We start from the raw sequence: 454,490 nt of genomic DNA, 5'->3' as shown, positions 1-454,490 counted from the left end.
AGCACGGCCACCGTCACCAGACTACGGCCGCGTTTACTCACCCTCGGGTCGTTACGAGATGTCGCCGAAGACGACGTCATCGGTCAGCGCCGGGCCGTATCCATGAATTCTGTACGAATCACGGTGATTCGGAGAGCTTCCCGCCAACCGCCCGCAGGCTGCGAGGAAATGTTCGATAATCGGTTGCGGGGTTTCCGGCGTGGAAACGAACCGGTAACAACCGACGGTGCATAGTTAGCCGTAGTACGAACGGCATCGGAGGGTACGACGTGATCAGGGGGCCTCGGCGAGCGTGATCGCCTACTTACTGCGCAAGACGCTCGGGTGGCTGGCCCTCATCGTCGTGGCCACCAACCTCGTCTTCTTTCTCGCGAGCGCGCTGCTGGAACCGCGCGCCAACTATCTGTCGCGTCGACCGCCTCTGCCCGAGAACGTCGTCGACTCCACACTCGACCGGTACAACCTCAACGACAAGGTCTCGATCTTCGATCGCTGGTACCACTGGATCTCCGGGGTGGTGCTGCATTGGGATTGGGGCCAGTCGCCGGTGGGCGATTCGGTCAACGGGCAGATCGGGTTTCGCGCCTGGACCAGCTTCCAGTTGGTCATCGGGGCCACGTTGCTGATGACCATCATCGGGGTCGGTCTCGGCGTCTACGCCGCGGTCCGGCAGTACCGCGTGTCCGACCGGCTCCTCCAGATCACTTCCTCGTTCGCACTGGTGGTGCCGGTACCCGTCGTCGCGCTGGCCCTGGTCATCCTGGCGATCTCGATCAACGAGGCGGCCGGTTCGACGATCTTCTTCGTCACCGGGTCCTCGAGCGTCGGGATCTCCGGATTCTGGCCGGTGGTGGTGGACAAACTGCAGCACCTGATCCTGCCGTCCCTGGTCCTGATCATCACCGGATACGCGGGAACACAGATCCTGCAGCGAAGCCTTCTCCTCGACACTCTCAACAGCGACTACGTGCGGCTGGCCCGGGCCAAGGGGCTCCGCAGAGGCGTCGCGGTGCGACGGCACGCACTGCGCACCTCACTGATCCCGGTTGCGACCAGCGTGGCGTTCGCAGTTCCCGCCGCGTTCACGGGCGCAGTGCTCACCGAATCGATCTTCGCGTGGAACGGCATGGGCAAGTACTTCGTCGACACGATCTCCAAGAACGACGTCTACGGCGTCGTCGCCACGGCTGCTTTCGGTGCGGCCCTGACCGCGGTCGGCGCGATCCTGTCCGACTTCCTCCTCGTGTACCTCGATCCCAGGATTCGGTTGAGCTGATGACCCGGTTGACCTCATGACACTGCCCGACAACACCTCGCCCAGCACCAGCGGCAAACTGACCAACGCAGTACCGGTCGCCAACCCTGCGGGTCCGGAGACGACCACCCTCGCGGGCGACCACCCGGGAGGCGGAACCTCTCGTAGCTCAGGCCGCGGCGCCGTGATGACCCGACGGTTCATCCGGAACCGCACTGCCCTCGTCGGACTCGCGATACTGGTTCTCCTCGTCGCCTTCGCGGCGCTCGGGTCCGTGTTCACGTCCTACGACTATCGGTCGACCGACTTCGCCGCGTTGGGCGTCCCACCCGGGGGGCCGCACCTTCTCGGCACGAACGATGCCGGCGTCGATCTCTACGCGTCACTGGTGCACGGACTACAGCGGTCCCTGGTGATCGCGTTCTCGGTGGCCCTGGGCACCACGGTCATCGCCACCATCATCGGAACGGTCGCCGCATACGTCGGCGGGTGGGTCGAACGCATCACGCTGCAGTCCATCCATTTCCTGCTGGTCGTCCCGTCGCTGTTGATCGTCGCGCTCGTCGCGAACCGCTACGGCGGCGACTGGAAGGCGTTGATCGTGGTGCTCATCGTCTTCGGCTGGCCGTTTCAGGCCCGCGTCACCTGGTCACTCGCACAGTCGGTGAGCGAGATGGACTACGTTCGTGCCGGGAAATTCCTGGGGCTGGGCGCTTTTCGTATCTCGCTGCGTCACATCATCCCGAACATGTCGTCGCTCATCATCGTCTCCACCGTTCTCGGTGTCGTCACGGTGGTACTGACCGAGACGAGTTTGTCCTTCCTGGGGTTCGGCGTGAAGATCCCGGACGTGACCCTGGGTTCGTTGATCTCCGACGGGCAGTCGACCATCACGTCGTCACCGTGGCTGTTCTGGTATCCGGCCGCCGTACTCACCCTGTTGACCATGTCGCTGTCCCTGATCGGCGACGGTCTCCGCGACGCGTTCGACCCGGGATCGGCATCCGGTGGACGTGTTCGCCGGGCCCGCAGCGCCAAAAGAGCAGGCAAGACAAAGGATTCCGCGTCATGACCTCGCCCGATCCCATCCTGCAGGTCACCGACCTGCAGGTGTCGTTCCCGACCGAATCCGGGATTCTCGACGCCGTCCGTGGAGTCGACCTCACGATCGGGCCCGGACGGTGCACCGCGATCGTCGGTGAATCCGGTTCCGGCAAATCGGTTACGTCGCTGTCGATCATGGGGCTGCTGCCCGACTCTGCCGACGTGTCCGGCTCGATCCGTTTCCGGGGGTCGGAGCTCACCGGCCTCGACGACCGCCACATGTCGGAGATCCGCGGCAGCGAGATGTCGATGATCTTCCAGGATCCGCTCACCGCGCTGACGCCGGTCTACACCGTGGGTGACCAGATAGTCGAGGCGCTGCGGGCGCACACGACCATGCCGCGTACCAACGCGCAGAAACGGGCCACCGAACTGCTCGAGTTGGTCGGCATCCCGGATCCCGCACGGCGGATGCGCGCTTTCCCGCACGAGCTCTCGGGCGGGATGCGTCAGCGGGTCGTGATCGCCATCGCCATCGCGAACGATCCGGCACTCATCATCGCCGACGAGCCGACCACAGCGCTCGATGTCACCATCCAGGCCCAGGTGATGGATCTGCTGGCGACCATCCGACGCGAGACGGGCGCTGCGCTGCTGCTCATCACCCACGATCTGGGACTCGTCGCCGGCACCGCCGACGACGTCGCGGTGATGTACGCCGGCCGTGTCGTGGAGCGAGCCGGCGCCGACGATCTCTATGTCACCCCCCGGATGCCCTACACCGTCGGGCTGCTGGCCTCCATCCCGCGCATTGATCGGGAGCACGGCGGCCCCCTGGTTCCGATCCCTGGTCAACCACCGGTGCTCATCGATGTCGACGACGCATGCCCGTTCGCCCCACGGTGCCCCGCCGCGGTGGCGGAATGCACCGCATCGGAGCCAGGACTCGCGGCGATCGATGCCGACCATCTGTCGGCATGTCACCGCTCAGGGGCGATCACCGGGGTCGGCGACATCGACGGCGAACCCATCTTCACCCCGTCCGAGATCGACACCGAGATCACCGACACACCAGCAGAATCTGATCGTGACGTCGTCCTGCGTGTGCGTGGGTTGACTAAGGAGTTCCCGATCCTCACCGGTCTCCTGCGTCGTCGAATCGGATCGGTGTACGCCGTCGACGGCCTCGATTTCGACGTCCACAAGGGCGAGACCATGGCCATCGTCGGCGAGTCGGGATCGGGCAAGACGACCACGTTGCTGGAGATCCTGCGCGCCGAGCCCGGTACCACCGGAAAGGTCGAGATCGCCGGGGCGGACTTCTCCACCCTGAAGGGGCGCGCGCTGCGATCTGCGCGAAAGGCCGTCCAGATCGTGTTCCAGGACCCGATGGGGTCATTGAACCCGCGGATGACCGTGCACGACATCATCGCCGAACCCCTTCGGGCCTATCGCGATTCGACCCGGGACATCGACGGTCGCGTCGCCGAGCTCATGGGCCTGGTGGGACTCGATCCCGCACACGCGGCGCGGTTTCCGGCCGCGTTCTCCGGGGGGCAACGTCAGCGCATCGGGATCGCGCGAGCGCTCGCGGTCAACCCGACGCTCATCGTGCTCGACGAGCCGGTCTCGGCTCTCGACGTCTCGATCCAGGCGTCGGTCATCAACCTGCTCGACCGACTCAAGCGCGAGGTCGGTGTCGCATACCTGTTCGTCGCCCACGACCTGTCGGTGGTCCGACACCTGTCCGACCGTGTCGCGGTCATGTACCTCGGACGGTTCGTCGAGATCGGTACCACCGCAGACGTGTTCGACCGCCCCGCGCACCCGTACACGAAGGCGTTGCTGTCGGCCATCCCCGTTCCCGACCCCGTACTGGAGAGAACGCGCGAACGCATCGTGCTCACCGGCGAGCTGCCCAGTCCCAGTGCACGTCCGGGTGGGTGCGCGTTCCACAACCGCTGCCCCCTGCGTCCGACCCTTCCCGAGAGCGATCAGAAGGCGTGCATCAGCGAGGTTCCCGCCCTGCACCCCGTCGTGTCCGGTTCCGACCATCGGCACGCCTGCCATTTCGCCGATCGATCCGTACCCGTCACCCCGGCACCATCCCTGTGAAAGGACCATCCATGAAACGTCATCTGTGGGCCGTCGGCGCCGCGTCGCTGGCCGTGTCGCTCGTGCTCGCCGGTTGTGGCGGGTCGACCGACTCGACGTCGTCGGACACGAACGACTCGCTGTCGAAGTCGGCGGCTCAGATCAACGCCCAGCCCAGAGAGAACATCGCCGACACCGGCACGCTGACCACGGCGCTGCCCGAGGTGTCGCCGCAGTGGAACACCTTCCAGGCCGACGGCACCCTGTACACACTGAACCTGTGGCGTTGGTACAACCCGTCACTGTTCACCTTCGCCGCCGACGGCACCGCGTCCGCCGACCCGGATTACCTCACCGAGTACAAGAAAGACGTTGTCGGCGGCAACACGGTGATCACGTACACGATCAACCCGAAGGCCACCTTCAACGACAGGACGCCGATCGATTGGACCGCGTTCGAGGCGACCTGGAAAGCCAACAACGGAACGAACTCCGCGTACTCGGCGTCGAGCACCGACGGGTACTCGCAGATCGGCTCGGTCGCGCAGGGCACGAATTCGAAGCAGGTCGTCGTCACGTTCCGAGGCCCGTATGCATGGCCGGACGGGCTGTTCAATGTCCTCCTGCACCCCAAGGCTCTCGACCCCACGTTCTACAACACCGCCTACATCAACAATCCGCACTCTGAACTCGGCGCCGGTCCGTACCAGGTGAAATCGTTCGATCGGACCGCAGGCACGGTGATCTTCGAGAAGAACCCGAAGTGGTGGGGCGACCCCGGCAAGCTCGATCAGCGGGTGTTCCTCCAGATGGACAGCCAGGCGTCGATCAACGCGTTCAAGAACAACCAGATCGATGCGGTGTCGGTGGGAACCAAGGATCGACTCGCCCAGGTTCAGGGCATGGGCGGGATCACGATCCGCAAGTCGGCGACACCGTCGCAGGACCTCGTGACGTTGAACCTGGCGTCCCCGCCGCTGCGGGACGTGAAGGTGCGCAGCGCGATCCTCAAGTCGATCGACCGGAAAGTCGTGGCCGATGTCCTGTTCCAGGGACTCGGCTACAGCGAGACCGAACCGGGATCCTTCACGCTCTACCCCTTCCAGAAGGGGTACGCCGACAACATGAAGGGCGTCATCGACTTCGACGCGGCCGCCGCGAAGGACGAACTCGACGCCGCCGGATGGGCGCCGGGGTCCGACGGTATCCGGACCAAAAACGGCCAGAAGCTGTCGTTGACGTTCCCGGTGACCGGCGACGACCCGACGGTCCTCAACCTGGCCCGCGCCATCCAGGCGATGGAGAAGTCGGTCGGCGTGGATCTGCAGATCCAGCAGAAGTCGTCGAGCGAGTTCTCCGACATCGTGACGAACAAGAAGTTCGACTTCTTCGTCTCGGGGACGTACTCGAGTGATCCGTTCGGCTACGCCTACTTCTGCCAGTTCTGGTGCTCGGGCTCGCAGCTGAACCAGGCCGGGGCAGGAACCCCCGAGCTGGACAAGCAGATCCGAGCAGTGGGACAGATCGCCGACCCGGCCGCGCAGATCGCCGCGGGCAACGAACTCGAGAAAACCCTGCTGGGCCAGTACTCGAACCTCCCTCTCGACAACGGGCCCACGATCATCGCCACCAAGGCGAAGGTGGCCAACTACGGCGCGGGCCTGTTCTACATCGGTCGAGTCCAGGACATCGGCTTCCAGAAGTAGCCCGCAACGGTCCCACCAACGAACCCGAACGCACCCCGATGAAAGTCGGGGTGCGTTCGCGTTGCAGCTCACGGACCCCGGGTCTATATTAAACGAACCTGATTCGTTTTATTCTCCGGGAGATCCTCACATGCGCACGATCACCGCACCCCCGCCACCGACGCCGCTCAGTCGATACGACGCGCCCACCCGACCACCGCTGCGCGTGGCGCTGGTGCAGCACCGATGGCACGCCGACCCCGACGCACTGCGCGCCGAACTGGCCGACGGGATCGCCGCGGCAGCACGGGCCGGTGCGGCGGCGGTCTTCCTCCCCGAGCTCACGCTGCGGCAGTACCCGGCGTTCGTGAGGGCCGGCGAGAACCCCGGCGCGGACGCCGAGGATCTGCACACCGGCCCGACGGCGACCTTCGCCGCCGAGATGGCCCGCGAGCACGACATCTTCGTGCACGCCTCGCTGTACCAGCGCGCACCGGCACCCGAGGGCGCCGAACCGGACGGACTCGGCCTGAACACCGCCATCCTGGTCTCACCGCGGGGCGAGATCGTCGCCCACACCCACAAACTCCACATCCCGATCAGCCCCGGCTACTACGAGGACACCTACTTCCGCGCCGGGCCGGCCGAGGATCCCTACCCCGTGCACCGTCCGGAGGGACTGTCCGCGGCGTTCGGGTTCCCGACGTGCTGGGACGAGTGGTTCGCCGAGGTCACCCGCAGCTATTCGATCGCCGGTGCGGAGATCCTGGTCTACCCCACAGCCATCGGCTCCGAACCCGACTTCCCCGACTTCGACACCCGGCCGCTCTGGCAGCAGGTCATCGTCGGCAACGCCATCGCCAACGCCACCTTCATGATCGTCCCCAACCGCCACGGCGACGAGGGTGCGATCACGTTCTACGGATCGTCGTTCATCTGTGATCCCTACGGCCGCATCCTGGTTGCGGCGCCCCGCGACGAGTCGGTCACCCTGGTCGCCGATCTCGACCTCGACCAGCGACGGGACTGGCTGGCCCTGTTCCCCTTCCTGAAGACCCGCCGTCCCGACACCTACTCGTCGCTGACCGCGCCGGTGACCCCGTGAGTTGGCGGCAACCCGCCGAGGGCGTACCCCAGGAGCGGGTGTGGATGGCCTACCCGGTGACGGGATACTCGTTGGGCGACACCGAGTCCGAGCGCGACGAGGCCCGTCGCACCTGGGCGGAGGTCGCACACGCCATCGCCGACCACGAACCCGTCACGGTGCTGGTCGATCCCGGCGAGATCGACCACGCCCGGCGCTACCTGTCGTCGGAGATCACCATCGTGGAGGCACCGCTCGACGACGCGTGGGCTCGCGACATCGGACCGACCTTCGTCGTCGACGACGAATCGGGCCGCCTCGGCGCAATCGACTGGGTGTTCAACGGCTGGGGCGCCGCCGAGTGGGCCACCTGGGGCAAGGACCAGCACATCGGGAAGCTGATCGCCGAATTGTCCGGCGCCGAGCTGATCACGTCGCCGATGATCAACGAGGGCGGCGGCATCCAGGTCGACGGCAGCGGCACCGTGCTGCTCACCGAGTCGGTTCAGCTGGGCCAGGGGCGCAACAGCGACTGGACGGCCGCGCAGGTGGAGGCGGAGCTGGCGCGCACGATCGGGACCACCACCGCCATCTGGCTGCCCTACGGCCTGACCCGCGACAACGAGACGTTCGGGACGCGCGGCCACGTCGACATCGTCGCGGCCATCCCCACACCGGGCACGGTGCTGGTGCACGAGCAGACCGACCCCGCCCATCCCGATCACGCGGTGTCCGCCGAGATCATGCGGGTGCTGGCCGACGCGAGGGACGCGCAGGGACGCGCCTTCGACATCATCGGCGTGCCGGCACCGGAGGGACTCACCGACAGTGAGGGGTTCGTCGACCACAGCTACATCAACCACCTCGTGATCAACGACGCCGTCATCGCCTGCCGCTTCGACGACCCCCGCGACGATGCGGCCGCAGCGATCCTCGCCGATGCCTACCCGGGACGGGCGATCGTCGGCATCGACGCCCGACCGCTCTTCGCCCGCGGCGGCGGGGTGCACTGCATCACCCAGCAACAGCCTGCCGTGCAATCGGCGAAACGCGTCGTGCCTATTCCGTGACCATCGGGCGACCCTTGTCACGAATACGGCGGTATTTGTGATCATCAACGCCGTGCCGTCGGGGTTACCCGCCAGTAATATCGGAGGCATGACCGTCACCCAGGCAACGCAGCCCGAAGATCGTTCATCCGATGTCACGTCGCCTGACCACGGCGAAGTGGCCGACCAGGGGTTGGTCGTCGACAACCTGAAGTACACGCTCGACGGCAAGTGGCGCGACGTCCGCAACTACGCCCGCACCCACATGGACCGCACCGACCTGCTGCCGGATCCGACGCTGTCGATGCAGGAGGCGCGCGACGCCACATTCGCCAAGCTCGGTGAACTGGCGCAGTTGGACTTCGCCGCGGCGGGCTTCCGCCCGGAGCACGGGGGAACCGGCGACGTGGGTGCCGCGATCACGAGCATCGAGATGCTCGGGTACGCCGACCTGTCGCTGATGGTCAAGGCAGGCGTCCAGTGGGGCCTGTTCGGCGGTGCCATCGAGAACCTCGGCACCCAGCGGCACCACGACCGCTACGTCACCGACCTCATCAATCTCGACCTGCTCGGTTGCTTCGCGATGACCGAGAGCGGGCACGGCTCGAACGTGCAGGCACTCGAGACCGTCGCCACCTACGACGCCGACTCCGACGAGTTCATCGTCCACTCGACCACCGAGTCTGCGACCAAGGACTACATCGGCGGAGCGGCTCAGCACGCCACCGTCGCCTCGGTGTTCGCTCAGCTCGTGACCGGCGGCCCGGGCGAGGAGCCCACCGGCCGCGGAGTCCACTGTTTCGTGGTGCCGCTCCGCGACGACAAGGGCAACGCCCTCCCCGGCGTGAGCATCGCCGACGACGGCCCCAAGGGCGGCCTGGCCGGTGTCGACAACGGTCGGCTGCGGTTCGATCACGTGCGGATCCCGCGTGAGAACCTGCTCAACAAGTACGCCGACGTCGACGCCGACGGCACGTACCACTCGCCGATCGAGAACGAGAACCGTCGTTTCTTCACGATGCTCGGCACCCTGATCCGCGGGCGCATCAGCGTCGCGGCCACCGCAGGCGCGGCCGGTCGCAAGGCACTCGCGATCGCCACTCGTTACGGATTGACCCGCCGGCAGTTCGAGGCGCCCGACTCCGACGACGAGATCGTGATCATGGACTACCTCGCGCACCAGCGGAAGCTGTTGCCGCTCATCGCGAAGTCGTACGCGTTGAACTTCGCGCAGAACGAGGTGACCGAGGAACTGCACGAGGTGCAGACCGCGAACCCCGAGTCGACCGAAGGCGACGACTCGTTCGCCGGCCGTCAGCGTCAGCTCGAGAGCCTCGCCGCCGGCCTCAAGGCCATGACCACCTGGCACGCGTCGCACTCCATCAACGTCGCACGCGAGGCATGCGGTGGCGCCGGGTACCTCGCCGAGAACCAGCTGTCGATCATGCGCGGCGACATCGACGTCTTCACCACGTTCGAGGGCGACAACACCGTCCTGACCCAGCTGCTGGCCAAGGAACTGCTCTCGGCCTACGCCGAGGACGTTCGCGGCCTCAACACGGTCGGCTGGGCGCGCTTCATCGCGAACATGGCGCGCGACGTCGTCCTGGAGAAGTCGGCGGCCCGCCAGGTCGTGCAGACGCTGATGGACTCGTCCGACGAGGACACCGAGGAATCGGAACTGGCCAACCGCGGCACGCAGATCCGACTGTTCCGCAACCGTGAGGACCACCTGCTGCGCACCTGCGCCAACCGTCTGCGTCGCGCCACCGAGGAGGGCAACGACCCGTTCGAGGTGTTCAACGCGGCCCAGGACCACCTGTTGAAGGTGGGCCACGCACACATGGAACGCGTTGTGCTGGAGGCGTTCATCGAGGGCATCGAGGGGTGTGACAGCAAGGCGGCGACCGACCTGCTCGGCACCGTCTGCGACCTGTTCGTGTACTCCGCGCTGGAGAACGACCTGGACTGGTTCCTGATGCACCGCCACATCTCCGTCGAGCGCGCCAAGGCCATCCGTCGTGGCGTCAACGACCTGTGCAAGCAGCTGCGTCCGCACGCCAAGACCCTCGTCGACGCGTTCGGTGTCCCCGAGGCGCTGCTGACGGTGACGATGCACTGACCCTCCGCAGCGGAGTCAGCGGCGCAGTGCTGCTCGTACCGAGAACGCCAGGACGAGCAGCGCTGCGAGCGCGACCACGGTGGCTCCTCCGAGCCGGCTTCCCGAATACCGGGTGAGTTCGTACGGACCGGAGACGACCGTTCCGCCGAGTTCCACCGGCGGATAGCTGCTCGTCTCGATGCCGCTGCGCCACAACAGCACCGCCGCCACCACGAGGGCGATCCCGACCAGGATGCCCACGAGGGCGGCGAGTCTGCGGCGGCCCGGGGTCACGTGTCGTCCCGCGGCGGAAGGCCCAGCTGCATGGCCAGGTGGGCCTCGGCGAGTTCGGTACGCAGACGATGGTGATCGCGGGCCCATGCCTGCGCGAGCTTGCCCGACGTCATTCGCACGCCGATCCCGGTACGACGACGCGGTACGGCGCGGAGTTCGCCGATGGCCGGTGCGCTCTCCCACTTCTCGGGCTCGGGGTTGGTGTTCTCCGGGTAGATGCGTTTGATGTCGGCCAGGGCGATGGTGCGGGTGCCCTGCCGCAGGGTCGTGTCGGTGAGGACGACGCCGACGTGTTGACGCGCCGCGTAGACCTGGATCGCCGAGAAGCCGGTGATGATGACCAGGAAGATCGACAGCACGGGCCAGTGCACCTGTCCCCCACCGAACAGTTCCATGAGCAGTACCGCGGCCACGAGGATCGGGCCGATGGAGACGACCCACCAACTGCCGCCGTTCTCCCGGAACAGCACTCGGCCCGGCGCCACCGAGGTGTTCCACTCGCCGGACCCGGGCACGTCGGGGGAATCGGGGGCGTCAGCCACCGACACCCCCACGGGTGAACCACGGCTCGGCGGCCGGTCGGTACGCCATCATCGACCCGACCAACCCGACGATCCCGCTGATCAACAGGAACGGGTCGAGGAACAGCGCCGCCATCAGCATGCCGAGCACGGTGACCGTCAACGACAGCACGGCGAGCACCGACCGCCAGCGCGGATCGCCGGAGCCGGTCCGCCGGGTCAGCAGCAACATCCCCACGCCCACACCCGCGCTGACCACGCCGAGGCCGATACCGAACGCGTTGGTGCTACCGATCCCGATGATCAGGAACCACGCCGCCGAGGCGAGGAACAGCACGCCCGAGGCCATCCACAGACGCACCGCCCAGACCGCGAGCGAGGGCGCCGCGGGGCCGGGTTCCGTCATCGGTTGCCCCCGGAGTCGTCACGCCGATCATCGTGCGGCGGATACGGGTACGACCCCTGCTGCGGTCCCTGCTGGGGATACTGACCGCGCGGGAAGTACTGGTTCGGCGGCGGACCACCGTTCGGCGGCCACCCGGGACCGGGAGGCGGCGTTCCACCGGACTTGCGATATGTCGCCATCGCCTTGCAGTAGGTCTCGGTCTCGCGTTGCAGCAGCAGGTAGGCGGCCCCGAGCGCGGCCACCCCACCGATCACCGTGGGGATCGTGGCCCAGGTGGCGCCGTTGTCACCGAACAGCGCCAACACGGCCTGGACCACCAGGAACGCACTGAAGAACGACAGCACCAGGCGCGCCCAGTTGTGGCCGGTACGGGCCAGCCAGACGATGAGCAGCGACACGGCCGCGATGATCGCGGTCGCGACGACGAACACACCGACCAGGAACCCGCTGGACGTGACGAGGTCGACCTCACTCGCCGACGCGCCGGACGTCTCGCGCACGGAGTCGCGGAACGAGTCGGTGACCGTGGAGTACTCGGCGATCGACGCGATGATCTGGCACAACACCACCACCAACCACAGCTCGGTCGCGATGGCCATCGAGTTGACCAGGGTCGGCTTGCCCGAGTCACCCTTGTTGTTCGACGGATCCGGGGGCCACGAGCCCTGGGGCCACGGATTCGGGGGTTGAGACATGGCCCCAGACTAGTGGAGCCGGGCAGCGACCTCGGTTGCCCAGTAGGTCAGCACGATGTCTGCGCCGGCCCGACGGATCGAGGTCAACGACTCGAGGATGGCGGCATCGCGGTCGATCCAGCCTCGCTCGGCGGCGGCGGTGATCATCGAGTACTCGCCGGAGATCTGGTAAGCCGCGACCGGCACGACCACCGCTTCGGCGACGTCACGCACGATGTCGAGATAGCTCATCGCTGGCTTGACCATCACGATGTCGGCGCCCTCGGCGAGGTCGAGTTCGAGCTCGCGGATGGCCTCGTCGCGATTGGCCGGATCCTGCTGGTAGGTGCGTCGATCGCCCTGCAACGAGCTCCCGACCGCCTCGCGGAACGGTCCGTAGAAGGCCGACGAGTACTTGGCCGTGTAGGCGAGGATCCCGGCATCGGTGTGACCGGCGTCATCCAACGCAGCGCGGATCGCCCCGACCTGGCCGTCCATCATCCCGCTCGGCCCCAGCAGGTGCGCGCCCGCCTCGACCTGCGCCAGCGCCATGGAGACGTAGCGCTCGAGGGTGGCGTCGTTGTCGACGCGACCTGCGTCGTCCAGGACGCCGCAGTGCCCGTGATCGGTGAACTCGTCGAGACACGTGTCGGCCATCAGCACCGTCGAATCGCCGAGGTCGGATCGCAGCGCGGCCAACGCGCGGTTGAGGATGCCGTCAGGATCGTCGGCCCCCGAACCGGTCACGTCCTTGTCACCGGCGGCCGGCACCCCGAAGAGCATCAGCCCACCGACACCGGCCTCGACGGCCTCGGCCGCGGCCCTGCGCACCGAGTCGATGGTGTGCTGGACGACACCCGGCATCGACGCGATCGGGTTGGGCTCGGACAGGCCGTCGGCGACGAAGACCGGCAGCACCAGGTGCCGCGGCTCCAGCGAGGTCTGCGCCACCAGACGACGCATCGCCGGGGTGGTGCGCAGACGACGGGGCCGGATGTACGGGCGGTCGGTCATCAGTCCACCCTACGATTCGCCGCCCGCGAGGAACATTCGCGGCGTCGCGGCCATCTTAATCGTCGAAGGACCACCGACGACGGGACGCACACATGCCACAGCAGACATCGACTGTCACCGGCAGGACCCGCGAACGCCGTATCGGCCGGTTTGGCCGTCGCGCGCATCTCGTCACGTTCCTGCACTCCACGGAACACATGGCCGAGATCCGCGGAACCGACCCGGTGGGGAACGAATACCCACTGCTCACGCTCGGAGCCCACGAGTCAACGCTGCGCAGGACACGCGCCGACGTGAACTGGACCGACGGCCGGCGATGCATCGAGATCGGAGAGGGCAGGCCCTTCCGACCGTGGGATCCCCATCGGGTGATCGACGCACAGGGACGCGACGTGGCGACCCTGAAGACGAGCTTCTGGTCAGGGTGCGTCCGCACGCGCTGGAACGTCCACGCGCCGGATGGATCTCCGCTGTTCACGATCACCGAGCCACTCCGCGACGGACTGATCCACCGTGTTCTGCTCGGTCCGGTGAGATCGTTGGTCGGCGACGCCGCCGACCTCGACGACAACCCGACGGTGATCGTCGTCGGCGCCGTGGCCGCCGTGCTGTGTTCGCCGGTCCTGCTGTTCAAGCGCCGCGGGCGCCTGATCATCCGTGACGCGAACGGGGTACGGGTCGGCGTGATGGAGTACCGGATCCGACACCTCGACCCGCGTCGGGACATCACCATCGACCTCGACGCCGACACGGTCGCCCGCACGGACCCCCGTGTCCTGATCGCGAGCACGCTCGGACTGCTGCTGGCCTACTGGCGCTGACCTCCGGCGCGCGAGTCGACCCGGTCGGGTCATGACCGCGAGCGACGGGCCTTCTTGCGCGGAGGAGGCAGTGCCCCTTCGGCGCGCAGTCGGGTGGCGTGCTCGGCCAGCGCCTCGACCAGGTCGGGGACCGACGCGGTCTCCGGCTGGACGTCGACGCGCAGCCCGAACTCGATCGCCGTCTCGGCCGTCTTGGGTCCGATGCACGCGACGATGGTGCGCGCGTGCGGCTTGCCGGCGATGCCGACCAGGTTGCGGACCGTGGAGCTCGAGGTGAAGCAGACCGCGTCGAACCCACCGGTCTTGATCATCTCGCGGGTCGTGGCCGGCGGCGGCGCCGCGCGGACCGTGCGGTACGCGGTGACGTCGTCGATCTCCCAGCCCCGCTCGCGCAGACCCTCCGACAGCGTCTCGGTCGCGATGTCCGCACGCGGCAACAGGATCCGGTTGACCGGGTCGAAGACGTCGTCGTAAGGCGGGAAGTCGTCGAGCAGGCCCAGCGACGACTGCTCGCCACTCGGGATCAGCTCGGGGTTGATGCCGAAGGTGCGCACCTTCGCCGCGGTCGCCTCACCGACGCAGGCGATCTTGACGCCGCTGAAAGCGCGTGCGTCCAAACCGAACTCGGCGAACTTCTCCCACACCGCACGCACCGCGTTGGTGGAGGTGAACACGACCCACTGGTAGCGACCGTCGACGAGCCCCTTGACGGCGCGCTCCATCTGCGCCGGACTTCGTGGCGGCTCCACTGCGATCGTGGGGACCTCCATCGGCATCGCGCCGTGCACGACGAGCCGATCGCTCATGTCGCCGGCCTGGTCCTTGGTACGCGGCACCAGCACGGTCCAGCCGTACAGTGCGCGCGACTCCCACCAGCTGAGTCGGCTGCGCTGGGTGACGACCTTGCCGATGGTGACGATGAGCGGGCCCTGCAGGCCCGCGCCCTTGTCGTTGAGGGTGGCCAGCGTCGCCTCGATGGTGCGCTGCTGGCAGGTGGTGCCGTTGACGGTCACCGCGACCGGGGTCTGCGCCGCGACACCGTGTTCGGTCAGCGCGCTCGCGGTCTCCGCGAGATGGCCGGCCGTGGCGTGCAGCACCAGCGGTCCGGGGGCCGCGGCCAGAGCGGCCCAGTCCACCTCGCCGCGGACGTCGGCCTCGGTGTGACCCGAGCCGAGCGGCATGCCCGCGTAGCTGGGGACGGCCGCGGCGGCGGGCAGTCCGGGGATGACCTCGAAGCCGATCGAAGTGCGCGCGACGGCGTTGACCTCGGCCAGGACCGAGTCGGTGGTCAGGGGATCACCGGCGACCACGCGGACGACGTCGTCGCCGCCCTTGGCCACGGCGATGAGGGTCTTGGCCACCTCGGTCGGATCACCGAGCGCCGGACGAACCACCGCGCCGGTCTGCTCGGGGTCCACGATCGAGTCGTTCTCGACCGCGACGGGCCCGGTGGGCGAGGAGTCGTCCGCGGTCTCGTCGACGGCAACCGGGGCAGCGGGTGCGGTCGGTTCCGGGGCCACGTTGGCGCCGATCAGGGCGATCACACCGGCCGGGACATCGGGATCGACGAACACCGTGCCGGCGTTCTCGATGGCATCTCGGGCGCGTACCGTCAGCAGCGCCGGATCTCCTGGGCCCGATCCCACGAACAGGATCCGACCCGGATGTGCCTTCTTCATGCGGCTCATACGTTTGCGCTTTCTGCGACCCGTTCCAGGGCCTGCTGGTGTGGCTACCGGCTGCGCATGACCTCGGCGGCCCCGCGATCCAGTAGTTCTGCGGCGAGTTCCCGACCGAGCGCCGCGGCGTTGTCCACGGGGCCCACCACCGACGATCGGATCACCTCGGATCCGTCCTCGGCCGCGACCGCCGCACGCAGCGACAGCTCGGTGAAAATGCGCCCGTCGTCGTCGATCGACTCCACCACCTCGGCGATCGCTCCGACCGGAGCAGTGCACCCGGCCTCGAGGGCCGCCAACACTGCGCGCTCGGCGTCGACCGCTGCCCGCGTGGGGGCGTCGTCCAACTCGGCGAGAATGCTCACCAGTTCGGCATCGTCGGAGCGGCACTCCACAGCCAGAGCGCCCTGTGCGGGTGCCGGTAGCAGCACCACCGGATCGAACGCCTCGGTGACCTCATCGGCACGACCGATTCGAACCAACCCTGCACGGGCCACAACCACTGCATCGAGCTCACCGCTGGCGACTTTGCCCAACCGAGAATCTAGGTTGCCTCGTAGGGGGCGGATTTCCAAACCGAGACCCAGTGCGTTAAGCTGCGCGGCCCTCCGCGGCGCCGATGTGCCTACGGTCGAACCGGGAGGCAGCTCGCCCAACACGCGTCCCCCGGACGCGACGAGCGCGTCGCGTGAGTCCTCGCGCGGCGGCACCGCTGCGATGGTCAACACCGGGTCGGGCGCGGTGGGCAGATCCTTGTAGGAATGCACCGCCACGTCGATCTCACCGGCGTGCAGGGCGTTGCGGATGGCGGTGGTGAACACACCGACGCCGATCTCGGCCACCGGTGCCGCCGACAGGTCGCCCGCGGTCGTCACGATGACCAGTTCGGCCGGGTGTCCGGCAGCGATCAGCTGATCGCGGATGACCCCCGACTGCGTCCTCGCGAGAAGCGATCCCCGCGTGCCGATCCTTATCGTCAACGGTCGCCTCGTGCGCGCATCTCACCGGGCAGTCCGGTCTCGGGCGCCGAGACCGATTCGGCGGCACCGGGAGTGAGTTCGAAGAGTTCGCGCAGGGCCTCGGCGTAGTGATCGCCCTGTGGGGTCGACGCGAGCTGCTTCACCCGCACCGTCGGTGCGTGCAACAGCTTGTCGACGACGCGACGGACCGCCTTGGCGACCTCGTCGCGCTGCGGGTCGTCGAGGCCGGGGAGCTTGGTCTCCAGCCGCATGATCTCGGCCTCGACCATCTCCGCGGCGCGCTGTCGGAGGGCGGTCACGGTCGGGGTGACCTCGGCCTGGCGCTGATGGGTCAGGTAGTCGGCCAGCTCGCCGGCGACGATGTCGCGGGCGGCGGCGGTGTCGGCCGCGGCGGCCTGGGTGGCGCCGTCGCCGCGCAGTCCCTCGATGTCGACGATGTGCACGCCGGGCAGCCGGGCGGCGGCCGGATCGACGTTGCGGGGCAGTCCGAGGTCGCAGATGACCAGCGGGGTCGACTGGGTGCGGGCGGCGAGGGCGGAATGCACCTCACCGACGGTCACCAGCGAGCCCACCGTGCCGGTACAGCTCACCAGGACGTCGGCGTCGGCCAGCGCACCTGCGAGTCCGGACATCGGGACCGCGGACGCACGCACGCCGTGGTTCTTGGCGACGTTGGCCGCGAGGTGTTCGGCCTTCTCGGTGGTGCGGTTGACCACACGCAGTTCGGTGACGCCGTCGCGGGCCAGATGCGCGGCCGCGAGGCCACCCATCGCGCCGGCACCCAGGACCACGGCCGAGTCGATCGTCCCCGGCTCACCGCGGCTGCCCAGCAGCGTCTTGGCGCGCTCGAGGGCCACCGAGACGACCGATGCCCCGGCGCGGTCGATGCCGGTCTCGCTGTGGACGCGCTTGCCCACCCGTAGCGCCTGCTGTGCGAGCTCGTGCAGGACGCGTCCGGCCGAGGAGTTCTCGTCGGCGCTGGCGTAGGCCGCGCGGATCTGGCCGAGGATCTGCTGCTCGCCGACGACCATCGAGTCCAGACCGGCGGCGACGGTGAACAGGTGCTCGACCGCGGCCTCGGAGTACCGGACGTAGGCGTGGCTGGTCATCTGGTTGACGGTCATCCCGGAGTGCTCACCGATGACCGCGCCCACCGCCTCGAGGGCGGGGTGGAAGGCGTCGACGACGGCGTAGATCTCGACGCGGTTGCAGGTGGAGACGATCATCACCTCGGAGATCTGCGGCGTCTCCAGCAGTGCGTCGACCAGCTTCGGGCGGGCGTCGTCGGAGATGGCCAGCCGCTCGAGCACCGACACGGGCGCGCTGCGGTGGGACACACCGAACAGGAAGATACTCACACTGCTACCGATCTCTGGGCCGTCGACATCTGGGGAGCCGAGTCGGCGGCGGGTTTCGTGGTCAGTTCCTCACCGGCGTTGCGTGACGCGTTGAACGCGAGGACCTGGAGCTCGAGGGCGAGATCCACCGGACGGATGTGGACGTCGGAGGTGGTGTGCAACGACACCGTCGTGAAGTTGAGGATCTGCCGGACACCTGCGCGCACGAAGGCGTCGCAAGTCTGCTGCGCGATCGCGTCCGACGTCGCCACGACGGCGATGTCGACACCTTTCGCGGCGCAGTGTTCGGCGAGATCGGTCATCGGTTCCACGGTCAGTTCAACACCGGCCGCGGGAAATGTCGTACCGATGAGGTCGGGGTCAGTGTCGAACATCGCAACGACGGTGAATCCGCGGCCCAGACCCGTGTGGGCGAGCAGGGCCCGGCCGAGGAAGCCTGCACCGGCCAACGCCACGTTGTGGGTGTCCTCGGTGTGCAGGGCCAGCGCGATGCGGGCGGTGAGTCGCCGGACGTCGTAGCCGACGCCGCGCACTCCGTTCGCACCGACGTGGGAGAGGTCCTTGCGCAGGATCGCGGAGTTGACGCCCGCGGCGGTGGCGAGCTGTCCGCTGGAGGTGATGAGCACGCCGTGCTCGCTGAACAGGCGCAACACGTGCAGGTAGGTGGCCAACCGGGCGACCGACGCGTCCGGGATGGACGATCCGTTCTCTTCGGGTGATCTGGGCATCTACTGGCTCCGACTCATCGTGTCCACGCCCGTCGTCGTTGGCGGCGCGGATAACCGAATCGAGCGTATACCGCTTGTGAATGCGTTCACAAAAGGGTCACGTCCCCTCCGCGCTCAGATCCCGGTGCAGCCGCGGCAGGTCCACCTCGCCGTAGCTGTGTTCGCGATCGTCGAGCAGCACCACCGGCAACCGGTCGCCGAACTCGGCGCGCAGTTCCGGGTCCTGCGCGGCGGCCTCGTCGACGTCGACGACGGTCAGGGGCGCGTCGTACCCGGCGCACACGTCGCGCAACTCGGCGAGCGCGCGGGCACACGCGGGACATCCGGCACGGGTGAGCAGGGTGACGACCACGGATCCGATTGTGCACCCGCGACGCACGCCACCTTTTCTCCGGTGCGCCCTGGCCGTGCGACTACGCTGGGGCCGTGAGCGAGCAGGAGGCGATGGGGTGACCGATACGCCCGGCGAGACCGGCCCGGACCCGGAGCACGGCGGTGTCGCCGATTCCGAGGAGGTCCTGGCCGGACCGGACCCCGACGCGAGCTCCGACTCCTCGGACGAGCGCGACGCCGGCGGGACCGTCAGCCACTGGATCACCTCGCGCGCCGGTCGTTCCTCCGGCTCGGGTCGGGTCGGCCGGTTCCGGCAGTCCGCCGCCGAACTCCGTCACTCGCTGGCCGGTGAGGCCAGCGCCCAGGCCGCCTACGCGACGCTGCAGAAGCGCACCCGACTCGACGACGGCGAGAGCGACGAACCCGGCGCCCCGACCGACGTCCCGCCGGACCTGACCGCGGCCGCGTTCTTCGACGTCGACAACACCCTGGTCCAGGGCGCGTCGATCGTGCACTTCGCCCGCGGCCTCGCCGCCCGCGACTACTTCTCCTACCGCGACATGGCCGAGTTCATCTGGGCGCAGGCGAAATTCCGGGTGACCGGACGGGAGAACGCCGACGACGTCGCCTCTGGTCGGGAGAAGGCGTTGTCGTTCATCGCCGGCCGCTCGACCGAGGAACTGCGCAGGCTCGGCGAGGAGATCTTCGACGAGACCATCGCCGACAAGATCTGGCCGGGCACGCGGACCCTCGCGCAGATGCATCTCGACGCCGGCCAGCAGGTCTGGCTCGTGACGGCGACGCCGGTCGAGCTCGCCCAGACCATCGCCGACCGCCTCGGCCTGACCGGCGCCCTCGGGACGGTCGCCGAGAGCGTCGACGGCAAGTTCACCGGACGCCTCGTCGGCGACATCCTGCACGGCCTCGGCAAGGCACATGCGGTGCGCACCTTGGCCATTCGCGAGGGCCTGAACCTGAAGCGATGCACGGCGTACTCCGATTCGCACAACGATGTCCCGATGCTGTCGCTGTGCGGGACCGCCGTCGCGATCAACCCCGACGCCGACCTGCGCGATGTCGCCCGGGTGCGCGGCTGGGAGATCCGTGACTACCGCACCGCCCGCAAGGCCGCGAAGATCGGTCTGCCCACCGCGGTCCTGCTCGGCGCCGCCGGTGGTGGCGCGGTCGCCGCGGTCCGCAAGTTCCGCGACTGACCCCCGCCATAACCGTCACGTCTGTCTCACGATCCGCACTGTGTGCACAGATACACCCGCCACGGTGACGCCTGTGGACAGGTGCGTCCGGAGAGGCCATCACGTCGGCGCGCGGGCCAAGACTGTCCACCATGAAGGACATCGGGGTTTACACGTGGCGGGACCTGCTGCAGCGAGGGCTCACGCAGTCTCAAGCCCGGAGACGAATCCAGGACGGGGACCTGGTGCAACTGCGGCGCGGTTGGTACGCGACTCGTTTCGCCGATCCCTCGGTTGTCGCAGCGGTCCGGCGCGGAGGGGTGTTGAGCTGCGTGTCGGCTTTACGGATGCACGGCGTCTGGGTCCCCGAACATCCCATGAGCGTGCACGCTCGCGCGAACTCGAAGAACTCACGGAGTGCTGGGCCCTTCTGCAGCCGATCCGGTCGGCCGCAGGCTGAGGCGGGCGCCGTGGACGACATCTCCACCTCGCTCCTGCATGCGGCGCGCTGTCTCGATGCCGAAGGTTTCGTCGTCGTGTGCGACTCCCTTCTGAACTCGGGCCGTTTGAGCACGGCCGAGTTGAGGCGCACTCTGGCCGAGGCACCCGCGACGACCCGCCGGCTTCTGGACGTCTGCGATGGTCGGGCGCAGTCCGGGACCGAGACGATGGTGCGTCTGCGACTTCGGGGGTTACGTATCCCGGTTCGGCCTCAGGTCCGGATACCCAGGGTCGGACAGGTGGACCTCCTCGTCGGCGATCGACTCATCCTCGAGATCGACGGCGAGGAGTTCCACAGCAACACAAACGGATTCGCGACCGACCGCCGGCGGGACCGGGAAGCGATCCGCCTGGGCTACATCCCGATCAGGTTCACCTACCGCGACGTTGTCCACGACTGGGCCGCCGGAGAAAAACTGGTGATCGAGTTGGTTCGAGATCGACGTCACCGCGCTCCGCGCCAGAAAGGTCACCCCTGAGAGCCCATCTGTGCACTGCGTGCGGATGGCGGACCCAAGGTGACCGTTGTGGACGGAATCAGCCGAAGTAGACCGAGCCTCTGCGACTGAGCATCCGGAACAGCGTCTGCTGGATCTCTTCGCGGACGTGGTCGGTGAGGTCGAAGACGACCATGGGGTCGTCGGCGGCCTGCTCGTCGTACTGGCTCGTCTCGATCGGCTTGCCGAAGTGGATGTGCCACTTGGACGGCAGCGGGACCAGGCCGAGCGGACCGAGCGCCGGGAACGTCGGCGTCACCGGGATGTAGGGAAGCCCGACCAGGCGCGCCAGCGGCTTGAGGTCGCTGAGCATCGGATAGATCTCCTCCGAGCCCACGATCGACACCGGGACGATCGGCACGGCCGCACGCAGCGCGGTGGTGACGAAGCCACCGCGACCGAAACGCTGCAGCTTGTAGCGGTCCTTGTAGAGCTTGCCGACGCCCTTGAAACCCTCCGGCCACACGCCGGTCAGTTCACCGCCGCGCAGCAGTCGCTCGGCGTCGGCGGTGCAGGCCAACGTAGACCCGGTTCGGCGGGCGAGCTGTCCGACGAACGGCGATTCGAACGCGAGGTCGGCGGCGAGGATCCGCAGGAACCGGTGCTGGGGATGGTGGTCGTGCACGGCCACCGACGTCATCAGGGCATCGATCGGCAACGTGCCCGCGTGGTTGGCGACCAACAGCGCGCCACCCTCGGCCGGGATGTTCTCGATGCCGGTGACCTCGACGCGGAACCACTTGTCGAACAGCACCCGCATCGCGGGCAGGAAGACGTTCTCGGTGAAGTGCTGATCGAAGCCGAAATCGTCGACCTCGTAGTCGCCCGTCAGACGCTCACGCAGGTACCCGGCACCGGCGATGACCGAATCGGCGACGGTCGAACGCAGGCCGCTCAGGCTGAACAGCGGCGACCCGGTGGGTCGGACCGGCAGACCGGCGGCGTCGAGACGGGTCGCCATGTCCTTGCTGATCGGCGTGACGTCCGCCGGATCCGCGAGGAAATCGTCGGTGTTGGGATGGCCGGCTCCGCCGGGGTTGGGGCGCCCGGCCAGGGGCGGAGCGGGTCGGGGGGCGCGCGGCCTGCGCGGCGTCGCCGGAGTCCGCTCGATACCGGAATCGGTTCGTTCCGTTGACTTCTGCTGCGAGGGGTGACGCCGCCGGACCTGTTCGCGGCTGGGGGCCTCGGGGGGCGAGGCGTACAGCTGGATCACCTTGGCGGTACGAGCATCGGACGCGCCGTTGCCTTTGACCAATGTCCCAACAACCTCTCCGCGTCGATTCCCCGTGTGCCCAGGCGATGCACCGACCCCTGATTCGCGTTCAGTGTAGAAGGTACGCGGGATGCGTGCTGCCCCTAGACGAGCGCGCGTGCGGTTTCGGTGATCCGTCGCTCGAGACGGTGCCACGCGCCTGCCGACACCACCGGCTCCAACGGCCTGCGGCTGATGAAGTCGTCGAGGGTCTCGAGGCTCGTGTACCGCGGCGCGAAGCCCAACTCCGCGCGCATCCGGGTGGTGTCGAGAACCCGCCCGTAGGTGAGGTAGCTGGCCTGATCGCCGTGCATCGTCGCCACCCGCATGTTCCGGAACACCCCCGCCACCGACCCCAGCAGGTTGGCGGGCACCGGAAGTTCGATGCGACCGGCGCGACGGATCGCCTGCGTCAGCGACACCACCCCGTCGGCCGCGAGGTTGAACGTGCCCGCCTTGCCCAGCAGGGTCGCGTGCTCGAGTGCGGCCAGTGCGTCCTCCTCGTGCAGGAACTGCAGACGCGGCTGGTACCCGATGACCACCGGGATGATCGGCGACGAGAAGTAGATGCTCATGCGGGTCGAGATCTTGGGGCCGAGGATGGCCGTCGGCCGCAGGATGGTGACCGCAATGTCCTGCCTACGCCGCGACAGCCCACGGGCGTAGGACTCGACGTCGAGCAGATCGCGGCCGTAACCGCTCGTCGGATCGACGCGGGCTCGGGTGTCCTCGGAGAAGTGCGCCGGGTCGGCCGCGCTGGACCCGTAGACCATCCCGGTCGATCGCAGGACCAGACGGCGCACCGACGGCGACCGCTGGGCCGCCGCGCACACCTGCATCGCGCCGACGACGTTGAGCTCTTTGATGGCCGGCGAGTGCCCGACCGTGTCCATCACCGACGTGGCGGCGTGCACCACGGTGTCGACCTGGGCGGACTCGATGACCTTGGCGATGGTCGGTCGACGGATGTCGGCACGGACGAACTCCGCCCGACCCATCCGGCGGATCATGTCCTTGGTCGGCACCCGCGAGTCGACGGCGAGCACGCGCTCGATGTCGGGGTTCTGCGCCAGGCGGGTGGTGAGGTAGCCACCCAGGAACGTCGACGCCCCGGTCACCAGGACCACCTTGGGCAACTGCGCGGCGTCGGTCATGACGCCACCATAAACCGAAAAACCCGCCGACATGCGGCGGGTTCCTTGGTCGAGCGGGCGCTACGAACTCATTTACCGAGTTTCCTGCGCTGGACTCGTGTGCGACGAAGCAGCTTGCGGTGCTTCTTCTTCGACATGCGCTTGCGGCGCTTCTTGATTACCGAACCCATCTGGGCATCCTCACGATCTGACCGAACGGTCCTACTGGTCTGGGAACAACGAGCGCGCGTCGCGCCGCGGGGTGCGCACGGGAGTGGATTGCTCCACTCGTGCGCTTCCGCCATGCCGACGATTTCCGCAGAGCCCGGCGAACACAACAGAGGACCACGTTACCGCTCGTCACGCCTGAGGTGAAATCACACCCCGGCGGTCGTCACCTGCAGATCGCTCAGCCGGCGTCGAAGTACGACGTCTCGAGGTAGTCGTGGACCGCCTTTGCGTGCACCCGAAACGACCGGCCGACGCGGACAGCGGGCAGATCGCCGTTGTGCACGAGTCGATAGACGGTCATCTTGGACACTCGCATCAGCGCGGCCACCTCGGCCACGGTGAGGAACTGCGTACCTGAGCCCGTGTTGCCGATCGGTCCACCGCTTGCAGCGCTGTTCCGATCGCCGGGCGTGCTTGCAGACGCCATGAAATTCACATACCTCCGGTGCACGCGTCGCGGCCGCAGGCTTCCCCTCCTGCGGACACCAGACACGCACGTGCTGAGGGGAGCTTAGCGTGGCGGATGTGGTTGATGCGACGTGAGTGGGTAACCATTTCGAGATTTATCGGTTAGCAGACCGATATCTTCGGCGTGTCGTCCCGTTTGTCGGCGTGGCGCACGGTAACGAAGGCCCCTGAACTGGATATTCGTCGTGTTCGTGTCCGAGATGGGCCGAATCAGGGCCACGACGGCACCGGATCGGATTGCCCCGGACGCTCCGGTGTGTCGCGACGACCGCGTCAGTCGCGGTCGGACGGCTCGGTTCCTCCGGTGGCCGCCTGGGCCGCGGCGGTCGCCACACTGGCCGCGACGTTGGCGCGCATCGCCTCGTAGAACCCGTGCCGGAACCCGTTCGCCTCGAGCTGACGGATGGCCTCGGCGGTCGTCCCGGCCGGCGAGGTGACCGCGGCACGCAGATCGACCGGAGAGAGCCCGGAATCGGTCAGCAGGACGCCGGCGCCCCGGATGGTCTGGCCGGCGAGTTCGGTCGCCACCGGCCGCGACAGCCCCAGCCCGACACCCGCGTCGATCATCGCCTCGGCCATGAGGAACGCATACGCCGGACCCGACCCGGACAACGCGGTGACCGCATCCATCTGCTTCTCGGGCACCACGACGACCTTGCCGACCGACTCGAGCAGTCCGACCACGGTCGCGACGTGCTTCTCCGTGGCGTAGCGGCCGCCCGCGACCGCCGACATCGCCTCGTTGACGAGCATCGGGGTGTTGGGCATGACGCGGACCACGGGCGCACCCGCGGGCAGGGCGCTCTCGTACTTCCGGGTGGGCAGCCCTGCGACCAGGGTCACCGTCAGCCGCTCGGTCTCGCCGGCGTCCTCGACACCGGAGACGAGTTCGAGCACCGCGTCGACGTCGGCGGGCTTGATCGCGAGCACGACGATGGCCGCGCCCTCCACCGCGTCGGCGACGTCGGTGACCCGGATGCCGTACTCGTCCTTCAGCTCCTGCGCGCGAGACGACGCGCGCTCGGCCACGACGAGATCCTTGGTCGCGCGTCCGGACGCGATGAGGCCTGCGAGCAGGGCCTCACCGATCTTGCCGCCGCCGATGATCGCCACACGCTGTGTCATTGCTTTCCTCCAGTTGCCGCCGCGGTGTCGTCCGGGATGAGTGCGAGTTGTCGGGACTGCGCCACCAGCGCGCCGGTGGAGTCGATGATCTGATGGTCCTCCTCGAACCAGCCGGCCCCGACCTCCGACGACGACGCCTGCACACGCAGCCAACCGGGCGCGGGCATCCGGCGGACGTAGGTGGTCAGCTGCAGCGTGGGCGCCCACCCGAACAGTCCGAGGTTCATCACCACCGGCGCCGAGATGTCGCCGGCCAGCAACGCGAAGAAGGCGTCTGGCTCGACGTCGTGGGGCTTTGCCCACAGGCGCAAGACCGGCTCCCCGACCTCGCCCCGGACGAACGGGGCCGAGTCGGCGTCGTAGGCCAGGGCGATGGCGCCGGAGAGGTTGATGACCGACGCGAGCGGGGAACCGTCGACGGTGACCGCGTCGGCGGGCGGTTCGGGCGGCATCGCCGAGAGGGCGCCGGACGTGGCGTGTCGGGGCTCGCCGTGGTCGAGACGCGCCATCGACACCGACGAGTGGACCAGCGTGCGACTCCCCTGCGCGATCTCGACGTCCATCACCGATATACGTCGGCCGCGTTTGCGCACCTGCGCGCGCACGATGACCTCGGCCGGGTCGGGCGCACCGAGGTACTCGGTCGAGATGGCCACCGGCACCAGGTCGGCGACGGCGTCCGCACCGTCGGCGTCGGGGGCGGTCTCGCGCAGCGCCCGGGTGGCCGCGTGCGCGGAGATCACCTGCAGGACACCGCCGTGCACCTTGGGTCCGATGGTGAACACCGGGCTGATGTCGATGCGGTAGGTGCGGCGGTCGGGGCCGTCACCTGCGGGGTCGGGCCGCAGGTCGGCCAGGTCGGTCACCGACGTCACGGGGATTCCTCTTCTCGACTTCTCGTACTGGGTCGTGGTCTGGGACACGGGCCGTTCAGGCCCGCTTGAGGTGCTCACGGGCGAACGCCAGTGAGCGCGCCAGGATCTCGCTGCGTTCGGGTTTGGTGCGGGCCGACCCGGTGGTGACCTCGAGGACGACGGCGCCGGCGAAGTCGCTGTCGGCGAGACGGCGGCAGATCTCCACGCACGGCTGCGAACCCTCCCCGGGGACGAGGTGTTCGTCGACCGCGGCTCCGAGTCCGTCGGTGAGGTGCAGGTGGTTGAGGTGGCTGCCCATCCGCTCGTAGAGGGCGATCGCGTCGACGCCGGCGGTGGCCGTGTGTGAGAGATCGAGTGTGTAGTTCGCGAAACCGTCGTCGGTGGGGTCGATGGACGTGCCGAACGCGGACAGGTTGGCCCCCGGCCCACCGCGGCGACGCATGCGGTCGGCGGCCTGCTCGTACTTGCCGAACACGCGATCCGCGCGCATCGGGAACATGTTCTCCACGGCCACCGCGACGCCGCTGTCGCTCTCGAGTTCGGCGACGGTCTCGGAGAACCCCTTGACGTAACGACGTTGCCAGCGGAACGGCGGGTGGACGACGACGGTCGAGGCACCGAGTTCCTGCGCGGCGCTCACCGACCGCGCCAGCTTGGCGACCGGGTCGCGACCCCACACCCGCTGCGAGATGAGCAGACACGGTGCGTGCACCGACAGCACCGGCATCGCGTAGCGGTCGGACAGGTAGTGGACGTGGTCGATGTCCTGGCTGACCTGTTCCCCCCACACCATGAGTTCGACGCCGTCGAAGCCCAGTTCGTTGGCGTACTGGAACGCCGCCTCGGTGTTCTGCGGGTAGACCGATGCCGTGGACAGGCCGATGGGGATGTCGAGCTTCACGTGGTGCCCCCCGGCGTCGTCCCCGGGGTGGTCAACTGCCCGACGCGAGCAGCACCAGCGGCCCGATCGTGACGATCAGTCCGACTCCCAGGGCGAGCAGGGTGCTGATGAGGTCCTGACTGCGACGCACGACGTGCACGGTGGTGACCATGCCGAACATGACGACGACGGCCAGGACCAGGGCAAAGTAGACGTTCCATTTCCACAACTCGTGGAAGCCGAGGAACAGACCGACGCCCACGACGAGACCGACGACGACCTGGACGCCGAGCATCGCCCACTGCCGTGCCGGTGACGCCTCGGTGTCGGAGGTCTCCGTGGTGGTCGTGTCGGCGTCGTCGGTGCGGGCCCGGCGACGGCGGGGCTGCTCGTCGACGGCGGCGTCGGCCGGGCGATCCCGCGCGTCCCGCTCATCGGCGTACGCGGCGACCTGGGCCTTGTCCAGGTCGACGACCTGGGTCTCGGCGTCGGCATCCCTGCGACGGCGTCCGTCGGCGGGCGGCGCCGGGCGCGGGGCCGCGTCGTCGCGGGGGAACGGCTCGGCCGAGTCGTCGGCGACGTCGAGGTCGCCGGAGTCGCGCAGGTGGTCGCGAACCTCCTCGGTCGCGGCCGCGTCGTCGGCGGGCCACCGGGACCAGGGCCGCTCGTCGGCGTCGCGCGGCTCCTCGTCGGTGGACTCGGACCGGCCGCGGAGCAGACCGCCGAGGCGGCCACGCTTCTTCTTCGGTTCGGGTGCGGTCTCGGCGGAGTCGTCGATGTCCTCGAAGTTGCGGTACCGCTCGAATTCGCGTTCACGCTCCTGCGGCGTGAGGTGGCCCAGGTCCGCGCCGTCGAGCGAGCCGGTCGGCGGTGTCGACGCATCGACCTCCGGCGCCTCCTCGACGCGCGGGATGATGCCGGTCTCCACGGCGTCCTCGGCGACGGCGCGCCGCTGGTCGCGGAAACGGTCCCGGATGGCTCCACTGCTGATGTCGCGGGTCGCGGGGTGAACCGGACGTTCGGGGGCACCGCGGTCGGGCGAGGCCCATGCGGCCTGACGGGTGGGGGGTTCGAACGGTCGGGCCGCCGGGACCTCCGACCTCGGGAAGACGTCCGGCTCGCGGGTGGGTCGAGGCGGCTCGGACCGCGGGAACGGCGCGCGTGGCCGCTCGGACCCGTCGGTGGGCGAATCGGTGGGGACGAACCGCGACTCCGGGTCGGCCGAGGGGGTGTCGGACACCCGGGGCAGCTCGCCGGTCAGCTCCGCGAACGACACCGATCCGGCGCCACCGCGACGTCGACGTCCCGACCCGTCCGAGCCCGCGTCGGCGGCCGGCGCCTCGTCCAGCTCCCGAGCCCGTGCCATGAGTTCGGCCACCGAGATCGGCCGTGAATCCGCATCCGGTTCTCTGGCCATTCCTGTTCTGCCTTTCCTAGGATCGTGCGCCCGCGCGCCCGCTCGCCGCGATGTCGATGCCCGCGCCGTCCGGGGTCACCGGGTCGGTCGAGATCGCCTCACCCGCGTCGAGCCGTCGCAAGATGACACCCTCCCGTAGTGCCCACGGGCAAATCTCGAGGGTATCGACCGACAGCGCCCGCATCGAGGCCTCGGCGACGAGCGCGCCCGCCACGAGCTGTCCGGCGCGGTCCTCGCTGACGCCCTCGAGCTCGGCGCGGTCGCTGACCGTCATGCGGGAGATGAACGAGATGAGCTGTCGGAGTCCGTTGCTGGTCAGTGTGCGCGTCACCCGCGGCCCCGCGCTCGACGGCGCCGCACCGGTGAGTCGGGCCAGGGATCGGAAGGTCTTCGACGTCCCGACGGCCAGATCCGGGGATCCGGCGGCCTTCAACTCCTTCGCCGCGCCCGCCAACTCGGCGTCGAGCCAGTCACGCAGCACCGCCACGCGGCGTTTGCCCGGCGGGTCCTCGGTCAGCCATTCCCGGGTGAGCCGGCCCGCGCCGAGCGGCAAAGACAGGGCGACGTCGGGTTCCTCGTCGACCCCGTTCGACAGTTCCAACGAGCCGCCGCCGATGTCGAGGGCGAGGATGCGGCCCGCACTCCACCCGAACCAGCGGCGTACCGCCAGCGACGTGAGCCGGGCCTCGTCCTCGCCGGTCAGCACCTCCACCCGCACGCCGGTGCTCTTCTCGACGTCGTCGAGAACGCGGTCGCAGTTGGTCGCGTCGCGCACCGCCGACGTCGCGAAGGCCATGACCTGTGCGCAGCCCGAGCTCGAGGCGATGGTCGTGAACTCCTCGACCGCCTCGATCAACTTCGTCGCGCCCAGCGGGGAGAGTTTTCCGCCCGCGTCGATCTGTTCGGCCAGCCGCAGCGTCGACTTGGTCGAACTCATCGGGGTGGGGTGCCCACCACGGTGAGCATCGACCACCAACAGATGGACGGTGTTGCTACCGACGTCGAGGACTCCTAAGCGCACGCCCCACACGGTAGTGCGTCTACCGTTGTCAGTTGTGCAGGCAGCCACGGACAAGATCACCCCCGCCCCGGAAGTGGAGCTCGACTTCCCGCGCGAGTGGTTCGATTTCATCGATCCCGCCGACCCCGAACACCTCATCAGCGCCGATCTGACGTGGCTGCTGTCCCATTGGACGTGCGTGTTCGGCACGCCCGCATGCCAGGGGATCATCGAGGGCCGCGAGGACGACGGGTGCTGCAGCCACGGCGCCTATCTGTCCGACAAAGACGATCGCAAACGGCTCGAACGCGGCATGAAGATGCTGACGCCCGACGACTGGCAGTTCTACGACAAGGGCACCGGCCGTGATCCGCTGGGCAAGCGCGGCTACCTCGAGGAGGACGAACTCGACGACGAGCCGGCCGTCAAGACGCGCAAGCACAAGGGCGCCTGCATCTTCCTCAACCGTCCCGGTTTCGCCGGCGGTGCGGGCTGCGCGCTGCACTCGATGGCCCTGCGCAAGGGACTCGAACCGCTGACGGTCAAGCCCGACGTGTGCTGGCAGTTGCCCGTCCGGCGCGAGCAGACGTGGGTCGAACGTCCCGACGGCACCGAGATCCTCAAGACCACGATCACCGAGTTCGACCGTCGTGGTTGGGGTTCGGGCGGCGAGGACCTGAAGTGGTACTGCTCGGGGTCCCCCGACGCGCACGTGGGCGAGAAGCAGGTGTGGCAGTCCTACGGCCCCGAGCTGACCGAGCTGATCGGACAGGCCGCCTACGACGAGCTCGCCGCGGCGTGCCGCCGACGCAACGGCCTGGGCCTCATCGCGATCCACCCGGCCACCGCCCGCGCGACGCAGCGACGCACCGGCGACATCAAGTACGCGCTGACTCCCGAGGAGTAGAGAACATGGCCAATCGCGATCACGGTGACCCCGGCGACGCCCCCACGATCCCCGGGCCGCTGACCGACGTCCTGCGTCCCACGCGCTCGTCGCCGGCGGAGGAGGCCAGGACCCTCGCGGCGTCGAACACCACCGCGACCCTGGCGACGCTCACCGCAGACGGTGACCCCTGGGCCTCGTTCGTCACCTACGGACTACACGAGGGCTCACCGGTGCTGTGCGTGTCGCACATGGCCGAGCACGGTCGCAACCTCGCCCGCGACCCGCGGGCGAGCATCGCCATCGTCACCCCCGACACCGACGACGACCCGCTGGCCAGCGGACGGGTGACGCTCGCGGGTGCGGTGGAACGCCCGGTCGGCGACGAGTACGACGCGGCCCGCGCCGCGCACCTCGCGGCCGTCCCGGCGGCGAAGTACTACGTCGACTACAGCGACTTCTCGCTGTGGGTGCTGCGCGTGCACCGCGTCCGATGGGTCGGGGGCTACGGACGCATGGACTCCGCGAGCGGCACCGACTACATCTCGGCCGAACCCGACCCCGTTGTCCCACACGCCGGTCCGGCGATCGAGCACCTCAACGCCGACCACGCCGAGTCACTGCTGGCGATGGCCCGCGCCCTCGGCGGATACCCCGATGCGACGAGCGCGCGCTGCACCGGCGCCGACCGGTACGGCCTCGACCTGCTGGTCGCGACACCGCGCGGACCGCAGCCGGCACACACCCGGGTCGGGTACGCGCAGCGCCTCGACTCGGCCGACGAGTTGCGTGCTGCCACCGTCGAACTCGCGAAGGCCGCCCGTCAGGGCTCGAGCTTGTAACCCAGGCCGCGAACGGTGACCAGGTGCTTGGGGTTGCCCGGATCGGACTCGATCTTCGAGCGCAGCCGCTTGACGTGGACGTCGAGCGTCTTGGTGTCGCCGACGTAGTCGGCACCCCACACGCGGTCGATCAACTGTCCGCGGGTCAGCACCCGTCCCGCGTTGCGCAGCAGGTACTCCAGGAGGTCGAACTCCTTGAGCGGCAACGTGATCGTCGACCCCTCCACCGACACGATGTGACGCTCGACGTCCATCGTGACCGGTCCGGCCTCGAGCAGACCGCCGTCGAGTCCCAGGTCGTCACCGGTGTCGACGCCGCGGCGCAGCACCGCACGGATCCGCGCGATGAGTTCACGCGCCGAGTACGGCTTGGTGACGTAGTCGTCGGCGCCGAGTTCGAGGCCCACGACCTTGTCGATCTCACTGTCGCGTGCGGTCACCATGATCACCGGGACACTGGACTTGAGCCGCAGCGCCTTGCAGACCTCGGTCCCCGACACCCCGGGGAGCATCAGGTCGAGGAGCACGATGTCGGGCGAGACCCGCTCGAACTCGCCGATGGCGCGCGAGCCGTCGTTGACGATCGTCGTCTCGAACCCTTCCTTGCGTAGCAGGAAGGCCAACGGATCAGCCAGAGACTCTTCGTCTTCCACAATCAGGACGTGCGTCACCTGTTCAGTTCCTTCGTCTCGAGAACCCGGCGATCCGAGTCCTTGTCCGTGGTGAATCGTGGTGCAGGAATGGTCTTCTCGCCGACACCGGCGCGAGACATGGGGATCGCGAGCGTGAACGTCGAGCCGGTCCCGGGTTTGCTCCACAGGGTGATCGACCCGTCGTGGTTCGCCGCGACGTGTTTGACGATGGCGAGTCCGAGTCCGGTCCCGCCCGTGGCCCGCGACCGCGCCTTGTCGACGCGGAAGAAGCGCTCGAACACGCGGGCCTGATCGCGCGGGGCGATGCCGATCCCGCGGTCGGTCACCGCGATGGCCACCATCGCCGGATCTGAGCCCGCGGGGATCACGCGGCGGCTCACCGACACCGGCGAGTTGGCCGGCGAGTACGCGATCGCGTTGGCGATCAGGTTGTTCAGCGCCGTGAGCAGCAGGGTGCGATCGCCGCGCACCACCAGGCCGCTGGGCCGGTCGGTGTTCAACGAGATGCCCGCGGCCTCGGCGCCGACCTGCGCGCGGTGGATCGCCTCGTCGACGAGTTCGTCGACGTCGACGTCGTCGGAGTCAGGCAGGCGCTCGGCACCCTGCAGCCGCGACAGCGCGATGAGCTCGTTGACCATGTTGCCCATGCGGGTCGACTCGGTGATGACGCGCTCACCGAAGTGCCGGACCGACTCGGGGTCGTCCTGTGACTCCAGCAGCGCCTCGGTGAGCAGGCCGATCGCACCGACGGGCGTCTTGAGCTCGTGGGAGACGTTCGCGACGAAGTCGCGTCGGGTGGCCTCGAGGCGCATGTTGTCGGAGTCGTCGCTGCCGTAGACCACGGCGTACCGCTCGGTGCCGTCGGTGACCAGCCGGATCACGCAGCGCACCGCGACCGGCGGCGCGACGGCCCGCCCGGTGGAGATGAACCCGTTGGTGGCGTGGTGCGGGGTGAGTTCGACGTCGACGTCCTCGCCGGTCTCGAGGACGGTCCGCGACGCGGCCCAGACCTGGTCCTCCAGGAGGTGGTCGTGAACCAGCCCGAGCTCGTGCGCGCGTCGGTTGAACATCACCACGTCGCGGTGTTCGTCGACGACGGCGATCCCGACCTCGGTGGTCTGCACCACCAGGGCGAGCAGCGCGGCCTTGGACATGCGGCCGTCGACGGTCTCCGTGCCCGGCTCGAGCAGTTCGTTGGGGCGGTTGCCCAGGGTGCTGTCCGCGGTGACGCCGATCGGGGCGTCCGGGGTCGCGACCGTGCGCGGCGCGGGCGTGGTGGTGGCCCGCAGGATCTCGGGGGACCGGACCGATCGACGCGTCGTCCGCTTCCCGATCAGCCAGCCGAGCACTCCGGCGATCCCGATCAGCACCACGACTCCGGCGACGATCACTGCGGTCACGCGGTCAGCCTACGGTCGGCTCGCCCAGAGTCGGTGAAATCCAGACCCTGGAGCTTACGGTTGGCTGAACACGACACTGGGCAAGAATGCTTGTTGGCGACCGCCGTAACAAGCCAGGTCTGCCTTGTTGGGGTGGAGTTCACCGCGATTTCTCCCGTTCGCCCTCGCGCCCGGACAGGCGGTGACCCGCGCCACGACGCTCAGCGGCTGATCTGGGCCACCATCGATGCGTACGCGGGGTTCTTCTCGACGAAATGCGCCACGAACGGACAGACGGGCACCACCGGTTTGTGGGTGGGTGCGATGTCGTCGAGCACGTGGCGTACGAGCTGGCCACCATGACCGCGACCGCTGAACCGGTCCGCGATCACCGTGTGGGTGATGACCACCTGTTCGATCTCGTCGACGTAGTCGAGATAACCGATGTACTCGTCGCCGAGATACGCCTCGTAGCGTTCCTGGGGCCGTGAGTGCTTGACACGGACCCGTGAGTCACCGGCTGCGTTCTCCGAATGTGTGTCCTGGGCCATATCCCAGGATAGCGCCGCGAATCCGGACATGCACCCGGTTCGACGGCGGTCGGGACTACTTCTTCTCGCCCTGCGCGGCGACCGCGGCGGCCCCCGCCTCAGCGGCCTCGGGATCAAGGTAGGCGCCCGGTCCGACGGGCATCAGATCGTCGCCCAGGTCGTAGCGTCGCGGGTTGCCGGTGGGGATGTTCAGCCCGGCGATGTCGGCGTCGGAGATCTGCTCGAGGTGCTTGACCAGCGCGCGCAGCGAGTTGCCGTGCGCGGCGATCAGGACGGTCTTGCCCGCGCGCAGATCCTGCGCGATGACCTCGGTGAAGTAGGGGATCATCCGCTCGACGACGTCCTTGAGGCACTCCGTCAGCGGCACCGCATCGAGGTCGGCGTAGCGCGGATCACTGCTCTGGCTGTACTCGGCGTCGGGCTCGATGGCCGGCGGCGGGGTGTCATAGCTGCGACGCCACAGCATGAACTGCTCGTCGCCGTACTTCTCCTTGGTGGCCGCCTTGTCCAGGCCCTGCAGCGCGCCGTAGTGCCGCTCGTTGATCCGCCAGTCGCGGACCACCGGGATCCAGTGCCGGTCGGCGACGTCGAGCGCGATCTGCGCGGTCGCGATGGCCCGGCGCAAGAGCGATGTGTAGAGCACGTCGGGCAGCAGGTCGTGTTCGACGAGAAGCTCCCCCGCGCGCTTGGCCTCGGCGCGTCCCTTGTCGGTCAGATCGACGTCGACCCAGCCGGTGAACTGGTTCGACTCGTTCCAGGTGCTCTCGCCGTGCCGCATCAGGATCAGGGTTCCGGTAGCCATGCGGGAGAGTTTTCCACATCCACCCGCGCCCGCCGGGTGACAAGGCTGTTAATTGCGGCCGTACCCGTTGCCGTGATCTGCGTGGCGGTGGACAGTTCTGTGGATGAGCATCTCCCTCTACGGCGACAAGGTGATCGCCGTCGAACCGGGCGGCAACGAGCCGATCCCCGACGACGCGCGCCACGGGAGCCCGGTGAGCCTGTTCTGGACCTGGACGTCGCCGAACATGGAGTTCGCGACGATCTACGTCGGCGTCATCGCGGTTCTGTTCTTCGGCCAGACGATGTGGCAGGCCGTCGCCGCGGTGGTGATCGGCAATGCGCTCGGCGCACTCACGCACGGGATCCTCACCGCGCGCGGGCCGTCGATGGGTGTCCCGCAGATGGTGATCTCGCGCTTGTCCTTCGGCTACCTCGGCAACGTGGTCCCGGCCACCCTGATGTCGGTGATGGCCGGCGTCGGCTGGTTTGCCACCAACAGCGTCAGCGGCGCGTTCGCCATCACCACCCTCACCGGGTTCCCCAAGGTGGTGTCGCTGATCATCGTCGTCGTGGTGCAGCTGGCCATCGGGTTTTTGGGCCACAACATGATCCACGCGTTCGAGAAGTACGCCTTCGGAGTGCTGACCGTCATCTTCGTCATCGCCGGCATCGTCATGTTCACCAAGACCGAGCCGTCCGCGGCGAGCGGCGGCGGGGGCATCGGCGGGTTCCTCATCACCCTGGGTGCCGCATTCGGCTACACCGCGGGCTGGAACCCGTACGCCACCGACTACAGCCGCTACCTGCCGAGGTCGGTGACGGGTCGGGCCGCAGGTGGATACGCCGCCGCCGGCCTGTTCTGGTCGACGTCGTTCGGCATGATCGTCGGCATCGCGTCGGCCACCATCGCCGACCCGAACGACGCCAACCCGACGCACCAGTTCACCGTCCACTTCCCTGGGTGGCTGTCGGATCTGGTGCTCATCGCCATCGTCCTGGGTTCCATCTCGGCCAACGCGGTCAACGTCTACTCCGCGGGCATGGCGTTCACCACGATCGGCGTGAAGACGAAACCGAACATCGAACGCGCACTGGCGGCAGGACTGTTCGGTGTCCTCGGGTTCTTCGTGGCGCTGTGGGCCCTGCGGGACGCGGCTGCCTCGTACGAGGCCTTCCTGCTGATCATCGCCTACTGGATCGGGCCATGGCTGGGCGTCGTGTTCGTCGACCAGTACCTCCGACGGGGCACCGACGTCACCGGACTGCTCTACAGCCGGGGGTTGCGCAACTGGCCGGGGTTGGTGGCGTTCGTGGTCGGCACGCTCGCCTCGATCCTGCTGTTCTGCAACCAGACGAAGTTCCAGGGCTACCTGGTGCGCGAGTTCCCTGACCTCGGTGACATCACGTTCTTCGCCGGATTCGTCTTCTCGGCGGGCATCTACGCCGCGGCCACCGTGGCGATCGGCCGAAAAGCGACGGTGTCGGCGTGACGTCGTCGATCACCACCGCGATGCTCGACATAGCGGTGGAACAGGCCCGGATCGGCCGGGACGAGGGCGGGGTGCCCATCGGTGCCGCCCTGTTCGGACCCGACGGCGCCGTCCTCGGCCGCGGACGCAACCGACGGGTCCAGCACGACGATCCGTCGGTCCACGGTGAGACCGACGCCTTCCGTGCCGCAGGCAGGCAACGCAGTTACCGCGACACCACGATGGTGACCACGCTGTCGCCCTGTTGGTACTGCAGCGGCCTGGTCCGCCAGTTCGGGATCGGAACGCTGATCATCGGCGAGGCCAGGACGTTCCAGGGCGGCCACGACTGGCTGATCGAGCACGGCGTCGACGTCGTCATCCTCGACGACCCGCGCTGCATCGACCTGATGACCGCGTTCATCGCCGAGCGACCCGAGGTGTGGAACGAGGACATCGGCGAGGAGTGAGATCCGCCGTTTATTCCCGTTGTCCGAGATGTCGGGATGTAGAAGTCGTCACAGCCAATTGGATTGATTGCGCCTCGCCACTACGTGCATGATGCAAGTAATGAGTACTTCACGACTGGAACCCAGGCGCAAGCCGTCGCCGACACTGCTGATCGCGGTGCTCTGCTTCGGTGGACTCCTCGCGTCCTACATGCAGACCCTCGTGGTCCCGATCGTCGGCAAGCTGCCGGAGTACCTGAACACGAGCGCCGACAACGCCTCGTGGGTCATCACCTCCACCCTGCTCGCCGCAGCCGTCGTGATGCCGATCGCCGGCCGCGTCGCCGACATGTTCGGCAAGCGCTCGGTCATCCTCGCGAGCATCGGACTGATGGTCATCGGCTCCGCCATCAGCGCACTGTTCGACTCGCTCATCCCGGTGATCATCGGACGCGGCCTGCAGGGCATGGCGATGGGCGTCATCCCGGTCGGCATCAGCCTGCTGCGTGACGAGCTGCCTCCGTCGAAGATCGCGGGCGCGATCGCGACGATGAGCGCCACGCTCGGCGTCGGCGGTGCGATCGGTCTGCCGGTCGCCGCGTGGATCTCGCAGAACTTCAACTGGCACGTCCTGTTCCTGACCTCGGCGGCGCTCGGCGCGGTCGCCTTCCTGCTCGTGCTCACGCTGGTGCAGGAGTCCCCGGCCCGGTCGGGGGGAACCTTCGACGCCGTCGGCGCCGTCGGGTTGACCATCGCACTGGTCTGTCTGTTGCTCGCACTGAGCAAGGGCCGCTCGTGGGGCTGGACCAGCGGACTCACGCTGGGCCTGGTCGCCGCGGGCCTGGTGGTCTTCGCCGCGTGGGTCGTCTACGAACTCCGCACGTCGTCGCCGATGGTCAACATCCGGGTGTCGATCGGGCGACGCGTCCTCTTCACGAACATCGTCTCCATCGTCATCGGCTTCGCCCTGATGGGCATCAGCCTTGCGTCGCCGCAGCTGCTCCAACTGCCGAACATCCCCGGCGTCCTCGACTACGGCATGGGCCGCAGCATCATCGAGGCCGGTCTGTGGATGGCGCCCGGCGGACTGATGATGATGTTCCTGTCGCCTGTCTCGGCCCGACTCAACGTCAACATCGGCCCCAAGTTCACGCTCATGATCGGCACCATCGTCATCGGCCTGGGCTACCTGCTGGCCGTGTTCGAGGCCGCGCAGCCGTGGCAGATCGCCCTGGCCGTCATGGTCACAAGCTCCGGCGTGGGTATCGCGTACTCGGCGATGCCGTCGCTGATCATGTCGGCGGTCCCGCTGAGCGAGACCGCGTCGGCCAACGGCCTGAACTCGCTGATGCGCTCGATAGGTACCGCCATCGCCTCAGCGCTGCTCGCGACGATCCTGGCGAGCTCGACCGTCGACATCGGCACCACCAGCGTCCCCGACAAATCGGCGTTCCAGCTCGTGTTCATCGTCGGCGCCATCGCGTCCGCCGCCGCCGCATTGCTGATCCTCTTCATCCCCAGCGACAACAAGAACGCGATCCCCGGCGCCCAGCCGGTCGACCTGCCCGAGAACAAGGACGACCCGAACGAGTCCGTGGCAGACGAGATCGACGACGGCGAACTCAGCGTGAACGGTGCGATCAACTACGGGAAGCACGCCGCCCCCGTCCGCTGACGCGCCCCACGTCGCGGGCCGTCTCGAATTGCCACCGATCGCTCGATCGGTAACGATGACGCTCGTGAACAGACCGGCGACCATGGTCGCGACGTTGTGCTTCGCGGGTGCGGTCTCCTCGTACACCCAGAGCGTCATCCTGTTGCCGATCGTCTCCCGGTTGCCGGACTACCTCGACACCAGCCGCGACAACGCCTCGTGGGTGATCACCGCGACGCTGCTGGTGGCGGTCATCGCACTGCCCACCGGCGGGCGCCTGGCCGACCTGTTCGGCAAACGACGTGTCGTGCTCACCGCGCTGGCGACGTTGCTCGTCGGGTCGGTCATCTGCGCGCTGTCGGACTCGCTCGCCCCGCTCCTCGTCGGCCGGGCACTGCAGGGCGTGACCCTGGTCGTCATCCCGGTCGGGGTCAGCCTGCTGCGCGACATCCTTCCCGCCGAACGGGTGCCCGGCGCGATCGCCGCGATGGGCGCATCCCTGGGACTCGGTGGCGCCGTCGGCCTCCCGATCGCCGCGTGGATCCCGCAGCATCTCGACTGGCACGTGCTGTTCTGGGTCTCGACCGGTCTGGCCGCGCTCGCCCTCGCGCTGGTGTCGACCCGCATCCCGGAGTCACCGCTGCGGACGACCGGCACCGTCGACGTCATCGGGACCGTCGGTCTCGCCGTGGGGTTGACCGCACTGCTGCTGGTCATCAGCAAGGGACGGGTGTGGGGCTGGACCGGCGGTGTCACGATCGGGCTCGCCATCACCTGCGTGGTGGCCCTGATCGCCTGGGCGACATATGAATTGCGGTGCGCATCACCACTGGTGAACCTGCGCCTGGCGGCCCGGCCGGTCATCCTCGCGACGAACCTGGTCTCGGTCCTCATCGGTTTCACGCTGCTGGGGATGCTGCTGGTGTCGCCGTACCTGATGCAGGTCCCGCACGTGCCCGGGGTCACCGACCACGGCATGGGCCAGTCGGTGGTGGCCGCCGGGTTGTGGGTCGCCCCCGCGGGTTTCGCGATGCTGGCGATGTCGCCGGTGTCGGCGCGGATGACGACGTCGGTGGGCCCCAAGGCCACGCTGCTGATCGGCACCGCGGTGATGGGGTCGGGCTATCTGTTCGTGGTGATCTGGATGGACGAGCCGTGGCAGATCATGACCGGCGTGACGATCACGTTCGCCGGCCTGGGCATCGCCTACGCCGCGATGCTGGGGCTGATCATGGCCTCGGTGCCGGTCGGTGAGACGGCGGCGGCGAACGGCCTGAACTCGTTGATGCGGTCGATCGGCACGTCGACGGCCTCGGCGGTCACCGTCACGGTGCTCGCGGCCTCCACGGTGATGGTCGGTGGGCGTGAGTTCCCCAGCCGCGAGGCGTTCGAGCGGGTGTACCTCATCGGGGTCATCGCGGCGGTCGCCGGCGTCGTGCTCATCACCCTGATCCCGGGCCGACGCGCGGCCCCGACCGTGGCTGGTCGGGCGCCGGCGCCGGTCACACGGTAGGTCAGACCTTCGCGCGCAGATCCTTGCGCAGGATCTTGCCTGCCGCCGACTTCGGGATCTCGTCGATGAACTCCACCTGACGAACCTTCTTGTACGGGGCGACCTTTCCGGCCACGAACTCCATCACTGCGTCCGCGCTGATGTCGGTGCCGGACTGCTTCACGACGAACGCCTTCGGGATCTCCTCGCCGGACTCCTCGTCGATGACGCCCACCACCGCGGCGTCGGCGATCTCGGGGTGGCTGAGCAGCAGGGCCTCGAGCTCCGCGGGCGGCACCTGGTAGCCCTTGTACTTGATGAGCTCCTTGAGCCGGTCGACGATGAACACGCAGCCCGTCGGGTCGACCTGCGCGAGGTCGCCGGTGTGCAGGAAGCCGTCGGAGTCGATGGTCTCGGCGGTGGCCGCGTCGTTGTTCAGGTACCCGGCCATCACGTTGGGCCCGCGGAACCAGAGCTCACCGGTCTCGCTCAATCCCTCTGTGGGCAGCTCGATCTCGTCACCGGTGGCAGGATCGACGAGCTTGCTCTCCGAGTTCGGCAGCGTCCACCCCGACGAGCTGAGCTTCGCGTTCTCGCCGTCGAGGAGCGACTGCCCGCCGTCGAACGGGATGACGTGGCTGACCGGGCTGAGCTCGCTCATGCCGTACCCCTGCACCATGCGGCAACCGATGCGCTTCTCCACCGCGTGCCCGAGCTCGGCGTCGAGCGGCGCCGCGCCGGACATGATGGTGTGGATCGACGACAGATCGTAGGAGTCGACCAGCGGGTGCTTGGCCAACGCGACGGCCACCGGCGGCGCGATGAATCCATAGGTGCACTTGTAGTTCTGGATGTTCTCCAGGAACTCGGTGAGGTCGAAGCGCGGCATCACCACCAGGTGGGCTCGCGCGTGCAGCGCGGCGTTCAGCAGCACCGTCATCCCGTAGATGTGGAAGAACGGCAGGATCGCGAGGATCGCGTCGTCGGCCGCCATCCCCTGCAGCGGACGGATCTGGCACACGTTGGACACCAGGTTGCGATGGGTGAGCATCACGCCCTTGGGGTTCGCGGTGGTGCCCGAGCTGTACGGCAGGACCGCGAGATGCGTCGACGGATCGAAGCTCACCTCGGGCGCCGCGTTGCCCTCGCCGAGCAGCTCGGCGGCGTTCGGGTGACCGGTCGCCTCGAGACCCTCTCCGTCGAGGACGATCAGGTGATCGGCCGCGAGACCAAGCTTGTCGATGGCCTCCTTCGCGCCGGGCGCCAGCGCTCCGACGGTCACCAGCATCGTGGCCTTCGCGTCGGTGAGCTGCTTGGCGATGTCGTTGGGGGTGAACAACGCGTTGATCGTGGTCGCGGTGGCGCCCGAACGCAGGATGCCGTGGAACGCGATCGCGAAGGCCGACGAGTTCGGCGAGAGCAGTCCGACGACATCGCCGACACCGACGCCGCGCGCCGCGAGCGCCCCCGCGAACAGATCGATGCGCGCGATCAGGTCACGGTAGGTGGTGGTGGTTCCCGGTTTGGCGTCGATGAGTGCGGGCCGATCGAGGTCGGAGTCCTCGATCCCGCCGAAGAGGTAGTCGTACACACTCGAATCGGGGATCGTTACCTCGGGATATGGACTCGCGAAACTCATGGAACCTCCGTTGGTCGCCGCACTGCCGTTTCAGTGACGTGGGTCCCAGATTAACAACGTCACTCGTCGAGCGCCGCACCCTTCGGCGCCGACGACTCGGCCAATTCGGCCACCGTCTGTGCCGGCTTCTCCGGCTTGATCACCGGGAGCGTCTCCTCGTCGATCAGGTGCTCGAACGCCAACAGGTTCTTCAACGATTCGCCGCGCGAGACGCGCCAGGCCCACTCGCGTCGGATCGACGTGTAGAAGCCGATCTCGAGCAGGGTGTTGAAGTCGCCGTCGGCGGCCTCGAGCACCTGTCCGAGCACGCGGTCGAGTTCGTCGGCGGTCACCGACTCCGCCGACATCCGTCCGATGAGATAGATGTCCCCGACGTTGTCGATCGTGTACGCGACCCCGTAGAGCCGTCGGTTGCGCTTGAGCAGGTAGCGGTAGACGCCCTCGTGGTTCTCGTCTGGTCGGCGGCAGACGAACGCCTCGATCCGCAGTCCCGGCTTGCCCACGGTCAGCAGGACGTTCGTCTTCAGCTTCCGCTCACCGGGCAGCTCGACGAGCAGGTGTTCGGTGTCCGCTCCGCCGGAGTTCTTGAGCGTGTAGAGCACGCCGCGGTCGAGCAGCGCCTTCTGGATCGCGTCGGACTGCTCGACGATGCCGGGCGGACGCCTCTCGGCGGTGCGGTTGCCTTCTCGGTTCATGCGCGAACTCCTGACCGGCGACGTCCCCATCGCCGTGTTGTCCTGGCTGTCTGCGCAGCCGTCGGCACCGGTGTCGGCCGATCGGCGCGTGCACCGCCCGCGATGTCGAACGACATCAGGGCGCGGTGGTAACTCTCCAACAGTTGGTCTGCGGTGTGGTCCCACGAGAACTTCTGCGCGTGGGTGGCCGCGGCCACGCCCATCCGCGCGAGACGTTCAGGGTCGGACAGGGCGGTGCGCAGCGCCGCGGTCCAGTCGTCGATCCGGTGTCCGGCCACCAACATGCCGGTCACCCCGTCGGACACCGCGACGCCCAGACCCCCGACGTCGGCGGCGAGAACGGGCACGCCACTGGCCTGGGCCTCGATGGCCACCAAACCGAAGCTCTCCGAATAACTCGGCACGACAACGAGATCCGACGCGCGGTAGACCTGCGCCAGACGCTCGGGGCGTTGCGGCGGCAGGAAGGTCACGGCGTCGGCGATGCCGAGTTCACCGGCGAGGTCGATCAGCGATGTCGGCCGCGCCAGGCCGGTTCCCGAGGGTCCACCGACGATCAGGACCCGCACCGGGCGACCGGTTCCCCGCGCCGCGTCGATGACCGGGGCCGCGGCGCGGATCAGCACGTCGGGGGCCTTGAGCGGTTGGATGCGGCCGACGAAGGTCAGCACCGTCTCGTCGGGGGCCAGGCCGAGTTCGGCACGCGCACTTGCCCGCGACCCCGGGTGGTAGGTGTCGAGATCGGCGCCGGGCGTGGCGACGTCGACCCGACCCGGGTCGGCGTGGTGGATCGAGATCAGTTGTGCCGCCTCGGCCTCGGTGTTGGCGACCAGACGATCCGCCTCGTCGACCACCTGCTGCTCACCGACCTGTCGGAGCGCGGGCTCGGCCTCGTCCCCGTCGGCCAGCGACGCGTTCTTCACCGCGGCCAGCGTGTGCGCGGTGTGCACCAGGGGCACACCCCAGCGGTCGCGGGCGAGCCAGCCCACCTGGCCGGAGAGCCAGTAGTGCGAGTGCACGAGGTCGTAGTGACCCGGCGGGTACATCGCCTCCACACGCAGGACGCCGGCGGCGAAAGCGCAGAGCTGCGTGGGCAGATCGCGTTTGTCGAGGCCCTCGAACGGCCCGGCGACCACGTTGCGCACCAGTACCCCGTCGGCCGCGGAGACCGACGGCTCATCGGTCGACGACGTCGCGCGGGTGAAGATCTCCACCTCGATACCGCGTTCGGCCAGCTTCAGCGCCGTCTGCCAGACGTAGACGTTCATGCCGCCGGCGTCACCGGTACCCGGTTGCGCCAACGGCGAGGTGTGCACCGAGATCAGTGCGACCCTCTTCATGCACGAACTCCCAGCGCGGCAACGAATTCCGTGACCTGCCGGGCGAAGAGGTCGGGGTCCTCGACGAACGGGGCGTGACCCGCACCGTCCCAGTAGTGTGCGCGGACGTCGGAGATCAGCGACTCCGCATGCCGAGCGGCGGAGACGTCGACGACCTGATCGTCGGTGCCGTGCACGATCAGCACCGGCATCGGCAGTTCGCGCAGCAGCTGGTCGTAGGACGCCTCCCGGGCGAACAGGCCCGACCGCGCCTCGGGGGCGGTGGCGAGCGACGTGCCGAAGAACTGTTGTCCGAGTGCGCCGAGATCCGGCCGGTCGGCGGGGACCAGGGCGGACCCGAACGACCCGAGCGCGCGGATCGCGGTGCGCGGATCGGCCGAGTACGCATCGGGTAGCGCCGCCCGCATGGCCGACCCGACCCGACCGCCCGCCTGTCCGCGGCCCAGGGAGGTGATGGCCCCCACGAGGACGATCCCGCGGATCGAGCCCACCGAATCCGCCCGGGTGATCAGGTCTGCGACGTGGTCACACGCCACCAGCCCGCCGTAGGACCATCCCGCCAGGACGACACCGTCCGAGCCGACGGCGGGATCGCCGAAGGCCGACGTCGACGCCGAGGACTCGGCCGCGATGACCGCGGCGATGTCGCCGGCGAAGTCGACCGCGGAGTAGTTGGCACCCGCGGCGGCGTTGGGTCCCGAGTTCCGCGGGGGCACGCCGGAGGCGCCGTGGCCGCGCAGATCGACCGCGACCACCCGGTGATCGCGGGCCAGCGACTCGAGCAGCGGTGTACCCCAGCTCGCGCCGGACTGCGCCCACCCGTGGATCAGGAGGAGGGTGGGACGTCCCGTGCCGGCCGGGGGGTGCGGAGCACTGACCCGGTATGCGATCTCGACATCGCCCGGGCCTGCCGTCGAACGCAAACGATAGGGCATGCACTCCACCATATCCGTGCCGTGAACACGGGCGTCGCCCCAGTTGACGCGGGTGGCCGGAGATGTCCGGAATTAATCGGACCACGGTCCGGTTGGAGTGGACATCAGATCGAGGAGACCGACTCCCAGGAGGACGAAATGCCTGCAGTGACCGCCGATACGTTGACATTGGACCGGATCGCCGAGGCCGGTCCGGCCGAGACCGAGCGCCCCGTGCGGTCGGTGACCACCGGCCCCCGCGGGTACGAGGGTGAGGGCTTCCCCGTCGTCCGGGCCTTCGCGGGCGTCAGCAAGACCGACCTCGACCCCTTCATCCACATGGACCAGATGGGCGAGGTCGACTACGAGCCCGGTGAGCCCAAGGGGACGAGCTGGCACCCGCACCGCGGGTTCGAGACCGTCACCTACATCATCGACGGCCGATTCCAGCACCAGGATTCCCACGGTGGCGGCGGCCTGATCGCCGACGGCGCGACACAGTGGATGACGGCCGGCTCCGGGATCCTGCACATCGAGACCCCGCCGGCCGAGCTCGTCGCCAGCGGTGGGGTGTTCCACGGCATCCAGCTGTGGGTGAACCTGCCGAAGTCGGAGAAGTTCTCGACGCCGGCGTACCAGTCCATCGAGGGCGGCGAGGCGCGGTTGCTGTCGTCCTCCGACGGCGGATCGCTCGTCCGGATCATCGCCGGCGACATCGGCGGGTTCTCCGGACCGGGTTCGACCCGTACCCCGATCACCATGGCGCACGCCACGATCGAGCCGGGCGCACAGCTGAACCTGCCGTGGAACCGCAAGTTCAATGCTCTGGTCTACGTGCTCTCCGGTGCCGGGACCGTCGGGCCGCTGCACAACCCGGTGTCCGGCGGACAGCTCGTCGTGCTCGGCCCCGGCGACCGGATCACCGTGTCGGCCGACGCGGCGCAGGACTCCAATCGCCCGGCGATGGAGGTGCTGCTGCTCGGCGGTCAGCCCATCCGCGAGCCGGTGTTCGCCTACGGCCCGTTCGTGATGAACACCAAGGCCGAGGTCATCGAGGCGATCGAGGACTTCAACGCGGGCAAGTTCGGCGTGATCCCGCCGGACGCGCTGATGCCGCACACCGGGTAGCCCCGGGCGGTCCCGCGTGTCGCGGGGTCGATCCGCTCCGCTTTTCACGATCCGCTCCTGTTACAACAGGAGCGGATCAACGAAAGCGGAGCGTTTTCGCGCCCGTGATCATCTCGCCCGAACCGACCTGAAGTGGTTCGCGTCACCGTCCGGCGCTGTGAATTCCCACATGGGAGCATCGGCCGGTTAGGGGCGCAGGCCAGACTTCAGGTCTTTTTCAACTCTTGGTAAACAATTTAAGGTCCCTTTAACAATCGCTGGCTAGGTTTGCGCGCATGCACATGCCAGCTGCACTGACATCGTTCAATGCCCGAGACGTCGTCCGCTACGACGTCCCCGCCTCTCTCGTGGTCTTCCTCGTCGCACTGCCACTCTCACTCGGTATCGCCATCGCCTCCGGCGCACCGGTGATGGCGGGCCTGATCGCCGCGGTCGTGGGCGGTATCGTCGCCGGCTCTCTCGGCGGGGCACCTCTGCAGGTCAGCGGTCCGGCCGCCGGCCTGACGGTGGTGGTCGCCGAACTCATCGCGAACTTCGGGTTCAAGGTCACCTGCTTCATCACCGTCGGTGCCGGGGTGCTGCAGATCGTCTTCGGACTGAGCCGGATCGCGCAGGCCGCGTTGGCCATCGCGCCGGTGGTCGTGCACGCCATGCTCGCGGGCATCGGAATCACCATCGCGCTCCAGCAGATCCACGTACTGCTCGGTGGTCGATCGCAGAGTTCGGCGCTGGAGAACCTCACCGCGCTACCCGGCTCGATCATCGACCTGCACTGGGCCGACCTGCTCATCGGCGGTCTGGTCGTCGCGGTGATGCTCACCTGGCCGACGCTGCCCGCCAAGGTGCGCAAGGTGCCCGGCCCGCTGGTCGCGATCGTCGGCGCCACGCTGATCACGATGCTCGCCGGCCTGAACATCGACAAGATCTCGATCGACGGCAACTTCTTCGACGCCCTCGCGCTGCCCGAACTGCCCAGCGGCAACTGGGGTGCGGTGGCACTCGGTGTCCTCACCGTCGCGCTGATCGCCAGCGTCGAGTCGCTGCTGTCGGCGGTCGCCGTCGACAAGATGCACACCGGCCCGCGCAGTGACTTCAACCGCGAGATGCTCGGACAGGGCAGCGCGAACATGATCTCCGGCCTGGCCGGCGGACTGCCGGTCACCGGCGTCATCGTGCGCAGCTCCACCAACGTCGCGTCCGGCGCCCGCACCCGCGCGTCGGCGATCCTGCACGGCGTCTGGATCCTCATCTTCTCGGTGCTGCTCACCGCACTCGTCGAGCAGATCCCGATGGCGGCCCTGGCCGGCCTGCTCGTGGTCATCGGTATCCAGCTCGTCAAGACCGCGCACATGAAGCTCGCACTCAAAACCGGTGACCTCTGGGTCTACGTGATCACCGTCCTGTCCGTGGTGTTCCTCAACCTGCTCGAGGGCGTCGGCATCGGCCTGGCGATCGCGGTTCTGATCGTCGTGTGGCGGGTGGTCCGGGCACAGATCACCTCCGAGCCGATCGGCACCGAGGCATCGCGACAGTGGCAGATCACGATCCACGGCTCGTTGAGCTTCCTGGCCCTGCCGCGTCTGTCCAAGGCGCTCGGCAAGGTCCCGGCGCAGTCGCGCGTCACGATCAACCTCGACACCGACTTCCTCGACAACGCGGCCTCGGAGATGATCGAGGACTGGAAGTGGGCGCACGAGGCCAACGGCGGGACCGTCGCGATCGAGGAGATCGGTCAGGCCCACCTGGCCGATGCACCCAAGGCTCCGCCGAAGCGCCACCCGGTGGCCACCAAGGCGCTCGGTCTCGCCCCATGGAAGACCTGGCAGCACCGGCCCGACGCGAACGCCGACCCCGCCGCGTCCCCGATCCTCCGCTCCATCAAGAGCGGTGTGCAGGAGTATCACCGGTCCAACGCCGACGCTCTGCTCGAGCACATGACCGACCTGTCCGACAGTCAGGATCCCGACTCGTTGTTCCTGACCTGTGCCGACTCGCGCGTGGTGCCCAACGTCATCACCGCCAGCGGACCCGGTGACCTGTTCACCATCCGCAACATCGGCAACCTGGTGCCCACCGAGACCAACCAGGACACCTCGGTGGAGGCGGCGCTGGAGTTCGCGATCAACAATCTCGGCGTCAGTTCGATCGTCGTGTGCGGGCACTCTTCCTGCGGCGCGATGAAGGGACTGCTGGCCGGAAGCGATGACGACAGCGCGTTGAGCAGCTGGCTGAGCAACGCCGCCCCGTCGCTCGCGGCCTTCCGCAGCGGGCACCCCGCCGGCCGCAGCGCCGCCGAGGCCGGCTTCTGTGAAGCCGACCAGCTCGCGATCGTCAACGTCGCGATCCAGGTACAGACCCTGCAGCGACATCCCCTCGTGGGCCGGGCCATCGCCGACGGCAGGCTCCGTGTGGCCGGACTGTTCTTCGACATCACCACCGCACGGGTGATCGACGTCAGCAGCACCGGAGTGGCCGTCCCGACCTGATCGCGTCCGAGTTGGTCGCGTTACCGACAACGGTTACCATTACCGATCATGTCGCCGTCACGTCGTCCTCGCACCCTGATCGCCCTCGCCGCAGTCACGCTCGCCGCCGCACCGCTCGCCGCCTGCGGCTCGTCGTCGACGTCGGACTCCGGCCGCATCTCGGTCGTCGCATCGACCGACGTCTGGGGGTCGGTGGCCTCGGCCGTCGCCGGCGACAAGGCCGAGGTCACCTCGCTCTACACCTCACCCGACGGTGACCCGCACGAGTTCGAGGCCACCGCCCGCGACACCGCGAAGATCGCCGACGCGGGGGTCGTGGTGCTCAACGGCGCCGATTACGACCACTACATGGAGGAGGCCGAGAAGGGACCCGACGCCGCGGTGGTCAACGCCGACGACGTCTACAAGGGGCTCAACCCGGACGCCTCCTCCAGGGCCGGCGCGGTCAACGAGCATTTCTTCTACAACCTGACCGTCGTCGCGGGGGTGGCCGACAAGATCGCCGATGCCCTGGCCGACAAGGCGCCCGACGACGCCTCGACCTTCCGGTCCAACGCGAGCGCCTTCACCGCGAAGATCGACGGACTCAAGACCCGACTCGCCCAGATCAAGGCCGCCCACAACGGTGAGAAGGTCGCGCAGACCGAACCGCTCGCCGCCTACCTGCTCGCCGACGCCGGCCTGATCGATGCGACCCCCGAGGGCTTCACCGAGGCCGTCGAGTCCGGCCAGGACCCGGCTGCGGCCGACATCGCGACGACGCAGGACCTGATCCGCGACAAGACGGTCGCGGCGCTGCTCTACAACACCCAGGCCGTCGACGACATCACCAAGAACCTGCTCACCACCGCCGAGGGCAACGGCCTGCCGGTGGTCAAGTTGACCGAGACCCTGCCCTCCGGAGTCACCGACTACATCGCCTGGCAGACGGCTACTGTGGACGCGATCGCCACCGCCGTCAGCTAGGACGCCCACCATGCACGAGCCTTCCACCGCGGTGGCCCCCGCGATCGAGATCAGCGGTGGCCGACTGTCTTTCGGTCCACGTGTGCTGTGGAGCGACTTCGACCTGTCTGTCGCACCCGGCGAGTTCGTCGCGATCCTGGGCCCCAACGGCTCGGGCAAGACCTCGTTGCTGCGCACCCTGCTGGGTCAGTACCAGCTCGACGCGGGCGAGATCAGCATCGGTGGACGTGCGGGCACGAGCCGGGGGTCGATCGGATACATCCCACAGCAGCACCCGCACGACGAGGGCGTCCCACTGCGCGGGCGCGACCTGGTCGGGCTCGGCGTGGACGGTCGCAGCTGGGGCATCGGGTTCCGAAATCGTAAGCAGCGCAAGCTCAAGGTCGACCTGGCCATCGACCAGGTCGACGCGCGCGGATTCGCCGACGCCCCCCTCGGGCTGCTCTCCGGTGGTGAGCAGCAACGTCTGCGCGTCGCCCAGGCCCTGGCCGGCGATCCCGTCGTCCTGCTCTGCGACGAACCGCTGCTGAGTCTCGATCCCGCCAATCAGGCCCGTGTGGCCGCGCTCATCGACCGCCGTCGGCGATCGGCGGGTACGGCGGTGGTGTTCGTGACCCACGAGATCAACCCGGTCCTCCCCTACGTCGACCGCGTCGTCTATCTCGTCGACGGACGGTTCCGGATCGGCACGACCGACGAGGTGATGAACTCACAGACCCTCAGCGAGCTCTACCGGACCAAGGTCGACGTGCTGCGCGTGCGCGATCGCCTGGTGGTCGTCGGCGCCGACGAGGCCGCGTGTCACGGCGATCACGGTCATCCCGCCATGGACACGGAGACGGCCTGATGAACGACCGCTCGTGGTCGGACTTCTTCGACTTCGCCACCACCAACGACCTCCTGCAGCGCGACTTCGTGCAGCAGGCCCTGATCGCGCTGATCCTGCTCGGCCTCCTCGGCGGTCTGCTCGGACCGCTGGTGGTGTCGCGGCAGATGGCGTTCGCCGTGCACGGTACGGCCGAGCTCTCCTTCACCGGTGCCGCGGCCGCGCTGCTCGTCGGTGTCGGGGTCAACGTCGGCGGGGTGGTCGGGTCGATCATCGCCGCGGTCATCTTCGGACTGCTCGGGAACCGTGCACGCGACCGGGATTCGGTGATCGGTGTCGTGATGGCGTTCGGGCTCGGACTCGGCGTGCTGTTCATCGCGCTCTACGGCCGTCCGGGCACCGGCTTCAATCTTCTGGCCGGACAGGTCGTCAGCGTCGGCACCCGCGGCCTCACCGCCGTCATCGTGACCACGGTGATCGTGATCGTGGTCCTTGCCGTGATCTATCGCCCGTTGATGTTCGCCAGCACCGACCCGCGCGTCGCCGAGGCGCTCGGGCTGCCCACCCGCACGCTGTCGGTCGTCTTCGCGGTCCTGCTCGGCGCCAGTGTGGCGCAGTGCGTCCAGATCATCGGCGCCCTGCTGGTGATGTCGCTGATCATCACCCCCGCGGCCGCGGCCGCACGGATCACCTCGAACCCGGCGAAGGTCGTAGTGGCCTCGATCGTGTTCGCCGAGATCGCCGGGGTCGGGGGCGTGATCCTCTCGCTCGCACCGGGACTACCGGTGTCGGTGTTCGTGACCACCATCTCGTTCCTGATCTACGTGGTGTGCCGCGTCCTCGGCGGACGTCGTCAACGAACCGCCGGACGCGTCGCGGCCACCGAGGAGCTCACCGTCGTCTGACCCGCGACCGGTGGCCGGATAGGCGTGCACCAGTGCGCTGGTCACCCGCGGGACCCCGGCGATGAGGTCGGTCTCCGCCCGATGGGCCAGTCGGTGGGCGTCGGCCAGCGAAGTCGACGTCGCCACGTCCAGTTCGGCCTCTGCGTGCAGGGAGTGCCCGATCCACCGCATGCGTACGCCGGCGACCGACTCGACTCCCGGGACCTGCGCAAGTATCTGCTCGGCCGAGACGACGATCGCCGGGTCGACACCGTCCATGAGGCGACGGAAGACATCTCGCGCCGCCGAGTACAGCACCATGAGGATGGCCGCGGTGATGATCAGGCCCACGATCGGATCGGCGAGCGGGAACCCCATCGCCGCGCCGATGACGCCGGCGATGACCGCGAGCGAGGTGAACCCGTCGGTGCGAGCGTGCTTTCCGTCGGCGATCAGCGCGACCGACCCGATCTGCCTGCCGACCCGGATCCGGTACTGCGCCACCAGTTCGTTGCCGACGAAACCGATCACGCCCGCGGCGGCCACCCACCCGAGGTGCGACAGCGGCGTCGGGTCGACGAGTCTGCGGACGGCCTCGTAGCCGGCGATGACCGCCGACAGCAGGATCATCGCGATGACGAACAGGCCGGCGAGATCCTCGGCACGACCGAACCCGTAGGTGTAGCGGCGTGTCGGGGCGCGGCGGCCGATGACGAACGCGATCCAGATCGGGATCGCGGTCAGCGCGTCGGAGAAGTTGTGGATCGTGTCCGCCAGCAACGCAACCGAACCCGACACCAACGCCACCACCAGCTGGGCGACGGCGGTGACGAGGAGCACGCCCATGCTGATCGCGACCGTCCGGATCCCGGTCGAGCTCGACTCCATCGCCTCGTCCACCTTGTCCGCCGAGTCGTGGCTGTGCGGGGTCAGGGCGTGCGGCACGAATGATCTCAGGCGTGACCGGGGATGGTCGTGATCGTGGGTGTGATCGTGGGTGTGGGTGTGCCCGGTCATCCGCCCGACCGTTCATCGCCACCGGCCACCAGACGGATGGCTCCGTCGCCGTCCGCCGTGTCGGGGGCGTGGGCGTCGGCCCGGTGATGGCCGGGGACCCCGGGCCCGGAGTGCTCCGCGTTGAACACCGCGTCGAGCACCATCTGCTGCACGTGGTCGTTCTCGAGGCGATAGTGCACCGAGGTGCCCTCCTTACGGGTGCGCACCAACCGCGCCATCCGCAGCTTCGCGAGATGCTGACTCACCGACGGGGCCGGCTTGCCGACGATCTCGGCCAGTTCGTTGACCGAACACTCGCGATCCACCAGCGCCCAGAGCAACTGGACCCGTGTCGCGTCGGAGAGCATGCGGAACACCTCGACGACCAGGGCGACCTGATCCTCGGCGAGCGTCCGTCGACAAACCCGCTTATCTGCATTCATACGCAGATAGTAGCGCTACTCCTCGGCGCCGCCGGGATTGCATCGTGCGTCGACCATCTCCCGATCGGTGACGACGGGCCGCCAGGGCTCGAGATTCCAACTCGGCTTGTTCGGCTCGAGGATGCGCGCGAAGACCCAGTGACAGCCGAATTGCATTCGCATGCCGGGTGATTCGGCGGTCGCATCCTTGGCGACCACTTCCTTCCACGCCGCGTCCTCATCGCCGGCGCCCTGCGCGCGCCGACCCGACGCGGTCGGGACCACCTGCAGACTGCGCCCGAGCGGCGTCTGGACCCACGTCGTGCGCTCGATGAACGGCGGCAGCGCCGCGGGCACCGACGACGTGATGACCTCCGGCACCGCGGACGACGAACTCGAGGCGACCGTCGGCGCGGGCGCGGACTCGCCACAGCCCGCGAGCAATGCGGCCGTGACGACCAGGATCGCTGCGGGCACCGTGTGGCGGCGATTCGCTATCAATTGAGCCTCGTTCTTCCCTCGTGGCGCGACCGGCTGCGACCATTGGGCCATGCCGAGCCCACTGTCGTCCGACGATACGCACGACGCGTTCGGACCGATCGACGGTGGCACGTACGTCCGTGTCGACGGTCATCCCATCTGGCATTTCGTGGACGGCGACGGCGCCCCGGTGGTGCTGTTGCACGGCGCGTTCGCGGGGGCGTCGTCCTGGGGTGCCCAGATCCCGGCCCTGCTCGCGGCGGGTTGGCAGGTCTACGCGCCGGAGCGCCGGGGCCATGGCCACAGTCCGGACACCTCCGCGGCGTTCTCGTACTCGGAGATGGCCGAGGAGACCGTCGGCTACCTGGTGGCGACGTTCGGATCCGCGGTCCGGTTGGTCGGGTGGAGTGACGGCGCGGTGGTCGCGCTGCTCGTGGCCCAGCGCCGACCCGACCTCGTCGAGCGGATGGTGCTGCTCGGCCAGTACTACAACAGCTCGGGACGGGTGGCCGGCCCCGACACCATCGTCAACTCGTTTGTCCACGGCGATTCGAGCGAGACCATGTCTTTCCTGCGCGCCGAATACGACTCGGTGTCACCGGACGGTCCGCAGCACTTCGCCGAGGTCTACCGCAAGACCGTGGCGATGATCGCCGTCGAACCGGAGATCGACCTCGCGACGCTGACCGACATCGACGTGCCGACGCTGGTGGTCCAGGGCGACCGCGACGAGGTTACGGTCGAACACAGTCTCGCCGTCGTCGCGGCACTGGCCAACGCACGCCTCGCGGTCCTGCCCGGAACCCACATCCTGCCGCTGGAGTCGCCGGACGTGTTCAACCCGGTGCTGCTGTCATTCCTGGCCGGGGACGCCCCCGCCCAATGGGACCTCTGAGTACCCGTGGAAGCCCTCCCAGGCGATGCGCCGATCACGTGACGGATCGCGTTCGGTGCGGATGGGATCGTCGATGATCCGGACCGTGCGGTTATCGGCGGTGTAGCGATCCCACCCGGGCCTGGGCGCGCTCGTGTGCGCGAACGCCAGCCAGTCGCCCTGCACCTGACGGGTGACCCGACGCGCCCCGCGGCGATCGCCGGCGAGCGTGAGCGCCGACCCGATGCGGGTGTCGAACGCACCGAACACCGCGAGCAGTTCGGTCGCGTGGGTGGCCCCGAAGCCGGTCCAGTCCAGGATTCGTGTCGCGTAGTCGTAGCGGTACATGTACGTCGGCGCGTGTGCGCCGTGACCCTGCGCGATCTGCACCGACGGCGCCCAGAAGATCATGTCCCCGGCGATCTCCCGACACGCCTCCGCCGAGGGATACCCGTCGTAGGCGCCGGTGACCCGTGTCTTCACCTCGGGATCGGTGGCGACGAAGAGCCGCTCGATCTCCTTCGGACTGGTGGGCAGCACATCGAAGACCTTCGCGAACAGATTGGCCTCGACCCGATTGCTGCCGATGATCAACGGCACCGGATGGGTTCGACCGCTCCGCGCGGCCTCGATCGGGTCGAGCGGGAGGTAGCTGCCGTCGACGCTGGGACCGTACGGGAGTGCGCCGGGCGCGATGTCGGAGATACGGCGGGTCAGCGACTGCCCGGCGCGACCGAGTTCACCCGGGGTGGCGGAATGCAGGGCGGCAATCGGATCGTCGTGGGTCTCGCGGAGGATCTCGACGTAGGTCTTGGCGAACTGCTGCGCCCAGTCGTTCGGCACGGTCAGCGCGGGTGCGGAACTCTGTGCGATCGCCTTGGAGAACAGTCCCTCCGCGGCCGGCGTCGCCAGCAGCGTGGTGACGGCGTTGCCGCCCGCGCTCTCACCGAAGATGGTGACGTTGTCCGGGTCGCCGCCGAACGCGGCGATGTTGCGGTGCACCCATTCGAGCGCGGCGACCTGATCGCGGAGCCCGAGGTTGTTGTCGAAGGTCCGCGTATCGCTCGAGAAACCACTGAGGTCCAGATAGCCGAGGGGTCCGAGCCGATAGTTGATGGAGACGTAGACGACGCCGCCCGCGCGGACCAGCGAGTCACCGCGATAGACCAGCGACGATCCCAGGATGTACGCGCCGCCGTGGATGAACACCATCACCGGGAGCGGTCCGGACCGCTCCTCGGGAGCGACGACGTTGAGCGTCAGGCAGTCCTCGCTGACCGGCTGGTGCTTGCCGATGCCGATGGTCGTGTAGCGCGGGTTCTGCGGCGCGGCGTTGCGGAAGCTGTGGCAGTGCCGGACTCCCGACCACCCGACCGCGGGTTCGGGGGCGCGGAACCGCCGCTCCCCCATCGGCGGCGCGGCGTAGGGGATCCCGCGCCAGCTGTGCAGGCCGGCGTGCGACACCCCTTCGACTACGCCGTCGGCAATGGTCACGCGCGTGCTCGATCCACTCATGTACCCGAGGGTAATGGCCCTACGCTGATGGCCATGCCGCCGCTCCGGATCGACCTCAACGCCGACCTCGGTGAGGGCTTCGGCGTGTGGCGCCTCGGCGACGACGCCGCGGTCCTCGACGTGGTCACGAGCGCCAACGTCGCCTGCGGATTCCACGCAGGTGACCCAGCAGGCCTGCGGCGCACGTGCGCCGACGCCGTGGCGGCGGGTGTCCGTATCGGGGCGCAGGTGTCCTACCCCGACCGCGTCGGCTTCGGCCGCCGGTTCGTCGATGTCGCAGCCGACGACCTCGCCGCCGATGTCATCTATCAGATCGGCGCCCTCGACGGCATCGCCCGATCCGTCGGCGGACGCGTCGAGTACGTGAAACCGCATGGTGCGCTCTACAACTCGATCGTCACGCACGAGGGACAGGCCGGGGCGGTGGTGGCCGCCCTGGTCGCCCTCGGCGGCGACCTGCCGCTGCTGGGGCTGCCCGGGTCGGCATCGCTGCGCCGCGCCGCGGAGGCCGGGATCCGCACCGTCACCGAGGCGTTCGCCGATCGCGCCTATCTCGCCGACGGATCGCTCATGCCCCGCGGGCGCACCGGCGCGGTCATCACCGACACCGACGACATCTGCGCGCGGGCGGTCCGGATGGTGCGGGAGAACGAGGTCGTGGCCGACGACGGGTCCGTCATCGGGGTGACGCCCGCGTCGATCTGTCTGCACGGCGACACCCCGGGGGCGGTCGAACACGCACGCGCGGTGGCCGCGGCGCTGAGAGAAGCGGGCGCCGAGATCGCCGCCTTCGTCGACTGAACAGCCCGTAGGGTCGAGGCCATGTCAGGCCTCGACACCCAACTCACCCCGTTGCGCTTCCTCGACCGTGCCGCCGAGGTGCACCCCGAGGCCATCGGGATCGTCGACGGCGACCGGCGCCTCACCAACGCAGAGTTCGCCGCCGCCGCGCAGCAACTGGCCGGGGCACTGCGCGACTGGGGCGTCTCGCCCGGTGACCGCGTCGCCTACCTGGCCACCAATCGCGCCGAGTTGCTGATCGCCCACTACGGCGTGCCGCTGGCCGGCGGCGTCCTGGTCGCGATCAACACGAGGTTGTCGCCGGAGGAGGTCGCGTACATCTGCCGACACTCCGGTTCGTCGTTGCTGCTCGGCGACGCCGATCTGCTCGGCGCTCTCGGCGACGTCGAGCTGCCGGTGCGCGAGGTCGTCTCACTCGACGACATCGACGCGTTCACCGCCCGCGGTGGCGACGGGTTCATCCCGTGGGAGGTCGCCGACGAGACCGCGACCATCACGATCAACTACACCTCCGGCACCACCGGCCGCCCCAAGGGCGTGATGTACACCCACCGCGGCGCCTACCTGAATGCTCTGAGCGAGGTCATCCACCAGGGGTTCGACCACGCGACCCGTTATCTGTGGACGCTGCCGATGTTCCACTGCAACGGGTGGTGCACCACCTGGGCGGTGACCGCGGTGTCCGGCCGACACGTCTGTCTGCCCGCCGTGCGGGGCGCCGAGATCTGGCGCCTCGTCGACACCGAGGGCATCGATCACATGTGCGGCGCGCCCACCGTGTTGTCGACGCTCGCGTCGGCACCCGAGGCCCATCAACTCGACGGGCCGCTCACCGTGGTCACCGCCGGCGCCCCACCCAGCCCGACCGTCGTGGGCCAGATCCGTTCCCTCGGGGCGACTCTCGTACACGTCTACGGCCTCACCGAGACCTACGGCCCGTACTCGATCTGCGAACCCCAGGACGGCTGGGGCGAGTTGAGCTCGGACGAACTCGACGTCGTGATGGCACGCCAGGGTGTCGGCATGGTGACCGCCGACCCGCTGCGGGTGGTCCGCCCCGATGCGGCCGACGACGGGTCCCTGATCGACGTGACACCCGACGGCGTGGAGATGGGTGAGATCGTCATGCGCGGGAACTGCGTCATGAAGGGCTATTTCGACGATCAGGTAGCGACGACCGAGGCGTTCGCCGGCGGATGGTTCCACAGTGGCGACCTCGGGGTGATGCTGCCGGACGGCTACGTGAAGCTGCTCGACCGCGCGAAGGATGTCGTGATCTCCGGCGGCGAGAACATCTCCACCATCGAGGTGGAGCAGGCGCTGGCGAGCCACCCCGCCGTCGCCGACGTGGTGGTAATCGGAGTGGCCGACGACAAGTGGGGTGAACGTCCCAAGGCGTTCGTGGTCCTCGCCGACGGCGCCCAGGTCGAGCCCGCGGAACTGACCCGACACGTGAAGAGTCTGATCGCGTCGTTCAAGGCGCCCCGCGACATCGAGTTCACCGACGCCATCCCACGCACCTCGACGGGCAAGGTTCGCAAGAACGAGCTGCGCGACGCGGAGCGCGACTCGACCCCGCACTGAAAAGTGCCGACGAGCAACAGTATTCACTGCAGCAAATCGTCAGAAATGCTTGACGCCGGATCCGCCCGACTTTAGTATCGAACACACATTCGATACATCTTCGGGGGAACGATGGACGTCGCGCAGGACACGGCAGTGCTCACACTGCAATCCATCCTGCGTTCGCTCGCCGAACAATCCCCCGCGGAGAACGAAGAAAAAGCGATCGAACGTGTCGCGCTGCTGGAGTCGATCAAGGCGGGATGTGCTGCGGCGCAGGCGCGTGACACCATGCGGTTCGAGGAACTGCGTATCGAGGCCGAGACGACCAGCGGTGTACCCGCCGCTCGGCGAGGCCGCGGAATGTCCTCGGAGATCGCGCTGGCACGCAAGGTGTCAGGCGCCCAGGGATCCCGCCACCTCGGCTTCGCCCGCGCGCTGATGAACGAGATGCCGCATACGCGTGCGGCGTTGGAGTCGGGAGCACTGAGCGAGTGGCGCGCCACCATCCTGGTGCGCGAGACCGCGTACCTCACCCGTGTCGATCGCGAAGAGATCGACCGCAGGTTGTGCAGCGACCCCGTCACGCTCGACGGTCTCGGCGACCGTGCCGTCGACGCCGCGGCGAAGAAGCTGGCCTACGAGCTCGACGCGCAGGCCGTCGTCGACCGCCACGCGAACGCGGAGAAGGATCGACGCGTCAGCACCCGCCCCGCGCCGGACGGGATGGTCCGCCTGACGGCTCTGCTCCCGCTGAGACAGGGCATCTCGGTGTTCGCGTCGCTGAAAAAGCACGCGGACGCGATCCGCGGGATCGACGAGCGTAGCCACGCGCAGATCATGGCCGACACCCTGGTCGAGCGGGCCACCGGCGCCGCGACCGCCGAGGCCATGCCGGTCGCGGTGAACCTGCTGTTGCCCGACTCGATACTGAGCGGCTCCGAGGATGCGGCGGTACACGTCGACGGATACGGTCCCATCCCCGCCGCGACCGCACGACACATGATCCGCTCCTCGATCGACGCCGAGGCACTGGTGACGCTGCGCCGTGTCTACGCGACGCCGGCCACGGGCACGCTGGTGGCGATGGACTCGAAGGCGAGGACCTTCCCGACCGGGCTGAAGACGTTGCTGGACTCGCGCGACCACGACTGCCGGATCCCGTACTGCGACGCACCGATCGCCGAGTACGACCACGCCGAGCCGCACGCCGATGGCGGTGCGACCAGTGAGGTCAACGGACTGGGCATGTGCGTCGCCCACAATCGCGCCAAACAGAACCCGGGGTGGACCGTGGTCATCGGCGATGTCGACATCGGACGACACTCGGCGACGGTCACCACACCTACCGGGCACACCCACGCGTCGACGGCCCCGCCACCACCGGGTCACAGCGATCCCGGGTTCAGTCAGATCGAATACCGACTGACCGCTCTCCTAGCCGCCTGATCACCCGGGCGTGTACACGACCGCGCCGTTGTTCCCCGGGTTCAGATCTGGCGTGGTCGATACAGCGTATTGGTACAACTGCCGACCGAAAATTCCGCAATCGATCTGCAGCTTCTTCTTCGATTGGCCGGGCGCGATGTCACCGAGGGACACCGGCCTCGGCCCGAACAGTCCGGGGTTGGTGAACACGGTGACGTTCCGCGCCGTGGCCGGACCGTTGTTCGTCACGTTCAGAGCGCAACTGAGCCCCTCGCTTCCGTTCGATCCGACCAGATCGGCGGTGAAGCCGGACGTGGAGCCGGTACCGGGAGCCGCGACTGCCGCCCCCGCGCCGATGGTTCCGAGGGCCACGATCGTCGCTGCAAAGACAACAGAGAATCGTGTCGAGATACGCATGATGTCCTCCTTGTACGAATGAACTGGTACTGGTGAGTACCGGACATAATTGTTGCTCAGTCATTCAAACAAGACAAGCGTATTGTTCTACGGCCCAGCGCCTCAGACAGTCAGGCCTGACGACGCTGCCGGGCGAACTCGGCGAGCACGACACCCGCGGCGACCGATGCGTTGAGGCTCTCGACCGGGCCGGCCATCGGGATCGACAGGATGCTGTCGCAGGTCTCGCGGACCAGGCGGGACAATCCCTTTCCTTCCGAACCGACCACGATGATGATCGGCCCGGTGCCGTCGTAACCGTCGAGCTCGGTGTCCCCTTCGGCGTCGAGGCCGACGAGCTGGGCGCCGTCGGCGGCCCAATCCTTGAGCGTGCGGGTCAGGTTCGCCGCCTGGGCGACCGGGAGGCGCGCGGCCGCACCGGCGCTGGTGCGCCACGCGACAGCGGTGACGCTCGCGCTGCGACGCTGCGGGATGACCACCCCGTGGCCGCCGAACGCCGACACCGACCGGATGACCGCACCGAGGTTGCGGGGATCGGTGATGTTGTCGAGCGCGACGAGCAGTGGCGGCGTGCCACTGTCGACCGCCGACCGCATCAGATCGGTGGGGTGCGCGTACTGGTACGGCGGCACCTGCAGGGCGATGCCCTGGTGTAATCCGTTGGAACTCATGCGATCCAACTCGGAACGCTGCGCCTCGAGGATCGCGATGCCCTTGTCGCCGGCGTACTTGACCGCCTCGCTGACGCGCTCGTCGGGCACCGATCCGACCATCACGTACAGCGCGGTCGCGGGGACACCCGCTCGCAGGCACTCGACGACCGGGTTGCGGCCCAACACGTATTCCGGAGCGTTCTCGTCACGCCGTTGTGCAGCCGTGGTCCGACCGCGCGGAGTGCCCGACGCCGCTTTCGCGGCAGCATTCGAGCGCTTGTGTGCGGCGTGGTACGGGCGGTCCACGGCCTTGGGCGTGGCACCGCGACCCTCGAGCCCTCGGCGCCGCTTACCGCCGGATCCGGCGACCTGGCCCTTCTTCGTACCCTCTTTGCGAATCGCGCCCTTGCGTTTGGAGTTGCCGGCCATCAGTTGTGTCCCTTGAGATTCCATTGTGCGCCGTCGGCGGTGTCGGTCACTTCGACACCGGCCTGGGCGAGTCGGTCGCGCACCGCATCCGCGGTCGCGAAGTCCTTGTCGGCGCGCGCGCTCGCTCTCCGATCGAGTTCGGCGCCGACGAGCACGTCGAGCGCCGCGATGGCGTCGGAATCGTCGCTGTCGGAACGCCAGTGATCGTCGAGCGGGTCGACGCCGAGGATGCCCATCATCGCGCGCACCGACGACGCGGCGGCCACGGTCGGCTCGATGTCGCCGGCCTCGAGCGCAGAATTCCCGCTGCGCACCGTGTTGTGGATCTGCGCGAGCGCCGCGGGTACGCCGAGATCGTCGTCGAGCGCGGCCGCGAACTCCGCGGTCACCTCACCGACAGGCACGTCTCCGAACCGTGTGACCGCCCGGTGCACGAACGATTCCACGCGCCGGAAGCCTGCTGCGGCCTCCATCAACGCACCCTCGGAGTACTCGATCATGGACCGGTAGTTGACGCTGCCCAGGTAGTAGCGCAGCTCCACCGGCCGGACCCGCTCGAGCATCGCCGGGATCGACACGACGTTGCCCAGCGACTTCGACATCTTCTCGCCACCCATGGTGACCCAGCCGTTGTGCAACCAGTAGCGGGCGAACGGGTCACCCGCGCCGTGCGCCTGGGCGATCTCGTTCTCGTGGTGCGGGAAGATGAGATCGATACCGCCGCAGTGGATGTCGAACTCTGCGCCGAGCAGCGAGGTGGCCATCGCCGAGCACTCCAGATGCCAGCCCGGACGGCCGGGGCCCCACGGCGTCGGCCACGAGGGCTCGCCGGGCTTGGCCGCCTTCCACATCGTGAAGTCGCGCTCGTCGCGCTTACCGGTCGCGAGGCCCTCGCCCTGGTGCACGTCGTCGAGTCGGTGTCCCGAGAGCGCGCCGTACTCGGGCAGGCTGCGCACGTCGAAGTAGACGTCGCCGTTCGAGGCGTAGGCATGACCCCGCTCGATGAGGCGCTCCATGTACTCGACCATCTCGGTGACGAACCCCGTCGCCCGCGGCTCGGCCGACGGCGGCAGGACGCCGAGTTGCTGGTAGGCCAGGGTGAAGGCGCGCTCGTGGGTGGTCGCCCACTCCCACCACGGTCGGCCCGCGTCGGCGGCCTTGGTCAAGATCTTGTCGTCGATGTCGGTGACGTTGCGGACGAACAGCACGTCGAGTCCGCTGTGCTCGAGCCATCGGCGGAGGATGTCGAAGGCGATACCGCTGCGGACGTGACCGATGTGCGGGACACCCTGGACCGTCGCGCCGCACAGGTACACCGATGCACGCCCCGGCTGCGCGGGGGTGAAGTCGCGCAGGGCGCGCGCGGCGGTGTCGTACAGACGGAGGGTCACGACGTTGAACCTTACTGGCTCGCGGCAGCTGCGGGCCCACCCGCGGCAACCAGCAGGGCGGTGGCAACCGCGGCGATGCCCTCGCCGCGGCCGGTCAGTCCCAGACCGTCGGTGGTGGTCGCCGAGACCGACACGGGTCCGCCGGCGAGGTCGGACAACAACTGCTGCGCCTGCTCGCGCCGGGGACCGATCTTCGGTCGGTTACCGATCACCTGGACCACGGCGTTGCCGACCTGATATCCCGCGTCGGAGATCAGTCCGCGGACGTGGGTCAGCATGGTGGCGCCGTCGACGCCGTCCCACTCGGGGCGACCGGTGCCGAACACCGACCCGAGGTCGCCGAGACCGGCGGCCGAGAGCAACGCATCGCACAGCGCGTGAACCCCGACGTCACCGTCGGAGTGCCCCTCGCAGCCGTGGTCGTCGGGGAAGTGCAGGCCGACCATCCAGCAGGGTTTGCCCGCCTGGATCGGATGGACGTCGGTACCGATACCCACCCGCATCAGCGGACTCCCGTCGATTCGAGCAGCATGCGCGCGAGCCGCAGGTCCCACTCGGTGGTGATCTTGAAGGCCATCAGGTCGCCCGGGACCACGGTCACCGGGATCCCCGCGGCCTCGGCCAGTCCGGCATCGTCGGTCGCGTGACCGCCGGACGCGTGCGCGCGGGCCAGTGCGTCGGGCGCGAAGCCCTGCGGGGTCTGGACCGCGCGCAGGACGCTGCGGTCCACGGTGGCCACGACGCGTTCACCACCGCCACCGGGTTCGACGGCCTTGAGGGTGTCGGTGACCGGCACACCGGGGATGACCGCCGGAGCACCTGCACGCACCGCGTCGACGACCCTGCGGAACAGGTCCGGCGGGGTCAGCGCACGTGCTGCGTCATGGATGAGGATCACGTCGACGTCGAACGACGCAGTCGCCGCGGTGATGCAGGCCCGCACCGACGCACTGCGTTCGGCGCCACCGACCACGACATGGCAGTCCGGGAGCAGGGCCTGCGCCTCGGACACCAGGTCGGCGGGGACGGCGACGACGACAGCATCGACGTCGGCATCGAGCACTCCACGAACGGCACGTTCGAGGATTGTCTGACCGACGAGATCGACGAACGCCTTGGGTCGACCGGCGGCCAGACGGGTACCCGCTCCCGCAGCCGGGATCAGGCAGACGGTGGACACAAAGGGACTCTCTTACGAGGCGGGTGCGAGAACCTCGTCGAGGATCAGGTCGGCCCGAGCGTTGTCGGTGCCCTGGGCCAGCGACAACTCGTCGACCAGCACGCGACGGGCACGCGTCAGCATCCGCTTCTCACCTGCGGACAGACCGCGATCCTGCTCACGACGCCACAGGTCACGCACGATCTCCGACACCTTGATGATGTCGCCCGAGATCAGCTTCTCCTGGTTGGCCTTGAAACGACGCGCCCAGTTGGTGGGCTCTTCGGTGTGGGGCGCGCGGAGGACATCGAACACCTTGTCCAGGCCCTCGACGCCGACGACGTCGCGAACACCGACGTACTCGAGCTTCGTGGACGGGATCTGTACGGTCATGTCACCGTCCGCGATCTTCAGGACGACGTACTCGACCTGCTCGCCCTTGATGGTGCGGACCACGATGTCTTCGACTAGAGCAGCACCGTGATGGGGGTATACAACGGTGTCGCCGACTTTGAAATTCAAGTTCCAAGCCCCTTTCGATTGGGTCAGCTTACCACGGGGCCCGTGGGGGTATCACACAACGGTGCAGGTCAGCGGCCTACCAGCAGCGATCCACCCCCAACGATCACAGGTCGGCGGTGCCGTATCACGCGGTGAGCACGGTCATTTGGGCACCCGAACGCGCTTCGGGCCGCCGCGGCCACTACGCTGCGTAGTGCGCCATCCGGCCGTCGTCCCCAGCGAGAAGGAAACCCGGTGTCAGAGCTCAACCCCTTTCGTCACCTGACTCGCGTCGCTGCGATCGCCGCCATGGGCGGCGCATTGGCCCTCGGTACCACCGCGTGCGGCGCCGGCCAGATCGCCCAGACCACCAATCAGGCCGCCGCGGTGAACGGCTCGTTCGCCACCCTCGGCGACATCGCCCTGCGTGACGTCCACGTCGTGTTCCCTTCGTCGGGCAACGCCGCGTTCGTCAACGGCGGGCCGCTGGAACTGGCGTTCCTGATCTCGAACAACAGCCCGTACAAGAACGACCGGCTGCAGTCGATCACGTTCGCGTCCGGCACCGGGACCGTGACCATCGACGGCAGCCAGGACATCCCGGCGACCAAGACGTTGCGCGCGGGCCAGCCGTCCCAGCTCCTCACGTCGCCCACCGCGTCGACGAGCCCGTCCTCCTCGAGCAGTGAGTCGTCCAGCCCGTCCTCGTCGAGCAGTGTCCCGTCCAGCTCGGCACCGTCGAGCACGTCGTCGTCGAACAACTCCGCCGATCCGAGCGAGACCCGCATCACCGTGACGCTGACCGGCGCGGGCAAGCAGATCACCCCCGGCCTCACCGTGCCGTTGGTGTTCACCTTCGCCGAGGCGGGCAAGACCACACTGAACGTCCCGGTCGACGCCGGTTCGGTCCTGCCGCGTGACGAGCGCGCGGTGCAGAACCCCGGCGGCGGCGAAGAAGAGGGAAGCGCGAGCGAAGGCGAGGGCTGAGTCCTCCCCGGGGAGTGTCGGTCCGCGTCGATAGTGTTGCCGCGTGGCCAAACCCCGTTCGTCCTATCGATGCACCGCTTGCGGCCATCAGTCCACCAAGTGGGTCGGACGTTGTCCCGAGTGCGGTGAGTGGGGCTCGATAGACGAGGTCGCCACCGTGGCCACGTCGACGCGTGGTTCCGTCGCGATCGCCCCGTCCACCCCGGCCCGCCCGATCACCGAGATCGATCCCACCGCCGCCGCGGCGTTCCCGACGGGTATCGGTGAACTCGACCGGGTCCTCGGATCCGGTGTGGTGCCGGGATCGGTGGTGCTGCTCGCCGGCGAGCCCGGCGTCGGCAAGTCCACGCTGCTGCTCGAGACGGTGAAACGCTGGGCCGTGCAGGGCAAGCGGGCGCTCTACATCACCGGCGAGGAGTCGGCCGCCCAGGTCCGGTTGCGCGCCGAGCGCACCGGCGCGGTGCACCCCGAGGTCTACCTCGCCGCCGAATCCGATCTCGACACCGTCCTCGGTCACGCCGCACAGGTGCAGCCGAGCCTGATGATCGTCGACTCGGTGCAGACCATGGTCGCCGGCGGATCCGATGGCGTCAACGGCGGTGTCACCCAGATCCGTTCGGTGACAACGGCACTGACATCGCTGGCGAAGAACTCCGGGATCGCCATCATCCTCGTCGGCCACGTCACGAAGGACGGCGCCGTCGCCGGCCCCCGATCGTTGGAGCACCTCGTCGACGTCGTGCTGGCCTTCGAGGGCGACAAGCACTCGTCGCTCCGGATGGTGCGGGGCATCAAGAACCGGTTCGGCGCGTCCGACGAGGTGGGCTGCTTCGAGCAACGCGGCGACGGCATCCACGAGGTCCCCGATCCGTCCGGCCTGTTCCTGCACCATCGCGACTCCGAGGTGCCCGGCACCGCCATCACCGTCGCGATGGACGGCAAACGGCCGATGGTCGGTGAGGTGCAGGCGCTGGTCTCCCCCACCCAGAACGGTTCGCCCCGACGGGCCGTCAGCGGCCTGGACTCCCAGCGGGTGGCGATGATCCTGGCCGTTCTCGAGGGCCGTATCGATGTGAAGGTGTCCACCGTCGAGGTCTACGTGGCCACCGTCGGCGGGATGAAGCTCACCGAGCCCGCTGCCGATCTCGCCATCGCGCTGTCGGTCGGCTCGATCGTGAAGATGAAGCCGCTGCCGCGCTCGACCGTCGCCATCGGCGAGGTCGGGCTCGCCGGGGAGGTGCGCCGGGTGTCCGGGGTGGGCCGTCGGGTGGCCGAGGCCAAGCGTCTCGGGTTCCGACACGCGATCGTGCCCGCCGGGTCCACCGACCTCCCCGCAGGCATCAAGGTGACCCAGGTGGCCGACCTGCACGAGGCGGTCCGGGCGGCGCTGGTCACCAGCGCCGACACCTATCGCTTCTGACCTGCGTTCAGCCGCCGAACTCCGGTGACGCGAACTGGCTCTTGGCCCGGCTCTCACGGAAGTGCACGCGGGGGTCGACGACGATGAACAGGCCGTGCGCGCCACCCACCTCGTCGCCGGCGCGGCCGTCGTCGGCGATGAGGTGTGCGACGGCACGAACGTAGACCTTGCGGCGCTGAGTCCCCAGGATCTCGGTGTCGAACCGCAGCCTGCTGCCGAGCTGGATCGGCTTGGCGAAGTCGATGTTGAGCACCGCGGTCACCGCGGTGACCCCCATCAGCATCACGTTCATGCCCATGATCTCGTCGAACGCCGACGACAGGATGCCGCCGTGGATCATGCCCGGACCACCCTCGAAGTGCGGTTCGACGACCATCTGACCGGTGATCGCCATGCCCTCGCCGGCGCGGGCGTCGAGGTGCAGGCCGTTGGGGGCATCCGGTCCACAACCGAAGCACATCCGGTTGTGGGAGGGCATCCGATCTCCCGGCGCCAGGGCGTCGGTGCGGCGCTGGGCCGGCTCGAGACCGTCGGGTACGACAAAGGTGCTCTTCACACGCAGTTAATCTAGTCGGCGTGACCCACGACGGAGAGACTCACCCATGGCGGACGTGACGCACGGCGATCTGCTCCGCGCCACCATCGCGCGGGTGGCCCCGGGCACCGGCCTGCGCGATGGCCTCGAGCGCATCCTGCGGGGTCGCACCGGAGCGCTCATCGTCCTCGGCTACGACGACGACGTGGAACGCATCTGTGACGGCGGGTTCGCGCTCGACGTGGAGTTCGCCCCGACCCGGCTCCGTGAGCTGTCGAAAATGGATGGCGCCGTGGTTCTCTCGACCGACGGGACCCGCATCCTGCGCGCGAACGTGCAGTTGGTTCCCGACCCGTCGATCCCCACCGAGGAGTCGGGCACCCGACACCGGGCGGCCGAACGCACCGCCATCCAGACCGGTCATCCGGTGATCTCGGTCAGTGCGTCGATGTCGATCGTCAGCGCGTACGTCGCGGGTATCCGGCACGTCGTAGAGGGCTCCGACCCGATCCTGTCGCGCGCGAACCTCGCCGTCGCGACCCTGCAGCGCTACAAGACGCGGCTCGACGACGTCAGTGCCGCACTGTCACGAGCGGAGATCGAGGACTACGTCTCCCTGCGCGAGGCCATGACCGCGGTGCAGCGGATGGAGATGGTGCGCCGGGTGTCGATGGAGATCGAGCAGTACGTGCTCGAGCTGGGCGCCAACGGCCGCCAGCTGAGTCTGCAGCTCGAGGAGCTGGTCGGCGACAACGACTCGATGCGCGAACTCGTGGTCCGCGACTACTACTCCAGTCCGGAACCGGCGACCATCGAGGAGGTCCGGCAGGCGATCGAGGCCATCGAGGCGCTCAACGACACCGACCTGCTCGACCAGACGCTGCTGGCGGGCGCGTTCGGCTACCCGACCACCCTCGACGCGCAGGACACGACGATGAGCCCGCGCGGCTATCGCCTGCTCGCACGGATATCGGGGTTGCAGTTCGCCCATCTGGACCGCCTGGTCCGCAGCTACGGAACCCTGCAGGCCCTCCTCGCCACGAGCGCGTCGGACCTGCAGGCCATCGACGGCATCGGCGGCATCTGGGCCCGACACATCCGGGAGGGCCTGTCCCGCCTGGCCGAGACGACCATCGAACGGTTCGACTAGCTCTGAGCTCCCGGTGCGATCAGGCGCCGGGCGGGTTGGTGAAGTTGAACGTGATCGGCGCGCTCTGACGCTGGCCGAGTTCGCCGACGGCCTGGTACGGACCGGCGCCTGCCTGCACGCGCGGCAGCTTGCAGCCGGGCGCGCTGGTCGTGCCCGACCAGACGATCGTGTCCTTGAACTGCTGTGCGGGCTTGAGCAGCTGGTTGTTGACGGTGTTGATCGGCGAGCAGTCCGTCGCCGACCAGATGTAGCGCGTCCCGTCGAGGCTGCGCACGGTGACGTTCTGCATGTCCTTGCCGACGTCACGGGTGCACTCGGTGAGACCCGCGTTGGTGACGACCAGTGTGAAGGTCGGCTTCTCGCCGGTCGTGTACGAGGGCTTGTCGGTGTAGAGCACCACCGAGATGTTCTGGTCAGGGCACAGTCCGCTGGCCGGGACCGCCCCCGGGGCCTGAGAACTCTGCGGCGCCCCGGACGAGGACGGGCTGGACGAAGCCGGTGCGCCGGAGCTCGAGGGCGCGGCCGAACCGCCACCGGATCCACCGCCGCCGGTGACCCCGGACTGCGACGGGTCGATGCTCTCCGGGAGCTGGGTCGACGACGGAGAAGTGCTCAGGCTCGCGCTGGTGTTGGTCGGTTTGTCGCCCGACCCACCGGTGGCCAACACGATGATGCCGACGATCACCACGACGACCAACACCACCACGCCGACGGCGAGCGCGCGGCGACGCCAATAGATCTCGGGTGGGAGAGGTCCCTGCGGTTCCAACACGTTTCAACGCTATCGGCCGGGGTCGGTGACCCGTCTGACCTGCCGCGGCGTGTCGGTCACAAAGTGTTCAGCTCACACCGACGGGAGGGCGTGGTCGGTGTCCGGCTGGTCGCTGACCTCACCCACCACCTCACGCAACCACGCGCGTCCCTCGGCGAGGCTGTAGGTGAGACCCACGATGCCCAGTTCGCCGGCCTCGATCGCATCGGCGATGATCCGGCTGCGCTCGGTGAGGAGCTTGGTGGTCTCCTGGACGTGGCGGGCCTCGAACTCGTCGACGCGGGTCAGGCCCTCGGCCTTACCCGCCAGCACGCTCGGCGTCACCTTCTCGACCACGTCGCGGATGTAGCCGCCGGGGATCTGGGCCTCGTCGACCGCCTTGATCGTCGCGCCCACCGCGCCGCAGCTGTCGTGACCGAGGACCGCGATGAGCGACACCTTCAGCACGGCCACGGCGAACTCGATCGAGCCCAGCACCGCCGAGTCGATGGCCTGGCCGGCGGTCCGCACGACGAAGAGATCGCCGAGTCCCTGGTCGAACACGATCTCGGCCGCCACCCGGGAGTCCGAGCAGCCGAACAGAACCGCCTTCGGGGTCTGCCCGCCGGTCAGACGGTTCCGGTCGTCGATACCCTGGCTCGGATGCTTGGGTTCACCGTTGACGAATCGGTCATTTCCGTCGCGCATCTCGCGCCACGCCTGTGCTGGGGTCATGTTTGCCATGTCTGACATTCTGCCGAATGCGTTTCAGCAGCGCCTCCTGACATGGTTCGACGTGCATGAACGCGACCTCCCGTGGCGCGGGGAGTCGGTGACACCCTGGCAGATCCTCATCAGCGAGATCATGTTGCAGCAGACGCCGGTGGCCCGGGTGATCCCGAAGTGGCTGGAGTGGGTCGAGCGGTGGCCGGTGCCCTCGGCGATGGCCTCCTCCGGCGTCGGCGAGGTGGTGCGCGCGTGGGGCAAGCTCGGTTACCCGCGCCGCGCGATGCGACTGCACGAGTGTGCGACCGCGTTGGCCACCCGCTTCGACGATGTCGTCCCCAGCGATGTCGAGACGCTGCTGACGCTGCCCGGCATCGGTGACTACACCGCGCGGGCGGTGGCCTGTTTCGCGTTCGACCAGTCGGTGCCGGTGGTCGACATCAACGTGCGACGCGTCATCGCACGCGCGGTCCACGGTCGCGGCGACGCCGGGAACCCCGCGCGCACCGACCTGGCCGACGCGCAGGCACTGCTGCCCGACGACCCCGCCCGCGCCCCGCGGTTCTCGGCCGCGCTGATGGAACTGGGCGCACTGGTCTGCACGGCCAAGAACCCCCGCTGCGGTGATTGTCCGGTCCCCGAATGCCTCTGGGTCGGCCTGGGCCGGCCCGCGGTCACCACCGTCAAGAAGGTGCAGAAGTTCGCGGGCACCGACCGCCAGGTGCGCGGACTGCTGCTCGACGAGTTCCGCGGCAGCGACGGTCCGGTCGGCCGCGACCGCATCGACGCCATCTGGACCACCGACATCGGGCAGCGGGAACGGGCACTCGACTCCCTGCTGGCCGACGGTCTCCTCGAGACCATGCCCGACGGACGCTTCTGCCTCGCGGGCGAATCCACTCAGAGAACGCCGGAGAGGAAGGCCTCCACCGCTCCGCGGTAGACCGCAGGCTTGTCGTCGTGGACCAGATGTCCCGCGCCGGGGATCGCCAGATGGGTTGCGTGCGGGTTCGTCTCGGCCATCCGGGCCATCTGACCGTCCGGGGTCACGGAGAACTCGGCCTCCAGCAGCAGCGTCGGCGCCTCGACCTGCTCCCACTGCGCCCAGAAATCCCGCTGCCCCCACTCCTCGGCGATCGCCGCCCAGATCTCGAGGTCCCCGTGCAGTCGGCCGTCGTCGAACGCCTCGTAGAAGTAGCGCCCCGCCACGGGCCCGAACATCTCGTCGGCCTGCGCCCGGGTCGCGAACCGGTCCGGCCACGACGAGAACCACGGCGTCCAGGACCTCGTGGTCTGTCCTCGGAAGTCCGGCGCCATGTCCTCGACCACAAGCGCGGCAACGAGTTCCGGGTACTGCGCCGCGGTGCACCAGGCGTGGAGGCCGCCCATCGAGTGGCCGATCAACACCGCAGGCCCGCGGTCGATCCACACGAGACACTCGGCGACGTCGGCGACGAACCTCTCGGTGGCGATCTCGTCGGCCGCGACATCGTCGAGGTCGATCGAACCCGCCCCGGTGTGCCACGCCGCGTCGACGGTGAAGACGCGTCCGTGGCGTCGCAACCAGGGGATCTGCCGACGCCAGGTCCGTCCCCGCCCCATCAGGCCGTGGAGGAGCACAATGGTCGGCGCACTGTCCCCGGCGTCGCTGCCGTGATCGCGCAGTCCGGTCTCCCACGATCCCGAGTCGGCCGTCACGGTGGATACGATAGCGACCATGGCAGTCGTGAAGATCAACGCAATCTCGGTTCCCGACGGCGCAGGCCCTGAGCTGGAGAAGCGCTTCGGCAACCGCGCCCACAGCGTCGACGGGACACCCGGGTTCCTGGGCTTCCAACTGCTGCGACCCACCAAGGGCGAGGACCGCTACTTCGTGGTGACGCAGTGGGAGACCGAGGAGGCGTTCGCCGCCTGGGCCGACGGCCCCGCCCGCGCCGCCCACGCGGGTGAGCGCGCGAACCCCGTGTCGAGCGGTGCGTCGCTCCTGGAGTTCGAGGTCGTGCTGGACGTCAAACCGAGCTGACGCCCGCCACGCTGTCGTCGGATCGCCGCCCGACGACGAAGCCCTGCGGGTGGGCATCCACCGGGCGTGCGGCCCGCTCGAGACGTGCGACGGTCTCGAGACCCACGGCCCGCATCGCCTCCACGACGTCCTCCGCGGAGTGCCGGAATGCCGTCATGTCGACGTCGTGACCGTAGGCCCGCGTGATGTTGCGACGACCGGTTCCCGCCTGGAACGCGACGAGAACGACGCCGCCCGGCCGGAGAACCCGACGGAACTCGGCGAGCGGCCCGATCAGGTCGTCCGGCGAGAAATGGATGATCGAGTACCACGCCAGGACCCCGTCGAAGCGGCCGTCTGTGTGGGGGAGCCGGGACAGATCCCCCTGGACGACGTCGTCGGCCGCACCCCGCGCCAGGGTCCTGCGAACCATCTCCTCCGACAGGTCGACCCCCGACACCCTCAGTTCAGGGTTCAGCGACTTCAGATGTGACACTATCCGCCCGGCTCCGCATCCGGCGTCGAGGATGCGGCGACCCGGGGCCAGTTCGATAAAGTGGTCGATCATCGCGATGTCCACGTCCGCCTCGAACGAACAGTCCGGCAACAGGTTTGCGTACGATTCGGCGACGACGTCATACGTCGTACGAAGCGCGGCCCGTTCGATGTCGTCCATGTCCGCAGGGTAGGCGCAGAAACGGGTCGGGCCGCCACCGACGGTGCCTGGCCGAATCAGCGCGGCGCCGCTACCGTTGACCACATGGCAGAACCTTCCGGAGAGGCGGCTGCGCCCTCCGGGACGCCGCTCCCCATGTTCCCGCTCGGCATGGCGTTGCTACCCGGCGAGATCCTGCCGCTGCAGATCTTCGAACCGAGGTATCGCGAGATGCTCGCGGCCTGTCTCGAAGCGCCCGAACCCTCCTTCGGCGTCGTGCTGATCGCGCGGGGACGCGAACTCGGCGGCGGCGACGAACGGCACATGGTGGCCACCGAGGCGACGATCGTCGAGCATCACATCAAGGACGACGGCCGGGCACTGCTGCGGTGCGTCGGCGCCGATCGCCTGCGCGTGGTGGAGTGGCTGCCCGACGACCCCTACCCGATGGCCACCGTCGAGCCGTTTCCCGACGAATCGGTGACCGCCCTCGAACAGGCGTCGCTCGAGACCCTGTACGCGGAGGTCGCCGAGGACATCCGCGCCCTGTTCGAGTTGGTCCGCACGGCCGGGCGCACCGAGGCGCAGTTCGACGACACCGTCTACGGCGACGTCGACCGGGCGTTCCGATGGGCCGGCCAGGTACCGCTGGGCCAGGCCGATCGGTATGCGATCCTCGCCGCGCCCTCGGCCCAGGAACGGATCGGCGTCTTGGCCGAGGCGGTCGAGTCGGTCACCGCGGCCATCCAGTTCCAGCTGCTGGACTGATCCACAGGCAACAGGGGTTGGCAAAATTGGAACCTGTTCTAGTATTGGTGTGACAGGGACCACGCCACAACTGCACTGGAGCACTCCAATGACCGACACCGTCGACACCGCCGCCCCCGACACCGCGGGCACCGGCTCGTACGACTACGACAAGCTCTACATCGGCGGACAGTGGGAGGCACCGCACTCCACCGACGTGCTCGAGGTCTTCTCCCCCGCCACCGGCGAGCGCGTCGGCAGCGCTCCGCACGGCGACGCCACCGACGTCGACACCGCCGTCGCCGCCGCCCGCGCCGCCTTCGACTCCGGCGTCTGGGCCGACAAGACCCCGGCCGAACGCGCCGACGTGATCGCCAAGGTCGCCGATCTCATCGACGCGCGGATGGGTGTCATCGGCTCCCTGGTGTCGGCCGAGATGGGCGCGAGTCAGATGGACATCGCCACGCTGCAACAGCTTCCGGGCACCGGCGTGCTCCGCGCCTACGCCGAGGCCGCGCGCGAGTACCCCTGGGTGGAGTACCGGACCGGACTGTTCGGACAGACGAAGATCCAGCGTGAGGCGGTCGGCGTCGTCGGTGCGATCACCGCGTGGAACGTCCCCCTGTTCCTGCTGTGCAACAAGCTCGGACCGGCACTGGCCGCGGGATGTTCCGTCGTCCTCAAGCCCGCGCCCGAGACACCTCTGAGCGCCTTCGTCCTGTGCGAGATCTTCTCCGAGGCCGGCGTGCCCGACGGCGTGCTGTCGGTCGTCACCGGTGGGGTCGAGACCGGCAAGGCTCTCGTGAACCACCCGCAGGTCGACAAGATCACCTTCACCGGGTCCACCGCCGCCGGCCGTGCGATCGGCGCGGCGTGCGGCGAGCAGCTCAAGCGGTGCTCACTCGAACTCGGCGGCAAGTCCGCCGCCATCGTCCTCGACGACGCCAACATCGACGAGATCGCGGGCATGCTCGCGTTCTACGGCCTGTTCAACAACGGTCAGGCCTGCGTCGCGCAGACCCGCATCCTGGTGCCCCGCGCACGTCGCGACGAGATCGTCGAGGCGGTGATCGCCGCCGCGAAGACCATGACGCCCGGCGTGCCGAGCGATCCCGAGGCCAAGCTCGGCCCCCTGATCACCTCCAAGCAGCGCGACAAGGTGGAGAACTACATCAGGCTCGGCAAGGAGGCTGGTGCCACCCCGGCACTCGACGGCAGCCGCCCCGAGGGCCTCGACTCCGGATACTTCCTGAGCCCGACTGTCTTCACCGGCGTCACCAACGACATGGCCATCGCCCAGGAGGAGATCTTCGGCCCGGTGCTCTCGGTCATCGACTACGACACCGTCGAGGAGGCGATCGACATCGCCAACGACTCCGAATACGGTCTGGCCGGGGCGATCTGGACCGCCGACGTCGAACGCGGCCTCGAGATCGCATCGAAGATCCGCACCGGCACCCTGGGCATCAACTGGTACGCCATCGACCCGTCGTCGCCGTTCGGCGGCTACAAGAACTCCGGGATCGGCCGCGAGAACGGCAAGGAGGGCCTCGAGTCCTACCTGGAGCACAAGTCGATCATCCTGCCGATGGGCTACACCCCACAGGTCTGATCCCCCCACTGCACGCACGGGGTGAACACGTAGCTTGGAGGCGACCATCGTCCCCGTCGAAAGTGATCCCCGTGCGCCGCAGTCTCAAGATCTCGAGTTCCGTCATGGCCCTGTGTGTGGCGGTGAGTGTCGCTGCCGCGTGCGGTGATTCCGATTCGTCGGACGCGTCGTCGTCGTCTGCCGCGACCACCACCGCAGCTGCCGACACCACCGACACCACGGCCGTCGAACCCACCACGCCTGCGGCCGCACCGCCGAGCAGCGGCGTCTCGGGCTCGGCCGGCATTCCGGCCATCACACAGAACTCCACCGACCTGAAGAAGGAGCCGATCATCGGGGTCGGCGGTGCCAACCCGCCCGCCGGGCTCGTCATCTCCGACCTGGTCACCGGTGAGGGCAGGACCGCGGTGGCCTCGGACACGGTGAACGTCCAGTACACGGGCGCGCTGTACAGCAACGGCAAGGTGTTCGACGGCACCTGGCAGCGCGGCGGGGAACCGACCAGCTTCTCGCTGGCCGAGGTGGTCCCCGGATTCACACAGGGCATTACCGGCATGAAGATCGGCAGTCGCCGCGAGATCGTCATCCCGCCCGCACTCGGATACGGCGATCAGCCCCAGGGGGAGATCCCCGGCGGCTCGACCCTCGTGTTCGTCGTCGATCTCGTCGGCATCAGCTGACGCCGCTCGTGGGTGCCGGCGCCGGCGGCGTCACGCTCGGGGTCGCGGCCGCGGCGGGCGCCGGCCCCAGGTGCAGCTTGTCGCGCAGGGAGTTGTCGGTGATGACCTGGATGTCGTCGATCAGCCACCGATCACCCGACTTGCGCATCGAGTACTGAACTCGGCTGGGTTCAACGCGGACCAGCTCGGTCTGACCGCGGGTCACCGACTGGTTCATGAAGATCAACACGACGGCACGATCGGCGTTGCTCGAGACGACCCCGGCCTCCTGGATCGACACCGCCGAGCGCACGTTCTGCTTCTTGACCTCGGCCGACAGGTCGCTGCTGGACATGATGCCGTCGTAGGTCTTGCGGGCGTCACCGACCAGCGCGGCCTTCGCCTGCGCGACGTTCTCGTCGACATCAGCCGGGGTGAACCCGAACATCACCGTGGCGTAGCGCTTCCCGGCGTCGAGCGCGGCGGAGCGGGCGTCCTCGTCGGAACGCGATCCGGCGTACCGCAGACCGAGCACGGTCGCCGCGACCGCGCCGGCCAGGAGCAGCGCGACCATGACGGCGCCGACGATGCGCACACGCGTCGACTTCCAGACGCTCGTCGAGTCGGCCATCACGTCACCCACTCGACGTTGTCCATCTTCATCTCACCATTGATCATGGTGATGCTGACCTTCCACCGGAACGTCTGGACCACCGGACCCTGATCGGCCGGCGGCGGCGCGGCACCCGCAGCGGGCGGCGGGGTGTCCATCGTCCACCCCGACACCAACATCACCGTCGCCGAGTCGGCGTCACTGTCGACGACCGCGTCGGACAGGATCGTCCCCTTCGTGGTGACGCCCTGCGACTTCACGAGATCGGTCGTCTGCTGCAGCGACTGTTGCAGTTGCTCGAGTGCCTTGCCGCTGGTCTTGGTCTCGAAGGTGTTGGTCACCTGGTCGATGGTGGTAGGGCTCAACGACGTCAGGTTCACGATCATCTGACGGGCGAACGCCGAGTACTGCGCGCGCTGCGCGGCCCGGTCGTCGATCCGATCGGTGCCCGTCGCGAACAGCACCGACGCCACCACGAGCCCGACGATGAGCACGCCCGCGACGACACCGGCGAGTGCGAGACCGAGACGCGAACGGTCCGCCCGCTTCTTGACCACCCGTGCGCCGGTGTCGGTCGGCGACCCTGCGCGACGACGCTCGCGGTAGGACATCGCGGCACCGGATCGCTGCGGCGCGGCCTCCGGCGACGTCGTGTCGGTGACGGTACCGGTGTCGGCGGCCTCGACCGCCGGTTGCGCGGCCGGCGTCGACTTCTTCCGACGGATCTGGTTGATCGGGGCCGTCTTTCGCGGCGCCGACTGGTTCGTGCGGGGTCCGGTGGACGCCGACACCGACCGTGCCGCGGTCCCCTCGGCCGCCGGCGGACCGGCCGGTCGGCGGACTCGACGGCGTGCGGTGCCGCGGGGCACCGGCTTCACCTCGTTCGAGGTCACTTCACTGTTCCCGTGATCAGGCCCTGCCATGTGGCGGTTCCTCCTTGCGCGGCGCCGTCTGCGGACCCGACGTTGTAGGTCTTGCCGTCCGGACCGATCGCATCCCCTGACACCGGATCGTACGCCGCGCCGTAGACCGCGGGCGCTCCGTCGAACGACGACGGGGTGGCCGGCGTGAGCTGACCGTCGGGCAGGTTGCGCACTCCGGGCAGGCCCTGCGGGAAGGGCACGTTCTCGGCCAGCGGCTTGTAGCCGGTCGCGCATTCGGCGGGGGTGGCCGCGCGCCGTCCCGGGAACTCCGCGCACGGGAAGTTACGTGCGCCGCGTACGCCGACGTTGGAGTCCTGCGGGACGCGACAGAGCAGTCCCGGCGGGAGGTCTCGCGCTGTCGTCACCGACGCCGGGCGTCGCTCCGACGCGGGTAGGAAGCCCACCGTGCAGGTGCCGGGATCCTGGAACCCCAGGGCGAAGTCGACGTTGGCGCCCTTGCGCGGGTCCTCGGTGTTGACGGCCGTGATGAGCGCCTGGATCAGCCGCGGATAGAGCACCATGACCTGCTGCAGGTTGGGCAGATACACCGCCAGCGTCCGCCCCGCGGTGGCGAGGTTGTCGAACAGCAGTGGCAGCGTCTGGTCCATCGACGCGAACAGCTCCTGCGCCTGGTTCGTCGTGCCGGGGCCCTTGCTCAGGATGTCGCGCAACTCGGGGTCGTTGGCCCGGATCTGATCGGTCACCTGCGCCACGTTCGACGTCCACTGCCGGATCGCACCGACGGTCGCGGTCTGCGTCTCGAGCAGCGGCGCGGCCTGTTCGATCAACGCGACGGTCTGATCGGAGTTCTTGTTGGCCTCGTCGGCGAACAGGGTGAGCGAGTCGAGCAGACGCTGCAGGTCCTCACCGGATCCGTTGAACGCGTTGAACGCCTCGTTCATCACCCGCCGCAGCTTGGTCGACTGCACCTTGGCGAGGAGGGCGTTGGTCTGATCGAGCAGGGTCGAGACCTCCACCGGCACAGTCCCGTTGCGAACCACCGACCCGTCGGTGAGATTGCCGCGTTCGCTGCTGCCCGGGTCGGGGGTGAACTGGACGAACTGCTCGCCGACGGCGGAGACGCTCTGCACCGACGCGCTCGACGACTGGGGGATGTGGCGGTCGCTGTCGATGGACAACGTGGCCCGGACGCCCGCCGAGTTCAGGGTGACCGACTCGACCTTGCCGACCGTGACGCCGCGGTAGGTGACGTTGGCGTTCTGATAGATCCCGCCGGTGCTCGGCAGGTCCACCTTGACCGTGTATCGGCCGATGCCGAACAGCGCGGGCACCTGGATGTAGAAGACACTCACCGCGATCAGCGAGACCACGGTGATGATCGAGAAGATGATCAGCTGGATGCGTACGAAGCGGGAGATGGTCATCGGCCCGCCTTCGGTGTGGTCGTCTTCGGTGCAGGGGTCTTCGGTGCGGATGTTTTCGGTGCGGGGGCTCCGGCATCATCACCGTCGGTCAGGGGTGCGGTGAACGGGTTGGCCCCGCGCTTGGCCGCACCCGCCGACGTGCCCAGGACCGCCTCCGGTCCGTAGACGGCCGCGGGAGCGCCCGCACCCAGGCTCGCGAAGGCACCGCGGCCGAGTCGGCCGTTGGTCAGGTCGAGGTTGATGACAGCGTTGACGTAGTCGCCCTTGACGATCTTCGGGATGACCGACTCCGCGAACGGGAACGTCACGAGGATGTTCAGCGACTGCGTCAGCGACGTCCCGCTGTCCTGGAGTTGGTCGAGCACCGGCGACAGGTTGCGCACGATCGTCTCGATGTTCTCGCCGTTGGCCTTGAGGATGTCGTCGGTGGTCCGACTGAGACGGCCCACCGAAGCCAGCGCGTCGGTCAGGTTGACCCGCTGATCGACGAGGAGCTTCAAGATCTTCGGACCGTCGTCCAGTGCGCGTTCGATGGTCGGCGACTGCTCGTTGAAGTTGCGGCTCAATCGATCCAGACCCTCGACGGCGGAGATGATGTTCGCGCGCTGCTTGTCCAGATCCGACACCAGCGTGTTCAGTCGCGGGACGAGGTTGCGGATGACGTCCTGTCGGCCTGCGAGGGTGTCGTTGAGTTCGTGGACGACGTCACCGATCTGCGACAGCCCACCGCCGTTGAGGACCACCGACAGCGAGCTGAGCACCTGCTCGACGGTGGGGTAGGTGCACTGCGCCACCTGCTGTGCGGAGTTGATGTCGGCCACCGGGGTGACGTTCGACGGGGTCTCGATGTTCTCCTGCTCGGGGCAGGCCGTCAGCGGGATCTCCTGGCCGGCCTTCATCATCCCGCCGGTCGGCTTGTCCGGCTGGACCACCTGCAGGTTGAGCGAACCCAGCACGCTGGTGAGCCCGACCATCACATGCGACCCGTTGGGCACCTGGGTGCCCTTGTCGAGGCGGATGGTGACGAGCGCCTTCCAGTTGCGCACCGAGATCTTGCCGACGCTGCCCACGGTCGCGTCGTTCATCAGCACGGGTGCGTTCTGCACCAGGTTCGCGGCGTTCGGGATGAGCGCGGTGATCTCGTACGACCCGTCCCCGGTGCCCTGCGCACCCGGAACCGGCAACGAGTTCAGTCCCTGGAACGCGCACCCCGACGTCGCGAGCACCGCCACCGACATCATCGCCACGGCGACCGACCGTGGACGCCGCATCGCGCCCGGGAGCCCGCGCATCAGTTCTGACCCCCGAACGGCACGAGCAGGTTCGCCAGCGGAACGTTGCCGCCGTAGGACTTCCGGGTCTGCGCATCCTGATCGACGATGCCCTGCTGTGCGCGCGCCCGCACGCTGGAATCCTGGTACTGGATCTGCCCCGGGCGGGCGTTGATGCCGGTCACCGGATTGATCAGTGCCGGTGGGTAGTTGACCGAGATGGTGGAGATGATCGGACCGAGGATGTCGACGCACTTGGAGACGTCGGCCTGGCTGGTGCCGGGACGGTCGTTGGCGGCCAGCGTGCCGCAGAGGAGGTCGATGAGGTTGCCGAACTGCCCGAGGCCGAAGATGCCGCTCAACGACCCCGTCAGCGGGTTGTAGATGTTGTAGAAGTTGCTCAGCTGCGTGGGCGCCGAGTGCAACAGGTCGCGGATCTGCGAATCCTTCTGCGCCAGGGTCGAGGTGACGTCGGACAGACGTTGCACCGACTCGGTCAGCGACTTGCCGTTGGTGTCGATGAAGTTCTTCACGTCGGTCAGCGCCGAGTCCAGGTTGGTGAGCGCGCCGTTGAGGTTCGCGGTGTTGTCGGCCAGCACCTGGCTCACCGACGCGATCCGTCCGTTGAACTGGACCAGTTCCTCGTGACTCTTCTCCAACGCGCCGGTCAACGACTGCAGGTTCCGGATGGTGCCGAACAGGTCGCCGCGGTTGTCGGACAACGTCGCCGACAGATCCGACAACTGCTTCACCGACTCGCGGATCGCGGATCCGTTGCCGTTGAGGTTCGCGTCGGCGGTGTCGACGAGGCGCGCGACCGATCCCTCGTCGGCACCCTTCGGACCCACCGCCGCGGTCAGACGGGTCAGCTCCTTCTTGATGTCGTCCCACTCGACCGGCACCGCGGTGCGGTTCATGGGGATGTCCGAGCCCGACGCCAGCTGCGGACCGTTGGCGTAGACCGGTGAGAGTTGCACGAAGCGGCCCGACACCAGGCTCTGCGCGACGATGACCGCGGAGACGTCGCGGGGGATGTCGGTGTCGCGGTCCACCTCGAACGCGACCTTCACATCGGCCGAACGCGGGGTCACCGAGCTGACCGTGCCGACGTCGACGCCCAGGACCCGCACCGGGTCACCGGGATACAACCCGTTCACCGCGGTGAAGTAGGCGGTGTAGCTCTTGTAGACGGCCTTCTGGTAACCGAGGTACGCGACCACGACCACCACGATCACCAACAGCACGGCCACGATCACCTGCCACGTCCGCTTGCCGATCCGCGCCATCACCGGCCCCCGCTTCCGTCTCTGGGTGAGCCGACCTCGGGGATCGAGCGGTCGGGGTCGCTCTCCTGATCGGGGCGCAGGAAGACCTTCGGGGGCAGCAGTCCGGTGTAGCTCAGGGCCTTGGCCGCCTCGGGATACTTCTGCTGCAACAGGTTCAGGAACACCGACGTGTAGTCACCGAAGGTGGGGACACCGACGAGCGAGGAGAAGTAGGGGCCGCTGGCCACCGCCTCGCCGAGCACGTTGGCGTAGGGCCCCAGACGATCCAGCGTCTGCTTCAGGTTGTCGGAGTTGTCCTGCAGGATCTTCAGCACCCGGTTGAGCTTGCCCAGTACCGGGGTGAGCTGGGCGTTGTTGTCGGCGATGAAGCCGCTCAACTCGGCGGTGACGTCCTTGATACCGACGATGAGTTGTCCGACCGCGAACCGGCGCGCCTGCAGCTCACCGAGCAGCGAGTTGGCGTCCACGAGCAGCGAGTTGATCTGACCGCTGCGCTTGGCGATCACGTCGGTGACCCCCTTGGCGCGCGACAGCAGCAACGTCAGCGCGTCGTCGCGGTCGGCGATCGACTTCGACAGCCGCGCAACCCCGTCGACCGCCCCGCGCACCTCACGAGGTGTCCCGGCGAACGTCGCCGAGAGCGTGTTCAACGCGTCGTTGAGCTGACCGGTGTCGGTCTCGGCGATCGAGGTCGTCGTGTCGTCGAGGGCATCGGTCAGCGAGTACGGCGAGATGGTGTTGCGGTTCGGGATGGAGTCGCCGGGCGTCAACCGCCCACTCCCCCGCGGGATCAGGGTCAGATTCCGTCGTCCGAGGACCGTCTCGGTCTTGATCGAGGCCTGGCTCTCGGTACCGACCACGACGGTGTCGTTCATCGAGAACGTGACCTTGGCCTTGGTCCCGACATCGGTCTTCGCCAGGCCGATGCCCTTGACGGTTCCGATGGTGACACCCGAGACGACCACGACATCACCGTCTTTGAGTCCGCCGGCGTCATCGAAGTAGGTGGTGTAGATGCTGCCACTGGACAGGTACGGCAGCTTGTCGACCTGCAGGGCGACGATGACGACGAGGGTCGTCACCACGACGCCGATGATGCCGATCTGGGCGCGTGAGCGGTCACCCCGGCCCTCGCTGCGCGCGGCGTCGGCGGTCGCCGAGGCGGGGTTGGGGGCGCGTCTCCCCCGTAAGAAGTCACTGATCGAGGCCATCATCTCGGGGTCGCACACCTCCCGCCGGGGTTGACGTTGTTGCCGGTGTCGTCGAGGGATCGGTACACGATCTCCTTGTTGTCCGGTCCGGTGAAGTAGATGTCGACGCGGCACAGCCAGATCTGCAGCCACGCACCGTAACTGCCGAGGTTGCTCAGCGCTTTGAAGTCACCCGGGAAGCGTTGCAGCAGACCACGCAGGAACGGCTCGTCGCCGAGCACCTGGTCGGAGACCTGGCCCGTCCTGGTGACGATGTTGTTCAGGTCCGGCCGGGTGGTGTCGAGCAGGCCGGCGAGGTCGTTGGTCAGCTGCGAGGTGTTGGTCACCGCGGCGCCGATCGAGTCCTTCTGGGAGGCGAGCCCGGTGATCAGCTGCTGGAGTCGGTCGAGGGAGGTGTCGAAACCCGCCTTGTCGGCGTCGATGGTCTTGAGGGTGCCGTTGAGGTTGTCGATGACCTCGCCGATCAGCTGATCGCGGTCGGCGAGGGTGTCGGTGAACGACGCCGTGCTGCGCAGCAACTGGGTCAGCGCGGGCCCCTGGCCCTGGAAGACCTGGATCAGCGACGACGACAGCTCGTTGACCTCGGCGGGATCCAGGGTCTTGAACAGTGGCTTGAACCCACCGAGCAGCTTGTCGAGGTCGAGCGCGGGCTCGGTCTGCGACTCGGGGATGGTGGCGCCGGCGGACAGGAACGCCCCCGGATCCCCGGTGCCCTCGGCGATCTCGACGAAACGGTCGCCGGTGAGGTTCTCGTAGCGGATCATCGCGCGCACCGACTTGGGGAGTCGGTACTGCCGGTCCACGCTGAAGTCGACGGTCGCGGTGTTCGACGGCTTCAACGACACCCCGCCGACCTTGCCGACCTCGACACCGGCGATGCGCACCTTGCTGCCCGACTTGAGCTGCGACGCGTTGGCGAAGGTGGCCTTGTAGTCGTTCGTGGAGCCCGATCGGTACTGGCTGAACACCACGACGAGGGCCACGAAGATCAGCACCATCGTCACGGCGAAGCTGCCGAGTTTGATCGACGTGCTGCGGAATGCCCGTGATCGGGCCGTCGACCTAGCCACGGGGCGCCGGTCCGAACATGATCTGGAACAGCTTGCGCGGGTCGGCCTTCGGGGTGGTGCGCGGCTGATAGGGCTGCGGTGCGGTGTCGCCGACGTAGAACGGCGCGTGCGTGGTGGCGTTGATGTCGGACAGTCCTAGCGCGCAGGTCGGTGGTCCCTGCACGTTCACCTTGGGCAGGTCCTCGGGGTAGCGGTAGGGCTCCTTGCCCGGCAGGACACCGGCGTTGAGCGAGATGTAACCGGTCTTGTCACCGAAGATCGGCAGCGCTTTCTTGCCCGCGCCCGCGGTCGCCTTGAGGAAGCAGCTCAGTCCCGGCGCGTAGTAGCCCAGCAGCTGCGACACCGGATCGAGGTTGGACAGCGCCGTCATCACCGTCTGCTTCTTGGGCGCGATGATCCCGTTGACCGTGTTGGCCAGTCCGGTCGTGTTCACCAGCAGCGCATCGAGATTCGAGGAGTTGTCGACGAGGGTGTTGCCCGTGCGGGTGAAGTTGTCGACGACGCGGGACAGGTCCGGGAACACGTCGGCGTAGACGTTCGTGACCGTGGCGGTGGCATCGATGGTCCGGTTGAGGTCGTCGAGCACCGGATTGGTGCGCCCCAACAGGTTCGACAGGTCCTCGAGGCCCTTGCCGATCTGATCGCCGCGGCCCGACAGCGCGGTGTCGAGCGCGCCGAGCGTCGCGTTGAGCTTGTCCGGCTGGACCTTCGCCAGCACGTCGACCAGACGCTGGAACACGGTGTTCAGCTCGACCTGTACCCGGTCGGCGGAGATCGAGCCGCCCGAACGCAGGTGGGTGGTGGAGGGGTCCGCGGGGATGTCGAGGTCGACCGACTTCGCGCCGAACACGGTGTTGGACCGGATCTGTGCGGTGACGTTGGCCGGGACGCGGCTCAGCTGATCGGTGTCCATGTTGAGTTTGAGTTCCACGCGGTCGCCGTAGGGCTCGATGCTCGCGACGCGGCCGATGACCACGCCCCGCAACCGGACCTTGGCGTCGGCGTTCATCACCAGACCGGCCCGATCGGCCGTGAGCGTCACCGGCGAGGTGTCGCGGAAGCTGCCGGAGAACTGCATCACGGCGAGGGTGAACACGACGACGATCGCGGCGACCATGCCGACCGCGGCGAGCTTCTTGCTCAGGCTGGAGCGTTCTGTTCTCATCTTGTGGCCTACCCCGAGAGGTTGAACTTCCCGTCGGCGCCATAGATGGCGAGGGACAGCAGCAGGGTGATGACGACGACCACGACCAGCGAGGTCCGCACGGCGTTGCCGACCGCGATGCCGACGCCGACCGGGCCGCCGGAGGCGTTGTAGCCGTAGTAGGTGTGGATCATCATGACCGCCACGGCCATACAGATGGCCTGCACGAACGACCACAGGATGTCCGAGGGTATGAGGAAGGTGTTGAAGTAGTGGTCGTAGACGCCGGACGACTGCCCGTATATCAGCACCGTGGCGAAACGACTGGCGAGGAACGAGGCGACCGAGGCCAGCGCGTAGAGCGGGATGATCGCGATGAGGCCGGCGACGATGCGCGTGCTCACCAGGTACGGGATCGACGAGATCGCCATGGACTCGAGGGCGTCGATCTCCTCGCTGACGCGCATGGCGCCGAGCTGGGCGGTCGCGCCGGCACCGATGGTGGCGGCCAGGGCGATGCCGGAGATGACGGGCACCGCGATGCGGACGTTGATGAAGGCCGAGAAGAAGCCGGTCAGGACCTCGACACCGATGTTCGACAGTGAGCTGTAGCCCTGCACCGCGATGGTGCCGCCGGTGAACAGGGTCAGGAACCCGACCACGACGACGGTGCCACCGATCATCGCGAGCGCGCCGGTGCCCATGCTGATCTCGGCGATCAGACGCAGCGTCTCGCGCTTGTAGGCGCGGACCGCTCGGGGGATGTTGATGAGGCTGTCCCAGTAGAAGAACGCCTGATCACCGATGCGGTTCCACTCCGAGCTCACGCGGCCCGCCGAACGAGCGGTGCGGATTCGGACGCTGGAGGGAACGGGTACGACCATGTCTCAGCCGCCCGTCGCTTTGAGACCGACGGCCGTGACGACCACGTTGACGACGAACAGCGCCATGAAGGAGTAGACGACCGTCTCGTTGACCGCGTCACCGACACCCTTCGCACCACCCTTGACGTTCAGACCGCGATAGCAGCCGACCAACCCCGCGAACAGGCCGAAGAGCGCGGCCTTGATCATCGAGATCATCAACTCACCGAACCCCGTGAGCAGCGTGAGGTTGGCGATGAACGCGCCGGGGTTGACGTCCTGGAGGTAGACCGAGAAGACGAAGCCACCGCCGAGACCGATCGTGCACACGAGGCTGTTGAGAAGGATAGCCACGCCGGTCGACGCGATGACCCGCGGCACCACGAGTCGGTGGATGGGGTCGATGCCCAACACCTTCAGCGCGTCGATCTCCTCGCGGATGGTCCGGGCGCCGAGGTCGGCGCAGATGGCCGTGGCTCCTGCGCCGGCCACGATCAGCACGGTGACGATCGGACCGATCTGGGTGATCGTGCCGAGGGCGGCACCTGCGCCGGACAGATCCTGCGCACCGATCTCGCGCAGCAGGATGTTCAGGGTGAAACTGACCAGGACGGTGAACGGGATGGCGACCAGAACCGTAGGGACCATCGACACCCGCGCGATGGCCCAGGACTGCTCGACGGTCTCGCGGGCCTGGAAGGGACGGCGCGGCAGCTCACGTGCCGTCGCCACGGCCAGTGCGACGAAATCGCCGACCCCCTCGAAAGGAGCCGTTAGGCGAACGTTCACCGACTCTCCTCACGCAACGGTGCACAACGGACCACACGTCCGGCCGGTCCCGCACCGCCTGGAATGAAGCGACTATAACGTGTTCTAGTTTGTCTCACGGCCGTTTCGCCGATTGCGTCTGCGATACCTCTGGCCTGCGACGATCCAACGAACGAGGGAAACCTACCATGCGTCCAGTTGGTGGAGAAGGCCATCAGGCGAGAGCGTCCGATGCGGAGAAGGTCACTGCTGCGTCGCGGGACTCGAAGTACCCGCCGAGCCGGTCGGCCAGGGCGTCGCGATCCCAGGCCTCACCGGGCGCGACGAAGGTCTCGGCGACCGCGGGCGCGGCCATCAAAGTGACCTTGGGGCCGTAGACCACGAACACCTGGCCCGACACAGACGCCGAGGCCGGACCGGCCAGGAACTGCACCAGGCGCACGACGTGGTCGGTGGACAACGGGTCCACCTCACCCTCGGGCGCCTCACCGAACACCGATGCGGTCATGGCGGTGCGCGCACGCGGGCAGATCGCGTTGGCGGTCGGGCCGTAGCGACTGAGCACCCGCGAGGCCGACAGCGTGAGCGACGTGATGCCGGCCTTGGCCGCGCCGTAGTTCGCCTGCCCCTCCGGTCCGAGCAGGCCCGCCTCCGACGAGGTGTTGATCAGCCGACCGAACACCGGGGCACCGGCTTGCTTCGAGCGCGTTCGCCAGTGCGACGCCGCGTTGCGGTTGAGGAGGAAGTGCCCGCGGAGATGGACACGGATGACGAGGTCCCACTCGTCGTCGCTCATGTTGAACAGCATCCGGTCGCGGACGACGCCGGCGTTGCTCATCACGACGTCGAGGCTGCCGTGGTCGTCGACCGCGGTCCGCATCAGTTCGGTCGCGACCGCCGAGTCGGAGATGTCACCGGCGACGGTGACCGCCTTCGCCCCGAGGGCGGTGATCTCGTCGACCACGTCGCTCGCATCGAGGGCGTTCGCGAGATCGTTCACCACGACCGTCGCGCCGGACTCGGCGAGTCCGATCGCCTCGGCACGACCGAGGCCGGCCGCCGCACCGGTCACGATCGCGACCCGACCCCCGAGATCTCCGTTGCCCGAGCTCACCGACACGTCCGTCACCTCTCGTCATGCCCTGGAACAGGTTCCACCCTGGCTGGTTCTGGATAGAACCTGTTCTAATTCCGGCGAGATGTCAAGTCGCGCCGTCGGCCCCGAGGAGAGGTGTCCGGACGTCGGACGTCACTCGATGGAGAGGGCCGCCTTCGGGCAGTTGGCGACCACCTGACGCATCTCCTCGAGGCGGTCCTCGGGAACCTCTTCCTGCAGAATCACCAGGTAATCGTTGTCGTCGAGGTCGAAAACGTCCGGCGCCATGCCGACGCAGATCGCATTGGACTCACAGAGGTCGAAATCAGCTTTGATGCGCATGCCTGATGCACACTCCCTTCGATCGTGGCGCCGGTTGACGCGCTCCCTGATTCAGGTTAGAACGTGTTACAGATCCACGCGACGCCCGTGCCACCGCACGTCGTTGGAACGTTCGGGTCGAATTGTCTCATGGAGCATCGATGCGCATCGCCTATACGGAGTCCCAAGAAGAGCTCCGTCGTGAACTGAGGACCTACTTCGCCGACCTGATGACGCCCGAGCGTCGAGCGGCGCTCGCCTCGGACACCGGTGAGGTCGGTGAGGGGGACGTCTACCGCGAGGTCGTCGCCCAGATGGGTCGCGACGGGTGGCTCGCACTCGGGTGGCCCACCGAGTTCGGCGGCCAGAACCGTCCGATGATGGACCAGCTGATCTTCACCGACGAGGCCGCGATCGCGGGCGTGCCCGTCCCGTTCCTCACCATCAACTCGGTGGCGCCGACCATCATGAACTTCGGCACCGACGAGCAGAAGAAGTTCTTCCTGCCGAAGATCGCCGCCGGCGAGCTGCACTTCGCCATCGGGTACTCCGAGCCCGGCGCGGGCACCGACCTCGCATCGCTGCGCACCACCGCGGTCGCCGACGGCGACGACTTCGTCATCAACGGCCAGAAGATGTGGACCAGCCTCATCCAGTACGCCGACTACATCTGGTTGGCGTGCCGCACGGATCCCGACGCCAAGAAGCACAAGGGCATCTCGATGCTCATCGTGCCCACCGATGCCGAGGGGTTCAGCTACACCCCGGTGCACACGATGGCCGGCGTCGACACGAGCGCCACCTACTACTCCGACGTCCGCGTACCCAAGACCGCCGTCGTCGGCGAACTCGGCGGCGGGTGGCCACTGGTGACCAACCAGCTCAACCACGAGCGGGTGGCACTGTGCAGTGCCGCTCCGATCCAGCAGGCACTGCGCGAGACGGTGCAGTGGGCGCAGGACACCAAGATCGGGACGGGCCAGCGGGTCATCGACGCCGAGTGGGTCCAGCTCAACCTCGCGCGGGTGCACGCCAAGGTGGAGTTCCTCAAGCTCATCAACTGGAACATCGCATCCGAGGCGACCCAGGGCGGCTCCCCGTCCCCGGCCGACGCGTCGGCCACCAAGGTCTTCGGCACCGAGTTCGCCACCGAGGCCTATCGGCTGCTCATGGAGGTGGTCGGACCGGCGGCGACGCTGCGACGGGGCAGTGCAGGCGCCCAGCTCGTCGGCCGTCTCGAACGCTTCCACCGCTCGTCGCTGATCCTCACCTTCGGCGGCGGCACCAACGAGATCCAACGCGACATCATCTCGATGCTCGCGCTCGGGCAACCGCCCCAGAAGCGCTAGAACACCACGGCGCCGAAAGGTACGACACACCATGGACTTCCGATCCACCGAAGAGACCACCGACGTCGCGGGTCTGGCCCGCGACATCGTCGGCAAGGTCTCCGACCACGAGAAGCTCGCCGCACTCGAGACCGACGGCGCCCCCATCGACACCGACCTCTGGCGCGCCCTGGCCGACGCCGGCCTGCTGGGACTCGAGGCCGACGACGCATCCGGGGGTGCCGGTCTCGGCGTCGTCGAGAACGTCGCCGTCGCCGAACAACTCGGCCGGGAACTCGCGCTGGTGCCGTTCGGTCCGCACAGCATCGCCGCGCTGCCCACCATCGCTCGCTTCGGGTCCGCGGCGTCGCGCGAACGCCGGCTCCCCGACCTCGTCAGCGGCGCCACGATCGTCTCGGTCGCCGTCGACGAGGAACTGGCCGACGACCCCTGCGCCCCGACCACCCGGGCCCGGGCCGACGGGGACGGGTGGGTGCTCGACGGCAGCAAGGTCGCGGCCCCGTTCGCCCACGCCGCGCATGCGCTGATCGTCAACGCGGCGACCGATGACGGCGTGATCGCCGTCGTGATCGCGACGGACGCCCCCGGCGTGACCATCACCCCGACCCGGACCACCGGGCTGGTCCCGACCGCGCAGGTCGACCTCGCCGGCGTCACCGTGTCGGCCGACGACGTCCTCGGCGGCCGCGAGGCGGTGGCGTTCGTCGCCGATCGAATGGTGTTGGCGCAGTGCGCCGAACAGGCCGGCCTCGTGGCACAGGCGCTGGACCTGACCGCCGACTACGGCCGCGAACGCGAGCAGTTCGGACGGCCGATCGGGTCGTTCCAGGCCGTGGCCCAGCGACTCGCCGACGGCTACATCGACGTGCGGGCCGCGAAGCTCACCCTGCTGCAGGCGGCGTATCTCATGGGCGAGGGACTGCCCGCCGACACCGAACTGGCGACCGCGAAGTTCTGGGCCGCCGACGCCGGGCACCGCGTCGCCCACACCGCCGTGCACGTCCACGGCGGAGTCGGCATCGACACCTCGCACCGTCTGCACCGATACTTCCTGCGGGCCAAACAGAACGAGTTCGCCCTCGGCACCGCGACCACCCACCTGCGGAGGATCGGCACGGCCCTGGCGGCGGAGCCGGCCTGAGCGCCCTCGTGCCGTGACACCACAGACCATCGCCGGACTCCTCGAACCACTCGCGAACGTCGAAACGAGCGGGATCTGGTTCTCCGGTGAGTTCGTCTCGTGGCGAGATCATCTCGCGCAGGCGCGGCACTGGGCGAGCGCGCTGCGCTGCGAACTCGATCCCGACCGACCGCCGCATGTCGCTGTTCTGCTCGACAACGTCGTCGAGTTCAGCGTGCTGCTGTGCGCGGCGGCCGTCGACGGCCTGGTCCTGGTCGGGCTGAACACCACCCGACGCGGTGCGGCGCTGGCCCGCGACATCGCCACCGCCGACTGCGGGGTGGTGCTCACCTCGCCCGAGACGGCACATCTGCTCGACGGCACCGGGATCGGCTCGCAGACAACGGTCATCGACATCGCATCGGAGGACTGGGCGGACCGTCTGGATGATGCGGTCACGCGCCCGGCCCGGCCGCGCCCGGAGATCACCCCCGAGCAACTGATGATGCTCATCTTCACCTCGGGGACCAGCGGTGAACCCAAGGCCGTCTGCTGCGACCACCGTAAGTTCGCCGCCGCGGGGGCGATGCTGGCTCAGCGGTTCGGCCTCGACGACACCGACGTGGTCTACCTGTCGATGCCGATGTTCCATTCCAACGCGATCATCGCCGGCTGGAGCGTCGCGGTCGCGGCGGGTGCCTCGATCGCGCTACGTCGGACGTTCTCCGCCCGCGGCTTTCTCGACGATGTCCGTCGCTACGGGGTCACCTACGCCAACTACGTCGGCAAACCACTGAGCTACGTACTGGCCACCCCTGAGAAGCCTGATGACGCCGAGTCCACGCTGCGCATCGTCTACGGCAACGAGGCGTCGGCACACGACATCGTCGCGTTCACCGAGCGATTCGGGGTGACGGTGGTCGACGGATTCGGTTCCACCGAGGGCGGGGTCGCGATCACACGCACGCCGGACACCCCACCCGAGGCACTCGGCCCGCTGGTCGAGCCGAACGCCGTGGTGGACCTCGATACCGGACGGCCCTGTCCCACCGCGGTCTTCGACGCCGACGGCACCCTGCTCAACGCGTCCGAGGCGATCGGCGAGATCGTCAACGCCGACGGCGCGGGCCTGTTCACCGGCTACTACCGCAACCCCGACGCCGAGGCCGAACGCATGCGCGGCGGGCAGTACCACACCGGTGATCTCGGGTATGTCGACGCCGAGGGGTACGTCTACTTCGCCGGTCGTCTCGGGGACTGGGTCCGCGTCGACGGCGAGAACCTCGCGACCGGACCGATCGAACGAATCCTGCTGCGCCACGCCCGGATCCGACTGGCCGCGGTCTACGGTGTCGGGACAGAGATCGGGGACGAGATCGTCGCGTCGGTCGTCGGCGATGTCGGTGCCGAGGAGCTGACCGAGTTCCTGTCCGCACAGACCGACCTCGGCCCGAAGCAGTGGCCCACACACGTCTGCCTCGTCGAGGAACTGCCGCGCACGGCGACGTTCAAGGTCCTCAAGCGGGAACTGGCCGGTGCGACCCTCGATCCCACCTGGTCTCTCGACCGCGCCACCCGCAGCTATCGCCCCACCCGTTAGTAGGGTCTCAGGCGGGTGAGCGCTCCACGACCGTCTGGCCGAGGCGCGCGACGGTCTCCTCGTACTCGCGGACCAGGTCCTCGATGAGTTCCGCGGTCGGCGTGATCGCGTTCATCCGGCCCACGATCTGACCGGCGGGCATGGCGACGACGCTCGCGTCGTCGGCCGCCGAGATCCGCGCGTGCGCCTCGCTCACGAGGATGTTCTGCAGCGGCATAGGCAACGGCTCCGGGGCGTCCGCGGCATCCCAGGCGTCGGTCCACTTCGTCTTCAACAGGCGGGCCGGCTTACCGGAGTAGATGCGACGACGGACGGTGTCGTGTGAGGTGGCGTCGAGCAGCGCCTGCTGGATCGTGGTCGGGCCGTCGCCGGTCGACCCGAGCTTGTACTCGGCCGCGGTGAGCCAGTACGAGCCCATCCAGACACCCTCGGCGCCGGACGCGAGTGCGGCCGCCATCTGACGCCCGCTGCCCACACCGCCGGCCGCGAGCACCGACGCGTGTCCGCGCACCGCGTCGACGATCTCCGGCCACAGGATGATCGAGGTGATCTCGCCGGTGTGCCCACCGGCCTCGTAGCCCTGCGCGATGACGATGTCGACACCGGCGTCGACGTGGTGCATGGCGTGGGCTCTCGCACCCGCGAGCGCCGCGACCTGCACGCCGTGCTCGTGCGACTTGTCGATCACGTCCTTGGGCGGCGAGCCCAGCGCGTTCGCGATGAGCTTGATCTGGCCGTAGCGGTCCGCGTGTTCCATGGCGATGTCGACGTGCGATCGCGCGACCGAGTGCAGCCACCCCAGGACGCCCGCGTTGACCCGCTCCTCCCCCGGGAGCTTCGGCACGTGCAGTTCGTCGAGGGTCCGCTCGACGAACGCCCGGTGCTCGGCCGGGATGAGCGAGTCGAGGTCGACCTGCGTTCCCTCGGTGGGGATCTTCGCCGGCATGACGATGTCCACACCGAACGGCTTGCCGTCGGTGTTCTCGTGCATCCACTCGAGGACGGTGTTCAGCTCGTCGGCCTCGTTGAAGCGGACGCAGCCGAGCACCCCGAGTCCGCCGGCGCGGCTGATGGCTGCGGCGACGTGCTCGGACGGGGTGAACCCGAAGATCGGGTACTCGATCCCGAAACGTTCGGTCAGTTCTGTTCTCATCGTGTGTCTCTCGTTCGGTGGTGCGTGGTCTAGACGCGGGTGGAGGTGACGGTGAGGGTCTCGTCGGCCGCCCGCGACTCGGTGATCTCAGTACCCCATCGGTAGTTCGGCTTCCCGGCGGGAGAGCGCTTGATCTCGTCGACGAACCAGACGCTGCGCGGGCATTTGTATCCGGCGATCTGTTCGCGCGCAGCCTCGTTCACGCTCGCCAGCGACGGCCGCGCGCCGTCCCGGGTGGCGATGACGGCCGACACCCGTTGGCCGTATCGCTCGTCGGGCACCCCCACGACGACGGCATCGAACACGTCGGGGTGGGCCTTGAGGGCCTGCTCCACCTCTTCGGGGTAGATCTTCTCGCCGCCGGAGTTGATCGACACCGAGCCGCGTCCGAGCATGGTGATGGATCCGTCGGTCTCGTAGCGGGCGTAGTCGCCGGGGATGGAGTAGCGGACCCCGTCGTAGACCTTGAAGGTCTTGTCGGACTTCACCGGGTCGTTGTAGTAGCGCAGCGGGATGTTGCCGGTTCGCGCCATCACCCCGACCTCGTCGGAGCCGACCGGGATGATGGTGCCGTCCTCGCGCAGCAGCACGGTGTTGGGGTCGGCCTTCACGCGCGGGCCGCCGGCGTGCTCGGCACCCTTGGTGATGGTCGCGAGGCCACCGAAGCCGGTCTCCGACGACCCGATGGCGTCGATGATGACCGCGTTGGGGAACTTGTCGACGTACTGGTCCTTGACGCTCTGGGAGAACAGCGCGGCCGACGATGCGACGGAGAAGACCGAGCTGATGTCGTAGTCCTTCTCCAGCAGCGCGTCGATCATCGGGCGCGCCATGGCGTCACCGGTGATGAAGATGACGTTGACCTTGTGGCGCTCGACGATCTCCCAGGTCTGATGACCGCCGAACTCCGGGTAGATGATGGCCTTGCCGCCGCCGTAAAGGGCCTGGAACACCGCCCACTGCGACCCACCGTGGATGAACGGCGGGATCGGGAACCGCACGAGCTGACCGCCCGCGGCGCCGTCGTTGGCGAACTTCCACTCGTCGTCGATCGGCACCCCGTTGAACCAGTCGGTGCCGCCGCCGAGCACGCGGTAGACGTCCTCCTGACGCCACACGACGCCCTTGGGATGTCCGGTCGTCCCACCGGTGTAGAGCATGTACAGGTCGTCGTTGGACCGCTTCTCGAAGTCACGCTCACTCGAGTTGTTCGCGATCGCCTCCTCGAACTCGGTCGCGTCGGCGGTGAGATGCCCGTGGTTGAGCGCGTCGGCGATGTCGGGACTGACACCGTCCTCCATGACGATCAGGTGCTTGAGCTTCGGCGCCTTCGGCAACACCTTGGCGACCTTCTGGGTGAACTGCCGCTCGTAGATGAGGACCGACATCTCGGAGTCGGTGAAGATGTGCTCGAGCTCGCTCTCCACGTAGCGGAAGTTCACGTTCACCATCACCGCGCGGGCCTTGAAGATCGCGACCATGGCCTCGACGCACTCGAGGGTGTTGCGGCTGTAGACGCCGACGGTGTCCCCCGGCTCCACACCGAACGCCCGTAGCTGGTGCGCGAGGGCGTTCGCGCGCGCCTCCAACTCCGCGTAGGTCCGCGATGCGCCGTCGGTCTCCAGCGCGGTGCGATCGGGCATGAGGTCGACGGCGTGCTCGATGAAGTCGGCGATGTTGTAGGCCATGACCCTAAAACTAGAACGTGTTACCGTTTCCGGCAAGCAGCAACTCCGACCGCCCTGCGGGATCGGACCCGAGCACGGAGAAGAGCGTCATGTCGAGCGAGCCGCATTGCCTTGTCGAGCAACGTGATCACACCCTCATCGTCACCATGAACCGGCCGGAGGCACGCAACGCGCTGTCCGGCGAGATGATGGCGATCATGGCCGAAGCCTGGGACCGTGTCGACTCCGATCCCTCGATCCGCGTCGCGATCCTGACCGGTGCGGGCGGCGCCTTCTGCGCGGGCGCCGACCTCAAGGCGATGAACTCGCAGGCCCCCGGCGACAACTTCAAGCAGGGCGGCTGGGATCTCACCCGCCTTCCCGCACTTCTCAAGGGCCGACGGTTGAGCAAGCCGCTCATCGCCGCGGTCGAGGGTGCCGCGATCGCCGGCGGCACCGAGATCCTGCAGGGCACCGACATCCGAGTGGCCGGCGAGAGCGCCAAGTTCGGCGTGTCCGAGGCGAGGTGGGGACTGTTCCCGCTCGGCGGCAGTGCCGTTCGCCTGGTCCGTCAGATCCCGTACACGATCGCTGCGGACATCCTGCTGACCGGACGTCACATCACCGCCGCCGAGGCGCTCGACTACGGACTGATCGGCTACGTCGTGCCGGACGGCACCGCTCTGGACAAGGCGTTGTCGGTGGCCGACCTCATCGCCGCCAACGGCCCGCTCGCGGTCCAGGCGATCCTCAAGACGATCCGCGACACCGAGGGCATGCACGAGGAGGAAGCGTTCAAGGTCGACGCGGACCTCGGCGTGAAGGTGTTCATGAGCAGGGACGCGAAGATCGGACCACGCGCGTTCGCCGAGAAACAGAAACCGGTCTTCACCGGGGAGTGACGTCGGCGATCACCCGTACGAGCCCCGGGGGCACTGCGGCGGCCGGGAGTCCCGACATCGCACCGACGAAGGCCCCGATACACATTGTCGCGACGTCCTGCTTGTCGATGGTCCGGTCGTTCAGGAATTCGTAGCAGGACGCCCGCACCATGCCGATCCAACTCCGCAGGGCCAGCACCAGCACCGGCGCGGTGTCCGTGTGGCCGTCGACTGCGGTGAGGATCCGCTCCACCTCGAGGTCGATCGACCGCGCGACGATGTCGACGATGGCCGGGTCGGAACTCACCGCTCCGCGGAACACCGCCCGAACGCCGTGCTCGTGGCTGATGCAGTGGTCCAGGAAGGCGATCACGCCGCCACGGAGTTGTTCCATCGGCGGCAGGGTCGGATCGGGCGCGGTCTCGGCCAGCAGCGACTCGTTCTCCCGACTGAGGAACGCGACGAAGAAGTCTCGCTTGCCGGGGAAGTAGTGGTACAGCAAACCCCGTGACACACCGGCCAATTCGGCCACCCGCTCGATGTGCACCTCGTCGTAGGGATGCGAGGCGAACAGTTCGGCACCCAGATCGAGCAACTGTTCACGACGTTGCTCGGGGGTCATGCGCGTCCGGGTGGCCACGGCACCACCCTAGACCCGCACTACTTGACACCGATTCAGTAGCGAGGCATGGTCTGGTCATGGCGAAGGCGATGCAGAACAGTTGGTCCGGTCGACGTTTCCCCTCGGCCGGACGACGGTTGCCCTACATCGGCGACCTGCTCACCATCGATCCGCGCCAGCCCATCCTGAGCATGCAGCGCGGGGCGGCCGGCCTCGGTCCGATCTTCGAGCTGCAGGTGTTCCGACAGAAGATCGTCCTGGTCGGCACCGTCGAGCTCGCCGCCGAACTGTGCGATGAGACCCGGTTCTGCAAGGCCCTGCCGCCGGCGATCGAGGCGTTGCGGGACTACGCGGGCGACGGGCTGTTCACCGCGCACAACGACGAGACGAACTGGCAACTCGCGCACGAACTGCTGATGCCCGCGTTCACGAAGTCGGCCATGCAGTCCTATCACCCGATCATGGTCCAGACCGCGACCGAACTGTTCGACTACTGGCGGGACCGGCTGACCGCCGGTCCGGTCGACGTCTCCCGCGACATGACGAAGCTGACGATGGAGACGCTGAGCCGCAGCGCCTTCAGCCACGACTTCGGGTCGTTCGGGACCGAGGAACCGCACCCGTTCGTGCACGCGATGGTCGGGGCCCTCGAGGGCGGACGCCGCAAGGGCGGTCTACGCAGCGCGCCCGGCGGCAAGCTCCTGGCCAAGGTCATCGACCGACGCTTCGCCCACCATCAGGCCTATGTCGACGAGATGCTCGACGAGCTGATCTCCGCGCGCGGCGACTCCGAGAGCCAGCACGACCTCCTCGGGATCATGCTGAACGTCGCCCATCCCGAGACCGGCGAGAAGCTCAGCCTGCTCAACATCCGCTACCAAATCCTGACGTTCCTGGTCGCCGGACACGAGACGACCTCCGGCGCACTGTCGTTCGCGCTCTACTACCTGGCCCGCAATCCCGAGTGCCTGGCCAGGGCGGCGGCCGAGGCCGACGAGATCCTGGGTGACGACCCGGACGCGATGCCGGCGTTCGACCAGGTGAGCAAGTTCCGCTACATCCGTCGCGTTCTCGACGAATCGCTGCGGATCTGGCCCACCGTGCCCGGCTTCGGACGCAGCCCCCGCGAGACCACGACCTTCGCCGGCGAGTACACGATGCGCCCGCAGGACTTCGCGGTCGTGGCACTGGGGCTCGTCCACAAGGACCCGGCGGTCTGGGAGAACCCCGACGAGTTCGACCCGGACCGCTTCCTGGCCGCCAACGTCAAGAAGCGACCGGCCCACAGTTACAAGCCCTTCGGCGCCGGGGCACGGGCATGTATCGGACGCCAGTTCGCCATCCATGAGGCCGTGTTGGTGCTCGCGTCCCTGGTGCACCGCTTCGACATCACGGGCGACCCGGACTACGAACTCGCCGTCGACGAGCGACTCACCATGCTGCCCAGGGGCTTCGAGCTCACCCTGCGTACCCGCACCGCCCGGATGGCGAGCGCCGACTCCGAGTAGAGGAGCCGCTAGATCGCGCGCTCGGCGTCGGCCCAGTACGGGTCGCGCAGCTTGCGCTTGTAGAGCTTGCCGTTGTCGTCGCGGGGCATCTCGTCGACGTAGTCGATCGAGCGCGGGAGCTTGAACTTCGCCAGGCGGGCGCGCGCGAAGGCCATGATGTCCTCGCTCAGCGCGTCGTCACCGTCCACCCCGTCGGCGGGCAGCACCACGGCCTTGATCTCCTCGCCCCAGTCCGAGTGCGGCACACCGAAGACCGCGACGTCGGCGACCTTCGGATGGATGACCAGTTCGCCCTCGATCTCGGCGGGGTAGATGTTGACGCCGCCGGAGATGATCATGTCGTTCTTGCGATCGAGCAGGTAGAGGTAGCCCTCGTCGTCCATGTAGCCGATGTCGCCGGTGGTGAACATCTTTCCGACGCGGGCCTTCTGGGTCTTCTCCTTGTCCTTGTAGTACTCGAAGTCCGAGCCCTTCATCTCCATGTAGACCTGGCCCGATTCACCCCGGGGGACCTCGTTGCCGTCGTCGTCGAGGATCTTCACCACGGAGTACGACCACGCCTTGCCGACCGACCCGGGATGGGTGAGCCACTGGTCGCCGAAGATCGTCGTGCCGCCGCCCTCGGTGGCGGCGTAGTACTCGGTGACCACCGGCCCCCACCACTCGAGCATCTGCTGCTTGACCTCGCGCGGACACGGGGCCGCGCCGTGGATCATGTTGCGCAGCGACGACACGTCGTATTTCGCGCGCACCTCCTCGGGCAGACCGAGCAGGCGTCGGAACTGGGTGGGGACCATGTGGCTGTGCGTCACCCGATGCTGCTGGATCAGTCGCAGCATCTCCTCGGGATCCCACTTGTCCATCAGCACCACGGTGTGGCCCAACTGAATCGAGATCATCACGAAGTTGACGACGGCGGTGTGGTAGAGCGGCGAGCCGCAGATGTGGACGTGGTCGTCGTGCGGCACCAGACCCATGACGCCGAAGAACCCGATGCCACCCATGGCGGCCTGCTCGGGCGGAACCCCGGGCAGCGGACGCCGAACACCCTTGGGCTTGCCGGTCGTCCCCGATGTGTAGAGCATCGGCGCGCCGGTCGTGCGGTCCTCCGGCTCGGAATCATCGACGCCGGTGGTGAGTTCGGACAGGTCGAGGAATCCCTCGATCACGCCCGAGGCGAACAGGTCGGTGCCCGCCATCCCCGCCTCGCGCGCCGCGATCTGCGCGGCCTCGGCGAAACGTGCGTCGCTGATGAAGATCTTCGCCTCGCTGTCGCCGAGGATGTAGGCGATCTCAGGGCCGGTCAGATGCCAGTTCACCGGCGCCAGGTACAGACCGATCTGAAGCGCCGCGAACTGCAGGCACACCGTCTCGATGCTGTTGGGCATCGCGATGACGAGAGTGTCACCGGTGCCGAGTCCGTGGGCGCGCAGACCGTTGGACAGCCGGTTGGCCCGCGATGCGAGCTCGCCGTAGCTGATCTCGGCACCCGTCGGATCGACCACCGCGGTCCGATCCGGGGTCGCCCTGGCGATGTTCCACAGTCCGATCGGCTGGTCCAATTCCGGCACCGGTGCCTCCAATTTCTAGAACGTGTTCTACCGACGGTCTCACATTAGACCAGGGTGCCCAGCTCCCGAACAAGGTCGACCGATCGGGCGGTCACCATGAGCATGCTGACGCCGGCCGCCTCCCATCGCTGTATCTCCGCGCGGACCTCGTCGGCGGTGCCGACGATCATCGTCTCGCGGACCATCTCGTCGGGGACCGCGGCGACGGCCTCGTCCTTGCGCCCCTCCCGGAACAGCGCGCCGATCTCGTCGACGGCCTCGCCGTACCCCATGCGCCGATAGACCTCGGCGTGGAAGTTGACCTCTTTCGCCCCCATCCCGCCGACATAGAGGGCGGTGGACGGCTTGTATTCGTCGAGCGTCGCCCGGACGTCGTCGGTGACCACGACCTGCACCGTTGCCGCGACCTCGAACTCCTCTCGGGTCCGGCGCGCACCGGGCCGCGACATCCCCTCGGCCAACCACTCCTCATATTGCGGCGCGAGACGTGGCGTGTAGTAGATCGCCAGCCATCCGTCGGCGATCTCGCCGGTCAGAGCAATGTTCTTGGGTCCCTCCGCACCCAGCCAGATCGGGAGATCGGGCCGCACCGGGTGGGTGATGGGCTTGAGTGACTTACCCAGACCGGTCGCTCCGGGGGCGTCGGACGGGTACGGCAGCGGGTAGTGCGGGCCGGAGTTGGTCACCGGCGCCTCGCGGGCGAGCACATCCCGGATGACCTGCACGTATTCGCGTGTACGGGCCAACGGTTTGGCGAACGGCTGGCCGTACCAGCCCTCGACCACCTGCGGCCCGGAGACGCCCAGACCGAGGATGTGCCTGCCCCCGCTGAGGTGGTCGACGGTCAGCGCGGACATCGCGACCGACGTCGGCGGCCGGGCGGCGATCTGCGCGACCGCCGTACCCAGACGTACCCGCGATGTCTCGCTCCCCCACCACGCGAGCGGGGTGAACGCGTCCGACCCCCACGACTCGGCCGTGAACACCGCGTCGAAACCGGCCTCCTCGGCGGCCGCGATGAGCGCAGGCGCCTCGTCGATCGGCCCCCGCCCCCAGTACCCGAGTTGCAGACCCAACTTCACGCGGAACTCCCTCATCGGTGTGACTTCTTGCGCCCAATTCTAGAACCTGTTCTACTCCACTGGTGAGCAACAGCCAGACTTCCACGGGATTCGCGGCGGTACTCGACGCCGCGGTCGCCGACGTGCCCGAACCGGCCTCGCCGGTACTGACCGCACCGCTGAGCAACACCTTCGACTACACCCGGTCACTCGGGCCGGTGCTGAGCCGGTTCGCCGACGGCCTCCTCGCGGGCACCGTGGTGGGCGGACGCACCTCCGACGGTCGCGTGTTCGTGCCGCCGCCGGAGTTCGACCCCGCCGGGGGCGCACCGATCACCGACTTCGTCGAGGTCGGTCCCGTGGGGACCGTCAGCACCTGGTCGTGGCAGCCCGAACCCCTACCCGGACAACCGCTCTCCGAGCCGTTCGCGTGGGCGCTGATCACCTTCGACGGCGCCGACACCGCGCTGCTGCACGTGGTGAAGGCCGCGTCGGCCGGCGAACTGAGCACCGGCCTCCGCGTGCACCCGGTGTGGAAAGCCGAACGCACGGGCCGCATCGACGACATCGCCCACTTCGCCGCCGGGGAGAACCCCGAACCGGCACAGGAGAACTCGGGTGCCGGCCAGCAGACCCCCGGCATGATCGTCACCCCCATCGGCCTGACGATCGACCACTCCGCGACCGTCGAGGAGACCTGGTACCTCGAGGGCATCAAGGAGGGCAAGCTCATCGGCGGACGCACCAGCGACGGGGTGTACTTCCCTCCACGGGTGTCCTCTCCGGCCAACGGTGACCCGACCACCGAGAAGGTCGAGCTGCCCGACACCGGGATCATCACCACCTTCTGCATCGTCAACGTGCCGTTCCTGGGCCAGCAGATCAAGCCGCCGTACGTCGCGGCGTACGTGCTGCTCGACGGTTCCGACATCGGCTTCCTACACCTGATCCTCGATGTCGAGGCCGACGAGGTCCGTATGGGCATGCGCGTTCAGGCGGTCTGGCGGGATGAGTCGGAATGGGACCACACGCTCCGCAACATCAGCCACTTCCGGCCGACCGGCGAACCGGACGCCGAGTACGAGTCCTACAAGAAGCACCTGTGAGGAACGAGCAGTGACCAACGCGCCCAAGATAGCTGTGGTGGGGTTCGCCCACAGCCCGCACGTCGATCAGACCTTCGGCACCACCAACGGTGTCGAGATGCTGATGCCGTGCTTCGCCAAGCTCTACGCCGAACTCGGTATCAGCCGCACCGACATCGACTTCTGGTGCAGCGGCTCGTCGGATTACCTGGCCGGTCGTGCCTTCTCGTTCATCTCGGCCATCGACTCGATCGGGGCCGTCCCTCCCATCCACGAGTCGCACGTGGAGATGGACGCCGCCTGGGCGCTGTACGAGGCGTGGGTCAAGATCGCCACCGGCGAGGTCGATCTGGCGTTGGCCTACGGTTTCGGCAAACCGTCGGCAGGCAACATGGACCTGACCCTGGCGCTGCAGACCGACCCGTACACCGTTGCCCCGCTGTGGCCCGATGCGAGATCCCTCGCCGCCCTGCAGGCGCGCGCCGGGATCGTTTCCGGCGCGTGGACCGAGGCCGACATGGCCGCGGTCGCCGCGCGCACCACCGGGACCTCGGTCGACGAGCTGCTCGCCGCACCCCTGACCGCCGACCCGCTTCGCGCGCACGACTCCTCGCGGTACACCGATGGTGCCGCCGCGGTCATCCTCGCGAGCGAGGACCGTGCGCGAGAGCTCGTCGCCAACCCGGCGTGGATCACCGGGTGGGACCACCGCATCGACTCACCCAACTTCGGCGCCCGCGATCTCACCGGGTCCCCGTCGACGCGGTTGGCGGGCGACACCGCACTCGGTGACGACCGCGCGGTCGACATCGCCGAGTTGTACGCGCCGTTCACCCACCAGGAGATCATCATCCGCAACGAACTGAGGTTGCCGGACTCGGTGCGGATCAATCCCTCCGGCGGCGCACTGGCCGCGAACCCGATGTTCTCCGCCGGCCTCGAACGGATCGGTTTCGCGGCCGCGGCGATCATCGCGGGTGAGGCGAACACCGCCATCGCCCACGCGACCAGTGGTCCACTGCTGCAACAGAACATGGTCGTCGCGCTCTCCGGGGACGACACCGCGAAAGGTGAGCACTGATGGGCAGGTTGCGGGCGGCCGTCATCGGCACCGGGCAGACCAAGTACGTCGCCAAACGGCATGACGTCACCATGGCGGGCATGTGTCGCGAGGCCATCGACGCCGCGCTGCGTGACTCGCGGATGACGATGGACGACATCGACGCCGTCGTGATCGGTAAGGCGCCGGACCTGTTCGAGGGCGCGATGATGCCCGAACTCGCGATGGCCGAGTCGATCGGCGCGGTCGGCAAGCGGCTGATCCGTGTCCACACCGCCGGATCGGTGGGTGCGTCCACCGCGGTGGTCGCGTCGTCGTTGGTCAGCAGTGGGGTGCACCGGCGCGTGTTGGCCGTGTCGTGGGAGAAGCAGTCGGAGTCGAACGCCATGTGGGCGTTGTCGATCCCGGTGCCGTTCACGATGCCGGTCGGTGCGGGTGCAGGTGGCTTCTTCGCCCCGCACGTGCGTTCCTACATCCGACAGTCCGGCGCGCCCGAGCACATCGGCGCGATGGTCGCGGCCAAGGACCGCCGCAACGGCGCCAAGAACCCGCTGGCGCATCTGCACCAGCCCGACATCACCGTCGAGAGCGTGATGGCCTCGCAGATGCTGTGGGACCCCATCCGTTTCGACGAGACGTGCCCGTCGTCGGACGGTGCGTGTGCGGTGGTGATCGGCGACGAGAAGGTGGCCGAGGACTCGATCGCCGACGGCAACACCGTCGCGTGGATCCTGGCGACGGCCATGCGCACCGAACCGTTGGCCTACGCCCACCGCAACGTGGTCAGTCCGCAGGCCGGCCGGGACGCGTCGGCCGCCCTGTGGCGCGACGCCGGGATCACCGATCCACTCGACGAGGTCGATGTCGCCGAGATCTACGTCCCGTTCTCGTGGTTCGAGCCGATGTGGTTGGAGAACCTCGGTTTCATGCCCGAGAACGAGGGCTGGAAGCTCACCGAGAAGGGCGAGACCGAGATGGGTGGTCGGCTGCCGGTCAACCCGTCCGGCGGCGTGTTGTCGTCGAATCCGATCGGCGCCTCCGGCATGATCCGGGTCGCCGAGGCGGCCATCCAGGTGATGGGCAAGGCCGGCGACCACCAGGTCGACAACGTCAAGAAGGCCTTCGGCCACGCCTACGGCGGTGGGTCGCAGTACTTCTCCATGTGGCTCGTGGGTGCGGAGAAGCCGGAATGAGTGCCGCCGAACCCGCCTACCTGAACATCGACCGGGAGAACAACCCCGCCGTCGTCGCCGGCCGCATCTCGCGCGAGATGGTCGCGGCCCGCGACAAGCAGGGCTGGGTGGACAACTTCGCCGCCGACGCCGTCGTCGAGGACCCCGTCGGGCCGTCGATGTTCGACGAGCAGGGCCGGGGGCATCGCGGTCACGAGGAGATCGCCGCGTTCTGGGACATGACGATCGCGACCACCGAGAGCCTCGACTTCCAGTTCGACGAGGAGATCATCTGCGGGAACGAGGTGGCCTACATCGGTCGCATCGTCACCCACATCGGCGGCCACGTCACCACCTCGCGCGGGGTGTTCACCTACCGCGCCGATGCTGACGGCAAACTCGTTGCCCTCCGGGCGTTCTGGGAGGTCCAGAAGACGATGGAGTCCCTGCAGAAGGCCGACTGACCTCGACCACAATCGTCACCGATACCTCTCGGCGTGTGGATAATGCACGCGCCGACCCTCATCGGTGTCGGTTGTGGACGAACTCGCTACTTGACGCCGTAATCCACCATCAGGTGCTTGATGCCGTTGATCCACCCGTGGCGCAGGTACTGCGGCTCGGCGACCTTGGTGATGTCGGGCATGTGGTCGGCGATGGCGTTGAAGATCAGGTTGATCTCCATGCGCGCGAGGTTGGCACCGACGCAGTAGTGCGCGCCGTGTCCACCGAAACCGACGTGTGGGTTGGGGTCGCGGGTGATGTCGAAGGTGAACGGATCGGTGAAGGCATCGGTGTCGTAGTTGGCCGAGCCGTAGAACATCCCGACGCGCTGCCCCTTCTTGATCTGCACCCCGCCGAGTTCGAGATCCTTGCGGGCGGTGCGCTGGAAGCAGTTGACCGGTGTGGCCCAGCGGACGATCTCGTCGGCGGTGGTGGTCGGTCGTTCCCGCTTGAACAGCTCCCACTGATCGGGGTGGTCGAGGAACGCGTTCATGCCGTGGCTGATCGCGTTGCGGGTGGTCTCGTTACCTGCCACCGACAGCATGATGAAGAAGTAGCCGAACTCGATCTCCGACAGCGACAGTCCGTCCATGTCGGCGTTGACCAACTCGGTGACGATGTCGGAGGCCGGACACTTCTTGCGGTCCTCGGCCATGAGGTAGGCGTAGCCGAGGACCTCGGCCGAGGCGACCTGCGGATCATCGGTGAACTCCGGGTCCTCGGAGTTCATCATCGAGTTCGACCAGCGGAACAGCTTCTGCCGGTCCTCCTGCGGTACTCCCAGCAGGTCGGCGATCGCCTGCAGCGGCAACTCCACCGCGACGTCGTTCACGAAATCGCTGGGCCCGGAGTTCTTCGCGGCGTCGGCGACGATGGTCGCGGCGCGATCGCCGAGCCCCTCCTCGAGAGCGTGCACGGCCTTCGGGGTGAACGTCTTCGACACCAACTTGCGCAGACGGGTGTGCTCGGGCGGATCGTGGTTGATGACGAGCGCCTTGGTGACGTCGAGCGCCTCGGGGGGCATGTCGTCCTCGAAACGGATGATGACGCCGTTGTCGTTGGCCGACCAGAGCTCGTTGTTCTTCGAGATCTCGCGGATGTGGGCGAGTTTGGTGACGGCCCAGTACCCGCCGTCGTGGAAGCCACCGCCCTTGCCGGGCCTCTGCTCGTTCCACCAGATCGGGGCCGTCTGCCGGAGCTCGGCGAACTCCTCGTGCGGCAGGCCCTTCTCCAACAGCTCGGGATGGGTGAGGTCGAATCCGTCCGGGGCGGCGTCACTGCGGAACACCGGGCATCCGGTCATCGCACCCGGGTCGGTCGCAGGGCGGCTGTCGGCTCTGGTCATTGACGATCACCTCATCTGAAAAATGAACCTGTTCCAGCGCCATTAGAACACGTTCGCACCCGCCTTCACCATGGGTTCAGCACCGCGACATGGACTCAGATAGAAACTTGTTCTAGTTTGTAAATGACCTACTCAGGTCGAGGAATCAGCAGTGGAGAGGACCCGAGCAATGGGTGTACCGGTGATCGTCGAGGCAGTGCGAACCCCGATCGGCAAGCGGGCGGGCTGGCTCTCGGGTCTGCACGCCGCCGAGATCCTCGGTGCCGCGCAGTCCGGGCTGATCGAGCGGGCCGAGATCGACGCCGCGCTCGTCGAACAGGTCATCGGCGGGTGCGTCATGCAGGTGGGTGCGCAGAGCAACAACATCACCCGCACCGCGTGGCTGCACGCCGGACTGCCGTGGCAGACCGGAGCGACCACCATCGACTGCCAGTGCGGGTCGGCCCAGCAGGCCAACCACCTCATCGCCGGCCTCATCGCCACCGACACCATCGACGTCGGCATCGCCTGCGGGGTCGAGTCGATGACGCAGGTACCCCTCGGCGCCAACGTCATGGTGGAGAACGCCGGCCTGCGTCGGCCGGAGACCTGGGACATCGACATGCCCAACCAGTTCGAGGCCGCCGAACGCATCGCGCAACGCCGCGGCATCACACGTGCCGACACCGACGCCCTCGGCGAGCGGAGCCAACGCCTGGCCAAGCAGGCGTGGGAGGAGGGGCGTTTCGACCGCGAGGTGCTGGCACTCAAGATCCGCGAGATGACCAAGGAGGGGGAGCCGACCGGCAACATCCTCGACGTCGACCGCGACCAGGGGCTGCGCGACACCACCATCGAGTCCCTCGGCAACCTCAAGCCGGTGATCGAGGGCGGCATCCACACCGCGGGAACCTCGTCGCAGGTCTCCGACGGGGCCGCGGCGGTGTTGTTGATGGACGAGGACAAGGCGAAGGCCCTCGGCCTGAAGCCCCGCGCCCGACTCCGAGCGCAGGCGCTCGTCGGCGCCGAGCCCTACTACCACCTCGACGGTCCGGTACAGGCGACCGAGCGGGTGCTCGCCAAGTCCGGCATGTCCATCGGCGACATCGACCTGTTCGAGGTCAACGAGGCGTTCGCCTCGGTGCTGCTCAGCTGGGCATCGGTGCACGGACCCGACATGGACAAGGTCAACGTCAACGGCGGGGCCATCGCCCTCGGACATCCGGTCGGCAGCACCGGCTCCCGCCTGATCACCACCGCCCTGTACGAGCTCGAGCGCACCGACAAGACGACCGCGCTGATCACGATGTGTGCAGGCGGCGCGCTCTCCACGGGCACCATCCTGGAACGAATCTGAAATAGTGTTCCAATGAGCCCTGACGAACAGCAGACCTCGCGCGACAAACCGGCCGCCCTGGACTCCAAGGCGGTCGGCGCGATCCTCAAGTGGGGATCGAAGGCCAACACGAAGCTCTACAAGGCGACCGGCGGACGCATCGGCGGCAACTGGCGCATCGGTGCCGGGTTCAAGAAGCCCGTCCCGGTCTGTCTGCTCACCACGACCGGTCGCAAGACCGGCGAGCCGCGGACCGTGCCTCTGCTCTGTCTACGGGACGGCGACGCGGTGGTGCTGATCGCCTCGCAGGGCGGTCGAAAGAACCATCCGCTGTGGTATCTCAACCTCGTTGCTGATCCCACAGTGACGATCCAAATCGGCAAAGAAACCGGCGCCTACGTCGCACGCGCGGCCGACGATGCGGAGCGAGAACGACTGTGGCCCCGCTACGCCGAGATCTACGCCGACGTCGACCAGTACCAGGAATGGGCAGACCGGACAATCCCGCTCGTCATCTGCGAGCCGCTGTGACAGCCATTTCGTGACCGACGGGTAACCGTTTGGTTCGTCTTGCGCAAAGTGCATCGCGAGAAGGTCGCAGGGCCGACAATGGGACGGGTGAACTACATGCCCGTCACCGACTCGATGTTCCTGCTGGCCGAATCGCGTGAGCACCCGATGCACGTGGGCGGGCTGCAGTTGTTCAGCCCTCCCGAGGGCGCAGGCCCCGACTTCGTCTCGAAGATCATCGACGAGGCCCGCTCGCACACCGACCTCGCGCCGCGCTTCGGCATGCGCCCGGCCGACCCGGTCAGCTCGGTGGGCAACCTGTGGTGGGCGAAGAACCAGAAGATCGATTTCGAATACCACGTCCGCCATTCCGCGGTGCCGCGTCCCGGGCGGATCCGTGAGCTGTTCCAGCTCACCTCGCGCTGGCACGGCACGCTGCTCGACCGACACCGCCCGATGTGGGAGATGCACGTCGTCGAGGGCATCGAGGACGGCCGGTTCGCGGTGTACACGAAGGTGCACCACTCGTTGTTCGACGGCGTGTCCGCGTTGCGCGTGATGCAGAACGCGCTGAGCGAGGATCCCGACGACCTCGAGTTCCGCGCGCCCTGGGACAAGCACGAGAAGCGTTCCAAGCCGTCGACCGGTTCGTCCCGGAACCCGCTCTCGCTCGTCGGCGACGCGGTGTCGCTGGGCACGACCGCGGCCGGACTGGTCCCCGCGTCGATGAAGATCATCGGCACGGCCATGCGCGATCACAACTTCACCACCCCGTTCGAGGCGCCGCGCACGATGCTCAACGCCCCGATCGGCGGTGCGCGTCGGTTCGTGGCGCAGACGTGGGAGATCGACCGGGTGAAGTCCGTCGGCGAGGCGGTCGGCGCCACCCTCAACGACGTCGTGCTGGCGATGTGCAGCGGCGCCCTGCGCAAGTACCTCATGGAGCAGAACGCACTGCCGGACAAGTCGCTCACGTCCATGGTGCCGGTGTCGTTGCGACCCGATGATCCCGACCACTCCGGCGGCAACGCCGTCGGTGCCGTGATCGCCTCGCTCGCAACCGATGTCGAGGATCCGCTGGAGCGGATGATGGCCATCCGCGAATCGGTGCAGTCGGCCAAGAGGATGATGGGCGAGCTGAGCCCACTGCAGATCATGCTGCTCAGCGCGGTCAACATGTCGCCGCTGGCCATGTCGCCGATCCCCGGTTTCGTCAGCCTCACCAGGCCGCCGTTCAACGTCATCATCTCGAACGTCCCCGGTCCGCGAAACCGCATGTACTGGAAGGGCGCTCGTCTCGACGGTGTCTACCCCGCGTCGATCGTGCTGGACGGTCAGGCCATCAACATCACACTGACCAGCAATGCCGATCAACTCGACTTCGGGATCATCGGTTGTCGTCAGACGGTGCCCAGCCTGCAGCGGCTCATCCACCACCTGGAGGACTCGCTGACGGAGCTCGAAAAGGCGGTCGCGGCAACAACCGTGTGACCGCCCGGCGACAGGGTGGGCTGATCTACGATGTCGCCATGACCGATCACGATCGTGCCGCGGACCGCCGCGAGATCACCAACGCCCTGCACTCCGCCCTCGAGCGACGCCACGAAGTTCTCGACGCCATCGTCGAGGCCTCTGACCGCGATGCCGCCGTGACTGCGATCGCCGAGTTGCTCGGCACCGCCACCCTCGGCGCGCAGGCCGTCATGGGCATGTCGTTCGCGCAGCTGACCAAGGACGCGCGCCGCGCCAACCAGAACGAGCTCGAGGATCTCAACAACCAGCTGACGTTCACCCTGTCCGACCGGCCCGCCAGCTCCGGCGAGACCCTCGGACTGCGACCGTTCGACGGTTCCACCGACAGCGACATCTTCGCCGCCCGCACCGACGAGATCGGTTCCGCGGGCGACGGTTCGGGCAGCCCGGCGGGTGGGCTCGACGACGAGATCGCCTCCGCGGTGGACCGGGTGCACGCCGAGGAGGCGGCGTGGTTCGTCGCCCTCGAGGGCTCGGACAAGATCGGCATGGTCTTCGGCGAGCTGATCGGCGGCGAGGTGAACGTCCGTATCTGGATCCGCCCCGAGCACCGGAAGAAGGGCTACGGAACCGCTGCGCTGCGCGCGTCACGCACCGAGATGGCGTCGCACTTCCCGGGCGTCCCGATGGTGATCCGCGCCCCCGGCGTCTCGACTTAGGACACAGCGGCCGTGCCCGTTCTCGCCGGCGTCTTCGCGGTTCTGGCCGCGCTGCTCCATGTCGCCATCTTCGCGATGGAGTCGGTGCTGTGGACCCGGCCGGCGGTCTACCGCCGGTTCGGGGTCGCCTCCGATGCCGACGCGGTCACCACGAAACCGCTGGCGTTCAACCAGGGTTTCTACAACCTGTTCCTCGCCGTCGGCATCATCGTCGGGGTCGTCATCGGCGGTACCGCAGGGCTCACGCTCGTCGCCTTCGGATGCTCGTGCATCGTCGCGGCCGCGGCCGTGCTCGCGAGCACCGGGAGCGCGTACTTCCGCGCGGCGGCGACTCAGGCACTCTTCGCGGTCGTCGCCCTGGTGCTGCTCGTCGTCCTGTAGACCTGAGCCGGGTCAGCCCTTCTTCACGTCGTAGCGATCGGCCATCATGATCGCGTCCCACACCTCGACGAAGTCGTGGACGAAACGTTCCTGGCCGTCGCTGCCTGCGTAGACCTCGGCCACCGCACGCAGTTGCTGGTTGGAGCCGAACAGCAGGTCGTTGCGCGAGGCGTCGTAGACCTTGCTTCCCGTCGCGCGGTCGTTGATCGCGAAGGACAGGCCCTCGTCGTCGACCTTCGCCCACTCGTAGTCCATGCTCGTCACCGTCTCGAAGAAGTCGGTGGAGAGCACCCCGACCCTGTCGGTGAAGATGCCCGTCGACGAGCCGTCATGGTTGCACCCCAGCACGCGCAGGCCGCCGGTGAGCGCGACCCACTGCGGGGCGGACAGACCGAGCAGTGCCGCCTTGTCCATGAACATCTCCTCCGGCGCGACGCGGGAGATCGACGAGAACTCCGGCAGGACGAAGTTGCGGAACCCGTCGACGACAGGCGCCAGCCACTCGAACTGCGCGACGTCGGTCTGCTCATCGGTGGCATCGACCCGGCCCGAGGTGAACGGCACCGCGACGGTGACACCGGCCGCCTGTGCGGCCTGCTCCACGGCGACGCAGCCACCGAGGACGATCAGGTCGGCCAGGCTGACCTGCGCTGCGCTCGTGGCCTGCACCTGCTTGAGGGCTGAGATGACCTCGCCCGTACGGGCGTTGACCTTCCAGTCCTTCTGCGGGGCCAGGGCCAACCGTCCCCCGTTGGCGCCGCCGCGCTTGTCGGAGTCGCGGTAGGTGACCGCCGCGGAGAACGCGGTGTAGGCGAGGTCGGAGACCGACACCCCCGCGGCGAGGATCGCCTGCTTGAGGGTGCTGACCTCGGCGTCGGCGAGGCGCGGACCGTCGTAGCTGGGCAGCGGGTCCTGCCAGATGAAGTCCTCGGCCGCCACCTCCGGACCGAGGTAACGAGACTTGGGACCCATGTCGCGGTGGGTCAGCTTGTACCAGGCCTTCGAGAACTCCCGGGTGAACAGATCGAAGTCGGCGAGGAACTGCTCGCAGATGTCCCGGTAGACCGGATCGACCTTGAGCGCGATGTCGCTGGTCATCATCATCAGGTCGTTCATCTGACCCTCGATGTGCGCGTCGGGGGTCTTCGGGGCGGTCGGATCGATCGGCTTCCACTGTGTCGCACCGGTGATCGGGTTGTGGAACTTCTCCCATTCGAAGCCGAACAGGTTCTCCAGGTACGAGTTGTCCCACTGGGTCGGGTTGGGGGTCCACGCCCCCTCGATGCCGTTCGTCATCGTGTACTCGGCGAATCCGGGGCCTTCCGGGTTCTTCCAGCCCAGGCCCATCGCCTCCATGGGGGCGATCTCCGGGGGCGCACCGATCTTGTCGGCGGCGACCTTGCCGTGGCTCTTGCCGAACGCGTGGCCGCCTGCGATCAGCGCGACGGTCTCCATGTCGTTCATGGCCATGCGGCCGAAAGTGATACGGATGTCGACCGCGGAGTCCCCGGGGTTGCCGTTCTCGTTGGGACCCTCGGGGTTGACATAGATCAACGCCTGGTGCGATGCGGCGAGCGGTTGCTGCAGCTCGTAGTCGGCGTCACCGGGTTCGCCGGTCCAGCGGTCGCTGCGCATGACCATCGCGTCGAACGACTCGGGGTTGCTGTTCTCGATCCACTCCGCGCCCCAGTAGGTGGCGTCGTCGGCCTCCCACGAGTCGCGGCGACCGCCGCCGAAGCCGGTGGTCGGGAAGCCCATGATCTCCAGCGCGCAGTTGCCGGTGAGGATCATCAGGTCCGCCCAGGACAGCGAGCTGCCGTACTTCTTCTTGATCGGCCAGATGAGACGGCGCGACTTGTCGGTGTTGCCGTTGTCCCACCAGGAGTTGATGGGGGCGAAGCGCTGTAGCGCCTGCCCGGCGCCGCCCCGGCCGTCGGCGATGCGATAGGTGCCCGCGGCGTGCCACGCCATCCGGATCATCTGCGGGCCGTAGTTGCCGTAGTCCGAGGGCCACCAGTCGACCGAGGTGGTCAGGAACTGCTTGATCTCGGCTTTGAGCTCGTCGAGATCGATCGCGGTGAACGCCGCCTCGTAGTCGAAGTCCCGCAACGGGTTGGCCGCCGGACCGTCGCGATGCAGCTGCTCGACGCGCAGCCGGTCGGGGTACCAGTCGGACAGGGTGGGCTTGGATGTGTAGGCGCCCCCGATCGTGTTGCCACCGAAGGGACACGTGCCCTCGAGAACCTCGGAGTATTCGGAATATGCGGGCATGACGGGAACCTCTCGTCGACGTCGGTGGCGTGGTCCGTACCGCCGAACAGCCGGGGCGAGACCTCCCGTCCATCTATACCCGCTCGCAGATCCGGTCGGGTCGGTAAGGCAACCCCACCCCCGACCCGCGTACCGACCTCAGCGACGTCGCGGCAGCCCGATCCGCGCCGTGATGCGGTCGATCGCACCCGTCTCGTCGACGTCGAAACGCTCACGAACACGTGCCGACAGGCCGAACGCGACGTGGACGAGGAAATCCGCGCGCACCGATACCCCGTCGACGTCGATGCTCGCGATCTCCACCCGTCGGATGACCCGGTACTTCCGTCCCCGGTCGAGGTCGCGGATGATCGCCGGCCCGCTCGACCCCGTCGGGATGCCGTTCTCCACCCGGCGGCACCCGTCGGCGAGACGAACCGCTGCGACATCGTGGCTCGCGAGTGCCTCGATGTAGGCGCGCGCGGCAGCGACCGCGTCGGGTCCGGCGGCCGCCCCCGGGTCGGTCATCGCGCTCCGTAGACCGGGAACGGTGCGGGCGCCTCCGCGAGGATCTCGGCGATCACCGGACCGAGTTCGATCGGGTCCCATCGAGACCCTTTGTCGCGCAGCACACTGCGCTGCCACCCGTCGGTCACCGACACCTTGCCGCCCTCCACCTCGAACACCCGACCGGTCACGTCCCCCGACTCCGGCGACCCCAGCCACACCACGAGTGGCGACACGTTCGCCGGGTCCATGGTGTCGAACGACCCGTCGGCCGGCGGCGCCATCTGCGCGGCCATGGCCTCGCCGGCGCTGGTGGTCATGCGGGTCCGCGCGGACGGCGCGATCGCGTTCACGGTGACGCCGTAGCCGGCGAGTTCGGATGCCGCCTGAATCGTCAACTGCGCGATGGCCGCCTTCGCGGCGGCGTAGTTGCCCTGCCCCACCGACCCGTACAACCCGGCACCCGACGAGGTGTTGATGATGCGGGCAGATCGGGTCGACCCCGCCTTGGACTGCGTCCGCCAGTACGCACCCGCATGCCGCAACATCGCGAAATGGCCCTTGAGGTGGACGCGGATCACGTCGTCCCAGTCGTTCTCGCTCATCGACACGAGCATCTTGTCGCGCAGGAAGCCTGCGTTGCTGACGAGTACGTCGAGAGCCCCGAAGCGCTCGATCGCGGTGTTGACGAGGTTCTCCGACCCGGCCCAGTCGGCGACGTCGTCGCCGTTGACGACGGCTTCGCCTCCCGCAGCGACGATCTCGGCGACCACCTGCTCGGCGGGTGACTCGCCTGTGCTGGATCCGTCCAGCCCGGCGCCGATGTCGTTCACGACGACCTTGGCGCCCGACGCGGCGAACGCCAGCGCGTGTTCGCGTCCGATGCCCCGTCCCGCGCCGGTGACGATGACGACGCGCCCCTCGTTGATGCCACTCATGATGTCTTCCGCTCCGATGCCGTGTTGGTGTTCGCTGCGTCCAGGAAGGCCGGCCTCTCGCCGCCGCCGTGGACCGTGATGGTCGATCCGGTGATGTATCCGGCCAAGGGCGACAACAGGAATGCAACCGCGTTGCCGATGTCGTCGGGCACGGCCATCCGACCCATGGGGATGGTGCGGCCGACCGCGGCGATGCCCTCGGCGTCGCCGTAGTGCAGTTCGGACAGTTCGGTCTGCACCGGGCCCGCGACCACGGAGTTGATGCGCACCGCAGGCGCCCATTCGATGGCCAGCGAGCCCGTGAGGTTGTCGAGACCGGCCTTGGCCGCGCCGTATCCGGCGGTCCCCGGCGACGGACGGTGACCGCTGACGCTGGAGACGTTGACGATGGCGCCGCCGTCGGGCTGCTCCCGCATCACGGACTGCGCGGCCTGCGCGACGATCAACGGCGCGAGCAGGTTGAGTTCGACGATCTTGCTGTGGAAACGCGCGCCGGCGTCGGCCGCGAGCGCGAACGGCGACCCGCCCGCGTTGTTCACCAGACCGTCGAGCCGTCCGTGACGGGCCACGATCCCTGCGACCATCTCGGCCACCGCGTCGGGATCGCGCACGTCGCAGGAGACGAAGTCCGGGGCACCCGCGCGGTCCGGATCGTCGGGGGCTCGACGCGCGCAGGCGACGACGGTGGCACCCAGGGCGTCGAGGACCGAACAGATGCCCGCCCCGACCCCTCGTGCGCCGCCGGTCACCAGGACCACGCGGCCACCAAGACCGATATCCACGCATCCACTCCGATCGCCCGAGACCTCCGGCCGCCTGACCGGTGCTGCTAGGCTACCAAGCAAGTGTTTGGTTGGTAACACGTCCACCGGGTATGCGAGGGAGTAGCACCAGTGTCGATCACGACATCCACCATCGAACCGGGCATCGTGACGGTGACCGTCGACTTCCCGCCGGTCAACGCGCTGCCGTCGGCGGCCTGGTTCGACCTCGGTGCACAGATCCTCGCCGCCGGGGCCGACCCCGCCACCCACGTGGTGATCCTGCGGGCCGAGGGGCGCGGCTTCAACGCCGGCGTCGACATCAAGGAGATGCAGGCGACCGAGGGCTACGGCGCACTGATCGACGCGAACCGCGGGTGCGCGGCCGCGTTCGCCGCCGTGTACGACTGCGCGGTCCCGGTGATCGTCGCGGTCAACGGGTTCTGCGTCGGCGGCGGCATCGGACTGGTGGGCAACGCCGACGTCATCGTGGCCACCGACGACGCGATCTTCGGACTCCCCGAGGTGGACCGCGGAGCACTCGGCGCCGCAACCCATCTCGCACGGCTGGTCCCCCAGCACCTGATGCGCACGTTGTACTTCACCGCCCAGAACGTGACCGCGCAGCAGCTCGAGCACTTCGGGTCGGTGTACCGCGTGGTGCCGCGCGCCGAACTGCTCGAGGCCGCACTGGAGGTCGCCCGCATGATCGCGGTCAAGGACACCCGCGTGATCCGTGCCGCGAAGGAGGCCCTCAACGGCATCGACCCGGTCGACGTGAAGACCAGCTACCGACTCGAACAGGGCTACACCTTCGAACTCAATCTCGCCGGTGTCGCCGACGAACACCGCGAGGCATTCGTCACCACCGGAAAGGCCAAGGCATGACCGCGCCCACCACGACCCGGACGCAGACCGACAAGTCGTCGACGCTGGACGAGGCCATCGCCGAGATCTCCAGTGGGATGACCATCGGCATCGGCGGCTGGGGGTCGCGCCGTAAGCCGATGGCGCTGGTCCGCGCGTTGGCGCGGTCGGAGGTCACCGATCTGACCGTGGTCACCTACGGCGGACCGGATCTCGGTCTGCTGTGCGCCGCGGGCAAGGTCGCCAAGGCGTACTACGGGTTCGTCTCCCTCGACTCACCACCGTTCTACGACCCCTGGTTCGCCCACGCGCGGACCACCGGCGCCATCGAGGTCCGCGAGATGGACGAGGGCATGGTCAAGTGCGGACTCGAGGCCGCCGCGTCGCGTCTGCCGTTCCTACCCATCCGGGCGGGCCTGGGCTCGGCGGTGCAGGACTTCTGGGGCTCCGAACTCAAGACGGTCGACTCGCCCTATCCGGACGCCGACGGTCGCACGCAGACGCTGATCGCCATGCCCGCACTCGAGCTCGACGTGGCGCTGGTGCATCTCGACATCGCCGACGTCCACGGCAACGCCGCGTACACCGGTGTCGACCCGTACTTCGACGACCTCTACTGCGGGGCCGCTCGACGCCGATTCCTCGAGGTGGACAGCGTGGTGAGCACCGCTGAGCTGGTGGAAACGGTTCCACTGCAACGCATGCTGCTGAATCGGATGAACGTCGACCGCGTCATCCACGCACCGAACGGTGCGCACTTCACCTTCGCGGGCGACTACGGACGCGACGAGGCGTTCCAGCGGTTCTACGCCACCTCGGCCGCCGATCCGGACACCTGGCGGGCGTTCTCCGAACGGTTCCTGGCCGTCGACGAGGAGACCTATCAGGTGCGTGTGCGCGAATGGGCGAGCGAGCAGGAGGCACAGAAAGCATGAGCGACAACGTCACCCGCGCGGAGATCTGTGTGATCGCCTGCGCCGAGATCTTCGACGGAGCCGGCGAGATCATGGCGTCACCGATGGCCACGACACCGTTGATCGGTGCCCGGCTGGCGCGCCTGACCACCGAACCCGACCTGCTGATCACCGACGGCGAGGCACTGATCTTCGCCGACACCCCCGCCGTCGGGGGCAGCGCACCCATCGAGGGATGGATGCCGTTCCGGAAGGTGTTCGACGTGGTGGCGTCGGGTCGTCGGCATGTCGTCATGGGGGCCAACCAGATCGACCGCCACGGCAACCAGAACCTCTCCGCGTTCGGGTCGCTCCAGCATCCCACCCGCCAGATGTTCGGTGTGCGTGGAGCTCCCGGCAACACCCTGAACCACCCGACGAGCTACTGGGTCGCCAAGCACAACTCCCGCGTCTTCGGCGAGCAGGTCGACATCGTCTCGGGCGTCGGGTACGACCAGGTGAACCCGGACAACCCGGCGTATGGGTACCTCGACATCCACCGGGTGGTGACCAACCTCGGCGTGTTCGACTTCGGCGGACCCGACCACACCATGCGCGCTCGCTCGCTGCACCCCGGCGTGACCGCCGAGGAGGTCGCCGACAACACCGGATTCGAGGTGGCCGAACTGGATTCGGCCGGTGTCACGCGACTGCCGAGCGACGAGGAACTGCGCCTGATCCGTGAGGTCATCGACCCCAAGGGGCTGCGCGAGCGCGAGGTCAAGCCGGTGGAGACGAGCCGATGACGCAGCCGCGGATGTCGACTCCGTTCACCGAACTGGTCGGCATCGACTACCCCATCGTGCAGACCGGCATGGGTTGGGTCTCCGGGGCATCGTTGACCTCGGCCACGTCGAACGCGGGCGGCCTCGGGATCCTGGCCTCGGCGACGATGACCTACGACGAGCTCGAGACCGCGGTCGCGAAGACGAAGTCGCTGACCGACAAGCCGTTCGGCGTCAACATCCGTGCCGACGCCACCGACGCCGGCGAGCGGATCGACCTGCTGATCCGCGAGAAGGTGCGGGTCGCGTCGTTTGCGTTGGCGCCCAAGAAGGACCTGATCAGCAAACTCAAGGACAACGGCATCGTCGTGATCCCGTCGATCGGTGCCGCGAAGCACGCGGTCAAGGTCGCGTCCTGGGGCGCCGACGCCGTGATCGTGCAGGGCGGTGAGGGCGGCGGTCACACCGGGCCGGTGGCGACGACGCTGCTCTTGCCGTCGGTGCTCGACGCACTCGGTCCCGGCGGGATCCCGGTCGTCGCGGCCGGCGGGTTCTTCGACGGGCGTGGCCTCGCCGCGGCTCTCTCCTACGGAGCGGCCGGGGTCGCGATGGGAACCCGCTTCCTGCTCACCTCCGACAGCACGGTGCCGGATTCGGTGAAGCAGGAGTACATCGGTCGCACCCTCAACGACACCGTGGTGTCCACCAAGGTCGACGGGATGCCGCACCGGGTGTTGCGGACCTCCCTGGTCGAGAAGCTCGAGGGCGGCAACCCGGTCAGCGCACTGGTCGCGGCGGCGCGGAACGCCAACGAGTTCAAGCAGATGACCGGCATGAAGTGGACCACCATGCTCACCGACGGCCGCACGATGCGCCGATCCGGGGAGCGCACCTGGCAGCAGATCATCATGGCCGGCAACACCCCGATGCTGCTCAAGGCCGGTCTCGTCGACGGCAGCACCGACGCCGGCGTGCTCGCGTCCGGACAGGTGGTCGGGATGATCGAAGACCTGCCCAGCTGCGACGAGCTGATCCAGTCGATCATGACGCAGGCCCGCGAACGACTCTCGGAGCTGCGCGAACTCGCCTGATCGTCCGCGATCGCTACGCTCGGACGCGTGCCCGAGCCCACTCCCCTTCATGTCGACCGCCACCTCGCGCTCAGCTTCGGAGCGCAGGCACAGGCCTACGAGGATCACCGGCCCGATTTCCCAGACGACCTGATGGACGCGGTGGCCGCACTCGGTCATCGCGTGCTCGATGTCGGGTCGGGCACCGGTAAGGCCGCCGCGGCGCTGCTCGCCCGCGGCTGCGATGTGGTTGCCGTCGAACCGGATTCGGACATGGCGGACATCGCGCGCGCCAAGGGCGTGACCGTGGAGCCCGGGACCTTCGAGGACTGGGACCCGCGGGGGCGGTCGTTCGACCTGGTCGTGTTCGCCCGCTCATGGCATTGGGTGGACCCGGTCCCGGCGCTGGCCAAGCTCGCCGAGATCCTCCCCGTCGGCGGCCACGTCGCACTGCTGTCCCACGAGTCGAGTTGGCGTGGTTTCGACAATCCGGCCATCCGCGACATCGTCGACGGGGTCCTGGGGAACAACGACACCGCCCGGCGACGGCTGACCGACGAGACGGCCGCGGACTTCACCGCGGCCGGATTCGACATCCGGGTCGAGGACTTCCCACTGACCGAGACCGTCACCGCCGCAGCCTGGTTGGACACCGTCTTCACGTACTCCCGGTTCCTGGTCCTCGACGAGGCGACCAAGAACCGGCTGCGCGCAGAGCTCTCAGCGGCGCTCGGCGGTGATCCGATCACGATCACCGGGTCGCCACGGGCGATGATCGCCCGGAGGCGCTGACGTCCACAACGGTCACCTGTGGTGGGCGGTGCGTGCGGTGCGTCCGGATGAGCGCTGAGCGGTGACGGTTGTGGTGGTGCGGGGTTGTCAGTCCGGCGGCTCGTTCGCCATCCGGTCGACCAGGGCCGAGGTCAGTTCGTCCAGTACCGGCAACGCGTCGGCGAGGACCGCGCGGGCGTTGTCGTCGAGGCCACCGAGGATCTCGTCGAGGACGGCTCCGGCCGCCTCGTCGTATCGACGCAGCAGATCCCGTGCGCGCGGGGTCGGGGCGATCAACACCTGTCGCAGATCGTCCGCACCCGGCACCCGGGTGACGAGATCGTCGGCCGTCATCGCGCGGATCACGTTGCTCACGGTGGGTCGGGCCAGCTGCAGGCCGGCGGCCAGATCCCCCGACGTCTGCGGCGACTCCACCGCCAGCGCCCGCAGCACCTGGATCTGCGCCTCGGGGAGGTCCGGGAGACCCGCGGCCAGCCGCGCGGCACACAGCATGGCGCGGCGCAGCGGACCTATCGTGCGGCTCAACTCTGCGGCGAGTTCGGTCATCAACACCTCCGACTTCGTGCGCACCGTTGTCCGCAAATTAGTTTTGTGACAAAATCATGTCATGACTCAGCACACCGACGTCCAGAACCCCATCCCGACCCAGGATCTGTCCGGCCTCGTCGGTCATCGCTTCATCTACACCTACGCCAACTCCTGGCAGTACGAAATGTATGTGAAGAACGCGACGACCATCGACTACCGGATCCACACCGGCATGGTCGGAGGGCGATGGGTCAAGGACCAGGAGGTCGATCTCGTCCAGCTCGACGACGACGTCTTCAAGATCTCGTGGAACGAACCCACCGGCACATCTGTCGTGGTCAACGTGCTGCCCGGCAAGCGTCGTCTGCACGGCACCATCTTCTTTCCCAAGTGGGTCGAGGACGCGGGGACCAAGACCGTGGTCTTCCAGAACGATCACCTCGACGAGATGCGCACGTACCGCGACGCCGGTCCGACCTACCCGATCTACGTGGTCCCCGAGTTCGCCTACATCACGCTGTTCGAGAACGTCGGCGTCGACGACGAATCCGTCATCTCGGTGGGACCGTCGGAACTGCCCGCCGGATTCGCCGACCGCACCAACTGATGTCCACGCCGGTGCCGCCGCCACTGGAGTTCGTCGCACACCTCTCGATCGACGTCGGTGCACCGATCGACCTCGGCGATCTCCCGGACGGCCACCGGCGCGTGGTGCCGATCCTCGGAGGAACCGTCAGCGGACCGCGGCTGCGGGGACGGGTCCTCCCTGCGGGCGCCGACCACCAGTACCTGCGCTCCGCGCGGGTGACCGAGCTCGACGCACGGTATGTCGTCGAGACCGATGACGGTGCGCGGATCGCAGTTCACAACGTGGGCCTGCGTGTGGGCAGCGCGGACGATGTCGCCGCGCTGCTGCGTGACGAGCCGGTCGATCCGGACCGGATCCACTTCCGCACCCAGCCACGCCTGTCGACCGCGCACCCGGACCACGCGTGGATCAACGACGTCCTGTTCGTCGCGACCGGGGAACGGACTCCGACAACCGTCGAACTGGACGTGTTCGCCGTCCGGTGACACCCGTTCAGTGCAGGACCTTCAGTCCCACAACACCTCCCACGATGACCGCGAGCAACACGATCTTCGTCCACGACGCCGACTCGTCGCCGGTCAGCATCGCGTAGGTGACCGTCAGCACCGCACCGATGCCCACCCACACCGCGTAGGCGGTACCGATCGGGAGGCTGCGCATCGCGTACGCGAGACCGGCCATGCTGGCCACGAGTCCGATCGCGAAGACGACGGACGGTGTCAGTCGACTGAATCGCTCGGACTTACCGAGCGCGGTCGCCCAGACCGCTTCGAGGACACCGGAGATGATGAGAACGATCCACGCCATGACGAGCTCGGCGAGCACCGTCTTGTCGCTGGTCGGGTACGGCGCGCTCGTCCGAGGGTCATCTGTGACTGCCGTCCACGCTAGCAAATGCGACGCGCACGCCGGTCTCAGCGAGCAAGCCAGTGGTCGACGGTGAGTTCGGTCCCGTCGGCAAGGGCCTGGGCCTGGGCGCCGAATCCGACCATCGCGGTCCCGTCGGCGAGCTCGATCGACCCCAGCAGCATCGGCGACGGGAGTTCGGCGAGAAAGCCGCCCAGCGCGGCCGCCGACAGCACCCACTTCTCGCCGCGGATCGCGCGACCGGACACGTCATCACGGACGAGCCCGGGTTTCGGCGGCGTCGTGTCGAGTTCGACCAGCCGGTACGCGGGCGCGGTCACGATGTCCCCCGCCCAGCGGGCACCGCGCCCGGTGAGTTGGTGGTCGAGCGGCTGCCCACGCAGATGCGCACCGAACACCGCGAGTTCGACCGTGCCCGAGACGTTCTCGACCCACGTGGGCCCGCCGTCCGAACCGGAGAGTCGATGCGCGACGTCGATGAGCACGGCATCGCGATGGGCCGCCGACAGCAGCGTCACACCGAACTGCGCGGTCCCCGGGTCACCGTCGTCGACCACCCCGGCCGGGACGGCGAGTGCACACATGTCGAACAGGTTGCAGAAGTTCGTGTAGGTCCCCATCCGCGCGTTGACGCCCACCGGATCGGCCGCGACCTCGGCCAGGGTGGGATGTGCGGGCGCGGTCGGCACCATCAGCGCGTCGACACCGTCCAGCAACGCCATCGCGGCCGAGCGCAATTCGTCGACGCGCCTGCGGTCCCGCAGCAGGTCGGTCGCCGACCATCGCGACGCCGCGGAGATGATCGACGCGACGGTGGGGTCGAGGTCGTCCCCACCGGAGTCGACGAAATCCCCCACCGCATCGTGGCGTTCGGCCACCAGCGCACCCTCGTACAACAGGACCGCGGCCGCGAGGAAATCACCGAGGTCGATCTCGCGTACCGCACACCCGGCGGCGACCGCGTCGTCGACGGCCCGCGCGAACGCCGCCCGCCAGTTCTCGCCCAGGGCGGGAAGCTCGGACGGGATCGCGATGACCGGGGCCGCGGACGCGGCGAGGGTCGTGTCGGCGGGGAACGGTCGTGGCCCGGCGGCGGTCGCCATGACGGCCATCGCGGCGTCCGCCTGCGCGAGGTCACGGGCGAACACGGTCACGCAGTCATAGCTCGCACAGGCCGGGATCACGCCGTCGGTGGAGACGACCCCGAGGGTGGGCTTGATGCCGACGATGCCCTGCAGGCCTGCGGGCACGCGCCCGGACCCGGCGGTGTCGGTGCCGATGGCGATGTCGGCGAACCCGAGTGCGACGGCCACGGCGGAGCCCGAACTCGACCCACCGGAGATGTGGTCGGGACGACGCGAGTCCCGTACCGCGCCAAAAGGACTGCGGGTACCGACCAGCCCGGTGGCGAACTGGTCGAGGTTGGTCTTGCCGATGACGACCGCGCCGGCGGCCCGCAGCGCGGCGACCACCGGTGCGTCGACGTCGGGCACCGTCGCGAAGGACGGGCAGGCTGCGGTGGTCGGCAGGCCGGCCACGTCGACGTTGTCCTTCACGGCGAGGATGACCCCGGCGAGTGGTCCGTCGGCCGCGCGCGACGCGGCGAGTTCGGCCTCCACGTCGGCGACCGGGCGCAGGTGGATGAAGATCTCGGTGCGTCCACTCGACTCGATCTCACGGTGGATGGCGGCGACACGTCCGGTGCCGACGGCGGTGGCGGTCATGCGACGCGACCTCGAGAGACCTCGCCGCCGTCGGACCACCGCTGCCGTTCGGCGTCGCGCGCGGTCTCCATCTCCCCACGCGTGCGCGCGATCTCGGCGGCGTTGGCGTCGAGGAATGCCTGATGTTCGGCGATCGAGAACTCGCCGTCGGTGATGTCCATGTGTCCGCCTCCCGCGGCCACGTCGGCCCGCATGTCGAGCAGTTCGTCGGCACCGACCGGATACCAGCTGATCCGGTCGAAGAACCGCAGCAGCCAGGGATGTTCGGGGTCGAAGCCGACGGTGGCCTGCGGGTGCCGGTGGTTCCACACCTGGGTGGTCCGCCCGACGAACTGGTAGCCGCCGGGCCCCTCCATCCCGTACACGCACAGGTAGGCGCCACCGATGCCGACGGCGTTCTCCGGCGTCCACGTCCGGGCCGGGTTGTACTTGGTGGTCACCAGGCGGTGTCGTGGGTCGAGGGGAACGGCCACGGGGGCACCGAGGTAGACGTCGCCCAGACCGAGTACGAGATACTCCGCGTCGAACACGATGCGGTGGACGTCGTCGGGTGAGGCCAGCCCGTTCATCCGACGGATGAACTCGATGTTCCACGGACACCAGGGCGCATCGTCGCGGACCCCGAGCATGTAGCGCTCGGTCGCCTCCCGCGTCGCGGGGTCGTCCCAGGACAGCGGCAGATGGACGGTCCGGCTGGGCACGACGAGGTCGTGGACCGACGGCAACTCGGCCTCGCACTCGCGCAGCCACTCGACGACCGTCGACTGTCTGATCGCCGCCGGATCGAATTTCACCTGGAGCGAACGGATCCCGGGGGTGAGGTCGACGAGCCCGGAGGGGCGGTCGGCGGCGATCCGCTCCGCCAGCGCGTGCACCCGGGCACGCGAGGCGAGGTCGAGCGCCATGTCGCCGTACTCGATGAGGACGTTGTCGTCGCCGCTGCGACGGTAGGTGACACGGGACCCGCCGTCGGCGGTGTCGGCAACGCCCAGGATGCCCCCGTCCGGGTCGCCGCCGGTGGAGATCACCGGGATGTACTGGGAGCGGCGGGCGTTGCCGATGGCCGAGGAGTCCGCCACCGCCGACGACCGGACCGGGACGAACCGCACCGCGTCGCCGGGCGCGATCTGTCCGAGCTTCCAGCGGTCGGCCGTGGTCACAGTGACCGGGCAGACGAAACCGCCGAGACTCGGCCCGTCCGGGCCCAACAGGATCGGGGTGTCGCCGGTGAAGTCGAGCGCGCCCACCGAGTAGGCGTTGTCATGGATGTTCGACGGGTGCAGACCGGCCTCCCCACCGTCGGTCCGCGCCCAGTCGGGTTTGGGGCCGATCAGCCGGATGCCGGTCCGGTCGGAGTTGAAGTGCGCCTGATACGACGTGGCGTAGAGGGTGGCGATGTCGTCGTCGGTGAAGAACTCGGGCGCGCTGTGCGGTCCGACGGTGACCGCGAGGTCCCACGCCGTTCCCATCGCGGGCTCCTCCTCGTGCTGGATTCGCCGTGGCGGGCCGTCCGGCGCGACACCGGCGATGTCGAGCTCGTCGCCGTCGGCGAGGACCCGACCGCCATGGCCGCCGAAGCGACCGAGGGTGAACGTCGACGCGCTGCCTAGCACCTCCTCGGCGGCCAGTCCCCCGGCCACCGCGACGTAGATCCGCATCCCGATCGACTCGACCGCACCGATGGTCACCCTGGATCCGGCCGCGACCGAGATCGGTTCGCACTGGCCGTGTTCGACCCCGTCCACGGCGACCCGGACCGGGGCGCCGGTGACGGCGATGGTCGTGGGCACGGTGAATCGGAGGGTGGGGCCGAGCATCGTGGCCTCGAGCGCCGCCGTGCCCTGCGGGTTGCCGACGGCGATATTGGCGAGACGGAAGGACAGGTCGTCCATCGGCCCCGACGGCGGGACGCCGACGTGCCAGTACCCGGTGCGGCCGGGCCAGTCCTGGATGGTGGCCATGGGGCCTGCCCGCTCGACGACGACGGCGCTCATGCGACGGGCTCGACGATCGGGCGGGTGACGATCACGCGGACGGCGGTGGGGTCGAACCCGTTGCACGGGTTGTTGATCTGCGGGCAGTTGGAGATCAACACCAGGGTGTCGACGTCGGCGCGCAACGCCAACCGCCTACCGGGGGCGGACAGTCCGTCGACGATGCCGAGGCTCCCGTCCGGATCGACCGGGACGTTCATGAAGAAGTTGACGTTGCCCACCATGTCGCGTTTGCCGAGTCCGTGTCGGGCGCCCTCGATGAGGAAGTTCTCGACGCAGGCGTGCTGGTGCTTGGTGTGGTGGCCGTAGCGCAGGGTGTTCGACTCCTGCGAGCACGCACCGCCGACGGTGTCGTGATTGCCGACCTCGTCGCCCACGATCGTCATCAACGGGTTCGACTCCTGATCGCGGATGACCGATCCGGTGGTGAGGAACAGGTTGCCCTGGGCAGCGACGGTCGCCTGCGCGGAGTAGCGCGCGGCCGGGTCGGGTGTGCCCGCGGCCGTCACCCCGTAGAACAGGGTGTCGACAGCCTGGTTGCCGTACAGGTCGACGATCGTCAGGACGTCGCCTGCGGTGACAACGGCCGACCAGGGGCCGCGGGCGTCGATCTCGGCGTCGAGGACCACGGCGCCGGGCACCAGTGCCGCCTCGGCGGCGGGGGCGGCTACGGGGGTGGACATCTCAGGCTCCTCTACGGGTGGGCTGCGGTGGCGACGTCTTCGGAGTTCGCCACGGCGCGTTGGTATTCGGGATCGGTGTCGTCGACCTTCGCCAGCAGGTCGGCCAAATCGGCGGGCGCCCGCCAGGCGAGCACCTCCAGCGGGCCGGTGTCGAACCCGGGTGACGGGTCGAGCGGATGCGCGGTGTTGGCCACGGCGACGATGCAGGGCAGGTGCAGGAGCAGGTCGACGTGCTTGTCGAGGCCGGCCGACCCCTTCGACGTCAGCGTTCCGTCGGACTCGACGACCACGCCGTGGAAGAACGACACCGACGGTGCCACGTCCGCGGGTGTCAGACCGTGTTTGGCCGCGGCCAGGGTCAGCAGTTCCCGACCGGCCGGGCTCTGCGAATGCGCCTGTCCCGCGCCGTATTTCTCGGTGTTGCCGGCCAGCGTCGTGGTGCCGCAGAGCGCGTCGTGGTGTCCGGAGTCGTCGGCCACCACGGTGGCCAACACCCGCCCCTGGTCGCTGAGCAGCGGATGCCCCTCGCCGAGGTACGCCTGCCACGGCACCTTGACGGTGTCGGCGACGTTGAGTCGTTCCCACGGGGCGTCGGCCCGCCAGAGCAGCACGTGCGCACACGCGCTCCCGGCGACGTCACGCAGACGCAGACGCGTCCCGCGGGCCAGCACCTTCACGGTGTAACGCCCGCCGGGCACGGTCTCGGCCCACGTCATCGCCTCGGGCTCGACGCCTGCCGGTGGATTCGGCCACCGCGACGCCGGGACGACCGGCATCGAGTCCGTGAGGGCACCCGCCTGTGCACGCGCATGGGCCTTGGCGCCGGTGGTGGATCCGGTGGCCGCGCTCATCGCGACCGCTTCGAGCGCACGAGCGCGTCGGTCGGGACCGGGGCGCCGGGAAGGTCCTTGACCCGCAGGTAGGCGGCGGCACCGACCACGAGCGTCAGGGCGACGAAGATGATCGCGAAGTAGTGCAGGAACCACGAGGTGCCGTCCGGGTCGTACACCTCGGCCCGCGGCCAGGCGATGTTGATCATCAGCAGCGTGCCCATCACGACCGCGATGACGTTGACCAGGATTCCCCAGCGGCCCAGATCGAACACGGGACGACCGAAGCTGAGGCTGGTGCCACGAATCCGGTGGATCAGCGCGGGGATGGTGACCATCAGGTAGGCGATGTAGACGATGACCACCGAGACGCTGGTGATGGCGGCGAAGACGCCGGCCTGACCGAGGTTGACCAACAGGACCGCGATGGCGAGCGCGCTGACGACGATGCCGGTGTTGATCGGGGTCCCGGTGCGCGGGTTGACCTTCGCCAGGAACGCGCCGAACGGCAGACGGTTGTCCCGGGCCATCGAGAACATCACCCGCGAGGCCGACGCCTGGATCGCCAGGGTGGCCGAGAAGATCGCGATGGCGACGATGGTCAGGAGTGTCCGGCCCATCCAGGTGTCGAGCTGGCTGGTGATGACCCAGGCGATCCCGTCGGCGGAGAGCTCCGAGGCGCCGAGCGATGGGGCGGCCATCAGCGCGGCCAGGATCATCAGTCCGCCACCGACGAACGACACCAGCAGAGCATTGACGATGGCCTTCGGCGCGGTCTTGCGTGGGTTCGCGGTCTCCTCGGACAGCTCTGCGGCACTGTCGAATCCGTACATGACGTACGCGGCCATCAGCATCGAGGCGAGGAATCCGGGGAGGTAGCCCAGCCCGGTCCCGTGCCCGCCGGTGTCGAGAACCGCCTGTGCCGGTGAGCGTTCGGCGTTGATGAACAGCAGCACGACCAGAAGCACGACACCGATGATCTCGATGGTGACGCCGATGACGGTGATCTTGCCCATGAAGGACACGCCCACGGCGCTGATGACCGTGCAGAGCGCGATGGTGATGCTGCCCAGGATGATCGCGTTGGTCGCACCCGAGACAGAGGTGAGCGCGGTGTCGGAGCCGATGAGCTGGAAGCCCGACCAGATCGACGGCAACACACTCTGCATCGCGATGGCGAGCGCGGCGACGCTGACGATGTAGCCGATCAGCATGAACCAGCCGGCGAACCACCCCACGCCGTTGCCCGCCAGGCGTCGCGACCACTGGTAGATGGCGCCGGCGACCGGGAACTTCCCGGACAGTTCGGCGAAGACCAGACAGACGCAGAACTGGCAGACGAACACGATCGGCCAGGTGAAGAAGAAGCCGGGCCCGCCGAGTCCGAACCCGAGCGCGAACAGTGCGAACACCGTCGTCAGGATGGACACGAACGAGAAGCCGGAGGCGAACGACGCGTAGCCGCCGATCCCCCGGTGCAACTCCTGGGTGTATCCGAGTTCGGACAGTGCGTCCGAGTCGTCGGCCGACGAGATCGACCGGGCTGGTGCGGTCATGTGAACTCCTGTTGGGTGGGGCCGCTGCATCGCCGGAGCGGTGTATATCTATCAAGTGATCGAAAAGTATCGGTCGCATTTGTTGCCGCGGTTTCCCGAGTGTGAAGAGCGTGTGACGGAGTGCTCACCGAGCCGGTGGGACGTTCGTCTCGGTAATGTTGTCGCCGACGGCCCGCCGACCACCACGACCGACGAGGAGAACACCGCGATGCGTCCCGAGTCAGGGCCGGCGGCACGGGGGCGTCCCCGCCTGGTGGAACAGCGACGCACCGGCGGCAACCCGCGCGAGGAGATCCTCGATGCCGCAGGCGAACTGTTCACCACGCAGGGATTCGCCGGCACCTCGACGCGGGCGATCGCCGAGTCGGTCGGGATGCGCCAGGCCTCGCTGTACCACCACTTCGCGACCAAGGACGACATCCTCGCCGCGCTCCTGCAGGACACCGTCGCCCCGGCGCTCGACGTCGCGCGGTCGCTGGATCCGTCCACGCCCGCCATCACCCGGCTCCTCGACCTCATCCGGTACGACGCGGGGCAACTTGCGGCGTCGCGGTGGAATCTCGGCGCGCTGTACCTGCTCCCGGAGCTCCGCGGTGAGCGGTTCACCGCCTTCCGCGACGTCCGTGTCGAACTGCGCGAGGTCTATCGCGCGCTGTCCGTCGAGGTGGTCGGCGACCCCGCCGACGGCCGCGTCCATCTCCCCTTCCGGCTCGTGGAATCGGTCATCAGCATGCGATCCGACGGCCTGCTGACCGAGCCGGACACGGCGCGGGGAGCCGCCGCGCGCGCATCGGTGGTCGCCGCGATCGCCGACGCGGCCGAACGCCTCCTGCGCTGAGCCGCTGCAGGTACTTTGAGGGTGACGCGTCGACACCGATGGTCGATGCGCACGTGATGAGAGTGAGTGTGTGATGGCCGATCTGCATGTGGTCGCGACGATTCCCGCCAAGCCCGGTTTCGAGAAAGAGGTGGGCGACGCGCTGAAGGGGCTGGCCGCCGCCACCCAGGACGAGGCCGGGTGCATCTCCTACGAGCTGTTCGAGTCCGCCTCCACGCCCGGGGTTTTCGTCACCGTCGAGCTGTGGGAGTCGCAGGAGCACCTCGACGCGCACATGAAGGCACCGGCGTTGACCGAGGCCATGAGCGCGGTCGGGGAGCACCTCGGTGATCTCGCGATCCATCCCCTGAAGCCGTTCTGACCCCGCCCGGACACCGCATCACCGGCTGAGCGCGGCGCGACATGTTCGTCGGTCTGACCCTGCCCGTCATGGAGCCCGACATCTGGGCGGACGGCCCGGGCACGCTCGAGGCGTGGGCCCGGGCGATCGACGCCGGCCCGTTCTCGTCGTTGTGTTTCGGCGAGCGGATGGCCTTCGACAACCCCGAGACACTCACCCTGCTCGGTGCGGTCGCGGCGTGGACGTCGCGCGTCCGGTTGGTGACGACCGTGATCGTGCCGCAACTCCACGATCCGGTCCTGCTCGCGAAGTCGCTCGCCACGGGCGACCAGCTGTCCCGGGGCCGACTCACCGTCGGCCTCGGTGTCGGCGGCCGCCGCGAGGACTACCGCGCCGCGGGCGCGGACCCGGCCACCCAGACCATGCGTGGCATGGCCGAGCGGGTGGCCGTGATGCAGCGGGTGTGGCGGGGCGAGAACCTCACCGGCGCAACGCTTCCGGTCGGTCCGCCTCCGGTTCGGTCCGGCGGTCCCGAGTTGCTCGTCGGGACGACCGGCCCGAGGACCATCCGCAGCGCGGCGGCGTGGGCCGACGGACTCGCCGGGGTCACCCTGGATCTCGCGACGACCGGGGTGGCCCACCTGTTCGACGTCGCCCGCACCGCCTGGGCCGAGGCCGGGAGGTCGGCGCCACGTCTGACCACGTCGTTCTGGGTCGCCCTCGACGACGGTGACGGCTCGGGCCGCACGCAGATCCACCGCCACCTGCGGCACTACATGAACTGGCTGCCCGTCGATCTCGTCGATGCGATGGCGCCGACCACCGGTTTCGCCGGGACACCGGCGCAGCTGCGCGAGGTGCTCGCGTCGTTCGCCGATCTCGGCGCCGACGAGGTGCATCTCATCCCCACCGACTCCGACGTCGACCAGGTGCACCGTCTCGCCGACATCGTCGGCCAGATGGCCTGACTCAGCGTGGGACGAGGCCTTCGAGGACGACGCTCAGATACTGGTCGGCCACCTCACGCGCCGACAGCGATCCACCCGGCCGGTACCAGCGGACGGCGACCCACACGGTGTCGCGCAGGAATCGGTACACCAGTTCGGTGTCGAGGTCGGCGCGGAACGTCCCGTCGTCGACTCCCCTACGCAGCACCGTCTTCCACAGCTTTCGGAACTCGGTGTTCCGCTCCGCGATGTAGTCGAACCGGTCCTGACCGGACAGCCGCTTGGCCTCGTCCTGATAGATCGCGACGGCGTGATGGTCGGCGTCGATGCTCTCGAACGAGGCGACGATCAGCTGGACCAGCGTCTCGTCGGCCGGTAGGTCGGCGTCGACGATCGCGTTGTAGCGGGTGAAGAGCGCGTCGAGAAACCCCCGAAGGATCTCGTCGACCATCGATTCCTTCGAATCGAAGTGGTGGTAGAGACTGCCGGAGAGGATGCCCGCCGAATCGGCGATGTCGCGAACGGTGGTGGTACGCAACCCTTGTTCGGCGAACATGCGTCCGGCGAGCACGAGCAGTTCGTCGCGTCGCGTCGAACGCGAGGCAGTATTCGGCGACACGTGTGCGATCTCCTCCTCGGCCAAGGTCACCAAGCCTAGCAAGCGCTTGGCCGAGGAGTTCGATCAGCGAATCTTCTTGCTCGCACGCCTCGTGATCAGCCGCCACATGGCCAGCTGGATGTTCGTCGAGCGGGTGTCGCGCTTGCGGAACGGCGCCGACATCAGCTCGGCGAAGCTCAGCGGCATCCGCGAGTGGGTGACCGCACGGGCGTGAGAGAACGTCGCGAACCCGAACTTGCCGTGGTAGCTGCCCATCCCACTGGCACCGACACCGCCGAAGGGCAGTTCCGCACTGAGCAGGTTGAGCGCGAAGTCGTTGCCGTTCACCGATCCCGAACGGGTCGCGTCCTGCAGCGCCTCGTAGCGGTCGTTGTCGGGGCCGTACCAGTACATCGTCAGCGGATGGCTGTGCGAGGTGATGTGGCTGATCGCCTCGCCGAGGTCGCGGTACGGGTAGACGGTCAGGACCGGACCGAAGACCTCGTCCTCCTCGATCTTCATGCCGGCCGAGACCCCGGTGAGCAGTGTCGGCGGAATCTTGCGCGACGCCGCGTCGGGCAGTTTCTCCCCGGCCGGGATCAGCTGCTGCTTGGTGGCGCCGAGGCTCACGGCGTCGTCGATCAGTCCGACGATGCGCGTGTAGTTCTTCTCGTTGATCGTCGAGGTGAACTGATCGTTGTGCAGTACCGAGGAGTAGTTCTCGCGCCAGCGGGCCATCACGCGATCGGTGAACTGGCCCAGCTTGTCCTCGGGCACGAAGGCGTAGTCGGGACACAGGCAGACCTGCCCGCTGTTGACCATCCGCGCGTCGGCGAGGCGCTTGGCCGCGACGTCGATGTCGGCGTCGACGTCGACGACGGCGGGGTTCTTGCCACCGAGTTCGAGGGTCACCGGGACGAGGTTCTTACCGGCCTCGGCGGCCACCGAGGCGCCCACCTCGGGCGAACCGGTGAAGAACATGTGGTCGACCTTCAGTTTGGCGAAGTCCGACCCCGATCCGTGCGCACTGGTGAGGACGGCGAACTCCTCGAGGGAGAAGTAGTTCGGCGCGTACTTGGCGAGCACGGCGGTGGTTCGCGCCGTCGCCGACGACGGGCGCATCATCACGCGGTTGCCCGCGGCGAACGCCGAACCGGCAGGCACGACGGTCAGCTGCAACGGGAAGTTCCAGGGCCCGATGATGCCGACGACGCCCAGCGGGTCGTGTCGGATGCGCTGGGAGAACCCGGCCAGGCCCATGGCCTTGGCCTTGGCGACCTTCTCCGTCTTCATCCAGCTGCGCACATGCTTGCGCTGGTGCGCCAGATCGATCATGCATCCGGCGACGTCGGTGGCGATCGAGAGATCACGCGGGCGGGTGCCGAAGTCTGCGTCGAGGGCCTCGGCGATCTCCTCGGCGTGGTCGAGCAGGAGCGACGAGAGCCGGTTGATCCGACTGATGCGCGTCGCCGCGTCCGGGATGCCGTCCCGCAGGAACGCCGCACGCTGCAGATCGAGGAGTTCGGTCAGGCTGCGTTCGTCGGCGGAGCGGTGCAGCGGCGTCACGGTGGCGGCGTGCGCCGAGCCGGTCGTGGTCGGAGCGGGCTTGGTCATCGTTCGATCTCCTTCGATCGCCCAAAGAAACAAATTGTTCAATGTGTTGCTTTGCAGTATGCGCCACATCACAGGGTTCGCGCCACCACCCTCTGGGCCGGACCGTACTGTCGAGCCCATGACCGACGTACTCATCCTGGTCGGACTGTGGTCGATCGCGGTCGGGGCGGTGTCGGGATTCGCGGTCACGCTCGTCGTCGAGAAGCCGGACGTACTGCGCGCGATCGGCCTGGTCCATCAGCGTCGCGTCTTCCAGACCCATCTCGACTGGATCATCATGGGTATCCTCATGGTCGCGGTCGGGGCGGTCGCGTCGGACACCCCCGACTGGGCGCTGATCCTCGTCGTCATCGGCGGCATCATGAACCCGCTGCTGTTCATCCCATTGGGCTTCAACGCCGACATCCAGAAGATGATCGTCTACAAGGCGATCTCGGGACTGTCGTTCGTGGCGTTGTCGACGGGCCTCGTCGTCACCGCCATCGCGCAGACCATCGCCCACTGAGGCACGCTCGGCAGGTGATTTCGGCACGTTCGATGGGTGGTTAGGGCACGCTCGGCGGGGCTAGAGCCTCTCGATGATCGTGACGTTGGCGGTCCCGCCGCCTTCGCACATCGTCTGCAGGCCGTAGCGTCCGCCGGTGCGCTCGAGTTCGTTGAGCAGCGTCGCGAACAGCTTCGCCCCGGTGGCCCCCAGCGGATGACCCAGCGCGATGCCACCTCCGTTGGGGTTGACCCGGGCCGGGTCGGCGCCGGTCTCCTTGAGCCACGCCAGGACCACGGGCGCGAAGGCCTCGTTGATCTCGACGACGTCGATGTCGTCGATGGACAACCCGGACTTCTCAAGCGCGTAGGCGGTGGCCGGTATCGGCGCCGACAGCATCATGATCGGGTCGTCGCCACGCACCGAGAGGTGGTGGATCCGTGCACGCGGGGTGAGCCCGTACCGCTCCAACGCCGCCTCCGACACCACCAGCGTGGCCGCGGCACCGTCACAGATCTGCGACGCGACGGCGGCGGTCAGCCTCGACCCCTCCTCGAGGACCGGCAGCGAAGCCATCTTCTCCAGCGACGTCTCGCGGGGGCACTCGTCGACGATGCAGTCACCCAGCGCCACGAGCTCGTTGTCGAAGCGCCCCTCGGCGATGGCCGTGCGCGCCCGTTGGTGCGACTGCAGGGCCCACGCCTCCATGTCCTCGCGGCTGATGCCCCACTTCTCGGCCATCATCCCGGCGCCGCGGAACTGCGAGATCTCGGCGTCGCCGAACCGCTCCTGCCATCCGGTGGAGTCGTGGAACGGGTTGCCGAACCCGTACTGCGCCCCGGCGATCATGGCCGCCGAGATGGGGATGGCACTCATGTTCTGCAACCCGCCGGCCACGACCACGTCCTGGGTCCCGCTCATCACGCCCTGTGCGGCGAAATGGATGGCCTGCTGGGACGATCCGCACTGTCGGTCGACGGTGGTCGCGGGGACGGCCAGCGGCAGACCCGCGGCCAGCCACGAGGAGCGGGCGACGTTGCCCGCCTGCGGCCCGATGGTGTCGACGCACCCGAACACCACGTCGTCGACGATGTCCGGGTCGATCCCGGTGCGCTCGACGACCGCCTTCATGACGTGGGCACCGAGATCGATCGGGTTCACCTTCGCCAGGGATCCGTTGCGCTTGCCCACCGGGGTGCGCAGGGCGTCGACGATGTAGGCCTGCGGTGTGGTCATGGTGTGTGGCTCCTCGTGCGGGTCAGGCTCGTTGGCTGGAGATCGACACGATCTCCCCGGTCAGGTACGTGGTGTAGTCGCTGGCGAGCATCGCGATCGTGGCGGCGATCTCCCAGACCTCGGCCGCGCGGCCGTAGGCCTCGCGTGAGGCGAGGTCGTCGAGGAGTTCCTCGCTGGTCACCTTGGCCAGGAACGGGTGCCGGGCGATCGACGGGGCGACGGCGTTGATGCGGACGCCGTACTCCGCGGCCTCGACCGCCGAACACCTCGTCAGGGCCATGACACCGGCCTTGCCCGCGGCGTAGTGGGATTGCCCGGCCTGCGCGCGCCACCCCAGGACCGACGCGTTGTTGACGATGACCCCGTTGTGGGGTGCGGCGGCGAAGTAGCGCAGCGCGGCCCGCGTCGCCCGGAAGGTGCTGGTGAGGGTGATGTCGAGGACGCGGTCCCACTGGTCGTCGGTCATCTCGACGATCGGGGTCTCACCGCCGAGCCCTGCGTTGTTGATCAGCACGTCGATCTGACCCAGCTCGCGTACCGCGACGTCGATCAGCTCGTTCACCTGATCGGTCTTCGACACGTCGCAGACCGTCTGTGCCACCGTCTGATCCGGGAACTCCAGCACGAGCTTCTCGACGGTCTCGCCGAGTCGGCGCTCGTGGAAATCACTGACGAGGACGTCGGCGCCCTCCAGCAGCGCGCGCCGCGCCGAGGCGAACCCGATGCCCGTGCCGGCCGCCGCGGTCACGACGACCTTCTTCCCGAGCAGCAGCCCGTGTCCGGGGATCTCCTCCGGCGGTGTCGACAGTGGAGATGCATTCACTCGCGTGCCTCTCGCGGTAGTCCGAGCACCCGCTCGGCGATGATGTTGCGCTGGACCTCGTTCGAGCCGCCGTAGATGGTGTCGGCGCGTGTGAAGAGGAAAAGACGTTGCCACTCATCGAGTTCCACCCGGTCGGGGGTGGTGATGTCGTTCGGGACACCCTCGGTCGTGGCGTCCGGGGCGATCAGCGACGGCGCGCCCTGCACGGCCACCGCCAGCTCACCGAGGTCGCGATGCCAGTTGGCCCACTGCAGCTTCGACACCGACGCCTGCCCGCCCGCACCGCCGGTGTCGACCGCGGCCAGGGTGCGCTCGGCGTGGGCGCGCATCACGCGCAACCCCACCCAGGCGGTGATGATGCGCTCGCGGATCGTCGGGTCGTCGGCGGCGCCGTTCGACTTCGCCAGCGCCACCACCCGGTCGAGCTCCCGGGCGAAGCCGACCTGCTGGCCGAGCGTGGACACACCGCGTTCGAACTCGAGCAGTCCCATCGCGACCTTCCACCCGTCGCCGGGCTCGCCGACAATCAGGTCGGCGTCGGTGACCGCGTCGTCGAAGAAGACCTCGTTGAACTCCGATGTGCCGGTGAGCTGTTGGATGGGGCGCACGGTGATGCCGGGCTGGTCCAACGGCACCAGGAGGAATCCCAACCCCCTGTGCCGGCTCGAGCCCCGTTCGACGCGGCAGAGCACGAAGACCCATTGCGCGACGTGCGCGAGCGACGTCCACACCTTCTGCCCGTTGATGACCCATCGGCCGTCGACGAGCTGCGCGGTCGTCGACACGTTTGCCAGGTCCGATCCCGCCCCGGGCTCGGAATAGCCCTGCGCCCACAGCTCGGTGACATCGGCGATGCCCGGCAGGAACCGTTCCTTCTGCGCCTCGGTGCCGAAGGCGATCAGCGTCGGCCCGAGCAGTTCCTCGCCGAGGTGGTTGACCCGGGCGGGCGCGTCGGACCGGGCGTACTCGGTGTGGAACAGGATGCGCTGACCGATCGTGGCGTTGCGGCCGCCGTATTCGGTCGGCCAGCCGAGGCAGGTCCACCCGGATTCGGCGAGATGTCGGTCCCACGCCAGCCGCTCAGCGAAGAACTCGTGCTCGCTGCCCGGTCCACCACGACCGGCCAGGTGCGCGAAGTCACCGGTCAGATTCTCGTCGAGCCAGGTCCGCACCGATAGCGCGAAATCCTCCGCGCCGCCCGGATACCGCCCCAGGTCGACGCCCCGATCGGCAAGATTGGTCGAGATCATGCGAGCTAGCCTAACCTACCAAGCGTTTGCTAGGTTTTCCGATGTGACCGACGTGGACCTGGTGCAGACCACGCCGCAGGCGCTGCGTCGTGCGGCACTGATGTGGCCCGATCAGATCGCGGTGGTCGACTCGCAGTGGGGCGAGGACATCGAGCTGACCTGGTCGGAGTTGCTGGGGGCGGTCCGCACCTTCGCGGGCGCTCTGATCCGACAGGGCATCGGCGCCGGTGATCGCGTGGCCATCTGGGCGCCCAACAGCGTGCACTGGCCGATCGCCGCTCTGGGCGCGCACTTCGTCGGCGCCACCCTCGTGCCGGTCAACACGCGGTACACCGCGACCGAGGTCCTCGACGTCCTGGTCCGGACCCACTCCCGCGCGCTGGTGGTGCCCGGGGTGTTCCTGGGCGTCGACCGCCTCGCCGAACTCGCCGCACTGGCCGACCTGCCCGCCGACACCGACCTGATCGCATCGATCCGGATCCGACTCGACGCCGACGACTGCACCCGCGCCGACCACGGCATCGACTGGAACGACTTCCTCTCGTCGGCCACCGACTCCGACCGCGCCGAGGCCGACACCCGCGCCGACGCGGTCCGACCCGATGACGTCTCCGACATCCTGTTCACCTCGGGCACCACCGGGCGCAGCAAGGGGGTGGTCGCCGAACACCGGCAGTCGGCGGCCGGGGCCCGCGCGTGGGGCGCCAACGGGGCGCTGAGCACAGACGACCGCTACCTGATGGTCAACCCGTACTTCCACACCTTCGGCTACAAGGCCGGCATCCTCGCCTGCACCCTGTTCGGCGTGACGATGCTCCCGCTGGCGGTGTACTCCGCCGAGGCCGCGATGACCCTGGTCGCGTCACAGCGGGCCACGGTCTTCCCCGGCGCGCCGACCATCTTCCAGACCATCCTCGACGCCGACTCCCGCGTCGACCATGATCTGTCGAGCCTGCGGCTGGTCGTCACCGGTGCGGCGATCGTGCCGGTGGTCCTGGTGGAGCGCATCCAGCGCGACCTCGGAGTCGCGACGGTCATCACCGCCTACGGGCTGAGCGAGACGAGCGGGTTCGTCTCGACCTGCACGCCCGACGACGATGACGAGACGGTGGCGAACACGTGCGGCCGCGCCTTTGCGGGGATGGAGATCGCGCTCTCCGACGCCGGCGAGGTGCTGGCGCGGGGCGACATGGTGATGCGCGGCTATCTCGACGACGAGACGGCGACGGCCGAGACCATCGACGCCGACGGGTGGTTGCACACCGGGGACATCGGGACGATCGACGAGCGCGGCAACCTGCGCATCACCGACCGACTGAAGGACATGTACATCTGCGGGGGTTTCAACGTCTATCCCGCGGAGGTCGAGCAGACCCTCGTGCGATTCGACGCGGTCACCGAGGCGGCCGTCATCGGGGTCCCGGACGAACGCCTGGGTGAGGTGGGACGGGCGTACCTCACGGTGCGGAGTGGGGCGCACATCTCCGAGGACGAGGTGATCGCCCACTGCCGGTCCACACTCGCCAATTTCAAGGTCCCGCGCAGTGTCGTCGTCATCGACGAATTCCCCCGAAATGCGGCAGGGAAAATTCTTAAACGTGAACTCTCTTCACTGACGTGATGTAAATCATCTTCTTAATTCGCGGCAAAGCACATCAAATCAAACTCGGAACGCGAGTTTTGTACGCACAAACAGTTTTATCGACACACAATCCACACACGACGACGCCCGGCTGCCGTTGTGATCAGGCAACCGGGCGTCGACGTGGACCGGGTGTTCACCCGGCCCATCGTGTATCAGTGTGCGGCGTTGTAGAGCTCCACGATCTCTCCCGAAACACGTCCACGCGCGGAGACGCCGTGGCCGTTACGCCGTGCCCAATCCCGGATGGCCGCGGACTGACCACGGTCGACCGCAGCGGAGGGCGTTGCGCCCTTGCTGCGCCGACGGCCGCCGACACGACGTGCGTGCTCCACCCAGGTGTCGATCTCCGACCGCAGACGAGCTGCATTCTTGGTCGAGAGATCGATCTCGTAGGTCACGCCATCGATGCCGAACTCCACGGTTTCATCGGCGGATTTACTGTCGTCGACGTCATCCACAAGGGTGACCGTCACTTTCTTCGCCATGTTTGCCCCATATCGTTGAACATTGCCGAAAGTGATCGGAGCCACAGCCCAGGCATCCCCGTTAAATCGAAAACCCCCAGCGCCAGCCCCCAATCAATCCCCACTGTAACCGTAAATCGACGAATAGACCATGAAAGTCCGTGACGATCCGGGAGTTCATTCGTTCGGCTTCACCAGCGGGAACAGAATGGTCTCCCGAATGCCCAATCCGGTCAGCGCCATCAACAGGCGGTCGATACCCATGCCGGTGCCCGTCGTCGGCGGCATCCCGTGCTCCATCGCGGTCAGGAATTCCTCGTCGAGAACCATCGCCTCGTCGTCACCGGCCGACGCGAGGCGCGCCTGATCGGCGAATCGCTCACGCTGGATGACCGGGTCGATCAATTCCGAATAACCGGTCGCCAACTCGAATCCACGGATGTAGAGGTCCCACTTCTCGACGACGCCCGGGATCGACCGGTGGTCACGGGTCAGCGGCGACGTCTCGACCGGGAAGTCGCGGACGAACAACGGGGAGTCGATGTGCTCGCCCACCTGGTGCTCCCACAACTCCTCGACCAGCTTGCCGTGCCCGTATCCCTTGCCCGAGGGCACATCCAGGCCCACCCGGCCGGCGATCGACAGCAGGTCGTCGACCGACGTCTGCGGGGTGATCTCCTCCCCCAGCGCCTCCGAGAGCGACGGGTACATCGACACCGTCGTCCACTCACCGGACAGGTCGTAGGTGCTGCCGTCGGCCATCGTCGGTTGCAGCGTCCCCAGGGCGCGCTGCGACACCTCCTGGACCAGTTCCCGGGTCATCACCGCGGAATCGTCGTAGGTGCCGTAGGCCTGATAGGTCTCGAGCATCCCGAATTCCGGCGAATGGGTGGAATCGACACCCTCGTTACGGAAATTGCGGTTGATCTCGAAGACACGCTCCATTCCGCCGACCACACAGCGCTTGAGGAACAATTCCGGCGCGATCCGCAGATAGAGGTCGATGTCGAGCGCATTCGAATGGGTCACGAACGGACGTGCGGCGGCACCACCGGGCTGGGTCTGCAGCATCGGCGTCTCCACCTCCAGGAAGGAACGATCGCGCAGCGCGGAGCGCAGTTCGTGGATTACGGCGATACGGGTCCGCGCGGTCGTCCGCGCCGCGGGACGCACGATGAGATCCACGTAACGCTGCCGGACACGGGACTCCTCGCTCAGCTCCTTGTGCGCAACCGGCAACGGCCGCAATGCCTTCGACGCCATCTGCCAGTCGTCGGCCATCACACTGAGCTCGCCGGTCCGCGAACTGATGACCTCGCCGTGCACGAAGACGAAGTCACCGAGGTCGACATCGGACTTCCAGGCGGCGAGGGCCTGCTCACCCACCCCGTTGAAGCTGATCATCACCTGCAGCTGCGTTCCGTCGCCCTCCTGCAGCGTCCCGAAGCACAGCTTGCCCTTGTTGCGCACGAACATGACCCGGCCCACGACACCGACGTGGTCACCGGTGGCCGTGTCGGTCTCCAGATCCGGGTACAGACGGCGGATCTCGGCCAGCGAGTGGGTGCGCGGGATGGACACCGGGTAGGCCTGCACACCGGAGGCCAGCAACCGCGCACGCTTCTCCGAACGGATGCGCTGCTGTTCGGGGATCTGGTCGTCCGAGGGGCTGTCGGGTCCGGGCGTTGCCGTTGCGTCACTCACCCGGACGACCCTATCGGCACCTCAGTGCGCAGCGATGATGGCCAGGTCGCGGTGCCCCTGCTCCGACAGCGGCAGGCGCACACGACCGGCCGCCGCGTCGCGACGGGCACGCTCACGCAGGGCGTCGAGACCACCCAGCAGGAAGCGGGTACCCGCGACACCGCGGGCCTGCAGGTGCCACGCCGACCACTCGGCGTCGTGACCGTCCGAGCTCACCAGGATCCAGCGGGCATCCGACGCCGCCGCCCGCAGAGCGTTCGACGAGCCGGGGACGAGCCGGTCGAGCAGCACCGACGGGTCGATGGCCAGGGCGCCGGAGATGATGCCGTCGGCGTCGCGCTGGCGTTGCGAGCGGATGTCGACCACGCGGTGACCTGCGGCAACAGCAGCCACGTAGTCGTCGACGGTGACCGAGACCGTGCGCACGGCGCTCGCTGTGACCGGGGTCGCGGGCCGATACGAGGGTGCGGTGGGGGCAGCCGATCGGGCGGCCGAATGCGGACGGGAATCGATCAGGAGAGCAGCAGACATGAGAGTCCTCGAATGTGAGAGGCGAGCAGCACAGGATGGCGAGGCGTATCAGCCCCGACAACACTCCAGTGCGCTCTGCGTCATCACGCGGACAAGTGTGCCACATCTGTGCGCCGCGGTGTCAACGCTTCTTGGTGCGCGGGCCCTCGAGTTGCCGCTCGAACACCAGCCGCAGTCCGTCGAGCGTCAGGTACGGGTGATGCACCGTCAGCGTCTGGCACTCGTCGAAGACCAGTGGGGCGAGATAGCCGGTGGCCACGACGGTGACGTCGGGCCCGGAGAAACCGGGGATGTCGCGCTGCACCCGCGACACCAGTCCGTCGACCTGCCCCGCGAACCCGTAGAGGATGCCCGACTGGAGCGCCTCGACGGTGTTCTTGCCGATCACGCTGCGGGGCGGCAGGAGTTCGACCCGGCGCAGCGTCACCGTGCGCACGGCGAGGGCGTCGACGGCCAGGTCGATACCTGGGGCGATGGCGCCACCGAGGAACTCACCGGCGGCCGAGACCGCGTCGACGAGTGTCGTGGTCCCGAAATCGACGATGATGCAGGCACCCCCGTACGTCGCATGGGCTGCCAGGGCGTTGGCGACGCGGTCGGTGCCGACCTCCTTGGGGTTGTCGACGAGCAACGGCACACCGGTCCGCAGACCGGGCTCGAGCAGGACGTGTGGGCCGGCCCCGAAGTACTTCGACACCATCACCCGCATCTCGCGCAGAAGCGATGGGACCGTGGACAACCCGACGACCGAGACCACCCGTTCCACGTCGGGACCGAGCAGCCCCCGCAGCGACAGCGCCAACTCGTCGGCCGTCATCTTCGGTTCGGTCCGCATCCGCCAGTCGTGCACCAGCCTCGCGTTCTCGCCCTTGCCCGCGAACACCCCGAGATGGATGTTCGTGTTGCCGACGTCGAGTGCGAGGAGCACGTCAGCCCAGGGCCGATGCGGGCTCGCGCGGGTCGAGCAGACCCGACCCGACCGGCGCGTGCGCGGGATCGGAACCGAGCTCGTCGATGCGGTTGCGCTCGTCGACGAACACCACGCGCGGTGCGTACCCGTCGATCTCGGCGGGGCTGAGGATGCCGTAGGCGATGATGATGACCAGATCCCCCGGGTGCACGAGATGGGCAGCGGCGCCGTTGATCCCGATGACACCCGAGCCGCGTTCGCCGGCGATGGCGTAGGTCTCGAGACGGTTGCCGTTGTCGATGTCGACGATCGTCACCTGCTCGCCCTCGAGCAGATCCGCGGCGTCGAGCAGATCCGCGTCGATGGTCACCGAACCGACGTAGTGCAGATCGGCCTGGGTGACGGTCGCGCGGTGGATCTTCGACGTCATCATGGTGCGAAACATGTCTACCTCACTCTGATAAGAAGCCGGTGCCGACGGCGACGCCGACGTTGTCGATGAGGCGGGTGGACCCGAGGCGGGCGGCGACGAGCAGCCGTCCGTCACCGTGTTCCGGGGCGGGACCCAGATCGGTGCCGCGCACCTCGAGGTAGTCGACGTCGATCTCGGGGGCGTGCGCCAGGACCGCCGACGCGGTGTCGATGATGGCCTGCGCCCCACCGGCCGCGGCGTGGGCGCCCGCCACGAGCGCCGCCGACAGCGCGGTCGCCGCCGCCCGGTGTTCGGGACCGAGGTAGGCGTTGCGACTCGACATCGCGAGACCGTCGGATTCACGCACCGTCGGGACGCCGACGATGTCGATGCCCATGTTGAGGTCGGTGACCATCTGGCGCACCAGCACGAGCTGCTGGTAGTCCTTCTCGCCGAAGAAGGCGGCGTGGGGTGCTGCGATGGACAGCAGCTTGGCGACGACGGTCAGCATCCCGGCGAAATGCGTGGGCCGCGACTGGCCCTCGAGCTCGGCACCGAGCGGACCCGGCAGCACCGTGGTGCGCGGGCCGTTCGGGTACATGTCGGTGACCGTCGGCGCGAACACGAGTTCCACACCGAGGTCGTCGAGCAGGGCGCGGTCGGCGTCGAAGGTGCGCGGATAGGCGTCGAGGTCCTCTCCGGCGCCGAACTGCAGTGGGTTGACGAAGATCGAGACGATGACGACGGTGTTCCCCTGGGACTTGGCCGATGCGACCAACTCCCGGTGGCCGTCGTGCAGCGCACCCATGGTGGGCACCAGGACGACTCGCTTGCCGGTGGCGCGCAGCGCCTTGCTGATCCGGCTGATCTGGGCCGGGTCGCGGTGCACGGTCAGCGACCCCGGCACGTACGGGCGGGTGGGTGTGGTCATGTTCTCGCTCACCTCTCGAGCACTTCGATCAGAGCGGCGGGCGCTCGGGTGTAGGACGCAGCACGCAGGGACATGGTGCGGTAGGCCTCGGCCAGATCGGGGTCGGCCTCGCGCAGGGCGGCGAGATGGCCCGCCACCGCGACGGCGTCGCCGCGCGCGACCGGTCCGGTCAGCGCACGGGGGCCCAGCTCGAGAGTGTTCTGCAGGGCCGCCGACACCAGCGGTCCGAGCAGGCGCTCGGGCAGGCCCGCCGCGTTCTCGTCGATGAAGTCCTGGCCCGGTATCTCCGGGCCGGCCAGCGCGATCCGTAGTGCGGCAAGGGAATCCGAGATGAGTGCGACGAGGTGGTTCGCACCGTGGGCCAGGGCGGCGTGGTAGAGGGTGCGGGCCTCCTCGCGAACACGGACCGACTCGCCCCCCATCTCGAGGACCAGCGTCGATCCGACGGCGTGGCCGATCTCGTCGGCGGCGGTGACCCCGAAGCAGGTCGACCGCAGGCGGGTGGTGTCGTCGTCGGTGTCGACGAAGGTCATCGCAGGGTGCAGAGCGAGGGGGGTGACGCCCAGTTCCGTCAGGGGCGCCAGGATCCCGATCCCGTGGGCGCCCGCGGTGTGCGCGACGATGGTGCCCGGGCGGACCGCGCCGGACGAGGCCAACTCGGCGATGACGGCGGTGAGCTGATCGTCGGGGACGCTGATGATGAGCAGTTCCGAGCGGGCCGCGACCTCGTGTACCGGCAGGATCTGCGATTCGGGGAGTCGGCGGGCGACGCGGTCGCGCGCGGCGTCCGAGCGGGCGACGACGGCACCGACGACGTGGTCGGCGGACTCGAGGGCCGCTCCCAACGCCGTCCCGACGCGACCCGCGGAGACGATGCCGACGGTCAGCCGCGCGGGCGCGGGCCAGTTGGCGATGCCCGATGAGGTCACCGATGTCCTCCATCTGCTCGTTCCAGGCCCGAACTCGGGTACCGGACGTTCAGCGCCGAGGATAGGGCGCGGTCGGCGTCATCAGCCAATTGCTGTGACGCGGCTCACTGGCTCAGTCCTCGCGGCGGCGGCGACCGCCGCCGGTTCCCGATCGCAGCTGGTCGATCAGTTCCGACGCCGACCGGCCCGACTGGTGTGCACCGGGCTCGGGTTCTGGGGCCCGATGACGATCGTTGCGGCTCGGCGGCGGGGTGGGCGTCGGATCGGCCGGGGGCTCGGGGACCGGGGTGGGCTCGGGCTGCGGCTGCGCCGGCGCCGCGCCGCGACCGTGCCGACCGCCCCCCTGACTCGCGTGCGACGTCACGGGTGATGCCGAGGGCTCGGCGACGACGTCGGCCACGATCGGCTCGGGCGCGACCGGATCGGCTGCGACCGGCTCCGGGACGACCTCGGCGGGTGCCACCGCCCATTCGTCGGTCGGGGTCTCGTCGACGAACGCCGGGACGTCGGCGGGACCGGGGTCGGACGCGGCGGCCCCGTGACGGGACGACGGTGCCGGACGTGGCGCGCCACGAAGGCCGTCGTCGTCGGAGGCCTGACCCTGCTCGTCGGTGACCACCGGGATGACCTCGGTCAGCGTGTTGGGCTCGGCGATCGGCACCCGATCAGCGCCGACGTCGGGCGCGGTGCTGGCGAAGTCGCGTTCGGCCACGGCACCGTCGTCGAAGGCGGGGTCGGACGTGGAGTACGAGCCCGCCGCGGAGTACGTCGACTCGTCGGGCTCCGACCGTGCGCGATCGAGTTCCCGGCGACGCTCGGACCGCAGGGCGGCGCGCTGCTCGGGCAGGTCCCCACCGACCAGGAGTTCCAGGCTCGCACGCAGCGCCTCGATCTGGGCCTTGAGTTCGCCGAGCTCCTCGTTCGTCTCCGCGTGCACCTCGCGGCGGACCTGCGTCTCCACACCGAGCTCGTACTGGCGGCGGGCGGTGATCTCACGTTCGAGCTGCAGCTCGTAGACCAGTCGCAGGTCGCGCGCCTTGGACTCGGCCGAGTCGGCCTGCCTGCGGAACTTGGTCACCAGGATCGCGCCGATGACCGCGGCCCACAGCGCGGAGATGACCGCGAGACTCGCTGCGATACTGCGGGAGTTGCTGAACATCATGGCGATGCTGGCGCCGATCGCGAGCGCGAGGAGCAGACCGAGCAACCATTGGGCGGGCCCCCGACGAACGCGGCGGGAATCAGCCGAGCGGCCGGTGGTCGTCATGTCGGTCAACATACCTGCGTTTGTCGGTGCGGCGTGCGAGCCGGTACGGAGAGTCACGCATTCTCCCCACCTGCGGCGTTGCTGCGACGACGCAGCTAGGCGGCCGATTCGTCGGCGGGATCGTCGGGTGTGCGACAGCAGAACTCGAGCACCAGTGCTGCGACTCCGAGGAGCACACCGCCCACCAACCCGACGATCGCCGCGGGCGTGTCGTGATCGGCCGCCGATGAATCGGTCTGCGCCAGAAGGTAGATGAGCAGGCCGATCCACACGCCGGTCGCGATGGCGGCGAGGATCGCCGACGCCTTCGCCAACGCGAGAACCCGGGCGGCGGTGAGGGGATGCAGTTGATCGCGGCTGGTGCCGACTTCCGAGCGTGACACCCGCAGCCGCACGACGATCGCGATGACCACCTCGAGCGCCGCCAGCACGTAGAGCACGATCCCGGCCAGCAGCGGCAGAGGCGGCAACTCCCCATAACTGACGCGCACGAGCAGCCAGACGACGACGGCGGTGAACGCCGCGATCCCCAGCAGGTCGCGGACGCGGGTCGGGCCCAGGCCGCCCTCGTCCGGATCGTGGTCACGTGGTGTGCGCGGGGTACGGCGCCGGGCCATCATCGAGAGCTCGCTTTCGTGTTCTGCGGTGATCCGTCCCCATGCGGGCCATCCCACTGCGGGACATCCCGTCGGCGCACCCCGGCGCGGTCGGACTCGTCGAGACCGGCGACGAGGTCGTGCACCGACCGGGGTCCGGCCGGGGTCCACAGCTGCGCGTCGGGGTCGGCGTCGAGCCACGGGATGAGCACGAAGGCCCGCTCGTGCGCGCGGGGATGCGGCAGGGTCAGCACGGGGTCGTCGCTGACCTCGACGCGGCCGTCGACACTCACCGACACGACGTCCACGTCGAGAGTGCGCGGTCCCCAACGTTGTTCGCGGGTTCGGGCAGCGGCGGCCTCGAGTTCGAATCCCTCGTTCAGCCAGTCCATCGGCCCGCACGCGTCGTCGTCGACGATCAGGACGGCGTTGTCGAAATCGTCCTGGGGCACCGGCCCCCACGGCGGGGTCGCATAGACGGCGGACGCCGCGACGAGTCGATCCGCGAAATGCTCACGTACCGACCACAACAGGTCGAGACGGTCACCCATGTTGGACCCGATGGACAGGACCGCTCTACTCATCGGTCCGACTCATCGCCGCGAGCGTCGCGTCACCACGGCGACGTCGGAGAACGTCAACGGGATGGGGGCGGACGGCTTGTGCAGCGTCACCTCGCAGGCCGCGACCCGCTCGTCGACCATGATGCCGTCGGCGATCTCGGCGCAGACGGTCTCGATGAGGTCGCGCGCCGGTCCCGCGACGATGTCCGCGGCGCGTTGTGCGAGACCACCGTAGTCGACGGTGTCGGAGAGGTCGTCGGAGGCCGCGGCGGGCCGGAGATCCAGCCACAGGATCAGGTCGACGATGAAGTCCTGACCGTCGCGGCGCTCGTGGTCGAAGACACCGTGGTTACCCCGAACGGTCAACCCACGCAACTCTATTCGGTCAGCCATCCGCTCGCTTCCGTGGGCGACCACAGGTCCGCTCGGTCTCTTCTGTCCGGTCAGCCATCCACCGATCCCCTTCGTCCTCCGTCGGTCCATGCCGCCGCCACGGCGATCGCGTCGCGACTCGACGGCACGTCGTGTACGCGCACCCCCCACGCCCCGTTGACCGCGGCCAGCGCGCTGATCGCCGCGGTGGCGATCTCACGCCCGGCCGGTGGTCGCGGTTGCGCACCACCGGAGAGCAGGGTGCCGAGGAACCGCTTGCGCGACGCCCCGACGAGGACCGGGAACCCGAGGCCCACCAGCGTCGGCAACGCGTTGAGCAGGGCCCAGTTGTGTTCTGCCGCCTTGGCGAAACCCAGGCCGGGGTCGAGTATCACCGCCGCCGGGTCGACACCGGCACGGACGGCCGCATCGACCTGGGTGAGCAGCTCACCGCTCACCTCCGCGACGACGTCGCGATAGCCGCCGACATCGTCGACCCGGTGGGCGAAGTGGGTCGCGCCGTCGGCCGGGTCGGTTGCGGGCCGCCAGTGCATCAGGATCCAGGGCACACCGGCATCGGCGACCACCGAGGCCATCGCGGGATCCGCACGGCCACCGGAGACGTCGTTGACGACAACGGCGCCGGCCTCGATCGCCGCCTGCGCCACCGAGGCGTGCATGGTGTCCACCGACACCGACACCCCCTCGGCCGAGAGCGCGGCGATGACCGGGACGACCCGTCGGGCCTCGAGATCGGGATCCACACGGGTCGAACCGGGACGGGTGGACTCGCCGCCGACATCGATGAGGTCGGCCCCGTCGGCCGCGAGCCGACGACCGTGGGCGATGGCTGCGTCGGCGTCGAGATAGCGGCCACCGTCGGAGAACGAGTCGGCCGTCACGTTGAGCACGCCGAGGACGCGGGTCCGACCGGAGCTCACCAGGTGTGCGGCTGCGTTCACGCCGTCAACCGTATGCGCGATGGACACCGGAACCCGCAGCAGGGCGCTCAGGGCTACCGAGAGATGAGGTCGAGCGCCTCACCACGGCTGACGGCACTGGTCTTGAAGATGCCACGGACCGCCGATGTCGTGGTCGACGCACCGGGCTTGCGGATGCCGCGCATCGCCATGCACAGGTGCTCGGCCTCGATGACGACGATGACACCGCGCGGATCGAGCTTGCGCACCAGGGCGTCGGCGATCTGCGTGGTGAGTCGCTCCTGGACCTGCGGGCGCTTGGCGTAGAGGTCGACGACGCGCGCCAGTTTCGACAACCCCGTGACCTGCCCGGATGCGCCGGGGATGTACCCGACGTGGGCGACCCCGTGGAACGACACCAGGTGGTGCTCGCACGTCGAGTACATGGGGATGTCCTTGACCAGCACCAACTCGTCGTGGCCGACGTCGAACGTCGTGGCCAGCACGTCGTCCGGTTCGGTGTGCAGGCCGCCGAACATCTCCTGATAGGCGCGCGCCACCCGGGCCGGCGTCTCCTTCAGACCGTCGCGGTCGGGATCCTCACCGATCGCGACGAGCAGCTCGCGAACCGCCGCCTCCGCCCGCTCCTGGTCGAAGGGCGCGATAGCACCACGGTTTTCGGTTCTGGTCATCAGGAGCTCGCTCTTCTGTGAGTGCCCGGAGGTGGAGGGTGAACGTCGCGGCGCGTACCGGGACGTGTGCGTGCTGGGTCTTCTCAGCGCGGCGGCTGACCCGTCCCGTTGCCGTCACGCGGGGGCCAGCCCGGCGCCGACCAACCATCGGGGGCGCCGTAGTCGGGACGGGTCCCGCCATTGGGTCCGGTGGGGTTCTGATCACGCGGCACCGGCGGCGGCGTCGGCTGATGACCCGGGTTGCCGTAACCGGGCGCCTGGTATCCGGGAGCGGATCCGCCCTGCGGGTAACCGGGATATCCCTGGCCGTGGCCGGGCTGGTTGTGGCCGTTCGGGCCGTACCCGTTCTGATTGTCCGGGCCGTAACCGTTCTGGCCGTAGCCGTTCTGGCCCTGACCGTTCTGGCCGTAACCGTTGTGCCCCTGCCCGTTCGGGCCGTAACCGTTCTGGCCGTAGCCGTTGGGGCCGTATCCGTTGGGCTGACCGTTCTGGCCGTACCCGTTGTGCCCGCCGTCGGGCGCACCGCCGTTGTAGCCGCCGGGTCCGTACGGGTTCGGCTGGGCCGATCCCGCACCGACGGTCTCCTTCACCAGACGCGGTGCCGGTTCCGGGGGCCACGGCTCGCCGCGCTCGATGGCCAACTCGCCCGGGGTCTTCACCGGGGGCTTGTCGCTGGGCGTCCGGTCACCGAACTCGTCGAAGGTGGTGATGCGCGGACGCTTCTCCACGCCCGAGAAGATGACCTCGAGGTCCTTGCGGGTCAGCGTCTCGCGCTCGAGCAGCTGGGTGGCGAGGTCGTCGAGGGTGTCGCGGTACTCGTTGAGGATCGCCCACGCCTCGGTGTGCGCCGCCTCGATGAGACGTCGGACCTCGTCGTCGATCTCGGCCGCGACCTCGGTGGAGTACGACGCCTGCGCGCCCATCGAACGGCCCAGGAACGGGTCACCCTGCTCCTGGCCGTAGTGCACGGCGCCGAGCTTGGCGCTCATGCCGTACTCGGTGACCATCGCGCGGGCGATCTTGGTCGCCTGGTCGATGTCGGAGGACGCACCCGTGGTCGGCTCGTGGAACACGAGCTCCTCGGCGGCACGGCCACCCATGGCCATCACCAGACGCGCGATCATCTCCGAACGCGTCATCAGGTCCTTGTCCTGCTCCGGCACGGCCAGGGCATGGCCGCCCGTGCGGCCACGGGCGAGGATCGTGACCTTGTAGATCGGGTCGAGATCGGGCATCGCCCACGCGGCGAGGGTGTGTCCACCCTCGTGGTAGGCCACGATCTTCTTCTCCTGCTCGCTGATGATGCGGCTCTTGCGGCGCGGTCCGCCCACGACGCGGTCGACCGACTCCTCGAGCAGTTCGGCGGTGATCGTCGTGCGGTTCTCGCGAGCGGCCAGGAGAGCCGACTCGTTGATGACGTTGGCCAGGTCGGCACCGGACATGCCGGGGGTGCGCTTGGCGAGACCGTCGAGGTCGGCGTCGGCGTCGATCGGCTTGCCTGCGGCGTGCACCTTGAGGATCGCCTTGCGGCCGGCGATGTCGGGGTTGCCCACCGGGATCTGCCGATCGAAACGACCGGGACGCAGCAGCGCCGGGTCGAGGATGTCGGGACGGTTGGTCGCGGCGATCAGGATGACACCGGAACGCTCGCCGAAGCCGTCCATCTCGACCAGCAGCTGGTTGAGGGTCTGCTCACGCTCGTCGTGCCCGCCGCCGAGGCCGGCACCGCGCTGGCGACCGACCGCGTCGATCTCGTCGACGAAGATGATGCAGGGACTGTTGGCCTTGGCCTGCTCGAACAGGTCGCGCACACGTGACGCACCGACACCGACGAACATCTCGACGAAGTCCGAACCGGAGATCGTGAAGAACGGGACGCCCGCCTCGCCGGCGACGGCCCGCGCGAGCAGTGTCTTACCGGTTCCGGGAGGGCCGTAGAGCAGCACGCCGCGCGGGATCTTGGCGCCGAGAGCCTGGTAGCGCGCAGGGTTCTGCAGAAAGTCCTTGATCTCGTACAGCTCCTCGACCGCCTCGTCCGAACCGGCGACGTCGGCGAACGTGGTCTTCGGGTGGTCCTTCGAGAGCTGCTTGGCCTTCGACTTGCCGAAGCCCATGATGCCGCCCTTGCCACCACCCTGCATGCGGCTCATCACGAAGAAGAAGAGCCCGAACAGCAGGATCATCGGCAGGATGAAGATCAGCATCTGCCACAGGACCGACTCCTGGGTGACGTTGGTCTGATACTTCGCGCCCGACTTCGTGACGCTGTCGAACACGAACTCACTCGACCGCGCCGGGTACTTGGCGGTGATCTTCTTGGCGCCGTCGACCTCGTCCCGCAGCGTGATGCGGATCGCCTGTTCGCGATCGTCGATCTGCACCTCGGTGGCGTTCTTGGTGTTCAGCTGGGTCAGCGCGACCGAGGTGTCGACACTCTTGTACTCGCGATCACCGCCACGCAGAACGGTGAAACCCCAGATCGCGAGCACGATCACGGCAACAATGGCCAGATTACGGAAAACAGTCTTTCGATTCATTGCACGTCCCAGCCGGCGCCGGCGCGTCCCTTCGAAGTCGGTACACCTGACATAACAGGCTACCTGTCAACGTCGGCGCGTGGCGTCGCGTTCCCCAGCTGCACAAGTGCAGGTCGAGACGGGTGCCGACGGCTCAGATCAACGATCGCTTACCGTGATCCCCATGGCACGCACAATCGCGAAGAACAACACCGTCGACCGCGACGGGCTGCTCGAGTTCATCAGGCCCCGGCACCAGCTCATCCTGGTGACGACGCGGTCCGACGGCAGCCCACAGATGTCGCCGGTCACCGGTGGTGTCGACGCCGACGGCCGGATCGTGATCTCGACGTACCCGGGTCGCGCGAAGACCCGCAACGCGCAGGCCCGACCGGTGGTGTCGGTGCTGGTGCTCTCCGACGCGTTCAACGACGCGTGGGTGCAGGTCGACGGCACCGCCGAGGTGCTGCATCAGCCCGAGGCCCTCGACGCACTCGTGGACTACTTCCGGTCGATCTCCGGCGAACACCCCGACTGGGACGAGTACCGCGAGGCGATGGCCACGCAGGACAAGTCGCTGATCCGGGTCACGCCCACACGGTGGGGGCCCGTGGCCACCGGTGGGTTCCCGGCCGACGTCGCGGCGAAACTCGACGGCTGACCTCCCTGGCGGACGCGACTAGGAGGGCCGTCCGGTGAGCGATCACAGGTTCTCTCGCCAGCCCATCCCCGGTAGCGCCTCGGCCGAACGGGTCCTGCGTCTCGGGATCGCGCTGCAGACCATCGCGTTCGGTGTGATCGGGATCCTGTCGACGTTCAGCGCGGCGGGACCACAGGGAGCCGTGGGCACGGCGATCGTCTACGCGGTGTGCGCGACCACGGTCCCCGCGGCCGTCGTGATCAGCCGGTCCCGGTTCATCGGCGAGTGGTGGACGCGCACCTCACGGGTGAACAACGGCTTCATCGTCTACGCCGAGGTCGGCGTCACCACTGTGCTGCTCACCTTCGCCGACTCGTCGGTGGCGATCGTCGGGGCCGGACTCCTGGCCCTCGTCGGTGCATGCGCCGCCCACTTCTCGAACCCGGTCATCCTGCGGTTCCACGTCGTGTGGAGCACCGCGACCGTCCTCGGTCTGGCGGTGCGCGCCCTCGTCGAGGGGGTCGACGACCCGGTGGCGCTCGTCGTGCAGGCAGTGGTGGTCATCCTGGTCATGAACGGTGCGGTGTTCCTGCTCTCGGCGTTCTCCGCGGCCATCCTCGCCTCGAGCCGCCTCCATTTCTCCGACGCGGTCACCGACCCGCTCACCGGTCTGCTGAACCGCCGCGGCATCGAGTCGCACGCCGCCACCGGGGCAGGCGTCGAGCACGCGGCGCCGTTCCTCGTGCTCATCGACATCGACGACTTCAAGCAGGTCAACGACACGCACGGACACGCGGCGGGGGACGATGTCCTCCGACTGGTCGCCATCCGGCTGACCGTCGCCGCCGGAGCGGGTGCGGTGGTCTCGCGGTTCGGCGGCGAGGAGTTCGTCGTACTCGCCGAGCAGGCGTCGCCGGATCTGTTCGGTTACGCCGAGCGGCTGCGGACGAGCCTGACCCACGAACGCGACACCGTCGTGATCACCGCGAGTGCCGGTGCGTGCGCACCGTGTGCCGACCAATCGGACCCGGCGGCGGCGTTCGCCGCGGCTCTGGCCGCCGCCGACGAGGCGATGTATCGCGCGAAGTCGTTGGGCCGCAACCGCACCGAACTGGCCTGAGCGATCACAGGATGGACGCACGCATGCACCGGCGACGACCCACCCGAGGATTCTGAGATGACCTTCTTCATCTGCACCACCTGCGCGGTCCAGTTCGACGATCGTGACCGCCCGCCGGAGTCGTGCCCGGTGTGCTCGGACCCCCGTCAGTACGTCCCCGACACCGGTCAGCGGTGGACTACCCTCGACGAACTGCGACGCGAGCACTCCAACGACATCGCACCGCAGGGCGAACTGATCGGAATCGGACCGCGGGGCCGCGTCGGCATCGGACAGCGCGCGCTGCTGGTCCCGTGGGGCGAGACCAACCTGCTGTGGGACTGCGTGGCGCTGCTCGACGAACAGACCGCGGTCGAGATCGAACGGCGTGGCGGTGTGGGCGGGATCGCGATCTCGCACCCGCACTACTACTCGACGATGGTGGAGTGGGCACATCGTTTCGACTGCCCGATCCACCTGTCGAGCGCCGACGCCGAGTGGATCATGCGCCCGGACCCGGCCATCCGGCTGTGGGAGGGTGATCGACTAGACCTCGGCCACGGCGTGAGTCTGCTTCGCCTGGGCGGTCACTTCCCGGGCTCGTCGGTCCTGGTGCAGGAGAACGGCAGCGACGGACGGGGCACCCTGCTCAGCGGCGATCTGCCGCTTGCCACACCCGACCGACGGTGGGTGTCGTTCATGTGGAGCTACCCGAACATGATCCCGCTCCCGGCCCACGAGGTGCGGCGGATCGCCGACGCACTAACCGAGATCAGCTTCGAGACATTGCATTCCGCATTCTGGGGCGAACCCGTGACCGACGCGTCCGCGGTCGTGGCACGTTCGGCGCGCCGTTATGTCGCGGCGCTCGAGACCGTCGGCGCCACCGGATAGTCCGCGGCGCCGGGTGGTCACCCGTGGCAGACGGCCTCGACGTTGTGTCCGTTCGGATCTCGGAGGAACACCGCGTAGTAGCCGGGGTGGTACTCGGGCCATTCCCGTGGAGCGTGCAGCACCTCGGCACCGGCCGCCTCGGCGGCGGCATGTACCTCGTCGACCACCGACCGGTCCGCCGCGACGAACGCGAAGTGGTTCTCTCGCGCGCCGACCGCCGGGTCGGCGGGTGGGGCCAACGGGGCCAACCAGAACGCGGGCGGTCCGTCGGTGGCGAATCCGATGACCGGTCCGTCGGGGGTCGGGATCCGCACGGCCTCGCTGAACCCGAGCGGGGCGAACACCCGCAGGTACCAGGACGCAGAGGCCTCGACGTCGGCCGACTGGACACCGAAATGATCGATCATGTCGCGATGATGCCAGGCGAATCGGACATCGTCAGCGCAAATCGTCCCACCGGTCGGTGCAGATGAGTTCCGACAGCGGACGCTCCTGCGCCCAACCGGTCTCGACCAGCATCGGCTGGGTGTAGAACTCGGGCACCGGACCCAGGCACAGCACGGCCACCGGTTCGGCGCCGTCGGGGATGCCGAGGAGGTCGGCGAGCGCGACGGGATCGAACAGCGACACCCACCCCATCCCGTAGCCCTCGGCGCGCGCGGCCAGCCACAGGTTCTGGATCGCACACGACACCGAGGCAAGATCCATCCGCGGCATTGTGCGGCGTCCGAAGACGTGTCGCTCGCGATGGTCGCCGAGGGCGACGACGAGCAGCTCGGCGCATTCGAGGATGCCCTCGACCTTGAGGGTCATGAACTCGTCAGCGCGTTCGCCGAGGGCCCCGGCGGTGGCCCGGCGCTCGGTGTCGACGAGGTCGTGGATGCTGCTGCGCACGGCCGGGTCGACGATGCGCAGGAACCGCCACGGCTGCATGAGGCCAACGCTCGGCGCGTGGTGCGCGGCGCCGAGGAGACGGGCCAGGACGTCGTCGGGGACGCGACCGCCCGCGAAGTGGCGCATGTCGCGACGCTCGGCGATCGCCCGGTAGACCGCATCGCGGTCGGCGGGCGGGAAGGCCGCGGTGCTCACGCCTGCGTGTCGAAACCCGGGGCCACACGCGGCCACGGGTGGGCACTCTCGAGTTGGGCCGCGACACCGAGGAGCACGGCCTCGCTGCCCGGACGGCCCACGAGGTGCACGGCCATCGGGGTGCCCGAGATCGGGTGCACCCCGAACGGCACCGACATCGCCGGCCACCCGAGGACGTTGAACAACCCCGCGAACGGGGCGTAGGAGACGTTGGCCAGCATGTTCGCGGCCCAGCTGCGCTCGCTCCACCGTGCGGCGCGGATCGGCGGGCGGGCGAGCGTCGGCGTCATGATCAGCTCGGCACCGACCGACTCGAGGTAGCGCTCGACCGAGGCGATCAGCGCCGTCTTCTGGGAGTCCCGCACGAGTCCGCGCCGGTTGACCTGGCGTCCGATCGCGACGTGTCGGCGACTGCGCTTCTGCAGCCGCGAGATGTCGCCACCGTGGGCGGCGATGTCGTCGACGTCGGCGGCGGCTCCGCCGACCCATCGCAACAGCAACGGCGCCGGGTTCGTCGGGTACGGCAGCGGACTGGTGGTCACCTGGTGACCGATCCCGGTCAGCACCTGGCCGGCTTGCGACAACGCCGCGGCCCAGTGCCGGTCGGTGGAACCGATCGCGAGCGGGAAATTGTCGGCGAGTGCGATGCGTACCGGCGTCTGGTCGGTGCCCGCGCCCGCCTCGGCGAGGGACATGTCGTCGGCCATGACGGCGAGCATCAGCGCGGCGTCGGCGACGGTGGTGGCCAGCGGGCCGTTCTCGGCCATCCCGTACCAACCGTTGCCGCCGGGCTGCGGGGGCACGAGGCCGGGTCCGGGCTTGATGCCGAACAGACCGCAGTCTGCGGCGGGGATCCGGATGGAACCGAGTCCGTCGTTGCCGTGGGCGATCGGGACCTGTCCGCTGGCGACAGCGGCGGCCGAGCCACCCGACGATCCGCCGGGGGTGAGGTCGCGGTTCCACGGATTGCGGGTGACGGTGTCCGGGGAGTCGGTCGCACCGAACAGGCAGAGCTCGGGAACCGCGGTGATGCCGACGACGATCGCGCCGGCCGCGCGCAGTCGGGCGACAAGAACGTGGTCGGTGGGTTGCGGCGCGTCAGGGGTGGCGAGCGATCCGATCCGCATGGGCTCGCCACTGACCGCGACGTTGTCCTTGATGGCGATCGGGACGCCGGCCAGCGGCAGGGTCGCGAGGTCGGTGCGGGTCGCGAGTTCGGCGGCCTCGGCGCGGGCGTGCCGCGCACGGACGGTCACGAACGCGCCGATACCGCGATCGCGTTCGATAATCCGATCGATGGCGTCGTCGACCGTCTGTTGCGGGGTGATGCGTCCCGCCGCGACATCGGCGGCGAGCTCGATCGCGGTGCTCATCCGGTGTACACCTGCGGGTCCAGACGGCCGATGTACGGCAGGTCGCGATACCGCTCGGCATAGTCGAGTCCGTATCCGACGACGAATTCGTTGGGGATGTCGAATCCGATGTCGGCGACCTCGACCTGCGTGCGCACGGCATCGGGCTTGCGCAGCAAGGTGCAGACCGCGATGGATTTCGGCTGACGCGAGCTGAGGTTCTTCATCAACCACGACAGGGTCAACCCGGAATCGATGATGTCCTCGACGATCAACACGTCGCGGCCGGCGATGTCGCGGTCGAGATCCTTCAGGATCCGGACGACACCGGACGACGAGGTCGCCGACCCGTAGGAGCTGACCGCCATGAACTCGAGCTGGGTGGGAATCGGCAGCGCACGGGCGAAATCGGTCATGAACATGACCGCACCCTTGAGCACGCCGATGAGGATCAGGTCCTCGTCGATGCCCGCGTACCGCGCGCCGACCGTCTGGGCCAGTTCGTGTGTGCGCTGCTTGATCTGCGCCTCGGTGACGACAACCGCCTCGATGTCGTCGCCGTAGGGATGCGCTGGGAGTAGATCACCGTTCTCGGTCACCCGTGAAGCCCTTTCGCGAATGGACAAGCCTCGCGCCCGCCGGTGTGTTAGCAGCTTGCCATGCGACGCCGCGTGCGCGAAGAGCGGGCGTTCGGCCGAGGCCACCGCCGCCGTAGGACGGGGCGTCGATGACGTGTGCAGCTGGGCGCTTTGCCGGCCGCATCCGCCGCAACCTGCAGATGACGAATACATCACAAAACAATCACGAGAATTTGTAGAGATCGCCACCAAACCCCGATTTCATAACGCTAATATCACTTTGCCCCTACTACCCGGACGAATGCACGAGACGGTTAATCACGGCAACGACGGGGAGTCGTTGCCGATCGACAGAAACAATTGTCGATCGATCAGATGACCGTCACGGGGGGTGCGCTGATTCCGGATAGCTCTACGAAGTGAATGGAATATCCGAATGAACCTACGCAAAGCATTCGTCTCTGCGGTGGCCACGATCGCCTGCACCGCAGGAATCGTCGCGGCCGCCGGCGAGGCCTCGGCCGCCCCGGCCACCCCCACCAAGCCCTCTGCCGCCGCTCAGGCGCCCGGACGGGTCCTGGTCGACCAGCCGCTGACCCGCGCAGAGCGCGACCAGCAGGCGCTCAACACGTTGGGCGCGAACGTGGGTACGGCCGTGTCCATCGGTGCGCTCGCCGGCACCGGGATCGGAGCTGTGGCCGGTTGCATCATCGGCGGCATCATCATCCCTGCGGTCGGGTGCGTCCCGGGCGTCGTCACCGGCGCCGGCTTCGGCGGCGTCGTGGGCACCATCGCCGCGGGCGGCCCGACGCTGGCCGGCGCGGTCGATCAGTACTTCAGGACGATCAACTCGCCGTTCACACCTCCGAGGTCGATCACCATCCCGGTGGCTCCGGCCCGGTAGCCACCACCCGACCACACGAACGGCGTCGACCCTCCCGGGGTCGGCGCCGTTTGTCGTTGTCGGGTCGCCGTTGTCGGTGCAGTTATCGGGTCGTCGGCGTCGCCTCAACCGCGCGGGTCGGACACCACTGCGAGGTGGCCGCCGTCACGAACCACGACCGATCGATGGCCATCATCACCCCCGATCGCGACGCGGGCGCGCGAGCCCGGCGTGACCGCCAGCGCGTCGAGGGCGCGGATCAGGGGTTCGGTCGGCTCGGTGGCCCCGTTCTTGATCACCCACTGCCGCAGCACTCGCCGTCGGATCGCCGGCGGGGTGTCGGCGAGCGCGCCCACCGACAGCCCTGCGCCACGGCCTGCCGCGGCGCAGGCCTGGTCCGCGAGACCGTCCAGGGCATCGGAGTCCGCGCGCAGCTGCGTCGCGGTGCGCGCCAGGGCCGCCGCGACCCCGCCCTGCAGGATGTCCTCGAGCAGCGGCAGCACCTCCGTGCGCAACCGGGAGCGGGTGAACCGAGGGTCGCTGTTGTGCGGGTCGACGTAGGGCGATACACCGAGTTCGGCACAGGCGGCGACCGTCGTCGACCGCCGCAGGTCGAGCAGCGGTCGTCCCCAGGGCTCCGCCCACGCGACCATGCCGGCGATCGAGCGCGGGCCCGAGCCGCGGGCCAGGCCGAGCAACACGGTCTCGGCCTGGTCGTCGAGGGTGTGGGCGAGCAGAACCGGTCGGCCGCGGCGTGCGGAGTCCAGGGCGTCGTAGCGCGCCCGCCGCGCGGCTCCCTCGGGTCCGCCACCGGCGCCGACGTCGACGCGCACCACCGCCGCGGACGCGCCGACCGCGATGGCGTGGGCCGCCGCAATCCGGGCCACCTCATCGGAACCGTGCTGCAGCCCGTGATCGACGACGATCGCGGTCACCGACAACCCGGCGTGGACCGCACCCGCGGTGAGGGCGAGTGAGTCGGCGCCGCCGGACAGACCGACACAGACCTCCGGGCCGTCGAGATGGAGATCGGCGAATGTGCCCACGGCGCGGGCGATCTCGGCGGTTCGGTCGCCGGCGCGTCCCGGGTCGGCCATGCCTACAGGACGCGGTCGATCCATCGACGCGGCTCGTCGATCTCCTCGGGCCGCGGCATCGTGTCGGGCCCGGACCAGATCGCGTTGAAACGCGTCATGCCCACGGTGGCGACGACCTCGTCGGTGAACGCCTTGCCCCGGATGTACTGGGCGAGTTTGGCATCCATCCCGATCAGCGACCGGATGATGCGCTGAACCGGGTTCTGTGGGCGGGTGCGGCGGGCGTCGAAGGCGGCCCGGATGGTCTGGACGGTCGGGACCTGCTCGGGCCCGACCGCGTCCATCACGTGGTCGGCGTGGCCCTCGAGCAGGGTGCCCAGCATCATCAGGCGCGAGAACGCGTCGTACTGCTCGGGCGTCTGCAGCAGTTGCATCGCACCCATCACGCCCTTCTCGCGGGGCTTTCCCGATCGCAGCGCCGACGAGATGCGGTTGACCAGTTCTGCACTCGACTCCCCGGTGTCCTCGCTGAGCTGCGCGATGTTGTCGAGCATGTAGCCACGCAGCCACGGGTTGGCGGAGAACTGGACGCGGTGGGTGACCTCGTGCAGGCAGACCCAGAGCCGGAAATCCGACGGCACCACCTTCAGCGACCGCTCGACCGCGATGATGTTGGGCGTCACCAACATCAGCACCCCGTCGGAGCCGGTGTCCGGATCGGTGGTGAACGGGTCGTACTGACCGAGGATCGCGCCGGACATGAACGCGAGCAGCCCGCCGGCCTGTACCCCGCTGATCCGGCCGGCGATCCCGGGCTTGACTGTGGGGTCACCGCCGCCGAGCATGGCCGACATCGACTGCGCCGCAGCGCCGATCCACTCGCCGCGCTCGAGGACTTTGGCCGCGGGGACGGGCAGCCCGTCGGCGAGACCGGTGACGGCGCGGACGGGGGCCTCGGCCGCCGCGGCCGAGGCCGCGAGCTCGGCCCGCGCGGCGTCGAGGGTGTAGGTCGTGGTGAGCGGGCCCGGTCGGGCGACCCGTCGGCCCACCGAGGCCGCGAGCGACCAGTCGATGCGGGCGCCCGGAGGTGTCGGATCGTCGGCGCTCATCGGCACCCGCAGCCGCGCAACGCCGTCACCAGCGCGTCGAGCGCGGGGCGGGCGGCGTTCGGGTCGGTGCCGTTCGACATCATCGCGAACGTGAGCACACGGTTCTCCTTCGTCTGCACGATCCCGGCGAGAGTGTTGACGCCGGTGAGGGTTCCGGTCTTGGCGCGGATCCATCCGGCGCCCGACACCCCGCCCGAACCCGCGGTGGCGAACCGGTCGGCCAGGGTGCCCGTCGCCCCGGAGATGGGCAGCATCTCCAGCAGCGGTCGCAGCTTGGCGTCACCCGCGCCCGCCGCGGCGCGCAGGACGCCGTCGAGGGTCGACGCCGGGATGCGGTCGTCGACCGAGAGTCCGTTGGTGTCCTTGAGCGCGACGCCGTTCATACTCGCGCCGGCCGACGCCAGCACCGAGGTGACCGCGGCGACGCCACCGTCGAGGCTGGACTGTCCACCGGTCGCCTGCGCGACCTCGATGGCCATCGTCTCGGCCAGGACGTCGTCGCTGTCGCCGAGCATGTCGCGCAGGCGCGTCTCCAACGGCGCCGACCGGACGGAGGCGAGCACGCGGGCGTTGGGGGTGGCCGTGGCGGTGGTGACCGTGTCGGCGGGCACCCCGAGATCGACGGCGAGTGCGGTCGCCGCGGCCATCGCCGGGGTCGGGGTGCGCGGCGAGTACAGCTCGGAGGGGTTGATGCGACCCGAGTCGGTCATCACCGACTGGATGGGGGCGATGCTGCCGCCGGCGATGTCGGCCACCTCCCAGCTCGGCGCGAGCGACGGTCCGGTGTAGAGCGACGTGTCCACGGCCACCGACGTGACGGCGGTGCCGGTGCGTTTGATCTGCTCGGCGAGGTCGGAGATGCGCGCGGCGTCGGTGAAGAAGGTGTCGGTGCCCGACGGTTGCGACGAGAGGGTCGGGTCGCCCGCGCCGACGAGTACGACCTGACCACTCTGTCCTGCGACGACGGTGGTCGTGATCCGCTTGTCCAGCGGCAGCGTGAGCAGGGCGGCGGCGCCGGTGAGGACCTTGGTGGTCGAGGCCGGGACCATCGCGCGATCGGGTGATCGCGACCAGAGGGTCTGCCCGGTGATCGCGTCGGAGATCTCGCCGGTCAGCTCACCGAGCGCCGGGTTGCGCACCGCGGCGGCGATCTGCGCGCTGATCCCGGCCGCCGTGGGCTCGGGGGCGTCCGCGGCGACCGCTCGAACCGCCGGATCGGCCGAGACCAGCGGGGGCCGGACCGGGGCGTTCGACGCGGTCGAGGAACCGCCGGTGTCGACGGCCAGGGCCACGACGACGAGGACGGCGGCGACCACCACGATCGCCAGCACGGGGACAACGGTCCACCACACGCTCACGCGCCTGACCCGTCGTGCGTTCACGCGGCTCCCCTTCGAACTTCACTCGTCGTCTCGTATCGCACCGCCCGCGGTCGGCGCACCGTCAACCAACAGTATCGTTGACTCGTTTCGAGAACCTGGTGGCCGAGCGATCGGCCGCTTCCCCACCAGCAAGGAGGACGCAGTCGTGGAGTTCGACGTCACCATCGAGATCCCCAAGGGCCAGCGCAACAAGTACGAGGTCGATCACGAGACCGGCAAGGTCTACCTGGACCGCTACCTCTACACGGCGTTCGGCTACCCGGCCGATTACGGCTTCATCGACAACACGCTCGGTGAGGACGGCGACCCGCTGGACGCGATGGTGCTGCTGCCCGAGTCCGTGTTCCCCGGCGTCATCGTGCGTGGCCGCATCGTCGGCATGTTCCGGATGACCGACGAGGCCGGTGGCGACGACAAGCTGCTCTGCGTGCCCGCGAAGGACGTCCGCTGGGACCACATCCAGGACATCGGCGACGTCTCGAAGTTCGAGCTCGACGCGATCGCCCACTTCTTCGAGCACTACAAGGACCTCGAGCCGGGCAAGGACGTCACCGCCGGTGGCTGGACCGGCAAGGCCGAGGCCGAGAAGGTCGCCGAGGAGGCCATCGAGCGCCTCAAGGAGCACCCCGACGAGGTCGCCGAGCCCTCACGCGGCTGACGCCTCACCCACATATGGATCGACCCCGGCAGCGTCTCGCTGTCGGGGTCGATTCGTTGTGTAGAGATCCGAGCTCAGGCCTCGTGTCGGCCCGGGTGCTCCTCGGAGCCACCCAGTGGCGGCACGTTCTCGGCGCCGGGCGCACGACCCACCTCGTGACGGCCGGGCCCTCCGCCGCTGTCCACCACCTCGTGTCGGCCGTGATCGGGAGCCGGAGCGGCGTCGGCGACCGACTCGGCGACGGACACGTTCCCCACCGGCACGCTGCCGGCATTCGCGTCGTTCAACGCCTTCTCGTCGGCCAGGTCCTGTGCCGCGGCCTGCGAACCCGAGCTGCCGCGCAACGGCACCTCTTTCCAGGTGAACACCGCGATCAGCGCGATGATCGACATGATCGAGACCGACAGGAACACCAGGTCCATCGAGTCGGCGAACCCGACCTTCAGGGGCTCGGCCACCGCGGACGGCAACTTGGGGATGAAGGAGGTGTCGTTGAGCACCGAGCTCGACGCCCCGGGGTTGCCGGACGCGAGTCCCTGGCCGAACGCGGCGACGGTGGGGTCGCTACTCGCGGCCGCCTCCCGCACACCCTGTTGGAATTGCCCCGTGGGAGCAGCCTTCTCGATCTGATCGGCGATGTTCGGGCCCATGGCCGAGAACAGGACCGAGAAGAACACGGCCACACCCAACGTGCCACCGATCTGCCGGAAGAAGGTCGCCGACGAGGTCGAGATGCCCATGTCCTTGGCGGGCAACACGTTCTGCATGGCCAACGTCAACGGCTGCATGAGATTGCCCAGACCGAAGCCGAGGAAGAACGCCATCACCATCACGAGGTAGAGCGGGGTGTCGACGCTGACGTAGTGCATCAGGAACGTCACCACCGTGATCAGGACGACGCCGATCATCGGGAAGATCTTGTAGCGCCCGGTCCGCGAGATCATCTGACCCGACAGAATCGATGCGCTCATCAGTCCGACCACCATCGGCAGCAGCTGCAGTCCGGCGACGGTGGGGCTCGATCCGCGGATCACCTGGAAGTACTGCGGCAGAATCGAGATCGCGCCGAACATGACCGCGCCGATGACCACCGAGATCACGATGCCCTGCGAGAACACCCGGTTGCGGAAGATGCGGAGTGGGATGATGGCCGCCTCGCCCATCATGTGCTCGATGTAGACGAACGCCGCCACACCCGCGACGCCGACGACGTAACAGATGATGGTCTTGACGTCGCCCCAGCCCCATTCGCGCCCCTGCTCGGCGGCGATCAGCAACGGGACCACACCGACTGCGAGTGCACCGGCTCCGAGCCAGTCGATGCGGCGCTTGACGCCCTTGACCTGGTTGTAGTCGAGGACCTTGTAGACGACGACGAGCGCGATCAGGCCGATCGGCACGTTGACCAGGAACACCCAGCGCCAGCCGGTGATCCACAGGATCGACGGCTGACCGGCGAACAGACCACCGAGCACCGGGCCGAGCACGCTCGAAGTCCCGAACACCGCGAGGAAGTAACCCTGATACTTCGCGCGCTCCCGCGGCGGCACGATGTCGCCGATGATGGTGAGCGCCAACGAGAACAGGCCACCGGCACCGAGCCCCTGCAGAGCGCGGTAACCGGCCAACTCGTACATCGAGGTCGCCGTGGAACACAGCAGCGAGCCGACGATGAACAGCGTGATCGCAGTCATGAAGAACGGCTTGCGGCCGTACATGTCGGAGAGCTTGCCGTAGAGCGGGGTGACGATCGTGGAGGTGATGAGGTAAGCGGTCGTGACCCACGCCTGCAGCGAATACCCCTGCAGGTCATCGGCGATCGTGCGGATCGCGGTGGAGACGATCGTCTGGTCGAGAGCGGCCAGGAACATGCCGATCATCAACCCGCCCATGATGGTCAGGATCTGACGGTGGCTCAGACCGCCCGGATCTGTGTCCGACGCGACCGCGGCCGCGGTCTTTCCCGACACTGCTGCGTCGCTGCTCATCGTGTTGCCTCTTCGTGTCGTGGTTGATCTGGTGTGACGGTGTCGTCGACCCGGTGCGCGAGCACCTCGGCTGCATCGACGAATCGGGACATCAAGTGGGTGAGGTTGTCGATCTCGTCGTCGGAGAACTCGTCGAGCATGGCCTCGAGCGCGTGCAACCGGTGCTTGCGTACGGCCTCGACCTGACGGTTGCCCGTGTCGGTGAGGACCAGGATCGTCGCGCGGCCGTCGCGGGGATCGGCCTCGCGTCGGACGTAGCCGAGGTCGACGAGGTGGGCGATGTGCCTGCTGACGGTGGAGGGGTCGGCGAAGATCTGCTCGGCCAACTCACCCGAACGCAAGGGCGCGATCGCGAGCCGGAACATACACTGATACGCCGCGGTCTCGACGATCCCTTCCGGGGTCTTGAGCTTGGTGACGGCGAGCCGTTCCTTGATCCGCCCGTACCGCGAGAGCACCGCGATGAGTTCGTCGACATGCGCGAGACGCGACATTGATTCTCACCTCGAATGAGTTTCCGGTTACAACTACTTGAACCTTGCAAGTATGCGCCCGGCGTCGCGGCGAGTGCAAACAGGACATTTCCGCCGCGCGGACACATGCCGTCCCGAGGGCGTCGCGCGGCGTCAGTAACCTCACGTGTCGTGACCACCCCCGCCGCCTCCTCGCCCACTCCGTCCTCGCGCCCGGACTTCGTCGCGATGCCCGACCTCGCGCTGCGAAGCCTCGGTGGGGCCGCGGTGTGGACCAATGACGACCTGTTCGCCGAGGTGGAGAACCTCATCACCCCGGCGCCGGCCGAGTACCGCCCCTCGACGTTCGGACACCGGGGTCAGATCTACGACGGGTGGGAGACACGTCGTCGGCGCTCCCCCGACGGTGGCGCGCCCGAGGCGACCGCAGTGGATCAGGCGATCGTGCGCCTGGGCGTCCCCGGGATCATCCACGGCGTCGTCGTGGACACCTCGTGGTTCGTCGGCAACTACCCGCCCACCGTCTCGGTCGAGGCCGCGACCGTCGAAGGCCACCCGAGCGCCGACGAGGTCGCGAACTCCGCGCAGTGGCAGACCATCGTCGAGCGCAGCGAGGTCGGCGGCGACCGGCACAATCCGTTCGCGGTCGAGTCGACGGACTTGTTCACCCACGTCCGGTTGTCCATCTATCCCGACGGCGGTGTCGCCCGGCTCCGCGTGCACGGCCGTGGCGTCCCCGACCCGGCCATGCTGGGGCACGGCAGTTTCGACCTGGCCGCACTCGAGAACGGCGGGATGATCACCGACTGTTCCAACATGTTCTACGGCTCACCGAACAACCTGTTGATGCCCGGTCGCGCGCGGTCGATGGGCGAGGGATGGGAGACCTCCCGGCGCCGCGACGACGCCAACGACTGGGTGCAGGTACGTCTGGCCGACGAGGGCGTCCCCGGTCTCGTCGAACTCGACACCAGTTACTTCCTCGGCAATGCGCCCGGGGCGGCCCGCGTGCAGGGGCGTAACGCCGGCGGCGAGTGGTTCGACGTGCTCGAACACACTGTGCTGCAACCCGACACACGTCACCGCTTCGTCGTCGAGGGCGTCGGCCCGATGACCGAGGCCCGGGTGGACATCTATCCCGACGGGGGCATGGCGCGGTTCCGACTGTTCGGCGCGCTCACCGACGCAGGACGGGACGAGGTCGACCGACGCTGGTCGTCGGGCGACAACTGACGTGTCACGTGGTGGCGCGTAGCGGTAGGACGACACGACTATCCACAGGTTCGCTCGCCACCCGTTCACTTTGTCGGTACTCGAATGTATGTTCGATTAATGGCCATCGCGACCACCACCCCCGCACCCGAGACCGGTGTGCCGTTGGTGTCGCAACTCGCTGCCGACGAGGGCCACACCGCGGCTGAGCTGATCGAGATCCTGGCGCACTGTCGCGCAGTCCACGCCTCCGCGGACTACCGGATGTTGCAGGCCGCCAGCCTGATCCACGACGAACGCGAGGAAGACCACCTCAGCGAGATCGCCGGGGTCGATTCCGGTGAGGCGTCCTCGATGGCCGATCTCGCCGACCGGACGGATGCGGCTCGACTCGGGTGCGGTCCACGCGCCGACTTCGGGCCCGACGGCCTACAACGCGCGGTCGCCGAGGTCGGAGCCGTGCTGAACCTGCCGCCGGCACGCGCCCGCGAGATCATCACCGCCGGCGCCGATCTCCGCCATCGCCTTCCACTGACCGGCCACGCCCTCGCCGTCGGCCGGATCGACCTGGCCACGTTCCTCGTCGCCGTCTCCCGCACCCGGTTGTGCTCGTCGGAGACCATCGCCGACGTCGACGCCCATCTCGCGCAGGCAATCTTCGCCCGCCCACCGATGTCACGAGCGCGGTTCACCGTGATGGTCGACGCCATCATCGCCCAGATCGACTCCGACGCACTGCTACGTCGCCGCGCCCGCGCCGCCGCCGACCGCAAGGTCTCCGTCCGCCCCGACCACCACGCACCCGGCCAATCACGGCTCAGCGCATCCCTACCGATGGAGTCCGCCGCCGAGTTCGACGCACGGCTGACCGTCATGTCCGACGAACCCCACAGCAGCGATCCCCGGACCCTCGACCAGCGTCGCGCCGACGCGTTGGTCGCCCTGTCCCGCGGCCGACTCCACCTCCCGTGCGAATGCGACGACTGCACCACCACAGCCGAACCCGAGCAGGTTCAGCCCGCCACCACGACAGACGCCCCCACGGCCGACGAGGAGTCCGGCCCCGAGCACGCGGCGACCCACACATGCGAGTGCCACTGCGACACGGCCGCCCGACCCACCTTCCACATCGTGGTCAACCTGTCGACGCTGCTCGGCCTCGACGACGACCCCGGCTTCCTCGACGGCAACGGCATCATCGACGCCGACACCATGCGCTCACTCCTCGCCCAGGCAGAACGCGAGTTCATCCGCCCCGAACCACCCACACCGGACGCCACCGGCTACCGACCCAGCAAGAAACTCCAGGCGCTGATCCGCGCCGGCGAATTGTGCTGCACCTTCCCCGGATGCAGCGCCCCCGCATGGCACACCGATCTCGACCACACCGACCCGTTCAGCACAGGCGGCCGCACCACGCGCACAAACCTCAAACCCCTGTGCCGATTTCACCACCGCATCAAGACCTTCACCGCCTGGCGCGACCACCAGGACGAGATGGGGACCGTGTTCTTCCAATCCCCCACCGGCCACATGTTCCTCGGCAACGCCTACACCGGCACCGACCTGTTCACCGCACTGCGGTCGCCACCATCACCCACCGACCACCCCGCCCGCCGACACCTCGACGCCCTACGAACACGGCAGCGAGATGCTCACGCACGACTCATCGAACACAACCGGGAGGCAGAACCACCCCCACCGTTCTGATCAGGCGGCGCGGCGTGCCGAGGACTCGCGCAGCCGCGGCAGCACCTCGTCGACCACCAGCACCGCGGTGGCCAGGCCGTCGATCGGCGTGATGATCACGGCGTCGGCGACCTCGGCGACGTAGAGGTCCTCGATCAGCGTGCGCAGACCGTTGGGGGTGCCGACGTAACGCAGGGTGTCCGACGTCAGGGTCTCGCCGCGACGCAGCAGTTCGGCGCGGGCCGTGGAGGCCTCGGGCGCGATGAGCGCCTCCACCTCGAGGGCGACCACTAGATCGGCCGGGTCGTCGGCGGCGTCGGCACGCAGGCGGGCCCGTTCCCGGATCGACTCGCTCAGCGTCGAACGACGGATGCGCACGACGCGGGCGGGATGGGCATCGACCGGACGCGGGCCGCTCCACGCGATGGGGTGATGTTCACCGTCGATCGCGACGGTCAGTTCGGGGCGGAGCCGGGCGGTGGTGGTCATCTGGAGCCTTCCGATGCTGTCGCGGTGAGGTGCCGCAGTGCGTAGAGGAGTCGGTCGATGTCGTCGGCGCCGGTTCCGAGGCCGAAGCTGACGCGGACCGCCCCCTCGGGGTGACCCAGACGGTTCAACAACGGATGGGCGCAGAACCGTCCATCGCGGACGCCGATTCCGTGGGAGTCGTTGAGGAACTCGGCGACCGCACGCGGCGTCCGCCCCGCGATGCAGAACGCGGCGATGCCCACCCGGTCGGAGGCGTCGGACCAGATCGACAGTGGTTCGACCCCGGAGATCGAGTCGAGGCCGGCGTCGAGGCGGCAGCGCAGAGCGTGCTCGTGCAGACCGATCCGCTCGTGGCCGAGGTCGGTGATCGCGTCGCATGCCGCGGCGATCGCGACCGCGCCGAGCACATTCGGGGTACCGGCCTCGTGACGCGCCGGGCCGGTGGCCCACTGCACGTCGGTGTCGGAACCGTCGTCGACTGCGGTGTCGAATCCGCGGACGTCGACGGTGGCTCCCCCGCCCGCGAGGTACGGCTCGGCCGAGTCGAGCCAGTCGCCGCGTCCGGCCAGCACGCCGCACCCGAACGGTGCGTAGAGCTTGTGACCGGAGAACACGAGGTAGTCGATGCCGTGGCTGACCATGTTCAGCGCGCGGTGCGGGGCGAGTTGCGCGGCGTCGACCAGGATGCGGGCGCCGGCGCTGTGCGCGATGTCGGCGAGGGTGGTCAGTGGGAGTACCTCACCGGTGACGTTGGACGCGCCGGTCACGGCCAGCAGCGCCGCGGGAGAGCGCTGGAGTTCCTCCGACAGGGCGGTGATCGTCTCGGCGAGCGTCGGCCGACAGGTGACCACGCGGGCCCCGGATCGCTTCCAGGGCAACAGATTCGCATGGTGCTCGATGTCGAGGACAACGGTGTCGCCGGGGGTTGCGCCCGCGAGCAGGTTGATCGCGTCGGTGGTGTTGCGGGTGAAGATCACGTGGTCGTCGGCGCGGGCCCGGACGAACCGACGCACCGACACCCGCGCCTTCTCGTACCGATCGGTGGTCAGCTGCGACAGGTACCCGGCCCCGCGGTGGACGCTGGCGTACTGAGGCAGGGCCTGGCCGATCTCGGCGGCCACGACCGACAGCGCCGGTGCGCTGGCCGCGTAGTCGAGGTTGACGTAGCGGACCGAACGTTCGTCGCCGTCGAGCGCGGTGGTGATGTCCGCACCCACCAGGTCGGCGATCGGTCCGGGCCCGGCCGGAGCGGTCCGTTGCACGCGGACGGGTTCGAAGAAAGTGTCGGCCCGCGGGAACGTGATCGGGGTGGGGGCTACAGCAGTCATGGAAGTGGCAGTCCTCTCGAGTCGTGTGGGACTCGCGAGGAGTCCGCGCTTGCACACGCCGGTCTCGTACGTGTGCCTGGTCGTCACCCGGAGCACCCCACCGCGGTTGGAGGGTTGCCGATCAGCAAGCCGGGGCTGTGCGCTGATACTCATGACCTGGGCATAAGGATGCTCGCCGACCATCGGGGGTGTCAATCGAGGTGTGGCGTGTGACACATTCCACGTGCCCATTCCGAGCGGCGTCGTGGGCGGAATTGCGGTCACGGTGATCGCAAACCCCCCGGGTAGCGTTGACCGTGTGTCCTTCCACCTGTCCCGACCACATGGATCGGTCCGCGCGGGCGCGCCCACGGCGCAGTTCTCCTCTGCGGCCGACGCCGTCGCTGCGATCGCCGCGGGGCGCGCGTCTGGTCGCCCGATGGCGGTGGTCGGTGCGTTGTCGTTCGACACCGCCGCGCCCGACGCACTCGTCGCGGTCGATGGTCTCGAGCACGGCGATCCGTCGCTGCCCGACGCCGAGCCGTTGTCGGTGCCGATGACGCTGACCGCCTCGGTTCCCACGCCGGAGGTACACCGCGAGCGGGTCGCGGCCGTCATCGACCGCATCGTCGCCGGCGCGGCCGACAAGGTGGTGCTCGCGCGGTCGATCGAGATGCGGGCGGACGTCGATGTCGACATCGACGAGTTGGTCGCCGCGCTGGCCGCCGGCAACCACGAGCACAACGGTTTTCGCGTCGACCTCACCCCGGCAGGCGCAGGTTTCGCCGGACACACCCTGGTGGGCGCGAGCCCGGAGTCGTTGGTGCGCAAGATCGGTGACCGTGTGACGTGCCGGCCCTACGCCGGGTCGGCTCCCCGCTCTGACGATCCCGACGTCGACGCGGCTCGGGCGGCGGCACTGTTGGCGTCGGCCAAGGACCATTACGAACACCAGATCGTGGTCGCCTATCTGACGTCGGTGCTGGCTCCGCTGTGCACGACGTTGTCGGTGCCCGACGAGCCGATCCTGTTGAGCACCGGCGAGATGTGGCATCTCGCGACGCCGATCGAGGGGGTGTTGCGCGACCCGGACGTGACGTCGCTCGATCTGGCGATGCAGCTCCACCCGACCCCCGCGATCTGCGGCACCCCGACCGAGGCCGCGCGCACGATGATCCTCGAAACCGAGGAACCGCGTGGTTTCTATGCGGGCGCGGTCGGGTGGTGCGACACCGACGGCGACGGCGAGTGGATGGTCAGCATCCGATGTGCGGAGGTGTTCGCCGACCGACGGACGATCCGAGCGTGGTCGGGCGGCGGCATCGTCGCGCAGTCGGATCCGGCGGAGGAGTTGGCCGAGACGTCCGCGAAGTTCGCCACGGTACTGCGAGCACTGGGCTGCCCCGACCTGCTCACCTGACCTGGTCCGTGCCCAACTGGCGCATTCAGGTGCCCAACTGACGGAGTTACGTGCCCAACTGGCGGGGTTACGTGCCCAACTGGCGGTCAGACGGTCTCGTCGACCGGGACGGCCGCGTTGCGGCGCCGCTCGCGCCACCAGGCGACCGCGAAGTAGAGCAGGACCAGCACACCGACGATCAGGCCGCCGTAGAGCAGCAACCGCGCACCGACCGCGGCGCCGACGAGGTAGCCGAGCATCCCGACCGCGATGACCCAGACCAACCCACCGATCACGTTGGCGGTGAGGTAGAGCTTCACCGGCATCCGCGACATCCCCGCGACGAACGGCGTCAGGGTGCGGACGTACCCGATCCAGCGCGCGGCGATGACCGCCGGGATCCCCCGGTGTTTGACCGCGCGCGACACCTTGTCCCACCGTTGCGCACCGATCCTCCGGCCGAACCGGGAGTTGACCACCCGCGGCCCGAAGTGCCGTCCGAGCGTGAAACCCGTTGCGTCGCCGGCGATCGCGGCGACGCACGCGCCCGCGATCAGCCAGCCGACGTTGGTCGATCCGATCGCGGCCGCGACACCGCCGGTCAGCAGGGCGGTCTCGCCGGGCAGGATCAGCCCGAGCAGCGCGGCCGACTCGGTGTAGACCAACGTCCACACCAGCAGGTAGACCACCCATGGCGGAGTCGTCTCGATGACGCCGATCAACCAATCGATCACCGACTGCACCGCCGCGGCCTCCCGGCTACAGGGCCTGGTTCAGGTCGCCGACGAGATCCTCGACGCCCTCCAGGCCCACCGAGAGTCGGACGACGCTGTCCGAGAGTCCGATCGCGGCGCGCCCGTCGGGCCCCATCGCCCGATGGGTCGTGGTCGCGGGGTGGGTGATCAGCGACTTCGCGTCACCCAGATTGTTGGAGATGTCGACGATCGCGAGCTTGTCGAGCACCTCGAACGCGCGCAGTTTGCCGGTGACGTCGTCGCGGTCGTTGAGTTCGAACGTGACCACCGTGCCGCCACCGGTCATCTGCCCACGAGCGAGCTCGTACTGCGGATGTGACTGCAGGAACGGGTATTTCACCCATTTGACCCGCGGGTCGTCCTCGAGGAACTGCGCGATCCGCAACGCGGAGGCGGTCGAGGCGTCGACCCGAAGGCGCAGCGTCTCGAGCCCCTTGAGGAGCGTCCACGCGTTGAACGGACTCATGGCAGGACCGGTGTGCCGCATCAGGGTCTGCACCGGGCCGTCGATGTACTCCTTGGAACCGAGTACCGCGCCGCCCATCACCCGACCCTGGCCGTCGATGTGCTTGGTGCCGGAATAGACCACGACGTCGGCTCCGAGTTCGAACCCGCGCTGCAGCAGCGGCGTCGCGAAGACGTTGTCCAACACCACCTGTGCACCGGCCGCGTGGGCGAGCTCCGACACCTTCGCGACGTCGACGAGCGACTGCATCGGGTTCGACGGCGTCTCGAAGAACACCGCCGTGGTCGGCACCGACAGCGCCTCCTCCCACTGCGAGAGGTCCTCCCCGTCGACGAAGACGGTCTCGACACCCCAGCGCGGCAGGATCTCGTTACACACCACGAAGCACGACCCGAACAGGCTGCGGGCGGCGACCAACCGGTCACCGGCCTTCAGCAGCGCGCCCAACGACACGAACACGGCGGCCATCCCGCTGGCGGTGGCGAAACACGCCTCGGCGCCGTCGAGCAGACGCAGACGCTCCTGGAACATGGCGACCGTCGGATTGCCGTACCGGGAGTAGACGAAACGCTGGTCCTCGCCGGTGAACGCCCGTTCGGCCGCGGCGGCCGAGGAGTAGACGTACCCCGAGTTGAGGAACATCGCCTCCGACGTCTCGTCGAATCCGGAACGCATGAGACCGCCACGGACGCCGATCGTCTCCGGGGAGACGCCGGGTGGGAGGTCGCGGCCCTGCGGAATCACGATGACCGCGCAGTCACGACTGACGCCAGGGCAGCCCCTGCGCCTTCCAACCGACGACGCCGCGGTGTCCGTTCGCGTCGGTGGCACCCTCGAAGCCCTCGCTGATGTTGTAGGCCTTGGCGACACCGTCGGCGGTGGCGGTCTGCGCCGCACCGACCGAGCGCTGACCGGACCGACACAGGAACAGCACCTGGTTGTCGTCGGTGACGCCCGCGTCGCGCAGTTGCTCGACGAAGTGCTGGTTGCGTTGGCCGTCGGGGAAGCTGACCCACTCGATGAGGACCACCTCCTTGCCGAGCTCGGACAGCTCGGGGACTCCGACGTACGACCATTCCGCACGGGTGCGGACGTCGACGAGAACCGCGTTCGGGTCCTCGGCGAGGATGTCCCATGCCTGCTGGGGTGACAGATCGCCTGCGTAACTCATCCCAAAAGAGTGGCACAGACCCCGTGTGCCTCGCACATGGCGATTCTCACGGGCCCTTCGGTCCGCAGACCTTCCAGTCGTCACCCTGCTTCACCAGCGACAACGGCAGGACCTGGTTCGACGGGTTCTTGTTGTAGTTCCAGTGCATGTTCGCCGTCGCGGACGCGCCGTTGACCGCGGTCTCGGTGATGTCGGTGACGACGATGTTGCCGTGCTCGTCCCGCGAGCGCTGCGCGGCGTCGCGGAAGGTCGCGGCCGACGGGAAGGTCGACGCCTTCTGGTCGGTCTCGCAGCTCGCGTCACGGAACTTGTCGTAGGTGATCGAGTTCTTGGCCGTGTAGTAGTCGTTGATCGCGTGCGTGATCTTGGCGGTGTCGGTGAGCCGCTCGGACGCGGGCCGGACGAAATGGAACAGACCGATCGCGCCGAGCGCGAGGACCACGATGACGACGGCGATGAGAAACGGCCAGGCGGCCTTCCACCCCGGGTCGTCCGGTGTATCCGGTCCGGACGGGTTCACAGAGGAGTCGGTCGTTGCCATGGCCGCGATTCTATCGAGCGCGACGGCCCGACCGATTTGCCCCGATCCGCGACTCGGTGTCACTGTAGAAAGTGAGTGCAGCCTTGCCTTAGCTGCACCGGGATCGAAGGAGTACTGATGCACCGTCGCCTGAGCGTCGCCGTCACCGCCGTCGCCGCGACCCTCGTCCTGGGGGCGACCGCCGCGTGCTCGCCCCCCTCCGAGGACAGCGCAACCGAGAGCTCGGCATCCGTCGAACCGGGCGCCCTGCCGGTGACGATCGACCACCGCTACGGGTCGACCGAGATCGAGACCGCGGCCTCTCGCGTCGCGACGCTGGGCCCCGGCGACGCCGACACCCTGCTGGCGCTGGGCATCACGCCCACCACGATGGTGCCGTTCTCGGACCCGACCGAGAAGACCGTCGTCACGCCGTGGAACAAGGACCTCCTCGGCGAGAACCGCCCGGTGATACTCGCCGGCGCCTCACAGGACCTCGCGAGCGCGGTGACCAAGGCCATCGCGACCAACCCGCAGCTCATCGTCGCGGTCAACAACGCGGTGACGCAGAACGTCTACGACAACCTCGCGAAGGTCACCGACACCATCGTCCGTCCCGCGCAGTACGAGGACTGGCAGGTCCCGTGGACCGCGTCGACCACCGAGATCGGCACGGCCGTCGGCAAGCCCGAGGAGACGAAGAAGCTCGTCGCCGACACCGAGCAGAAGTTCGCCGACGCGAAGGCGGCCAACCCGCAGCTGGCGGGCCGCACGAGCGCGGTCATCCTGGGCTCCACCGGTGGCGGCGTCAGCATCTACAGCCCCGGCGACGGTCGCGGCCAGATCCTCACCAACCTCGGGATGACGTTCCCGGAGTCGCTGAAGAGCACGATCACCAACGGGTTCTACGGGTCGATCTCCGACGAGAACCTCAACCTGCTGGGCGGTCTCGACAAGCTCGTGGTGACCGACTACGCGGGGTCGACCGAGAAGCTGAAGGCCAACCCCGCGTTCACCAATCTCGACGTCGTCAAGCGTGGCGACGTGGTCTACGTCGACGCCGAGACCGGCAGCGCGATGTCGGTGCCGACGGTGCTCACGATCCCGTGGGTGCTCGACAAGCTGGTGCCGCAGCTGGCGAGCTGAGCGTCCGCGCCCCCACGTGGGCAAATACACTCCGCCGCGGTTGGCATAGGGTGCATCCCGACGCCTACCGTGGTAGGAGGCCTGCGCGAGCAGTCACCCGTCCCGACCAGAAAGTAAGTCTGAGCACATGAGCGCTGAGAACCGTCCGCTGCGAGTCGCCATCGTCGGTGCCGGCCCTGCCGGTATCTATGCCGCGGACGCGCTGATGAAGTCGGACACCGCCAAGGAGCGCGGGGTGAGCATCGATCTGTTCGAGCGGATGCCCGCACCGTTCGGGTTGATCCGCTACGGCGTGGCCCCGGACCACCCGCGGATCAAGGGCATCATCACCGCCCTGCACAAGGTCCTCGACAAGCCGCAGGTCCGCCTGTTGGGCAACGTCGACTACGGCACTGACATCACCCTCGACGACTTCAAGTCCCTCTACGACGCGGTGATCTTCTCCACCGGCGCGACCGACGACCGGGCGATGGACATCCCCGGCATCGATCTCGACGGTTCCTACGGCGCCGCGCAGTTCGTCGCCTGGTACGACGGGCACCCCGACTTCCCCCGCACCTGGCCGCTCGACGCCGAGAAGGTCGCGGTCATCGGTGTCGGCAACGTCGCACTCGACGTCGCGCGGGTGTTGGCCAAGACCGGTGAGGAACTCCTGCCCACGGAGATCCCGCCGAACGTCTACTCCGGTCTGACGAACAACAAGGCGATAGAGGTGCACGTCTTCGGACGCCGCGGACCCGCCCAGGCCAAGTTCACCCCGCTCGAGCTCAAAGAGCTCGACCACTCCCCGACCATCGAGGTCATCGTCGACCCGGAGGACATCGACTACGACGAGGGTTCCGCCGTCGCCCGACGTGGGTCGAAGATCACCGACCAGGTCGCCACGATCATCGAGAACTACGCCATCCGCGAGCCCGGCGACCGCCCGCACAAGCTGTTCCTGCACTTCTTCGAATCCCCCGTGGAGATCCTCGGCGCCGACGGCAAGGTCGTCGGGCTGCGCACCGAACGCACCCAGCTCGACGGCACCGGCAACGTCAAGCCGACCGGCAAGATGACCGACTGGGATCTCGGAGCGGTCTACCGCGCCGTCGGGTACCTCTCGGACAACCTCCCGCAGATCCCGTTCGACGAGCAGGCCGGTGTCATCCCCAACGAGGCCGGCCGCATCTTCGATGACGGCGAGCACCTGGTCGGGCTCTACACGACCGGCTGGGTCAAGCGCGGACCCATCGGCCTGATCGGGCACACCAAGGGCGACGCGAACGAGACCGTCGAATGCATCCTCGACGACATGAAGGCCGACAACCTCAACGCCCCCGGATCACCGGAGGAGTCCGCGGTCATCGAGCTGCTCGAGTCGCGCAGCATCCCGTTCACCACCTGGGACGGCTGGTACCGACTCGACGAGCACGAGCGCGCACTCGGTGAGGCCGAGGGCCGCGAGCGCGTCAAGGTCGTCGAACGCGACGCCATGCTCGCCGCCGCCGAGCCCGACAAGGTCACCAAGGCCTGATCCCACACGCGCGGCGCTGTTCTCGTCCGACGAGTTCAGCGCGTGGCGACCCCACGCCGAGCGGCCTCACGTGCGGCGAACTCGCGATAGCTCGTGGCGGGGCGACCGAGAAGTTTCGGCAGCACTTCCATGTCGCCGGCCGGCAGCCCGACGGTGTCGTAGTAGGTCATCATCGCGACGTAGCAGTCCTGGGACTCCTCCGGCCAGTTCCGCACTCCCCGCGTGTTGGACGAGGCCGCGAGTCCACGGACGACGTTGCTCAACGCATGAGTCCTGGTGGACGCCAGCGACTTCGCGACGATCGCCGCCGCCGCACCGACGCCCTGCAGTGGGCGCTTCACCGCGCTCGGAGGAAGTCGTACCGCCGAGACGGTATGGCCGAGAACGCCGCTCCAGATGGTCGCCATCTCGTGGCGGGCCAGTTCCTGGGTGGAGAGATCGTAGGTCTGGTCCGCGTGACCTTCCGGTGACGCGGTGATCATCGCTCCCACCTCGCCGATGTCCTCCGCGTCGACGACGCCCATCACGGATGTCGGCGACGACGGGTAGGGCAGGGTTCCCGCGAGCATCAGGTCCCAGAAGTCCAGGTAGTTCTGCATGAAGTGCGATGGCCGTAGGACCGTGGTCGGGACATCCGACGAATGGAGCACGCCCTCGACCCGCAGCTTCTCCTGGTGATGCGGCAACTCCTTGATCTCCGGGTGGATCACGGAGTTGAACACGATGTGTTCGACGTCGTTCGCGCGCGCCGCGGCGACCAACCCCTCGGCGATCGACACCTCGCGCACGACGGCCGTCGGACAGACGTGGAACACCCGGGTGACGCCGGGAACCGCACCGGCCACATCGGCATCCGAACGGATGTCGCCGATCACCACCTCGGCCGCACCGTCGGCACGCGCGACGCGGGCCTGTTCCTCGCTCTTGACGAACGCGCGCACGGTCTCGCCCCGCTCGGCCAGCCTGCGCGCCACGCTGCGGCCCACTCCCCCGCCGGCTCCGGTCACCAGGATCTTCTCTGTCACGTCCACTCCCTCGTCGGATGGGGCGACGCTACAAGATGGTTGACTGGCAGTCAACGAAATGTCACGCTCCTCGTCATGACCGAGAAGCCGCGAGATGACCATGCCGCCGAGTGAGCGCCGACGGTTCGCGGCCCGACGAACCCTCATCACCGGCGCGAGCTCGGGGATCGGCGAGGAGTTCGCCCGCGCCCTCGCGGCCCGGGGATCGGACCTCGTCCTCGTGGCGCGACGGGCCGACCGGCTGCAGAAGCTCGCCGACGAGTTGACCGAGAAGTTCGGGGTCGACTGCACCGTCGTGCCCTTCGATCTGGCCACCGACAACCCGGGCGAGACCCTGCGTGCGCAGGTCGACGGCGAGATTGATCTGCTCATCAACAACGCCGGGTTCGCGACCCAGGGCTTGTTCGTGGACACCGATCCGGCCGATTACCGCACAGAGATCGCAGTCGACGTGCTCGCGGTCGTCGACCTCACGCGCGCGTTCATGCCCGCGATGATCGAACGCGGCCGCGGCGGCATCATCAACGTCTCCAGCACCACGGCCTTCCAACCGGTGCCCTCGCTGGCGGTGTACTCGGCGTCGAAAGCGTTCGTGCTCAGCTTCAGTCAGTCGTTGTGGCACGAGGCGAGAAAGCACGGGATCACCGCGTTCACACTCGCGCCGGGACCCACCAGGACCGAGTTCTTCGACGTCATCGGCGACGATGCATCGGTCGTGGGGTCGTTCCAGACACCGCAACAGGTCGTCGCCACCGGGCTACGCGCACTCGATCGGCGTCGACCGCCACCGCACGTGGTCTCCGGTCGGCGGAACTCCATTGCAGCCCACCTCGCCGGCCTCGTGCCGCGACGGATACTCGTCCCGGCGCTGGACCGGGCAATGCATCCGACCACCTCGAGCGACCGCGGAGGCAACCGTGTCCACCCCTGACGACTCCGACCTCGCGTCGACATCCGCCTGGCGCGACTTCCCCTGGAAGGAGGTCGACCGCGACGTCGACATCGACGGCCGACGGGTGCATCTCGTCGACCTCGATCAGGCCGGCAACACCACCGACGTGGTCATCTTCCTCCACGGCATCTCCGCGAGTTGGCGTTGGTTCATCGAGATCCTCCCCCGAGCCGCCGAGACCCACCGCGCCATCGCCATCGACCTCCCAGGGTTCGGCGACTCTGAGTTCTCCTGGAGGCGGACCAGTTTCACCGCGCTCGCAGAGGCCGTCGCCGGCGTGTGTGCGGCGCTGTCCGTCGAGCGGGCGACGATCGTCGGGCACTCCATGGGATCGATCGTCGCGACCCGCCTCGCAATTGACCGGCCCGATCTCGTCGAACGACTCGTGATCACCGGAGGGCCCATCCTCTCGCTCACCGGTCTGGCACGAAACCCCGTTCAGACCTTCCTGGCCCAGCCTCGATCGGTCGCCACCCTGCTCACCGAACTGATTACCATCGGGGTTCCCCTGCCCGCACCGGTGACCGCACTGGTGGCCTCCTCACCGAGGCTGCTGAAACTTACGCTCGGCCCGTTTCTCGCGCACCCCGAGCGCCTGGATCCCGACCTCATGCGCCACGTCATGTCCGCGCTCGGCGCTCCGGGATCCTTCCCGGCCCTGCTCTCGACGATCGGCGACGACCCCGGCACCGACCTGTATCGGATCGCCTGTCCCACGAAGATCATCCGCGGCCCGCAGGATCCGCTGTCGCCACCGGCCGACGTCGACAGATTCCTCGCCGCGGTCGCGACCGCATCGGCAGTCGAGATCCCGGAGACCGGACACTGGCCGCACATCGAGAAGCCGTCGGAGTTCCTGTCCGAGCTCGAGGCGTTTCTCCGCGAGTAAGGTGGCCGCGTGGTCATCTGGGGTCTCGAGTCATGACGGGTGAGACCGGACAGGCCCGTCCCGCCACGACGCGAGCGCAGCAGAAGGCCGCCACCCGCGACCGCATGTTGACGGCCGCCTCCGAGCTGTTCACCGAGCGTGACTACGGCGACGTGACGATCGCAGACATCGCCACACGCGCAGGCGTAGCCCACGGACTGCTGTTCCATCACTTCTCGAACAAAGAGGGAATCTACCGCGCGGTCCTCGACAGCGTTGTCGCGCAGATGGATTCCGCGTTCACCACCCCGGTCGGCGCAGACACCCCGACGGTCATCCGAGCCGCACTGCGCACCCATCTGACCTACCTCGCAACCCATCGAGGCGTCGCGCTGCGGCTGATCGTCGGTCGGCGGCACCCCGACCCGACGGTTGCCGCCGTGTCCGACCGTGGTCGCACCCGGGCCCTGGAGGCATTGGCGGGATCGCTGGAACTGGACCCGACCAACCGGCTCATGCAGTTCGTCGGCACCACCCTGGTGGCCGCGTTCGACGAGGCGTCGTCATGGTGGCTGAACGATCCTGACCCCATCCCCGTCGACGCCCTCGTCACGTCGTTCATTGAACTCGGTATCGGCGCTCTGAAGGGCGTGCAGAACCTGGATGGCTGCCCTGACCTGCGGGAGCCCATCGCCACCCTCTCCGCTGCCGCCATGATGGATCACGACCGACCAGCGAAGTGACCGCTGTTCATTGACTGCCGTTCAGTGAACGGGTTAGCCTGAGACTCCGAGATCCACCACGGACGGAGTTCAGACGATGGCGACCTATCTCAGCCGTTACTCGACGGGAGACGCCGTGCGATGGGGTGTCGTGTCCCCCGCCGGGATCACCGAGCTGCAGGGGCAGTACGCGACGACCGCGGAGCTGCTGGAGAACGGCCGGGACGACTGGACCTCTGCGGCATCGCGCCCGCCGACCCATCAGGCCGATGCCGTCGAGGTGCGCTCGCCCATCACCACCCCGTGCCGAGTGCTGTGCCAGGGCGCCAACTTCCGGCAGCACGCGATCGACTCCGGCATGGATCCCGACAACCGCGCGTTCAATCTCTTCTTCGACAAGGCCGACGCCTCGGTCACCGGACCGCACGCCCCGGTCACCCGTCCGGCCCACGTCGCGCTGCTCGACCACGAGATCGAGCTCGCACTGGTGATCGGCAAGGCCATCACCGCGCCGGTGACGATCACCCAGGAAAGCCTGCGGGAGTACGTTGTCGCCGTCACCATTGCCAACGATCTGTCGGCCCGCGACGTCCAACTGCCGCAGGGTCAGTACCTGAAGGGCAAGAGCTATCGGGGTTTCTGCCCGCTGGGCCCGGTGCTGGCGATCCTCGATGACGCCGACCACGACCGCCTCGACGACATGGTGTTGCGGCTCCACGTCAACGGCGACCTCCGGCAGACCGACACCACCGCCAATTTCGTGTACCGTCCCGCCGAATCACTCACCGAGCTCAGCACGTTCAGCAACATGGCCGTCGGCGACGTTCTCCTCACCGGGACCCCACACGGCACCGCGGCGAAGTCGCCGCCGGCGATAGTGCGACGACTGGCCACCGCGCTGCTGCCCGAGCACGTGATGTGGAAGCTGTTCATCCGCCGCAACCTCGACGGCCCGTTCCTGAAGCCGGGCGACACCGTCACCGCCACCATCCGATCCTCCGACGGCGCCCTCGATCTCGGTGAGCAGCGCACACCGATCGTCGCGCCGCACTGATCACCGAAGGAGTCGACATGCCCTCGCACACACCGAGCCCCGCCCCCACCACGACAGCACTCGCGCCGGACCTGCTCGCGCACTTCGTGGTCAAGACGCCTCGCCCGACCGAGATGATCGACTGGTACTCGACGGTGCTCGGCGCGCAGGTCGTCCATGAGGATGACCAGATCGCGTTCCTCACCTGGGACGACGAGAGCCACCGCCTGGCGCTGGTCAAGGTACCGCCGGTGGTGCGATACCTGTTCCCGCTGGCCAGATTTCGTCGCAAGGTACTCGGCGTCGACCACCTCGCGTTCACCTACACCTCGCTCGAGCCACTGCTGCTGAACTACGAGCGCCTCGCCGCCGCGGGCATCACGCCGGTGTGGTCGATCAACCACGGTCCGACCACCTCGCTGTACTACGAGGATCCCGACGGCATCCGGCTGGAGTTCCAGACCGAGAACTTCCCCACGCCCGAGGCGACCGCGGAGTTCTTCTCCAGTCGCGAATTCGAGGCCAACCCGATCGGAGTCACCATCGACCCGTCCTACCTGCTCGAACGGATGCGGGACGGGGCCCCGACCGAGTCGCTGTTGCGACGCGACGCCGGTGTCCGGCCGGGGACGAAACCACGGGTCAACAAGCGCGCGATCACGTTCCGAACGCTGTGAGCACGACCGATCCGGTCCCGGTGGTGATCGCCGGCGCCGGCTCGACCGGGGCCACCGCGGCACTGTTGCTCGCACGTCGCGGGATCCCCACGATCATCGTCGACCGGCGCGCAGACGAGCTCACCCATCCCGCGGCTCACGTCATCCACGGGCGATCCCTGGAGATCTGGCGTGAGGCCGACCCCGCGCTGGCGGAGGAGATCTCCGGACTCGCGCCGCCGATCGAGTCGGTGAACCTCATCCGCTGGTGCTCGGACCTGAACGGTCCACCGCTCGGCGAGATCGACCTCGCGTCCCGGCCGGAGCAACTCGCGCGGGTCAGGTCGCACAGCGATTTCCTGGTCTCCCACGTCGGACAGCATCAGCTGATGCCGGTGCTGTGGTCGGCGCTCGATGACGAGCCGCTGGTCGACTTCCGGCGGTCCACCCGAGTCGAACACGTCGAGCAGCACGGCGACGCGGTGACCGCGACGATGAGCACCGGCGAGGAGGTGACCGCGCGCTACATCGTCGGCGCCGACGGCTCCAACAGCGACCTGCGCGAGTCAGCGGGGATCGAGATACACGGCCCGGTGCTGGCTCGGATGGGCAGCGCATTCTTCCGTGCGCCGGGCCTGTATCCCGCCGACGCACGTCCCCTGCTCAGTTGGATCTATCAGCCGAACTTCGCCGGCGTGATGATCGCTCACGCCGACGACCACTATGTGCTGATGAACACCTACCTGCATCCGGACCAGGATGTGGCCACATCCCGCGAGGCCTTCTGGGCCAGAACGCTTCCCGCGGTGCTGGGCGAGGGCCCTCAAGTCGACATCGTCTCCACCGGGACGTGGACGATGACGTCACAGACGGCGGAGGTGTTCCGACGCGGACGCCTCATCCTGGCCGGCGACGCCGCGCACCGGTTCCCCCACACCGGCGGGTACGGGCTCAACAGCGGCGTGCAGGACGCGCACAACATCGCGTGGAAGCTCGACGCCATCCTCGGCGGCGCGGCCACCGACCGTCTCCTCGACACCTACGAGGTCGAACGGCGCCCGGTGATCGATCTGTTCGCCCGACACAGCGTCGCGAACCACTTCCACCTCGACTCCGCGACCAAGTACTTCGGGGTGCGGAACACGATGCTGCAGCGAGCGACCACGGCGATGTCGCGGCGCCCGTTGTCGTTGCTACCGGGACGCATCGCGGCCCCGCTCGCGGAACGGGTCACGCGCGCGGGTCTGGCCCGCACCCGGATCCTGGAGTCAACGGGGTGGCGGGCACGGCGCGTCCGAGACCTCGTCGCCGGCAACATCCCCGGACAACTCGCGCACTTCGTATCGACCGGGCTCGAGTACGGCTATCGGTACGACGGCCCCCTCATCGCGTCCGAGCCGGGTGAGCGTGAGCCGGCCATCGGGTCCGACGACGTCGTCGAGTACCGCCCCACCACGAAACCCGGAGCCCGTCTGCCGCACACGGTCATCGACACCCCGGACGGGCCGAGATCGAGCCTCGAACTCGTCGACCCCCGACCGACGACACTGACCGTGTTCACTGCCGACGCGGCACAGTGGACGGAGGTACTCGACCTCGCGACCACCGCGGTGGCGCCGCTGACGACTCACGTCGTCGACCTGCGAGATGCCACGTCACCGGAGACCGCTGCCGATCTCTACGGTGTCGGAACCCTCGGCGCCGTGGTGGTCCGCGCCGACGGCCACGTCATCTGGCGGACAGACCGTCACGCCAGGGCAGGTGGCCCGGAATTGCTCGACACCATCCGCCGGCGGTGGCTGCCCTTCTTCCCAGACGAGCCCGCGGGCTAGTTCCCCGAACGCTCAGCAGCGACGGCGCGGCCCCAGCCCACCGTCGCGAACGCGATGTACGTGCCCACGAACGCGGCCGTCAACTTCACTCCCGGCCTGCGCGACAACGACTTCAGCACCGACATGCTCTCCCCTAACGACGATGTACAACTCTCGACACCGATCATCCACCCCGAGACCTACCGACACAACGCCGGCCCGCTGTTCGCGCGATCAGTCGGTGCCGGGCGCGAACAGCGACGGAGTCGGGCGATAGGGCTCTGCGTGATTGGACGAAACAGAATCCGGGGCCAACGGATACGAGCGGCGATATCGTGACCGCTTGACGCGCGCGATGTGCTCCTGGAGCGTGCGGTCTCCACGGGCCATGGCTCGTGCGCGGGTCGAGTAGATGGCCAGACCGTAGGCGACGACCCACACCGCCAGGCCGACGATGCCCGCCACCGTGAGGCCGGTCGCAAGGCCCGCCAATCCCAGAGCCAGAGCCGCAGAACCCGCCATGAACGCCGCCCAACCGACCTGCGCCCACATGGCTGCGCGCCGCAGTCGAGCGCGGCGAATGCGGGCCGCACTCATCGCCGGCCTGTGGTGCAGATGTGGTGCCTGAAAACTGAAGGTGACGGCCATGGCGTGCTCCTTGTGCAATTTGTGATCTACACCACATATACACCTCCGACGCGGGAGGGATCGTTTCCACTGAGGCGGTGACTTCTCAGACCACGGACGTGAACCTCGACGACGATCGCCGCGCGGAGCAACCGTGACCGACGAGCCGTCGCTGTTCGAGGTCGACGACGCCTCACGGCCCCTGGCGGACCGGCTCCGGCCGCGCAGCCTCGCCGATGTCAGCGGCCAGGACCACCTCCTCGCGCCGGACGCACCGATCGGTCGGCTGGTCACGGCGAAAAGGCTTGTGTCGATGGTGTTGTGGGGCCCTCCCGGATGCGGGAAGACCACGATCGCGCGGCTACTGGCGGAACAGACCGATCTGGTGTTCGAACCGTTGTCCGCCACGTTCTCCGGAGTCGCGGACCTCCGGAAGATCTTCCGATCAGCACAGACCCGACGTGAGGTCGGGCAGGGCACCCTGCTGTTCGTCGATGAGATCCACCGCTTCAACCGCGCCCAGCAGGACTCGTTCCTGCCCTATGTCGAAGACGGCACCATCGTCCTCGTCGGAGCGACCACGGAGAACCCGAGTTTCGAACTCAACGGCGCCCTGCTGTCCCGGTGCCAGGTGTTCGTGCTGCAGCGCCTCGACCACCATGCTCTCGGCGTCCTCGTCACCCGCGCCGAGGCGCTCTACGATCAACCGCTCCCCCTCACCGACGAAGCCAGGCGGGCGCTGATCGCGATGGCCGATGGCGACGGCCGGTACCTGCTGAACATGATCGAGCAGGTGCACGCGCTGCCGGCACCGGTCGACCCGGCCGCCCTCGCCGCGGCCGTACAGAAACGGGCACCGCTGTACGACAAGTCGCAGGAAGGTCACTACAACCTCATCTCGGCGCTCCACAAGTCGATGCGAGGTTCGGACCCGGATGCGGCCCTGTACTGGTTGGCGCGGATGCTCGACGGCGGCGAGGACCCACTGTTCATCGCCCGTCGCATCACCCGGTTCGCCGTGGAGGACATCGGCATGGCCGATCCGAACGCCGTACAGCAAGCCCTCGCGGCGTGGGACGTCTACGAACGCCTCGGGTCCCCGGAAGGCGAACTCGCTCTTGCGCAGGCGGTCGTCTATCTGTCGACGGCGCCCAAGTCCATCGGGGTCCACCGCGGGTTCGACCGGGCGCTCGCGGAGGCCAGACGCACCGGATCCCTCATGCCGCCTGCGCACATCCTGAACGCGCCGACCGGCCTCATGAAGGACCTCGGTTACGGAGCCGGGTACCAGTACGACCCCGACACCGATACCGGTTTCTCCGGCGCGAACTACTTCCCCGACGGCATGCCACGGCGCACGTTCTACGAACCGACCGCCGACGGGTACGAGCGGACCGTCGCCGAAAGGTTGCGCCGCTGGTCCGAACTCCGGGACGGCGGCATCCGCGACACCGACTGACTCGTGAGAAGCCGGGAACCATCGACTCCGCTCGTACGACCACTGTTGTGAGCGCAGTGCCCCGGGTGCTGCGACCGGATCAGAGCTACGACGACAGGAGCACCACATCATGGCCGCCGACAAGGGCAAACCGAAGGTGATCAACCCGCGCGACGCAGAGCGCAGGCGCAGCATCATCATCCGCGTCGCGGCCACCGCCGTGGTCGTGGTCGTCGCGGCGGCCATCGGGATCGGACTCATCGTGTCCAAGGACGACTCGACGTCCGGCGGCACCGCGGCCCCGACGGTCGCCACCGACACCGGCGCCTTCCGGGTCAGCGGACCCGCCGCGCCCAAGGCCACACTGACGCTGATCGAGGACTTCCAGTGTCCCGCGTGCAAGGCGTTCGAGTCGCAGTTCGGAGACGCGGTGAAGCAGATCCGCGCAAATCCCGAGGTGGCCGTGGAGTACAGGCCGATCGCGATCCTCGATCAGCAGTCGTCCACGCAGTACTCCACCCGTTCGGCGAATGCGTCGGCCTGTGTCGCCGAATCCACCGCCGCGAACGGCGATTTCACCAAGTGGCTCGCGTTCCACGACGCGCTGTACGCCCGGCAACCCGCCGAGGGCGGCGCCGGGCTCACCGACGCGACCCTGACCGATCTGGCGACCGCGGCCGGCGCACCGTCATCGGTCGGGTCGTGCATCGAGGACGGGCAGTACGCAGGCTGGGTCGGGGCACAGACGAGCGAGAAGTCCAAGGACAACCTCCAGGGAACCCCCCAGGTGGAGATCGACGGCAAGGTGGTGCAGGTCTCCACCCCTGCGGCGCTGATCGCGGCGGTCGACGCCGCAGTGGCGCGGTGACATTCGGCGAAAACGCCGGATCAGCCGGTGCGCCCCTGGTCGGCTCGGTAGGCCTGCATCAGATCGTCACGGGCTCTGGCGACGCGCGATCGGATCGTCCCGACCGGGCATCTGCAGACCTCCGCGGCGTCGGCGTAGGACAGACCCAGGAACTGCGTGAGCAGGAATGCCTCGCGCCGTGACTCCTCGAGGTCGTTGATGAGCATGTCCCATTCGACGCGGTCCTCGTATCGCTCGCCGACCGGGATCTCGACGACGCTGTCGGCGGCGGACCGGAACGCCGACGGCGGTCGGGCGCGTTCGTGCCGGATCTGATCGACGACGACGCGTCGGGCGATCGACAGGAGCCACGTGCGTGCGGTCGATCGGCCGGAGAAGCGGGGCAGGGCCCCGATGGCCCGGATGAACGTCTCCTGGGTGAGATCGTCGGCGCGACCGGCGTCACTGAGGTAGCTCACGAACCGCCAGACGTCTTTCTGAGTAGCCTTGACGAAGGATTCCAGAGCCTGACGGTCACCACGGGCAGCCGCGAAAGCGAGGGCCGTGATGTGGTCGTCGTCGGAATCGTCGGCCCTCACGTCGCCAACCGTATAGTGCCGACGCCGGGAACTCGAAGTCGCTGCGAGACGACCACTCGTGTGGACCGGCCGGCAACCGCGAGGGTGCCGAGTTCGACATCTCAGCCAGGAAAGCGCAGATCATGACCACCGCACCAGAGATCGACCTCAGTTCCACCCACACCCGCCGCCTCGAGCTCGAGGTCGCGGGGATGACGTGCGGCGCATGCGCGACGCGGGTGGAACGCAAGCTCGGCAAGGTCGACGGGGTGCGGGCGTCGGTCAACTACGCCACCCGTATCGCCACCGTCGACGCCGACGAATCGGTCAGCGTCGACGAACTGTGCGCGGTGGTCGACCGCGCCGGGTACGCCGCCGCCCCTCGGGCCGAGACGGTCACCTCCGACTCCGACCCGGATCGCGACCATGCCCGGTCGATCTTCCGTCGACTCGTCGTCGCCGTGGTGCTGTTCGTGCCCCTGGCCGACCTGTCGATCATGTTCTCGGTTGTCCCCGACACCCGCATCACGGGCTGGCAGTGGATTCTCGTGGCGCTGGCCCTGCCGATCCTGACGTGGTCGGCCTGGCCGTTCTATCGCGTCGCCGCACGCAACCTGCGCCATGGCACGTCGAGTATGGAGACACTCATCTCACTCGGCATCCTCGCCGCGGCCGGGTGGTCGCTGTACACGATGTTCGGCACCGACGGCGACGACGCGTCGCGAGGTGTGTGGCAGTCGATCGTCCACAGCGACTCCATCTATCTGGAGGTCGCCGCCGGCGTGACGGTCTTCGTCCTCGCCGGCCGCTATTTCGAGGCACGGGCGAAGTCCAATGCCGGCGGTGCTCTACGCGCTCTCGCCGCGTTGAGCGCCAAGGATGTGTCGATCCTGCTCACCGACGGAAGCGAGATGCGCATCCCGGTGGGCGAACTGAACGAGCAGCAGAAGTTCGTCGTCCGCCCGGGCGAGACCATCGCCACCGACGGGCTGGTGGTGTCGGGAACCGCCGGTGTCGACATGAGTGCGATGACCGGGGAGTCGCGACCGGTCGACGTGGAAGCCGGATCGACCGTCGTCGGCGGGACGGTGGCGCTCAACGGACGTCTCGTCGTCGAGGCCGCGGCAGTCGGCCCGGACACGAAGTTCGCCGCCATGATCCGCCTCGTCGAAGAAGCCCAGAGCGGCAAGGCCACCGCGCAGCGCCTCGCCGACCGGTTGTCCGCGGTCTTCGTGCCGTGCGTCGTCGTCCTCGCGGCCCTGACCCTCGCCGGGTGGGTGCTCTCCGGCGCGGGCCTGGAATCCGGGATCTCCGCCGCGCTCGCGGTACTGATCATCGCCTGCCCGTGTGCGCTGGGGCTGGCGACGCCGACAGCCCTGATGGTCGCGTCCGGACGCGGCGCGCAGCTGGGCATCTTCCTGAAGGGCCATCAGGCCTTGGACGCCTCGCGCCAGATAGACACCGTGGTGTTCGACAAGACCGGGACCGTCACCAACGGCGAACTGTCGGTGGTCGAGGTGACCCTGCTCGACGGGTGGGATCGCGATGAGGTCATGGGAGCGGTCGCAGCACTCGAGCGGGCCTCCGAACATGCTGTGGGCCAGGCGATCGCTGCGTCGGTGTCGGCCGACACCGAGTCGGACGAGGCCGTGGAGGACTTCACGGCCGAGACCGGTCACGGTGTGCACGGCCTTGTCGGGGCACGGTCGGTTGCCGTCGGCGCGCCGCGCTGGATCTCGGCCGGGCACACCGTGCACGCAAACCTCGCGCGGGCGAGGCGGCGCGGCGAGGAAGCCGGTCACACCGTCGTCTACGCACGTGTCGGTTCCGATGTGTGCGCGGCGATCAGCGTCGCCGACACGGTGAAAGACGATGCCGCGGAGGCAATCACGGAGCTGCATCGCCGCGGTATGCGCACCATGCTGGTCACCGGTGACAACGCCTCGGCCGCCGGAGCGGTCGCCGAGCGGGTCGGGATCACCGAGGTGGTGGCCGAGGTCCTGCCCGAGGGCAAGGTCGATCTCATCGACGAGCTCCGCGCGCAGGGCGCGACGGTCGCGATGGTGGGTGACGGGATCAACGACGGCCCGGCGCTGGCCACCGCCGATCTGGGTCTGGCCATCGGCCGCGGCACCGACGTCGCGATCGGCGCCGCCGACATCATCCTGGTGCGGCATGCGTTGATGACCGTGCCCGAGGCCCTGGGGTTGGCACGAGCGACCCGCCGGACCATCCGCACCAACATGGTGTGGGCGTTCGGTTACAACGTCGCCGCGATCCCGATCGCCGCGGCCGGACTGCTCAACCCGCTGATCGCCGGTGCGGCCATGGCGTTCTCGTCGTTCTTCGTGGTGTCCAACAGCCTTCGCATCCGTCAGTTCGCCAAGCGCCCGGACACCCTTCGCCGAGACCTGTATGCGGACACCGGTACGGACGGATCGGTGTACGACCCCTCGGACGAGATGTCCTCAGCGTCGCGTGCGTGACAACTCGTCCAACATCGCGTTGTAGGAGGCGAGTTCGTCGTCGGGGTAGGCGTCGGCCTGACGGTCGGCTCGGGCGCCGGCCCGACGATCCGATGCCGCCCACTGACTCACCAGCGCGATGACGACGATGACGACCGGCACTTCGCTTGCGCCCCAGGCGATCGCACCGCCGAGGAACTGGTCGTGCTGCAGGTCGGTCATCCACGGGAGCTTGAGGAAGCCGTAGAAGTCATAGCCGATCACCGAGTTCATGGTCATCGTGGCGATGCCGAAGAACGCGTGGAAGGGCATCACCGCGAACAGCAGGCCGAGTCGTGCGAGAAACGGCAGGCGGCGCGGTCCGGGGTCGATGCCGATGATGGCCCAGTAGAAGAGATACCCGGTGACCAGGAAGTGGATGCTCATCAGCTCGTGGCCCCAGTGGTAGCGCGCCAGGGTGCCGAACAGCGGTGTGAAGTAGACGATGTAGAGCGAGGCGACGAAGACGATCAGCGCGGTGACGGGATGGCTGAAAAATGCCGTCACCCGTGAGTGCACCATCCACACGATCCACTCCCGCGGCCCCGGCAGCGCCCCGCGCTCGGCTGCGGGCACCGCACGCAACGCGAGCGTCACCGGCGCCCCGAGGACCAGCAACACCGGGATGAACATGTTGAGCACCATGTGCTCGATCATGTGGATGCTGAACAGGGCCATGCCGTAGGTACGCAGACCCGAGCTGGTGACCACCAGCAGCGACAGGCACCCGAGCATCCAGGAGATCGTCCGCCACCTCGACCAGACGATCTCGTGACGCGCGAGCTTCCGTACACCGAGGGCGTATGCCGCCGCGGCGACCACCGCACCGAGTCCGATTACGAGGTCCAGACGCCACATCGTCGCGATCGTCTGCAGCGTCGGCGGATCGGGGAGGTCGTATCCCAGGAAGACGTCGAGCGCGGTGAAGTCGTGCACGAGCAGACCGGGTGCGGTTCGCGTCTCCATACCGGCACACATGGCCAGGAAGACCATCATGGCGACGGCGATCGTCGTGGTCGCGGACACGAACCCCGAGCGGGTCAACGTGGTCGCACGTGATGCGCGCAGCGCCCGGGCGGCGACCGCCAGCGCGAAGACCGCGGCGATCACGGCCACGATCGCCATACGTCCGAACGCGGTGGTGGCGAGGAACCGGACGGGGACTCCGATCGCGATCTGGATCGCCGCGTAGACGATCGTCGCGCCTACCAGCGCGACCGTCGGGTAGAGGACACGGCGGCCGGTCTGCCCCAGGTCGGTGTCGGGGGTGTCGCCGACAGCGGTGATCGCCGATGCGACGGCCATGCCGATCGCGAGTGCGGCGGCCGCGAACACCACGATCGCGGTTCCGGTCGTGTAGTCGTGGTCCGGTCCCTGCCCTGCGCTTCCGGCCACTCCGAGCGCGATCACGCCGAGGAGACCGGGGACGAGAAGCAGGACGTGCGCCGTCCAGCGCAACGACCACCGGGCGACGGCCGCGATCACCACGGCACACAGCGCGCTGACGACCCAGGCCTTGGCCTGCTCGGTCGCATCGACGAGGCTGAACAGTGCTGCGCCGTCGAACACCCGGAAGACGGCGATACCCGACCGGTTCGCCGCGGTCAGGACGACCATGATGATCGCCACGACCGCCCACGCGATCGAGACCCGTTCCACCATGCGGTGGGCGCGGTACACCTCGAAGCCGATGGCACCGTCCCGGTCGGGGCGGGCGGCCATCGCCACGAAAGCCAACCCGCCGACACACACGGCGGCGGCGAGCAGGCCCAGGAAGAACAGCACCGGCGTCATCGTGGCCGTGAATCGGCCCGGAAAGGCATCACCCGTCTCGAGGAACGGGGTGCGGCCGCTGACCAGCGCGTACACCGCCATGACGATGGCGAGGACGGTGGCAGCGGCGAAGAAGACGGACGTCGGTGTCCGTCGCGCCGACGGTATGGCCGCCACCGGTGCTGCTGAGGACATCGACACGCCACTCTCTCGGGAATCAGGTCAACCCCGAGACTACGACGTGGCGTCGTAGTCGCCAATCCCGCCGACATCGGCGACCACGGTCCGCCGCAGGACCTCAGGCGGCGGAGTCGTCGACCGCGCGTATCCGACCGTGACCGTCAACCGACCGGTCATCGTCGGCAGGCATCGACGAACCGCCGGCGGGCGGGTGCGTCGACCGGGCACCGATCCGGTGTGCGGCCGCAGCGCACAGGAACGCGGCCACGACCGGAAGGTGCGAGACGCCCCGACTCATCGTGACGTCCGATGCGACGGCGTCGTGCACGACGTAGGCGAACAGGACGACGACGAACACGCCGAGCACCACCGCCAGGCCCGCGATCAGGCCATGCCACCGCGCGGCGGCGACCAGGCACACCCCCAGTGCCAGTGACCATGCCGTGGATTCGTTCATCAGGTGATCGCCCGACATCGTCGACATCGGACCCGATTGCGTCATCCCGAAATGCAGACCGGCCATCTGCGCGACACCCACACCGACCATGACCAGTCCGACCACGAAGAGCGCCGCGTAGATACCGGTGAACCTGAGCCACCGCACCGACCGCACCCATGCGCCGGTGGGAGTGGAATCGACCCGGGCCAGGATCTGCGGGGTCTGATCGACATCAGGTGACGTGACCGCGGGGAGGTGATGCACCTGCTGGTCGACGAAGCGAACCCAGGCCTGACAGTCGCGACATCCGGCCACGTGCTCGTCGACGCGGGCTGCGGGCACCGACTCGCGCTCACCGTCGACACGCGCCGACAGCGCCTCACGCGCCACCTCACACTCCACGGCCCCATCATCGCGCACTTGAATGCTGTGATCCAGCGCGCACATCTCGCGGGAACCGGATGCCCGACCGGGCCGACTACTCGTGCGATCACCTCCAGCACCGATGAAGCGAGACGCGCAGTGAGCCAGACCGTCGATCCCCTACCGCTCGGGGACCCCGATCCCGCGACCCCGACGACGCAACCGACGGGCGCGCGCATCCCGACGACGCCGACAACGTGGGTGCGGCTGCGACCGTTGGTCATGCGCCTGCACTTCTACGGCGGAATGCTCGCCGGGCCGTTCCTACTCATCGCAGCGGTCACCGGACTTCTCTACACCTTCACACCGCAGCTGGATCCGATCGTCTTCCGAGACGAGCTCAAGGTCGACCAGGTCGGCGACGCCCCGCTGCCGATGAGCGAGCAGATCGCGCGTGCGATGGCCGCACACCCCGAGGGCGAGGTCACCAGCATCCGACCTCCGTCGGCGCCGGATGAGACGACCCAGGTCGTGATGGCCGCGCCGGATGTCCCGACCGACTACAGCCGCACCGTGTTCGTCGACCCCTACAAGGGTGAGGTCCGGGGCGCTCTGACCACGTACGGCCAGTGGCTACCCATCCGAGCGTGGTTCGACGAGTTCCATCGCAACCTCCATCTGGGTGAATTCGGCCGCAACTACAGCGAACTCGCGGCGAGCTGGATGTGGGTCGTGGCCCTCGGCGGGCTGGCGTTGTGGATCGGGTACCGATCGCGCACGAAGAAGCTGCGCCGTCTCGCGGTCCCCGATCGCGAGAAGAGCGGGCGGACGCGCACCCTGTCCTGGCACGGGTCGGTCGGATTGCTCGTCGTCGCAGGGCTTCTGGGACTGTCGATCACCGGCTTGACCTGGTCGCGGTACGCAGGCGAGTCGATCTCCGACCTCCGGACGTCGCTGAGCTGGACCACCCCGTCGGTCACCACCGTCCTCTCGGGCGAGACGCCCTCCGACACCGGCGCCTCGCACCACGATTCCGGCGCGGGACCCGCGGCAACCGACGCGTTGACCCCCGAGCAGGCGTTACGCGGCGTCGACCGGGTGCTCACGACCGCGGACACCGCGGGCCTGCAGCGGCCGATGTGGCTGTACCCGCCGACCGCGGCCGGCGAGGGGTGGCGCGTCGAGGAGAACAAACGTCGCGCACCGACCCGCTCCGACGCGATCACCGTCGACCCCGGATCGGGTCAGATCACCGACCGCGTCGACTTCGCAAGCTGGCCGCTGATCGCGAAGATGACCAACTGGACGATCGACATGCACATGGGCATCCTGTTCGGGATCGTCAACCAGATCGTGTTGGCGCTGTTGATGGTCGGTCTCATCACCGTGATCATCCGTGGCTACATCATGTGGTGGCAGCGCAGGCCCACCCGTCACCGCGGCTTGCCACGGGCACCGCGCCGCGGGGCGTTGTCGGAGCTGAAACCGATCGAGGCGTTGGTGCTGATCGTCGTGATCGCGGCGATCGGCTGGTACGTACCGCTGTTCGGGTTGTCGCTGGGCGCCTTCGTCGTCATCGATGCGGCGGTGGGGCTGTTGCGGCCACGACAGAGCCGCTCGGCACCGACGCAGGCCGCATGATCACCGATCTCGCTCTGCGCTGGCTGGTGACCCTCCTGTTCGCGGCCGCCGTCGCCGAATGCGGTTATTCCCTGACGCGGCATCGGCACTCGGCCCGGTCGGTGGTCGGACACCTGCTCCACCTGATCATGTCGGTCGCGATGATCGTGATGGCATGGCCGTTCGGGATGGAGGTACCGAACATCCCCCCGATGGTCTTCTTCGTGGTCGCGGCACTCTGGTACCTGGGTGTCGTGGTGGCGACCCGTATCGGCTGGAGGACTCCCCTCCTCGGCCTGTACCACTCCGCGATGATGGGCGCGATGGCGTGGATGTACGCGGTGATGGACGGAACGCTGCTCCCGGGCACCACGCCGATGATGCCGATGGCGATGTCCGACTCCGACGACATGTCGACGGCGGGCATGGACATGTCGTCGTCTCACGACGGCCATGCCATGTCGAGCACGGGCTGGGTGTCCGTCGCGAACACCGCGATCGTCATCGGGTTCGGTGTCGCAGCCCTGTGGTGGCTGTACCGCTACCTGGTTGCACGGCAGTCGGATCCAGGTGGCCGCTCGTTGCTGCGCCACGCCGGCACACTGTGCCAGGCGTTCATGGCCGCCGGTATGGCGATCATGTTCTCGGTCATGTGAGGAGACGAGCGTCGAGTGGGTCGGCGCGTGACGCGCCACCTCATCTTCATACCGGCCCCTGTTGTGGTGGACACCACGTAACGCGCAGGTGTCTGGCAGCGATGGTCCAGTACAGACGTACCGCACCGTCGCGGCACGTGGTCAGCGAGGTCAACGTCGTGCCGTACCCGAACCGCTCATCCGCCCGCGACACCGCCGGCGCTTTCCTCGACGTGATCGCTGACCACACCCGCGAGCTCTACGCGCGGGCAGCTGACGACCTCGACGGCCATGGCGCCTGCTACGAGCTGGTCGCCGACATCCTCGTTCAGAGCATCCCCACCCACACACCGCTGCGCGATCTACGCCATCGGCCACTGAACTCCGTTGCCGATCAGATCGCGCTCGCCCTGTTCACCGCGCACCGCAGCCTGAGCCCGCACACCGTGGAAGCAGACACACTCGCCGAACTCCGCCGACGTCTGACCGCTGCACGCGACACCCCGCAGTCGACCGCAGCCCAGCTACCGGCGGCTCGTGCGACCACCAACGGCCGTCGGCCGGGAGTCTGCGACTACCACCTCACGTAGGAAGTTCTGTCGGTCACAGATCGATTCGGCCGCTGCGGCTGTGGAATTCGCCGGTGGGCCCGCTCTGATCGAGGGTGGCGAGGTTCACGGTGGCGTCGGTGCCTTCACTCACCGTCTGATGGCCCGTGTTCCCGTTCAGGTCCGTAGCGGTGTAGCCGGGATCGGAGGCGTTGACCCGCATCCCCGGGAGGTTCTTGGCGTACTGGACCGTCAGGGTGATGACCGCCGCTTTCGAGGCTGCGTACGGGATGGCGGCGACCGGGAACTCGTCGCGCTGCGGATCCTGCAGGAAGCGGCCCATGCCGACACCGGAGGCCACGTTCACGATGACCGGGTTGGACGATTCCCGCAGCAGCGGCAGGGCCGCCTGCGTCACCCTGACGATGCCGACGACGTTGGTGTCGAGAGTGGCCGTCATGGCGTCGGCGTCGAGATCGTCGACGCCGTGGGCGGTGCCGACGACACCGGCGTTGTTGACCAGGACATCCAACCGGGGGATGGCCGACAGCGCCTCGCTGACCGACGCGGTGTCGGTGACGTCGAGACGGATCACCTGCGCCCCCAGCGCGCGCACATCATCGGCGTTGTCCGGGTCGCGGACACCGGCCACCACCTCGTGGCCCGCCTCGATGAGTCGACGGGTGGTCTCGAGTCCGAGGCCCTTGTTCGCTCCTGTGATCAATGTTGTGGTCATGGGGTTCAATCCTGGGGTCCAGACGTTCGACGTTCCAGGTACTGCTGATACCACCCCGAGGTCGCCCGGGCGATGCAGGATGGTGTGCATGAGCGAACTGTCGACCGTGCTGCGCGCCTGGCGGGACCGGACCCGGCCCGAGGAGGTCGGGTTGCCCACGATCCCCGGTCGGCGGACCCCCGGTCTACGGCGGGAGGAGCTCGCCGCGCTGGCGACCGTGAGCGTCGATTACATCGTCCGACTCGAGCAGGGTCGGGCGCGCCACCCGTCGGCACAGACCGTCGCCGCGCTGGCCCGGGCGCTGCGACTCACCGACGAGGAGGTGGACCACCTGTACCAGGTGGCCGGGTTGGCGGCGCCACGCGGACACGTTGTCCCGCAACACATCAGTCCGGGGGTGCGCCGGATGGTCGACCGTCTCGGGGACGTCCCGTTGGCGGTGTTCACCGCGACGTGGGACATCATCCACTGGAACGGCCTCTGGGCGGCCATCAGTGGCGATCCCGCCCGGCGACAGGCAATCGACCGAAATGTGGTGTGGCGGCACTTCACCGACCACTTCCCCGACGTCAGCTACGACGACATCCATCGCGAGGAGTTCAGCGAGGATCTCGTCGCCGATCTTCGTGCTGCGCGTGCCCGCTACCCGGACGATCGCGATCTGAGGGAACTCGTGGCACGGCTTCGGGCGACGAGTGTCGACTTCGACGCCCGGTGGGGACGCGCGAGCATGTCGGTGCACAAGTCGAGTCGGAAGGTGATGACGACGTCGGTGGGTCCGATCGCCATCGACTGCGACGTGCTCACCGCACCGGGGAGCGATCTGCGAATCGTCGTCTACACGACCGCTCCGGGATCGGAAGACGAACAACGCCTCGAATTGCTGCGGGTCGTGGGAACCCAGACTCTGGTCTGAGACGGCCTGCCTGTCGACGACGGGTCGCCACCTTGCCATCATCGTCGAAAGTAGAAACCTGCTTCGAGGTCACTCAGAAGATCTGGGTGTCGGGGCACCCAGTCGAGAAGCTCGCGGGTGACAGCGCTCGACGCGGGGATGTCGGTACCGGTCAGCAGCGCGAGCGGTCCATCGAGAAGCGGGAACTGCTCACCGGCTCTGTCCGCGTTGATGGTCACCGTCGGAACCCCCGCGCCGCGCCCGACCGCCTCCGCGATGACACGGAAGTCGATGCCTTCCTCGGCGATCGCGTGCAGTCGGGTCCCCGCGGGCGCACGCTCGACGGCAATGCGGAAGAGCCGGGCGGCGTCGCGCTGGTGGACGGCGGGCCACCGATTACGCCCGTCTCCGATATAGGCGGACACGCCACTCGTGCGCGCCATCTGCACGAGCATGGGGATGAACCCGCGGGAGTCCTCGTCGCCGTGGACCAGAGTCGCCAACCGAACGACGACAACACGCACTCCGCGCTCTGCGAGCGCCAGCACCGCGAGCTCGGTCTCCCGACGCGGGAGGGCGGCGCTGTCGTCACCGACATCTCCCTCGGTGATCACCCGGCCCGGCGCGATCATCGACGTTGCCGAGGCGAACACGAGCGGACGGTCGGATCCCTCCAGCGCACCACCGAGAGTCAACATCGCCTGCCGGTCGACGGTCACGGCATCAGCGAAGCTCATCTGGCCGTAGGCACCCGCCAGGTGGATCACTCCGTCGGCCATGTCCGCACCCGTTCTCAGCGACTCGGCATCGGTGAGGCTGCCGCGGTGCGCTGCGGCTCCCGCGGCCGACAATGCCTCGGCGGCGCGGTCCGAACGCGCAAGACCGATGACGTCATGGCCCTCCTCGATCAGTTCACGGACGACGGCAGAACCGATGAAACCGGACCCACCGGTGACGAACACGCGCATCTGGACCTCCACATGACTACGCTGGCCGTAGCGCCAGGATCTGACACTAACACGTAGTGTCACAATATGGCGCTACGAAGGGACGTCCCATGCCGCGGAGCGGTCAGGAGGCTCGACACCGCCTGCAGCAGGCTGCCCTGGAGCTGTTCGCCGAGAACGGCTTCGACCGAACGACCACCGCCGAGATCGCGGCTCGCGCAGGTGTCAACGACCGCACCTTCTTTCGACACTTCCCCGACAAACGCGAAGTCCTGTTCGGCGGTGAGGCCGAGCTGCGCGATCTGTTGGTCGCGTCGGTGAACAGCTCCGCGGCCACCGATCCGGTACTGGACACGCTGCTGACCGCCTGCCTGACCACCGTCGAGTTCCACGATTCAGGTCGTGATTTCGCCCGACCCCGGCATGCATTGGTCGTGGCGACTCCCGAGCTGCGGGAACGGGAACTGTCCAAGATGGCAGCCCTGGCCACCGCGGTGGCAGAGTCACTGCAGCAGCGCGGAATCCCCGAAGCGCGATCACGACTCGCCGCTCAGATCGGAATGGCGGCGTTCGTCTGCGCCGTCGACTCGTGGTACGACGACCCCTCGCCCGGTCTCGCGGCACTGCTCCGGCTGGCGTTCGACGACGTCGCGTCGATCAGCTCATCTCGGTGACGGAACTGTCTTGTTCCAGCACCTACCAATCGGTAGGTGCTGCGGCGCTAACGTGAGCCTCACATGTTGGCCGAGGCCGCACGGACGCCGGAATATCGTGCGTCGGGTGCTGGTCGAGGCCCCGACGACCCAGGAATCCGCATGGCAGTCTCGTTGATCAACCCGGATGGACACGTCCGGATCCCGCTGTATCACCATGTGGCCGTGGCCACCGGGTCCAAGCAGATCCATCTCGCCGGACAGGTCGCGTGGGACAGCGACGGAAACCTCGTCGCGCCTGACGATCTCGCCGGACAGGTCGCGCAGGTGTACCGCAACGTCGCCAAGTCGCTCGCCGCGGCCGGCGCCACATTTGCGGACGTGGTGCGGTTCACCTGGTACGCGGTGGACTGGGAGAAGTCGAAGATGGACGCGTTCACCGCAGGTGTCGAACAGGCCGGCCGCGAGTTCGATCTGTCGACGCCACCGCTGGCGCTGATCGGTGTCAGCATCCTCTACGAGCCCGGCATCCTCATCGAGGCCGAGGTCACCGCGGTCGTCGACTGACCGCGCGCCGGTGTGGGCTTCGGGCCGAGGTACCGAACTGATCGACGAGGCAGCGACGGTGTGCTCACCGCTTCAGATGACGGGGCAGGGCCTGATGGGTCGGCGACTTACGCGCAGCATCGATCATCAGAGCGGAGAAGCGACGCGCAGCGAACAGCCGATTCTCGGGCGGGGTGCTCGCCAGTCCGCGGTTGGCCGTCAAGAACAGAATGAGATCCGCGACGACGAAGTCGGTCCGCAAGTCGCCCTGCGCTTTTGCTCTACGGACCAGGTCGGCGAATTCACCGACCATCTCTGTCCGGTGCGATCTCACGTCGACGACGTCCGGATACTCCGCGAGGAAGGCCTCGGTGAAACCCTGGTTCTCCGACTGTAGTTCGCTGAGTTCCGTCAGTACGTAGCAGAATCCTCGCCACGGGTCGGCGTCGTCGAAGCCGGTCCGCACGATCTCACGACACCTGCCGAACTCGTCCATGAACGCCTCCACGACCAAGTCCTTCTTGGTCGGGAACCGCCGGTACAGCGTCGCCGGGCCGACGCCCGCCCTGCGTGCCACCTCGCGCATGGAGACCCCGAGACCGTCGGTCGCGAACACCTCGCGCGCCACCTCAAGGATGCGGTCGCGGTTGTCCTTCGCGTCGGACCGGAGGAACTGATGCAGGTGATCGCCCATGGCTATCACTTTACGTAAACGGACGGGGGCGTCCGTTACGTTCGAGATCATCACTCACCCCCGGAGGTTTCCAGTGAAGGCAATAGCGGTCCACACATTCGGCAGCCCCGACGGCATGGGGGTCATCGAACCCGCCACGCCCACTCCAGCGGTCGGAGAAGTTCTCATCCAGACCGATGCCATCGGGGTCGGAGGGGTCGATGCCGTCATCCGCCGAGGCACGGTGACCGGTGCCGGCTTCGGTTCTGGGTACACACCGGGCAGCGAGGTGGCCGGGATGGTCACCGGGGTCGGCGACGGCGTGGACCAGAGCTGGGTGGGCCGGCGCGTCTGGGCCTTCACCGGCGTCGGTGGCGGTTACGCGGAGCAGGCAATCGCATCTGTCGACAATGTGGTCGAGCTCCCCGACGGGCTTCCCAGCGTCGATGCGGTTGCGCTCGGAAGTGCCGCGCCAGTGGCGCATTTCGCGCTCGTCCACGCCCACTTCATCGCGGGTGAGTCGGTCCTCGTGCGAGGCGCATCCGGCAGCATCGGAATCGCGGCGGTTGAGCTTGCCTCTCGCGGCGGCGCAGGCTCGATAGCCGTGACCACGTCATCGGCCTCACGCGGGGAACTGCTACGCCGATTCGGTGCGACGCACGTGCTCGACCGCGACGGTAACGGAGACGGACCCGAGCTGTTCGACGTCATCATCGACGTCGTCGCGGGCGCGGCGTTGCCACGCTTCATCGAGCGTCTCGCATTCAACGGCCGGATGGTTCTCGTCGGCGTCGTGGCCGGCTATCCCCCGTCAGATTTCGGCATGACCCTTCTGGGCGCCTTCCAGAAATCGTTGACGCTGAGCACATTCAGTCTCGATACCGTGCCGAGGGTTGATCGCGACCGGACTCGGATCGAACTGTTCGACGCTGCCGTGCGCGGCGACATCCACGCAGTCGTCCAGGATGTCCTCCCGCTGGACCGGGCCGCCGACGCCCACCGACGCATGGACGACGGCACAGTCTTCGGCAGGCTGGTCTTGCGACCGTGAAACTCCTGGTGCGACCGCCGAGGAATCAGTCGTTCAACTCCCCATGATTCGTCTCGGCCCACTGCGCCAGTGCCAGAACGGGTCCGGTCGCGAGCGACTCACCCAGGTCGGTCAGCCGGTAGACGTTTCCGACGTCATCCTTCTCGACCAGCCCGGCGTCGCGCAGCCTCCGCAACGACTCGTGCAAAGACTTGTCGCTGATGCCCCCGATGGCCGACACGAGGGCGGCACGCCGAGAGGGCCCACTCCTCAGGACCGTCAGGACCACCGCGTCCCACTGGTGGGAAATCAGGTCGACGCCGAGTCGCACGAAGCAGTCGGCTGCGGCGGGCAACGGTTCTCGCATCGAGCTCTCCCGGGGGCTGGTGAGACCTACCGATTGGTAGGTCTGTCCACACTAGCGTTTCCACCGGAGCAGCAGCAGACGACTTTGTTGCGCCGGAGACATCACCAGGAGACGCCATGACCGACCATCATTCGAATCGACCGATCCTCCCCGGCGAGAACGTGATCGTCGTGCTCGGGGCGACGGGGCAACAGGGCGGATCGGTCGCCTCGGCTCTGAACGCCGACGGGTGGAGAGTTCGCGCGGTGGTGCGCGACCCATCGAGCGCGCCGGCCCGACAGCTCAAAGCCACCGGGATCGAGACGATCGCCGGAGACCTCGCCGATCCGACATCGCTGCGATCCGCTTTCGTCGGCGCGTACGGGGTGTTCAGTGTCCAACCCAGCTCGGGACAGGCCAACACCGAGATGAGCGACGACGACGAGGTGGCCTGGGGTGTCTTGGTCGCCGACCTCGCCGGAGAAGCCGGTGTCGAACACCTCGTCTACAGCTCGGCGATCGCAGCGGGGTCGACGCCGACCGGAATCGGCCACTTCGACACCAAGAGTCGCATCGAGGCACACGTCCGGGGCCTTGACATCGCGAGCACGATCATCCGGCCCGCCAGCTTCATGGAGATCCTCCTGCTTCCCGGGATGGGACTGGCCGACGGGGTGTTCACGTTTCTGATGCGGAAGGACCAGGCGGTGCAGGTACTCGCTGTGCGCGACATCGGTCTCGTCGTCGCGGAGATCTTCGGCTCGCCTTCTTCTTTCGTCGACCGCACCATAGATCTCGCCGGCGACTCGCTCACCGGCGATGAGCTGGCACATCACCTCGGCACCGCGCTCGATCGTCCGGTCTCCTACCGCCGGATCCCCGATGACGTCCTGCGGGGGAACGATCTGCTGGGGAGACTGGCGGCCGCGGTGGACGACGGCAGGTTGGCCGGACACGCCGACCTCACGGCGCTTCGCCAGACCTTTCCATTCCTGCTCCGCTTCGATGAGTGGCTGGCCGGCCTCGACGCCCAGACCCTCGCTGCAGCAACGCAGTCATCGACCGGTGGAGTTGCGTTGCGCTGACGATGATCTCAAGCCGATCGATTCGCGACAGCGTAAACGTGCGGGGCAAGTCACTGTCCGGTCCGACCACCGTCACCTACGCGTCAGGCCTCTTCAGCACGGCGTCCACCGCGTAGTACAACGTCGCCGTCTCCGAGTGCAGGACGGAGTCGTCGAACGGCACCGCGCGATCGAGCCACAGACCGTTCAGCACAGTGTTGAGGAACGTGGCCTGTTGTCCGAGATCGCCGTCGACGCGGACACCCTCTTTGTCGAGAACGGTCAACCAGTGTTCCACCCTGCGTCTGCCTTCGTCGACGATCGCCGCGTAGGACGCCTTTCGCGCATTCGTGGGTTCGGGCTCCACGAAGGCCTCGAAAAATTTGATCCAGGCCTGCCGAGCCTGGTCGCCGAGGAGAGGCGCGAGGACCAGACGCAAACACTGCACCAGACGGTCGCGCGCAGGAAGTGACGAGTCGTGGATGACCCCGTCGTCCGTTGTGACCGCGTCATAGATGGTCTCGAGTACTGCATCCCTCAGTGCACGCTGCGTCGGGAAGTGATGGCGCAGCGATCCCATGCTCACACCCGCCCTGGCCGCCACCGAACGCACGCTCAGCGACGCCGCCTGATCCTCACCGAACATCTCGCACGCAGCAATCAAGATTCTTTCCCTCGAGCCGAGCTCATTCGCCACGTCGCGCTCCCCTCATCGAACCGCACACTGTGCTAGCACAGTGTGCTACCGTCAGCACACTCATTCGAACAGTACAGCGTGCTAGCGGCTCGACCAGGAAGGAAGACCGTGTTCGACACATGGAAACGCACCAGGGCAGCGCGCCGGATCACGAGAGGCGACGGGCACGCTCTTCAGCGGTTTCGCTGGTGGCAGCTCCCCGGGCGAGCACTGTTCTATCTGCGCCGTCCCGATGCTGACTACGCGGTCGACGTCCGCCACTGGCAGAAGCAGGGTTCGGGCGGGGTGAGGGCGGGTCTTTACCGCGACGGCCGGCACTGTGCGGAGTCGAAGCTACCTGCGGCGTTCGGCGTCGACGGCGGCACCATCGAGGTCGCGATGAGCGGATTCGGCATCAAGCGCTGCCACTTCGTCGCCGACGACGGATCCGAGCATCAACTCAGCCCCGACCCTGCCTCCGCCGAAGGGCGCCGGGCACGCCTCGACAACAACCATCGGGCGGCGAGCCGGGTGATCGGGGTTGCGTCGACGATCATCCTCGTCACCGGCCTCGCCCTGCTGCTCCTGCAACTCGCCGAGCAGATTTCGGCGGTACCACCGATCGCGAATTCCGTCGGGATCTTCACCTCGCCCATCAGCCTGCACGTGTGGTCGAACATCGCGCTGGGGTTCGCCACGGCGATTGCCAGCACCGAACGCAGCTTTCGGCTGCGTTATCACTGGCTGCTCGACGGCGCGGCCAACTGACATCCGAAAGGCATCATCGATGAGAACTGTTCGCCCCACACTGTTCGTCGCTCTGACCGCACTGGCGCTCGCCGGATGCTCGTCGCCGGCAACGCCGAAGAGCGAGACCATCCCGGCGCCACCCCTGGCCTCCTGGACGGCATGTCCAGACGACGTCAAAGCAACCGAACTGCAGTGCGCCACAATCCCGGTACCTCTCGACTACAACGAACCCGACGGTCCCACGATCGACCTCACCATCTCCAGACTGGCGTCCGAGAACCCTGCCAAACGTCGCGGCGTCCTGTTGCTCAATCCCGGCGGTCCGGGCGGAACCGGACTGGACCAGCCGGCGTTTCTCGTCGAACGCGGTATCCCGCAACAGACCCTGGACAGCTACGACCTGATCGGTATGGACACTCGCGGCGTCGGCCACTCCGCACCGATCGGGTGTCAGATCACCGACGACATCGGCTACCGCGGGGCCGTACCGCCGTACGCCTACGATGACGCCGCATTCGACGAACAGAAGAAGGTTGCCGAGACAGTGGCGAAGAGATGCGCCGCGAACGACGACGGCCGAATGCGATCATCACGACAGCCAACATGGCCCGCGACCTCGACAGCGTCCGGCAGGCACTCGGAGAGAAGAAGGGCAATTTTCTGGGATACTCCTACGGATCCGCACTCGGTGCCGCCTACGCGTCCATGTTCCCCGACTCAACAGATCGAATCGTATTGGACAGCAACATCGGTGACACCCATCTCGATCGAGGCGGGCTTCGTCGCTACGCCGAAGGCATGGAGCAGACCTTCCCCGACTTCGCGAGGTGGGCCGCCGCGCGCGATGACGAGTACCACCTGGGCCGCACCCCCGATGAGGTGCGCCAGACGTATTTCACCCTTGCCGACAAGCTCGATCGCACGCCGGTGAACGGACTCGACGGGCGCGCGTTCCGAGCCGGAACGTTCGTCACGTTGTACAACCCCGCGTCCTACGAGGCCGCGGCGCGATCGTGGAGGTCGCTGAACGACTCGCCCTTCGCGAATCTACCTGCCGAGAAATCGGTCTCGGCGTTCGACAACACCTGGTCGGTGTTCCTCGCGGTCACGTGCAATGACGTCGAGTGGTCCCGTGACCCGCAAGTCTACAAAGAGGCCATCGCCGAGGATCGTGAGAAGTTCCCCCTGTTCGGCGCGGCTGCCGCGAACATCATGCCGTGCGCCTACTGGCAGATCGCGCACAGCGAACCGCCGGTTGCCATTCAGACCGACGGTCCGACCAACGTCCTCGTGGCCCAACACCGTCGCGACCCCGTCACGCCGCTGAGCAACGGCGAACGGATCAACGAGAAGTTCGGGGACCGCTCACGCCTGCTCACCGTCGAGGGCAGCGGACATGGCGTCTACGCACTCGGGAGCAACACGTGTGCTCAGGATGTCATCACCGACTACCTGGTCCGGGGTACGATGCCGAAGACCGACATCGAATGCTGAGTCGACCGGCGCCGCGCCCTGCCGCTATTGCACTCCCCCGCGCATCGGGCTCTAGCGGAGAAACGCCTCGATCTGCTCGACCACGAGGTCCGGTCGGGAGATGAACGGATGATGCCCGGTGGGCAGCTCGACCGAGCGGGTCGCCCGCTGAGCGTGCAAGCGCTGTAGCGCCGGCGAAGTACTGCGGTCATCCGCACAGACGATGTAGGTGGAGTCGACGCCCCGCCATCCGGCGGCGGTGGTGGGGGTGGTGAATGCGCCGATCGCCTGCGGGATCACCCGCTCCCAGGCCCGGCGCCGGATCGTCTCGTCGGCATCGTGGAGGAAGCGGTCACCGAATGACGCTGCATCGTAACCGGATACGCTGATCGTTCCGTCGCCGTTGTCCGCGACCGCCACCGGATCGGTCTCGGTGCTCATGATCGAGCCCTGAGACGAACCCACGTCGGGCAGGTACGACGACACGTACAGCAGGTGGGTCACGGCAGTGTGAGAGCCCGCCTCGGCGATGACGGTGCCGCCGTAGGAATGACCGACGACGATCGCGGAGTCGACGTCGTCGAGAACGTTGCGCAGCGCGGTGGCGTCGGCAGCGAGCCCGCTGTGCGTCTCGTCCCGGGTGGCCTCGCCACACGAGGGCAGCGCCACCGACCGGCTCTCGACACCGGTGCGCTGACGGAGCAGCCACGCGGTCGGCTCCCACCACCACTGACCATCGCGGACCAACGCACCGTGCACGAAGACGACCTGCATGGATCTCACGGTAGCGGCGTCGGCGGTGGACCGGGGTAGACCTTCGCCGGCAGCGAATCCAATCAGTGATTGAAACGTCGATTGACACGTGTTCTACTGGTGTCCATGGAACGCACCAGGTCCGATCCACGAGCTCGACTGCTGGCGGCCGCCGAGTCGCTGCTACTCGAATCCGGATACGACAGCGTGTCGATCCGGGCCGTGTGCGCGGCCGCCGAGATGAACCCGGCCGCGGTGCACTATCACTTCGGTTCCAAGGAACATCTGATCGCGGCGCTGCTGGAGTCTCGCATCGGTCCCGCGTGGTTCGAGCCCGTCGCGCGCCTCGACGCCGAGTCCCTCGGGGTCCGCGACATCGTCGACGCGGTGGTCGGACCCCTGGTCACCATGTCCGCCGACCCCACCGGACGCCTCTACCTGCACCTGCTCGCACGGCTGGTGCTGGGCCGGTACGAGGTCGCCTGGAGCGATCGATGGTTCAGCCTCGACCCGTTCGTGGACCTGCTGCAGCGCAACGTGTCCGGATTGTCGACGACCGCGGCGCGACAACGATGGGCCATCAGCTTCGAGTTGATCCTCGGGCAGTTCGGCGACCCGCTCGCCGGGGACCGGACGTTGTCACCGGCCCACGTCGAGACGTTGTGCCGCTACGTCACGGCGGGACTCTCCGACGAGGAGACCGAGGCATGAGCAGCGTCTTCGAACCGACCACTCTCGGCCCGGTCCGGTTGCGCAACAAGATCATCAAGGCAGCGACCTTCGAAGGGCGCACCCCCGATGCGCTCGTCACCGACGACCTGATCGACTATCACCGGGCTCCGGCCGCGGGCGGGGTCGCGATGACCACCGTCGCGTACTGCGCCGTCACACCCGGTGGACGCACCGACCGCCACCAGATCTGGATGCGCCCCGACGCCGTCCCGGGACTTCAACGCCTGACCGATGCCGTCCACGCCGAGGGCGCTGCGGTCAGCGCGCAGATCGGGCACGCGGGCCCCGTCGCCAACGCGGCCTCGAACCGGGCTCCGGCGTTGTCGCCGACACGCCTGTTGAGTCCGCTCAGCATGCGCATGACCCACAGGCCCGATGCCGCCGACCTGAGGGACATCGTCCGCGCCCATGCTGATGCCGCCGGCTTCGCCGAGAGCGCGGGCTTCGACGCAGTCGAGATCCACTGCGGGCACAACTACCTGGCCAGTTCCTTCCTCAGTCCACTGCTCAACCACCGTCGCGACGAGTACGGCGGGTCGCTGGTCAACCGGGCCCGGCTCGCTCGCGAGATCACCAGAGCGGTGCGCGACCGGGTTGGCGACCGACTGGCCGTCACCGTCAAACTCGGCATGGAGGACGGGATCTCCCTCGGACTGCAGATCGACGAGAGCCTGCAGGTCGCACGGTGGATCCAGGACGACGGCGCCGCCGACGCGCTCGAACTCACCGCCGGGAGTTCGCTGCTCAACCCCATGTACCTCTTCCGCGGTGACGCCCCGAGGAAGTCGTTCGCGAAAGCCTTTCCGCCGCCGATGGGCTGGGCCATGCGACTGGCCGGGCCGTTCCTTCGCGAATACCCCTACCGCGAGGCGTTTCTCCTCGACATGGCTCGCCAGTTCCGGCACGAGTTGACGATGCCGTTGATCCTGCTCGGCGGGATCACGACGACGGAGACAATGGATCTCGCGATGGACGAGGGGTTCGAGTACGTGGCCATGGCCCGGGCCCTGCTCCGACAACCAGATCTGATCAATCGATTGCAGGCCGAGCGCACCACCCGTTCCCTGTGCACGCACTGCAACGAGTGCATGCCCACCATCTACTCGCGAACGCACTGCATTCTCGCCGCCGACACCGCGCAGGCCCGATGACCGGGACCGTCCTGATCACCGGCGCCGGCGGAGGACTCGGCGGCGCGACCGCCACCGTGTTCGCCGATCGCGGATGGACGGTTCTCGCAGCAGACCTCACGAAACCGGCAGCCACGCCCGGGGTGATCCCTTTCGAGATGGACGTGACCGACACCGAATCGGTCGACGTTGCGATGGCCGACGCAGAACGCCACGCGCCGAACGGACTCGATGCCGTCGTCACCTTTGCAGGCATCATGCGCGTGGGATCTGTCGTAGAGATCGATGAGAGCGAACTGCGCCAGCTGATCGACGTCAACCTGCTCGGCACGTATCGGGTGGTGAAAGCCGCATTCCCGCTGATCCGGCGTGGACGTGGACGGGTGATCACCATCAGTTCCGAAACCGGTTGGCAGAAGGCACTCATGCTCAACGGGCCCTATGCCATCACCAAGCACGCCGTCGAGGCGTACTCCGACGCGCTCCGGCGAGAGCTGATGTTCCTCGACATCCCGGTCAGCACCATCCGACCCGGCCCCTTCCGGACCGACATGGTCAACGGAATCGATGCCGCTTTCGACCACGCCAGGAGCCGTTCCACGCTGTTCCCCGACCTCATCGGGCGGGTGGGCGCCCTCGCGGTCAAGGAGCAGTCGCGCGCACACGACCTGGCGGTGCTGGCCGAGGTCGTGTGGACGGCGGCGACCAGCACGCGCCCACGCGCGCACTACTCCGTGCGCGCGGACCTGCGACGGTCACTCCTGCATTACCTCCCGGGCCCCGTTGTCGACCGCCTCCTGAAGGCGATGTTCACGACCCGGTGACCGGCGTTGCGTCGCGTCGACCTGTCATCGCGACGTGGGTCTGCTCCGAGCTCATGGCCTCGACGGGCAGCCGGGTGAATCCCGCACGGTCGACCTTGATGCCGTCGAGAAAGATGGTGAGGTGGCGTCGGTAGAGTTCCGGGGCGACGGCACGTGAGCTGTGCATGATCGACGAGAGCGCGAGCTGGAGGACGATGATGTCGCTCTGATCGAAGTCCGGTCGCACCACCCCCTCCGCCACGGCTCTCTCGACCAGCTTCGTCAGGAGTGGGGCGATCTCATCGCGTGCGGCGTCGATGCGGTCGAGCCCCAACGCCGGGGCGTTCATCAACTCGTTGAGCCCCCGGTCACCGAACTGCTTGTCGAGCGACTGCTCGATGAACCGGACCAACGCGACCCACGCGTCGGGCTCCGCCAGCGCCTCCTCGGCCAGCGCCGCGATGTCGCGGAGCTGCTCCTCGAAGAGGGCGTCGATGACCGCCTCTTTGTTCGCGAACCGCCGGTAGGCGGTCCCGACACCGACACCCGCGCGATGTGCGATGTCGTTCAGGGTGACCGTCAGGCCACGTTCGGCGAAGAGTTCACCCGCCGCGGCCAACAGCCGATCACGGTTCTGCGCGGCATCTCGCCGCAGGGTGCCATCGCCTCGGGCGGTCATGGACGAAGAGTACCCCCCAAGCGGATACCGGGCATCCGTTTGCGTGCTACCGTCGTCATAAGCGGATACGAAGTATCCGCAACGAAGGAGAATCGGAATGAAGTTCACTCAGAGCAGCGGACAGACGGGGGCCGGCCCCGAGGACTGGTTCACCGGCACCGTGCAGATCGACGGCATCCGGAACAACGACGAGCAATCCGCGGTGGCGTGCGCGCACGTGCGTTTCGCACCCGGTGCACGCACCGCCTGGCACCACCACCCGAAGGGCCAGACCCTGTACGTCACCGACGGCATCGGACTGGTCGCGACCACGGACGGTGTCCAGGAAATCCGGCCCGGTGACGTCGTCTACATCGAACCGGGCGAGATCCACTGGCACGGAGCGACGTCAGAGCGGTTCATGGCCCATGTCGCCATCCAGGAGGCAGACGACCGAGGCGAGGTCGTCACCTGGCTGGAGCACGTCACCGACGATGAATACCTCCGTCATGGACGTGACGTCTGATCGGTCACGGCCGGAAGCGGATTGACCGTCGGTGGGGTGGGTTCGCGTTCCACGCCGCCCGCGATCGCGCGATCGGGCAACCAGATGACGAAGGTGCTCCCCACGCCCACTGCGCTGAACAGCGTCATTCGGCCCTCATGGCTCTCGACGATCTGTCGGGCGATGGTCAGGCCCAAACCGCTCCCCCGCCGACGGCTCTCGGATTGTTCACCGGTGCTCGCGCGCCGGAAGCGCTCGAACACCAACTGCTGCTCCGACTCCGCGATCCCCGGACCGGCATCGCGGACCGCGGTCCACGACCAACCGGCCTGGCTGCCGACCGCGACCGTGATCGTCGATCCGCTGGGGGCCAACCGGATCGCGTTCGACATCAGGTTGCCAATGGCGCGGCCCAGGGACTCCGGCTCGGCGTAGACGATTGGTCCGGTCGGGGCCCGCACCACCAGATCGAGTGAACGTTCCTCCGCGGGGAAGCGGTACTCCTCGGCGGTGTCGGTGACGAGGCTCGCGAGATCGAGTTCGTGGTCGGTGAACGCTCCTGACCGTCGTCGCGCCGTGGCCAGGAGATCCTCGAGCAGGCGCGTCATCCGAGCCGTGGCCCGAGTGATGATCGCCATCGCATCGGCGCGTTCGGCGGCACTCGACTGGTCGTCGGCCAGCACCGCCTCGACATTCGCCTGGATGACCGCCACGGGATTTCGCAACTCGTGACTCACGTCCTCGACCAGATTCCGCTCGGTCCGAAAAGCCGTCTCCAGCCGATCGAGCATGTGGTCGATGGTGTCGGCGAGGGTCTTGAGTTCGTCGGTCGGTCCCGACGCAGCTATGCGACGGCTCAGGTCGGTCGCGGTGATCTCCCGGGCGGTGTCGGTGATACGTCCGAGCGGACGCAGGAGACGCCCGGCGACGAACCAACCGATCAGCAGGCTGAGCCCGAAGATGACCACCAACGCCACCACCGATGCGTTGCGGAGGGTGTCGAGGGTGTTCTGGTTGACCGCCTTCTGCACGCTCTGCAGATCGGCGGCCTGGAACTGCTCGCCTGCCTTGTATTGGATTGTCCCACCGGCGGTCTTGGTGAACTTCTTCACCGTGACCTCGTCGAGAGGGCCGGCCTCGATGGTGTGCGACAGCGTCAGGTAGACCGCGGCGAGGATCGCGGCGGTGACGATGAACAGCAGGGCCGAGGTGAACAGCGCGAGTCGTACCCGGATGGTTCGAACCCACCCGGGGCGGGCGGTCACGCGGTCTTCCGCAACCGGTAACCGCGCCCGATCATGGTCTCGATCGCCGGCGTCTCGGAACCGACGCTGAGCTTGCGCCGCAGCGTGCCCACCGTGACCCGGACCGTCTGTGTGAACGGGTCGGCGTTCTCGTCCCAGACGTGTCGGAGCAGCTCCTCGGCGGAGATCAGGTGGTCGGGCTTGCTCATCAGGTAGCGCAGCACCGCGAACTCCTTGAGCGTCAGACCCACCTCCCGGCCACCCCGGTGCACGAGCTGACGCGCGGGGTCGAGGGTGATGTCTCCGACCTTGGCCACCGTCGAGGACCGGACCACCTCGCGGCGCAGCAGCGCGCGGATCCGGGCCGAGAGTTCGGCGAGGGCAAAGGGTTTGACGACGTAGTCGTCGGCGCCCACGTCCAGCCCGCGGACCCGGTCCGGCAGTCCGCCGCGGGCGGTGAGCATGAGGACGCGGACATCAGGACCGGATTCGCTGGGCACCAACCCTTCTCGGACACGCTGTGCGAGTGTGAAGCCGTCGCCGTCGGGCAGGTTGACGTCGAGCAGGACGAGATCGTAGGCGTGCACGGCGAGCTTGGCGTAGGCGTCGGCACACGTCAGTGAGATGTCGACGGCGTACCCCTCACGCCGCAGCCCGATGCTCAGCGCACTGACCAACCCCTCTTCGTCCTCCACGATCAACAACCTCATGGCACCCCACGATAGCGGGGCTCACCAGGAGCGACGACTGCTCTTTCGCTCGCCTTTCGGTGGCTTTTCCACTGGTTTTCGCATGTCACGGGTCCACTGGGCTCACTGCGTCACCCGCCGATCGGCAATCCTCGAGGAGCCTCCAGATGAACGACCACCTCACCAGCACGACCCGACCGACCCCGGTCGACCCACCGGTGGCCGCGGGAGCCCGGGTCGAGCGCGCCCTCTTCGAGGTCAAGCGCGTCGTGGTCGGCCAGGACGCCATGGTCGAACGCATGCTCGTGGGTCTGTTGGCCCGCGGACACGTCCTGCTCGAAGGAGTTCCCGGGGTCGCGAAGACCCTGGCCGTCCGCACCCTCGCCGAGGTCGTCGGCGGGGAGTTCCGACGACTGCAGTTCACCCCCGACCTGATGCCCGGCGACATCGTCGGCACCCGGGTGTGGCGGCCGTCGACGGAGAGTTTCGACATCGAGCTCGGTCCCATCTTCGGCAACCTCGTCCTCGCCGACGAGATCAACCGGGCGCCGGCCAAGGTGCAGTCGGCGCTGCTGGAGGCGATGGCGGAGAAACAGGTCAGCATCGGTGGACGGACTTTCGCCCTCCCCGACCCGTTCCTGGTCCTCGCCACGCAGAACCCCATCGAGACCGACGGGGTGTACCGCCTGCCCGAGGCGCAGCGCGACCGTTTCCTGCTCAAGGTCGACGTCGGCCATCCGAGCGAGTTGGAGGAGATGGCGATCATCTCGCGCATGGGCATCACGGCGCCGCAGGCCTCGACGATCCTGCAGCTCGAGGACGTGGTCGAGCTACAGGCGGCGGCCGCGGCGGTGTTCGTCCACCACGCGATCGAGAACTACATCGTCCGACTGGTGATGGCCACCCGAACGCCCGCCGACTACGGACTCCCCGGTCTCGTCGGTGCCCTCGAGTACGGCGTCAGCCCTCGAGGGTCGCTCGGGCTGCTGGCGGCATCGCGCGCCCTGGCGTTGATCCGCGGCCGTGACTACGTGTTGCCGGGCGACGTGGCGGACCTCGCGGGCGACGTCCTGGCGCACCGGTTGGTGCTGACGTTCGACGCGTCGGCCGACGACATCGACGCACGGGACCTGATCGACGTGGTGGTCCGCGCCGTGCCCGCACCGCGGATCGCGCCACACGAGGACGACGCCGAGGAGCGACTGGCGTGACGCTGACCGCGTTCGGAGATCTCGAGCTGCGGGTGCGCCGGCGGGTGTCCGGGTTGATCTACGGCGACAACGAGGGTGTGCGGCTGGGCCCGGGCAGCGTCGCCGAGGAGATCGTCCGGTACCAGCCGGGCGACGACGTCCGGCGGATCGACTGGAACGTCACCGCCCGGTCGATGGAACCGCATGTCTGGCGACCGCGCGCCGACCACGAACTCGAGACCTGGGTGCTCCTCGACGAGACGCCGAGCATGGCGTTCGGCACCGACATCACCGAGAAGGGCGATCTCGCCGCGCAGGTCGCCGGCGCGATCGGACTCCTCACCGACGGGCCCGGGAACCGGATGGGGGTCGCGCGCCTGACGGTCGACGGGATGGCCTACCTCCGTCCGCTGGCGTCCCGGAAAGCCGCTCGACGCGCCGTCGTGACATCCGACCAACCGGCCCGGGACGGTGTCGCCGAGGTGGACCTCACCACCGCGATCGATGAACTGTCCCGCCGCGCACGGCGTCCCGGGCTCCGCGTCATCGTCTCGGATCTGCTCGGTGCCGACGGGGCGATCGACCGCCCCTTCGCGTGGGAGCGGGCGCTGCGGCGCATGGCCGTACGGAACCAGGTGGTGGTCGTGGAGATCATCGACCCCCGCGACCTGTCGCTCCCCGATGTCGGTCATCTCGTGCTCGTCGACCCCGAGTCCGGTCGTCAACGGGAGATATCGACGTCGGATCGTCGCACGCGGCACGCCTTCGACTCTGCCGCACGACGATTCCGCTCCGACACCACGGCCGCGGTGCGGTCGACCGGGTGCCAACACGTCGTGTTGCGAACCGACCAGGACTGGTTGCTCGAACTCGCCCGATTCGTCCAGAGGTGGAACCGCTCGTGACCTTCATCAGCCCCCTGGGGCTTCTCCTTCTCATCCCGGTCGTCGCCATTGCGGTCGCCTACGTGGTGATGCTCCGGCGGCGCCGCCGATACGCGGTGCGTTTCGCCGCGTTGCCGATGCTGGACAAAGTGGTTCCGCGGCGACCCGCGTGGCGCCGCCACCTCCCCACCGCGGCAATCGTTCTGGCCTTCGCCGCGTTGTCGATGGCGATCGCCCGACCCGAGATCGCCTTCACGATCCCCCGTGAACGCGCCACCGTGATGGTGGCGATCGACACGTCGGCGTCCATGCAGGCCACCGACGTCGCCCCCTCACGGATGGCCGCGGCGATCGACGCCGCATCGGACTTCATCGACGACCTGCCGACCACCTTCAACGTGGGGGTCGTGGCGTTCGCCGGTACCGCGGATCTCGTCTCACCGCCGAGCACCGACCGCACGGCGGCCAAGGCGAGCCTGCGGTCACTGGGCGTGTCGAGCGCCACGGCCGTCGGCGAAGCGGTCTTCTCCTCGCTCGACGCCATCGCCTCCATCGACCAGCGCCTCGACACCGACGACGACGACGACGACGAGTCGACGCCCGACGAGGTCGTACCGGGACGGATAGTCCTGCTCTCGGACGGGTCGAACACGGTCGGCCGTAGTCCCGCAGAGTCGGCGCTGGCGAGCGTGGCCGCCGAGGTGGAGGTGTCGACGATCGCCTACGGCACCCCCGACGGGGTTCTCGACACCGGCGGGTTCGACGTGCCGGTACCCGTCGACACCACGACCCTCGAGCGACTGGCCGACGACACCGGCGGGCAGGCGTACACGGCGCAGAGCAGCGGCGAACTCGAGGACGTCTACCGCGACATCGGGTCGTCGATCGGCTATCGCACCGAGATCCGTGAGGTCACGACCTGGTTCGCGGTCTCGGGACTCCTCCTGGGGCTCGCCGCGGCGGCGATGTCGCTGCGCTGGTTCTCCCGGTTGATCTGACCGCCCACCCCACCCACAGATCGAGGACCGCAGTGATCCAGAAACGTCCCCCCGGGTACCGACCCGACTTCCTCCCACCCGATCCCACCGCACCGACCCCGGTGCCCACGGGGCACCGACCCGCCGTGCCCATGACGGCATTCCGACCACCGGCCCCGCTGTCGCCACCACCGGCGATCGAGGCGCCCACCGAGGACGCGAGACCACACCGGGCCGGCCGTCGTCGCGGCACCGCGCTGGTCGCAACGTGCGTGGTGCTCAGCGTGCTCGCGGGGACCGGCACGGCCTACGTTCTCGATCAGACGGACATCGGCCCCACAGGCGACTCGACGCGAGCCGCTGTCGCCGGCGCCGGCGCCGGTCCGCGGGCCACCGAGTACGCCGCCGGCCGGATCGTGCCGAGCGTGGTGCAGGTGACCGCAGGCCGTTCGGCCGGATCCGGGTTCGCGATCGACTCCGCGGGTCACGTGATCACCAACCATCACGTGATCGAAGGGCAGGAGTCGGTGACGCTGCGTCTGTCGACGGGGCGTCAGGTGCCGGCACGGGTGGTCGGGAGTGATCCCGCCGCCGACATCGCTGTCCTCGAGATCCGCGGTTCGGCTCCCGCGGCAGCGCAACTCGGCACGGGGGTTCCGCTGCGGACCGGTGAATCGGTACTGGCCGTCGGGTCCCCGCTGGGGCTGAGCGGCACGGTCACCGCGGGCATCGTGAGCGCGGTCGATCGTCGCCAGACCACGGTCGGGGCGGGCGGCATGATCCAGACCGACGCCTCGATCAACCCCGGCAATTCCGGTGGGCCGTTGGTCAATCTGGACGGTCAGGTCGTCGGCGTCAACACCGCCATCGCCACCTACGGTGGTCAGCGTTCGGGCAACATCGGGATCGGCTTCTCGGTTCCCATCGACCGGGCCATGCAGGTGGCAACCCGGATCATCGCCGAGAACTGAGCCGACCTCATCCCTCGAGATCGAACCGTTCACGCTCACGACGGCCGTGGGTCAGACGGCGTAGGTCGGTCTCGGAGTCGAAGCTGGAGCCGACTCCACCGGCGACCACCCCCATGGTCGAGCTGAGCCACGCCAGGTTGACGTAGTCGGAGAAGCCGACCGGCCGACCGAGTATCAGCTCCATGAACTGCGGGTCGATCAGCGCTGTGCCGCCGAGGAGGATGGCCACGAACAGGGTCACGTACAGCGTGAGCACACAGACGAACAGGGTGGCCAGGGTCGACATGTTGTACAGGAAAGTGACCTGGGCGTACCGGGTTTGGGCGGTCCGGTCCCACAGACCGTTGCTCAACACCAACCACCCCATCAGGATGACGATGGCCAGGAACGTGAACAGCAACAGCCGCCACGACGGCAGGTACGACGCCATCTGCCAGATCGAGTTGTAGAAGATGCCGAACGCTCCTGCTGCCGCTGCCGCGGCCAGTGCACTCGACAACCGGGGGGCCGTCTTCAACGGCTCGTTCGTCGAGATCATGCCCAGAACCGTTCGCAGCCAGGAGAACACCGTCAGAGCGTAGAGCTGCGTCGGACCGGAACCCGGAGTCTTCCACCGGCTGCCCCGGAACGGGACCGGCCTGCGTTCGTCGCCGGAGGTGGCCTCACACAGCATGCGAGCGGACTGGGTCAGCGCGATACGCAGACGTCGCCTGGTTGCCCACGCACCCAGGGTCGGGTTCGAGATGACCGCGAGCCGCGCGTCGACGAACACCTCGGAGATGAGGGGTTGTCTGGGTGTGTAGCGCGGGATCTCGGTGACCACCACGATCGCGTGCGGGTCGGGACCGGGCGCCGCGGTGCGGGCCCGCACGTAGTCGATGGTGTCGTCGGGCCGCAGACGAACCAGGTGCACGCTCTGGATCACCGACACCGGCCGACCCAACAGCCGGGTCAGCTCCGGCTCGAGTGTGGGAAGGATCGCGGCGACGCGGCGGGACACGATCCCCGGGTCGCTGACGATCAACACCGTCGACGCGACGTGGTCGACCGAGTCGGTCGCATCGTTCAGTGCAGCCATCGGCGATAGATCTCCGTGTCGTGGTGGTCGGCCCCTCAGGCACGAAACATATCGGACACGACGCCCGAAGTCAGACCTGAGGGAAGCCGACCCGCGTCAGCTCCTCGGACCTCCGCCAGGTCCGGGCGGCCTGGTCGGCATCGGTGAGACGCGGGTACAGCTTCTGCCGTCCGGGCCGACCACCCAGATGACCCAGGCCGCCGGGACCGTAGAACACGCCGCCCTGGGCATCTGGTGAGGTGGCGGCCAACAGCGCGGGTAGTGCCGCGGACTCGACGGTGCCGACGAGGATTCGGCGCGCCGAGAGCTGCCGGATCACTCTGCGGCTCAGGGTGTCCCGGTCACGGTCGAGCTCGGGGCGGGCGGCGAGGAGATTGGTGGGTGCGACCCCGGGGTGCGACAGGATGCTGGTGAGGCCCCACCCGCCGGCGGTGCTGCGGCGGTCGAGCTCGAGTCCGAACATCCCCATCGCGATCTTCGACTGACTGTAGGCGCGCATCCCGTCGTAGGAGCGTTCCCAGTTGAGGTCGTCGTCGTTTATGGCACCGCTGTTCGCCGCGACACTGATCTGCGAGACCACGCGTGCCCGCCCGGCGCGCAACAGCGGCAGCAGATGCGCCACCAGCGCGAAGTGCCCCAGGTGGTTCGTGCCGAACTGCAACTCGAATCCGTCGGAGGTGACCTGCCGGTCGGGTGGGGTCATGACACCGGCGTTGTTGATCAGGATGTCGATGGGCGTGCCCTCCTCGACGAGCGTCGCGGCCAGCGCAGCGACCGAGTCCAGCGACGACAGATCGAGATCGCGGAGCGACACACGGGCATCGGGCACTGCTTCTGCGATGGCGGCCACCGCCGCGTCTCCTTTCGCCCTGTTGCGGACGGGCACGATGACCTCGGCGCCCGCTGCGGCCAGTCGGGTCGCGACCACCAGCCCGATCCCGTCGCTCGCGCCGGTGACGACGGCGCGTTGTCCGGACAGGTCGGGGACGTCGATGTCGATCTGTGTGCGTGCCATGGTCACTCCTGGGGTTCGTCGGGTGCTCTCCACAGTGACCCGTGCACACGGCGACAGGCAGGGCCTGACGATCCACTGTTGGCGGAGACCAGGCAGGGGTACATGCCGCCATGAGGGGGATCAGCAGGCCGTGGCTCTGGCTGGGCGCGGACGGTAGGAAGTGAGGTGACCCTCGAGGAGGCACCGATGACGATCGACCGAGATGGGCTCGCCGAGTTCCTCCGACTCCGCCGCGAGGCCCTGCAACCCGAGGACGTGGGCATCCCGCGCGGGCAACGCCGCCGGACGAGTGGGCTGCGCCGGGAGGAGGTCGCGGCGTTGTGTCACATGTCGACCGACTACTACTCCCGCCTCGAGCGCGCGCGCGGCCCGCAACCGTCCGGCCAGATGATCGCCTCGATCGCGCAGGGGCTGCACCTGTCTCGCGTGGAGCGCGACCACCTGTTCCGTCTCGCCGGACACCAGCCGCCCACGCAGGGAACGGTCGGCGACCACGTCAGCCCCGGGCTCATGCGCATCCTCGACCGCCTGCAGGACACTCCCGCCGAGATCGTCTCCGAGCTGGGCGAGACCCTGCGCCAGACCGACCTCGGTGTGGCGCTCGTCGGCGACCTCACGCGGTACAGCGGAAACGCCCGCAGCATCGGCTACCGGTGGTTCACCGACCCCGACAGCCGCTTGATCTACCACCCCGACGATCACGCCTTCCTCACCCGGATGTGGGTGTCCGGTCTCCGCGAGATGGTGACGATGCGCGGGTCCGGTTCACGAGCCGCCCACCTCGCGGAGCTGCTGCTCGAGGAGAGCGACGAGTTCCGTCGGACGTGGAACACCCACGAGGTGGGCGTCCGCCCCACCGAGACGAAACGGTTCGTGCATCCGGAACTCGGCACGCTGGAGCTCACCTGTCAGACCCTGCTCGACCCGGCGCAGTCGCACCACCTGCTGGTGTACACGGCCACCCCCGGCACCGAGTCCCACGAGAAACTGCAACTGCTCTCGGTCATCGGCTCGCAGACGATACGCGTCTCGCCGACTCCGACGGACGGTCCATAGACAACGAGACCGATCGCTCACCACCGCCGCGGCGCAAACAGGGCAGACTCGAAAGGTCGGGCCGCCACGGCGCGATCGAACGCGAGGAGTCCCATGAAGGTGTTGGTCACCGGTGCATCCGGTTACGTCGGCGGTCGTCTGGTCCCGCGCCTGCTCGCCGACGGACACGACATCCGCGTCACCACGAGCAGCCCCGAATCCACCATCACCGCGTGGTGGGCAGATCGGGTGAACTCCGTGACGATGGATGTTCTCGACGCCGACCAGGTGCGAGAGGCCACCGAGGGCATCGACGCCGTGTTCTATCTGATCCACGGCATGGGGGACGGTGACGACTTCGCCGAGACGGATCGCACGGCCGCAGAGAACATGACCGCCGCGATCGATCAGCACGGCATCCCCAAGGTCGTCTATCTGACCGGCATCGTCCCCGACGTCGAGTCCGACGACCTCTCCGAGCACATCTCGTCGCGCCTGGAGGTCGAGAAGATCCTCGAAGGGTCCTCCGCGACGGCCGTCGCACTCCGTGCCGCGATCATCCTCGGCAGCGGGTCGACGTCGTTCGAACTCATCCGCCAGGTCAGTGAGCGCCTACCCGTCCAGACCGTTCCCAGCTGGATGGACTCCCAGGTCCAGCCCATCGCCGTCACCGACGTGCTGGACGCTCTCGCGGGAGCCCTCGACACGAAGGTCCCCGGTGGGCATTACGACATCGGCGGCGCGCAGACCATGGCGTACTCGGACCTTCTCGACACGTACACCACGATCGCCGGGATCACCCGTCCGCAGGTGAGCGTTCCGTTGCTGCCCACGGCGCTCGTCGGCGAGATGGTCGCCGCCCTCACCGACGTCCCGTCGTCGACGGTCACCGCTCTCGTCGAGAGCCTGCACCACGACATGGTCTGCCACTCAACGTCTTTCCTAGGGACGCTCCTCCCTGCCGATTACACCCTGACCACGACCGAGGACGCGATCACCCGAGCCCTGGCCGAACCGGCAGCCGATCCCGCTGAGGCCGATCCGATCGGCCCCATGCCGCACGATCCCGACTGGGCCGGCGGCGGGAGCGACACCCCCATCCGCACAAAGATCTCGAACGTGGTCAACAAAGTGCTGCCGGGCAACTGATCTACGGGTGCAGCCCCCGGACCGGACTGAGGCTCTCGAGTAGCGCGGCCACGGTCAGCACGGTGCTCTCGGCGTGCCGAGCGGCAGCGATCTGCACGCCGATGGGCAGGCCGTCCGAGCTGGTCCCGAACCGCATCGACAGCGCAGGCATCCCCGTGATGTTGAACTGCACCGTGTAGCTCTGGACATGGGTGGCGTCGACGGTCTGGCCGTCGACGACGAGATACGAGGCACCGTGTCGATGCGCGGGAACGGGCAGGACCGGCAGCAGCACGGCGTCGAATCGCGTGAAGTACTCGCTGTACCCGTCGCGAATACGCTCGAAGGCCTGCTCCGCGGCGACGTAGTCCTCGATCGCCGTGTCGGGTGTCGCCAGCATCCCGCGCGACATGGTGAACATCTCGTGCTCGTGCCCCGAGACGACCTCGGCCATGGCCGGTTTGAGCTCCATGACGTGCTGCTTGTCGAACCAGTACAGCGGGTTGTCCCGTTGGAGGGCTTCGATGGTGACCGGCTCGACATGAGCGCCGCTCTCGCGCAGCGCCAACGCCGCGCTGCGCACGGTCGCCGCGACCTCAGGGTCGACCGGTCCCAGCCCCGAGTCGGTGAACCATCCGACTCTCAGCTGACGTCCGTCGCCGGTACCGATGCCGGTGTCGAACCGTGCCGGGGTGTCAGCGAACGCGTCGTGGCCATCGGGTCCACTCATCACCGAGTACGCCAGGGCCAGGTCGCGAACGGTGTGCGCCATGGGGCCGACGTGCCAGTCCCGTCGGGGCACCCGCGGCCAGACCCCGGTCATCGGGATCCGACCGTGCGTCGGTTTGAGTGCGGTGATCCCCGTTTGCGCGGCGGGGCCCCGCACCGAGATCGCGAGGTCGGTGCCCAGGCCGAGCGGACTCATGCCCGCCGCGATCGCCGCGGACTCCCCGCCACTCGATCCGCCGGGTGTGCGGTCGAGGTTCCACGGGTTGTTCGTCCGCCCCGTCAGCAGGTTGTCGCTCTCGGTGGAATACGAGAACTCCGGGAGGTTGGTCTTTGCCAACAGGATTCCCCCGGCCGCCCTCATCCTCGCGACGCTCGTCGCGTCGGTGTCCGGTGTCCGGCCGGCGAAGATCGGAGATCCGCGTTGCGTCATCACACCGGCGGTGTCGATGGAGTCCTTGACGGTGAACGGCACACCGTGCAGCGGCCCGACGTCGTGTCCGGCCGCGAGATCAGCATCGGCAGCGCGCGCTGCCGAAAGGGCGTTCTCGTTCACGGTCACCACGGCGTTGATCGCCGGGTCGACCGCGTCGATTCGATCGAGATGCGCCTGCACGACCTCCACCACGGAGACACGCCGCGTTCGGATGAGCTCGGCGAGATCGGTGGCGTCGCGGAAGATCAGGGCGTCATTCATGGATGTGGTCCTCACTGGTTGTCGATGAGTTGTGGGTCGTCGAGCGGGATGTGGGCGCCGGAGGCGACGACCGGGACTGCACCAGACATGCGCCGGCGCCGACGGCCAGCCCGGCCACCGAGAGCGGCGATAGCGCCTCTCCGAGCGCGAACCACGCCATCACCGACGCGGCTGCAGGAATGACGGCGAACAGGATCGATGCGGCGCGTGCCCCGGCAGTCTTGATGCACGCGGAGTACAGGGTCGTGGCACCGACCGAACTGAACACGACCATCAGGACGAGGAGCACCAGCGCCCGGGGAAGGTCGGTGACGTGGTCCGGTGATGCCATCGCGAACACCGCGGCGACCGGGGTCGAGGCCGTGAGACCGACTGCGGTCACCAACCACACGTCCATGTCCGCACAGAAGCGGCCCTGGTACACGCCGCCGACGGACAGGCCGACCATCGCCAGCAGCACCGCTGCGATGCCCACGCCCACATCGTGATCGGCGGCGATCTTCGGGGCGCACGCCAGCACCACTGCGACCGCGGCCAGGACGAGCGCGAGCATCCCCTGCCGGGATTCACGGTGACCGAGCGACACTGCCATCACCCCGGCCGTGACTACCGGGTTGAGCGCGATGACGAGTGCGCCGAGACCGGAGGGCACCCCGTGCGCGAGCGCCCAGTACAACCCCAGGAACTGCACGCCCTGTGTCATGAGACCCGCGACGGCGGCATGACCGACCGTGCGACGTGAGGGCCACGTCGGTCGACGGATCGAGACGATCGCCCACAGCAACGCGGCCGACGCCGCGAACCGGAGCGCGATGACGAGAAAGGGTGACATCACCGCGACCGCGGCTGCGCCGATCGGATAGCCGGCCGCGTAGAGCAGCACCGTCGGCGCGGCCAGGCGCGGGGACAGGGATCGTTGGGGCATGACTCGACCGTGCGCCCACCGATGCCATCACTCCAACACTGTTCACCGATCGTGAACGGTCGGGCACAATCGGGGCGTGCCCACCCTCGACATCACCCCGCTGCGCAGTTTTGCCGCTGTCGTCGCCTTCTCGGGCGTTCGGCGCGCCGCCGACACCCTGCACCTGTCACCGTCCGCGGTGACCGGACACATCCGCAGGCTCGAGCGGGAACTGGGCTGTCGCCTCGTGATTCCTCAGGGGCGCGGGATCTCGCTGACCAGCGACGGTGAGGAGCTCTCGATCCGAGCTCGCGACATAGTCCAACAGCACGATGACGCCGTGCACACCCTCACACCACTCGCCGACAACGAGATCCTGGTGGCGGCAACCGAACACGCCGCCGAGTTCCTCGTCCCGACCGTGGTGTCCCTCCTGCACGAACGACTCCCCGACCGTGCCGTGCGATTGCGTCTGACCCGCAGCGCTCACGTTCGCGACCTCGTCCACGACGACCGGGCCGACGTCGCAATGATGTTGACCCGGCCCGCCCGGGGAAGTGTTCGAGTGGCCCCGATCCCGTTGCGGTGGTTCGCCGTCGACGACGTTCCCCGTGAGGACCTCGTGTTGTTCGCGGCGCCGTGTGCGATCCGCCACCAGGCCGTTGCCTCACTGGGCGGACGGCCACACCGCGTCGCGACGGAGTGCGTCAACCACACGTCGGTCATCGGCGCGGCGAGGGACGGGGTGGGAATGACACCACTCCCCCGAATCGGTCCGACGCCCGACGGTCTGCGCACCGTCCGCGGACTGCCCCGCATACCCGACATCGATCTCTATGCAGCGACAAGCGAGCGGATCACCGACCCGGTCCGACATGAGGTCCTGGCCCTGCTCCGGTCGACGCTGCGCTCTTCGGACGGCTGAACACGTCAGGAGCGGCTCACGACGACGCACCCGGCGACCGCGTTGCCGAACCGGTGAACCACGAGCGGACGACTCGCACGAGACGGCTCCATCTCGATGGAATCGGCCCGCAGGGCGGCGTCATAGCCCGGCCCCGCACGTCCGGCAAGGGACTGGCGCGAACACATCACCGATGCTCACAACGCACCTGACCCCGTGGCGCCGGTACGGACCCGCGTCACGGCCTCTACCCGGCTCACCCAGATCTTGCCGTCACCGATGGTTCCCATCCGGGCCGCAAGCGTGATCGCGTCGACCACCCGGTCGGTGAGAGCGTCATCGACGACGGTCTCCAACCGGGTCTTGGGAACGAAATCGATGGCGTAGTCCGCGCCCCGATAGACCTCGGTGTGACCGCGTTGGCGCCCGTACCCCTGGACGACGGTGGTCGTGACCCCACCGACCCCGAGGTCGTCGAGCGCGGCCTTGACATCATCGACCACGAACGGCTTGACCACTGCCACTATCAATCTCACGGACACTCCCACCGAGATGGTTGTCGCGTGCCGCGGGCCAGAGCACCTGAACGTTCTCAGCTTGCCGTCCGTCGACCGGGGAAATCAAGTTTCCGATCGGTCATTCCCGTCGCTGCATCGCAGATGCCGTGACGACCACAGGCCGAGTCCCAAAACGGGGCATTCCTGGCGCAAAACGGGGGGCGTCGCAACGACGACCTCTGCCACTCTGTGGCCACGAGCAACGACACATCCGTCGAACTCGATCGCCAACCCATCCGGTCGCGACCGGTTCCCCATCGGGGCAACGCGACCAGTAGCCCAGGAGGCCCCATGCCCAGTGTCGTCACCACCGACGGAGTCGAGATCTTCTACAAGGACTGGGGCACAGGGCAGCCCATCGTCTTCAGCCACGGTTGGCCCCTGTCGTCGGACGACTGGGACGGGCAGCTGATGTTCTTCCTCGACAAGGGGTACCGGGTGGTGGCGCACGACCGACGGGGCCACGGCCGGTCCGAGCAGGTCGACTCCGGACACGACATGGACCACTACGCCGACGATCTCGCGGCCGTCGTCAACCATCTCGACCTCACCGACGCGATCCACGTCGGCCACTCCACCGGCGGCGGTGAGGTCGCCCGCTACCTCGCCCGTCACGGCATGGATCGCGCTGCCAAAGCTGTGCTGATCAGTTCGGTGCCGCCGCTCATGGTCAAGACCGAGGCCAACCCGGGCGGCGTGCCCAAGGAGGTCTTCGACGACATCCAGGTCCAGGTCGCGACCCGCCGCGCCGACTTCTTCCGCACGTTCGCCGAGGGCCCCTTCTACGGCTACAACCGCCCCGGCGCGACCCCGTCGGAGGGTGTCATCGCCAACTGGTGGCGCCAGGGGATGATCGGCGGGGCCAAGGCGCACTACGACGGCGTGGTCGCGTTCTCGCAGACCGACTTCAGCGACGACCTCGCCGGGATCACCATCCCCACCCTGGTCATGCACGGAGACGACGACCAGGTGGTTCCGTATGAGAACGCCGGCGTGCGCTCGGCGGAGCTGCTGCCCAACTCGACTCTGAAGATCTACCCCGGTTTCCCGCACGGGATGCCGACCACCGAGGCCGAGACGATCAACAACGACCTGCTCGAGTTCTTCCGGTCGTAGCTCATCGCCCGGGCACCCTCATGTGCTTGACGCGGTGGAGAACCGGGGCGACTGTGAACCCATGACGTCGCTGACCGCGTTCTCCACCGCCGACCTCCCGGTCGGTGATCGCGTGGCGGAGTGGGAGCGGCACAACGCGGCACAGCTGATCGGGCTGCGGTGCACGACGCTCGACGGCGCCCGGCTCGACGCCACCGAGATCACCCGGACGATGCCATCGGTACAGCTCGGCCGCGTGGAGGGGTCGGCGCACGTCGTCGAGCGCACATCGTCGGCAGTGTCGGCGAACCCGGCCGACGCCGTGGTCATCTACCTCGTGCTCGCGGGCAGCGGGTTCTTCCACCACACGGGCGGCGCGTTCCTGGTCGACCCCGGACACCTGGTCGTCGCCGACGCCGACAAGCCCTTCATGCGTGGCTTCTCGAGTGGTCTGACCGAACTGGTCGTGAAGGTCCCGCGCACGGTCGCCCGTGACCTCACCGGGCGTGACGACGTCGGCGGACCGACGGTGCTCGAGTTCGGCACCGGGCCGTCGGCGGATCTCCGCGGTGGGGCACTGGCGCGAGCGGTGACCCGATCGTTGGTCGACGACGGTGCGCCCTCGGAATCCGAGATCCTCGACCTCGTCCGGTCGGTGCTCGACGGGAACCGCCGCGCCGACACCGCCGTGTGGGCGGAGATCGAGGTCGTCGTGGCCCGCTCCGCACACGACCCGCTGCTCTCCGCCTCCGACATCGCCGCGGCCGTCGGCGTCAGCACCCGCCAGGTGTCGAGACTGTTCGCCGCGCACGACACATCGGTCTCGGCATACGTCCTGCGTCGTCGACTCGACCGGGCCCACCGCCTGCTGTCACAGGTCGACGGCCGGCGTCCTGCCATCACCGATGTTGCTGCCGAGTGCGGATTCTCCTCGCCCGCATACTTCTCGCGCACGTTCCGCACGGCCTTCGGAGTCACCCCCACCGAGGTACGCGACGCCGGTCGCTGACCGTCGGCCCGCTTGTCGTTTCCCGCCGGATCCTGGTCCGATTCCGCCTACGGCGCGAGAGGCCGGAACCAGCCCGCTGTGACGTGTGACACTGCCGATGACGATCCGACGCAACGGTGCGCGGATCCTCTTCGAGAGGCACACCATGGTTGCGTTCGACGACGGAATGGCCGACACCGCACTGCCCGGCGACCATCAGATCGACACGGACGTGTTGATCGTGGGGTCCGGTCCGGCGGGGGCATCGGCCGCGCTGTTCCTGTCCACTCTGGGCGTCGCGAACATCATGATCACCAAATACCGGTGGACGGCGAACACACCCCGCGCGCACATCACCAACCAGCGGACCATGGAGATATTGCGCGACGTCGGCGTCGAGGACCAGGTGCTCGCCGAGGCGACCCCGCACGAACTGATGGGGGACACGGTGTTCTGCACGTCCATCGCGGGTGAGGAACTCGGACGCGTCCTCACCTGGGGGACACACCCGGCTCGGCACGGCGACTACGTGCTCGCGTCACCGTCGCTGAACTGCGACATCCCGCAGACCTACCTCGAACCCATCCTCGTGAAGAACGCGACGATGCGCGGGACGCAGACCCGGTTCTCCACCGAGTACCTCTCGCACACCCAGGACGACGACGGGGTCACCGTCCGCGTGCTCGACCGGTTCAGCGGGATGGAGTCGACGATCCGCGCGAAGTACCTGGTCGGTGCCGACGGTGCGCGGTCGCGCGTCGCCGACGACATCGACCTGCCGATGGAGGGGCGGATGGACATCGCCGGGTCGATGAACATCACCTTCACCGCGGACATGGCCGCGTTCGTCGGTCACCGGCCCTCGGTTCTGTACTGGGTCATCCAGCCAGGGTCGAACGTCGGCGGCATCGGGGCGGGCCTCGTGCGCATGGTGCGCCCGTGGAACGAGTGGTTGATCGTCTGGGGATACGACATCGCGGGCGAACCGCCGTCGGTCGACGAGGCCGAGGCCATCCGGATCGTGCGCAACCTCGTCGGCGATCCGGACCTCGAGGTGCAGATCACCGGTACCTCGTTGTGGGGCAACAACGAACAGTACGCGACACGCCTGCAGTCCGGTCGCGTCTTCTGTGTCGGCGACGCCGTCCACCGACATCCACCCAGCAACGGGCTGGGTTCGAACACGTCCATCCAGGACTCCTACAACCTCGCCTGGAAGATCGCCGCGGTGCTGCGTGGCGACGCCGGAGCGGCGTTGCTCGACACCTACACTGCCGAACGCGCCCCGGTCGCCGAGCAGATCGTCAAGCGGGCCAACAAGTCCGGTCGGGAGTTCGTCCAACTCTTCGACGCCCTCGGCGTCAGCGGCGCGACCACCGAGGCGGAGATGATCGAACAGATGGAGGAACGCAAGGCGAACACCCCCGCCGGTGCACGCAAGCGCGCGGCGATCGCCGCGGCGATGGACATCAAGAACTACGAGTTCAACGCCCACGGGGTGGAACTCGGACAGTTCTATGTGTCCGACGCCGTGGTCTCCGACGGCCCGGCTTCGGAGCCGCTGCGGGACGCCGAGTTGTACTACCAGGCCTCCACGGTCCCCGGCTCACGACTGCCACACGTGTGGGTCGGCGACACCACACACCGGTACTCCACCCACGACCTCGCTCCGTCCACCCAGTTCACGCTGTTCACCGGCATCGCGGGCGAGGACTGGGGCGCGGCCGCCGAGTCGGTGTCGCAGCAGCTCGGGGTGACGGTCCGGACCGTCGTCATCGGCCCCGGGCGCGAGATCACCGACCTCTACTTCGACTGGGCCGCGATCCGCGAGATCGACGAATCGGGTGCGATCCTGGTGCGTCCTGACAAGCACATCGCCTGGCGGGCAATGGTTCTGCCGTCGGACCCGGAGGTCGCACTGCGGCAGGCCCTGGCCACCGTCCTGTGTCAGCCGGTGTCGGTGACCGCGTGATCTTCGTCCACGACACCCCGGCCCAACGGGTGCTGTTCGGTCACGGCCGCGCCGGCACGCATCTCGCCGACGAGGTAGTCCGGCTCGGCGCGGCGCGGGTCATGGTGATCGCCACCCGTGCTCATCCCGAGGTCATCGGGTCGATCCCGGTTGTCGTGCACCACACCGATGTGGCCCCGCACGTCCCTGTCGATGTCGCCGACCACGCCCGGACGATCGCGAGCGAGAACTCCGTCGACCTCCTCGTCTGCATCGGTGGCGGGTCGGCGACCGGGCTGGCGAAAGCGGTTGCGCTGACGAGCGGCATCCCGATCGTCGCCGTCCCGACGACCTACGCGGGGTCGGAGGCAACCGATGTGTGGGGGCTCACCGAGGCGGGACGCAAGACCACCGGTGTCGACCGCCGGGTGCTGCCGACGAGTGTCATCTACGATTCGGCGCTGAGTGTCGAACTGCCCCTGGAGCTCACCGTCGCATCCGGGTTGAACGCCCTGGCGCACTGCGTGGACTCGTTGTGGGGTCCGCGCGCGGATCCGATCAACGCGTCGACGGCCGTCACCGGGATCCGCGCTCTCGACGCCGGGCTGCCCGCCGTCGTCGCCGACGCCGACGACCGGATCGGGCGTGACGAGATGCTGCTCGGGGCGTATCTGTCGGCCGTCGCCTTCGCCTCCGCCGGTTCGGGCCTGCACCACAAGATCTGCCATGTGCTCGGCGGCGCCTACGACCTCCCGCACGCCCAGACCCACGCCGTGATCCTGCCGCACGTGCTCGCGTTCAACGCACCTACCGCACCCGACGCGGCCCGGATGATCGCCGCCGCGTTCGGGACCGAGTCCGCTGACCACGGACTGGCACGACTCCGAGAACGGGTGGGCGCCCCGACATCGCTGCTGCCGTACGGTTTCGACGCGACCATGATCCCGGACGCGGTCGCGCGGATCCTGCCCGTGGTTCCCGAGTCCAACCCACGTCCGGTCACCGCGAGCGACCTGACCACCATCCTCACCGCCGCCAGCACGGGCGACGTACCGACCGCACACCCCTTGGAGGGCCGGACATGACACCCGAGAACACGCCGACCGTCTCACCGACGCAGGCGGCCCGCGAGGACGAGCTCGTCGACAGGGTGGTGGCGTCGTTCGACGGCGCCGACGATCCCCGACTCCGAGATGTGCTGCAGTCACTCACCCGGCACCTGCACGCCTTCGTGCGGGACGTCCGCCTCACCGAGGACGAATGGAACACGGGTATCGAATTCCTGACCGCCACCGGACACATCACCGATGACCGACGTCAGGAGTTCATCCTGCTGTCCGATGTCCTCGGCGCGTCCATGCAGACCGTCACGGTGAACAACGAGGCCCGCGGGGAAGCCACCGAGGCCACGGTGTTCGGACCGTTCTTCATCGAGGACTCCCCCGAGGTGGCCATCGGCGGGGACATCGCCGGTGGCGCGAGCGGTCAACCCTGTTGGGTCGAGGGCACGGTGCGCACCGCCGACGGAAAGCCGCTGGCGGGGGCGCGAATCGAGGTGTGGGAGGCCGACGACAACGGGTTGTACGACGTTCAGTACGACGAGGAACGGGTCAGCGCCCGCGCACACCTGTTCAGCGACGACGACGGTCGGTACGCGTTCTGGGCGCTCACCCCCACGCCGTACCCGATCCCGCACGACGGGCCGGTGGGGTCGCTGCTCGCCGCGGTGGGTCGGTCACCCATGCGGGCGTCGCATCTGCACTTCATGGTGACCGCACCGGGGATGCGTCGGCTGGTCACCCACATCTTCGTCCGCGGAGATGACCTGCTGGACTCCGATTCGGTGTTCGGCGTGAAGGATTCGCTGGTCATGGACTTCGTCGAGCAGGCGGCCGGTACCGCCACACCGGACGGCCGCGATCTGGCCGGAGCCGTCTGGGCGCGGGTCGAGTTCGACATCGTCTTGGCAGACGCGGAATAGCGGAGAGCCCTCGCTCGGAAACCGCCGCTCAACTGTTGCCGTCGACGTCATGCAGCGCCTGCACCATGCTGCGCAGACTCGTCAGCGCCTGCGACCGATCGTCCTGGGTGAGGCCGCTCAGCATCTGTACCTCGACGGAACGTACTGCTGCACTGGCCCTGTCGAGACTTCGCCGGCCTCGGGGGGTCAGCGCCGTCGGCAGGACCTTGCCGACGGGCGCCTGCGTCGGCCGGGTGACGTAGCCATCGCGCTCCAACGCCTGCACCAGTACGTTCATCGACTGCCGGGTGATGAAGGTCCCCCGTGCGAGTTCGGAGTTGGACAGGCCCGGGCGTTGGCTGAGCAACTCGAGGCATGAGTACTGCGTGACGGTCAACCCGAGTGGGCGCAGTACCGATTCCATGGCCACCCGCAGGGCGCTCGCTGCCTCTTTGAGCAGGTAACCCACCGACGTCTCGAGATCGATGCCGCCGCCGTCTTGACTCATGTCAGTATTCTGACATACATTGCGTGTGTCAGAAAACTGACACACAACCAAGGAGCATCACATGCCGGTCACCGGTCCCGACTTCATCTCCCTGCAGGCTCGCGATCTCGCAGCATCGCAGGCGTTCTACGAGCAGTACCTCGGCCTCGTCCGCTCCCAGGCGGGCCCGCCCCACGCCGTGGTCTTCGAGACGGCGCCCATCGCATTCGCGTTGCGCGACATCGTCCCCGGCACCGACCTCGATTCGGTCGCACAACCCGGGATCGGCGCGGCCATCTGGCTGCACGCCACCGACGTCCAGGCCATTCACGACGCATTGACCGCCGATGGTCACCGGATCGTGTCGGATCCGATCGACGGACCGTTCGGCCGCACGTTCACCTTCGCCGATCCCGACGGCTACCAGGTCACCCTCCACGATCGGGCGTGATCCGACGGTCAGGCCTCGGCGTCGTCCGACGTCGAGGCCTCGTCGTCGTCCGACGAACCACGACGGCGGGGCGCGGGAACGTCGTCGCCGTCCGCGACGCCCTCGGTGTCGGGGTCCTTCCCGCTCGAGGGATCGAACACCCGGTGCGGTGAATTGTCGTCGTCGTCAGCCATCGCTTCAGCAGACCCCAAACACTGCGCAAGCACAAGGAGGCTGGGCACGGGTGTCGTGACGCCGATCCCCTCGGTCGTCCTCGATACTGGGTTCCACGCCGATGTGAGGAGATGACCATGGAGACCGCGGACATCGATGCGCTCGCCCACCGCATCGCCCGCGTCGCCATCCGCCACCCGAACCGGGCGCAGTTGGCCTTCGACGCCGACGGTCAACTCGTGGACTGGCAGAACCTGGACGACGATTCGTGGAACAACGCCTCCCGCGACGACGATCGTGTGTACGTCGTCGCGGGAGGCGCCACCGCGTCGGATGTGCGGGATCACATCAACGGTGGGTCGACCGGCACCTGACTCCGTCGGAATTGGACCCGCGTCGACTGGGCGGATACGGACGTCGAGTGGGCAGCTACGGACGTTGAGTGGGCATTTGCGGACGTTCACTGGGCAGTCGGCGGTCAGATCGAGATCTTCGCCGCCGCGTTCTCGCTGCCGGGGCCCTCGGAGTTCCACCATGCGACTGCGTCGAGCCCAGACCTCTCGGCGCGCGACCGCTCATCACCCAATCCGACGAAGTGATTGACGCACATCGGCGCCAGCACCTGACCGACCGGGTTGTCGAAGCGCGCGAAATGCCCGGCCATCTCGAGCGTGACGAATCCGTGTACGGCACTCCACAGTTCGGCGGCGACCTGATGTCCGTCGGTGATCGTGATGCGTCCCGACTCGACCAGTCGGTGGCAGGCGGCGGCGAAGACGGCGTACGACTCGAGGAACTGCTGGGTCGGGCCTCCGTCCGGTGCCTCGGCGACGTATCGGTACGTCCCGCGTGTCGAGAGTCCGAACATCATGTCGTAGAGGTGGGCGTTGTCCTGTGCCACCTGCCGACACGACAGGGCTATCGCGAACAACTGGGCGCCCGGGTCGGGGCCCGCCGCGGCCGCCCTCTCGAAGGCGGTCCGCAGGGTGCGGTAGCCACGGCCGACCACCACCTGGAGCAGCTCACGGACACCGCCGAAATGGTGGTACACGGCGATGGTGGAGACGCCGGCCTCCTCCGCGATCCGTCGGACCTTGATCTCCGAGGGGCCCACGTCGGCCAGCAGGGCGATCGTGACGGTCACCAATCGGTCGCGGACCGGCTCCGGCTGCGTCTCCGCGTCGGTGTCGTCATGCCGTTCTGCCATGGGTTTCATGCTCTCACGACGACCCCGCGGCGCCTGACCACCTGAGCCGCGTCCCCGTCTGATCTTGTGAGATCGATTGGCGCCGTGGTAGAACTTCGTTATGCAAAGCCTCGGGTGGTCGACGGAACGCGGGACGAACAAGGTCGCAGTGCTCGTATCGCTGTGCGCAGCCGTGTTCGTCGTCAACATCTCCACCACCATCGTCAACATCGCGCTGCCGTCGTTGGTCACCGAGTTGGGCGCCTCCACGCGAGACCTGCTGTGGATCGTGGATGCGTTCAATCTGGCTTTCGCGGCGCTGGTGCTCGCGGCCGGATCGCTGAGCGACCGGTTCGGTCGACGTCGGTTCCTGCTGATGGGGCTGGCGGTGTCGCTGATCGCGTCGATCGCCGGGGCCTGGAGCTCGAATCCCGACGTGCTGATCGCATGGCGAGCGCTGGCCGGCGTCGCGGCGGCGGTGGTCTATCCGGTGACGTTGTCCATCCTCACCAACGTCTTCACCGAGCGTTCCGAGCGCGTCAAGGCAATCGGCATCTGGGGTGCGGCGACGGGTATCTCGGTCGCCGTCGGGCCGGTTGTCGGCGGCGCACTGCTCGAATCCTTCTGGTGGGGTTCGATTCTCCTGTTCGTCGGCGCAGCCGCGGCAGTCACGCTGGTCGTGGCCTTCCGGTTCATCCCCGACTCTCGCGACCCGTCGACCCCGCCGCTGGACCTGATCGGGCTCGGACTGTCCACGCTCGCCCTCGGGTTGCTGGTCTACACGATCATCGAGGCACCGGATCGAGGGTGGTCGTCGACGGCGACCATCATCGGGTTCATCGCCGCCGCAGCTCTTCTCACCCTGTTCGTCCTGCAGGAGATCCGCGCGACGCATCCCATGCTCGACGTGCGGCTGTTCGCCAACCTGCGCTTCACGGCGGCCAGCGGCGCGGTCACCGCGGCCTTCTTCGCCCTGTTCGGTTTCATCTTCCTGGTCACCCAGTACTTCCAGTCGGTCCGCGACTACGGCGCGCTCGAGACTGGCATCCGGATGCTGCCGGTGGCGGGTTCCATCGCGGTCGCCTCGTTGGTCGGGCCGCGCCTCGCCGTGCGCGTCGGATCGAAACTGATCGTGGCGCTCGGCCTCGTGTCGTTGAGCCTGGCGTTCGGCTGGGCCGCGACGGTGGGTTCGGAGACCAGCTACCTCGTCATCGCCGGGCAGATGATCTTCCTCGGCGTCGGCATCGGCCTGACCAGTGCACCCGCCACCGAGGCCATCATGGGCGTCGTCCCGCCGGACAAGGCCGGGATGGGATCGGCGGTCAACGACGCGACCCGAGAACTCGGCGGCACCCTCGGCGTCGCGGTCATCGGATCGGTGGCGTTGTCGGTCTACCGCGACCACCTCGACGCCACGGCGGGTCTGCCCGAGCGACTGGTCGATCCCGCTCGCGATTCCGTCGGCGCCGCACTCGAGGCGTCCCGCGTCGCCGCGTCCCAGTTCGGGGAGGTCGGCGCCCGGGCGGGGGCGCAGCTCGCCGAGATCGCGCGGTCCGGCTTCGTCGACGGCTTCGCCACCGGATGCATCGTGGCGGGCGCGGTCACCGCTGTGGCAGCCGTGCTGACGCTGATCTACCTGCCGGCGCACCCGGGAACGGACTCCGAGAAGTCCGAGCACTCCGAAGGCGCCCCGACGACAGACCCGGTAGGTACCCCGACGTAGGACCCGTGACCCCTCCACGAACCCGAACAAGGTTTCCTGGCGCACGTCCCACAAAGCGGCGGAGCTGCAGGGTGGGCCCGGTTTCCCTGTAATGTCGCAACTCGTCCGACAGGCGCCGGGCGACACCGAGGTCCCCGGCAGTCGGCGTTCTCACGACCACGCCGGAGGCCCGAGTTGCAGACCACACCGTTGCTCACTGGGCAGCGCCCCGGCGACATCCGACGACTCACCCGCCCGGTCAATCTCGTCGCCGCGGTGAGCATCGTCGTCTCGCTGGTGGTCGGACTGCGGGTCGAGCCGTCGACCCTGTGGGGGTTCCTGCCCATCGCCCTCTACGGAATCCTCGCCGCTCTCGGCATGCGAATCCTGGTGGCCACGTCGGTGTCGGTCCTCTCGGCCGCGTTGCTCCTGCTCCCTGGACCGCAGACGGTGGTCGAGATCGCGCGGGAGTCGGCTGTCGACCAGGTCACGATCATCGGCGTGGTGATCCTGCTCGGAGGCGCCCTCGCCGAGATCCTCCGTGCCAGTGGGGCGGCGACCCGGATCGTGTCGGCGGCCATCCGGGTGGTCGGCACCTCGAACACGACGTCGGTCGCCGCCGGGATCATGCTGACGTGCTTCCTGCTTGTCGCCGCGTTGGGAACACTGGCCGGCGCTCTGGCGGTCGCCGTGCCGGTGCTGCTCCCGGTGGCGGCGCGCGCCGGACTAACCAGGTCGGCCACCGCGTCGGCGATCTTCATCGGCGGCTGTGCCGGATTCGCGATCGCCCCGTTCGCCGGCGGGAACATCGCGATCATGCAGGCCGCCGACACCGGCTACCTCGGGTACCTGCTCCACGGTGGCGGCCCCCTCGCCGTGCTGTCGATCGTGGTCGGCATGATCGTCGTCCCGTGGATGCAGAGGCGTACCGCCGGCGGCGACGACCACTACTCACCGGAGGAGCTGGGCGCGATCGAGACCGACTCCCCCGCTGTCGATGACCGACGGTCCGGCCGCGCCGCGGTGGCGTTCGCCATGACCCTGGTGGCCGTTCTCGTCGTCGCGACCATCACCACCGCGGGCATCGCGCTACCGCTGCTCGCGCTACCGCTGCTTTCCATCGTGACCGCCGCGGGCGCAGGGATGTCGCCGAAAGCGTTCGCCGTCAACGCCTACCGAGGAGCGGCCAAGCTGGCGTGGCTGTTCGTCCTGTTCTATCTGCTGGCGCTGCTCTTCAACGCGATCGCACGCCTGAACCCGTTCACCGTCGTCCTCGGGTCGTACGGCACCGAGATCCGGGGCCTGACCCCCTTCCTGTTCGCGATGACCGTCGCGCTCATCGGCTGGGTCGGCGTGCCGGGGGCGTCGGCCGCGCAGGTGGTCCTGCTGGACAAGATCTTCGGTGAGCTCGCATCCATTGCGGGGATCGGCGCCGGCGTCTGGGTGGTGGTGTTGCTGTTCGCATCCAAGGCCGACACGTACGGTCCGCTGCCCAACGTGAACATGCTGGGCGTCATGGGGCTGTGCCGCTCGGCCAACGTCCGCAACATCCTCATCACCGGGTGGTGCGTGTTGCTCCCGGCGGTCGCCATGTACACGCTGTTCATCTACGTCGGGACCCGCTGACAACGCGCCGATCCGGCCAATTCTCGTAAGTTCACCGCCAACTGTGCGCGGTGTTCAATTCTGATCCGTCGACATGATTCTGGGCTGGCTACTGTGACGTCCATGCCCATCGAACCGGAGACGAAGAGTTGGACCTGGGTGCTGGAGAGGCCCTGTGAGGCATGCGGGTTGGATGCATCCCGCGTCGACTTCCGCGACATACCCGACCTCGTTCTCGCCAACGCCGACCAATGGGCCGATGCACTCGACTTCGGCGATCCGCACCTGCGGCCGGACGATTCGACCTGGTCGCCCCTGGAGTACGCCGCGCACGTCCGCGACGTCTTCCGCCGGTTCGCCGCACGCGTCGATCTGATGGTGACCGAGGACAATCCGGTGTTCGAGAACTGGGATCAGGACGCCACCGCGGTCACCGATCGCTACAACGAGCAGGACGCGGCCACCGTCCTGCACGAGATGCATTCCGACGCAACGGTGCTGGCCGAACTCTTCCGGTCGGTACCCGACGATGCGCTCGGGCGGAGCGGACGGCGTGGCGACGGCAGCGTGTTCACCATCGAGACGCTGGGCCAATACTTCATCCACGATCCGGTGCACCACCTGTTCGACGTGACCGGGCAACGTTTCCCGCCGAGCGGGCCGTAAACACCCGCCGAACGTGCCCAAACCACCCGCCGAACGTGCCGTAATCACCCGCCGAGCGGGCCGTAATCACCCGCCGAGCGGGCCCTGACTACCTGCCGACTGTGCTTCAACGACGCCTTCGGCGAGCCCGTTGCTCCAGGAGAAGTTCGAGCCGGCCGAGAAACTCGAACGGGTCGTTGGAGAGTTCGACACTGTTCCGGCGTTCGGTGTGCCAGCCGAGTCGGGCCGTTTCACGATCCCGTCGGGCGTCAGACGCCCGTTGCTCGTCGCTGTAGTGGTAATCGAACCCGTCGAACTCGAAAGCAAGCTTCTCCTCCCGGTACGCGTGATCGAACTTCGCGACGGTCCGCCCCGCCTCGTCGAAGACCTTCACCTGGGTTTCGGGTCGCGGTAGACCCTGTGCGAGAACGAGATGCCGCATGTAACTCTCGCCTGATGACTCCGCGTTCGGGTCGACCCACGGGATCAGCCCACGGATCTGGCGTATCCCTCGTACGGCCGGGTGGTCGACGACGTATCGCCACAGCACGCCGAGCTCGAGGTTGGTGGAACGAGTCAGATCGTCCAGGTGCGCGAGACCCAGCCAGGCGGGTCCACGGCGACCCAGGTCGTATGCGGTTCGGATCACCGAGGTCACCGGCATGCCGTCTACGGCGACGATGTCTCGCGGATCGAGGTCGGTTCGTACGATGCGGACGCGACTGCGTCGTCGACCTTGGCCGGTCGGGGCGCGGACCAGTTCGACCTCGTCGCCGTGGTCGAAGAACGTCGCCCCGTGCAGGACCGCTGCGCTGACTCCACCCACCACCGCTTCCGGACCCGCCCTCAACCACGCCGCCCGGATGGTCTCGACCGGCCCGAGTGTCAACCCGGGACTGACGTAGACCGCGCGGTGCACACGGCGAAAATGATGCGGCACCTCGCGCGGTGTCATCGATGCGGGTAGTCCGATGTCGCTCAGTCGGAAGGGCTGATCGTCGATGGTCATGCTGCGTTCGACGCGCGATCAGCGCCGACGGTTCATTGTTTCCGCTGATTTCTCGCAAGCGCACGCTCGGCGGGTGGTTAAGGCCCGCTCGACGGGTGGTTAGGGCCCGGTCGGCGGGTGGTTAGGGCCCGGTCGGCGGGTGGTTACGGCACGGTCGGCGGATCAGCTCACGACATCCTTGCGGCCGAACCACCACCACGCGAAGCCGAACAACACCGACGAGTAGATCAGCGAGATACCGGCTCCGCGCGCCATGTCCTCCCAGACCACGTTCGGCCCCAACGCATCCAGCCACGCGAACTGATAGTGCGTCGGCAGATACTGGCGGTACGGGTCGAGCGCCGAGATCGCATCCAGGATGTTCGACAGGATGACCAGCATCGTCGCGCCACCGACCGCGCCGAGCGGGGCGTCGGTCACCACACTCAGCAGGAACGCGAAACCAGCGATCACCAGAGACTGGATCAAGGTGTACCCGACGACGATCGCCAGACGCTGCAACGTCTCACCGTTGGTGAACTCGCCACCCAGCGGCGACTGCGCCGGCCCCCACCCGAAGAACAGCCCACCCACCACATAGGCCCACACCGGCAACAGGATCAGCGCGATCGCGCTCGACGCCAACCCGATGAACAGCTTCTGCCGCAACAGATGTGAGCGTCGCACCGGGATCACCAGCAGGTAGCGCAACGACGCCCAGCCCGCGTCGCTCGCGACGGTGTCGCCGCAGAACAACGCGATGAGGACGGTGAGCAGGAACGACCCCGCCGCGAACTCGGTGAAGAGCGCGAAGTTCGCGCCGCCCGCCGTCGCCAGTCCGTACAGCGCCGAATTCTGCCGACCGCCTCCGTCCGAACCCGCGGTCGATGGATCGTCCGAGCTCAACGAGAACGCGATGGCGATGACGGGCGGCAGCACCAGCAAGAGGAGCGCCGCGACCTGCGTGCGTCGGCGGCGCAGCTGTCGCACCGCCTCGACCCGCAGGCTCAGGGTCCGTCCCGGGCGGAAGGTCGACGGCTGGACCGGACCGATGCCGTCGAGCCGGTCGTGTACGCCCTTCCGGGTGGCCGCCGCACGCCCGCCGGTTTCGACCTCGCCCGTACCACCGGTGTTCTCGGTCATCGGGACTCATCTCCGATCAGGTCGAGGAACGCTTCTTCGAGGTGCCGTCGGGACTCGACGACCTCCGCACGCACACCCGCGGCCTCGAGCACCCGCTGCGCGGCGGCGACGTCGTCGACGGCGAGCGTCGACGTGGCCGCGCCGGCGAGTTCGTCCACCGATCCGGCCGTGATCAGCCGGCCCTTGTGCATCACCACGACGTGACTGCACGTCTGCTCCACCTCCGACAGCAGGTGGCTGGAGACGACGACCGTGCGACCGGTGGCCGCGTAGCGCCGCATCACCTCACGCATCTCAGCGATCTGCGGCGGGTCGAGACCGTTGGTGGGTTCGTCGAGGATCAGCAACTCCGGCAGCCCGAGCATCGCCTGGGCGATGGCCAGCCGCTGCCGCATGCCCTGGCTGTACTTGCGGACCTTGCGATCCACCGACGCCCCGAGCCCGGCGATCTCCAGCGCGGTCTCGAAGTCGGCTTCGTCGGCCGGTCGGCCGGTGGCCGCCCAGTACAGATCAAGGTTCTGACGACCCGACAGATGCGGCAGCAGGCCCGGTCCCTCGATAAACGCACCGACGCGCGCCAACACCGACGACCCCGCGCGGACCTCCTCGCCGAACAGCCGGATGTGCCCGGACGTCGGCGAGATGAGGCCGACCATCATCCGCAAAACCGTGGTCTTGCCCGCGCCGTTGGGACCCAACAGGCCGACGACCTGCCCGGCCTCGACGCGGAACGACACGTCGTCGACTGCACGGTAGGAGTCGCCGTACTCCTTGCTCAGGGACTCGACCACGATCGGCGAGACACCCTCTCCGTCCGACGCCGCCTCGCCCGGGGCCCGACGGCGCCACGTCGCGACGCTGACGCCCGCGATCAAGGCCAGCAGCGCGATGACACCGACGACAGGCCAGCCCCACGGGAACGGCGTCGACTCGGCGCGCCCGGTGAGGGTGGTCAGCGCCAGCGTCGGCGACTCCAACGCCACCGAGTACGTGCGCGCGTCGGTCGGGAGCCGGTAGCCGAGGTCGGTGGTCGAGACCGCAACGGCCAGGCGGTGTCCGGACACCACCGACCGGACCACGGTGGGCAGTGCGACGGTCACCGAGGTGGGTTGTCCGGGCGTCAGACCGGTGAGTCGAACGGGGGTGACCAGACCGGACGGCTGGGTCCGCTGCCCGTCGGGTGCCACGTCGACCAGGGATACGAACAGCGTTGCGTCCGTGGTGGTTCGCGGGGTGATCCGGAGGCGAACTGTGGAAGATCCGCCGATCAGGGTGTCGGCGTCGAGCGGTCCCGACACGAAGCCCGCGACCTGACCCGGGATCGCCGACAGCGCGCCGGCGCCGGTGGCCGCGGCGGCCGCACTGAGCAGACTTCCGATGCCGGGAACGGCGGTGATGGCTGACGGGGTGCCACCGGCTGGTGCGTTCACGGTCTGCTCGGGGCCCGCCACGGCGACGTCGCGCGGGCGTTGCGCCTCGGCCAGCGACGGCGCCGTCAGCTGCCGCGCCGACGAGCGGCCCGTGTCGGTCGACAGCGCACCGTCGGGGACGTCGGCGGCGAACCCGGAATCGGGAGTCCTCTTGTCCTGCAACACCGTGGAGAACCACGACTCGACGGACGGGGTGATGTTCCCGCCCGGCTGATCGTGGCCGCCGGTGCGCCACTGCATCCGGACCGGGGTTCCGGCCGAGCGGATGCCCTCGGCGTTCCGAACGGCCTGATCGATCGGGAACAGCGAGTCCTGCTGTCCCTGGATGAGCAGCGTCGGAGCGGTGATACGACTCAGGATCGACGCCGGGCTCGACGCACGCATCAGGGTCTGCAGGCTCGCGTCGGGCGCTCCTGCGGCGGCGGATGCCTGGTAGGCGGCGCAGACGTCGGGCGCGAACTTCCCGCACCCGTCCGACGTCGCCATGCGCGTGGCCTGCGAGAACAGTTGACCCGCCCACTGCTGTTTGAACACCCCGGCGGCACCCTGGGAGTCGACACCGACGGGGAACAGCGCCTGCGACAGGTCGTTCCAGGTGATGTCGGCGGCCACGGCGTCGACACGACGGTCGTATCCGGCGGCCAGCAGCGCCAGTGCACCGCCGTAGGACGCGCCCGCGACGCCGACGCGGGGGTCGCCCGGTCCGTCGCGCTCGACCTCCGGCATCGTGGCCAGCAGATCGATCAGGCGGCGGGCGTCGGCGACCTCGTAGTCGGGGTTGTCGAGGTGGATGAGTCCGCCGCTGGCCCCGAATCCGCGCGCCGAGTAGGTGATCACGACGTAGCCGCGCCCGGCGAGTGTCCGCGCCTGCGCGGTCAGGTCGGCCTTGGACCCGCCGAAACCGTGCGCGAGCATGACGGCCGGTGCGGGTCGGGTGCGAGGCAGAAACACCGATGCGTCGAGGCCGACCGGCTGTCCGGCCTCGGGTACGCCCGGGACGGTCATCGATCGTTCGGTGACCGGGTCCTCGTCACCGCCGGTCGTGGCGACCACGGCGATCACCGCGGCCAGCACGACGACGACGGCCGCGGCGACGAGCACCCAGAACCGCCGACCACCGCGTGGCCTGAGACTGATGCCGATGTCGATCTCCCTCGCCGCGCCGCACGATCCGGACGGATCGACTCTCTCGATCATGCCTGCAAACGCACAGAGGCGTCGGCGCGCTGCGCCGACATCGGTCAGGCCGACAGGGCTCGCGCGAGGATCGCGTCGGCCGCCGCGTCGGCGGCCTGGGTGGGGATCCAGTGGTTGACGCCCTCGAGCACCACGAGTTCGTACGGCGCGCGGACCAGGTCAGCACACCCCTCGACCCCGGCGCGGTCGATGAACGAGTCGCCGTCACTCCAGACCATCGTCGTCGGCACCGTCACGCGTCGGCCGAACCGCTTGCGATCGGTGAAGGGCAGCGCCCGGTACCAGTTCAGGCCCCCGGTCAGGGCGCCGTAGTCGACGATCTCGGCCCGGAACCGCTCGACGTCCGATGCGGTCATCCCGGCTGCGCGCAGCGACCGGTCCATGCGGCCGCCGGGTCGCGCGGCGGAGGCCTCCGGCACCCGTGGCGTCTGGAAGAAGACCATGTACCAGGACTTGAGGCCCTGCCGCGTACGTGTCGCGGCACGGATGAAGGCGGTCGGATGGGGCACCGACAGCGCGGTCAGTGTCCTCACCAGGTCCGGTCGGTCCGCGGCGATCGACCATGCGATGTTCGCTCCCCAGTCGTGACCGACCACGTGCGCCCGACCGCCCGCAACCGTGATCAGCTCCGCGATGTCGTCCACCAACTCGCCCGAGGCGTAGTCGCGGCGGCGGGGCGGCCGCGCACCGGGTGAGTAACCGCGCTGGTCGGGGGCGAGCGTCCGGTATCCCTGCGCGTTCAGTGTCGGCACCACCGAGTCCCAGCAGCTCGCACGTTCGGGAAATCCGTGCAGGAGCACGATCACGTCGCCGTCGATCGGTCCGCGGTCGGAGACGTCGAAACGCAGCCCGTCCCGGGTGAAGGACTCGATGCGGTGCGTCGGGGCGCTCACAGGACGGCCGCACTGCTCGGATCGATCAGGACCTTGGCGTGCTTCTCGGCGCCGGCGAGGACGTCGAACGCCGCGGGGACGCCGTCGAGTCCGACGGTTCCGGTGTGCAACGGCGACGCGTCCACCTTGCCGTCGGCGAGCAGGTGCAGGGTGTCGTGGAACTCGATCGGGGTGTAGCCGAACACGAATCGCAGGTCGATCTCCTTGCCGATGGCCATCGCCGGGCGGATCTGGTCGGTGCCCATGCAGACCCCCACCACCACGACCCGCGACGCGATCGGTGCCGCGCTGATGACGCCGTCGATCATCCCCGGCACGCCGACGCACTCGAAGATCACCGGCCGCTTCGGGTCCGCGGCGCCCAGCTTGTCCACGGCTCGATAGAGGTGCGCCCATCCGGGGATCTTTCGCAACTTCTCCATCGATCCCACACCGAGCTCGTAGAGCGTGGGCAGTTCGGTGATCATGCCCTTGGTGACCGCGGCCGAGTAGGGGGAGTCCACCGCGGGATCGACGACGACGTCGGCGCCGCATCGGGTCGCGAGCTCGCGCCGTCCGGCCGAGAAATCGCTCGCAACAATGGTGTTCACCCCCTTGGCCTTGAGCAGACAGATCACGGCCAGACCGACCGGGCCGCAACCGACGACGATGGCCACGTCCTTCTTCGAGATCTCACTGCGCCGGACCGCGTGCAACGCGACGGTCATCGGCTCGGTCAGCGCGGCGATGTCCGGCGACAGCCCGTTGGGCACGGCGAAGCTCATCGACGCCTCGGCCACGGTGCGCTCGGCGTAGCCGCCCGGCGCCAACGGCGACAGCCCGGTCATGTGCACGGCGCCCGCGGTGCGCAACAGCGGGAACGACACCACCAGATCGCCGGTGGCGAAACGCTTTCCGACACCCTTGCCCGTCTCGAGCACCTCACCGCAGAACTCGTGCCCGAAGACAACCGAGGTGTCGTGCCGCATGAAGTCGGTGTACCCGCCCTCACGCATGACGTCCTCGAGCTCGTCGGAGTGATCTTTGGCGTGCAGATCGGATCCGCAGATCCCGCATCGCGTGACCGACAGCAACAACTGCCCGGCCTCCGGTCGCGGGTCGGCGATCTCCGACACCGTCAACGTCCCACGCAAACTACTGACCGCTCTCATGGACCACCTCGTCGCCTGGCGCCGACCGGCGGCGCGAACCGAGATCATCATGCGCCCCACCACCCGGCCCACCCAACTAAACTGCGGGACGTGGATCAGCACACCATCGGCGAGGACGAATCCCCGGGCGACGTCATCGCGCGGGTGATTCGTGACGACATCCTGGCCGGCCGGTTGGCCGCAGGTGAGCGGCTGGTCGAGGAGGCCATCGCCAAGCAGTTCGGCGTGTCGCGTGTGCCGGTGCGCGAGGCCCTCGGCCAGCTCGAGGGCGAAGGTTTCGTCACCATCGTCCGGTATCGCGGGGCGACGGTGTCGACCACGTTGCGCAAGGACAACCGGGAACTGCTCGAGGTGCGGCGTGGCCTCGAGGTCCTCGCGGCGCAACTCGCGGCCCAGAACCGCGGTGGCGCGGCCGCCGCCGAACTAGCCGACGTCGCCCGGGCGACCTCCGATCCCGTCGACGACCGGTCGATCGGACATTCGTTCCATGATCTCGTCGCCGTCGCCGCCGGCAACGACCAGCTCCGCGAACTCCTCACGACCGTGAGCCGCAGGGTCGCGTGGGGTCTCGGTGACGATCCGACCGCGTCGCAACAGGACCATGCGGTGCTGGCGGCGGCAATCCTGCGCGGCGCCTCCGTGCAGGCAGGGTTTCTGATGGAGGAACACCTGCGCCGTGATGAGCACACTGAGGACACTGTCGACACCTAATTTCGTATACGACCTGATCGATATATCCCGTCGTTAACGCAACTGTTGCGCTCAGTAACGCCGTTGATACACTGTTTGTATACAAATTACTCAGTCGCCCAGCACCTCCCGACTGGCGATCCACCGGTTGACATCAGATCTCCCGGTGCCACTTCGTCATCCGGAGAACTGCCATGGCCATCAGCGCCCCGATCAACGAACCCACCACCCTCACACCCCCCACCCCACCCGCCCAGGGTCTGACCGCGACGCTCGACAAGATCGGCTTCACCCGTGTGCAGGCGGCGGTCATCGCGCTGCTGATGGCGGGGCTCTTCTTCGACAGCCTCGAGCAGAACTCGACCGGAGCGATGGGGCCGCTCATCAAGGAATCGCTGGGGATCGGCAACGCCCAGCTGACGCTGATCAACACCGCGACGGTCATCGGCGGACTGGTCGGACGACTCATCGGCGGATACATCGCCGACCGCTGGGGCCGACGGATCGCGCTGAGCCTCAACCTGCTGGTCTACACCCTCGGTGGCCTGATCAGCGCGGTCGCCGTCAACTACGAGATGTTGCTGGCCAGCCGGTTCATCGTCGGCATCGGCCTGGGCGGCGAGTTCACCGTGGGCCTGGCGATCCTGGCCGAGGTGGTGGCCACCCGCCATCGCGGTTCACTGCTCGCGACGCTCAACATCTCCTCGGGCGGCATCGGCAACATCGCGTCGTTCGGCTTCTTCCTGCTCGTGCTCGGCCCGTTGGGTGGAGTTCTCGGCGGCGACGACCACTCGTGGCGCTGGACGTACGTGATCCTCGCTCTCCCTGCGGTTCTGGTGGTCTTCTTCCGCCGCTACCTGCCGGAGTCACCGCGCTTCCTGCTCTCGAAAGGACGCGTCGACGAAGCCAACCGCTCACTGACGCGCCTCGCGTCCGGCTCGATCTCCGGTCTTCGCGACCCCGGTCCGACCAAGTCCTTCGTGACCGCCGACGACGCACTCCCGCACGTGAAGACCTCGTACGTCGAGGTGTTCAAGGGGCGCAACCTGCGCCGGACCGCCGCGATCGGTTCCGCGTCCTGGATGTCGTTCGGAGCGCAGGTCACCCTGCTGTTCCTCATGCCGATCCTGCTCGTGTCACGCGGCTACTCGCTGTCGGACTCCCTGCTGTTCACCATGATCATGAACATCGGCAGCCTGTTCGGCGCCTGCACGGCCTGCTACCTCGCGAGCCGTGTGCCTCGTCGGATCACCGTGATGTCGGCCGCGGTCCTGGGCTGCATCGCCGCCATCGCCTTCGCGGTCTTCGCCCAGAACGTGGTCCTGATCCTGGTGCTGGGCGCCATCTTCCAGTTCTTCACGATGCTGCTCAACACCATGCTGTCGGTGTGGACACCCGAGCTGTTCCCCACGTCGATCCGCGCCATGGGCGCCTCGGTCGTCAACGGGATCGGCAACGTCGCCGGCGCCGTCATGCCGTTCGCCGCGCTGTTCTTCTTCGACATCGCCGGGGTCGCCGGGGTGTTCTTCATGATCGCCGCGATGTACGGACTGCTCGTGGTCGCCGCCCACTTCGGGCCCGAGACCTTCGGCAAGTCGCTGGAGGCCACCAGCGAGACCCCGGCAACCATCCCCGCCGCCGCCTGAATCCCTCTCCATCGCAATTCAGTTCGACCCACCACAGAAAGTTGCATCACCATGTCTCATCTGTCCATCTCCGCCACCGCGCACGGGCTCAACTACCTGCCCGAGTACTACGCGGACCACGCCGGCCTCTTCGCCGACCGTGACCTGACGGTGCACGCGAAGGCCTGCGACCCGTGGACCGGCGTGCTCGACGACCTGGCCGACGGAACCGCCGACGTCGCTCTCGGTGGCATCTGGGTTCCCGGGATGTATCACGGTACGTCCCGAGAGCTGACCGTCTTCGCCCAGTTGAACCATCAGTTCCCCAAGGCACTGGTCACCCGCACCGAACAGGTCGGCGACTTCGAATGGGCGTCGCTGACCGGGAAAACGGTGCTGGCGCCCGGGATCGGCGGCAGCGCGCCGTACGCGATCACGGCCGGGATGATGCGCGAGGCCGGTGTGGACTCGGCGGGAACCACGTTCCTGCGTGACCTGTCGACCCCCATGTTCGTGGAGCTGTTCGAGGACGGTCTGGGTGACGCGATCATCCTCGACATCACCACGGCGCAGTCGATGCACGACCGCGGGACCGGCCATATCGCCGTCGAGTACGCCGAGGTCGGCGGGCTCGGGCCGAACAGCGTGTACTACTGCCGCACAGATCGATTCGACGAACTCAGTGAACGTCTGGTCGCCTTCACGTCGGCGCTGAGTGACGGTATGGCCGCGGTCCGACAGGCGCCGGTCTCCGAGCTCGAACCGCTGCTGGCCGAGCACTGGCCGGCCATGCCGCTCGCGACGCTGTCGGCGTCGTGCGCGCGGATTCAGCGCTCGCGCACCTGGGACACCGTCCGTATCGACGGCCCCGCCACCGATCGGTGGATGCGCATCCTGGCCGAGGAAGCCATGGTGCGGTCCGCACCGGCCTTCGCCGACCTGGTGGACACCCGGATCGTCGACGCGGCCGAGCTGGTAGCGGTCGGCTGACACAGATGACCCTGGTGTTGCGGCACTCCCACGTGGCCGCCCTGCTCGACCGTGTCGCAGTCCGCGACGCGGTCGAGCAGGCCCATGCCGACCTGAGTACCGGTGCCGCGCAGAATCCCCGCCCGATCTCCATGCACGCACCCGAGGACGGCGCGGTGATCGGGATGGCGGCCGAACTGCGAACCGCAGAACTCGTTGCGGTGAAGATCCTTTCCGATCTCCCCGGCAACCCGGCCCACCGTCGACCGCGGCAGCGGTCCACGATCGTCGTGACGTCATCGGTCACCGGCGAATGTGTGGCTCTGATCGACGGACGGGCGATCACCGCCATGCGGACCGCCGCGACCAGTGCCGTCGCGACCAAACACCTCGCGCGCGCAGATGCATCGACACTCGGATTCGTCGGAGCCGGCAATCTCGCCGTCGAACACGCACGATCCGTCGCGCTCGTCCGTCCCATCGACCGCATCGTGGTCTGGTCGCGCTCGGCGTCGACGGTCGATGCGTTCCGCGAGAAGGTCGCCGACATGGCGATCCCCGTCGTGCACGCCGAGTCGGTCGATCACGTTGCCGCTCAGGCGGACATCCTCTGCACGCTCACGCCGTCGGTGACACCGATCCTGCTCGGGGAGTCACTTCGTCCGGGGATGCACGTCAACGCGGTCGGCGCCGCGCCGCGACCGGACGAACGCGAGGTGGACGGCCACGCGATGGCCCGATCCCGGGTCGTCGTGGACAGCCGGGCGACAGCACTGGCGAAATCGGGCGACGCGCTGATGGCCATCGCCGAGGGCGCCATCACCGAGGCCGACATCGCCATCGAGCTCGGCGACGTCATCTCCGGAAAGACTGTCGGCCGTCACGCAGACGACGAGATCACGCTGTTCGACTCCACCGGGATCGGCCTGCAGGACCTCGCCACCGCGGCGCTGGTGATCGGGTGGGCGCGTGCCGCCGGCGTCGGCACCGACATCGACATGTCCGCCTGACGAAACGCGGCCCAAGGACGTGGTTGCGGTTCAGATCGCGTGGTGACACACCGCTTCCACGTTGATGCCATGTGGGTCGAGGACGAACGCACCGTAGTAGTCATCGTGGTACTCGGTGTGTACCGACGGCGCGATCAACGACGTGGCCCCCGCATCGAGAGCCGCCCGATAGAAGGTCTCGACCTGTGCACGGGTGTCGACGGTGAACGCGAGATGCATGTTGGAACCCACCTCCCCCTCGTCCACGAGCCAGAAGTAGGGCTTGACATCGGCGAGGCCGAACCCGGTCATGCCGGGCTTGCCCTCCTCGTACCCGCTGGGGATCACCAGCATCTTGCTGATACCGATCGAAGCCAGCACGGGTTCGTAGAACTCCACCGCCGCAGCGAGATCCGGCACAGCAATGTTCAGGTGGTCGATTCTGGAGCCTGAGCGATCGGGCATGAGGGTCCTTCTTCCTGCGGTGGTGGTCGAGTACGTGCATCACCGTCGCAACAATCGCGGACAACCACGGTCCTCGATCGAAGCCCCCGCGGACGGCTACACCGGTTCGAGCATCTCCTGGCGGTCGTGCGTGGCGAGTTTCGGCGACGACACCGCCAGGCCCGCGAACGCCGCGAGGGTCGCGGCGACCGCGCAGATGGTGAACAGGATCTGGTACCCACCCAGCGACGGCAGGGCCGCGCCACCGACGGTGACGGTCACCGCGGCCAACAGACTGCCGCCCACCGCACTGGCGAGCGTGCTCCCCAACGACCGGGCGAGGGTGTTGATCCCGTTCGCGGCCGCGAGATCGGCCGCCGGGGTGTGCACGTTGATCAGTGACGGCAACGACGCGTAGGCGATGCCGGTACCGGCGCCGACGATGGTGCTGCCCAGGATGATCTGCCACAGCGAATCGGTGAGGATGATGCGCACGATGAGGCCCGCGGCGATGATCAATCCGCCGACGAACAGGACCCGACCGGGCCCCCAGGCCTTCATCAACCGCGCGGCCACCGGCGCCAACACCAGCATCAGCACACCGCTGGGCATCAGGCACAGACCGGCCACGAGTACCGACGACCCGAACCCGTACCCGGTCCCCTCAGGCGCCTGGACGTAGTTCGCGGTGCCCACGAAACTCGCGAACAATGCGAAGCCGACGAAGATCGAGGCCACGTTGGTGATGGCGACCGGCGGGTTGGACAGCGCACGCATGTCGACGAGCGGGTCGGGCGAACGCTTCTCGACGACGACCAGCAGCGCCAACAGCGCCACCGAGGCGACCAGCAGACCGATGGTGGCGAACGAGCCCCAGCCCCACGACGACCCCTGCGACAGCGGAAGGACCAGGCAGACGAGCCCGCCGACGAGCAGAACGATCCCGGGGAAGTCGATCGCGCCCGGACGCGCACCGCGCGGGTTGCCGACGACCGTCAGCACCAGCACGATGCTGGCCAGCGCTCCGACGGCACCGATCCAGTACAGCGCGTGATAGTCGAAGTGCTCGGCCACGATGCCCGCGAGCGGTAGCCCCAGGGCGCCACCGACACCCAGCATCGCGCTGACCAGGGCGACGGCCGAGCCCTTACGCGCCTCGGGCAGCACCGCCGACAGCAGAGAGATGCCGAGCGGGATCGCGGCGCTGGACAGACCAGTGATCGCCCGACCCAGGATCATGATCCGGATGTCGTCGGTCAGGGCATCGATGACCGAACCGACCAGAAGTGCACCGAGCGCGACGACGAGCATCAGACGCCGCCCGTACATGTCGGCCAGCCTGCCGATGACGGGGACCGCCGCCGCACCGACCAACAGTGTCGACGTCAGCAACCACTGCGCCTCGGTGGTCGACGCCCCGATGTCGCGGGAGATCAGCGGCAGCACCGGCAGCACCAGCGTCTGGGCCAACGCAGCCATCAGAGCCCCCAGTCCGATGGCGATGATCTCCAGGTTCGCGCGCCAACCCGACTCGGTGCCCACGTCGTCCCGCACCCCTGTTGTGTTCGTCATCCCACGACTCCTCACTAAGCAAACGCATGTTTACACGTGAGGTTAGGCGTCTATGGCATTCTGGTCAACATGCGTTTACATGAGCCCGCCGCGCCGACACCCGGTGAACCGGCGGGCCGGGAGCGCAACGCCGACGCCACCCGGGCCGATCTGCTGCGGGCGGCCAAGCGACGGTTCACCGTCTTCGGTTTCGAACGCACCACGGTGCGCGAGATCGCGGCCGACGCCGGCGCGAACGTCTCGCTGATCAACCGCTACTTCGGCTCCAAGGACGGCTTGCTCGCGGCGGTGCTGGCCGAGACGGCGCACGTGTTCGACGGTCGCCCCACCGAGGGGGCCGCACGGTCGGAGACCGTCATCGACGACCTCCTCGCGGGCCTGCACCCGGACGCCTGGCCGGAGTTCGGACACCAGAACCCGCTGCTGTTGCTGCTCCGGGACCCGGCCGGCGACGAGGCCACCGCAGATCTCCGGCGGCGCACCCTGACCGCGGTCGTGCACCGCTTCGCGGCCGACATCGAGAGCGACGACATGGACGACGAGGAGGCGCGGCTTCGCGGAGCGCTGCTGTTCGCGTTGATGACCGGCGTCGCGTCCTTGCACTCGGCGCTGCCGGACAACGTCTTCGGCGACACCGACTCGCCGATGCTGCGGAGGCTGCTGACCGAGATCGCCGCGTCGATCACCGCCGAGGGCCGCGAGTAGGTCCAGATCCGCGGCAGGTGTGTGGCGATGCGGCACCTGTAGGTGCCGCGGACGGGAACCACTGCCGCGGATCGGTTCAGGCGCGCGGGTGCACGACCCGGAGCAATTCGCGGCCGTCGGCGAGGCGCGTGATGTTGCCGGTGATGTCACCGACACGGCCGACGAAGGTGTCGCGGGTGACGCCCGACGAGTGCGGGGTCATCACCAGGTTCGACAGCTCGGAGAACGGGAGTTCCGAGGGGCGGCCGGTCCCGTCGGACGACGGGTAGTCGTACCAGACGTCGATGGCCGCCGCAGCGATCGATCTGTCCGACAGCGCATCGTGGAGCGAATGCGGATCCACCAGCGGACCGCGTCCGACGTTGATGAGCACGCCACCGGACCCGATCCGCGCCAGCTCGTCGCGTCCGATCATCCCGCGGGTCCGGTCGTTCAACGGCGCCGACACCACGACCACGTCCGACTCGTCGAGCAGCCGGGTCAACGCTCCGGTGTCGCCGGCCCAGGCCAGTCCGTGCTCGTCGGCGTCCACCGACCCGCTGCCGGTCACCGCGCATCCGGTGGCCCCGAGGGCACGAAGCACCGTCCAGCTCTGCGCACCGATGTGCCCGAAGCCGACGAATCCGATTCGCGCGTCGCGCAGGGTCCGCGGCTGGTCGATGGTGTCGTCGTACACCGACGTCGCCCAGATCCCCCGTCGCAGAGCACGGTCTTGGGTCAGGAACCCGCGGCGGAGCAGGATGGCCGTGGACACGATGTACTCGGCGATCGAGCTCTCGTGGTGAAAGGTGTTCGCCACCCGGGTGTCAGCGGAGACGTCGGACAGGCTGACGTTGTCGTATCCGGCGCCGGCGACCTGGATCAGCCGTAGTCGTCCGGCCGCGGCGGCCATGGCGGCGGTGAACTTCCCGCCGACGTAGACGTCCGCGTCGGGCAAGTCGGCGATGACGGACTGCTCGTCGAACACCGGGTGCCACGACACCGTCGCGCCGTGGGGCAACCCGGACTCGAACAACTCACGGTGCGGGAACAGATTCCGATCACCGACGACTATCTTCATATCCCCCACGGCTCAGCTGCGGACCAGCGCGGGCCGTTTGCTGTCGAACGTCCACTCCGGGATGAGGAACTGCATTCCGACCGAGTCGTCCCGCGAACCGAGACCTTCGGCGCGGTACAGCTCGTGCGCCGCCTCCACCCGATCCATGTCCAGGGTGACTCCGAGTCCTGGCGCGTCCGGCACGCTCAGTCGGCCGTCGACGATCTGGTATGGATCGGTGGTTATGCGTTGGCCGTCCTGCCAGATCCAGTGGGTGTCGATGGCGGTGATGGTGCCGGGCGCCGCCGCGGCCACCTGGGTGAACATCGCCAGCGACACGTCGAAGTGGTTGTTGGAGTGCGACCCCCACGTGAGGCCCCACGCGTCGCACAGCTGCGCGACGCGCACCGAACCGGCCATCGTCCAGAAGTGCGGATCGGCCAGCGGGATGTCGACGGCACCCGACCGGATCGTGTGGCCCAGTTCGCGCCAGTCGGTGGCGATCATGTTGGTCGCGGTCGGCAGTCCGGTGGCGCGCTTGAACTCGCTCATCACCTCGCGTCCGGAGAACCCGCCCTCGGGCCCGACGGGATCCTCGGCGTAGGCGAGGACGTCGCGCAGCTGCCTGCCGATCCGTACGGCCTCGTCGAGCAACCACCCCCCGTTGGGGTCCAACGTGATCCGGGCCTCGGGAAAGCGCTCTGCGAGTGCGGTGACGGTGACGGCCTCCTCGTCGGGCGCGAGTACGCCGCCCTTCAGTTTGAAGTCGGCGAAGCCATATTTGCGCTGTGCTGCCTCGGCCAGCGCGACCACGGCGTCGGGGGTGACCGCCTCCTGGTGACGCAGCCGCGACCAGTCGTCGGTCTCGCCGGTCCCGTCCGCGTAGTCCAGCGACGTCCTGGTGCGATCGCCGACGAAGAAAAGGTATCCGAGCACCGGGACCGTCGCACGCTGCTGACCCTCACCCAGTAGAGCCGCAACGGGGACCCCGAGGTGTTGGCCGAGCAGATCGAGCAACGCCGACTCCAGGGCGGTGACCGCGTGGATCGTCACCCGCTGATCGAAGGTCTGGGCGCCGCGACCGCCCGCGTCACGACCGGCGAACGTACGACGGACAAGGCCGAGAATCTCGTTGTACGAACCGACACCGCGTCCGATGACCAGGTCACGCGCATCGTCGAGCGTGGCACGGATCGGCTCGCCGCCCGGCACCTCACCGACCCCGACGTGTCCGTGCGAATCGGTCAGGATCACCAGGTTCCGGGTGAAGAACGGCGCGTGGGCGCCGGAGAGATTCAGCAGCATGCTGTCGCGGCCCGCGATCGGGACCACGCGCATCGCGGTGACCACCGGTGCGTCGTTGCCGTGCGGGTGGGTGGCGGTGGACATGGTCAGCCTTTCGAGAGGGGGTGGGAGGTCAGACGAGTTGCTGGGCGATCAGGAGGACGGCGCCGGCCGACGACATCGCGATCGACGCCCGTCGCAGGCGCGGTGGGTCGAGGAATCGGTTGACGAACAGCGAGGCGACATACCCGATCACCGTGGGCACGATCAGCAGAAGGGAGGCGTCGACCATCTCGCGGTGTATCGCCCCGGTCGCCCCCAGAGCGACGAGCGACATGAGTGAGCCGACGAGGAAGAAGGCGCTCATGTTCCCACGGAGTCGGGCGCCCTCGCTGCCCTGCAGCACCAACGCCATCGGCGGCCCACCGATCGAGGTGGCCGTCCCCAACAGACCCGATGCGGCACCGGCCACCGCGAGGTTCCGACGTCGAGGGATCGGCGCCCATCCGACGCTCGCCGAGATCACGCCACCGAGGACGACCGCACCGAGCAACAACGCCAGTCCCCGGTCGGGCAGCCACAACAGCAGCAGGGCGCCGGCCACCGTTCCCGGCACCCGACCCACAAGCGCCCAGCCGGTACCGCGCAGGTCCAGACTCGCGCGCTCGCGCACGACCACGAGGAACGTCACGACGGTCGCCGACATGATCAGCGTGCCCGGGATCAACGACGGGTCGAACAGGGCGACGACCGGCGCCGCGAGCATCCCGATCCCGAACCCGATGGAGGCCTGCATACAGGAGGCGGCGCAGACCACGATCGCGATGACGCCGAACGCGAGCGGGCTCACCGGTGGTGCTCATCGCGCACCCTCACGCGCCGACGGCGGTCAACGCGAGATCGACGGTGCCGCGCGGGTGGTAGCACTCGGCGACGTGTCCGGCGCTCGACTCGTCGATGGCCACCGGCGGCAACTGCGTGGCACAGACGTCGGTCGCGTGCATGCACCGAGTGCGGAATCGGCAGCCCGACGGCGGGTTCAGCGGTGAGGGCACCTCGCCCTCGAGGATGATCCGCGTCCGCTTGGTGGTCTGGTCCAGTGTCGGGGCGGCCGACAGCAACGCCTCGGTGTAGGGGTGCGCCGGTCGGTCGAAGACCGCATCGGTCGCGCCGGTCTCCACGATCCGGCCGAGGTACATCACCGCGACCCGATCGGCGACGTGACGCACCACCGACAGGTCGTGGGAGATGAAGATGTAGGAGATGCCGAGTTCCTGCTGCAGCTCGTTGAGCAGGTTGAGCACCTGTGCCTGTACCGAGAGGTCCAGGGCCGAAACGGGTTCGTCGCAGATGATCACCTCGGGGTTGAGCGCGAGGGCACGTGCGATGCCGAGACGCTGGCGCTGTCCACCGGAGAACTCCTGCGGGGTACGGCTCTCGTCGCTCGGCCGCAATCCGACCATGTGCAGCAACTCGCGGACCCGGGCGGCGCGGTCGCGCTTGGAGGCATACAGCGTCTTGTGGGTGCGCCACGGCTCGCTGATGATGTCGCCGGCGGTCATCCTGGCGTTGAGAGACGCGTAGGGATCCTGGAAGACCATCTGCACCCGACGCCGCAGCGCGAGCATGTCCTTGCCCTTCAGCGCGAACGGATCGGTTTCGCCCCACGAGACGGTGCCCGCGTCCGGCCGCTCGAGCATCATCAGGGTGCGGGCCAGAGTGGACTTGCCGCAGCCGGATTCGCCGACGAGACCCAGCGTCTCCCCGCGCGCGAGGTCGAGGGTGATCCCGTCGAGGGCGCGCAGCCGGTTGTGACCGGCTTTTCCGGGCACCGCGAACGTCTTGCTGACCTCGCGGACCTGCAGCACCGAATCAGACATGGGAGACCTCCTGCGAGAAATGGCACGCGGCGCGGCGTCCGTCGCCGACCGATTCGAGCTGTGGGCGCTGGCTCCGGCAGATCTCCGAGGCCAGCGGGCAGCGATCCTGATAGACGCACCCGGCTGGGACCGACCGTAGATCCGGCGGTGTGCCACCGATGGACTTGAGGTCGGCTCCGCGTTCGGCGCCGACGGGCACCGAGTCGAGCAACCCCTTCGTGTACGGATGACGGGGATCGGCGAACACCTCTGCGACCGGCCCGGATTCGACGACGTTGCCCGCGTACATGATCACGACACGGTCGGCCTGCTCGGCGACCAGCGCGAGGTCGTGGGTGATCAGAACGACGGCCATGTCGTGTTCGGCGCGCAACTTCGCGAGCAGCGACATGATCTGCGCCTGCACGGTGACGTCGAGTGCGGTCGTCGGTTCGTCGGCCAGCAACACCGTGGGGCTCAGGGCGACCGCCATGGCGATCAGGAGGCGTTGTCGCATGCCGCCGGAGAACTGGTGCGGATAGGAGTCGATCCGTGACTCGGGCTCCGGGATGCCGACGTGGCGCATCAGCTCGATCGCCTCACCGCGCGCCGTGCGCCGCGACATCTTCCGGTGGATCCGGAACGGTTCGGCCAGCTGCGATCCCACGGTGTAGACCGGGTTCAGCGCGGTGAGCGCGTCCTGGAAGACGATGGCGAGCTCGGTGCCTGCCATGGCCCGGCGGGTGCGCTTGTTCGCGGTGACGAGGTCGACGTCGCCGAGGCGGACCGAACCGTCGCAGACGTCGGCGATCGGGTCGAGCAGGCCGACGAGTGCCTGTGCGGTCATGGACTTCCCGCAGCCGGATTCACCGAGCAGGGCCAGCGTCTCGCCGCGCCGGGCGACAAAGGAGACGTGGTCGACGGCCCGCAGCGTGCCGGTCGGGGTGCGCAGGTCGACGGTGAGGTCGCGGACGTCGAGGGCGACGCGGTCGTCGTCGGTGTCGCGGTGGATCGGCAGGTCGACGGTGGTGGCGCTCATGAGTGGGCCTTTCGGGTGACGAGCCGGGTGACGAACTGCGTGGCGGTGCGGCGCGGTCGGGGTGTGGTCAGGCGCCACCGCTGTCCCGGGTCGGTCGCGATGCGCGCCCAGGCCGCGAGGATGGTGGCCGAGACGGTGGTGACGACGATCGCCACTCCGGGGAAGAACGAGAGCCACCACGCGGTCTGCAGGTAGGTGCGGCCCTGCGACACCATCAGGCCCCAGCTGATGTCGGGCGGCTGGATACCGATGCCCAGGAAGCTCAGCGACGACTCGGCGAGCATGACGTAGCAGAAGTCGAGGGTGGCCACGGTGAGCAGTGTCGGCAACAGGATCGGGAACACGTGCCTGCGGATGATCGACCCACTTCCTGCCCCGAATGTCCTTGCCGCGTCCACGAACACGCGGCTCTGCAGCTCGGCGGACTCGGCACGGGCGGTGCGCAGGTAGATCGGGATGCGGGTGATGGCGAGGACGGCGACGATGTTGGCCGCGCTCGGGGAGAAGACGTAGAGCACCACGACCGCGAGCAGCAGCGACGGGAAGCTCATGATGACGTCGGCGACGCGCATGGCCGTCGTCTCCCGCCAACCACGGTGGTAGCCGGCCCACATGCCGATGATCGAGCCGACGATGCACGAGACGATCACCGCCGGCAGCGACACCATCATCGTCGTCTGGCAGGCCACGACGAGCCGGGCCAACATGCTGCGGCCCAACGGATCCGTACCGAGGATGTTCATGAAACCGGTGTCGAGGGAGAACGGCGCGAGGTTCGAGCGGTCGAGGTTCTGCTCGGTGGCCCGGCTGCCCACGATCATCGGACCGAATGCGGCTACGAGCAGTACGAAACCGAGGATCGCTGCGGCGACGGTGGCCATCTTGTCGCGGAGCAATAGTTTCCACAGGGGGAAGTCGCTCGACGGGACCGCTCCGTCGGCGACGGTGTCGCCGGCGGGATCGGTGGGAAGCAGCGGGGATTGGCCCGCGAGGGGGTCGGTGACGATGGACATGAGTTCTCCTAGACCGTGACCTTCTCGCGGACGCGCGCGTCGAGCAGCGCGTATCCGGCGTCGATGGCGATGTTGAGCACGAAGATGCTGACCGCGGTGAGCAGGACGGCCGCCTGCAGCACCGCGAAATCGCGTTGCAGGATGGAGTCGATCATCAGCTTGCCGATGCCGGGCCATCCGAAGATGGCCTCGACGATCACCGCACCGTTGACCAGCCCGACGGTGAGGTCGCCGGCGACGGTGAGCGCCGGGGCTGCGGCGTTACGCAGTGCGTGGTGGGTGACGACGCGCAGATCGCCCGCACCCTTGCTGCGTGCGAGTTTCACGTACGGGGCCGAGAGCGCGGAGACCATTGCGCCGCGCACCACCTGGGTGAGCACACCGAGCGGTCGGATCATCAGGGTGGCGATGGGCAGGACCCACGCCAGCGTGCTGCCGGTGCCCGAGGTGGGCAGCCATCCGAGGACGACGGAGAAGATCCAGATGCCGGTGATGGCGAACCAGAAGTCCGGGACGCTCGCCGCGGTCATCGACAGCAGGCTGGAGATGCGGTCGGCCAACGAATTGGGTCGGTAGGCGGCCCAGCATCCGAGGATGACCGATCCGAGGACCGCGAGCAGCATCGTCACGAACGCCAGCTGCAGTGTGGCCGGGAAAGCGTTGAGCGCCATGGACGCCGCGGACTGACCGGTCTTGAGCGACTCACCGAAGTCGAGGTGGACGACGCCGGAGAGGTAGTCGAGCATCTGCTGCCAGACCGGCTTGTCCAGACCGTTCTCCGCGGCGAACTCGGCGCGCTGGTCGGGGGTCGCCGAGACCGGCAGGTAGAGGTTCGTCGGGTCCCCGGTCAGTCGCGCCAACAAGAACACACCGAACAGGACGACGAGTAGTGGGATGAGGCTGGTGTACATGCGCCGGCGCAGGAAGGTGAACACCGGTCACCACCTCGTCGTGGTCGTTGAGCGTGTCATGGCGGGTTCCTCGTGGTGGTGGGCTGGCTGCGTCGAAAGGGGCTGTCGCCCAGGGGGCTAGGCGTTGTTCTGCTGGGTGGCGTGCGTCATCTCGGCCAGGCGCATCTCGTCACCGGTCGCCGAGTTCGGCTCATAGGACACCGACGGGGACAGGGCGAGTACCGCCTGCATGTGCGCGATGTAGGCGTACTGCCGGATCTTGGCGGGCTCGTCGGCGAGCACCTGCGCCAGCGCGGCCTGACGAGCGTCCCCGGTCTTCGCCTCCGCGGCGGCGATCTCGTCGTCGTAAGCGGTTGTCCCGTAGGTGCTCTGGTAACCCTCGCTGAGCATGTACTGGTCGACGGTGAACTGGGTGTCGCCGGCCTGGTTGCCGTGCTGGACCATGAGCAGGACCGGGCCGGCCTTCGGGAACGGCCGGATCTGGTACTGCATCTGACCGGAGGTGTCCATCATCTCGATCTTCACGTTCAGGCCGATCTTGTCCAGGGAGTTCTGGATGACCTCGACGACCTCGTTGATCTTCGGGAACTGACCGGTGCGGGCGATGAGACGGATCTGCTTGCCCACCGGGACCCCGTCGGCCTTGGCCTGTGACACGAGGTCCGCAGCCGTGGAGAGGTCGTACGACGTGGGGCGCAGCTGGTCGTTGTAGCCGACGATGCCCTTGGCCACCAGTTCGGCGGCGGGGGTGCCAAGGCCCTGGAACAGCGCCTTGACGATGCCGGTCCGGTTGATCGAGTGATCGATGGCCTCGCGGATCCGGATGTCGTCGAGCGGGGGTTCGGTGGCCTGCATGCGCAGGGCGGTGGTCTCGTTGTTGGTGTAGGCCACCCCGAGATCACCGGCTCCGTCCTCGGGTCCCAGGGAGGTGGCCAGATCGGCTTCGTCGTTGGTGACCATGGCCGCGCGGACGCTGCCCTCGGTGCGCCACTGATAGATGGCCCGGGTGTACTCGGGTCTGGTCCCGCCGAAGTTGGGGTTCGCCTTCAGCGCGAGCTTCTGCCCGGCGTCCCAGTAGTCGACCATGTACGGTCCGGTACCGATCGGGATCCGAACCTTGTCGGTCGAGTCGGTGGTCCGGGGCACCATCTCGATGAACGAGACCCGCAGCGGCAGAATCGGGTCGGCGACGGGTGTCCGGATCTCGACGGTGGCGGGGTCGACGGCGGTCACCTCCAGCTTGCTGTCGTCGAACACATATCCGTTGACGTCGCAGGCGATCGACGCGTCGAGGGTGCGGTTGATGGAGAAGGCCGCGTCGGTGGCGTCGAAGGGTTTGCCGTTGCTGAACACGACGCCCGGATGGATGGCGAAGCGCCATGTCGTCGGCGTCACCTGCTGCCACGAGTCGGCGAGCTTCGGTTCGAGGTCTCCGGTGCCGGGGTTCCGCTCGACGAGCGGCTCGGTGATGTTGGAGCGGACCACGACACCGGTCGAGGTGAGCGAGGCATCGCAGGGCTCGAGCGTCGGCGGCTCCTGTGGAAGGACGATGCGCAGCGTGTTCGGGCTGGCCGCGTCGCTGCTCGTCGTGTTGGCGACCGAACATCCGGCGGAGACCACCGCGAGGGTCGCGGCCACGAGTCCTGCCGCCAGGGCGCGGCGGCGGCCGGCGGGCAGCAAACCTGCAGCGTGCATGGGTTCCTCCGAAAGAAATGAAGTTCGCGAAGCTCCGCGAGAAGTCACCGCGTTGTGACGGTAGCCACACGCTAGGAGCGGCCCGAGGGGGCGTCAACCGGACGAAACGGCCATCAACAGCGGTTTTGGGCCTGTGGCGCCACTCACAGCAGTCGCGCTGGAGAGGCGTGCGTCACGTCGAAACCCTCCTGACCACCCGCTTCTCCGAGTCGACGCCCAAGAGACATGGCCGCCCCGTCGGCATCCATGCGCTTTCGGTATCAGTTCATGCTATTTCAGAGTTGGACAGGTATTCCTGGACGCATCTAGCGTGGTCCCATCGGTGGCGTGACCCCGCGTGGGTCGGTGGTGCCATCACCACGAAGAGGAGCGCAGATGACCAACGCAACGGCACCCGGTCGCGACGACCTGAAAGCGACTGCACCACAGCGGGTTGCCGCCGGAACCGTGCTTCAGGTCGGCCCTCTCAAACCCTCCCTCGCCGCGACGTTGGCCTCCGAGTGGTCCGCCGCGACCCTGCCAACCGGGCCCGAGCGGGCCGGCTTCCTCGCCGAACACGGTTCGGCGGTCACCGCGGTGGTGACGTCCGGTCGTACGGGCGTCGACGCCGGGCTGATGGCGGCCCTGCCCCACCTGGGCGCGATCGTCCACTTCGGCGTCGGGTATGACACCACCGACGTCGAGCGGGCCCGCGAACTGGGCATCGGCGTCAGCAACACCCCGGATGTCCTCACCGACTGCGTCGCGGACACCGCCATCGGGCTGCTGATCGACACCCTCCGCCAGTTCTCCGCCGCCGACCGGTACGTCCGGGCCGGCCGCTGGGCGTCCGAGGGGAACGTCCCGTTGTCGCGCAAGGTGTCCGGGAGCCGGGTGGGGATCATCGGGCTGGGCCGGATCGGGTCGGCCATCGCGACCCGCCTCGAGGCCTTCCACTGCGAGATCGCCTACTTCAACCGCAATCAGGTCCCCGACTCCCCCTATCGCTACGCGCCCTCGGCCGTCGAGCTCGCGGCGTCGGTGGACGTGCTCGTCGTCGCCGCGGCGGGCGGTGCGGGAACGCGCCACCTGGTCGGACGCGACGTCCTCGAGGCCCTGGGTCCCGACGGATACCTGATCAACGTCGCCCGCGGCAGCGTCGTCGACGAGCAGGCGTTGGTGGAGCTGCTGGGCAGCGGCGGCCTGGCCGGCGCCGGCCTCGACGTTTTCACCGCGGAGCCGGAGGTCCCTACGGCCCTGCTCACGGCCGACAACGTCGTCCTGCTCCCCCACGTGGGCAGCGGGACCGTGCAGACGCGTGCGGCGATGGAGGCCCTCACCCTGCGCAACCTGGCCGACTACCTCGAGTCGGGCGCGCTGACCACGGCCGTCGTCGAGCCCCACCGGGCCGTCCGATGAGCGTCGTGCTGAGTTATGTCCCCACGCCCGAGGGTCGTGGCGCACTCCCGTTCGGGTTCGCCGAGGCCAAGATGCGCTCGACGACCCTGCTGGTGATCGCCGACGGCGACTCCGCGACGGCTCCCACGTTCGCGGCGGATCTGCAGTCGGCCCGAGAGGACGCCGACGCACTCGGCGTCACCCACGAGGTGCTCGACAACGACCCGTCACTGGCCCACGCCGACCGTCTCATCGACGCGTCGTTCGACGACGACGTCGACCTGCTGGTGATCGGCATACGTCGCCGATCGCCGGTCGGAAAACTGTTCACCGGCAGCGGGATGCAGCGGGTGCTGCTCGACGCGCAGTGTCCGGTGACGGCGGTCAAACCGCCTGTTCGCGCCGCGGTCTGAGTACGCGGCGGCATTCCCGCGATCAGATCCACTCCCGAGCGGGCAGGACGTCGTTCATCAACCGCAACAGCGCCGGGTTCGTGTTGTCGGCGCGCCACGCGGCGTTCATCTGCACCGGCCGGTCGCGGACCGCGGTCACCTGCTTGAACACCACCCCGTCGGGATGCATCGTCATGGCCGACTCCGGGACCAGCGCCATCCCGATCCCCGAACGAACCAGCACCAACATCGTGTGCACCTGGGTGACGTACTGGACGTACCGCGGCGAGGCCCCGACCGCGGTGAACGTGCTGATCAGCAATTCGTTGAAGTAGCGGGCGTCGACCGGGGAGTACATGATCACCGGCTGGTCGTCGAAGTCCTCGATCGCCAGGTGCTCGGCGTCGGCGAGCGGGTGGTCCTCCGGCAGTGCCGCGACGAGTCGCTCGTGGTGGATCGGCCGGGTCGCGATACCCGGACGGGTCATGATGGGTCGCACCAGGCCGAGGTCGAGCTCCCCACGCGACAGCGCCTCGATCTGCGCCGACGAGACCATCTCGCGCAGCAGCAGTTTCACGTCCGGCAGCGTCGTTCGGGCCGCGTCGAGCAACCGCGGCAGGATCGCGTGCGCGGACGCACCGGTGAAGCCGATGATGACGCTGCCCAGGTCGCCGGCGGGGACACGACGGACCGTGAGCACGGCGCTCTCGGAGAGCCGAACGATGTGGCGGGCGTCGGGCAGGAACGCGGCGCCCGCGGCGGTCAGCGTCACCGACCGGCTGGTGCGGTCGATGAGCTGCACTCCCAGCTCGTTCTCCAGCTGTTGGATCTGCCTGCTCAACGGCGGCTGGGTCATGTGCAGCCGTTCGGCAGCGCGTCCGAAGTGCAGTTCTTCGGCGACGGCGATGAAGCACGTCAGGCGAGGTAGCGAGAACATCGATTCACTCCCGGTATGGCTCACCCGATCGGATGGCCGTTGCGTGAATCACGCTACTACGGCGTGCGCGACCAACCCCTCCAGTCCGTCGAGTGTGCCGGTAACATCTGTTACGACATTTCATAACAAGTGTTACGAGCGACCGGAGGGAAGGTCTGAGCAACGTGAACGCCGACAACGATGACGCGCGCCACCGCGTCTCCCGGGCGGTGTGGGACACGGTCGCCGAGCTGGGGATCGAGGCGACCACCGTCCGCGCGGTCGCAGCACGCGCGGACTGCACCACCGGCCTGATCATGCACCGCTTCGGGTCGAGGTCGGCGATGCTGGTCCACGCGCGCCAGACCCTGTTCGATCGCACGGCGAGACGTGCGGACGGCGTCGATGCCGATGAACCCGCGGCCGATCGCCTCCTCGCCGTCGCCCGCACCGTGCTGCCGCTCGACGATGTGCGCATGGTGGAGGCCCGCATCTTCACCGGCTTCGCGGCGGCGTCGATCGCCGACGCCGAACTACGTGAGCTGCATGTGCACAACACGCGGCAGTGGTTGGCGCGCGTCACCGGACTCGTCGCCGAGCTGGGTCCTGATGTCACCGACGCCGAGGCCACCGAGTGGGCACGGGAGATCGTCGCCACGATGGAGGGCATCGCGGTCCTGGCGGTTCTCGACGGCCCTACGTATCCGGCCGCGGTGCAGGAACAGTTGGCGCGCCGCACGGTCGCAGACGTGGTCGATCGGGTCGGAGGGGTACGGCCGTGATCGACCCCGGATTCGCGCTGCTCGGCGCGGCCCTGTCGATGATGGGCAGCTCCTGGTACGCCGTGCTCACCCTGCGAGGCGTCGTGCGCCCCAACCGGGTCACGTGGTTCCTCTGGGCGGCGGCGCCCGGCATCGCGTTCGGAGCCCAGATCGGTGACGGTGTCGGACTGCCCGCGGTCACCACTCTCGCGGTCGGTCTCGGACCGTTCCTGATCCTTTGCGCGTCGTTCGCCAATCGCTCGAGTTACTGGCGGATCAGTGGTTTCGACCTGTCGTGCGGTGCGGTCGCCGCCGTCGCACTGCTGGCGTGGCTCGCTCTGGACGACCCGGTCCTGGCCGTCCTCACCGCGGTGGCCGCCGACGCGATCGGCGGTGTCCCCACCATTGTCAAGGCATGGCGACGACCGGACACCGAACGCCCTCTGGTCTACCTTCTCGCCGCCGCGAACGGCTCGTTCGCGCTGCTGAGCCTGTCCGCCTACGACGCCACCACCGTCGCGTTCCCGGTTTATCTGATCCTTCTCGGGCTCACCATGTGCGCCCTCGTGTCGCGACGCGGACGACGACCGCGAGCGGACCACTTTCCTACTCCGACAGAACGGATCGACGATGAACTCCGTCCACCATGCGCCGCTCGCCCAGGTCGACCAGCACACCCTCTACCGCATCATGGCGCTACGGGTCGCGGTGTTCGTCCACGAGCAGCGGATCATCGATGAGATCGAACTCGACGGCGCGGACCTGCTCCCCACGACGGAGCTGTTCTGGATGGCCGACGACGACGGCGAGGTGACCGCCACCCTTCGCGTCCTCGTGGACGATGGGGTCCACATCGGACGAGTCGCGACGGCGGCATCCGCGCGGGGTCGCGGCCGGGCCGGACAACTCATCACGGCCGCGCTGCAGGCGTACCCGGGTGCTGTCGAGATCTCCGCGCAGGCGCATCTCGAGGCGTGGTACGGCCGGTTCGGCTTCGTCCGGGCAGGTGAGAACTACCTCGACGCCGGGATCCCCCACGTCCGGATGATCCTGACGCCGCGGTAGCCCGACCGTCGGGCTCGGACGCTTCTCACCATCGGGGGCTGGAGTTCACGAATCCCGGTTCGATGGACTGCATGTACCCGGTGTCGTCGCGGTCGCGGATCCCGCAGTCGAGGTACTGCTGATGCATCGCGGCCAGTGCGTCCTCGTCGATCTCGACGCCGAGGCCGGCGGTCGTCGGGACGGTGACGGAGCCGTCGCGGATACCCAGCACGCCCGGGCGGATCACGTCCTCGTCCTTCCAGGGCCAGTGGGTGTCGCACGCGTAGGTCAGGTTCGGTGTGGCGGCGGCGAGGTGGACCATGGCCGCCAGACTGACGCCCAGGTGGGAGTTCGAGTGCATCGACAGTCCCAATCCGAACGTGTCGCAGATGGCGGCGAGAAGACGTGATCGCTGCAGACCGCCCCAGTAGTGGTGGTCGGACAGCACGACGGACACCGAGTCCTTCTTGACCGACGGTAGGAGTTGGTCGAAGGCGACGACGCACATGTTGGTGGCCAGCGGCATCTTCGCCTCCGCGGCGACCGCGGACATCCCGTCGAGTCCCGGTGTCGGGTCCTCCAGGTACTCGACGATGCCGTCGAGCTCGGCGGCGACCCAGACCGAGGTGTCGACGGTCCAGGCAGCGTTGGGGTCCAGGCGCAGCGGCAGATCGGGGAACTCGTCGCGCAGTGCCTTGATCGCCGCGACCTCCTCGGCGGGCGGGAAGACGCCACCCTTGAGCTTGATCGCGGTGAAGCCGTAGGTGTCGATCATCGTGCGGGCCTGCCGGACCAGACCGGCCGGATCGAGTGCCTCGCCCCAGTGGTCGGGCTCGGCACCGGGGTGTCCGGCCCACTTGTAGAACAGGTAGGCGCTGAACGGCACCGACGCCCGCACCGCGCCGCCGAGCAGATCCGAGACCGGGCGATCGAGGATGCGGCCCGCCGCGTCGAGGCTCGCGACCTCGAACGGCGAGAAGACACGGTCGGTGGTGCTGGCCGTGGTGATCATCCCGGCCACACCGTCGCCGCCGGTGACCGCGAGGGTGTCGAGGACGGTGTCGATGCGAGCCCGGATCTCGTTGAGGGCGAACACGTCCAGGCCCACGATTGCCTCGCCCGCGGCCTCTAGCCGGATCAGGTGGGCGGTGTCGGCGTATGTCTCCCCGAGGCCCACCACCCCGGAGTCGGTGCGCAGTCGGATGATCGCTCGCAGCGCGAACGGCTGATGGACCCCGACGGTGTTGAGCAGCGGCGGATCGGCGAACGCGACCGGGGTGATCTCCACCCCGGTGATGATCGATGTGGCCACCATCAGACGGCGGCCCGATCGGCCAGCGAGTCGGCCGCCATCGACCCGGCGAGCACCGATCGGCCGGCGGCGGTGATGTCCGCGAGCTCCCGCTGGTGCGCGGGTGCGAGTTCGACGAGTGGCGCGCGCACCGGTCCGGCGTCGAGCCCTTCCATCGTGACGCCGTACTTGACCAGCGAGACGGCGTATCCCGGGACGAGGTTGCGCAGACGGACCAGCGGGTGGAAGAACTCCCGCAGGAGCGCGTCGGTCAGCTCGGTGTCCTCGCGCTCGAGCGATGAGTAGAAGGCCAGGGCGATCTCCGGCGCGAACGCGAAGGTCGCCGACGAGTACAGCGTGACCCCGATCGCACGGTAGGCCTGCTGGGTGATCTCGGCGGTCGGCAGACCGTTGAAGAACAGGAAGTTCTTGCCGCTCGGTGCGAGAGCGTTCTTCACGGCGACGACGATGCGCGCCACGTTGTCGAGATCGCCGGTGCCGTCCTTGAACCCGATCACGGCGGGCAGCTGCGCCACCTCGACCGCCGAGGCCTCGTCGAAGATCGCATTGCTGCGGTTGTAGACGATGAGCGGTAGATCGGTGACCGCCGCGACCGTGCGGGTGTACTCGACCAGCCCGGCCTGCGGCATCGATACGAGGTACGGCGGCAGCAGCAGGATGCCGTCGGCGCCGTTGCTCGCGGCGCTGGCGGCGAACTCCTTGGCTTGGACGAGGGATCCGCCGGCACCGGCGAAGACCGGGACGCGACCGGCGACGACCTCGACGGCGCGCGCGACGATGCGGCCGTACTCGCCCAGGCCCAGCGCGTGGAACTCACCGGTGCCGCAGGCGATGAACACGCCTCCGGGGCCGGCGGCCACGCCGCGCTCGACGTGCTGCGCGAGGCGGTCGTAGTCGACCTCGCCGGTGGCGGTGAAAGGGGTCACCGGGAAGAACAGGACTCCGTCGAGCATGGGGGATCTCCTCGAAATTCGTTGGGATGGTCAGTCTCTGGTCAGTTCGCCGTCGACGCGGCGCCAGAGGTTGTCGGGGTTGCCGTCGGCGATCGCGGACGGCAGCAGGGACGCGGGCACGTCCTGGTAGGCGACGGGCCGCAGGAAGCGTTCGATGGCCCGGGATCCGACCGAGGTGCTCCGCGAGTCCGACGTCGCGGGCGAGGGCCCACCGTGCACCATTGCGTGCCCGACCTCGACCCCGGTCGGCCAACCGCCGAAAAGGATTCGGCCCGCTTTCAGTTCGAGGGTCTCGAGAAGTCGGCCTGCGACATCGAGATCGGTGTCGTCGGCGTGCACGGTCGCGGTCAGCTGGCCTTCCAGCGCAGCGGTGACCGCCAGGACCTGCTCGGCGTCACGGCACCGCACAACCAGAGCGGACGCGCCGAACACCTCCTGCTGCAGCACCGTCGACTCGAGGAATGTCTGGGCATCGGTACTGAACAATGCTGCGCGACAACGGTTTGGTGCGTCGGAGGAGGACCCGCGACCGACGGTCACCGCGCTCTGGGCGGCCGCGGCGACACCCTCGGCGTAGCTCGCGGCGATGTTCGGTGTCAGCATGGGGGAAGGCTCGGTCGCGGCGAGCGCAGCGCTCGCGGCGGAGACGAACTCATCGAGTCCCGCGCCCTCGACGCCGATGACCAGACCGGGGTTGGTGCAGAACTGGCCGGAGCCCAGGGTCAGGGACGCGGCGAACGCCGTCCCCAGATCTGCACCGCGCGTCGCGAGGGCACCGGGCAGCGGGAAGACCGGGTTGATCGAGCTCATCTCGGCGTAGACGGGGATGGGCTCGGGGCGTCCGGCCGCAGCCGCGACGAGCGCTGTTCCGCCTGATCGCGATCCGGTGAAGCCGACCGCCTTGATGTGCGGGTCGGTGACCAGGGCGGTGCCCAGCGATCGGCCCGAGCCGAACAGCAGCGAGAAGGTGCCGGCGGGCATTCCGGTCGACTCGACGGCGGCGGTGATGGCCCGACCGACCAACTCCGAGGTGCCCGGATGTGCGTCGTGCGCCTTGACCACGACCGGACATCCGGCGGCCAGAGCGGAGGCGGTGTCGCCGCCGGCCACCGAGAACGCGAGCGGGAAGTTACTGGCCCCGAAGACCGCGACCGGCCCCAGGGGGACCTTGCGCTGACGGATGTCGCTGCGCGGCAACGGGGCACGGGACGGCATCGCCGGATCGATCCGCGCGCCGTTCCAGCTCCCCTCCCGCAGCACCGACGCGAACAGCCGCAACTGGCCCGCGGTACGACCGACCTCGCCGGTGATCCGGGCGACCGGCAACCCCGATTCTGCGCAGGCGCGGCTGATCAGGGTCTCGCCGAGGCCCTCGATGTTGGTCGCGATGGTCTCGAGGAAGTCCGCACGCGCCGCGGAGCTGGTGCCGCGATACGGGCCGAACGCCGCCGCCGCCGCGGCCGTGGCGGTGCGGACATCGTCGGTGTCGCCGTGTGCGTATCCGGGCTCGAGCGTTTCGTCGGTGGCCGGGTCGATTCCTCGGACGATGTCACCGGTTCCGGTGACCAATTCGCCGGCGATGATCATCTGACCGGTCAGTGCGCCGATCCTGTCGACCGTTGCTGTCATGAGTCGCGTCCTGCCGTCGTAGTGCTTGGTGGACGACCCCGGTCACTCCCCGTGTTCGGAAGAGTGACCTGGGTCATGCCGACGACGCTAGGTGCGCTACTGATTCATGTCCAAGTCAAATGTTGCACCCGGTGATGCACACATTGAATCGACACTGCGTACCGGGGAATCGCGAGATCAGGGGATGATCTTGGCCTCGCGGTACTGCTCGACCGCGGACGCGAAACTGTCCGGTGTCGACCGGAAGCCGAGGAAGCCGGCCTTGCGACTCTTGGTCATGTCCGTGAGGCACTCGATGTCGCGGCCGAGGTCGCTGTCGGTGTGCCACCACGAGGCCAGCCGGTCCACATCGGGCTCGACGAGGTCGTACTTCTGTGCGATCTCCCGCCATTCCGCGGCGGCGGTGTCCATGCGCCCGTCGAGCGGCTGGGGCTCGCCGTCGAACCCGACCGGCTCGATGTCGAAGTGCGCGGCCACCTGCGGCCACAGCCAACGCCAGCGGAACACGTCACCGTTGGCGATGTTGAACGCCTCGTCGCGGCCCTCGGGGGCGGTGGACGCCCACACCATCTGCTCGGCCAGCAGGTTCGCATCGGTCACGTCGACCAGGCCGTTCCACTGCGTCTCGGAGCCGGGGAAGACGAACGGGCGGCCGGTCTCCTTGCAGAGGGTGGCGTACACCGACAGCGTCAACGCCATGTTCATCGCGTTGCCGACGGCGAACCCGAAGATGGTGTGCGCCCGGTGGACACTCCAGGTGAAGCCCATCCGCTCGGCCGCGGCGAACAGCTCGTCCTCCTGTGCGTAGTAGAAGTTCTTGTTGTCCAGGCGCGGCTCGGACTCGTGGAACGGGGTCTCGGCCATGACCGCGGTGCCGTAGTCCTCGAACGGCCCGAGGTAGTGCTTGAGCCCGGTCATCAGCGCGACGTGTCGGACCGAGCCCTGCGGCTCCAGCGCGGCGAAGACGTTGCGCAGGATCTCGCTGTTGACCCGGATGTTCTCGTCCTCGCTGTCCTGCTTCATCCACGCCGTGAGGAACACCGCCTCGGGCGCGATCCCGCGCAACCGTTCGGTGAGCTGATCGGGATCGAGCAGGTCGGCCTGCACGGCGGTCACGCCGTCGACCGGCAACGACTCCTGACGGGACAGTCCGTGGACGTCCCATCCGTCGGCGACGAGCTGACGACAGATGGTCTGGCCGGAGATGCCGGTGGCGCCGACGACCAGCGCGACGCCGGGGGTACTACGTGTCATGGGTGACCTCTCTAGTCGGGCAGCCCCTGGCTTGACTGCGATGTGTTCTCACCCAGGGTGCAGCGCTCGACGACCCGGATTCGTTCCACCGATCGCCTGCCCGTGGCCGCTCGGTGCTGCGAAGCTCGACTCGAACCCGCACCCCCGCGATCGGAGAACGCCGTTGCATGCCTTCCGCCAGGCCGTCGAGGCCCGAGACCACGCCGCCATCGAGCGACTCCTCGCCGACGACGTCGTGTTCACCAGTCCGGTGGCGTTCAAGCCCTACCCCGGCAAGGCGATCACCGCCGCCATCCTGCGTGCGGTGATGCGGGTGTTCGAGGACTTCACCTACGTCCGCGAGATCGACGACGCCGGCGGTACCGACCATGCGCTGCTGTTCACCGCCACCGTGGACGGGAAATCGGTCAACGGGTGCGACTTCCTCCACGTGGACGCCGACGGACTCATCGACGACTTCATGGTGATGGTCCGGCCGCTGTCGGCGGCCAACGCACTCTCCGAGGCCATGGGTGCGCAGTTCGATCAGATCCGGCTTGAAGCGGCCGACCCGTCCGTGCGAGTATTTTGAGTGGACGGGTGTTCACTGATTTCCGTTAAACGGTCCATCAATCAACGTTCGACGGTATGGTGTGAGTCACAGCTCTGTGCCGATGTAGTCCAATCGTCGCGGGCAGAGCTCGCGAGCACCGCCCGTCCCTGACCACTGTCAGCTTCTCAATGCGAGGTCACGTGTCTTCTCCTTCCACCCTTCCGACTGCTCGTGGCTGAACGCGGCGCAACTCCTCAGGTGTCCCCGCTGCGTCGGGGATTCCTCAAGGGGATCAAGGCGCTCTTCAGCCCGCTCGAGCCCGATGACTACATCGAGCTCATCAACCCGCTGTGGACGACGAAGGAACTTCGCGGACGGGTCGAGGAGGTCACCCCCGAGGGGACCGACGCCTCGACCGTCTGGATCAAGCCCGGTTACGAGTGGCCCGGCCACGATCCCGGCCAGTACGTCCGACTCGGGCTGGTCATCGACGGAAAGTTCCACTGGCGGGCGTACTCGCTCACCTCGGATCCCGAACCGCGTGACGGGTTGATCAGCGTCTCTCCGAAGTACGTCGACAACGGCACGGTGTCGCCGTACCTCGTGCGTGCGATCCGACCGGGTGAGATCGTTCGCCTCAGCGACGTCGAGGGCACGTTCCTGCTGCCCGATCCGCTGCCGGAGAAGATGCTGTTCATCAGCGCGGGCAGCGGCATCACGCCGATCATGAGCATGATGCGGGCACTCGACCACCGCGACGAGATGAACGACATCGTGTCCATCCACTCCATCCACAAGCGCGAACAGACGATGTTCCTGCGCGAGCTGGAGCGGTTCGACAAAGCTCACGACGGTTTCACGTTGAACCTGCGGGTCACCGGCGACGAAGGCCGGATGAAGCCCGAGGATCTGGACCAGCTGTGTCCGGATTGGCGTGAACGCACCACCATGGCGTCCGGCCCCGCCGAATTGCTCGACGATCTCGTCGAGCACTACAAGGCCAACGACATCGGTGACCAGATCTTGCTCGAACGCTTCCAACCCACCTTCGGCGCAGACCCCGGCGAAGGTGATGGCGGCACGGTCACGATGACCAAGAGCGAGGCCGAGTTCGAGTGTGAACCAGGAGTACCCATCCTGCAGGCAGGCGAAGAAGCGGGCCTGGACCTCAAATTCGGGTGCAGGATCGGCATCTGCCACACCTGCACCGGTGTGTTGAGGAAGGGACAGGTCCGCGATCTGCGGACCGGAGACGTGTCCTCTCCGGAGGGCCAGTCCATCCGGATCTGTGTCAACAGCGCCGAAGGCGCCGTGGAAGTTGAGCTCTAGCTCCACGTATCGCCCCACCGAACGATCAGAACGACATCTCCATGATGATCCACCAGGGAGGAACGATCATGACGACCACAGAACAACGCCCCACCACCCAGAACCCCATCGCGCACCTCGACAAAGAGACGATCGAGCGATTGGGCAAGGAGTTCGACGCGATCCATGACGAGGTCTACAGCGACCTCGGCGACAAGGATCGCAACTACATCAAGTCCGTGATCGCCGCGCAGCGACAGCTCGCCGCGCTCGGTCGCGTGGTCCTGCTCAACTCGCGATCGAAGCCGGCGTGGTTCGCCGGTACGGCGGCGCTCGGCGCAGCCAAGATCCTCGAGAACATGGAGATCGGCCACAACGTCATGCACGGCCAGTGGGATTGGATGAACGATCCGACCATCCACTCGTCGGTGTGGGACTGGGACACCGCCTCGACCGCCGAGTCGTGGAAGCACTCACACAACTACGTGCACCACACGTACACCAACATCCGCGGCAAGGACAAAGACCTCGGCTACGAGATCATGCGGATCGACCCGCATCAGAAGTGGAACCCGGTCTACCTGGCGCAGCCTGTCTACAACCTGCTCCTGATCGCCTTCTTCGAATGGGGCGTCGCCCTGCACGATCTCGACCTCGAGGCGCTGCGTCGCGGCGAGAAGTCGCCGTCCGAGGTCGTCAAGGACCTGCGCGGCATCGGCGGCAAGATGCGCGCCCAGGTCATCAAGGACTACATCGGCTGGCCCGGTATCAGCGCGGGCGCCTTCGCCCTGACCGCGCTCGCCACCGGCGGTCGGGTGCGACAGAGCCCGACCTCTCGGCTCGGCAGGCAGCTGCGCAAGCTCAACAGCAAGCCGGCCAACCGCGTCGCGAAGTTCGCCGACAAGGCACTGCCGGGTGTCGAGGACACGTTCGTCGCCACCTTCTGGGCGAACTTCACCGCCAACATCATCCGCAACGTCTGGTCGAACGCGATCATCTTCTGCGGACACTTCCCGGACCAGGCGTACACCTTCAGCCAGGAGGAGGCGGCCGACGAGAGTCGTGGCGCCTGGTACGCCCGTCAGCTCGTGGGAGCGGCCAACATCGACGGCAGCCCGCTGTTCCACATCGCCAGCGGCAACCTGAGCTACCAGGTCGAGCACCACCTCTACCCGGACATGCCCAGCTCGCGGTACTCGCAGATCGCTCCGAAGGTCAAGGACATCTGCGAGCGCTACGACCTGCCCTACAACACCGGCCCGTTCTTGCAGCAGTGGGGACAGGTGCAGCGCACCATCCTGCGTCTGGCGTTCCCCGGTGGCCGCGTGCGTCCGAAGGCGGGTCCGTACCACCGCCCGCAGCACTCGGGCACCGGTCTGCAGGACAGCGAGGCCGCACGGTTCCGCGGTCGCCTGCCCCAGGACCACCCCAACGCCGGCCCGGAACAGCCCGGCGACGGTGTCCGGGTGGACATGCCCGACCGCGACTGATCGTGTGACCGGCTCGTCCGGTCTGCGCTGACGTTTCGCACGAACGCCGGCGATGTGGACTTCCACATCGCCGGCGTTCGGCGTTTCACGAGGTGTGCGGTGGCGGCGTCAGGCCGAGCGGGCGATGATCCCGTCGGGGTCCCGTCGCAGGAGACCCTGCTGCTCGAACCCGTCGAGCCATCCGGTCATCGGCCACCGACCCCACCGGTCGAAGAACACCCGGGCGTTGTCGATGATGTCGTCGAGGTGCTCGACCGGGGGGTCGGACACGGGGTGGTGCTGGTGGTAGGCGTGGGCGCCGCCGATCCATCGCAACCCGATGCCGCGCTGCCGGGCGGTCGCGGCGAAGTCGGTGTCCTCGCCGCCGTAGCCGCGATAGTCCTCGCAGAACCCGCCGATGGCCGACCACGTGCTCGGCTCCACCGCGAACGACAGCGACCAGAACAGGTCGAAGTCGGCGCCGGGTTCGACCCGTCCGTTCGGCGGATCGGGTCGTGCCGGGTGCGGCGCGGTCAGGTCGTCGAGCGATCGACTGTCGCCGACACGGGTGTTCTCGGGCAGGTAGGTCACCGGACCGCACAGCAGGCAGTCCCGGTTGTCGGACTCCCATGCGGCGGCGGCGTAGCGGGCGATCAGGTTACGACCGGGGATGCAGTCGACGTCGAGGAACACCAGCAGGTCCGCACCGCTCTCGATCGCACGACGGGCACCGAGGTTGCGTGCCTGCGCCAGCGGGAGTCGGCCGTCGGCGGCGATGTAAATGCAGGTGGCCGACGACCCGATCTCCGCGAGCATCGGCGCGATCCGATCATCGCCCATCGCGACGACGACGTGCTCACACGGCTCGACCGTGGACGACATCAGTCCCCGTATCTGGGCGGTCAGATGGTCGTGTCGCCCGGCGACGACGGTGACGACGGCGACCTTCATCGGGCCACGCTGCTTGATGCGTCCGCGGCGGCGGCGATGGCTCGGGCCGCTCGTGTCGCGGCGCCCGCGGTCTGCAGCGCAGCCCACCTGTCGCGGCCGAGTGCGCTCGCGCGATCGAGGATCGGGGTCCACTCGTCGGCGGTCGGCCAGGTGGTGGTCACGGCGGCGATCCGCGCGGTGGCGAGCGCGTGACCGGTGGCGATCTGTTCGCCGAAGGGCCGTTGCTGCGGCACGATGACCGCGGGCACCCCCGCGGCGGCGACGTCGGCGACGGCGTTCTGCCCGGCGTGGGTCAGGACCACCTCGGCGCTGCACAGCAGCGGCCAGACGTCGTCCACCCAGCCCGCTCCGCCGAACCCCACCGCGCGGGTGGAGTATCGCGGGTCGGCCCAGCCGGCCAGGATCTCCTCGGTCAGCGAGGTACCGCCCGCCGCGCCGAGAACCAGTACGGTCGGCGGCTCGTCGCACACGTCACGATCGCGGCCGTCGAAACGACTGATCGAACCGGTGTACGTGGTCTTGTCGGCGAACGGTCGCAACCAGTCGGGGTCGTAGACATCGCGCGACCACGGCGCCACGATGTGTGACGCCATCCGGTAGGCGAGCGAGTGGACGTCGTCGCCGCGGAAGCCCGGCATGGCCATGACGACGACCGGCACGCCCATCAGCCGGATGAACACGGTGACCTCGACGGAGACGTCGACCACGACGAGACGAGGCGACGTCCGCTCGATCCAGGCCGCGATGGCCGCCATCCGGTCGGTGAGTCCGACCACCCCGATCGGCGCCCAGTGGACCACCGATCCGGCAGTGGGATCGACGGGCGGAGCGGGGTCGGTGTCCATCGGCAGACCGATCCAGTCGGTGCTGCCGTGCTCGGCGGGGCGGGGACGCGAGGACAGCACCGTGACCGGTTCCTCCAGCGCGCGGGAGATCGAGTCGGCGCGGGTCATGTGCCCGACGCCGTGGTGATGGACGTAGTAGCCGATCACGCGATCGACCGCTCGAGGACGGCCTCTCGACCTCGGATCACGGTGCCGTACAGGTCCACATAGCTGTCGATCATGGCCTCGATGGAGCAGAAGCTCTCCGCCCGCGCGCGTGCCGCCGACCGCGACAGTGCCGCCGCCTGCGGTATCGCGGTCGCCAGGGCCGCGCTGTCACCGGGGTCGACCAGGACGCCGCACGCCGGGCTGAGGATCTCGGGGATCCCGCCCTGTCGGAACGACGCCACCGGGGTACCGCAGGCCAGGGCCTCGGCGACGACCAGCCCGTAGGGCTCTGTCCACACCGGGGTCGCCAGGGCCACCGCGGCACCGCCGACCAGTTCGGCCAGTGCCTTCTGCCGCAGATGGCCGACGTAGGTGATCGTGTCGCCGAGCAGGGGTTCGACCTTGCTGCGGAAATAGTCGGGGTTGCTGATCGGCCCCGCGATGCGCAGCGGGACACCCGCGATGAGCGCGGCCTCGATGGCGTGGTGGGTGCCCTTCTCGGGCACGATCCGTCCCGACCACACGGCGTGGTCGCCACCGGGCCCGGCCGGCCAGTCGCCGACCGGGATGCCGTTGCGCACCACCGACACCTCGGGCGCCACGGGACGCCACTGATCGGCGACGAACTCGCTGACCGCGGCGAAGGTGTTCGCCCGGTCCGGGGCGATGGCCACTGCGGACTCCAGCCACGCGAACGGCGGGGTGTGCAGGGTCGTCACCATCGGCACCGGCAGCGTCGCCGACATGGCGATGGGCAGGTAATGCAGGCTGTGGTTGTGGACGATGTCGAACGAGTTCGACCGGATCCCGGCTAGTTCGAGCATCACCGAGAGGTAAGCGTGGTGTTCGCGGACCGCGCTCGGCATGGTCGACGGATCCGCAACCGAGACCGGCGAGAGTTCCAGCGTTCGCACCGGTAGCAACTCCGCGACGAGGTCGACCGACGACCCCTGCGCGGCGAACAGACTGACGTGGTGTCCGCGCTGTTGCAGTGCGCGCGCGAGGTAGTAGACGTGCGCCTCGAGACCACCCGCGAACGGCTGCTGGATCGGGTAGCTCGAGGACGCCAGGATCGCGACGCGTAAGGGGCGGTCGATCATCGGGCATCACCCAGGGCGCGCTCGTAGACCTCGGCGTGCGCGGCGGCGATCGCGTCACGGTCGGCGCAACGCTGCTCCCGGGACGCCGGGACGGTCGAGGTGGCGTGGGTACGGACGACGGCGTCGATCAACGATGACGGATCGAAGGTGTCGGAACCGAAATCAAAAGTCGCACAGGGTTGTTGCTGATCGTAGAACCCACAGGTCGGGGCGATGACCGCGGTTCCGAGATCGTGGCACGCCTCCAGCCATCCCGAGTGGGTGCCGTAGCGGTACGGAAGTACCGACACGTCGATGGAGGACATGTAGGTCCACAGCTGCGCGTCGTCGAAGCGCGGGTGCACGCGGATGTCGACCTCGTCGTAGGTCGCGTAGTCGCATAGTTTCGCGCCGATCGTCGGCGAGTACCAGTGACTGAACTGGTCGAACACGTCGTTGTCGATGTCGAGCCGCAGGGACGCGTCGGGGATGGCACGCACCGCCTCGACCAGGGTGTCCATCAGGGTCAGGGGGTCGAGGTTCGCCCGCAGGTTCTTCGCGTGCACGCCGACGACGTAGCCGTCGGAGTGCGGGCGGGGTCGCCCGATCTGCGTCAACGGCACCACGTGCGGATGGCCGATGACCTGCGCACGAACGCCCCACCGCGCTGCGATGGCGTCGGCCGCACCCCGGGTCAGGGTGATCACCGTGTGCGCCGCGGGCACCAGCACGTCGAGCTGCGCGAGGTGCGTGCGATTGTCCGGGAAATGGGGATTGTGCAGGTCGTGCACGGTCAGCACGAGCGGCTTGTCGAACGCGTTGAGCGTACGGACGACCGCCGCGAGGTCCTCGGGGGCGAAGGTGTCGAAACCGAAATGTACGTGCAGCACGTCGAATCCGTTGATGTGCGCGAGCAGCCAGTCGTTCTCCAGCAGCCGCGGCGGCCACCACTGCCCGTCCATCGTCGCGTTCGCCGGCGTCGGGTCCGGCAGACGGACAACCCGTTTGACCTGATCAGCGGGGGTGGTTGTCGGCGCGAGATGGTCGACGTAGACGTGTGCGGACGGGACGGAAGCGACTGTGATCATGCTGCCCTTCTTCGCGAGACGAACACGGACTCACCGCCGCGAGATCGGACCTGGGCTCGGCTGCCGATGCGGCGGGGTGAATCGAGGTGATGTGGCGCGTGCGGGTCGACCCCGGCTACGTTGCGCTGGTGAGCATGGTGGACGGACGGACCCGGCATTACGGGGATTTCTACGGACTACCCGGCACGGATTCGGCCACTGCGCCGCTGATGCTGGTCTGGGGCAATTGCCAGGCCGAGGCTGTGCGAACGCTGGTGAGTTCATCCCACGATACCCCCTACCAGACCGTTCGCGTGCCCCCGGTTCACGAGCTCGAGCCCACGGACCTGCCGCACGTACGACGACTGCTGAGCCGGACCGCGGTCCTGGTGTCGCAACCGGTGCGTACGGGCTACCGATCCCTGCCCATCGGGACCGAGGATCTGCACGCGCTGCTCCCCGCCGATGCGCAGGTGATCCGGTGGCCGGTCATCCGTTACGCCGGACTGCATCCGTTCCAGATCATCGTTCGACACCCGTCGGCACCCAGCGCGGTCCCCGACGGCGTCCCGTACCACGATCTGCGGACTGTTCTCGCAGTTGCGAAGGGGCACAGGGAATCCGATCCGTGGGACGTCGAGGTGACGGACGAGAACCTGCGTCTCGCGGCCGATCTCAGTGTGTCCGAGCTGATCCGGCGTGAGCACCGCGACACCGACATCGCCGTCTCCGACGTTCTCGCCCCGGCCGGTCGGCACGCGGCCCACACCATCAACCACCCGGGCAACGTCGTGCTCGTCGAGCTCGCACGACGCATTCTCGATGCCGTCGGGGTCGAGGGCGCGGTGCGCGAGCCCGATCGGGATCTTCTCGGTGGTGTGCGGGCGCCGCTGGACGCCCGGGTGCTGCGCGCACTGGGACTCGACGGTTCGCCGGTCCCGCACTGGGTGGTCGACGGTGCCGATCTCGATCCCGACGACGTCCATCGCGTGCACATGCGTTGGTACGCCGAGCATCCGGAGTTCGTCGCCGCTGCGCTGGACCGGCACGCGGAGCGGATTCGCGTCCTGGGGCTGACGCCGTGACGCCGACGGTCTGCCACGTGATCGTGGGTCCGCGACGGCACGGCGTGGTGCGCCACGCGGTCGCCTGCGCCGCGACCCTCGGCGGCCCGGTGGTGACCGCCCGCGACGTCGCGGAGCTACGCGAGACGATCATCCCGGACGCCGAACGGATTCACATCCATTTCACCGACCGCCTGTTCGGGGACACCGCGACGCTGGGCGCGGACGAATTCGTCGCGTTCGCGAGCGCGTCGGATCGACCGGTGTCGACGACGCTGCACGACGTGCCGCAACCGTCCGACGGGCGGGCGTTCGCGATGCGCGTCGAGGCGTACCGGCGGGTGATCGACGCCGCCGATGGGGTCGTCGTCTCCAGCGACCACGAACGCACATTGCTCTCCGAGCACTCCGATCGCCGCGGGATCGACGTGATCCCCCTCGCCATCGACCGTTCTCCGACACCGACCGGTGACCGACCGCCGGTCCGCGCCGTGGTGGGTGTGCTCGGGTTCATCTACCCGGGCAAGGGACATGCGGAGGTGATCGAGGCGCTGGGCTCGCTCGACGCCGATCTCGGACTGCTCGCCCTCGGCGCGGTCGCCGACGGGCACGAGGACATGGTCGCCGACCTGGCGACCCGCGCGGCCGGTGTCGACGTCGCGTTCGAGACCACCGGATTCGTCCCCGACTCGGCGCTGCAGGCGGCCCTGCGGTCGGTCGCCGTGCCCGTGGCGTACCACCGGCATCTGTCCGCGTCGGCGTCGATCAACACGTGGATCGAGGCCGGACGCAGACCGCTGGTCCCCCGCAACCGCTACACCGCCGAGATCGAGGCCAACTCGCCCGGCGTCCTGTGGCTGCACGGCGACTCCCTCGACGATCTCCGCGGCGCCGTCGCCGCCGCCGCGGCCGAGCCGGAACTGACCTGGTTGGCCGACGACGTCGTCGTGTACCCCACGTCGGCGCAGGTCGGCGAGTTGTACCGCGCTCGGTTCGACGCCTGGTCACGTCGGTGAGCCGTCCGCTGTCGCTGCCGGACGGCCGGTGGGTCGTCCCGGGCAACCGGTGGGATCTCGTGCCCGACGAGCACCGGGGGGCGGCCACGGTCACCGTCGTCGTCCCCCACTACCGGCAGCAGCCGCAGCTGGACCGGTTGCTCGAAGCGCTGACGCTGCAGACCCACCCGGCGTCGCTGCTGCAGGTGGTCGTCGCCGACGACGGTTCGCCCACCCCGCCCGATGTCGGGGCGTACCGCGATCTGCTGAACCTGACGGTGGTGCGTCAGCCCGACCACGGCTTCCGCGCGGCCGCCGCCCGCAACCTCGGGGCGTCGGCGGCCGACGGATCGATCCTGTGTTTCCTCGACGCGGACACCGTCCCCGAACCCGCCTACGTCGAGAACATCACCCGACTGCCCACGGCGGTGCCGGACGCGCTGACCGTCGGTCGGCGCCGCCACGCGGATCTCACCGGGTGGGATCCGACCGACCTGCGCGGCTGGTTCACCGAGGGCGCCGCGCCGCCGCCGGAGCTGACCGAACCCCGCTGGCTGCGCGACGCCTACGCCGGCTCCCGCGATCTGCTCGACGCCGATCGACGGTCGTACCGCTTCATCATCAGTGCCGTGATGAGTTGTACGCGTTCGCTGTTCGACGAGGTCGGCCGATTCGACGAGTCGTTCACCTCCTACGGGGGCGAGGACTGGGAGTTCGCGCACCGCGCGTTCGACGCGGGCGCGGTACTCGCCCACGTCCCCACGGCAATCGCGTGGCACGACGGCGCCGACTGGGCCGAGCGGACCGGAGAGGACCGCGAGGACAAGAACCTCGAGGCGATGGCGCTGGCGCCGCTGGTCACCGACCCCGCCGCCCGTACCCACGGCGTCGTGTACGCCGTGCCGCAGACCGTCGCGATCGTGGACACCGCGGGCCATTCGGCCGCATCACTGCTGGTCACCGTGGGGTCGCTGGTGACGAGCGGGGACACCCAGGTGTGGATCAGCGGGCCGAACGCGGCGGCGATGCGCGCGCAGTGGGGCGATGTCGACGCACGCATCCACGTCGGGATCCCCGACGACACCCGGCGCAGCCGGTTCGTCGTCGAGAGTCACGGGCGGATCCGGCTCGGTCCCGGATCGCTCGACCGCCTCGTCGACGTCGTCGACCGCACCGGTGTCGGTCGGGTCGTGGTCGGCTCGCCCGACGCACCGGTGCTCACCATGACCACGTCGCGGTCGGCGGCCCGGGCCCGTCGCTGGGCCGACGCACTCGGCGCCGACACGGACGCGACGGCCGACGACCTCTTCGGGACCGCGGTCGTCGACCCGGCGGATCTCGACATCACCGACGTGGAGGCGCACCCGCGACTGGCCTGGTGAGCCGGCGGGGTCAGGACTTCTCGGCGACCTTCTTGAGCGCGGCGAGCGTGGTGGCGATGTTGCGGCGCTGGAAGTCGGGGAACGTCGTCCCGCGGGTCACGATCCGGTCGAACACCTCGACGGCCGGTCGGGGCCAGCGCGTCCGGTCGTCGGTCCATTCCTCGGTGACGCGGGTCCCGCCGTCGGGCAGCGCGTCGAACCGGTACTCCCACGATGCGTTCGGGGCCTGCAGCCGCGGCCTCTTCACCCCGATGGCGTGGACGCGGAAGGCGAACCGCTCCGCCGGGTCGGCCGCGGTGACCGTGCACAGCGTCACCCACCGGGCCCCGTTGCGCAGATTGCGACCCTGGAAGCGCATCCCGACGTAGGCCTCGCCGTCGGCGGCGGGGTCGAGGATGCGGGCACCTCGGTTCTCCGGGCTCCACTCGCCCATCCGGGTGGGATCGCTGATCATCGCGTAGAGGTCGCCGGCCGGTCGTGCGACGTCGATCGAGTCGGAGACCCGCATGACGCGCCGCCGCGCCAGAGCACCCGAGGGCGGGTCGGGGACGGTGGCGTCCTGGTCGTTCCGGAGGACCGCGAAGACGAAGGTCTTGAGGCATCGCAGGAGCCACACCCCGAAGACCGTGGCCAGGGTCATGGTCGCCACCGAGCGGCGCAGCCGATAGTGCATGGGACCGACGGTAACGCACAGACGCGCCGCGGCGCCGTCGACTACGGTGGCGGCAGACGTCGTGGGCGGCACCTTCTCTACCGCCCCGACACACACGCACCACAGCGCGTCCGCCGCGCCCGGACAAGAGAAGGTACGAGGCCGATGGCCAGGAGTGTTGCCCGACCATCCGTCCGCCCGCGATCCTGGTTCAGCACCACCGACCACGCCCTGTTCGACGCAGTCGCCCACTCCGCCAACCCCGTTCTCGACGAACCGATGCGTCGTCTCACCCGGTCGGCCGACCACTCCAAACTGTGGATGGGTGTCGCCGCGGCGCTGTGGGTGTTCGGCAGCCGATCCGCCCGTCGTGGAGCGGTCCGCGGGATGGCGAGCCTCGCGGTCACCTCGCTGGTCACAAACCAGGGGGCGAAACGCCTGCGGTGGCGCTCGCGGCCGATTGCCGGATCCGTCCCGCGGGCGCGCATCGTGCGCACCCCGACGTCGAACTCCATGCCCTCGGGCCACTCGGCCAGCGCGGCCGCGTTCGCGGTCGGCGTGGCCGCGGAGAACCGGAAGCTCGGACTGGCGCTGGCCCCGCTGGCGGGACTGGTCGGATTGTCCCGCGTGGCCACCGGGGCGCACTACCCCGGCGACGTCGTGGTGGGTTTCGGCATCGGCGCAACGGTCGCGCTGGGGCTGGCCCGGATGCACCCCACCGACGACGAGGACCGCCGACCGCCCACCCCGGAGTCGACGCGCGTGCCCGTGCCGCCGCGACCCGACGGCGAGGGGGTCGTCCTGGTGGTCAACCCTGCCTCGGGCGGGGGGACCGGCGAGCGCATCATCGACAAGGTCCGCCGGTCGCTGCCCGCGGCCGAGATCGTCACCATCGGATCCGACGACGACGTCGAGGCGATCCTGCGATCGGCGGCCGATCGGGCCGACGTCATCGCGATCGGGGGAGGCGACGGTTCGGTGGCCACGGCCGCGGCGATCGCCCTGGACACCGACACCCCGCTCGCCGTCTTCCCGGGCGGGACGTTCAACCACTTCGCCCGCGACATAGGGTGCCCGACCATCGCCGAGACGGTCACCGCGATCGAACGCGGCACCGCCGCATTCGTCGACGTCATCCGACTCAACGGAACCACCGTCATCGTCAACACGGCGAGCATCGGCGCCTACCCGCGGTTCGTACGCACCCGAGAGCGCCTCGAGCACACGATCGGCAAGCCGTTGGCCAGCGTGTACGCGACTCTGTCGACGGTGCGACGTGAGCGACCGGTACGGATCTCGTTCAACGGCACGACCGCCCGGACGTCACTGCTGTTCGTGGGCAACTCGCAGTACCGGTCCGGCGGGTTCGCGCCCACTCAGCGGTTCACCCTCGACGACGGCCTGCTCGACGTGCGGGTGATCGATGTGGACCACCGGTTCGCCACGACCCGCATCCTGGCCGCGCTCGCGGTCGGCAGGATCGAACGCAGCGCGCTCTACCACCGCTTCGAGGTGCCGGAGTTCACGGTGACCTCCCTCGACGGCCAGACCCTGGTGGCCCACGACGGCGAGGTGGGCGACTACCTGCGCACGGCGCATTTCGAGATCGTGTCCCGCTCGCTGGCGGTCTATCGCCCGCTCCCCGTCCCCGACGAGACCGACGGGAAGTGAGCGCGGCGCCGTGTCCGCGTGGCCGAGGATGAACCCATGAGATCGCGGCAGAAGGTCCTCGACGCGACCGTCGAGATCATCGAGTCCGAGGGGTTCGACGCCGTCTCCATCGCCGCGGTCGCGAACCGGGCGAGCGTCTCCCGGCAGACGATCTACTCGATCTTCGGCACCCGCGAGGACCTTGTCTCGCAGGCCGTCGTCGGCCTCGCCCTGACCGCACTCGGGGACATCACGCTGCGCCTCGAGGCGACGACCACTCCGTTCGACTACATCGTGGAACTGCTCGTCGCCGGGCGGGGCGCCGTGCGCGCACACCCCGTCCTGGCGACACTGCTCGATCCGGGACGAGCGAACCCCTTCTTCGACGACGGGATGATGGACCGCGCGAAACCCGTTGCCCGCCAGATACTCGAACCCATGGCCGCTCGGCACCCAGACATCGCGCCGGAGCTCGACGGTCTCGTCGACATCGTCCTGCGGCTCGGGGTGTCGGTCATCCTGTTCGACGACGAGACCGTGCACTCCGACGACTCGCTGCGCCGCTTCCTGACGCGGTGGCTGCTGCCCGCGATGACCGCGACCGGCGACTGACCCAGCCGACGCGAATCTTGACACTCACCCCCCCGAGTGTCTAGTTTAAGGTCCGTCCGTGACGTGCCTCACCATTCGGTGCGCAGCCTTCTCGTCGTGAAATCGGGGATCCCTTGTCAGTGACCACACGCCGCTCGTTCCTGACCGGCGCGGCCGCAGCGGGTCTGGCCGCCGCGGCCCCATCGCTCGCCCACGCCGCCACCGGCATCGCCGCACAGGTCGATCGCGTCCGCACCACCCGCGAGGAACACCGGGTGGTCGTCGTGGGATCGGGGTTCGGCGGCGGCGTGACGGCGCTGCGTCTGGCCCGGGCGGGCGTGGACGTCCTCGTCCTGGAGCGCGGGAACCGTTGGCGCACAGGCCCGAATGCCAACACCTTCGCCACACCCCTCAACCCCGACAAGCGCATTCTCTGGTACAAGTCCGCCCCGACGCTGTTCGGTCGACCGGTCGCACTCGAGCCGTACACCGGACTGATCGAGGCGGTACCGGGAGAGAACATGACCGCCCTGTGCGCGGCCGGCGTCGGTGGCGGATCGCTCGTCTACCAGGGCATGACGCTGCAGCCGTCGGAGGCGGTGTTCAACTCCCACTTCCCGCAGGCGCTCGACTACGAGCGGATGGCACGCGTCCACTACCCGCGGGTGGCCCGGATGCTGCAGCTCGAGGTCGCCCCGGACGAACTCATCCGGACGCCGAACTACAAGGCGCCCAGGGTGTTCGCACAACGCGCCCGCCGCGCGGGTCTGCCGGTGTCGAAGATCCCCATGCCCATCGATTGGAACTACGCCCTCGACGAGATCCGCGGGAAGATGAAGCCGTCCTACACCGACGGGTCCGGCGCTCTCGGGGTCAACAACGGCGGCAAACACAGCGTCGACGTCACCTACATCGCCCAGGCCGAGGCCACCGGGCGGGTCACCGTCGCCACCCGTCACCACGTCACCGACGTCGAGCGCGCGAAGGACGGCCGGTGGATCGTCCACGTCGACCGCATCGACACCTCTGGTCGGGTCCTGGAGAACAAGATCCTGACCACCCCCACCCTGGTGATGGCGGCCGGCACCATGAACACCACCAAGCTCCTCATGCGCGCGTCGGCCAAAGGGCAGATCCCGGACATGCCAGACGATCTCGGCCGTGGATGGGGCAGCAACGCCGACCGCATCTACCTGTGGACCGACTTCGCCGACGACTTCGGCGCGGTCCAGGGTGGGCCGGTGGTGTTCGGCAGCCTGGACTGGAAGGACCCGTCGTCGGCGATCACCGTCATCCAGGCGTCGATCCCGTCGTTCGGCGTCGACGCCCACAGCACGATGATGGTCGGGTACGGGGTCAGCGACGCCCGCGGTCGTTTCGTCTACAACTCGGCGTCCGACGACGCGACACTGCGGTGGCCCAAGGAGGGCGACCACGTCATCCAGAACCGGCGCATCGGACCCACGGTGCGGTCGATCGCCGGACCCGCGAGCACCCTGGTCGACACCAACCTGCTGTTCCCCTCGACCTGGCATCCGTTGGGCGGCGCCAACATGGGTGCGGTCTGCGACCTCGAGGGCCGCGTCAAGGGACAGAAGGGCCTCTACGTCCTCGACGGCGCGCTGATGCCCGGCAACTCCGGGGCCTGCAACCCGTCGATGACGATCGCGGCGGTGGCCGAGCGCGCCCTCGACGAGATCGTCGCCACCGACGTCGGATCCCTCATCTGACGACTCGGCTCGCCGCGGACCCCAGCGGATCGAGGTGCTCGGCGGTGGCGTCGTCGGCCGTCGTCGACACGCTCAGTTCCGCCCACTGCTCGTCTGACGCGAGCAACGCCCGCCCGGCCGCGGTCGCGTAGGTGTAGGCGTCCTGGCCGACCAGCAATCGCAGTGGGGGCTGGTCTATCTCGGCGATCCGCAGTACCAGCGACGCCACCTTGTCGGGGTCGCTCGCCATGGTCGCGCCGCCGTGCATCTGCGCCGAAGCTCCGACGGTCGCCTGATAGTCGGGGCCGATCGGATCCACCCGCATCGACGAACCGGCCCAGTCGGTCCGCATGCCGCCCGGTTCGAGGACCGTGACCTTGATGCCGAGCGAGCCGACCTCGGTGGCGAGGACGGAGGAGAACCCGCCCACCGCCCACTTCGAGGTCTGGTAGGCACCGAGTCCCGGGGTGGCCAGACGCCCACCGACAGAGGAGATCTGGATGATGTGGCCGGATCGCTGTGTGCGGAGAACCGGTAGCGCGGCCCTGGTGACGTTGACGACTCCGAACAGGTTGGTCGCCACCTGATCCTGGAAGTCGCCTGCGTCGACCTCCTCGATGCTGGCGATGTTGGCGTACCCGGCGTTGTTCACCACCACGTCCAGACCGCCGAACGACTCCACCGCGGTGGCCACTGCTGCGCGAGCTGCCGTCTCGTCGGTGACGTCCAACGCCACCACCCGCAGTCGATCGCCGTGTGCCGCCGCGAGGTCGTCGAGGCTTGCGATCGAACGGACGCCCGCGACCACAGAATGGCCCGCCTCCAGCGCCGACGACGTGATCGATCGACCGAGTCCACGTGATGCACCGGTCACCAGAAAAATTGTCATGATCTTCCCCTATCAACTAACTGTTCGTTTGATAGCGACGGTAGACCTGGAGTCGCGAGTTGGCAACCAAACGGTTGATAAGATCGCGGCATGTCCCCCGGCACCACTCGCGATCCCGCCTCTACGCAGCGGCGACTACTCGAGGCCGGGCGTGACGAGTTCGCCGCCGTCGGCGTCGCCGGGGCGCGGGTCGACCGAATCGCTGACGCGGCCCGGAGCAACAAAGCGCAGATCTACCACTATTTCGACAACAAGGACGGCCTGTTCGACGCTGTCTTCGACCAGATGTGTCGCGAGACGGTGGACGAGGTCCCGATCGATCCGGCCGACCTTCCGGAGTACGCAGGCCGACTCCACGACTCCTATCGGCGTCGGCCGTGGGTGCAACGCCTGGCGACTTGGCACCGACTGGAACGAGGTGCCGACGCCGCGCTCGAGGTGGTTATCGCGAGCAATGCCGCGAAGATCGAATCGGTGGCGCGGGCGCAATCGGACGGGCTGCTACCCACGACGTTCACCGCCGCCGAACTGCTCGGTCTGGTCATTCATCTGTCCGGGTTCTGGGAGTCCAACGTGCGGGAGTACGACGTGCTCGTCACCGATGTCGGTGTCGCCCGTCGCCGCGAGGTCGTCGTCGCCGCGGTTGCCGCACTCGTCAGCGCCGATTGATCGCGGCCAGCACCTGCGTCGCGATCGCCCGCTCACCGCGTGCGTTCGGGTGAGCCGGGATGAGCTGCGTCGTACCGAGAATCGGCTCGACGTAGCGGACTCCCGGTGACGTGCACGCGGTGTGCCCGACCGACGCCGGGGCCATGTCGACGAACGTCGCACCGACTGCCTCCGCGGACCGGCGGACCGCGAGGTTCAACGCGTCGGCGACGCTGCGGACATAGGGCGTGTCACCCGGGGCGATCAGGAAGCCGCCGGAACAGTTACCGGAGCGCGGGAACACCGACGGATAGCCGACCACGAAGATCCGCGCCCGGGGCGCCTTGGCGCGGACGGCCCGCAATCCCCGCGTCAACGCGGGCTGCGTCCGGGCCGCGATCGGGGCGATCAGGGACTGGCCGTACTGCCTGCGGCAGGGGTCGGCGACACCCGGCGTGGTGAGGGCGGCGCGGATGCAGGCCTGCAGCGTTCCGCCGAACGTCCCGGAGTCGTTGCCGCCCATCATCACGGTGACGATGGCGGTGGTCGGACGGACCGCGTTCAGTTGCGCCTGCGTGCCGGCCACGCCGGCCTGGGGGCCGAAGAAGTCGGCCGTGCGCGCCGATCCGCAGCTGGCGTCGGTGAGCCGGTAGCCGCGGCGGGCCGCCACGATGTGCGAGAAGTTGTTCTGCGAGCGCGCGCACTGCAGGGGTGCCCCCGGAACCAGGGGCAGCACGCCGGACCCGGCGCTGTAGCTGTCACCGAGGTTGGCGTATTCGACCGGCGCCGGCGCGGCGACGGCCACCACCGGGGTGACCACCGACAGAGCGAGGGCGCCGATGACGGCGGCGAGCATTCGTCGGTGAAACATCGTGGAGAACTCCTGGCGTGGCCGGGGCAGGGCTTACCGGGTCATCGAAGCGCATTGTGGCGTTGCGCCGCAACCACTTCGTCGGTTCTCGTCAGTATTGCCAGTTCTTCGCGGATCCGGTTGGAATCGGGGCCGAACTCGTGGTCGAAACCGAACGGCACGCGAGAGAGGTGGGCGGTGTCGAGCTGGTTGCGAAAGACCGCGACAACGGCGACGACGAGGACGGGGATGAGGATCACTGCGATGGTCATGACAGGAACTATGCGACCAAGCAGATCGCGCCACCAGTGGCAGCATGGCCAGTGTTGGCAAAGTTTCTGCCACACTGGCGTCATGTTGCGAACCGTCGCGGTGATCGTCCAGGAACCGGTGGCCCTGTTCGAATACGGGGTCATCCATGAGGTCTTCGGCCTCGATCGCACCGAGGACGGCGTCCCGCCGTTCGAGTTGCTGATCTGCTCCCCCACCCCGGGCGTGCCGCTGAACAGCGGCAACGGCGCGTTCGTCATCGCGCCCCACCCGCTGTCGGCGGCGCTCGACGCCGACCTCGTCGCCATCCCAGGCGGCCCGGCCGAGAGCGAACACCTCGACGAGGTCGTGCGCACGCTGCTCGAGGTCGTCGCCCGCGGTGGCCGTCTGCTGTCGGTGTGCACCGGCGCGTTCCTCATCGCAGCGACCGGACTACTCGACGGCAAGCGCTGCACCACGCACTGGAAGCACGGGGCGGCGCTCGCCGCGGCCTTCCCCGACACCATCGTCGACACGGACGTGCTGTTCGTCGACGAGTACCCGGTGATCACCAGCGCGGGGACCGCGGCGGGGATCGACGCCTGCCTGCATCTGGTGCGCGAGGAGCACGGACCGGCCGTGGCCAACGCCATCGCCCGGCGGATGGTGGTACCGCCACATCGCGACGGTGGACAGCGGCAATACGTCGCCGCACCCGTCCCGGACTGCTCCACCGACGGCTTCGGGGCCGTGCTCTCGTGGATGCTGGAGAACCTGGACACCGACATCACCGTCGGCGACCTCGCCCGGCGGGCACACATGTCGGCCCGGACCTTCGCCCGACGCTTCGCCGACGAGGTGGGGACCAGCCCCCACCGCTGGCTCACCGAGCAGCGGGTCCTGCACGCGCGAAATCTTCTGGAGTCGACCGACATCGGGATCGAGGACGTGGCGACACGCGTCGGTTTCGGATCGGCCACGCTGCTCCGACACCACTTCGGTGCCGCGGTCGGGGTGTCCCCGACCGCTTATCGGCGCCGTTTCGGGTGCCCTGATCAGTCGGCGGCGGCCGTCCCCGGTGACCCGGGCTCGACGCTCGTCGCATCCGGCTCGTCGACGTAGGCGTCCTCGAACGAGATCCGGGGCAGGCTGGTCGCCGCGTACACGGCGAGCACCAGGAGCACGAGGAACGCGATCGCGAAGATGACCGCGAACGCGATCAACAGGTAGAACACCGCGTCGTAGAGCGCGCCCTCGAGCGGCTTCGTGGCCAACAGACCGACCGTCGACAACACCGCACCCAGGAACGCCCACGCTGCGGCGGTGACCCGCGGCGACACCGTCGACACCCCGAAGAGCCGCTGATAGATCCGGGTCTCGAATTCGTCGACCGCGGCCAGCCGGACCGGGTCGCCACCGGCGAGCTCGCGCAGTCGCGAGGCGAGCGCAGCCTCGCGATCCAGACGCGCCCCCTCCTGACGTCGATATCCGATGTACCCGACGATCGCCACCACCGTGGCTGCGATCCCGACGGCCACCACCACTGAGCTGTTCACGCCGCCACCGTACCGGTATCCGACCAAGCGCTCGGTCAAGTGGCCCGCGCCGTAGTCGCCGCGAAATGCGCGGTTGATCTCCACAACCGCGGGCCGGGCTTCTACGATGACCTCGAAATACGACGTATCGAACATCAATGGCCACGACGAACAGCAGGAGCACCGATGGGCGAGCTGGTCGAGCATTCGAAACGAATAGTCGAGGCGCGACTCGGCAACAGCTCGATCCGTGCGATCTCCGGATCGATGGTGGCCTATCAGGGCACGGTCGCGTTCAAGTCGGCCGGCTTCGGCGGTGGTTCCGGCGTATTGGCCGGCCTCAAGCAGCGCGCCACCGGCGAGAGTCTGTCCCTGATGGAGTGCAGCGGATCCGGCGTGGTGCACCTGGCCGTCAACGGGCAGTACGTCAGTGTGCTGCAGTTGAACAACGAGACCATCCAGGTCGAGTCGCAGCAGCTTCTCGCCATGGCGGGCAACCTGCAGACCAACGTCACCTTCGCCGGCCTCGGCGGGATGAGCAGCGGACAGGGTTTGTTCACCACCACGGTCACCGGCATCGGACAGGTGGCGCTGCTCTCGGCCGGCGGGCCACTCATCCACCTCGAGGTGAACCCCAACCTGCCTCTGGTGGTCGACCCGGACGCGTTCGTCTCGGCCAAAGGCCAACTACAGCAGTCGTTCGTCACCGACGTCAGCTGGCGCGACATGGTCGGCGCAGGTGGCGGCGAGGCGTTCTCGCTGCACTGGCAGGGCTCCGGGGTCGTGTCCATCCAACCGGCGGAACGGTGAGTGTGCCATGGTCTTCGAGCAGATCAACAGCAAGGTCGTCAAGGTCAACGTCTACCGGGCGGGCGGTGTCGTCGCCCGTAAGGGCGCGATGCTCTTCTACACCGGTGACGTCCACTTCTCCCCACACATGATCCCCGGCGCTGCCCAGATGGGCGGGGGCGCAGCGGGAATGGGTGCGTTGGCCGGCATGGCCGGGCGGATGCTGCGGGGCGAGCAGGAGAAGACGATGCTCGCCCAGGGCATGGGCGACGTGCACTACGGGTTCGCCGGGCTGGCCGTGCACGTCATCGACATGCCGCAGGGCGGATCGGTCACCGTCGACGCATCCCGGATGCTCGCGCACACCGCCGGACTGCAGGCCTCGATCGTGTCGATCCAGGCGCAGTCATCCGGCGGTGGCGGCGGGTTGATGCGCGGGTTGCGTGGCGCAGCCACCGGCGCCCTGACCGGCAACGGCCTGTTCACCACGCAGCTGCAGGGGCAGGGCGCGGTCGTCCTGCTCGCCCACGGCGAGGTGATGGAACTCCGCGTCGGTGGCCCCGATCCGGTGGTCGTCGATCCGCAGGCGTTCGTGGGCACACTGGGAAATGTTCAGACGCAACTGAAGTCGGCCATGAGTTGGCGCGACGCCGTCGGACGCGGCGCGGGCGAGGCCATGCAGCTGCACTGTCTCGGCGATGGCATCGTCTATGTGCAGGCATCGGAGGAGAAGCTGTGAGCGACATCCTGAACCCGGGCTCGCTGCCCGGTACCGACAACATCCCGGGCAACAGCTACGCCTACTACATCACCCTGGACAAGCCGTGGATCATGTCGCGGGGGGCCATGATCGCGTACTACGGCCAGATGCAGTTCCGCACCCTGATGCAGAGCCTGCAGTCGAGCGCGCTCTCGGCGTTGGCCGGGACGATCAGCGCACCGATGTACATGGCCGACTACGTCGTCGCCGAGGGCCAGGGGACGCTGATCATCGGCGACCGCGGTTACGACATCAATTCGTTCGACCTCGAGGACGGCAACCTGACCGTCCGGTCGGCGAATCTCCTCGCCTTCGAACCCGGTCTGCAGCTGAACCAGTCGATCGTCCCGGGCTACCTCACACTGATCGGCACCGGCAAGTTCCTGGCCTCGTCGAACGGCCCGGTGATGTTCGCCGAGCCGCCGGTGCGTGTGGATCCGGAATCGTTGGTGGGCTGGGCCGATTGCCCGTCGCCGAGTCACCACTACGACCAGAGCTGGATCTCCGGGTTCATGGCCGCCGGGGCGGCGATGATGGGTGCGGGCAGCGGCGAGGAGCAGCAGTTCGACTTCACCGGCGCGGGAACGGTTCTCATCCAGTCGAGTGAGAAGGTCCTCAACGACAACGACGTCGTGCGCGCCATCGAGACCCAGATCCCCGGGTTGTCGCAGGCCGGGGTGCAGCGCATCCTCGCCCGCGCGCAGGCACAGATCGCCCAGAACCAGCAGTAGTCCGCCCGTCGGGGTCAGGCGAGGGCGTAGACGAGTCCGAGACCGGCCGCGCAGGCGGCGAGCGAGATGACCAGCGAGACACCGGCGTAGACCGCTGCCGCCATCGGCCGGCGAGCGCGCAGCAGACCGATGGTCTCGACGCTCGCGGTGCTGAAGGTCGTGTAGCCGCCGCAGAAGCCGGTGCCCAGCACCACCTGCCAGTCGGCGCCGACACCTGCGCCGGTGACGAGGCCCGCCAGCACACCGAGCACGAACGACCCGGTCACGTTGATGATGGTGGTCTGCCACGGCGTCGACCAGCCGAAGCGGTGTTTGCACTCGCCGTCGACGACGAGTCGCAGGACCGCGCCCAGCGCTCCCGCCACCGCGACCAGGACCACGATCACCGGGCGCCCACCTGATCGCCGAGGCCGCGACCCACGACGAATCCGACTGTTGCGCAGACCAGTCCAGCGACAACGGTTCCGACGACATAACCGAGACCGACACCCACGTCACCGCCCGCGAGCAGGCGATCGGACTCCAGGGCGAACGCGCTGTAGGTGGTGAGCGATCCGCAGAAACCGACCCCGAGCAGCAGTCGGGTTCGTAGGCGCCACCCGGTGTCGGCGCCGATGGCCGTGAGCCCGGCGATCAGCGCACCCAGAATCAGGGTCCCGACACAGTTGACGGCGAACGTGGCCCACGGCCAGTCACCCGGCCCGGCCGGAAGTCCGCGCTCGACGCCGTAGCGGATGAGTGTGCCGACGATGCCGCCGACGAACACGAACGCCATCGAGCGCCATTGGCGGTGGAGCGGCCCGGGCGCCGGGCGGTCGGGGTCGGTCACCGGCTCACGCTACCGCTGACCCCGCAGACGCGAGAAGTGTGCGCCCCCGGCGATGGTCTCCCACATGTGGAAGGCGCCGAGAGCGCACACTCTCGTCATTCGTGCGTCACCGATCAGACGTGCGCGGTGACCTTCTGGTCGATGTTGCCCTTCGTCGCCTTCGAGTACGGGCAGAAGCCGTGGGCGGTCTCGGCGACCTTGTCCGCGGTCTCCTGGTCGAGACCCGGCAGGATGACGTCGATCGCGGCGGTCAGACCGAAGCCGCCGTCGGCGGAGTCCTTGCCGATGCCGATGGTCACCTTGACCTCGGTGCCCTCGGGAGGCGTCACGCCCGACTTCTCCGCGGTCGCGCGGAGTGCACCGAGGAAGCAGGCTGCGTAACCGGCCGAGAAGAGCTCCTCGGGGTTGCTGCCCTCACCGCTGCCGCCCATCTCCTTCGGCGGACGCAGATCGAGATCGATCTGACCGGTGTCGGAGTAGACCTGACCGTCACGTCCTCCTCCGGTGGCCTTGGACGTGATGGTGTAGACGGTGTCGATGCTCATGGTGCCTTCCTTTCGACGGTCGAACGATTGCCACGCGACGGGCGCGCGACTCGACAGGGACAACGACTCGCGGTCGGGTTGTGTTCCGACCGCGGGTCGTACATCTGTCAGCTCTGCTGACCGTCCCGAACGCCCGCTTCGACCTTCTTGCCCAGATCGGGGTCGACGTTGGTCCAGTACTCGAACACCCGTGAGAGCACGGGCTCCTTCACACCGTCGAGGACGTGGCCGACGATGTTGTCCACCAGACGATCTCGGGCGTCGTCGTCGAGGACCTCACGGACCAGCGTTCCGGCCTGCGTGAAGTCGTCGTCCTCGGGGTGCTCGATGTAGCCGGCCCGCACCGCCTGGCCGTCGAAGGCCCACATGCCCTCGTCGCCCGCGGCTTGCTCGGATGCGTGCGGTCCGCCGTATGAGTTCGGCGCGTACACCGGCGTCTCCGGGCTGTTGGACCGGTACGACATCGACCCCTCCTTGGAGTAGGAGTTGATCGTCGCGTTCTTCGCGTAGTTCACCGGCAGCTGCGAGTAGTTGGTGCCGATGCGGTAGCGGTGCGCGTCGGCGTAGCTGAACACCCGACCGAGCAGCATCTTGTCCGGCGAGTAGCCGATCCCGGGAACGAGATTGGACGGCTCGAACGACGACTGCTCGATGTCGTTGAAGAAGTTCTGCGGGTTGCGGTTCAGGGTGAGTGTGCCGACATCGATCAGCGGGTAGTCCTTCTGCGACCAGACCTTGGTGAGGTCGAACGGGTTGACCTTGTAGCCCTCCGCCTCGTCGACCGGCATGACCTGGATCTTGAACGTCCAGCTGGGGAAGTCACCGGAATCGATGGTCTCGTACAGGTCCTGGCGGTGGTGGTCCGGGCTGCTGCCCGCCAGGGTGTCCGCCTCGTCCTGGGTCAGGAAGTCGATGCCCTGATCGGTCTTGAAGTGGAACTTCACCCAGAAGCGTTCTCCCGCCTCGTTGACCGTCTGGTAGGTGTGCGAGCCGAAGCCGTCCATGTTGCGCCACGTCTTCGGGATGCCGCGGTCACCCATCAACCAGGTCACCTGGTGTGCACTCTCCGGACTCAGCGTCCAGAAGTCCCACTGCATGTTGTGGTCGCGCAGCGCCGATCCCGGCAGCCGCTTCTGCGAACGGATGAAGTCCTGGAACTTCATCGGGTCCTTGACGAAGAAGATCGGGGTGTTGTTACCGACGAGATCCCAGTTGCCGTCCTCGGTGTAGAACTTCAGCGCGAAGCCGCGCGGGTCCCGCCAGGTGTCGGGGCTGCCCTGCTCGCCCGCGACCGTCGAGAAACGTGCGAGCGCCTCGGTCTTCGCCCCCTGCTGCAGCACCTTGGCCTTGGTGTAGCGCGAGATGTCGTGGGTGATCTCGAGTTCGCCGAACGCGCCGCCGCCCTTGGCGTGGACGACCCGCTCGGGGACCCGCTCGCGGTTGAACTGCGCCATCTTCTCGATGAGGTAGTGGTCGTGGAGCAGGATCGGTCCCTGCGGACCCGCGGTCAGCGACTGGTCGTCACTGGCCACGGGTATTCCGGTGTTGGACGTGGTGTTGGGAGCCATGGGCTTCTCCTCTGTGGTGTTCGACTACTCGTCGTTCGGTCGGGTTGTGCGGCAGATGTTGCACACGCCCCAGAAGGTCAGTTCTGCCTCGTCGACGACGAAGCCGTGGTCGTCATCGGGCTGCTGGCAGGGCGCGGTGCCGTGCGCGCAGTCGACGTCCACGATCCGCGCGCACTCCCGGCAGATCAGATGGTGGTGGTTGTCGCCGGTCCGCGTCTCGTACCGCACCGGCGATCCCGCCGGCTCGATCCTGCGGAGCAGACCGTGAGCGGCGCAGACGCGCAGCACGTCGTAGACGGTCTGGATGGATACGCCCCCGAGCCGTTCTCGCACGCCCGACGCGACAAAATCGGCGGTTGAGTGCGGGTGGTCGCCGAGGATCTCCAGTGTCGCCAACCGGGCTGCGGTGACACGGAGACCCGCGGCGCGGAGTTGCTCGTGGGGTGCCAACGCCGCGGTCATGAGTTTCAGCGTAACCGCATAACTGGAATAGTTCCAGTTATTGGACTCATTCGCATCTTCGGTGGTCGACGTTCGGTTCGAGTCGCGACCTGCCGGTCGCTGTCCTACTGTTCCGGGTAGAGGCCGCGTGTAGCGGTGGGCCGGGTCCCACCGTTCGCGTCCGCGACACCGTCACACGGTGTCGCGTCGAAAAGCGCATCCGACCTCACACCCCTGGAGAGACATCCGTCATGTCACACGCGCACCCCTCGCACCCCGCACCTGCCCACGAGATGACCGAACTGAATCGGGAATCACGGATGGGAGGGCTCGGGACCGAGACCGACACTCGCGAGATCCGCCGCATCAGCCTGCGCGATCTCGAGCATCGACGATCCGAGATCACCGACCAGTTGTGGTCAGCAGCAACCGATATCGGGTTCTTCCAGGTCGTCGACCACGGGATCGACGCCGCAACCCTGGACCACGTGTTCGCGATGTCGGAGCGATTTTTCGCGCTGCCCGAGAACGTCAAGGCCAACTATCCGTTGCGGCCGGGCACCAACGCCGGCTGGGAGTACCGGTCGCAGGTCCGACCGTCGGTGCGAACGCCGGACCAGAAGGAGTCGTACCAGGTCACCCTTCCCCGGATGGCGGATCTGTGGCCCACTGACGCCGAACTCGAGGGCTTCCGGGCGACGATCGAGTCGTTCGAGGCGCGGTGTCGACAGATCGCGATGGACCTGCTCAGCTGCTTCGCCGACCGCCTCGGCTTCGCGAGGGACTTCTTCACCCGCGCCCACGACCCGTCTGATCCGGGCTACCAGAGCACGCTGCGCTTGCTGCACTACTACGCCTTCCCCGATGACCTCCTCGACCGGCCCGACATCTGGCGCGCCGGCGCGCACACCGACTTCGACGCGCTCACCCTGCTGTTCCAACGGACCGGACAGGGCGGGCTCCAGGTGCTGCCCGGTGCGGAGGCGCAGACGCAGGCGTGGACGCCCGTAGAACCGTCCGACGACGCGATCACCTGCAACATCGGGGACATGCTGATGCGGTGGTCCGACGACCTGCTGCCGTCGAACTTCCACCGCGTGCGCCCGCCGCGCCGCGACGAGTACCGCGGGCCACGACACACCATCGCCTTCTTCGCCCAGGCCAACGCCGATGTCGTCATCGAGGGACCGGCCGGACTCCACGAGCCCATCACCGCGGCCGAGTATCTGCGGCAGCGGATCGCCGCCAACTTCGCAGGGTGAGCGGGATGACACGCATCGTCCCCGACGCCACCGTCTTCACCGGCGGGGTGTGGAAACCCCACTCCGACATCGTCATCGACGCCGGGACCGTCGTCGCCGTCGAGCCGGCCGGGACGCGGACGGCCGCATCCGTCACAGCACCGGGCGCCCACGTGATCCCCGGCTTCGTCAACACCCACACCCACCTGCAGCAGTCGCTCATGCGCGGCGTCGCCGAATGCACGCCGCTGCTCGAATGGCTGCTCGCCGTGGGTGAACGGTCGGTGGCGATCACGCCCGAACGGGCCTACCTCGCAACGGTTGCGGCCTCGCTGGAAGCACTGCGGTCGGGCACCACCACGCTCGTCGAACACATGTGGCCGCACCCGTCGACCGAGGTGCACGACGCGGTCATCCGCGGGCTCCGCGACACCGGTGTCCGGGCGGTCCTCGGCCGCGGTGTGGCCGACCGGCCCGACGCGACCCGACGGTGGGGGTTCGAACCGACGCTGATGCAGCCACTGCCCGAGGTGTTGGAGCACATCGACGAGATGCGTTCGGCGGTGACCGGTTCGACGATCACGATGGCCGCGGCGGTACCGAATCCCCGCTCGCTCACCGGCGACGGGATGTCGGCGCTGCGCGCGTTCGCTACCGACCGTTCCATGGCGGTGTCGATCCATCTGCTGGAGACGGTCACCGACGACACCATGTGTCGCGAGCACGCCGGGGTCGGCGCGGTCGACTACCTCGCAGGCGGCGACTTCCTGTGGGACCGCCTGCTCGCGGTGCACTGCGTCGAGGTGTCCGACCGTGACCGCGCGGTCCTGCGGGACCACGGGGTGGGCATCTCGCACAACCCGTTGTCCAACATGCGGCTCGGCAGCGGCGTCGCGCCTGTCCCCGCCATGCTCGCCGAGGGACTGCGCGTCGGGCTCGGCGTCGACGGCGCCGCCAGCAACGACACGCAGAACATGATGGAGACGTTCCGGATCGGGTCGTATCTGCAGCGCGCGACGCACCGCCGCGCGGACCTGCTGGGATTCGCCGAGATGCTCGACATCGCCTGCGGCGGGGTGAACACCACCCTCGGGCTACCCGAGGTGGCGGGTGGGGTGACGGTCGGCGCTCCCGCCGATCTCACTCTGATCCGCTTCGACCGCGACTACGCGACCCTGCCGGTCACCGACCCCGGCGCGTCCATCCTCACGACCGGAAGTCCCGCCATCGTCGACACCGTCCTCGTCGGCGGCGAGGTCGTCATCGCCGACGGACACAGCACGCGGGTCGACGAGGCCGAGCTGATCGCGGCGCTGCGGACGCTGTGAGTCAGCGGTAGCGCTTGCCCGGTCGGAGTGTCTGTCCCGGCATGAACTTCATCGTCGCCGGCAGCCACACGTTCACGCTGCGACGCAGGGTGAACAGCGCCGACAGCAGCAACAGGGCGAACTGCACCCACCCGAGGACCCGGATGACGACGGAGACCTCCGAGTAGTCGAAGAGCAGGTCCATCCCGATCGGGATGGACGCCACCATCACCAGCACGGCGGTGACGAAGAAGCTGCGGCAGTTGCGGCTGTTGTGCCGCGAGATGGCCATCAGCAGCGGGTACTGGATGGCCAGCAGGACCACGATCAGGACGAGTAGCACCGGCGGGATGGTCGAGGCGAGCGAACCGATCTGGTTCGGTGCCGCGGAGTTCTGGGGGTCGACCGCGACGCCCTCCTCGAGCCGCTGACGCAGGGCATCGGAGACCGTGCCCAGGTTCAGGAAACCGTAGGCGAACGACGCCAAGCCGGCGATGGCGCCACCGATCCACAGCACGCGCGCGTGATGCAGCGCGCGTGGGACGGGTCCGGCGTCATCGGACGGTTTGAGGTCCTTGTCGGCCGAGGTCCGGCCGGCTTCGATCTCCGCCAGGTCCATCGCGTCGAGTTCGGCGAGGGACGGGACGCGGTCGTCGCCATCGGGGCGCTGCGGGGTGCTCACGTGACCAGTGTCTCACCATCGCGCGGTACCGCCAGCGGCCCAGCTCAGAGCAGGAGTTCGGCGATCTGGATGGTGTTGAGCGCCGCACCTTTGCGCAGGTTGTCGCCCGCCACGAACAGCGCCAGCCCGTGCCCGGCCGGAGCGCCCTCGTCGACACGGATGCGCCCGACGAGCGATTCGTCGACACCCGCGGCGTCGCGTGGGGTGGGGACGTCGACGACGCGGACACCCGCGGCCGTCGCGAGGATCTCCTGGGCCCGCTCCACCGACAGCGGCCGGTCGAACTCGGCGTTGATCGACAGTGAGTGGCCGGTGAACACCGGCACACGAACGCAGGTCCCGCTGACGAGCAGCTCGGGGATGTCGAGGATCTTGCGCGACTCGTTACGCAGCTTCTGGTCCTCGTCGGTCTCGAACGAGCCGTCGTCGACGATGGCCCCCGCCAACGGGATCACGTTGTGGGCGATCGGCGCGACGTACTTGACGGGCGCGGGTCCGTCGATCGCGGACCCGTCGTGGACGAGCTTCTCGACGTCGTCGATACCGGCGCGCAGCTGCCCGGCGAGCTCCTCGACGCCGGCCAGCCCGCTGCCGGAGACCGCCTGGTACGACGAGATGATCAGGCGCCGCAGGCCCGCCTCGGCGTGCAACGGCTTGAGCACCGGCATCGCGGCCATGGTCGTGCAGTTCGGGTTGGCGATGATGCCCTTGGGCGGGTTGTGGGCGAGGTGACCGTTGACCTCGGACACGATCAGCGGGACATCGGCGTCCTTGCGCCAGGCCGACGAGTTGTCGATGACGGTGACGCCGGCGGCGGCGAAGCGCGGAGCCTGCTCGCGCGACATCGTGGCGCCCGCGGAGAACAGGGCGATGTCGAGACCGGCGGGATCCGCGGTGGCGGTGTCCTCGACGACGATCTCGGTGTCGCCGAAGGGCAACTTCTTGCCCGCCGAGCGCGACGAGGCGAAGAACCGCACCTCGTCGGCGGGGAATCCGCGCTCGACAAGCAGTGCACGCATGACGGCACCCACCTGGCCGGTGGCGCCGACCACTCCGATTCGCAGTCCCATGGGTTACCGCCCCGTTCCGCCGTGAACGGTGGCGACCTCGTCGCCGCCGAGTTCGAACGCCGAGTGCAGCGCACGCACGGCGTCGTCCAGTTCGGTGTCGCGACACAGCACCGAGATCCGGATCTCCGAGGTGGAGATCAGCTCGATGTTGATCCCGGCCTCGCTCAACGCCTCGCAGAAGGTCGCCGTGACGCCGGGATGGCTCTTCATGCCCGCGCCGACCAACGACACCTTGCCGATGTGGTCGTCGTAGAGGACCTCGGAGAAACCGATGGCGGTCTTGAGCTTCATCAGCTTCTCGACCGCGACGGGTCCGAGCTCACGCGGGAGGGTGAAGGTGATGTCGGTCTTGCCGGTGTCCACCTTGGACACGCCCTGCAGGACCATGTCGATGTTGATCTCGGCGTCGGCCACGGCACGGAACACCTGCGCGGCGTAGCCCGGCTTGTCGTCGAGACCGACGACGGTGATCTTGGCTTCGCTCCGGTCGTGTGCGACGCCGGTGAGGATTGCTTCTTCCACGGGGATGTCCTCCATCGAGCCGGACACGATGGTTCCGGGTTTGGTCGTGTACGACGAGCGAACGTGTACGGGAACGTTGTATCGGCGGGCGTATTCCACGCACCGCAGCATCAGCACCTTCGCGCCACAGGCGGCGAGTTCGAGCATCTCCTCGAACGAGACGGTCTTGAGGTGGCGGGCGTCGGGGACGATCCGCGGATCGGCGGAGTAGATGCCGTCGACGTCGGTGTAGATCTCGCAGACGTCGGCCTCGAGGGCCGCGGCCAGCGCGACGGCGGTGGTGTCGGAACCACCGCGTCCGAGGGTGGTGACGTCCTTGCTCTCCTGCGAGACGCCCTGGAAGCCCGCGACCAGGACGATCTTGCCCTCGTCGAGGGCGCTGCGGACACGTCCCGGGTTGACGTCGATGATCTTCGCCTTGCCGTGACTGCTGGTGGTGATGACGCCGGCCTGCGAGCCGGTGAACGACTGCGCGTGCGCGCCCATCGAGCTGATGGCCATCGCGACGAGTGCGTTCGAGATCCGCTCACCCGCCGTCAGGAGCATGTCCATCTCACGCGCGGGCGGCGAGGGGCACACCTGCTGCGCGAGGTCGAGGAGTTCGTCGGTCGTGTCACCCATCGCCGAGCACACGACGACCACGTCGTTGCCTGCGCGCTTGGTGGCGACGATCCGCTCGGCGACGCGTCGGATCCGCTCCGCCGACGCCACCGATGACCCGCCGTACTTCTGCACCACCAGTGCCACGCCGGTCTACCTCCGTCTGTGTCGTCGTGCCAGATCGTTCGTCACGGCCGCGTGATGTGGACCACACAAACGACCAGGTCAGGTGAATCGGGCACCCGATGACTCGCCACACCTTACCGGCCCGGGGTTTCGAGCACGGTCGGTGCAAGATCGCGCGGCTGGCTTACGATCGCTGACGTGCCGAGCAGCTCCTCCGACACCGTCCTCGGTGACGGGTCGAACCCGAATGTCCCGACCGTGCCCGCGGTGTCGGCGCACGCGGGTCCGATCGCGCGCAATCACTCCTGGCTGACGCCGGTGGCGTTGTTCCTGGCGGTCCGCCTCATCGGCGTGCTCGTCCTCGCGCGTTTCACCGATCTGCGCGGCGGGTCGCTGCGCGAGGCGCTGTCGTCCTGGGACGGCAAGTGGATGCTCGACATCGCCCAGTACGGCTACGGCGGCGTGCCGTTCACGCAGGCCGACGCGCACGGGTACCGCGACGCAAACACCCCGTACGCCTTCTTCCCCGGCTACCCGATGCTGGTCGGCGCGGTCGCGAAGATCCCCGGCTTCAGCACGTTCGGCGCCGCCATGACGGTGAACGTCGTCGTCGGGTGCATCGGCGCGATCGGCGCGGCCCGACTCGGTGCGCTGTGTTGCCGACTGATGGCCGAACGGACCGGGCTCAGCGGACGCAACGCGACCACCGGTTGGTTCACCGACAATCTGCGCTTCTCGTCGCGGATCTCGATGTGGCTCAACTCCACGACGTCACCGACGAGGTCGGCGGTGGGATCGTCGACGGCCAACGCCGATCCCCGCCGCGTCGGGCTGATCCTCGTGGTGCTGTTCGCGGCCGCACCGATGGGCGTCGTGCTGTCGATGGCCTACACCGAGACCTTGTTCTGTGCGCTCGCGGTGTGGGCACTGGTCGGGGTCCTGGAGAAGCGGTGGGTGCTCGCCGGGGTGGTGACGATGTTCGCCGGCCTGACCCGTCCGACCGCGGTCGTGCTGATCGGCGTGGTGATGCTGGCCGCGCTGCTGGCGCATCGTGACGGCGCGAAGACGTGGGCGGCGGTCGTCCTCAGTCCGCTCGGCTACCTCGGCTACCTCGGGGTGGTGTGGAACCAGACCGGCAGTCCCACCGGATGGTTCACCATCCAGACGCAGGGCTGGGGCACCGAGATCGATTGGGGCGAGACGAGTTGGCAGTTCATCAACTACTCCCTGGCCAATTCGAGTGAGGTGGCCGTCGTGGCGACGGCCTGGATCATGATCGCCACCATCGCCCTTGTCGCGGTCTGCATCTGGGAACGACTGCCGTGGCCGGTGGTGCTCTACGGCACGTTGGTGGTCATCTCGATCGCCGGCTCCAGCGGCCTGATGATGAGCCGTCCGCGATTGTTGTTGCCCGCGTTCGTGATGCTGATCCCCGCCGCCATCGCCCTGGCCCGCAGTCGACCGTTCACGCAGCTGTGGGTGCTGACCGCCGTCGTCGCCCTCAGTTCCTGGTTCGGCGCGCACATGCTGACGGTCTATCCGCACGCCATCTGACGTCGGATTCCGTCCACAAACCACACCGTTCGGTCATCGTGCCTGCGTATTTCACGCGACGGGCGTCAGCGGCGTGGTTTGTGGACGAGCTCCGCCGCGGCCGCCTCGAAACCCACACACAGCAGGTCGACCCCGTGGTCGAGGCGGCGACGTGAATCGGTCAGACCCCGTTCCCGTCCGATCCCCCGTAGTTCGGCGACCCGCGGCGGTGGCGGGTCGATCTCCTCGCCGTCGAGTACGTCGTCGAGACCGCTGCGGGTCGACGCGTGCTCGGTGGTGGTCCGCAACAACTGCTCGCTCACGTCGGCCAGCGCGACACCCTGGATGTAGCTCCACAGGGTCAGTGTCATCTCCGCGGCGGTGACGCGGTCGACGCCGAGTTGACCGAAGCCGGCCATCATCCAGTCCAGGCATCCGAGACTCGACGCACCCATGCTGTGACGCGGCGACGAGTACGCCAGCACCACCCAGGGATGACGCTGATAGAGCGCCCAGTCGATCTCGACCGCGACCTGCACGCACTCACGCCAGGTCCGATGACCGACGACGTCGGAGTCGTCGACCGCTCCCCGGACCTCGGAACCGTCCGGCCCGGCGTCGACAGCGGTCATCTCGTGCGGGTAGGGGAACCGGCGGCCGACCTCCTCGGTCATGGCCATCAACAGGGCGTCCTTGTCGGCGACGTGCCGGTACAACGACATCGCCCCCACACCGAGACGGTCGGCGAGCTTGCGCATGGACACCGCGGCGAATCCCTCGGCGTCGGCGAGTTCGATCGCCACGTCGACGATCGCGGCCCTGGTCAGACGGGGCGCGGGCTCGGCTTCGACCACCGCGACACCTCCGCCCTGCCAGATGGTGGGCCATGCCACCACGAAACTGTTTGCGTACACCGTACCCAGGTGGGTAGGTTTGCCAGATCAACCGATCGCGTACACCGTACGCATTGCGCCGAGACCGCGCCGAGTGACCGAAGGAGGACGAAGCAGATGAGCACCATCCATCAGACCGCAGGAGGCGCTGCGCCGCGGGCGAGCGAGCCGCGTACCGCCCCGCGCGCCTGGTTCGGTCTGGCCATCCTGTCGCTCCCGGTGTTGCTGGTCGCCATGGACTTCTCGGTCCTGTACCTGGCGACACCGACCATCACCGTCGCGCTGAACCCGACGGCAGCGGAACAGCTCTGGATCCTCGACATCTACGGCTTCCTGATCGCCGGACTGCTCATCACGATGGGCAACATCGGGGATCGTTTCGGGCGACGCAAGGTCTTGCTGCTCGGCTCGATGGTGTTCGGCGTCGCGTCGGTCATCGCGGCCTTCGCGCCGACGGCCGAGGTGCTGATCGGTGCGCGTGCGCTGATGGGTATCGGCGGGGCGACCCTGATGCCCGCCAGCCTCTCGCTGATCACGAACATGTTCGTCAACAAGCGTGATCGGTCGCTAGCCATCGGGGTGTGGACGGCATGTTTCGCCGGTGGGTCGGCGATCGGTCCGGTGTTGGGCGGCGTCATGCTGCACCACTTCTGGTGGGGTTCGGTGTTCCTGCTCAACGTGCCGGTCATCGCGCTGCTGCTCCTCGTCGCACCGCGTGTCATCCCCGAGTACCGCTCCGGCACCACAGCACCGTTCGACATCGTGGGCGTCGTGTTGTCGCTGCTGGGCATCCTGCCTCTGGTCTACGCGATCAAGCACATCGCCTCCGACGGTGTCGACGGCGTGGGGATCACGAGCGGCGTCATCGGCGTCGTCGCGATGATTGCTTTCATCCGCCAGCAGCAGATGTCGAAACATCCTCTGTTGCAGCTGAACCTGTTCAGGTTCCCGGCGTTCTCGGCGGCGATCATGTCGGCGCTGACATGCATGATGACCCTCGGGGCGGTCTCCTACCTGACCGGCATCTATCTGCAGTCGGTGCTGGGCCGCGATGTCCTCGCCGCGGCATTGGCCGGCATCCCGGCCGCGGTCGCCGTGGCCACCTTCTCCCTGGGTGCATCCCGGGTGAGCAACCTGCTGGGTACCCGCGGGGCGTTCGTGTCCGCGCTGCTCATCTCCGCGGCGGGAAACCTGGGCCTGTTGGCCTTGGGCACGGGGACCCCGATCTGGATCTACCTCGTGGCCACCACGGTTGCCGGGGTCGGTTACGGGATCATCTTCAGCCTCGTCTCGGAGGTCGCGGTCGCGTCCGCGCCGCCGGAGCGCGCGGGAGCGGCATCGGGCATATCGGAGACGAGCTTCGAACTCGGTACGTCGCTGGGTCTGGCGATCATGGGTTCGCTGGCGACGGTGGTGTTCCGCAACAACTCCGACGGTCGCGACTTCTCCGACACCATCGGCGAGACGTTGCACCAGGCGCAGTCGCTCGGCGCCGCACAGCGGACCGATCTGATCGATGCGGCACGCACCGCCTTCGTCGACGGTCTGCACGTCGCCGTGGCAACCGGCGCCGGACTGCTGGTCGTGATGGCCGCGGTCGTCGCGGTCCTTCTGCGTCGTCGACCGTAGATCGCACAGGCGTCGGCCGCGAGAGCACCCGCGTCGGGAACAACCCCTCCGTCAGACTGGTTGACTCCACCCGGCGCGTGCACCCGTGCGCGGATCGTCGTCCACGAAAGGGCCCTTCGATGCATGAACTCTTCGAAAAACGCTGGAGTGCACGAGGACTCGACTCCTCGGCGACCATCTCCGACGATGACCTGACCGCCGTCCTCGACGCAGGCCGGTGGGCTCCGACCTGGGGTGCCACGCAGCCGGTTCGCTTCGTGGTCGGGGTGCGCGGCGACGAGACGTTCACCACACTGACCGGCATCCTCAGCCGCGGGAACCAGCCGTGGGCGCCCGCCGCGGCGGCGCTGATCCTGGTCTGCACCCGTAACGAGCCCGAGGACGAGAACGCCCACACCTACGGTGCGGTGGACCTCGGTATCGCGACCGCGCAGATGATCATCCAGGCCGTCGCGCTCGGGTACGTCGCGCATCCGATGGCCGGCTTCGAGTCGGCCGCCGCGATCGAGCGACTCCAGATCCCTGCGGGCGAACGACCGCTCGTGCTGCTGGCGATCGGCACCCTGGCCGACCCGTCGACGGTGGACGAGAAGATCGCCGAGAAGGACGCCCGCGAACGCACCCGACTCCCCCTCGAGCAGGTCGCCTACGCGTCGCGGTGGGGCCACCCGTTCCGGTGACCCACGCCGCCCAGGTCCCGCCACCCCGGCCGTCGGTCCGGGAGCTGTTTTTCACGGTCCGTGGCATCGGATCGAGGTGGCCGGCCGCAACCCGGTCGATGGCGGCGCTGGCGGTACCCGCGGTCATCTTGTGGTTCGCCGGGCTGGGGCACGAGGCGCTCTTCGCGGCGCTCGGTTCGTTCGGGGTCCTCTACGGCGAGAACCGTCCTTACCGGATCCGGTGGCGGGTCATCGTCATCGCGTCGGCGGTGATGATCGCGTCGGTGGCGATCATGTCGACCCTCGGCCACGTGGTCGGGACCGACAGTTCGACGACGGCCGAACTCGGGATCGTCGCGGTGTCGGTCGTCATCGCCGGCCTCGCGGTCTACGCAGGCAACGCGCTGCGGCTCGGTCCGCCCGGTCCGCTCTTCGTCGTGCTGACCGGTGGGATCGCGGCCACCGTCGCGCGCCACGGCGTCGCCCCACTCGTGCTGATCGGATGCACCGCGGCCGGTGCGGCCGGGTCGTTGGTCGCCGGGATGTCGCCTGCGCTGCTGGGTCGCTCACGGCCACAGCTGGCGTCGGTCGACGCTGCGATCGCGGCCATCGACGACTACATCGACGCCGACGCCCCGCGCAGCTCACCGCTGCGACACGGAGCGTCCGGACACCTCCTCCACGCGTGGAGCGTCCTGCACGACGCCGCCGAGACCGACAGTGCTTTGGCCCAACAACTCTGGGCATCCCACGAGCGCCTGCACCGCGGTAGCACCCCGATGACCGATGCGACCGCCGGCACCTTCCCGACCCCTCTGCCCCGACCGACGGTCCGACAACGTCTGCGCGCCTCGGCCCACCCACGTAGTCACGCCGCGATCGCGGCGATGCGGGTGATGGTGGCGGCCGCCGCCGCAGGCGGTCTGTCCGTCGCGTTGGGACTGACGCGTCCGGACTGGGCGATCGTCGCCGTGGTGCTGGTCCTGCAGCTGGGCCCGGATCGGATCCGCGGTGCCCTTCGGGGTGCGCACCGACTGGCCGGCACGGCGGTCGGTCTCGTGCTGTTCGCCCTCCTGCACGCGGCGCAACCCACCACGATCGCGCTCATCGGGATTCTCGCCGTCCTCAGCTTCACCATCGAGATCACCGTCGTCAGCAACTACGGACTGGCGGCGACCGCCATCACGCCACTGGCGCTGCTCATGTCGGCGACCGGTCCCGCGATCTGGGAACCGGCGCGCGACCGACTCATCGAGACCGCGTTGGGTGTCGTGCTGGGCGTCGCGGCCCTGTGGATCGTCGACGCCAGGGCACACCGTCGCACCACCAGGTGGACCCGTGACGAGGCCGTCGACGACGTCGTCACGTTGCTCGATCTGCTCGAGACGCGTCCGCCCGACACCGACGAGGGCCGGGTGCGTCGACGCGATGTGCAGTGGGCGCTGATGGAGGCGGAGATGGCGGCGACCGAGAGCGCCATCGACGACCCGGCGTGGGCGCGTGACGACTGGCCCGCGCACGTCCGACTCCGCCACCTCGGCTACGAGACACTCGCCGAGTGCTGGAAGGCCGCTCCGGGGACCACGGTGGATCGGTCCGCGCTGTCGGAGCTGCGCGCTCTGAGCGACCGGGTGTCGTGACCGCGACGTCGTGGGGAGGCATTTTGCCGACGAGGCGAGCCAGAGTAATGTCGCCGCCATGCGGCACGAGCTCCTTCTCGGGTGCCGCGGCGGGATCTGATCAGACCGGCTTCCCGTCGCGGGGGTCGATCATGCGCCGGTCTTTCGTCCACATCATGGAGAAATGACCCGAAATGCCAGCAGCAGACAGTTTCACCTCCGGAGTCAGCCGCATCGTCGAGCCGACCGGACCCATCCCCTCCGAACAGCCCTCCTGGAACACCCAGCGGAATTCCGCGATGCCGTCACATCGGTACCGCTCGTTCGCCGACGAGGTCGAGACCATCTCGGTCCCCGACCGCACCTGGCCCGACAAGGTCATCGATCGCGCACCCCAGTGGTGCGCGGTGGACCTGCGTGACGGCAACCAGGCCCTGATCGATCCGATGAGCCCCGCGCGCAAGCGCCGCATGTTCGACCTGCTCGTGCGGATGGGCTACAAGGAGATCGAGGTCGGCTTCCCCTCGGCCAGCCAGACCGATTACGACTTCGTCCGCGAGATCATCGAGGACAACGCCATCCCCGACGACGTCACCATCCAGGTGCTGACGCAGTGCCGCGACGAGCTGATCGAGCGGACGTTCGACGCGTGCCGTGGCGCGAACCGCGTGATCGTGCACTTCTACAACTCCACCTCGGTGCTACAGCGGCGGGTCGTGTTCCGCGCCGACCAGGACTCGATCACCAAGATCGCCACCGACGCCGCGCACAAGTGCAAGACGGTCGAGAAGGACTACCCCGAGACCCAGTGGCGCTACCAGTACTCACCGGAGTCGTACACCGGTACCGAACTGAGCTACGCCAAGGCGATCTGTGACGCCGTCACCGAGATCATCGCGCCCACACCGGACAACCCGATCATCCTCAACCTGCCCGCCACGGTCGAGATGGCGACGCCCAACGTCTACGCGGACTCGATCGAGTGGATGCACCGCAACCTCGCCCGGCGCGATTCGGTGATCCTGAGCCTGCACCCGCACAACGATCGCGGAACCGCCGTCGCCGCAGCCGAACTCGGCTACCAGGCCGGCGCCGATCGCATCGAGGGTTGCCTGTTCGGCAACGGTGAGCGCACCGGCAACGTGTGTCTGGTGACGCTGGGGCTCAACCTGTTCACCCGTGGCGTCGACCCGCAGATCAGCTTCTCCGACATCGACGAGATCCGTCGCACCGTCGAGTACTGCAACCAGCTGGGCGTCCCCGAGCGTCACCCCTACGGTGGCGATCTGGTCTACACCGCCTTCTCCGGCAGCCACCAGGACGCGATCAACAAGGGCCTCGATGCGATGAAGGTCGACGCCGACGCGGCCGGTTCCGACATCGACGACATGTACTGGCAGGTCCCGTATCTGCCGGTCGACCCCAAGGACGTCGGTCGCAACTACGAGGCCGTGATCCGCGTCAACAGCCAGTCCGGCAAGGGCGGCGTCGCGTACATCATGAAGGCCGATCACGGGCTGTCGATGCCGCGTCGTCTGCAGATCGAGTTCAGCCGCGAGATCCAGAAGATCACCGACGGCGAGGGTGGCGAGGTGTCGCCGAAGGAGATGTGGGACGTCTTCGCCGACGAGTACCTCAGCCCGATCCGGCCGCTCGAGCGGATCCGCCAGCGTGTCGACGCGTCCGAGACCGACGGCGGCGAGGACCGGATGACCGCGGTGGTCAAGGTCGACGGCGTGGAGAAGGAGATCTCGGGTGCGGGCAACGGCCCCCTCGCCGCGTTCTCCGATGCGCTGAGCACGGTCGGCTACGACATCCGCCTGCTCGACTACAGCGAGCACACGCTCACCGCCAGCGTCGACGCCAGTGCGGTCAGCTACGTCGAGGCCGAGATCGACGGCGAGACGGTGTGGGGTGTCGGTATCGCCACCTCCATCACGACGGCGTCGCTGCGCGCGGTGGTCTCCGCGGTCAACCGCGCCCACCGTAAGCGCCACGGCATCGCCACCCCCGCCGACGAAGGACAGGCCCCGCGCACCTGGGCTCCGTAGGCGCGGATCCCTCAGGCGTCAACCCGCTGCGAACTCACAAACCCGCGTCGTACACGACGCGGGTTTGTCAGTTCGGCGCGGTGTCGCATGCGCCGCCATCCTTGACTCGCTCGGCCCCATGCACGACACTCGCAGCTACATGTGACGGTGCGTCACACTAACTCGAGGGGTCGACGATGACACCACAGTTCGACGCAGTGATCGTGGGCGCCGGTTTCGGCGGCATGGGTGCGGCCATAGCGCTGGCCCAACTCGGATACTCGCGCCTGTCCATCCTCGAGCGCGAGGACGACCTCGGCGGGACCTGGCACGTCAACCGCTATCCCGGTCTCGCCGTGGACATCGCGTCGGTGACCTACTCGTACTCGTTCGAGCCCAATCCGAACTGGACCCGCCTGTTCGCCCCCGGTGCCGAGCTCAAGTCCTACGCCGAACACGTCGCGGCGAAGTACGACCTGCGTCGTTCGATGCGTTTCGGGGTCGTGGTGGAGCGAGCCGAATGGGATGAGCACCAGCAGCTCTGGACGGTGTCGATCGCCGGCGGCGAGACCGTCACGTCACGCTTCCTCGTCACCGCCACCGGATTCCTGTCGCAGCCCTACACCCCCGACTTCCCCGGCATCGAGGACTTCGCGGGCAAGATCATCCACACCACCGCCTGGGATCAGACGCATGACTTCGTGGGCGAGAAGGCCGCGATCATCGGGACCGGCGCCACCGCGGTACAGCTGATCCCGGAGATCGCCTCGCGCGCTCATGAACTCACCGTCTTCCAGAGAACCCCGATCTGGGTCGTCCCGAAGGTCGACTTCGCGATCCCGCCCGTCGTTCGCCGGCTCTTCGCGCGGGTACCACTCACCCAGCGGATGGCGCGGTCGGTGAACAACACCATCCTCGAGGGGATCATGGTCGTCGGTGTCCTGCACTTCCGTCAGGCCAAGATGATGAACCGGGCCGCTGCGCTCGCGGCCAGGGCTCACCTGCGGGTGTCGGTGCGCAGCAAGGCCACCCGGAAGGCTCTGACACCGCACTACGACTTCGGCTGCAAGCGTCCGACGTTCTCCAACAAGTACTTCCGGACCTTCAATCGCGGTAACACCAGGTTGGAGACGACGTCGATCGAGCGCTTCGAGCCCGACGCCGTGGTGACGACCGACGGACGCCGGACACCCATCGACACCCTGGTTCTGGCCACCGGATTCAACCTGTGGGACGTCAACTTCCCCGCCCTGCAGATCGTCGGACGCGAAGGCCGCGATCTCGGACAGTGGTGGCGCGACAACCGCTTCCAGGCCTACGAGGGCATCGCGATCCCGAAGTTCCCGAACCTGCTCAGCCTCAACAGCCCGTACAGCTACAGCGGTTTGTCATATTTCACCACCATCGAATCGCAGATGGCGCACATGCGCCGGCTGCTGGGCGAGCTGCAACGTCGCGACGCCGCGACCTTCGAGGTGACCGACCGCGCGAACGCCGAGTTCCTCGACGCCGTCACCGAGAAGCTCGGCGACTCGGTGTTCTACGAGGGCAAGTGCTCGTCGTCGCGTAGCTACTACTTCAACCAGCACGGTGAGGCGGCCCTGCTGCGCCCCACCTCGACGTCGAACAGCTTCCACGCCGCGTCGACGTTCCCGCTCACCGACTACGAGTTCGCCTGAGCCGGGCGGTCGCGCCGACGCACGATCGAGCAATCTGGCTAGCCTGGTTAAGTAACCCGACTCGACCAGAGGAGCCCGATGCCCACCGAACCGGACAACGCGACCACGACGCCCCGCGGAGCTGAGCGGACCCTGGACGGAGTCACGGTCGTCATCACCGGCGCGTCCAGCGGCATCGGCGCGAGCACCGCCGAGGCGCTGGCCGGCGCGGGCGCGACAGTCGCGCTGTTCGCTCGACGCAAGGACCGTCTCGACGAGCTCACACGGACGATCGAGGGACGCGACACCGGCGCCGCCAAGGCCTACGGGGTGGACGTCACCGACGCCGACGCGGTCAGCACCGCCATCGATGCGGTCGCCACCGAGTTCGGCGGCATCGACATCCTCGTCAACTGCGCCGGCGTCGGCACGTGGGGGCCTGCGGTCGATGCGAAGCTGGCGGACTGGACAGCGATGGTCGACGTCAACGTCAACGGGGTGTTCGCGGCCACCCACGCCGCACTGCCGCATCTCGTCGCCGCGGCGAAAGGGCCTCGCGGCATCAGCGACATCGTCAACGTCAGTTCCATTGCCGGACGCCGGGTTCCGAGCTTCCAGAGCAACGTCTACGCGGCGACCAAACACGCGGTGGGCGCATTCTCCGAGGGCCTGCGCCAGGAACTCGCACCCGAGCACGTGCGGGTCGGTGTCGTGGAACCGGGCATCGTCACGACCGAGATGACCACCAGCGGAGAAGAACACGCACCCGATGCGAGCACGATCGAGGGGCTCGGCGCGCTCGACCCGGACGACATCGCCGCCGCGATCGTCTACATCGTCACCCGACCACGCCACGCAGCCGTCAACGAGGTCCTGATCCGCCCGACCGAACAGGTGCGATGACGCCTCCGCGCCCAATCGAGTAGAAGCACTCATGTGCTCTCGTCGGTGTCGACGTGAGATGGACCCATGAACCACATCAGCCGATTTCGCACACGAATGGCCGACCTGCAACGCGCCGAGAGTTCGGAGGTCGCCACACTGTGCACCGCCGTCGCGGTCATCTTCACCATCTTCACCTGGGGACTGTTCCTGTCAGGCATGAACTCCGAGCTGAGCGGGATGACCGACCACTCCTATCGCGGCTCCTACGCTGCGGCCGGTGCGCTGGGTCTGGTGGCACTGATGGCCAGCACCACTGCCTGCGTTCTCGGCCGCGACGCCATTCGGACCACCGCCGCGGTCACGTTCTGGCTGTCCATCGGTCCGGCCCTGATGGGCGGGCAGATGATCGTGGCCCTCATCGCCGGATGAGCTGGATGTGACAGCGTCACCCCGACCAGGTCGAGACGACGTCACGCAGCCCCTGGGCGACCGCCCTGATCGCAGGCCGACGCAGCGCCTCGGGTCGGTGGACGAGGTCGTATTGCCGCGCAGCGCGCACACCGGACAGGGTCAGACGCACCACCTCGGGGTTGCGGACGGCGAACCTGGGGAGCAGCGCGATCCCGTGACCGTCGGCGACCAACGCCTCGATGGCGGTGAAGTCGTTGATGCGGTGAGTGATCCGCGGTTGCACCCCGGTCACCGTGGCCAGCGAGAGCAGGACGTCGTCGACCGGGAACCCACCGCGGACGCTGATCCAGTCCTCGTCGGCCAGGTCGGTGACGGCGACGGCAATCTGGCCGGCCAACCGGTGTCCCGGGGGCACCACGACGTCGATGGGTTCGCGCATCAGCGGTTCGACCGTCACACGCGGTGACGCGAGTGCAGGCGCGCGTTCGTCCCGGTGGGTGAGGACCAGGTCGTGGTCGGGGAGCAGATCGGGCGCCTCCGGGTACGTCAGGTCGATGTCGGTGGCGACGACCTCGATGCCGCTGTCGAGCATCACCGTCAGCAGGCGCGGCAGCACGAGGGCAGTGGCCGACGGGAACATGGCGACGCGGACTGTCCCGACCGAGGTGCCCCGTCGCGACGCCATCTCGTCCTGTGCGCGGTCGACGGCGGCGATGACCTCGTCCGCACGCAACACCAGGGCACGGCCCGCGTCGGTGAGCCGCACGCCGCGCCCGTCCTGCTCGAGCAGGTCGATCCCGGACTCCCGCGCCAGCACCTTGAGTTGCTGCGAGACCGCCGACGGTGTGAGCTGCAAGGCACCGGCGACCGCGCCCACGCTGCCCCGATCGGCGAACTCCCTGAGTATGCGCAGTCGTCGTACTTCCATGAAGCGATTCTAAACAGTAGATCCATTTCATTTCGATTGTGCTGAACTGATTCGGCACGCACGATGGGCGCATGTCCACTCGTCACCGCCTGATCGGCCTCACCGTGGTTCTGCTCTGGGGCGTGAACTTCATCGCCATCCACGCCGGCCTCGAGCACTTCCCACCCTTCTTCTTCGCAGCTCTGCGATTCGCGGTCATGGCGGTTCCGGTGATCCTGTTCGTCCCCTTCCCCGATGTCCCCGTTCGATGGTGGCTGCTCTACGGCGTCGGATTCGGCATCATCCAGTTCGCCTTCCTCTTTCTCGCGCTGGCGAACGGGATGCCCACCGGACTTGCGTCGCTGGTGCTGCAGTCGTCGGCGCCGTTCACGGTCGTCCTGGGCGTCGTGTTGCTCGGAGAGCGCATGACACGACGTCAGGTCGCCGGTATCGCCGTCGCCATCGGAGGGATGGTGGTCATCGCGATCGACCGGATGCAGGCCGGTGCGGGTGCGGGCATCATCCCGATGGCGTTGACCCTGATCGCCGGTCTGGGCTGGGCGTTCGGCAACCTGGGCAGCCGACTCGCCCGCAGCGACAACCCCATGCGACTCACCCTGTGGATGTGCGTCGTCCCACCGATCCCGCTGTACCTGATGAGTCTCGTCATCGAAGGCCCCGCTGCGGGCTACGACGCCATGGCCACCGCGTTCACCCCCGACGGTCTCGTTGCGCTGGCCGGTCTGGCATACGTCGTCCTGCTGGGGACCATCGTCGGATCCGGACTGTGGTCATATCTGATGAGCAAGCACCCGGCGAGCACGGTCGCCCCGTTCTCGCTGTTGGTCCCCGTGGTCGGCATCACCGCCTCGTGGATCGCGCTGCACGAGCAGCCCAGCCTGCTGCAACTGATCGGGGCGGCGATCGTCATCGTCGGCTGCCTGGCCGGACTGATGGGTTCGGCGCGCAAACCGGCTCCTGTGAAAGACTCGCAGGCATGTCCGACGCTCCCCGAACCCCCCGGGCACGCCTCCCGATTCGCACCCGGACGGCGCTCGCGGCAGCAGCCGGCGCCCGATGGGCCTCACAGAGAACCGGTCGCGGCAAAGGCTCCATGATCGGTGGTCTCATCGCCGCGAAGATCGACCCGTCCATCATGGGTCGTCTGGCCGGCGGCAAGCGGACCGCGCTGATCACCGGTACAAACGGCAAGTCGACGACCACCAAGATGACCACCGCCGCCCTGGGCACCCTGGGCCAGGTGATCAGCCAGGCCGACGGCGCCAACATGGACGCCGGGATCATCGCGGCCCTCACCCTCGGACGCGACGCCCCCTACGCGGCGATCGAGGTCGACGAGCTGCACGTCCCGCACGTCAGCGACGCCGTCGACCCCGATGTGCTTGTGCTGCTGAACCTCTCGCGCGACCAGCTCGACCGTGTCGGCGAGATCAACATCATCGAGCGTCGCCTGCGTGAGGGAATCGCCCGCCACCCGGACATGACGGTGATCGCCAACTGTGACGACGTCCTCGTGTCGTCGGCGGCTTACGACGCCGCCAACGTCGTGTGGGTGGCCGCGGGCGCGGGGTGGGCGAACGACTCGGTCAGCTGCCCGCGGTCCGGTGAACCCATCGTCCGCACCGACAGCGACTGGTACAGCAGCGGAACAAACTTCCGGCGCCCCACCCCCACGTGGTGGTTCGACGAGAACTCCATCCATGGCCCCGACGGTTTCACCGCACCGATGACCCTGACACTGCCCGGAAAGGCCAACCGCGGCAATGCGACACAGGCTGTCGCCGCCGCGGTGACGATGGGGGCCGATCCGGCTGCCGCCGTGACCGCGGTGTCCGGCGTGGGCGAGGTCGCCGGACGCTACGGCGTGCGGACCGTCGGCGAACACTCCGTGCGGATGCTGCTGGCGAAGAACCCCGCGGGTTGGCAGGAGGCGATGTCGATGATCGACCCGACCGCCTCCGGCCTCGTGATCGCCGTGAACGGACAGGTCCCCGACGGCGAGGACCTCTCCTGGTTGTGGGACGTGCGCTTCGAGCACTTCGAGAACACCGCGGTGGTCGCCGCGGGCGAACGCGCCTCGGACCTCGGCGTCCGCCTCATCTATGCCGGAGCAGAGCATTCGACGATTCCCGATCCGCTCGCCGCGATCGCGTCGTGCCCTCCGGGCCGTGTCGACGTGCTCGCGAACTACACCGCGTTCCGCGACCTCGGTGTCGCGATCGACCGCATCGAGCGAGCGGAGCAGCGACATGGCTGACGGCACATCTACATTGCGCATCGGACTCGTCCTGCCCGACGTGATGGGTACCTACGGCGACGGCGGCAACGCACTGGTGCTGCGCCAGCGCGCGCGGATGCGTGGCATCGACGCGGAGATCATCGAGATCAATCTCGACGACCCCGTGCCGGACTCCCTCGACGTCTACACCCTCGGCGGCGCCGAGGACTACGCCCAACGCCTGGCGACCCGACACCTGTTGCGCTACCCCGGCTTACAGAGAGCAGCCGAGCGAGGTGCGCCCGTGCTGGCGATCTGCGCCGCGATCCAGGTGCTGGGGCATTGGTACGAGACCTCGGCCGGTGAGCGCGTCGAGGGCATCTCGATGCTCGATCTGACCACCACCCCGCAGGGCGTTCGCAGCATCGGCGAACTGGTCACCAACCCGACGCTGCCGGGCCTGACACAGCAGCTCACCGGATTCGAGAACCACCGCGGCGGAACAACTCTGGGATCCGACTCGACACCGCTCGCGCGCGTGGTGTCGGGACACGGGAACGGCGAGGGCACCCACGTCGACGGCGCGGTCACCGGTTCGGTCATCGGCACCTATCTGCACGGTCCGGCGCTGGCCCGCAACCCCGAACTCGCCGACCACCTGCTCAAGCAGGCGCTCGGCACCGACGAGCTCGCTCCCCTGCCGTTGCCCGAGATCGACCAGCTACGTCGTGAACGGATCACCGCCGCCAAACGCTGACCGGCCCCACCCCCGGAAGTGTGCGGTTTCGGTGACCGTTTCCGCAGGTGGACATCACCGAAACCACACATCATCGGGTTACGACATCCCGCTGAATCCGAGATCCCCGGCCAGATCGAGCCAACGGCGAACCGTCGGTGCGGGTTCGGATCGCCACACAAGTGCCAGTAGTGCGTGGACGTCGGCGTCGACCACCGGCATCACCACCAGCTCATCAGTTGTGGTCATGGACGACTCACTGAGCAGTGCCACGCCGAGACCGCGCGACGCAAGAGCGGCCACCGCATCCGGTGCGCCGGCCTCGAGCGTCACATCGGCGGTGACATCGTGCGTTGTGCAGACGCGATCGAGCGCCGCGCGGATTCCGTTTCCCACGGGCAGGCTGATGAGCGGATGGGCACAGATGTCGGCGACGGTGACTCGCGCGCGTCGGGCCAGCGGATGGTCGGCGGCGACGCCGATCATCAGACGATCACGAACCAGCACCCGCGACTCGAGGTCCGTCGGGGGTTCCTCTGCGACGCCGACCAACGCGACATCGAGATCGCCGACTCGAACCTGGTCGACGAGGTCAGCCGATCGGCCCTCCACCACTCCGATCTCGACGACCGGATGGGCGGTGTGAAATGCCGCGAGCGCGTCGAACAGGGGCGGACCGGAGAACGCCGTGATCATGCCGATGTCGAGGCGGCCCTGCACGACGTCGCCGGCCAGCGTCACCGCCCGGGCCAGGACTGCGACCTCGTCGACCACCCGACGGGCATGATCGATCGCCACCTCACCGGCCGCCGTCGGACGCACCGAACGGGCACCACGGTCGAACAGCGTCACCCCGAGTTCTCGCTCCAGACGCCGGATCTGGGCGCTGATGCCGGACTGCGTCACGTGGACCCGCTCGGCCGCGCGCGTGAAGCCCGCCTCGTCGGCCACCGCGATCAGGTATTCGAGCTGCCGCAACTCCATGCGGCAGACCATAACGCCCCGGTGAGCTGCACCGACAACCCAGAACGATCGATCTCATCGCCAGAAGTTGTTGGACCCGGGGCCAGGACCGACCGCACCATCGATTCATGACCGATATCCGAGAGACCTCAGCCGCATATTTCACCGCGTGGAAGAACCGCGACTTCGATTCCCTGCGTGCGCTCCTGGCCGACGACGTCACCTTCGTGGGCCCCATGGCCACACTGGACAACGCCGATGACTGCGTGGCCGGCCTGAAGGGGATGTCGCAGATCCTCGACGACATCGATGTGGCCAAGGTGGCCGTCGACGGTGACGACGTCCTCACCTGGTTCGACCTCCACACCACGGTCGCGCCGCCCGCCCCGACCGTGAACTGGCAGGCCATCGTCGACGGGAAGATCGTGGCCATCCGGGTGGCGTTCGACCCGCGCGCCATTGTCGCCGCCGGGTGACATCATCGGGCCATGAGTGGTGAGCTACGTCCCCCATGGCGGTCGTGCCGAATGGTCGCAATGACCTTGATCCGTTGAGCGTTCAGTTGTTCGTCACCGTTCCCGCCGACAGCGATCGTGATGGCTACGACGTCGAGGTACTCAGCCGAGCGGTTGCACGCAAACTGCTGATCGACGGGGGTTGGGGATGGGGTCCCGAACGCGTCTTCAACGACTCCGCCGACCTGGCCATCTCGACGGCGCATCCCGACAACCTGGATGCGATCGTGACCATGACCACCTTCCGACAGCATCGCTGCGCGGTCATCGAGATCTCTGCGTCCGATCACGACAACGAGATCGCCAACGCTGCGCTGGAGGCGGAGGACTCCGATGACCTCATCGTTCGCGCCGGCCGAACGCATCCGGACACCGGCATCATGATGTCAGTCGTTGCGGTGATGTTCGGCGAACTCGACAAGAAGCACTGGTGGCGCATCGATCTGGGGGCAACGCTCGACGACGACCTTCCGTGAACTCGCGTCAGGCGACGGTGAAGACCCCCGAGGTCCCGGTGAACGGCCGAACGGTTCCCGTTGCGGACCGGCTGTCACCGAAGTAGCGGATCCGGAACCGTCCCCGCGTGTCGGCCGGGATGGTCCATCGCACCGTGACGACCGAGGCGTTCTGTGAGCCCGTCGGTCGCTTCCAGTGCAGCTCGGTGCACCAGTCGTTGTCGTCGAACACCGACACCCACCGCGCGCCGTCCTGCTTCTCGACCGTGAAGTACGTTCCGTCGGTGTGGAAGTCGTTGGTCGGATGCGCGCCGACAAAATCGACAGCGACGGTCGAGCGCGGGGCGTGCCGGGTGGACGGCTCGGTGAGCACGTCGCCGAAACGATGGCCGCGCATCGGTGCGTCCGGCGGGACGGCCGGGAGAAGATCGGGCTGCGGTGAGGACTTGTCCACCGGCGCAGGCCCCCGACCCAGACCCGTTCCCGACACCATCGACCGCGCCAGCCGGTCGAACTCCTGGAGGTAGGCCGAGAGCGTCCACCGCCCGAACTGCGTCTCGCCGCCCTCGTACTGTTGCGCGTCGTACTCCTGCTCGGTGGTGACGTACTGGCTGTAGCCGTTGGCGTATCCCTGCAGCAGTACGTCGTCGGCACCGACACCGAGCGCAGCGGCCACCACCCGTCGGACCCGCAGCCCGGCCACGATCGTGAACTCGGCGGGCGCAGCGGCGAGTACCAGCGACCCAATGCGCATGATCTGGATCGGCAGGATCGACGGGATCCAGCCCGACGGCGGCAGCAACCCCAACGGGACGACGACGATCTTGGGGGCCTGCACGTCGCGCACCCAGTCGGGGACGTCGATCTTCTGGCCCTCGTCGAACAACGGCACCGGCCGGTTGTAGTTGTCCTCGGTGCTCGTCCCGATGGCCGCCGCACCCATGCATGCCGGGCCTGTCCGCGCGGGCTTGCCCTCCGGGGTGAACCGCGCGGCGATCGACACCCTCGAGAAGTCGACGTAGTGGACCACCGACTCGATTCCGTTGCGCACCATGGGTGTCGCGGTGGCGAGCGCGGCTAGGCCCGCGTCGTGCTGACGGCGTCCGATGATGAGGCAGTTGGTCCGGTTGTCGGTGGTCGGGCCGGACGGTTGCAGCTTGCGCAGCCAGAGGTTCGGTGTCATGTCTCCGGCGTTGGTCTGCGGGAACGACGCGACCACCCCGTCGGTGGCGGACTCCGCTAGGTAACTGGCGTAGCCCTTGTTGTCGCCGGAGATGAGGACGTTGCGGTCGGTCAGCGAGGTGCCGTGCGTCGAGAACCACGTGATCTGACCGGCGTCGGCCGACGCGCCGTTCTTGCGCAGTCGCAGCACGGTCACGGCGGGATCGATCGCGTCGGGGAACATCGCCTTCTCCGCCGCCGGGTTGCGGTCGAACGCGGTCCGCGATCGGTTCGCACTGGCGTCGTGCAGTTCTCCGCGGCCGATCGTGATGGTTCCGGGGGCGAGATCCCTGTGCGCCTTGACGATCGCGTTGACGATTCCGTTCACCTCGGCTTCGTACGACCGTTTCTTGAAGCCGAACGCGGCGAGTGTGTAGGCGTAGTCCCACGCCGTACCGCCGCACGAGTTGTGGTTGTGGGTGGCGTTGAGGTTCACGTTGCGCTCGGTGTACAGATCGCCGAATCGCTCTCGCAGACGCGCGATCACACCGAGATGGACCGACTGGAACAGACACGCCACGTCGGCGTTGACGAAGACGACGCGGCCGCCGCCGACCTGATCGGCGATCACGTAGGCACGCGCCCAGCACCGCGACAGCAGGCCGGCGCTGACCTGGTCGGGCTCGGAGTAACCCATCATCCCCTGCCCGGCGACGGCGCCGGTCATGTCCGCCCGACCGCAGCCGACGAGATATCCGCCCGATCCGGACGGCTCGGCCTGCGCCACACCGGCTCGCTCGGTGGCCAACGCCCCGCCGATCGCGACACCACCCGCACCGACGGCCAGGGCACCCAGCACCGTGCGCCTGTCGACCGCTTCACCCATACCGAAACCGTCCTGTCCGTCATCCCGCGCCCACCCGTGCGCAGGGATGATCATCGCAGGATCGGCGCGTTCGGCTCGGGGAAACGGCGGCTCCGCTCAGGGAACGACCGAGCTCTGCATCAACGGACGCTGCTGGGACACACCTTCCAGCTGCCGCTCTCCTTCAGCAGCGCGACGTCGACCTTCACCGGCACAGTGTCGAATCCGAACTTCGCCGTCGCCTTGTCGCCGGCGACGACGATGTCGGTCACCTGGTAGTCCGGGAGGCCGGTGAACGTGCCCGCGCCACCACCAGATGCCGATCGCTGCATCAGGGCCAGGTCCTGCGAACACACGAGCGGCCCCAGGGAGGCGCCGTCACCACTGGTCACAGCCTTCGCGTAACCGGCGACGACGACCTGGATCTCGGCCTCGTCGTCCGACGACGCCCCGGTGGAGCCGGATGTCGTCGGAGCGACCGACGCCCCTGCAGACGAAGTGCCGGCGACGGACGAGCCGTCGGAATCGTCACCCCCGGTGAGCAGGACGACCGCGGTGACGACGCCGGCGATCACCACCGCCACCATGAGAACGGCGGCGGCCACCAACGGCCCGCGGTTGCGCTTCGGCCCACCCGGGCCCGGTTGTGATTGCCACGGCGGCCCGGCGTCCGGCTGACCGAAGGGCTGCTGGCCGAAAGGCTGCTGTCCGTACGGGTACTGACCGAACGGAGGCGGTCCCTGGGGGCCGGGCGGACCGTAGGCGCCGGGCGGCGGCCCATACGGGCCGGGCGGGCCGAACGGACCTGCCTGACCCGGTGGGCCGTAGGGACCAGGGCCGTATCCGGGTTGCGCGGGCGGTCCCCACGCTCGGGGGTCGTATCCACCCGATTGATCCCCGGGAGGACCGTACGGAGGTTGGTTCACACCGACACCACCTGACACCGCTCGCGGGTGCGGTCCACGGCGAACCACCCGAACTCGAAATCCTGCCACCGCTGCAGGTGCGCCCTGGACTGCTCGCCGTCACGGGCAACGGCCCGTTCGAGGCGTTCGGCCGCCGAACCACCGTCGAGCCAGAGCGCGGTCTCGAGCCGATCCGCCATCCGGGCGCGGGCACTGGAGACGCCCTCGATGATCAGCAGCGGTTCCCACCGCACCCACACACGTGGTCCCGCCTGCGCTGTGCCGTACTGCCACACCCGAGGGTGATAGCGATAGTCGTGGCGCCGGGTGAACGACTGCAGCACATCGGCTTCCAGCTCCGGCCACCACCCCACGGGGTCATCCCACGTCGCGAAGTCGTCGGTTCGGATCAGCACCGCCCGAACGCGCCGTCGGGCCAGTTCCGCCATCAGGGCGTCGGCAAACGTCGATTTACCCGCACCGGACGGTCCGTCGATCGCCACGACCCCCGCGCGCAGACCGTCGGCGACCTGTTGTGCCGCAGCGTTGTACGACAACCGACCGACGGCTGCGGTCACGTCAGGACCCGTCGCCCCGACATCGCGCGCCCCAGGGTCAGCTCGTCGGCGAACTCGAGGTCGCCGCCCATCGGCAACCCGGACGCCAGTCGGGTGACCGAGAGTCCGGGGAAGTCCTTGAGCATCCGGACGAGGTAGGTCGCGGTCGCCTCACCCTCGGTGTTGGGGTCGGTCGCGACGATGATCTCACTGACGTCGACCCCATCGGTCTGATTGGCCAACCGACGCAACAGCTCTCGGATCCGTAGCTGATCGGGTCCGATGCCGCCGAGAGGATCGAGGGCGCCACCGAGGACGTGGTAGCGGCCCGCGAACTCCTTGGTCCGTTCGATGGCCTGCACGTCCTTCGGTTCCTCGACGACACAGATCTTGGTCGCGTCGCGTCGCGCGTCGCCGCAGATCCGACACAGCTTGTCGGCGGAGACGTTCCCGCATTCCACGCAGAAGGTGACGTCGTCACGGACGTGCCCGAGGGCGCCGATGAGACGGTCGATCTCCTTGTTCTCGCCGCCGAGCAGGTGGAACGCGATGCGCTGAGCGCCTTTCGGTCCCAGACCGGGGAGCTTGGCCAGCTCGTCGATCAGATCCTGGATCGGCCCTTCGTACACTCGGTCCTCACTGCCCCAGGCCGGGACCGCCGAAGCCGGGGAGTCCGCCGCCGAGGCCACCCGCGAGCGGACCCATGGCGTTCGAGGTGAGCTCGTCGCGCTTGGTCGCGAGGTCGGCGAGCGCCCCGACGATCAGGTCCTGCAACGTCTCGATGTCGTCGGTGTCGACGACCTTGGGGTCGATCGTGACCGCGGTGATCTCACCCGCGCCCGAACCGGTGACCGTCACCAGGCCGCCACCGGCGGTACCGGTGAGCTCGGTCGCTGCGATCGTGTTCTGGGCGCTGAGCAGCTGTTCCTGCATTTTCTGAGCCTGGGCGAGCAGGCCTGCCATCGGGTTCTCGGGATCCACGCGTTCCAGAGTAGTGGCTGGTGACCGACGACCCCGTCCCCCACGCTCACCTCAGCGCAGAAGGCGTTCCACGTGGTCGGCGATCTCGTCGACGGTGCTGCCCTGCTCCGGCTCGACGTCGAACGAGAGCACGTCGCTGCCGCCGAAGATGCGGGCGGCCCGTGGGGTCAGGGCGAACTCGAACCGGTCGTCGATGCGCCGCCAGTGCAGGATGGCATCGGGGATCGGGGCGCCCATGCCGGTGGAGATCTGATGGGTGGACGCCTCGGTGGTCGCCAGCGACATCAGGTCGCGCTGGATCTGGAAGCAGTCACCGCTCTCGGTGTCGAGGAAGACGACCGCCTCGAACTTGAGGTCGGGCAAGCGGTCGTAGGAGACGACGATCATGACCTCATCTCCTCACACCACCGACCGGGTACTGCGGAAAACGCGCCGTCGACCCGAGAGCGGGTCGTCGAACTCGAGTCGGTGGGCGACCAGACGCAGCGGGCGCGTGAAGTCACCGGACTCGGACAGCGCCGCGAGCTCGGGGCAGACCACCGGGTAGAGCGGATCACCGTCGATCGGGATGCCCAGCTCGGCCATGTGCAGTCGCAACTGATGGGTCCGTCCGGTGTGCGGCGTCAGCCGATACTCGGCCAGACCGCCCGTCGCCTCAGAGGGTCCGTCGATCAGTTCGACCCGGCTGCGCGCGTTGATCTCGCCGTCGACGACCCGCGCCCGCAGGTCGCTGGAGTCCTTGAGGATCCGGTTCGCGACATCGGCGGGAAGCCTCAGATCGGCGCGCACCGGCGCCGCCGCCCGGTACTCCTTGTCCACGCGACGATCCGCGAACAGATTCTGGTAGTCGCGTCGCACCTGCGGTCGTCGGGTGAACAGCAGAACACCCGCGGTGAGGCGGTCGAGCCGGTGGGCCGGGCTGATGAGATCGGAGCCGAACTCCCGACGCAGACGCACGAGCGCGGTCTCCACCACGTGGACGCCGCGGGGCATCGTGGAGAGGAAGTGCGGCTTGTCGACGACGATGATGTCCTCGTCGGCGTGCAGGACCGGTAGTTCGAACGGGATCGCGATCTCCTCCGGGAGGTCGCGGTAGAGGTAGATCGGGGCGCCGGCGGTGGTCGCGGTCGTTGGGTCGATCGGCGACCCCGAGGAGTCGACGATCTCGCGCGCCGCGAACCGCGCCAGCAGTCCGGCCTCATCGACGTCGGAGAGCGCAGGCGCCCGACGCAGGGCGTCGATCATCGGTTCGTCGGAGGTACGCAGCACCACCCGGGTCGCGTCCACCCCGTGACGTGGCGGCAGCGGCGACGACCTGCGGCGTCGGCCCATCGCCGCGCTACCGACCCGCGGCGAGGCCGCCCGTCGCGATCACTTCTCCAGGCGGGACTTGAGGTTGCCGAGGAGGGCGGCCTGGATGCGGTTGAGTCCCTTGGGAGCGAAAGTCTTCTCGAAGAAGCCGCCGATGCCGCCTGCGCCCTTCCACGACGTCGTCGTCTCCACCATCGACCCGTTGCCCTGGGGCGAGACGGTGTAGGTGGTCACCATGGTCGAGTTCTCGTCGTTCTCGGTGATGGTCGAACCGTCGACGGCGACGGTGGCCTTCACGTTGCGCGACCGCTTCGACGTCGCCTGCAGCGTCCACTGCGCGACCGTGCCCCCGCCGGAGGTACCACTGATCACCTGGTAGTCGAGGTACTGCTCGGGCAGGATCTGCGGACGCACGACGGCGTAGTCACTCAGTGCCGCCAGCACCGAATCCGGTGCTGCGTTGATGTCGATCGACTGTGTAGCCGAAACCTGTGCCACGACGAATCACTCCTAGCGTGTCGATGGACTCCGATGTCGCCCGCAAGGATACGGAGGTGTGCGCGGGCGGGTCGTGCGGTGCGTGCGGCCTCAGCCGCGACGTACCTCCACCGGGGCCGAACCGGCCAGCGTGCGGGCAACGACGCAGTAGCGCTCGGTCAGCTCGAGGAGCTTGTCGATCTTCACGTCGTCCTCGTCGGTCTCGAAGGTGAAGGTCAACGAGATGTCGGTCATCCCGACGGGGGTGTCGCGGTCGACGCCGAGGGTGCCGCGGGCATCGAATGCGCCGTCGGCGCGGACCTGCGCGTTGCGGATGTCCAACGACATCGCCGTGGCGACGGACCGGAACGTCACACCGGCACACGCCACCAGGGCCTGCAGCAGCATGTCGCCGGAGCAGGCCTCGCTGCCGTCGCCACCGGTGGTGGGGTGCAGTCCGGCGCGCACCGAGCCGGCCCACGTGTCGACCGTGCAGGTGATGTCGTCATCGGTGAACGTGCCGACGGCGTGCAGCGGCGCGATGGCCGCGCCCGGGTCGTCCCGGTAGCTGTCCTTGAGTGGTTTCTGGAGATTTCGCAGGGCGCTGGCATCCATACATCCGATGTTGTCACGTCGGTGGCAAAGCCGGTGTTGGCAGCCTCTGCGGCGGTGGTTGTTCACCCACGCATCAGCGCATCGTGACGCACGGTTGGTTGGCGGTGCAGACCCAGGAGTCCTAGGCTCAATGGGTTCGGGCGCGGGTCGCGGGCGGGACGCCATGGAGGGCTTCGCCGCGTCTGCGGCAGCCGCCGTGCCGACGTGAGCAATCGAAGAGGTTCACCAGAGTATGAGTGCAGACAGGTCGACGAGCAGCGACCGGGAGATGGGGTGGGACTCCTTCGCCGCGGGTGTCGACACCCTGCTGGCGAGCTACCGCGCGATACCCCCACATGCACGTGTCCGACTTGCGAAGAAAACGTCGAATCTGTTCCGCCGCCGCGACAAGAACCCGTATCCGGGTCTCGACGTCTCCGGTCTCGACCGTGTCATCGAGGTCGACGCCGACGCGATGACCGCTGACGTCGCCGGCATGTGCACCTACGAGCACCTCGTCGACGCGACACTCCCCTACGGCCTGGCGCCGCTCGTCGTCCCACAGCTCAAGACCATCACGCTCGGTGGTGCGGTCACCGGACTCGGCATCGAGAGCACGTCGTTCCGAAACGGGCTGCCGCACGAGACCGTCCGCGAGATGGACGTCCTCACCGGATCCGGCGAGATCGTCACGGTCAGCCCCACCAACGAACGCTCCGACCTCTTCTTCGGCTTTCCCAATTCGTACGGAACCCTTGGCTACAGCACGAGATTGAAGATCGAGCTGGAGAAGGTCGAGCCGTTCGTCGAACTGCGCCATCTGCGCTTCGACGACGTGGCCACCCTGCAGGAGACGATGGACCGCATCGTCACCGACCGCAGCCACGACGGCGAGGTCGTGGACTACCTCGACGGAGTCGTGTTCTCGGCCGGCGAGTCCTACCTGACCCTGGGGCGACGCAGCGCCGAGCCCGGTCCGGTCAGCGACTACACCGGCTCCGACATCTTCTACCGGTCCATCCAGCATGCGGACCTCTCCACACCGAAACGGGATCGGTTGACGATCCACGACTACCTCTGGCGCTGGGACACCGACTGGTTCTGGTGTTCGCGCGCATTCGGGGCGCAGAACCCGAAGATCCGACGGTTCTGGCCGAAGCGGTTGCTGCGCAGCAGTTTCTACTGGAAGCTCATCGCCCTGGACCACCGCTTCGACATCGCCGACCGACTCAACGCCCGCAAGGGTGAGCCGCCGAACGAGCGCGTCGTCCAGGACATCGAGGTGCCCATCGAACGCACCGCGGAGTTCATCGCCTGGTTCCTCGAGAACATCCCGATCGAACCGATCTGGCTGTGTCCGTTGCGACTTCACGACCCGCTACCCGATGGGGCGGACAGCTCACGCCCCTGGCCGCTGTACCCGCTGGCACCCCGGCACACCTACGTCAACGTCGGCTTCTGGTCGGCCGTCCCGAAGATCGAGGGCGAACCGGAGGGCCGGGCCAACCGACTCATCGAGCGCAAGGTCTCCGAGCTCGACGGCCACAAGTCGCTGTATTCCGACTCCTTCTACGACGAGGCGGAGTTCGACGAGCTCTACGGCGGCGAGTCCTATCGCCTGCTGCGCAAACATCACGACCCCGCATCACGATTCCTGGACCTCTACGCAAAGGCGGTGAAGCGTCAATGACGACTTTTCGAGATAGCAGCAGTCAACCGGGCGCTCCCCGCTCGACCAAGAATTCGAGCCCGAAGATGTCGCTCGCCGAGATCGTCGAGGCGGTTGCAGGCGGTGACCTGAACGTTCGGGTCACCGCATATGACGGGAGCGCCGCCGGACCCGAGGACGCCGAGTACGGACTCGACCTCGTGACCCCACGGGGCACCACGTACCTCGTCACAGCCCCCGGCGACCTGGGCATGGCGCGTGCCTACATCTCGGGGGATCTGAACCTGCGCGGCAGTCACCCGGGCGACCCGTACGACTCGCTCAAGGCGCTGTCGGCCAACGTCAGCTTCGCCCGCCCGAGCGCGATGATGATGGCCACGATCACGCGTTCCCTCGGCCTCGAGGCGTTCAAGCCGATCGCACCGCCGGCGCAGGAAGCACAGCCCCGCTGGCGTCGCATCGCAGAAGGTCTGCGGCACAGCCGGGCCCGCGACGCCGAGGCCATCCACCACCACTACGACGTCTCGAACACGTTCTACGAGTGGGTGCTCGGCCCGTCGATGACCTACACGTGCGCCTGCTACCCGGAACGCGATGCGAGCCTGGAGACCGCTCAGGACAACAAGTACCGTCTCGTCTTCGACAAGCTTCAGCTCAAGCCGGGTGATCGATTGCTCGACATCGGTTGCGGCTGGGGCGGAATGGTCCGGTACGCCGCACGCCAGGGCGTCTACGCGATCGGTGCGACCCTGTCGGCCGAGCAGGCGGCGTGGGCGCAGAAGGCGATCGTCGACGAGGGACTCAGTGAGTTCGCCGAGGTTCGGTTCAGCGACTACCGCGATGTCACCGAGTCGAATTTCGACGCCGTGTCCTCCATCGGCCTCACCGAGCACATCGGTGTCGCGAACTACCCGTCGTACTTCGGGTTCATGCGCGACAAGGTCAAGCCCGGCGGCCTGTTCCTGAACCACTGCATCACCCGCCCGGACAACAAGGGCAAGCACAAGGCGGGCGCCTTCATCGACCGGTACGTGTTCCCCGACGGGGAGCTGACCGGGTCGGGCACCATCATCTCGGCCGTGCAAGATGTCGGCGGACTCGAGGTGGTCCACGAGGAGAACCTGCGCGAGCACTACGCGATGACGCTGCGCGACTGGAATCGCAACCTGGTGGAGAACTGGGACGCTGCGGTCGAGGAGGTCGGCGAATCGACGGCGCGACTGTGGGGCCTGTACCTGGCCGGCTGCCGTGTGGGCTTCGAGCGCAACATCATCCAGCTGCATCAGGTGCTGGGCGTGAAGCTCGCCGACGACGGTTCCAACGGACTGCCCCTGCGTCCGTGGTGGAACGCCTGAGTCAGTTCACCGCCGGGCGCAACAGATCCGACAGGTCCAGTCGCCGGTAGAAGTCGGTGCGGATCCGGTCGCCGAGGTCGAAGACTTCCTCGGCGCCGTCGTGCGCCGGATCGATGTGCACCCGGAAGGGACGATCACCCTTCTCGGCGCCCACCACGCCGGTGATGGCGCGCGCGACCTCGGTCGGGTCCTGTTCGGCCGGAGCGAGATCGGCCAGTCGGACCGATACCTGCTCCATCAGATCCGGGTAGAGCTGGTCGTACTGCTCCGCGGTGTTCGTGTCCGAGGGGTGCCCGGCGTGCGCGAAGTGGTTGGTTCCGACGGTGAACGAGCCGGGAACGATGATCGACGTCTCGATCCCGAAACGCGCCAGCTCGGCTGCGTAGGACACGGCCAGAGCGTCCATCGCCGCCTTCGCGGCGAAATACGGTGCCAGGTACGGCGGGGTGCCCCCACGTGAGCTCGACGAGCCGACCCAGATCACCAGACCGTCACGCTGTGCGCGCAGATGCGGCAGCGCCGCGCGGTTGACCCTCTGGGTCGAGAGCACGTTGGTGTCGTAGACCTGTGCGACCTCGTCGGGGGTGAAGGCTTCGGCCGGTCCGAGTGTCATGTGTCCCGCGTTGTGGACGATCACGTCGAGACGGCCGGCCGTGGTCACGATGGTGTCGATCGCGGCGTCGACGGACCCCTGATCGGCGACGTCCATCTCGATCGGACGTAGATCGACCTGGTGGTCGGTGGCGTAGTCGCGGGCGGCCTGCGCCGCAGAGGCGTTCCGCGTCACTGTGTCCCGCATTCCCGCGTAGACGACGTGTCCCGCATCGGCGAGATGCCGGGCGGTCATCGCCCCGAAGCCGGATGACGCGCCGGTGATGACAACGATCTGGGTCATGATGATGGTTCCTTTCGTGAGTGAACTGTGTTGTGGGACTCTGCGGGTCAGATGATTCCGCCGTTGGCGTAGATGACCTGTCCGTTGATCCAGCGAGCCGGGCCGGCGAGATGGGCCACGGTCTCGGCGATGTCCTCGGGCGCGCCGAGCCGTTCGAGTGGCGTCATGGTCCTCAGCGAGTCGATGGCCTCGGGAGTCTTCCCGTCGAGGAACAACGGGGTGGCCGTAGGGCCGGGCGCGACCGAGTTGACGGTGACGTCGCGGCCACGCATCTCCTTCGCGAGAACCGGGGTCAACGCATCGACGGCACCCTTGGAGGCCGCGTAGGCGGCGTATCCGGGGAGGGCGAGCTTGACGACCGAACTCGAGAAGTTGACGATCGCGCCGCCGTCGCGCACTCGACGCGCGGCCTCGCGGCTGACCACGATGACGCCGCGGACGTTCGTGCGGTGCATGGAGTCGAAATCGTCCAGCGACAGCTCGGCCAGCGGGGACAGCTTCATGACGCCGGCGGTGTGGGCGACGACATCGACCCCTCCGAACATCGACTCGAGCTGCTCGAACATCGCGGCGACGGCGGTCTCGTCGGCCACGTCGCCCGAGATCAGTTCGGCCCGCCCACCGGCCGCGACGACAGCGTCGGCCGTCTCCTGGGCACGGTCCCGGTTACCCGCGTAGTGGACTCCGACGGCCATCCCATCGGCGCCCAGTCGGGTCGCGACTGCTCGGCCGATACCGCCCGATGCCCCGGTCACCAGAGCGACGCGAGGCCCCGTGTCGGTGGTCGGCTGCGTGGTGGTGTCCATGTCGATCCTCTCGGTTGAGCGTTCGCGTCGAAGACGCGATGTGTACGCTGAGTTCATTAAAGCACTATATGAACTAACCGTCCATATAAACTTACAGAGAGGTTCGCGACATGGGGCGAGGCCGCAGACCGGTCGACGAGGTGCGGGCGGACATACTGCAGGCGGCCGGAAGCCTGCTGCTCGAGGTCGGCATGGGCGGATTCACCATCGAGAAGGTGGCGGCGATCAGCGGGGCCAGCAAGGTGACGATCTACAAGCTCTGGCCGTCCAAGGGCGCATTGGCCCTGGCGGGCTACTTCGACACGGTGTCGGAGTCGCTGGCCTTCCCGGACTCGGGGAACATCGAGGCCGATCTGCGCGAGCAACTGCACGCCTTCGCCGATCTGCTCGTCACCACACGGGCCGGAAGCGTCATCCGGGAACTGATCGGTGCGGCGCAGACCGATCCGGAATTGCTGTCGGCATACCTCGCGACCTACTCGGCGCCGCGTCGAGCCCTCGCGATCAAACGCCTCGATGCAGCGAAAGCGGCGGCGAAGCTGCGATCAGACCTCGACACCGAGAGTGTCGTCGATCAGTTGTGGGGAGCCTGCTACCACCGACTGTTGCTGCCCGATCAACCCATCGACCGGGCCTTCGTGGACACGTTGGTCGACAACCTCTTTCGCGGGATCGCCTGACCGGAAGTCGTCGGCGCCGCGTCATGCATACGTCGCTCGTGCGGCTACACCAGGTGTCGGTCGTCAAGGTCGACGGAGACGGTTCCGATAGGTGCGGCGGTAGGCCGTGGGGGTCGAGTCGGCGTCTCGGGCAAGATGCAGGCGCAGATTGCCAGCCGTGCCCAGCCCTGAGCGACGAGCCACCTCGTCGACCGGCATGTCGGTCGACTCGAGGAGGCGACGGGCTTCCAGACGCCGCTGCGCCACCAGCCAGCGCAACGGCGTCATACCGGTCTCGGAGAGAAATCGCCGGGCGAACGTGCGCGGTGCCCAGCCCGCATGCTTCGCCATGTCGGCAACGGTCAGCGACTCCTCGAGGTGCTCCCGCGCCCAGTCGCAGGTCGCGGCAAGGCCTGTGCCGTCCGCAGGGACGGGGCGTTGAAGGTACTGGGCCTGGCCGCCGTCACGGTGCGGGGCGACGACCATGCGGCGCGCGATGCGCACGGCGTCGTCGGCGCCCAGGTCGGTGCGCACGATGTGCAGACACAGGTCGATACCGGCTGCGACACCGGCACTGGTCATGATCTGGCCGGCATCGACGTAGAGGACATCGCCGTCGACGTCGACCAACGGGTAGAGCGCCGCGAGCTCGTCGGTGTGCTGCCAGTGTGTGGTGGCCTTCCTGCCATCGAGCAGACCGGCCGCGGCGAGCGCGAATGCGCCGGTGCACACCGACACCACCCGCGCGCCCCGGCCGGCAGCCGTCCTGAGCGCATCGAGGACCACCGGATCGGGGACATCGTGAGGCGCATAACCGGGCACCACCACCGTGTCTGCGGATGCGATTGCATCGATTCCGCGCTCGGCGTAGACGGCATAACCGGTGGTCGACGGAACCGGCCCCGGCGCCACCCCGCAGGTGGTGAACGAGTAGTACTCCTGCTCTGCGGCATGACCGAAGATCTGGGCCGGTATCGCGAGGTCGAACGCGACGACATTCGGGAGTACCAGCGCCACCACACGATGCATTCGTCCATGATGGCAGGATCCTGATGGAATGAGGCATTGCTGCCTATCGTGGGCGTTGCTCGCCGCAGGCAGTCTGAACTCATGACGACGCCAACGCCCCCGCTGCACATCGGCATCCTGCTGTTCGACGACGTCGAGGAGCTCGATGCCGTCGGCCCGTGGGAGGTGCTGTCCTACTGGACGCGATCCCATCCCGAGGACGGGTACGTCGTGTCCTGCATCTCGTCGGATGGCCGCGCCGTCACGGCGGCCAAAGGCCTTGTCATCGGGGCCCACGAGTCGTTCGCGGACGCGCCCGCCCTGGAGGTGCTCGTGCACCCGGGCGGGGGTGGCACCCGATTACTGATGCGCGATCCCGATCACCTGGCCTGGGTCCGACAACAGCGCGAGGTGGTGCCCCTCATGACCAGCGTGTGTACCGGTTCGCTCGTCTTCGCCGCCGCCGGGTTGCTCGCCGGGCGCCCTGCGACCACGCACTGGGGTGCGATGGACGAGCTGCGCCGGTTGGACTCCACCATCGAGGTGCGCGAGGACGACCGCTGGGTCGACGACGGAGACCTGATCACCGCGTCCGGTGTGTCGGCCGGCATCGACATGGCCCTGCATCTCGTGGCCCGTCTCGCCGGGCCGGATCGCGCCCGCCAGGTCCGCCGTGGCATCCAGTACGACCCGCAACCGCCCGTCTGAATCGGGGCCGTCTTGCGCTTCATCGATTCCCGCACCCACCTTCGCGGCCTCGCGACCTCCTGAGGGAGCGTGGGAATCACGCGACGTGGACGTGCGATCAGTTGCGGTGGACGCGCGGTCATGCGCCGGCCACATCGACCCGTCAAGCTGATCACATGACGACAAAGACCGACGCGGCCCCGATCCCGCGGACCCACACTGCGTGGTGGGCCGTAGTGGCGATGATGGCGACAAGCTTCGTCCTGGTGACCGCCGAGTTCCTCCCACCGAGCCTGCTGCCGTCGATGGCCGCCTCCCTGGGCGTCACGGAGGGTCAGGCGGGACAGGCCGTGACCGTGACCGCATTCGTGGGGCTGCTCACCGCTCCCACGATCGCCGTCATCTTCCCGCGACTCGACCGGCGCGCCCTCCTGGTCTGGCTGGTCATCGGCGCCACGGTCTCCAACGTTGTCGTCGCCCTCGCGCCAAACCTGTTGACCCTGCTGGTGGCACGCCTGCTTCTCGGCGCCGCGATCGGTGGATTCTGGGCGATGTCGCTGGCCGTCGCGGCCCGTCTGAGTGCCCCGGAGCATCTGGGCCGTGCAGTCATGGCCGTCAACACCGGCACCACCCTCGCGACCGTCGCGGGAGTGCCGCTCGGCCTCTATCTCGGCTCGATCCTGGACTGGCGCACGGTCTTTCTGGGGGCCGCGGCGCTCACCGCAGTCGTGGCGGTCGTCGTGCGGCTGGTCCTCCCGCCCGTCACACCCGGCGCGGCAACCGGTCTCCGCGGCCTCGGTGACGCCCTCGCGATACCCGGTGTCACCTGGGGACTGGTCGGGCACGTCCTCGTGGTGCTGGGACACTTCGCCGCTTTCACCTACATCCGGTCCGCACTGGATCAGTCACCGTCGCTCGGCTCGACCGGCGCGGCCGTTCTGCTGATCGTGTTCGGGATCGGGGGCTTTGTCGGCAATCTCGTCGTGGGCGTGCTCATCGACCGTCACCTCGCGGTCCTGCGACTGGCGGTGCCGCTCGTGATGGCTGCAGGCATCGCGGTCCTGGGGATCTTTCCAGGTCAGGTTGCGGTGATCGCCGTGGCCGTTGCCGCGTGGGGATTTTCCTTCGGCGCCTGGCTGACCGTCGTGTCGACGTGGATGGCCCGGGCTGCGGGAGAACGCTTGGAGGCCGGCGGCGGGCTGGTCGTGGCCGGGTTCCAGCTCGCCATCACCCTGGGCGCCGGTGCCGGTGGCCTCCTCGTGGACAGCGCGGGCATCCGGGCGGCGGTCCTCATAGCCGCGGCCACTGCCCTGGTCGGCGCGATCATCTTCAGCACAGCTCGCCTGTCGGTGGGCAGTGAGTCAGACGGCGTGGGCGCCTGATGCCCGGCGTGCCGCTCGCCACCGTGTGGGCGAGACCCCCTCGTGGCGCTGGAATGCACGGCTGAAACCTGCGTCGGAGCCGTAACCGAGCCGGTGCGACACCTCCGTCACGGTGACATCGCCGTGCTTCAGCATCCGCTTGGCCGCATCGATGCGTGCGGCCGCGAGATAGGCGACCGGGGGCTGTCCGAGCAGGTCGCGGAACCGCACCGCGAAACCCGAACGTGACATCGCCGCCACGCGTGCCAGGTCGTCGACCGTCCAGGACCGACCCAGGTCACGGTGCAGCTCGTCGACGGCCCTGCTGATGTGAGGGTCCTGGACCTGCCGCAGCCAACCGGCTTCCGCGCAGCCGAGTTCGAACCAGCGCCGGATGGCCACCGAGACGACCATGGTGCCGCTCCGACTGCAGATGACCGAGTCCCCCAGTCGCACTGATCCGTTCGGCCCGCAACCAGCGCTCATGTCCTCGATCAGAGCGATCACCTGCGGCTCGTGATGGGAGAACCTGCGCACGGTCATCGCCGAGGGCAGCGTGTCCGCGGCCGTCCGTCCGTCCACCGTCGGCACCATGTTCACGCGCACCGCAGAGGTCCGGGTCTGCGCCCGGAGACGGTAGCGGTGAACACGGGGGACAATCACCAGATCGCCTGCGGCGATGTCGATCCCGTCACCATCGTCGACCCAGAGCGTTGCCAGACCTGTCGTGACGAAAACGAACCCGGCCGGGCCGTCCGAGTGCTCGATCAAGCGTCCTGCGTCGAGCTCGACGCGACCTGACTCGACCAGGGTCCATTCCAATGCCGCAAGCGCGCGATCGAGCGCCTGCCGCGGCGGTGTGTCGTTGACGACCGTCATTCCGCAATCAGCACCGTGGCGGCACCAGGTATTCCGCCCGGTCTGCGTACGCGGTCAGCCGTCGATGCGCCGGGCGCCGAGTTCGGACGCCAGCAGCGCCATCGCCACCTGCTCGGGATCCTGACGCGGGTCCGGATCGTTATCGCGTGCGTCGGCGGCCATCTCATCGCGCTCGGCGTCGGTGAGCTCGTCGTCGGCGACCGGCGGCGCCTCGGGTACCGGGGAGGGCTCCTCCGGCGGTGGCGGCTCATCCGATGACGCCGGTGGTCCGTCTGCGGCGGCCCGTCCACCGCGTCGTGTGTAGGTGTTCTTCTGACCGGCCGCCTTGGCACGCCCCGGACCGGCAGGGTCGGCCACGGTCTTCACCGTGACGGTGTCGTTGGGCAGGTGCTCACACCGGACGTTCCATGCGCCGCCGAACACGTCGTGCATGGCGGCCGCGATCACCGCAGTGCCCCGATCGGACGCCAGACGCGCGACGAGGGGCGCGTTGTCGTGGCTGATCACCAGGGTGGAGCCCTCGACACCGCGGACGGTGGCGCCGGACAGCATCACCTCGACGACCTTGTCGTGGTCGCGCACCTTGGTGCGCACCTCGGACCACACCGCGCGTACGGCCGCGGCGTCCGGGGTGGCCGGTGCCGACGCCGCGGGTGCGGCTTCGGGCTCGGGCTCGGGCTCGGGCTCGGGCTCGATGAGTGTCGGTTCCTCGACCTCGGGCGGTTCGACGACGGGCTCCGACTCGGCGACCGGCTCGTCGGCGAGCGGGGGCTCCGGCTCCGGCGGCTCATCGGTCTCCGGCGGCTCGATCAGTGCGGGTTCGTCGGGCGCCACGGGTTCCGGTGCCACCGGGGTGGTCTCGATGGGCTCGGGTGCAGCGGTTTCGACCGGCGCGGGTGGTGGCGACGGCTCGGGCTCGGGCGTGGGGGCCTGCACCGGGGTCACCGGCTCGGGGACGACAGGAGGCGGGGCCACCGTCTCGGCAGCGGGCTCGGGGGTGGGCGCCACCTCCGGCTCCGCACGCTGCTGGGACCGTCGGACGAACTTCGAGTCCAGCGGCGGCTCGGACACCGGCACGCCGGGACCGGACGCCGCAGCAGGAGTGGTTGCGGCCGCGGCGGCGCGCGCCACGACGGGCGCACCGCCGACGAGCTGGTCCTCGATGCGTTCGAGCCGCTGCAGTACCGCCGATTCGGCGTCGGTCGCGGCGGGCAGCAGCATCCGCGCGCACATCACCTCGAGCAGCAGCCGCGGGGAGGTGGTGCCGCGCATCTCGCCCAGCGCCGCGTGCACCGTCTCGGCGTACCGGGTCAGGGTGGCCGGTCCGATGCGGTCGACCTCGTCGCGCATGCGATCGATCTGGTCGCCGGGCGCTTCCACGAGCCCGCGATCGGCGGCATCCGGAACCGCCTGCAGGAGAATGAGATCGCGGAGTCGCTCGAGCAGGTCGACGGCGAAGCGGCGCGGGTCGTGTCCGGCGTCGACGAGTCGCTCGACCGCACCGAACAGCGATGCGCCGTCGCCGGCCGCCAGGGCATCGACGGACTCGTCGATGAGGGCGACGTCGGTGACACCGAGCAGGGCGAGCGCGCGTTCGTAGGTGACGCCGTCGTCACCGGCTCCGGCCAGAAGCTGGTCGAGCACGCTGAGCGAGTCGCGGGGCGAACCGCCGCCGGCCCGGATGACGAGAGGGAAGACCGGGGGCGCGACCTGCACCCCTTCCTGGCCGCAGATCTTCTCGAGCAGGCCGCGCATCACCTGCGGCGGGAGCAGACGGAACGGGTAGTGGTGCGTCCGGGAGCGGATGGTCGGGAGGACCTTCTCCGGCTCGGTGGTCGCGAAGATGAAGATGAGGTGTTCCGGCGGCTCTTCGACGATCTTGAGCAGCGCGTTGAAACCGGCGTTGGTCACCATGTGGGCCTCGTCCACGATGAACACGCGGTAACGCGACTCGGCCGGCGAGTATCCCGCCTTGTCCCGCAGGTCGCGGGTGTCGTCGACACCACCGTGGCTCGCGGCGTCGAGTTCGATCACGTCGAGGTTTCCCGGGCCTCCGGGCGCCAGGGCGACACACGACGCGCAGACACCACACGGCGTCGACGTGGGGCCCTGCACGCAGTTGAGTGAGCGGGCGAGGATGCGCGCCGACGACGTCTTGCCGCAGCCGCGGGGCCCGGAGAACAGATATGCGTGGTTGATACGACCGGAATCGAGAGCGCGGCACAACGGTTCGGTGACGTGTTCTTGCCCGACGACGTCGGCAAACGTAGCGGGTCGATACGTCCGGTACAGGGCCACGTCGAAGAGACTACCGGCGTGGACCGACGGCGCTCGAGGCGCCGAGGCCGTCATCCACAGGCCCCCGCGCGTACTCGGCCGACGACCCGTTCGTCGACCTCGTCAGGCACACCGCGATGGTCGCCAGCGCGGTCAGACCGAACACGCAGATGTAGGGCTGCGTGCCGAACCACCGGAACCAGTCCGGGACCGGGTTCATGAACGTCCCGATGCCGTAGAACGGCCGCAGCCCGAGAGCACCGTCGGGAAGATAGAAGCTCCAGATGAAGGTCGCGAGCATCAGACCGACGGGCAGGACGAGCAGCCCGACGGCGGCGAGTGGTCGTCGGTCGCGCAGCGCCCCGAGGACGAAATCGACCACCACCACGAGCAGCGGGACGAACCACACCCAGTGGTGACCCCACGAGAACGGCGACACCGCGGTCGTCGTCATACCGGTCAGGGCCAGCGCCAGGACCTCGTTGCCGTGCCGGATCGCCAGGTACGCCGCGGTGAGCCCGATGACGATCGCCACCGCGGAGATCAACACCCAGAGACCGCCACTGGGGTGCTCGGTGGCAAAGATGCGGGCGAGCGCGCCACGGATCGACTGGTTTGCCGGTGTCCGAGTGGGGCCGACGCGCTGCGAGTCGAAGATCTTGTCGCTCCAGAACTTCCACGATCCCCGCGGGATGATCGCCGCGCCGATGACCACCGTGAGCAGTCCGGTGACGGCCGCGATGATCGCCGGCTTCCACCGACGGGTCGCGAGGAGGTAGAGCCCGAAGAAGCCGGGTGTGAGCTTGATGCCCGCGGCGAGTCCCACACTGAAGCCCTTGAGCCGACTCCCGTCGGGCCGCAACAGATCCCACATCACGATGGCCATGAGGAAGACGTTGATCTGGCCGTACCAGATGGTGGTGCGCACCGGTTCCATGAGCAGGGCGACGGTCACCAACGCCACCGACATCGCCGCCAGGCGCCAGTCGGCCCGGTACCCCAGTGCGCGGAACGATCCGAAGACGACCCAGAACAGGGCCGCGACGATCAGGACCGACCAGACCAGTACCGCGGCGTGCATCGACATCCACCCGAACGGCTGCAGGACGACGGTGGAGAAGGGCGGATACGTGTACTCGAAACGGCCACGGATCGGGCCGTCGTAGATCGGGATGCCGTGCAGCAGATGAAGGGCACCGGCCCGGTAGACCTTGAGGTCGACCTGGTTGTCGAACAACCCGAACACGCGGGCGTTGATCGGGATGTAGGTGAGCTGCACGTACACCGCGACCGCCGCGATGATCGCGAGCAGCACCAGGAAGAGGGGATGACGGGGCAGGCTCTTGCCCGCCCGCCGCTCGGCGGGGGCGGCCGAACCCGGTGAGTTCACTACCGACCTCCCTGCTTCCCGTGGAATGTGAGAAATAGTAACCACCTCAGCGTGCGGTGGCGAACATCCCTCACCGTCGGGCGGTTCGGCGTCCACAGTGCTCAGAGACCGTTTTGGACGCTTTCGATCCGTTCGGCGTCGGTTACCGGGCCGCCGCGATGCGAGGCGTGGACTCGGCGGCACGCGACCGGGTCGCAGTGAGAGCGACGATCGTCGTCACCGCGGCCACCACGAAGATCCAGTTGTAGGGGTCGTAGGTGAACCAGCGCAGCCAGCTGATGCCGTACTTGAAGAAGAGACCTGTGTAGTACGCGTCGGGGTGCTCGACACCGACGAAGACCATCCGCCCGGCGATGTAGGTCCGCCACGAGAACGCCGTCAGCACCAACGCCAGCGCCCCTGCGCAGGCCAGCAGGCGGATTGCGAGCGTGCGCGCCTGCACCGCGTGGTGGACGGCGATGACACCCAGCGGCACGATCCACACCCAGTGGTGACCCCACGACATCGGCGACACCGCGCACGAGGTGAGACCGACCATCGTCAGGGCCAGGAGCTCGTGCCCGCGCCGGTGGGCCATGATCGCCGCACCGAGACCGAGTGCCAACGCGGCCAGCGCCAGGACGAGCCAGGCGATGGTCGACGGGTGCTCGGTGTCGAAGTTGTTCGCCAGGGCACCCCGGATCGATTGGTTACCCGCGGTGTTCGGTGTCCCGACGCGGTCGGAGTCGATGAACGTGCCGGTCCAGTACTGCCAGGAGTCGCGAGGAAACACCGCGAATGCGATGACGACGGTCGCGGCGAATCCGCCGAACACGCCCGCCACCGATCGCCATCGCCGCTGGGCGGCCAGGTAGACGATGAAGATCAGCGGGGTGAGTTTGATGCCCGCGGCGACTCCGGTGGCGACGCCACGCAGCCGAGAGGAACCCGGACGAAGCAGATCCCACAGCACCAACGCCATCAGGAAGATGTTGACCTGCCCGAACCAGATCGTGCTGCGCACCGGTTCGAGCAGCGTCGAGACGACCACCAGCGATCCGGCGATCACGCGCAGCTGCCACGTGATCCGGTAGCCGAGGTTGCGCAAACTCAGGGTTATGACGAGATACAGCACGACGAATATCGCCGCGGACCAGACGATTCGCGCCGCGAGAAACGGCATCCACGCGAACGGGGTGAACAGGACCACCGAGATCGGCGCGTAGGTGTAGTCGAGGTGGCCGAGGAGTTTGGCGTCGTAGAGCCGGCCGCCGTCGAGAACGGTCTGAGCACCGGCGCGGTAGACGTCGAGGTCGAGCTGGTTGTCGAACAGACCCCAGAACGGTTCGTCGAACGCCACGATCACGTTTTGCAGGTAGATCGCGAGCAGTCCCAGCGCGACGGCGATCGTGGTGACGAGTACCGGCCGCGGAACCCGTGGTTCCGGCACCGATCAGGGCTTCTGGTCGGCGAGCAGCTTGTCCGCTGCCGCCAGGAGAACACAGGTCGCGACGCCGTCCATGGCGGTGCCCAGCTCGTCGAGGCCGGGGAAGGTCGGCGCCAGACGGATGTTGCGATCGTACGGATCGCGCTTGTACGGGTAGGTCGAACCGGCTGCGGTCAGGGCGATCCCGGCATCCTTGGCCAACTCGATGACCCGCCCGGCCGTACCGTCGATGACGTCGAGGCTGACGAAGTAGCCACCCTCGGGATCGGTCCAGGACGCGACCTTGGACGCACCGAGCCGGTCGTTGAGGATGTCCGAGACCAGCTTGAACTTCGGAGCCAGCAGCTCGCGATGGCGAGCCATGTGCGCGCGCACGCCGTCAGCGTCGCCGAAGAACTTCAGGTGCCGCAGCTGGTTGACCTTGTCGGGTCCGATGCTGCTGAAGGCCGCGTACTTCTGCTGCCAGGCGACGTTCGCGTCGGACGATCCGAAGAACGAGACGCCGCTGCCCGCGAACGTGATCTTCGACGTCGAGGCGAACACGTAGGGGCGGTTGGGGTTTCCGGCCGCGGCAGCCATCTCGAGGATCGGGTAGGGCGTGGGCGTGGTGTCGGCCAGGGTGTGGACGGCGTAGGCGTTGTCCCAGTAGATGCGGAAGTCGGCGGGCGCGTCCATCTCGACGAGCGCCTTCACGACGTCCTCGCTGAACGTGACGCCGGTGGGGTTGGAGTAGGTCGGGACCGCCCACAGCCCCTTGATCGACGGGTCCTCGGCGATGAGCGCGGCGCAGGCGTCGACGTCCGGACCGTTGGGCAGCATCTCGACGGCGATCATCTCGATGCCGAGGGCCTCGCAGACGGAGAAGTGCCGGTCGTAACCCGGTGCGGGACACAGGAACTTGACCTTCTGCTGACCCCACGGGCCGTCCGAGTCGGGAGTGCCGTGCAGGATCGCGTACGAGGTCAGGTCATACATCAACTGGAGACTGGAGTTGTTGGCCGCGATGAGCTGTGACGCGGGCACGGCGATCAGCTCGCCGAAGATCTCGCGCAGTTCGGGCAGACCGGCGAGACCGCCATAGTTGCGGCAGTCGGTCCCGGCGCCGTCGCGGTAGTCGTCACCCGGCAGCGACAGCAGTCCGTTGGACAGGTCGAGCTGGTCGGGTGCGGGTTTGCCCCGGGTGAGGTCGAGCTTCAGGCCGGCCGCCTGGAGATCCGAGTACAGCGTGGTCAGCTCGTCGCGGGTGGTACCGAGTTCGGTCGCACTCATCGAGTGGAAGTTCACGCTGGCCTTTCGCTCCGAACCCGGGCGTCGAGGATAGATAAGAGGATCCCGCGCACCCGAGAGAGCCCGTTGACCCTTGCTGCCTTCCGGCCCTGGGGGAGTTCACAGGATGCACGCCGCGCGGGATCCGTCGTCAAGTGTAGACGGTGCCGCGCCGCTCGCACAGCGGGGCGTTGACCAGGCTGTTTTTGGCGCCTGTCACCTGCGCGGCTATCATTCCCGACGGAGGATTCGCCTAGTGGCCTATGGCGCTCGCCTGGAACGCGGGTTGGGTTAATAGCCCTCAGGGGTTCGAATCCCCTATCCTCCGCCATCGAGATGCCCGCCCCGACCGGGCGGGCATTTGTGGTCTCACCCAACGTCGCGTCGAACGCCGTTATCGTTCCGTGACTTTTCGTTATCCACAGGTGACCTCGCGGGCTCCGGTGCTCGACCTTCCGACTGCATCGTCGAAATCAGACATCGCCGTCGGGGCGGTGCACGGAATGTCGGGAGGACATCTCATGTCGATCACCATCAGTTCTGCGCGACGGGCCGCGGGCATCGCGGCCTTCACCCTGCTCGCCGCCGGGGGCACCGCATTCGCGGCGGCGCCGGCATCCGCCGCACCTGACGTGTGTCAGGCATTCCCGGGGCAGACCAGCAATCGCGCCGATTGCCAGGCGACCTCGTCGGCCACCGGCACCTCGGCCGCGATCGGTGACACCAAGGGTGCCGCGAGTGCCAACGCCGGCCGCAACGGACTCTCGCTGGGAATCGGGCTCGACGGCGGCAAGGCCACATCCTCAGCGACCAACTACTCGGCGCCCGCCGCCATCGCCGTCGGTCCCCGCTCGTCGGCGACGCTCACCGGCATCAAGCCGGGCCTGGCCATCGGGATCGCGGGCCGCGGCGCGACGGTCACCCTCAACGGCAAGGATCCGGCCACCTGCTCGGGCGGACTGTCGTTCGCCGGCGATTTTCAAACCTTCAGCGGGTGCATCGACCTCGGCAACGGCCCGATCCTGCTCGGCAACCGCTGACACCGAGTCCTGATCCGTGGTGTTGACGGCTCAGAACGAGGGGCACAGAACACCCTGAGTTCCTAGAGTTGGTCGGATCGGTGTCGACCGATCCGACCAACTCGAAGGGACTTCCATGTCACTCCACACGGTTCTCGGCGCCACCGGCGCCCAGGGCGGGGCTGTCGTCACCGCCCTGCTGGAGTTGGGCGAGACGGTGCGGGCCGTCACCCGTCACGCGTCCTCCGCTCGGGCGCAGGCACTCTCGGCGGCAGGCGTCGAGGTGGTCGAGGCCGATCTCCTGGATCAGGCGGCCCTGCGCGCGGCGTTCGCCGACACCGACACCGTCTTCGCGGTCACCACCCCGTTCGAGAGCGGCCCACAGGCCGAGATCGATCAGGGCATGTCGATCCTGGCTGCATCCGTCGACGTTGCGCATCTGGTCTTCTCGTCGGTATCGGACGCCGATCGCCGCACCGGTGTCCCGCACTTCGACAGCAAAGCCGTTGTCGAATCGGCGCTGCGCGAGTCCGGGCGCCCGCACACCATCATCGGCCCCACCTACTTCTACGACAACATCGTAGGCAGCCTCGACGAGATCCGGGAAACCGGCCTGCTCGAGCTCCCCATCCCGACGACCACACCCCTACAGCAACTCTCGCGTCGCGACCTCGGCCGGTTCGCCGCCGCGGTTCTGACCGATCCGTCGGTCTTCGACGGCCTGCGCATCGACATCGCCTCGGACAACCCGACACCGGACGAGATGGCGGCAACGCTCGGCGCAGTCCTGGATCGCGAGGTCACCGCGGTCGCGACCGACCCGGCCGAACTGGGCTCCGACGACATGCGGGCGATGTTCACCTACCTGGGCGGCCACGGGTACTCCGCCGACATCAATAATCTGCACGCCACGCACCCCGGTATCGGCTGGCAGACCTTCGGAGATTGGCTTGACGGCGTCATCAGCACGCGATGACCGCCACGACCGAGGGGTCCGCATGGGCTCCGCTGCGCAACACGGTCTACCGCAACCTCTTCCTGGCGCAGATGATCTCCAACATCGGCCTGTGGATGGAATCGGTGGGGGCGCAGTGGTTCCTCGTCGAACGCGGCAGCAGCCCGACCGTCATCGCACTCGTGCAGACCGCGAGCCTCGCCCCGACCATTCTGTTCTCGCTGCTCGCCGGGGTGCTGGCCGATCTCCTCGACCGCCGCCGCATGCTCATCGCTCTCTCGGTGTACTCGGGAGTGGTGGGAGCGGTCATGGCCGTGCTCGCGTGGACCGGCCTGCTCACCGCGTCATTGCTGCTGGTCACCACCTTCCTGCTCGGTGCCGGGTCGGCGTTGACGTCTCCGGCGTGGCAGGCCATCCAACCCGAACTGGTTCCACGCGAACAGATCCCGTCGGCGTCGGCGCTCGGCAGCGTCACCGTCAACGGTGCTCGCGCGGTGGGTCCCGCACTGGCCGGTGTGGTCGTCGCGGCCGCGGGACCGGGCGCGGTGTTCGCCTTCAACGCGGTGAGCTATCTGGCGGTGGTGTGGGCACTGGCGATCTGGCGGCGCCCGCCGGACACCCGAGTCATCGAGCGCGAACGCATCGGCACGTCCCTCGTGGTCGGCGTCCGGTACGTCCTCGCCGCGCCGACGATCCGTCGACTGATGCTGAGGGCGGCCATGTTCGCCTTCCCGGCGTCCGCGCTCTGGGCGTTGCTGCCGGTCGCGTCGTCGCGGCATCTCGGGCTGGGGTCGGCCGGCTACGGCGGCATCCTCGGTGTCCTCGGACTCGGCGCACTGCTCGGCGTCGTGCTGGTCCCGCGCCTGCGCCGCTCGGTGTCGGCGTCGATCGTGTTGGGCGGTGGTGCAGCCGTTTTCGGTGTCGGCACCCTGGCCCTCGGATTCGCTCCGCTGTGGTTGGCGATCCCGGCGCTGCTCGCCGCCGGCGCCGCGTGGATCGCCGCGCTCACCACCGTCAACTCCGGGATCCAACTGTCGCTGCCCGCCTGGGTGCGGGCCCGGGCGATGGGCGCCTACCTCTTGGTCTTCATGGGGTCACAGGCCGTCGGGTCCTACGTGTGGGGTGCGGTCGCCACCGCCGTCGGCTACCGGACCGCGCTGCTGGTCGCCGGCGCCGTGCTCGGGGTGGTCGCGCTGAGCGTCCGACACATCCCGTTACGCGAGAGCACCGGCAAGTTGGATCGCGAGGTGGCGATGACGTGGCCGGTGCCCACCCTCGTCTTCGAGCCCCAACCCGACGACGGACCGGTGTTGGTGACGGTGCGGTATCGCGTCCGACCGGACTCTCTCGACGACTTCACGCGGGCGATGTCGCGCGTCGCGCGTGGACGACGCCGGACCGGCGGTAGTTGCTGGCGTCTGTATCGCAGCGGCGACGACACCGAGCTCGTCGTCGAGCAGTTCATCATCGGGTCGTGGTCGGAATACCGCCGTCAGCACACCGAACGATGGACTGGCTACGACCACGAGTCGATCACCGCGGCGGTGGCCCTGACCGTCGACGGACGAACCGAGGAGAATCGGTTCTTCGCGCTGCGCCCAGCGCCTCGAGCGACCGAAGAAAGGTGATGGTGAACCCCGTATTCGTTCTTCACGACCACCGGAAGCCGACTCCGCATTTCGACCTGCGGCTTGAACAGGACGGCGTCCTCCGGTCGTGGGCGGTACCGAAGGGGATGCCGACGGACGTGCGCCACGATCGGCTCGCCGTCGCGGTCGGAGATCACGACATGGACCACGCCGGCTACACCGACGAGCACAAGAGCATTGCCGACCACGGTTGGTGGGACCTCATCGACAGCACCGATCGACGGATGGTGTTCGAGCTGCACGGCGAGCGGGGTGTCGTCCGTTATGCCCTGATCAACACCGGTCGCGATTGGCTGCTGCACCTCACGAAGGATCAGCCGGTGGTCAACGATCCGTACGCTGAGGTGATGGATCTCATCACCTTTGATGCCCCCGGCGGAACCGTCGAAGCCCACGTCGCCACTCCCCCTGCAGGTTCGGGACCCGGTGTGCTGCTGTTCATGGACGCCATCGGTCTCCGGCCGGAGCTGATCACCATGGCCGAGCGCATCGCATCCTGGGGATATGTCGTGCTCACGCCCAACCTGTTCTACCGCGACGGCACCGCCGAGGAACTGATGCCGAAGGGCGATCTGCGGCAACCCGGTGAGCGGGAGAGTTTCTTCGAGGGAATCGGACCTCGGATGGGCAACCTCACGACGGACAAGTCGACCGCCGACACCGCCGTCTACCACCAGACGCTGCTCGGGCTGGAAGCCGTCGTCGGCGACCGCGTCGGGACCGTCGGCTACTGCATGGGTGCGCGGTTGGTGACGCGCTATGCGGGAACCTTCCCCGACAACGTCGTCGCGGCGGCCGGATTCCACGGCGGAGGCCTGGTCACCGACCAGCCCGACAGCCCGCATCTGTCCGTCGCCACCGCGCGCGCCGAGTTCGTCTACGGCCACGCCGACAACGACGGCTCGATGCCGCCCGAGGCGGTGCAGACGCTGGGCGCCGCCCTGGACGCTGCCGGTCTGACCGCGAAGAACGAGGTGTATCCGGATGCGCCGCATGGCTACTCGATGGCCGACACCTCGATGTACCAGGAGGCCGGGGCCGAACGCAGCTTCACCGAGCTCGAGGCCCTGTTCGCACGCACGCTGCGCTGAGTCACATTGTCGACGCCGCGATCAGCGTCGGCGCGCGGAGATCTCCATCGTCATCTCGAGCACGGTCCCGCCGGCTTCGACCAGGCGTCCGGTCATCTCGACGCGGGCGCGGTCGGGGCGGTGCAGGTCGACGACGTCCACGATCATCGTGCCGGTCAACGTGGTGCCCGGGCGGACGGGGCGCAGCAGTCGGACGTCGCGCATGCCCCGACCGGCGATCGTGGCCCATCGGTCGAACACTGCGGGCACCGCGAGTCGTTGGAACATGGCCATGGTGTGGATGCCGCTGGCGATGATGCCGCCGAAATAGCCGGCGGCGGCGATGTCGGGGTCGACGTGGAAGCCCTGCGGGTCCCACTGCCGCGCGAACTCGATGATCTCGGCCTCGGTGACGACGCAACTGCCCAGGTCCCATTCAGACCGGACCACCAGGTCCTCGGCGTACAGAAGCTCTGACATCGTCTCCGGGTCCTCGATTCCACATCACTTCCGAGCGCGGCCGCGCCCCGAGTCATTGGTATCGGAAGACGCGGGAACCTCGGCGACCAGGGTGGCTCGCCGCCGTCAAACCTGTCATCGCGGGGATCGAGGGGCCGGCCGGGCAAGGGCATCGAGGTCGTCGTCGCCGGTGGCGCGGCGCAGCGCCAGCCCGACCCCCGCTGTCAGCACGCGGATGTGTCGCCGCCGGGGCCCGCTCGACGAGCCCTCATGAATCTGATGCGCCAGCCAACGCAGCGGCACACCGGCTGCAGTCGCCTCATGACTGCGTGAACCAATTCTTGGTTCGCACAATTCGATTCAACAGCTAACGTCGAAGTGGAAGAACCCTCGGCGGGTGCATCGGGGTTCGGTCGAGGGTGTCAGAAAGGACTTTGCAAAGCCGCCAGATCCCGGCGATGGCGACCGTCGTCGACGCAAGAAGACATATCGGTACCCACTTTCTGTGAGTCATTGCGGTCATGCGTCCTCCGGTCCCGCGATCTGGTGCTCACCATGTACCGCCCTGGACAGGTGGTGTTCCGGATCGTGGGGTGCGCTGACGGTGCGCCGCGCACCAATGAGGTGTTCATCGAACGAGATGCGGATCAAGCGCACGTACTCTGCAGTATCTGGCATCACCGCGCCGTCCACTGTGACCGATATGGCGAGGTGACCGTCGATGGAGCTGATGGAGTGCGCCAGCGTTGACGGTGGTCCCAGTGTCTGAATGCCGAATGCCGCGCAAATCGTACGGCCGAACATGGTCTCGATCGGGGTTTTCGTGTGGACGTTGGCGATCACAGTGTTCGCGAAGGCGGTTGTCGGCGAACTGGTCCGCGCCGACATCGCCCGGCTGACCGAGCCGATGAGCCGCAGCAGCGGCGCGGGAACGGCCTGCACCAACCCAGGCTTCTGCGACGCCGAGCGGATCGATGATTTGGCGGCGGTCGACGACCCCACGATCGCCGCGAGGCGCGTCGCAACATCCGCCTCGGCGCTGTGCATGTCAACAACCAACGGCACGAACTGGTTTGCCGTTCCTCCGTCACCGGTCCGGGTCGACATGGGGACCAATGCAGACAGGGAGCGCTGGGGAGGTTCACCACACTTCTCCAGATACAGGTGGAGGGCGCGCCCGACTATCGAGATCATGACGTCGTTGACGGTTGCGCCGTCAGCGATCGTCTTGATCATCTTGACGTCAGTCAAATTCAGGATGCAGTAGTCGACGCGGCGGGCACCGCGCACGGCGGAATTGAAACGGGTAGCCGGCCATGACGCGGGCGCTCCGGTTGTCTCGGTTGGGTTTGGGTCCTGCCCTGATGAAGAGGTGTGTTGGGGCTTTCCGACCAACCCGATCAGCGCCGCCGCAAATCGAAACACATTGCGGGGTAGTCGGAGGATCTCTAACGCGACAAGTCGTGGTGTGGTTGGGAAGGACGATTCTGACCGCGCGGGATTCGCTGGTTCCTCCACGAGGTGGGAATGATCAGCGAGGATTGCGCGGGTGAGCCGAGCCCAGGTGACGCCGTCGAACGCGGCGTGGTGGAACATGATCGCCACGATGGTCGCGACCCCGGGGCAGTCCGGCATGTGTCTGACATCGGTGATGATGTGCGCTTTCCACAACGGCCGAGTCAGGTCCAGCGGGTCGCCCGCGATGTGCGCGAGCAGATCTTGGGCTTCGGTCCACGTGGTGGCGTTGCGGTGTATGTCGAGATGCTCCGCTACGCGAAAGGTCGGGTCGTACTGCCAGTAGGGCAGTCCTATATCGAGCGGCAGACGACGTAAGCGGCTGGCGAACAAGGCGTCAGCGTTGACCAAATCGGTCAGTCGTTCGACGATGTCGTTCGGCTCGATGGTGCTGGGGCTGCCGTCGGCGGTGGACAGCACCCAGCACGACAACACTGTGGCAGAGGTGTGCCCATCATCGAGGTACAGATACGCGGCATCGCGAGCTGATAGCTGTCTCATGACACGGTCCAATCCCGCCCGCAGAGAACCGGCCCCGAACGGTTCAAAACAACCTGACGGCCGAACCATAGCGCAGCATCGGTGTCATCGACGTGGATACGAGCACACTCTGGGTGTCCGCTTCGCCGCTTTTGATTACCTTGCCACATCATGTTGACCGGGCGCCCACCAGTATCGACGCCAAAAATGCCGCCAACTCGCGATAGCAACAGTTGTGACATCAAACCCTGCAATGCTGTGGACATGCGAGGGCAAAACGAGTCGGAGGGCCCGGCCGATATCGACAGAGGGCTGAGGTGGCTGAAGCGTGACGCTCGGCGGGCGGCGCGCAACGAGCAGCACTGTCGGTCGAGGGCCGACCGCCGTCTGATTTCGCTGGTGCGTCACGTTGGCGCGACGTCACCGCTTTTCGCCGACCTGTACCAGGGCATTGCCATGGACTCGGCCGGCCTCCACGATCTGCCGGTGACCGGCAAGGCAATGTTGATGGATCAGTTCGACCGGTGGGCGTCTGACCGCAGGATCACCACGCGCGCGGTCGACGAGTTCGCGAATGATGACGCCAACGTCGGCCGTCGTTTCCTGGGTAACTACCTCTACAGCGAGTCGTCGGGAACAAGTGGAATACGAGGCTGCTTCGTCACCGAGGACTCCGCGCTAGAGGTGTTGCGCGCGCTCGGATCCCGGCTATCTGCCTTCGGGCCTCGCGCGGCCGCCCAGTTCACGCGCAAGCGCGGTCGAACCGCGGCCATCTTGAAACTCGAGGGCCACCACATGGGTGCCGCTTTCTACAACAGTCGAGACAACGCAAAACCGGATCGCCGCGTCCGATTCTTCTCTGTTCTGGAGTCGGTCCCGAGCCTCTCCGCCCAGCTGACGGCCATGGATCCCGCGAGTGTGAGCTCGTACTCGTCGGTGCTGGTGCTGCTTGCGCAGGAGCAGTTGGAAGGCAACCTCCGTATTGATCCCGCGGTCTTGCTGCCGTTCTCCGAGACCATGACCCCGACTGCGCTGCAGACCATTCGGCACGCGTGGCCACGCGCTGTGGTCATCGACCGCTACGTCGCCAATGAATGCATGTTCATCGCGACCCGGTGCGATCTCGGATGGCAACACCTGAACGCGGATTGGGTGATCCTCGAGCCCATCGAGATGACCGGAGAACCGACGCCGCGCGGACACCCGTCGCACTCGGTTCTGCTCACCAACCTGTTTCGCCGGGTCCAACCGATCATCCGCTACGACCTGGGCGACTCCGTTCTCATGCGTCCGGACCGATGTGAATGCGGAAACCCTCTGCCTGCGTTCGACGTCCTCGGACGTTCTGGCGAGATTGTGCACTTCGATGTCGCCGGTAGACGCCACGGAATTTCGCCCACGGTCGTGTCGGTGGTGCTCGATGCCGTCGACGGGTTCGCCCAGTCTCAAATCGTTCGCGACGGTGACGACCATCTCACCGTCAGGTTCTCAATCCGACCCGGGACCGACCGCGCGGCCTCAGGCAGAGAGGCGCGCCACCGTTTGGACCAGCTGCTCGCAGACTCCGGTCTGTCGCACGTCGTCGTCGAGATATCCGACGAACTCCCTCAGAGGTCTCAGGGGGGAAAATTCGTACGCGTAGTCGATACCCGGCGGACGGAGTCGAGAGCTGTTTCACAGCAATGCGAATGACCATTCAGTCTCACGGACCGATTCCGAGGATGCCCATGCCCACTGAAATTTTTACGCCATTCATGTTCATTGCCGACGACGCGCGGCGGTGGGGACCGTGGAGGCTAGACCCGTCCTCCTACGAGTTGGTCCTGCGGACCAGAGATGAGCGCTACGCCGTACCGCTGCTGGGTTGCACATCCTCATCCGCAGTCCTCGACTGGCTCATGCACTGTGTGTCGTCGGGTTGGGGGGACGTACCCCACGCGGCCTCGGGTCTCCTCGTCGCCTTCGACGACTTGCTGGCCCCTCAGCAAACTCTTTGTAACGATGCTCGAACCGGCGAAGCGGGCACCACACTCACCGACCGCGCGGTGGCTGCTCGGATCGATCTACTGGTGGCCGGTCTCGACCGATCGAAGCTGATCGATCCGCGGGCGTCTCGCCTCACCTAATCGTGCGTCCTGCACCCGGTCGTGGCGGACCCAGCGGATCACGCTTGCTCGCCGCTGCCGTTGAGGATTCCGCGGGTATGTGGTCTGTTTAGTCAGTGCTCACCCCTTCGTTGTCGGTCATCATCCCGACATACAACGAGCAAGACTGCATTGAAGACTGTCTCCGTGCTCTGTTGTCGCAACAAGAACCGGTCGACGAGATCATCGTCGTCGACAACAACTCCACCGACAACACCACCGACATCGTGCTCCGTATGACGGGCGAGACTGCCGTGATTCGACTGATCCGTGCCCCGGAGCAAGGTGTGATCAACGCCCGGTCTCTGGGGTTCGACTCCGCGCGAGGTGAGGTTCTCGCGCGCATCGACGCCGACACGCACGTCCCCGACGCATGGTCGCAGTCGGTCCGACAGTTTTTCGCCACACACAGTGACCGGTTCCAGGCCGGATCGGGCCTGTGCTACTGCTACGACCTGCCATTCCAAGGTCGCTTCCGGCGCCGCCAACAGCAACGTACCGCTGTGACATCGACTCGACTGGCCTCGAACAACCCCGACACTGCCGCAATCCCTAGGTTGTTCGGGTCCAACATGGCGATAACACAGTCTGCGTGGACCTCGGTCAGATCGTCACGGTCGCACCGTACCGACATCTTCGAGGACCTCGACCTGACCTTGACGATTCGAGCGGCCGGCTACCGAATTGCTCTGATACCGAACGCCGACGCGGGTATTTCCGGGCGACGGTACCTGTGTTCGCCGCGCACCTTCTGGCGATACTGCCTACGAGACCAGCGAACCTATCGCGCCCATGGCGACCTACGCAACGCGGTTCTCGCCGCGTGCTTCGTACTGCCGGCGCAGTACCTCTTCTACCTTCTCGCCTGGCTCCCGTTCCGCGCATACGATCCCCAGACCCGCCAGATGACGCTGCGCAACATCGGACGAGACAGGGCTGACCGCGTCCTGCCCAGTGGGAACGTTTGAGGGGAACCCGCATTTTACGTCGGCTTCGCTTGCACGATCCGCCTGAGTGTCGCTCCCGCCAGGGACGAGATCGTTGTTGTCGAAACCCAGTCGTCGAAGACCGTCACCGCAACCGGCCGCGTTCTGCTGCAACACGTGCATCACTGACACCACAGCCGCGGCCCGGTGCCCATCACGCACAGATCTGCATCTGTCTCTCGCCGCCCAGAGCGTTCGACGTCGGCCCGGACGTATGCTTCCGGGCCATTCCTGGAATACAAACGGACCGGGGTCCGTTATGGGGACCATGAAGAACATCGGGTTCCTTTCGTTCGGGCACTGGACGCCGTCCCCGCAGTCGCAGACGCGGTCCGCGGCCGATGTGCTCACCCAGTCCATCGAGCTTGCCGTCGCCGCCGAGGAGCTCGGCGCGGACGGTGCCTACTTCCGTGTGCACCACTTCGCGCGTCAACTGGCGTCCCCGTTCCCGTTGCTCGCCGCGGTGGGCGCACGGACGTCCCGTATCGAGATCGGTACGGGTGTCATCGACATGCGGTACGAGAATCCGCTGTACATGGTCGAGGATGCGAGTGCGGCGGACCTGATCTCCGGGGGCAGGCTGCAACTCGGTATCAGCCGGGGGTCGCCCGAGCAGGTGATCGAGGGCTACAAGTACTTCGGCTACGCGCCCGCCGAGGGTGAGACCGACGCCGACATGGCACGTCGCCACACCGCGATGTTCCTGCAGGCACTCGAGGGAGAGGGCTTCGCCCGCCCGAACCCGCGGCCGATGTTCCCCAATCCGCCGGGGCTGCTGCGGTTGGAGCCGCACTCGGAAGGTCTGCGGGAGCGCATCTGGTGGGGTGCGGGCACCCGCGCGACGGCGGAGTGGACAGCGCGGCAGGGTATGAACCTGATGAGCTCGACGCTGTTGACCGAGGACACCGGTGTCCCGTTCCACGAGCTGCAAGCCGAGCAGATCCGCGTCTTCCGCAAGGAGTGGGACAACGCCGGCCACGCATTCACCCCGCGGGTGTCGGTGAGCCGCAGCATCTTCGCCATCACCGACGACCGCGACCGCGCATACTTCGGGCGCGGTGGCACGGAGACGGACCAGGTCGGCCACATCGACGGCGGCATCGCACGGTTCGGGCGGTCATACGCCGACGAGCCCGACAAACTCATCGAGCAACTCGCGCAGGACTCGGCCATCGCCGAGGCCGACACGCTGTTGCTGACGGTCCCCAATCAGCTGGGCGTCGAGTACAACGCGCATGTCATCGAATCGATCCTGACCGAGGTCGCACCGGAGCTCGGCTGGCGCTGAGCGACTCGCGCGCTCCAACGAGACGCGCTCTGTCGCCTCAGCCGCGGGCCGCATCCAGATGCGACTGCGACACGGCCCTGAGGTGGGTGAGGTCGGAGGCGACGGTCGCCAGCGTGTAGCCCTCGGCGAGACGCTTCGCGGCCAGCTCTCCGGATGCGGTGTGGATGCCCGCGGTGACGCCGGCGGCGGCCGCGGCCTCACGGATCGTCGTCAGCGCGGCCTCGAACTCGGCGTCGACGGCTGGATCGTTGGAATGCGCGCCACCGACCGCGATTCGTAGATCCGACGGCCCGACGTAGATGCCGTCGAGGCCCTCGACCGCACAGATCTCGGCGACGTTCGCGAGTCCCTGCGGCGTCTCGATCATCGCCAGGACGATGGTCTCGCTGTTGGCCTCGGCCGGGACGGGCCCGATCCGCAGCTGCGACCGCATGGGTCCGTACGACCGGACGCCCATCGGCGGGTACTTGGCCGACGCCACCGCGGCGGCGGCCTCGTCGGCCGAGTTCACGAGGGGGACGATGACACCGGCGGCGCCGGCGTCGAGGGCGCGACCGATCGGGGTGGGATCGTTGGCCTCGACGCGAACGAGTCCGACGGGGCCCTCGGCGGCGTCGATCGCGGTGATGCCGGCGAGCATGCCGGAGTAGCCGATCAGGCCGTGCTGCAGGTCGAGTGCGATGTAGTCCCAGCCGACGTGGGCGAGCCATTCGGTGGAGACGGGGCTGTCGATCACCGACCAGTAGCCGAGGATCCGGTCGCGGGCGCGGACACGGGCGGCGAAGTCGCGGGCCGCGGTTCTGCGGGTCATCTCGGGGAGCTCCTAGCGGTTGTAGTTCGGCATCGGACCCCGCAGCGCGGCACCGATCTCGTCGCACGCCGTGACGACGTCGGTGGGCAGCGGACCCTTGGCCACGGTGGCGATGTTCGACTGCAGCTGTTCGACTTTCGATCCGCCCAGCAGCAACGACGACGTCGCCGGCTTCGACACCAGCCAGCGTAGCGCCAGCTCGACCAGGGGTATCCCGGCGTCGCTCGCGACCGTTGCCAGCGCAGTGATCGCCTCGAACAGCTCGGCGTTCCAGTACCGCTCGCGGTACATCGCGGCCAGTCGGGAGTCGCCGAAGCGGCCTTCGTCGGGGGCCGCCTCGAACGTGTGTCGTCCGGTCAGCAGGCCGCCGCCGAGCGGGTTGTAGACCATGGTGGCCAGCCCGCTGACCGAGGCGAACTCGGCGTACTCGTCCTCGATACGACGGGCGATGAGGTTGTAGAGCTGCTGGGCGACAACGGGTCTGGGTGCTCCGACCTCGTCGGCGACGTGGTTGAGCTCGCCGATCTGCCAGGCCGCGAAGTTGGACACACCGAGTTCGACGATCTTGCCCTCGGCGACCAGTTCGGCGACGGTAGTCAGGGTTTCGTGCAGCGACGCCGCACGGTCGGGCTGGTGCAGGTAGAACAGGTCGACGCGGTCGGTGTCGAGCCGACGCAGGCTGGCTTCCACACTGGCGCGCAGACCCGCCGCCGACAGCGGGGAATGCTCGCCCGCATCGGGATTAGGCATACCCGCCTTGGTGGCGAGGGTGACGTCGTCGCGGCGGGTGGCGAGGATCGATGCCAGCAAGCGCTCGGACTCTCCCCCGGCGTAGCCGTTGGCGGTGTCGATGTGGCGGATACCTGCGTCGAGTGCGGCGTCGACCATCTTCGCCGAGGTGGCGGCGTCGGCGGTGTCGCCGAAGGTCATCGTCCCGAGGACGAGTCCGGACAGATGTGCTGCCATCATGCGGGGGCTCCTGCTTTCTGCGTGGGGGATGCCGGTCGGGACACGATGTGGCGTGGCTTGATACCGACCATCGCGGTGGGGTCGAGCGCGGCCGAGCGCAGCGCCGCGGTGTACGGGTTGACCGGTCGGGCGAGAACGTCAGCGGTGACGCCGGATTCGACGAGACGCCCCTTCGACATCACGACGACGGTGTCGCTGATCTCGCGGACGACGCCGAGGTTGTGTGAGATGAACACGTAGGTGATCCCGGTGTCCTGCTGGATGGACCGGAGCAGGTCGAGGACCTGCGCCTGCACGGACACGTCCAGCGCGCTGGTCGCCTCGTCACAGACCAGCAGCTCCGGGTCGGATGCGAGTGCGCGGGCGATCCCGATGCGCTGACGCTGGCCGCCGGAGAACTCGACCGGTCGGCGGTGGTGTGCCGAGGTCGGCAGCCCCACCTGGTCGATGAGTTCCTCGGCGCGACGGGTGCGCTCGGCACGGCTGCCACTGCCACGGATGCGCAGCGGTTCGGCGACGATGTCGAGGGCCGTCAGATGCGGATCGAGCGAGCCGTACGGATCCTGGAAGACCATCTGTATCCGCGAGCGGTACGGGCGCAACGCCCGTTCGGACAGTGTCGCGATGTCGGTGCCGTCGAACACGATCCGACCACCACACGGGGTCAACAGACGCACCAGCGCCTTGGCGATGGTCGACTTGCCGCACCCCGACTCCCCCACGATCGCGAGGGTCTTGCCCCGGTCGACCTCGAACGAGACCGAGTCGATGGCGCGGAACACCCCTGCACCCGTGTGGTATTCGACGGCCAGGTCGTCCACGGTCAGCAGTGGCATGGACTTCTGGGGCGTGGACTTCTCGGGTGCGCTCATGCGGGGACTCCGGACGTCTGGGCCCGCGCGGTGGACGCGTCGGGCAGGCTCCACGGTCCCAGTTGTGGGACGGCGTCGAGCAGCTTCTTGGTGTACGGGCTCTGCGGGGTGCGAACCAGTTCGTCGGCCGGCCCGACCTCGACGAAGCGACCCTCCTTCATCACGTGGATGCGGTCGGAGACCAGCCGCGCCACCCCGAGATCGTGGGTGATGACCAGCATCCCGATCTCGGTGCGTTCCTGGAGCTCCATGAGCAGATCGAGGATGCTGGCCTGCACGGTGACGTCGAGCGCACTGGTCGGCTCATCGGCGACGATCAGCACCGGTGACGACGCGAGTGCGGCCGCGATGAGCACCCGCTGCAGCATGCCGCCGGAGAACTGGTGCGGGTAGCGGCCCAGCTGCCCCTCGGGATCGGGGATGCGCACCTGGTGCAGCAGTTCGACGCACCGCGCCTTCTGTGCCGCACGCCCGTGTACGCCGCTGTGCGCGACCGCCTCGCGCAGTTGGGATCCCACCGTGTGCACGGGGCTCAACGCGGCCATCGGGTCCTGCGGGATCAGCGCGATCTGTCGTCCGCGGACCTCGTGCAGCGCGGCCTCGTCGCCGAGCAGATCCGCACCGCGGAAGCGGACCGATCCCGACCGGACGGCGAGGTCGGCGGGCAGCAACCCGAGGATGCCCATGGCGGTCGTGGACTTGCCGGAACCGGATTCGCCGATGATGGAGACGGTCTCGCCGGCGTCGATGCAGAACGAGATGCCGTCGACGGCGCGGATGACGCCCTTGTCGGTGATCAGCTCCACCTGGAAATCGTCCACCTGCAGCAGGTTGCCCATGGTCACTTGTCCTTTCGGCCGAACGGGAAGCGGCGGAGCTTCGGTGCGCCGTCGCGCAGTCCGTCTCCGAGGAGGTTCACGCCGACCACGAGCAGCACGATGACCATGCCGGGCAGGGTGACCAGCCACCACGAGGTGGTGATGTAGTCCTGGCCGTCGGAGATGATCCGACCCCAGGTCGCGAACGGCCGTTGTGGTCCGGCGCCGAGGTAGCTCAGCGCACTCTCGAGCAGGACAGCCTGGGCCAGCAGCAGCAGGACCACCAGCGACACCGACTTGATGACGTTGGGGATGACGTGGCGCATCAGGGTGGCGACGCTGCCGAGTCCGAGGACCTTGGCTGCGGCGACGTAGGGCTTCTCCCGCTCGACCAGTACCAGTGATCGGGTGAGGCGGGCGATCTCGGGCCACTGCGCGATCGCGATGACGAAGGTGATGACCGGGATCGACGGTCCGAACAATGCGACCACGAGCAGCAGCATCATCAGCAGCGGCAGCGACATCTGCGCCTCGAGCAGACGGCTGATGGCCGCGTCGACCCAGCCGCCGACGTAGCCGGCCAGCGCCCCGAGGATGAGTCCGATCAGGCCGGAGACGATCACGGCGAGGATGCCGATGGTCAGCGACACCTGGCCGCCGTAGAGCACGCGGGCCAGCAGGTCGCGACCGAGCTGGTCGGTGCCGAAGAGGTGGCCGTCGGTGAACGGGGCGAGGCGGCGGTCACCGAGGTTGGTCACGTCGGGGTCGGGGATGGGCAGCACCCGGGCGAAGGCGACGGGGAGGATCACGAGCAGAGCGCAGATGCTGCCGATCCAGATCTTCATCCGGGAGTCGCGCGTGCGTCGGGTGGCCGCCGATCGGGCGACGTCCTTCTCGGTGACCGCGCTGGGACGGGGTTCGGTGGGGCGTTCGATGACGACGCTCATTTGCTGGCTCCCTTTCCCAGGCGGACGCGCGGGTCGAGCAGTGGGTAACAGAGGTCGACGAGCAGCTGGACGCCGATCGCCAGGACGGCGGTGACCAGGACGGTTGCCTGGATGAGGGGGTAGTCGCGGGTCTCGAGCGCTCGGACGACAAGCGAACCGACACCGGGCCAAGCGAACACGACCTCGACGACGACGACACCGTTGAGCAGCGCCGCGAAGCGCGTACCGAGCGCGGTGAGGACCGGGATGGCCGAGTTGCGCATCGCGTATCGCCATGTCAGACGCCGGTCGGTCAGCCCACGGGCCCGCGCGACCGTCATGTACGGGGACGCGAAGGAATTGACCATCTCGCGGCGGACCATCCGGGAGATCAGCGCGATCTGCAGCACGGCGACGGTGACGGCGGGCAGCACCAGACCGGACCAGGAGGTGAAGCCGGCGGCCGGGAAGATCGGGAACACCACGGCGAAGAACGTCAGCAGCATCAGTCCGGTCCAGAAGTCCGGCATGGACTGACCGGCGATGGTCACCACGTTGGCGCCGAGCTCGCGGCGGCTGTCGGCGTGACGCGCCATCCAGACACCCAGCGGCACGGCGACGACGACGGTGAGCAGGATCGCGGCCACGGCCAGGGTGATCGTGTACGGCAGACGGTCGAGGACGACGTCGAGTGCGGGCGCCTGGAACGAGTAGGAGGTGCCGAAATCGAGCCGGACGACGTCCTTGAGGTAGATCAGGTACTGGGTAAACACCGAGTCGTCGAGACCCATGCTGGTGCGGATCCGCGCCAGCTCGTCCGACGATGCGAGCGGGCCGGCGACCGAGTAGGCCGGGTCGCCGGGCGCCATGCGAATCAGCACGAAGACGGTGGTGATGGTGAGCCAGATGGTCAGGACACTCTGCGCCAGACGCTTGATGACGTAGCGCAGGGTGGCCGATCCGATCACCGAGTCGACACCGAAACCACCGCGACCGGGCGCCTTCTCCGGAGGCGCCGGTGGCAACTGCACCGCGATGGAGTCCGTCGATGCGCTCATCGCGCCACCGCCGGTGAACTCTCGTTGCTTCTCATGGATCCACCTTCTGCCAGAGCTGGGCGACGTCGTTGTCTGCACTCACCCACGCGTGCCCGTCGCGGGTGATCGGTGTTACTCAGCTCACAATGGCATTGCTGCGCGGATTACGCAATACCCGGATCGCTGTTGCGCATATCGAGCAGTCTGACGTACTGTCCAGATGTGCTCGTCGTCACATCCGCGACGGGTACGCGCGTCGCACCGACGACGCGACCACGCCTGAGAACGATTGTCCGCGAGAGGTCGACGATGACCAGTTCCGATGTACAGCAGTCCCATTCGAGGACATCCATGTCGCGACGGACCCTGCTGCGCTCCGGTCTCGCCCTCGGCGCCACCGGGTTGGCGATCGGGTCGATCGGCGCATGCGCAACCCCCACCGGCACGCCCGGTCCGCGCACCGTGAGCCTGGCGCTGAACCGCTCGCTGGTCAGCCTGGACAACAAACTGAACCAGTTCGACGCCGCGCTGACCGTGCAGCGCGGGGTGCGTCAGTCGCTCATCACGCTCGACAAAAACCTCAAGCCGCAGCTCGTGCTGGCCGACCGGTTCGAACTCGTCGCCCCGACACAGTGGCTCGTCCACCTGCGCCCCGGCACCCACTACTCCGACGGCTCGCCCGTCGAGGTCGCCGACGTCGCCACCGCGCTGAAGATGTACAGCGAGGTCGACGGCTCCTTCGTCGGTGGGTTCTTCCCCGAGTGGCCGACGGTCGAGCAGGTCGACGGCGCGACGTTCCTGCTCAACACCAACCGACCGGTCCCCGTCCTGGACTACCTGATGACCAACATCCTCATCACCCCGGCACGCGCGAACAAGCCCGAGGAGCTGCAGAGCGGCCGGGGTTCCGGACCGTATGTCGTGACGTCGTCGGACCGCGGTACCGGCAACTACACCCTCGAGCGCAACCCGAAGTACTGGGGCACCCCCGCCCAGATCGAGTCGGTCCAGGTGCGTTTCGTGCCCGACGAGTCCAACCGGGTGGTGTCGCTGCGCAGTGGCGAGGTCGACGTGATCGACTCGATCAGCCCCGACGCCGCCGATCAGCTGGCCGGCCTCAAGGGCGTCTCGATCGACCGGGCCGACGGCGTCCGCCTCAACCAGTTGTTCTACAACTTCCGCAAGCCGCGCAACCACCCGCTGGCCGACGCGCGTGTGCGCAAGGCCCTGACCTACGCCATCAACGGCCCGGCGCTGATCAACCAGGTGATGCAGGGTGCGGCCACCGAGGCCACCGGCGTCATCCCCATGACGCTCGACGGCGCCATCGAGACCGGGCGCTACGTCTACGATCCGGCGCGCGCCCGGTCCGAGCTCGCCGCACTCGGCGTCCGCGACCTAACCCTCAAGTTCATCTGGGAGACCGGTGAATTCGTCGCCGACACCGACATCATGGAGTCGGTCGTGCAGATGCTCTCGGCGGCCGGTGTGCGTGCGACCCTCCAGCAGTTCGAGCCCGGCGGCGACATCATGACCTGGCGCCAGGGCAAGGGCGGCGACTGGGATGTCCTGGGCAACGGCTTCCCCGGCCCCACCGGACTCGGAATCACCATCATGCAGGGCATGTTCGCCGGCACCGCGGCCAAGGAGCGCACCCGAGACACCTACCAGGGCTACGTGTTCTCCGAGATCACCGACACCATCACCCAGGCGTCGGAGGCCGTCGACCCGGCTCGGCGCTCGGAACTGCTGGCCACCGCCCAGAAGCAGGTGTGGGACACCTCGCCGTTCCTGTGGTCGTTCGTCCCGAAAGTCGTTCTCGCACGGCGCTCCCGCATCGACGACATCGGCCTACGGCCCACCAACTCCTACGACCTGTCCGCCGCGGCGCTGCGCGCGTGACACCGCCCCCGACACCATCGGAGACCACCATGACGCCATCCACCACCACCGACATCGGCCCGGTCGACGCCGGTATCTCCGACGGAGTGCTGCGTGAGGTCGGCGAAGGCCGCATCGACGCGCTGCTCCCGGCGCCGGCGATCCAGAACCACGCGGCCAACCTGTGCGTGCTGCCCGACGGCTCGATGGCGTGCGTGTGGTTCGCCGGAACGCAGGAGGGCGTCCCCGACATCAGCGTCTGGTTCTCCCGACTCGATCCCGGCTCGTCGCAATGGTCGGATCCGATTGCGCTGTCGGATGATCCGACCCGATCCGAGCAGAACCCGGTGCTGCACGTCGTCGACGAGAACGAGGTGTGGTTGCTGTGGACGTCGCAGCGCGCGGGCGATCAGGACACCGCGCGTGTGTGTCGGCGCATCTCGTCGGACGGCGGGCGGACCTGGGCCGAAGCGGGCGTCCTCATCCCCGAAACCGAGGCCGGCGGGGTGTTCGTACGCCAACCTCCGGTGCGCCTGCCCTCGAACCGGCTGCTGCTCCCGATCTTTCACTGTGTGCGGCTCGACGGACGTCGGTGGGTGGGCGACCGCGACTACAGCTCGGTCCTCGTCTCCGACGACGGCGGCGACACCTGGCGCGAGGTGACGGTTCCGGACAGCATCGGCTGCGTCCACATGAACATCGGCCGGCTCTCGACCGGGCGGTTGATCGCGCTCTACCGCAGCCGGTGGGCCGACCACGTGTACCGATCGATCTCCGACGACGACGGCGACACGTGGACCGCGCCCGGCCCGATCGATGTGCCCAACAACAACTCGTCGATCCAGTTCGTCGTGCTCGACGACGACCGACTCGCGATGGTGTTCAACGAGGCCAGCGCGCTCGACGCCACCGCGCGACGCGTCTCGCTGTACGACGAGATCGATCCCGACGGCGGACTGACCGACCCCGCGGCCGCCGCCGAGCCCGCGGCACCGCTCGACGACGGCGATGCCCGTACGGCGTTCTGGGGCGCTCCGCGCGCACCGATGACCGTGGCGATCTCCGACGACGAGGGCGTCACCTGGCCGCACCGTCGCGACGTCGAGACCGGCGACGGCTTCTGCCTGAGCAACAACTCCCGGGACGGACTCAACCGGGAGTTCTCCTACCCGAGCATCGTCGCGGCCGACGGCACCCTGCACATCGCGTTCACCCGCTACCGGCAGGCGATCGAGTACGTGCGGGTGCCCACCGACTGGGTGAGCGGAGCGCAGCCGTGACCGCCGCCGCGCTGCCCGGTCACGCGATCGTCACCGGTGCCAGCTCCGGGATCGGGGCGTCGATCGTGGCGTTGCTGACCAAATCCGGGTGGTCGGTGACCGGGCTGTCACGCCGACGACCCGAGTTCACCGACGAGCGGTTCACCTGGCAGGAATGCGACCTCGCCGACCTCGACCAGCTGCGTCGGATCGCGACCGAAGCACCCGCCGCGGACGCCGTGGTCCACGCCGCCGGACTGCAGTTCTCCGCGCCCGTCGGACAGTTGAATCACGCTGACGGTGAACTGATGTGGCGAATCCACGTGGCGGCCGCGCAGGTCCTCATCGACGCGACCGTGCAGAAGATGGGCGACGGCGGACGGATCGTCCTGATGGGCTCACGCACCATGACCGGTGTCGCAGGCAAGAGTCAGTACGCGGCCACGAAGGCAGCAATGGTCGGCTTCGCCCGGTCCTGCGCCTCGGAGGTGGTCGGTCGCGCCATCACGGTGAACGTCGTCGCCCCCGGTCCGACGGCGACTCCGATGCTGAGCGATCCCGCTCGCAGCGCCACCCCGCCACGCACTCCGCCCATGGGTCACCTCATCGATCCGGCCGAGGTCGCGGCCACGGTGGAGTACCTGCTCAGCCCCGCCGCACGCAGCATCACCGGGCAGACGCTGGTGCAGTGTGCCGGCACCTCACTGAGTTGATTGATGCGCGGTTCGCGCAATATTGCTATGGTTAGTGCACGTTTCGCGCAACAGGAGGTGATCATGACTGCCGGACCGAAGACCGGGCCCGCCCCCGTCATCATCGCCGACGATCTCACCGGTGCGGCCGAGACCGCAGCCGTCTTCCTCGGCCGCCTCGGCGGCGTCGAACTGCACCTCGGTGACCACACCCTGCGCACCTCCGCCGACGGCCGACTGCCCACGCAGGTGGTCGATCTCGGCACCCGCACCTCCGACGAGGCCACCGCGGTCGGCGCGCTTGCCCACGCGGTGTCGGTGATCCCGGCCGGGACCCCGATCGTGAAGAAGATCGACTCACTACTGCGCGGACACGTCGGCGCCGAGATCCGTTGTCTCGTAGCGGCACATCCGGTGATCGTGGCCGCGGGACTGCCCGCAGCACGGCGGGTGGTCCAGGGCGGGATCGTCCACGTCGACGGTGCCCCCTTGCACGAGACCCACCTGTGGGACGCGGAGTCGATCCCCGCTCCGACGTCGATCGCCGCCCTGCTGACCGACATCGACCACATCGTCATCGGCCACGGTCCACATCGGGCCGAGCAGATCGTCGAGGCGTGCCGACGTGGCGCGGTCGCGATCTGTGACGTGGCGACCGACATCGACCTCGACGACATCGTGGCCGCGTCGTCGACCATCCCCGGCGTGCGACTCGTCGGCACGGCAGCACTGGCTGCGGCCGTGGCCAGGACCATGCCCGACGAGGTCGCATCGGCCGCGCCACACCCCGCGTCGCTGCCGGTCCTTGCCGTCGTCGGCACCGCCGACGCGATCAGGACCGCACAGGTCACCGCCCTCCGGGCCGCAGGTGTCCCGCACGTACCGGTCCATGTCGACCACCTGCTCGCCGACCGCGTCGATCTCGATGCGCTCGCCTCCGCACTCGACTCCGGCGCCGCGGTGGTCACCATCGACGGCGACCTGCGGCCCGAGACGACCTCGGGTGTCGCGCAGGCGCTCGCGGCCACCGTCGCCGCGCTGGACTCCCGCCGCCGCGCGCACCTCGTGTTGACCGGCGGCGAGACCGCCCGCGCGGTCATCGATGCACTCGGCATCGAGTCCCTGCGACCGATCGGCGAGGTGGAACGGGGCGCCGTCGTCTCCATCACCCCCGACCACCGCCTGATCGCCACCAAACCCGGTTCGTTCGGCGACGCCGACACCCTGCGTCGCGTCGTGGACCACCTCCGCTCCACAGCGGATCCGACATCGAAACATCCGATGAGTTCTCTCGACAGTGAGGTTGTCCCATGACATCGATCGACGCCGTGACCGCAGTACCCGCGACGTCCGCGGTCCCCATCGTGGCCCTCACGATGGGCGACGGGGCCGGCATCGGGCCCGAGGTGATCGTGCCCGCAGTACTCGACGCACGCACCCTCTCGTGGTGTCTGCCGGTCGTCATCGGTGACGCGAAGCGGTTGCGCCTCGCGGCGCAGGTGCTCGGACTCACCCCGGACATCGTGACGATCTCAACCGTGGCCGAGGCGGAATCGACTCCCGGCCGCATCAACGTCATCGACCTCGACCTGCTGCCCGAGGACCTGAAGTGGGGCGAGCTCTCCGCGGTCGCCGGGCACGCCGCCTACGAATACATCCGCGTGGCAAGCGAACTGGCCGTCGCCGGCGAGGTCCAGGCGATCTGCACCGCACCCCTGAACAAGGAGGCACTGCACGCCGCAGGCCACATCTTCCCGGGGCACACCGAACTGCTCGCGCACCTGACCGGCACCGAGGAGGTGTCGATGATGCTCTCGACGCCGAAGCTCAAGGTCATCCACGTGACCACCCACATCGGTCTGCTCGACGCGGTTGCCCGGATCGAACCGGGATTGGTGGAGCGCACGATCCGCCGCGGACACGACGCGCTGCGTCGCTCGGGTGTGGCCGACCCGGTCATCGGTGTGTGCGGTATCAACCCGCACGCCGGGGAGAACGGCCTCTTCGGCTACGGCGAGGAGGACCTCAAGATCGTCCCCGCGGTGGAGAAGTTGCAGGCCGACGGGATCGACGCGCGCGGTCCGCTGCCCGCCGACACCGCGTTCTTCCTCGCCGGCCGCGGCGACTACGACCTGATCGTCGCGATGTATCACGACCAGGGCCACGGCCCGGTGAAGGTGCTCGGCATCGAGGCAGGCGTCAACATCACCGTCGGATTGCCGGTCATCCGCACGTCGGTCGATCACGGCACGGCCTTCGACATCGCCGGGACCGGCATCGCCGAGCCGGGCTCGATGGTCGAGGCCCTGCGCCAGGCCGCTGAACTGGCAACCAGCACAGTGGCTTTGAAGTAGGGTTCTGGTCCATGGCCCTGCGCGAGTCCGAATCACGACGTGCGGAGATTGTTCGTCAGGCCCGATCCACGGGCCTGGCGGGCGTGGAAGACCTCGCCGTGCAGTTCGGCGTGACCCCCTCGACCATCCGCCGAGACCTCGGCCACCTCACGTCCCGTGGCCTCATCGCCCGCACCTACGGCGGTGCGATCGCCATCGACACCACCCACGAATCGTCGCTACGGCAACGCTCCGTCGAGGGTTTCGACGCCAAACGCGCCATCGCCGCATGGGCGGCCCAACAGGTGCAACCGGGCGAGACCGTCCTCGTCGACGCAGGCACCACCGTCGGCGCGATGGGCGTCCACCTGCGCGACTGCCGGGACGTGACCGTGGTGGCCGCCGGGCTGACCATCCTCGAAGCCCTCGTGGAGAGCCCCGAGACCCGCATCGAATGCCTCGGCGGGACGCTTCGCCCGCTGACCCAGGGTTTCGTCGGCCCGCTCGCCGAGGCGACGTTGTCGCGGCTGACCGTCGACCGCGCGTTCCTCGGTGCCGACGCGGTCGATGCGCAGTACGGCATCTGTGAGGCCGAGCTGATCCAGACCCGTCTCAAGGAGGCGATGATGGACCGCGCCGAGCACGTCTACGTCCTCGCGCACGCCGCCAAGCTGGGCAAGCGTCCGTTCCACGCCTGGGCGCCACTGCCCCCGGGGACGACCCTGGTCACCGATGCGTCGGCCACCGCAGAACTCACCGACCCGTTCGAGGCGGCCGGCGTCACCGTCGTGAAGGTCCCCCACCGCGAGTCCGCGACCGACCGCGACACCGCCGCGGTCGTCGGGGGATCTCGCTAGCCCGACCTGCTCCGGGTCCTTGTGGACAGACCGAACCGCACCCCCTACTCTGACAACTAAGTTATTCGCGATTAACTCAGTGTGTCCCCAGGGGGTCCTCCCGCATGCCGATCGATCGAGCCCTCAACCGGGCCGAACACCAGCGTCTCGTCGCCGAGTTGTCGACTCGGACGGCGCAGGCGGCTCTCGGCGGGAGCCAGAAGTCCCGGGATCGGCACGTCGCGCGCGGCAAGCTCCTCCCCCGCGAACGTGTGGACACCCTGCTCGACCCCGGCAGCCCGTTCCTCGAGTTGTCGCCGCTGGCCGCCACCGGGCTGTACGACGACGAATGCCCCGGTGCCGGGGTCATCGCGGGAGTCGGCCGGGTCTCCGGCCGTGAATGCGTGATCGTCGCCAACGACGCCACGGTCAAGGGCGGCACCTACTACCCGCTCAGCGTCAAGAAGCACCTCCGGGGGCAGGAGGTGGCGCTGCACAACAACCTCCCGTGCATCTACCTCGTCGACTCCGGCGGAGCGTTCCTCCCCCGCCAGGACGAGGTGTTCCCCGACCGCGAACACTTCGGGCGGATCTTCTTCAACCAGGCGACGATGAGCGCACGGGGCATCGCTCAGATCGCCGCCGTGCTCGGGTCCTGCACCGCGGGCGGCGCCTACGTGCCCGCGATGAGTGACGAGTGCGTGATCGTGAAGAACCAGGGCACGATCTTCCTCGGCGGGCCGCCGCTGGTGAAGGCCGCCACCGGTGAGGTCGTCACCGCCGAGGAACTCGGTGGTGGACAACTGCATTCGACCGTCTCCGGGGTCACCGACCATCTCGCCGAGGACGACGCCGACGCACTGCACCGGGTACGACGAATCGTGTCCACGCTGGGTCCGCGGACCAACACGCCCTGGGCGATGATCGAACCCCGCGAACCGATCGCCGACCAACACGAGCTCTACGACGTCACGCCGACCGATCTCCGAACCCCGTACGACGTGCACGAGGTCATCACGCGGGTCGTCGACGCCGGCGAGTTCGACGAGTTCAAATCCGGCTACGGCACCACCCTGGTCACCGGATTCGCTCACATCCACGGCCACCCGGTCGGCATCATCGCCAACAACGGCGTGCTGTTCGCCGAATCCGCGCTCAAGGGAGCGCATTTCATCGAGCTGTGCGACAAACGCTCGATCCCACTGCTGTTCCTCCAGAACATCGCCGGGTTCATGGTGGGCCGCGACTACGAGGCCGGCGGCATCGCCAAACACGGTGCCAAGATGGTCACCGCCGTCGCCTGCGCTCGCGTCCCCAAGCTGACCGTCGTCATCGGTGGCTCCTACGGCGCGGGCAACTACTCGATGTGCGGTCGCGCGTATTCGCCACGCTTCCTGTGGATGTGGCCCACTGCCCGCATCTCGGTGATGGGCGGCGAGCAGGCCGCGTCGGTCCTCTCGACCGTGCGCGGCGATCAGCTCGACTCGGCCGGCAAGCCCTGGTCCGAGGAGGACCAGGAGGCGTTCAAGGCGCCGATCCGTGATCAGTACGAGGCGCAGGGCAACCCGTACTACTCCACCGCACGGCTGTGGGACGACGGGATCATCGATCCCGCCGACACCCGGACCGTTCTCGGACTGGCTCTGGGGGTCTGCGCCAACGCGCCGCTCGAGCCGGTCTCCTACGGCGTCTTCAGGATGTGATCGACATGGCAGAACCCAATTCACGACGGCCCGCTCTCGCTGCGAGCCTCGCTACGCTCGATTCTCACTCGGCGACCGTCGCTGAAATAGGTTCGGTGCTCGTCGCCAACCGCGGCGAGATCGCGGTCCGCGTCATCCGGACGTTGCGGGACATGGGAATCCGGTCCATCGCGGTGTTCAGTGAGGCCGATGCCGACGCGCCGCACGTGCACGCCGCCGACGACGCGATCCTGATCGGTCCTGCTCCGGCGCGTGAGAGCTACCTCAAGATAGACGCCATCATCGACGCCGCGACTCGTACGGGCGCCGACGCGATCCACCCCGGATACGGGTTCCTCTCGGAGAACGCCGATTTCGCTTCTGCGTGCGAGAAGGCGGGGATTGTGTTCATCGGCCCCACCCCCGACGCGATGACGGTGATGGGCGACAAGATCACCGCCAAGAACACAGTGTCGGGCCATGGAGTACCCGTGGTGCCCGGCATAGCCCGCCCGGGCCTGACCGACGACGAACTGATCGACGCCGCGGGCGACATCGGCTATCCCGTCCTGGTGAAGCCGTCCGCCGGGGGCGGCGGCAAGGGAATGCGGGTGGTGCACGAGTCCTCCGACCTGGCCGCCGCACTGGTCAGCGCGCGTCGCGAGGCCGCGTCGTCGTTCGGCGACGACACCCTGTTCCTCGAACGATTCGTGTTGCGGCCCAGGCACATCGAGGTGCAGGTCCTCGCCGACACCCACGGCGGCGTCATCCACCTCGGCGAACGCGAGTGCAGCCTGCAACGACGCCATCAGAAGGTGATCGAGGAGGCGCCGTCGCCGCTGCTCGACGAGACCACCCGCGCCCTGATCGGCGCGGCCGCCTGCGACACCGCCCGCAGCGTCGGCTACCGCGGAGCCGGAACGGTCGAGTTCATCGTCTCCGCCGATCGGCCCGATGAGTTCTTCTTCATGGAGATGAACACCCGACTGCAGGTGGAACACCCGGTCACCGAGATGGTCACCGGTGTCGACCTGGTGCAGTGGCAGATCCGCGTCGCCCGCGGCGAGACCCTCGACATCGCACAGGACGACGTCACGCTCACCGGCCATGCGATCGAGGCCCGCGTCTACGCCGAGGACCCCGCCCACGGCTTCATCCCGACCGGTGGCACGGTGGTCGATCTGGACGAGCCCACCGGAACCGGCGTGCGGGTCGACTCCGGTGTCGCCACCGGTTCGGTGGTGGGCAGCAACTACGACCCCATGCTGTCGAAGGTCATCGCCCACGGCCCGGACCGTGCGACCGCCGTGGCGCGACTCGACCGCGCGCTCGAGCACACCGCGTTGCTCGGCGTCGGTACGAACATCGACTTCCTCCGTTTCCTGCTGTCGGACACCGACGTCCGGAACGGCGACCTCGACACCGGCCTCCTCGACCGGCTCGTCGACACCTACACCGCGACGCCGGCGCCAACCGATGTCTTCATCGCCGCCGCCGTGCACGAATGGTCGGCGCTGTGGTCGGATGCGGTCGACCCGTGGTCGGCCCCCAGCGGGTGGCGCCCCGGGGGCACCGCGGCACCCACGACCATCCGGCTGCGCGCGGAGACCGGCTCACCGACACCGGATCAGGACGCGGCGTTCGTCGTCGCGCTCCGCGGAACGCCGTCGCACGCCACGGCGAGCGTCGACGACGCCGCGTCGGTCGATGTGTCCGCCGCCGTCACCGACGACGGTGTCGGCCTGACCGTGAGCGGCCGACGCCGCCACTACCGCGTCGCCTCCGATTCCCAGGTCATCTGGGTGCACCGACCCGGCGGCGTCTGGCGTTTCGCCCGGTACGCCGGACCGGGCGCGGCCGGTGCCGCAGACGCGAACGCCGACACAGACATCCGCAGTCCGATGCCGGGCTCGGTCATCGCCGTCGGCACCGACGACGGAGCGACGGTCACGGCCGGGACGGTGGTCCTCGTCGTCGAGGCGATGAAGATGGAGCACTCCCTCACCGCCTCCGTCGACGGCACCGTCGAACTGCTCGTCGGCGCCGGCGATCAGGTCGGGGTCGGCGACGTCCTGGCCCGGATCATCCCGAACGACACGACTTCCGAGAACGACGACCCCGCAGTGAAAGAGATCCCATGAGCGACTTCCTCGCAACCGAGAACCTCCCCGACGAGTACCAGCAGCTGGTGAAGTCGGTGCGCGATTTCGCCCGCACCGTCGTTGCACCGGTCTCTGCGAAACACGATGCAGAGCACAGCTTCCCGTACGAGGTCGTGGCCGGGATGGCCGAGATGGGCCTGTTCGGTCTGCCGTTCCCCGAGGAGTTCGGCGGTATGGGTGGCGACTACTTCGCGCTGTGCCTTGCGCTCGAGGAGCTCGGCAAGGTCGACCAGAGCGTGGCCATCACCCTCGAGGCCGGGGTGTCGCTCGGCGCGATGCCGATCTTCCGGTTCGGCACCGACGAGCAGAAGAAGACCTGGCTGCCACGGCTGCTCTCCGGAGCGGCGCTCGGCGCGTTCGGACTCACCGAACCCGACTGTGGGAGTGACGCGAGCGGCACCAAGACCACCGCGAAGCTCGATGGCGACGAATGGGTCATCAACGGCGCGAAGGAGTTCATCACCAACTCCGGTACCGACATCACCGAGATCGTCACCGTCGCCGCGGTCACCGACACCGACGCATCAGGGAACAAGCAGATCTCGACCATCGTCGTCCCCACCGACACCCCCGGTTTCACGGCCGGCCCCGCGTACAACAAGGTCGGATGGAACGCATCGGACACGCACCCGCTGAGCTTCAGCGACGTCCGCGTGCCCCGCGAGAACCTGTTGGGCGACAAGGGACGCGGGTACGCCAATTTCCTGCGGATCCTCGACGAGGGACGGATCGCCATCGCCGCGCTGGCGGTCGGTGTCGCGCAGGGCTGTGTCGACGAGAGCGTGAAGTACGCCAACGAGCGGGTGGCGTTCGGCCGCACCATCGGAGCCAACCAGGCGGTGTCGTTCAAGATCGCGCGGATGCAGGCGCGGGCGTACGTGGCCCGGACCGCGTACTACGACGCGGCCGCCCTGATGTTGGCGGGCAAGCCGTTCAAGACGCAGGCGTCGATCGCGAAGATGGTGTCATCGGAGGCCGCGATGGACAACGCCCGCGACGCCACCCAGATCCACGGGGGCAACGGGTTCATGAACGACTACCCCGTCTCCCGGCACTACCGCGACAGCAAGATCCTCGAGGTCGGCGAGGGCACAACCGAGGTGCAGCTCATGCTCATCGCGCGCAGCCTCGGTCTCTGACCCGCCGACCGTGCCGTAACCACCCGCCGAACGTGCCGTAACCACCCGCCGAACGTGCCGTAACCACCTGTCGAGCGTGCGGCCAGGTAGCTCGTTGCCCCACCAGGATTCGCTGCGTACGGCACAATCAGCGAGTGCTGAACTGGCTGGCGGTCGTGGTACTCCTCGTGGTGGTGACGACCGTGGTCGTCGTGAAGTTGTTGGCCCGCAGGCGCGCACCCGACCCCGGCTGGTTCATCGACAGCACCCGCGCCGCGGGCGCCCTCACGGTCATCGGCACCATGTTCGCGGTGCTGCTCGCCTTCACCATCTTCTACGCGCTGCAGAACTACCAGAAGGCCCGCGACGGCGGCAGCTCCGAGGCCATCGCGGTCACCGAACTGCACAACGTGGCCGACGTCCTGGAAGGTCACGACGGATCTCGTCTGCACGGTGACCTCATCTGCTACTCCCGTGCTGTCGTGAAGGACGAGTGGCCGGCGATGCGGAGGGGCAAGTCGTCGCCGTCGGTGCAGCACTGGGTCGACACGACGGTGACCGACTTCGCCGCCATCGATCCGACCAACGCGAAACAGGAAGCCGCCTACGCCCAGTGGTTCGACCAGCAGGCCCAACGCAGAGACGGTCGCCGCGCCCGCGCCGCCGAGGCCGCACCGTCGGTGCCCATCCCGCTGTGGATCGTCCTCGGGATCGGGGCGAGCGCGATCCTCGCCTACATGTGCGTGCAGGCCGACCGTCGGGAGAGTGCCGTCATCCAGGCCGTTCCCATCGCGTTCGTCTCGGCCCTGGTCACCTCGGCGCTACTCGTCGTCGGGTTCCTCGACCACCCGTACGACAATTGGTCGGGCAGCCTGCAACCCGATCAGATGCGGGTCACCCTCACCCTGATCGACGACGGTCACATGGCCCCATGCGACATGCGGGGTACACCGACGTAAGACGGCAACCGCCGCACGTTCGGCAGGTTGTTTCGGCACGTTGGGCGGGTGTTTTCGGCACGTTCGGCGGAGGGGGAGAACGACCGTTCTCACATCGTGGGACGGCCGGAAATAGACCCCTGACTGTGGTGTTGTGTGATGCATGACCTCACTGAGCCAGAAGGCGACCACGCTCCTCGAACTGCACAAGCCGGGTACCCCGGTCATCCTCCCCACCGTGTGGGACGCGTGGTCGGCGAACCTCGCGCTGTCCGCCGGTTTCTCCGCACTCACCGTCGGAAGCCACCCGATCTCGGACTCCATCGGCAAGTCCGACAACGAGGGCCTGACCTTCGACGAGGTGCTCACGCGGATCAAGCAGATCACCGCCGCCGTCGACCTGCCGATCTCGGTCGACATCGAGTCCGGCTACGGCGAGGACCCCAAGCGCCTGATCGAGGGCCTGATCGACGCCGGCGCGGTCGGCCTCAACATCGAGGACACCGTGCACAGCGAGGGCGGCCGTCTCCGCGAGGCGCAGGAGCACGCCGATTTCGTCGGCGCACTGCGCGCGGCATCCGACGCGACCGACGTCCACGTCGTGGTCAACGCCCGCACCGACCTCTTCGTCAAGGAGATCGGCGACGAGGCCGACCGTGTCGACCGCGCGATCGCGCGCCTGAAGTTGGCCGCCGAGGCCGGCGCCGACGTGCTCTACCCGGTCGGCTTCCACAGCGACGACGTCCAGAAGCGACTGACCTCCGAGCTGCCCCTGCCGGTCAACGCGATCGGCCATCCGGCCAACAGCGACAAGGCCGCACTGGCGGCCCTCGGCGTCGGACGCGTCAGCTTCGGCCCGATCTGGCAGGCCGTGCTGGCCGAGCGCTCGAACGAACTGCTCGCGCGCTGGACCTGATCGACCGCTCCACCGCGAACACCACTAAACAGAACCGCCGGGCGTAACACGCGCCCGGCGGTTCTGCACTTTGGCAAACTGTGGCTTTTATTACATGCATGTCGCCATCATTTCCGCACCCGCATTTCTCGACGCCGTTAGCCTGTGAATTCAATTCATTTCTCCAGACGTTGAATGGTCGGGCATTCGCGGATTCACGAGATTGTTGAATTCCGCCGTTGAATTCCCGTTAGCTGTTCGGGAAAGGACGCGCGGTGTCACGCATTCTGGTCATGACATCCCCGGCGCGCGGATTGCTCTATCCGGTTGTCGAAACATTGGTGACGCTGCGACGCCGTGGCGCCTCGATCCACGTCATCACCCTCGCCGACGAGGTCGATCGCATGCGGGAACTCGGTGTCACCGCATCCGCGCTGCCGCCAGAACTCAACGACGCGCACCCCGGTGACTGGAAAGGGAACGGCCGCCGATCCGTCGGCGCGCTGACCGACGGACTCATCGACCGCGCCGAGGCCGAATTCCGCCATCTCGCGTCGATGATCTCGACGTACCGGCCGGACATGATCCTCACCGACGTGAGCGCGACCGGCGCGCAGTGCGCCGCCGAGGCATCCGGCCTGCCGTGGGCCATCTGGTGTCCCACGTTCCTTCCGCTGTTCAGCACCGACGGGCCGCCCATCGGACTGGGGTTGCGGCCCGGGACGAGTCGCGTCGCGCGAATGCGCGACACCGCTCTGTCCCACACCTCCCGAGCGATCTGGGAGGTCGCGTTCAAGAACAAGTTCAACCGATGGCGTCGCACCCACGACCTCCCCGCGGTCCGGCACTGCGATGAGCCCCTCCGTCGGGCGCCACTGATCCTGAGCTTCTGCGGGCCACCCCTGGAGAACCGACACGCAGACTGGCCGGACACCGTCGAACTCGTCGGCCCGTCCTCATGGGCACCGCCCACCGACCCCGACCCGGCCATCGACGCGATCACCGACCCCATCGCGCTCGTGACCTGTTCGACCGAACTGCAGGCCGACGCCGCCCTGGCGGGGACCGCACTGACCGCACTCGAGGGCACCGGGATGCACGCCGTGGTCACCACCGGCGCACTCGACCCCGACGCGTTCAGCTCCACCGCGACGTCCACCGTGACCCGATTCGTCGCACACGAACACGTCCTGGCCACGACCTCGGTGGTCATCACCCACGGCGGCATGGGCATCACCCAGAAGGCGTTGGCCCGCGGGATACCGCTGGTCATCGTGCCGTTCGGGCGCGACCAGCGCGATGTAGCGGTCCGGGTGCACGCAGGCGGATCCGGGGTTCGACTCGATCCGCGCGATCTCACCCCGGAGACGCTCCGCGCGGCGGTGACCACGGCCCTGGGCCGCACCGAGGAGGCCCGGCGGGTCGCGTCGATCGTGCCCGCGGTGGGCTCGGCCGACCGCGCCGCGGACCACATCGAGCGGGTACTCGCCGCGCGGCGGACCAGCGATGCCGTCGCCTAGAAAAGCCGTGGTGCTCACACGACATCCGCGACGCGTGTCGCTGCGAATAAAGACGTAGGGAGAGATCGAGCGGAAGCGACACACATGCCCCAGGATCAGGAACCGAACAACCGGCGGCTGGACACCCGTCGCGTCAGCGGGCGCCCGGTTGCGGCCACGAACCCGCTCGAACGCAGCGTCGACATCACCGAACGCCGGCTGCAGAAGCTCGTGTTCATCCTCGCCATCTTCTTGTTGCCCGCGATCATCGCCCCCGGCGTCCTGATCTGGCAGACGCGTGACGACGCCCCGCGGATCGAGACCAGCACCGCCATCGCGACGACGGTGGCCGGTGCCGCACCCATCGCCCCGATCACGTCGACCATCGGCGCCGACAACTCCAACAAGGTGGCCGCGCACTGGTCCTGGCAGGGCGACGACAAGACCGGGGTCATCACGGTGCCGCCCGGCACCGACGCGGGCACCCGTATCCCGATCACGGTCGACGCTCAGGGCAATCCGCGGCCTGCGGTCCCCGTCCCCGCCGACGCCGGGGTGACCGCGGTGATGGTGGTCGTGGTCCTGCTCGGGGTGTTGATGGGGACGGTCATCGCGACGATGACCTGGATCCGGCGGCGCTACGACCAGAAACGCGACGTCCTCTGGGACGAGGCGCTGCACCGCTTCTTCTCCTGAGCCGATCCACGGGGGATCACTCCTCGATGCGGTTGCCCTCGGAGTCCCAGTGCTCGGCGACCTTCTTGCTCGGTTGCACACGCGGCGGTTCGCCCGGTTGCTTCGGATAGTCCGGCGGCCAGTTCAACTCGCCTCCCGGCAGCGTCTCCCACAGTTCGAGCAACGGTTCGATCGAGTACGACTCGGCGTCGATGTCGGCCCACGGATCGCCGTCGGCCAGGTAGTCGCGGATGGTCGTCAGGTTGAAGTCGCGTGCGTCGGTGACCTCGGCGAGCCGCGACCACGACACCGGCGTGCTCACCGGCGCCCCCGGCTGAGCGCGCAGACTCCACGCACTGGCGATCGTCCGGTCCCGCAGGTTCTGGTTGTAGTCCAGGAACAGCCGGGTGCCGCGCTCCTCCTTCCACCACGCGGTGGTCACCCCGTCGTCGCGACGCTCGAGTTCTCGTCCCAAACCGATGGCGGCGTGGCGGACCTCGTCGAACGTCCACCGCGGCTCGATGCGGACGTAGATGTGGATACCCCGGTTACCGCTGGTCTTCGGGAAGCCGCGTAACCCCAACTCCTCCAACAGCTCCTCGGCGACCGCGGCCACGCGCTGGGCGTCGGAGAACGACGTCCCCGGCTGCGGGTCGAGGTCGATGCGCAGCTCGTCGGGGTGATCTACGTCGGACCGGCGGACCGGCCAGGGATGGAACGTCAGGGCGCCCATCTGCGCCGCCCACACCAGCGACGCCGGCTCGGTCGGACAGAGCTCGTCGGCCTTACGCCCGCTCGGGAACGCGATCGTCACGGTGTCGACGAAGTCGGGCGCCCCCTTGGGCAGACGCTTCTGATAGAAACCGTCGCCCTCACGGTCCTGCGGTCCGGTGGCCAGCCGCATGCCCTCGCGCCACCCGTCGGGCCATCGCTCCATCGCGGTCGGACGCTCGCCGACCGCCGACATGAGCACGTCGCCGACCGCCGCGAAGTACTCGCACACCTCGAGCTTCGTGATGTCCGGGGTTCGGTCGGTCGCCTCGTAGACGACCCGGTCCGGGCTGGAGACCCGTACCTCGCGGTCGCCGACGGCCACCATCGCCGCGGGGGTCTTGGCCATCAGTCGGACCCTTCCAGGACGTCGTGCAGGTCGTAGGTCAGGGGGACCTCGAGCTGGTCGTAGCCGCAGCTCTCCGGATCCCGGTCGGGCCGCCAGCGTTGGAACCGCACGGTGTGGCGGAAGCGGTCGCCCTCCATCTGGTCGTAGCCCACCTCGACGACAAGCTCCGGTCGGATCGGCACCCACTGGCCGGTTCCGGACGCATTCCAGCGATTGGGTTCACCCTCGGCGAGCTTGTCGGGGTCCAGGCGCAGCGGTTCGAACTGTTCCTGCAGCTCGATGCGCTTGGCGTCGGTGAACGCGCTGGACCCGCCGACGCTGCGCAACGCGCCGTCGCGGTAGAGCCCCAACAGCATCGATCCGAGCCCGGTGCCGCTCTTGTGGATCCGATACCCGATGACGACGCAGTCGGCGGTGCGCTTGTGCTTCACCTTGAGCATCTCGCGCTTGCCGGGCAGGTAGTGCCCGGAGATCCGTTTGCTCACGACCCCGTCGAGACCGGCGCCCTCGAACGCCGAGAACCAGTCGACGGCGGTCGCCGGGTCGGTGGTCACGCGACTCACGCGCAGACTGCCGGCCCCGGGGATGGCCTCGGTGAGCGCGTCGCGCCGGATGTCGAAACTCTCACCGGTCAGATCGCGGTCGCCCAGCGCGAGGGCGTCGAACCCGATGAACATCGCCGGGGTCTTCTCCGCCAACATCTGCACCCGGGAATCGGCAGGGTGGATGCGTTGGCTCAACGAGTCCCAGTCCAGACGCCGGACCCCGCCGATCAGTTTCTGCACGCCGATCTCGCCGTCGACGACGACCCGGTCGGGCAGCTCGGAGCGGGCGGCGTCGACGAGTTCCGGGAAGTAGCGGGCGAGGTCCTTGCCGCTGCGTGATCCGATCACGACGTCGTCCCCGTCGCGAAAGATGAGGGCACGGAACCCGTCCCACTTGGGTTCGTGCGACCAGAGGGGTCGATCCCCGTCGAACTGGTCGGGTACGGCGGTCACGGCCTTGGCCAGCATCGGCGACACCGGAGGGAGCACGGGGAGGTCCACACCCCCATCGTTGCATCACCTCCGGCGTCGAGTGGGCGGATGCGGACGCCGACCGGGCGGATGCGGACGTCGAGTGGGCGGCGGTGTCGATATCCTCGACGACATGGCGAGTTCGATCCGACCCATCGCGGTGGCGCTCATCCGACGGAGTTCCGACGGCGCTCTGCTCGTCACCGGACACGGTCTGAACACCGACGATCCGCGCGTGCGGCCACTGGGGGGCGGTATCGAGTTCGGCGAGAGCGCCCGCACGGCCCTCGACCGCGAGATCGCCGAGGAGATCGGGGGATCCGTCGCGCGCGCGGAGCACCGCGCGACCTTCGAGAACATCTTCGTCGTCGACGGCGTCGTCGGTCACGAGATCGTGTTCGTCTTCGACGCCGAGTTGGCCGACGCCTCCATCGAGGACCGCGACCATTTCCCCGTGCTCGACGCACCCGAGGAGATCGTGTTCTGGTGGCGACCGGGCGTCGACACCGCCCGCCTCGTCCCGCCCGAGCTCGACGAGTTCTTCGTCGCGAAAGCATGAGCGAGACCGCGGGCGCCGGTCGATACGCACCCTCGCCGTCGGGCGACCTGCACATCGGCAACCTCCGGACGGCGCTGCTGGCCTGGCTCTTCGCCCGCCACAGCGGACGGCGGTTCCTGATGCGGATCGAGGACCTCGACGATCGCGCCCGGGATGGTGCGGCCGAGTCCCAGCTTCGTGACCTGCGGTCCATCGGCCTGGACTGGGATGAGGAACCGATGCTGCAGTCCGACCGCCGGGCGGCGCACGACGCAGCCATCGACACCCTCACCGCGGCCGGACGCACGTTCGAGTGCTTCTGCAGTCGCAAGGAGATCCAGGCCGCACCGACCGCGCCGCACGCACCGCCCGGCGCCTACCCCGGGACATGCCGCGATCTCGATGACGCGCAGCGTGCCGAGCGCCGCGCCGAGGGCAGGCCGCCGGCGATCCGACTGCGTTCGGACACATCACGTTTCACCATCACCGACGACCTGTGCGGCCGCTACACCGGCGTGGTCGACGACTTCGTGTTGCGACGCGGCGACGGCACCGCCGCTTACAACCTGGCCGTCGTGGTGGACGACGGAGCGCAGGGGATCGACCAGGTGGTCCGCGCCGACGATCTGCTGTCCTCGACCCCCCGCCAGGCCTATCTCGCGACGCTGCTCGGACTGCCCGTCCCCGACCACGCCCACGTCCCACTGGTGCTCAACACCGCCGGGCAACGCCTCGCCAAGCGCGACGGCGCGGTGACCCTGGCCGACCTCGCCCTCGTCGGTGTCGACACCGCCCGGGTGCTGTCGATGATGGCGCGGTCGTTGCGGTTGGCGAGCGCGAACGAAACCGTGACCACCGCTGTGCTTCTCGACCGGTTCGATCCCACGCGACTGCCGGACGGTCCGTGGATCGTCGATCCCGACGATCTCTGGTGAGCCACCACGACCCGAGTTGGGGTCAGGTCCCCGTCAAACTCTCGAGATGCCGGTTACGTCTGACTTAGACTCGTGGGGCACCGCCCCGCCATCTGGTGGAGTCGGCCACGACGAGAGGGACCAGACATGAGCGGACCGCAATACCCCGGCCCCGGACCGGAGGGCCAGCAGCCCCGGTACGGACAGTCCGACCCGAACCAGCAGCCGCCGCAGTACGGCGACCCGAGCGGTCAGGCGAGCTACCCGCCGCCCTCCGGTCAGTACCCGCCGCCTGCCGGCCAGTACCCGCCGCCCGGACAGTACGGCCAGCCCGGCGCCTACCCGCCGCCCCCGCCGGTCGGACAGTCCCCCTATGAGCAGGGCATCTACTCCACGACCGGCCAGCCGGCCGGTGCCGGGATCCGTCTCGGGGCGCGCATCATCGACGGCCTGATCGTCGGGATCCCCGTTGCGATCGTGGAGGGCATCATCGGTGTCGTCGCGGGCAACGTCGCCTACTACGTGGCGTCGGTGATCCTGAGCTTCGCGGCGATCGCCTACTTCACGTACTTCGAGTCCCGCAAGGGCGCGACGCTGGGCAAGCAGCTCCTGAAGCTGCGCACCGTCGGACCGGACGGCAACATCCCCAAGCAGGACATCGCGTTCAAGCGCAACATCTGGCTGCTGCTCTCGGTGCTGTCGTCCCTGCTCGGCTTCATTTTCTTCCTGCCGTTCCTGGTCGGACTGGCCACCTTCGCGCTGTTGATCGCCATCGGCGTGACCATCAACAACGACCCCAACAAGCAGGGACTGCACGACAAGTTCGCCGGCGGCACGCGCGTCGTCCGCGTCTGACCGTCCCCGAGAATCTCGACACCGCTACTACGCGGGCGGCCTACCGGCTGCCCGCGTAGTAGCGCGCGAGGAACCCGTCGCGGTACTCGGCGTAGTTCCCGTCCTCGATGGCCTGCCGCGCACGGTCGACCAGGGTGACGATGAAGTGTTCGTTGTGGATGGTGCACAAGGTCGACGCGAGTCCCTCCTTCGCCTTGAACAGGTGGTGGATGTAGGCGCGGCTGTACTGCGTGGCGTAGTTGTCGAGCTCCGGGTCGAGGGAGCTGAAATCGCTGCGGAAGCGGGCGTTGGTGACGTTGTACCGACCGTCGAACGAGTAGATCGCGCCGTTGCGCGCCACCCGTGACGGCGAGACGCAGTCGAACGTGTCGATGCCGCTCTCGATCGCGGTGAAGATGTCGTCCGGCTCGCTGATCCCCAACAGGTGTTTCGCGGTCTCGGTGGGCAGCTCGGAGTTCACCCAGCCGACGATGCGCCCGAGGTTCTCCTTCTCGAGTGCGCCGCCGATCCCGTAGCCACCGAAGCCGCGCCCGCCGGCGTCCTGATCCCGGCGACTGGCCTCCATAAGGTCCCGCGCCGCGAGCCGCCGCAGGTCCTCGTACTGCGCTCCCTGGATCACACCCCACAGCGACTGCACCGGGCGGTGGCTGCGCTCGGCGGTGAGCCGGTTGTGTTCGGCGAGGCACCGGATCGCCCACAGCCGGGTCCGCTCCAGCGAATTGACCTGATACGGGCGGGTGTTCATCAGCGTGGTCAGTTCGTCGAACGCGAAGATGATGTCGGCGCCGAGCTGGTGCTGGATCTGCATCGACACCTCCGGGGTGAACCGGTGCGTGGTGCCGTCGAGGTGCGACTTGAACGTCACACCGTCGTCGTCGACCCGCGCGAGCCGCTCCTTGCCCGGGGCGATGACATCGTCGTTCTCGGCGTCGCGGACCTCCATCGATATGACCTTCTTGAACCCGACGCCCAGCGACATCACCTGGAACCCGCCGCTGTCGGTGTAGGTCGGGCCGGGCCAGTTCATGAACCGACCGAGCCCACCGGCGGCGTCGATGATCGCCGGGCCGGGCTGCAGGTACAGGTGATAGGCGTTGGCCAGCACCGCCTGCGCACCGAGATCCGCGACCGCCTCGGGGAGGACGGTCTTCACCGTCGCCTTGGTCCCGACCGGGATGAAGGCCGGGGTGGCGATGTCCCCGTGTGGGGTGTGGATCACACCCGTCCGACCGAGAGTGCCCTCCAACGGGGTGCCGAACTCGAAACTGCGGTCGGGGGCATGGTCGGTGTCGTCGGGCGTGGTCACGCCCGTGATCATCTCAGACGTCGGGAAGGGCCAGAACGACGCGCGCTACCGGGGTGCGTCGCAGGCGGGCGCGGGTGCGTCCTCGAAGAACGGCTTGCCCTTGGGCAGCAGGTACAGCACGTCGAGGATCACCGGGGTCTTCGTCAGGTTGCGTCCGACGTGGGTGTTCTTCTCACCTTCGGGCTCGACGATCAGCTGACCCTGGCGGTAGATGACCGGCTTGCAGTCCGCCCCCGGGTGGGTCAGCGTTCCCTGCTTGACGATCCCCACCAGGCGACCGTCGTGGAAGTGCCATCCGGTGGTGCCGCCCGGCGCGATGGTGATCTCACGGACCGTCGCCTGTCCTGGTCCGGTGATGAACGGCAGCAGGCCGGCGGGGATGTCGGCCTGGGCGAGGTTCACCGCACTGATCCCGGAACTCGGTGTGGCACCCGCGGTTCCGGTCGGTAGAGCGACGGCGACGAGCGCGCAGCCCGTCGAGACGATCGCCAGACGGGTGAGCTGCCGGAAGAATCGCACGGGGGTCATGGGCGCAGATTAACCCGCCCCACGACGACAGCGACGACGATTGCGGCGATGAAATATCGCTCGCAACCGTCGTCGCTTCGTCAATCTGGAGTGCGGGTGGCACTAGACCGAGACGGCCTCACGGTCCCGCTCGTCACGCTTGTCCTTCTCGGCGAGGTACTCGCCCAGCTTCTCGCCCTCGACGTCGACGTTCGGCAGGATCCGGTCCAGCCACTTCGGCAACCACCACGCCTTGTCGCCGAGCACGGCCAGCGCCGCCGGGATGACGATCATGCGGATCACGAAGGCGTCGAAGAAGACCGCCGCCGCGAGCGCGAAGCCCATCGACTTGATCAGCGAGTTGTCCTGCAGCATGAACGCCGCGAACACCGAGATCATGATGGCCGCGGCCGCCGCCACCACCCGGGCGCTGTGCGAGAAGCCCTTGACGATGGCGTCTCTCGCCGACGCGCCGTGCACGTATTCCTCGCGCATCCGGGTCACCAGGAACACCTGGTAGTCCATCGCCAACCCGAACACGATGCCGATCAGGAAGATCGGGAGGAAGCTGACGATCGGCTGCGGGTTGCTCATCAGACCGAGGTCGCCGTTCTGGAAGATCGCGACCGTCGCACCGAAGGTGGCCACGATGCTCAGCAGGAACCCGAGCGCCGCGGTGAGCGGGACCAGGATCGAGCGGAACACCAGCATCAGCAGGATGAACGCCAGACCCACCACGATGGCCAGGTACGGGACCAGCGACTGCGAGAGCCGGTCCGAGACGTCACTCTCGATGGCGGTCTGACCGGTCACGCCGTAGGTGACCTTGTACTGGTCGGTGATCCCGCCCTCGGCCGAGCGCAGGTCCTTCACCAGTTGCTGCGTCTCCGACGAGCTCGGGCCGCTGTTGGGCAGCACCGACACGACGGCGGTGTCGCCGGCCTTGTTGATGTCGGCCGCGGTGATGAGGGCGTTCTTCACATCCGGCAGGTCCTTGATCTTGCCCACGACGTCGTTGTACGTCGAGTTGCGATCGGCGTCAGCGACATTCGTCCCGTCCAGGACGACCACGAGCGGACCGTTCTGGCCGGCCCCGAAGCCCTCGGCCACCAGGTCGTAGGCCTTGCGCTGCGTCGTCGAGGGGTCGCCGGTTCCGTCGTTGGGCAGGGCCAGCTTGAGTCCGACCATCGGCGCCGCGATCACACCGAGCACGACGATCGCGAGAACCAGCGCGATGGCGGGCCGTGCGACGATCTGCTTGACGAACCGGGTCCCGTTGGAGATGCGGGGCGTCGTGGCACTCGCCGACTTCGGCGAGTCCGGTGCGTTCAGGAACGAGATGGAGGCGCCGAATGCCTTGCCACCGAACAATCCCAGGACCGCGGGCAGCAGGGTGAGGGCCACGAGCACCGCCACCAGGACGGTGACCGCCGCGGCCAGTCCCATCGCGGTGAGGAACGGGATGTTGACGATGGACAGAGCGGACAGCGCGATGATGACCGTCAGGCCCGCGAACACCACCGCCGATCCCGCGGTGCCCACGGCACGTCCGGCGGCATCAGCCCTGGATTTGGCCGTCAACAGCTCGTGTCGATAGCGCGAGACGATGAACAACGCGTAATCGATGCCGACCGCGAGACCGATCATGGTCGCGAGGATCGGGGTCTCGGCGCTCAGGGTGAAGAATCCGGACGCCGCGGTGACGGCCAACAGTCCGATGCCGAGGCCGATGAGTGCGGTGAGGATCGGCATGCCCCAGGCGATGAACGATCCGAACGTGATGATCAGGACCACGATGGCAACGCCGACACCGATGAGCTCGGAGGTCGCACCGATCGCGGGCTGCGGCAACGCCGTTCCGCTCATCTCGACGGTGAGACCGGCCTGACGCGCCGCATCGGCGACCGCGGTCTGCTGCTCGTGCGCCTTCGCCGTGACCTTGTCGGCCTCGGTGACGTTGTACGACGCCCCCAGCTGCGCAACGGTGGCGTCGGGGTTGATGGGCGAGCCGGCCGCAGCGTCGGTGCGCGCATCCTGCTCGGACTTGCCGAAGGTGTCGCGCTGGAAGTCGATCGCGGCCTGCGTGACCTCACCGGGGGCGTTCGGCGTGCCGAAGGCCTCGGGAACGAAGGGGTTGATGATCGTGTCCGGGGACTTGACGCCGTCGAAGGCCTTCATCGAGGTGACCATCTGGTCGATGGCCTCCTGGTAGCGCGGCTGCGTCAGGTTCGACCCCGCCGGCGCCTTGATGACGTACTTGATGCTGATGTCCTCGGAGAACTTCGGCTTCTCCGGGAACTTCTCGACGAGTGCGTCCTGGGCCTTCTCCGACGGGATGCCGGGGATCGAGAAGCTCGAGCTGGTGGGTCCGGCCAGCGTCGACGCCGCGACGCCCATGCCGACCAGGATCAGCAGCCAGATGCCGATCACCTTGAACCGGTTGGCGAACGCCCACTTACCGATTCGGTACAGATATGTGGCCATGAGATTCTTCCTGTTCGACGGCGTGAGCCGCGGGGGACTACGAGCGGGGGGTCGATCAGACGGTGGGTATCGGAGTCCCGAGACCCGACCGGATCTGGTCGAAAGTGTTCTGGAGGGTGACGCGCAACTCCGCGCGAGACGGCGTGACGTCGACGTGGCTCTCGAGTGCGACCCGCACACCGACTGCGGCGCAACCGAGTACGAGACGCGTGTAACCGAGACCGGCCGAGTCGATGGACCGCTTGCGGCACAGCTCCTCGAATCGGGCGACGACGGCGTCTCCGTCGACGTCGTCGCCGTTCTTCTTCATCGCGATGCTGGGCTCGGTGTCCATCAGGGTCATCAGGTGGACGAGTTCCCGTGGATCGTCGGCGCGGTCGCACACGACCTCGATGAACGCAGCGGCGGTGGAGTCCCAGAAGCTCTCGTCCGACGGACGTTCTTCCAGGGCCGAGAAGATCGCGCCGATGACCTCGGCCAGGTAGAAGCGCAACGCCTCTTCCTTGCCCGCGAAGTAGTTGTGGAAGGTGCGTGCGGAGACGCCGACCTCGGCCGCGACCGCTTCCACCGACACGGTGTCGAAACCGTCGCGCGCCGACAGGCGCAGCATCGCGACGGCAAGAGCTTGGCGGGTGGCCGCCTTCTTCGTTTCGCGCAGTCCGGCTGAGGTCATGACGCAACCGTAGAAGAACTTGCGCACGTCTGCAATTTTTCAGTCGAGTGAAGTTATATGAGACGCGTCACTCCGTGGGGTCGCTGTGGGCCCGCTCATGGACGGCGGCCGCAGATCTCCGTTCGATACGGTGGCAATCATGCATCTGAGGCGAACCGGAACCCTGCTGTGTGCGGCGGCCGCACTGACCGTCGGACTCGGCGCATGCGGCGACGGTGACTCCTCGACCGCCTCCGGCAGTTCGTCGTCGGCCGTCGGCGCGACGGGTACACCGGCGTCGTCGGCCCCCGGTGCGTCCTCGGCACAGGCTCCACCGCTCGACCCCGATGCCCCGAGCACCACCGACCCCAGCGCCGAGGCCGTTCCCGGCCCGCAGCTGCCGCCCGCCGCCTCGGTGCCCCCGTCGAAGCAGGCGCCGAACATCGCCGGAGCCCGGTGCGACACCGCCAACGGCCCCGAGGGGCCGCTGCGCGTCGTCGTCTTCCCGGGCGGATCCGCAGGGTGCGGGGTCGTCATGCCGGTCGCCAAGAAGTACGGACCGCTGATCTCGACCGGGCGGAACCAGACCGTCGACGGCTGGGACTGCGGCCCGTCACAGACCGCAGGCGTGCTGGCCAAGTGCACCCGCGGGTCGGACTCCTTCGGGCTCATCCCCCAGTAGGGACGACCCGGTGGGGACGACCCGGCGGGGACCGCTCAGGCCACCATCCCGGCGACATCGACGAGCGCGGACTCCAGCAGCTCGATATAACCGTCGTCGGCCCCCACCGCGTTCGGGGCGGTGAGCACACCCAGGGTCAGCGCCGAGCCGATCCCGTAGAGACCGATCCCGATCCCGAGGGTCTCCGACAGACACGGGAATCCCGCCACCATCACCGCGGTCGAACCCAACAGCTCCATGTCCCCGTCGCCGCAGTTCACACTGGTGAACACCAGGTTCGCGGCGACCTGGTCGGGGTCGGCCTTCTGACGTCGACGCAGGACGCGTCGCAGGATCGGCCACGGCACGGTCTCGACGAGCCGGAACTGCTTGACGATGTCCGGGATCGCGAGCCGACGGCGCTCGGCGGTGACCGATGAACGCACCGTGCGGGCGCGGGCCGCGAGGTCATCGGCCCCACCACCCATCGACACCATCCCGGTCGCGAATCGGTTGACTCCCTGCCACTCGGCGTCCGGACCGAACGCCACCGGCATCATCGCGGTCAGCGAGTCGGCGCTCTCACCACGATCTCGGAGCAACTTCTCGGTGGCCAACGACACCGCCGTCAGCGCGAGTTGGGTGACGGTGAACTCCGACGATCGGGTCAGGTCGGCAGGCACCGGGATGACGGCGACCCGGCGGTCGGATTCCGCGCACCGGTTCACCGACAGCCGCGCGCGCGGCGTCGGTGCGACAACATCGCCGCGCGCGATCAGTTGCGCGGCCCGCCGACCGGCGCCGGTCACCGACACGAACGCGGGGAGCAGGTGGGTCAGGCGTCCGACGGCCTGACCGCAGGCCCGGAGCCGGAACGCGATCCCGTGCGGGGTGACCGTGGACGCCTCTGCCGCCACATCGGCGTCGGCGGGCCGCGGCGTCCGACCGAACAGTGCACGCAGCAGGGCCGCCCCACCGAGTCCGTCGGTGAGCACATGGCTGAATCGGACCAGTACGACCGTGCAGGTCCCGGTCGCGTACGGGACGTCGCGAACGCGCTCGGCCACGTGCATCTGCCACGGCGTGACGGTCGCGTCGACGGTCGACTCCAGCTTCTCGGCAATGGCGTCGGCGCACGATGCCCAGGTGGCGTCGGGCTCACCGAGTCGGGTCACGCAATCCTCGGCCGACATCTCCTCGCGCACCCAGACGGGATAGTCGACGCCGGAGGGGGATTCGACCAGTCGCTTGTTCAACGCCGGGATCGCGGCCGACCGGGTCTTGACGTGCGCGCACACCTCGTCCCACGACGGCGCGTGTTCGGGTACGGGGGCGTCGAAGGCGAGCACGAAGTACTGGTCGGTCGGCATGGCGTCCGAGGTTCCAAGCCAGAAAAGTGCGTCTTTGGGATCAACAAGACCGCGCATCCGTCAACCATACGAAACAGCCGCACGCCTGGCCACGGTCTCGGGGTTCTTCCCCGTGAACGACACATCCCCCACCTGCTCGGGAGCAGATGGGGGATTGTGGCGGTGGCGGGGGGATTCGAACCCCCGGTACGGGGTAACCGCACACAACATTTCGAGTGTTGCACCTTCGGCCGCTCGGACACGCCACCGCCGAAGACATTACCGCAGGGCCGGTTGACCCCTAAATCGTATGGTCAGCGCCCTGCGGAGCAGTCATCAGTGTCCGGTGAGCTTGTCCTTGACGTCGTCGATCTTGCCCTTGACGGCATCGGCGGCGTCGGTCAGCTTCTGCTTGGTCTCGGCCGACGCCTGGTCGCCCTTGCCCTCGGCCTTGAGGTCGTCGTTGTCGGTGGCGCTGCCGGCTGCTTCCTTGCCGCGTCCCTTGAGCTCTTCTGCCTTGTTCTTCGCGTCGTCTGCGATACCCATTGGCGCAACTCCTTGGATCCGAATGGCCCGACGATCCCGCCGGGCCGTTCTCCTCGAGCGCTCTTCGGCGGTCTTTTTCACCACGGCGCACGGGATGACTACTGCCACCCGCCATCAACCGTGCCACACCGTGTGCAGACTCGGCCACCGTGTGATCACCGTGATCGGACTGCTCAGGCTCCATCTGTGCGGCGATCGACGAAGAACGTCCGCACCAATTCCGCGCACTGCTCCTCGCGCACCCCACCGATCACCTCGGGGCGATGGGTCAGACGCCGATCCCGCACGACGTCCCACAGGGATCCGACCGCACCGGTCTTGGGTTCCCAGGCGCCGAAGACGAGGCGCCCGATCCGCGACATGGTGATCGCGCCGGCGCACATCACGCACGGTTCGAGGGTCACCACGAGGGTGCAGTCCTCCAGACGCCAGCCGTCCCCGTGGCGTGCGGCCGCCGCGCGCAGGGCGAGGACCTCGGCGTGTGCGGTGGGATCGCCGTCGCGTTCGCGGGTGTTGCCGCTACGAGCGAGTTCCACACCGTACGGATCGAGGACGACGGCACCGACCGGGACATCCTGCGGCCCGGACAGTTTCGCCGCCTCGAGAGCCATCAGCATTAGGTCGGGATCGGTGCGCGCCATCGGTGACCGGTTCGGTCGGTCAGTGCCCGAGGGAGTCCAGCACGCGCGACAGTTCGTCGGCGAAACCCAGACGCGCGGCGATCATGCCGATCTGCTCGTCGGCGTAGAGGTCGGTGTCGCCGACGATCACGCTCATCACCGGTTCGGGCAACCCGAGATCGGCCAGCAGACCGAGGTCACCCTCCTCCCACGGCTCGACGTCGTCGAGGTCATCGGAGTCGATGTCGGGGACGTCGATGTGCATGGCGTCGAGGACGTCGGCGGCGATGTCGTAGTCGATGCTCGCGGTCGCATCCGACAGCAGCAGACGCGACCCCGACGGGGCGGGACGGATCACGACGAAGAACTCGTCGTCGATGTCGAGGAGGCCGAACACCGCTCCGGCGCTGCGCATCTCCCGCAGGAGGTTCTCGGCGTCGGAGAGACTCGAGAGGGACTTGTTGTCCATCGCCGTGACGGTCCACTTACCCTCTTCACGGACCACAGCAACGGCAAAACCATCCAGCTCGTCGGAACTCGCAGCAGCCATGTCCGTACCGTAGTCGCACCGCCGGAGTTATCCCAAGTCATCAGCGCCTCATCCCGGGCCGAAAACTGCCTGTGAGCTGGGCCTGCGTGAGCCGTCGCGTTCGGCCGACGGCACCGATGTGCCACTGTAGGAGCCATGTCTGCCAACGACAGCATCTGCGTACTCGGACTCGGTCTGATCGGGGGGTCGCTACTGCGCGCGGCCACTGCGGCCGGCCGCGTCGGGTTCGGCTACAACCGATCGCCCGCGACCGTCGACGAGGCGCGCGACGCCGGATACGACGCCGACGCCGATCTCGACGTGGTCCTCACCCGCGCGGCGACCCAGGACGCGTTGATCGTCATCGCGACACCGGTCACCGCGCTCGACCCGATCCTCGGCGCGATCGCCCGGCACGCGCCGAACTGTGCGCTGACCGATGTGATCAGCGTCAAAGCGGTTGTCGCACAGGCTGTCGCAGAACACGGACTGTCCGACCGGTACGTCGGCGGCCATCCGATGGCCGGCACGGCGGAGTCGGGGTGGGCGGCCACCGACCCGGCGCTGTTCACGGGGGCCACCTGGGTGGTGGGGACCGACGACGGCGTCGACCCGGAGGTGTGGCAGTCGGTCTCGGCTCTGGCCGGAGATGTCGGCGCGGTGGTCGTCCCGGTCGCGACCGACGACCACGACAGGGCGGTTGCCGCGATCTCGCACCTGCCGCACCTCACCGCGGCGGTGACCGCGGCCGTCGGCGGGGGCGAGGGCGCCCTCGCGCTGCGCCTGGCCGCGGGCAGTTTCCGCGACGGGACCCGGGTGGCGGGCACCGCGGTACCGCTGCAGCGGGCGATGCTCGAGGCCAATGCGCCGGCGTTGCTGATCACGCTGAGCGAGACCATCGATCGACTCACCCGAGCTCGCGACGAGCTGCGCGACCGCGGTTCGGTCCAGGTGGTCGCCGACAACGGTCACCGGGCGCGGCTGCGCTACGAGGAGATGGCGGGCGACGAGCCCGACCCGATCGTCGACGTCGAGATCGGTGCTCCGGGATGGACCGGCGATCTGCGCCATCAGGCGCATCTCGGTCGGGTGTGGCGGGGCGCTCAGACGCGGTCGGCGAGCCCCGAGTAGTCCTGCACGAATCCGGTCGGGTCGACGGTGATGGTGGCGCCGTCGGACACCGGCGACACGACGGTGATGGCGTCCGCGGTGGCGGTGTAGTGCACCGTCGCGGCGGTCACGGTCGCCTCGGGGAGATAGAGGTAGACGACCGGCACCTCGACCTCGCCGGGTTCGCGGTGCAGGTTGTGCCTGCGGATGGGCAGTGCGTTGAACAGGGGGCTGAGCGCGAGGTCGACATCCTCGGCCCCACCGAAGGCGCCGCGCTCCATGCCCTGTGGGGTCTGCACCAGCCAGGTGTTCTCGCCGTCACGGGTGATCGAGATCTGCGTCTCGCCGCTCGCCCGGATCAGGTGGACCGCGAGCCGACGGGTGATGCCTGCGTCGTTGGTGAGCAGGTCGTAGGTGGCGCTGAACGCCTCGTGCTCGTCGGTCGCGGCGCCGATGATCTGCCCGTACGCCTTGATCCGGTTACCGGACACCTGCACACGAGCCTGCTCGAGGCGCGTCTTGTTCGCCCCCCGCCAGGTGAGGACGGACTTGAAATCGTCGGCCGGGACGGAACCACGGGGCTGGGGATCCTGAGAAGAGCTCACGCCCCTACGGTAGGCGACTGTCGGACATATCGACCAACCGTCCGCAGAACCCGTCGGATCACCCGCGGACCAGTGTGGGCGCGGGCCGCAGACGCCCTGTTCCCGGCATCGACAACCACACCAGCCCGGCGAGCAGCGAATCCAGGACGAGGGCGAGAATCGTGACCAGCAGCGACCCCGCGATCATCGGCGGGTAGTCGTAGGTGGCGAGGCCGTCGAAGATCGGGCGTCCGAGCCCACCGAGTCCGGCATATGCGGCGATCGCGGCGGTGGCGACGATCTGCAGGGTCGCGTTGCGGAGGCCGCCGAGGATCAGCGGGAGTGCGTTGGGCAGTTCCACCCGCAGCAATATCTGCAGTTCGCTGTGCCCCATCGCACGCGATGCGTCGACCACGACCCGGTCGACGTTGGCGACGCCCGAGTAGGCGCCGGCCAACATCGGCGGGATGCCCAGCAGGATCAGCGCGAACATCGTCGGGGTCAGGCCCAGGCCCATCCACAGGATGAACAGCAGCAGGAGTCCGAGTGTGGGCAGCGAACGCAGTACGTTGACCAGCCCGACCACCACCACCTCGCCCTTGCCGGTGTGGCCCACCAGGAGACCGAGCGGGACCGCGACGACGGCGGCGACGGCCACCGCGATCACGGTGTACTCCAGGTGCTGGCCGATCAGCAGACCGAGTCCGTCGACGTCGGCGGTGCCCGACCAGTTCGAGCCCGTCGTCAGGTAGGAGACGGTGTCGGAGAGGATCCCGCTCATGCCGTGGCCCCCTCGGCGGCCATTCCGGTGGTCTGCGGCGTCGTCGCCGGGACCGCGCGGCGACGCAATCGTCGGGTCGGACGCGACGCCCGCGTCCACGGGGTCAGCACACGTCCGAGTGCCACCAGGATCACGTCGATGACCAGCGCGAGGACGACTGTGGCGATGATGCCCGCGATGATCTCCCCGGTGTAGTTACGGCTGTATCCCTCGGTGAAGAGCTTGCCCAGTCCGCCGAATCCGATCACCGACCCGACCGACACCATCGAGATGTTCGTGACGGACACGACCCGGATCGACGCGATGAGGACCGGGATCGCGAGTGGCAGCTGCACTTTGACGACACGTTCCCACGGTTTGTACCCGACGGCCTCGGCGGCGTCGAGGGAGGCGACCGGGACCGCGTCGAGCGCCTCGGGAATCGAACGGACCAGCAACGCGGTCGCATACAGCGCCAACGCCACGATCACGTTGACGTCGGAGAGGATGCGGGTGTTGATCAGTGACGGCAGGACGATGAACAGCGCGATCGACGGGACGGTGAACACCACCGATCCGACGATGACCGCGATCCGGCGGGCCACCGACGACCGGTGCACCGCGAGCCCGAGCGGGATCGCGATGACCAGGGCCACGACGATCGGGATGAGCGAGAGCTTGAGGTGCTCGAGCAGCAGGCTCCAGACCTTGTCGAAGTGCGTGAACAGGTAGGTCATCGCACCGACTTCCGTTCCCGCTCGATGACCCCGAGGACATCGGCCGCGCGGACGCCGCCGGTGACCGTGCCGCCGGAATCGACGACCACACCCAGACCCGACGGCGACGACAGCGCGGCGTCGAGCGCCTGGCGCAGGGTGCCGCCCTCGACGAACAACGACCCACCCGCCGAACAACTGTCGTAGACCCCGGCACCGCCGGCGTGCGCGCGGACCCCGTCGGCGTCGACCCATCCGAACGGCCGTCCGTCGACCAGGACCAGGCGCCATTCGTCGGGGCCGAGATCGAGTGCGTCGATCCCCGACTCGGTGATCGGCGCCAACGGCTCGAGAGCGACGTCGCTGCCGGAACTGAACTGCAGCAACCGGTATCCGCGGTCACGGCCGACGAAACCGGAGACGAAGTCGTCCGCGGGAGCCGCCAACAGACGCTCAGGCGTGTCGTACTGGTGCAGTCGTCCACCGGATCCGAAGATCGCGATCCGGTCGGCGAGCTTGACCGCCTCGTCGATGTCGTGGGTGACGAACACGATGGTCTTGCGCAATTCGCCCTGCAGACGCAGCATCTCGTTCTGCAGATCCTCGCGGACCACCGGGTCGACCGCGCTGAAAGGCTCGTCCATCAGCAGGATCGCCGGGTCGGCGGCCAGGGCCCGCGCGACCCCCACCCGCTGCTGCTGCCCGCCGGACAGCTGCGCAGGGAAGCGATTGGCCAGGCTCGGGTCGAGTCCCACCCGCTCGAGGAGCCTGATGGCGTCGTTGCGGGCCTGCTTGCGTGAGACACCCTGCAGCACCGGCACGGTCGCGACGTTGTCGACTATTCGCTGGTGCGGCATCAGACCGGCGCTCTGGATCACGTATCCGATGCCGCGACGCAGCGTCACCGGGTTCACCGTGGACACGTCGTTCCCGTCGACGCTGACCGTGCCGCTGGTGGGATCGATCATCCGGTTGATCATGCGCATCGACGTCGTCTTGCCACATCCCGAGGGTCCGACGAACGCGGTGAACGACCCCTCTTCGATGGTGAGGTCGAGGGTGTCGACGGCAGTGGTGCCGTCCGGGTAGGTCTTCGTCACCGAGTCGAACGTGATCATGGACATCCTTGTCTTCTCCGACGGCGCCGGGCCGACGTCAGGCGAACGACCTGTCGAGGTTCTCTTTGGCAACCCACTCCGAGGCGGCCTGCTCCACCTCGAGTTTGCGGGGGCCGGACACCGCGTAGTTGAGATCGCGCAGCTCCTCCACCGTCAACTTCGACGAGACGGCGTCGATCACCTTCGACACCTTCGGCGTCGCCTTGGATTTCGCGATGAGCGGCACGATGTTGTTGGCCGGGAAGTTGTTCTTCGGGTCCTCGAGGACCACCAGGTTCTCGGTCTTGATGGCCGGGGTGGTGGTGTAGATGTCGGCCGCGGTCACCCGTCCGCTGGTCAGCTCGTTGATCGTGGCCTGCCCGCCGCTGTCGTTGTTGGGCTTGAAATCCACTCGCAGGCCGTAGTTCTTCTCGAGCCCGGGAACACCGACCGAGCGCGTCGCGAACTCGCTGTTGGCCATGAAGCTCACGGTCTGCCTCTTCGAGAGTTCCGCCAGGTCGGCGATCGACTTCAGGCCGTAGCGCTTCGCCGTCTCCGACGTCACGGTCACGCTGTCGGCGTCCGACCCGGGCGCGGGGGTCAGCACCGCCAGGTCGTCACCGAGCACCTCGGGGAAGGCCTTCGTGATGTCGGGGAGGCTGGTGACCGAGGAGAGTTGTTCGGCGCGTTGCGCACTGATCGTCGGGGTGTTCGCGGCCAGGTACTGCAGCAGGTTGCCCGCGAAGTCGGGGACGAGGTCGATGTCGCCGGCCCGCAGCGCCGGGATGTAGCGCTCGCGTGTCCCGGAGTTGAGCTGATCGGTCACCACGAAGCCGTTGGCCTCGAGTGCATCGATGTAGATCTGGCCGATGATCTGGGCCTCGAGCACCCCACCGGAGCCCACACTGATGTGGTTCGGATCGGAATCGCGGGACCCGGGGCGGTTGAGCGGATCGAAGCAGGCGGTGGCCATGGCCGCGACGAGAACCAGCACCACCACCATGACCGCGTGGCGTGGATGCGGTCGGTTCACAGAGATCCCCACCCCACCCATGAAACACGACTGCACCAGCCCGCGCGCGGGATCAGGCGTCATTGACGTCGGGCGGTCACGATCACGTAGGGCGAATCGAACGCAACCCGACCGTCGGCGGCGACGTGCCGCGTCAACGCGACCTCGAACGCCGACATCAACCGATCGTGCTGCATCTCGCTGATCCGGTGCAGCACGTTGACGTGCATGGGGGACTCGTCGGAGATGAACGTCAGGGCGGACTCCAACGACTCGAATTCCCATGTGTGGGTGCGGGTCACGACATCGACGTCCTGGAAGTCATCGGCGAGCCGGGCGTGGATCGTGTCGTGCTCGCCCCACTGGTCCGGTGACGGCCCGGTCTGCGCGGGACGACCGAGGACCGACACGATCGGGTCGTAGAACGGGTTGTGCGTGGCGCGCACCCACGCCGAGAAGCCGAGGACGCCGCCAGGTCGCAGCAGCCGGGCCAGTTCGGCGAGCTGCCGGTCGGGGTCGACGAAGATGATCCCCATGTTCGACACGGCGCCGTCGAACGAGTCGGCGTCCAGGCCGGTGTCGGAGGCGTCCGCGGTGATCCACGCGATGTCGGCACCGGCGGCACGCGCCTTGTCCTCGGCGATGGCGACGAGGTCGCCGGTCAGGTCGACGCCGGTCACGTGCGCGCCGCGTTCGTGCGCGGCGAGCGCCGCACTCCCGGTGCCGCACGCGAGGTCGACGACGTCGGCACCGTCGAGCGGACTCACGTCGTCGAGGCGGGACACCACCTCGTCTGCGATCGCGGCGATACGTTCCGCAACCGCCTCGTACCGACCACGCGACCACTCCATCGGAGACGACATGACGTCACACTAGCGCGTACGAGAACACCGCCCATGGCGTTGCTCAGCTGTCGTGCGAACACGGGCGCCCGCCGACAATCGTTGGCTAGCCTCTCGGGTGTGATCCCCACATGGCGGCAGATCCGTGCGCTGAACTACGGCACGATCGGGCGGACGGTCCACGGTGCTGTTCGCCGCCTTGGGCTCGAGGAACCCGAGGAGATCTGGTTCGATCCCCCCGGACGGTGGCAGACCGCCGTGGCGGGACAGACGACTCTGATCGTCACCCCCTCCGACCGGTACAGCCGGACGTCGGATGCGATGGTGCACACCGACATGACCCAGGACGGTGGCGGCGATGTCGTCGGTCCAGGAGGCGACGGTAGGGCTCTCGTCGCCGCACACCTGAACTGGCCGGTACCCGGTCAGTACGATCCACCCTCGGTCGGCGAACCCACCAGCATCGAAGAACGAACTGTGCACGGCAGGCGAGGATGGCAGGTCGTCTTTGCCACATCCCCGATCAGGAGTTCTGAGCAAACCTTCGTCATCGATGCCGAGACCGGACTTGCGATTGCCTGGCAGACCGAGAACGACGTCGTCGAGATGCTCTGGCACGAAATGGATGAGGTGTTCTCCGACGAGCTGTTCCGATGGACGGGGCAGACCATCGAGTACGAGAACGAAAACGTTCGGTGGCGACGGAATAACGAGGCAAAGCAGGAGCGGTTGATGGAGCTCCCGCGCTCCGTCCCAGGATGGGTGCCGACCGCCGTCTCCACACATACCGCGGACGGCGACCCGCGAACCGGAGCAGTGGACGCATCGGTGTACGCGTACGGGCCGAGTGTGATGCTCCGACGCTGGCCGACGGGTTCGAACCCACCTCGCGCGAGTCCGGAGGTCGCGTCGCACACTCAACACGCGCAGATCAGTGACGCCGTCTGGACTCATGAACTCCGTTGGCAACCCGGGACGCTGACCGACGAAGATGCCGCACGGACACTGGAGTCCGTCTTCCTGATGCCGCCCTTGTCGGGACCGATGCCCGGGTCCGTCGAGGCGGAGGGTGCCATCTTCTCCGGACCGGTTGCGGTGGAGTACAGCCAGTACTACATGCCCTCTGGTGACGGCGAATGGAGCGGCGACATGCGCCGTGCCTTCGCGGGCCAGCGGAACGGATTGGTCGGGACACGCGAACCTGCGAACGTCGTCCTCGTCTGCGGTCTACACACCGGCACCATCACCGTCACCCTCGAGATCCGGGCCGAGCGCCCCGAACCCGAGGTGGACGCCTGGGATGAGATCGTCGAGGCGTCCTGGACGGTTGAGTCGCGTCCATGGTTGATGGGCTTCACCGACGATGCACCCGGCACAGTGTTGCCGATCTCACCGGGAACCTATCGAATCAGGTACTGCGCCAAGAACATGGATGCCGCTCGCGACGCTGACGTCGGCGAGTTCATCGATTCTTACCTGATCACCATCTGGCCGAGCGTCATCGAGCCGGACCAGGTGATCAAGCAGACGTCGGACATCGCCGACTACTGGAACAACCAGGCGCACAGATAGCTCAGGGACGGCTGGGGGTGCGGTCGAACCAGGCCTGCCAGCGGCGGGCACCGGGGATGTCGGCGCGCTCGATCTGTTCGATCGATGTCGTCGTGAGTCCTCCGGTCGCGAACGACTCGATCTCCGCACGGGTCAGGGGCCACGGTGGACCGTCGACCTCGACACCGTCGGCCCGCACGCCAGAGATCACGAGCAGCCGTCCGCCCGGCGCAACGGTGGAGGCCACCGCTGCGATCGCGTCGTCGCGGACCGACAGTGGCATCGACTGCACGGTGATGGATTCGACGACGAGGTCGAAGGCGTTGTGCCACCGCTTCGGCAGATCCAGCAGATCGGCGACCACGTAGTCGACCGCCGATTCCGGGAACCGCGCGCGGGCGCTGTCGATGCCGGTGGGCGACACGTCGAACGCCGTGGTCCGATAACCCAGCGAGGCAATGTGTTCGGCATCTCGGCCGAGGCCGCTCCCGACCACCAGCGCCGATCGCCCGACCGCGTCTCCCGCGTCGGCGAGTGCGTCGACGATCAACGGGTTGGCCTGCGGCGCATCCCAAGGCACCACGGCATCGCCGCCGGCGGCCTCGCGGTAGAGGTCCTCGAACCACCCGGTCACGTCACCGCGGGCGAGGGACTGGGCGGCGAGACGGCTCGCGTCGGCGTCGTGGGGTCTGCTCACTCGGCGATGGTATCGGTCGTCTCGGCGACCGGCGCCTCCTCCACGCGAGGCTCGATGGGGATGCGTACCTGGAAGACCGTCTGACCCGGTTGCGATTCCACCCGCAGGCTCCCGCGATGCTTCTTCACGACGATCCGCCACGAGATGTCGAGACCGAGACCGGTCCCCTGACCGACCGGCTTGGTGGTGAAGAACGGTTCGAAGATGCGCGTGCGGATGTCCTCGGGGATGCCCGGGCCGGTGTCGCCCACCTCGATGAGCGCCTGCTCCCCGTCGCGGCGGGTGCGGATCGTCAGAGTCCCGACGCCCTCCATCGAGGCGACCGCGTTGTCGATGAGGTTGGTCCACACCTGGTTCAGCTCGGCCGCGTACATCGGTATCGCGGGCAGCGACGGGTCGTATTCCTTGACGATCGTGACGGATCCACCGATCTTGCGGCCCAGCATGACCAGCGTGCTGTCCAGCAGCTCGCGGAGATCGGCCCGCTGGTAGGGCGCGCGATCCATCTGCGAGTACTGCTTGGCCGCGTCGACCAGGGTGGACACCCGAGTGGTCGAGTCGGCGATCTCGTTCATCAGCAGCTCGGTCTCGATGGTGTAGTTCAACCACCGGATCGCGCTCTCGAGGATCTCGTCGTTGTCGACGCCCGCGCTCACCTTGTTCAACCATCCGACGTCGATACCTGCCTGGACGAACGACGGCGCGAGGTCCCATCCGCCGCTGATCTGTCGCTCGTCGAACCATTCACCGAGCTCGTCCTCGCGGTCGGCCGCCTCCATCGGGGTGAGGGTGGGCGCCTTGGCGACCAGCTCGGCCGCCTCCTCTTGCAGACGGATCAGCGTGGCGATGGTGTCGTGGTCGTAGACACCCGACGCGATCACCCCCAGCTTGCGTCGCATGTGCGACACCCGATCTCGCAGCGAAGAGGTCGCACGGACCGCGGCGGCGGCCGGGTTGTTGAGCTCGTGGGTGAGTCCCGCCGACAGCGACCCGAGCGCGAGCAGGCGCTCGCGCTGATCGACGATCTGCCGCGAGTTCTGGTTGCCGAAGAACAACCCCTCGAGCAGGTGTACAGCCATCGGGAACCAGTCGCGGACGAGCGTTCCGAACACGTCGGCGTCGAGGACGAAGAACCGCGACGGGACCAGCACCCGCGCGGACGCGGGGTATGTCTGCGAGGCGCGATCACCCAGATAGGCTTGCCACGCACCGGAGTACACGCCGCTCTGCGACGTTCGGCTGATCTCGATGTCCTCGCCGCCGGACAGTTTGCTCATGACCATCTCGCCCTCGATGAGGACGTAGAAGCAGGTGGCCGGATCCCCCTCGGCGTACACCGGCCCCGGTTCGATCCATTCGACGTGGCCGTTCTCGCAGAGCGTCTGCAGCTGGTCGTCGCCGAGCTTCTCGAACAGGAACAGCGTCTTGAGTTCCTCCGGGCTACACGTCGTTCGTGTCATGATCGTCTGATTTCTGTTGTCGCAGTTGTGGTGCCGCTCATAGTTGGCCCAGGTACCGGTGCACGAGCATCACGGCCATCGCTCCCTCGCCCACCGCGGACGCCACGCGCTTGGCCGACTGCGACCGGACGTCGCCCGCGGCGTACACCCCCGGCACGCTGGTCTCGAGGTGGTGCGGCGCGCGGTCCAGTGGCCAGGTCGCGTGCGCATTCTCGTCCTCGACGAGGTCGGGGCCGGAGAGGATGAACCCGTGGTCGTCCCGGGCGACGAGGCCGTCGAGCCAGTCGGTGCGGGGTGCGGCACCGATGAACAGGAACAAGAAGCCCGCGTCGACCGTCTCGACCTCGCCGGTGGCGTTGTTGCGCAGCCGGATCGACTCGAGATGGCCGGAGCCGGCGACCCCGACGACCTCGCTGCAGGTCCTGACGTGCACGCCGGGGGTCTGTTCGATCTGCGCGATCAGGTAGTGCGACATCGACGCCGTGAGCGACGGCGCGCGCACCACGATCGTCACCGACTTCGCGCCTCGGGCCAGGTACAGCGCGGCCTGGCCGGCCGAGTTCGCACCGCCGACGATGTAGACGTCCTGATCGGCGCATCGGGCCGCCTCGGTCACCGCCGAGCCGTAATACACGCCGCGACCGGTCAATTCGTCGAGGCCCTCGGCGTTGAGACTGCGGTAGGCGACGCCGGTCGCCAGGATCACCGTGTGCGCGTGGATCCGGGTGTCGTCGGCGAAGCGCACACTGCGTGCAGATCCGTTGCACTCCAGAGCAACGACATCGCGGGTCGTGATCAACTCGGCACCGAATCGTGTGGCCTGACGGCGGGCGCGGTCGGCGAGCTGCGATCCGCTCACGCCGTCGGGGAATCCGAGGTAGTTCTCGATCCGCGAACTCTGTCCGGCCTGGCCGCCCGCGGCGGTGCGTTCGACGAGCACGGTTCGAAGTCCTTCAGACGCACCGTAGAGCGCAGCGCCGAGACCGGCCGGCCCGCCGCCGACGACCACGAGGTCGTAGAAGTCGCCCGACGGGTCGGTGCGCAACCCGAGGTGCTGGGCGAGTTCGGTGTCGGTCGGATCGACCAACACGGTCCCGTCGGCGCAGATCACCACCGGAAGCGAACGATCGTCGATGTCGGCCGCGGCGAGCAGGCGACGCCCCTCCGACTCGTCGGACATGTACCACGTGTACGACAACTGGTTGCGCGCCAGGAACTCTCGGACCGCCGACGACCGCGGCGACCATCGATGTCCGATGACCCGTGTCTCGTCGACGGGGCGGCGATCGGATGCGGCCCATGCCTCGAGCAGCGAGTCCACCACCGGATACAGCTTCTCCTCCGGGGGATCCCACGGCTTGAGCAGATAGTGGTCGAGATCGACGAGATTGATGGCGTCGATGGCGGCACCGGTGTCGGCGTAGGCGGTCAGCAGCACGCGACGCGCCATGGGATAGAGGTCCATCGCCTGTTCGAGGAACTCGATGCCGCTCATGCCGGGCATTCGGTAGTCGGCGAGGATCAACGCCACCGCACCACCGCGTAGTTTCAGTTCGCGCAGCGCCTCGAGGGCCGCGTCGCCGGACTCTGCGCGGATGATGCGATAGCGCTCGCCGTAGCGACGCCGCAGATCACGAGCCACCGCCCGTGACACCGACGGGTCGTCGTCGACGGTCAACAGTGCGGGCTTGCCGGGAACGGGTTGGGACACGAAGAACCTCTCATCGCGCAGGTGAACCTGGTCCAGTATGGACTCGCCGCGACACGCGCGCGCGCCGATTCCGGCCCGTCACCTGGGACTTCTCGCAGGGCGAACAGTGTCCGGACGCACACGTCGGACGCCCCGGACCCGTGCCACGATGGACTGATGACCACCGCGCCCGACCCAGCAGCCCGGCCGGACGCCGTTCCCGACGCCCTGGCCGGTTATCCCGTGACCCCGGAGCCGCTGCCGCGTCCGGTCGTCTTCGACCAGACCTGGGGCGACCTGACGTTCGTCCACTGGCCGGTGGACCCGAAGTCGGTGGCCCACCTGTTCCCCGCGGGCACCCGACCCGATGTCTTCGCCGACGGCATGACCTACGTCGCGTTGGTGCCGTTCGCCATGAGCGGCATCGGGCTGGGCCCGTCGCGTCCGGTCCCGTATCTCGGGACGTTCCTGGAGACGAACATCCGCCTGTACTCGGTCGACGATGCGGGTAGGCACGGCGTGCTGTTCCGGTCGTTGGAGACCGAACGACTGGCCGTCGTCCCGATGACGCGGATCGGACTGGGCATCCCCTACACCTGGGCCAAGATGCGACTGACGCGCGACGACGACCTCATCACCTACGACAGCGTCCGGCGCTGGCCCGACCGCGGTCTGCGCAGCCGGGTGACGGTGCGCGTCGGTGAGCGGGTCGACCCGACCCCGTTGGAGGTCTGGCTGACGGCACGCTGGGGTGCGCACACCCGCAAGGTCGGTCGGACGTGGTGGGTGCCCAACGAGCACGATCCGTGGCCCCTGCACGCCGCCGAGGTGGTCGAGTTGCACGACGAACTGCTCGAGGCGAGCGGGGTCGAACCGGCGGGCGAACGTCTGCGCGCCCTGTTCTCACCGGGCGTCCGCACCCGCTTCGGTCGGCCGTCCCTGGTCCGATGATGTGTGGTTTCGGTGATCAAAAGGCCAGGTCGGCGCCGCCGGAACTACACACTTCCGGGTGCGGCGTGCCGGATGGCGATGTCGACGAGGTCGCGAGCCGGCCCGCGCAGTCCGCGGTCGCGATCCCACACCGCCCGTAGTCGACGCGGCATCGTGATGCCGTCGATCGCCACCGCGACCAACGTGCCGCGACGCAGGTCGTCGGCCACCGACATCGACGACAGGACAGCCGGGCTGTCGGAGCTGAGCATGGCCGCCCGCACCGCCGACACCGACGTGAGTTCGAGCATCGGTTCGGCCGGCTCGTAGCCCGCGGCTGCGAGCGACTCGGTGAAGACGACCCGTGTGCCCGACCCGGGCTCGCGCTGCACCAGTGCTGTCCTGGCGAGTTCGGCCGCGGTCACGCTCGCTCGCTGCGCCCACGGATGTGACTGCGGCACAACCAGGATGAGTTCGTCGGTGGCGACCGTGCGCTCCTGCAGCGAGGCCATGGCGCCGGATCCCTCTACGAAACCCACGTCGCAGGATCCGTCGACGACCCGGGCCGCCACGTCGGTGCTGTTCATCGGGCGGACCCGGATCTTCACGTCGGGACTCGCTCGGCGCAGCGCCACCACCCATTCCGGGACGAGGTACTCGGCGATGGTCATCGACGCGGCCACGGTCAGTTCCGCGTTGCGATGTCCGAGCAGCGAGTCGACTCCGGCCGAGAGCCGTTCGGCCCGTTCGATGACCGCGCCCGCCCATTCGAGGATGAGCACGCCCTCGGCGGTCGGCTCGACACCGGCCGGGGAGCGGCGGAACACGGCGATCCCGATCTCCCGTTCGGCGCTGTGGACCCGGGCGCTGACCGCCTGCTGGCTCATGTTCAACGCGCGTCCGGCGGCGCTCATGCTGCCGGCCACGGCGACCGCGACGAGGACGTCGAGGGTGGCGAGCTCGGGGACGTGCGCGGGGACGGCCATCACCGGCGACGTTACAGCCGATACCGAGTGGGTACAACCACTGCTTGTGGCTCCACAAGATCGAGGCGTCTACCAGCGGAATCCCGATCCGACGACAGTGAGGACATGACCACGACAGCGCTGCTCAACTCGATGTCCGACGAGTCCGTCGACGTCGTCCCGCGGGACCGTCTGGCGCACATCACGCCCAACTGGTTCACCACCGTGATGGGCACCGGCATAGTCGCCACCGCCGCAGCAACCCGGCCGGCGCACGTGACGGGGCTGCACACCGTCGCGACGGTCGTCTGGATCCTCGCATCGGTCGCTCTGCTCCTGGTGAGCAGCGCGTTCGCGGCCCACTGGCTAATGCATCGGGAGAACGCTCGCGGCTACCTGAACCACGCCATGGTCTCGCACTTCTACGGCGCGCCGGCGATGGCCGCCCTCACAGTCGGCGCAGGCACCCTTCTCTTCGGCAAGGACTTGATCGGTGTGGATGCCGCCGTCTGGATCGATGCGGTTCTGTGGACGATCGGAACCGCCATCGGCGTCGTGGCCGTCGGATTCGTCGCCGTTCGCCTGCTGACACGCGCCGACAGGGGCGGTGAGGCCCTTCCCGCACGGATGATGTCGGTGGTCGCGCCGATGGTCTCGGCGTCGACCGGCGCCCTGCTGGTGCCCCACATCGCCGACGCCGACATGCGGACGGTCTTCCTCGTGCTCTGCTACGCGATGTTCCTGCTGAGCTTCGTGTTCGGCACCGCCACAACGTTCTTCGTCTACCGACGAATGATCCGCGTGGGCCTGCCCGCTCGCGCCGCGGTTCCCACCGTGTGGATCCCGCTCGGGATGATCGGCCAGTCGATCACCGCGGCAATAACTCTCGGTACCGCGAGCAGAGGTGAGTTCACCGGAACGCACGCATACGTCGCCACCGGCCTGCACACCGCCGGGATGTACTACGGAATCGTCGTCGGCATCATCGGCGTCGTCGCGTTCACCCTGTCGGTGACCATCACGGCACGCGCCGCGTACACCGGACTACCGTTCTCGCTCACGTGGTGGAGCTTCACCTTCCCAGTCGGCACCTGTGTCACCGGTGCCACCGCGCTGGGAACCGCGACCGGTATCGGCGCGATCCACGACGTCGCGATCGTGCTCTACGTTCTACTGTTCTGCGCATGGGCGGTCGTCGCGGCCCGTACCGTGGCGGCCATCCGCAGTGGCGCGCTCCCCGCAGCAGCCTGACGTCGAACCGGGTGGCAACTGGTCAGGGGACGATGGAGTCGACGTATCCGCCGTCCACCCGTACCGCGGCACCGGTGGTGGCCGAGGCGAACGGTGAGCTCAGGTAGACGACGAGGTTGGCGATCTCCTCCGGCTCGATCAGCCTCTGCAGCAACGACTGCGGTCGGTGCTTGCGCATGAACTCCCGCTGCGCCTCGTCCCACGGCAGATCCTTGTCGACCAGTTGGTAGACGAAGTCCTCGACACCACCGGTGTGCGTCGGGCCTGCGATCACCGAGTTGACGGTGACGCCGGTGCCCGCCGCTTCTTTCGCGTAGCCGCGCGACACCGCGAGCAGCGCGGTCTTCGACATCCCGTAGTGGATCATTTCCTTGGGGATGACCAGGGCCGAGTCACTGGCGATGTTGGCGATCCGACCGTCGTGCCGCTCCATCATCCCGGGGAGGTATAGACGGATCAGCCGGGCCGCGGAGAGGACGTTGATCTCGAAGTAACGCCGCCACTCGTCGTCGGTGATCTCCAACGCCGGTGTCGCCCCGAAGATCCCGAGGTTGTTCACCAGGATGTCGACGCCTGGCAGCTGCTCGAACAGCGCGTCGGCCGCGTCGGCGTCACCGAGATCGGCGGGCGCCGGGATCAGATCGGCGTCGGGAAGATCGCCCCCTAGCGTGGCGATGGCCGAGTTGACCGAGTCGGCGCTGCGACCGTTGATCGCCACCCGGGCGCCGGCACGGGCGAGACCGGCGGCGATGGCCGCTCCGATGCCCTGCGTGGAACCGGTGACCAGGGCGGTGCGCCCGGACAGATCGATGTGCATCGCGTTCTCCTGAGATCGACGACGCCGGGAGGTATGCCGGCGGATCCACCCTAGGCGGGCACTTCTGCGCTTACCGCTGCAGCCGACGGCCGGTTCGCCTAGTTTGCGAAGCATGCGCCTTCGCCAGGTTGTCACCTCTTGTCTGGCCGCCGTCGTCGTCACCGGAATACTCGGTTCGTGCGGCAGCTCCGACCCAGGCGACGGTGCGACCACCCCGACCGGTTCGGCCGGCGCGGTGTTCGAGGGCACGTACTCGATGTTCCGGACCACCGCCTCGGTGAATCGTGAGCCCCCGAGCGGTGCGGACGCCGACCCGGTCACGTCGACCTGGGTGGTGCAGTCGCGCTGTGACGACGGGACGTGCGTCGCGGTGGCGCGTCCGGACACCTCGTCGGGCGGCGACGTCGACCGCATGGAGTTCGTCTTCGGCAACGGCTCGTGGTCGCGGGTTGACGTGCCGCCGAAACGCTCCTGTGTCCCGACCGGCACGACCGCACCGGTCGACGAGCCCTGGGTGGCGATGGACAGCACGACGGTGATGCCTCGATCCGCGTCGACGGCCGGCGCCGCACCCGCCACCCTGTCCGGCACGACGAGCTCGGTCCAGGGGGGCTCGTGTCCCCGGGTCAGCGAGGGGACCGTCACGTTCACCCGCAAGGGCGATGTGCCCGCGGGGACTGCGGCCCTCGAGAAGGTCTCGGTCCCCGAGGCCGCGACCACTGCGGGAAACGGGTTCCGCGGTTCCTACCGACAACGCACCACGGTCGTGTCGTGGGATCCACCGTCGCTGATCTCTCGCCCCACGACCCAGACCACAGAATTCACGGCGACACCGACCTGCACTCGCGACGGCAGCCGCTGCGTGGTGGTCATGCTCGACAGACCGTCCCGACCGGGCCAGACGATCGTCGGGTACTCCGACGGCGTGTTCCGTCAGACCGAGACGCTCCCCGAGCGGCAGTGCCCGGGCCGGGGCGACAGGTACCGCCCGACCCTGACCTCGCAGACCACCGTCGGGGGCGACGCCTCGAATCCGATCCAGACCTTGGACAACGAGTCGGCCCTGGCGTGGTCGGGTGCGTGCGCCGGGACGGTGCGGTTCCGCGCCGAACTCACCCGCACCGGCGACTGAGCGATCGAATCCGCTCCGCTTTCGTCCATCCGCTCCTGTTGCAACCGGAGCGGATGGACGCAAGCGGAGCGGATGCGTGACGCGCACCTCGGGTACAGGAATATTCGACTTGCTCACGATGCTGTGGAGAAGCGACACCAGATGATGTCGTCGAACCTCAGGAGCAGGGCACATGAAGATCGGAATCATCGGAGCAGGATTCATCGGCGGGACGCTGACGCGGCGGCTCACGGCCGTCGGCCACGAGGTCGCGGTCGCCAATTCGCGTGACCCCGAGACGCTGGCCGACCTGGCGTCGGAGACCGGCGCCCGGGCGGTCTGGGCGAAGGACGCGGCGGCCGACGCCGACCTCGTCATCCTCTCGATCCCCCAGAAGAACGTCCCCGACCTGGCCGACGACCTGTTCGCGGCGCGCAAACCGGGCGCCCCGATCATCGAGACGAACAACTACTACCCGCAGCAGCGCGACGGCCTCATCGCCGCCATCGAGGACGGTCAGCCCGAGAGCGCATGGGTCTCCGAGCACATCGGCGCACCAGTGATCAAGGTCTTCAACGGGATCTACTGGAAGCACCTGCTGGAGAAGGGTGTCGACGCCGGCACCGACGGACGTATCGCGCTGCCCATCGCCGGCGACGACGTGGATCACAAGAAGATCGTGTCCGACCTCGTCGACCAGATCGGTTTCGATCCCGTCGACGCCGGGTCGATCGCCGATTCGTGGCGTCAGCAGCCGGGTACGCCCGTCTACGGCAAGGGCTACGACGCCGAGAAGGCGCGTGCGGCCCTCGCCGAGGCGAGCAACGAGCGCACCGACGAGTGGCGCGCGAAGTCCTGACCTGCGCTCACTGCGCTGACCACCCGAGGTCGTCCCACCCGCTACCGGTGCTGACGATCACGCGGTCGGCGCGCGTGGACGTCGCCGAGACCAGATCAGCATTGCGCTGATCGACCTCGGCGACCCACGCGCGGGCGCGGTCGGGTTCCTTTCCGAACTCGACGTGCCGCATGACGAGCCTCGCGCTCCGCGTCCGCTCGTCCGTCGTCACGAACCACACGGCATTCATCTCAGAGCGGGCTGCTCGCCAGATCGGCTCGTCGAGGAGTAGGTAGTTGCCCTCGGTGATCACGAGGCGGGCGGTCGGGGGCACCACGAGCGCCGCGGCCAGCGGCTGTTCCAGCTCGCGTTCGAATCCCGGTGCATAGAGCGGGGTCTCCGTCTCGACGCGAATCCGGGTCAGCATCGCGGCGTAACCGGCGGCATCGAACGTCTCCGGCGCACCCTTGCGGTCGAGTGTGCCCAGTCGCCGGAGCTGAGCGTCGCCCAGATGAAAACCGTCCATCGGGACGTGCGCGGCCCATTCCGGCCCCTGTAGTTCGCCGACACGGGCGACGAGTGACCGGGCCAGGGTCGTCTTACCCGAACCCGGCGCGCCTGCGATGCCGAGGATCGCACGCCGCCCCGTCCCGACGATCGCGATGGCGTCCTGCGCGAGCCGCTCGAAGGGATGCATGAACGTCAGTTATACCTGCGCTTGGGTGGGGACCGGGCCGACAAGACGCCTTATGTACCGTTGAAAACGATCATCTCCGACCGTTCGACGCGAAGGAAGGATCTTTATGTCGCAGCCCACAAAGCTGCCGAAGAACCCGGACAAGGGCTACGTCGCCCTGCTGGGCTGGAGTCTCGCCGCGGTGGAAGCCCTCGAGAGCTTCGATCGTCGGTACATCGTCGTCGCCCCCGCATGGGCCGAGGAGTACTGCACCACCAACGACATCCCGTTCCTCCCGTGGGACTTCGAGCGGCTCAACGATCGATCGTTGGAGATCGCGGAGACGTTGCGCGACAGGGGCGTCGATGTCGCGATCCCACTGTACGAGGAGACCGTCGAATGGGCGGGCGCCATCAACTCGGTCCTGCTGGACAACCCGCGGTTGTTCGGTCAGGCGATGTTGTTGCGCGACAAGGCATTGATGAAGCGACGCGCCCAGCTGGGCGGTATCCGCGTCGGCATCTTCGAAGAGGCGCACGACCGCGAGGACGTCATCCGGTTCTTGCGACGCGTCAACCAGACCCTGCTCAAGCTCGACGGCGACCCGAACGACCCGATCCACCTCAAGGCGTTCGACAAGGCCGGCTGCCTCGGGCACCGCGTCATCCGCACCCCCGACGAGGTCGACTCCATCCCGGAAGAAGAGTTCCCGGTGCTCATGGAGTCCCATCTCGACGGCTGGGAGTTCGCCGTCGAGGCGTGGATCCACAACGGAAAGATCAAGTTCCTCAACATCTCCGAGTACGTGACGCTCGGGTACTCGGTGTTCGTGCCTGCAACGCCGGAGCTGGAGAAGTACCGTCCGGCGATCACCGAGCAGATCGAGAAGCTCATCAAGACCTTCGACATCGAGTTCGGCTTCGTGCACCCCGAGTACTTCGTGACCAGCGACGGCGAGATGTACTTCGGTGAGGTCGCGTACCGGCCGCCGGGCTTCAAGGTGTTCGAGCTCCTCGAGCGCGCCTACGGTTTCAACGCCTACCAGGGACTCGCGCTGGCCTTCGACCCGAAGACCACCGAAGAGGAGATCGACGCGTTCTTCCCGCGCGAGGTCGTCGACGCCGCGGGTGTCGCAGGATGTTTCGGGGTCTACCCGCGTCGCCGCGTGGTGAGCAATCTCGAGATCCCCGAGGTCACCCTCGACGACGACTACTACGAGACCAACGACCTCGCCCCGCCGCTGGAGGAGACCGTGACCAAGCGGACCGCCTTCGGCACGCACTGGGGTCTGCTGTACTTCTTCGGCGAGGACCCGTATCGGATGCGGGATCTGCTCAAGCAACAGGAAGAACTGGACTTCTACGTGTGAAGCAGGAACTCGGGAACGACTCGACCGGACCGACGCAGACGATGGATGCCTCCTCGACAGAGGGGGATTCCTCGCCTGCGCAGGATCCGGCTCTGACGTCGCGGCTCGCGCAGCTCGATCACGCGACCGCCGCACTGCGTGACGCGCCGAGCTTCACCAAGAACTCCAAGGTGCGGCGTGTTCTCGACTCCCTGCATCGTGTGCTGGCACAGAAGGGCGGCTGCGCGGCGATCCGTGAACGCGCCGCCGAACTCGACGGCGCCGGGTTGTTCGAGGGCACCGACTGGTCGCAACCCGACATCCTCGTCCCGGGTTTCGTCGGTCCCAGCCTGCGCAGCGGTCAGAACGACACCGTCGTGCTCGAGGCGACCAGTGAACTGCGGTTGGTGGCCATCGCCGCCGGCGAGTTCACCCATCCGGCGATCTCCGCGGACGACGCGCGGCGGTTCCTGTCGCAGGTCCTCGCCATGAACCTCGAGGTGTTGTTCACGCCTCCGTCGGAATCCGAGCGGGTTCGTCTGGGCCGCACCGCGTATCTGATCCGCGATCTGTTCGCCTATGTGGCCGAACAGATCGGGTACGACAGCGTCCTCGACGAACTGGTCGAGGAGATCTGGCGGATCCTGCGCCAGCGTCCGATCCAGGTCGAGCAGGTCACCTCGATGGTCACCCGCATCGCGATCTACCGCGACGACCCGAGTGTCGATCTCGGGAACTCCGGTCAGGGCCTGGACCGTCTGATCACCGCGCTGTTCGGGACCACCGACTCCTGTCGTGAGGATCCCGGCGTCGACGTCTACCGGTCACGCCTGGAGAACATGGACGCCGGCGCCCTGCAGTTCGAGGCAGGGGGTTTCGCGCGCGCGATGCACGACACCGGACTCGTCTCGCCGTACCACGCGACGCTGGTGCGTTTCCTCGTGGAGAACAACTCCTACGGGTTGCCCGAGGCGCTCGGACTCTCCGAGACCGGTCGGATCTCGTTGCAGCGCTACCCCGAACTGGTCCATCGTCTCGTTCTCGAGGCCGTGCACCCCGAGACTGCGCAGTGCCTCTACGGGCTCGCGCTGATGCTCGACCGCGGCATCCTTCACCAACCGCCGATCGTGCCGTCGCTGTGGCGTCAGATCGCGCTGAAACTCTCCCCCGCCGTCCGTGAGCGGATGACGTTGGCGTTCGGGCCGTCCCCCGATCCCGCGTCCCGACTGCTCGGCGGACTGCTCTCGATGCTCGGCCAACCGCTCGGCGTCGGACAGGGCGACAACCCGACCTGCCAGTCGGCGCGGGCGTTGTCGATGTGGGCCTACAACGATCCGGACTACCTGCTGCAGATGGTGGTCTGGGCGGCGCGCGACGGCGAGATCGTCATGCACTTCGAGGGTCAGCCGTTGTCGTCCACCGACAGCGTCGGTGGCGTTGCGACCAGCGACCCCATCGACCTCGATCCGGTGTCGCTGCTGCTGGTCCCGCACCTCGACCGGATCTACGCCGAGATGGTCCGTCGCTGCGCCGGGCGGCCGGGCGATCCGCACCGCTGGGTCAACCCTGAGTTCCACGGCTGGTGGGCAGCAAGGGAATTCCACATCAACGTCGACGTCGAGACCGGCAAATTGATCGACCTCGACGACTTCCTGCGGCAGTTCCACGCGTCGTATCACCCGGCCTACAACGGGGATCAGCCGCTGATCCACCCCCAGCCGGCCGGGGTCGCGGTCACCGACAGCGCAGCGCGATACGTCGGCTGGCACGCGATCACGATCCTGCGCGTCGCCGCCGACCCCGACGGCGTGATGCGTGTGTACTTCTTCAACCCCAACAACGACAGTGGCCAGGACTGGGGCGACGGGGTCGTCGTCGGCACCGCGGGCAACGGCGAACGGGCCGGCGAGGGATCGCTGCCGTTCGACCAGTTCGCGTCACGGCTCTACATCTTCCACGCCGACCCGTTGGAGAACGGGGAGCCCGAGAACGTGCCCGCCGAGGACATCGACCGCATCATCGGATTCATCGAACGCAGTTGGGGCGCCGACCGGATGCCCGCGGACACCGTGACCGCCGAGGGCTCAGGGGACTCGAACCCCTGATCCCGCCCCGCCAGGTGGGCACGTACCGCCACCAGTTGGGCACAAAAGCCCGCCAGTTGGGCACGAAAGCCCGCCAGTTGGGCACGTACCGCCACCAGTTGGGCAGTGACGGCGGGGCAGGCATGCTGGTGACATGAAGTTTGTCGAGTTGGACTCCGTCACCGCACCCGCCTCGTCCGTGATCCTCGGCCTGATGCGGATCGAGCCGCTGGACGACCAGCAGATCCGTACGCTCGTCGGGACAGCCATGGACGCCGGTGTCACGGTCTTCGACCACGCCGACATCTACGGCACCGAGCGGCATGCGTGCGAGCGGAGATTCGGTGGGGCGGTGTCGTTCACGGCGTCACAGCGTGAGCAGGTGATGCTGCAGAGCAAGGTCGGTATCCGCGACGGGTTCTACGACTTCTCCTCCCGACACATCCTCGACACCGTCGACGAGTCGTTGGACGCGCTGCGGACAGATCACCTGGATCTGTTGCTGCTGCACCGCCCGGACACGCTGATGGAGCCGGCCGAGGTCGCCGCCGCCTTCGACACGTTGCAGTCGGCGGGCAAGGTACGCGCGTTCGGCGTCTCCAATCACACCCCGGGACAGATCGAACTGCTCAAGACTGCGGTGACGCAGCCGCTGGTGGCCAACCAGGTGCAGCTGAGTGTCACCCACGCACCTCTCATCGCGGCCGGAGTCGCCGCGAACATCGCCGGTCTCGACCAGTCGGTGAGTCGCGACAACGGGCTCCTGGACTACTCGCGGGTCCACGGGATGACGCTGCAGGCGTGGTCGCCGTTCCAGAAGGGCACCTCCGACGGCGTCTTCCTCGGCGACCGCGAGAACTACGCGGAACTCAACGACGTGCTCGACGAATTGGCGACCGAGTACGGCGTCACGCCAACCGGGATCGCGACCGCATGGATCACCCGACACCCGGCCAACATTCAGGTCGTGCTCGGGACCACGACGCCGAGCCGGGTGTCCGAGGCGGCCGCCGGATCGGACGTCGATCTCACCCGCGCGCAGTGGTATCGGATCTTCCGCGCCGCCGGGCACACACTCCCCTGAGTCGGCTCACCGTCCCGGGGCGACCGCCGCGGCGATGACGAGTTCGGCCGCCGCATCGACCCGTGCACGCTGCGAGGTCACCAGTCTGTCCTGACACAGTCCGCGCAACCCGGAGACCACCAGGGTCGCCCGAGCTGCGGCGTCGGCGCGCGGATAGCCGACTGCGACAAGCGCTTCGGTGATCGGCTTCAGAAGCACCGCGACCGTCGTGCGCGCATACCGACCGTAGGTGTCGGGATCGGTCGTGGCCAGACTCAACACCTGGAGCATCATGGTCGCGCTGCGGCGTTGATCTCCCCTGGAGACGGCGAACCACAGGGTGCGCGCAGCCTCGACGAATTGCTCGTCGGTGGTGACGCCGTCGAAGATCTGACCCGCGTCGGGACGGGCTGCCTCCAGCGCCTGGGACAGCAGCGCACCCCGATCGCCGAAGTAGTAGAGCAGCATCCGCTTGCTCGTCCCCAACGCTTCCGCCATCGGGGCCAACGACAGGTCGCTGACGCCGTTGTCCTCGAGATACCCCACGACCGCGCGGAGTAATTCGGCGCGTTTGTCGAGATCGGGCATTCGGGGCATTGCTTGAATGTATCGATCGGTACGCCTACGGTCAATGATGTGCCGATCGGTACAGATACGCATCCAGGAGGAGGTCGGATCGTGAGTCGAGATCGAACACTTCGCGTCGCGGTCGTGGGAGCCGGTATCGGTGGATTGAGCGCCGCCATCGCGCTGCGCGCCGAGGGGGTCGACGCCGTCGTCTACGAGCAGGCGTCGGAGCTCAAAGCGCTGGGCGCCGGGGTGTCCATCGCCACCAACGGTTCCCGGATCCTGACCCGACTCGGCCTCGGCGAGCAGCTCCGCGCGGTCGCAGGCAGGTTCTCGCACTATGCGTTCCGCACCTGGCAGGGCGATCCGATCGCCGGTGAGCCGTCCGAGTTGTCCTTCGGCGATCCCGCGCACACCCTGTTCCTGCACCGCGGCGAGTTTCAACAAGTGCTGTCCGACGCACTCCCGACCGATGCTCTCCGGCTGGGCCACAGGGTCGTCGCGGTCACCGAACACGACGACGGCGTCGAGATGGAGTTCGCCGACGGCAGCATCGTCGAGGCCGATCTCGTGATCGGTGCGGACGGCATCCACTCGCGTCTCCAGGGGCTGGTGGGCACGCCCGCGCAGCCGGTGAGCGAGGGCATCATGGCCTATCGCGCGCTCATCCCCACCGAGCGTGTCGAGAACATCGTCGACATGAGCCTGTGCGCGATGTGGCTCGGCCCGGAGCGCAGCTTCCTGGCCTACCCCGTCTCCGCGGGGTCGCTGCTGAACGTGGTGGCGTTCGCGCCGAGCAACCTCGACGTCGTCGAGTCCTGGACGGCTCCCGGCGACGTCGACGAGCTCGCGGCGTCCTACGCCGGGTGGGATCAACGGGTCCTCGACGTGATCGCCGCGATGGACACCACCTTCCGCTGGGGCATCTACGACCGTGAACCCCTCGACCGGTGGGCGACCGACCGCATCGCACTGTTGGGCGACTCCGCGCACGCGGTGACCCCGCACCTCGGACAGGGCGCGAATCAGGCCATCGAGGATGCCGCGACGCTCGCCGTCGTCCTGCGCGGTTGCGCCGCGACCGACGTCCCGGCGCGGCTGCGGGTCTACGAGGACCTCCGACGCGAGCGCACCCGACTGGTCCGCGACAGCGCCCGTGCGGCGGGTCGGACCTACCGGTCCACCGAACTCTCCGGCCTCGAGCAGGCCGAGCGGATCGGGGCGATCGTCGCCGGCATCGACATCAACACCCATGACGCAGAGAGCGTCGCGGAACGGGCGTTGGCCGCCGCGCGGTAGGGATCGTGGACGAACGCGCGCCCACCGTTCACACGCGCGCCAAACTGGGCGCGCGGGCGAACGCTTCGCGCGCGTTCACCGCCGTACAACAGAGAAGTCCCGCCGCAGATGCGGCGGGACCTCGTTGTGCGCCCGAAGGGATTCGAACCCCTAACCTCCTGATCCGTAGTCAGGTGCTCTATCCGTTGAGCTACGGGCGCGTGGTCGTGCGTGTTCAGTTGTACGGCCGCTGGTGCCGTGGCGGAGGCGAGAGGATTTGAACCTCCGGTCCCGTTTTAGCGGGACAATTCATTAGCAGTGAATCCCATTCGGCCGCTCTGGCACGCCTCCAGCGGAGTCCTTACGAACTGCCGAGAGCAAAGGTTACACAGCGTGCGTCGCGCGGAGCAAACCGGTTGGTAACCCGCAGGACACCCGCCTAGATTCGAGGTGTGACACCGCGCATCCGACCCGATCTGGCCACCCTGCCCGCCTACGTTCCCGGCAAGACGTTCCCGGGTGCGGTGAAGCTGGCGAGCAACGAGGTCACCTTCGGCCCTCTGCCCAGCGTCGCCACCGCGATCGCCGACGCGGCGGTCGGCCTCAACCGCTATCCGGACAACGCGATGGTGGAGCTCACCGAGGCGCTGGCCAAGCGACTCGGCGTCACCCCGGACAACATCCAGACCGGCTGTGGGTCGGTGAGTCTGTGTCAGAACCTGATCGCGATCACCAGCGCGCCCGGCGACGAGGTCCTGTTCGGGTGGCGGTCGTTCGAGACCTACCCGCTGGCGACCCGCGTGGTGGGGGCGACGCCGGTGCAGATCCCGCTGACCGGTGACCACACCTACGACCTGTCCGCGATGGCCGAGGCGATCACCGAGCGGACCCGCCTGATCTTCGTCTGCAACCCGAACAACCCCACCGGCACCGTCGTCGACGCCGACGACCTCACCGCGTTCCTCGACCGGGTGCCGCCCGAGGTTGTCGTCGCGCTCGACGAGGCCTACATCGAGTACCTGCGCCCCTCGGCCGAGCAACGCTACGACGCGATCGAACTGCACCGCCGCTACCGCAACCTCGTCGTGCTGCGGACGTTCTCCAAGGCCTACGGACTGGCCGGGCTGCGGGTCGGGTACGCGATCGCCGACCCGACAGTCATCGAGGCGCTGCGCAAGGTCCACATCCCGTTCAGCGTCAACAGCCTCGCCCAGGCGGCCGCGGTCGCCTGCCTAGCCGCCGACGCGGAGTTGCTCGCGCGGACCGAGGCCATCGTGGCCGAACGTGCCCGGGTGTCCGCCCGCCTGATCGAGCTGGGCTACCGGGTGCCGGAGTCGCAGGCCAACTTCGTGTGGATCGACCTCGGCGCCGATGCCCTCGACTTCGCCGCCGCGGGACTGGAACACAAGGTGGTCATCCGCCCCTTCGCCGGCGAAGGCGTGCGGGTGACGGTCACCGAGCCCCACGAGAACGACGTGTTCCTCGACTTCGCGCAGCGCTGGGTCTCCGAGGCGGGCAGGCCTCGCTGAGGCGATGGGTTTCAGCAAGTGCGCCCGTACCCGGGGATGCAACATGTTCCCGCACTACATGGAGGTCGCGGGGTGGCTCGCCCTGGCCGCGGTCGTACTCGCCTGGGTCGCTATGGCCACCTACGTGACGATTGATCTCATGACGCGCTCGACGGCGCCCACCGGCACCCGATGGCGCGCCGTCGCGGTCATCTGGCTGTTGCCGGTGGTTGGGGTCATCGCCTACCTCGTGGCCACACGGCGCTCACGACGTCGAACCTGAGCCCTCACACCGAGGGGTCGACGACGACCACGATCTTGCCCGACACCTTTCCCTGGGCCGCCCGGGTGTGGACGTCGACCAGCCCGGTGAGCGAGACCCGTTCGGCGACATCGACGATCAGCTCACCCCGGTCGACACGGGCGACCAGTTCGGCCAACTGGGCGGCATCGCTGCGCACGTACATGTCCACGCCCCGCACGCCGCGATCCGCGTCGGTCGGTACCGGCATCCACACCGTCGTGTTGACCACGACCCCACCGTCGGCGACGAGCGTCGCGAGGGCGGCGAAACGGTCGGGGTCGATCGACGCGAGGTTCAGCAGGACATCCACCGGCTGCGTCACCGCGTCGATCACGTCGGTCGTGGTGTGGTCGATGATCTCGTCGGCGCCGGCCGCCTCGACGCGGCTCCGACTGTTCGGGCCGGCCGTGGCGATGACGTGGGCGCCCACCGATGCGGCCAACTGCACCGCATAGTTGCCCACCGCGCCGCCGGCACCGTTGATCAGGATCCGTTGTCCGGCCCGCAGGCCGGCGTGGTCGACCAGCGCCTGCAGCGCGGTGAGACCGACGACCGGTAACGCGGCCGCATCGGCGAGCGGGATCGTCGTCGGGGCCGGGGAGAGGATCTGCGCCGGCGCCAGGACGAACTCCGCGGCCGCACCGTCGTCGACGAACGGCAGGAAGCCCACGACGCGATCACCGACTGCGATGTCGTCCACCCCGTCGCCGAGGGCGTCGACCGTCCCCGCGACGTCCACACCAGGGACGTGGGGAAGCGACAGCGGCATCGGGTCCTGCATCAACCCGGCGCGGATGTTGCCGTCGACGCCGTTGAAGGTCGTCCCGGCGACGCGGATCCGGACCTGCCCGGTACCCGGTTCCGGCCGATCGACGTCCTCCACGCGAAGCACCTGGGGGTCGCCGTACTCGTGGAATCGCACTGCTCTCATGACCGCACCTCTCGTCAGATCCGAATGTGCTTCGAGTTCGAAGCATATTCGGAACGTAGCAGTACTTCACATTCGAAGCAAGTACTTCGAATGTGAACTACTGGTTAGAGTGACGGCATGACCGAAGCGCCCCAGCCCCTCGACGCGACGCAGCTGAACGCCTACTTCGCCCTCATGGATGTCGCCGGACTGCTCCGGCACGCGGTCGAGCAGCAACTGCGCGAGGCCGGCGACCTGAGCTACGTGCAGTTCCAACTCCTGGCGCGACTCGGCCTTGACTCACCGACCGGAAGCGAACGCATGACCGATCTCGCCGACGGCGTCGTCTACAGCCGCAGCGGGCTGACCTATCAGGCCGGTCTGCTCGAGAAGGCGGGACTCATCACTCGCGCGCCGTCCGCAGAGGACGAACGCGGCGTCACGGTCTCGATCACCGACGCCGGGCGCGCGGTGGTCGCCACAGTGCTACCCGGTCACACCGATGTGGTCAGACAACAGCTGTTCGCGACACTGTCCCGCGATGACGCCGGGACACTGGCCGGCCTGTTGTCCCCGGTCCGTGACCACATGCGCTCGGCGCCACCGAGGTCTGCCCGACGGCGATGAGGACGGCGGCCTACAGGCCCCGGGAGATCGTCGGCCACAGCAGCGGCAGGTCCCGCGACCAGTAGGCCCAGCTGTGCGTGCCGATGAGCGGGAAGCTGACGTCCGCGGCGACACCGTTGGCGCGCAGCGTGAGCGCGAACTCCAGCGAGCACCGGTACGCACCCGATTCCAGTCCGGACGCGGCCAGCAGCGTGGCCGGACGCGACATCCCCGGGTCGAGCGGCGTCGTGAAGTCCAACGGCCCGATGGCGCCGGAGCCTGCGGAGATGTAGAGGTTCTTGCCGCGGAGTTGGTCGAGATGCAGGCTCGGGTCGTGCGCAGCCCAGTCCGGGCCCCCGACCCGTCCCCACATGTTGTCCGCGTCGCCGCCGTCCTTCGCCACGGTCGCCCGCACGTAGGCCTCGTTGAGCAGACCACTGACCGGCGGGCAGCCGCTGAGCGATGCCGCGCCGGTGTAGAGGTTCGGGTGGCGGAACGTCAGGGCCAACGCGGCCTGGCCGCCCATCGACAACCCGACGATCGCGTTGCGGCCGTTGCCGTTGTAGTTGCCGTCGATCAGCGGCGGCAACTCCTCGGTGAGGAACGTTTCCCACTGCGGCATGCCGAGCTTGGGATCGTTCTTCTGCCAGTTGGTGTAGAACGAGCCGGCCCCGCCCGAGGGGAGCACGACGTTGACGTTCTTGTCGGCGAAGAATTTCGCGGCGTTGCCCTTGGTGAGCCAGTCGCTGACCTGACCGGTCGCGCCCGCTCCGTCGAGCATGTAGACCGTCGACCGACTGACGTTGGTGTCGCGGGGCAGCAGCACCGACACGGTGACCTTGCCGCGCATGGCGGGCGAATCGACAGTGACGTCGAGGTGCCTGCTGTTGACCTTCACGACCTTGTCGAGCTTCGCCACCGGCGCGGGAGCGGGTGCGGCGGCGGCGTGAGGCGCGACGGTCACGACGGAGGCGACGATTCCGAGGGCGAGCAGCGTCGGGAGCACCCGTCGGCGGGTGGATCGTGGACGAGACCGGGCGACGGAGCCGGGGCGAGCTCTCACACGAGAGTTCAGCATGTCTAAATACCCCCAGCATTCAGCAAAGATCGTGGACTGTGTCCACAGTACCGAGACGCGACGCCTGCACCCCCGACCGAATCAGGCAACGTGAGCCTCGGCTGCGTAACGATTGAGCCACCGACGAGCAACGGAGAACCCCCGCGTGACCACCGATGACGGCTTTGCGTTCAGTGCCCACGTCCCCGTCCGATGGTCGGACATGGACGCCTTCGGGCACATCAACCACGCCCGGATGGTCACTCTGATGGAGGAGGCGCGGATCCAATGGCTGCTGAGTGCGGGCGAGGAGTACCAGCCGCTGATCACCAGCGCGATGATCGTCAACGTCGCCATCCGCTACCAGGCACAGCTCCGCCACTCCGACACCCCGCTGCACGTCGGGATGTGGATCAGCACGTTCCGGTCGGTCGACTTCACCATCTCCTACGAGATCCGCGGCGCGCAGGCGCCGGCCGACTCGAAACCGGCCTGCGTCGCGACCACGCAGATGGCCGTCGTCGACATCGAGAAGCACACCCTCCGCCGCCTCTCCCCCGACGAGAAGGCCCACCTCGCCGCGTGGTCACGCAGCTGAGCGGCCGGTTCGTCACATCCGCGTCGCGTTGATCCCGCCGTCGACGTACAGGGTGATCCCGTGGATCTTCGATGCCTCGTCGGAGACCAGGAACAGCACGCCGTCGGCGATGTCCTGCGGATCGACGACGGTGCCCGCGGGCGTGGACGCGGTCATGGCGTCGAGGATCGGGCGGGAATCCTCGTTGCCGGGGGTCAACGTGACGCCGGGCGCGACCGAGTTCACCCGGACCCCACTCGGCCCGAACTCGGCGGCCCAACTCCGGGTCAGCTGTTCGTCGGCCGCCTTGGTCGCGGTGTACATGGCTGCGAACGGGCTACCCACCGCGGCCATCCACGATCCGATCGTGACGATCGCCCCCGCACCGCGCTGCGCCATGGGCGGGGCGAGTTCACCGACGAGCACGTGGGGTGCGCGGACGTTCACCGCCAGCATCGCGTCGAGATCGGAATCGGCGAGATCCACCGTTGCCGTCGCCGGGTAGATGCCCGCGCTGTTGACGAGGATGTCGACCGACCCGCCGAGCTCGGATGCGACGGCGGCGGCGAACGACCGCAGGTCGGCGTAGCTCCCCGCGAGGTCCACCGGCACGAACGACGCGGTGCCGCCCGCATCCCGGATACGGGTTACGACGGCGGTGCCGCGGTCGGCGTCGCGGCCGCTGACGACGACGCTCGCGCCGTGAGCGGCGAGGGTGACGGCGATGGCCTCGCCGATCCCGCTGGTGGATCCGGTGACGAGCGCCGTGCGGCCGGAGAGTCTGTGCGTGTCGGAAGTTGTCATGACCTCTGTCTAAGCCGCTCGTCGGTCGGCAACCAGGCGAGGATCAACCTAGGTCTGTCATGACCAGGCTCGTGGTCGGCGACGCGGCTAACCTGGCGTGATGCCCCAGGACCGCACCGCGTTGAGCGCTTTCCTGCGTGATCGTCGCGATCGCCTCACGCCCACGTCGGTCGGGTTGACGGACTACGGGCGGCGCCGCGTGCCGGGTCTGCGGCGCGAGGAGTTGGCCCAGCTCGCCGGCGTAAGTCCGGACTACTACAGCAAGCTCGAACAGGGACGGCAGGCGAACGTCTCGCCGGAGGTGTTGCGGGCGATCGCCCGGGCGCTGCGGCTCGACGCGGTCGAATCCGCGTATCTACATGATCTCGCCGCGCCGGCGTCAGCACCCGATCCGGTTGTGCAGGTGGCCGATGCGGGTCTGCTACAGGTGATGCAGGCGCTCGACCACGTCCCCGTCATCCTGCTCGGTCGCGCGGGCGAGATCCTCGCCAGCAATGCCCTGATCCGTGCGGCGCTCAGCCTTCCCATGGAGACCGGGGCGTCGTTGCACCACTACCTGTTCCGCGATCCGATCGCGCGGGAGCGGATCGTGAACTGGTCACAGTTCGCGTCGGCCGCGGTGGCCGGGCTGCGTCGCGACGCCGCCCGCCGCCCAAGTGATCCCGTGCTGGCCGCACTGATTGAGGAACTCCGTGTGTCCGAGCCGCAGTTCGCACAGTGGTGGGACGACCACGAGGTCCTGGAGTTCGAGCGCACGATCAAGGTCATCCAGCACCCGTCGGCGGGCACGATGCAGTTCGGCATCGAGTTCCTGTGCACCCCGGGCAATCCCGACCAGAGTCTCATCGTCTACACCGTGGAGCCCGGATCGACGACGGCCCGGGTCCTGCCGATCCTCGCGAGCTGGGACCCGGATTCGACCATCTCGGTCTGACCCCGCAGCGGGCCCGTCGGGCCATCTCGGACGAACCCGTCAAACGACCGTCGGTATTGACCGATACGCGTCACTGTCAGCAAACTCTCAGCTGCGCAGCGGTTTTGACGATGCACACTGGTGCTCGTGCCTCCGATGTCAGTGCCCGCGGGCTGGTCTCACCACCAGGGTGTGTCGTTGCTCGACGGGTGGTTCCCGCTCACGGTCCAGATCGCCGCCGCGGTGCTGCTCGTGGTCGCGATCGGGTGGCGGACACGGCGCTGGCGCCTGATCTGGTTGCCTGCGTCGGTGGCGGTCGCCGTCCTCGGCGCGTTCCTCGTACACCTCTACTTCGACTCCCAGGGCCTGGCCACCGACCCCGCGCCGCGCAGCCTGTGGATCTGGGTCGGCGTCACCGTCGGCGCACTGGGGGTGGCGGTGTTCGGCTGGCGCAGTGCGCGGTGGTGGCGGCGCGGGGTCGCCATCGCCGTCGTGCCGATTGCCCTGTTGGCCACCGGGATCGTGCTCAACCAGTGGGTCGGGTACTTCCCGACCGTGTCGGCCGCCTGGGGTGAGATCACGTCCGGGCCGCTGCCCGACCAGGTGTCGGCCGACGACCTCGCGTCGATGCGCAACACCACCCGCACGACCGGCGCCCTGGTCCCGGTGACGACCCCGGACAGCTCGAGTCACTTCGCCCACCGCACCGAATACGTCTATCTGCCGCCGACGTGGTTCGCGGGCGCCACCCCACCGACCCTGCCGGTCGTCATGATGATCGCCGGCGAGTTCAACACCCCGACCGACTGGATCCGTACCGGCGACGCCATGCACACCGTCGACGCCTACGCAGCGGCCCACCACGGTTCAGCACCGGTGATGGTCTTCGTCGATGCGGGTGGATCGTTCAACAACGACACCGAGTGCGTGAACGGATCGCGCGGCAACGTCGCCGACCATCTCACCGACGAGGTCCGTCCGTACGTGATCTCCCACTTCCACACCTCGTCGTCTGCAGCGAGCTGGGGCATCGTCGGGTGGTCGATGGGCGGCACCTGCTCGGTCGACCTCACCGTGATGCACCCCGATCTGTTCTCGAGCTACGTCGACATCGCCGGCGACGCGGCCCCCACAGCCGGTACCACCGACCAGACCCTGTCGCGTCTGTACGGCGGGAACGCAGCCACCGCAGCGTCGTTCGATCCGGTCACCGTCATGCGCAAGCACGGTCCGTACCAGGGGATCTCGGCCTGGTACGACGACACCGGAGGCAGTCCGACGAGGGGCCACCACCCCGGAGGGGCGGGTGGAGGCGGCCACCACTGGACGCGTTCGGCACCGAGCGGCGGCACCGGACTCGGCGGGCGCGGCGAGGGACCCGACACGAATGATCAGGGGCAGGCGGCACAGACGTTGTGCGCGGAGAACCGCACCGTCGACATCGCGTGCCAGATCCACACCCAACCGGGCAAGCACTCCTGGCAATTCGCGTCGACGGCGCTGTCGGTGTCGCTGCCGTGGCTGGCCTCGACCATCGGGGTCCCCGGTGCCTGACCGCCGCTATTCGGGGAGGCGGCGGCTGCGCATGGTCGCATCGCCGGTGGACAGGCGGGCGATGTTGCCCTGCAATACATCCCGGTAGATCCGCAACTGGTCCTCGCCGGCGCGGACCTGCTCGGTGAGCCGCTTGGTGTTGTCGGCGGAGATCTCCCGCTCACCCGACCGCGCGACCAACCGATCGATGCGGTCGTCGATCGTCGCGGTGTGGGCGAACTCGGCGATGACCCGGAGCTCGACAGCAGCCGACTCGACCACCTCGGCCACCGACGCCAACGCCGCGACGCGGTCGATGAGCTCGGTCCACACCGGGCGGAGTGAACCCTCCCGGCTCGAGATGTGATCGCTCAGGTCGGCGTCGAAACCGGCTGCGCGACGGCTGTTGTCGAGATCGACACGGATGGTCCGCAGCGCGATCACGTCGGCGGCGATGTCGGCGAGCTCGGCGTTGAGGTCGACGGCGGTGCGCTGCATGTCGAAGTGATCGGAATGCCATGCCGGACAGCGGATGATCCGGTCGTAGAAGGATCCCGCAGCGAACAGGATGGTCTCGTACCCGTCGACGAACTTCGCATCGCCGTTCGGCGAGGGCGTCTCGAGATCACCGAGGATCTCGTTCACCCAGCGATTCCCCTTGTCGAGGCCGGCCCTGGTGGCCGCGGCACCCACCGCACCGGCGACGCGGTCGATGGCGGCGCTGCCCGCCCGGCGGACGTATCCGCCGGAGTTCACGTTGGGCGTCGGCGTGTACGTCAGGCCGACGAACAGCCGCTCGCGGTCGACCAGTTCGAGGTGCACGCCCTCACGGCGCTCCCGTCGGATACCGCGGATGCTGGTGGCGAAGATGCCCTTGCCGGTGATGACGTTCTTCCGGGCGTCGTCGAGCCGACGGGTCATGGTGTTGCGGCGACTCCGGATGACCGGCGCCACCATGGACGGCAACATCGGGTTGGCGAGCTGCGCCTCGATCGCACCGATGCTGCGCTGCAGCCGTCGGAGTCCACCGAATCCGCCGGCACCGTTGATCGACGACGAGGTCGGGACGGGCAGCCCCGCCGACATCCTGCGGATCACGATCCCGCGCGCCGCATCCGACAGGTGCCCGGACGCGATGACAACCGCGGCGTCGTCGGACAGCTCCGGTTGCACACCCGGGATCACCGACTTCTCACACCACCGACCGATGTCGGACGGCGTCAGGGGGTCGGGCAGTCGGGGTCCGGGGTGGGGGAAACCGGGCTCGGTCATGGGACCGATGGTACGGATTCGCGTTTCGGAGCGGTGGCCCGCGGACGCCAGAACACCACGGTCAGGCGGTGCAGCAGCCACGCCACCGGGATGCTCAGCACGCTGGTGACGATGAGCACGCCGACCATCGACCCCGTGAAGATCGTGTACCCGAGCAGGTCCATGACCAGTTCGACGACCATCAGATGGACGAGGAAGAACTCGTAGGAGATCTCGCCGAGCCACACCATCGGGCCCGATCCCATCAGACGGTCCCACCACGAGCCGGCCGGTCCGAGCACCAGCGGCGCGATCAGGCCGAGCGCCACGACGAGGTAGAGCAGCAGCTTGATGACGGTGGCCGATCCGGACAGCGGCGTGATCGTCGGCTCGCCTGCGATCGAGGTGCAACTGACCTGGAACGCCAGCACCGCGATCAGCACCGACAGCAACGGGTTGATCCGCAGCCGCGTCTGGGCGAGCGCGGCCAGCAGCATGCCGCCGACGAACCAGGTGAGGAACGCCGGGGGCCACAACCGCGCGGTCGGGTCGAGCCCGTCCCCGGTGTGGGTGACGATCGCCCAGAGCGGCGACACCGACCCGAGGACCACCAGCGAGATGACAACCAGGTCCAGACGCCACCGTCGGCGACACACGGCGCTGACGATCAGCCATCCGGCGATCGGCAGGACGAGGTAGAAGCCGACCTCGGCGGCCAGACTCCACATCTGGGTGAGCCCAGAGTGCAGGTGGCCGTAGCCGTAGATCTGCGTCAGCGTCAGGTTGCGCAGCAACCCCGACCACCCCTGGCCGAGGTCGGAGGTGTCGGTGCGCCACCACGCGAAGATCGCGTAGACCGCCAGCACCGTGACCCAGTAGGCGGGCAGGATCCGTCGCGCCCGGTGTTCGGCGTAACGCCGCACCGAGGGGCGACGGCCGCCGGTGGCCAGCGACGCCATCCACGGCTTGAACAGCAGGTAGCCCGACAGCACGAAGAAGATCGCGACACCGATCTCCAGGCGGGCGAAGAACCGGCCCGCGAGGTCGTCGGTGTAGTTGCCCGTCCAGAAAGCGGCGTGTGTCGCGCACACGAGAAATGCCGCGAGCGTACGGATCCCGGTCAGAGAGTCGACGCGCCTGGTCGCCCGACCCGGGGTGGGCGCCGGCCGACGGTCGTCGACGTTCAGGAGGCGCCCGGTGCGGCGAGCAATGCAGCCGCGACCCGTTCGAGTGCCGCGACCCGACTGCCCTTGACGAGAACGGCATCCCCGGACCGCAGGTCGCTCAGCGCGGCGACCGCGGCGTTGATGTCGGGAACATGGGTGACCGACGGGCCGTAATCGGCTGCGTCGACGGCGATCACGTCCACGCCGATGGTGGCGGCGCGTTCGCTGATGGCGAGGTGCTCGGCGCGCGCGGTGTCACCGAGTTCGGCCATCACCCCGAGAACCGCGACCCGGCGCCGGTCGGACAACCCGACGAGCGCGTCGAGCGCCGCGTTCATCGAGGTCGGGTTGGCGTTGTAGGAGTCGTTGAGCACCGCGACCCCGGAGTCGGTGCGCGACAGCTCCATCCGCAGGCCGGAGATGGCCGCACCGGACAGCCCCTCGGCGATCTTGTCGAGGTCGATGCCGACGCCACCGGCCACCGCGGTCGCGGCCAGCGCGTTCGACACCTGATGACGACCGCGCGCGGCCATCGACACCTCGACCGACCCCCACGGGGTGTGCAGGGTGAAGGTCGGGCGGAGCTCGGAGTCGAGTCGGATGTCGGCGGCGTGGACGTCGGCGGGTGTGGCGAGGCCGTAGCCGATGACACGCGCAGACGTCCGTGACGCCATCGCCGCGACCGCCTCCTGGTCGATGTTCAGCACGGCCAGTCCGTCGGCGGGCAACGACTCGACGAGTTCCCCCTTCGCCTGCGCGACCGCGGCGATGCTGCCGAACAACTCCAGGTGAACCCCGTCGACCCGCGTGACGACGCCGATGGTGGGGTGCGCGATGTCGCAGAGCGTCGCGATGTGTCCGACTCCGCGGGCGCCCATCTCGACCACCACCGCCTCGGTGCCGTCGGGCGCGCCGAACAGCGTCAACGGCAGACCCAGCTCGTTGTTGAACGACCGCTCGTTGGCCGCGGTGCGCATCTGCGTCGAGAGCACCTGCGCGAGGAGATCTTTGGTCGAGGTCTTGCCCACCGAGCCGGTGACCCCGATGACCGGTCCGGTCAGCCGCGCGCGGGCCGCCCGTCCGAGATCGGCGAGGGCGAGGGAGGTGTCGGCCACCTGGATCGACGTCGCGTCAGAATCCACCGCGCGGTCGGTGAGGAACGCCGATGCACCGGCGTCGACGGCTGTGGCGATGAAGTCGTGGCCGTCACGCTCGGCGACGATCGGGACGAACAGTTGTCCCGCCGCCACGGTCCGCGAGTCGATGCTGGCGCCGTCGACGGTGACATCGGGGCCGGTGAGACGGCCGCCGGTCGCTTCTGCCACCTCGTTCGCTGAGAAATGCACCCACCGAAAGTACTCTGCCGCCGCCGGGAAACCACACCCTCGCCAGGCAACCGATGGGGTCCGTAGGGTGTGGTCCATGCTGATTCCCGCCCCCGAGAGCGGTTCCTCTCCCGGCGAGACCCCGGGCCGGCACCGCCTCGTGGTCCTGTTCGGCGGCGTCTCCGCCGAGCACGACGTCTCCTGCGTCTCCGCCGCACACGTGTTGGCCGCGGCCGACCGCAGCCGGTACGACCTCGTCCCCATCGGCATCACCCACGAGGGGCAGTGGGTCCGCAACGACGACGCCATCGCCGCGCTCACCGGGTCGCACGCCCTTCCCTCCTCGCTGAGCACGACTGGCACCGAGGTCGAGGCACTGAAGCTGCTCCGGGACGCCGATTCCGACGCCCCGATCGTGGTTCTGCCGCTGCTGCACGGACCGCACGGCGAGGACGGCACCGTGCAGGGCATGTTGGAGCTCGCGGGCATCCCCTACGTCGGCAGCGGAGTGCTCGGGTCCGCGCTGTGCATGGACAAGGCGATGGCCAAGGTCGCCACGGCCCAGGCCGGGATCCCGCAATGCCGCTGGTTGGAGTACCGCGACGGCATCGGCACCCGCTCCGACATCGTCGACCGGGTACTGGCCGAACTGGGCCTGCCGGTGTTCGTCAAGCCCGCCAACCTCGGATCGTCGGTCGGCATCTCCAAGGCCCACGACGCCGACGAACTCGTCGCCGCCATCGACCTGGCCCTGACCTACGACGAGGTGATCGTCATCGAGGAGGGCGTCGTCGGTCGCGAGATCGAGGTCGCGGTGCTCGGCAACGCGATTCCGGAGACCTCCCTTCCCGGCGAGATCCTGCCCGGCGCGGAGTTCTACGACTACGAGGACAAGTACCTCAACGGCACCGCGGCACTGTCGATCCCGGCGAAACTCACCGACGACGCCATCGCCGAGGTACGCGAACTCGCAGGCCGCGCGTTCACCGCGCTGCGGTGCTCGGGCATGGCCCGGGTCGACTTCTTCTACGAGGAGGACGGCCGCGGCTGGCTGCTCAACGAGGTGAACACCATTCCCGGCTTCACCCCGTCGTCGATGTATCCGAAGATGTGGGAGGCGACCGGCCTCGAGTACACCGACCTGATCGATCGTCTCGTCGGGCTGGCCGTCGAGCGACACCGTCGACGCTCGGGGTTCTCCACTCACCGCTGACCGACGGCTCGGCGGTGGCACGATGAGGTCGTGAGCAACCAGGCCGTGCGCGGCCAGATCTGGCACAAGGGCGAACCGGTCGACGGCTTCGAGCTCGAGAAGGTGTCGGACTGCATCGACGACCCGGACCGCCTCGTCTGGGCCGATCTGATCAACCCGACGCACGACACGATGACCCGGCTCGCCGAAGAACTCAGCCTCAACAAGTGGGCGGTCGAGGACGCGTTGGCGGCCTCCGAGCGGGTCAAGGCCACCGCCTACGCCAAGCACACCTTCGTCACGGTCTACGCCGTCGCGTTCGATGCACCCACGGCGACGACCGGGGACGAGGCCGTCGACGCCGCCGCGGCCCGGATCCGGTTCGAGCGGATTTCCCTGTTCATCGTGCACAACGCGCTGATCACCGTGCGGCTCACCGAGGGCGGCGGCGACCGGGGTGACAGCGAGTACAGCGACGTCTTCGACATGGACGAGGTGCTGCGCCGGTGGGATGAGATCGGTGGGCAGGACTACGGCGTGGGCGCACTCCTGCACGGACTGCTCGACGTGGTGGTCGACGGGCACTTCGACACCGTCCAGCAGCTCGACGACGCCATCGAGGATCTCGAGGAGCTGCTGTTCGACGAGAAGGTCGCCTCCCGGGCCCTGCAGCGGCGCACCTATTCGCTGCGCAAGAACCTCGTCGCGCTGCGCCGCGTGGTGCTGCCGATGCGCGAGGTGGTGTCGCTGATCCAGCGCAAGCGACACGAGCTCGGCCACGGCGACACCCTCGAGCCCGAGTTCACCGACCTCTACGACCACGTCCTGCGGGTCACCGAGTGGACCGAGTCGCTGCGCGACATGGTGACCACCGTGTTCGAGACCAACCTCTCGTTGCAGGACGCCCGCCTCAACACGGTGATGAAACAGCTCACGGCATGGGCCGCGATCATCGCCGTCCCGACCGCGATCACCGGTTTCTACGGCCAGAACGTCCCGTTCCCCGGTTTCGAGCACACCGGCGGGTTCATCACCAGCGTGTCGTTGCTGGTGGTGTCGATGACGGTGCTCTACCTGCTGTTCAAGCGGCGGGATTGGCTGTAGTCGCCCGTCGGCGCGGTTGTTCCCAGGGCCGCACGAGCCACATCTCACACTGAATCCGCACGTCACCCTCCGTACGGTGGGGGTTATGCGAATTCTGGTCACAGGTGCCACCGGCTACGTGGGGTCACGTCTGGTCACCGAACTTCTGTCCGAAGGCCACGAGGTCATCGCCGCGTCGCGCAAGCCCGACGGGCTGGCCGCATTCGGGTGGTACGACGACGTGGTGCCCGTCGCCCTCGACGCATCCGACCGCACCGCCGCGGCCACCGCCTTCGGCGCCGTCGGTCACGTCGACGTCGTCTACTACCTGGTGCACGGCATCGGTGAGACCGACTTCCGCCACAAGGACAACGCGGCCGCGCGCAACGTCGCCGAGGCGGCCAAGGACGCCGGTGTCTCGCGCATCGTCTACCTCGGCGGGTTCGTCCCCGAGGGCGAGAAGCTCTCCGAGCACCTCGCGAGCCGCGCGGAGGTCGCCGAGTACCTGAAGGTCGAGGACGGACCCGAGCTCGTGTGGCTGCGCGCGGCGGTCGTCGTCGGCGCCGGGTCGACCTCGTTCGAGCTGGTGCGGTATCTGTCCGACCGACTCCCCGTCATCCCGCTCCCGCACTGGGCCGACAACAAGATGGACCCGATCTCCGTGCGCGACGTCGTGTACTACCTCGTCGCCGCAGCCGATGCCGACAGGCTCCCGGCGGGCGCCTACGACGTGGCCGGTGCGAACAAGGCCAGCTACCGCGAGCTGCTCTTCACCTACCTCTCCGCAGCGCGACGTCGCCGGCTCCCCTTGCCGCTGCGCGGCCTGGGCACCGGGCTGGCGTCGCTGGTCAGCGGGCGGTTGGTGCCCGTGCCGACCGACCTCACCGGGGACCTGGTCGCGTCCCTGGACTACCCGATGTTCGCGTCGGAGGACCGCATCCGATCGATCGTCCCCGACCCGCCCGGCGGTCTGCTCACCGTGCGCCAGGCCGTCGAGGCCTCGCTGCACGCCGGACCGGCACTGCCGGTGAACAAGCTCGCCGACATCCACCACCTCGCCGACTCCGACCCCGAGTGGGCCGGCGGCGACTGGTTGCGGATCCGACGCGTCGGGTCCAGCGTCATCACCGCACGTGGATGGAACGAGTTCGAGCGCCTCGGCGCCGGCCTCGTGCTGTCGGTCGGTCCCGCCGCGGGGGCCGTCCGCACCGGCGTCGACTTCGCGGTGTCCCGTGCCAACAAGATCGCGTCACACGTCGGGCGGTGAGACCATGACCACGATGACAACCAGGGCCACCGAGGGTTGGGACCAGTTGCGTACCGCGCTGCTCGACCGTCGACCCACGAATCCCGACGAGGCGCGGTCGGTGGTGCGACGCCGCCGGATCGTGGTGATCGTCTTCCTCGTGTTCGGTGCGGTGTTCCTCGCACTGTCGCTGTCGGCGAAGCCGGGCGACCCGATCTTCTACGTCTACACACTCGCGCTCGCCGCGGTCTGGGTCGTGGGGGCGGCGTTGTCGCGACCGCTACACCTGGGGCGGGTCACGTGGCGCGGACACAAACGCCGACCGGTGCTCACCGGGCTCGGTGTGGGGATCGGGCTCGGCCTGTTCTTCGTCGTCGGCGGGCTCGTGGTCCGCGAGATCCCCCCGATCCGCGACCTGATCGCCGGCGTCTTCGAGTACGCGACCGCGGGCAACCTCGCCCTCGTCGTCGCGATCGCACTGGTCAACGGCATCGCCGAGGAACTGTTCTTCCGCGGCGCCCTCTACTCGGCGCTGGGCAAGTACTACCCGGTGGTCTACTCGACGATCATCTACATCGTCGTGACGCTGGCCAGCGGCAACCCGATGCTCGGCTTCGCAGCGATCCTGCTCGGACTCGTGTGCGCTCTGGAACGACGTGCGACCGGCGGTGTCCTCGCGCCCATGCTGACCCACGTCGCCTGGACCGCGATCATCCTGCTGGCGCTGCCGCCGCTGTTCGGCGTCTGACGCGCACCGCTTCCTGTGAGAGGAGTGACAGCCGATCCGGCTCGGAGCGCGTGCGACCGCAACGCATAGGAGTACGCGCGGCTGAGATGCCGACGCCACGGTCGTGGGTGAAGACGTGACGTCGTCGGTGGTCGTGGTGACCTCCCGGTGTCGCACAGGCAGAGTCGCGTTCGTGTGGGTTGTTTTAACTGATCCGCAGCCTGGGGGCGGTTTATCTGGACTTTTTGGACGACGACTGAAGCCGCGTTTAGCGATTGACGCGTTCGTCCTTCGCGGGCATAGTAGCTTCTGTAACAAGAGCCACAAACACCACATGGGTCACACGCCGTGTCCGTGTGCGTGGCGCCTAGGCCAGATCTCCTCACAGTCGTGTAATGAAGCCCGATGTACGGTGTACTGATCGTCGTATCGGAAGATGCGTGGCCGGTCGTCCACCTCGACCCCATCATCTGGTGTCTCAAGGTTGACTGGCACCAAAAGGTAAGTGGAGGCAACTAATATGGTGCACCGCACGTATGAACGGAATGTGGACACCCTCAGCGCAGACCTTTCAGAGCAGGAGGTCGTGCAACATGAAGAGTCTATGGCCGAAGCTGAAGACTTCGACCGCCGAGTTGCTCGGCTTGGGCGGGCGGCAGTTGATGCTCGAATGAAGGATCTTGGGCGACAGGTCGAGGACCTTCACTCGAAGGCAGCGTCAGAATTCGATTGACCGCGCCGCGTCGTAGGACCGCTTAATAAGCTTCTTATCCACCACGTCGGCCGAGTACCGCGTGCGGAGGATCGTGACCGCGTCACCGAGCTTGTCGGCCACATCCCGCAGATAGTCGCCTGCCGACTCCGTCGACGCCTTGCTCATCATCCGAGCAGTTGTGTCACCCTTGCCGTCTGCGCCGGTCGACATACTCGCCAGGATTCGATCGTAATACCAGTCAAACTTTTGCTTGAGTTCGTCGTCATATTCGAATTGCGAGTTCTCAACCGCAGACAACAAATCCTGCATAAGGACCTTCAACGCGCGCGGCCTGGCGCTGTGATATTCGGAGAGGTAATCATGCCCCCTCTTGTGAGCGAGTACGCTATAGCCCAGCTGCGAACCGTTCATGAGAAGTAGTTTTCTAAATTTGATGGGCCTGATATCAGGCACGACCTTGAGGCCGATCGTGGAAGCCAAGTGCCTGATGGCGTCGTGCGCGTCGCCACCGGTCTCGTCGATCTGGGCCGCCCACTCGTACTCTTCCTCTGCGGTTACGAACGGCGTTCCGGCCCGCGTGATGCCGACGTTAGAACAAATCCGGTCAACCATCGCAGGCATATACGTGAACCCTGGACCACGCAGTCGAGATTCCAGCCTGGAAATTTCATACGCAACTGTGTTTTCACACGGCATCAAGTACAGGACTCCCGGAACCAACATCCTGCGTCGATCAGCAATGGCGGCCACGACACCTTCAACAATCCCTGCTTGACCCTGGCGAACTGAGTGCAAGTACAGGACATCGCCAGGCTGGCGCAACAGTGCTGCGAGTTGCTGTTCGCCGTCCCCGTCGCCTGTGACGATCATCCGCGGGACGCTCACGTACTGTGCCGACTCAACATGCTCCCCTGAGAGGAATCCGCCGCATCCTCGAAGCGCCTTTACTACGGCACGGCGTCTCTCATCATCTGGGTTCAGCCGACCAACGAGGGTGTATGGGTGGCTGGCCTCTCCGAGTTGGCGACAAAGTAGACCTAAAGGCAGGCCTCCGGTGCCGTGAACCACGATCGTGCATTGACGGTCGGTCATGACCCCGCCCCCTGTCTCTGCTGGCGGCCTGCGGACCACAGCTTCCGTCCGACGGACAGCCACTGTTGCGCATGCCTTGTCTGCCCTAGTCTGATCCAGTGAGATGCGTCGGTCAAGCGTTCGGTCCGATCACTTGAGATCAGATGTGTCAGGACAGGAGTTGTCAGAACATGGCGAAGAGTGAAAAACCCGGACAGCACAACACTGGAAGGGGTGGCGATCGACACGCAGGACGGGCGCAACCGGACAAACCTTCCGACGTCATCATCAAAGCCGCGGTCGACGCAGTCCACGACGCTGGACTGGAAGTAGGACTAACCCAACAGGGTTTCGAAGACACGATCCGAGCGGCACGGGTTTCCCGCAGCACCGCCTATCGCCGATGGGACAGCAAGAAAGAGTTTACTCGTGATTTAATTTTAGAACTGGCGCGGACTAGTTGGATCAGATCCGCGGTCCTCTCGGATGAGTCGGTCGATGCGGCTTTCAATCTTGTAGCTACTCGCAAGAACGAGCTTGAGTCGGAAGAGGGGAGGCTGGACCTTCTTCGCGACAGCGTCATGGTGGGCGTTGATCGAGATATCCGCCGCATAAGCGACAGTGTCGAATGGCGAAGCTATGTGAGTTTTACATCACTGTTATATTCGTCCGACGAGCAGGTTTCCCGGGAGGCTTTAGATGAACTCGAAGACAATGAGTCTGTTGTACTAGGTCGGATATCTGTTTTTGTCTCGTTTGTCTTTCAGACGTTTGGCATTAGACTCCGCAAAGAGTACGAGGGAAATTATCGGCTGATACCAGCAATAATGAGTTCAATGATCGAAGGCTTCACGCTGAGACTCGCGCATACATCAGATCTCCGCGAGGAGGTCGAAACAAAATCAGTTGGCAGCGTTCTGCTTCCGGCATACATCGTAGGTAACACCGTGGCCAGCTTAGTGGAAGCAGTTCCCGGTTTCAGTGCTGTTCAAAATCAGATGGCTATCCGGATCAGTGAGAGATATCTCGCTACACCCATCCACGATAGAAAGAATCAGATTATGTACTACCTGGAGACGGGTAGCGGGGGGTTCCCCGGTTTCGGTTTCACCGCGTGATAGCTATTACCAACAGCCTGAGTCGATTCGCGCATGGAACGTGACTGCTTAGCCCGTCGGCAGCACTCTGCAAGTTTTGACCCATGCCTTAAGACGCCGAATCAGTTGAGCTGAATCTTGCTCCAGGCTACGACACTGGCCCGCGATATCGAAGCACTCGACCCCAGGTCACGCAGTTTCTTCTCACAACTTCACAGCGCCGGCACCGTACGCGGCTTGACTCGTGCCAGGACGGCATCGCCCCAAACCGGTCCGAGGAATACTTGAGGCAGTATCAGCATCCGCGGGCACGCAGTCGTCTTTCGTAGACGGAAACAGCAGCCCACGCCGACGTAATGAAACCGCTACGCAGACACAGGGCGTTGTACCACTTTGACTGGCTACTCGCACTCCCTTGGGGTCAGAGCCCCTCGGGTTCAAGTAAGGCGGTCATGGCGGAAGTGGAGGGATTTGAACCCCCGGTGGTTTCACCCACGCTCGCTTTCAAGGCGAGTGCATTCGGCCGCTCTGCCACACTTCCCAGCGGGATCAGCGTACGTCAGGCTCGTCGATGGTGTTTCGGACCGTGGTGAGGATGCGGGTCATCTCGACCACCTGCTCCGGCGCCAGATGATCGAACATGTACCGACGGACAAGGCGCACATGGTCTTTCGCGGCCTCGTGCAGGCGCTCGCGGCCGAGCTCGCTGATACGGACCAGGCGGTTGCGGGCGTCGTTGACATCCGGGAGACGCTCGACGTCGCCACGCTCGACGAGCCGCGACACCTGTCTCGACACCGTGCTACGCGAGGCCAGCCCGCCGCGTGAGAGGTCCGACATCCGCAGGGTGTCGTTCTCCGACAGAATCACCAGGATCCGGTACTCCTCGAAGCTGAGGCCGGCGTCAGCGTTGAGAGCGCGGTCGAGGGCTCCGATGAGTTCGTGGGAGCCGTCGACGAACGACCGCCATGCCGCCTGCTCGGTCGCGGAGAGCCAGTCCGCGACCGACGTGTCCGACTCCGAGGAACCCTCGACGGAGCCGACAGGCTGACCGTTCACACTCACCACAGAACTCCCTGCACTCCCCGACCGGCCCGAACCGGTGTTCACAAACCCTACGTGGACAAGCGTCCATTCGGCAGTCGTGCGAACGACCGAATGCACACGTTGTGCACGTCACATCGCACGATTCCGCCCGTGCGTTTCTTCGGTGCGACTACGCGGGTAGAGATGGACGGGTGACTTCCATGCGCATCATCAACATCCAGGGGTCGGGTTCGTCGGCCACGCTCGAGACCGATCACGCCGAGCGGCCGAGGCCGGCAGCCGGCGAGGTACTCATCGCGGTGGCCGCGGCCGGCGTGAACCGCGCCGACCTGATGCAACGCCAGGGCCTCTACCCACCGCCGCCCGGTGCGAGCGAGATCCTGGGGATGGAGGTGTCGGGGACCATCGCCGAACTGGGCGATGGCGTCGAGGGCTTCACCGTCGGTGACGAGGTCTGTGCGCTGCTGGCAGGCGGCGGATACGCGGAGTACGTCGCCACTCCCGCAGGCCAGGTCCTGCCCAAGCCGAAGGGGGTCGACCTCGTCGAGGCCGCGGGACTGCCCGAGGTCGCGGCGACGGTCTACTCGAACCTGTTCATGGCCGCCGGTCTCCAGCCCGACGAACTGGTGCTGCTGCACGGCGGCGCCAGCGGCATCGGCACCCACGCCATCCAGCTCACACACGCGCTCGGAGCACGAATCGCGGTGACCGCGGGCTCGAAGCGCAAGCTCGACTTCTGCGCCGACCTCGGGGCCACCACGACCATCGATTACAACGACCAGGACTTCGTCGACGTGGTCGGTGACCTGGGCGGGGCCGACGTGATCCTCGACATCATGGGAGCGAAATATCTGGAGCGCAACGTCTCCGCGCTCGCCGACAGTGGACGTCTGGTCATCATCGGGATGCAGGGCGGTGCCAGCGCGGAGCTGAACATCGGCGCGTTGCTCAAGAAGCGCGGCTCGGTGATGGCCACCAACCTGCGGGGACGGCCGGTCGACGGCCCCATCGGGAAGTCGGCGGTCATCGCCGGGGTCCGGGACCACACCTGGCCCTTGGTCGAGGCCGGCCGCGTCCGGCCGATCATCGACCGCACCTACCCGCTCGAGCAGGCCCGCCAGGCGCACCAGCACCTCGAGGATAGCGCGGCGATCGGCAAGGTCCTGCTCACGCTCTGATCCGGCGCCGTCTCGGCCCGTTCGGTGCGTGGTTACGGCACGGTCGGTGCGTGGTTACGGCACGTTCGGCGGGTCGTTACGGCACGGTAGGCGGTCAGCCGAGGGAACCGAGGCACCGCACGAGCTGGTCGACCTCGTACGGCGTGGAGTACTGACCGAGGCCGATGGTGACCGCTCCGCCGACGTCGTCGACCCCGATCCCGCTCAACGCACGATTGGACACGTCCGCCAACGCGCAGATGCCGTTGTCGGCGAGACGTCGCACCACCTTGTCGGCGGTGACCCCGGCGACGGTGAAGCTGACCGTCGGCACGCGGGCGTCGGCGGTACCCAGGACACGGACCGTGTTGAGCTGGTCGAGCGAGTTGATCAGGTAGGACAGCAACCTCTGCAGGTAGTGCGACAGGCTCGTCATCGACGTCACCAGGCGCTCGCGACGGGTGCCCTCGGCGGCCTCGTCGAGGGACGCGAGGTGTTCGACCGACGCCACCAGGCCCGCGAGCATGGCGTACTGATGTCCCTCGACCTCGAGTCGTTCCGGCCCCTCGGCGTTCGGGGACAGGCTCACCGGACGTACCCGCGAGAGATAGTCGGGATCGCGGAACACCAGTGCGGCCGTCTGCGGTCCGCCCCAGCGTTCGGCGGAGACCACCATGACGTCGGCCTGCAGTTCGTCGATGTCGAGGGACATGTACGGCGCCGCGTTGGTCGCGTCGACCACCAGCAACCCGTCGACCGCGTGGATCACCTCGGCGACCGCGCGTACGTCGGTGACGGTCCCGAGGGTCGACGAGGCGAGGGTCATCGCCACGACGCTGGTCGCGTCGACGATCAGATCGCCGTACTGCCACGGCGGCAGCGCGCCGTTCTCGATGTCCACCTCGGCCCAGACGACCTTGCCGCCGTAGCGGTCGGCGGCCCGTAACCACGGCACCAGGTTGGCCTCGTCGTCGAGACGACTGACCACCACCTGCGACCCCAGCCAGACCCGGGTGTTCAGAGCCTCGGCGAGGATGTTGAGCAGCAGCCCGCGACTCGGTCCGAGGACGACCCCGCGGGGATCGCCCCCCACCAGATCGGCGACCGCGAGCCGGGCGGCGTCGACGATCGCGCGCGACTGACGCGCCGCGGGATAGACGCCTCCGGGGCCCGAGACGAGCGCCCGGAACGCCTTGGACACCGTGGAGGCGACGGAGTCGGGGATCTGCATCCCGACCTGCGGATCGAGGTGAATCCAGCCGTCGCCGAGTGACGGAAACAATCCGCGCACCCGGGCGACGTCGTAGGTCATGGCAGACACGATAGACGGTCGGGTGAGGTGAGCCATACCCCCTCGTCAGGATGGCTCACGACATGGGTACTGAACACATCTGTCCCAGGTCACCGGGTGTGGGGGCCGACCGAGTCGGACGGATGTCGCACAATGGAAGCCATGACATCGGGAGCATTTGGATCCGCAGCCGAGCGCGACCAGACCGGAGGTTCCGGCCTGGCCGGAAGCGGCTCCGGTGACGACGGCATCGTCGTCATGGGGCCCACCGGATCGTCGGACGCCGAGGGCGACAAGTCGGGCGGTCTCAGCGACATGGTGGAGCAGCCGGCCAAGGTCATGCGCATCGGCACCATGATCAAGCAGCTGTTGGAGGAGGTGCGAGCCGCTCCTCTCGACGACGCCAGCCGCAATCGGCTCAAGGAGATCCACCAGTCGTCCATCCGCGAGCTCGAGGGCGGTCTCGCACCGGAGCTGCGCGAGGAGCTCGAGCGGCTGGCGCTGCCCTTCACCGACGACTCCACCCCGTCCGACGCGGAACTGCGCATCGCGCAGGCCCAGCTCGTCGGATGGCTGGAGGGCCTCTTCCACGGCATCCAGACGGCACTGTTCGCCCAGCAGATGGCGGCGCGGTCGCAGCTCGAGCAAATGCGCCAGGGCGCGTTGCCGCCGTCGGCCGGCGGCGCGGCGGGCTCCGGGCACGGGGTCCCCGGCACCGGTCAGTACCTCTGACCTGCCGCATGACCCGGTCGGATGGGCGCGGCCGGTAGGCTCAACCACCGTGTCCACCGTTCTGCATGACGACGACGTCGCACCGCTGCGACCGCAAGCCTCGGACTCGCGGACGCTGCGACGAGCCCTGACCGATCTGCGTGTCGGCTTCGCCCAGCGTGAGCTGTGGGCGCTGCTCGGCTGGCAGGACATCAAGCAGCGCTACCGTCGCTCGCTGCTCGGTCCGCTGTGGATCACGGTCGCAACCGGTGTCACCGCCGTCGCCATGGGCCTTCTCTACGGCGAGTTGTTCGGCATCGACATCAAGACATTCCTGCCGCACGTCACCCTCGGACTGATCTTCTGGAACTTCATCTCCCAGTCGATCCTCGAGGGATCGGTGGTGTTCTCCAGCAACGAGGGCCTGCTCAAGCAGATCCCGTCGCCGCTGAGCGTGCACGTCTACCGGCTCGTGTGGCGACAGTCGATCATCTTCGCCCACAACATCGTCATCTACGCCGTGGTCATGGCGGTGTTCCCGCAGCCGGTCAACTGGACGATCCTGCTGATCATCCCGGCGCTGTTCCTGTTCGCGCTCAACGCGATCTGGGTGACCATCGTCTTCGGCATACTCTCGACGCGCTTCCGCGACATCGGTCAGCTGCTGGCGACCGTGGTCCAGCTGGTGTTCTTCATGACGCCGATCATCTGGACGACCGACAACCTCGGCCAGAACGCCCAGAACTCGAGCCGCCTCAAGCTCGTCGAGCTGAATCCGATGTTCCACTACCTCGAGATCTCCCGCGGCCCACTCGTCGGCGAGCACGTCGAGGCGTATCACTGGTACATCGTGATCGGCTGCACCGCGCTCGGCTGGCTCGCGGCGCTGGCCGTCCTGCGCAACTTCCGGGCCCGCGTGGCCTACTGGGTCTGAGAGGTCTCCCGCAATGAGCACAGTTCGGTTGGACACCTGGGACGCCGGGGTCGACTTCCCCATCTTCGACGCCAAGACCCGCTCGTTCAAGAAGTCGGTGCTCGGTCGCGCCGGCGGCGTGATCGGCTCCAACGAGTCGAATGTCGTGGTCGTCGAAGCACTCAAGAACATCAACCTGCATCTGTCGCACGGCGACCGGATCGGACTCGTCGGCCACAACGGCGCCGGCAAGTCGACGCTGCTGCGGTTGCTGTCGGGCATCTACGAACCGACCCGCGGCGCCTGCAAGATCCAGGGTCGCGTCGCGCCGGTGTTCGACCTCGGCGTCGGCATGGACCCGGAGATCTCCGGTTACGAGAACATCATCATCCGCGGCATGTTTCTCGGCATGAGTCGGCGCGAGATGCTCAAGAAGACCGACGAGATCGCGGAGTTCACCGAACTCGGCGACTATCTCAAGATGCCGCTGCGCACCTACTCCACCGGCATGCGCGTGCGCGTCTCGCTGGGCGTGGTCACCAGCATCGACCCCGAGATCCTCATCCTCGACGAGGGCATCGGCGCGGTCGACGCCGACTTCATGCGCAAGGCGCGTATCCGACTGCAGGACCTGGTCAAGCGCTCGGGAATCCTGGTGTTCGCCAGCCATTCCAACGAGTTCCTCGCCCAGCTGTGTGACCGCGCGCTGTGGGTCGACCACGGCCAGATCCGGATGGACGGCGGTATCGAGGAGGTGGTCGGCGCCTACGAGGGCCCGGACGCCGCCCGCCACGTCCGCGAGGTTCTCGCCGAGGTCGATCGAGATGACAAGGCGCGCGCCACCGCCGCCTCCGACACAGCAGCGACACCCGATCCCGACAACGCCGCGCAGAACGGCTGAGGCGGCGTGACCGAACGGGTCATCGCGGTGGTGGTCACCTACCGTCGCGCGGCACTCCTCGCCCAGTCGTTGGCCGTGCTGACCGCCCAGAGCCGACCGATCGACCACCTCGTGGTCATCGACAACGGTAGCCAGACCGAGGTCGCCGATCTGGTTGCACAGCAGCCGGTCCCGAGCACCTACATCCCCTCGGCCCACAACCTGGGCGGCGCAGGCGGATTCGCCCTCGGGATGCTACACGCCCTTGCCCTCGGCGCCGACTGGGTCTGGTGCGCCGACGACGACGGACGTCCGGAGGGCCCGGAGGTGCTGGCGACGCTGCTGCGGTGTGCGACCGAGGGCGCCTACGACGAGCTGTCGCCGGTGGTCTGCAACATCGACGACCCCGACACCCTTGCGTTCCCATTGCGACGCGGAGTCGTCTGGCGGCGCAAGCGATCCGAGCTGTTCGTCGACAGCAGCGAGACCGAGGAGGTCCTGGACGGGATCGCCTCGCTGATGAACGGCGCGCTGTTCTCCTCGCGTGCGATCGACGCGGTCGGTGTCCCCGACCTGCGGCTGTTCGTGCGCGGCGACGAGGTCGAGATGCACCGGCGGCTGGCCCGTTCGGGGATGCGCTTCGGCACCTGCCTGATCACCGCGTACCTGCATCCGGACGGGACCGCAGAGTTCCATCCCATCCTCGGTGGACGCATGCACACGCAGTACCCCGACGACACGACCAAGCGCTACTTCACCTATCGCAACCGCGGCTACCTGCTGCACCAGCCCGGTCTGCGCAAACTGATCCCGCAGGAGTGGGCGCGGTTCGGGTGGTATTTCCTGATCCACCGCCGCGACGTCGCCGGCTTCCGCGAGTGGGTCCGCCTGCGCGGCGAGGGTCGACGCGAGCACTTCAAGCGTCCGTAGGGATCAGCGGGCGCTGTCGGTGCCGTCGCCGCGCTGGTCGTGCGACGGGTGGTCGATGTCGATGAGGCGTCGGGCCAGTTCGACCAGTTTCGTGTTACTGGTCTGCGAGATCTGCTTGAGCATGGCGAACGCCTGGTCGGCGTCGACCGTGTAGCGCTCCATCAGGATCCCTTTGGCCTGCCCGATGTCGTCCCGCGACGCCAGGGCCTCGTCGAACTGGTGCGACCAGGTCTGGCTGTGCAGCGCGAGAGCGGTGTTCGCCGCGAATACGCTGCCCACCCTCTGCGCCTCGGCGTCGAAAGCATGAACGCTGTCGGCATGAATGTTGAACGCGCTCATGCTGGTCTCGTCGCGGTGCAGCTGGAAAGACAGGCTCGACCGCACCGCTGTCTGGGCGACGACGTCCTCGATGAACCGCGGCCAGCGCTCGTCGGTCGTGTAGTCCTCGATCAGAACAGGATGCTGTTCCCAGGCTGCGTCGAGACACGGACCGATGTCGTGTTTGGTCTGCAGCTCGTCGACTCGCTCGGCCACCGGGTCGGTGGAAGCGATCGTCACGACCTCACCGCGCTCGACCACGGTGATGCTCGCATGACGCGCGTCCGGTATCGCCGCCACCGCGCCCCCGGTGAGCGACAACAGCAGCTTCTCCACGTCGTCGTCCGAGACTTCGGCGTCTTGCAGTTTCGCCACTTGTGCCGCAACAGCTCTGAACAATTCGTTGCCGCGTTCGACCACGGTCCCACACTCCTACATGTCCGGTTACCGTCGCAATTCTATAGCGATCGGGGAGGCCGGGCCGGGCCCTTGGGCCATGTCCGACTCCGCTGGTGACAGACAGTTTCGTTGAAGATACCGATATGTTTTCCATACCGTGCAGCTCATGACAACCTCTGACACCACACCGACGGCGAACTACCGCCCCCAGCCGCCACGCACCCTGCGACACCTTCTCGATCACCAGATGATTGTGCTGATCGCGCTCATCGCCGTCGTGGCGTCGGCTTGCAGCTCGCACCCCGCCGCCCCGCCGGACCCGCATTCGCTGATCGACCGTACGCCCGGACTCGTCCGACCGGCGTCGGTTCACGTCGCCTCGACCGACACCGACCGCGATCGAGCCGTCGTCCATGTCGCACAGCAGCTCTACACGTTCTGGAACACCGGCGACACCGCGCGTCTCGACGCGGCGGTGGGTCCGGAGTTCCGCGACAACACGCTGCCCAGCGGACGGCCACAGGGACCCACGGGGCCGGTCGCCGCGTCCTCGACGTTCCGCGCTGCGATCCCGGACCTGACGTGCGAACTGGCCGACCTGTACGTCACCGGCGACACGTTCACCGCGCGCCTGGTGTTCGCCGGAACCTTCACCGGGACCTACAACGGTGTGCGGGGTGCCGGACAACCGATCCGGTTCGGCGCCATAGACATCCAGCACGTCGGGACCGCGGGAAAGATCGTCGAGGACTGGCACCTCGAGGACAACCTGACGTTCCTGCAACAGGCCGGACTGGTGACAGTCGCCTCCGCACCCGCGCGCAACTAGCGGAGGGCACCCGGCGAACCGTACGTTCGCTGTCATGACAGACGTTGCGGCGTCCCACCCACGCAGACGACTCGGGTTACTCGGATTCGTCGCGATCGTGGCGGTGTACCTGGCGATCATCCAGGTGGGCGGCCTGCTGATACAGCATGCGAGCGGCGAGGACTCGACAACCACCACACGCGGGGTGGTGTTCACGATGGCCGTTCCGCTGGGCGCGGCACTGGTGTTCACCGGCGCCGTCATCGCCGCACTGCGCTGGTGGCGACCGGTCCTGCGCGACGACCGCCCGACGAGTCGATGGGTGTGGGTGGTGCCGGCGGCCTTCGTGGTGGCCATCGTCGTCGGCATCGATTACTCCGCGCTGGCGGAGAAGGACCTCGGCTTCGTCCTGCTGCTCCTGCTCGTCACCCAGTTCGTCGGGTGGGGCGAGGAGGGCATGTTCCGTGGTGTCGGCGTGACCGTCCTCCGGGACCGCGGGCTGACCGAGGGGAAGGTCGCGCTGTGGTCGAGCGTCATCTTCGGTGCGGTGCATCTGTCGAACGCGATCGGTCACGGCGCGAGCGCGATTCCCCAGGCCATCGCGGTGAGTCTGGCCGGCTACTTCTTCTACCTCATCCGACGGGTGTCGCGGGGTAATGCTCTGAACTCGATCATCCACGGACTCTTCGACTTCTCTATCCTGTCCGGGACGTCCATCCTCGTCGACCAGGACACCTACCCGGGTTCGCTGGCACCGATCCTGCTCTATCCCGTCCTCGGCCTCGCGCTGTTCTTCGCCCGTCGACACATCGAGGTGCCGGCCCAGCCGACGCCCTCTCCTCCCGCGACATGAATCGACTCTCGCGACAGGGATCTCCGTCGCGGGAGTCGATCTGAGTCGCGGGAGCGACCTAGACAGCCTCGGCGAATTCCTCGACGGCCAAGCGGTCCGACAGCGCCACGTGAGCCGCCCGCACCCGGGCCACGTAGATCCGGGTGAACAGGATCGGGGCCGCGAAGCAGACCACCGACGCGGCGACCGTCATCCACCCCGCCTGGTTCATCAGGACGACGGTCAGTACCGCTGAGACGGTGAACGCGCCGGCCCAGGCGGCGGTGATCACCACGTTGAGACGCCGGAACGCCGGGGAAGCCGCCACGTCGGACGAAACCTGCCTGCGCGCGATCCCCATGGTGAAGGGCGTGCCGATCGCGATGCTCGCCCAGGCCACCAGTGCCAGCCAGCCGACCGACATCGTGCCGCAGTACGCGGCTACGGCGGCGTGCGGCTCCGCGAACGCGATCGGGGTGAGCACCGCGAAGAAGGCGATCGACCCGATCGCCAGGATCTGGGTGTCCCAGGACGCCCCCGCACGACGGTCGGCAACGAGCATCGCGACGGCCAGCACCGCGGCTCCTGCCGCACCCCACTGCCACCCGAAGTGGGACAGGGTGATGAATCCGATGAACGGGAGAAACCCTCGTAGGTACGACATCTCGATTCCCTTCTCGACGGGGACGTCCTGCGACGACCGATGGTTCAACGGTAGGAATCGCGCGCCGAGATGTCGTGGTCCCACGGGTGGAGTCCGGGTGGAGATGGTCGTCCACCCACCGGCGCGCGGGTACGACGGCGGGGTCAGGCCGGGTCGTCGAAGTCCAGGGATTCCAGTTCGAACCGGCGCACGCTGCCGGGGATGCGCGCGTCGCATGTCGAGAGCAGGGGTTCGGACATGACCACGCGGAGCGAGACCGTGCACCGCGACCCCTGCGCGACGGCCAGACTCACCCGCACGCGGTCACCCGCCTCCTCGACGTCGAGCGTGGTGAACGCCTCGATGCGGTCGTCGCCGGTGGCGTCCCGGAGGTAGTGCTCGGCGGCCTGCACGGCGTGCGAGACGCACGTCCGTCCGCGCAGGAACCGCTCGTGGACCCGGCCGTCGGCGTACCGGGTCAGCAGATCGACGGGGTCGGCGGTGTCGATCCGTCCGTAGCTCAGCCCCTCGGGCAGCACCACCATCGTCGCGGCGAACCGGTCGCCGCCGAGATGTGAACACTCCCAGGTGTTCTCCGGATCGTGGGCGACGAGGGCGGCGGCTGCACCCCGACCGCGCACCGCACAGCACCGGTCGTGTTTGCCGTGCGCACAGACCGCCGTGAGCGGCCCGTCGACCCGTACGCCCGCCGATCCGTCGAGGGGGATGTCGAGGTAGTCCTGCGGTCCGGCCACCTCGCCCTGATAGAGCACCGACCCCTGTGGCCGGGTCTGGGCGATGAACCACCGCCACCGTGGCGTCGCCGAGCGACGACCGGGCCGGCGGATCGCGACGATCCGCATCGACGCGGCTTCGGCACGTCGGACGATGGCCCGCCCGAGGTCGCGATCGAGGATTCGCGGCGACTGCATGAAGGCCGAATGCCCCCACGGCCCTTCCATTTCCAGCAGCAGCCAGGCGAATCCGAGGGATGCCGTCGCGAACAGGGGTTCGTCGCGGGCGAGGGACTGATCGCTACACGGCGGGATCGGCAGAACGGTGGGCCGCTGTGGCGGTGCACCATCGGAGGGCAGGGTCATGAAGTGGTCGGGACCACGATGGCCTCGCGGAGGAGCCGTCGGATCACCACCGCCCCGTCCGCTGCGTCGAGTCCGGGAAGAGTGTCGGCGGTCGCAGCGTGCCCGTCGCGCAGGTGACGGACGGCGGGCGCACAGATCGCCGGGAACTCGACGACGCGATCCGTCAGACGCAGGCGCACGCGGCCGTCGTCCTCGGACACCGAGGTGATCAGTCCGTGTCGCCACCGGACGGGTGTGGTGTCCGCGGCGGCCATCGCCTCCAGGGTCGCCAGCGGGCGCACCGCGGCGGGTCGGGTGCGGCTCGCGAAGGTGCGGGTGAGGTCGTCGGCGACCGCCGAGCCCCATTCCTGTGCGCGGTCACGGATTTGGTCGGCGAAGGCGAGCAGGACCTTGGTCGACTCCGCCTCCAGGGCGTCGTGATCGCCGGGGTCGATGCCGATCGGGAGTGACGCGCGCAGGTCGGCGACCGCGGAGGCCACGCGGTCGATCGCGGCGCGGGCCACGTCGACCCGGGTCAACGCGGGCACCCCGATGGTCAGGTGGATCGCCGTCTCGTCGGCGGTACGTGCGGAGTGCAGCCATCCGCGCGGCAGGTAGAGCGCGTCCCCCGGGTACAGGTCGGTGTCGATCGTGGGTTCCTCGGTGACGCGATCGGTGATCGACGCCCGGAAGTCGGTCCACGGGTGCGTCTCGAGCGGGTTGGTGAAGACCGGTCGGTGCACGGTCCAGTGTTTGCGTCCCGCGATCTGCAGCACGAACACATCGTGCACGTCGTGGTGCGAATCGAATCCCCGGCTGCCCGGCGGGGTGATGTAGGCGTTCGCCTGCACGGGGTGTCCGAGGTCGTCGACGAGATCACGGACGAAGTCGATGACGGGCGGCCACAGCCGATGGAGTCCCTGTAGCACGATAGAGGCGCCGTCGGCGAACTGCGCCAACGCCTTCGCCGAGTCGACCTGATCACCGATCTCGGCGCCCACCCCGGCCGGACCGAGGAACCGGCTGCGATCGATAAGGGACCCGTTCTTGGCCAATCGGATGAACGGCGCGCGTACCCCGCGTTCGGCGAGCAACTCGTCGACGGCATGCGTCGAGAGCAGATCGCCGAAATCGCGGGGCAGCGACGTCGCTCTGCTGAGCAGCGGCGACCGACCCCAGTGTTCGCGCTCGAAGGTCCCGGGGTCGACCGAGATGCAGCGGCTCAGCATCGAATCAACTTCTCAGGCCGAGCCGTCCGCGCCACCGTCGTGTCCGCCGGGGTTCGAGCCGCCGTCGGCAGGACCTTCACCCGCGCCGGCCGAGCCGTCCGCGCCACCGTCGTGTCCATCGGGGTTCGAGCCGCCGTCCGCGGGGCCCTCGCCGCCGGCCGAGCCGTCCGCGCCGCCGTCATGTCCATCGGGATTCGAGCCGCCGTCGGCAGGACCTTCACCCGCGCCGGCCGAGCCGTCCGCTCCGCCGTCGTGTCCGCCGGGGTTCGAACCGCCGTCGGCAGGACCTTCGCCGCCGCCGTTGCTGGTGGTGATGTCGTCATCGTCGAGAGCCATGATGTGCCTTTCGTCGCGTGGTCTGTGCAGAGATCCAACCCCTCTTGTCTACCACCGGCGGGTGGGTCGCCGCGGCCGTTGGGGGCACAGCGATCTCGGTGGCGGCAAGGCTGGTATTGCCGCCCGATTCGCCTCCGGGGACCGTCGATTCGAACAGTGGACAAGGTAGAACGTGTTCTAATCGTGGGACGTAGTCCGAGCGAGGAGACCACCGATGCGATTCACGTTTGCCGAGGCGATGACCGACCCACGGTTCTACCCCGATCTCGCGGTGGCGGCCGAGGAGGCGGGCTACGAGGGCTTCACCATCCCCGACTCCCTGGCCTACCCGGAGGAGTCCGACTCCACCTACCCCTACACCGAGGACGGCAACCGCGAGTTCCTGGACGGCAAGGCGTTCATCGAGACCTTCATCCAGGCCATGGCCATGGGCGCGGTCACGAGCACGATCCGCTTCAACCCGTTCGTGCTGAAGCTGCCGGTTCGCCCGCCGGTACTCGTCGCCAAGCAGGCGATGTCGGTCGCCTACATGACGAACAACCGTCTCGCGCTCGGCGTCGGCACCAGCCCATGGCCGGAGGACTACGACATCATGGGCGTCGACTTCAAGCGCCGCGGCAAGCGGATGAACGAGTGCATGGACATCATCCGGGGGCTGTCCACCGGTGAGTACTTCGAGTTCCACGGCGAGTTCTACGACTTCCAACGGATCAAGATGAGCCCCGCGCCGACCGAGCCGATCCCCCTGCTGGTGGGCGGGCACGCCGACCTCGCGCTCAAGCGCGCGGTGGTCCGCGGTGACGGCTGGATGCACGGTGGTGGCCAACCCGAGGAGCTCGACGCGCTGCTGGCCAAGCTGCACGACATCCGCAAGGGCGAGGGAAAGCTCAACGACCCCTTCGAGATCCACGTCATCTCCTACGACGCCTACACCCCCGACGGCTGTAAGCGCCTGGAGGACAAGGGGATCACCGACGTCATCGTCGGCTTCCGGATCCCCTACATCAACGGCCCCGACACCGAGCCGCTGCAACGCAAGCTCGACAACCTGCGGATGTTCGCCGACAACGTGATCAGCAAGGTCAACGGCTGAGGACCTTCGGCTTCACCTGCGTCCCGAGAAGCTCGATCGCACGGAGCATCGCCGGGTGCGGCAGCTTGGTGTTGGTCATCTGCACGGTCAGCCGGTCGAGGCCGCCGAGGTCGTCGGACACCCGCCCGATCTTGTCGGCGACGGTGTCGGGATCGCCGACGAACAGCGACCCGTGCGGGCCCGTCATGGCGTCGAACTCTGCCCGACCCGGCATGGGGAATCCGCGCTCCCGCGCAACGTTGCCGAACAGGTCCTGCCAGCCGGGGTAGGCGGCCTCCGCAGCGGCGGAGTCGGTGTCGGCGACGAGACCGGGAACGTGGATTCCGACCTTGAGCTCCTCCGGACCGAATCCGGACCGGCGACCCGCGTCGCGGTAGAGCTCGACGAGGGGGAGGAATCGCCGCGGTTCGCCACCGATGATCGCGACCATGAGCGGCAATCCCAGCCGGCCGGCGCGGACGAAGGACTCCGGGCTGCCACCGGCGCCGAGCCACACCGGGATCCGGTCCTGCACCGGCAGGGGGTAGACACCTTGACCGGTCAGAGGCGCGCGGTGACGCCCCGACCAGCTCACCGACGACGGGTCCTCGCGGATCTTCAGCAGCAGGTCGAGCTTGTTGGCGTACAGCGAGTCGTAGTCCTCGAAGTCGAGACCGAACAACGGGAACGCCTCGGTGAACGAACCACGGCCGACGACCATCTCCGCACGCCCGCCGGAGATGAGGTCGATGGTCGCGAACTGCTGGAAGAGCCGGACCGGGTCCTCGGCCGAGAGCACCGACACCGCGCTGGTGAGCCGGATGTCGGTGGTGCGGGCCGCCGCTGCGGCCAGCAGCACCGTCGGTGCCGAGTCGTAGAAGTCGGCGCGGTGGTGCTCGCCGATCCCGTAGATGTCGACGCCGGATCGGTCCGCGAGTTCGACCTCCTCGAGCAGGTCCGCGATGCGGGTCGGGGCATCGATCTCCCGCCCGGTGTCGTATTCGACGACGTACGAGACGAAGTTGTCGATACCGATCTGCATGCTGGTGAGTCCCTTTCGAACGGACCTTGTCGCTACGACCCCATCTTGGGGGTCGCGCGGTCGATGATCGCGGCGGTGTCGACGCCGGTGGGCAACGTCCCGAAGACGCTGCCCCAGTCCCCCGCGAGGCGACTCGCGCAGAAGGCGTCGGCGACCGACGGGTGACCGTAACGCACGAGCAACGATCCTTGCAGCGCGAGCGCCATGTCGCCGACCACCCGACGCGCGCGGTGCTGCATCGTGTCGAAGTCGGAGAACTGGTCCTTCAGCGCGGCCACCGCCGCGTCGAGTCGGGGGTCGGAGTCAGCGGCGCTGTCGAGTTCGTCGAAGAAGATCTGCAGGGTCTCCGGCTGCTTGACCATGGCGCGCAGGGTGTCGAGCGCCGCGACGTTGCCCGAGCCCTCCCACACCGACAGCAGCGGCGCCTCGCGGTACAGCCGCGGCATCCGGGATTCCTCCACGTATCCGTTGCCGCCCAGGCACTCCAGGGCCTCGGCCGCGTGGATCGGACCGCGCTTGCAGACGAAGTACTTGCTGACGGCCAACGAGATCCGTCGCAGTCCGATGGAGCGGTCGTCCCCCGCGGTGGCCCGGTCGGTGAGCGCGGCCAGCCACATCGCGACGGTGCTCGACGCCTCGGCCTCGACGGCGAGATCGGCGAGGACGTTGCGCATCAGCGGTTGGTCGACGAGCGCCGCCCCGAACGCGCTGCGGTGCACCGCGTGGTGGGTGGCCTGGTGGACGCCTGCACGCATGCCCGTCGACGATCCGATGATGCAGTCGAGACGGGTCATGTTGACCATCTCGACGATGGTCGGGACTCCGCGGCCCTCCTCGCCGACCAGCCACGCCGTCGCGTCGTCGTACTCGATCTCGCTGCTGGCGTTGGAGTGGTTGCCGAGCTTGTCCTTGAGGCGCTGCAGGAACATCCGATTACGGGTGCCGTCGGGCAGCACACGCGGGAGGAAGAAACACGACAGGCCGCCGGGGGCCTGCGCCAGGACCAGGAACACGTCCGACATCGGCGCCGAGGTGAACCACTTGTGCCCGGTGATCAGATAGCTGCCGTCGGCCTGCGGGACCGCGCGCGTGGTGCCGGAGCGGACATCGGATCCGCCCTGCTTCTCGGTCATCGACATCCCGGCGATGAGGCCCGGCTTGGTCAGTGGCACGGCGAGCGTCGGGTCGTAGACACGGCTGGACAGCAGCGGTTCGTACTGCGCGGCCAGTTCGGCGTTGTGGCGCAACGCCGGGACCACGGCGTAGGTCATCGAGATTGGGCACTGATGCCCGGCGTCGACCTGCCCCCACACCGACAGCTTGGCGGCTCGGATGAGGTGGGCGTGCGAGTTGTCGTCGGCCCAGGGCGCGGCGTGCAGACCGAGATCGACGGCCTTCGTCATCAACTGGTGATAGGCGGGGTCGTAGACGACCTCGTCGACGCGGTGGCCGTAGCGGTCGTGGGTGTGCAGGACGGGCGGGTGTTCCTCGGCGAGGTCGCCGAGGCGCTGCGCGTCGGCGCTTCCCGCCGCGCGGCCCACCTCGTGGATGGTCTCCAGCGCGTCGTCGGCACCCTCGCGACTCAGGGCCTCGAGGATCGGGGCGTACTCAGCCGCATCGTAATCCTGCAGCGGCGGAACCTGATTGAAGACCTCGTGGGTGGTGTGCATCGGAACTCCCTAGTGATCGGAGGGTGAAGGTGGTGATGGACGGGATGACGGACGGGTCGGCGACGCCGCGCGCCAGGGGCAGGACCAACGACTCGCCGATGGCGCCGACGATGCAGGCCGCGGTGAAGGCGCTGTCCTGCGGCGGGATCTCGTCGGCATCGACCGCGGCGTCGATGGCGATGGCGATCGCGTCGCGGAAGGCCTCCCGGAATCGGAGCCGTTCGGTGTCGACCTGGGGATCGACCGGTTCGGCGAGCAGGGCGTAGGCGAGGGTCGGTGCGCGCAGAGCCCGCTCGGCGAAGGTGCACACCGACGCGGTGACCGCCTCGACCCAGCGGCCGTCTCGGTCCCGGGCCCGCGCCCCCGCGTCGGCCATGGCGTCGACCTCGTGGGTGCAGACGATGCGGAACACCTCGGTGAACAGCTCACCCTTGTTCGCGAAGTGTCGGTAGACGGTGCCGGTACCCACCCCGGCGGCCGTGGCCACCGCGTTGATCGAGCAACCCGCGTACCCGTGCTCGGCCACCTGGGCGATCGCGGCGTCGACGAGCCGCGACCTGAGATCGTCGAGTCGTTGTTGAACCGCTGGAGTGCGGCGATACGCCATGTCAAGCAGTGAACACCGGTTCCGTTCTTACGTCAACGGTCGGAGCGAGTCAGGAGGCCTGCGCGGTGAGGGGGAGGTCGGTGACCACGGCGGCGGCGACCCGGTCGATGTCGGATCGGCTCAGTTCTCGGTCCCCGGCGTAGATGAACCGGTCGGGGCGCACCAATACGGCGTGGACGCGGCCGTGGCGTAGTTGGCGTTCGAGCATGCGCTCGGTGTCGACGTGGCGTCCGGCGGCGACGTTGTGGTCGGCGATGGCGGAGGCGTAATCGAGTTTGATCTCCGCGACCCCGGCGTTGGCCAACGCCTGCGGGATGGGTGACTCGGGGAACCCGACCCACGCCCAGCGGTTGTCGAGCACGGTGTCGAGACGAACCGGGGTGTGGTTCGCTCCCGAGACCCAGGGCTGCTTGATGAAGTCGCCCCGCAGGCTCCGGCGACGACCCCGCCGGGTGTCGGCGAAGAACCCCCCGGCGGTTCCCAGCCGGTAGAGCGGCTTGGGCCCGATTCCGGTCAGCCAGTTGCCCAGCAGGGGGATCTTTGTTGCCGCCATGAAGACCGCGTCACGCAGATGCGAGGCAACCCGGCTTCCCAACATGACCGCCCCGCCGATGGTGAGGCTGAACCTCGTGAGCTGCTCGACGTTGGGGCGTCGTTCTGGTTCGTAGGAATCCAGCAGATCCTCGCCGGCCCGGGCGTTGAGGACGGCGTCGATCTTCCAGCAGAGGTTCGCGACGTCGCGGACGCCGGACGAGACCCCCTGCCCGGCGAACGGCGGCATGATGTGGGCGGCGTCGCCGGCGAGGAACACCCGGCGGTCGCGCCACCGTTCGGCCTGACGGATGTGGAAGGTGTAGCCCCAGCTGCGGAAGATCTCGACATTGTCGTAGTCGATACCGCGTTCGGCGAGCAGGCCGCGCAGTCCGGCCTCGGTCTGCAGCTGCTCGACGGTCTCGCCCTTGTTGACCCGGTACTCGACACGGTGGTAGCCCATGGGACACGGACAATCGACGCCCGGACGTGCCGGGTCGGAGATGAACGTGAAGTCGAGGGGTGCGTTGGTGGGCAGGTCGTACCAGGCACGCAACTGGATGTCGAACCACTGCTCTTCGATGTGCCTGCCCGGCAGTCCGATTCCGGACAGTTTGCGAATCGAGCTGGAACCGCCGTCGCAGGCGATGACGTAACGGCCGGTCACGGTCTGCTCCGGTTCGCCGTTGATCGGACGCAGGGTCACCGTCACCGAGTCCTCGTCCTGGGTGAGGCCCACTGCCTCCATCCCGACGACGGTGTCGACCATCGGGAAGCGGCGGATGCCCTGGCGCAGCACCCGTTCGAGCTCGGGCTGGTGGTAGAACGCGGTACCCGGCACTCCCTGGCCGCGACTCTCGTTGCCCTGCATGGACATGAAGGTGCGGTTGCCGTGTTTGAAGTGCACCCGGATGTCGGACGACATGGTCGCGAGCATCTCGTCGAACAAGCCGAGGTTCTGCCAGACCCGGTGTGCGTCCTCGTCGGAGGCGATCGCCCGCTGCCGGGGGTAGATGGTGTCGTCGCGTTCCACGACGAGGGTGGAGATCCCGCGTTGGCCGAGCAGGTTCGCCGCGGTGGCGCCGGTGGGTCCGAGTCCGACGATGATCACATCGACCTCCCGGTTGGGGGCGGCGGCGGCGGCGCCGGTGTGGCCGGTGGTCATGTGAACCTCGCTCGGAAGGAGTCGAACCCCTGCAGGCAGTTGTTCGACAGTGGGACCGGATCGCTGACCTCGATGGTCGAGACCCGGGTGATCAGCACCTGCAGCAGTGTCTGCATCTCCAGTTTGGACAACTGCATCCCGACGCAGGTGTGCATCCCGTGTCCCCATCCGAGGTTGCTGCCACGGCGGTGCAGCGAGAACGACTCCGGATCGTCGAAATGCCGTTCGTCCATGTTCGCTGCGGCGTAGAGCATCACGACCCGCTCACCGGCGTGCAGGCGCACGTCGCCTATGTCGGTGTCGTGGGCGACTGTTCGGGTGAAACCGCGGATGGGCGAGGACAGGCGTACCGCCTCGACCACCGCGGTGGGGATGAGGTCGGGCTCGGCCCGGAGTTGTGCGTAGAGCTGCGGGTTCTGTCCCAGACTCCACAACAGCTGCCCGGTCGCGAGGATGGTGGTGTCGAGGCTGGGGGCCACGAAGTCGATCACCATCGTGCGTGCTTCGGACTTGGTGAGCTCGCCGCGGTCGGCGGCGTCGAAGACGCTGGCGGCCCATCCGTCCGGCGTGACGCGAGATCGGCGCAGCCGCGTCGTGTACAGGAACAGCCCCAGTGCGGTCGGGGTCGCGTCCAGGGTGCGGCGGTTGACCGGACCGAGGATGTCGAATGTGCCGGCGCCCCAGGTCAACAATTGCTGTGGACCCACACGCACCCCGACGAGGTCGGCCACCGCGGCGACGGGAAGACGCGATGCGAAATCGGCGATGCCGTCGAATGATTCGCGCTGCAGAAGTCGATCGACGGTGGCCTCGGCCTCGTCGCGCAGGACGGGCAGCGACGGGCGGATCGCCCGGGACATCAGCGATTCCATGAGGATTCGGCGTCGCGTCGAATGCCGTTCGTCGTCGCTGTTGAGCACGGTCTTGCGGCCGAGCAGGTTGGCGACGGGGTTTGCGGCTACCCCGCGGCCGCTGCGGAAGGTCACATCGTCACGGAGCGCGGCGCGCACGTCGTCGAAACGCCCCATCGCCCACACCTTGTGCTCGGGCAACCAGACCACCGGCCCGGCGTCACGTATCCGCCGGTACACCGGTTGCGGGTCGATCAGCGCCGACGGCCCGTACAGGTCGACGTCGACGACGGGTGCGTTGCGTCGTGCCGCTCGACGCGGGCGTGTGATCAGGGAGGTCATCGGGCCACCTGGTGTGTTCCGGGCATGGTTCGGGCGTGCAGCATCGAGACGAGGCCTGCGACGTCGGCGGCGGTGTGGGCGGTCGCGCGCACCACGCGATCGGGACGGACGAGGACGGCGTGCGCCCGGTGCCTGCGCATCAGGGCCGCCGGCGTGGGGTTCCCCGACGGCACACAGCGCAACGCATCGGCATCGACGTGATGCAGACCGGCCTCGACGACCCGAGCGGCCGTGGACGGATCGAGGGGGCCCCGGGTCACCAGGGTGTAGCCGGAGCCGGTCACGTCGTCGAGGCGGCGGGCACCGTCGTCGGTGCGTACCCACGGTTGCGGGAAGATGCTGCCGTTCAACCGGTTGCGCAGACCGCGGCGTTCGACGAGCGGGCCGCGCCCCAGGGGCGGGGTGCCCTCGGGCAGCGCGTTGCCGATCCCGGGTATGTGGCACGCGGCCGCGACCACCGCCCGTCGTACCGATGCGAGAGCGTCCTGACCACCGGTCAGGGCCCATCCGACGGCCAGGGCCATCAAGACGATTCGGGTGGCGTTCGGTCTGCGCTCGGATTCGTAGGTGTCGAGGATCGTCTCGGACGCATCGCCGTCGAGGACGTCGGCGAGCTTCCAGCTGAGATTCATCGCATCGCGGAGTCCGGACCCGAGGCCCTGTCCCACGAACGGAGGGGTCTGGTGCGCCGCATCGCCGGCGAGAAAGACACGGTCCACGCGCCACGTGCGGGCCACCCGCGCGCGGAAGGTGTAGAACGCCTGCCGCATCACCTCGGATTCCTCGAGCTCGGCAGGTGTCATCCACGGCGTCAACAGTTCTCGCAGCTTCTCGGGCGAGCGAAGCGACTCCAGATCCTCCCCGTCGAAGACGCGGAACTCCCACCGGTACCGGTTGCCGGTCACCGGCATGAACGTGGCGGCGCGGGCGGGATCGCAGATCTGGTGGACTCCGTCCCACACGTCGAGCGGTGTCGGGGTGCGGACGTCGATGACCAACCATTGCTCGTCGAAGTCGAAGTCGCGCATGGTGATGCCGAGCTGTTCGCGGACGAAACTGTTCGCGCCGTCGCACCCGATCACCGCAGCGGCGTCTATCGTCTCGGTCTGCTCGTCGGCGTTCCGGAAGCAGACCGTGGGCCGACGCCCGGCGGCGATCTCGGTGACCTCGCAGCCGCGTCGCAGATCGATCAAGTCCTCCGTCGCTGCGTGGGCCAACAGGATCCGTTCGAGGTCGGGCTGGTCGAACATGCTGTCCGGCGGGTAGCCGTTGCGTCCGTCGGCGGTGTTGCGTGCGAACTCCGTCATCACGCGTCGGCGGCCGTTGATCAGCCGCATGCCGGGCATGGGGCGGGTGTCGGACGCGAACTCGTCGGCGACACCGACCGCCTGGAGGATGCGGAACACCTCGTCGTCGAGATGCACCGCACGGGGCAACGCGTAGACCTCGCGATGACGTTCGAGCACCACGCTGGGCAGCCCGCGCTTCGCCAGCAACAGGGCGCACGCGACACCGACCGGCCCCGCGCCCACGATCACGACGGGGTCGCGCGGAGAGGTCACGCGTATCTCACGTGGCAGCGTTGACGTCCCAGCTCGATGGCCCCGTCGTCGGTCGCGATACGCACCTCGACGACATCGCCGTCGGCGAGGTACTTCGGGTTCGACGCCTGGCGTTTGAAGAACTGCTTCCACTTCACATGCGGCGGGATGAGCGCCCCGATCATCTCGATCGGCTTCGGCGGCGCGGACAGGGCGGTGCCGCCGGGTGTGCCGGTCAACATCAGGTCACCGGCGTCGAGTCGCTGGAACCCCGTCAGCACGCTCAACGCGCTGACCGGGTCGATGATCATGTCGCCGCCGACGCGGCCGTTCTGACGGCGCTCGCCGTTGACCCACAGCTGCAGTCGCAGCTGGTCGAATCGACGCCATTCCTCGTGACTGAGCAGGACCAGCGCGGGACCGACCGGGGTGAAGGTCGGGTACGACTTCGACTCGTAGAACTGGGTTTTCGGCAGTTGGATGTCGCGGGCGCTGACGTCGTTGGTGACGACGACGCCCGCGAAGAACTCGCCGAGGGTGTCGGCGGTGACGGTGGTCCCCACCTCGAGCGACCTCGCCGCGACCAGTCCGATCTCGACCTCGTAGTCGAGGAGCTTCACGTGCGCCGGCTTCACGATCTCGTCGAACGGACCCGTGATCGACCCCGACGACTTGCGGAAGAAGGTCGCCGACACCCGGTCGGGATCGATGCCCGAATCCTGTGCGTGGCTGCGGTAGTTGACCATCTGCGCGACGACGCGGCACGGTGCGGTGACCGGCGAGAGCAGGTCCAGGTCGGCCACCGGGGTAGCACCGTCGTCGCCACCGGTCGCCGCGTCATCGATGGCGGCGCGGTCGGCGAGCAATTCACCTGTGGTGGTCGCGTCGGTGCGGATCGGGTGGGCGGTCTCCGAACGCTGGACCCACCAGCCGGTGGCGGTACGGAGGACGGTCGTGGTCATGAGCGGGCAACTTTCAGTAGACCGAGCAGTCGGTGGACGTCGAACTCGTTGTCGTTCTTCAGACCCGATAGGAAGCCTTTGAGGAGCTCGGGATCGGGGTTGGCGCCGAGGAAGTCCCGGGTGACCGGCGGCCCCCATTGGGCGAGACCGCTGGCGGTGAACGGCGCCCATCCCGCCTCGACCGTGCTGTCGAACATGTCGCCGTCGGCGAAGTGCTCGACCATGAACTTGTCGAGGTCGCGCCAGTAGTCGAACAGCTGACTGCCCTGGATGTGGCGGCCGATCCCCCAGGCGTGGTGGTACCCGCGGTCGGCGAGGTAGGCGCCCCCGGCGGCGACTGCGTCGAGGTCGGCCACCTGATAGGCGCTGTGGACGTACCGCGACATCGGCCCCAGCGTCATCGCCAGGGTGTGATGGTCGGCCATCTCGCTGCCGCGATCGCACCGGATGAAGGCCATGGCAGGACCACGGCTGCGTTGTCCGGGAAAGAAGAGGAAGTCGCTGACGATCATGCCGAGCATCTCCTGATACCAGGCCAGGTTCTCGCGAAACCGCGGCGTCTCGATCACCACGTGACCCAGACGCTGAACGCGGGCGGGCTCGCGCGGCGGCCGCTGGATCGCGTTGAATCGCTCGACCTTACCGCCGAAGTTGTACGTCAGCGGGTGCTGATCGGGCAGCGACGGTAGGTCGGTGAGGCCGGCGACGACCCGCACCGACATCCCCGACGGGTCGGTGAGGTCGATGGCGGATCCGCCGAGGTCGCCGAGCGGGTACACGCGTCGACCGGTCTCCCGCGACAACCGCAGGAGGTCGTCATGACCCGCCGCACGGAACGCCGGACCGACGAAACGCGACCGGTGCGAGCGGCGGATCAGGATGCAGGGTGCACCCGACCACGTGCCACGGAGTGACAGCTCGTCGGCGGTGCGCGAGACGGTGGTGAAACCGAAATCGTGGGCGAACCGTTCGGCCTGCGCGATGTTCTGCTTCTCGAACTCCAACCACGCGATGTCGACGATCTTGATGACCGGCTGCGCGGCGCGGTCGTCCGGATCGCCGGGGTGGGCGCCGAACTCGCTGTGGAGATCGGCGTGCGCGGTGTCCGCTGGGGTTGTCATCGGTGACCTCCTGTCTTCTGAACAAATCGTCACTTCTGACTGATTCATCGTCAAGAGGGTTCAGTTCTGGAATCGGATTCACTCATGAAGGCACTACGATGACCGGGTGTCCGAGACCTCCGGCGGTAACCGGCTCGACCGCCGCAAGGCCCGTACCCGCTCGGCGCTGATCGACGCGGCCTGCCAGCTGTTGGCGACCCCGAAGGGCACCGAGGCGTCCATCTCCGACATCACCGACCTCGCCGACGTCGGCCTGGGGTCCTTCTACAACCACTTCACCAGCAAGTCCGAGCTGTTCGACGCGGCGATCGCGGAGATGCTGGAACTCCACGGCCGGCTGTTCGACGAGACCACCGCCGGACTGGCCGATCCGGCCGAGGTGTTCGCTGCCGGCGTACGGATGTCGGTGCGCCTGAGCGCAACCCACCCCAGGGTGGCCCAGACCATCAGCCAGGTCGGTTTCCAGTACCTCGACAGCGCCGACGGTCTCGCCCCTCGGGCCTATCGCGATCTCGCGGAGGCCACCGAATCGGGGCGACTCGACATCGACGATCTCGCCGCCGCCCTGTCCTACACCGCCGGGTCGTTGCTGGGTTGTCTGCACATGCTGGCGCGCGACCCGTCCCTCGACGCCGACTCGGTCGCAAACCATCTCGCAGCGAGCCTGCTGCGCATGTTCGGTCTGAGCAAGGAGGAGGCCACCGAGGTGTCCCGACGTCCACTGATCCAGCCGACTCTCGGATGACTGAGATCCCGCTCTGAGCGGGTCGGCATCGATGTATGGCCAACGCCCGCACGCTCAGTGCAGGATCTCAGCAGACCGACAGGTTCAGGACTCGGTCAGGGCCTTCTGGTAGCGCTGCATCCCGGAGATCCAGCGGCCGTAGTCGGATCCCTTGTGCTGATACATCTTCAGCACCTCGGGGTGCGGAAGGATCAGGAACCGTTCGTCACCCAGCGCCTCGATGACGACATCGGCCACATCGTCCGGTTCGAGCACGTTGCCGGCGCTCGTCACCGCGCTGGCGGCGACGGACGCCCCGTCACGGTCGGTCTCGAATCCGGCGTTGAGCAGTTCGGTGTTGACACCCATCGGGCAGAGGCAACTGACCGCGATGCCCTTGTCGCCGTAGGTGACCGACAGCCATTCGGCGAACCCGACGGCCGCGTGCTTGCTCACCGAGTAGGTGACCGACCCGATCTGCGTGAGCAGCCCCGCCGCCGAGGCGGTGGAGAGAAAGTATCCGCGTCCGCGCTCGACCCATCCGGGCACCAGCGCGCGGGCGGCGCGGACGTGCGCGAGCACATTGACGTCGAGCGCGGTCTGCCAGGCGGAGTCATCGGAATCGAGCCCCATGCCCGCGGTGGTTCCCGCATTGGCGACGTACAGGTCGACCGGTCCGAATTGTTCCTCCGCCGTCGCGATGATCCGGTCGATGACCGCGGGATCGGACACGTCGCCCGCGGCCGACGCCGCAATCGTCTTCGACGCGGAGGCGTTGATGGACTCCGCCACCGCTGCGACGCGGTCGGCGTTGAGGTCGGCGACGACCACCGACCCCCCGTGGGCGACGATCGCTCTCGCGATCGCGGCGCCGATACCGGCACCACCTCCGGTGACCACTGCGACCGTGCCTGCAATCTCCATCAGGCGATGCTAGCCATCAGCCGAGTCCGACCATCAGCGGATCTTGAAGATGACGATCCGTTGGACGGCGAAGTTGATGACGGTCGCGGTGCCCTGGGCGATGACGTAGGCGAACAGGCTGTACAGGATCTCTTCCGGCCAGACGTGTGACAGCGCCGAGTAGATACCGACCTGGACGGCGAAGGTCACGAGGTACAGCGCGATGACCGCGATGAAACGGGCGCGGCTCGGCTCGGCACGGAACGTCCACCGACGGTTGATGAGATACGCCGTCGTGGTGCCCGCGATGAAGCCGACGGTTTTGGCCAGCCAGTACGGCGCGCCGAGCACGTACTGCAACAGCAACGTGATGCCGAAGTCGAGCACACCCGACCCCGCACCGGTGACGACGAACCGGACCAGCTGCGTCTTGAGGTCGACGTCGGTCGACGCCTCTGCGTCGTCGAACGGCAGCTCGATCGGCATCGGCGCGTGCTGGGTTCGGAACTCGTCATGCGAGTGGTGTTCGCCCTCGGCGAGCTGGTCATCGGACACGCCGATCAGCCTAAACCTCGCCCGCGGACGGAAACCATTTCGCTGCGCTTCGGATTCGTGCCCGACGGTCCGCGGTCGGCCACTAGGGTCAGCAGCGTGAGTGTCAGGTCAGCTGTCGTCGGCAGCGTCATCGCCGTGTCCACCGTCGCCACCCTGCTCGTCGGCGGCATCCCGGCGGGCGCCGCACCACCCCGGCCCGCGGCCACCGAGACCCTGCCACCGACCGGGACCCCGAACTACTCCGGCCTCGACGCCCGCGGTTTCTCCGGGGAAATCCCCTCGCGTGCAGGCACGCTTGTCCGTCACACGACGCTCGACCCGGCGCTGTCGATCCCCGGTGCGGGACGCGCGTACCGGATTCTCTACTCGACGACCGACCAGCACGACCGACGCGCGGTCAGCACCGGTGCCGTGTTCCTCCCCCGTGGTGCGGCACCTGCCGGCGGGTGGCCGGTGCTCGCCTGGGCCCACGGCACCGTCGGCATCGGTGACACGTGCACGCCGTCGGCGCAGCCCCGCAGCACCCGCGACAGCGACTACCTCTCGCACTGGCTGCGCCGCGGATACGCCGTGGTCGCCACCGACTACGCCGGACTGGGCACCCCCGGTCTGATGAGTTACCTCAACGGGGTCGCCGAGGCGCACTCGATCGTGGACTCGGTCAAGGCGTTGACCCAGCTGGGCGAGCCGACCGCACGCCGCTGGGCCATCCTCGGCCAGTCCCAGGGCGCCGGCGCGGCGATGAACGCCGCTCGTCGGGCCACCGAGTTCTCCCGAGGGTGGCCGCTGGACTACCGCGGCGTCGTCGCGACCGGCACGCCCGCGAACATCGAGTCGGTCATCGTGCTGGGCGGACCGACCTTCCCGCCGGTGAAACTGCCGGTCGGGCTCACGACGTACACGACCTACATCCTCGCCGCGCTCCGCGAGGCGCGACCCGATCTCGACATCGACGGCATCCTCACGCCACGCGGACGCGCGGTCGCCGATCGCGCGGAGACGGTCTGCTACCCGGAACTGCGCACGGAGCTCGCGGATGCGGATGTGCGGTCGTTCTTCCGCCGCCCGGTGAACTCGATCCCCGGTGCGTACGAGGCGCTGCACCGGTTCATGGGCACCCCCGCGCAAGGGTACGACCGGCCGATCTTCCTCGGGCAGGGGCTGCTCGACACCGACGTCCCCGCACCGTCGGCGCTGTCGTTGGCCGCACAGCTGACCGCCAACCGCCAACCGGTCGAACTGCACGTCTACCCGACGTCGGACCATTCCGGCACGGTCTACGCCTCGCAACCGGATTCGACGCCGTTCCTGGCGCGGATACTGAAACGATGACCACCCTTCGACGTCGGATCGCCGCCGCGGTCGTCGCCCTCATGTCCGCGACCGTTGTCGCGACGACGGTCCCGGCAGGCCCGGCATCCGCGCTGACCCCCGAGCCCGCGCCGGACTGGTCCGGGCTCGACGTGCGGGACTACAGCGGCCCGATCCCGCAGCAGGCGGGCACGTTGATCACCACCCGGGCGATGGCCCCGAGCCTGTCGTTGCCGAACGCCGCGAGTGCGCACCGGATCCTGTACTCCACCACCAACCAGTTCGACCGACGTGCGGTGAGCACCGGCGCGGTCTTCATCCCACGCGGGACACCCCCGCGCGGTGGCTGGCCGATCATGGCGTGGGCGCACGGCACTGTCGGCATGGGTGACGACTGCGCGCCGTCGGCCCAGGTGCACGAGGCCGGCGAGGCCGCCTACCTCGGCCACTGGCTTGCTCGCGGGTACGCGGTCGTGGCGACCGACTACGTGGGTCAGGGAACTCCGGGGCTGCTGTCCTACCTCAACGGCGTCACCGCGGCCCATTCGGTGGCCGACTCAATGGTGGCCGCGCGGCAGATGTCGCTACCGCTCGCGCGGAAGTGGGTCGCGGTCGGGCACTCCCAGGGCGCGGGCGCGGCGCTGAGCACGGCGCGGTTCGCCCAACAGTTCACGGCCGGATCGGGCCTCGATTATCGAGGCGTGGTCGCCACCGGCGCACCGGCCAACATCGAGTCGGTCCTGCAGCTGGCCGGGCCGCAGTTCCCGCCGGTGATGCTGCCGCGCGCACTCAACGGCTACGCGCTCTACATCCTCGCGGGATTCCGCGACGCCCGACCCGACCTGCCGGTGAACGCGCTCCTCACCCCGTTGGGTCGCCGCCTCACCGACATCGCCGGCACGACCTGCGGCAAGCAGCTGCGGCCGTTCGCCCGCGGACTGGACCTCCGGAAGCTGTTCACCCGACCCATCGACACGATCCCCGGCATCTACACCGCGCTGCGGCGGTACCTCGGCACCCCGGACAGCGGCTACACGCGACCGGTGTTGCTGGGACAGGGCCTGCTCGACGTCAACGTGCCGGCCCCCGCGGCGCTGTCGTTGGCCGCGCAGATGACAGCCAACCGGCAACCACTGGAACTGCGCGTCTACCCCGGAGCCGACCACCCCGGCGTTCTCCGCGCGGTCCTGCCCGATGCGGATCGCTTTCTCGACCGGATCACCCGGTGACCGCGCGCTGACGTAGTTTGAATTCCATGCAACATGAAACCGTGCGCTACGACGTCACCGACGGGGTGGCGGTCCTGACGCTGAGCCGCCCAGATCAGTTGAATGCGTTCACCGTACAGATGGCCGACGACCTCGTCGCAGCCTTCGACGAGGCCTCGGCCGACTCGACGGTCGGCGCCATCGTGGTCACCGGTGAAGGACGTGCGTTCTGCGCGGGCATGGATCTGAGCAGTGAGGGCAACGTGTTCGGCCTCGACGAAACCCTCGAGCCCACCCTCACCGACCTCTACGAGCGATTCGACGATCCGGCGATCATCAGCGGCGTCCGTGACACCGGTGGCCGTGTCTCCCTCGCCATCTACCGCTGCCCGAAGCCGGTCATCGCAGCCATCAACGGTGCCGCCGTGGGCATCGGCGCGACGATGACCCTGCCGATGGACTTCCGGCTCGCGTCGGAGAAGGCGCGCATCGGCTTCGTGTTCGGCAAGCTCGGCATCGTGCCCGAGGCTGCGTCGAGCTGGTTCCTGCCCCGCGTCGTCGGGATGCAGAACGCCCTCGAACTCGTCTACTCCGCCGACATCATCGACGCCGCGACCGCCAAGGACATGGGACTGGTCCGCTCGGTGCATCCGCCCGAGGAGTTGCTCGACGCCGCCCTTGCACTCGCACACCGTTTCGTCGACGGACGCTCGCCGGTGGCCACCGCCCTGGCGCGCCACATGCTCTACCGCAACAGCGCATTCGCGTCGCCGGTCGATGCCCACCGCGTTGATTCGTTGGCGATGTACTACACCAGCATCGGTGACGGCAAGGAGGGTGTCGCGGCGTTCCTGGAAAAGCGGCCCGCCGAGTTCACGTCGACCGTCCCGGCCGATCTGCCCGATTTCCTCGACGAGACCGACGCCATCCGCTGAGCTGAGCGCGTCGCTCAGCCGACGCCCGCGAGCCGCACGGCCGCGTCGCGCGCGCTGCTCCACGGGTCGGCGCCGATCCCGATGCCGTGTGCCAC

At 68.0% G+C, this 454,490-nt stretch carries 449 protein-coding genes, 5 tRNA genes, 1 other RNA gene, 2 pseudogenes and 2 riboswitches (1 of these 459 only partly in view); of the genes and pseudogenes, 211 read left to right on the top strand and 246 right to left on the bottom strand.

Translation table 11 applies throughout. From position 1 onward, the window contains the following. Window positions 1-292 precede the first annotated feature (292 nt). The 7 genes from IEV93_RS08895 to IEV93_RS08865 all read left to right on the top strand — a co-directional run bounded on the left by IEV93_RS08895 (window position 293) and on the right by IEV93_RS08865 (window position 10,333). A complete protein-coding gene (locus tag IEV93_RS08895) occupies window positions 293-1,276 on the top strand; it encodes an ABC transporter permease (RefSeq protein ID WP_188488867.1) in 984 nt (327 codons plus the stop codon). A 16-nt stretch (window positions 1,277-1,292) separates the two neighbouring features. Then, window positions 1,293-2,327 (top strand): ABC transporter permease, encoded by a 1,035-nt coding sequence (locus IEV93_RS08890; protein ID WP_188488866.1) that lies wholly within the window; start codon window positions 1,293-1,295, stop codon window positions 2,325-2,327. After that, complete coding sequence (locus IEV93_RS08885) at window positions 2,324-4,414, top strand: ABC transporter ATP-binding protein (RefSeq protein ID WP_188488863.1); 2,091 nt, start codon at window positions 2,324-2,326, stop codon at window positions 4,412-4,414. The genes IEV93_RS08890 and IEV93_RS08885 overlap by 4 nt, the downstream gene beginning before the upstream one ends. An 11-nt stretch (window positions 4,415-4,425) precedes the next feature. Beyond that, window positions 4,426-6,099 (top strand): ABC transporter family substrate-binding protein, encoded by a 1,674-nt coding sequence (locus tag IEV93_RS08880; RefSeq protein WP_188488861.1) that lies wholly within the window; start codon window positions 4,426-4,428, stop codon window positions 6,097-6,099. Window positions 6,100-6,229: 130 nt separating this feature from the next. Continuing rightward, window positions 6,230-7,183 carry a nitrilase-related carbon-nitrogen hydrolase gene (locus tag IEV93_RS08875; protein WP_188488860.1) on the top strand — a complete coding sequence of 318 codons (954 nt, stop codon included), beginning with the start codon at window positions 6,230-6,232 and terminating at the stop codon, window positions 7,181-7,183. Beyond that, window positions 7,180-8,232: an agmatine deiminase family protein gene (locus IEV93_RS08870; protein ID WP_188488859.1), complete on the top strand. Its 1,053-nt coding sequence runs from the start codon at window positions 7,180-7,182 to the stop codon at window positions 8,230-8,232. The genes IEV93_RS08875 and IEV93_RS08870 overlap by 4 nt, the downstream gene beginning before the upstream one ends. 88 nt (window positions 8,233-8,320) lie before the next feature. Beyond that, the gene (locus IEV93_RS08865) at window positions 8,321-10,333 is read left to right on the top strand and encodes an acyl-CoA dehydrogenase family protein (RefSeq protein WP_188488858.1); all 2,013 of its coding nucleotides are present in this window, start codon (window positions 8,321-8,323) and stop codon (window positions 10,331-10,333) included. A 15-nt stretch (window positions 10,334-10,348) separates the two neighbouring features. Here the strand turns inward: IEV93_RS08865 and IEV93_RS08860 are convergent, their stop codons facing one another. The 5 genes from IEV93_RS08860 to hemB are packed head-to-tail and all read right to left on the bottom strand — an operon-like array spanning window position 10,349 to window position 13,221. Next, window positions 10,349-10,606, bottom strand: a complete 258-nt coding sequence (locus IEV93_RS08860; protein WP_188488853.1) for a hypothetical protein — start codon at window positions 10,604-10,606, stop codon at window positions 10,349-10,351. Continuing rightward, the gene (gene mce1N, locus IEV93_RS08855; protein WP_229704987.1) at window positions 10,603-11,148 is read right to left on the bottom strand and encodes a transport-regulating membrane protein Mce1N; all 546 of its coding nucleotides are present in this window, start codon (window positions 11,146-11,148) and stop codon (window positions 10,603-10,605) included. Before mce1N ends, IEV93_RS08860 begins: the two co-directional genes overlap by 4 nt. After that, window positions 11,141-11,533, bottom strand: a complete 393-nt coding sequence (locus IEV93_RS08850; RefSeq protein WP_188488851.1) for a hypothetical protein — start codon at window positions 11,531-11,533, stop codon at window positions 11,141-11,143. Before IEV93_RS08850 ends, mce1N begins: the two co-directional genes overlap by 8 nt. Next, entirely contained in the window at window positions 11,530-12,228 is a 699-nt protein-coding gene (locus IEV93_RS08845) for a phage holin family protein (protein ID WP_188488849.1), read from the bottom strand. Before IEV93_RS08845 ends, IEV93_RS08850 begins: the two co-directional genes overlap by 4 nt. Before the next feature lie 9 nt (window positions 12,229-12,237). Further along, on the bottom strand, window positions 12,238-13,221 hold the full coding sequence (hemB, locus tag IEV93_RS08840) for a porphobilinogen synthase (RefSeq protein WP_188488847.1): 984 nt from the start codon (window positions 13,219-13,221) through the stop codon (window positions 12,238-12,240). Window positions 13,222-13,313: 92 nt separating this feature from the next. On the opposite strand from hemB, the gene IEV93_RS08835 reads away from it, so the two are divergent. Continuing rightward, window positions 13,314-14,042, top strand: coding sequence for a hypothetical protein (locus IEV93_RS08835; RefSeq protein WP_188488845.1), 729 nt, complete (start codon window positions 13,314-13,316; stop codon window positions 14,040-14,042). 29 nt (window positions 14,043-14,071) lie between these two features. Here the strand turns inward: IEV93_RS08835 and IEV93_RS08830 are convergent, their stop codons facing one another. The 5 genes from IEV93_RS08830 to IEV93_RS08810 form a co-directional block, all read right to left on the bottom strand. Continuing rightward, the gene (locus IEV93_RS08830; protein ID WP_188488843.1) at window positions 14,072-15,730 is read right to left on the bottom strand and encodes a bifunctional uroporphyrinogen-III C-methyltransferase/uroporphyrinogen-III synthase; all 1,659 of its coding nucleotides are present in this window, start codon (window positions 15,728-15,730) and stop codon (window positions 14,072-14,074) included. 44 nt (window positions 15,731-15,774) lie between these two features. Continuing rightward, complete coding sequence (gene hemC / locus IEV93_RS08825; protein WP_188488841.1) at window positions 15,775-16,701, bottom strand: hydroxymethylbilane synthase; 927 nt, start codon at window positions 16,699-16,701, stop codon at window positions 15,775-15,777. Further along, on the bottom strand, window positions 16,698-18,059 hold the full coding sequence (locus tag IEV93_RS08820; RefSeq protein WP_188488833.1) for a glutamyl-tRNA reductase: 1,362 nt from the start codon (window positions 18,057-18,059) through the stop codon (window positions 16,698-16,700). The genes hemC and IEV93_RS08820 overlap by 4 nt, the downstream gene beginning before the upstream one ends. Further along, window positions 18,056-18,787 (bottom strand): redox-sensing transcriptional repressor Rex, encoded by a 732-nt coding sequence (locus IEV93_RS08815; RefSeq protein ID WP_188488832.1) that lies wholly within the window; start codon window positions 18,785-18,787, stop codon window positions 18,056-18,058. Before IEV93_RS08815 ends, IEV93_RS08820 begins: the two co-directional genes overlap by 4 nt. Before the next feature lie 97 nt (window positions 18,788-18,884). After that, window positions 18,885-19,148 (bottom strand): glutaredoxin family protein, encoded by a 264-nt coding sequence (locus tag IEV93_RS08810; protein ID WP_371873835.1) that lies wholly within the window; start codon window positions 19,146-19,148, stop codon window positions 18,885-18,887. Window positions 19,149-19,236: 88 nt separating this feature from the next. On the opposite strand from IEV93_RS08810, the gene IEV93_RS08805 reads away from it, so the two are divergent. Both IEV93_RS08805 and IEV93_RS22510 read left to right on the top strand, forming a co-directional pair. Continuing rightward, the gene (locus IEV93_RS08805; RefSeq protein ID WP_229704986.1) at window positions 19,237-20,334 is read left to right on the top strand and encodes an HAD family hydrolase; all 1,098 of its coding nucleotides are present in this window, start codon (window positions 19,237-19,239) and stop codon (window positions 20,332-20,334) included. A gap of 449 nt (window positions 20,335-20,783) precedes the next feature. Beyond that, window positions 20,784-21,293: an endonuclease domain-containing protein gene (locus IEV93_RS22510; protein ID WP_229704985.1), complete on the top strand. Its 510-nt coding sequence runs from the start codon at window positions 20,784-20,786 to the stop codon at window positions 21,291-21,293. Between the two features lie 58 nt (window positions 21,294-21,351). On the opposite strand, the gene IEV93_RS08795 is transcribed toward IEV93_RS22510, so the two are convergent. The 9 genes from IEV93_RS08795 to IEV93_RS08755 all read right to left on the bottom strand — a co-directional run bounded on the left by IEV93_RS08795 (window position 21,352) and on the right by IEV93_RS08755 (window position 29,713). After that, window positions 21,352-22,566 carry a lysophospholipid acyltransferase family protein gene (locus IEV93_RS08795; protein ID WP_229704984.1) on the bottom strand — a complete coding sequence of 405 codons (1,215 nt, stop codon included), beginning with the start codon at window positions 22,564-22,566 and terminating at the stop codon, window positions 21,352-21,354. A gap of 101 nt (window positions 22,567-22,667) precedes the next feature. After that, on the bottom strand, window positions 22,668-23,717 hold the full coding sequence (locus IEV93_RS08790) for an NAD-dependent epimerase/dehydratase family protein (protein ID WP_188488829.1): 1,050 nt from the start codon (window positions 23,715-23,717) through the stop codon (window positions 22,668-22,670). A 68-nt stretch (window positions 23,718-23,785) separates the two neighbouring features. Next, window positions 23,786-23,887 carry a 30S ribosomal protein bS22 gene (locus IEV93_RS08785; protein WP_003402602.1) on the bottom strand — a complete coding sequence of 34 codons (102 nt, stop codon included), beginning with the start codon at window positions 23,885-23,887 and terminating at the stop codon, window positions 23,786-23,788. Window positions 23,888-24,105: 218 nt separating this feature from the next. Further along, window positions 24,106-24,354 carry a helix-turn-helix domain-containing protein gene (locus tag IEV93_RS08780; protein ID WP_188488828.1) on the bottom strand — a complete coding sequence of 83 codons (249 nt, stop codon included), beginning with the start codon at window positions 24,352-24,354 and terminating at the stop codon, window positions 24,106-24,108. A 314-nt stretch (window positions 24,355-24,668) separates the two neighbouring features. Then, window positions 24,669-25,520 (bottom strand): pyrroline-5-carboxylate reductase, encoded by an 852-nt coding sequence (gene proC / locus IEV93_RS08775; protein ID WP_188488827.1) that lies wholly within the window; start codon window positions 25,518-25,520, stop codon window positions 24,669-24,671. After that, window positions 25,517-26,395, bottom strand: coding sequence for a thioesterase family protein (locus IEV93_RS08770; protein WP_188488826.1), 879 nt, complete (start codon window positions 26,393-26,395; stop codon window positions 25,517-25,519). Before IEV93_RS08770 ends, proC begins: the two co-directional genes overlap by 4 nt. 55 nt (window positions 26,396-26,450) lie before the next feature. After that, window positions 26,451-27,296, bottom strand: coding sequence for a sugar phosphate isomerase/epimerase family protein (locus IEV93_RS08765; RefSeq protein WP_188488825.1), 846 nt, complete (start codon window positions 27,294-27,296; stop codon window positions 26,451-26,453). 31 nt (window positions 27,297-27,327) lie between these two features. Then, window positions 27,328-28,692 carry an Rv0497 family membrane protein gene (locus IEV93_RS08760; protein ID WP_188488822.1) on the bottom strand — a complete coding sequence of 455 codons (1,365 nt, stop codon included), beginning with the start codon at window positions 28,690-28,692 and terminating at the stop codon, window positions 27,328-27,330. A 16-nt stretch (window positions 28,693-28,708) separates the two neighbouring features. After that, a complete protein-coding gene (locus IEV93_RS08755; RefSeq protein WP_188488821.1) occupies window positions 28,709-29,713 on the bottom strand; it encodes a Ppx/GppA family phosphatase in 1,005 nt (334 codons plus the stop codon). A gap of 34 nt (window positions 29,714-29,747) precedes the next feature. On the opposite strand from IEV93_RS08755, the gene IEV93_RS08750 reads away from it, so the two are divergent. Beyond that, the gene (locus IEV93_RS08750; protein ID WP_229704983.1) at window positions 29,748-30,599 is read left to right on the top strand and encodes a DUF3109 family protein; all 852 of its coding nucleotides are present in this window, start codon (window positions 29,748-29,750) and stop codon (window positions 30,597-30,599) included. Window positions 30,600-30,604: 5 nt separating this feature from the next. Further along, the gene (locus IEV93_RS08745; RefSeq protein ID WP_188488817.1) at window positions 30,605-31,420 is read left to right on the top strand and encodes a HugZ family pyridoxamine 5'-phosphate oxidase; all 816 of its coding nucleotides are present in this window, start codon (window positions 30,605-30,607) and stop codon (window positions 31,418-31,420) included. Here the strand turns inward: IEV93_RS08745 and IEV93_RS08740 are convergent. The 4 genes from IEV93_RS08740 to IEV93_RS08725 form a co-directional block, all read right to left on the bottom strand. Continuing rightward, window positions 31,402-32,091, bottom strand: coding sequence for a winged helix-turn-helix domain-containing protein (locus IEV93_RS08740; protein ID WP_188488815.1), 690 nt, complete (start codon window positions 32,089-32,091; stop codon window positions 31,402-31,404). The genes IEV93_RS08745 and IEV93_RS08740 overlap by 19 nt on opposite strands. Next, entirely contained in the window at window positions 32,088-33,473 is a 1,386-nt protein-coding gene (locus IEV93_RS08735) for a sensor histidine kinase (RefSeq protein WP_229704982.1), read from the bottom strand. Before IEV93_RS08735 ends, IEV93_RS08740 begins: the two co-directional genes overlap by 4 nt. Before the next feature lie 200 nt (window positions 33,474-33,673). After that, window positions 33,674-34,003, bottom strand: a complete 330-nt coding sequence (locus IEV93_RS08730) for a GNAT family N-acetyltransferase (RefSeq protein WP_188488813.1) — start codon at window positions 34,001-34,003, stop codon at window positions 33,674-33,676. 55 nt (window positions 34,004-34,058) lie between these two features. Beyond that, on the bottom strand, window positions 34,059-34,805 hold the full coding sequence (locus IEV93_RS08725; RefSeq protein WP_188488811.1) for a phosphoglyceromutase: 747 nt from the start codon (window positions 34,803-34,805) through the stop codon (window positions 34,059-34,061). 103 nt (window positions 34,806-34,908) lie between these two features. On the opposite strand from IEV93_RS08725, the gene IEV93_RS08720 reads away from it, so the two are divergent. The 4 genes from IEV93_RS08720 (at window position 34,909) to IEV93_RS08705 (ending at window position 39,871) form a co-directional block, all read left to right on the top strand. Beyond that, window positions 34,909-36,276, top strand: a complete 1,368-nt coding sequence (locus IEV93_RS08720) for a purine-cytosine permease family protein (protein ID WP_188488809.1) — start codon at window positions 34,909-34,911, stop codon at window positions 36,274-36,276. A 20-nt stretch (window positions 36,277-36,296) separates the two neighbouring features. Beyond that, on the top strand, window positions 36,297-36,725 hold the full coding sequence (locus IEV93_RS08715) for a nucleoside deaminase (protein WP_188490469.1): 429 nt from the start codon (window positions 36,297-36,299) through the stop codon (window positions 36,723-36,725). Window positions 36,726-36,825: 100 nt separating this feature from the next. Continuing rightward, a complete protein-coding gene (locus tag IEV93_RS08710; protein WP_229704981.1) occupies window positions 36,826-38,379 on the top strand; it encodes an MFS transporter in 1,554 nt (517 codons plus the stop codon). Window positions 38,380-38,443: 64 nt separating this feature from the next. Next, window positions 38,444-39,871, top strand: a complete 1,428-nt coding sequence (locus tag IEV93_RS08705; protein WP_229704980.1) for an MFS transporter — start codon at window positions 38,444-38,446, stop codon at window positions 39,869-39,871. A 1-nt stretch (window position 39,872) separates the two neighbouring features. Here IEV93_RS08705 and IEV93_RS08700 read toward each other — a convergent pair whose 3' ends face one another. From IEV93_RS08700 to IEV93_RS08685, 4 genes are read right to left on the bottom strand one after another with little or no spacing between them, the layout of a single operon-like run. Further along, window positions 39,873-41,489, bottom strand: coding sequence for a 4-coumarate--CoA ligase family protein (locus tag IEV93_RS08700; protein ID WP_188488802.1), 1,617 nt, complete (start codon window positions 41,487-41,489; stop codon window positions 39,873-39,875). Between the two features lie 59 nt (window positions 41,490-41,548). Then, window positions 41,549-42,184 (bottom strand): type III secretion system chaperone family protein, encoded by a 636-nt coding sequence (locus IEV93_RS08695; RefSeq protein ID WP_188488800.1) that lies wholly within the window; start codon window positions 42,182-42,184, stop codon window positions 41,549-41,551. Further along, window positions 42,181-43,524 carry a D-inositol-3-phosphate glycosyltransferase gene (mshA, locus tag IEV93_RS08690; protein WP_188488798.1) on the bottom strand — a complete coding sequence of 448 codons (1,344 nt, stop codon included), beginning with the start codon at window positions 43,522-43,524 and terminating at the stop codon, window positions 42,181-42,183. The genes IEV93_RS08695 and mshA overlap by 4 nt, the downstream gene beginning before the upstream one ends. Beyond that, a complete protein-coding gene (locus tag IEV93_RS08685) occupies window positions 43,521-44,459 on the bottom strand; it encodes an alpha/beta fold hydrolase (RefSeq protein WP_188488796.1) in 939 nt (312 codons plus the stop codon). The genes mshA and IEV93_RS08685 overlap by 4 nt, the downstream gene beginning before the upstream one ends. A gap of 138 nt (window positions 44,460-44,597) precedes the next feature. Between IEV93_RS08685 and IEV93_RS08680 the strand changes: the two genes are divergently transcribed. The 5 genes from IEV93_RS08680 to IEV93_RS22505 all read left to right on the top strand — a co-directional run bounded on the left by IEV93_RS08680 (window position 44,598) and on the right by IEV93_RS22505 (window position 50,749). Continuing rightward, window positions 44,598-45,566 (top strand): pirin family protein, encoded by a 969-nt coding sequence (locus tag IEV93_RS08680; RefSeq protein WP_188488794.1) that lies wholly within the window; start codon window positions 44,598-44,600, stop codon window positions 45,564-45,566. Window positions 45,567-45,841: 275 nt separating this feature from the next. Next, entirely contained in the window at window positions 45,842-48,052 is a 2,211-nt protein-coding gene (locus IEV93_RS08675) for a SulP family inorganic anion transporter (protein WP_188488793.1), read from the top strand. A gap of 48 nt (window positions 48,053-48,100) precedes the next feature. Beyond that, the gene (locus IEV93_RS08670) at window positions 48,101-49,018 is read left to right on the top strand and encodes a metal ABC transporter solute-binding protein, Zn/Mn family (protein ID WP_188488790.1); all 918 of its coding nucleotides are present in this window, start codon (window positions 48,101-48,103) and stop codon (window positions 49,016-49,018) included. Window positions 49,019-49,028: 10 nt separating this feature from the next. Continuing rightward, entirely contained in the window at window positions 49,029-49,865 is an 837-nt protein-coding gene (locus tag IEV93_RS08665; protein WP_188488788.1) for a metal ABC transporter ATP-binding protein, read from the top strand. Then, window positions 49,865-50,749, top strand: coding sequence for a metal ABC transporter permease (locus IEV93_RS22505; protein ID WP_308690955.1), 885 nt, complete (start codon window positions 49,865-49,867; stop codon window positions 50,747-50,749). Before IEV93_RS08665 ends, IEV93_RS22505 begins: the two co-directional genes overlap by 1 nt. A 12-nt stretch (window positions 50,750-50,761) precedes the next feature. Here the strand turns inward: IEV93_RS22505 and IEV93_RS08660 are convergent. The 3 genes and pseudogenes from IEV93_RS08660 to IEV93_RS08650 form a co-directional block, all read right to left on the bottom strand. Continuing rightward, a pseudogene (locus tag IEV93_RS08660) lies at window positions 50,762-51,745 on the bottom strand (cation diffusion facilitator family transporter); the annotation flags it as partial. Then, window positions 51,742-52,167 carry an ArsR/SmtB family transcription factor gene (locus IEV93_RS08655; protein WP_188488784.1) on the bottom strand — a complete coding sequence of 142 codons (426 nt, stop codon included), beginning with the start codon at window positions 52,165-52,167 and terminating at the stop codon, window positions 51,742-51,744. The gene IEV93_RS08655 and the pseudogene IEV93_RS08660, both read right to left, overlap by 4 nt. A gap of 15 nt (window positions 52,168-52,182) precedes the next feature. Further along, window positions 52,183-52,623, bottom strand: coding sequence for a DUF2599 domain-containing protein (locus tag IEV93_RS08650; protein ID WP_229704979.1), 441 nt, complete (start codon window positions 52,621-52,623; stop codon window positions 52,183-52,185). Window positions 52,624-52,696: 73 nt separating this feature from the next. Here IEV93_RS08650 and IEV93_RS08645 point away from each other — a divergent pair, with 73 nt between their 5' ends. After that, a complete protein-coding gene (locus tag IEV93_RS08645; protein WP_188488780.1) occupies window positions 52,697-53,521 on the top strand; it encodes an alpha/beta fold hydrolase in 825 nt (274 codons plus the stop codon). Here IEV93_RS08645 and IEV93_RS08640 read toward each other — a convergent pair. Then, on the bottom strand, window positions 53,480-55,015 hold the full coding sequence (locus IEV93_RS08640; protein ID WP_188488778.1) for a carboxylesterase/lipase family protein: 1,536 nt from the start codon (window positions 55,013-55,015) through the stop codon (window positions 53,480-53,482). The two genes, IEV93_RS08645 and IEV93_RS08640, sit on opposite strands and share 42 nt — an antisense overlap. A 27-nt stretch (window positions 55,016-55,042) precedes the next feature. Between IEV93_RS08640 and IEV93_RS08635 the strand changes: the two genes are divergently transcribed. The 3 genes from IEV93_RS08635 to IEV93_RS08625 all read left to right on the top strand — a co-directional run bounded on the left by IEV93_RS08635 (window position 55,043) and on the right by IEV93_RS08625 (window position 58,828). Beyond that, window positions 55,043-55,816 carry a LamB/YcsF family protein gene (locus IEV93_RS08635; RefSeq protein WP_188488776.1) on the top strand — a complete coding sequence of 258 codons (774 nt, stop codon included), beginning with the start codon at window positions 55,043-55,045 and terminating at the stop codon, window positions 55,814-55,816. Between the two features lie 21 nt (window positions 55,817-55,837). Further along, window positions 55,838-57,400: an AMP-binding protein gene (locus IEV93_RS08630; RefSeq protein ID WP_188488774.1), complete on the top strand. Its 1,563-nt coding sequence runs from the start codon at window positions 55,838-55,840 to the stop codon at window positions 57,398-57,400. 135 nt (window positions 57,401-57,535) lie between these two features. After that, window positions 57,536-58,828 (top strand): HNH endonuclease signature motif containing protein, encoded by a 1,293-nt coding sequence (locus IEV93_RS08625; protein ID WP_229704978.1) that lies wholly within the window; start codon window positions 57,536-57,538, stop codon window positions 58,826-58,828. Here IEV93_RS08625 and IEV93_RS08620 read toward each other — a convergent pair whose 3' ends face one another. From IEV93_RS08620 to IEV93_RS08595, 6 genes are all read right to left on the bottom strand, one after another. Further along, window positions 58,829-59,224, bottom strand: coding sequence for a hypothetical protein (locus tag IEV93_RS08620; RefSeq protein WP_188488770.1), 396 nt, complete (start codon window positions 59,222-59,224; stop codon window positions 58,829-58,831). Window positions 59,225-59,334: 110 nt separating this feature from the next. After that, window positions 59,335-60,306 (bottom strand): 23S rRNA (guanosine(2251)-2'-O)-methyltransferase RlmB, encoded by a 972-nt coding sequence (gene rlmB, locus IEV93_RS08615; protein ID WP_188488768.1) that lies wholly within the window; start codon window positions 60,304-60,306, stop codon window positions 59,335-59,337. Continuing rightward, window positions 60,306-61,697: a cysteine--tRNA ligase gene (cysS, locus tag IEV93_RS08610; protein WP_188488766.1), complete on the bottom strand. Its 1,392-nt coding sequence runs from the start codon at window positions 61,695-61,697 to the stop codon at window positions 60,306-60,308. The genes rlmB and cysS overlap by 1 nt, the downstream gene beginning before the upstream one ends. 11 nt (window positions 61,698-61,708) lie before the next feature. Beyond that, entirely contained in the window at window positions 61,709-62,203 is a 495-nt protein-coding gene (gene ispF, locus IEV93_RS08605; RefSeq protein ID WP_229705144.1) for a 2-C-methyl-D-erythritol 2,4-cyclodiphosphate synthase, read from the bottom strand. Beyond that, complete coding sequence (ispD, locus tag IEV93_RS08600; RefSeq protein ID WP_188488762.1) at window positions 62,200-62,877, bottom strand: 2-C-methyl-D-erythritol 4-phosphate cytidylyltransferase; 678 nt, start codon at window positions 62,875-62,877, stop codon at window positions 62,200-62,202. The genes ispF and ispD overlap by 4 nt, the downstream gene beginning before the upstream one ends. Before the next feature lie 12 nt (window positions 62,878-62,889). Next, window positions 62,890-63,378: a CarD family transcriptional regulator gene (locus IEV93_RS08595; RefSeq protein WP_188488760.1), complete on the bottom strand. Its 489-nt coding sequence runs from the start codon at window positions 63,376-63,378 to the stop codon at window positions 62,890-62,892. A 234-nt stretch (window positions 63,379-63,612) separates the two neighbouring features. Between IEV93_RS08595 and IEV93_RS08590 the strand changes: the two genes are divergently transcribed. After that, complete coding sequence (locus tag IEV93_RS08590) at window positions 63,613-64,344, top strand: copper chaperone PCu(A)C domain-containing protein (protein WP_188488758.1); 732 nt, start codon at window positions 63,613-63,615, stop codon at window positions 64,342-64,344. 43 nt (window positions 64,345-64,387) lie between these two features. After that, entirely contained in the window at window positions 64,388-65,764 is a 1,377-nt protein-coding gene (gene radA / locus IEV93_RS08585) for a DNA repair protein RadA (RefSeq protein ID WP_188488756.1), read from the top strand. Between the two features lie 7 nt (window positions 65,765-65,771). Here the strand turns inward: radA and IEV93_RS08580 are convergent, their stop codons facing one another. Further along, a complete protein-coding gene (locus IEV93_RS08580) occupies window positions 65,772-66,320 on the bottom strand; it encodes a PaaI family thioesterase (RefSeq protein ID WP_229704977.1) in 549 nt (182 codons plus the stop codon). Window positions 66,321-66,366: 46 nt separating this feature from the next. Here IEV93_RS08580 and disA point away from each other — a divergent pair, with 46 nt between their 5' ends. After that, window positions 66,367-67,449: a DNA integrity scanning diadenylate cyclase DisA gene (disA, locus tag IEV93_RS08575; RefSeq protein ID WP_188488754.1), complete on the top strand. Its 1,083-nt coding sequence runs from the start codon at window positions 66,367-66,369 to the stop codon at window positions 67,447-67,449. Between the two features lie 19 nt (window positions 67,450-67,468). On the opposite strand, the gene IEV93_RS08570 is transcribed toward disA, so the two are convergent. Further along, on the bottom strand, window positions 67,469-68,221 hold the full coding sequence (locus IEV93_RS08570; protein WP_188488752.1) for a hypothetical protein: 753 nt from the start codon (window positions 68,219-68,221) through the stop codon (window positions 67,469-67,471). A gap of 72 nt (window positions 68,222-68,293) precedes the next feature. Further along, a complete protein-coding gene (locus tag IEV93_RS08565) occupies window positions 68,294-68,944 on the bottom strand; it encodes a carbonic anhydrase (RefSeq protein WP_188488750.1) in 651 nt (216 codons plus the stop codon). Between IEV93_RS08565 and IEV93_RS08560 the strand changes: the two genes are divergently transcribed. Then, window positions 68,943-69,869, top strand: a complete 927-nt coding sequence (locus IEV93_RS08560) for an iron-sulfur binding domain-containing protein (RefSeq protein WP_188488747.1) — start codon at window positions 68,943-68,945, stop codon at window positions 69,867-69,869. The two genes, IEV93_RS08565 and IEV93_RS08560, sit on opposite strands and share 2 nt — an antisense overlap. Here IEV93_RS08560 and IEV93_RS08555 read toward each other — a convergent pair. Beyond that, complete coding sequence (locus IEV93_RS08555) at window positions 69,827-70,645, bottom strand: alpha/beta fold hydrolase (protein ID WP_188488745.1); 819 nt, start codon at window positions 70,643-70,645, stop codon at window positions 69,827-69,829. The genes IEV93_RS08560 and IEV93_RS08555 overlap by 43 nt on opposite strands. On the opposite strand from IEV93_RS08555, the gene IEV93_RS08550 reads away from it, so the two are divergent. Further along, window positions 70,644-70,949, top strand: a complete 306-nt coding sequence (locus IEV93_RS08550; RefSeq protein WP_188488743.1) for an antibiotic biosynthesis monooxygenase family protein — start codon at window positions 70,644-70,646, stop codon at window positions 70,947-70,949. The two genes, IEV93_RS08555 and IEV93_RS08550, sit on opposite strands and share 2 nt — an antisense overlap. Here the strand turns inward: IEV93_RS08550 and IEV93_RS08545 are convergent. Continuing rightward, window positions 70,936-71,604: a class I SAM-dependent DNA methyltransferase gene (locus IEV93_RS08545; RefSeq protein WP_188488741.1), complete on the bottom strand. Its 669-nt coding sequence runs from the start codon at window positions 71,602-71,604 to the stop codon at window positions 70,936-70,938. The two genes, IEV93_RS08550 and IEV93_RS08545, sit on opposite strands and share 14 nt — an antisense overlap. An 84-nt stretch (window positions 71,605-71,688) precedes the next feature. Here IEV93_RS08545 and IEV93_RS08540 point away from each other — a divergent pair, with 84 nt between their 5' ends. The 3 genes from IEV93_RS08540 to IEV93_RS08530 all read left to right on the top strand — a co-directional run bounded on the left by IEV93_RS08540 (window position 71,689) and on the right by IEV93_RS08530 (window position 74,622). Beyond that, the gene (locus IEV93_RS08540) at window positions 71,689-72,351 is read left to right on the top strand and encodes an LON peptidase substrate-binding domain-containing protein (protein WP_229704976.1); all 663 of its coding nucleotides are present in this window, start codon (window positions 71,689-71,691) and stop codon (window positions 72,349-72,351) included. An 88-nt stretch (window positions 72,352-72,439) separates the two neighbouring features. Beyond that, window positions 72,440-73,942: an aldehyde dehydrogenase gene (locus IEV93_RS08535; RefSeq protein ID WP_188488739.1), complete on the top strand. Its 1,503-nt coding sequence runs from the start codon at window positions 72,440-72,442 to the stop codon at window positions 73,940-73,942. Window positions 73,943-74,013: 71 nt separating this feature from the next. Beyond that, window positions 74,014-74,622: an FKBP-type peptidyl-prolyl cis-trans isomerase gene (locus tag IEV93_RS08530; RefSeq protein ID WP_188488737.1), complete on the top strand. Its 609-nt coding sequence runs from the start codon at window positions 74,014-74,016 to the stop codon at window positions 74,620-74,622. Here IEV93_RS08530 and IEV93_RS08525 read toward each other — a convergent pair. From IEV93_RS08525 to IEV93_RS08470, 12 genes are all read right to left on the bottom strand, one after another. After that, window positions 74,615-75,232 carry a hypothetical protein gene (locus IEV93_RS08525; RefSeq protein WP_188488735.1) on the bottom strand — a complete coding sequence of 206 codons (618 nt, stop codon included), beginning with the start codon at window positions 75,230-75,232 and terminating at the stop codon, window positions 74,615-74,617. The two genes, IEV93_RS08530 and IEV93_RS08525, sit on opposite strands and share 8 nt — an antisense overlap. After that, window positions 75,232-76,107 carry an Rv1363c family protein gene (locus IEV93_RS08520; RefSeq protein WP_188488733.1) on the bottom strand — a complete coding sequence of 292 codons (876 nt, stop codon included), beginning with the start codon at window positions 76,105-76,107 and terminating at the stop codon, window positions 75,232-75,234. The genes IEV93_RS08525 and IEV93_RS08520 overlap by 1 nt, the downstream gene beginning before the upstream one ends. Further along, entirely contained in the window at window positions 76,104-77,522 is a 1,419-nt protein-coding gene (locus IEV93_RS08515) for an MCE family protein (RefSeq protein WP_188488731.1), read from the bottom strand. Before IEV93_RS08515 ends, IEV93_RS08520 begins: the two co-directional genes overlap by 4 nt. Continuing rightward, window positions 77,519-78,814 carry an MCE family protein gene (locus tag IEV93_RS08510; protein ID WP_371873803.1) on the bottom strand — a complete coding sequence of 432 codons (1,296 nt, stop codon included), beginning with the start codon at window positions 78,812-78,814 and terminating at the stop codon, window positions 77,519-77,521. The genes IEV93_RS08515 and IEV93_RS08510 overlap by 4 nt, the downstream gene beginning before the upstream one ends. After that, the gene (locus tag IEV93_RS08505) at window positions 78,814-80,079 is read right to left on the bottom strand and encodes an MCE family protein (RefSeq protein ID WP_188490465.1); all 1,266 of its coding nucleotides are present in this window, start codon (window positions 80,077-80,079) and stop codon (window positions 78,814-78,816) included. Before IEV93_RS08505 ends, IEV93_RS08510 begins: the two co-directional genes overlap by 1 nt. Then, a complete protein-coding gene (locus IEV93_RS08500) occupies window positions 80,079-81,293 on the bottom strand; it encodes an MCE family protein (protein ID WP_371873802.1) in 1,215 nt (404 codons plus the stop codon). The genes IEV93_RS08505 and IEV93_RS08500 overlap by 1 nt, the downstream gene beginning before the upstream one ends. Then, on the bottom strand, window positions 81,290-82,360 hold the full coding sequence (locus IEV93_RS08495) for an MCE family protein (RefSeq protein WP_229704975.1): 1,071 nt from the start codon (window positions 82,358-82,360) through the stop codon (window positions 81,290-81,292). Before IEV93_RS08495 ends, IEV93_RS08500 begins: the two co-directional genes overlap by 4 nt. Then, window positions 82,353-83,477 carry an MCE family protein gene (locus tag IEV93_RS08490; protein ID WP_188490462.1) on the bottom strand — a complete coding sequence of 375 codons (1,125 nt, stop codon included), beginning with the start codon at window positions 83,475-83,477 and terminating at the stop codon, window positions 82,353-82,355. Before IEV93_RS08490 ends, IEV93_RS08495 begins: the two co-directional genes overlap by 8 nt. Window positions 83,478-83,533: 56 nt before the next feature. Next, window positions 83,534-84,388 carry an MlaE family ABC transporter permease gene (locus tag IEV93_RS08485; protein WP_188488729.1) on the bottom strand — a complete coding sequence of 285 codons (855 nt, stop codon included), beginning with the start codon at window positions 84,386-84,388 and terminating at the stop codon, window positions 83,534-83,536. Window positions 84,389-84,391: 3 nt separating this feature from the next. Beyond that, window positions 84,392-85,156: an MlaE family ABC transporter permease gene (locus IEV93_RS08480; RefSeq protein ID WP_188488727.1), complete on the bottom strand. Its 765-nt coding sequence runs from the start codon at window positions 85,154-85,156 to the stop codon at window positions 84,392-84,394. Between the two features lie 193 nt (window positions 85,157-85,349). Further along, window positions 85,350-86,255: a 3-oxoacyl-ACP reductase gene (locus tag IEV93_RS08475; RefSeq protein ID WP_229704974.1), complete on the bottom strand. Its 906-nt coding sequence runs from the start codon at window positions 86,253-86,255 to the stop codon at window positions 85,350-85,352. A 129-nt stretch (window positions 86,256-86,384) separates the two neighbouring features. After that, window positions 86,385-86,573 carry a ferredoxin gene (locus IEV93_RS08470; protein ID WP_188488725.1) on the bottom strand — a complete coding sequence of 63 codons (189 nt, stop codon included), beginning with the start codon at window positions 86,571-86,573 and terminating at the stop codon, window positions 86,385-86,387. Window positions 86,574-86,713: 140 nt separating this feature from the next. Here IEV93_RS08470 and IEV93_RS08465 point away from each other — a divergent pair, with 140 nt between their 5' ends. From IEV93_RS08465 to IEV93_RS08455, 3 genes are read left to right on the top strand one after another with little or no spacing between them, the layout of a single operon-like run. Next, window positions 86,714-87,901: an acyl-CoA dehydrogenase family protein gene (locus IEV93_RS08465; protein ID WP_188488723.1), complete on the top strand. Its 1,188-nt coding sequence runs from the start codon at window positions 86,714-86,716 to the stop codon at window positions 87,899-87,901. Between the two features lie 31 nt (window positions 87,902-87,932). Further along, a complete protein-coding gene (locus IEV93_RS08460) occupies window positions 87,933-89,042 on the top strand; it encodes an acyl-CoA dehydrogenase family protein (protein ID WP_188488721.1) in 1,110 nt (369 codons plus the stop codon). Window positions 89,043-89,055: 13 nt separating this feature from the next. Further along, a complete protein-coding gene (locus tag IEV93_RS08455) occupies window positions 89,056-90,621 on the top strand; it encodes a long-chain-fatty-acid--CoA ligase (protein ID WP_188488719.1) in 1,566 nt (521 codons plus the stop codon). Window positions 90,622-90,628: 7 nt separating this feature from the next. Here IEV93_RS08455 and IEV93_RS08450 read toward each other — a convergent pair whose 3' ends face one another. Beyond that, on the bottom strand, window positions 90,629-91,774 hold the full coding sequence (locus IEV93_RS08450) for an NAD(P)H-dependent flavin oxidoreductase (RefSeq protein WP_188488717.1): 1,146 nt from the start codon (window positions 91,772-91,774) through the stop codon (window positions 90,629-90,631). A gap of 29 nt (window positions 91,775-91,803) precedes the next feature. Further along, the gene (locus IEV93_RS08445; RefSeq protein ID WP_188488715.1) at window positions 91,804-93,462 is read right to left on the bottom strand and encodes an acyl-CoA synthetase; all 1,659 of its coding nucleotides are present in this window, start codon (window positions 93,460-93,462) and stop codon (window positions 91,804-91,806) included. Between the two features lie 89 nt (window positions 93,463-93,551). Between IEV93_RS08445 and IEV93_RS08440 the strand changes: the two genes are divergently transcribed. Next, window positions 93,552-94,343 (top strand): crotonase/enoyl-CoA hydratase family protein, encoded by a 792-nt coding sequence (locus tag IEV93_RS08440; protein ID WP_188488713.1) that lies wholly within the window; start codon window positions 93,552-93,554, stop codon window positions 94,341-94,343. On the opposite strand, the gene IEV93_RS08435 is transcribed toward IEV93_RS08440, so the two are convergent. Next, window positions 94,330-94,962 (bottom strand): TetR/AcrR family transcriptional regulator, encoded by a 633-nt coding sequence (locus IEV93_RS08435; protein ID WP_229704973.1) that lies wholly within the window; start codon window positions 94,960-94,962, stop codon window positions 94,330-94,332. The genes IEV93_RS08440 and IEV93_RS08435 overlap by 14 nt on opposite strands. A gap of 59 nt (window positions 94,963-95,021) precedes the next feature. On the opposite strand from IEV93_RS08435, the gene IEV93_RS08430 reads away from it, so the two are divergent. Next, window positions 95,022-96,452 carry a cytochrome P450 gene (locus IEV93_RS08430; protein WP_188488711.1) on the top strand — a complete coding sequence of 477 codons (1,431 nt, stop codon included), beginning with the start codon at window positions 95,022-95,024 and terminating at the stop codon, window positions 96,450-96,452. Between the two features lie 8 nt (window positions 96,453-96,460). On the opposite strand, the gene IEV93_RS08425 is transcribed toward IEV93_RS08430, so the two are convergent. Continuing rightward, window positions 96,461-98,023, bottom strand: coding sequence for an acyl-CoA synthetase (locus tag IEV93_RS08425; RefSeq protein WP_188488709.1), 1,563 nt, complete (start codon window positions 98,021-98,023; stop codon window positions 96,461-96,463). A 44-nt stretch (window positions 98,024-98,067) separates the two neighbouring features. Continuing rightward, complete coding sequence (locus IEV93_RS08420) at window positions 98,068-99,105, bottom strand: LLM class F420-dependent oxidoreductase (RefSeq protein WP_188488707.1); 1,038 nt, start codon at window positions 99,103-99,105, stop codon at window positions 98,068-98,070. Window positions 99,106-99,167: 62 nt separating this feature from the next. Here IEV93_RS08420 and IEV93_RS08415 point away from each other — a divergent pair, with 62 nt between their 5' ends. Genes IEV93_RS08415 through IEV93_RS08400 form a run of 4 tightly spaced genes read left to right on the top strand, consistent with a single transcriptional unit; the run spans window position 99,168 to window position 102,865 of the window. Continuing rightward, window positions 99,168-100,190, top strand: a complete 1,023-nt coding sequence (locus IEV93_RS08415; protein WP_229704972.1) for a Zn-ribbon domain-containing OB-fold protein — start codon at window positions 99,168-99,170, stop codon at window positions 100,188-100,190. Between the two features lie 10 nt (window positions 100,191-100,200). Beyond that, a complete protein-coding gene (locus tag IEV93_RS08410; RefSeq protein ID WP_229704971.1) occupies window positions 100,201-101,250 on the top strand; it encodes a thiolase family protein in 1,050 nt (349 codons plus the stop codon). Further along, entirely contained in the window at window positions 101,250-102,422 is a 1,173-nt protein-coding gene (locus tag IEV93_RS08405; RefSeq protein WP_188488703.1) for a thiolase family protein, read from the top strand. The genes IEV93_RS08410 and IEV93_RS08405 overlap by 1 nt, the downstream gene beginning before the upstream one ends. Then, the gene (locus IEV93_RS08400) at window positions 102,419-102,865 is read left to right on the top strand and encodes a nuclear transport factor 2 family protein (RefSeq protein ID WP_188488701.1); all 447 of its coding nucleotides are present in this window, start codon (window positions 102,419-102,421) and stop codon (window positions 102,863-102,865) included. The genes IEV93_RS08405 and IEV93_RS08400 overlap by 4 nt, the downstream gene beginning before the upstream one ends. Before the next feature lie 86 nt (window positions 102,866-102,951). Here the strand turns inward: IEV93_RS08400 and IEV93_RS08395 are convergent, their stop codons facing one another. Next, entirely contained in the window at window positions 102,952-104,208 is a 1,257-nt protein-coding gene (locus tag IEV93_RS08395) for a cytochrome P450 (protein WP_229705142.1), read from the bottom strand. 211 nt (window positions 104,209-104,419) lie between these two features. On the opposite strand from IEV93_RS08395, the gene IEV93_RS08390 reads away from it, so the two are divergent. The 5 genes from IEV93_RS08390 (at window position 104,420) to IEV93_RS08370 (ending at window position 108,648) form a co-directional block, all read left to right on the top strand. Next, window positions 104,420-105,586, top strand: coding sequence for a steroid 3-ketoacyl-CoA thiolase (locus tag IEV93_RS08390; RefSeq protein WP_188488697.1), 1,167 nt, complete (start codon window positions 104,420-104,422; stop codon window positions 105,584-105,586). A 12-nt stretch (window positions 105,587-105,598) separates the two neighbouring features. Continuing rightward, the gene (locus IEV93_RS08385; protein ID WP_188488695.1) at window positions 105,599-106,096 is read left to right on the top strand and encodes a nitroreductase family deazaflavin-dependent oxidoreductase; all 498 of its coding nucleotides are present in this window, start codon (window positions 105,599-105,601) and stop codon (window positions 106,094-106,096) included. Window positions 106,097-106,183: 87 nt separating this feature from the next. Then, on the top strand, window positions 106,184-107,566 hold the full coding sequence (locus IEV93_RS08380) for a WS/DGAT/MGAT family O-acyltransferase (protein ID WP_371873801.1): 1,383 nt from the start codon (window positions 106,184-106,186) through the stop codon (window positions 107,564-107,566). Window positions 107,567-107,604: 38 nt separating this feature from the next. Beyond that, window positions 107,605-108,267, top strand: a complete 663-nt coding sequence (locus tag IEV93_RS08375) for a GNAT family N-acetyltransferase (protein ID WP_188488693.1) — start codon at window positions 107,605-107,607, stop codon at window positions 108,265-108,267. 12 nt (window positions 108,268-108,279) lie between these two features. Then, window positions 108,280-108,648, top strand: coding sequence for a DUF1304 domain-containing protein (locus tag IEV93_RS08370; RefSeq protein WP_188488691.1), 369 nt, complete (start codon window positions 108,280-108,282; stop codon window positions 108,646-108,648). 12 nt (window positions 108,649-108,660) lie between these two features. On the opposite strand, the gene katG is transcribed toward IEV93_RS08370, so the two are convergent. The 4 genes from katG to IEV93_RS08350 form a co-directional block, all read right to left on the bottom strand. Further along, complete coding sequence (gene katG, locus IEV93_RS08365; RefSeq protein ID WP_188488689.1) at window positions 108,661-110,919, bottom strand: catalase/peroxidase HPI; 2,259 nt, start codon at window positions 110,917-110,919, stop codon at window positions 108,661-108,663. Between the two features lie 138 nt (window positions 110,920-111,057). Next, window positions 111,058-111,426, bottom strand: a complete 369-nt coding sequence (locus tag IEV93_RS08360) for a DUF8021 domain-containing protein (protein WP_188488687.1) — start codon at window positions 111,424-111,426, stop codon at window positions 111,058-111,060. After that, complete coding sequence (locus IEV93_RS08355) at window positions 111,423-112,343, bottom strand: SDR family oxidoreductase (protein ID WP_188488685.1); 921 nt, start codon at window positions 112,341-112,343, stop codon at window positions 111,423-111,425. Before IEV93_RS08355 ends, IEV93_RS08360 begins: the two co-directional genes overlap by 4 nt. Beyond that, window positions 112,340-113,125, bottom strand: a complete 786-nt coding sequence (locus IEV93_RS08350; RefSeq protein ID WP_188488683.1) for an SDR family oxidoreductase — start codon at window positions 113,123-113,125, stop codon at window positions 112,340-112,342. The genes IEV93_RS08355 and IEV93_RS08350 overlap by 4 nt, the downstream gene beginning before the upstream one ends. 111 nt (window positions 113,126-113,236) lie before the next feature. Between IEV93_RS08350 and echA20 the strand changes: the two genes are divergently transcribed. The 5 genes from echA20 to IEV93_RS08325 are packed head-to-tail and all read left to right on the top strand — an operon-like array spanning window position 113,237 to window position 117,511. Next, window positions 113,237-113,992, top strand: coding sequence for a (7aS)-7a-methyl-1,5-dioxo-2,3,5,6,7,7a-hexahydro-1H-indene-carboxyl-CoA hydrolase (gene echA20, locus IEV93_RS08345; RefSeq protein WP_188488681.1), 756 nt, complete (start codon window positions 113,237-113,239; stop codon window positions 113,990-113,992). Next, window positions 113,989-114,906 carry a CoA transferase subunit A gene (locus IEV93_RS08340; protein ID WP_188488679.1) on the top strand — a complete coding sequence of 306 codons (918 nt, stop codon included), beginning with the start codon at window positions 113,989-113,991 and terminating at the stop codon, window positions 114,904-114,906. Before echA20 ends, IEV93_RS08340 begins: the two co-directional genes overlap by 4 nt. After that, window positions 114,903-115,670: a CoA-transferase subunit beta gene (locus IEV93_RS08335; RefSeq protein ID WP_188488677.1), complete on the top strand. Its 768-nt coding sequence runs from the start codon at window positions 114,903-114,905 to the stop codon at window positions 115,668-115,670. Before IEV93_RS08340 ends, IEV93_RS08335 begins: the two co-directional genes overlap by 4 nt. Further along, window positions 115,667-116,740 (top strand): NAD(P)H-dependent flavin oxidoreductase, encoded by a 1,074-nt coding sequence (locus IEV93_RS08330; RefSeq protein ID WP_188488675.1) that lies wholly within the window; start codon window positions 115,667-115,669, stop codon window positions 116,738-116,740. The genes IEV93_RS08335 and IEV93_RS08330 overlap by 4 nt, the downstream gene beginning before the upstream one ends. Window positions 116,741-116,767: 27 nt before the next feature. Beyond that, entirely contained in the window at window positions 116,768-117,511 is a 744-nt protein-coding gene (locus IEV93_RS08325) for a class I SAM-dependent methyltransferase (RefSeq protein ID WP_188488673.1), read from the top strand. An 87-nt stretch (window positions 117,512-117,598) separates the two neighbouring features. On the opposite strand, the gene IEV93_RS08320 is transcribed toward IEV93_RS08325, so the two are convergent. After that, a complete protein-coding gene (locus tag IEV93_RS08320; protein ID WP_229704970.1) occupies window positions 117,599-118,081 on the bottom strand; it encodes a MarR family winged helix-turn-helix transcriptional regulator in 483 nt (160 codons plus the stop codon). Between the two features lie 37 nt (window positions 118,082-118,118). Here IEV93_RS08320 and IEV93_RS08315 point away from each other — a divergent pair, with 37 nt between their 5' ends. Beyond that, window positions 118,119-118,646, top strand: coding sequence for a phenolic acid decarboxylase (locus IEV93_RS08315; RefSeq protein WP_188488669.1), 528 nt, complete (start codon window positions 118,119-118,121; stop codon window positions 118,644-118,646). Further along, window positions 118,646-119,113 carry a DUF3237 domain-containing protein gene (locus IEV93_RS08310; protein WP_188488666.1) on the top strand — a complete coding sequence of 156 codons (468 nt, stop codon included), beginning with the start codon at window positions 118,646-118,648 and terminating at the stop codon, window positions 119,111-119,113. Before IEV93_RS08315 ends, IEV93_RS08310 begins: the two co-directional genes overlap by 1 nt. Window positions 119,114-119,120: 7 nt before the next feature. On the opposite strand, the gene IEV93_RS08305 is transcribed toward IEV93_RS08310, so the two are convergent. The 6 genes from IEV93_RS08305 to IEV93_RS08280 all read right to left on the bottom strand — a co-directional run bounded on the left by IEV93_RS08305 (window position 119,121) and on the right by IEV93_RS08280 (window position 126,282). Next, on the bottom strand, window positions 119,121-119,435 hold the full coding sequence (locus IEV93_RS08305; protein ID WP_188490457.1) for a DMT family transporter: 315 nt from the start codon (window positions 119,433-119,435) through the stop codon (window positions 119,121-119,123). A gap of 11 nt (window positions 119,436-119,446) precedes the next feature. Then, window positions 119,447-119,509, bottom strand: a riboswitch (guanidine-III (ykkC-III) riboswitch). A 33-nt stretch (window positions 119,510-119,542) separates the two neighbouring features. Beyond that, window positions 119,543-121,219 (bottom strand): allophanate hydrolase, encoded by a 1,677-nt coding sequence (gene atzF / locus IEV93_RS08300; RefSeq protein ID WP_188488664.1) that lies wholly within the window; start codon window positions 121,217-121,219, stop codon window positions 119,543-119,545. Beyond that, entirely contained in the window at window positions 121,216-123,213 is a 1,998-nt protein-coding gene (locus IEV93_RS08295; protein ID WP_188488662.1) for a 5-oxoprolinase/urea amidolyase family protein, read from the bottom strand. Before IEV93_RS08295 ends, atzF begins: the two co-directional genes overlap by 4 nt. Beyond that, window positions 123,210-123,896 carry an urea amidolyase associated protein UAAP2 gene (locus tag IEV93_RS08290; protein WP_188488660.1) on the bottom strand — a complete coding sequence of 229 codons (687 nt, stop codon included), beginning with the start codon at window positions 123,894-123,896 and terminating at the stop codon, window positions 123,210-123,212. Before IEV93_RS08290 ends, IEV93_RS08295 begins: the two co-directional genes overlap by 4 nt. Window positions 123,897-123,907: 11 nt before the next feature. Next, complete coding sequence (locus tag IEV93_RS08285) at window positions 123,908-124,747, bottom strand: urea amidolyase associated protein UAAP1 (RefSeq protein ID WP_188488658.1); 840 nt, start codon at window positions 124,745-124,747, stop codon at window positions 123,908-123,910. Next, on the bottom strand, window positions 124,744-126,282 hold the full coding sequence (locus IEV93_RS08280) for an amino acid permease (protein ID WP_188488656.1): 1,539 nt from the start codon (window positions 126,280-126,282) through the stop codon (window positions 124,744-124,746). Before IEV93_RS08280 ends, IEV93_RS08285 begins: the two co-directional genes overlap by 4 nt. Window positions 126,283-126,490: 208 nt before the next feature. Here IEV93_RS08280 and IEV93_RS08275 point away from each other — a divergent pair, with 208 nt between their 5' ends. From IEV93_RS08275 to IEV93_RS08265, 3 genes are all read left to right on the top strand, one after another. Then, window positions 126,491-127,120, top strand: a complete 630-nt coding sequence (locus IEV93_RS08275; RefSeq protein WP_188488654.1) for a TetR/AcrR family transcriptional regulator — start codon at window positions 126,491-126,493, stop codon at window positions 127,118-127,120. Window positions 127,121-127,193: 73 nt separating this feature from the next. Further along, a complete protein-coding gene (locus tag IEV93_RS08270) occupies window positions 127,194-127,481 on the top strand; it encodes a putative quinol monooxygenase (protein ID WP_188488652.1) in 288 nt (95 codons plus the stop codon). Window positions 127,482-127,522: 41 nt separating this feature from the next. Further along, window positions 127,523-128,428: an LLM class flavin-dependent oxidoreductase gene (locus IEV93_RS08265; RefSeq protein ID WP_188488650.1), complete on the top strand. Its 906-nt coding sequence runs from the start codon at window positions 127,523-127,525 to the stop codon at window positions 128,426-128,428. Between the two features lies 1 nt (window position 128,429). Here the strand turns inward: IEV93_RS08265 and IEV93_RS08260 are convergent, their stop codons facing one another. Together IEV93_RS08260 and IEV93_RS08255 are read right to left on the bottom strand one after the other, a co-directional pair. Beyond that, a complete protein-coding gene (locus tag IEV93_RS08260; protein WP_188488648.1) occupies window positions 128,430-129,026 on the bottom strand; it encodes a TetR/AcrR family transcriptional regulator in 597 nt (198 codons plus the stop codon). A 63-nt stretch (window positions 129,027-129,089) separates the two neighbouring features. Beyond that, on the bottom strand, window positions 129,090-130,619 hold the full coding sequence (locus IEV93_RS08255) for an aldehyde dehydrogenase family protein (protein WP_188488646.1): 1,530 nt from the start codon (window positions 130,617-130,619) through the stop codon (window positions 129,090-129,092). Between the two features lie 118 nt (window positions 130,620-130,737). Here IEV93_RS08255 and IEV93_RS08250 point away from each other — a divergent pair, with 118 nt between their 5' ends. Further along, window positions 130,738-131,124, top strand: a complete 387-nt coding sequence (locus IEV93_RS08250; protein WP_188488644.1) for a hypothetical protein — start codon at window positions 130,738-130,740, stop codon at window positions 131,122-131,124. A gap of 60 nt (window positions 131,125-131,184) precedes the next feature. On the opposite strand, the gene IEV93_RS08245 is transcribed toward IEV93_RS08250, so the two are convergent. Genes IEV93_RS08245 through IEV93_RS08235 form a run of 3 tightly spaced genes read right to left on the bottom strand, consistent with a single transcriptional unit; the run spans window position 131,185 to window position 134,412 of the window. Beyond that, window positions 131,185-132,339, bottom strand: a complete 1,155-nt coding sequence (locus tag IEV93_RS08245; protein WP_188488642.1) for an acetyl-CoA C-acetyltransferase — start codon at window positions 132,337-132,339, stop codon at window positions 131,185-131,187. A 22-nt stretch (window positions 132,340-132,361) separates the two neighbouring features. Continuing rightward, window positions 132,362-133,162 (bottom strand): SDR family oxidoreductase, encoded by an 801-nt coding sequence (locus IEV93_RS08240; protein ID WP_188488640.1) that lies wholly within the window; start codon window positions 133,160-133,162, stop codon window positions 132,362-132,364. After that, window positions 133,159-134,412, bottom strand: coding sequence for an acyl-CoA dehydrogenase family protein (locus tag IEV93_RS08235; RefSeq protein ID WP_188488638.1), 1,254 nt, complete (start codon window positions 134,410-134,412; stop codon window positions 133,159-133,161). Before IEV93_RS08235 ends, IEV93_RS08240 begins: the two co-directional genes overlap by 4 nt. Between IEV93_RS08235 and IEV93_RS08230 the strand changes: the two genes are divergently transcribed. Continuing rightward, window positions 134,411-136,033: a FadD3 family acyl-CoA ligase gene (locus IEV93_RS08230; RefSeq protein WP_188488636.1), complete on the top strand. Its 1,623-nt coding sequence runs from the start codon at window positions 134,411-134,413 to the stop codon at window positions 136,031-136,033. The two genes, IEV93_RS08235 and IEV93_RS08230, sit on opposite strands and share 2 nt — an antisense overlap. A gap of 176 nt (window positions 136,034-136,209) precedes the next feature. Here IEV93_RS08230 and IEV93_RS08225 read toward each other — a convergent pair whose 3' ends face one another. The 14 genes from IEV93_RS08225 to ftsH form a co-directional block, all read right to left on the bottom strand. Next, window positions 136,210-136,542 (bottom strand): histone-like nucleoid-structuring protein Lsr2, encoded by a 333-nt coding sequence (locus IEV93_RS08225; protein ID WP_188490456.1) that lies wholly within the window; start codon window positions 136,540-136,542, stop codon window positions 136,210-136,212. Window positions 136,543-136,698: 156 nt separating this feature from the next. Then, window positions 136,699-138,225: a lysine--tRNA ligase gene (lysS, locus tag IEV93_RS08220; protein ID WP_188488634.1), complete on the bottom strand. Its 1,527-nt coding sequence runs from the start codon at window positions 138,223-138,225 to the stop codon at window positions 136,699-136,701. A 21-nt stretch (window positions 138,226-138,246) separates the two neighbouring features. Continuing rightward, window positions 138,247-138,756 (bottom strand): rhodanese-like domain-containing protein, encoded by a 510-nt coding sequence (locus IEV93_RS08215; protein WP_229704969.1) that lies wholly within the window; start codon window positions 138,754-138,756, stop codon window positions 138,247-138,249. A gap of 121 nt (window positions 138,757-138,877) precedes the next feature. Next, entirely contained in the window at window positions 138,878-139,684 is an 807-nt protein-coding gene (locus IEV93_RS08210) for a type III pantothenate kinase (RefSeq protein WP_188488632.1), read from the bottom strand. 1 nt (window position 139,685) lies between these two features. Further along, window positions 139,686-140,111 carry an aspartate 1-decarboxylase gene (gene panD, locus IEV93_RS08205; protein ID WP_188488630.1) on the bottom strand — a complete coding sequence of 142 codons (426 nt, stop codon included), beginning with the start codon at window positions 140,109-140,111 and terminating at the stop codon, window positions 139,686-139,688. Between the two features lie 7 nt (window positions 140,112-140,118). After that, window positions 140,119-141,009 (bottom strand): pantoate--beta-alanine ligase, encoded by an 891-nt coding sequence (gene panC / locus IEV93_RS08200; protein ID WP_188488628.1) that lies wholly within the window; start codon window positions 141,007-141,009, stop codon window positions 140,119-140,121. A gap of 8 nt (window positions 141,010-141,017) precedes the next feature. Then, window positions 141,018-141,938 (bottom strand): Rossmann-like and DUF2520 domain-containing protein, encoded by a 921-nt coding sequence (locus IEV93_RS08195; protein ID WP_188488626.1) that lies wholly within the window; start codon window positions 141,936-141,938, stop codon window positions 141,018-141,020. A gap of 112 nt (window positions 141,939-142,050) precedes the next feature. Beyond that, window positions 142,051-143,205, bottom strand: a complete 1,155-nt coding sequence (locus IEV93_RS08190; protein WP_188488624.1) for a DUF6779 domain-containing protein — start codon at window positions 143,203-143,205, stop codon at window positions 142,051-142,053. 95 nt (window positions 143,206-143,300) lie between these two features. Next, on the bottom strand, window positions 143,301-143,825 hold the full coding sequence (locus IEV93_RS08185; RefSeq protein WP_229704968.1) for a DUF3180 domain-containing protein: 525 nt from the start codon (window positions 143,823-143,825) through the stop codon (window positions 143,301-143,303). Continuing rightward, window positions 143,822-144,385: a 2-amino-4-hydroxy-6-hydroxymethyldihydropteridine diphosphokinase gene (gene folK, locus IEV93_RS08180; RefSeq protein ID WP_188488622.1), complete on the bottom strand. Its 564-nt coding sequence runs from the start codon at window positions 144,383-144,385 to the stop codon at window positions 143,822-143,824. Before folK ends, IEV93_RS08185 begins: the two co-directional genes overlap by 4 nt. A 9-nt stretch (window positions 144,386-144,394) precedes the next feature. After that, complete coding sequence (folB, locus tag IEV93_RS08175; RefSeq protein ID WP_188488620.1) at window positions 144,395-144,757, bottom strand: dihydroneopterin aldolase; 363 nt, start codon at window positions 144,755-144,757, stop codon at window positions 144,395-144,397. Between the two features lie 50 nt (window positions 144,758-144,807). Continuing rightward, window positions 144,808-145,698 carry a dihydropteroate synthase gene (gene folP / locus IEV93_RS08170; RefSeq protein WP_371873800.1) on the bottom strand — a complete coding sequence of 297 codons (891 nt, stop codon included), beginning with the start codon at window positions 145,696-145,698 and terminating at the stop codon, window positions 144,808-144,810. Window positions 145,699-145,751: 53 nt separating this feature from the next. Then, window positions 145,752-146,348, bottom strand: a complete 597-nt coding sequence (folE, locus tag IEV93_RS08165) for a GTP cyclohydrolase I FolE (protein WP_188488618.1) — start codon at window positions 146,346-146,348, stop codon at window positions 145,752-145,754. Window positions 146,349-146,431: 83 nt separating this feature from the next. Further along, window positions 146,432-148,885 carry an ATP-dependent zinc metalloprotease FtsH gene (gene ftsH, locus IEV93_RS08160; protein WP_188488616.1) on the bottom strand — a complete coding sequence of 818 codons (2,454 nt, stop codon included), beginning with the start codon at window positions 148,883-148,885 and terminating at the stop codon, window positions 146,432-146,434. A 163-nt stretch (window positions 148,886-149,048) separates the two neighbouring features. Between ftsH and IEV93_RS08155 the strand changes: the two genes are divergently transcribed. The 3 genes from IEV93_RS08155 to IEV93_RS08145 are packed head-to-tail and all read left to right on the top strand — an operon-like array spanning window position 149,049 to window position 151,497. After that, window positions 149,049-149,525, top strand: coding sequence for a PPOX class F420-dependent oxidoreductase (locus IEV93_RS08155; RefSeq protein ID WP_188488614.1), 477 nt, complete (start codon window positions 149,049-149,051; stop codon window positions 149,523-149,525). Between the two features lie 34 nt (window positions 149,526-149,559). Continuing rightward, complete coding sequence (locus tag IEV93_RS08150) at window positions 149,560-150,624, top strand: GGDEF domain-containing protein (protein WP_188488612.1); 1,065 nt, start codon at window positions 149,560-149,562, stop codon at window positions 150,622-150,624. Window positions 150,625-150,681: 57 nt separating this feature from the next. Beyond that, window positions 150,682-151,497 (top strand): MBL fold metallo-hydrolase, encoded by an 816-nt coding sequence (locus IEV93_RS08145; RefSeq protein ID WP_188488610.1) that lies wholly within the window; start codon window positions 150,682-150,684, stop codon window positions 151,495-151,497. A 17-nt stretch (window positions 151,498-151,514) separates the two neighbouring features. On the opposite strand, the gene IEV93_RS08140 is transcribed toward IEV93_RS08145, so the two are convergent. The 4 genes from IEV93_RS08140 to hpt are packed head-to-tail and all read right to left on the bottom strand — an operon-like array spanning window position 151,515 to window position 154,537. Then, window positions 151,515-151,904: a VOC family protein gene (locus IEV93_RS08140; protein ID WP_188488608.1), complete on the bottom strand. Its 390-nt coding sequence runs from the start codon at window positions 151,902-151,904 to the stop codon at window positions 151,515-151,517. A 31-nt stretch (window positions 151,905-151,935) separates the two neighbouring features. Continuing rightward, window positions 151,936-152,586: a 5,6-dimethylbenzimidazole synthase gene (gene bluB / locus IEV93_RS08135; RefSeq protein WP_188488606.1), complete on the bottom strand. Its 651-nt coding sequence runs from the start codon at window positions 152,584-152,586 to the stop codon at window positions 151,936-151,938. Then, on the bottom strand, window positions 152,583-153,959 hold the full coding sequence (locus tag IEV93_RS08130) for an amidase (protein ID WP_188488604.1): 1,377 nt from the start codon (window positions 153,957-153,959) through the stop codon (window positions 152,583-152,585). The genes bluB and IEV93_RS08130 overlap by 4 nt, the downstream gene beginning before the upstream one ends. Further along, on the bottom strand, window positions 153,956-154,537 hold the full coding sequence (hpt, locus tag IEV93_RS08125) for a hypoxanthine phosphoribosyltransferase (RefSeq protein ID WP_188488602.1): 582 nt from the start codon (window positions 154,535-154,537) through the stop codon (window positions 153,956-153,958). The genes IEV93_RS08130 and hpt overlap by 4 nt, the downstream gene beginning before the upstream one ends. Before the next feature lie 415 nt (window positions 154,538-154,952). On the opposite strand from hpt, the gene IEV93_RS08120 reads away from it, so the two are divergent. Further along, on the top strand, window positions 154,953-155,420 hold the full coding sequence (locus tag IEV93_RS08120) for a hypothetical protein (RefSeq protein WP_188488600.1): 468 nt from the start codon (window positions 154,953-154,955) through the stop codon (window positions 155,418-155,420). Between the two features lie 104 nt (window positions 155,421-155,524). On the opposite strand, the gene tilS is transcribed toward IEV93_RS08120, so the two are convergent. The 3 genes from tilS to dacB are packed head-to-tail and all read right to left on the bottom strand — an operon-like array spanning window position 155,525 to window position 158,903. Next, window positions 155,525-156,496, bottom strand: coding sequence for a tRNA lysidine(34) synthetase TilS (gene tilS / locus IEV93_RS08115; RefSeq protein WP_229704967.1), 972 nt, complete (start codon window positions 156,494-156,496; stop codon window positions 155,525-155,527). Between the two features lie 2 nt (window positions 156,497-156,498). Beyond that, the gene (locus tag IEV93_RS08110) at window positions 156,499-157,545 is read right to left on the bottom strand and encodes an Rv3626c family coenzyme F420 biosynthesis-associated protein (protein ID WP_188488596.1); all 1,047 of its coding nucleotides are present in this window, start codon (window positions 157,543-157,545) and stop codon (window positions 156,499-156,501) included. Next, window positions 157,542-158,903 carry a D-alanyl-D-alanine carboxypeptidase/D-alanyl-D-alanine endopeptidase gene (gene dacB, locus IEV93_RS08105; protein ID WP_229704966.1) on the bottom strand — a complete coding sequence of 454 codons (1,362 nt, stop codon included), beginning with the start codon at window positions 158,901-158,903 and terminating at the stop codon, window positions 157,542-157,544. The genes IEV93_RS08110 and dacB overlap by 4 nt, the downstream gene beginning before the upstream one ends. A 169-nt stretch (window positions 158,904-159,072) precedes the next feature. Between dacB and IEV93_RS08100 the strand changes: the two genes are divergently transcribed. Then, window positions 159,073-159,585 (top strand): inorganic diphosphatase, encoded by a 513-nt coding sequence (locus IEV93_RS08100; protein WP_188488592.1) that lies wholly within the window; start codon window positions 159,073-159,075, stop codon window positions 159,583-159,585. 74 nt (window positions 159,586-159,659) lie between these two features. Here the strand turns inward: IEV93_RS08100 and IEV93_RS08095 are convergent, their stop codons facing one another. Together IEV93_RS08095 and IEV93_RS08090 are read right to left on the bottom strand one after the other, a co-directional pair. Next, window positions 159,660-161,573, bottom strand: a complete 1,914-nt coding sequence (locus IEV93_RS08095; RefSeq protein ID WP_188488590.1) for an MDR family MFS transporter — start codon at window positions 161,571-161,573, stop codon at window positions 159,660-159,662. After that, window positions 161,570-162,067: a MarR family winged helix-turn-helix transcriptional regulator gene (locus IEV93_RS08090; protein ID WP_188488588.1), complete on the bottom strand. Its 498-nt coding sequence runs from the start codon at window positions 162,065-162,067 to the stop codon at window positions 161,570-161,572. The genes IEV93_RS08095 and IEV93_RS08090 overlap by 4 nt, the downstream gene beginning before the upstream one ends. A 207-nt stretch (window positions 162,068-162,274) precedes the next feature. Here IEV93_RS08090 and alc point away from each other — a divergent pair, with 207 nt between their 5' ends. After that, the gene (alc, locus tag IEV93_RS08085) at window positions 162,275-163,279 is read left to right on the top strand and encodes an allantoicase (RefSeq protein ID WP_229705139.1); all 1,005 of its coding nucleotides are present in this window, start codon (window positions 162,275-162,277) and stop codon (window positions 163,277-163,279) included. Window positions 163,280-163,378: 99 nt separating this feature from the next. Continuing rightward, the gene (locus IEV93_RS08080) at window positions 163,379-164,968 is read left to right on the top strand and encodes an HNH endonuclease signature motif containing protein (protein WP_229704965.1); all 1,590 of its coding nucleotides are present in this window, start codon (window positions 163,379-163,381) and stop codon (window positions 164,966-164,968) included. Here the strand turns inward: IEV93_RS08080 and IEV93_RS08075 are convergent, their stop codons facing one another. Continuing rightward, on the bottom strand, window positions 164,969-165,436 hold the full coding sequence (locus IEV93_RS08075; RefSeq protein WP_188488585.1) for a hypothetical protein: 468 nt from the start codon (window positions 165,434-165,436) through the stop codon (window positions 164,969-164,971). It lies immediately after the preceding gene. Next, window positions 165,433-166,764, bottom strand: a complete 1,332-nt coding sequence (locus tag IEV93_RS08070; protein ID WP_188488582.1) for an aminotransferase class V-fold PLP-dependent enzyme — start codon at window positions 166,762-166,764, stop codon at window positions 165,433-165,435. The genes IEV93_RS08075 and IEV93_RS08070 overlap by 4 nt, the downstream gene beginning before the upstream one ends. Window positions 166,765-166,804: 40 nt before the next feature. Next, window positions 166,805-166,921: riboswitch (SAM riboswitch) on the bottom strand. A gap of 141 nt (window positions 166,922-167,062) precedes the next feature. Between IEV93_RS08070 and IEV93_RS08065 the strand changes: the two genes are divergently transcribed. Continuing rightward, the gene (locus IEV93_RS08065) at window positions 167,063-168,163 is read left to right on the top strand and encodes an isochorismate synthase (protein WP_188488580.1); all 1,101 of its coding nucleotides are present in this window, start codon (window positions 167,063-167,065) and stop codon (window positions 168,161-168,163) included. 86 nt (window positions 168,164-168,249) lie between these two features. Here IEV93_RS08065 and IEV93_RS08060 read toward each other — a convergent pair whose 3' ends face one another. From IEV93_RS08060 to IEV93_RS08045, 4 genes are read right to left on the bottom strand one after another with little or no spacing between them, the layout of a single operon-like run. After that, complete coding sequence (locus IEV93_RS08060; RefSeq protein WP_229704964.1) at window positions 168,250-168,876, bottom strand: DedA family protein; 627 nt, start codon at window positions 168,874-168,876, stop codon at window positions 168,250-168,252. 25 nt (window positions 168,877-168,901) lie between these two features. Continuing rightward, window positions 168,902-170,110 carry an O-succinylhomoserine sulfhydrylase gene (locus IEV93_RS08055; protein ID WP_188490451.1) on the bottom strand — a complete coding sequence of 403 codons (1,209 nt, stop codon included), beginning with the start codon at window positions 170,108-170,110 and terminating at the stop codon, window positions 168,902-168,904. A 10-nt stretch (window positions 170,111-170,120) separates the two neighbouring features. After that, the gene (locus IEV93_RS08050) at window positions 170,121-170,534 is read right to left on the bottom strand and encodes a rhodanese-like domain-containing protein (RefSeq protein ID WP_188488576.1); all 414 of its coding nucleotides are present in this window, start codon (window positions 170,532-170,534) and stop codon (window positions 170,121-170,123) included. 46 nt (window positions 170,535-170,580) lie between these two features. Beyond that, a complete protein-coding gene (locus IEV93_RS08045) occupies window positions 170,581-171,075 on the bottom strand; it encodes an Rv0361 family membrane protein (protein ID WP_188488574.1) in 495 nt (164 codons plus the stop codon). A gap of 117 nt (window positions 171,076-171,192) precedes the next feature. Between IEV93_RS08045 and IEV93_RS08040 the strand changes: the two genes are divergently transcribed. Both IEV93_RS08040 and IEV93_RS08035 read left to right on the top strand, forming a co-directional pair. Continuing rightward, complete coding sequence (locus IEV93_RS08040) at window positions 171,193-172,200, top strand: ABC transporter substrate-binding protein (RefSeq protein WP_188488572.1); 1,008 nt, start codon at window positions 171,193-171,195, stop codon at window positions 172,198-172,200. A gap of 127 nt (window positions 172,201-172,327) precedes the next feature. Then, window positions 172,328-173,716 carry an FAD-dependent oxidoreductase gene (locus tag IEV93_RS08035; protein WP_188488570.1) on the top strand — a complete coding sequence of 463 codons (1,389 nt, stop codon included), beginning with the start codon at window positions 172,328-172,330 and terminating at the stop codon, window positions 173,714-173,716. 35 nt (window positions 173,717-173,751) lie between these two features. Here IEV93_RS08035 and IEV93_RS08030 read toward each other — a convergent pair whose 3' ends face one another. Next, window positions 173,752-174,741: an NmrA family NAD(P)-binding protein gene (locus IEV93_RS08030; protein WP_229704963.1), complete on the bottom strand. Its 990-nt coding sequence runs from the start codon at window positions 174,739-174,741 to the stop codon at window positions 173,752-173,754. A gap of 94 nt (window positions 174,742-174,835) precedes the next feature. Here IEV93_RS08030 and IEV93_RS08025 point away from each other — a divergent pair, with 94 nt between their 5' ends. From IEV93_RS08025 to IEV93_RS08000, 6 genes are all read left to right on the top strand, one after another. After that, complete coding sequence (locus tag IEV93_RS08025) at window positions 174,836-175,672, top strand: SDR family NAD(P)-dependent oxidoreductase (RefSeq protein WP_229704962.1); 837 nt, start codon at window positions 174,836-174,838, stop codon at window positions 175,670-175,672. Then, window positions 175,659-176,582 (top strand): alpha/beta fold hydrolase, encoded by a 924-nt coding sequence (locus IEV93_RS08020; protein WP_188488566.1) that lies wholly within the window; start codon window positions 175,659-175,661, stop codon window positions 176,580-176,582. The genes IEV93_RS08025 and IEV93_RS08020 overlap by 14 nt, the downstream gene beginning before the upstream one ends. Window positions 176,583-176,614: 32 nt before the next feature. Then, a complete protein-coding gene (locus tag IEV93_RS08015; protein ID WP_188488563.1) occupies window positions 176,615-177,304 on the top strand; it encodes a TetR/AcrR family transcriptional regulator in 690 nt (229 codons plus the stop codon). Window positions 177,305-177,380: 76 nt separating this feature from the next. Beyond that, the gene (locus tag IEV93_RS08010) at window positions 177,381-178,337 is read left to right on the top strand and encodes a fumarylacetoacetate hydrolase family protein (protein WP_188488561.1); all 957 of its coding nucleotides are present in this window, start codon (window positions 177,381-177,383) and stop codon (window positions 178,335-178,337) included. Window positions 178,338-178,354: 17 nt separating this feature from the next. Then, window positions 178,355-178,993 (top strand): VOC family protein, encoded by a 639-nt coding sequence (locus tag IEV93_RS08005; RefSeq protein WP_188488559.1) that lies wholly within the window; start codon window positions 178,355-178,357, stop codon window positions 178,991-178,993. Continuing rightward, window positions 178,990-180,804, top strand: coding sequence for an FAD-dependent monooxygenase (locus IEV93_RS08000; protein ID WP_188488557.1), 1,815 nt, complete (start codon window positions 178,990-178,992; stop codon window positions 180,802-180,804). The genes IEV93_RS08005 and IEV93_RS08000 overlap by 4 nt, the downstream gene beginning before the upstream one ends. On the opposite strand, the gene IEV93_RS22605 is transcribed toward IEV93_RS08000, so the two are convergent. Next, complete coding sequence (locus tag IEV93_RS22605; protein WP_268237465.1) at window positions 180,801-180,929, bottom strand: hypothetical protein; 129 nt, start codon at window positions 180,927-180,929, stop codon at window positions 180,801-180,803. The two genes, IEV93_RS08000 and IEV93_RS22605, sit on opposite strands and share 4 nt — an antisense overlap. Window positions 180,930-181,017: 88 nt before the next feature. After that, window positions 181,018-181,431: a hypothetical protein gene (locus IEV93_RS07995; protein ID WP_188488555.1), complete on the bottom strand. Its 414-nt coding sequence runs from the start codon at window positions 181,429-181,431 to the stop codon at window positions 181,018-181,020. A gap of 133 nt (window positions 181,432-181,564) precedes the next feature. On the opposite strand from IEV93_RS07995, the gene IEV93_RS07990 reads away from it, so the two are divergent. After that, the gene (locus tag IEV93_RS07990) at window positions 181,565-182,869 is read left to right on the top strand and encodes a replication-associated recombination protein A (RefSeq protein WP_188488553.1); all 1,305 of its coding nucleotides are present in this window, start codon (window positions 181,565-181,567) and stop codon (window positions 182,867-182,869) included. Window positions 182,870-182,978: 109 nt separating this feature from the next. Beyond that, complete coding sequence (locus IEV93_RS07985; protein ID WP_188488551.1) at window positions 182,979-183,716, top strand: DsbA family protein; 738 nt, start codon at window positions 182,979-182,981, stop codon at window positions 183,714-183,716. A 20-nt stretch (window positions 183,717-183,736) separates the two neighbouring features. On the opposite strand, the gene sigC is transcribed toward IEV93_RS07985, so the two are convergent. Beyond that, window positions 183,737-184,294, bottom strand: coding sequence for an RNA polymerase sigma factor SigC (gene sigC / locus IEV93_RS07980; protein WP_188488549.1), 558 nt, complete (start codon window positions 184,292-184,294; stop codon window positions 183,737-183,739). A gap of 122 nt (window positions 184,295-184,416) precedes the next feature. On the opposite strand from sigC, the gene IEV93_RS07975 reads away from it, so the two are divergent. Beyond that, window positions 184,417-186,759: a heavy metal translocating P-type ATPase gene (locus tag IEV93_RS07975; RefSeq protein WP_188488547.1), complete on the top strand. Its 2,343-nt coding sequence runs from the start codon at window positions 184,417-184,419 to the stop codon at window positions 186,757-186,759. Here the strand turns inward: IEV93_RS07975 and IEV93_RS07970 are convergent. Beyond that, entirely contained in the window at window positions 186,742-188,745 is a 2,004-nt protein-coding gene (locus IEV93_RS07970; RefSeq protein ID WP_188488545.1) for a cytochrome c oxidase assembly protein, read from the bottom strand. The two genes, IEV93_RS07975 and IEV93_RS07970, sit on opposite strands and share 18 nt — an antisense overlap. Window positions 188,746-188,848: 103 nt before the next feature. Next, window positions 188,849-189,559: a DUF2275 domain-containing protein gene (locus tag IEV93_RS07965; protein ID WP_188488542.1), complete on the bottom strand. Its 711-nt coding sequence runs from the start codon at window positions 189,557-189,559 to the stop codon at window positions 188,849-188,851. A gap of 132 nt (window positions 189,560-189,691) precedes the next feature. Between IEV93_RS07965 and IEV93_RS07960 the strand changes: the two genes are divergently transcribed. The 3 genes from IEV93_RS07960 (at window position 189,692) to IEV93_RS07950 (ending at window position 192,377) form a co-directional block, all read left to right on the top strand. Then, window positions 189,692-191,173: a PepSY-associated TM helix domain-containing protein gene (locus IEV93_RS07960; RefSeq protein ID WP_371873799.1), complete on the top strand. Its 1,482-nt coding sequence runs from the start codon at window positions 189,692-189,694 to the stop codon at window positions 191,171-191,173. After that, window positions 191,170-191,808, top strand: a complete 639-nt coding sequence (locus IEV93_RS07955; RefSeq protein ID WP_188488540.1) for a DUF5134 domain-containing protein — start codon at window positions 191,170-191,172, stop codon at window positions 191,806-191,808. Before IEV93_RS07960 ends, IEV93_RS07955 begins: the two co-directional genes overlap by 4 nt. Before the next feature lie 101 nt (window positions 191,809-191,909). Continuing rightward, window positions 191,910-192,377: a hypothetical protein gene (locus IEV93_RS07950; RefSeq protein ID WP_188488538.1), complete on the top strand. Its 468-nt coding sequence runs from the start codon at window positions 191,910-191,912 to the stop codon at window positions 192,375-192,377. 13 nt (window positions 192,378-192,390) lie between these two features. Here the strand turns inward: IEV93_RS07950 and IEV93_RS07945 are convergent, their stop codons facing one another. After that, window positions 192,391-193,071, bottom strand: a complete 681-nt coding sequence (locus IEV93_RS07945) for an SDR family NAD(P)-dependent oxidoreductase (RefSeq protein ID WP_188488536.1) — start codon at window positions 193,069-193,071, stop codon at window positions 192,391-192,393. Window positions 193,072-193,159: 88 nt separating this feature from the next. Between IEV93_RS07945 and IEV93_RS07940 the strand changes: the two genes are divergently transcribed. Beyond that, complete coding sequence (locus IEV93_RS07940) at window positions 193,160-193,987, top strand: helix-turn-helix transcriptional regulator (RefSeq protein ID WP_188488534.1); 828 nt, start codon at window positions 193,160-193,162, stop codon at window positions 193,985-193,987. 38 nt (window positions 193,988-194,025) lie between these two features. On the opposite strand, the gene IEV93_RS07935 is transcribed toward IEV93_RS07940, so the two are convergent. Beyond that, on the bottom strand, window positions 194,026-194,934 hold the full coding sequence (locus IEV93_RS07935) for an SDR family oxidoreductase (protein WP_188488532.1): 909 nt from the start codon (window positions 194,932-194,934) through the stop codon (window positions 194,026-194,028). Between the two features lie 89 nt (window positions 194,935-195,023). On the opposite strand from IEV93_RS07935, the gene IEV93_RS07930 reads away from it, so the two are divergent. Next, window positions 195,024-195,587, top strand: coding sequence for a TetR family transcriptional regulator (locus tag IEV93_RS07930; RefSeq protein ID WP_188488530.1), 564 nt, complete (start codon window positions 195,024-195,026; stop codon window positions 195,585-195,587). 141 nt (window positions 195,588-195,728) lie between these two features. After that, window positions 195,729-196,133, top strand: a complete 405-nt coding sequence (locus IEV93_RS07925) for a RidA family protein (RefSeq protein WP_188488528.1) — start codon at window positions 195,729-195,731, stop codon at window positions 196,131-196,133. Between the two features lie 64 nt (window positions 196,134-196,197). On the opposite strand, the gene IEV93_RS07920 is transcribed toward IEV93_RS07925, so the two are convergent. Further along, entirely contained in the window at window positions 196,198-196,806 is a 609-nt protein-coding gene (locus IEV93_RS07920; RefSeq protein WP_188488526.1) for a TetR/AcrR family transcriptional regulator, read from the bottom strand. Here IEV93_RS07920 and IEV93_RS07915 point away from each other — a divergent pair. Continuing rightward, window positions 196,805-197,836: a zinc-binding dehydrogenase gene (locus IEV93_RS07915; protein ID WP_308690934.1), complete on the top strand. Its 1,032-nt coding sequence runs from the start codon at window positions 196,805-196,807 to the stop codon at window positions 197,834-197,836. The genes IEV93_RS07920 and IEV93_RS07915 overlap by 2 nt on opposite strands. A 25-nt stretch (window positions 197,837-197,861) precedes the next feature. Here IEV93_RS07915 and IEV93_RS07910 read toward each other — a convergent pair whose 3' ends face one another. Next, the gene (locus IEV93_RS07910; RefSeq protein ID WP_188488522.1) at window positions 197,862-198,182 is read right to left on the bottom strand and encodes a winged helix-turn-helix transcriptional regulator; all 321 of its coding nucleotides are present in this window, start codon (window positions 198,180-198,182) and stop codon (window positions 197,862-197,864) included. Between the two features lie 116 nt (window positions 198,183-198,298). Here IEV93_RS07910 and IEV93_RS07905 point away from each other — a divergent pair, with 116 nt between their 5' ends. Further along, complete coding sequence (locus IEV93_RS07905) at window positions 198,299-199,246, top strand: NmrA/HSCARG family protein (RefSeq protein WP_188488520.1); 948 nt, start codon at window positions 198,299-198,301, stop codon at window positions 199,244-199,246. 76 nt (window positions 199,247-199,322) lie between these two features. Here IEV93_RS07905 and IEV93_RS07900 read toward each other — a convergent pair whose 3' ends face one another. After that, window positions 199,323-199,889 carry a TetR/AcrR family transcriptional regulator gene (locus tag IEV93_RS07900; protein ID WP_229704961.1) on the bottom strand — a complete coding sequence of 189 codons (567 nt, stop codon included), beginning with the start codon at window positions 199,887-199,889 and terminating at the stop codon, window positions 199,323-199,325. Between the two features lie 141 nt (window positions 199,890-200,030). Between IEV93_RS07900 and IEV93_RS07895 the strand changes: the two genes are divergently transcribed. Together IEV93_RS07895 and IEV93_RS22595 are read left to right on the top strand one after the other, a co-directional pair. Beyond that, window positions 200,031-200,669, top strand: a complete 639-nt coding sequence (locus tag IEV93_RS07895) for a hypothetical protein (protein ID WP_188488516.1) — start codon at window positions 200,031-200,033, stop codon at window positions 200,667-200,669. Window positions 200,670-201,206: 537 nt separating this feature from the next. Further along, window positions 201,207-202,145 (top strand): alpha/beta hydrolase, encoded by a 939-nt coding sequence (locus IEV93_RS22595; RefSeq protein ID WP_268237464.1) that lies wholly within the window; start codon window positions 201,207-201,209, stop codon window positions 202,143-202,145. A gap of 51 nt (window positions 202,146-202,196) precedes the next feature. Here the strand turns inward: IEV93_RS22595 and IEV93_RS07885 are convergent, their stop codons facing one another. After that, entirely contained in the window at window positions 202,197-202,898 is a 702-nt protein-coding gene (locus IEV93_RS07885; protein ID WP_188488514.1) for an alpha/beta hydrolase, read from the bottom strand. Between the two features lie 105 nt (window positions 202,899-203,003). On the opposite strand from IEV93_RS07885, the gene IEV93_RS07880 reads away from it, so the two are divergent. The 3 genes from IEV93_RS07880 to IEV93_RS07870 are packed head-to-tail and all read left to right on the top strand — an operon-like array spanning window position 203,004 to window position 205,563. Next, window positions 203,004-203,588: a TetR family transcriptional regulator gene (locus IEV93_RS07880; RefSeq protein WP_188488512.1), complete on the top strand. Its 585-nt coding sequence runs from the start codon at window positions 203,004-203,006 to the stop codon at window positions 203,586-203,588. Continuing rightward, window positions 203,585-204,760 carry an NADH:flavin oxidoreductase gene (locus tag IEV93_RS07875; protein ID WP_188488509.1) on the top strand — a complete coding sequence of 392 codons (1,176 nt, stop codon included), beginning with the start codon at window positions 203,585-203,587 and terminating at the stop codon, window positions 204,758-204,760. Before IEV93_RS07880 ends, IEV93_RS07875 begins: the two co-directional genes overlap by 4 nt. Next, a complete protein-coding gene (locus tag IEV93_RS07870) occupies window positions 204,757-205,563 on the top strand; it encodes an SDR family NAD(P)-dependent oxidoreductase (protein ID WP_188488507.1) in 807 nt (268 codons plus the stop codon). The genes IEV93_RS07875 and IEV93_RS07870 overlap by 4 nt, the downstream gene beginning before the upstream one ends. Here IEV93_RS07870 and IEV93_RS07865 read toward each other — a convergent pair. Further along, entirely contained in the window at window positions 205,550-206,221 is a 672-nt protein-coding gene (locus IEV93_RS07865) for a TetR/AcrR family transcriptional regulator (RefSeq protein WP_188488505.1), read from the bottom strand. The two genes, IEV93_RS07870 and IEV93_RS07865, sit on opposite strands and share 14 nt — an antisense overlap. A 97-nt stretch (window positions 206,222-206,318) precedes the next feature. On the opposite strand from IEV93_RS07865, the gene IEV93_RS07860 reads away from it, so the two are divergent. Continuing rightward, window positions 206,319-206,726: a (R)-mandelonitrile lyase gene (locus IEV93_RS07860; protein WP_188488503.1), complete on the top strand. Its 408-nt coding sequence runs from the start codon at window positions 206,319-206,321 to the stop codon at window positions 206,724-206,726. Here IEV93_RS07860 and IEV93_RS07855 read toward each other — a convergent pair. Further along, the gene (locus IEV93_RS07855; RefSeq protein WP_188488502.1) at window positions 206,708-207,970 is read right to left on the bottom strand and encodes a sensor histidine kinase; all 1,263 of its coding nucleotides are present in this window, start codon (window positions 207,968-207,970) and stop codon (window positions 206,708-206,710) included. The two genes, IEV93_RS07860 and IEV93_RS07855, sit on opposite strands and share 19 nt — an antisense overlap. After that, complete coding sequence (locus IEV93_RS07850) at window positions 207,967-208,659, bottom strand: response regulator transcription factor (RefSeq protein ID WP_188488500.1); 693 nt, start codon at window positions 208,657-208,659, stop codon at window positions 207,967-207,969. The genes IEV93_RS07855 and IEV93_RS07850 overlap by 4 nt, the downstream gene beginning before the upstream one ends. A 146-nt stretch (window positions 208,660-208,805) precedes the next feature. On the opposite strand from IEV93_RS07850, the gene IEV93_RS07845 reads away from it, so the two are divergent. Genes IEV93_RS07845 through IEV93_RS07830 form a run of 4 tightly spaced genes read left to right on the top strand, consistent with a single transcriptional unit; the run spans window position 208,806 to window position 212,660 of the window. Next, window positions 208,806-209,849: an AAA family ATPase gene (locus IEV93_RS07845; protein ID WP_188488498.1), complete on the top strand. Its 1,044-nt coding sequence runs from the start codon at window positions 208,806-208,808 to the stop codon at window positions 209,847-209,849. Then, entirely contained in the window at window positions 209,846-210,733 is an 888-nt protein-coding gene (locus IEV93_RS07840; protein WP_188488496.1) for a DUF58 domain-containing protein, read from the top strand. The genes IEV93_RS07845 and IEV93_RS07840 overlap by 4 nt, the downstream gene beginning before the upstream one ends. Further along, on the top strand, window positions 210,730-211,710 hold the full coding sequence (locus IEV93_RS07835; protein ID WP_188488493.1) for a VWA domain-containing protein: 981 nt from the start codon (window positions 210,730-210,732) through the stop codon (window positions 211,708-211,710). The genes IEV93_RS07840 and IEV93_RS07835 overlap by 4 nt, the downstream gene beginning before the upstream one ends. 32 nt (window positions 211,711-211,742) lie before the next feature. Continuing rightward, window positions 211,743-212,660: a S1C family serine protease gene (locus IEV93_RS07830; protein ID WP_229704960.1), complete on the top strand. Its 918-nt coding sequence runs from the start codon at window positions 211,743-211,745 to the stop codon at window positions 212,658-212,660. 7 nt (window positions 212,661-212,667) lie between these two features. Here IEV93_RS07830 and IEV93_RS07825 read toward each other — a convergent pair whose 3' ends face one another. Together IEV93_RS07825 and IEV93_RS07820 are read right to left on the bottom strand one after the other, a co-directional pair. Further along, on the bottom strand, window positions 212,668-213,738 hold the full coding sequence (locus IEV93_RS07825) for a hypothetical protein (RefSeq protein ID WP_188488491.1): 1,071 nt from the start codon (window positions 213,736-213,738) through the stop codon (window positions 212,668-212,670). A 70-nt stretch (window positions 213,739-213,808) separates the two neighbouring features. Beyond that, the gene (locus IEV93_RS07820) at window positions 213,809-214,753 is read right to left on the bottom strand and encodes an SDR family oxidoreductase (RefSeq protein WP_188488489.1); all 945 of its coding nucleotides are present in this window, start codon (window positions 214,751-214,753) and stop codon (window positions 213,809-213,811) included. A 186-nt stretch (window positions 214,754-214,939) separates the two neighbouring features. Here IEV93_RS07820 and IEV93_RS07815 point away from each other — a divergent pair, with 186 nt between their 5' ends. Continuing rightward, window positions 214,940-215,809, top strand: coding sequence for a helix-turn-helix transcriptional regulator (locus IEV93_RS07815; RefSeq protein ID WP_188488487.1), 870 nt, complete (start codon window positions 214,940-214,942; stop codon window positions 215,807-215,809). Between the two features lie 93 nt (window positions 215,810-215,902). Further along, entirely contained in the window at window positions 215,903-216,937 is a 1,035-nt protein-coding gene (locus IEV93_RS07810) for an NAD(P)H-binding protein (RefSeq protein ID WP_188488486.1), read from the top strand. Between the two features lies 1 nt (window position 216,938). On the opposite strand, the gene IEV93_RS07805 is transcribed toward IEV93_RS07810, so the two are convergent. Both IEV93_RS07805 and IEV93_RS07800 read right to left on the bottom strand, forming a co-directional pair. Beyond that, window positions 216,939-218,339, bottom strand: a complete 1,401-nt coding sequence (locus tag IEV93_RS07805) for an amidase (protein WP_188488483.1) — start codon at window positions 218,337-218,339, stop codon at window positions 216,939-216,941. Further along, the gene (locus tag IEV93_RS07800) at window positions 218,332-219,264 is read right to left on the bottom strand and encodes a DMT family transporter (RefSeq protein ID WP_188488481.1); all 933 of its coding nucleotides are present in this window, start codon (window positions 219,262-219,264) and stop codon (window positions 218,332-218,334) included. Before IEV93_RS07800 ends, IEV93_RS07805 begins: the two co-directional genes overlap by 8 nt. A gap of 76 nt (window positions 219,265-219,340) precedes the next feature. Here IEV93_RS07800 and IEV93_RS07795 point away from each other — a divergent pair, with 76 nt between their 5' ends. Continuing rightward, a complete protein-coding gene (locus IEV93_RS07795; protein WP_188488479.1) occupies window positions 219,341-220,168 on the top strand; it encodes a LysR family transcriptional regulator in 828 nt (275 codons plus the stop codon). A 176-nt stretch (window positions 220,169-220,344) separates the two neighbouring features. Here the strand turns inward: IEV93_RS07795 and IEV93_RS07790 are convergent, their stop codons facing one another. Continuing rightward, window positions 220,345-220,683: a P-II family nitrogen regulator gene (locus IEV93_RS07790; RefSeq protein ID WP_188488477.1), complete on the bottom strand. Its 339-nt coding sequence runs from the start codon at window positions 220,681-220,683 to the stop codon at window positions 220,345-220,347. A 312-nt stretch (window positions 220,684-220,995) separates the two neighbouring features. Between IEV93_RS07790 and IEV93_RS07785 the strand changes: the two genes are divergently transcribed. From IEV93_RS07785 to IEV93_RS07765, 5 genes are all read left to right on the top strand, one after another. After that, window positions 220,996-221,820 carry an alpha/beta fold hydrolase gene (locus IEV93_RS07785; RefSeq protein ID WP_188488475.1) on the top strand — a complete coding sequence of 275 codons (825 nt, stop codon included), beginning with the start codon at window positions 220,996-220,998 and terminating at the stop codon, window positions 221,818-221,820. A 61-nt stretch (window positions 221,821-221,881) separates the two neighbouring features. Then, window positions 221,882-222,808 (top strand): helix-turn-helix domain-containing protein, encoded by a 927-nt coding sequence (locus IEV93_RS07780; RefSeq protein WP_188488473.1) that lies wholly within the window; start codon window positions 221,882-221,884, stop codon window positions 222,806-222,808. Between the two features lie 145 nt (window positions 222,809-222,953). Continuing rightward, window positions 222,954-224,759: an FAD-dependent oxidoreductase gene (locus IEV93_RS07775; RefSeq protein ID WP_188490447.1), complete on the top strand. Its 1,806-nt coding sequence runs from the start codon at window positions 222,954-222,956 to the stop codon at window positions 224,757-224,759. Beyond that, on the top strand, window positions 224,756-225,823 hold the full coding sequence (locus IEV93_RS07770) for a maleylacetate reductase (protein ID WP_188488470.1): 1,068 nt from the start codon (window positions 224,756-224,758) through the stop codon (window positions 225,821-225,823). Before IEV93_RS07775 ends, IEV93_RS07770 begins: the two co-directional genes overlap by 4 nt. Then, on the top strand, window positions 225,820-226,719 hold the full coding sequence (locus tag IEV93_RS07765; protein ID WP_188488468.1) for a hydroxyquinol 1,2-dioxygenase: 900 nt from the start codon (window positions 225,820-225,822) through the stop codon (window positions 226,717-226,719). The genes IEV93_RS07770 and IEV93_RS07765 overlap by 4 nt, the downstream gene beginning before the upstream one ends. A gap of 28 nt (window positions 226,720-226,747) precedes the next feature. On the opposite strand, the gene IEV93_RS07760 is transcribed toward IEV93_RS07765, so the two are convergent. Then, entirely contained in the window at window positions 226,748-227,206 is a 459-nt protein-coding gene (locus IEV93_RS07760) for a MarR family winged helix-turn-helix transcriptional regulator (RefSeq protein WP_188488466.1), read from the bottom strand. Window positions 227,207-227,267: 61 nt separating this feature from the next. Between IEV93_RS07760 and IEV93_RS07755 the strand changes: the two genes are divergently transcribed. Further along, window positions 227,268-227,636: a VOC family protein gene (locus IEV93_RS07755; protein WP_188488464.1), complete on the top strand. Its 369-nt coding sequence runs from the start codon at window positions 227,268-227,270 to the stop codon at window positions 227,634-227,636. 8 nt (window positions 227,637-227,644) lie between these two features. Here the strand turns inward: IEV93_RS07755 and IEV93_RS07750 are convergent, their stop codons facing one another. After that, window positions 227,645-227,809: a hypothetical protein gene (locus IEV93_RS07750; protein WP_188488462.1), complete on the bottom strand. Its 165-nt coding sequence runs from the start codon at window positions 227,807-227,809 to the stop codon at window positions 227,645-227,647. Window positions 227,810-227,926: 117 nt separating this feature from the next. On the opposite strand from IEV93_RS07750, the gene IEV93_RS07745 reads away from it, so the two are divergent. Next, complete coding sequence (locus tag IEV93_RS07745; RefSeq protein ID WP_188488459.1) at window positions 227,927-228,163, top strand: hypothetical protein; 237 nt, start codon at window positions 227,927-227,929, stop codon at window positions 228,161-228,163. Between the two features lie 104 nt (window positions 228,164-228,267). Here the strand turns inward: IEV93_RS07745 and IEV93_RS07740 are convergent, their stop codons facing one another. Then, window positions 228,268-228,996 (bottom strand): TetR/AcrR family transcriptional regulator, encoded by a 729-nt coding sequence (locus IEV93_RS07740; protein WP_188488457.1) that lies wholly within the window; start codon window positions 228,994-228,996, stop codon window positions 228,268-228,270. A gap of 148 nt (window positions 228,997-229,144) precedes the next feature. Here IEV93_RS07740 and IEV93_RS07735 point away from each other — a divergent pair, with 148 nt between their 5' ends. The 3 genes from IEV93_RS07735 to IEV93_RS07725 all read left to right on the top strand — a co-directional run bounded on the left by IEV93_RS07735 (window position 229,145) and on the right by IEV93_RS07725 (window position 232,948). Beyond that, entirely contained in the window at window positions 229,145-230,698 is a 1,554-nt protein-coding gene (locus IEV93_RS07735) for an MFS transporter (RefSeq protein ID WP_229704959.1), read from the top strand. Between the two features lie 174 nt (window positions 230,699-230,872). Next, window positions 230,873-232,303 (top strand): transporter permease, encoded by a 1,431-nt coding sequence (locus IEV93_RS07730; RefSeq protein ID WP_229704958.1) that lies wholly within the window; start codon window positions 230,873-230,875, stop codon window positions 232,301-232,303. A gap of 102 nt (window positions 232,304-232,405) precedes the next feature. After that, window positions 232,406-232,948: a DinB family protein gene (locus IEV93_RS07725; protein ID WP_188488453.1), complete on the top strand. Its 543-nt coding sequence runs from the start codon at window positions 232,406-232,408 to the stop codon at window positions 232,946-232,948. 106 nt (window positions 232,949-233,054) lie between these two features. On the opposite strand, the gene IEV93_RS07720 is transcribed toward IEV93_RS07725, so the two are convergent. The 5 genes from IEV93_RS07720 to IEV93_RS07700 form a co-directional block, all read right to left on the bottom strand. Next, on the bottom strand, window positions 233,055-233,936 hold the full coding sequence (locus IEV93_RS07720; RefSeq protein WP_188488451.1) for a hypothetical protein: 882 nt from the start codon (window positions 233,934-233,936) through the stop codon (window positions 233,055-233,057). 162 nt (window positions 233,937-234,098) lie between these two features. Beyond that, on the bottom strand, window positions 234,099-235,058 hold the full coding sequence (locus tag IEV93_RS07715) for an ABC transporter permease (protein WP_188488449.1): 960 nt from the start codon (window positions 235,056-235,058) through the stop codon (window positions 234,099-234,101). After that, complete coding sequence (locus IEV93_RS07710) at window positions 235,055-237,685, bottom strand: alpha/beta fold hydrolase (protein ID WP_188488447.1); 2,631 nt, start codon at window positions 237,683-237,685, stop codon at window positions 235,055-235,057. Before IEV93_RS07710 ends, IEV93_RS07715 begins: the two co-directional genes overlap by 4 nt. Window positions 237,686-237,729: 44 nt before the next feature. Next, on the bottom strand, window positions 237,730-238,578 hold the full coding sequence (locus IEV93_RS07705; protein WP_188488444.1) for an alpha/beta fold hydrolase: 849 nt from the start codon (window positions 238,576-238,578) through the stop codon (window positions 237,730-237,732). After that, window positions 238,575-239,729, bottom strand: coding sequence for a zinc-binding dehydrogenase (locus tag IEV93_RS07700; protein WP_188488442.1), 1,155 nt, complete (start codon window positions 239,727-239,729; stop codon window positions 238,575-238,577). The genes IEV93_RS07705 and IEV93_RS07700 overlap by 4 nt, the downstream gene beginning before the upstream one ends. Before the next feature lie 90 nt (window positions 239,730-239,819). Here IEV93_RS07700 and IEV93_RS07695 point away from each other — a divergent pair, with 90 nt between their 5' ends. The 4 genes from IEV93_RS07695 (at window position 239,820) to IEV93_RS07680 (ending at window position 244,023) form a co-directional block, all read left to right on the top strand. Then, window positions 239,820-240,440 carry a GntR family transcriptional regulator gene (locus IEV93_RS07695; RefSeq protein ID WP_229704957.1) on the top strand — a complete coding sequence of 207 codons (621 nt, stop codon included), beginning with the start codon at window positions 239,820-239,822 and terminating at the stop codon, window positions 240,438-240,440. 173 nt (window positions 240,441-240,613) lie between these two features. Beyond that, the gene (locus IEV93_RS07690; RefSeq protein WP_229704956.1) at window positions 240,614-242,065 is read left to right on the top strand and encodes an MFS transporter; all 1,452 of its coding nucleotides are present in this window, start codon (window positions 240,614-240,616) and stop codon (window positions 242,063-242,065) included. 51 nt (window positions 242,066-242,116) lie between these two features. Further along, window positions 242,117-243,034 (top strand): ABC transporter substrate-binding protein, encoded by a 918-nt coding sequence (locus IEV93_RS07685; RefSeq protein WP_188488440.1) that lies wholly within the window; start codon window positions 242,117-242,119, stop codon window positions 243,032-243,034. 5 nt (window positions 243,035-243,039) lie between these two features. Beyond that, window positions 243,040-244,023 carry an ornithine cyclodeaminase family protein gene (locus IEV93_RS07680; RefSeq protein ID WP_188488438.1) on the top strand — a complete coding sequence of 328 codons (984 nt, stop codon included), beginning with the start codon at window positions 243,040-243,042 and terminating at the stop codon, window positions 244,021-244,023. Window positions 244,024-244,053: 30 nt separating this feature from the next. On the opposite strand, the gene IEV93_RS07675 is transcribed toward IEV93_RS07680, so the two are convergent. Next, complete coding sequence (locus IEV93_RS07675) at window positions 244,054-244,467, bottom strand: VOC family protein (RefSeq protein WP_188488436.1); 414 nt, start codon at window positions 244,465-244,467, stop codon at window positions 244,054-244,056. 96 nt (window positions 244,468-244,563) lie between these two features. After that, window positions 244,564-246,018 (bottom strand): MFS transporter, encoded by a 1,455-nt coding sequence (locus IEV93_RS07670; RefSeq protein WP_188488433.1) that lies wholly within the window; start codon window positions 246,016-246,018, stop codon window positions 244,564-244,566. Between the two features lie 69 nt (window positions 246,019-246,087). Here IEV93_RS07670 and IEV93_RS07665 point away from each other — a divergent pair, with 69 nt between their 5' ends. Continuing rightward, window positions 246,088-246,723 carry a TetR/AcrR family transcriptional regulator gene (locus IEV93_RS07665; protein ID WP_188488431.1) on the top strand — a complete coding sequence of 212 codons (636 nt, stop codon included), beginning with the start codon at window positions 246,088-246,090 and terminating at the stop codon, window positions 246,721-246,723. A gap of 76 nt (window positions 246,724-246,799) precedes the next feature. Here IEV93_RS07665 and IEV93_RS07660 read toward each other — a convergent pair whose 3' ends face one another. The 8 genes from IEV93_RS07660 to IEV93_RS07625 all read right to left on the bottom strand — a co-directional run bounded on the left by IEV93_RS07660 (window position 246,800) and on the right by IEV93_RS07625 (window position 255,563). Then, entirely contained in the window at window positions 246,800-247,783 is a 984-nt protein-coding gene (locus IEV93_RS07660) for a 2-hydroxyacid dehydrogenase (protein ID WP_188488429.1), read from the bottom strand. Window positions 247,784-247,795: 12 nt separating this feature from the next. After that, on the bottom strand, window positions 247,796-249,151 hold the full coding sequence (locus tag IEV93_RS07655; RefSeq protein ID WP_188488427.1) for an enolase C-terminal domain-like protein: 1,356 nt from the start codon (window positions 249,149-249,151) through the stop codon (window positions 247,796-247,798). A 28-nt stretch (window positions 249,152-249,179) separates the two neighbouring features. Beyond that, entirely contained in the window at window positions 249,180-249,842 is a 663-nt protein-coding gene (locus IEV93_RS07650; protein WP_229705135.1) for a sulfite exporter TauE/SafE family protein, read from the bottom strand. Between the two features lie 76 nt (window positions 249,843-249,918). Next, window positions 249,919-250,926, bottom strand: a complete 1,008-nt coding sequence (locus IEV93_RS07645) for an ABC transporter ATP-binding protein (protein ID WP_188488423.1) — start codon at window positions 250,924-250,926, stop codon at window positions 249,919-249,921. Beyond that, window positions 250,919-251,944 carry an ABC transporter ATP-binding protein gene (locus tag IEV93_RS07640; protein ID WP_188488421.1) on the bottom strand — a complete coding sequence of 342 codons (1,026 nt, stop codon included), beginning with the start codon at window positions 251,942-251,944 and terminating at the stop codon, window positions 250,919-250,921. The genes IEV93_RS07645 and IEV93_RS07640 overlap by 8 nt, the downstream gene beginning before the upstream one ends. Beyond that, window positions 251,941-252,957, bottom strand: coding sequence for an ABC transporter permease (locus tag IEV93_RS07635; protein WP_188488419.1), 1,017 nt, complete (start codon window positions 252,955-252,957; stop codon window positions 251,941-251,943). Before IEV93_RS07635 ends, IEV93_RS07640 begins: the two co-directional genes overlap by 4 nt. A gap of 8 nt (window positions 252,958-252,965) precedes the next feature. Continuing rightward, on the bottom strand, window positions 252,966-253,892 hold the full coding sequence (locus IEV93_RS07630) for an ABC transporter permease (RefSeq protein WP_188488417.1): 927 nt from the start codon (window positions 253,890-253,892) through the stop codon (window positions 252,966-252,968). A gap of 93 nt (window positions 253,893-253,985) precedes the next feature. Further along, entirely contained in the window at window positions 253,986-255,563 is a 1,578-nt protein-coding gene (locus IEV93_RS07625; RefSeq protein WP_188488415.1) for an ABC transporter substrate-binding protein, read from the bottom strand. Between the two features lie 375 nt (window positions 255,564-255,938). Between IEV93_RS07625 and IEV93_RS07620 the strand changes: the two genes are divergently transcribed. Together IEV93_RS07620 and IEV93_RS07615 are read left to right on the top strand one after the other, a co-directional pair. Continuing rightward, window positions 255,939-256,961 carry a 2-hydroxyacid dehydrogenase gene (locus IEV93_RS07620; protein ID WP_188488413.1) on the top strand — a complete coding sequence of 341 codons (1,023 nt, stop codon included), beginning with the start codon at window positions 255,939-255,941 and terminating at the stop codon, window positions 256,959-256,961. After that, window positions 256,958-257,353 (top strand): universal stress protein, encoded by a 396-nt coding sequence (locus IEV93_RS07615; RefSeq protein WP_188488411.1) that lies wholly within the window; start codon window positions 256,958-256,960, stop codon window positions 257,351-257,353. The genes IEV93_RS07620 and IEV93_RS07615 overlap by 4 nt, the downstream gene beginning before the upstream one ends. A gap of 22 nt (window positions 257,354-257,375) precedes the next feature. Here the strand turns inward: IEV93_RS07615 and IEV93_RS07610 are convergent, their stop codons facing one another. Then, window positions 257,376-258,269 (bottom strand): LysR family transcriptional regulator, encoded by an 894-nt coding sequence (locus tag IEV93_RS07610; protein WP_188488409.1) that lies wholly within the window; start codon window positions 258,267-258,269, stop codon window positions 257,376-257,378. Window positions 258,270-258,433: 164 nt separating this feature from the next. On the opposite strand from IEV93_RS07610, the gene IEV93_RS07605 reads away from it, so the two are divergent. The 3 genes from IEV93_RS07605 to IEV93_RS07595 are packed head-to-tail and all read left to right on the top strand — an operon-like array spanning window position 258,434 to window position 260,074. Then, window positions 258,434-259,030 carry a TetR/AcrR family transcriptional regulator gene (locus IEV93_RS07605; RefSeq protein WP_188488407.1) on the top strand — a complete coding sequence of 199 codons (597 nt, stop codon included), beginning with the start codon at window positions 258,434-258,436 and terminating at the stop codon, window positions 259,028-259,030. Continuing rightward, a complete protein-coding gene (locus IEV93_RS07600) occupies window positions 259,027-259,749 on the top strand; it encodes a hypothetical protein (RefSeq protein WP_188488405.1) in 723 nt (240 codons plus the stop codon). The genes IEV93_RS07605 and IEV93_RS07600 overlap by 4 nt, the downstream gene beginning before the upstream one ends. Further along, window positions 259,640-260,074: a GNAT family N-acetyltransferase gene (locus IEV93_RS07595; protein WP_188488402.1), complete on the top strand. Its 435-nt coding sequence runs from the start codon at window positions 259,640-259,642 to the stop codon at window positions 260,072-260,074. Before IEV93_RS07600 ends, IEV93_RS07595 begins: the two co-directional genes overlap by 110 nt. A 25-nt stretch (window positions 260,075-260,099) precedes the next feature. Here the strand turns inward: IEV93_RS07595 and IEV93_RS07590 are convergent, their stop codons facing one another. From IEV93_RS07590 to IEV93_RS07575, 4 genes are all read right to left on the bottom strand, one after another. Beyond that, a complete protein-coding gene (locus IEV93_RS07590) occupies window positions 260,100-261,368 on the bottom strand; it encodes a glucarate dehydratase family protein (protein WP_188488400.1) in 1,269 nt (422 codons plus the stop codon). Further along, complete coding sequence (locus tag IEV93_RS07585) at window positions 261,368-262,318, bottom strand: 5-dehydro-4-deoxyglucarate dehydratase (RefSeq protein ID WP_188488398.1); 951 nt, start codon at window positions 262,316-262,318, stop codon at window positions 261,368-261,370. Before IEV93_RS07585 ends, IEV93_RS07590 begins: the two co-directional genes overlap by 1 nt. A 30-nt stretch (window positions 262,319-262,348) precedes the next feature. Beyond that, on the bottom strand, window positions 262,349-263,947 hold the full coding sequence (locus IEV93_RS07580) for an aldehyde dehydrogenase (NADP(+)) (protein WP_188488395.1): 1,599 nt from the start codon (window positions 263,945-263,947) through the stop codon (window positions 262,349-262,351). A 177-nt stretch (window positions 263,948-264,124) separates the two neighbouring features. After that, window positions 264,125-265,201 (bottom strand): SDR family oxidoreductase, encoded by a 1,077-nt coding sequence (locus tag IEV93_RS07575; protein WP_188488393.1) that lies wholly within the window; start codon window positions 265,199-265,201, stop codon window positions 264,125-264,127. 163 nt (window positions 265,202-265,364) lie between these two features. On the opposite strand from IEV93_RS07575, the gene IEV93_RS07570 reads away from it, so the two are divergent. From IEV93_RS07570 to IEV93_RS07560, 3 genes are all read left to right on the top strand, one after another. Beyond that, window positions 265,365-265,772: a nuclear transport factor 2 family protein gene (locus tag IEV93_RS07570; protein ID WP_188488391.1), complete on the top strand. Its 408-nt coding sequence runs from the start codon at window positions 265,365-265,367 to the stop codon at window positions 265,770-265,772. Between the two features lie 192 nt (window positions 265,773-265,964). Then, on the top strand, window positions 265,965-267,062 hold the full coding sequence (locus IEV93_RS07565) for a ferredoxin reductase (RefSeq protein WP_188488389.1): 1,098 nt from the start codon (window positions 265,965-265,967) through the stop codon (window positions 267,060-267,062). Between the two features lie 68 nt (window positions 267,063-267,130). Beyond that, on the top strand, window positions 267,131-268,531 hold the full coding sequence (locus tag IEV93_RS07560; RefSeq protein WP_188488387.1) for a fatty acid desaturase family protein: 1,401 nt from the start codon (window positions 267,131-267,133) through the stop codon (window positions 268,529-268,531). A gap of 108 nt (window positions 268,532-268,639) precedes the next feature. Here the strand turns inward: IEV93_RS07560 and IEV93_RS07555 are convergent, their stop codons facing one another. Genes IEV93_RS07555 through IEV93_RS07540 form a run of 4 tightly spaced genes read right to left on the bottom strand, consistent with a single transcriptional unit; the run spans window position 268,640 to window position 272,620 of the window. Then, complete coding sequence (locus tag IEV93_RS07555; RefSeq protein ID WP_188488385.1) at window positions 268,640-269,461, bottom strand: glycosyltransferase family 2 protein; 822 nt, start codon at window positions 269,459-269,461, stop codon at window positions 268,640-268,642. Continuing rightward, complete coding sequence (locus tag IEV93_RS07550) at window positions 269,458-270,453, bottom strand: glycosyltransferase (RefSeq protein WP_188488383.1); 996 nt, start codon at window positions 270,451-270,453, stop codon at window positions 269,458-269,460. The genes IEV93_RS07555 and IEV93_RS07550 overlap by 4 nt, the downstream gene beginning before the upstream one ends. Then, entirely contained in the window at window positions 270,450-271,553 is a 1,104-nt protein-coding gene (locus IEV93_RS07545) for a glycosyltransferase (RefSeq protein ID WP_188488381.1), read from the bottom strand. The genes IEV93_RS07550 and IEV93_RS07545 overlap by 4 nt, the downstream gene beginning before the upstream one ends. Next, window positions 271,550-272,620, bottom strand: a complete 1,071-nt coding sequence (locus IEV93_RS07540; RefSeq protein ID WP_188488379.1) for a glycosyltransferase — start codon at window positions 272,618-272,620, stop codon at window positions 271,550-271,552. Before IEV93_RS07540 ends, IEV93_RS07545 begins: the two co-directional genes overlap by 4 nt. 98 nt (window positions 272,621-272,718) lie before the next feature. Here IEV93_RS07540 and IEV93_RS07535 point away from each other — a divergent pair, with 98 nt between their 5' ends. Genes IEV93_RS07535 through IEV93_RS22500 form a run of 3 tightly spaced genes read left to right on the top strand, consistent with a single transcriptional unit; the run spans window position 272,719 to window position 276,040 of the window. Further along, a complete protein-coding gene (locus IEV93_RS07535; RefSeq protein WP_308690927.1) occupies window positions 272,719-273,684 on the top strand; it encodes a WcbI family polysaccharide biosynthesis putative acetyltransferase in 966 nt (321 codons plus the stop codon). A 17-nt stretch (window positions 273,685-273,701) separates the two neighbouring features. Further along, window positions 273,702-274,679 carry a glycosyltransferase family protein gene (locus tag IEV93_RS07530; protein ID WP_188488377.1) on the top strand — a complete coding sequence of 326 codons (978 nt, stop codon included), beginning with the start codon at window positions 273,702-273,704 and terminating at the stop codon, window positions 274,677-274,679. Beyond that, entirely contained in the window at window positions 274,676-276,040 is a 1,365-nt protein-coding gene (locus IEV93_RS22500) for a glycosyltransferase family 2 protein (protein WP_229704955.1), read from the top strand. Before IEV93_RS07530 ends, IEV93_RS22500 begins: the two co-directional genes overlap by 4 nt. A 10-nt stretch (window positions 276,041-276,050) precedes the next feature. On the opposite strand, the gene IEV93_RS07520 is transcribed toward IEV93_RS22500, so the two are convergent. Next, window positions 276,051-276,713, bottom strand: a complete 663-nt coding sequence (locus IEV93_RS07520; RefSeq protein WP_308690925.1) for an SRPBCC family protein — start codon at window positions 276,711-276,713, stop codon at window positions 276,051-276,053. 144 nt (window positions 276,714-276,857) lie between these two features. On the opposite strand from IEV93_RS07520, the gene IEV93_RS07515 reads away from it, so the two are divergent. The 3 genes from IEV93_RS07515 (at window position 276,858) to IEV93_RS07505 (ending at window position 280,663) form a co-directional block, all read left to right on the top strand. Further along, the gene (locus IEV93_RS07515; protein ID WP_188488376.1) at window positions 276,858-278,363 is read left to right on the top strand and encodes a bifunctional phosphatase PAP2/diacylglycerol kinase family protein; all 1,506 of its coding nucleotides are present in this window, start codon (window positions 276,858-276,860) and stop codon (window positions 278,361-278,363) included. 36 nt (window positions 278,364-278,399) lie between these two features. Next, a complete protein-coding gene (locus IEV93_RS07510) occupies window positions 278,400-278,954 on the top strand; it encodes a TetR/AcrR family transcriptional regulator (protein ID WP_188488374.1) in 555 nt (184 codons plus the stop codon). A gap of 113 nt (window positions 278,955-279,067) precedes the next feature. After that, window positions 279,068-280,663 (top strand): GMC oxidoreductase, encoded by a 1,596-nt coding sequence (locus tag IEV93_RS07505; protein ID WP_188488372.1) that lies wholly within the window; start codon window positions 279,068-279,070, stop codon window positions 280,661-280,663. On the opposite strand, the gene IEV93_RS07500 is transcribed toward IEV93_RS07505, so the two are convergent. Beyond that, entirely contained in the window at window positions 280,656-281,534 is an 879-nt protein-coding gene (locus tag IEV93_RS07500; protein ID WP_188490441.1) for an SDR family NAD(P)-dependent oxidoreductase, read from the bottom strand. The genes IEV93_RS07505 and IEV93_RS07500 overlap by 8 nt on opposite strands. 87 nt (window positions 281,535-281,621) lie before the next feature. On the opposite strand from IEV93_RS07500, the gene IEV93_RS07495 reads away from it, so the two are divergent. Further along, entirely contained in the window at window positions 281,622-282,200 is a 579-nt protein-coding gene (locus IEV93_RS07495) for a TetR/AcrR family transcriptional regulator (protein ID WP_188488370.1), read from the top strand. Here IEV93_RS07495 and IEV93_RS07490 read toward each other — a convergent pair. Together IEV93_RS07490 and IEV93_RS07485 are read right to left on the bottom strand one after the other, a co-directional pair. Then, window positions 282,187-283,050: an SGNH/GDSL hydrolase family protein gene (locus IEV93_RS07490; protein ID WP_188488368.1), complete on the bottom strand. Its 864-nt coding sequence runs from the start codon at window positions 283,048-283,050 to the stop codon at window positions 282,187-282,189. The genes IEV93_RS07495 and IEV93_RS07490 overlap by 14 nt on opposite strands. 41 nt (window positions 283,051-283,091) lie before the next feature. Continuing rightward, on the bottom strand, window positions 283,092-283,301 hold the full coding sequence (locus tag IEV93_RS07485) for a hypothetical protein (RefSeq protein ID WP_188488366.1): 210 nt from the start codon (window positions 283,299-283,301) through the stop codon (window positions 283,092-283,094). An 82-nt stretch (window positions 283,302-283,383) separates the two neighbouring features. Here IEV93_RS07485 and IEV93_RS07480 point away from each other — a divergent pair, with 82 nt between their 5' ends. After that, window positions 283,384-284,400 (top strand): GlxA family transcriptional regulator, encoded by a 1,017-nt coding sequence (locus tag IEV93_RS07480; RefSeq protein WP_188488364.1) that lies wholly within the window; start codon window positions 283,384-283,386, stop codon window positions 284,398-284,400. On the opposite strand, the gene IEV93_RS07475 is transcribed toward IEV93_RS07480, so the two are convergent. Beyond that, a complete protein-coding gene (locus tag IEV93_RS07475; protein WP_229704953.1) occupies window positions 284,334-284,834 on the bottom strand; it encodes a hypothetical protein in 501 nt (166 codons plus the stop codon). The genes IEV93_RS07480 and IEV93_RS07475 overlap by 67 nt on opposite strands. Window positions 284,835-284,999: 165 nt before the next feature. On the opposite strand from IEV93_RS07475, the gene IEV93_RS07470 reads away from it, so the two are divergent. The 3 genes from IEV93_RS07470 to IEV93_RS07460 are packed head-to-tail and all read left to right on the top strand — an operon-like array spanning window position 285,000 to window position 287,093. Beyond that, entirely contained in the window at window positions 285,000-285,623 is a 624-nt protein-coding gene (locus IEV93_RS07470) for an AIM24 family protein (protein WP_188488362.1), read from the top strand. A 7-nt stretch (window positions 285,624-285,630) separates the two neighbouring features. Beyond that, on the top strand, window positions 285,631-286,341 hold the full coding sequence (locus IEV93_RS07465; RefSeq protein ID WP_188488360.1) for an AIM24 family protein: 711 nt from the start codon (window positions 285,631-285,633) through the stop codon (window positions 286,339-286,341). Next, entirely contained in the window at window positions 286,338-287,093 is a 756-nt protein-coding gene (locus IEV93_RS07460; RefSeq protein WP_188488358.1) for an AIM24 family protein, read from the top strand. Before IEV93_RS07465 ends, IEV93_RS07460 begins: the two co-directional genes overlap by 4 nt. Before the next feature lie 14 nt (window positions 287,094-287,107). Here IEV93_RS07460 and crcB read toward each other — a convergent pair whose 3' ends face one another. The 5 genes from crcB to IEV93_RS07435 all read right to left on the bottom strand — a co-directional run bounded on the left by crcB (window position 287,108) and on the right by IEV93_RS07435 (window position 290,497). After that, window positions 287,108-287,479 carry a fluoride efflux transporter CrcB gene (gene crcB, locus IEV93_RS07455; protein ID WP_188488356.1) on the bottom strand — a complete coding sequence of 124 codons (372 nt, stop codon included), beginning with the start codon at window positions 287,477-287,479 and terminating at the stop codon, window positions 287,108-287,110. Then, window positions 287,476-287,922 carry a FluC/FEX family fluoride channel gene (locus IEV93_RS07450; RefSeq protein WP_229704952.1) on the bottom strand — a complete coding sequence of 149 codons (447 nt, stop codon included), beginning with the start codon at window positions 287,920-287,922 and terminating at the stop codon, window positions 287,476-287,478. Before IEV93_RS07450 ends, crcB begins: the two co-directional genes overlap by 4 nt. Window positions 287,923-288,035: 113 nt before the next feature. After that, a complete protein-coding gene (locus IEV93_RS07445) occupies window positions 288,036-288,467 on the bottom strand; it encodes an organic hydroperoxide resistance protein (protein ID WP_188488354.1) in 432 nt (143 codons plus the stop codon). A gap of 107 nt (window positions 288,468-288,574) precedes the next feature. Continuing rightward, window positions 288,575-290,035, bottom strand: a complete 1,461-nt coding sequence (locus IEV93_RS07440) for a catalase (protein ID WP_188488352.1) — start codon at window positions 290,033-290,035, stop codon at window positions 288,575-288,577. Between the two features lie 24 nt (window positions 290,036-290,059). Continuing rightward, window positions 290,060-290,497: a Fur family transcriptional regulator gene (locus IEV93_RS07435; RefSeq protein ID WP_188488350.1), complete on the bottom strand. Its 438-nt coding sequence runs from the start codon at window positions 290,495-290,497 to the stop codon at window positions 290,060-290,062. A 272-nt stretch (window positions 290,498-290,769) separates the two neighbouring features. Between IEV93_RS07435 and IEV93_RS07430 the strand changes: the two genes are divergently transcribed. Both IEV93_RS07430 and IEV93_RS07425 read left to right on the top strand, forming a co-directional pair. Continuing rightward, a complete protein-coding gene (locus IEV93_RS07430) occupies window positions 290,770-291,738 on the top strand; it encodes an isopenicillin N synthase family dioxygenase (RefSeq protein WP_371873798.1) in 969 nt (322 codons plus the stop codon). Window positions 291,739-291,743: 5 nt separating this feature from the next. Continuing rightward, window positions 291,744-293,045, top strand: a complete 1,302-nt coding sequence (locus tag IEV93_RS07425; RefSeq protein WP_188488345.1) for an amidohydrolase family protein — start codon at window positions 291,744-291,746, stop codon at window positions 293,043-293,045. A 1-nt stretch (window position 293,046) separates the two neighbouring features. Here the strand turns inward: IEV93_RS07425 and IEV93_RS07420 are convergent, their stop codons facing one another. From IEV93_RS07420 to IEV93_RS07410, 3 genes are read right to left on the bottom strand one after another with little or no spacing between them, the layout of a single operon-like run. After that, window positions 293,047-293,706 carry a hypothetical protein gene (locus tag IEV93_RS07420; RefSeq protein ID WP_188488343.1) on the bottom strand — a complete coding sequence of 220 codons (660 nt, stop codon included), beginning with the start codon at window positions 293,704-293,706 and terminating at the stop codon, window positions 293,047-293,049. 44 nt (window positions 293,707-293,750) lie between these two features. Beyond that, window positions 293,751-294,776 (bottom strand): aspartate-semialdehyde dehydrogenase, encoded by a 1,026-nt coding sequence (locus IEV93_RS07415; protein WP_188488341.1) that lies wholly within the window; start codon window positions 294,774-294,776, stop codon window positions 293,751-293,753. A gap of 3 nt (window positions 294,777-294,779) precedes the next feature. Continuing rightward, window positions 294,780-296,045 (bottom strand): aspartate kinase, encoded by a 1,266-nt coding sequence (locus IEV93_RS07410; RefSeq protein ID WP_188488339.1) that lies wholly within the window; start codon window positions 296,043-296,045, stop codon window positions 294,780-294,782. Window positions 296,046-296,222: 177 nt separating this feature from the next. Here IEV93_RS07410 and IEV93_RS07405 point away from each other — a divergent pair, with 177 nt between their 5' ends. Beyond that, entirely contained in the window at window positions 296,223-297,578 is a 1,356-nt protein-coding gene (locus IEV93_RS07405) for a glycosyltransferase family protein (protein WP_229704951.1), read from the top strand. A gap of 65 nt (window positions 297,579-297,643) precedes the next feature. On the opposite strand, the gene IEV93_RS07400 is transcribed toward IEV93_RS07405, so the two are convergent. Then, window positions 297,644-298,450 (bottom strand): TetR/AcrR family transcriptional regulator, encoded by an 807-nt coding sequence (locus IEV93_RS07400; protein ID WP_229704950.1) that lies wholly within the window; start codon window positions 298,448-298,450, stop codon window positions 297,644-297,646. A gap of 117 nt (window positions 298,451-298,567) precedes the next feature. Here IEV93_RS07400 and IEV93_RS07395 point away from each other — a divergent pair, with 117 nt between their 5' ends. From IEV93_RS07395 to IEV93_RS07365, 7 genes are all read left to right on the top strand, one after another. Continuing rightward, the gene (locus IEV93_RS07395) at window positions 298,568-300,079 is read left to right on the top strand and encodes an MFS transporter (protein WP_188488337.1); all 1,512 of its coding nucleotides are present in this window, start codon (window positions 298,568-298,570) and stop codon (window positions 300,077-300,079) included. A 119-nt stretch (window positions 300,080-300,198) separates the two neighbouring features. Then, complete coding sequence (locus tag IEV93_RS07390) at window positions 300,199-300,759, top strand: nitroreductase family protein (protein WP_188488335.1); 561 nt, start codon at window positions 300,199-300,201, stop codon at window positions 300,757-300,759. Then, the gene (locus IEV93_RS07385) at window positions 300,738-302,378 is read left to right on the top strand and encodes an FUSC family protein (RefSeq protein ID WP_229704949.1); all 1,641 of its coding nucleotides are present in this window, start codon (window positions 300,738-300,740) and stop codon (window positions 302,376-302,378) included. The genes IEV93_RS07390 and IEV93_RS07385 overlap by 22 nt, the downstream gene beginning before the upstream one ends. A 173-nt stretch (window positions 302,379-302,551) precedes the next feature. After that, entirely contained in the window at window positions 302,552-304,408 is a 1,857-nt protein-coding gene (leuA, locus tag IEV93_RS07380) for a 2-isopropylmalate synthase (RefSeq protein WP_188488331.1), read from the top strand. A 176-nt stretch (window positions 304,409-304,584) separates the two neighbouring features. Then, window positions 304,585-306,066: a flavin-containing monooxygenase gene (locus tag IEV93_RS07375; protein WP_188488329.1), complete on the top strand. Its 1,482-nt coding sequence runs from the start codon at window positions 304,585-304,587 to the stop codon at window positions 306,064-306,066. Window positions 306,067-306,144: 78 nt separating this feature from the next. After that, the gene (locus tag IEV93_RS07370; protein WP_188488327.1) at window positions 306,145-306,948 is read left to right on the top strand and encodes an SDR family oxidoreductase; all 804 of its coding nucleotides are present in this window, start codon (window positions 306,145-306,147) and stop codon (window positions 306,946-306,948) included. A gap of 66 nt (window positions 306,949-307,014) precedes the next feature. Then, window positions 307,015-307,359 carry a hypothetical protein gene (locus IEV93_RS07365; protein WP_229704948.1) on the top strand — a complete coding sequence of 115 codons (345 nt, stop codon included), beginning with the start codon at window positions 307,015-307,017 and terminating at the stop codon, window positions 307,357-307,359. Between the two features lie 16 nt (window positions 307,360-307,375). Here IEV93_RS07365 and IEV93_RS07360 read toward each other — a convergent pair whose 3' ends face one another. Next, entirely contained in the window at window positions 307,376-308,269 is an 894-nt protein-coding gene (locus IEV93_RS07360) for a LysR family transcriptional regulator (RefSeq protein WP_188488323.1), read from the bottom strand. Window positions 308,270-308,340: 71 nt separating this feature from the next. Between IEV93_RS07360 and IEV93_RS07355 the strand changes: the two genes are divergently transcribed. Genes IEV93_RS07355 through IEV93_RS07345 form a run of 3 tightly spaced genes read left to right on the top strand, consistent with a single transcriptional unit; the run spans window position 308,341 to window position 311,244 of the window. After that, a complete protein-coding gene (locus IEV93_RS07355) occupies window positions 308,341-309,366 on the top strand; it encodes an EamA family transporter (RefSeq protein WP_188488321.1) in 1,026 nt (341 codons plus the stop codon). After that, on the top strand, window positions 309,363-310,526 hold the full coding sequence (locus tag IEV93_RS07350; RefSeq protein ID WP_188490609.1) for a Mur ligase family protein: 1,164 nt from the start codon (window positions 309,363-309,365) through the stop codon (window positions 310,524-310,526). The genes IEV93_RS07355 and IEV93_RS07350 overlap by 4 nt, the downstream gene beginning before the upstream one ends. Continuing rightward, window positions 310,519-311,244, top strand: coding sequence for a type 1 glutamine amidotransferase (locus tag IEV93_RS07345; RefSeq protein WP_188488319.1), 726 nt, complete (start codon window positions 310,519-310,521; stop codon window positions 311,242-311,244). The genes IEV93_RS07350 and IEV93_RS07345 overlap by 8 nt, the downstream gene beginning before the upstream one ends. A gap of 78 nt (window positions 311,245-311,322) precedes the next feature. On the opposite strand, the gene IEV93_RS07340 is transcribed toward IEV93_RS07345, so the two are convergent. Further along, window positions 311,323-312,207, bottom strand: coding sequence for a LysR family transcriptional regulator (locus tag IEV93_RS07340; protein WP_188488317.1), 885 nt, complete (start codon window positions 312,205-312,207; stop codon window positions 311,323-311,325). Between the two features lie 107 nt (window positions 312,208-312,314). On the opposite strand from IEV93_RS07340, the gene IEV93_RS07335 reads away from it, so the two are divergent. Together IEV93_RS07335 and IEV93_RS07330 are read left to right on the top strand one after the other, a co-directional pair. Continuing rightward, entirely contained in the window at window positions 312,315-312,662 is a 348-nt protein-coding gene (locus IEV93_RS07335) for a nuclear transport factor 2 family protein (protein ID WP_188488316.1), read from the top strand. 74 nt (window positions 312,663-312,736) lie between these two features. Further along, entirely contained in the window at window positions 312,737-313,177 is a 441-nt protein-coding gene (locus IEV93_RS07330; protein ID WP_188488314.1) for a hypothetical protein, read from the top strand. A gap of 7 nt (window positions 313,178-313,184) precedes the next feature. On the opposite strand, the gene IEV93_RS07325 is transcribed toward IEV93_RS07330, so the two are convergent. The 9 genes from IEV93_RS07325 to IEV93_RS07285 all read right to left on the bottom strand — a co-directional run bounded on the left by IEV93_RS07325 (window position 313,185) and on the right by IEV93_RS07285 (window position 320,028). After that, on the bottom strand, window positions 313,185-315,203 hold the full coding sequence (locus tag IEV93_RS07325) for a neutral/alkaline ceramidase (RefSeq protein ID WP_188488312.1): 2,019 nt from the start codon (window positions 315,201-315,203) through the stop codon (window positions 313,185-313,187). 119 nt (window positions 315,204-315,322) lie between these two features. Next, complete coding sequence (locus IEV93_RS07320) at window positions 315,323-316,108, bottom strand: Rv0361 family membrane protein (protein WP_188488309.1); 786 nt, start codon at window positions 316,106-316,108, stop codon at window positions 315,323-315,325. Beyond that, entirely contained in the window at window positions 316,105-316,644 is a 540-nt protein-coding gene (locus tag IEV93_RS07315) for a uridine kinase family protein (protein ID WP_188490436.1), read from the bottom strand. Before IEV93_RS07315 ends, IEV93_RS07320 begins: the two co-directional genes overlap by 4 nt. A gap of 17 nt (window positions 316,645-316,661) precedes the next feature. Beyond that, on the bottom strand, window positions 316,662-317,273 hold the full coding sequence (recR, locus tag IEV93_RS07310; protein ID WP_188488306.1) for a recombination mediator RecR: 612 nt from the start codon (window positions 317,271-317,273) through the stop codon (window positions 316,662-316,664). A 7-nt stretch (window positions 317,274-317,280) separates the two neighbouring features. Then, window positions 317,281-317,607, bottom strand: coding sequence for a YbaB/EbfC family nucleoid-associated protein (locus IEV93_RS07305; protein ID WP_188490435.1), 327 nt, complete (start codon window positions 317,605-317,607; stop codon window positions 317,281-317,283). 69 nt (window positions 317,608-317,676) lie between these two features. Then, window positions 317,677-318,012 carry a hypothetical protein gene (locus IEV93_RS07300; RefSeq protein ID WP_188488304.1) on the bottom strand — a complete coding sequence of 112 codons (336 nt, stop codon included), beginning with the start codon at window positions 318,010-318,012 and terminating at the stop codon, window positions 317,677-317,679. A gap of 12 nt (window positions 318,013-318,024) precedes the next feature. Further along, window positions 318,025-318,957 (bottom strand): pseudouridine synthase, encoded by a 933-nt coding sequence (locus IEV93_RS07295; RefSeq protein ID WP_188488302.1) that lies wholly within the window; start codon window positions 318,955-318,957, stop codon window positions 318,025-318,027. A gap of 39 nt (window positions 318,958-318,996) precedes the next feature. Further along, window positions 318,997-319,434, bottom strand: coding sequence for an SRPBCC family protein (locus tag IEV93_RS07290; RefSeq protein ID WP_188488300.1), 438 nt, complete (start codon window positions 319,432-319,434; stop codon window positions 318,997-318,999). Window positions 319,435-319,524: 90 nt separating this feature from the next. Next, window positions 319,525-320,028, bottom strand: a complete 504-nt coding sequence (locus tag IEV93_RS07285; RefSeq protein WP_188488298.1) for an OsmC family protein — start codon at window positions 320,026-320,028, stop codon at window positions 319,525-319,527. 268 nt (window positions 320,029-320,296) lie between these two features. Here IEV93_RS07285 and IEV93_RS07280 point away from each other — a divergent pair, with 268 nt between their 5' ends. Together IEV93_RS07280 and IEV93_RS07275 are read left to right on the top strand one after the other, a co-directional pair. Further along, window positions 320,297-321,697 (top strand): FAD-binding oxidoreductase, encoded by a 1,401-nt coding sequence (locus tag IEV93_RS07280; RefSeq protein ID WP_188490434.1) that lies wholly within the window; start codon window positions 320,297-320,299, stop codon window positions 321,695-321,697. Then, entirely contained in the window at window positions 321,694-323,031 is a 1,338-nt protein-coding gene (locus IEV93_RS07275) for a class I SAM-dependent methyltransferase (RefSeq protein ID WP_188488296.1), read from the top strand. Before IEV93_RS07280 ends, IEV93_RS07275 begins: the two co-directional genes overlap by 4 nt. A gap of 1 nt (window position 323,032) precedes the next feature. Here IEV93_RS07275 and IEV93_RS07270 read toward each other — a convergent pair whose 3' ends face one another. Both IEV93_RS07270 and IEV93_RS07265 read right to left on the bottom strand, forming a co-directional pair. Beyond that, entirely contained in the window at window positions 323,033-323,926 is an 894-nt protein-coding gene (locus IEV93_RS07270) for an SDR family oxidoreductase (RefSeq protein ID WP_188488294.1), read from the bottom strand. A 47-nt stretch (window positions 323,927-323,973) separates the two neighbouring features. Continuing rightward, window positions 323,974-324,732 carry an SDR family oxidoreductase gene (locus IEV93_RS07265; protein WP_188488293.1) on the bottom strand — a complete coding sequence of 253 codons (759 nt, stop codon included), beginning with the start codon at window positions 324,730-324,732 and terminating at the stop codon, window positions 323,974-323,976. A gap of 110 nt (window positions 324,733-324,842) precedes the next feature. On the opposite strand from IEV93_RS07265, the gene IEV93_RS07260 reads away from it, so the two are divergent. Then, window positions 324,843-325,412, top strand: a complete 570-nt coding sequence (locus IEV93_RS07260) for a TetR/AcrR family transcriptional regulator (RefSeq protein ID WP_188488291.1) — start codon at window positions 324,843-324,845, stop codon at window positions 325,410-325,412. Window positions 325,413-325,475: 63 nt separating this feature from the next. Here IEV93_RS07260 and IEV93_RS07255 read toward each other — a convergent pair whose 3' ends face one another. Beyond that, window positions 325,476-326,420 carry a DJ-1/PfpI family protein gene (locus tag IEV93_RS07255; protein ID WP_188488289.1) on the bottom strand — a complete coding sequence of 315 codons (945 nt, stop codon included), beginning with the start codon at window positions 326,418-326,420 and terminating at the stop codon, window positions 325,476-325,478. A gap of 81 nt (window positions 326,421-326,501) precedes the next feature. Between IEV93_RS07255 and IEV93_RS07250 the strand changes: the two genes are divergently transcribed. After that, entirely contained in the window at window positions 326,502-327,107 is a 606-nt protein-coding gene (locus tag IEV93_RS07250; RefSeq protein WP_188488287.1) for a DJ-1/PfpI family protein, read from the top strand. Window positions 327,108-327,262: 155 nt separating this feature from the next. Further along, window positions 327,263-328,468, top strand: coding sequence for an MFS transporter (locus tag IEV93_RS07245; RefSeq protein WP_188488285.1), 1,206 nt, complete (start codon window positions 327,263-327,265; stop codon window positions 328,466-328,468). Here IEV93_RS07245 and IEV93_RS22495 read toward each other — a convergent pair. From IEV93_RS22495 to ffs, 6 genes are all read right to left on the bottom strand, one after another. Beyond that, window positions 328,448-329,326 (bottom strand): helix-turn-helix domain-containing protein, encoded by an 879-nt coding sequence (locus IEV93_RS22495; RefSeq protein ID WP_229704946.1) that lies wholly within the window; start codon window positions 329,324-329,326, stop codon window positions 328,448-328,450. The genes IEV93_RS07245 and IEV93_RS22495 overlap by 21 nt on opposite strands. Before the next feature lie 54 nt (window positions 329,327-329,380). Then, on the bottom strand, window positions 329,381-331,624 hold the full coding sequence (locus tag IEV93_RS07235) for a DNA polymerase III subunit gamma and tau (protein ID WP_188488283.1): 2,244 nt from the start codon (window positions 331,622-331,624) through the stop codon (window positions 329,381-329,383). 10 nt (window positions 331,625-331,634) lie between these two features. Beyond that, the gene (locus IEV93_RS07230; RefSeq protein WP_188488281.1) at window positions 331,635-332,993 is read right to left on the bottom strand and encodes a glycosyltransferase 87 family protein; all 1,359 of its coding nucleotides are present in this window, start codon (window positions 332,991-332,993) and stop codon (window positions 331,635-331,637) included. 142 nt (window positions 332,994-333,135) lie between these two features. Further along, a complete protein-coding gene (locus IEV93_RS07225; RefSeq protein WP_229704945.1) occupies window positions 333,136-334,422 on the bottom strand; it encodes a glycosyltransferase 87 family protein in 1,287 nt (428 codons plus the stop codon). Window positions 334,423-334,425: 3 nt separating this feature from the next. Then, window positions 334,426-335,703, bottom strand: a complete 1,278-nt coding sequence (locus IEV93_RS07220; protein WP_188488279.1) for an aspartate aminotransferase type Ic — start codon at window positions 335,701-335,703, stop codon at window positions 334,426-334,428. A gap of 37 nt (window positions 335,704-335,740) precedes the next feature. Beyond that, window positions 335,741-335,835: signal recognition particle sRNA small type (gene ffs, locus IEV93_RS07215), an RNA gene on the bottom strand. Between the two features lie 92 nt (window positions 335,836-335,927). Here ffs and IEV93_RS07210 point away from each other — a divergent pair. From IEV93_RS07210 to IEV93_RS07190, 5 genes are all read left to right on the top strand, one after another. Then, window positions 335,928-336,016 (top strand) — tRNA-Ser (locus IEV93_RS07210). Window positions 336,017-336,206: 190 nt separating this feature from the next. Further along, window positions 336,207-336,725, top strand: a complete 519-nt coding sequence (locus tag IEV93_RS07205; protein WP_188488277.1) for a DUF6764 family protein — start codon at window positions 336,207-336,209, stop codon at window positions 336,723-336,725. A gap of 115 nt (window positions 336,726-336,840) precedes the next feature. Continuing rightward, complete coding sequence (locus IEV93_RS07200; RefSeq protein ID WP_188488275.1) at window positions 336,841-337,680, top strand: NmrA/HSCARG family protein; 840 nt, start codon at window positions 336,841-336,843, stop codon at window positions 337,678-337,680. Then, window positions 337,677-339,287: an MFS transporter gene (locus IEV93_RS07195; RefSeq protein WP_188488273.1), complete on the top strand. Its 1,611-nt coding sequence runs from the start codon at window positions 337,677-337,679 to the stop codon at window positions 339,285-339,287. Before IEV93_RS07200 ends, IEV93_RS07195 begins: the two co-directional genes overlap by 4 nt. Beyond that, window positions 339,287-340,399, top strand: a complete 1,113-nt coding sequence (locus IEV93_RS07190; RefSeq protein WP_308690917.1) for a dienelactone hydrolase family protein — start codon at window positions 339,287-339,289, stop codon at window positions 340,397-340,399. The genes IEV93_RS07195 and IEV93_RS07190 overlap by 1 nt, the downstream gene beginning before the upstream one ends. 21 nt (window positions 340,400-340,420) lie before the next feature. On the opposite strand, the gene IEV93_RS07185 is transcribed toward IEV93_RS07190, so the two are convergent. Continuing rightward, on the bottom strand, window positions 340,421-340,858 hold the full coding sequence (locus tag IEV93_RS07185; RefSeq protein WP_188488268.1) for a MaoC/PaaZ C-terminal domain-containing protein: 438 nt from the start codon (window positions 340,856-340,858) through the stop codon (window positions 340,421-340,423). 498 nt (window positions 340,859-341,356) lie between these two features. Further along, entirely contained in the window at window positions 341,357-342,853 is a 1,497-nt protein-coding gene (locus IEV93_RS07180) for a wax ester/triacylglycerol synthase domain-containing protein (protein WP_188488266.1), read from the bottom strand. A gap of 150 nt (window positions 342,854-343,003) precedes the next feature. Between IEV93_RS07180 and IEV93_RS07175 the strand changes: the two genes are divergently transcribed. The 3 genes from IEV93_RS07175 to IEV93_RS07165 all read left to right on the top strand — a co-directional run bounded on the left by IEV93_RS07175 (window position 343,004) and on the right by IEV93_RS07165 (window position 347,250). After that, complete coding sequence (locus IEV93_RS07175) at window positions 343,004-344,524, top strand: phenylacetate--CoA ligase family protein (protein ID WP_188488264.1); 1,521 nt, start codon at window positions 343,004-343,006, stop codon at window positions 344,522-344,524. A 529-nt stretch (window positions 344,525-345,053) separates the two neighbouring features. Beyond that, complete coding sequence (locus IEV93_RS07170; RefSeq protein ID WP_188488262.1) at window positions 345,054-345,944, top strand: glycosyltransferase family 2 protein; 891 nt, start codon at window positions 345,054-345,056, stop codon at window positions 345,942-345,944. Between the two features lie 286 nt (window positions 345,945-346,230). Continuing rightward, the gene (locus IEV93_RS07165) at window positions 346,231-347,250 is read left to right on the top strand and encodes an LLM class flavin-dependent oxidoreductase (RefSeq protein WP_188490431.1); all 1,020 of its coding nucleotides are present in this window, start codon (window positions 346,231-346,233) and stop codon (window positions 347,248-347,250) included. A gap of 37 nt (window positions 347,251-347,287) precedes the next feature. On the opposite strand, the gene IEV93_RS07160 is transcribed toward IEV93_RS07165, so the two are convergent. From IEV93_RS07160 to IEV93_RS07135, 6 genes are read right to left on the bottom strand one after another with little or no spacing between them, the layout of a single operon-like run. Beyond that, a complete protein-coding gene (locus IEV93_RS07160) occupies window positions 347,288-348,061 on the bottom strand; it encodes an HpcH/HpaI aldolase family protein (RefSeq protein WP_188488260.1) in 774 nt (257 codons plus the stop codon). Between the two features lie 12 nt (window positions 348,062-348,073). Continuing rightward, the gene (locus tag IEV93_RS07155; RefSeq protein WP_188488258.1) at window positions 348,074-349,030 is read right to left on the bottom strand and encodes an aldo/keto reductase; all 957 of its coding nucleotides are present in this window, start codon (window positions 349,028-349,030) and stop codon (window positions 348,074-348,076) included. Beyond that, the gene (locus tag IEV93_RS07150) at window positions 349,027-349,902 is read right to left on the bottom strand and encodes an ATP-binding cassette domain-containing protein (RefSeq protein ID WP_188488255.1); all 876 of its coding nucleotides are present in this window, start codon (window positions 349,900-349,902) and stop codon (window positions 349,027-349,029) included. The genes IEV93_RS07155 and IEV93_RS07150 overlap by 4 nt, the downstream gene beginning before the upstream one ends. Continuing rightward, on the bottom strand, window positions 349,899-350,741 hold the full coding sequence (locus tag IEV93_RS07145; protein WP_188488253.1) for an ABC transporter ATP-binding protein: 843 nt from the start codon (window positions 350,739-350,741) through the stop codon (window positions 349,899-349,901). Before IEV93_RS07145 ends, IEV93_RS07150 begins: the two co-directional genes overlap by 4 nt. A gap of 2 nt (window positions 350,742-350,743) precedes the next feature. Beyond that, on the bottom strand, window positions 350,744-351,667 hold the full coding sequence (locus IEV93_RS07140) for an ABC transporter permease (RefSeq protein WP_188488251.1): 924 nt from the start codon (window positions 351,665-351,667) through the stop codon (window positions 350,744-350,746). Continuing rightward, window positions 351,664-352,704, bottom strand: coding sequence for an ABC transporter permease (locus IEV93_RS07135; protein ID WP_188488249.1), 1,041 nt, complete (start codon window positions 352,702-352,704; stop codon window positions 351,664-351,666). The genes IEV93_RS07140 and IEV93_RS07135 overlap by 4 nt, the downstream gene beginning before the upstream one ends. A 330-nt stretch (window positions 352,705-353,034) precedes the next feature. Here IEV93_RS07135 and IEV93_RS07130 point away from each other — a divergent pair, with 330 nt between their 5' ends. From IEV93_RS07130 to IEV93_RS07070, 13 genes are all read left to right on the top strand, one after another. Further along, window positions 353,035-354,585, top strand: coding sequence for an ABC transporter substrate-binding protein (locus IEV93_RS07130; RefSeq protein WP_229704944.1), 1,551 nt, complete (start codon window positions 353,035-353,037; stop codon window positions 354,583-354,585). Between the two features lie 29 nt (window positions 354,586-354,614). After that, window positions 354,615-355,844: a sialidase family protein gene (locus tag IEV93_RS07125; RefSeq protein WP_188488245.1), complete on the top strand. Its 1,230-nt coding sequence runs from the start codon at window positions 354,615-354,617 to the stop codon at window positions 355,842-355,844. Continuing rightward, a complete protein-coding gene (locus IEV93_RS07120) occupies window positions 355,841-356,536 on the top strand; it encodes an SDR family NAD(P)-dependent oxidoreductase (protein ID WP_229704943.1) in 696 nt (231 codons plus the stop codon). The genes IEV93_RS07125 and IEV93_RS07120 overlap by 4 nt, the downstream gene beginning before the upstream one ends. Before the next feature lie 63 nt (window positions 356,537-356,599). Beyond that, window positions 356,600-357,829: a four-carbon acid sugar kinase family protein gene (locus tag IEV93_RS07115; protein WP_188488243.1), complete on the top strand. Its 1,230-nt coding sequence runs from the start codon at window positions 356,600-356,602 to the stop codon at window positions 357,827-357,829. Next, window positions 357,826-358,869, top strand: a complete 1,044-nt coding sequence (pdxA, locus tag IEV93_RS07110; RefSeq protein WP_188488240.1) for a 4-hydroxythreonine-4-phosphate dehydrogenase PdxA — start codon at window positions 357,826-357,828, stop codon at window positions 358,867-358,869. The genes IEV93_RS07115 and pdxA overlap by 4 nt, the downstream gene beginning before the upstream one ends. An 11-nt stretch (window positions 358,870-358,880) precedes the next feature. Further along, window positions 358,881-359,705, top strand: a complete 825-nt coding sequence (locus IEV93_RS07105) for a DeoR/GlpR family DNA-binding transcription regulator (protein ID WP_188488238.1) — start codon at window positions 358,881-358,883, stop codon at window positions 359,703-359,705. 104 nt (window positions 359,706-359,809) lie between these two features. After that, entirely contained in the window at window positions 359,810-361,387 is a 1,578-nt protein-coding gene (locus IEV93_RS07100; protein WP_188488235.1) for a carboxyl transferase domain-containing protein, read from the top strand. Window positions 361,388-361,392: 5 nt separating this feature from the next. Next, window positions 361,393-363,507, top strand: coding sequence for an acetyl-CoA carboxylase biotin carboxylase subunit (locus IEV93_RS07095; RefSeq protein WP_188488233.1), 2,115 nt, complete (start codon window positions 361,393-361,395; stop codon window positions 363,505-363,507). Further along, complete coding sequence (locus IEV93_RS07090; protein WP_188488231.1) at window positions 363,504-364,667, top strand: acyl-CoA dehydrogenase family protein; 1,164 nt, start codon at window positions 363,504-363,506, stop codon at window positions 364,665-364,667. Before IEV93_RS07095 ends, IEV93_RS07090 begins: the two co-directional genes overlap by 4 nt. Window positions 364,668-364,801: 134 nt before the next feature. Beyond that, entirely contained in the window at window positions 364,802-365,605 is an 804-nt protein-coding gene (locus IEV93_RS07085; protein ID WP_188488229.1) for a bestrophin-like domain, read from the top strand. A 142-nt stretch (window positions 365,606-365,747) separates the two neighbouring features. Then, window positions 365,748-366,500, top strand: a complete 753-nt coding sequence (locus tag IEV93_RS07080; protein ID WP_188488227.1) for an isocitrate lyase/PEP mutase family protein — start codon at window positions 365,748-365,750, stop codon at window positions 366,498-366,500. Window positions 366,501-366,754: 254 nt separating this feature from the next. Next, on the top strand, window positions 366,755-367,999 hold the full coding sequence (locus IEV93_RS07075) for a glycosyltransferase (protein WP_188488225.1): 1,245 nt from the start codon (window positions 366,755-366,757) through the stop codon (window positions 367,997-367,999). Between the two features lie 84 nt (window positions 368,000-368,083). Beyond that, entirely contained in the window at window positions 368,084-368,674 is a 591-nt protein-coding gene (locus IEV93_RS07070; RefSeq protein WP_188488223.1) for an Rv1733c family protein, read from the top strand. A 16-nt stretch (window positions 368,675-368,690) separates the two neighbouring features. On the opposite strand, the gene IEV93_RS07065 is transcribed toward IEV93_RS07070, so the two are convergent. Together IEV93_RS07065 and IEV93_RS07060 are read right to left on the bottom strand one after the other, a co-directional pair. Next, window positions 368,691-369,776, bottom strand: a complete 1,086-nt coding sequence (locus IEV93_RS07065) for a DNA polymerase domain-containing protein (RefSeq protein ID WP_229705132.1) — start codon at window positions 369,774-369,776, stop codon at window positions 368,691-368,693. Further along, window positions 369,773-370,819, bottom strand: coding sequence for an ATP-dependent DNA ligase (locus tag IEV93_RS07060; RefSeq protein ID WP_188488219.1), 1,047 nt, complete (start codon window positions 370,817-370,819; stop codon window positions 369,773-369,775). Before IEV93_RS07060 ends, IEV93_RS07065 begins: the two co-directional genes overlap by 4 nt. Before the next feature lie 103 nt (window positions 370,820-370,922). Between IEV93_RS07060 and IEV93_RS22485 the strand changes: the two genes are divergently transcribed. From IEV93_RS22485 to IEV93_RS07050, 3 genes are all read left to right on the top strand, one after another. Next, window positions 370,923-371,348: an NUDIX domain-containing protein gene (locus tag IEV93_RS22485; protein ID WP_229704942.1), complete on the top strand. Its 426-nt coding sequence runs from the start codon at window positions 370,923-370,925 to the stop codon at window positions 371,346-371,348. After that, complete coding sequence (gluQRS, locus tag IEV93_RS07055; protein WP_229704941.1) at window positions 371,345-372,262, top strand: tRNA glutamyl-Q(34) synthetase GluQRS; 918 nt, start codon at window positions 371,345-371,347, stop codon at window positions 372,260-372,262. Before IEV93_RS22485 ends, gluQRS begins: the two co-directional genes overlap by 4 nt. A 126-nt stretch (window positions 372,263-372,388) precedes the next feature. Next, entirely contained in the window at window positions 372,389-373,096 is a 708-nt protein-coding gene (locus IEV93_RS07050; RefSeq protein ID WP_188488217.1) for an RDD family protein, read from the top strand. A 40-nt stretch (window positions 373,097-373,136) separates the two neighbouring features. Here the strand turns inward: IEV93_RS07050 and tgt are convergent, their stop codons facing one another. The 4 genes from tgt to IEV93_RS07030 form a co-directional block, all read right to left on the bottom strand. Then, a complete protein-coding gene (gene tgt / locus IEV93_RS07045) occupies window positions 373,137-374,414 on the bottom strand; it encodes a tRNA guanosine(34) transglycosylase Tgt (RefSeq protein ID WP_188488214.1) in 1,278 nt (425 codons plus the stop codon). Between the two features lie 33 nt (window positions 374,415-374,447). Next, window positions 374,448-374,930, bottom strand: coding sequence for a cupin domain-containing protein (locus tag IEV93_RS07040; RefSeq protein WP_188488212.1), 483 nt, complete (start codon window positions 374,928-374,930; stop codon window positions 374,448-374,450). A gap of 102 nt (window positions 374,931-375,032) precedes the next feature. Continuing rightward, on the bottom strand, window positions 375,033-377,393 hold the full coding sequence (locus IEV93_RS07035; protein WP_188488210.1) for an MMPL family transporter: 2,361 nt from the start codon (window positions 377,391-377,393) through the stop codon (window positions 375,033-375,035). Window positions 377,394-377,448: 55 nt separating this feature from the next. Beyond that, the gene (locus tag IEV93_RS07030; RefSeq protein ID WP_188488208.1) at window positions 377,449-378,066 is read right to left on the bottom strand and encodes a TetR/AcrR family transcriptional regulator; all 618 of its coding nucleotides are present in this window, start codon (window positions 378,064-378,066) and stop codon (window positions 377,449-377,451) included. Window positions 378,067-378,205: 139 nt separating this feature from the next. Between IEV93_RS07030 and IEV93_RS07025 the strand changes: the two genes are divergently transcribed. Next, window positions 378,206-378,727, top strand: a complete 522-nt coding sequence (locus tag IEV93_RS07025; RefSeq protein WP_188488206.1) for a hypothetical protein — start codon at window positions 378,206-378,208, stop codon at window positions 378,725-378,727. A 35-nt stretch (window positions 378,728-378,762) separates the two neighbouring features. Here IEV93_RS07025 and IEV93_RS07020 read toward each other — a convergent pair whose 3' ends face one another. The 5 genes from IEV93_RS07020 to IEV93_RS07000 form a co-directional block, all read right to left on the bottom strand. Next, on the bottom strand, window positions 378,763-380,133 hold the full coding sequence (locus IEV93_RS07020; RefSeq protein ID WP_268237461.1) for a wax ester/triacylglycerol synthase domain-containing protein: 1,371 nt from the start codon (window positions 380,131-380,133) through the stop codon (window positions 378,763-378,765). A gap of 100 nt (window positions 380,134-380,233) precedes the next feature. Further along, window positions 380,234-380,324, bottom strand: a tRNA-Ser gene (locus IEV93_RS07015). Window positions 380,325-380,391: 67 nt separating this feature from the next. Continuing rightward, complete coding sequence (locus IEV93_RS07010; RefSeq protein WP_188488202.1) at window positions 380,392-380,601, bottom strand: CsbD family protein; 210 nt, start codon at window positions 380,599-380,601, stop codon at window positions 380,392-380,394. A gap of 173 nt (window positions 380,602-380,774) precedes the next feature. Continuing rightward, window positions 380,775-381,242, bottom strand: a complete 468-nt coding sequence (locus IEV93_RS07005; RefSeq protein WP_229704939.1) for a nucleoside deaminase — start codon at window positions 381,240-381,242, stop codon at window positions 380,775-380,777. 19 nt (window positions 381,243-381,261) lie between these two features. Further along, window positions 381,262-381,771 carry a tRNA adenosine deaminase-associated protein gene (locus IEV93_RS07000; protein ID WP_188488200.1) on the bottom strand — a complete coding sequence of 170 codons (510 nt, stop codon included), beginning with the start codon at window positions 381,769-381,771 and terminating at the stop codon, window positions 381,262-381,264. A 135-nt stretch (window positions 381,772-381,906) separates the two neighbouring features. Here IEV93_RS07000 and IEV93_RS06995 point away from each other — a divergent pair, with 135 nt between their 5' ends. Continuing rightward, entirely contained in the window at window positions 381,907-382,881 is a 975-nt protein-coding gene (locus tag IEV93_RS06995; RefSeq protein ID WP_188488198.1) for a prephenate dehydrogenase, read from the top strand. Here the strand turns inward: IEV93_RS06995 and IEV93_RS06990 are convergent. Genes IEV93_RS06990 through IEV93_RS06965 form a run of 6 tightly spaced genes read right to left on the bottom strand, consistent with a single transcriptional unit; the run spans window position 382,854 to window position 387,892 of the window. Beyond that, entirely contained in the window at window positions 382,854-383,465 is a 612-nt protein-coding gene (locus tag IEV93_RS06990; protein WP_188488196.1) for a putative glycolipid-binding domain-containing protein, read from the bottom strand. The genes IEV93_RS06995 and IEV93_RS06990 overlap by 28 nt on opposite strands. A gap of 58 nt (window positions 383,466-383,523) precedes the next feature. Further along, on the bottom strand, window positions 383,524-384,225 hold the full coding sequence (locus IEV93_RS06985) for an ABC transporter permease (RefSeq protein WP_188488194.1): 702 nt from the start codon (window positions 384,223-384,225) through the stop codon (window positions 383,524-383,526). Next, entirely contained in the window at window positions 384,222-384,941 is a 720-nt protein-coding gene (locus IEV93_RS06980) for an ABC transporter permease (RefSeq protein WP_188488192.1), read from the bottom strand. Before IEV93_RS06980 ends, IEV93_RS06985 begins: the two co-directional genes overlap by 4 nt. Next, on the bottom strand, window positions 384,938-386,038 hold the full coding sequence (locus IEV93_RS06975; RefSeq protein ID WP_188488190.1) for an ABC transporter ATP-binding protein: 1,101 nt from the start codon (window positions 386,036-386,038) through the stop codon (window positions 384,938-384,940). The genes IEV93_RS06980 and IEV93_RS06975 overlap by 4 nt, the downstream gene beginning before the upstream one ends. Window positions 386,039-386,075: 37 nt before the next feature. After that, the gene (locus tag IEV93_RS06970; RefSeq protein ID WP_229704938.1) at window positions 386,076-387,062 is read right to left on the bottom strand and encodes an ABC transporter substrate-binding protein; all 987 of its coding nucleotides are present in this window, start codon (window positions 387,060-387,062) and stop codon (window positions 386,076-386,078) included. A gap of 47 nt (window positions 387,063-387,109) precedes the next feature. Continuing rightward, window positions 387,110-387,892 (bottom strand): class I SAM-dependent methyltransferase, encoded by a 783-nt coding sequence (locus IEV93_RS06965; RefSeq protein WP_188488188.1) that lies wholly within the window; start codon window positions 387,890-387,892, stop codon window positions 387,110-387,112. Between the two features lie 99 nt (window positions 387,893-387,991). On the opposite strand from IEV93_RS06965, the gene IEV93_RS06960 reads away from it, so the two are divergent. After that, window positions 387,992-389,443 (top strand): hypothetical protein, encoded by a 1,452-nt coding sequence (locus tag IEV93_RS06960; RefSeq protein ID WP_188488185.1) that lies wholly within the window; start codon window positions 387,992-387,994, stop codon window positions 389,441-389,443. 1 nt (window position 389,444) lies between these two features. Here the strand turns inward: IEV93_RS06960 and IEV93_RS06955 are convergent, their stop codons facing one another. The 3 genes from IEV93_RS06955 to IEV93_RS06945 are packed head-to-tail and all read right to left on the bottom strand — an operon-like array spanning window position 389,445 to window position 393,290. Beyond that, entirely contained in the window at window positions 389,445-390,119 is a 675-nt protein-coding gene (locus IEV93_RS06955; protein WP_188488183.1) for a class I SAM-dependent methyltransferase, read from the bottom strand. Continuing rightward, window positions 390,116-391,579: an ATP-binding protein gene (locus tag IEV93_RS06950; protein WP_188488181.1), complete on the bottom strand. Its 1,464-nt coding sequence runs from the start codon at window positions 391,577-391,579 to the stop codon at window positions 390,116-390,118. Before IEV93_RS06950 ends, IEV93_RS06955 begins: the two co-directional genes overlap by 4 nt. Window positions 391,580-391,616: 37 nt before the next feature. Continuing rightward, window positions 391,617-393,290 carry an NAD(P)/FAD-dependent oxidoreductase gene (locus tag IEV93_RS06945; protein WP_188488179.1) on the bottom strand — a complete coding sequence of 558 codons (1,674 nt, stop codon included), beginning with the start codon at window positions 393,288-393,290 and terminating at the stop codon, window positions 391,617-391,619. Window positions 393,291-393,446: 156 nt separating this feature from the next. On the opposite strand from IEV93_RS06945, the gene IEV93_RS06940 reads away from it, so the two are divergent. Further along, the gene (locus IEV93_RS06940; protein ID WP_188488176.1) at window positions 393,447-394,220 is read left to right on the top strand and encodes a YqjF family protein; all 774 of its coding nucleotides are present in this window, start codon (window positions 393,447-393,449) and stop codon (window positions 394,218-394,220) included. 44 nt (window positions 394,221-394,264) lie between these two features. Here IEV93_RS06940 and IEV93_RS06935 read toward each other — a convergent pair whose 3' ends face one another. Continuing rightward, window positions 394,265-395,185, bottom strand: coding sequence for a LysR family transcriptional regulator (locus IEV93_RS06935; protein WP_188488174.1), 921 nt, complete (start codon window positions 395,183-395,185; stop codon window positions 394,265-394,267). 105 nt (window positions 395,186-395,290) lie between these two features. On the opposite strand from IEV93_RS06935, the gene IEV93_RS06930 reads away from it, so the two are divergent. Continuing rightward, on the top strand, window positions 395,291-396,415 hold the full coding sequence (locus IEV93_RS06930) for a TDT family transporter (protein WP_188488172.1): 1,125 nt from the start codon (window positions 395,291-395,293) through the stop codon (window positions 396,413-396,415). Between the two features lie 22 nt (window positions 396,416-396,437). Here IEV93_RS06930 and IEV93_RS06925 read toward each other — a convergent pair whose 3' ends face one another. Beyond that, window positions 396,438-397,232, bottom strand: coding sequence for an SDR family NAD(P)-dependent oxidoreductase (locus IEV93_RS06925; RefSeq protein WP_188488170.1), 795 nt, complete (start codon window positions 397,230-397,232; stop codon window positions 396,438-396,440). A gap of 112 nt (window positions 397,233-397,344) precedes the next feature. Between IEV93_RS06925 and IEV93_RS06920 the strand changes: the two genes are divergently transcribed. Both IEV93_RS06920 and IEV93_RS06915 read left to right on the top strand, forming a co-directional pair. Beyond that, complete coding sequence (locus tag IEV93_RS06920; protein ID WP_188488168.1) at window positions 397,345-398,364, top strand: hypothetical protein; 1,020 nt, start codon at window positions 397,345-397,347, stop codon at window positions 398,362-398,364. Window positions 398,365-398,536: 172 nt separating this feature from the next. Continuing rightward, window positions 398,537-399,202, top strand: a complete 666-nt coding sequence (locus IEV93_RS06915; RefSeq protein ID WP_188488166.1) for an NADPH-dependent F420 reductase — start codon at window positions 398,537-398,539, stop codon at window positions 399,200-399,202. A gap of 7 nt (window positions 399,203-399,209) precedes the next feature. Here the strand turns inward: IEV93_RS06915 and IEV93_RS06910 are convergent, their stop codons facing one another. After that, a complete protein-coding gene (locus tag IEV93_RS06910; RefSeq protein WP_188488164.1) occupies window positions 399,210-399,878 on the bottom strand; it encodes a nucleoside/nucleotide kinase family protein in 669 nt (222 codons plus the stop codon). A gap of 106 nt (window positions 399,879-399,984) precedes the next feature. Between IEV93_RS06910 and IEV93_RS06905 the strand changes: the two genes are divergently transcribed. From IEV93_RS06905 to IEV93_RS06895, 3 genes are all read left to right on the top strand, one after another. Further along, entirely contained in the window at window positions 399,985-401,226 is a 1,242-nt protein-coding gene (locus IEV93_RS06905) for an ATP-grasp domain-containing protein (protein ID WP_188488162.1), read from the top strand. Window positions 401,227-401,267: 41 nt separating this feature from the next. Continuing rightward, window positions 401,268-403,310, top strand: coding sequence for a hypothetical protein (locus IEV93_RS06900; RefSeq protein ID WP_188490426.1), 2,043 nt, complete (start codon window positions 401,268-401,270; stop codon window positions 403,308-403,310). 133 nt (window positions 403,311-403,443) lie between these two features. After that, a complete protein-coding gene (locus IEV93_RS06895) occupies window positions 403,444-404,373 on the top strand; it encodes an aldo/keto reductase (protein ID WP_188488160.1) in 930 nt (309 codons plus the stop codon). Window positions 404,374-404,379: 6 nt separating this feature from the next. Here IEV93_RS06895 and IEV93_RS06890 read toward each other — a convergent pair whose 3' ends face one another. After that, window positions 404,380-404,949 carry a TetR/AcrR family transcriptional regulator gene (locus tag IEV93_RS06890; RefSeq protein ID WP_188488158.1) on the bottom strand — a complete coding sequence of 190 codons (570 nt, stop codon included), beginning with the start codon at window positions 404,947-404,949 and terminating at the stop codon, window positions 404,380-404,382. Window positions 404,950-405,030: 81 nt separating this feature from the next. On the opposite strand from IEV93_RS06890, the gene IEV93_RS06885 reads away from it, so the two are divergent. Beyond that, window positions 405,031-406,218: an FAD-dependent monooxygenase gene (locus tag IEV93_RS06885; RefSeq protein WP_188488156.1), complete on the top strand. Its 1,188-nt coding sequence runs from the start codon at window positions 405,031-405,033 to the stop codon at window positions 406,216-406,218. Between the two features lie 127 nt (window positions 406,219-406,345). On the opposite strand, the gene IEV93_RS06880 is transcribed toward IEV93_RS06885, so the two are convergent. Further along, window positions 406,346-406,418: transfer RNA gene (locus IEV93_RS06880), tRNA-Arg, on the bottom strand. Window positions 406,419-406,456: 38 nt separating this feature from the next. After that, window positions 406,457-406,548, bottom strand: a tRNA-Ser gene (locus IEV93_RS06875). A 101-nt stretch (window positions 406,549-406,649) separates the two neighbouring features. On the opposite strand from IEV93_RS06875, the gene hisC reads away from it, so the two are divergent. Together hisC and IEV93_RS06865 are read left to right on the top strand one after the other, a co-directional pair. Beyond that, entirely contained in the window at window positions 406,650-407,726 is a 1,077-nt protein-coding gene (gene hisC / locus IEV93_RS06870) for a histidinol-phosphate transaminase (RefSeq protein WP_188488154.1), read from the top strand. A 4-nt stretch (window positions 407,727-407,730) separates the two neighbouring features. Then, complete coding sequence (locus IEV93_RS06865; RefSeq protein WP_188488152.1) at window positions 407,731-407,988, top strand: hypothetical protein; 258 nt, start codon at window positions 407,731-407,733, stop codon at window positions 407,986-407,988. A 4-nt stretch (window positions 407,989-407,992) separates the two neighbouring features. On the opposite strand, the gene IEV93_RS06860 is transcribed toward IEV93_RS06865, so the two are convergent. Further along, a complete protein-coding gene (locus IEV93_RS06860; protein WP_188488150.1) occupies window positions 407,993-408,940 on the bottom strand; it encodes an NADP-dependent oxidoreductase in 948 nt (315 codons plus the stop codon). A 117-nt stretch (window positions 408,941-409,057) separates the two neighbouring features. Here IEV93_RS06860 and IEV93_RS06855 point away from each other — a divergent pair, with 117 nt between their 5' ends. Further along, entirely contained in the window at window positions 409,058-409,546 is a 489-nt protein-coding gene (locus IEV93_RS06855; RefSeq protein WP_188488148.1) for a MarR family winged helix-turn-helix transcriptional regulator, read from the top strand. Between the two features lie 10 nt (window positions 409,547-409,556). Here the strand turns inward: IEV93_RS06855 and IEV93_RS06850 are convergent, their stop codons facing one another. After that, entirely contained in the window at window positions 409,557-410,603 is a 1,047-nt protein-coding gene (locus IEV93_RS06850) for an alpha/beta hydrolase (protein ID WP_188488146.1), read from the bottom strand. 145 nt (window positions 410,604-410,748) lie between these two features. On the opposite strand from IEV93_RS06850, the gene IEV93_RS06845 reads away from it, so the two are divergent. Then, window positions 410,749-411,180 (top strand): acyl-CoA thioesterase, encoded by a 432-nt coding sequence (locus IEV93_RS06845; protein ID WP_268237460.1) that lies wholly within the window; start codon window positions 410,749-410,751, stop codon window positions 411,178-411,180. A 12-nt stretch (window positions 411,181-411,192) separates the two neighbouring features. Here the strand turns inward: IEV93_RS06845 and IEV93_RS06840 are convergent, their stop codons facing one another. After that, window positions 411,193-411,963, bottom strand: coding sequence for an SDR family NAD(P)-dependent oxidoreductase (locus IEV93_RS06840; RefSeq protein WP_188488144.1), 771 nt, complete (start codon window positions 411,961-411,963; stop codon window positions 411,193-411,195). 100 nt (window positions 411,964-412,063) lie between these two features. Here IEV93_RS06840 and IEV93_RS06835 point away from each other — a divergent pair, with 100 nt between their 5' ends. Then, complete coding sequence (locus tag IEV93_RS06835; protein WP_188488142.1) at window positions 412,064-412,897, top strand: helix-turn-helix domain-containing protein; 834 nt, start codon at window positions 412,064-412,066, stop codon at window positions 412,895-412,897. A gap of 135 nt (window positions 412,898-413,032) precedes the next feature. Further along, window positions 413,033-414,430 carry an alpha/beta hydrolase-fold protein gene (locus tag IEV93_RS06830; protein ID WP_188490424.1) on the top strand — a complete coding sequence of 466 codons (1,398 nt, stop codon included), beginning with the start codon at window positions 413,033-413,035 and terminating at the stop codon, window positions 414,428-414,430. A gap of 6 nt (window positions 414,431-414,436) precedes the next feature. Here the strand turns inward: IEV93_RS06830 and IEV93_RS06825 are convergent, their stop codons facing one another. The 3 genes from IEV93_RS06825 to IEV93_RS06815 are packed head-to-tail and all read right to left on the bottom strand — an operon-like array spanning window position 414,437 to window position 418,172. After that, entirely contained in the window at window positions 414,437-415,681 is a 1,245-nt protein-coding gene (locus IEV93_RS06825; protein ID WP_188488140.1) for a hypothetical protein, read from the bottom strand. Continuing rightward, window positions 415,678-416,847, bottom strand: a complete 1,170-nt coding sequence (locus IEV93_RS06820) for an acyltransferase family protein (RefSeq protein ID WP_188490423.1) — start codon at window positions 416,845-416,847, stop codon at window positions 415,678-415,680. The genes IEV93_RS06825 and IEV93_RS06820 overlap by 4 nt, the downstream gene beginning before the upstream one ends. Beyond that, complete coding sequence (locus IEV93_RS06815) at window positions 416,844-418,172, bottom strand: UDP-N-acetylmuramoyl-tripeptide--D-alanyl-D-alanine ligase (RefSeq protein WP_188488138.1); 1,329 nt, start codon at window positions 418,170-418,172, stop codon at window positions 416,844-416,846. The genes IEV93_RS06820 and IEV93_RS06815 overlap by 4 nt, the downstream gene beginning before the upstream one ends. 76 nt (window positions 418,173-418,248) lie before the next feature. On the opposite strand from IEV93_RS06815, the gene IEV93_RS06810 reads away from it, so the two are divergent. The 4 genes from IEV93_RS06810 to IEV93_RS06795 all read left to right on the top strand — a co-directional run bounded on the left by IEV93_RS06810 (window position 418,249) and on the right by IEV93_RS06795 (window position 422,420). After that, window positions 418,249-419,364 carry a D-alanine--D-alanine ligase family protein gene (locus IEV93_RS06810; protein WP_188488136.1) on the top strand — a complete coding sequence of 372 codons (1,116 nt, stop codon included), beginning with the start codon at window positions 418,249-418,251 and terminating at the stop codon, window positions 419,362-419,364. 30 nt (window positions 419,365-419,394) lie between these two features. Further along, entirely contained in the window at window positions 419,395-420,447 is a 1,053-nt protein-coding gene (locus IEV93_RS06805; RefSeq protein ID WP_188488134.1) for a magnesium transporter CorA family protein, read from the top strand. A gap of 85 nt (window positions 420,448-420,532) precedes the next feature. Next, window positions 420,533-421,693, top strand: a complete 1,161-nt coding sequence (locus tag IEV93_RS06800) for an NAD(P)H-binding protein (protein ID WP_188488132.1) — start codon at window positions 420,533-420,535, stop codon at window positions 421,691-421,693. A gap of 13 nt (window positions 421,694-421,706) precedes the next feature. Beyond that, on the top strand, window positions 421,707-422,420 hold the full coding sequence (locus IEV93_RS06795) for a CPBP family intramembrane glutamic endopeptidase (RefSeq protein ID WP_371873833.1): 714 nt from the start codon (window positions 421,707-421,709) through the stop codon (window positions 422,418-422,420). Between the two features lie 697 nt (window positions 422,421-423,117). Here the strand turns inward: IEV93_RS06795 and IEV93_RS06790 are convergent. Then, a complete protein-coding gene (locus IEV93_RS06790; RefSeq protein ID WP_188488128.1) occupies window positions 423,118-423,984 on the bottom strand; it encodes a hypothetical protein in 867 nt (288 codons plus the stop codon). A gap of 392 nt (window positions 423,985-424,376) precedes the next feature. On the opposite strand from IEV93_RS06790, the gene IEV93_RS06785 reads away from it, so the two are divergent. Further along, window positions 424,377-425,303, top strand: a complete 927-nt coding sequence (locus tag IEV93_RS06785; RefSeq protein WP_188488126.1) for a hypothetical protein — start codon at window positions 424,377-424,379, stop codon at window positions 425,301-425,303. Window positions 425,304-425,735: 432 nt separating this feature from the next. Here the strand turns inward: IEV93_RS06785 and IEV93_RS06780 are convergent. Next, window positions 425,736-425,823: transfer RNA gene (locus tag IEV93_RS06780), tRNA-Ser, on the bottom strand. A gap of 8 nt (window positions 425,824-425,831) precedes the next feature. Further along, the gene (locus tag IEV93_RS06775) at window positions 425,832-426,347 is read right to left on the bottom strand and encodes a MarR family winged helix-turn-helix transcriptional regulator (protein WP_229704936.1); all 516 of its coding nucleotides are present in this window, start codon (window positions 426,345-426,347) and stop codon (window positions 425,832-425,834) included. A 182-nt stretch (window positions 426,348-426,529) separates the two neighbouring features. Here IEV93_RS06775 and IEV93_RS06770 point away from each other — a divergent pair, with 182 nt between their 5' ends. After that, a complete protein-coding gene (locus IEV93_RS06770; protein ID WP_188490422.1) occupies window positions 426,530-427,507 on the top strand; it encodes an NAD(P)H-quinone oxidoreductase in 978 nt (325 codons plus the stop codon). Window positions 427,508-427,601: 94 nt separating this feature from the next. On the opposite strand, the gene IEV93_RS06765 is transcribed toward IEV93_RS06770, so the two are convergent. After that, window positions 427,602-428,798 (bottom strand): cysteine desulfurase-like protein, encoded by a 1,197-nt coding sequence (locus IEV93_RS06765; protein WP_188488122.1) that lies wholly within the window; start codon window positions 428,796-428,798, stop codon window positions 427,602-427,604. 141 nt (window positions 428,799-428,939) lie between these two features. Between IEV93_RS06765 and IEV93_RS06760 the strand changes: the two genes are divergently transcribed. The 4 genes from IEV93_RS06760 to glfT1 are packed head-to-tail and all read left to right on the top strand — an operon-like array spanning window position 428,940 to window position 432,211. Then, window positions 428,940-429,509: a bacterial proteasome activator family protein gene (locus IEV93_RS06760; protein WP_188488120.1), complete on the top strand. Its 570-nt coding sequence runs from the start codon at window positions 428,940-428,942 to the stop codon at window positions 429,507-429,509. A gap of 49 nt (window positions 429,510-429,558) precedes the next feature. Then, complete coding sequence (gene wzm, locus IEV93_RS06755) at window positions 429,559-430,422, top strand: galactan export ABC transporter permease subunit Wzm/RfbD (RefSeq protein WP_188488118.1); 864 nt, start codon at window positions 429,559-429,561, stop codon at window positions 430,420-430,422. Window positions 430,423-430,435: 13 nt separating this feature from the next. After that, window positions 430,436-431,302, top strand: a complete 867-nt coding sequence (gene wzt, locus IEV93_RS06750; protein WP_188488116.1) for a galactan export ABC transporter ATP-binding subunit Wzt/RfbE — start codon at window positions 430,436-430,438, stop codon at window positions 431,300-431,302. 6 nt (window positions 431,303-431,308) lie between these two features. Beyond that, window positions 431,309-432,211, top strand: coding sequence for a galactofuranosyltransferase GlfT1 (gene glfT1 / locus IEV93_RS06745; RefSeq protein WP_188488114.1), 903 nt, complete (start codon window positions 431,309-431,311; stop codon window positions 432,209-432,211). Between the two features lie 3 nt (window positions 432,212-432,214). Here the strand turns inward: glfT1 and IEV93_RS06740 are convergent, their stop codons facing one another. Beyond that, window positions 432,215-432,949 carry a GAF and ANTAR domain-containing protein gene (locus IEV93_RS06740; protein WP_188488112.1) on the bottom strand — a complete coding sequence of 245 codons (735 nt, stop codon included), beginning with the start codon at window positions 432,947-432,949 and terminating at the stop codon, window positions 432,215-432,217. A gap of 145 nt (window positions 432,950-433,094) precedes the next feature. Between IEV93_RS06740 and IEV93_RS06735 the strand changes: the two genes are divergently transcribed. Both IEV93_RS06735 and IEV93_RS06730 read left to right on the top strand, forming a co-directional pair. Next, window positions 433,095-433,757 carry an ester cyclase gene (locus tag IEV93_RS06735; protein WP_229704935.1) on the top strand — a complete coding sequence of 221 codons (663 nt, stop codon included), beginning with the start codon at window positions 433,095-433,097 and terminating at the stop codon, window positions 433,755-433,757. A 34-nt stretch (window positions 433,758-433,791) separates the two neighbouring features. Then, window positions 433,792-434,589: a CPBP family intramembrane glutamic endopeptidase gene (locus IEV93_RS06730; protein WP_188488110.1), complete on the top strand. Its 798-nt coding sequence runs from the start codon at window positions 433,792-433,794 to the stop codon at window positions 434,587-434,589. A 58-nt stretch (window positions 434,590-434,647) separates the two neighbouring features. Here the strand turns inward: IEV93_RS06730 and IEV93_RS06725 are convergent, their stop codons facing one another. The 4 genes and pseudogenes from IEV93_RS06725 to IEV93_RS06710 form a co-directional block, all read right to left on the bottom strand. Further along, window positions 434,648-435,232: a hypothetical protein gene (locus tag IEV93_RS06725; protein WP_188488108.1), complete on the bottom strand. Its 585-nt coding sequence runs from the start codon at window positions 435,230-435,232 to the stop codon at window positions 434,648-434,650. Window positions 435,233-435,375: 143 nt separating this feature from the next. Continuing rightward, window positions 435,376-436,311 carry a ferredoxin family protein gene (locus tag IEV93_RS06720; protein WP_188488105.1) on the bottom strand — a complete coding sequence of 312 codons (936 nt, stop codon included), beginning with the start codon at window positions 436,309-436,311 and terminating at the stop codon, window positions 435,376-435,378. Next, window positions 436,308-437,519 carry a cupin domain-containing protein gene (locus tag IEV93_RS06715; protein ID WP_188488103.1) on the bottom strand — a complete coding sequence of 404 codons (1,212 nt, stop codon included), beginning with the start codon at window positions 437,517-437,519 and terminating at the stop codon, window positions 436,308-436,310. The genes IEV93_RS06720 and IEV93_RS06715 overlap by 4 nt, the downstream gene beginning before the upstream one ends. A gap of 87 nt (window positions 437,520-437,606) precedes the next feature. Beyond that, window positions 437,607-437,855, bottom strand: a pseudogene (locus IEV93_RS06710) (BatC protein); the annotation flags it as partial. Window positions 437,856-438,069: 214 nt separating this feature from the next. Here IEV93_RS06710 and IEV93_RS06705 point away from each other — a divergent pair. Then, window positions 438,070-438,948, top strand: a complete 879-nt coding sequence (locus tag IEV93_RS06705; protein ID WP_188488099.1) for an LLM class flavin-dependent oxidoreductase — start codon at window positions 438,070-438,072, stop codon at window positions 438,946-438,948. Here IEV93_RS06705 and IEV93_RS06700 read toward each other — a convergent pair. Genes IEV93_RS06700 through IEV93_RS06665 form a run of 8 tightly spaced genes read right to left on the bottom strand, consistent with a single transcriptional unit; the run spans window position 438,938 to window position 448,759 of the window. Then, window positions 438,938-439,969, bottom strand: a complete 1,032-nt coding sequence (locus tag IEV93_RS06700; protein ID WP_188488097.1) for an LLM class flavin-dependent oxidoreductase — start codon at window positions 439,967-439,969, stop codon at window positions 438,938-438,940. The genes IEV93_RS06705 and IEV93_RS06700 overlap by 11 nt on opposite strands. A gap of 32 nt (window positions 439,970-440,001) precedes the next feature. After that, window positions 440,002-441,639, bottom strand: a complete 1,638-nt coding sequence (locus tag IEV93_RS06695) for an acyl-CoA dehydrogenase family protein (protein ID WP_188488095.1) — start codon at window positions 441,637-441,639, stop codon at window positions 440,002-440,004. Beyond that, entirely contained in the window at window positions 441,578-442,246 is a 669-nt protein-coding gene (locus tag IEV93_RS06690; RefSeq protein WP_188488093.1) for a TetR/AcrR family transcriptional regulator, read from the bottom strand. Before IEV93_RS06690 ends, IEV93_RS06695 begins: the two co-directional genes overlap by 62 nt. Before the next feature lie 49 nt (window positions 442,247-442,295). Then, the gene (locus IEV93_RS06685; protein WP_188488091.1) at window positions 442,296-443,942 is read right to left on the bottom strand and encodes an FAD-dependent monooxygenase; all 1,647 of its coding nucleotides are present in this window, start codon (window positions 443,940-443,942) and stop codon (window positions 442,296-442,298) included. After that, complete coding sequence (locus tag IEV93_RS06680; protein WP_188488089.1) at window positions 443,939-445,135, bottom strand: cytochrome P450; 1,197 nt, start codon at window positions 445,133-445,135, stop codon at window positions 443,939-443,941. Before IEV93_RS06680 ends, IEV93_RS06685 begins: the two co-directional genes overlap by 4 nt. Then, the gene (mhpA, locus tag IEV93_RS06675) at window positions 445,132-446,697 is read right to left on the bottom strand and encodes a bifunctional 3-(3-hydroxy-phenyl)propionate/3-hydroxycinnamic acid hydroxylase MhpA (protein WP_188488087.1); all 1,566 of its coding nucleotides are present in this window, start codon (window positions 446,695-446,697) and stop codon (window positions 445,132-445,134) included. Before mhpA ends, IEV93_RS06680 begins: the two co-directional genes overlap by 4 nt. Continuing rightward, window positions 446,694-447,638, bottom strand: a complete 945-nt coding sequence (locus IEV93_RS06670) for a fumarylacetoacetate hydrolase family protein (RefSeq protein ID WP_188488085.1) — start codon at window positions 447,636-447,638, stop codon at window positions 446,694-446,696. The genes mhpA and IEV93_RS06670 overlap by 4 nt, the downstream gene beginning before the upstream one ends. Further along, entirely contained in the window at window positions 447,635-448,759 is a 1,125-nt protein-coding gene (locus IEV93_RS06665; RefSeq protein ID WP_188488083.1) for a VOC family protein, read from the bottom strand. The genes IEV93_RS06670 and IEV93_RS06665 overlap by 4 nt, the downstream gene beginning before the upstream one ends. Before the next feature lie 106 nt (window positions 448,760-448,865). Between IEV93_RS06665 and IEV93_RS06660 the strand changes: the two genes are divergently transcribed. Beyond that, window positions 448,866-449,504, top strand: coding sequence for a TetR/AcrR family transcriptional regulator (locus IEV93_RS06660; RefSeq protein ID WP_188488081.1), 639 nt, complete (start codon window positions 448,866-448,868; stop codon window positions 449,502-449,504). An 84-nt stretch (window positions 449,505-449,588) separates the two neighbouring features. On the opposite strand, the gene IEV93_RS06655 is transcribed toward IEV93_RS06660, so the two are convergent. After that, window positions 449,589-450,407, bottom strand: coding sequence for an SDR family oxidoreductase (locus tag IEV93_RS06655; protein ID WP_188488079.1), 819 nt, complete (start codon window positions 450,405-450,407; stop codon window positions 449,589-449,591). Between the two features lie 33 nt (window positions 450,408-450,440). After that, entirely contained in the window at window positions 450,441-450,872 is a 432-nt protein-coding gene (locus tag IEV93_RS06650) for a GtrA family protein (RefSeq protein ID WP_188490420.1), read from the bottom strand. Between the two features lie 165 nt (window positions 450,873-451,037). On the opposite strand from IEV93_RS06650, the gene IEV93_RS06645 reads away from it, so the two are divergent. Genes IEV93_RS06645 through IEV93_RS06635 form a run of 3 tightly spaced genes read left to right on the top strand, consistent with a single transcriptional unit; the run spans window position 451,038 to window position 454,395 of the window. Beyond that, on the top strand, window positions 451,038-452,273 hold the full coding sequence (locus tag IEV93_RS06645; RefSeq protein ID WP_229704934.1) for an alpha/beta hydrolase family protein: 1,236 nt from the start codon (window positions 451,038-451,040) through the stop codon (window positions 452,271-452,273). Then, on the top strand, window positions 452,270-453,481 hold the full coding sequence (locus tag IEV93_RS06640; protein ID WP_188488075.1) for an alpha/beta hydrolase family protein: 1,212 nt from the start codon (window positions 452,270-452,272) through the stop codon (window positions 453,479-453,481). The genes IEV93_RS06645 and IEV93_RS06640 overlap by 4 nt, the downstream gene beginning before the upstream one ends. A 26-nt stretch (window positions 453,482-453,507) precedes the next feature. Continuing rightward, window positions 453,508-454,395, top strand: coding sequence for a crotonase/enoyl-CoA hydratase family protein (locus IEV93_RS06635; protein ID WP_188488073.1), 888 nt, complete (start codon window positions 453,508-453,510; stop codon window positions 454,393-454,395). 14 nt (window positions 454,396-454,409) lie between these two features. Here the strand turns inward: IEV93_RS06635 and IEV93_RS06630 are convergent, their stop codons facing one another. Further along, window positions 454,410-454,490: the 3' end of a TetR/AcrR family transcriptional regulator gene (locus IEV93_RS06630; protein WP_188488071.1), read on the bottom strand. 495 nt of this gene lie beyond the right edge of the window; the window shows 81 of its 576 coding nt (coding positions 496-576); the start codon falls outside the window, past its right edge; its stop codon occupies window positions 454,410-454,412.

The organism is Williamsia phyllosphaerae (genome assembly GCF_014635305.1).
Taxonomy (GTDB): domain Bacteria; phylum Actinomycetota; class Actinomycetes; order Mycobacteriales; family Mycobacteriaceae; genus Williamsia_A; species Williamsia_A phyllosphaerae.
Note: the sequence above shows the minus strand (reverse complement) of the source record. Positions and strands in the feature narration are given on the sequence as shown.

Excerpts from the sequence above, each read along its gene's own strand:
- IEV93_RS08465 (WP_188488723.1), top strand. The coding sequence starts at position 86,714 with ATGCGCATCGCCTATACGGAGTCCCAAGAAGAGCTCCGTCGTGAACTG.
- IEV93_RS07005 (WP_229704939.1), bottom strand. The coding sequence starts at position 381,242 with ATGGCGCGCACCGATCCCGACCTAATGCTGATGGCTCTCGAGGCGGCG.
- IEV93_RS06760 (WP_188488120.1), top strand. The coding sequence starts at position 428,940 with ATGACATCGGGAGCATTTGGATCCGCAGCCGAGCGCGACCAGACCGGA.
- IEV93_RS06640 (WP_188488075.1), top strand. The coding sequence starts at position 452,270 with ATGACCACCCTTCGACGTCGGATCGCCGCCGCGGTCGTCGCCCTCATG.
- IEV93_RS07155 (WP_188488258.1), bottom strand. The coding sequence starts at position 349,030 with ATGATGGCAGCACATCTGTCCGGACTCGTCCTCGGGACGATGACCTTC.
- disA (WP_188488754.1), top strand. The coding sequence starts at position 66,367 with ATGGCGGACGTGACGCACGGCGATCTGCTCCGCGCCACCATCGCGCGG.
- IEV93_RS08645 (WP_188488780.1), top strand. The coding sequence starts at position 52,697 with ATGCCGAGCCCACTGTCGTCCGACGATACGCACGACGCGTTCGGACCG.
- IEV93_RS06685 (WP_188488091.1), bottom strand. The coding sequence starts at position 443,942 with ATGACCACCGGCCACACCGGCGCCGCCGCCGCCGCCCCCAACCGGGAG.
- IEV93_RS06840 (WP_188488144.1), bottom strand. The coding sequence starts at position 411,963 with ATGACAACTTCCGACACGCACAGACTCTCCGGCCGCACGGCGCTCGTC.
- IEV93_RS07575 (WP_188488393.1), bottom strand. The coding sequence starts at position 265,201 with ATGACACGTAGTACCCCCGGCGTCGCGCTGGTCGTCGGCGCCACCGGC.
- IEV93_RS08280 (WP_188488656.1), bottom strand. The coding sequence starts at position 126,282 with ATGACCGCACCAGCCCGGTCGATCTCGTCGGCCGACGACTCGGACGCA.
- IEV93_RS06895 (WP_188488160.1), top strand. The coding sequence starts at position 403,444 with ATGAAGTTTGTCGAGTTGGACTCCGTCACCGCACCCGCCTCGTCCGTG.
- IEV93_RS08095 (WP_188488590.1), bottom strand. The coding sequence starts at position 161,573 with ATGAGCAGCGACGCAGCAGTGTCGGGAAAGACCGCGGCCGCGGTCGCG.
- IEV93_RS07435 (WP_188488350.1), bottom strand. The coding sequence starts at position 290,497 with ATGACCGCGGCGTTGGCACCCCACGAGCAACTCCGCGCCGCGGGTCTC.
- IEV93_RS07030 (WP_188488208.1), bottom strand. The coding sequence starts at position 378,066 with ATGACCTCAGCCGGACTGCGCGAAACGAAGAAGGCGGCCACCCGCCAA.
- IEV93_RS07880 (WP_188488512.1), top strand. The coding sequence starts at position 203,004 with ATGGAACGCACCAGGTCCGATCCACGAGCTCGACTGCTGGCGGCCGCC.
- IEV93_RS07615 (WP_188488411.1), top strand. The coding sequence starts at position 256,958 with ATGAGCGTCGTGCTGAGTTATGTCCCCACGCCCGAGGGTCGTGGCGCA.
- IEV93_RS07970 (WP_188488545.1), bottom strand. The coding sequence starts at position 188,745 with ATGTCCTCAGCAGCACCGGTGGCGGCCATACCGTCGGCGCGACGGACA.
- IEV93_RS07680 (WP_188488438.1), top strand. The coding sequence starts at position 243,040 with ATGACCCTGGTGTTGCGGCACTCCCACGTGGCCGCCCTGCTCGACCGT.
- IEV93_RS07275 (WP_188488296.1), top strand. The coding sequence starts at position 321,694 with ATGACGACTTTTCGAGATAGCAGCAGTCAACCGGGCGCTCCCCGCTCG.
- IEV93_RS06730 (WP_188488110.1), top strand. The coding sequence starts at position 433,792 with ATGACAGACGTTGCGGCGTCCCACCCACGCAGACGACTCGGGTTACTC.
- IEV93_RS08560 (WP_188488747.1), top strand. The coding sequence starts at position 68,943 with ATGTCTGACATTCTGCCGAATGCGTTTCAGCAGCGCCTCCTGACATGG.
- gluQRS (WP_229704941.1), top strand. The coding sequence starts at position 371,345 with ATGAGCGAGACCGCGGGCGCCGGTCGATACGCACCCTCGCCGTCGGGC.
- IEV93_RS06950 (WP_188488181.1), bottom strand. The coding sequence starts at position 391,579 with ATGACACGAACGACGTGTAGCCCGGAGGAACTCAAGACGCTGTTCCTG.
- IEV93_RS06800 (WP_188488132.1), top strand. The coding sequence starts at position 420,533 with ATGCGAATTCTGGTCACAGGTGCCACCGGCTACGTGGGGTCACGTCTG.
- IEV93_RS08290 (WP_188488660.1), bottom strand. The coding sequence starts at position 123,896 with ATGTCCACCCCCGTAGCCGCCCCCGCCGCCGAGGCGGCACTGGTGCCC.
- IEV93_RS08510 (WP_371873803.1), bottom strand. The coding sequence starts at position 78,814 with ATGCGCGGGCTCCCGGGCGCGATGCGGCGTCCACGGTCGGTCGCCGTG.
- IEV93_RS08005 (WP_188488559.1), top strand. The coding sequence starts at position 178,355 with ATGCCCTCGCACACACCGAGCCCCGCCCCCACCACGACAGCACTCGCG.
- IEV93_RS07050 (WP_188488217.1), top strand. The coding sequence starts at position 372,389 with ATGAGCGGACCGCAATACCCCGGCCCCGGACCGGAGGGCCAGCAGCCC.
- IEV93_RS08385 (WP_188488695.1), top strand. The coding sequence starts at position 105,599 with ATGAGCCCTGACGAACAGCAGACCTCGCGCGACAAACCGGCCGCCCTG.
- IEV93_RS08635 (WP_188488776.1), top strand. The coding sequence starts at position 55,043 with ATGGCCATGCCGCCGCTCCGGATCGACCTCAACGCCGACCTCGGTGAG.
- IEV93_RS07940 (WP_188488534.1), top strand. The coding sequence starts at position 193,160 with ATGAGCGAACTGTCGACCGTGCTGCGCGCCTGGCGGGACCGGACCCGG.
- IEV93_RS07270 (WP_188488294.1), bottom strand. The coding sequence starts at position 323,926 with ATGACCCAGATCGTTGTCATCACCGGCGCGTCATCCGGCTTCGGGGCG.
- IEV93_RS07805 (WP_188488483.1), bottom strand. The coding sequence starts at position 218,339 with ATGAATGACGCCCTGATCTTCCGCGACGCCACCGATCTCGCCGAGCTC.
- IEV93_RS08190 (WP_188488624.1), bottom strand. The coding sequence starts at position 143,205 with ATGACGACCACCGGCCGCTCGGCTGATTCCCGCCGCGTTCGTCGGGGG.
- IEV93_RS07555 (WP_188488385.1), bottom strand. The coding sequence starts at position 269,461 with ATGAAGGTCGCCGTCGTCACCGTCGTCGCCGGGCGACACGACCATCTG.
- IEV93_RS07105 (WP_188488238.1), top strand. The coding sequence starts at position 358,881 with ATGGCCCTGCGCGAGTCCGAATCACGACGTGCGGAGATTGTTCGTCAG.
- IEV93_RS07375 (WP_188488329.1), top strand. The coding sequence starts at position 304,585 with ATGACACCACAGTTCGACGCAGTGATCGTGGGCGCCGGTTTCGGCGGC.
- IEV93_RS07160 (WP_188488260.1), bottom strand. The coding sequence starts at position 348,061 with ATGACCCGCAGAACCGCGGCCCGCGACTTCGCCGCCCGTGTCCGCGCC.
- IEV93_RS06935 (WP_188488174.1), bottom strand. The coding sequence starts at position 395,185 with ATGGCCGTCCCCGCGCACGTCCCCGAGCTCGCCACCCTCGACGTCCTC.
- IEV93_RS22505 (WP_308690955.1), top strand. The coding sequence starts at position 49,865 with ATGAACGACCGCTCGTGGTCGGACTTCTTCGACTTCGCCACCACCAAC.
- IEV93_RS07445 (WP_188488354.1), bottom strand. The coding sequence starts at position 288,467 with ATGAGCATCGACACCGTCTACACCATCACGTCCAAGGCCACCGGAGGA.
- IEV93_RS08140 (WP_188488608.1), bottom strand. The coding sequence starts at position 151,904 with ATGATCGATCATTTCGGTGTCCAGTCGGCCGACGTCGAGGCCTCTGCG.
- IEV93_RS08040 (WP_188488572.1), top strand. The coding sequence starts at position 171,193 with ATGCACCGTCGCCTGAGCGTCGCCGTCACCGCCGTCGCCGCGACCCTC.
- IEV93_RS08335 (WP_188488677.1), top strand. The coding sequence starts at position 114,903 with ATGAGCGACAACGTCACCCGCGCGGAGATCTGTGTGATCGCCTGCGCC.
- IEV93_RS07515 (WP_188488376.1), top strand. The coding sequence starts at position 276,858 with ATGGCCAGGAGTGTTGCCCGACCATCCGTCCGCCCGCGATCCTGGTTC.
- IEV93_RS07360 (WP_188488323.1), bottom strand. The coding sequence starts at position 308,269 with ATGGAAGTACGACGACTGCGCATACTCAGGGAGTTCGCCGATCGGGGC.
- IEV93_RS07125 (WP_188488245.1), top strand. The coding sequence starts at position 354,615 with ATGACGCCATCCACCACCACCGACATCGGCCCGGTCGACGCCGGTATC.
- folK (WP_188488622.1), bottom strand. The coding sequence starts at position 144,385 with ATGAGTAGAGCGGTCCTGTCCATCGGGTCCAACATGGGTGACCGTCTC.
- IEV93_RS07090 (WP_188488231.1), top strand. The coding sequence starts at position 363,504 with ATGAGCGACTTCCTCGCAACCGAGAACCTCCCCGACGAGTACCAGCAG.
- IEV93_RS07265 (WP_188488293.1), bottom strand. The coding sequence starts at position 324,732 with ATGGACACCACCACGCAGCCGACCACCGACACGGGGCCTCGCGTCGCT.
- atzF (WP_188488664.1), bottom strand. The coding sequence starts at position 121,219 with ATGACCGCCACCGCCGTCGGCACCGGACGTGTCGCCGCCATCCACCGT.
- IEV93_RS06925 (WP_188488170.1), bottom strand. The coding sequence starts at position 397,232 with ATGCACATCGATCTGTCCGGGCGCACCGCCCTGGTCACCGGTTCCACG.
- IEV93_RS08815 (WP_188488832.1), bottom strand. The coding sequence starts at position 18,787 with ATGCCCAGATCACCCGAAGAGAACGGATCGTCCATCCCGGACGCGTCG.
- IEV93_RS08185 (WP_229704968.1), bottom strand. The coding sequence starts at position 143,825 with ATGATGGCCCGGCGCCGTACCCCGCGCACACCACGTGACCACGATCCG.
- IEV93_RS07465 (WP_188488360.1), top strand. The coding sequence starts at position 285,631 with ATGGTCTTCGAGCAGATCAACAGCAAGGTCGTCAAGGTCAACGTCTAC.
- IEV93_RS07205 (WP_188488277.1), top strand. The coding sequence starts at position 336,207 with ATGTCGATCACCATCAGTTCTGCGCGACGGGCCGCGGGCATCGCGGCC.
- IEV93_RS08080 (WP_229704965.1), top strand. The coding sequence starts at position 163,379 with ATGGCCATCGCGACCACCACCCCCGCACCCGAGACCGGTGTGCCGTTG.
- IEV93_RS08875 (WP_188488860.1), top strand. The coding sequence starts at position 6,230 with ATGCGCACGATCACCGCACCCCCGCCACCGACGCCGCTCAGTCGATAC.
- IEV93_RS07185 (WP_188488268.1), bottom strand. The coding sequence starts at position 340,858 with ATGTCAGAGCTTCTGTACGCCGAGGACCTGGTGGTCCGGTCTGAATGG.
- IEV93_RS06695 (WP_188488095.1), bottom strand. The coding sequence starts at position 441,639 with ATGCACACCACCCACGAGGTCTTCAATCAGGTTCCGCCGCTGCAGGAT.
- IEV93_RS08830 (WP_188488843.1), bottom strand. The coding sequence starts at position 15,730 with ATGAGCCGCATGAAGAAGGCACATCCGGGTCGGATCCTGTTCGTGGGA.
- IEV93_RS08035 (WP_188488570.1), top strand. The coding sequence starts at position 172,328 with ATGAGCGCTGAGAACCGTCCGCTGCGAGTCGCCATCGTCGGTGCCGGC.
- IEV93_RS07760 (WP_188488466.1), bottom strand. The coding sequence starts at position 227,206 with ATGAGTCAAGACGGCGGCGGCATCGATCTCGAGACGTCGGTGGGTTAC.
- IEV93_RS06930 (WP_188488172.1), top strand. The coding sequence starts at position 395,291 with ATGACCACGACAGCGCTGCTCAACTCGATGTCCGACGAGTCCGTCGAC.
- IEV93_RS07490 (WP_188488368.1), bottom strand. The coding sequence starts at position 283,050 with ATGTTTCACCGACGAATGCTCGCCGCCGTCATCGGCGCCCTCGCTCTG.
- IEV93_RS07135 (WP_188488249.1), bottom strand. The coding sequence starts at position 352,704 with ATGAGCGCATCGACGGACTCCATCGCGGTGCAGTTGCCACCGGCGCCT.
- IEV93_RS07610 (WP_188488409.1), bottom strand. The coding sequence starts at position 258,269 with ATGTTCTCGCTACCTCGCCTGACGTGCTTCATCGCCGTCGCCGAAGAA.
- IEV93_RS08285 (WP_188488658.1), bottom strand. The coding sequence starts at position 124,747 with ATGAGCGCGGCCACCGGATCCACCACCGGCGCCAAGGCCCATGCGCGT.
- IEV93_RS07145 (WP_188488253.1), bottom strand. The coding sequence starts at position 350,741 with ATGGGCAACCTGCTGCAGGTGGACGATTTCCAGGTGGAGCTGATCACC.
- IEV93_RS08070 (WP_188488582.1), bottom strand. The coding sequence starts at position 166,764 with ATGACTGCTGTAGCCCCCACCCCGATCACGTTCCCGCGGGCCGACACT.
- IEV93_RS08215 (WP_229704969.1), bottom strand. The coding sequence starts at position 138,756 with ATGTCTGCTGCTCTCCTGATCGATTCCCGTCCGCATTCGGCCGCCCGA.
- IEV93_RS07925 (WP_188488528.1), top strand. The coding sequence starts at position 195,729 with ATGGCAGTCTCGTTGATCAACCCGGATGGACACGTCCGGATCCCGCTG.
- IEV93_RS08780 (WP_188488828.1), bottom strand. The coding sequence starts at position 24,354 with ATGGCGTCTGCAAGCACGCCCGGCGATCGGAACAGCGCTGCAAGCGGT.
- IEV93_RS07340 (WP_188488317.1), bottom strand. The coding sequence starts at position 312,207 with ATGGAGTTGCGGCAGCTCGAATACCTGATCGCGGTGGCCGACGAGGCG.
- IEV93_RS06715 (WP_188488103.1), bottom strand. The coding sequence starts at position 437,519 with ATGCTGAGCCGCTGCATCTCGGTCGACCCCGGGACCTTCGAGCGCGAA.
- IEV93_RS07635 (WP_188488419.1), bottom strand. The coding sequence starts at position 252,957 with ATGTCCATCGTCACCGACCCCCTCGCGGGCCAATCCCCGCTGCTTCCC.
- IEV93_RS06830 (WP_188490424.1), top strand. The coding sequence starts at position 413,033 with ATGTCAGTGCCCGCGGGCTGGTCTCACCACCAGGGTGTGTCGTTGCTC.
- IEV93_RS08725 (WP_188488811.1), bottom strand. The coding sequence starts at position 34,805 with ATGGCTACCGGAACCCTGATCCTGATGCGGCACGGCGAGAGCACCTGG.
- IEV93_RS07470 (WP_188488362.1), top strand. The coding sequence starts at position 285,000 with ATGGGCGAGCTGGTCGAGCATTCGAAACGAATAGTCGAGGCGCGACTC.
- IEV93_RS08010 (WP_188488561.1), top strand. The coding sequence starts at position 177,381 with ATGGCGACCTATCTCAGCCGTTACTCGACGGGAGACGCCGTGCGATGG.
- IEV93_RS07200 (WP_188488275.1), top strand. The coding sequence starts at position 336,841 with ATGTCACTCCACACGGTTCTCGGCGCCACCGGCGCCCAGGGCGGGGCT.
- IEV93_RS08340 (WP_188488679.1), top strand. The coding sequence starts at position 113,989 with ATGACCGCGCCCACCACGACCCGGACGCAGACCGACAAGTCGTCGACG.
- IEV93_RS08540 (WP_229704976.1), top strand. The coding sequence starts at position 71,689 with ATGGCAGAACCTTCCGGAGAGGCGGCTGCGCCCTCCGGGACGCCGCTC.
- IEV93_RS07250 (WP_188488287.1), top strand. The coding sequence starts at position 326,502 with ATGACGACGCCAACGCCCCCGCTGCACATCGGCATCCTGCTGTTCGAC.
- IEV93_RS07590 (WP_188488400.1), bottom strand. The coding sequence starts at position 261,368 with ATGGTGGCCACATCGATCATCACCGGGGTGGAGATCACCCCGGTCGCG.
- IEV93_RS06795 (WP_371873833.1), top strand. The coding sequence starts at position 421,707 with ATGACAACCAGGGCCACCGAGGGTTGGGACCAGTTGCGTACCGCGCTG.
- folE (WP_188488618.1), bottom strand. The coding sequence starts at position 146,348 with ATGACCAGAACCGAAAACCGTGGTGCTATCGCGCCCTTCGACCAGGAG.
- IEV93_RS06825 (WP_188488140.1), bottom strand. The coding sequence starts at position 415,681 with ATGACCGAGCCCGGTTTCCCCCACCCCGGACCCCGACTGCCCGACCCC.
- IEV93_RS07905 (WP_188488520.1), top strand. The coding sequence starts at position 198,299 with ATGACCGACCATCATTCGAATCGACCGATCCTCCCCGGCGAGAACGTG.
- IEV93_RS06855 (WP_188488148.1), top strand. The coding sequence starts at position 409,058 with ATGACCGAAGCGCCCCAGCCCCTCGACGCGACGCAGCTGAACGCCTAC.
- IEV93_RS08445 (WP_188488715.1), bottom strand. The coding sequence starts at position 93,462 with ATGGCCTACAACATCGCCGACTTCATCGAGCACGCCGTCGACCTCATG.
- IEV93_RS08890 (WP_188488866.1), top strand. The coding sequence starts at position 1,293 with ATGACACTGCCCGACAACACCTCGCCCAGCACCAGCGGCAAACTGACC.
- IEV93_RS07100 (WP_188488235.1), top strand. The coding sequence starts at position 359,810 with ATGCCGATCGATCGAGCCCTCAACCGGGCCGAACACCAGCGTCTCGTC.
- IEV93_RS07415 (WP_188488341.1), bottom strand. The coding sequence starts at position 294,776 with ATGGGACTGCGAATCGGAGTGGTCGGCGCCACCGGCCAGGTGGGTGCC.
- IEV93_RS07095 (WP_188488233.1), top strand. The coding sequence starts at position 361,393 with ATGGCAGAACCCAATTCACGACGGCCCGCTCTCGCTGCGAGCCTCGCT.
- IEV93_RS07305 (WP_188490435.1), bottom strand. The coding sequence starts at position 317,607 with ATGGCAGGCCTGCTCGCCCAGGCTCAGAAAATGCAGGAACAGCTGCTC.
- IEV93_RS07595 (WP_188488402.1), top strand. The coding sequence starts at position 259,640 with ATGAACTCCGTCCACCATGCGCCGCTCGCCCAGGTCGACCAGCACACC.
- IEV93_RS07945 (WP_188488536.1), bottom strand. The coding sequence starts at position 193,071 with ATGACCACAACATTGATCACAGGAGCGAACAAGGGCCTCGGACTCGAG.
- leuA (WP_188488331.1), top strand. The coding sequence starts at position 302,552 with ATGCCAGCAGCAGACAGTTTCACCTCCGGAGTCAGCCGCATCGTCGAG.
- IEV93_RS07885 (WP_188488514.1), bottom strand. The coding sequence starts at position 202,898 with ATGCAGGTCGTCTTCGTGCACGGTGCGTTGGTCCGCGATGGTCAGTGG.
- IEV93_RS07025 (WP_188488206.1), top strand. The coding sequence starts at position 378,206 with ATGCATCTGAGGCGAACCGGAACCCTGCTGTGTGCGGCGGCCGCACTG.
- IEV93_RS06835 (WP_188488142.1), top strand. The coding sequence starts at position 412,064 with ATGCCCCAGGACCGCACCGCGTTGAGCGCTTTCCTGCGTGATCGTCGC.
- wzt (WP_188488116.1), top strand. The coding sequence starts at position 430,436 with ATGAGCACAGTTCGGTTGGACACCTGGGACGCCGGGGTCGACTTCCCC.
- IEV93_RS06910 (WP_188488164.1), bottom strand. The coding sequence starts at position 399,878 with ATGCATCCCTTCGAGCGGCTCGCGCAGGACGCCATCGCGATCGTCGGG.
- IEV93_RS08545 (WP_188488741.1), bottom strand. The coding sequence starts at position 71,604 with ATGGACGACATCGAACGGGCCGCGCTTCGTACGACGTATGACGTCGTC.
- IEV93_RS07440 (WP_188488352.1), bottom strand. The coding sequence starts at position 290,035 with ATGGCTCCCAACACCACGTCCAACACCGGAATACCCGTGGCCAGTGAC.
- IEV93_RS08675 (WP_188488793.1), top strand. The coding sequence starts at position 45,842 with ATGCACATGCCAGCTGCACTGACATCGTTCAATGCCCGAGACGTCGTC.
- IEV93_RS07040 (WP_188488212.1), bottom strand. The coding sequence starts at position 374,930 with ATGACCCCCGTGCGATTCTTCCGGCAGCTCACCCGTCTGGCGATCGTC.
- panD (WP_188488630.1), bottom strand. The coding sequence starts at position 140,111 with ATGTTTCGCACCATGATGACGTCGAAGATCCACCGCGCGACCGTCACC.
- IEV93_RS06810 (WP_188488136.1), top strand. The coding sequence starts at position 418,249 with ATGCTGATTCCCGCCCCCGAGAGCGGTTCCTCTCCCGGCGAGACCCCG.
- IEV93_RS08555 (WP_188488745.1), bottom strand. The coding sequence starts at position 70,645 with ATGGTCGCTATCGTATCCACCGTGACGGCCGACTCGGGATCGTGGGAG.
- IEV93_RS08155 (WP_188488614.1), top strand. The coding sequence starts at position 149,049 with ATGGCACGCACAATCGCGAAGAACAACACCGTCGACCGCGACGGGCTG.
- IEV93_RS08490 (WP_188490462.1), bottom strand. The coding sequence starts at position 83,477 with ATGGTCGCCGCGATCGTCGTCGTGTTCACCCTCGCCGTGATGCAGTTC.
- mshA (WP_188488798.1), bottom strand. The coding sequence starts at position 43,524 with ATGAAGAGGGTCGCACTGATCTCGGTGCACACCTCGCCGTTGGCGCAA.
- IEV93_RS06900 (WP_188490426.1), top strand. The coding sequence starts at position 401,268 with ATGGATGCCTCCTCGACAGAGGGGGATTCCTCGCCTGCGCAGGATCCG.
- IEV93_RS06765 (WP_188488122.1), bottom strand. The coding sequence starts at position 428,798 with ATGACCTACGACGTCGCCCGGGTGCGCGGATTGTTTCCGTCACTCGGC.
- IEV93_RS06680 (WP_188488089.1), bottom strand. The coding sequence starts at position 445,135 with ATGACCTCCCTGATCACACGCCCGCGTCGAGCGGCACGACGCAACGCA.
- IEV93_RS07665 (WP_188488431.1), top strand. The coding sequence starts at position 246,088 with ATGCGTTTACATGAGCCCGCCGCGCCGACACCCGGTGAACCGGCGGGC.
- IEV93_RS07685 (WP_188488440.1), top strand. The coding sequence starts at position 242,117 with ATGTCTCATCTGTCCATCTCCGCCACCGCGCACGGGCTCAACTACCTG.
- IEV93_RS08235 (WP_188488638.1), bottom strand. The coding sequence starts at position 134,412 with ATGATCTCGACCAATCTTGCCGATCGGGGCGTCGACCTGGGGCGGTAT.
- IEV93_RS06965 (WP_188488188.1), bottom strand. The coding sequence starts at position 387,892 with ATGTCGTCTCCGATGGAGTGGTCGCGTGGTCGGTACGAGGCGGTTGCG.
- IEV93_RS07260 (WP_188488291.1), top strand. The coding sequence starts at position 324,843 with ATGGGGCGAGGCCGCAGACCGGTCGACGAGGTGCGGGCGGACATACTG.
- IEV93_RS07115 (WP_188488243.1), top strand. The coding sequence starts at position 356,600 with ATGACTGCCGGACCGAAGACCGGGCCCGCCCCCGTCATCATCGCCGAC.
- IEV93_RS08695 (WP_188488800.1), bottom strand. The coding sequence starts at position 42,184 with ATGAACCGAGAAGGCAACCGCACCGCCGAGAGGCGTCCGCCCGGCATC.
- IEV93_RS06650 (WP_188490420.1), bottom strand. The coding sequence starts at position 450,872 with ATGCCGATCGAGCTGCCGTTCGACGACGCAGAGGCGTCGACCGACGTC.
- IEV93_RS08710 (WP_229704981.1), top strand. The coding sequence starts at position 36,826 with ATGAGTACTTCACGACTGGAACCCAGGCGCAAGCCGTCGCCGACACTG.
- IEV93_RS07810 (WP_188488486.1), top strand. The coding sequence starts at position 215,903 with ATGAAGGTGTTGGTCACCGGTGCATCCGGTTACGTCGGCGGTCGTCTG.
- IEV93_RS06725 (WP_188488108.1), bottom strand. The coding sequence starts at position 435,232 with ATGTCGTACCTACGAGGGTTTCTCCCGTTCATCGGATTCATCACCCTG.
- IEV93_RS07650 (WP_229705135.1), bottom strand. The coding sequence starts at position 249,842 with ATGCAGGCCTCCATCGGGTTCGGGATCGGGATGCTCGCGGCGCCGGTC.
- IEV93_RS08025 (WP_229704962.1), top strand. The coding sequence starts at position 174,836 with ATGACCATGCCGCCGAGTGAGCGCCGACGGTTCGCGGCCCGACGAACC.
- IEV93_RS08355 (WP_188488685.1), bottom strand. The coding sequence starts at position 112,343 with ATGAGTGGCATCAACGAGGGGCGCGTCGTCATCGTCACCGGCGCGGGA.
- IEV93_RS08630 (WP_188488774.1), top strand. The coding sequence starts at position 55,838 with ATGTCAGGCCTCGACACCCAACTCACCCCGTTGCGCTTCCTCGACCGT.
- IEV93_RS07560 (WP_188488387.1), top strand. The coding sequence starts at position 267,131 with ATGACGACCACAGAACAACGCCCCACCACCCAGAACCCCATCGCGCAC.
- IEV93_RS06705 (WP_188488099.1), top strand. The coding sequence starts at position 438,070 with ATGCGATTCACGTTTGCCGAGGCGATGACCGACCCACGGTTCTACCCC.
- IEV93_RS07955 (WP_188488540.1), top strand. The coding sequence starts at position 191,170 with ATGATCACCGATCTCGCTCTGCGCTGGCTGGTGACCCTCCTGTTCGCG.
- IEV93_RS07875 (WP_188488509.1), top strand. The coding sequence starts at position 203,585 with ATGAGCAGCGTCTTCGAACCGACCACTCTCGGCCCGGTCCGGTTGCGC.
- tilS (WP_229704967.1), bottom strand. The coding sequence starts at position 156,496 with ATGGCCGACCCGGGACGCGCCGGCGACCGAACCGCCGAGATCGCCCGC.
- IEV93_RS08440 (WP_188488713.1), top strand. The coding sequence starts at position 93,552 with ATGTCGAGCGAGCCGCATTGCCTTGTCGAGCAACGTGATCACACCCTC.
- IEV93_RS08015 (WP_188488563.1), top strand. The coding sequence starts at position 176,615 with ATGACGGGTGAGACCGGACAGGCCCGTCCCGCCACGACGCGAGCGCAG.
- IEV93_RS08720 (WP_188488809.1), top strand. The coding sequence starts at position 34,909 with ATGAGCATCTCCCTCTACGGCGACAAGGTGATCGCCGTCGAACCGGGC.
- IEV93_RS08265 (WP_188488650.1), top strand. The coding sequence starts at position 127,523 with ATGTTCGTCGGTCTGACCCTGCCCGTCATGGAGCCCGACATCTGGGCG.
- IEV93_RS08850 (WP_188488851.1), bottom strand. The coding sequence starts at position 11,533 with ATGACGGAACCCGGCCCCGCGGCGCCCTCGCTCGCGGTCTGGGCGGTG.
- IEV93_RS08405 (WP_188488703.1), top strand. The coding sequence starts at position 101,250 with ATGGGCAGGTTGCGGGCGGCCGTCATCGGCACCGGGCAGACCAAGTAC.
- IEV93_RS07355 (WP_188488321.1), top strand. The coding sequence starts at position 308,341 with ATGTCCACTCGTCACCGCCTGATCGGCCTCACCGTGGTTCTGCTCTGG.
- IEV93_RS07035 (WP_188488210.1), bottom strand. The coding sequence starts at position 377,393 with ATGGCCACATATCTGTACCGAATCGGTAAGTGGGCGTTCGCCAACCGG.
- IEV93_RS08315 (WP_188488669.1), top strand. The coding sequence starts at position 118,119 with ATGACTCAGCACACCGACGTCCAGAACCCCATCCCGACCCAGGATCTG.
- IEV93_RS07800 (WP_188488481.1), bottom strand. The coding sequence starts at position 219,264 with ATGCCCCAACGATCCCTGTCCCCGCGCCTGGCCGCGCCGACGGTGCTG.
- IEV93_RS07165 (WP_188490431.1), top strand. The coding sequence starts at position 346,231 with ATGAAGAACATCGGGTTCCTTTCGTTCGGGCACTGGACGCCGTCCCCG.
- IEV93_RS06940 (WP_188488176.1), top strand. The coding sequence starts at position 393,447 with ATGACCACCGCGCCCGACCCAGCAGCCCGGCCGGACGCCGTTCCCGAC.
- IEV93_RS07395 (WP_188488337.1), top strand. The coding sequence starts at position 298,568 with ATGAGCACCATCCATCAGACCGCAGGAGGCGCTGCGCCGCGGGCGAGC.
- IEV93_RS08255 (WP_188488646.1), bottom strand. The coding sequence starts at position 130,619 with ATGACCAAGCCCGCTCCGACCACGACCGGCTCGGCGCACGCCGCCACC.
- IEV93_RS22605 (WP_268237465.1), bottom strand. The coding sequence starts at position 180,929 with ATGTCGGTGCTGAAGTCGTTGTCGCGCAGGCCGGGAGTGAAGTTGACG.
- IEV93_RS07430 (WP_371873798.1), top strand. The coding sequence starts at position 290,770 with ATGACCGAACTGAATCGGGAATCACGGATGGGAGGGCTCGGGACCGAG.
- IEV93_RS08685 (WP_188488796.1), bottom strand. The coding sequence starts at position 44,459 with ATGCCCTATCGTTTGCGTTCGACGGCAGGCCCGGGCGATGTCGAGATC.
- IEV93_RS08330 (WP_188488675.1), top strand. The coding sequence starts at position 115,667 with ATGACGCAGCCGCGGATGTCGACTCCGTTCACCGAACTGGTCGGCATC.
- IEV93_RS07425 (WP_188488345.1), top strand. The coding sequence starts at position 291,744 with ATGACACGCATCGTCCCCGACGCCACCGTCTTCACCGGCGGGGTGTGG.
- IEV93_RS08790 (WP_188488829.1), bottom strand. The coding sequence starts at position 23,717 with ATGACCGACGCCGCGCAGTTGCCCAAGGTGGTCCTGGTGACCGGGGCG.
- IEV93_RS06735 (WP_229704935.1), top strand. The coding sequence starts at position 433,095 with ATGACAACCTCTGACACCACACCGACGGCGAACTACCGCCCCCAGCCG.
- IEV93_RS07930 (WP_188488530.1), top strand. The coding sequence starts at position 195,024 with ATGCCGCGGAGCGGTCAGGAGGCTCGACACCGCCTGCAGCAGGCTGCC.
- IEV93_RS06850 (WP_188488146.1), bottom strand. The coding sequence starts at position 410,603 with ATGCTGAACTCTCGTGTGAGAGCTCGCCCCGGCTCCGTCGCCCGGTCT.
- IEV93_RS08515 (WP_188488731.1), bottom strand. The coding sequence starts at position 77,522 with ATGACCATCTCCCGCTTCGTACGCATCCAGCTGATCATCTTCTCGATC.
- IEV93_RS08760 (WP_188488822.1), bottom strand. The coding sequence starts at position 28,692 with ATGGCCAGAGAACCGGATGCGGATTCACGGCCGATCTCGGTGGCCGAA.
- IEV93_RS07280 (WP_188490434.1), top strand. The coding sequence starts at position 320,297 with ATGGGGTGGGACTCCTTCGCCGCGGGTGTCGACACCCTGCTGGCGAGC.
- IEV93_RS07670 (WP_188488433.1), bottom strand. The coding sequence starts at position 246,018 with ATGACGAACACAACAGGGGTGCGGGACGACGTGGGCACCGAGTCGGGT.
- IEV93_RS08295 (WP_188488662.1), bottom strand. The coding sequence starts at position 123,213 with ATGAGCGCCGTCGTCGTCGAGCGGGCAGGCCCCATGGCCACCATCCAG.
- IEV93_RS07715 (WP_188488449.1), bottom strand. The coding sequence starts at position 235,058 with ATGACCGAGAACACCGGTGGTACGGGCGAGGTCGAAACCGGCGGGCGT.
- IEV93_RS08865 (WP_188488858.1), top strand. The coding sequence starts at position 8,321 with ATGACCGTCACCCAGGCAACGCAGCCCGAAGATCGTTCATCCGATGTC.
- IEV93_RS07485 (WP_188488366.1), bottom strand. The coding sequence starts at position 283,301 with ATGACCATCGCAGTGATCCTCATCCCCGTCCTCGTCGTCGCCGTTGTC.
- IEV93_RS06635 (WP_188488073.1), top strand. The coding sequence starts at position 453,508 with ATGCAACATGAAACCGTGCGCTACGACGTCACCGACGGGGTGGCGGTC.
- IEV93_RS08090 (WP_188488588.1), bottom strand. The coding sequence starts at position 162,067 with ATGTCGCGTCTCGCGCATGTCGACGAACTCATCGCGGTGCTCTCGCGG.
- IEV93_RS07195 (WP_188488273.1), top strand. The coding sequence starts at position 337,677 with ATGACCGCCACGACCGAGGGGTCCGCATGGGCTCCGCTGCGCAACACG.
- IEV93_RS08885 (WP_188488863.1), top strand. The coding sequence starts at position 2,324 with ATGACCTCGCCCGATCCCATCCTGCAGGTCACCGACCTGCAGGTGTCG.
- IEV93_RS07755 (WP_188488464.1), top strand. The coding sequence starts at position 227,268 with ATGCCGGTCACCGGTCCCGACTTCATCTCCCTGCAGGCTCGCGATCTC.
- IEV93_RS07780 (WP_188488473.1), top strand. The coding sequence starts at position 221,882 with ATGACGTCGCTGACCGCGTTCTCCACCGCCGACCTCCCGGTCGGTGAT.
- IEV93_RS07910 (WP_188488522.1), bottom strand. The coding sequence starts at position 198,182 with ATGCGAGAACCGTTGCCCGCCGCAGCCGACTGCTTCGTGCGACTCGGC.
- IEV93_RS06785 (WP_188488126.1), top strand. The coding sequence starts at position 424,377 with ATGGCGAAGAGTGAAAAACCCGGACAGCACAACACTGGAAGGGGTGGC.
- IEV93_RS08130 (WP_188488604.1), bottom strand. The coding sequence starts at position 153,959 with ATGAGCACCGCGATCGAGCTCGCCGCCGATGTCGCGGCGGGACGCATC.
- IEV93_RS07625 (WP_188488415.1), bottom strand. The coding sequence starts at position 255,563 with ATGCACGCTGCAGGTTTGCTGCCCGCCGGCCGCCGCCGCGCCCTGGCG.
- IEV93_RS07350 (WP_188490609.1), top strand. The coding sequence starts at position 309,363 with ATGATCGGTGGTCTCATCGCCGCGAAGATCGACCCGTCCATCATGGGT.
- IEV93_RS07750 (WP_188488462.1), bottom strand. The coding sequence starts at position 227,809 with ATGGCTGACGACGACGACAATTCACCGCACCGGGTGTTCGATCCCTCG.
- IEV93_RS06975 (WP_188488190.1), bottom strand. The coding sequence starts at position 386,038 with ATGATCACGTTCGACTCGGTGACGAAGACCTACCCGGACGGCACCACT.
- IEV93_RS07655 (WP_188488427.1), bottom strand. The coding sequence starts at position 249,151 with ATGTCCACCGCCACCCACCCGCACGGCAACGACGCACCGGTGGTCACC.
- IEV93_RS08655 (WP_188488784.1), bottom strand. The coding sequence starts at position 52,167 with ATGAATGCAGATAAGCGGGTTTGTCGACGGACGCTCGCCGAGGATCAG.
- IEV93_RS08225 (WP_188490456.1), bottom strand. The coding sequence starts at position 136,542 with ATGGCGAAGAAAGTGACGGTCACCCTTGTGGATGACGTCGACGACAGT.
- IEV93_RS07365 (WP_229704948.1), top strand. The coding sequence starts at position 307,015 with ATGAACCACATCAGCCGATTTCGCACACGAATGGCCGACCTGCAACGC.
- IEV93_RS22495 (WP_229704946.1), bottom strand. The coding sequence starts at position 329,326 with ATGACGGTCGTCAACGACACACCGCCGCGGCAGGCGCTCGATCGCGCG.
- IEV93_RS08485 (WP_188488729.1), bottom strand. The coding sequence starts at position 84,388 with ATGGTCGTACCCGTTCCCTCCAGCGTCCGAATCCGCACCGCTCGTTCG.
- IEV93_RS07710 (WP_188488447.1), bottom strand. The coding sequence starts at position 237,685 with ATGATCGAGAGAGTCGATCCGTCCGGATCGTGCGGCGCGGCGAGGGAG.
- IEV93_RS08680 (WP_188488794.1), top strand. The coding sequence starts at position 44,598 with ATGCCTGCAGTGACCGCCGATACGTTGACATTGGACCGGATCGCCGAG.
- IEV93_RS08670 (WP_188488790.1), top strand. The coding sequence starts at position 48,101 with ATGTCGCCGTCACGTCGTCCTCGCACCCTGATCGCCCTCGCCGCAGTC.
- IEV93_RS06995 (WP_188488198.1), top strand. The coding sequence starts at position 381,907 with ATGTCTGCCAACGACAGCATCTGCGTACTCGGACTCGGTCTGATCGGG.
- IEV93_RS08400 (WP_188488701.1), top strand. The coding sequence starts at position 102,419 with ATGAGTGCCGCCGAACCCGCCTACCTGAACATCGACCGGGAGAACAAC.
- panC (WP_188488628.1), bottom strand. The coding sequence starts at position 141,009 with ATGACCACACCCACCCGCCCGTACGTGCCGGGGTCGCTGACCGTGCAC.
- IEV93_RS07175 (WP_188488264.1), top strand. The coding sequence starts at position 343,004 with ATGTTGACCGGGCGCCCACCAGTATCGACGCCAAAAATGCCGCCAACT.
- IEV93_RS07740 (WP_188488457.1), bottom strand. The coding sequence starts at position 228,996 with ATGGCAGAACGGCATGACGACACCGACGCGGAGACGCAGCCGGAGCCG.
- IEV93_RS22595 (WP_268237464.1), top strand. The coding sequence starts at position 201,207 with ATGCGCCGCGAACGACGACGGCCGAATGCGATCATCACGACAGCCAAC.
- IEV93_RS07975 (WP_188488547.1), top strand. The coding sequence starts at position 184,417 with ATGACCACCGCACCAGAGATCGACCTCAGTTCCACCCACACCCGCCGC.
- IEV93_RS07020 (WP_268237461.1), bottom strand. The coding sequence starts at position 380,133 with ATGCGCGGTCTTGTTGATCCCAAAGACGCACTTTTCTGGCTTGGAACC.
- IEV93_RS07335 (WP_188488316.1), top strand. The coding sequence starts at position 312,315 with ATGACCGATATCCGAGAGACCTCAGCCGCATATTTCACCGCGTGGAAG.
- IEV93_RS08310 (WP_188488666.1), top strand. The coding sequence starts at position 118,646 with ATGTCCACGCCGGTGCCGCCGCCACTGGAGTTCGTCGCACACCTCTCG.
- IEV93_RS07545 (WP_188488381.1), bottom strand. The coding sequence starts at position 271,553 with ATGATCGACCGCCCCTTACGCGTCGCGATCCTGGCGTCCTCGAGCTAC.
- IEV93_RS06980 (WP_188488192.1), bottom strand. The coding sequence starts at position 384,941 with ATGACCTACCTGTTCACGCACTTCGACAAGGTCTGGAGCCTGCTGCTC.
- IEV93_RS07690 (WP_229704956.1), top strand. The coding sequence starts at position 240,614 with ATGGCCATCAGCGCCCCGATCAACGAACCCACCACCCTCACACCCCCC.
- alc (WP_229705139.1), top strand. The coding sequence starts at position 162,275 with ATGCCCGACCTCGCGCTGCGAAGCCTCGGTGGGGCCGCGGTGTGGACC.
- IEV93_RS07255 (WP_188488289.1), bottom strand. The coding sequence starts at position 326,420 with ATGCATCGTGTGGTGGCGCTGGTACTCCCGAATGTCGTCGCGTTCGAC.
- IEV93_RS07245 (WP_188488285.1), top strand. The coding sequence starts at position 327,263 with ATGACGACAAAGACCGACGCGGCCCCGATCCCGCGGACCCACACTGCG.
- pdxA (WP_188488240.1), top strand. The coding sequence starts at position 357,826 with ATGACATCGATCGACGCCGTGACCGCAGTACCCGCGACGTCCGCGGTC.
- IEV93_RS07860 (WP_188488503.1), top strand. The coding sequence starts at position 206,319 with ATGAAGTTCACTCAGAGCAGCGGACAGACGGGGGCCGGCCCCGAGGAC.
- IEV93_RS06720 (WP_188488105.1), bottom strand. The coding sequence starts at position 436,311 with ATGACCCTGCCCTCCGATGGTGCACCGCCACAGCGGCCCACCGTTCTG.
- IEV93_RS08700 (WP_188488802.1), bottom strand. The coding sequence starts at position 41,489 with ATGAGTTTCGCGAGTCCATATCCCGAGGTAACGATCCCCGATTCGAGT.
- IEV93_RS08535 (WP_188488739.1), top strand. The coding sequence starts at position 72,440 with ATGACCGACACCGTCGACACCGCCGCCCCCGACACCGCGGGCACCGGC.
- IEV93_RS07140 (WP_188488251.1), bottom strand. The coding sequence starts at position 351,667 with ATGAGCGTCGTCATCGAACGCCCCACCGAACCCCGTCCCAGCGCGGTC.
- IEV93_RS08565 (WP_188488750.1), bottom strand. The coding sequence starts at position 68,944 with ATGGCAAACATGACCCCAGCACAGGCGTGGCGCGAGATGCGCGACGGA.
- IEV93_RS08730 (WP_188488813.1), bottom strand. The coding sequence starts at position 34,003 with ATGGCCCAGGACACACATTCGGAGAACGCAGCCGGTGACTCACGGGTC.
- IEV93_RS06920 (WP_188488168.1), top strand. The coding sequence starts at position 397,345 with ATGCGCCTTCGCCAGGTTGTCACCTCTTGTCTGGCCGCCGTCGTCGTC.
- IEV93_RS07915 (WP_308690934.1), top strand. The coding sequence starts at position 196,805 with ATGGCTATCACTTTACGTAAACGGACGGGGGCGTCCGTTACGTTCGAG.
- IEV93_RS07775 (WP_188490447.1), top strand. The coding sequence starts at position 222,954 with ATGGTTGCGTTCGACGACGGAATGGCCGACACCGCACTGCCCGGCGAC.
- ftsH (WP_188488616.1), bottom strand. The coding sequence starts at position 148,885 with ATGAATCGAAAGACTGTTTTCCGTAATCTGGCCATTGTTGCCGTGATC.
- IEV93_RS08110 (WP_188488596.1), bottom strand. The coding sequence starts at position 157,545 with ATGAGCGCCGACGATCCGACACCTCCGGGCGCCCGCATCGACTGGTCG.
- IEV93_RS07995 (WP_188488555.1), bottom strand. The coding sequence starts at position 181,431 with ATGGCCGTCACCTTCAGTTTTCAGGCACCACATCTGCACCACAGGCCG.
- IEV93_RS08525 (WP_188488735.1), bottom strand. The coding sequence starts at position 75,232 with ATGGCCGACTCGACGAGCGTCTGGAAGTCGACGCGTGTGCGCATCGTC.
- IEV93_RS08075 (WP_188488585.1), bottom strand. The coding sequence starts at position 165,436 with ATGACCACCACCGCCCGGCTCCGCCCCGAACTGACCGTCGCGATCGAC.
- IEV93_RS07540 (WP_188488379.1), bottom strand. The coding sequence starts at position 272,620 with ATGATCACAGTCGCTTCCGTCCCGTCCGCACACGTCTACGTCGACCAT.
- IEV93_RS08550 (WP_188488743.1), top strand. The coding sequence starts at position 70,644 with ATGGCAGTCGTGAAGATCAACGCAATCTCGGTTCCCGACGGCGCAGGC.
- IEV93_RS08715 (WP_188490469.1), top strand. The coding sequence starts at position 36,297 with ATGCTCGACATAGCGGTGGAACAGGCCCGGATCGGCCGGGACGAGGGC.
- IEV93_RS07765 (WP_188488468.1), top strand. The coding sequence starts at position 225,820 with ATGACACCCGAGAACACGCCGACCGTCTCACCGACGCAGGCGGCCCGC.
- IEV93_RS07190 (WP_308690917.1), top strand. The coding sequence starts at position 339,287 with ATGGTGAACCCCGTATTCGTTCTTCACGACCACCGGAAGCCGACTCCG.
- katG (WP_188488689.1), bottom strand. The coding sequence starts at position 110,919 with ATGCCCGCATATTCCGAATACTCCGAGGTTCTCGAGGGCACGTGTCCC.
- IEV93_RS07480 (WP_188488364.1), top strand. The coding sequence starts at position 283,384 with ATGTTGCGAACCGTCGCGGTGATCGTCCAGGAACCGGTGGCCCTGTTC.
- IEV93_RS07580 (WP_188488395.1), bottom strand. The coding sequence starts at position 263,947 with ATGACAGCAACGGTCGACAGGATCGGCGCACTGACCGGTCAGATGATC.
- IEV93_RS07935 (WP_188488532.1), bottom strand. The coding sequence starts at position 194,934 with ATGCGCGTGTTCGTCACCGGTGGGTCCGGTTTCATCGGTTCTGCCGTC.
- IEV93_RS06905 (WP_188488162.1), top strand. The coding sequence starts at position 399,985 with ATGTCGCAGCCCACAAAGCTGCCGAAGAACCCGGACAAGGGCTACGTC.
- IEV93_RS07815 (WP_188488487.1), top strand. The coding sequence starts at position 214,940 with ATGACGATCGACCGAGATGGGCTCGCCGAGTTCCTCCGACTCCGCCGC.
- IEV93_RS07700 (WP_188488442.1), bottom strand. The coding sequence starts at position 239,729 with ATGAGAGCGGTCAGTAGTTTGCGTGGGACGTTGACGGTGTCGGAGATC.
- IEV93_RS07645 (WP_188488423.1), bottom strand. The coding sequence starts at position 250,926 with ATGTCTGATTCGGTGCTGCAGGTCCGCGAGGTCAGCAAGACGTTCGCG.
- IEV93_RS08375 (WP_188488693.1), top strand. The coding sequence starts at position 107,605 with ATGACCGATCACGATCGTGCCGCGGACCGCCGCGAGATCACCAACGCC.
- IEV93_RS07720 (WP_188488451.1), bottom strand. The coding sequence starts at position 233,936 with ATGACCATCGACGATCAGCCCTTCCGACTGAGCGACATCGGACTACCC.
- IEV93_RS08430 (WP_188488711.1), top strand. The coding sequence starts at position 95,022 with ATGGCGAAGGCGATGCAGAACAGTTGGTCCGGTCGACGTTTCCCCTCG.
- IEV93_RS08390 (WP_188488697.1), top strand. The coding sequence starts at position 104,420 with ATGGGTGTACCGGTGATCGTCGAGGCAGTGCGAACCCCGATCGGCAAG.
- proC (WP_188488827.1), bottom strand. The coding sequence starts at position 25,520 with ATGACACAGCGTGTGGCGATCATCGGCGGCGGCAAGATCGGTGAGGCC.
- IEV93_RS07300 (WP_188488304.1), bottom strand. The coding sequence starts at position 318,012 with ATGATCGTCGTCTCCTACGACCGCTTGCCCGACCTCAAGTTCGAGGCG.
- IEV93_RS08745 (WP_188488817.1), top strand. The coding sequence starts at position 30,605 with ATGGCCAATCGCGATCACGGTGACCCCGGCGACGCCCCCACGATCCCC.
- IEV93_RS08450 (WP_188488717.1), bottom strand. The coding sequence starts at position 91,774 with ATGAGAACAGAACTGACCGAACGTTTCGGGATCGAGTACCCGATCTTC.
- IEV93_RS07950 (WP_188488538.1), top strand. The coding sequence starts at position 191,910 with ATGGTCCAGTACAGACGTACCGCACCGTCGCGGCACGTGGTCAGCGAG.
- IEV93_RS07000 (WP_188488200.1), bottom strand. The coding sequence starts at position 381,771 with ATGGCTGCTGCGAGTTCCGACGAGCTGGATGGTTTTGCCGTTGCTGTG.
- IEV93_RS06860 (WP_188488150.1), bottom strand. The coding sequence starts at position 408,940 with ATGAGAGCAGTGCGATTCCACGAGTACGGCGACCCCCAGGTGCTTCGC.
- IEV93_RS07370 (WP_188488327.1), top strand. The coding sequence starts at position 306,145 with ATGCCCACCGAACCGGACAACGCGACCACGACGCCCCGCGGAGCTGAG.
- IEV93_RS07070 (WP_188488223.1), top strand. The coding sequence starts at position 368,084 with ATGCCCCAGGATCAGGAACCGAACAACCGGCGGCTGGACACCCGTCGC.
- IEV93_RS07675 (WP_188488436.1), bottom strand. The coding sequence starts at position 244,467 with ATGCCCGATCGCTCAGGCTCCAGAATCGACCACCTGAACATTGCTGTG.
- IEV93_RS06665 (WP_188488083.1), bottom strand. The coding sequence starts at position 448,759 with ATGACAACCCCAGCGGACACCGCGCACGCCGATCTCCACAGCGAGTTC.
- IEV93_RS07785 (WP_188488475.1), top strand. The coding sequence starts at position 220,996 with ATGCCCAGTGTCGTCACCACCGACGGAGTCGAGATCTTCTACAAGGAC.
- IEV93_RS07180 (WP_188488266.1), bottom strand. The coding sequence starts at position 342,853 with ATGAGACAGCTATCAGCTCGCGATGCCGCGTATCTGTACCTCGATGAT.
- IEV93_RS07920 (WP_188488526.1), bottom strand. The coding sequence starts at position 196,806 with ATGGGCGATCACCTGCATCAGTTCCTCCGGTCCGACGCGAAGGACAAC.
- IEV93_RS07865 (WP_188488505.1), bottom strand. The coding sequence starts at position 206,221 with ATGACCGCCCGAGGCGATGGCACCCTGCGGCGAGATGCCGCGCAGAAC.
- IEV93_RS08880 (WP_188488861.1), top strand. The coding sequence starts at position 4,426 with ATGAAACGTCATCTGTGGGCCGTCGGCGCCGCGTCGCTGGCCGTGTCG.
- IEV93_RS08050 (WP_188488576.1), bottom strand. The coding sequence starts at position 170,534 with ATGAGTTACGCAGGCGATCTGTCACCCCAGCAGGCATGGGACATCCTC.
- IEV93_RS08505 (WP_188490465.1), bottom strand. The coding sequence starts at position 80,079 with ATGGCGCGGATCGGCAAGCGGACGTGGCAGGTGATCGTGGCCGTGCTG.
- IEV93_RS08245 (WP_188488642.1), bottom strand. The coding sequence starts at position 132,339 with ATGACCACACCGCAGGCCTACATCGTCGACGCCCTGCGCACCCCGGTG.
- IEV93_RS07295 (WP_188488302.1), bottom strand. The coding sequence starts at position 318,957 with ATGGGCCGACGCCGCAGGTCGTCGCCGCTGCCGCCACGTCACGGGGTG.
- IEV93_RS07495 (WP_188488370.1), top strand. The coding sequence starts at position 281,622 with ATGTCCCCCGGCACCACTCGCGATCCCGCCTCTACGCAGCGGCGACTA.
- IEV93_RS06770 (WP_188490422.1), top strand. The coding sequence starts at position 426,530 with ATGCGCATCATCAACATCCAGGGGTCGGGTTCGTCGGCCACGCTCGAG.
- IEV93_RS07845 (WP_188488498.1), top strand. The coding sequence starts at position 208,806 with ATGAACGACCACCTCACCAGCACGACCCGACCGACCCCGGTCGACCCA.
- IEV93_RS07725 (WP_188488453.1), top strand. The coding sequence starts at position 232,406 with ATGCCCATCGAACCGGAGACGAAGAGTTGGACCTGGGTGCTGGAGAGG.
- IEV93_RS08250 (WP_188488644.1), top strand. The coding sequence starts at position 130,738 with ATGACCGACGTACTCATCCTGGTCGGACTGTGGTCGATCGCGGTCGGG.
- IEV93_RS07010 (WP_188488202.1), bottom strand. The coding sequence starts at position 380,601 with ATGGGTATCGCAGACGACGCGAAGAACAAGGCAGAAGAGCTCAAGGGA.
- IEV93_RS08620 (WP_188488770.1), bottom strand. The coding sequence starts at position 59,224 with ATGCGTATCTCGACACGATTCTCTGTTGTCTTTGCAGCGACGATCGTG.
- IEV93_RS07620 (WP_188488413.1), top strand. The coding sequence starts at position 255,939 with ATGACCAACGCAACGGCACCCGGTCGCGACGACCTGAAAGCGACTGCA.
- IEV93_RS07870 (WP_188488507.1), top strand. The coding sequence starts at position 204,757 with ATGACCGGGACCGTCCTGATCACCGGCGCCGGCGGAGGACTCGGCGGC.
- IEV93_RS07130 (WP_229704944.1), top strand. The coding sequence starts at position 353,035 with ATGTCGCGACGGACCCTGCTGCGCTCCGGTCTCGCCCTCGGCGCCACC.
- IEV93_RS08460 (WP_188488721.1), top strand. The coding sequence starts at position 87,933 with ATGGACTTCCGATCCACCGAAGAGACCACCGACGTCGCGGGTCTGGCC.
- IEV93_RS07390 (WP_188488335.1), top strand. The coding sequence starts at position 300,199 with ATGCATGAACTCTTCGAAAAACGCTGGAGTGCACGAGGACTCGACTCC.
- IEV93_RS06865 (WP_188488152.1), top strand. The coding sequence starts at position 407,731 with ATGGGTTTCAGCAAGTGCGCCCGTACCCGGGGATGCAACATGTTCCCG.
- IEV93_RS07745 (WP_188488459.1), top strand. The coding sequence starts at position 227,927 with ATGGAGACCGCGGACATCGATGCGCTCGCCCACCGCATCGCCCGCGTC.
- folB (WP_188488620.1), bottom strand. The coding sequence starts at position 144,757 with ATGGCTGACCGAATAGAGTTGCGTGGGTTGACCGTTCGGGGTAACCAC.
- IEV93_RS22485 (WP_229704942.1), top strand. The coding sequence starts at position 370,923 with ATGGCGAGTTCGATCCGACCCATCGCGGTGGCGCTCATCCGACGGAGT.
- IEV93_RS08145 (WP_188488610.1), top strand. The coding sequence starts at position 150,682 with ATGACCTTCTTCATCTGCACCACCTGCGCGGTCCAGTTCGACGATCGT.
- IEV93_RS07285 (WP_188488298.1), bottom strand. The coding sequence starts at position 320,028 with ATGGATGCCAGCGCCCTGCGAAATCTCCAGAAACCACTCAAGGACAGC.
- IEV93_RS07585 (WP_188488398.1), bottom strand. The coding sequence starts at position 262,318 with ATGCTCGACGGAGTCCTGTTCTTCCCGGTGACCCCTTTCACCGCCACC.
- IEV93_RS08120 (WP_188488600.1), top strand. The coding sequence starts at position 154,953 with ATGAACCTACGCAAAGCATTCGTCTCTGCGGTGGCCACGATCGCCTGC.
- IEV93_RS06985 (WP_188488194.1), bottom strand. The coding sequence starts at position 384,225 with ATGAGCGGGATCCTCTCCGACACCGTCTCCTACCTGACGACGGGCTCG.
- IEV93_RS07640 (WP_188488421.1), bottom strand. The coding sequence starts at position 251,944 with ATGAGCGCCACCACCGTCGACCTGCCGATCCACCGCGACACCGACGAC.
- IEV93_RS08785 (WP_003402602.1), bottom strand. The coding sequence starts at position 23,887 with ATGGGTTCGGTAATCAAGAAGCGCCGCAAGCGCATGTCGAAGAAGAAG.
- IEV93_RS06700 (WP_188488097.1), bottom strand. The coding sequence starts at position 439,969 with ATGCAGATCGGTATCGACAACTTCGTCTCGTACGTCGTCGAATACGAC.
- IEV93_RS07345 (WP_188488319.1), top strand. The coding sequence starts at position 310,519 with ATGGCTGACGGCACATCTACATTGCGCATCGGACTCGTCCTGCCCGAC.
- IEV93_RS08470 (WP_188488725.1), bottom strand. The coding sequence starts at position 86,573 with ATGCGCATCAAAGCTGATTTCGACCTCTGTGAGTCCAATGCGATCTGC.
- IEV93_RS07080 (WP_188488227.1), top strand. The coding sequence starts at position 365,748 with ATGACCTCACTGAGCCAGAAGGCGACCACGCTCCTCGAACTGCACAAG.
- IEV93_RS08835 (WP_188488845.1), top strand. The coding sequence starts at position 13,314 with ATGCCACAGCAGACATCGACTGTCACCGGCAGGACCCGCGAACGCCGT.
- hemB (WP_188488847.1), bottom strand. The coding sequence starts at position 13,221 with ATGACCGACCGCCCGTACATCCGGCCCCGTCGTCTGCGCACCACCCCG.
- IEV93_RS07850 (WP_188488500.1), bottom strand. The coding sequence starts at position 208,659 with ATGAGGTTGTTGATCGTGGAGGACGAAGAGGGGTTGGTCAGTGCGCTG.
- IEV93_RS07150 (WP_188488255.1), bottom strand. The coding sequence starts at position 349,902 with ATGAGCGCACCCGAGAAGTCCACGCCCCAGAAGTCCATGCCACTGCTG.
- IEV93_RS06915 (WP_188488166.1), top strand. The coding sequence starts at position 398,537 with ATGAAGATCGGAATCATCGGAGCAGGATTCATCGGCGGGACGCTGACG.
- IEV93_RS08500 (WP_371873802.1), bottom strand. The coding sequence starts at position 81,293 with ATGATGGCCTCGATCAGTGACTTCTTACGGGGGAGACGCGCCCCCAAC.
- IEV93_RS08230 (WP_188488636.1), top strand. The coding sequence starts at position 134,411 with ATGCGAGCTAGCCTAACCTACCAAGCGTTTGCTAGGTTTTCCGATGTG.
- IEV93_RS07660 (WP_188488429.1), bottom strand. The coding sequence starts at position 247,783 with ATGAAGATAGTCGTCGGTGATCGGAATCTGTTCCCGCACCGTGAGTTG.
- IEV93_RS07325 (WP_188488312.1), bottom strand. The coding sequence starts at position 315,203 with ATGGGTGAAGCGGTCGACAGGCGCACGGTGCTGGGTGCCCTGGCCGTC.
- IEV93_RS08845 (WP_188488849.1), bottom strand. The coding sequence starts at position 12,228 with ATGTCTCAACCCCCGAATCCGTGGCCCCAGGGCTCGTGGCCCCCGGAT.
- IEV93_RS08395 (WP_229705142.1), bottom strand. The coding sequence starts at position 104,208 with ATGACCGGATGCCCGGTGTTCCGCAGTGACGCCGCCCCGGACGGATTC.
- IEV93_RS08360 (WP_188488687.1), bottom strand. The coding sequence starts at position 111,426 with ATGACCGACCCGGGGGCGGCCGCCGGACCCGACGCGGTCGCTGCCGCG.
- rlmB (WP_188488768.1), bottom strand. The coding sequence starts at position 60,306 with ATGGCCGGCAACTCCAAACGCAAGGGCGCGATTCGCAAAGAGGGTACG.
- IEV93_RS06690 (WP_188488093.1), bottom strand. The coding sequence starts at position 442,246 with ATGGCGTATCGCCGCACTCCAGCGGTTCAACAACGACTCGACGATCTC.
- IEV93_RS08305 (WP_188490457.1), bottom strand. The coding sequence starts at position 119,435 with ATGGCGTGGATCGTTCTCATCATCTCCGGTGTCCTCGAAGCGGTCTGG.
- IEV93_RS08270 (WP_188488652.1), top strand. The coding sequence starts at position 127,194 with ATGGCCGATCTGCATGTGGTCGCGACGATTCCCGCCAAGCCCGGTTTC.
- IEV93_RS06890 (WP_188488158.1), bottom strand. The coding sequence starts at position 404,949 with ATGCCCCGAATGCCCGATCTCGACAAACGCGCCGAATTACTCCGCGCG.
- tgt (WP_188488214.1), bottom strand. The coding sequence starts at position 374,414 with ATGATCACGGGCGTGACCACGCCCGACGACACCGACCATGCCCCCGAC.
- IEV93_RS08045 (WP_188488574.1), bottom strand. The coding sequence starts at position 171,075 with ATGGCAACGACCGACTCCTCTGTGAACCCGTCCGGACCGGATACACCG.
- IEV93_RS08640 (WP_188488778.1), bottom strand. The coding sequence starts at position 55,015 with ATGAGTGGATCGAGCACGCGCGTGACCATTGCCGACGGCGTAGTCGAA.
- IEV93_RS06655 (WP_188488079.1), bottom strand. The coding sequence starts at position 450,407 with ATGGAGATTGCAGGCACGGTCGCAGTGGTCACCGGAGGTGGTGCCGGT.
- IEV93_RS07825 (WP_188488491.1), bottom strand. The coding sequence starts at position 213,738 with ATGGCTGCACTGAACGATGCGACCGACTCGGTCGACCACGTCGCGTCG.
- IEV93_RS07820 (WP_188488489.1), bottom strand. The coding sequence starts at position 214,753 with ATGGCACGCACACAGATCGACATCGACGTCCCCGACCTGTCCGGACAA.
- IEV93_RS07985 (WP_188488551.1), top strand. The coding sequence starts at position 182,979 with ATGGCCGCCGACAAGGGCAAACCGAAGGTGATCAACCCGCGCGACGCA.
- IEV93_RS08665 (WP_188488788.1), top strand. The coding sequence starts at position 49,029 with ATGCACGAGCCTTCCACCGCGGTGGCCCCCGCGATCGAGATCAGCGGT.
- IEV93_RS07520 (WP_308690925.1), bottom strand. The coding sequence starts at position 276,713 with ATGCACTATCGGCTGCGCCGCTCGGTGGCGACCATGACCCTGGCCACG.
- IEV93_RS06790 (WP_188488128.1), bottom strand. The coding sequence starts at position 423,984 with ATGATCGTCACAGGCGACGGGGACGGCGAACAGCAACTCGCAGCACTG.
- IEV93_RS06670 (WP_188488085.1), bottom strand. The coding sequence starts at position 447,638 with ATGACCACGACCGTCCTCCGTACCGCCACCGGCTGGTGGGTCCAGCGT.
- IEV93_RS08275 (WP_188488654.1), top strand. The coding sequence starts at position 126,491 with ATGCGTCCCGAGTCAGGGCCGGCGGCACGGGGGCGTCCCCGCCTGGTG.
- IEV93_RS07510 (WP_188488374.1), top strand. The coding sequence starts at position 278,400 with ATGAGATCGCGGCAGAAGGTCCTCGACGCGACCGTCGAGATCATCGAG.